The 455,807-nt window shown below is 67.4% G+C and carries 399 protein-coding genes and 2 pseudogenes (1 of these 401 cut by a window edge); 217 read left to right on the top strand and 184 right to left on the bottom strand.

The window, feature by feature from the left end:
* Nucleotides 1–768 precede the first annotated feature (768 nt).
* From AC5LXK_RS21070 to AC5LXK_RS21080, 3 genes are all read left to right on the top strand, one after another.
* Nucleotides 769–1,092 (top strand): hypothetical protein, encoded by a 324-nt coding sequence (locus AC5LXK_RS21070; protein ID WP_493393389.1) that lies wholly within the window; start codon nt 769–771, stop codon nt 1,090–1,092.
* 111 nt (nt 1,093–1,203) lie between these two features.
* A complete protein-coding gene (locus tag AC5LXK_RS21075) occupies nt 1,204–1,794 on the top strand; it encodes a hypothetical protein (protein WP_493393390.1) in 591 nt (196 codons plus the stop codon).
* Between the two features lie 73 nt (nt 1,795–1,867).
* Entirely contained in the window at nt 1,868–2,149 is a 282-nt protein-coding gene (locus AC5LXK_RS21080; protein WP_493393391.1) for a hypothetical protein, read from the top strand.
* A gap of 22 nt (nt 2,150–2,171) precedes the next feature.
* Here the strand turns inward: AC5LXK_RS21080 and AC5LXK_RS21085 are convergent, their stop codons facing one another.
* Nucleotides 2,172–2,420 carry a hypothetical protein gene (locus tag AC5LXK_RS21085; RefSeq protein WP_493393392.1) on the bottom strand — a complete coding sequence of 83 codons (249 nt, stop codon included), beginning with the start codon at nt 2,418–2,420 and terminating at the stop codon, nt 2,172–2,174.
* On the opposite strand from AC5LXK_RS21085, the gene AC5LXK_RS21090 reads away from it, so the two are divergent.
* The 4 genes from AC5LXK_RS21090 (at nt 2,407) to AC5LXK_RS21105 (ending at nt 6,671) form a co-directional block, all read left to right on the top strand.
* Nucleotides 2,407–3,759 carry a chemotaxis protein CheA gene (locus tag AC5LXK_RS21090; protein WP_493394028.1) on the top strand — a complete coding sequence of 451 codons (1,353 nt, stop codon included), beginning with the start codon at nt 2,407–2,409 and terminating at the stop codon, nt 3,757–3,759. The two genes, AC5LXK_RS21085 and AC5LXK_RS21090, sit on opposite strands and share 14 nt — an antisense overlap.
* A 155-nt stretch (nt 3,760–3,914) precedes the next feature.
* Entirely contained in the window at nt 3,915–4,502 is a 588-nt protein-coding gene (locus tag AC5LXK_RS21095) for a hypothetical protein (protein ID WP_493393393.1), read from the top strand.
* A gap of 113 nt (nt 4,503–4,615) precedes the next feature.
* Entirely contained in the window at nt 4,616–6,037 is a 1,422-nt protein-coding gene (locus tag AC5LXK_RS21100) for a sigma-54 dependent transcriptional regulator (RefSeq protein WP_493393394.1), read from the top strand.
* A gap of 127 nt (nt 6,038–6,164) precedes the next feature.
* Nucleotides 6,165–6,671 (top strand): hypothetical protein, encoded by a 507-nt coding sequence (locus AC5LXK_RS21105; RefSeq protein ID WP_493393395.1) that lies wholly within the window; start codon nt 6,165–6,167, stop codon nt 6,669–6,671.
* 27 nt (nt 6,672–6,698) lie between these two features.
* On the opposite strand, the gene AC5LXK_RS21110 is transcribed toward AC5LXK_RS21105, so the two are convergent.
* Nucleotides 6,699–7,190: a hypothetical protein gene (locus AC5LXK_RS21110; protein WP_493393396.1), complete on the bottom strand. Its 492-nt coding sequence runs from the start codon at nt 7,188–7,190 to the stop codon at nt 6,699–6,701.
* Nucleotides 7,191–7,565: 375 nt separating this feature from the next.
* On the opposite strand from AC5LXK_RS21110, the gene AC5LXK_RS21115 reads away from it, so the two are divergent.
* Nucleotides 7,566–8,243, top strand: a complete 678-nt coding sequence (locus AC5LXK_RS21115) for a LuxR C-terminal-related transcriptional regulator (protein ID WP_493393397.1) — start codon at nt 7,566–7,568, stop codon at nt 8,241–8,243.
* A gap of 22 nt (nt 8,244–8,265) precedes the next feature.
* Here the strand turns inward: AC5LXK_RS21115 and AC5LXK_RS21120 are convergent, their stop codons facing one another.
* Entirely contained in the window at nt 8,266–9,819 is a 1,554-nt protein-coding gene (locus AC5LXK_RS21120; RefSeq protein WP_493393398.1) for a methyl-accepting chemotaxis protein, read from the bottom strand.
* A gap of 227 nt (nt 9,820–10,046) precedes the next feature.
* On the opposite strand from AC5LXK_RS21120, the gene panE reads away from it, so the two are divergent.
* The 8 genes from panE to AC5LXK_RS21160 all read left to right on the top strand — a co-directional run bounded on the left by panE (nt 10,047) and on the right by AC5LXK_RS21160 (nt 19,306).
* Entirely contained in the window at nt 10,047–10,994 is a 948-nt protein-coding gene (gene panE / locus AC5LXK_RS21125) for a 2-dehydropantoate 2-reductase (RefSeq protein ID WP_493393399.1), read from the top strand.
* Between the two features lie 240 nt (nt 10,995–11,234).
* The gene (locus AC5LXK_RS21130; protein ID WP_493393400.1) at nt 11,235–12,194 is read left to right on the top strand and encodes an AraC family transcriptional regulator; all 960 of its coding nucleotides are present in this window, start codon (nt 11,235–11,237) and stop codon (nt 12,192–12,194) included.
* A gap of 120 nt (nt 12,195–12,314) precedes the next feature.
* Entirely contained in the window at nt 12,315–13,259 is a 945-nt protein-coding gene (locus AC5LXK_RS21135; protein ID WP_493393401.1) for a substrate-binding domain-containing protein, read from the top strand.
* A gap of 62 nt (nt 13,260–13,321) precedes the next feature.
* Entirely contained in the window at nt 13,322–14,842 is a 1,521-nt protein-coding gene (locus AC5LXK_RS21140; RefSeq protein ID WP_493393402.1) for a sugar ABC transporter ATP-binding protein, read from the top strand.
* Nucleotides 14,829–15,836, top strand: a complete 1,008-nt coding sequence (locus AC5LXK_RS21145; protein WP_493393403.1) for an ABC transporter permease — start codon at nt 14,829–14,831, stop codon at nt 15,834–15,836. The genes AC5LXK_RS21140 and AC5LXK_RS21145 overlap by 14 nt, the downstream gene beginning before the upstream one ends.
* A 47-nt stretch (nt 15,837–15,883) precedes the next feature.
* Nucleotides 15,884–16,972, top strand: a complete 1,089-nt coding sequence (locus tag AC5LXK_RS21150; protein WP_493393404.1) for an alcohol dehydrogenase catalytic domain-containing protein — start codon at nt 15,884–15,886, stop codon at nt 16,970–16,972.
* Between the two features lie 31 nt (nt 16,973–17,003).
* The gene (locus tag AC5LXK_RS21155) at nt 17,004–18,551 is read left to right on the top strand and encodes an FGGY-family carbohydrate kinase (protein ID WP_493393405.1); all 1,548 of its coding nucleotides are present in this window, start codon (nt 17,004–17,006) and stop codon (nt 18,549–18,551) included.
* Complete coding sequence (locus AC5LXK_RS21160) at nt 18,548–19,306, top strand: SDR family oxidoreductase (protein ID WP_493393406.1); 759 nt, start codon at nt 18,548–18,550, stop codon at nt 19,304–19,306. Before AC5LXK_RS21155 ends, AC5LXK_RS21160 begins: the two co-directional genes overlap by 4 nt.
* Nucleotides 19,307–19,357: 51 nt before the next feature.
* On the opposite strand, the gene AC5LXK_RS21165 is transcribed toward AC5LXK_RS21160, so the two are convergent.
* The 8 genes from AC5LXK_RS21165 to AC5LXK_RS21200 all read right to left on the bottom strand — a co-directional run bounded on the left by AC5LXK_RS21165 (nt 19,358) and on the right by AC5LXK_RS21200 (nt 25,616).
* Complete coding sequence (locus AC5LXK_RS21165) at nt 19,358–19,498, bottom strand: hypothetical protein (RefSeq protein WP_493393407.1); 141 nt, start codon at nt 19,496–19,498, stop codon at nt 19,358–19,360.
* 171 nt (nt 19,499–19,669) lie between these two features.
* On the bottom strand, nt 19,670–20,254 hold the full coding sequence (locus tag AC5LXK_RS21170) for a nucleotidyltransferase family protein (RefSeq protein ID WP_493393408.1): 585 nt from the start codon (nt 20,252–20,254) through the stop codon (nt 19,670–19,672).
* 102 nt (nt 20,255–20,356) lie between these two features.
* A complete protein-coding gene (locus tag AC5LXK_RS21175) occupies nt 20,357–20,995 on the bottom strand; it encodes a M15 family metallopeptidase (protein ID WP_493393409.1) in 639 nt (212 codons plus the stop codon).
* A gap of 186 nt (nt 20,996–21,181) precedes the next feature.
* Complete coding sequence (locus AC5LXK_RS21180; RefSeq protein WP_493394029.1) at nt 21,182–21,577, bottom strand: type II toxin-antitoxin system VapC family toxin; 396 nt, start codon at nt 21,575–21,577, stop codon at nt 21,182–21,184.
* Nucleotides 21,574–21,813, bottom strand: coding sequence for a type II toxin-antitoxin system Phd/YefM family antitoxin (locus tag AC5LXK_RS21185; protein ID WP_493393410.1), 240 nt, complete (start codon nt 21,811–21,813; stop codon nt 21,574–21,576). Before AC5LXK_RS21185 ends, AC5LXK_RS21180 begins: the two co-directional genes overlap by 4 nt.
* Nucleotides 21,814–21,933: 120 nt before the next feature.
* On the bottom strand, nt 21,934–22,617 hold the full coding sequence (locus AC5LXK_RS21190; protein WP_493393411.1) for a Fe2+-dependent dioxygenase: 684 nt from the start codon (nt 22,615–22,617) through the stop codon (nt 21,934–21,936).
* Entirely contained in the window at nt 22,614–23,369 is a 756-nt protein-coding gene (locus AC5LXK_RS21195) for a tetratricopeptide repeat protein (RefSeq protein ID WP_493393412.1), read from the bottom strand. The genes AC5LXK_RS21190 and AC5LXK_RS21195 overlap by 4 nt, the downstream gene beginning before the upstream one ends.
* A gap of 3 nt (nt 23,370–23,372) precedes the next feature.
* The gene (locus AC5LXK_RS21200; RefSeq protein ID WP_493393413.1) at nt 23,373–25,616 is read right to left on the bottom strand and encodes a TonB-dependent receptor; all 2,244 of its coding nucleotides are present in this window, start codon (nt 25,614–25,616) and stop codon (nt 23,373–23,375) included.
* Between the two features lie 206 nt (nt 25,617–25,822).
* Here AC5LXK_RS21200 and AC5LXK_RS21205 point away from each other — a divergent pair, with 206 nt between their 5' ends.
* On the top strand, nt 25,823–25,969 hold the full coding sequence (locus tag AC5LXK_RS21205) for a plasmid stability protein (RefSeq protein WP_493393414.1): 147 nt from the start codon (nt 25,823–25,825) through the stop codon (nt 25,967–25,969).
* Nucleotides 25,966–26,385 carry a type II toxin-antitoxin system VapC family toxin gene (locus tag AC5LXK_RS21210; RefSeq protein WP_493393415.1) on the top strand — a complete coding sequence of 140 codons (420 nt, stop codon included), beginning with the start codon at nt 25,966–25,968 and terminating at the stop codon, nt 26,383–26,385. Before AC5LXK_RS21205 ends, AC5LXK_RS21210 begins: the two co-directional genes overlap by 4 nt.
* A gap of 125 nt (nt 26,386–26,510) precedes the next feature.
* Here AC5LXK_RS21210 and AC5LXK_RS21215 read toward each other — a convergent pair whose 3' ends face one another.
* A complete protein-coding gene (locus AC5LXK_RS21215; RefSeq protein ID WP_493393416.1) occupies nt 26,511–27,806 on the bottom strand; it encodes an aspartate carbamoyltransferase in 1,296 nt (431 codons plus the stop codon).
* Between the two features lie 234 nt (nt 27,807–28,040).
* Here AC5LXK_RS21215 and AC5LXK_RS21220 point away from each other — a divergent pair, with 234 nt between their 5' ends.
* A complete protein-coding gene (locus AC5LXK_RS21220; RefSeq protein ID WP_034204471.1) occupies nt 28,041–28,175 on the top strand; it encodes an entericidin A/B family lipoprotein in 135 nt (44 codons plus the stop codon).
* A 97-nt stretch (nt 28,176–28,272) separates the two neighbouring features.
* On the opposite strand, the gene AC5LXK_RS21225 is transcribed toward AC5LXK_RS21220, so the two are convergent.
* From AC5LXK_RS21225 to AC5LXK_RS21235, 3 genes are all read right to left on the bottom strand, one after another.
* Nucleotides 28,273–28,821: a permease gene (locus tag AC5LXK_RS21225; protein ID WP_493393417.1), complete on the bottom strand. Its 549-nt coding sequence runs from the start codon at nt 28,819–28,821 to the stop codon at nt 28,273–28,275.
* A 199-nt stretch (nt 28,822–29,020) separates the two neighbouring features.
* Complete coding sequence (locus AC5LXK_RS21230; protein ID WP_493393418.1) at nt 29,021–29,989, bottom strand: DMT family transporter; 969 nt, start codon at nt 29,987–29,989, stop codon at nt 29,021–29,023.
* 165 nt (nt 29,990–30,154) lie between these two features.
* Entirely contained in the window at nt 30,155–30,949 is a 795-nt protein-coding gene (locus tag AC5LXK_RS21235) for an AraC family transcriptional regulator (RefSeq protein ID WP_493393419.1), read from the bottom strand.
* A gap of 170 nt (nt 30,950–31,119) precedes the next feature.
* Between AC5LXK_RS21235 and AC5LXK_RS21240 the strand changes: the two genes are divergently transcribed.
* Nucleotides 31,120–31,953 (top strand): molybdenum cofactor biosynthesis F family protein, encoded by an 834-nt coding sequence (locus AC5LXK_RS21240; RefSeq protein WP_493394030.1) that lies wholly within the window; start codon nt 31,120–31,122, stop codon nt 31,951–31,953.
* Nucleotides 31,950–32,759, top strand: coding sequence for an SDR family oxidoreductase (locus tag AC5LXK_RS21245; protein WP_493393420.1), 810 nt, complete (start codon nt 31,950–31,952; stop codon nt 32,757–32,759). The genes AC5LXK_RS21240 and AC5LXK_RS21245 overlap by 4 nt, the downstream gene beginning before the upstream one ends.
* 102 nt (nt 32,760–32,861) lie before the next feature.
* Here the strand turns inward: AC5LXK_RS21245 and AC5LXK_RS21250 are convergent, their stop codons facing one another.
* The 7 genes from AC5LXK_RS21250 to AC5LXK_RS21280 form a co-directional block, all read right to left on the bottom strand.
* Nucleotides 32,862–33,344 carry a cupin domain-containing protein gene (locus tag AC5LXK_RS21250; protein WP_493393421.1) on the bottom strand — a complete coding sequence of 161 codons (483 nt, stop codon included), beginning with the start codon at nt 33,342–33,344 and terminating at the stop codon, nt 32,862–32,864.
* A 290-nt stretch (nt 33,345–33,634) separates the two neighbouring features.
* A complete protein-coding gene (locus tag AC5LXK_RS21255) occupies nt 33,635–34,312 on the bottom strand; it encodes a dihydrodipicolinate reductase (RefSeq protein WP_493393422.1) in 678 nt (225 codons plus the stop codon).
* A 157-nt stretch (nt 34,313–34,469) separates the two neighbouring features.
* Nucleotides 34,470–35,237: a DUF4410 domain-containing protein gene (locus AC5LXK_RS21260; protein ID WP_493393423.1), complete on the bottom strand. Its 768-nt coding sequence runs from the start codon at nt 35,235–35,237 to the stop codon at nt 34,470–34,472.
* A 238-nt stretch (nt 35,238–35,475) separates the two neighbouring features.
* Nucleotides 35,476–36,822, bottom strand: coding sequence for an ATP-binding protein (locus tag AC5LXK_RS21265; RefSeq protein ID WP_493393424.1), 1,347 nt, complete (start codon nt 36,820–36,822; stop codon nt 35,476–35,478).
* Nucleotides 36,822–37,535, bottom strand: a complete 714-nt coding sequence (locus tag AC5LXK_RS21270; RefSeq protein WP_493393425.1) for a response regulator — start codon at nt 37,533–37,535, stop codon at nt 36,822–36,824. Before AC5LXK_RS21270 ends, AC5LXK_RS21265 begins: the two co-directional genes overlap by 1 nt.
* Before the next feature lie 46 nt (nt 37,536–37,581).
* Complete coding sequence (locus AC5LXK_RS21275; RefSeq protein WP_493393427.1) at nt 37,582–37,887, bottom strand: EF-hand domain-containing protein; 306 nt, start codon at nt 37,885–37,887, stop codon at nt 37,582–37,584.
* Between the two features lie 108 nt (nt 37,888–37,995).
* The gene (locus AC5LXK_RS21280) at nt 37,996–39,078 is read right to left on the bottom strand and encodes a hypothetical protein (protein WP_493393428.1); all 1,083 of its coding nucleotides are present in this window, start codon (nt 39,076–39,078) and stop codon (nt 37,996–37,998) included.
* Between the two features lie 746 nt (nt 39,079–39,824).
* Between AC5LXK_RS21280 and AC5LXK_RS21285 the strand changes: the two genes are divergently transcribed.
* From AC5LXK_RS21285 to creD, 5 genes are all read left to right on the top strand, one after another.
* Nucleotides 39,825–40,733 (top strand): sterol desaturase family protein, encoded by a 909-nt coding sequence (locus tag AC5LXK_RS21285; RefSeq protein WP_493393429.1) that lies wholly within the window; start codon nt 39,825–39,827, stop codon nt 40,731–40,733.
* Nucleotides 40,734–40,790: 57 nt separating this feature from the next.
* On the top strand, nt 40,791–41,504 hold the full coding sequence (locus AC5LXK_RS21290) for an SDR family NAD(P)-dependent oxidoreductase (protein ID WP_493393430.1): 714 nt from the start codon (nt 40,791–40,793) through the stop codon (nt 41,502–41,504).
* Between the two features lie 76 nt (nt 41,505–41,580).
* Nucleotides 41,581–42,306: a two-component system response regulator CreB gene (creB, locus tag AC5LXK_RS21295; RefSeq protein WP_493393431.1), complete on the top strand. Its 726-nt coding sequence runs from the start codon at nt 41,581–41,583 to the stop codon at nt 42,304–42,306.
* 15 nt (nt 42,307–42,321) lie between these two features.
* Nucleotides 42,322–43,773 carry a two-component system sensor histidine kinase CreC gene (creC, locus tag AC5LXK_RS21300; RefSeq protein WP_493393432.1) on the top strand — a complete coding sequence of 484 codons (1,452 nt, stop codon included), beginning with the start codon at nt 42,322–42,324 and terminating at the stop codon, nt 43,771–43,773.
* A gap of 103 nt (nt 43,774–43,876) precedes the next feature.
* Entirely contained in the window at nt 43,877–45,265 is a 1,389-nt protein-coding gene (creD, locus tag AC5LXK_RS21305; protein WP_493393433.1) for a cell envelope integrity protein CreD, read from the top strand.
* 75 nt (nt 45,266–45,340) lie between these two features.
* Here creD and AC5LXK_RS21310 read toward each other — a convergent pair whose 3' ends face one another.
* Nucleotides 45,341–45,763, bottom strand: a complete 423-nt coding sequence (locus tag AC5LXK_RS21310; protein WP_493393434.1) for a RidA family protein — start codon at nt 45,761–45,763, stop codon at nt 45,341–45,343.
* A 160-nt stretch (nt 45,764–45,923) separates the two neighbouring features.
* Here AC5LXK_RS21310 and AC5LXK_RS21315 point away from each other — a divergent pair, with 160 nt between their 5' ends.
* The gene (locus AC5LXK_RS21315; protein WP_493393435.1) at nt 45,924–46,121 is read left to right on the top strand and encodes an oxidoreductase-like domain-containing protein; all 198 of its coding nucleotides are present in this window, start codon (nt 45,924–45,926) and stop codon (nt 46,119–46,121) included.
* A 66-nt stretch (nt 46,122–46,187) separates the two neighbouring features.
* Here the strand turns inward: AC5LXK_RS21315 and AC5LXK_RS21320 are convergent, their stop codons facing one another.
* A complete protein-coding gene (locus AC5LXK_RS21320; protein WP_493393436.1) occupies nt 46,188–47,648 on the bottom strand; it encodes an MFS transporter in 1,461 nt (486 codons plus the stop codon).
* A 145-nt stretch (nt 47,649–47,793) separates the two neighbouring features.
* On the opposite strand from AC5LXK_RS21320, the gene AC5LXK_RS21325 reads away from it, so the two are divergent.
* From AC5LXK_RS21325 to AC5LXK_RS21335, 3 genes are all read left to right on the top strand, one after another.
* Nucleotides 47,794–48,666: a LysR family transcriptional regulator gene (locus AC5LXK_RS21325; protein WP_493393438.1), complete on the top strand. Its 873-nt coding sequence runs from the start codon at nt 47,794–47,796 to the stop codon at nt 48,664–48,666.
* Between the two features lie 94 nt (nt 48,667–48,760).
* Nucleotides 48,761–48,982, top strand: coding sequence for a hypothetical protein (locus AC5LXK_RS21330; RefSeq protein ID WP_493393439.1), 222 nt, complete (start codon nt 48,761–48,763; stop codon nt 48,980–48,982).
* A gap of 24 nt (nt 48,983–49,006) precedes the next feature.
* Nucleotides 49,007–49,327 (top strand): DUF7660 family protein, encoded by a 321-nt coding sequence (locus AC5LXK_RS21335; protein ID WP_493393440.1) that lies wholly within the window; start codon nt 49,007–49,009, stop codon nt 49,325–49,327.
* A 31-nt stretch (nt 49,328–49,358) separates the two neighbouring features.
* Here AC5LXK_RS21335 and AC5LXK_RS21340 read toward each other — a convergent pair whose 3' ends face one another.
* Nucleotides 49,359–50,261: a LysR family transcriptional regulator gene (locus tag AC5LXK_RS21340; protein WP_493393441.1), complete on the bottom strand. Its 903-nt coding sequence runs from the start codon at nt 50,259–50,261 to the stop codon at nt 49,359–49,361.
* A gap of 98 nt (nt 50,262–50,359) precedes the next feature.
* On the opposite strand from AC5LXK_RS21340, the gene AC5LXK_RS21345 reads away from it, so the two are divergent.
* Nucleotides 50,360–51,337, top strand: coding sequence for an NAD-dependent epimerase/dehydratase family protein (locus AC5LXK_RS21345; RefSeq protein WP_493393442.1), 978 nt, complete (start codon nt 50,360–50,362; stop codon nt 51,335–51,337).
* Nucleotides 51,338–51,688: 351 nt separating this feature from the next.
* Here AC5LXK_RS21345 and AC5LXK_RS21350 read toward each other — a convergent pair whose 3' ends face one another.
* From AC5LXK_RS21350 to AC5LXK_RS21370, 5 genes are all read right to left on the bottom strand, one after another.
* Nucleotides 51,689–52,390 carry a DUF2848 domain-containing protein gene (locus tag AC5LXK_RS21350; RefSeq protein ID WP_493393443.1) on the bottom strand — a complete coding sequence of 234 codons (702 nt, stop codon included), beginning with the start codon at nt 52,388–52,390 and terminating at the stop codon, nt 51,689–51,691.
* 49 nt (nt 52,391–52,439) lie between these two features.
* A complete protein-coding gene (locus AC5LXK_RS21355) occupies nt 52,440–53,759 on the bottom strand; it encodes an MFS transporter (RefSeq protein WP_493393444.1) in 1,320 nt (439 codons plus the stop codon).
* Between the two features lie 79 nt (nt 53,760–53,838).
* Nucleotides 53,839–54,522, bottom strand: coding sequence for a hypothetical protein (locus AC5LXK_RS21360; protein WP_493393445.1), 684 nt, complete (start codon nt 54,520–54,522; stop codon nt 53,839–53,841).
* A gap of 100 nt (nt 54,523–54,622) precedes the next feature.
* A complete protein-coding gene (locus AC5LXK_RS21365; RefSeq protein ID WP_493393446.1) occupies nt 54,623–55,669 on the bottom strand; it encodes a LysR family transcriptional regulator in 1,047 nt (348 codons plus the stop codon).
* Between the two features lie 178 nt (nt 55,670–55,847).
* A complete protein-coding gene (locus tag AC5LXK_RS21370; protein WP_493393447.1) occupies nt 55,848–56,639 on the bottom strand; it encodes an SDR family NAD(P)-dependent oxidoreductase in 792 nt (263 codons plus the stop codon).
* A gap of 402 nt (nt 56,640–57,041) precedes the next feature.
* Between AC5LXK_RS21370 and ypfJ the strand changes: the two genes are divergently transcribed.
* The 12 genes from ypfJ (at nt 57,042) to AC5LXK_RS21430 (ending at nt 70,612) form a co-directional block, all read left to right on the top strand.
* Complete coding sequence (ypfJ, locus tag AC5LXK_RS21375; RefSeq protein WP_493393448.1) at nt 57,042–57,923, top strand: KPN_02809 family neutral zinc metallopeptidase; 882 nt, start codon at nt 57,042–57,044, stop codon at nt 57,921–57,923.
* 217 nt (nt 57,924–58,140) lie between these two features.
* Complete coding sequence (locus AC5LXK_RS21380; RefSeq protein ID WP_493393449.1) at nt 58,141–58,881, top strand: helix-turn-helix transcriptional regulator; 741 nt, start codon at nt 58,141–58,143, stop codon at nt 58,879–58,881.
* 33 nt (nt 58,882–58,914) lie between these two features.
* On the top strand, nt 58,915–59,580 hold the full coding sequence (locus AC5LXK_RS21385) for a hypothetical protein (protein WP_493393450.1): 666 nt from the start codon (nt 58,915–58,917) through the stop codon (nt 59,578–59,580).
* Between the two features lie 186 nt (nt 59,581–59,766).
* Nucleotides 59,767–61,269, top strand: a complete 1,503-nt coding sequence (locus AC5LXK_RS21390) for an aldehyde dehydrogenase family protein (protein WP_493393451.1) — start codon at nt 59,767–59,769, stop codon at nt 61,267–61,269.
* A 61-nt stretch (nt 61,270–61,330) separates the two neighbouring features.
* Nucleotides 61,331–62,671, top strand: coding sequence for an aspartate aminotransferase family protein (locus AC5LXK_RS21395; RefSeq protein WP_493393452.1), 1,341 nt, complete (start codon nt 61,331–61,333; stop codon nt 62,669–62,671).
* A 248-nt stretch (nt 62,672–62,919) separates the two neighbouring features.
* Complete coding sequence (locus AC5LXK_RS21400; protein WP_493393453.1) at nt 62,920–64,422, top strand: APC family permease; 1,503 nt, start codon at nt 62,920–62,922, stop codon at nt 64,420–64,422.
* On the top strand, nt 64,419–65,006 hold the full coding sequence (locus AC5LXK_RS21405; protein WP_493393455.1) for a DUF3156 family protein: 588 nt from the start codon (nt 64,419–64,421) through the stop codon (nt 65,004–65,006). The genes AC5LXK_RS21400 and AC5LXK_RS21405 overlap by 4 nt, the downstream gene beginning before the upstream one ends.
* Nucleotides 65,007–65,076: 70 nt before the next feature.
* Complete coding sequence (locus AC5LXK_RS21410; RefSeq protein ID WP_031399222.1) at nt 65,077–66,015, top strand: helix-turn-helix domain-containing protein; 939 nt, start codon at nt 65,077–65,079, stop codon at nt 66,013–66,015.
* 166 nt (nt 66,016–66,181) lie between these two features.
* The gene (locus tag AC5LXK_RS21415; protein ID WP_493393456.1) at nt 66,182–67,390 is read left to right on the top strand and encodes a porin; all 1,209 of its coding nucleotides are present in this window, start codon (nt 66,182–66,184) and stop codon (nt 67,388–67,390) included.
* A 222-nt stretch (nt 67,391–67,612) separates the two neighbouring features.
* On the top strand, nt 67,613–68,851 hold the full coding sequence (locus AC5LXK_RS21420) for an ABC transporter substrate-binding protein (RefSeq protein WP_493393458.1): 1,239 nt from the start codon (nt 67,613–67,615) through the stop codon (nt 68,849–68,851).
* 34 nt (nt 68,852–68,885) lie between these two features.
* Complete coding sequence (locus tag AC5LXK_RS21425; protein ID WP_493393459.1) at nt 68,886–69,755, top strand: carbohydrate ABC transporter permease; 870 nt, start codon at nt 68,886–68,888, stop codon at nt 69,753–69,755.
* On the top strand, nt 69,725–70,612 hold the full coding sequence (locus tag AC5LXK_RS21430; RefSeq protein WP_493393460.1) for a carbohydrate ABC transporter permease: 888 nt from the start codon (nt 69,725–69,727) through the stop codon (nt 70,610–70,612). The genes AC5LXK_RS21425 and AC5LXK_RS21430 overlap by 31 nt, the downstream gene beginning before the upstream one ends.
* A gap of 32 nt (nt 70,613–70,644) precedes the next feature.
* Here the strand turns inward: AC5LXK_RS21430 and AC5LXK_RS21435 are convergent, their stop codons facing one another.
* Nucleotides 70,645–71,667 (bottom strand): LacI family DNA-binding transcriptional regulator, encoded by a 1,023-nt coding sequence (locus AC5LXK_RS21435; protein WP_493393461.1) that lies wholly within the window; start codon nt 71,665–71,667, stop codon nt 70,645–70,647.
* Between the two features lie 6 nt (nt 71,668–71,673).
* Here AC5LXK_RS21435 and AC5LXK_RS21440 point away from each other — a divergent pair, with 6 nt between their 5' ends.
* Entirely contained in the window at nt 71,674–72,594 is a 921-nt protein-coding gene (locus AC5LXK_RS21440; RefSeq protein ID WP_493393462.1) for a phosphatidylinositol-specific phospholipase C, read from the top strand.
* Here AC5LXK_RS21440 and AC5LXK_RS21445 read toward each other — a convergent pair.
* Nucleotides 72,591–73,547, bottom strand: coding sequence for an alpha/beta hydrolase family protein (locus tag AC5LXK_RS21445; RefSeq protein WP_493393463.1), 957 nt, complete (start codon nt 73,545–73,547; stop codon nt 72,591–72,593). The two genes, AC5LXK_RS21440 and AC5LXK_RS21445, sit on opposite strands and share 4 nt — an antisense overlap.
* Nucleotides 73,548–73,673: 126 nt before the next feature.
* Nucleotides 73,674–74,285 (bottom strand): LysE family translocator, encoded by a 612-nt coding sequence (locus AC5LXK_RS21450; RefSeq protein ID WP_493393464.1) that lies wholly within the window; start codon nt 74,283–74,285, stop codon nt 73,674–73,676.
* Between the two features lie 83 nt (nt 74,286–74,368).
* Here AC5LXK_RS21450 and AC5LXK_RS21455 point away from each other — a divergent pair, with 83 nt between their 5' ends.
* Nucleotides 74,369–74,896 carry a GNAT family N-acetyltransferase gene (locus tag AC5LXK_RS21455; protein WP_493393465.1) on the top strand — a complete coding sequence of 176 codons (528 nt, stop codon included), beginning with the start codon at nt 74,369–74,371 and terminating at the stop codon, nt 74,894–74,896.
* An 18-nt stretch (nt 74,897–74,914) separates the two neighbouring features.
* On the opposite strand, the gene AC5LXK_RS21460 is transcribed toward AC5LXK_RS21455, so the two are convergent.
* The gene (locus tag AC5LXK_RS21460; RefSeq protein ID WP_493393466.1) at nt 74,915–75,976 is read right to left on the bottom strand and encodes an alkene reductase; all 1,062 of its coding nucleotides are present in this window, start codon (nt 75,974–75,976) and stop codon (nt 74,915–74,917) included.
* Nucleotides 75,977–76,057: 81 nt separating this feature from the next.
* Entirely contained in the window at nt 76,058–76,366 is a 309-nt protein-coding gene (locus tag AC5LXK_RS21465; protein WP_050017453.1) for an ArsR/SmtB family transcription factor, read from the bottom strand.
* Between the two features lie 639 nt (nt 76,367–77,005).
* On the opposite strand from AC5LXK_RS21465, the gene AC5LXK_RS21470 reads away from it, so the two are divergent.
* From AC5LXK_RS21470 to AC5LXK_RS21480, 3 genes are all read left to right on the top strand, one after another.
* A complete protein-coding gene (locus AC5LXK_RS21470; RefSeq protein ID WP_493393467.1) occupies nt 77,006–78,127 on the top strand; it encodes a polyamine ABC transporter substrate-binding protein in 1,122 nt (373 codons plus the stop codon).
* 233 nt (nt 78,128–78,360) lie between these two features.
* Nucleotides 78,361–79,893, top strand: coding sequence for a DUF3138 family protein (locus AC5LXK_RS21475; RefSeq protein ID WP_493393468.1), 1,533 nt, complete (start codon nt 78,361–78,363; stop codon nt 79,891–79,893).
* 85 nt (nt 79,894–79,978) lie between these two features.
* Complete coding sequence (locus AC5LXK_RS21480) at nt 79,979–81,484, top strand: agmatine deiminase family protein (RefSeq protein ID WP_493393469.1); 1,506 nt, start codon at nt 79,979–79,981, stop codon at nt 81,482–81,484.
* A 61-nt stretch (nt 81,485–81,545) separates the two neighbouring features.
* On the opposite strand, the gene AC5LXK_RS21485 is transcribed toward AC5LXK_RS21480, so the two are convergent.
* Complete coding sequence (locus tag AC5LXK_RS21485) at nt 81,546–81,875, bottom strand: YdhR family protein (protein ID WP_493393470.1); 330 nt, start codon at nt 81,873–81,875, stop codon at nt 81,546–81,548.
* A gap of 38 nt (nt 81,876–81,913) precedes the next feature.
* Nucleotides 81,914–82,399, bottom strand: coding sequence for a carboxymuconolactone decarboxylase family protein (locus AC5LXK_RS21490; protein ID WP_493393471.1), 486 nt, complete (start codon nt 82,397–82,399; stop codon nt 81,914–81,916).
* Nucleotides 82,400–82,649: 250 nt separating this feature from the next.
* Between AC5LXK_RS21490 and AC5LXK_RS21495 the strand changes: the two genes are divergently transcribed.
* From AC5LXK_RS21495 to AC5LXK_RS21515, 5 genes and pseudogenes are all read left to right on the top strand, one after another.
* A complete protein-coding gene (locus AC5LXK_RS21495) occupies nt 82,650–82,961 on the top strand; it encodes a winged helix-turn-helix transcriptional regulator (protein ID WP_493393472.1) in 312 nt (103 codons plus the stop codon).
* A gap of 84 nt (nt 82,962–83,045) precedes the next feature.
* Nucleotides 83,046–83,738, top strand: coding sequence for an HAD family hydrolase (locus AC5LXK_RS21500; RefSeq protein WP_493393473.1), 693 nt, complete (start codon nt 83,046–83,048; stop codon nt 83,736–83,738).
* Between the two features lie 27 nt (nt 83,739–83,765).
* Nucleotides 83,766–85,118 (top strand): MFS transporter, encoded by a 1,353-nt coding sequence (locus AC5LXK_RS21505; RefSeq protein ID WP_493393474.1) that lies wholly within the window; start codon nt 83,766–83,768, stop codon nt 85,116–85,118.
* Between the two features lie 84 nt (nt 85,119–85,202).
* Nucleotides 85,203–86,372, top strand: coding sequence for an alpha/beta hydrolase (locus AC5LXK_RS21510; protein WP_493393475.1), 1,170 nt, complete (start codon nt 85,203–85,205; stop codon nt 86,370–86,372).
* 127 nt (nt 86,373–86,499) lie between these two features.
* Nucleotides 86,500–87,468 (top strand): annotated as a pseudogene (locus AC5LXK_RS21515) (D-2-hydroxyacid dehydrogenase family protein); the annotation flags it as partial.
* A gap of 387 nt (nt 87,469–87,855) precedes the next feature.
* Here AC5LXK_RS21515 and AC5LXK_RS21520 read toward each other — a convergent pair.
* Entirely contained in the window at nt 87,856–88,197 is a 342-nt protein-coding gene (locus AC5LXK_RS21520; protein WP_493393476.1) for a cupredoxin domain-containing protein, read from the bottom strand.
* A 19-nt stretch (nt 88,198–88,216) separates the two neighbouring features.
* Nucleotides 88,217–89,161: a metallophosphoesterase family protein gene (locus tag AC5LXK_RS21525; protein WP_493393477.1), complete on the bottom strand. Its 945-nt coding sequence runs from the start codon at nt 89,159–89,161 to the stop codon at nt 88,217–88,219.
* Between the two features lie 255 nt (nt 89,162–89,416).
* Here AC5LXK_RS21525 and AC5LXK_RS21530 point away from each other — a divergent pair, with 255 nt between their 5' ends.
* The 3 genes from AC5LXK_RS21530 to AC5LXK_RS21540 all read left to right on the top strand — a co-directional run bounded on the left by AC5LXK_RS21530 (nt 89,417) and on the right by AC5LXK_RS21540 (nt 94,197).
* Nucleotides 89,417–91,006: an inorganic phosphate transporter gene (locus tag AC5LXK_RS21530; RefSeq protein ID WP_493393478.1), complete on the top strand. Its 1,590-nt coding sequence runs from the start codon at nt 89,417–89,419 to the stop codon at nt 91,004–91,006.
* 81 nt (nt 91,007–91,087) lie between these two features.
* A complete protein-coding gene (locus AC5LXK_RS21535; protein WP_493393479.1) occupies nt 91,088–92,839 on the top strand; it encodes an ABC transporter permease in 1,752 nt (583 codons plus the stop codon).
* 11 nt (nt 92,840–92,850) lie between these two features.
* Nucleotides 92,851–94,197 carry an ABC transporter ATP-binding protein gene (locus AC5LXK_RS21540; protein WP_493393480.1) on the top strand — a complete coding sequence of 449 codons (1,347 nt, stop codon included), beginning with the start codon at nt 92,851–92,853 and terminating at the stop codon, nt 94,195–94,197.
* 27 nt (nt 94,198–94,224) lie between these two features.
* On the opposite strand, the gene AC5LXK_RS21545 is transcribed toward AC5LXK_RS21540, so the two are convergent.
* Nucleotides 94,225–95,103: a MurR/RpiR family transcriptional regulator gene (locus tag AC5LXK_RS21545; protein WP_493393481.1), complete on the bottom strand. Its 879-nt coding sequence runs from the start codon at nt 95,101–95,103 to the stop codon at nt 94,225–94,227.
* A 362-nt stretch (nt 95,104–95,465) separates the two neighbouring features.
* Here AC5LXK_RS21545 and ggt point away from each other — a divergent pair, with 362 nt between their 5' ends.
* Both ggt and AC5LXK_RS21555 read left to right on the top strand, forming a co-directional pair.
* On the top strand, nt 95,466–97,217 hold the full coding sequence (gene ggt / locus AC5LXK_RS21550) for a gamma-glutamyltransferase (RefSeq protein WP_493393482.1): 1,752 nt from the start codon (nt 95,466–95,468) through the stop codon (nt 97,215–97,217).
* Between the two features lie 175 nt (nt 97,218–97,392).
* Nucleotides 97,393–98,721: a dicarboxylate/amino acid:cation symporter gene (locus AC5LXK_RS21555; protein WP_493393483.1), complete on the top strand. Its 1,329-nt coding sequence runs from the start codon at nt 97,393–97,395 to the stop codon at nt 98,719–98,721.
* A gap of 2 nt (nt 98,722–98,723) precedes the next feature.
* Here the strand turns inward: AC5LXK_RS21555 and AC5LXK_RS21560 are convergent, their stop codons facing one another.
* The gene (locus AC5LXK_RS21560) at nt 98,724–99,113 is read right to left on the bottom strand and encodes a DUF3331 domain-containing protein (RefSeq protein ID WP_493393484.1); all 390 of its coding nucleotides are present in this window, start codon (nt 99,111–99,113) and stop codon (nt 98,724–98,726) included.
* A 44-nt stretch (nt 99,114–99,157) separates the two neighbouring features.
* Nucleotides 99,158–100,450 (bottom strand): NAD(P)/FAD-dependent oxidoreductase, encoded by a 1,293-nt coding sequence (locus AC5LXK_RS21565; protein WP_493393485.1) that lies wholly within the window; start codon nt 100,448–100,450, stop codon nt 99,158–99,160.
* A gap of 148 nt (nt 100,451–100,598) precedes the next feature.
* Between AC5LXK_RS21565 and AC5LXK_RS21570 the strand changes: the two genes are divergently transcribed.
* Nucleotides 100,599–101,252 (top strand): TetR/AcrR family transcriptional regulator, encoded by a 654-nt coding sequence (locus tag AC5LXK_RS21570; protein ID WP_493393486.1) that lies wholly within the window; start codon nt 100,599–100,601, stop codon nt 101,250–101,252.
* A 24-nt stretch (nt 101,253–101,276) separates the two neighbouring features.
* Here the strand turns inward: AC5LXK_RS21570 and AC5LXK_RS21575 are convergent, their stop codons facing one another.
* The gene (locus tag AC5LXK_RS21575; protein ID WP_493393487.1) at nt 101,277–102,188 is read right to left on the bottom strand and encodes a LysR family transcriptional regulator; all 912 of its coding nucleotides are present in this window, start codon (nt 102,186–102,188) and stop codon (nt 101,277–101,279) included.
* Between the two features lie 108 nt (nt 102,189–102,296).
* On the opposite strand from AC5LXK_RS21575, the gene AC5LXK_RS21580 reads away from it, so the two are divergent.
* The gene (locus AC5LXK_RS21580) at nt 102,297–103,058 is read left to right on the top strand and encodes an SDR family NAD(P)-dependent oxidoreductase (protein ID WP_493393488.1); all 762 of its coding nucleotides are present in this window, start codon (nt 102,297–102,299) and stop codon (nt 103,056–103,058) included.
* A gap of 36 nt (nt 103,059–103,094) precedes the next feature.
* On the opposite strand, the gene soxR is transcribed toward AC5LXK_RS21580, so the two are convergent.
* The gene (soxR, locus tag AC5LXK_RS21585) at nt 103,095–103,574 is read right to left on the bottom strand and encodes a redox-sensitive transcriptional activator SoxR (protein WP_493393489.1); all 480 of its coding nucleotides are present in this window, start codon (nt 103,572–103,574) and stop codon (nt 103,095–103,097) included.
* 80 nt (nt 103,575–103,654) lie between these two features.
* Here soxR and AC5LXK_RS21590 point away from each other — a divergent pair, with 80 nt between their 5' ends.
* The 3 genes from AC5LXK_RS21590 to AC5LXK_RS21600 are packed head-to-tail and all read left to right on the top strand — an operon-like array spanning nt 103,655 to nt 109,549.
* On the top strand, nt 103,655–104,851 hold the full coding sequence (locus tag AC5LXK_RS21590; protein WP_493393490.1) for an efflux RND transporter periplasmic adaptor subunit: 1,197 nt from the start codon (nt 103,655–103,657) through the stop codon (nt 104,849–104,851).
* A gap of 13 nt (nt 104,852–104,864) precedes the next feature.
* The gene (locus AC5LXK_RS21595; RefSeq protein WP_493393491.1) at nt 104,865–108,038 is read left to right on the top strand and encodes an efflux RND transporter permease subunit; all 3,174 of its coding nucleotides are present in this window, start codon (nt 104,865–104,867) and stop codon (nt 108,036–108,038) included.
* Nucleotides 108,035–109,549: an efflux transporter outer membrane subunit gene (locus AC5LXK_RS21600; RefSeq protein ID WP_493393493.1), complete on the top strand. Its 1,515-nt coding sequence runs from the start codon at nt 108,035–108,037 to the stop codon at nt 109,547–109,549. The genes AC5LXK_RS21595 and AC5LXK_RS21600 overlap by 4 nt, the downstream gene beginning before the upstream one ends.
* A 56-nt stretch (nt 109,550–109,605) precedes the next feature.
* On the opposite strand, the gene aceE is transcribed toward AC5LXK_RS21600, so the two are convergent.
* Nucleotides 109,606–112,290, bottom strand: a complete 2,685-nt coding sequence (aceE, locus tag AC5LXK_RS21605) for a pyruvate dehydrogenase (acetyl-transferring), homodimeric type (protein WP_493393494.1) — start codon at nt 112,288–112,290, stop codon at nt 109,606–109,608.
* 175 nt (nt 112,291–112,465) lie between these two features.
* On the opposite strand from aceE, the gene AC5LXK_RS21610 reads away from it, so the two are divergent.
* Nucleotides 112,466–112,921: a MarR family winged helix-turn-helix transcriptional regulator gene (locus AC5LXK_RS21610; RefSeq protein WP_493393496.1), complete on the top strand. Its 456-nt coding sequence runs from the start codon at nt 112,466–112,468 to the stop codon at nt 112,919–112,921.
* Between the two features lie 23 nt (nt 112,922–112,944).
* On the opposite strand, the gene AC5LXK_RS21615 is transcribed toward AC5LXK_RS21610, so the two are convergent.
* Nucleotides 112,945–114,057, bottom strand: a complete 1,113-nt coding sequence (locus AC5LXK_RS21615; RefSeq protein WP_493393497.1) for a transketolase-like TK C-terminal-containing protein — start codon at nt 114,055–114,057, stop codon at nt 112,945–112,947.
* A gap of 105 nt (nt 114,058–114,162) precedes the next feature.
* Between AC5LXK_RS21615 and AC5LXK_RS21620 the strand changes: the two genes are divergently transcribed.
* The gene (locus AC5LXK_RS21620) at nt 114,163–114,810 is read left to right on the top strand and encodes a glutathione S-transferase family protein (protein WP_493393498.1); all 648 of its coding nucleotides are present in this window, start codon (nt 114,163–114,165) and stop codon (nt 114,808–114,810) included.
* A 202-nt stretch (nt 114,811–115,012) separates the two neighbouring features.
* Complete coding sequence (locus tag AC5LXK_RS21625; RefSeq protein WP_493393499.1) at nt 115,013–116,530, top strand: purine-cytosine permease family protein; 1,518 nt, start codon at nt 115,013–115,015, stop codon at nt 116,528–116,530.
* A 111-nt stretch (nt 116,531–116,641) separates the two neighbouring features.
* Here AC5LXK_RS21625 and AC5LXK_RS21630 read toward each other — a convergent pair whose 3' ends face one another.
* The 3 genes from AC5LXK_RS21630 to AC5LXK_RS21640 form a co-directional block, all read right to left on the bottom strand.
* Nucleotides 116,642–117,397, bottom strand: coding sequence for a glucose 1-dehydrogenase (locus AC5LXK_RS21630; protein WP_493393501.1), 756 nt, complete (start codon nt 117,395–117,397; stop codon nt 116,642–116,644).
* 39 nt (nt 117,398–117,436) lie between these two features.
* Entirely contained in the window at nt 117,437–117,973 is a 537-nt protein-coding gene (locus AC5LXK_RS21635; RefSeq protein ID WP_493393502.1) for a VOC family protein, read from the bottom strand.
* 184 nt (nt 117,974–118,157) lie between these two features.
* Nucleotides 118,158–119,051, bottom strand: a complete 894-nt coding sequence (locus AC5LXK_RS21640; RefSeq protein WP_493393503.1) for a LysR family transcriptional regulator — start codon at nt 119,049–119,051, stop codon at nt 118,158–118,160.
* A 132-nt stretch (nt 119,052–119,183) separates the two neighbouring features.
* On the opposite strand from AC5LXK_RS21640, the gene AC5LXK_RS21645 reads away from it, so the two are divergent.
* From AC5LXK_RS21645 to AC5LXK_RS21655, 3 genes are all read left to right on the top strand, one after another.
* A complete protein-coding gene (locus tag AC5LXK_RS21645; RefSeq protein ID WP_493393504.1) occupies nt 119,184–120,515 on the top strand; it encodes an MFS transporter in 1,332 nt (443 codons plus the stop codon).
* Between the two features lie 7 nt (nt 120,516–120,522).
* Entirely contained in the window at nt 120,523–121,620 is a 1,098-nt protein-coding gene (locus AC5LXK_RS21650; RefSeq protein WP_493393505.1) for a M14 family metallopeptidase, read from the top strand.
* Between the two features lie 64 nt (nt 121,621–121,684).
* Nucleotides 121,685–122,830, top strand: coding sequence for a porin (locus AC5LXK_RS21655; protein ID WP_493393506.1), 1,146 nt, complete (start codon nt 121,685–121,687; stop codon nt 122,828–122,830).
* Nucleotides 122,831–122,849: 19 nt separating this feature from the next.
* Here the strand turns inward: AC5LXK_RS21655 and AC5LXK_RS21660 are convergent, their stop codons facing one another.
* A complete protein-coding gene (locus AC5LXK_RS21660; protein WP_493393508.1) occupies nt 122,850–123,767 on the bottom strand; it encodes a LysR family transcriptional regulator in 918 nt (305 codons plus the stop codon).
* A 311-nt stretch (nt 123,768–124,078) separates the two neighbouring features.
* Between AC5LXK_RS21660 and AC5LXK_RS21665 the strand changes: the two genes are divergently transcribed.
* The 3 genes from AC5LXK_RS21665 to AC5LXK_RS21675 all read left to right on the top strand — a co-directional run bounded on the left by AC5LXK_RS21665 (nt 124,079) and on the right by AC5LXK_RS21675 (nt 127,588).
* A complete protein-coding gene (locus AC5LXK_RS21665; RefSeq protein WP_493393509.1) occupies nt 124,079–125,395 on the top strand; it encodes an MFS transporter in 1,317 nt (438 codons plus the stop codon).
* 150 nt (nt 125,396–125,545) lie between these two features.
* On the top strand, nt 125,546–126,796 hold the full coding sequence (locus AC5LXK_RS21670) for an MFS transporter (protein WP_493393510.1): 1,251 nt from the start codon (nt 125,546–125,548) through the stop codon (nt 126,794–126,796).
* A gap of 180 nt (nt 126,797–126,976) precedes the next feature.
* A complete protein-coding gene (locus AC5LXK_RS21675) occupies nt 126,977–127,588 on the top strand; it encodes a cysteine hydrolase family protein (RefSeq protein WP_493393511.1) in 612 nt (203 codons plus the stop codon).
* Between the two features lie 19 nt (nt 127,589–127,607).
* Here the strand turns inward: AC5LXK_RS21675 and AC5LXK_RS21680 are convergent, their stop codons facing one another.
* The 3 genes from AC5LXK_RS21680 to AC5LXK_RS21690 form a co-directional block, all read right to left on the bottom strand.
* Nucleotides 127,608–129,233, bottom strand: a complete 1,626-nt coding sequence (locus AC5LXK_RS21680) for an amidohydrolase (RefSeq protein WP_493393512.1) — start codon at nt 129,231–129,233, stop codon at nt 127,608–127,610.
* A 413-nt stretch (nt 129,234–129,646) separates the two neighbouring features.
* On the bottom strand, nt 129,647–130,543 hold the full coding sequence (locus AC5LXK_RS21685; RefSeq protein WP_493393513.1) for a helix-turn-helix transcriptional regulator: 897 nt from the start codon (nt 130,541–130,543) through the stop codon (nt 129,647–129,649).
* Nucleotides 130,544–130,668: 125 nt separating this feature from the next.
* Nucleotides 130,669–131,145 (bottom strand): nuclear transport factor 2 family protein, encoded by a 477-nt coding sequence (locus tag AC5LXK_RS21690; protein WP_493393514.1) that lies wholly within the window; start codon nt 131,143–131,145, stop codon nt 130,669–130,671.
* A 327-nt stretch (nt 131,146–131,472) separates the two neighbouring features.
* Between AC5LXK_RS21690 and AC5LXK_RS21695 the strand changes: the two genes are divergently transcribed.
* Complete coding sequence (locus AC5LXK_RS21695; RefSeq protein WP_493393515.1) at nt 131,473–131,862, top strand: winged helix-turn-helix transcriptional regulator; 390 nt, start codon at nt 131,473–131,475, stop codon at nt 131,860–131,862.
* A 247-nt stretch (nt 131,863–132,109) separates the two neighbouring features.
* Here AC5LXK_RS21695 and AC5LXK_RS21700 read toward each other — a convergent pair whose 3' ends face one another.
* Nucleotides 132,110–132,481 carry a hypothetical protein gene (locus tag AC5LXK_RS21700; protein WP_493393516.1) on the bottom strand — a complete coding sequence of 124 codons (372 nt, stop codon included), beginning with the start codon at nt 132,479–132,481 and terminating at the stop codon, nt 132,110–132,112.
* A gap of 587 nt (nt 132,482–133,068) precedes the next feature.
* Between AC5LXK_RS21700 and AC5LXK_RS21705 the strand changes: the two genes are divergently transcribed.
* Nucleotides 133,069–134,154 (top strand): porin, encoded by a 1,086-nt coding sequence (locus AC5LXK_RS21705; protein ID WP_493393517.1) that lies wholly within the window; start codon nt 133,069–133,071, stop codon nt 134,152–134,154.
* Between the two features lie 179 nt (nt 134,155–134,333).
* Here AC5LXK_RS21705 and AC5LXK_RS21710 read toward each other — a convergent pair whose 3' ends face one another.
* Complete coding sequence (locus AC5LXK_RS21710; RefSeq protein WP_493393518.1) at nt 134,334–134,732, bottom strand: GreA/GreB family elongation factor; 399 nt, start codon at nt 134,730–134,732, stop codon at nt 134,334–134,336.
* 511 nt (nt 134,733–135,243) lie between these two features.
* Here AC5LXK_RS21710 and AC5LXK_RS21715 point away from each other — a divergent pair.
* A complete protein-coding gene (locus AC5LXK_RS21715; RefSeq protein WP_493393519.1) occupies nt 135,244–135,573 on the top strand; it encodes a DUF4148 domain-containing protein in 330 nt (109 codons plus the stop codon).
* A 157-nt stretch (nt 135,574–135,730) separates the two neighbouring features.
* On the opposite strand, the gene AC5LXK_RS21720 is transcribed toward AC5LXK_RS21715, so the two are convergent.
* Nucleotides 135,731–136,189 (bottom strand): CBS domain-containing protein, encoded by a 459-nt coding sequence (locus AC5LXK_RS21720; protein ID WP_493393520.1) that lies wholly within the window; start codon nt 136,187–136,189, stop codon nt 135,731–135,733.
* 175 nt (nt 136,190–136,364) lie between these two features.
* Here AC5LXK_RS21720 and ribA point away from each other — a divergent pair, with 175 nt between their 5' ends.
* The 3 genes from ribA to AC5LXK_RS21735 all read left to right on the top strand — a co-directional run bounded on the left by ribA (nt 136,365) and on the right by AC5LXK_RS21735 (nt 138,671).
* Entirely contained in the window at nt 136,365–137,015 is a 651-nt protein-coding gene (gene ribA / locus AC5LXK_RS21725; protein ID WP_006480964.1) for a GTP cyclohydrolase II, read from the top strand.
* 138 nt (nt 137,016–137,153) lie between these two features.
* Nucleotides 137,154–137,966: a hypothetical protein gene (locus tag AC5LXK_RS21730; protein ID WP_493393522.1), complete on the top strand. Its 813-nt coding sequence runs from the start codon at nt 137,154–137,156 to the stop codon at nt 137,964–137,966.
* Nucleotides 137,967–138,104: 138 nt separating this feature from the next.
* The gene (locus AC5LXK_RS21735; RefSeq protein ID WP_493393523.1) at nt 138,105–138,671 is read left to right on the top strand and encodes a GNAT family N-acetyltransferase; all 567 of its coding nucleotides are present in this window, start codon (nt 138,105–138,107) and stop codon (nt 138,669–138,671) included.
* Between the two features lie 21 nt (nt 138,672–138,692).
* On the opposite strand, the gene AC5LXK_RS21740 is transcribed toward AC5LXK_RS21735, so the two are convergent.
* The 4 genes from AC5LXK_RS21740 to AC5LXK_RS21755 form a co-directional block, all read right to left on the bottom strand.
* The gene (locus tag AC5LXK_RS21740; protein WP_493393524.1) at nt 138,693–139,079 is read right to left on the bottom strand and encodes a VOC family protein; all 387 of its coding nucleotides are present in this window, start codon (nt 139,077–139,079) and stop codon (nt 138,693–138,695) included.
* Between the two features lie 289 nt (nt 139,080–139,368).
* Complete coding sequence (locus tag AC5LXK_RS21745) at nt 139,369–140,133, bottom strand: hypothetical protein (protein ID WP_493393525.1); 765 nt, start codon at nt 140,131–140,133, stop codon at nt 139,369–139,371.
* A gap of 50 nt (nt 140,134–140,183) precedes the next feature.
* On the bottom strand, nt 140,184–140,792 hold the full coding sequence (locus AC5LXK_RS21750) for an acyl-homoserine-lactone synthase (RefSeq protein WP_493393526.1): 609 nt from the start codon (nt 140,790–140,792) through the stop codon (nt 140,184–140,186).
* 209 nt (nt 140,793–141,001) lie between these two features.
* Nucleotides 141,002–141,445 carry a DUF4902 domain-containing protein gene (locus AC5LXK_RS21755; RefSeq protein ID WP_493393527.1) on the bottom strand — a complete coding sequence of 148 codons (444 nt, stop codon included), beginning with the start codon at nt 141,443–141,445 and terminating at the stop codon, nt 141,002–141,004.
* Between the two features lie 73 nt (nt 141,446–141,518).
* Here AC5LXK_RS21755 and AC5LXK_RS21760 point away from each other — a divergent pair, with 73 nt between their 5' ends.
* Nucleotides 141,519–142,238: an autoinducer binding domain-containing protein gene (locus tag AC5LXK_RS21760; RefSeq protein ID WP_493393528.1), complete on the top strand. Its 720-nt coding sequence runs from the start codon at nt 141,519–141,521 to the stop codon at nt 142,236–142,238.
* 48 nt (nt 142,239–142,286) lie between these two features.
* Here AC5LXK_RS21760 and AC5LXK_RS21765 read toward each other — a convergent pair whose 3' ends face one another.
* The 6 genes from AC5LXK_RS21765 to AC5LXK_RS21790 all read right to left on the bottom strand — a co-directional run bounded on the left by AC5LXK_RS21765 (nt 142,287) and on the right by AC5LXK_RS21790 (nt 149,477).
* Nucleotides 142,287–142,994, bottom strand: a complete 708-nt coding sequence (locus AC5LXK_RS21765; RefSeq protein ID WP_493393529.1) for an MgtC/SapB family protein — start codon at nt 142,992–142,994, stop codon at nt 142,287–142,289.
* A gap of 307 nt (nt 142,995–143,301) precedes the next feature.
* Entirely contained in the window at nt 143,302–144,846 is a 1,545-nt protein-coding gene (locus AC5LXK_RS21770; protein ID WP_493393530.1) for a TolC family protein, read from the bottom strand.
* A complete protein-coding gene (locus tag AC5LXK_RS21775) occupies nt 144,833–146,884 on the bottom strand; it encodes an FUSC family protein (RefSeq protein WP_493393531.1) in 2,052 nt (683 codons plus the stop codon). Before AC5LXK_RS21775 ends, AC5LXK_RS21770 begins: the two co-directional genes overlap by 14 nt.
* Nucleotides 146,865–147,914, bottom strand: coding sequence for a multidrug transporter subunit MdtN (mdtN, locus tag AC5LXK_RS21780; RefSeq protein ID WP_493393532.1), 1,050 nt, complete (start codon nt 147,912–147,914; stop codon nt 146,865–146,867). Before mdtN ends, AC5LXK_RS21775 begins: the two co-directional genes overlap by 20 nt.
* Nucleotides 147,911–148,204, bottom strand: a complete 294-nt coding sequence (locus AC5LXK_RS21785) for a hypothetical protein (RefSeq protein WP_493393534.1) — start codon at nt 148,202–148,204, stop codon at nt 147,911–147,913. The genes mdtN and AC5LXK_RS21785 overlap by 4 nt, the downstream gene beginning before the upstream one ends.
* Nucleotides 148,205–148,574: 370 nt before the next feature.
* On the bottom strand, nt 148,575–149,477 hold the full coding sequence (locus tag AC5LXK_RS21790) for a LysR family transcriptional regulator (RefSeq protein WP_493393535.1): 903 nt from the start codon (nt 149,475–149,477) through the stop codon (nt 148,575–148,577).
* Between the two features lie 187 nt (nt 149,478–149,664).
* Between AC5LXK_RS21790 and AC5LXK_RS21795 the strand changes: the two genes are divergently transcribed.
* Nucleotides 149,665–150,810, top strand: a complete 1,146-nt coding sequence (locus AC5LXK_RS21795) for a metallophosphoesterase (protein WP_493393536.1) — start codon at nt 149,665–149,667, stop codon at nt 150,808–150,810.
* Nucleotides 150,811–150,831: 21 nt separating this feature from the next.
* Here AC5LXK_RS21795 and AC5LXK_RS21800 read toward each other — a convergent pair whose 3' ends face one another.
* A complete protein-coding gene (locus tag AC5LXK_RS21800; RefSeq protein WP_493393537.1) occupies nt 150,832–151,419 on the bottom strand; it encodes a malonic semialdehyde reductase in 588 nt (195 codons plus the stop codon).
* A gap of 242 nt (nt 151,420–151,661) precedes the next feature.
* Between AC5LXK_RS21800 and AC5LXK_RS21805 the strand changes: the two genes are divergently transcribed.
* The 8 genes from AC5LXK_RS21805 to AC5LXK_RS21840 all read left to right on the top strand — a co-directional run bounded on the left by AC5LXK_RS21805 (nt 151,662) and on the right by AC5LXK_RS21840 (nt 174,135).
* Nucleotides 151,662–152,261: an alpha-ketoglutarate-dependent dioxygenase AlkB family protein gene (locus AC5LXK_RS21805; RefSeq protein WP_493393538.1), complete on the top strand. Its 600-nt coding sequence runs from the start codon at nt 151,662–151,664 to the stop codon at nt 152,259–152,261.
* 304 nt (nt 152,262–152,565) lie between these two features.
* A complete protein-coding gene (locus tag AC5LXK_RS21810; RefSeq protein WP_493393539.1) occupies nt 152,566–152,772 on the top strand; it encodes a hypothetical protein in 207 nt (68 codons plus the stop codon).
* 308 nt (nt 152,773–153,080) lie between these two features.
* Nucleotides 153,081–153,512: a type II secretion system minor pseudopilin GspI gene (gene gspI / locus AC5LXK_RS21815; RefSeq protein WP_493393540.1), complete on the top strand. Its 432-nt coding sequence runs from the start codon at nt 153,081–153,083 to the stop codon at nt 153,510–153,512.
* On the top strand, nt 153,496–154,158 hold the full coding sequence (locus tag AC5LXK_RS21820; RefSeq protein ID WP_493393541.1) for a PulJ/GspJ family protein: 663 nt from the start codon (nt 153,496–153,498) through the stop codon (nt 154,156–154,158). The genes gspI and AC5LXK_RS21820 overlap by 17 nt, the downstream gene beginning before the upstream one ends.
* Before the next feature lie 189 nt (nt 154,159–154,347).
* Nucleotides 154,348–156,567: a tetratricopeptide repeat protein gene (locus tag AC5LXK_RS21825; protein ID WP_493393543.1), complete on the top strand. Its 2,220-nt coding sequence runs from the start codon at nt 154,348–154,350 to the stop codon at nt 156,565–156,567.
* A gap of 42 nt (nt 156,568–156,609) precedes the next feature.
* A complete protein-coding gene (locus AC5LXK_RS21830) occupies nt 156,610–158,853 on the top strand; it encodes a tetratricopeptide repeat protein (RefSeq protein ID WP_493393544.1) in 2,244 nt (747 codons plus the stop codon).
* Nucleotides 158,850–161,090 (top strand): tetratricopeptide repeat protein, encoded by a 2,241-nt coding sequence (locus AC5LXK_RS21835; RefSeq protein WP_493393546.1) that lies wholly within the window; start codon nt 158,850–158,852, stop codon nt 161,088–161,090. Before AC5LXK_RS21830 ends, AC5LXK_RS21835 begins: the two co-directional genes overlap by 4 nt.
* Nucleotides 161,091–161,400: 310 nt before the next feature.
* Nucleotides 161,401–174,135 carry a filamentous hemagglutinin family protein gene (locus AC5LXK_RS21840; RefSeq protein WP_493394031.1) on the top strand — a complete coding sequence of 4,245 codons (12,735 nt, stop codon included), beginning with the start codon at nt 161,401–161,403 and terminating at the stop codon, nt 174,133–174,135.
* Between the two features lie 356 nt (nt 174,136–174,491).
* Here the strand turns inward: AC5LXK_RS21840 and AC5LXK_RS21845 are convergent, their stop codons facing one another.
* Together AC5LXK_RS21845 and AC5LXK_RS21850 are read right to left on the bottom strand one after the other, a co-directional pair.
* Nucleotides 174,492–175,820, bottom strand: a complete 1,329-nt coding sequence (locus AC5LXK_RS21845) for a substrate-binding domain-containing protein (protein ID WP_493393547.1) — start codon at nt 175,818–175,820, stop codon at nt 174,492–174,494.
* Between the two features lie 165 nt (nt 175,821–175,985).
* The gene (locus AC5LXK_RS21850; RefSeq protein ID WP_493393549.1) at nt 175,986–177,338 is read right to left on the bottom strand and encodes a substrate-binding domain-containing protein; all 1,353 of its coding nucleotides are present in this window, start codon (nt 177,336–177,338) and stop codon (nt 175,986–175,988) included.
* 642 nt (nt 177,339–177,980) lie between these two features.
* Here AC5LXK_RS21850 and gspF point away from each other — a divergent pair.
* The gene (gspF, locus tag AC5LXK_RS21855) at nt 177,981–179,198 is read left to right on the top strand and encodes a type II secretion system inner membrane protein GspF (RefSeq protein ID WP_493393550.1); all 1,218 of its coding nucleotides are present in this window, start codon (nt 177,981–177,983) and stop codon (nt 179,196–179,198) included.
* A gap of 8 nt (nt 179,199–179,206) precedes the next feature.
* Here the strand turns inward: gspF and AC5LXK_RS21860 are convergent, their stop codons facing one another.
* Nucleotides 179,207–179,653 carry a type II secretion system protein N gene (locus AC5LXK_RS21860; protein ID WP_493393551.1) on the bottom strand — a complete coding sequence of 149 codons (447 nt, stop codon included), beginning with the start codon at nt 179,651–179,653 and terminating at the stop codon, nt 179,207–179,209.
* A 64-nt stretch (nt 179,654–179,717) separates the two neighbouring features.
* Between AC5LXK_RS21860 and gspG the strand changes: the two genes are divergently transcribed.
* The 8 genes from gspG (at nt 179,718) to AC5LXK_RS21900 (ending at nt 185,664) form a co-directional block, all read left to right on the top strand.
* Entirely contained in the window at nt 179,718–180,176 is a 459-nt protein-coding gene (gene gspG / locus AC5LXK_RS21865) for a type II secretion system major pseudopilin GspG (RefSeq protein WP_493394032.1), read from the top strand.
* Nucleotides 180,177–180,198: 22 nt separating this feature from the next.
* Nucleotides 180,199–180,684, top strand: a complete 486-nt coding sequence (locus AC5LXK_RS21870; protein WP_493393553.1) for a GspH/FimT family pseudopilin — start codon at nt 180,199–180,201, stop codon at nt 180,682–180,684.
* Between the two features lie 28 nt (nt 180,685–180,712).
* Entirely contained in the window at nt 180,713–182,188 is a 1,476-nt protein-coding gene (gspL, locus tag AC5LXK_RS21875; RefSeq protein ID WP_493393555.1) for a type II secretion system protein GspL, read from the top strand.
* A complete protein-coding gene (locus AC5LXK_RS21880) occupies nt 182,152–182,664 on the top strand; it encodes a type II secretion system protein M (RefSeq protein WP_493393557.1) in 513 nt (170 codons plus the stop codon). Before gspL ends, AC5LXK_RS21880 begins: the two co-directional genes overlap by 37 nt.
* Before the next feature lie 164 nt (nt 182,665–182,828).
* Nucleotides 182,829–183,575 carry a secretin and TonB N-terminal domain-containing protein gene (locus AC5LXK_RS21885; protein ID WP_493393559.1) on the top strand — a complete coding sequence of 249 codons (747 nt, stop codon included), beginning with the start codon at nt 182,829–182,831 and terminating at the stop codon, nt 183,573–183,575.
* Nucleotides 183,576–183,581: 6 nt separating this feature from the next.
* Nucleotides 183,582–184,130: an RNA polymerase sigma factor gene (locus AC5LXK_RS21890; RefSeq protein ID WP_059240062.1), complete on the top strand. Its 549-nt coding sequence runs from the start codon at nt 183,582–183,584 to the stop codon at nt 184,128–184,130.
* 11 nt (nt 184,131–184,141) lie between these two features.
* A complete protein-coding gene (locus AC5LXK_RS21895; RefSeq protein ID WP_493393561.1) occupies nt 184,142–185,137 on the top strand; it encodes a FecR family protein in 996 nt (331 codons plus the stop codon).
* 266 nt (nt 185,138–185,403) lie between these two features.
* Nucleotides 185,404–185,664, top strand: coding sequence for a FecR/PupR family sigma factor regulator (locus AC5LXK_RS21900; protein ID WP_493393563.1), 261 nt, complete (start codon nt 185,404–185,406; stop codon nt 185,662–185,664).
* Nucleotides 185,665–185,881: 217 nt separating this feature from the next.
* Here the strand turns inward: AC5LXK_RS21900 and AC5LXK_RS21905 are convergent, their stop codons facing one another.
* The gene (locus AC5LXK_RS21905) at nt 185,882–186,706 is read right to left on the bottom strand and encodes a hypothetical protein (RefSeq protein WP_493393565.1); all 825 of its coding nucleotides are present in this window, start codon (nt 186,704–186,706) and stop codon (nt 185,882–185,884) included.
* A gap of 164 nt (nt 186,707–186,870) precedes the next feature.
* Here AC5LXK_RS21905 and AC5LXK_RS21910 point away from each other — a divergent pair, with 164 nt between their 5' ends.
* On the top strand, nt 186,871–188,526 hold the full coding sequence (locus tag AC5LXK_RS21910; RefSeq protein ID WP_493393566.1) for a type II toxin-antitoxin system Phd/YefM family antitoxin: 1,656 nt from the start codon (nt 186,871–186,873) through the stop codon (nt 188,524–188,526).
* Nucleotides 188,527–188,554: 28 nt separating this feature from the next.
* Here the strand turns inward: AC5LXK_RS21910 and gspK are convergent, their stop codons facing one another.
* The 3 genes from gspK to AC5LXK_RS21925 all read right to left on the bottom strand — a co-directional run bounded on the left by gspK (nt 188,555) and on the right by AC5LXK_RS21925 (nt 190,948).
* Nucleotides 188,555–189,550, bottom strand: a complete 996-nt coding sequence (gspK, locus tag AC5LXK_RS21915) for a type II secretion system minor pseudopilin GspK (protein ID WP_493393568.1) — start codon at nt 189,548–189,550, stop codon at nt 188,555–188,557.
* A 33-nt stretch (nt 189,551–189,583) separates the two neighbouring features.
* Nucleotides 189,584–190,147 carry a hypothetical protein gene (locus AC5LXK_RS21920; protein WP_493393570.1) on the bottom strand — a complete coding sequence of 188 codons (564 nt, stop codon included), beginning with the start codon at nt 190,145–190,147 and terminating at the stop codon, nt 189,584–189,586.
* A gap of 300 nt (nt 190,148–190,447) precedes the next feature.
* Nucleotides 190,448–190,948, bottom strand: coding sequence for a hypothetical protein (locus AC5LXK_RS21925; RefSeq protein ID WP_493393572.1), 501 nt, complete (start codon nt 190,946–190,948; stop codon nt 190,448–190,450).
* Between AC5LXK_RS21925 and AC5LXK_RS21930 the strand changes: the two genes are divergently transcribed.
* The 15 genes from AC5LXK_RS21930 to AC5LXK_RS22000 all read left to right on the top strand — a co-directional run bounded on the left by AC5LXK_RS21930 (nt 190,947) and on the right by AC5LXK_RS22000 (nt 205,259).
* Nucleotides 190,947–192,599, top strand: a complete 1,653-nt coding sequence (locus AC5LXK_RS21930) for a ShlB/FhaC/HecB family hemolysin secretion/activation protein (protein WP_493393573.1) — start codon at nt 190,947–190,949, stop codon at nt 192,597–192,599. The genes AC5LXK_RS21925 and AC5LXK_RS21930 overlap by 2 nt on opposite strands.
* A gap of 67 nt (nt 192,600–192,666) precedes the next feature.
* Nucleotides 192,667–194,472, top strand: a complete 1,806-nt coding sequence (locus tag AC5LXK_RS21935; protein ID WP_493393575.1) for a DUF2341 domain-containing protein — start codon at nt 192,667–192,669, stop codon at nt 194,470–194,472.
* Nucleotides 194,473–194,491: 19 nt separating this feature from the next.
* Entirely contained in the window at nt 194,492–194,902 is a 411-nt protein-coding gene (locus AC5LXK_RS21940) for an ExbD/TolR family protein (RefSeq protein ID WP_043177386.1), read from the top strand.
* A gap of 4 nt (nt 194,903–194,906) precedes the next feature.
* On the top strand, nt 194,907–195,605 hold the full coding sequence (locus AC5LXK_RS21945) for an energy transducer TonB family protein (RefSeq protein ID WP_493393577.1): 699 nt from the start codon (nt 194,907–194,909) through the stop codon (nt 195,603–195,605).
* A gap of 92 nt (nt 195,606–195,697) precedes the next feature.
* On the top strand, nt 195,698–197,509 hold the full coding sequence (locus tag AC5LXK_RS21950) for a putative porin (protein WP_493393579.1): 1,812 nt from the start codon (nt 195,698–195,700) through the stop codon (nt 197,507–197,509).
* Nucleotides 197,510–197,521: 12 nt separating this feature from the next.
* Nucleotides 197,522–198,199: a hypothetical protein gene (locus tag AC5LXK_RS21955; RefSeq protein WP_493393581.1), complete on the top strand. Its 678-nt coding sequence runs from the start codon at nt 197,522–197,524 to the stop codon at nt 198,197–198,199.
* Between the two features lie 59 nt (nt 198,200–198,258).
* Nucleotides 198,259–198,849: a YbjN domain-containing protein gene (locus AC5LXK_RS21960; RefSeq protein WP_493393583.1), complete on the top strand. Its 591-nt coding sequence runs from the start codon at nt 198,259–198,261 to the stop codon at nt 198,847–198,849.
* On the top strand, nt 198,846–199,262 hold the full coding sequence (locus AC5LXK_RS21965; protein ID WP_493393585.1) for a hypothetical protein: 417 nt from the start codon (nt 198,846–198,848) through the stop codon (nt 199,260–199,262). Before AC5LXK_RS21960 ends, AC5LXK_RS21965 begins: the two co-directional genes overlap by 4 nt.
* Nucleotides 199,263–199,306: 44 nt before the next feature.
* Complete coding sequence (locus tag AC5LXK_RS21970) at nt 199,307–200,197, top strand: peptidylprolyl isomerase (protein ID WP_493393587.1); 891 nt, start codon at nt 199,307–199,309, stop codon at nt 200,195–200,197.
* A gap of 8 nt (nt 200,198–200,205) precedes the next feature.
* Nucleotides 200,206–201,066 (top strand): hypothetical protein, encoded by an 861-nt coding sequence (locus AC5LXK_RS21975; protein ID WP_493393588.1) that lies wholly within the window; start codon nt 200,206–200,208, stop codon nt 201,064–201,066.
* A 40-nt stretch (nt 201,067–201,106) separates the two neighbouring features.
* Nucleotides 201,107–201,490: a hypothetical protein gene (locus AC5LXK_RS21980; RefSeq protein WP_493393590.1), complete on the top strand. Its 384-nt coding sequence runs from the start codon at nt 201,107–201,109 to the stop codon at nt 201,488–201,490.
* Between the two features lie 77 nt (nt 201,491–201,567).
* Entirely contained in the window at nt 201,568–203,016 is a 1,449-nt protein-coding gene (locus AC5LXK_RS21985; RefSeq protein ID WP_493393591.1) for a Do family serine endopeptidase, read from the top strand.
* On the top strand, nt 203,013–203,498 hold the full coding sequence (locus AC5LXK_RS21990; protein WP_493393593.1) for a YbaB/EbfC family DNA-binding protein: 486 nt from the start codon (nt 203,013–203,015) through the stop codon (nt 203,496–203,498). Before AC5LXK_RS21985 ends, AC5LXK_RS21990 begins: the two co-directional genes overlap by 4 nt.
* A gap of 99 nt (nt 203,499–203,597) precedes the next feature.
* On the top strand, nt 203,598–204,077 hold the full coding sequence (gene tecA, locus AC5LXK_RS21995; RefSeq protein WP_493393594.1) for a type 6 secretion system effector deamidase TecA: 480 nt from the start codon (nt 203,598–203,600) through the stop codon (nt 204,075–204,077).
* A gap of 288 nt (nt 204,078–204,365) precedes the next feature.
* Entirely contained in the window at nt 204,366–205,259 is an 894-nt protein-coding gene (locus tag AC5LXK_RS22000) for an IclR family transcriptional regulator (RefSeq protein ID WP_493393595.1), read from the top strand.
* 105 nt (nt 205,260–205,364) lie between these two features.
* Here AC5LXK_RS22000 and AC5LXK_RS22005 read toward each other — a convergent pair whose 3' ends face one another.
* A complete protein-coding gene (locus tag AC5LXK_RS22005) occupies nt 205,365–206,444 on the bottom strand; it encodes a porin (RefSeq protein ID WP_493393596.1) in 1,080 nt (359 codons plus the stop codon).
* Between the two features lie 447 nt (nt 206,445–206,891).
* On the opposite strand from AC5LXK_RS22005, the gene AC5LXK_RS22010 reads away from it, so the two are divergent.
* From AC5LXK_RS22010 to AC5LXK_RS22080, 15 genes are all read left to right on the top strand, one after another.
* The gene (locus AC5LXK_RS22010; RefSeq protein ID WP_006489883.1) at nt 206,892–207,209 is read left to right on the top strand and encodes a non-heme iron oxygenase ferredoxin subunit; all 318 of its coding nucleotides are present in this window, start codon (nt 206,892–206,894) and stop codon (nt 207,207–207,209) included.
* Nucleotide 207,210: 1 nt separating this feature from the next.
* Nucleotides 207,211–207,522, top strand: a complete 312-nt coding sequence (locus tag AC5LXK_RS22015; protein WP_493393597.1) for a recombinase-like helix-turn-helix domain-containing protein — start codon at nt 207,211–207,213, stop codon at nt 207,520–207,522.
* 54 nt (nt 207,523–207,576) lie between these two features.
* Nucleotides 207,577–208,647 carry an aromatic ring-hydroxylating dioxygenase subunit alpha gene (locus AC5LXK_RS22020; protein ID WP_493393598.1) on the top strand — a complete coding sequence of 357 codons (1,071 nt, stop codon included), beginning with the start codon at nt 207,577–207,579 and terminating at the stop codon, nt 208,645–208,647.
* Nucleotides 208,640–209,410: an SDR family oxidoreductase gene (locus AC5LXK_RS22025; protein WP_493393599.1), complete on the top strand. Its 771-nt coding sequence runs from the start codon at nt 208,640–208,642 to the stop codon at nt 209,408–209,410. The genes AC5LXK_RS22020 and AC5LXK_RS22025 overlap by 8 nt, the downstream gene beginning before the upstream one ends.
* A gap of 29 nt (nt 209,411–209,439) precedes the next feature.
* Entirely contained in the window at nt 209,440–209,967 is a 528-nt protein-coding gene (locus AC5LXK_RS22030; protein WP_039344094.1) for a cupin domain-containing protein, read from the top strand.
* Nucleotides 209,968–209,985: 18 nt separating this feature from the next.
* Nucleotides 209,986–210,882, top strand: a complete 897-nt coding sequence (locus AC5LXK_RS22035) for an alpha/beta fold hydrolase (protein ID WP_493393600.1) — start codon at nt 209,986–209,988, stop codon at nt 210,880–210,882.
* A gap of 97 nt (nt 210,883–210,979) precedes the next feature.
* The gene (locus AC5LXK_RS22040) at nt 210,980–211,837 is read left to right on the top strand and encodes an IclR family transcriptional regulator (RefSeq protein WP_493393601.1); all 858 of its coding nucleotides are present in this window, start codon (nt 210,980–210,982) and stop codon (nt 211,835–211,837) included.
* Nucleotides 211,834–212,631 carry an SDR family oxidoreductase gene (locus tag AC5LXK_RS22045; protein ID WP_493393602.1) on the top strand — a complete coding sequence of 266 codons (798 nt, stop codon included), beginning with the start codon at nt 211,834–211,836 and terminating at the stop codon, nt 212,629–212,631. Before AC5LXK_RS22040 ends, AC5LXK_RS22045 begins: the two co-directional genes overlap by 4 nt.
* Nucleotides 212,624–214,291 (top strand): thiamine pyrophosphate-binding protein, encoded by a 1,668-nt coding sequence (locus tag AC5LXK_RS22050; RefSeq protein WP_493393603.1) that lies wholly within the window; start codon nt 212,624–212,626, stop codon nt 214,289–214,291. The genes AC5LXK_RS22045 and AC5LXK_RS22050 overlap by 8 nt, the downstream gene beginning before the upstream one ends.
* Nucleotides 214,284–215,099 carry an aspartate dehydrogenase gene (locus AC5LXK_RS22055; protein WP_493393604.1) on the top strand — a complete coding sequence of 272 codons (816 nt, stop codon included), beginning with the start codon at nt 214,284–214,286 and terminating at the stop codon, nt 215,097–215,099. Before AC5LXK_RS22050 ends, AC5LXK_RS22055 begins: the two co-directional genes overlap by 8 nt.
* Before the next feature lie 71 nt (nt 215,100–215,170).
* Nucleotides 215,171–216,661: an aldehyde dehydrogenase gene (locus AC5LXK_RS22060; RefSeq protein ID WP_493393605.1), complete on the top strand. Its 1,491-nt coding sequence runs from the start codon at nt 215,171–215,173 to the stop codon at nt 216,659–216,661.
* 18 nt (nt 216,662–216,679) lie between these two features.
* On the top strand, nt 216,680–217,642 hold the full coding sequence (locus tag AC5LXK_RS22065) for a VOC family protein (RefSeq protein ID WP_493393606.1): 963 nt from the start codon (nt 216,680–216,682) through the stop codon (nt 217,640–217,642).
* Nucleotides 217,639–218,883 carry an NAD(P)/FAD-dependent oxidoreductase gene (locus AC5LXK_RS22070; protein WP_493393607.1) on the top strand — a complete coding sequence of 415 codons (1,245 nt, stop codon included), beginning with the start codon at nt 217,639–217,641 and terminating at the stop codon, nt 218,881–218,883. Before AC5LXK_RS22065 ends, AC5LXK_RS22070 begins: the two co-directional genes overlap by 4 nt.
* Before the next feature lie 37 nt (nt 218,884–218,920).
* Nucleotides 218,921–220,321 (top strand): MFS transporter, encoded by a 1,401-nt coding sequence (locus tag AC5LXK_RS22075; RefSeq protein WP_493393608.1) that lies wholly within the window; start codon nt 218,921–218,923, stop codon nt 220,319–220,321.
* Nucleotides 220,322–220,492: 171 nt separating this feature from the next.
* Nucleotides 220,493–221,041 (top strand): GNAT family N-acetyltransferase, encoded by a 549-nt coding sequence (locus AC5LXK_RS22080; RefSeq protein WP_493393609.1) that lies wholly within the window; start codon nt 220,493–220,495, stop codon nt 221,039–221,041.
* An 18-nt stretch (nt 221,042–221,059) separates the two neighbouring features.
* Here the strand turns inward: AC5LXK_RS22080 and AC5LXK_RS22085 are convergent, their stop codons facing one another.
* The gene (locus AC5LXK_RS22085; RefSeq protein ID WP_493393610.1) at nt 221,060–221,668 is read right to left on the bottom strand and encodes a RidA family protein; all 609 of its coding nucleotides are present in this window, start codon (nt 221,666–221,668) and stop codon (nt 221,060–221,062) included.
* A gap of 55 nt (nt 221,669–221,723) precedes the next feature.
* Between AC5LXK_RS22085 and AC5LXK_RS22090 the strand changes: the two genes are divergently transcribed.
* The 7 genes and pseudogenes from AC5LXK_RS22090 to AC5LXK_RS22120 all read left to right on the top strand — a co-directional run bounded on the left by AC5LXK_RS22090 (nt 221,724) and on the right by AC5LXK_RS22120 (nt 227,520).
* Nucleotides 221,724–222,539 carry a hypothetical protein gene (locus AC5LXK_RS22090; RefSeq protein ID WP_493393611.1) on the top strand — a complete coding sequence of 272 codons (816 nt, stop codon included), beginning with the start codon at nt 221,724–221,726 and terminating at the stop codon, nt 222,537–222,539.
* An 89-nt stretch (nt 222,540–222,628) separates the two neighbouring features.
* Nucleotides 222,629–223,149, top strand: a pseudogene (locus AC5LXK_RS22095) (transposase).
* Nucleotides 223,150–223,293: 144 nt separating this feature from the next.
* Nucleotides 223,294–223,527 carry a DUF3079 domain-containing protein gene (locus tag AC5LXK_RS22100; protein WP_493393612.1) on the top strand — a complete coding sequence of 78 codons (234 nt, stop codon included), beginning with the start codon at nt 223,294–223,296 and terminating at the stop codon, nt 223,525–223,527.
* A gap of 192 nt (nt 223,528–223,719) precedes the next feature.
* A complete protein-coding gene (gene hcp, locus AC5LXK_RS22105) occupies nt 223,720–225,387 on the top strand; it encodes a hydroxylamine reductase (protein WP_493393613.1) in 1,668 nt (555 codons plus the stop codon).
* A 13-nt stretch (nt 225,388–225,400) separates the two neighbouring features.
* Entirely contained in the window at nt 225,401–226,423 is a 1,023-nt protein-coding gene (locus AC5LXK_RS22110) for a 2Fe-2S iron-sulfur cluster-binding protein (RefSeq protein WP_493393614.1), read from the top strand.
* Nucleotides 226,424–226,520: 97 nt separating this feature from the next.
* The gene (locus AC5LXK_RS22115; RefSeq protein ID WP_493393615.1) at nt 226,521–226,934 is read left to right on the top strand and encodes a PPC domain-containing DNA-binding protein; all 414 of its coding nucleotides are present in this window, start codon (nt 226,521–226,523) and stop codon (nt 226,932–226,934) included.
* A 76-nt stretch (nt 226,935–227,010) separates the two neighbouring features.
* A complete protein-coding gene (locus AC5LXK_RS22120; RefSeq protein ID WP_493393616.1) occupies nt 227,011–227,520 on the top strand; it encodes a DUF4274 domain-containing protein in 510 nt (169 codons plus the stop codon).
* Between the two features lie 100 nt (nt 227,521–227,620).
* Here the strand turns inward: AC5LXK_RS22120 and acnB are convergent, their stop codons facing one another.
* A complete protein-coding gene (gene acnB / locus AC5LXK_RS22125; RefSeq protein WP_493386669.1) occupies nt 227,621–230,206 on the bottom strand; it encodes a bifunctional aconitate hydratase 2/2-methylisocitrate dehydratase in 2,586 nt (861 codons plus the stop codon).
* Nucleotides 230,207–230,641: 435 nt separating this feature from the next.
* On the opposite strand from acnB, the gene AC5LXK_RS22130 reads away from it, so the two are divergent.
* The gene (locus AC5LXK_RS22130) at nt 230,642–231,379 is read left to right on the top strand and encodes a BPL-N domain-containing protein (protein ID WP_493393617.1); all 738 of its coding nucleotides are present in this window, start codon (nt 230,642–230,644) and stop codon (nt 231,377–231,379) included.
* Nucleotides 231,380–231,394: 15 nt separating this feature from the next.
* Here the strand turns inward: AC5LXK_RS22130 and AC5LXK_RS22135 are convergent, their stop codons facing one another.
* Nucleotides 231,395–231,868 (bottom strand): nuclear transport factor 2 family protein, encoded by a 474-nt coding sequence (locus AC5LXK_RS22135; protein WP_493393618.1) that lies wholly within the window; start codon nt 231,866–231,868, stop codon nt 231,395–231,397.
* 23 nt (nt 231,869–231,891) lie between these two features.
* On the opposite strand from AC5LXK_RS22135, the gene AC5LXK_RS22140 reads away from it, so the two are divergent.
* Nucleotides 231,892–233,478, top strand: coding sequence for a lysozyme inhibitor LprI family protein (locus AC5LXK_RS22140; RefSeq protein WP_493393619.1), 1,587 nt, complete (start codon nt 231,892–231,894; stop codon nt 233,476–233,478).
* A gap of 48 nt (nt 233,479–233,526) precedes the next feature.
* Here the strand turns inward: AC5LXK_RS22140 and AC5LXK_RS22145 are convergent, their stop codons facing one another.
* A complete protein-coding gene (locus AC5LXK_RS22145) occupies nt 233,527–233,775 on the bottom strand; it encodes a hypothetical protein (protein WP_059584900.1) in 249 nt (82 codons plus the stop codon).
* 584 nt (nt 233,776–234,359) lie between these two features.
* Nucleotides 234,360–234,794 (bottom strand): universal stress protein, encoded by a 435-nt coding sequence (locus tag AC5LXK_RS22150; RefSeq protein WP_493393620.1) that lies wholly within the window; start codon nt 234,792–234,794, stop codon nt 234,360–234,362.
* A gap of 366 nt (nt 234,795–235,160) precedes the next feature.
* On the opposite strand from AC5LXK_RS22150, the gene AC5LXK_RS22155 reads away from it, so the two are divergent.
* The 3 genes from AC5LXK_RS22155 (at nt 235,161) to AC5LXK_RS22165 (ending at nt 238,614) form a co-directional block, all read left to right on the top strand.
* Nucleotides 235,161–236,645, top strand: a complete 1,485-nt coding sequence (locus AC5LXK_RS22155) for an amidase (protein WP_493393621.1) — start codon at nt 235,161–235,163, stop codon at nt 236,643–236,645.
* 325 nt (nt 236,646–236,970) lie between these two features.
* Nucleotides 236,971–237,660, top strand: coding sequence for a hypothetical protein (locus tag AC5LXK_RS22160; protein WP_493393622.1), 690 nt, complete (start codon nt 236,971–236,973; stop codon nt 237,658–237,660).
* Nucleotides 237,661–237,783: 123 nt separating this feature from the next.
* Nucleotides 237,784–238,614, top strand: a complete 831-nt coding sequence (locus AC5LXK_RS22165) for an arylamine N-acetyltransferase family protein (RefSeq protein WP_493393623.1) — start codon at nt 237,784–237,786, stop codon at nt 238,612–238,614.
* A gap of 104 nt (nt 238,615–238,718) precedes the next feature.
* On the opposite strand, the gene AC5LXK_RS22170 is transcribed toward AC5LXK_RS22165, so the two are convergent.
* From AC5LXK_RS22170 to AC5LXK_RS22180, 3 genes are all read right to left on the bottom strand, one after another.
* A complete protein-coding gene (locus tag AC5LXK_RS22170; RefSeq protein ID WP_493393624.1) occupies nt 238,719–239,168 on the bottom strand; it encodes a DUF8788 domain-containing protein in 450 nt (149 codons plus the stop codon).
* 107 nt (nt 239,169–239,275) lie between these two features.
* Nucleotides 239,276–241,042 carry a hypothetical protein gene (locus tag AC5LXK_RS22175; protein WP_493393625.1) on the bottom strand — a complete coding sequence of 589 codons (1,767 nt, stop codon included), beginning with the start codon at nt 241,040–241,042 and terminating at the stop codon, nt 239,276–239,278.
* Between the two features lie 177 nt (nt 241,043–241,219).
* Nucleotides 241,220–242,647, bottom strand: a complete 1,428-nt coding sequence (locus AC5LXK_RS22180) for a hypothetical protein (RefSeq protein WP_493393626.1) — start codon at nt 242,645–242,647, stop codon at nt 241,220–241,222.
* 368 nt (nt 242,648–243,015) lie between these two features.
* Here AC5LXK_RS22180 and AC5LXK_RS22185 point away from each other — a divergent pair, with 368 nt between their 5' ends.
* From AC5LXK_RS22185 to AC5LXK_RS22195, 3 genes are read left to right on the top strand one after another with little or no spacing between them, the layout of a single operon-like run.
* Nucleotides 243,016–243,189, top strand: a complete 174-nt coding sequence (locus AC5LXK_RS22185) for a CopG family transcriptional regulator (protein ID WP_493393627.1) — start codon at nt 243,016–243,018, stop codon at nt 243,187–243,189.
* A 1-nt stretch (nt 243,190) separates the two neighbouring features.
* Nucleotides 243,191–243,541, top strand: a complete 351-nt coding sequence (locus AC5LXK_RS22190) for a VOC family protein (RefSeq protein ID WP_493393628.1) — start codon at nt 243,191–243,193, stop codon at nt 243,539–243,541.
* A 7-nt stretch (nt 243,542–243,548) separates the two neighbouring features.
* A complete protein-coding gene (locus AC5LXK_RS22195) occupies nt 243,549–244,409 on the top strand; it encodes a class I SAM-dependent methyltransferase (RefSeq protein ID WP_493393629.1) in 861 nt (286 codons plus the stop codon).
* A 22-nt stretch (nt 244,410–244,431) separates the two neighbouring features.
* Here AC5LXK_RS22195 and AC5LXK_RS22200 read toward each other — a convergent pair whose 3' ends face one another.
* From AC5LXK_RS22200 to AC5LXK_RS22215, 4 genes are all read right to left on the bottom strand, one after another.
* Nucleotides 244,432–249,273 carry an NAD-glutamate dehydrogenase gene (locus tag AC5LXK_RS22200; RefSeq protein ID WP_493393630.1) on the bottom strand — a complete coding sequence of 1,614 codons (4,842 nt, stop codon included), beginning with the start codon at nt 249,271–249,273 and terminating at the stop codon, nt 244,432–244,434.
* Between the two features lie 190 nt (nt 249,274–249,463).
* Nucleotides 249,464–249,652 carry a 4-oxalocrotonate tautomerase gene (locus AC5LXK_RS22205; protein WP_011354745.1) on the bottom strand — a complete coding sequence of 63 codons (189 nt, stop codon included), beginning with the start codon at nt 249,650–249,652 and terminating at the stop codon, nt 249,464–249,466.
* A gap of 51 nt (nt 249,653–249,703) precedes the next feature.
* A complete protein-coding gene (locus AC5LXK_RS22210; protein WP_493393631.1) occupies nt 249,704–250,480 on the bottom strand; it encodes a class II aldolase/adducin family protein in 777 nt (258 codons plus the stop codon).
* Nucleotides 250,455–251,348 carry an urea transporter gene (locus tag AC5LXK_RS22215; protein ID WP_493393632.1) on the bottom strand — a complete coding sequence of 298 codons (894 nt, stop codon included), beginning with the start codon at nt 251,346–251,348 and terminating at the stop codon, nt 250,455–250,457. The genes AC5LXK_RS22210 and AC5LXK_RS22215 overlap by 26 nt, the downstream gene beginning before the upstream one ends.
* A 124-nt stretch (nt 251,349–251,472) precedes the next feature.
* Here AC5LXK_RS22215 and AC5LXK_RS22220 point away from each other — a divergent pair, with 124 nt between their 5' ends.
* The gene (locus AC5LXK_RS22220; protein ID WP_493393633.1) at nt 251,473–252,033 is read left to right on the top strand and encodes a putative glycolipid-binding domain-containing protein; all 561 of its coding nucleotides are present in this window, start codon (nt 251,473–251,475) and stop codon (nt 252,031–252,033) included.
* Here AC5LXK_RS22220 and AC5LXK_RS22225 read toward each other — a convergent pair.
* From AC5LXK_RS22225 to AC5LXK_RS22245, 5 genes are all read right to left on the bottom strand, one after another.
* A complete protein-coding gene (locus AC5LXK_RS22225) occupies nt 251,988–252,896 on the bottom strand; it encodes an alpha/beta fold hydrolase (RefSeq protein ID WP_493393634.1) in 909 nt (302 codons plus the stop codon). The two genes, AC5LXK_RS22220 and AC5LXK_RS22225, sit on opposite strands and share 46 nt — an antisense overlap.
* A gap of 4 nt (nt 252,897–252,900) precedes the next feature.
* The gene (locus AC5LXK_RS22230) at nt 252,901–253,806 is read right to left on the bottom strand and encodes a metal-dependent hydrolase (RefSeq protein ID WP_493393635.1); all 906 of its coding nucleotides are present in this window, start codon (nt 253,804–253,806) and stop codon (nt 252,901–252,903) included.
* On the bottom strand, nt 253,803–254,738 hold the full coding sequence (locus AC5LXK_RS22235; RefSeq protein WP_493393636.1) for an SDR family NAD(P)-dependent oxidoreductase: 936 nt from the start codon (nt 254,736–254,738) through the stop codon (nt 253,803–253,805). The genes AC5LXK_RS22230 and AC5LXK_RS22235 overlap by 4 nt, the downstream gene beginning before the upstream one ends.
* A gap of 21 nt (nt 254,739–254,759) precedes the next feature.
* The gene (locus AC5LXK_RS22240; RefSeq protein WP_493393637.1) at nt 254,760–256,343 is read right to left on the bottom strand and encodes a flavin-containing monooxygenase; all 1,584 of its coding nucleotides are present in this window, start codon (nt 256,341–256,343) and stop codon (nt 254,760–254,762) included.
* A 246-nt stretch (nt 256,344–256,589) separates the two neighbouring features.
* Nucleotides 256,590–257,261 (bottom strand): lysoplasmalogenase, encoded by a 672-nt coding sequence (locus AC5LXK_RS22245; protein ID WP_493393638.1) that lies wholly within the window; start codon nt 257,259–257,261, stop codon nt 256,590–256,592.
* Between the two features lie 358 nt (nt 257,262–257,619).
* Between AC5LXK_RS22245 and speB the strand changes: the two genes are divergently transcribed.
* Nucleotides 257,620–258,588 carry an agmatinase gene (speB, locus tag AC5LXK_RS22250; RefSeq protein WP_493393639.1) on the top strand — a complete coding sequence of 323 codons (969 nt, stop codon included), beginning with the start codon at nt 257,620–257,622 and terminating at the stop codon, nt 258,586–258,588.
* A gap of 265 nt (nt 258,589–258,853) precedes the next feature.
* Here the strand turns inward: speB and AC5LXK_RS22255 are convergent, their stop codons facing one another.
* The 5 genes from AC5LXK_RS22255 to AC5LXK_RS22275 form a co-directional block, all read right to left on the bottom strand.
* Nucleotides 258,854–259,078, bottom strand: coding sequence for a hypothetical protein (locus AC5LXK_RS22255; RefSeq protein ID WP_493393640.1), 225 nt, complete (start codon nt 259,076–259,078; stop codon nt 258,854–258,856).
* A gap of 278 nt (nt 259,079–259,356) precedes the next feature.
* A complete protein-coding gene (locus AC5LXK_RS22260; RefSeq protein WP_006485974.1) occupies nt 259,357–259,560 on the bottom strand; it encodes a cold-shock protein in 204 nt (67 codons plus the stop codon).
* Nucleotides 259,561–260,079: 519 nt separating this feature from the next.
* The gene (locus tag AC5LXK_RS22265; RefSeq protein ID WP_493393641.1) at nt 260,080–260,928 is read right to left on the bottom strand and encodes a MerR family transcriptional regulator; all 849 of its coding nucleotides are present in this window, start codon (nt 260,926–260,928) and stop codon (nt 260,080–260,082) included.
* Nucleotides 260,929–260,937: 9 nt separating this feature from the next.
* Nucleotides 260,938–261,498, bottom strand: coding sequence for a GNAT family N-acetyltransferase (locus tag AC5LXK_RS22270; protein ID WP_493393642.1), 561 nt, complete (start codon nt 261,496–261,498; stop codon nt 260,938–260,940).
* Nucleotides 261,499–261,586: 88 nt separating this feature from the next.
* Entirely contained in the window at nt 261,587–262,459 is an 873-nt protein-coding gene (locus AC5LXK_RS22275; RefSeq protein WP_493393643.1) for a LysR family transcriptional regulator, read from the bottom strand.
* Between the two features lie 131 nt (nt 262,460–262,590).
* Between AC5LXK_RS22275 and AC5LXK_RS22280 the strand changes: the two genes are divergently transcribed.
* Complete coding sequence (locus AC5LXK_RS22280) at nt 262,591–263,589, top strand: quinone oxidoreductase family protein (protein WP_493393644.1); 999 nt, start codon at nt 262,591–262,593, stop codon at nt 263,587–263,589.
* Nucleotides 263,590–263,648: 59 nt separating this feature from the next.
* Here AC5LXK_RS22280 and AC5LXK_RS22285 read toward each other — a convergent pair whose 3' ends face one another.
* Entirely contained in the window at nt 263,649–265,163 is a 1,515-nt protein-coding gene (locus tag AC5LXK_RS22285) for an MDR family MFS transporter (RefSeq protein WP_493393645.1), read from the bottom strand.
* 231 nt (nt 265,164–265,394) lie between these two features.
* Between AC5LXK_RS22285 and AC5LXK_RS22290 the strand changes: the two genes are divergently transcribed.
* The gene (locus AC5LXK_RS22290; protein ID WP_493393646.1) at nt 265,395–266,954 is read left to right on the top strand and encodes a methyl-accepting chemotaxis protein; all 1,560 of its coding nucleotides are present in this window, start codon (nt 265,395–265,397) and stop codon (nt 266,952–266,954) included.
* A gap of 60 nt (nt 266,955–267,014) precedes the next feature.
* Here the strand turns inward: AC5LXK_RS22290 and AC5LXK_RS22295 are convergent, their stop codons facing one another.
* On the bottom strand, nt 267,015–268,682 hold the full coding sequence (locus tag AC5LXK_RS22295) for an ATP-binding domain-containing protein (protein ID WP_493393647.1): 1,668 nt from the start codon (nt 268,680–268,682) through the stop codon (nt 267,015–267,017).
* 123 nt (nt 268,683–268,805) lie between these two features.
* A complete protein-coding gene (locus tag AC5LXK_RS22300; RefSeq protein ID WP_175840076.1) occupies nt 268,806–269,660 on the bottom strand; it encodes a helix-turn-helix domain-containing protein in 855 nt (284 codons plus the stop codon).
* 225 nt (nt 269,661–269,885) lie between these two features.
* Between AC5LXK_RS22300 and AC5LXK_RS22305 the strand changes: the two genes are divergently transcribed.
* A complete protein-coding gene (locus AC5LXK_RS22305) occupies nt 269,886–271,220 on the top strand; it encodes an NAD(P)/FAD-dependent oxidoreductase (protein ID WP_493393648.1) in 1,335 nt (444 codons plus the stop codon).
* A gap of 60 nt (nt 271,221–271,280) precedes the next feature.
* Nucleotides 271,281–272,375, top strand: a complete 1,095-nt coding sequence (locus AC5LXK_RS22310) for a potassium channel family protein (RefSeq protein WP_493393649.1) — start codon at nt 271,281–271,283, stop codon at nt 272,373–272,375.
* Between the two features lie 53 nt (nt 272,376–272,428).
* On the opposite strand, the gene AC5LXK_RS22315 is transcribed toward AC5LXK_RS22310, so the two are convergent.
* Both AC5LXK_RS22315 and AC5LXK_RS22320 read right to left on the bottom strand, forming a co-directional pair.
* Nucleotides 272,429–273,715: a hypothetical protein gene (locus AC5LXK_RS22315; RefSeq protein ID WP_493393650.1), complete on the bottom strand. Its 1,287-nt coding sequence runs from the start codon at nt 273,713–273,715 to the stop codon at nt 272,429–272,431.
* 548 nt (nt 273,716–274,263) lie between these two features.
* Entirely contained in the window at nt 274,264–275,184 is a 921-nt protein-coding gene (locus AC5LXK_RS22320) for a LysR family transcriptional regulator (protein ID WP_493394033.1), read from the bottom strand.
* Nucleotides 275,185–275,279: 95 nt separating this feature from the next.
* Here AC5LXK_RS22320 and AC5LXK_RS22325 point away from each other — a divergent pair, with 95 nt between their 5' ends.
* On the top strand, nt 275,280–276,152 hold the full coding sequence (locus AC5LXK_RS22325; RefSeq protein WP_493393651.1) for an NmrA family NAD(P)-binding protein: 873 nt from the start codon (nt 275,280–275,282) through the stop codon (nt 276,150–276,152).
* Nucleotides 276,153–276,350: 198 nt separating this feature from the next.
* Here AC5LXK_RS22325 and AC5LXK_RS22330 read toward each other — a convergent pair whose 3' ends face one another.
* Nucleotides 276,351–276,899, bottom strand: a complete 549-nt coding sequence (locus AC5LXK_RS22330; protein ID WP_493393652.1) for a hypothetical protein — start codon at nt 276,897–276,899, stop codon at nt 276,351–276,353.
* Nucleotides 276,900–277,074: 175 nt separating this feature from the next.
* Complete coding sequence (locus AC5LXK_RS22335; protein ID WP_493393653.1) at nt 277,075–278,049, bottom strand: helix-turn-helix domain-containing protein; 975 nt, start codon at nt 278,047–278,049, stop codon at nt 277,075–277,077.
* Nucleotides 278,050–278,718: 669 nt separating this feature from the next.
* Here AC5LXK_RS22335 and AC5LXK_RS22340 point away from each other — a divergent pair.
* From AC5LXK_RS22340 to AC5LXK_RS22355, 4 genes are all read left to right on the top strand, one after another.
* Nucleotides 278,719–279,864, top strand: a complete 1,146-nt coding sequence (locus AC5LXK_RS22340; protein WP_493393654.1) for a helix-turn-helix transcriptional regulator — start codon at nt 278,719–278,721, stop codon at nt 279,862–279,864.
* Nucleotides 279,865–280,205: 341 nt separating this feature from the next.
* Nucleotides 280,206–281,741, top strand: coding sequence for a hypothetical protein (locus AC5LXK_RS22345; RefSeq protein ID WP_493393655.1), 1,536 nt, complete (start codon nt 280,206–280,208; stop codon nt 281,739–281,741).
* Nucleotides 281,742–281,809: 68 nt separating this feature from the next.
* Nucleotides 281,810–282,292, top strand: a complete 483-nt coding sequence (locus tag AC5LXK_RS22350) for a hypothetical protein (protein ID WP_493393656.1) — start codon at nt 281,810–281,812, stop codon at nt 282,290–282,292.
* Nucleotides 282,293–282,682: 390 nt separating this feature from the next.
* Nucleotides 282,683–283,717 (top strand): helix-turn-helix domain-containing protein, encoded by a 1,035-nt coding sequence (locus AC5LXK_RS22355; protein ID WP_493393657.1) that lies wholly within the window; start codon nt 282,683–282,685, stop codon nt 283,715–283,717.
* 52 nt (nt 283,718–283,769) lie between these two features.
* Here the strand turns inward: AC5LXK_RS22355 and AC5LXK_RS22360 are convergent, their stop codons facing one another.
* Nucleotides 283,770–284,396: a TetR/AcrR family transcriptional regulator gene (locus AC5LXK_RS22360; protein WP_493393658.1), complete on the bottom strand. Its 627-nt coding sequence runs from the start codon at nt 284,394–284,396 to the stop codon at nt 283,770–283,772.
* 504 nt (nt 284,397–284,900) lie between these two features.
* Between AC5LXK_RS22360 and AC5LXK_RS22365 the strand changes: the two genes are divergently transcribed.
* Nucleotides 284,901–285,236 (top strand): H-NS histone family protein, encoded by a 336-nt coding sequence (locus AC5LXK_RS22365; RefSeq protein WP_493393659.1) that lies wholly within the window; start codon nt 284,901–284,903, stop codon nt 285,234–285,236.
* Between the two features lie 32 nt (nt 285,237–285,268).
* Here AC5LXK_RS22365 and AC5LXK_RS22370 read toward each other — a convergent pair whose 3' ends face one another.
* Nucleotides 285,269–285,931, bottom strand: coding sequence for a helix-turn-helix domain-containing protein (locus AC5LXK_RS22370; protein ID WP_493393660.1), 663 nt, complete (start codon nt 285,929–285,931; stop codon nt 285,269–285,271).
* Nucleotides 285,932–286,260: 329 nt separating this feature from the next.
* On the opposite strand from AC5LXK_RS22370, the gene AC5LXK_RS22375 reads away from it, so the two are divergent.
* Nucleotides 286,261–287,472 (top strand): alpha/beta hydrolase family protein, encoded by a 1,212-nt coding sequence (locus tag AC5LXK_RS22375; protein ID WP_493393661.1) that lies wholly within the window; start codon nt 286,261–286,263, stop codon nt 287,470–287,472.
* A gap of 87 nt (nt 287,473–287,559) precedes the next feature.
* Here the strand turns inward: AC5LXK_RS22375 and AC5LXK_RS22380 are convergent, their stop codons facing one another.
* Both AC5LXK_RS22380 and AC5LXK_RS22385 read right to left on the bottom strand, forming a co-directional pair.
* Complete coding sequence (locus tag AC5LXK_RS22380) at nt 287,560–288,318, bottom strand: SDR family oxidoreductase (RefSeq protein WP_493393662.1); 759 nt, start codon at nt 288,316–288,318, stop codon at nt 287,560–287,562.
* A 140-nt stretch (nt 288,319–288,458) separates the two neighbouring features.
* Nucleotides 288,459–289,403 (bottom strand): LysR family transcriptional regulator, encoded by a 945-nt coding sequence (locus AC5LXK_RS22385; RefSeq protein ID WP_493393663.1) that lies wholly within the window; start codon nt 289,401–289,403, stop codon nt 288,459–288,461.
* A 166-nt stretch (nt 289,404–289,569) separates the two neighbouring features.
* Between AC5LXK_RS22385 and AC5LXK_RS22390 the strand changes: the two genes are divergently transcribed.
* Nucleotides 289,570–290,784, top strand: a complete 1,215-nt coding sequence (locus AC5LXK_RS22390; protein WP_493393664.1) for an FAD-dependent monooxygenase — start codon at nt 289,570–289,572, stop codon at nt 290,782–290,784.
* Nucleotides 290,785–290,910: 126 nt separating this feature from the next.
* Here AC5LXK_RS22390 and AC5LXK_RS22395 read toward each other — a convergent pair whose 3' ends face one another.
* Nucleotides 290,911–291,843, bottom strand: coding sequence for an alpha/beta hydrolase (locus AC5LXK_RS22395; RefSeq protein WP_493393665.1), 933 nt, complete (start codon nt 291,841–291,843; stop codon nt 290,911–290,913).
* Between the two features lie 61 nt (nt 291,844–291,904).
* Entirely contained in the window at nt 291,905–293,002 is a 1,098-nt protein-coding gene (locus AC5LXK_RS22400) for an OpgC domain-containing protein (protein ID WP_493393666.1), read from the bottom strand.
* A 381-nt stretch (nt 293,003–293,383) separates the two neighbouring features.
* Between AC5LXK_RS22400 and AC5LXK_RS22405 the strand changes: the two genes are divergently transcribed.
* The gene (locus AC5LXK_RS22405; protein WP_493393667.1) at nt 293,384–294,538 is read left to right on the top strand and encodes a porin; all 1,155 of its coding nucleotides are present in this window, start codon (nt 293,384–293,386) and stop codon (nt 294,536–294,538) included.
* Nucleotides 294,539–294,589: 51 nt separating this feature from the next.
* Here AC5LXK_RS22405 and AC5LXK_RS22410 read toward each other — a convergent pair whose 3' ends face one another.
* Nucleotides 294,590–295,501, bottom strand: coding sequence for a LysR family transcriptional regulator (locus AC5LXK_RS22410; protein ID WP_493393668.1), 912 nt, complete (start codon nt 295,499–295,501; stop codon nt 294,590–294,592).
* A gap of 141 nt (nt 295,502–295,642) precedes the next feature.
* On the opposite strand from AC5LXK_RS22410, the gene AC5LXK_RS22415 reads away from it, so the two are divergent.
* Together AC5LXK_RS22415 and AC5LXK_RS22420 are read left to right on the top strand one after the other, a co-directional pair.
* Nucleotides 295,643–296,644, top strand: a complete 1,002-nt coding sequence (locus tag AC5LXK_RS22415) for an aldo/keto reductase (protein ID WP_493393669.1) — start codon at nt 295,643–295,645, stop codon at nt 296,642–296,644.
* Between the two features lie 133 nt (nt 296,645–296,777).
* Complete coding sequence (locus AC5LXK_RS22420) at nt 296,778–297,518, top strand: sulfite exporter TauE/SafE family protein (RefSeq protein WP_493393670.1); 741 nt, start codon at nt 296,778–296,780, stop codon at nt 297,516–297,518.
* 102 nt (nt 297,519–297,620) lie between these two features.
* On the opposite strand, the gene AC5LXK_RS22425 is transcribed toward AC5LXK_RS22420, so the two are convergent.
* From AC5LXK_RS22425 to AC5LXK_RS22435, 3 genes are all read right to left on the bottom strand, one after another.
* Entirely contained in the window at nt 297,621–299,792 is a 2,172-nt protein-coding gene (locus AC5LXK_RS22425) for a hypothetical protein (RefSeq protein WP_493393671.1), read from the bottom strand.
* Nucleotides 299,793–300,290: 498 nt separating this feature from the next.
* Nucleotides 300,291–300,677, bottom strand: coding sequence for an ester cyclase (locus AC5LXK_RS22430; protein WP_493393672.1), 387 nt, complete (start codon nt 300,675–300,677; stop codon nt 300,291–300,293).
* Nucleotides 300,678–300,724: 47 nt separating this feature from the next.
* Nucleotides 300,725–301,621: a LysR substrate-binding domain-containing protein gene (locus AC5LXK_RS22435; RefSeq protein WP_493393673.1), complete on the bottom strand. Its 897-nt coding sequence runs from the start codon at nt 301,619–301,621 to the stop codon at nt 300,725–300,727.
* Nucleotides 301,622–302,123: 502 nt separating this feature from the next.
* On the opposite strand from AC5LXK_RS22435, the gene AC5LXK_RS22440 reads away from it, so the two are divergent.
* The 3 genes from AC5LXK_RS22440 (at nt 302,124) to AC5LXK_RS22450 (ending at nt 305,060) form a co-directional block, all read left to right on the top strand.
* The gene (locus AC5LXK_RS22440) at nt 302,124–302,969 is read left to right on the top strand and encodes a peptidoglycan DD-metalloendopeptidase family protein (protein WP_493393674.1); all 846 of its coding nucleotides are present in this window, start codon (nt 302,124–302,126) and stop codon (nt 302,967–302,969) included.
* A 212-nt stretch (nt 302,970–303,181) separates the two neighbouring features.
* The gene (gene bla, locus AC5LXK_RS22445; protein WP_493393675.1) at nt 303,182–304,081 is read left to right on the top strand and encodes a class A beta-lactamase; all 900 of its coding nucleotides are present in this window, start codon (nt 303,182–303,184) and stop codon (nt 304,079–304,081) included.
* Between the two features lie 106 nt (nt 304,082–304,187).
* Entirely contained in the window at nt 304,188–305,060 is an 873-nt protein-coding gene (locus AC5LXK_RS22450; protein ID WP_493393676.1) for a LysR substrate-binding domain-containing protein, read from the top strand.
* 21 nt (nt 305,061–305,081) lie between these two features.
* On the opposite strand, the gene AC5LXK_RS22455 is transcribed toward AC5LXK_RS22450, so the two are convergent.
* The 9 genes from AC5LXK_RS22455 to sapR all read right to left on the bottom strand — a co-directional run bounded on the left by AC5LXK_RS22455 (nt 305,082) and on the right by sapR (nt 313,018).
* The gene (locus tag AC5LXK_RS22455) at nt 305,082–305,417 is read right to left on the bottom strand and encodes a type 1 fimbrial protein (RefSeq protein WP_493393677.1); all 336 of its coding nucleotides are present in this window, start codon (nt 305,415–305,417) and stop codon (nt 305,082–305,084) included.
* Between the two features lie 330 nt (nt 305,418–305,747).
* A complete protein-coding gene (locus AC5LXK_RS22460; protein WP_493393678.1) occupies nt 305,748–306,002 on the bottom strand; it encodes a GlsB/YeaQ/YmgE family stress response membrane protein in 255 nt (84 codons plus the stop codon).
* A 127-nt stretch (nt 306,003–306,129) separates the two neighbouring features.
* Nucleotides 306,130–306,906: an ABC transporter ATP-binding protein gene (locus tag AC5LXK_RS22465; RefSeq protein WP_493393679.1), complete on the bottom strand. Its 777-nt coding sequence runs from the start codon at nt 306,904–306,906 to the stop codon at nt 306,130–306,132.
* Nucleotides 306,903–307,817, bottom strand: a complete 915-nt coding sequence (locus AC5LXK_RS22470) for an ABC transporter ATP-binding protein (RefSeq protein WP_493393680.1) — start codon at nt 307,815–307,817, stop codon at nt 306,903–306,905. Before AC5LXK_RS22470 ends, AC5LXK_RS22465 begins: the two co-directional genes overlap by 4 nt.
* Before the next feature lies 1 nt (nt 307,818).
* The gene (gene nikC / locus AC5LXK_RS22475) at nt 307,819–308,733 is read right to left on the bottom strand and encodes a nickel transporter permease (protein ID WP_493393681.1); all 915 of its coding nucleotides are present in this window, start codon (nt 308,731–308,733) and stop codon (nt 307,819–307,821) included.
* 66 nt (nt 308,734–308,799) lie between these two features.
* Nucleotides 308,800–309,870 (bottom strand): ABC transporter permease, encoded by a 1,071-nt coding sequence (locus AC5LXK_RS22480; RefSeq protein WP_493393682.1) that lies wholly within the window; start codon nt 309,868–309,870, stop codon nt 308,800–308,802.
* A gap of 10 nt (nt 309,871–309,880) precedes the next feature.
* The gene (locus AC5LXK_RS22485) at nt 309,881–311,482 is read right to left on the bottom strand and encodes an ABC transporter substrate-binding protein (RefSeq protein ID WP_493393683.1); all 1,602 of its coding nucleotides are present in this window, start codon (nt 311,480–311,482) and stop codon (nt 309,881–309,883) included.
* A 61-nt stretch (nt 311,483–311,543) separates the two neighbouring features.
* The gene (gene ddpX / locus AC5LXK_RS22490; protein WP_493393684.1) at nt 311,544–312,107 is read right to left on the bottom strand and encodes a D-alanyl-D-alanine dipeptidase; all 564 of its coding nucleotides are present in this window, start codon (nt 312,105–312,107) and stop codon (nt 311,544–311,546) included.
* 17 nt (nt 312,108–312,124) lie between these two features.
* A complete protein-coding gene (gene sapR / locus AC5LXK_RS22495; RefSeq protein WP_493393685.1) occupies nt 312,125–313,018 on the bottom strand; it encodes a sap1 transcriptional regulator SapR in 894 nt (297 codons plus the stop codon).
* A gap of 437 nt (nt 313,019–313,455) precedes the next feature.
* Here sapR and AC5LXK_RS22500 point away from each other — a divergent pair, with 437 nt between their 5' ends.
* On the top strand, nt 313,456–314,712 hold the full coding sequence (locus AC5LXK_RS22500; protein WP_493393686.1) for an oxalate decarboxylase family bicupin: 1,257 nt from the start codon (nt 313,456–313,458) through the stop codon (nt 314,710–314,712).
* A 96-nt stretch (nt 314,713–314,808) separates the two neighbouring features.
* Nucleotides 314,809–316,116, top strand: a complete 1,308-nt coding sequence (locus tag AC5LXK_RS22505) for an Nramp family divalent metal transporter (protein WP_493393687.1) — start codon at nt 314,809–314,811, stop codon at nt 316,114–316,116.
* A gap of 18 nt (nt 316,117–316,134) precedes the next feature.
* Here AC5LXK_RS22505 and AC5LXK_RS22510 read toward each other — a convergent pair whose 3' ends face one another.
* The 6 genes from AC5LXK_RS22510 to AC5LXK_RS22535 all read right to left on the bottom strand — a co-directional run bounded on the left by AC5LXK_RS22510 (nt 316,135) and on the right by AC5LXK_RS22535 (nt 323,213).
* On the bottom strand, nt 316,135–317,388 hold the full coding sequence (locus AC5LXK_RS22510) for a hypothetical protein (protein ID WP_493393688.1): 1,254 nt from the start codon (nt 317,386–317,388) through the stop codon (nt 316,135–316,137).
* Between the two features lie 143 nt (nt 317,389–317,531).
* Complete coding sequence (locus AC5LXK_RS22515) at nt 317,532–319,121, bottom strand: ABC transporter substrate-binding protein (protein ID WP_493393689.1); 1,590 nt, start codon at nt 319,119–319,121, stop codon at nt 317,532–317,534.
* Between the two features lie 126 nt (nt 319,122–319,247).
* Complete coding sequence (locus AC5LXK_RS22520; protein ID WP_493393690.1) at nt 319,248–319,583, bottom strand: sugar ABC transporter ATPase; 336 nt, start codon at nt 319,581–319,583, stop codon at nt 319,248–319,250.
* Nucleotides 319,584–319,839: 256 nt separating this feature from the next.
* A complete protein-coding gene (locus AC5LXK_RS22525; RefSeq protein WP_493393691.1) occupies nt 319,840–320,169 on the bottom strand; it encodes a hypothetical protein in 330 nt (109 codons plus the stop codon).
* A gap of 174 nt (nt 320,170–320,343) precedes the next feature.
* Entirely contained in the window at nt 320,344–321,903 is a 1,560-nt protein-coding gene (locus AC5LXK_RS22530) for a DHA2 family efflux MFS transporter permease subunit (RefSeq protein ID WP_493393692.1), read from the bottom strand.
* Nucleotides 321,904–322,310: 407 nt separating this feature from the next.
* Nucleotides 322,311–323,213 carry a LysR family transcriptional regulator gene (locus AC5LXK_RS22535; RefSeq protein WP_493393693.1) on the bottom strand — a complete coding sequence of 301 codons (903 nt, stop codon included), beginning with the start codon at nt 323,211–323,213 and terminating at the stop codon, nt 322,311–322,313.
* A gap of 146 nt (nt 323,214–323,359) precedes the next feature.
* On the opposite strand from AC5LXK_RS22535, the gene AC5LXK_RS22540 reads away from it, so the two are divergent.
* Nucleotides 323,360–325,390, top strand: coding sequence for an FUSC family protein (locus AC5LXK_RS22540; RefSeq protein ID WP_493393694.1), 2,031 nt, complete (start codon nt 323,360–323,362; stop codon nt 325,388–325,390).
* 13 nt (nt 325,391–325,403) lie between these two features.
* Here the strand turns inward: AC5LXK_RS22540 and AC5LXK_RS22545 are convergent, their stop codons facing one another.
* Nucleotides 325,404–326,324 (bottom strand): bestrophin family protein, encoded by a 921-nt coding sequence (locus AC5LXK_RS22545; protein WP_493393695.1) that lies wholly within the window; start codon nt 326,322–326,324, stop codon nt 325,404–325,406.
* Between the two features lie 12 nt (nt 326,325–326,336).
* Nucleotides 326,337–328,661, bottom strand: coding sequence for an FdhF/YdeP family oxidoreductase (locus AC5LXK_RS22550; protein WP_493393696.1), 2,325 nt, complete (start codon nt 328,659–328,661; stop codon nt 326,337–326,339).
* A gap of 155 nt (nt 328,662–328,816) precedes the next feature.
* Between AC5LXK_RS22550 and AC5LXK_RS22555 the strand changes: the two genes are divergently transcribed.
* Nucleotides 328,817–330,238, top strand: coding sequence for an aminotransferase-like domain-containing protein (locus tag AC5LXK_RS22555; RefSeq protein WP_493393697.1), 1,422 nt, complete (start codon nt 328,817–328,819; stop codon nt 330,236–330,238).
* Nucleotides 330,239–330,292: 54 nt separating this feature from the next.
* On the opposite strand, the gene AC5LXK_RS22560 is transcribed toward AC5LXK_RS22555, so the two are convergent.
* Nucleotides 330,293–331,534, bottom strand: a complete 1,242-nt coding sequence (locus tag AC5LXK_RS22560) for a mechanosensitive ion channel family protein (protein WP_493393698.1) — start codon at nt 331,532–331,534, stop codon at nt 330,293–330,295.
* A gap of 494 nt (nt 331,535–332,028) precedes the next feature.
* Between AC5LXK_RS22560 and AC5LXK_RS22565 the strand changes: the two genes are divergently transcribed.
* Nucleotides 332,029–333,747, top strand: a complete 1,719-nt coding sequence (locus AC5LXK_RS22565; RefSeq protein ID WP_493393699.1) for a SulP family inorganic anion transporter — start codon at nt 332,029–332,031, stop codon at nt 333,745–333,747.
* A gap of 28 nt (nt 333,748–333,775) precedes the next feature.
* On the opposite strand, the gene AC5LXK_RS22570 is transcribed toward AC5LXK_RS22565, so the two are convergent.
* The 6 genes from AC5LXK_RS22570 to AC5LXK_RS22595 all read right to left on the bottom strand — a co-directional run bounded on the left by AC5LXK_RS22570 (nt 333,776) and on the right by AC5LXK_RS22595 (nt 338,229).
* Nucleotides 333,776–335,230, bottom strand: a complete 1,455-nt coding sequence (locus tag AC5LXK_RS22570) for a DHA2 family efflux MFS transporter permease subunit (protein WP_493393700.1) — start codon at nt 335,228–335,230, stop codon at nt 333,776–333,778.
* Complete coding sequence (locus tag AC5LXK_RS22575; protein ID WP_493393701.1) at nt 335,227–335,790, bottom strand: isochorismatase family protein; 564 nt, start codon at nt 335,788–335,790, stop codon at nt 335,227–335,229. Before AC5LXK_RS22575 ends, AC5LXK_RS22570 begins: the two co-directional genes overlap by 4 nt.
* Before the next feature lie 68 nt (nt 335,791–335,858).
* On the bottom strand, nt 335,859–336,302 hold the full coding sequence (locus AC5LXK_RS22580; RefSeq protein WP_493393702.1) for a MarR family winged helix-turn-helix transcriptional regulator: 444 nt from the start codon (nt 336,300–336,302) through the stop codon (nt 335,859–335,861).
* An 84-nt stretch (nt 336,303–336,386) separates the two neighbouring features.
* Entirely contained in the window at nt 336,387–336,626 is a 240-nt protein-coding gene (locus AC5LXK_RS22585; protein ID WP_493393703.1) for a DUF7661 family protein, read from the bottom strand.
* A 44-nt stretch (nt 336,627–336,670) separates the two neighbouring features.
* Nucleotides 336,671–337,753: a serine hydrolase family protein gene (locus tag AC5LXK_RS22590; RefSeq protein ID WP_493393704.1), complete on the bottom strand. Its 1,083-nt coding sequence runs from the start codon at nt 337,751–337,753 to the stop codon at nt 336,671–336,673.
* A gap of 197 nt (nt 337,754–337,950) precedes the next feature.
* Nucleotides 337,951–338,229: a hypothetical protein gene (locus AC5LXK_RS22595; protein ID WP_493394034.1), complete on the bottom strand. Its 279-nt coding sequence runs from the start codon at nt 338,227–338,229 to the stop codon at nt 337,951–337,953.
* Nucleotides 338,230–338,280: 51 nt separating this feature from the next.
* Here AC5LXK_RS22595 and AC5LXK_RS22600 point away from each other — a divergent pair, with 51 nt between their 5' ends.
* Nucleotides 338,281–339,156 carry a LysR family transcriptional regulator gene (locus AC5LXK_RS22600; RefSeq protein ID WP_493393705.1) on the top strand — a complete coding sequence of 292 codons (876 nt, stop codon included), beginning with the start codon at nt 338,281–338,283 and terminating at the stop codon, nt 339,154–339,156.
* A gap of 73 nt (nt 339,157–339,229) precedes the next feature.
* Complete coding sequence (locus AC5LXK_RS22605) at nt 339,230–339,514, top strand: transcriptional regulator (RefSeq protein WP_493393706.1); 285 nt, start codon at nt 339,230–339,232, stop codon at nt 339,512–339,514.
* A gap of 32 nt (nt 339,515–339,546) precedes the next feature.
* Here the strand turns inward: AC5LXK_RS22605 and AC5LXK_RS22610 are convergent, their stop codons facing one another.
* The 3 genes from AC5LXK_RS22610 to AC5LXK_RS22620 form a co-directional block, all read right to left on the bottom strand.
* Complete coding sequence (locus AC5LXK_RS22610; RefSeq protein WP_493393707.1) at nt 339,547–340,290, bottom strand: transporter; 744 nt, start codon at nt 340,288–340,290, stop codon at nt 339,547–339,549.
* Between the two features lie 99 nt (nt 340,291–340,389).
* A complete protein-coding gene (mgtA, locus tag AC5LXK_RS22615) occupies nt 340,390–343,155 on the bottom strand; it encodes a magnesium-translocating P-type ATPase (protein WP_493393708.1) in 2,766 nt (921 codons plus the stop codon).
* 720 nt (nt 343,156–343,875) lie between these two features.
* The gene (locus AC5LXK_RS22620; RefSeq protein ID WP_493393709.1) at nt 343,876–345,513 is read right to left on the bottom strand and encodes a S8 family peptidase; all 1,638 of its coding nucleotides are present in this window, start codon (nt 345,511–345,513) and stop codon (nt 343,876–343,878) included.
* 421 nt (nt 345,514–345,934) lie between these two features.
* Here AC5LXK_RS22620 and AC5LXK_RS22625 point away from each other — a divergent pair, with 421 nt between their 5' ends.
* The 3 genes from AC5LXK_RS22625 (at nt 345,935) to AC5LXK_RS22635 (ending at nt 348,946) form a co-directional block, all read left to right on the top strand.
* Nucleotides 345,935–346,831, top strand: a complete 897-nt coding sequence (locus AC5LXK_RS22625) for a glutamate/aspartate ABC transporter substrate-binding protein (protein WP_493393710.1) — start codon at nt 345,935–345,937, stop codon at nt 346,829–346,831.
* A 324-nt stretch (nt 346,832–347,155) separates the two neighbouring features.
* On the top strand, nt 347,156–348,403 hold the full coding sequence (locus AC5LXK_RS22630) for a multidrug effflux MFS transporter (protein WP_493393711.1): 1,248 nt from the start codon (nt 347,156–347,158) through the stop codon (nt 348,401–348,403).
* Between the two features lie 21 nt (nt 348,404–348,424).
* A complete protein-coding gene (locus AC5LXK_RS22635) occupies nt 348,425–348,946 on the top strand; it encodes a GNAT family N-acetyltransferase (protein ID WP_493393712.1) in 522 nt (173 codons plus the stop codon).
* A 29-nt stretch (nt 348,947–348,975) separates the two neighbouring features.
* Here the strand turns inward: AC5LXK_RS22635 and AC5LXK_RS22640 are convergent, their stop codons facing one another.
* The 3 genes from AC5LXK_RS22640 to AC5LXK_RS22650 all read right to left on the bottom strand — a co-directional run bounded on the left by AC5LXK_RS22640 (nt 348,976) and on the right by AC5LXK_RS22650 (nt 358,221).
* Complete coding sequence (locus AC5LXK_RS22640; RefSeq protein WP_493393713.1) at nt 348,976–349,665, bottom strand: hypothetical protein; 690 nt, start codon at nt 349,663–349,665, stop codon at nt 348,976–348,978.
* A gap of 257 nt (nt 349,666–349,922) precedes the next feature.
* Nucleotides 349,923–352,166, bottom strand: a complete 2,244-nt coding sequence (gene pbpC / locus AC5LXK_RS22645; protein WP_493393714.1) for a penicillin-binding protein 1C — start codon at nt 352,164–352,166, stop codon at nt 349,923–349,925.
* 10 nt (nt 352,167–352,176) lie between these two features.
* The gene (locus AC5LXK_RS22650) at nt 352,177–358,221 is read right to left on the bottom strand and encodes an alpha-2-macroglobulin family protein (protein WP_493393715.1); all 6,045 of its coding nucleotides are present in this window, start codon (nt 358,219–358,221) and stop codon (nt 352,177–352,179) included.
* Between the two features lie 304 nt (nt 358,222–358,525).
* Between AC5LXK_RS22650 and AC5LXK_RS22655 the strand changes: the two genes are divergently transcribed.
* The 5 genes from AC5LXK_RS22655 (at nt 358,526) to AC5LXK_RS22675 (ending at nt 363,693) form a co-directional block, all read left to right on the top strand.
* Nucleotides 358,526–359,032 carry a sugar dehydrogenase complex small subunit gene (locus AC5LXK_RS22655; protein WP_034187895.1) on the top strand — a complete coding sequence of 169 codons (507 nt, stop codon included), beginning with the start codon at nt 358,526–358,528 and terminating at the stop codon, nt 359,030–359,032.
* Nucleotides 359,032–360,651, top strand: a complete 1,620-nt coding sequence (locus tag AC5LXK_RS22660) for a GMC family oxidoreductase (RefSeq protein WP_493393716.1) — start codon at nt 359,032–359,034, stop codon at nt 360,649–360,651. Before AC5LXK_RS22655 ends, AC5LXK_RS22660 begins: the two co-directional genes overlap by 1 nt.
* A 2-nt stretch (nt 360,652–360,653) precedes the next feature.
* Complete coding sequence (locus AC5LXK_RS22665; protein WP_493393717.1) at nt 360,654–361,931, top strand: c-type cytochrome; 1,278 nt, start codon at nt 360,654–360,656, stop codon at nt 361,929–361,931.
* A 172-nt stretch (nt 361,932–362,103) separates the two neighbouring features.
* Nucleotides 362,104–362,523, top strand: coding sequence for a DoxX family protein (locus AC5LXK_RS22670; protein ID WP_493393718.1), 420 nt, complete (start codon nt 362,104–362,106; stop codon nt 362,521–362,523).
* Nucleotides 362,524–362,586: 63 nt separating this feature from the next.
* Nucleotides 362,587–363,693 carry a porin gene (locus AC5LXK_RS22675; RefSeq protein ID WP_493393719.1) on the top strand — a complete coding sequence of 369 codons (1,107 nt, stop codon included), beginning with the start codon at nt 362,587–362,589 and terminating at the stop codon, nt 363,691–363,693.
* 97 nt (nt 363,694–363,790) lie between these two features.
* Here the strand turns inward: AC5LXK_RS22675 and AC5LXK_RS22680 are convergent, their stop codons facing one another.
* Together AC5LXK_RS22680 and AC5LXK_RS22685 are read right to left on the bottom strand one after the other, a co-directional pair.
* Nucleotides 363,791–365,110 (bottom strand): MFS transporter, encoded by a 1,320-nt coding sequence (locus AC5LXK_RS22680; RefSeq protein ID WP_493393720.1) that lies wholly within the window; start codon nt 365,108–365,110, stop codon nt 363,791–363,793.
* A 42-nt stretch (nt 365,111–365,152) separates the two neighbouring features.
* Nucleotides 365,153–366,337 (bottom strand): M20 aminoacylase family protein, encoded by a 1,185-nt coding sequence (locus AC5LXK_RS22685; protein ID WP_493393721.1) that lies wholly within the window; start codon nt 366,335–366,337, stop codon nt 365,153–365,155.
* A 182-nt stretch (nt 366,338–366,519) separates the two neighbouring features.
* Between AC5LXK_RS22685 and AC5LXK_RS22690 the strand changes: the two genes are divergently transcribed.
* Together AC5LXK_RS22690 and ppnP are read left to right on the top strand one after the other, a co-directional pair.
* Nucleotides 366,520–367,422 carry a LysR substrate-binding domain-containing protein gene (locus tag AC5LXK_RS22690; protein WP_493393722.1) on the top strand — a complete coding sequence of 301 codons (903 nt, stop codon included), beginning with the start codon at nt 366,520–366,522 and terminating at the stop codon, nt 367,420–367,422.
* A 178-nt stretch (nt 367,423–367,600) separates the two neighbouring features.
* Nucleotides 367,601–367,921: a pyrimidine/purine nucleoside phosphorylase gene (gene ppnP, locus AC5LXK_RS22695; RefSeq protein WP_006478890.1), complete on the top strand. Its 321-nt coding sequence runs from the start codon at nt 367,601–367,603 to the stop codon at nt 367,919–367,921.
* 87 nt (nt 367,922–368,008) lie between these two features.
* Here the strand turns inward: ppnP and AC5LXK_RS22700 are convergent, their stop codons facing one another.
* The 4 genes from AC5LXK_RS22700 to AC5LXK_RS22715 all read right to left on the bottom strand — a co-directional run bounded on the left by AC5LXK_RS22700 (nt 368,009) and on the right by AC5LXK_RS22715 (nt 372,335).
* Complete coding sequence (locus AC5LXK_RS22700; RefSeq protein WP_021162025.1) at nt 368,009–368,344, bottom strand: hypothetical protein; 336 nt, start codon at nt 368,342–368,344, stop codon at nt 368,009–368,011.
* 479 nt (nt 368,345–368,823) lie between these two features.
* Nucleotides 368,824–370,611, bottom strand: coding sequence for a chloride channel protein (locus AC5LXK_RS22705; RefSeq protein WP_493393723.1), 1,788 nt, complete (start codon nt 370,609–370,611; stop codon nt 368,824–368,826).
* Nucleotides 370,612–370,631: 20 nt separating this feature from the next.
* Complete coding sequence (locus AC5LXK_RS22710) at nt 370,632–371,045, bottom strand: MarR family winged helix-turn-helix transcriptional regulator (protein ID WP_493393724.1); 414 nt, start codon at nt 371,043–371,045, stop codon at nt 370,632–370,634.
* Between the two features lie 114 nt (nt 371,046–371,159).
* Complete coding sequence (locus tag AC5LXK_RS22715) at nt 371,160–372,335, bottom strand: HPP family protein (protein WP_493393725.1); 1,176 nt, start codon at nt 372,333–372,335, stop codon at nt 371,160–371,162.
* Between the two features lie 364 nt (nt 372,336–372,699).
* Here AC5LXK_RS22715 and AC5LXK_RS22720 point away from each other — a divergent pair, with 364 nt between their 5' ends.
* Complete coding sequence (locus tag AC5LXK_RS22720; RefSeq protein ID WP_493393726.1) at nt 372,700–373,668, top strand: LysR family transcriptional regulator; 969 nt, start codon at nt 372,700–372,702, stop codon at nt 373,666–373,668.
* Nucleotides 373,669–373,687: 19 nt separating this feature from the next.
* Here the strand turns inward: AC5LXK_RS22720 and AC5LXK_RS22725 are convergent, their stop codons facing one another.
* Nucleotides 373,688–375,052: an MFS transporter gene (locus tag AC5LXK_RS22725; protein WP_493393727.1), complete on the bottom strand. Its 1,365-nt coding sequence runs from the start codon at nt 375,050–375,052 to the stop codon at nt 373,688–373,690.
* A gap of 76 nt (nt 375,053–375,128) precedes the next feature.
* Nucleotides 375,129–376,067, bottom strand: coding sequence for a 2-hydroxyacid dehydrogenase (locus tag AC5LXK_RS22730; protein WP_493393728.1), 939 nt, complete (start codon nt 376,065–376,067; stop codon nt 375,129–375,131).
* A gap of 113 nt (nt 376,068–376,180) precedes the next feature.
* Here AC5LXK_RS22730 and AC5LXK_RS22735 point away from each other — a divergent pair, with 113 nt between their 5' ends.
* The 3 genes from AC5LXK_RS22735 (at nt 376,181) to AC5LXK_RS22745 (ending at nt 379,703) form a co-directional block, all read left to right on the top strand.
* Nucleotides 376,181–377,089, top strand: coding sequence for a LysR family transcriptional regulator (locus tag AC5LXK_RS22735; RefSeq protein ID WP_493393729.1), 909 nt, complete (start codon nt 376,181–376,183; stop codon nt 377,087–377,089).
* Nucleotides 377,090–377,778: 689 nt separating this feature from the next.
* A complete protein-coding gene (locus AC5LXK_RS22740) occupies nt 377,779–378,549 on the top strand; it encodes a hypothetical protein (protein WP_493393730.1) in 771 nt (256 codons plus the stop codon).
* Nucleotides 378,550–378,569: 20 nt separating this feature from the next.
* Nucleotides 378,570–379,703, top strand: a complete 1,134-nt coding sequence (locus AC5LXK_RS22745; protein ID WP_493393731.1) for a transporter substrate-binding and LysM peptidoglycan-binding domain-containing protein — start codon at nt 378,570–378,572, stop codon at nt 379,701–379,703.
* A 93-nt stretch (nt 379,704–379,796) separates the two neighbouring features.
* On the opposite strand, the gene AC5LXK_RS22750 is transcribed toward AC5LXK_RS22745, so the two are convergent.
* On the bottom strand, nt 379,797–380,885 hold the full coding sequence (locus AC5LXK_RS22750) for a calcium:cation antiporter (protein WP_493393732.1): 1,089 nt from the start codon (nt 380,883–380,885) through the stop codon (nt 379,797–379,799).
* Between the two features lie 551 nt (nt 380,886–381,436).
* Between AC5LXK_RS22750 and AC5LXK_RS22755 the strand changes: the two genes are divergently transcribed.
* The 5 genes from AC5LXK_RS22755 to AC5LXK_RS22775 all read left to right on the top strand — a co-directional run bounded on the left by AC5LXK_RS22755 (nt 381,437) and on the right by AC5LXK_RS22775 (nt 387,134).
* A complete protein-coding gene (locus AC5LXK_RS22755; protein ID WP_493393733.1) occupies nt 381,437–382,993 on the top strand; it encodes a 3-hydroxyacyl-CoA dehydrogenase in 1,557 nt (518 codons plus the stop codon).
* A 55-nt stretch (nt 382,994–383,048) separates the two neighbouring features.
* Entirely contained in the window at nt 383,049–384,371 is a 1,323-nt protein-coding gene (paaK, locus tag AC5LXK_RS22760) for a phenylacetate--CoA ligase PaaK (protein WP_493393734.1), read from the top strand.
* Between the two features lie 38 nt (nt 384,372–384,409).
* Nucleotides 384,410–385,210: an enoyl-CoA hydratase-related protein gene (locus tag AC5LXK_RS22765; RefSeq protein ID WP_493393735.1), complete on the top strand. Its 801-nt coding sequence runs from the start codon at nt 384,410–384,412 to the stop codon at nt 385,208–385,210.
* Nucleotides 385,211–385,337: 127 nt separating this feature from the next.
* The gene (locus tag AC5LXK_RS22770) at nt 385,338–386,009 is read left to right on the top strand and encodes a MarC family protein (protein WP_282509369.1); all 672 of its coding nucleotides are present in this window, start codon (nt 385,338–385,340) and stop codon (nt 386,007–386,009) included.
* 144 nt (nt 386,010–386,153) lie between these two features.
* Nucleotides 386,154–387,134 carry an aldo/keto reductase gene (locus AC5LXK_RS22775; RefSeq protein WP_493393736.1) on the top strand — a complete coding sequence of 327 codons (981 nt, stop codon included), beginning with the start codon at nt 386,154–386,156 and terminating at the stop codon, nt 387,132–387,134.
* A gap of 30 nt (nt 387,135–387,164) precedes the next feature.
* On the opposite strand, the gene AC5LXK_RS22780 is transcribed toward AC5LXK_RS22775, so the two are convergent.
* The 5 genes from AC5LXK_RS22780 to AC5LXK_RS22800 form a co-directional block, all read right to left on the bottom strand.
* Nucleotides 387,165–388,031: a CPBP family intramembrane glutamic endopeptidase gene (locus AC5LXK_RS22780; RefSeq protein WP_493393737.1), complete on the bottom strand. Its 867-nt coding sequence runs from the start codon at nt 388,029–388,031 to the stop codon at nt 387,165–387,167.
* 101 nt (nt 388,032–388,132) lie between these two features.
* Nucleotides 388,133–388,789, bottom strand: a complete 657-nt coding sequence (locus AC5LXK_RS22785) for a VC0807 family protein (protein WP_493393738.1) — start codon at nt 388,787–388,789, stop codon at nt 388,133–388,135.
* A 114-nt stretch (nt 388,790–388,903) separates the two neighbouring features.
* Nucleotides 388,904–390,835 (bottom strand): sensor histidine kinase, encoded by a 1,932-nt coding sequence (locus AC5LXK_RS22790; RefSeq protein WP_493393739.1) that lies wholly within the window; start codon nt 390,833–390,835, stop codon nt 388,904–388,906.
* 435 nt (nt 390,836–391,270) lie between these two features.
* Nucleotides 391,271–392,335 (bottom strand): 2,3-butanediol dehydrogenase, encoded by a 1,065-nt coding sequence (locus AC5LXK_RS22795; RefSeq protein ID WP_493394035.1) that lies wholly within the window; start codon nt 392,333–392,335, stop codon nt 391,271–391,273.
* A 345-nt stretch (nt 392,336–392,680) separates the two neighbouring features.
* Nucleotides 392,681–393,421 carry a GNAT family N-acetyltransferase gene (locus AC5LXK_RS22800; RefSeq protein WP_493393740.1) on the bottom strand — a complete coding sequence of 247 codons (741 nt, stop codon included), beginning with the start codon at nt 393,419–393,421 and terminating at the stop codon, nt 392,681–392,683.
* Nucleotides 393,422–393,629: 208 nt separating this feature from the next.
* On the opposite strand from AC5LXK_RS22800, the gene AC5LXK_RS22805 reads away from it, so the two are divergent.
* Both AC5LXK_RS22805 and AC5LXK_RS22810 read left to right on the top strand, forming a co-directional pair.
* A complete protein-coding gene (locus AC5LXK_RS22805) occupies nt 393,630–394,841 on the top strand; it encodes an MFS transporter (RefSeq protein WP_493393741.1) in 1,212 nt (403 codons plus the stop codon).
* A gap of 44 nt (nt 394,842–394,885) precedes the next feature.
* Nucleotides 394,886–395,368 (top strand): DUF3331 domain-containing protein, encoded by a 483-nt coding sequence (locus AC5LXK_RS22810; protein WP_493393742.1) that lies wholly within the window; start codon nt 394,886–394,888, stop codon nt 395,366–395,368.
* A gap of 24 nt (nt 395,369–395,392) precedes the next feature.
* On the opposite strand, the gene AC5LXK_RS22815 is transcribed toward AC5LXK_RS22810, so the two are convergent.
* Nucleotides 395,393–396,595, bottom strand: a complete 1,203-nt coding sequence (locus AC5LXK_RS22815) for a GNAT family N-acetyltransferase (protein ID WP_493393743.1) — start codon at nt 396,593–396,595, stop codon at nt 395,393–395,395.
* A gap of 165 nt (nt 396,596–396,760) precedes the next feature.
* On the opposite strand from AC5LXK_RS22815, the gene pdxR reads away from it, so the two are divergent.
* From pdxR to AC5LXK_RS22850, 7 genes are all read left to right on the top strand, one after another.
* Nucleotides 396,761–398,275, top strand: coding sequence for a MocR-like pyridoxine biosynthesis transcription factor PdxR (pdxR, locus tag AC5LXK_RS22820; RefSeq protein ID WP_493393744.1), 1,515 nt, complete (start codon nt 396,761–396,763; stop codon nt 398,273–398,275).
* A gap of 56 nt (nt 398,276–398,331) precedes the next feature.
* A complete protein-coding gene (locus tag AC5LXK_RS22825) occupies nt 398,332–398,682 on the top strand; it encodes a hypothetical protein (RefSeq protein WP_493393745.1) in 351 nt (116 codons plus the stop codon).
* Nucleotides 398,683–399,048: 366 nt separating this feature from the next.
* Complete coding sequence (locus tag AC5LXK_RS22830) at nt 399,049–399,903, top strand: CPBP family intramembrane glutamic endopeptidase (protein ID WP_493393746.1); 855 nt, start codon at nt 399,049–399,051, stop codon at nt 399,901–399,903.
* Between the two features lie 141 nt (nt 399,904–400,044).
* Nucleotides 400,045–400,950: a hypothetical protein gene (locus tag AC5LXK_RS22835; protein ID WP_493393747.1), complete on the top strand. Its 906-nt coding sequence runs from the start codon at nt 400,045–400,047 to the stop codon at nt 400,948–400,950.
* A gap of 402 nt (nt 400,951–401,352) precedes the next feature.
* Complete coding sequence (locus tag AC5LXK_RS22840; RefSeq protein ID WP_493393748.1) at nt 401,353–402,924, top strand: trypsin-like peptidase domain-containing protein; 1,572 nt, start codon at nt 401,353–401,355, stop codon at nt 402,922–402,924.
* 220 nt (nt 402,925–403,144) lie between these two features.
* A complete protein-coding gene (locus AC5LXK_RS22845; RefSeq protein ID WP_493393749.1) occupies nt 403,145–404,356 on the top strand; it encodes an MFS transporter in 1,212 nt (403 codons plus the stop codon).
* A 126-nt stretch (nt 404,357–404,482) separates the two neighbouring features.
* Nucleotides 404,483–405,028 carry a DUF4303 domain-containing protein gene (locus AC5LXK_RS22850; protein ID WP_493393750.1) on the top strand — a complete coding sequence of 182 codons (546 nt, stop codon included), beginning with the start codon at nt 404,483–404,485 and terminating at the stop codon, nt 405,026–405,028.
* Nucleotides 405,029–405,083: 55 nt separating this feature from the next.
* On the opposite strand, the gene AC5LXK_RS22855 is transcribed toward AC5LXK_RS22850, so the two are convergent.
* From AC5LXK_RS22855 to cobA, 7 genes are all read right to left on the bottom strand, one after another.
* A complete protein-coding gene (locus tag AC5LXK_RS22855) occupies nt 405,084–405,782 on the bottom strand; it encodes a fumarylacetoacetate hydrolase family protein (RefSeq protein WP_493393751.1) in 699 nt (232 codons plus the stop codon).
* A 115-nt stretch (nt 405,783–405,897) separates the two neighbouring features.
* Nucleotides 405,898–406,839 (bottom strand): helix-turn-helix transcriptional regulator, encoded by a 942-nt coding sequence (locus AC5LXK_RS22860; RefSeq protein WP_493393752.1) that lies wholly within the window; start codon nt 406,837–406,839, stop codon nt 405,898–405,900.
* 90 nt (nt 406,840–406,929) lie between these two features.
* Complete coding sequence (locus AC5LXK_RS22865) at nt 406,930–407,718, bottom strand: YkgJ family cysteine cluster protein (RefSeq protein ID WP_493393753.1); 789 nt, start codon at nt 407,716–407,718, stop codon at nt 406,930–406,932.
* A gap of 61 nt (nt 407,719–407,779) precedes the next feature.
* Complete coding sequence (locus AC5LXK_RS22870; protein WP_493393754.1) at nt 407,780–408,379, bottom strand: uracil-DNA glycosylase family protein; 600 nt, start codon at nt 408,377–408,379, stop codon at nt 407,780–407,782.
* 127 nt (nt 408,380–408,506) lie between these two features.
* A complete protein-coding gene (locus tag AC5LXK_RS22875) occupies nt 408,507–409,559 on the bottom strand; it encodes a CmpA/NrtA family ABC transporter substrate-binding protein (RefSeq protein WP_493393755.1) in 1,053 nt (350 codons plus the stop codon).
* Nucleotides 409,560–409,567: 8 nt separating this feature from the next.
* On the bottom strand, nt 409,568–410,161 hold the full coding sequence (locus AC5LXK_RS22880) for an ANTAR domain-containing response regulator (RefSeq protein WP_493393756.1): 594 nt from the start codon (nt 410,159–410,161) through the stop codon (nt 409,568–409,570).
* Nucleotides 410,162–410,281: 120 nt separating this feature from the next.
* Complete coding sequence (gene cobA, locus AC5LXK_RS22885; protein ID WP_493393757.1) at nt 410,282–411,043, bottom strand: uroporphyrinogen-III C-methyltransferase; 762 nt, start codon at nt 411,041–411,043, stop codon at nt 410,282–410,284.
* 659 nt (nt 411,044–411,702) lie between these two features.
* On the opposite strand from cobA, the gene AC5LXK_RS22890 reads away from it, so the two are divergent.
* From AC5LXK_RS22890 to AC5LXK_RS22905, 4 genes are read left to right on the top strand one after another with little or no spacing between them, the layout of a single operon-like run.
* Complete coding sequence (locus AC5LXK_RS22890; protein ID WP_493393758.1) at nt 411,703–413,028, top strand: MFS transporter; 1,326 nt, start codon at nt 411,703–411,705, stop codon at nt 413,026–413,028.
* 21 nt (nt 413,029–413,049) lie between these two features.
* Nucleotides 413,050–415,641 carry a nitrite reductase large subunit NirB gene (nirB, locus tag AC5LXK_RS22895; protein WP_493393759.1) on the top strand — a complete coding sequence of 864 codons (2,592 nt, stop codon included), beginning with the start codon at nt 413,050–413,052 and terminating at the stop codon, nt 415,639–415,641.
* Between the two features lie 31 nt (nt 415,642–415,672).
* Nucleotides 415,673–416,017, top strand: a complete 345-nt coding sequence (gene nirD, locus AC5LXK_RS22900; RefSeq protein WP_493393760.1) for a nitrite reductase small subunit NirD — start codon at nt 415,673–415,675, stop codon at nt 416,015–416,017.
* 16 nt (nt 416,018–416,033) lie between these two features.
* A complete protein-coding gene (locus AC5LXK_RS22905; RefSeq protein WP_493393761.1) occupies nt 416,034–420,221 on the top strand; it encodes a bifunctional nitrate reductase/sulfite reductase flavoprotein subunit alpha in 4,188 nt (1,395 codons plus the stop codon).
* A 52-nt stretch (nt 420,222–420,273) separates the two neighbouring features.
* On the opposite strand, the gene AC5LXK_RS22910 is transcribed toward AC5LXK_RS22905, so the two are convergent.
* Nucleotides 420,274–421,050, bottom strand: a complete 777-nt coding sequence (locus AC5LXK_RS22910; protein ID WP_493393762.1) for an SDR family oxidoreductase — start codon at nt 421,048–421,050, stop codon at nt 420,274–420,276.
* Between the two features lie 4 nt (nt 421,051–421,054).
* Nucleotides 421,055–421,492, bottom strand: a complete 438-nt coding sequence (locus tag AC5LXK_RS22915) for a GlcG/HbpS family heme-binding protein (RefSeq protein WP_493393763.1) — start codon at nt 421,490–421,492, stop codon at nt 421,055–421,057.
* A gap of 95 nt (nt 421,493–421,587) precedes the next feature.
* On the opposite strand from AC5LXK_RS22915, the gene AC5LXK_RS22920 reads away from it, so the two are divergent.
* The 4 genes from AC5LXK_RS22920 (at nt 421,588) to AC5LXK_RS22935 (ending at nt 427,328) form a co-directional block, all read left to right on the top strand.
* Nucleotides 421,588–422,502, top strand: coding sequence for a LysR family transcriptional regulator (locus tag AC5LXK_RS22920; protein ID WP_493394036.1), 915 nt, complete (start codon nt 421,588–421,590; stop codon nt 422,500–422,502).
* 80 nt (nt 422,503–422,582) lie between these two features.
* Nucleotides 422,583–423,029 (top strand): hypothetical protein, encoded by a 447-nt coding sequence (locus tag AC5LXK_RS22925; RefSeq protein WP_493393764.1) that lies wholly within the window; start codon nt 422,583–422,585, stop codon nt 423,027–423,029.
* A 430-nt stretch (nt 423,030–423,459) separates the two neighbouring features.
* On the top strand, nt 423,460–426,054 hold the full coding sequence (gene mprF / locus AC5LXK_RS22930) for a bifunctional lysylphosphatidylglycerol flippase/synthetase MprF (RefSeq protein WP_493393765.1): 2,595 nt from the start codon (nt 423,460–423,462) through the stop codon (nt 426,052–426,054).
* Nucleotides 426,051–427,328, top strand: a complete 1,278-nt coding sequence (locus tag AC5LXK_RS22935; RefSeq protein WP_493393766.1) for a virulence factor family protein — start codon at nt 426,051–426,053, stop codon at nt 427,326–427,328. The genes mprF and AC5LXK_RS22935 overlap by 4 nt, the downstream gene beginning before the upstream one ends.
* Nucleotides 427,329–427,410: 82 nt before the next feature.
* Here AC5LXK_RS22935 and AC5LXK_RS22940 read toward each other — a convergent pair whose 3' ends face one another.
* Nucleotides 427,411–427,806 carry a hypothetical protein gene (locus AC5LXK_RS22940; protein WP_493393767.1) on the bottom strand — a complete coding sequence of 132 codons (396 nt, stop codon included), beginning with the start codon at nt 427,804–427,806 and terminating at the stop codon, nt 427,411–427,413.
* Nucleotides 427,807–427,907: 101 nt separating this feature from the next.
* Nucleotides 427,908–429,341, bottom strand: coding sequence for an aminotransferase-like domain-containing protein (locus AC5LXK_RS22945; RefSeq protein ID WP_493393768.1), 1,434 nt, complete (start codon nt 429,339–429,341; stop codon nt 427,908–427,910).
* A gap of 283 nt (nt 429,342–429,624) precedes the next feature.
* Between AC5LXK_RS22945 and AC5LXK_RS22950 the strand changes: the two genes are divergently transcribed.
* The gene (locus AC5LXK_RS22950) at nt 429,625–430,656 is read left to right on the top strand and encodes an energy transducer TonB (protein WP_493393769.1); all 1,032 of its coding nucleotides are present in this window, start codon (nt 429,625–429,627) and stop codon (nt 430,654–430,656) included.
* 54 nt (nt 430,657–430,710) lie between these two features.
* Here AC5LXK_RS22950 and AC5LXK_RS22955 read toward each other — a convergent pair whose 3' ends face one another.
* On the bottom strand, nt 430,711–432,021 hold the full coding sequence (locus AC5LXK_RS22955) for an MFS transporter (protein WP_493393770.1): 1,311 nt from the start codon (nt 432,019–432,021) through the stop codon (nt 430,711–430,713).
* A gap of 71 nt (nt 432,022–432,092) precedes the next feature.
* Complete coding sequence (gene uxuA, locus AC5LXK_RS22960) at nt 432,093–433,154, bottom strand: mannonate dehydratase (protein WP_493393771.1); 1,062 nt, start codon at nt 433,152–433,154, stop codon at nt 432,093–432,095.
* A gap of 269 nt (nt 433,155–433,423) precedes the next feature.
* On the opposite strand from uxuA, the gene AC5LXK_RS22965 reads away from it, so the two are divergent.
* From AC5LXK_RS22965 to AC5LXK_RS22975, 3 genes are all read left to right on the top strand, one after another.
* Entirely contained in the window at nt 433,424–434,146 is a 723-nt protein-coding gene (locus AC5LXK_RS22965; protein ID WP_059697364.1) for a FadR/GntR family transcriptional regulator, read from the top strand.
* A 161-nt stretch (nt 434,147–434,307) separates the two neighbouring features.
* Nucleotides 434,308–435,438, top strand: a complete 1,131-nt coding sequence (locus tag AC5LXK_RS22970) for an extracellular solute-binding protein (RefSeq protein ID WP_493393772.1) — start codon at nt 434,308–434,310, stop codon at nt 435,436–435,438.
* Nucleotides 435,435–437,210 carry a diguanylate cyclase domain-containing protein gene (locus tag AC5LXK_RS22975; RefSeq protein ID WP_493393773.1) on the top strand — a complete coding sequence of 592 codons (1,776 nt, stop codon included), beginning with the start codon at nt 435,435–435,437 and terminating at the stop codon, nt 437,208–437,210. The genes AC5LXK_RS22970 and AC5LXK_RS22975 overlap by 4 nt, the downstream gene beginning before the upstream one ends.
* 93 nt (nt 437,211–437,303) lie before the next feature.
* Here the strand turns inward: AC5LXK_RS22975 and AC5LXK_RS22980 are convergent, their stop codons facing one another.
* From AC5LXK_RS22980 to dsdA, 3 genes are all read right to left on the bottom strand, one after another.
* Nucleotides 437,304–437,603 carry a DUF4148 domain-containing protein gene (locus AC5LXK_RS22980; protein ID WP_493393774.1) on the bottom strand — a complete coding sequence of 100 codons (300 nt, stop codon included), beginning with the start codon at nt 437,601–437,603 and terminating at the stop codon, nt 437,304–437,306.
* A 277-nt stretch (nt 437,604–437,880) separates the two neighbouring features.
* Nucleotides 437,881–438,138 carry a hypothetical protein gene (locus AC5LXK_RS22985; RefSeq protein ID WP_493393775.1) on the bottom strand — a complete coding sequence of 86 codons (258 nt, stop codon included), beginning with the start codon at nt 438,136–438,138 and terminating at the stop codon, nt 437,881–437,883.
* 54 nt (nt 438,139–438,192) lie between these two features.
* A complete protein-coding gene (dsdA, locus tag AC5LXK_RS22990) occupies nt 438,193–439,566 on the bottom strand; it encodes a D-serine ammonia-lyase (protein WP_493393776.1) in 1,374 nt (457 codons plus the stop codon).
* A 53-nt stretch (nt 439,567–439,619) separates the two neighbouring features.
* Between dsdA and AC5LXK_RS22995 the strand changes: the two genes are divergently transcribed.
* Complete coding sequence (locus AC5LXK_RS22995) at nt 439,620–440,570, top strand: LysR substrate-binding domain-containing protein (protein WP_493393777.1); 951 nt, start codon at nt 439,620–439,622, stop codon at nt 440,568–440,570.
* A gap of 360 nt (nt 440,571–440,930) precedes the next feature.
* Here the strand turns inward: AC5LXK_RS22995 and AC5LXK_RS23000 are convergent, their stop codons facing one another.
* Nucleotides 440,931–441,779 carry a sulfite exporter TauE/SafE family protein gene (locus AC5LXK_RS23000; RefSeq protein WP_493393778.1) on the bottom strand — a complete coding sequence of 283 codons (849 nt, stop codon included), beginning with the start codon at nt 441,777–441,779 and terminating at the stop codon, nt 440,931–440,933.
* A gap of 322 nt (nt 441,780–442,101) precedes the next feature.
* Here AC5LXK_RS23000 and AC5LXK_RS23005 point away from each other — a divergent pair, with 322 nt between their 5' ends.
* Together AC5LXK_RS23005 and AC5LXK_RS23010 are read left to right on the top strand one after the other, a co-directional pair.
* Complete coding sequence (locus AC5LXK_RS23005) at nt 442,102–442,998, top strand: LysR family transcriptional regulator (RefSeq protein WP_493393779.1); 897 nt, start codon at nt 442,102–442,104, stop codon at nt 442,996–442,998.
* A gap of 118 nt (nt 442,999–443,116) precedes the next feature.
* On the top strand, nt 443,117–443,749 hold the full coding sequence (locus tag AC5LXK_RS23010) for a LysE family translocator (RefSeq protein WP_493393780.1): 633 nt from the start codon (nt 443,117–443,119) through the stop codon (nt 443,747–443,749).
* A gap of 59 nt (nt 443,750–443,808) precedes the next feature.
* On the opposite strand, the gene yddG is transcribed toward AC5LXK_RS23010, so the two are convergent.
* From yddG to AC5LXK_RS23050, 8 genes are all read right to left on the bottom strand, one after another.
* Nucleotides 443,809–444,753: an aromatic amino acid DMT transporter YddG gene (gene yddG, locus AC5LXK_RS23015; protein WP_493393781.1), complete on the bottom strand. Its 945-nt coding sequence runs from the start codon at nt 444,751–444,753 to the stop codon at nt 443,809–443,811.
* A gap of 140 nt (nt 444,754–444,893) precedes the next feature.
* On the bottom strand, nt 444,894–446,396 hold the full coding sequence (locus AC5LXK_RS23020; RefSeq protein ID WP_493393782.1) for an aldehyde dehydrogenase: 1,503 nt from the start codon (nt 446,394–446,396) through the stop codon (nt 444,894–444,896).
* Nucleotides 446,393–447,304 (bottom strand): dihydrodipicolinate synthase family protein, encoded by a 912-nt coding sequence (locus tag AC5LXK_RS23025; RefSeq protein WP_493393783.1) that lies wholly within the window; start codon nt 447,302–447,304, stop codon nt 446,393–446,395. The genes AC5LXK_RS23020 and AC5LXK_RS23025 overlap by 4 nt, the downstream gene beginning before the upstream one ends.
* Before the next feature lie 81 nt (nt 447,305–447,385).
* On the bottom strand, nt 447,386–448,717 hold the full coding sequence (locus AC5LXK_RS23030) for an MFS transporter (protein ID WP_493393784.1): 1,332 nt from the start codon (nt 448,715–448,717) through the stop codon (nt 447,386–447,388).
* 135 nt (nt 448,718–448,852) lie between these two features.
* The gene (locus tag AC5LXK_RS23035) at nt 448,853–450,172 is read right to left on the bottom strand and encodes an NAD(P)/FAD-dependent oxidoreductase (RefSeq protein WP_493393785.1); all 1,320 of its coding nucleotides are present in this window, start codon (nt 450,170–450,172) and stop codon (nt 448,853–448,855) included.
* Nucleotides 450,173–450,257: 85 nt separating this feature from the next.
* Entirely contained in the window at nt 450,258–450,989 is a 732-nt protein-coding gene (locus AC5LXK_RS23040) for a GntR family transcriptional regulator (RefSeq protein WP_493393786.1), read from the bottom strand.
* Nucleotides 450,990–451,221: 232 nt separating this feature from the next.
* Complete coding sequence (locus AC5LXK_RS23045; protein ID WP_493393787.1) at nt 451,222–451,503, bottom strand: hypothetical protein; 282 nt, start codon at nt 451,501–451,503, stop codon at nt 451,222–451,224.
* Between the two features lie 103 nt (nt 451,504–451,606).
* Nucleotides 451,607–453,292 (bottom strand): purple acid phosphatase family protein, encoded by a 1,686-nt coding sequence (locus AC5LXK_RS23050; RefSeq protein WP_493393788.1) that lies wholly within the window; start codon nt 453,290–453,292, stop codon nt 451,607–451,609.
* Between the two features lie 327 nt (nt 453,293–453,619).
* Here AC5LXK_RS23050 and AC5LXK_RS23055 point away from each other — a divergent pair, with 327 nt between their 5' ends.
* The 4 genes from AC5LXK_RS23055 to AC5LXK_RS23070 all read left to right on the top strand — a co-directional run.
* On the top strand, nt 453,620–453,919 hold the full coding sequence (locus AC5LXK_RS23055; RefSeq protein ID WP_493393789.1) for a YXWGXW repeat-containing protein: 300 nt from the start codon (nt 453,620–453,622) through the stop codon (nt 453,917–453,919).
* Between the two features lie 226 nt (nt 453,920–454,145).
* Entirely contained in the window at nt 454,146–454,931 is a 786-nt protein-coding gene (locus tag AC5LXK_RS23060) for an RNA polymerase sigma factor (protein ID WP_493393790.1), read from the top strand.
* Nucleotides 454,928–455,347, top strand: coding sequence for a hypothetical protein (locus AC5LXK_RS23065; protein ID WP_493393791.1), 420 nt, complete (start codon nt 454,928–454,930; stop codon nt 455,345–455,347). The genes AC5LXK_RS23060 and AC5LXK_RS23065 overlap by 4 nt, the downstream gene beginning before the upstream one ends.
* Nucleotides 455,344–455,807, top strand: partial view of a periplasmic heavy metal sensor gene (locus AC5LXK_RS23070; protein ID WP_175839765.1) — the 5' portion only. It continues 40 nt past the right edge of the window; 464 of the gene's 504 nt are visible here — the first part of the coding sequence; its start codon is at nt 455,344–455,346; its stop codon lies beyond the right edge, outside the window. The genes AC5LXK_RS23065 and AC5LXK_RS23070 overlap by 4 nt, the downstream gene beginning before the upstream one ends.

Consider the following 455,807-nt stretch of genomic DNA (forward strand, 5'->3'; position numbering starts at 1 on the left):
GGGGTAGTCGGAAAGACCGGGGTGTTGCTCGCGACGCAGTGCCAGCTTCGCGGGTTGCTCCGTGCCGGCTTCCCGGTCACGGCGTGTTGCACTGGCTCGAGCGGTTGTCGTCCTTCGCGGCAATCGGGCGACAGCGGCGCTCGCCTTCATTCAGTTCACCCGGATGGGTTGCGCTGTTCGTGCCGGACAGCGTGACGCCGATCCGTCTTCGACCCTGCAGGGCTGTTGCGATCGCGCCGGACCAGTGCCGGCGCCGGCCGGATTAGATCGAACGCCCGGGGGCCGGATTATCCGGAAACCCTTTCGTCGCCAGCTCAGGGAGAAGACGTGCCACCTGGCTGCAATGCAGGCCCGTTATTGCCCGGCCGCACGGGGCATTTCTGAACGGTGCCGCGTTTCGAGGTGGTAAATATATTCGCGCATTTTTTGATTGAGGTAACGGGTGCCGCGTGCCGGCATGCCGTCCGGCTGGATATCGAATGCCGCGCTCCGGAAAGATGTATTCATCGTTCCGGTTAATTAAGTCGAGGTGTTTTTTGGTGGACTTAATGTTCATAGAATTAATAGAAAACACCTACAAATAAATTTTGGACAACTTAAAAACATAAAACTAGAATTCGGCTGAACAAAATTACGAAATGAATTGCAGGGTTTCTGGATTCTTTTAATTAAATAGTGATCCTTAATTTTGAGGATTGCTCAAGGCAGGAAGATTGATGGCGTGCGATCTTCCTGACTCATTCCGTCCACGCCGTTATGGAGTCGACCATGAAGAAGCTTCTGATTGCAGCAGCAGTCCTGGCGGTTTCGGGTGCAGCGTTTGCTGGTAGCGGCACGGTGTCGAGCAGCAGCTCGTCGAGCGGTGGGCAAACGATGGCAGGCGTTGCCGGGTTTGGCCACTTCACCGCGACCGATTCCGGCTCGGCACTCGGCGCAGCCGGCGCAGTGGCCGGTGGCCCGGGCAGCGGTTCGATCTCGTACACGAACCACACCCAAACGTCGAGCGTCGGCGGCTTCGGCTTCGGCGGCTCGCAAGCTGGCGGCTCGAGCGGCGCGAACGCCGGCTCGATCGGCTGGACGACGCATCACTAAGTCACGGCGCGTAGCGTTCGTCATTGGCTGGCGGTACGGATGCTGGGTTTCGCCTCGCGAGGGCAGGCCCGGCTCCGCCACCGCCAAACTTTCTCACGGCAAGGAATTGCTATGAAAGCCAAAGTCATTTTAGCGACAGCGCTCACCGTCCTATCGTCGGCCGTATTGGCCGCCGGTTCGTCCACGACCAACCAGACGCAATCCGTCGCAGCGGGTGTTTCCGGTTCGGTGCTGGTCGGCTCCGGCAGCTATACCAGCAATTCGACTTCGACGGCGGGCGCGAGCGCAGGAAGTACCGTGACACCCGCTGGTTCCGCCGGCACGGCATCCGCCTTCCACAACTCGACTTCGACGGCCAGCGGTTCGGGCACGAACGGGGGCGCGTTCGCGGCAGGCGGCGGTATCGGTGCCGCAGGCTCGTACGGCGGAAACGGCAGCACGAACGAGAACGCAAACGCACTGTCGGGAGGGGTGACCGCCACGATCGTACTCGGCGCGAACCACTACACGGCCACGGGCGCGAACGACAACGGCATTGCCAACGCGGGTGCCGCTGGGCTGACGGGCAGTGGCGGATCGGGCGCGATCGCGGGTTCGAATCACTACAACTCGTCGACCGTGTGGAGTACCGGTTCGGCCGGCTCGCCGTCCGCATCGGGCGGAAGCCAGGCCAGTTCAAGTGCGACCGGGAGCAGTCATTAGTCAGGTGTGGGGGGACCAGTTTCCCAGCGACGCTGGTCTCTTTTCCCGCCTTGTTGTCACGTAAGGAGTTGGCATGAAGCAGAACCTGATTGCCGCCGCTCTGATGCTCGCGTCTCTGACGGCATATGGCGCTGACCGTGTTGCCGACGACGTGCAATCGAATATGCAGACGTCAAACGACCCTACCCAGACAACCAAACCGTCAGAACAACAAACGCTTTCGTCGGGCAGTGCCATCGGCGGACCGGACACCCAGCAGTGGCAGGGCATGTCGGCCGGCTCGTGGTCCCAGCTGGGTAGCGGCTGGAAGCAGTTCGGGGAAGCAGCAAAAACTGAAGTCATTCAGGGGAATTAGTACGGTTGCCTGGGTCGGAGGTTTAACCTCGTCCGGAGAGTGAAATGAACAGCAACAGGATCAAGGTGGCATGTGCGGCGATGTTCGCGATGGCCGCGATCGGTGCCCAGGCGCAGACCGCCGACTCGACTTCGAGTTCGCAGTCCTCGACGTCGTCGACGGCGACTAGCCAGGGCGGCGGATCGAGCATGAACACGAACACCACCGCCAGCGGCGTGCGCGGCAGCGGCAATTCGAACGTGAATGTCAACGTGACGATGCCGTCCAGCACGAGCGGCGGGTCGAACGTGACGCCGCAGAGCGTGAACTCGCTGGCGTCGTCCGGCGCGCCAGGCACCAACCCGTACAACACCCAGTCGGCGGAAAACGTCAACTACTCGGGTACGCAGACGATCAAGACGAACCCGGCGATCCAGGCGCCCGGCCTCACGACCACGCTGTCCGATACCTGCATGGGCTCGGTGAGCGTCGGCGTGTCGTTCCCGGGGTTCGGTGCGACGGGCGGCACGACGCTGGTCGACCAGGCCTGCGTACGGCGTCTCGACGCGCGTGAATTCCGTGCGATGGGGCTGACCGACGTGGCGCTCGCGCTGCTCTGCCAGAGCGATGCGAACCGGCGCGCGGTGGAAGCGACCGGGCATCTGTGCCCGGGCACGACCGCGCCGCTCGCGCGATCGAACGTGGCGCCGAGCGCCGAAGCGACCGTGGCCGACGACGTGAAATATCGCGATCCGATCGTGCGCGACCGGATGGGCCTGCCGCCGCTCGGCTCCGCCGCGCCGGCACCCGCGCAGGTGCGCCCGGTGGCGACGAGCTCGGTGCAGGCGGCCCCTGTTCCGGTGCCGGTCCCCGTGCCCGTGCCGGCAGTCGCGCCGGTTGCCGCTGCTCCTGCAGTTGCGGCGCCCGCCGTTGCCGCAGCAGCACCTGCGGTCGCACCGGCAGCAGCACCCGCCGTTGCTCCGGCCGTTGCCGCACCGGCTGTTGCGGCCGCGGCACCCGTTGCCGCGCCCGCAGTAGCGGCTGCCCCAGCGGTTGCAGCGGCACCCGCGGCTGCGATTGCGCCGGCGGCAGCGATGGCAGCCGTCCCGGCTGCGGCCGTCATCGCAGCACCGGCTGTTGCCGACAAGGCCCCCGAGCCCGCACCGGTGGTCGCGGACAAGGCGCCCGAACCCGTGCAGCCCGTCGCCGACAAGGCACCGGAGCCGATGCCGGCCGCGACCGACAACGCAGCGCAGGCTGCCGCGCCGGCTGTCGACACGAAGGCCCCGGAACCTGCACCGGCAGTCGCCGACCAGGCGCCGGAGCCCGCACCGACCGTTGCCGACAAGGCGCCGGAGCCGATGCCGGCCACGACCGACAACGCCGTGCAGGCCGCCGGCGAGCAGGTTGCCGAACCGATGCCGGCCGCTGCCGTCGTCGCGGCACCGGAAGCCGACGCGAAGGTGCCTGGCGCGGTCGAATCCGCGGCTGCGCCGGCGCCGTCCGCCGACATGCCGGCGTTGACCGATCCGGCGCAGGCATTGCCGCCGGCCACGGTCGACCAGCAGGCCGCACCGGCTGCGCCGATTGCGCCGGCACCGGCCGTCATCTCGACGAGCACGTCGTCGTAAGCACGCGGGTCTGTCTTCCGTGCGACCGGAACGCCGGTCGCACGGGAGCCGCTCGGCCCGCTGCACGACAGTTCTTTCCGGTTTGACGGGTGTTGGTCCCATCCCCGAGGTCAACACCCCTTTTTGCCTGACGAGGATGCAAGGAGGCCTCAATCATGAGGATCTTTTTGGTCGCTTTGCTGCTGGTCAGCGTGCAAGCCGCTGCGCAGTCGGTTTTCCAGAATCCCGCGGTCTTTGTCATTCTGAGCGAGCAGACCCTCGCGAACGCCGCGAGCGTCCAGCAGGCGTTGTCGACGCTTGGTCGTCCTGACAACACGGCATGCGCGCCGATGATGATGATCGGCGATCCGCAGATGATCTACATGATGCCGGAGGAAGGTCACGCGCCGTCGTGGCAATCGCCGGCATACGGCCGCGGCGCGCCGTTCGAAGCGCAGAACGGCCCGACGCCGACGGGCAAGACGATCGGCGCGATGCAGCACGCCGAGGACATGCAGTCCCAGCCATGGAGCGACGGCAGCGCGATCACGCAGAAGATCGCCGGCGAGTCGAGCGTGACGGCGGCGGACCGCGTGAGCGAGTGGCAGAGCAACGGGCTCGACAAGATCGAGACGGCGCGCGCGTCGGACGTGACGGTGAACGGCAAGACCTACCGCGCCTTTCGAAACGATCTCAACGGATTGGCGAAGCCGCCGGTCGTCGAGCCGGAGATCTACACGCAGCGTGTCGTGTTCTGCCGATAACGAAACATCGAATCGAGGACGGGGGCGGCGCCGCGCCGCGGGACCACGGGGCCCCGCCACGTGCGAACCGGCAACGGCCGCTCCGATACACAACCCTACGCGGCGAGGCCATCGTGAACTATTGCTGCCAGCTCAGCGTGTCAGGCCCGCAGGATGTCGAACGGGATGCCGGTACGCTGCCGTTCGTCGCCGTCCGGCGCAACTACGTCGCACCGTCGCGGCCGCTCGTCTACCTGTCGCAGCAACACGACGCCGCGCTCGTCGACTGTCTCGCGTTGCGCGGCTGGGACGTGTGGCGCGCGAAAACCGTTGCGGACGCACTGAATCTCGTGAAGGCGAACCGCCCGCATGCGGGCATCGTCGACTTCGGCAGTTTCGCGTCGCCTGACGTCGCGTCGTTCGAGGCGCTGCTGCGCGACTCGCGCGTCGGCTGGGTCGCGCTCGCCGACGGCGAGCGGCTGCGCGACCTCACGATCGCGCGCCTGATCCGTCATTGCTGTTTCGACTACGTGCGCAATGCAACGGCCTACACGACGATCGGCTATCTCGTCGGTCATGCATACGGGATGCTGAAGCTCGAGGGCGGCGACCCGGCCGCGGAGGCTGCGCCGCCCGGCAGTGCGATGATCGGGGCGTGCGACGCGATGCGCCGGCTGTTCGCGACGATCCGCAAGGTCGCGAGCACGGAGGCGACCGTATTCATCGCCGGCGAATCCGGCACCGGCAAGGAACTGACCGCGGCGGCGATCCACCGGCAGTCGTCGCGCGCGGACGCACCGTTCGTCGCGGTGAATTGCGCGGCGATCCCGTCGACCCTGCTGCAGGCCGAACTGTTCGGACACGAGCGCGGTGCGTTCACGGGCGCGCACCAGCGCAAGATCGGCCGCATCGAGGCTGCGCACGGCGGCACGCTGTTTCTCGACGAAATCGGCGACATGCCGTTCGAGAGCCAGGCGAGCCTGTTGCGGTTCCTGCAGGAAGGCAAGATCGAGCGGCTCGGCGGGCATGCGTCGATTCCGGTGGACGTGCGGATCGTGTCGGCGACCCATGTCGATCTCGAGGCTGCGATGCAGGCGGGACGGTTCCGCGCCGACCTGTACTACCGCCTGTGCGTGCTGCGCATCGACGAGCCGCCGCTGCGCATGCGCGGCCGCGACATCATGCTGCTCGCCGCCGACGTGCTGCGGCGCTATCACGGCGACGGCTCGTACCGGATTCGCGGTTTCACGCCGTGCGCGATCGAGGCGATCCACAGCTATCCGTGGCCCGGCAACGTGCGCGAGCTGATCAACCGGATCCGCTTCGCGGTCGTGATGACGAACGGGCCGTTGATCTCGGCCGCCGATCTCGAACTGCACGCGTACACGTCGCAGCATCCGCCGACGCTCGCGGAAGCGCGCCGGCAGGCCGAGCGGCACGCGATCGAGGAAACGCTGCTGCGCCACCGGCACCAGCATGCGGACGTTGCCGCGGAGCTGGGCATCTCGCGCGCGACGCTGTACCGGCTGATGACCGCGCACGGGCTGCACGGCTGATGCGCCGTGGCGCATGCGCTCAAGACCGTGCGCATGCGGCCGTTAAAACATGCAATGACCCGTCCGGACCGCGCCTTGATGCGTGCGCGGCCGGGACGCGGCGCATCACGCTTATCCGAGGGTTATCGTGGCAGAGTGCAGTCACTGCGGCAGGACGTTCCTGGTCGGCGGTCGGTCGATCGGCGGCCACCGCTATTGCGGCCCGGTGTGCGCGCAAGCGCATCCGGTCGTCGTCGAGGCCGGACGGGTGCCCGACGCGAAGGTCCGGGAGTACGTCGACGACTGTCGCTACGGGCCATGCCCGATATGCTTGCGCGAAGGGCGGCCGGTCGATGTCCACGCATCGCATCGCGTCGTGTCGCTGGTGTTCGTCACGCGCTGGGCCACGCGGCGCCACGTGTGCTGCCGCCGCTGCGGTCGCAGGAAGCAGGCGGTCGCGCTGCTCGCGTCGGCCGCGCTCGGCTGGTGGGGGCTGCCGTGGGGCATCGTGCTGACGCCGATCCAGCTCGTGCGCAACATGCTGGGCCTGGCCGCGCGCGATCCGGAGGTCGCGACGCGGCAATTCGAGGAGCTCGTGCGGCGCAAGCTGGCCGCACGCCGGCTCAGGCGCGCGGAGCGGGGCGCCGGCACCTGATCGCGCGCGGTGGCGCGCCGGGCGTAGTCACGCGGGCCGTTCGAAGCCCGATGCGACCCAGCGTTCGGCGCTGGCCTTGTTGAGCTTGAACCCGGCCGACACCTTCGCATCGGCCAGCAGGTCGCCATACGGGTCGAATGCCTTCAGTTGCGCATACGGCTCGAATTCGTCCGGCACGATGTCGAGCGTCACCGACACGTCCTGCCCGGCTTCGTCCTGGACCGTCACTTCCTTGTGCAGCATCGCGCGCCGCTGCTGTTCGTGCCGCATCAGCACTTCGGTCGCGGTCTTCACGAGCGTGCGGAACGCGTTCGCGTCCATCGGCTTCGGATTCTTCTTGTCGCGGCCCATGGTCCACGGCCCGACCAGCGCGGGCTCGGACTCGCCGTCCTTGATCATCTCGACGGCCCAGCCGTCGTCGTCTTCGTTCTTGATGATGCGGGCCGTCCAGCCGTTGTCGTGCCAGAGGCCGTCTTCGTGGATGGAGGTGTCGTCGGATTGCAGGTCGGAATCGGTCATGGGGAAAGCGGGGAGTACGGGCTGTCGGCGAAAGGGCGGTGGCGCGCGGCCGGCATCGGCGCGTCGCTCGCCGCCGGGGGCCGGGATGGCATGCAAAAGGGCAATTTTACCTGCTGGCCGGCCGAGCCGCGTGCAACACCGGCCGTCGGGCCGATGCTGCGGCGGTCGACCGTTGGCCGCGGGCCGCGGAACCCGCGCACATATCAAACTCGTATTACGTCCCCGACGGCCGATTCGTATGCCGTCCGATATCCCGCCCGTGCGCAGGTTCATAGAATCGATGTTCAGGCTAAAAGTAGCCCGAATGTCCTTTCAACGTCCAACCGGCCGCGCGCGCTCCGTGCCACGTGGCCGGTGAACCACCGGGAACTGCGCATGAGGAAATTCAATGTTCGCATCGTCTTCGCGTACGACTGGCCGCTGACGCTGGCCGGCATCGAGCAGATCGCAGGCAGCACCTGCGCGATCGAACTCGTCGCGGTCTATCGGAGCGCGGTCGAACTGGCCGCGTCGCTCGGCGGCGTCGAGTGCGACGTCGTGCTGGTCGACTATGCGATTCGCGGCGACGCGCAGATGGACGGCCTCGCGCTGTTCGACTGGCTGCGGCGCACGCGCCCGAACGCCGGGATCGTCGCGCTGGTCGCGAACGAGAATCCGCTGATCTTCCGGTCGATCCTCGCGACCGGCGGCGTGAGTGTCGTCAGCAAGTTCGACGAGGTCGGCCACATCGTCACGGCGATCCATTCGAGCTACAGCGGCGGGGCGTACCTGTCGCCGTCCGTCCGGCGCGCGGTCGACGCGCTCGGTGAGCGGGGCGAGGCGCCCGTGAAGCTGTCGGCGCGCGAGATCGAGGTGATTCGCCTGTATCTGTCGGGCGTGCCGATCAAGACGATCGCGCAGCGTCTGAGCAAGGGCAAGCAGACGGTCAGTGCGCAGAAGATCAGCGCGATGAAGAAGCTCGGCGCGAACAACGACGTCGAGCTGATCCAGCGGGCGGCGGGGTTGGGGCTCGGGCGCGGCGAGGCCGAACTGCAGGCCGGCGGCGCGGCGTGAGCGCGCGCGCCGGGCGGGGGCGTCAGGCCGGCAACGCGAACCGCGTGACGGCGTCGCGCAGCGCTTCGGCCTGATCGCGCAGCGAGTGCGCGGCCGCCGCAGCCTGTTCGACGAGCGCCGCATTCTGCTGCGTGACCTGGTCCATTTCGCCCACCGCGCGATTGACCTGCTCGATCCCGGCGCTCTGCTCGCGCGATGCGTGGCTGATTTCGTCGAGAATCTCGTTCACGCGCCGCACCGACTGCACGAGCTCGGCCATCGTCTCGCCTGCGTGCGTGACGAGCGTCGCGCCGTGTTCGACCGTCTCGTTCGACGATACGATCAGCGACTTGATCTCCTTCGCCGCCGTCGCCGAGCGTTGCGCGAGCGAGCGCACTTCGGCCGCGACCACCGCGAAGCCGCGGCCCTGTTCGCCTGCGCGTGCCGCTTCGACGGCCGCATTCAGCGCGAGGATGTTGGTCTGGAACGCGATCCCGTCGATCACGCCGATGATGTCGCCGATCTTGTGCGAACGGTCGGTGATTTCGTTCATCGTGCGCACGACGTCGTCGACCACCGCGCTGCCGCGGGTCGCGACCTGCGCGGCCTGGCCGGCGAGCGATGCGGCCTGCGCGGCGCTGTCCGCGTTCTGCTTCACGTTCGCGGTCATCTGGTCCATGCTCGACGCGGTCTGCACGAGCGCGGCCGCCTGTTCCTCGGTACGCTGCGACAGGTCCGTGTTGCCGGACGCGATCTCGCTCGCGCCGACGTTGATGTTCTCGGTGCCCATCCGAACGCGCGACACCATGTCGATCAGGCCGCCCTGCATCGTGTGCAGCGCATGCAGCAGGCTGCCGCGATCGTCCTGTTTCACGGTCACGCGCGCGGTCAGGTCGCCCTGCGCGATGCGCTGCGCGGCGTCGAGCGCCACTTCGAGCTCGCCGCCGAGGTTCGCGCGAACGCTCTTCAGCACCAGCACCATCACGGCGGTCGCGATCGCGCCGAGCACGGCCGTCATCGCGAGCCAGCGGCCAATGCTCGCGAGCACCGCCGAGCGCACGTCGTTCATGTACATGCCCGTCACCAGATACCAGTCCCACGGCGCGAAGCGCTGCACGGCGCTGGTCTTCTCCTGCGGCTTGTCCGCGCCCGGCTTCGGCCACAGATACTCGACGAAGCCCTTGCCGCCTTCCGCGTTGCCGGCTTTCACGATCTCGACGAACAGGTGCTTGCCGTTCGGGTCGGTGAAATTCGACACGTCCTTGCCGTTGAGGTCGGTCTTGATCGGGTGCATCACGATCACCGGCTTCGAATCGTTGACCGAGATATAGCCGTCGGTGCCGTAGCGCATCGCGGCGATCGCCTCGAGCGCCTTCTGCTTCGCATCGGTTTCCGGCATCGCGTTCTGCTGCGACAGCTTGTAGTAATGGTCGGCCACGCTCGTGGCCTGGGCGACCAGCGACGCGAGCTGGTCGCGGCGGTCCGCGATCATCGAGGCGCGCGTCTGCCATGCGCCGAGCCCGGCAATGACGAGCAGGCCGAGCCACAGGATGACGATCATCGAGGCGAGTTTCTGATTCAGGGAAAGGTTGCGCATGGTATGTGGTCGGTCAGTCGAGGATGCTCGCCAGGGACGGCGTGACGGGATAAGTGTCTTGACGGCGTGCAACGTGCGGCGCCGTAGACGGGAAATCCCTTAGAAAACGACGCAGCGGTCCATGCCCTCGACGTCGATGCGGGCATCTATGCATATGCATAACGGGCATCGCTATACTGTCGGGGCGATGGTGCGTGCGCACTGAACGAAACCGAAAGGAGGCAACGATGCGGATTCTGGTGGTAGGGGCCGGCGCGGTCGGCGGATACTTCGGCGGCCGGCTGGCAGCGGCCGGGCGTGACGTGACGTTCTTGGTACGCGATGGCCGCGCGGCAGCACTCGCGCGCGACGGGCTGCTGATCCGCAGCCCGCACGGCGACCTGACGCTCGCGAACGTGCAGACCGTGCGCGCGGGCGATGCCGGCGCCGGCGTCGCGCCGTTCGACCTCGTGCTGCTGAGCTGCAAGGCATACAGCCTCGACGATGCGGTTTCCTCGTTCGCGCCGTTCGTCGGCCCGCAGACGCTGATCCTGCCGATGCTCAACGGGATGCGCCACCTCGACGTGCTGCGCGACCGCTTCGACGCCGCACAGGTACTCGGCGGCCTCTGCGTGATCGCGGCGACGCTCGATCGCGAGCAGCGCATCGTGCACCTGAACGATACGCACGGCGTGTCGTTCGGCGAGCTCGCCGGCGGCGAATCGCCGCGCGTGCGCGCGGTGGCCGACGTGCTCGGCGGCGCGGGCTTCGACGCGACGCTCAGCGACAACATTGCCGCGCGGATGTGGGAAAAATGGGTGTTTCTCGCGACGCTCGCCGCGAGCACGTCGCTGTTCCGGGGCTCGGTCGGCGACATTCTTGCCGCACCGGATGGCCGCCGCCTGCTCGAGACGATGCTCGCCGAATGCAGCGCGATCGCCGAACACCACGGCCACCGGCCCGACCCGACGGCGATCGAGCGGATGCAGCGGATGGTGCTGACGCCGTCGCCGCTGACCGCGTCGATGCTGCGCGACGTCGAGAACCATGCGCGCGTCGAAGCCGATCACGTGATCGGCGACCTGCTCGCGCGGCGCGACCCGCAGGCGGCCGATGCGCTGTCGCTGCTGCGGATCGCGTACAACCACCTGAAGGCGTACGAGGTGCGCACGGCGCGCGAGCACGCGTCCGCGTAAAGCCGGCGCGGGCGGCCGTCCGCCGTTCCGCGCTGCACAAATTTGCCATCCGGCGCCGTTTCCGGCCGGATTGCGCAAAAAAGTATCGGAAATCAGGCGTAAAGTTGGTGGAGCCGCGCGCTCGATCGACCTACATTGCTTCCCATGCGACCGGTCGCCGTGCCGCACGAAACCCGCGGTGCACGTGCGAACAGCCGAACAGGCCGGCCAGCAGCGATACATGGGAATGGAGACGCCAACATGATGCACCCCGATCTCGAAGTGGTCGACGTGCGACGCGACGAGTCGTTCAAGGTCTGGTCGCACGGCTATCCGTACCGCACGATCCGCTGGCATTTCCATCCCGAATTCGAGCTGCACCTGATCGTCGCGACGCACGGCAAGTATTTCGTCGGCGATCACATCGGCTCGTTCGGCCCCGGCCATCTCGTGCTGCTCGGCCCGAACCTGCCGCACAACTGGGTCAGCGACATGGCCGAAGGCGAGACCGTCGAGCGCCGCAACCTCGTGATCCAGTTCGACCCGGCGTTCGTGCGCCGCTGCATGGACGCGTTCCCCGAATGCCGCGACGCGCAGGCGCTGCTCGACGAAGCGCGCCGGGGCGTCGGTTTCGACGCCGCCACGAGCGCCGCGATCGCGCCGCTGTTCGACGCGCTGCTGGCCGCGCGCGGGATGCGCCGCATCGCGCTGTTCATGACGATCCTCGAACGGCTTTGCGGCGCGGCGGAACGCACGCCGCTCGCGAGCCCCGCATACGACCAGGCCGACGTCACGCCCACACGCCTCAGCCACGCGTTGTCGTACATCGGCAAGAACCTCGCGTCCGAGCTGCGCGAATCCGATCTCGCGCAACTGACCGGGCAGAGCATCAGCGCGTTCTCGCGCGCATTCCATCGCCAGACGGGCATGCCGTTCGTCCAGTACGTGAATCGTCTGCGGATTGAATCCGCGTGCCAGATGCTGCTCGCCGACGACGCGAACATCACCGACATCTGCTTCCAGGCCGGCTTCAACAACGTGTCGAACTTCAACCGCCAGTTCCGCGCGGTGAAGGGGATGGCGCCGTCCGAATTCCGCGCGCTGCAACGCCTGAACGCGCGCAGCCGCGACCTGGCGCTGCATGCGGCGCCTACCGGCAACCCGCTGCCGCCGCGCGTGCTGACGCCCGGCGCACCCGAGCTCGCACCGCAGCCCGGATGATCGCCGGGCCCGCGCCCGCCTGAAGTTTCCCCGCCGTTTCACCCAGCCGATCGCGCCATTCATGTCGCGAGGGGCTCACTCACCCACGAAAAAGCTGCACACAATTTTGGAGACGCCGTCATGACGCACGCATCGCCCGCTTCATCCCCCCGTCGCGCCGCCCGCATGGCGGCCGTTGCCGCGCTCGCCGTCGCGGCCCTGTTGCCGGCTGCCGCCGCGCAGGCCGCGCCGTTGCGCATCGGCATGACGTTCCAGGAGCTGAACAACCCGTATTTCGTGACGATGCAGAAGGCGCTGAACGACGCGGCCGCATCGATCGGCGCGCAGGTCGTCGTGACCGACGCGCATCACGACGTCAGCAAGCAGGTGAGCGACGTCGAGGACATGCTGCAGAAGAAGATCGACATCCTGCTCGTGAACCCGACCGATTCGACCGGCATCCAGTCGGCGATCACGCAGGCGAAAAAGGCCGGCGTGGTGGTCGTCGCGGTCGATGCGAACGCGAACGGCCCGGTCGATTCGTTCGTCGGCTCGAAGAACTACGACGCGGGCGTGATGTCGTGCGAATACCTCGCGAAGGCGATCGGCGGCAGCGGCGAAGTCGCGATCCTCGACGGCATTCCGGTCGTGCCGATTCTCGAACGCGTGCGCGGCTGCAAGGCCGGGCTCGCGAAATTCCCGAACGTGAAGCTCGTCGACACGCAGAACGGCAAGCAGGAGCGCGCGACCGCGCTGTCGGTGACGGAAAACATGATCTCCGCGCATCCGAACCTGAAGGGCATCTTCAGCGTGAACGACGGCGGCTCGATGGGCGCGCTCGCCGCGATCGAGGGTTCCGGCAAGGACATCAAGCTGACGAGCGTCGACGGCGCACCCGAGGCGATCGCCGCGATCCAGAAGCCGAATTCGAAATTCATCGAGACGACCGCGCAATTCCCGGCCGACCAGGTGCGCATCGCGCTCGGCATCGCGATCGCACGCAAGTGGGGCGCGACGGTGCCGAAGGCGATCCCGGTCGACGTGAAGGTCGTCGATCGCGGCAACGCGAAGGGCTTCAGCTGGTGAGCGACGTGCGACGCAACGCGAAGGGTGGCGGCGCGGCCGGCGTCCTTCGCACGGAGAAGCCGATGGACACGATACTCAGGCTCAGCCATATCACGAAAAGCTTTCCGGGCGTGAAGGCGCTGTCCGACATTCACCTGGAGATTGGGCGCGGCGAGATCCACGCGCTGCTCGGCGAGAACGGTGCGGGCAAGTCGACGCTGATGAAGATCCTGTGCGGCATTCATCAGCCGGATGCCGGCACGATCGAGATCGACGGCGCCGCGCGCCATTTCGCGGACTATCACGACGCGGTTTCGGCGGGCGTCGGCATCGTGTTCCAGGAATTCAGCCTGATTCCGCACCTCGATGCCGTCGACAACCTGTTCCTCGGCCGCGAGCTGCGCAATCGCTGGGGGGCGCGCGACCGCAAGCGGATGCGCGATGCGGCGGCCGCGATCTTCGCGCGCCTCGGCGTGGCGATCGATCTCGATGCGCCGATTCGCGCGCTGTCGGTCGCGCAGCAGCAGTTCGTCGAGATCGGCAAGGCGCTGTCGCTCGACGCGCACATCCTGATCCTCGACGAGCCGACCGCCACCCTCACGCCGGCGGAAGCCGGGCACCTGTTCGCGATCATGCGCGAGCTGAAGCGGCAGGGCGTCGCGATGATCTTCATCTCGCATCACCTCGACGAGATCTTCGCGGTGTGCGATCGCATCACGGTGCTGCGCGACGGCCAATACGTCGCGACGACCGACGTGGCGCGCACCGACGTCGAGCAACTGGTGCGGATGATGGTCGGCCGCCGGATCGAGAGCAGCTTTCCGCCGAAGCCGGTACTGCCGCCCGACGCGCCGGCCGTGCTCGAAGTCGATGCGCTGCAGATCGAGCGCGACGGCCCGGTGAACCGCTTCACGCTGCGGGCGGGCGAGATCCTCGGCTTCGCCGGGCTCGTCGGCTCGGGCCGCACCGAAACCGCGCTGGCGGTGATCGGCGCGACGCGGGCGCACCGCAAGGACCTGCGCGTGCGCGGCGCGGCGGCGAAGCTTGCCGATCCGGCCGATGCGTTGCGCGCGGGCATCGGCATCCTGCCGGAAAGCCGCAAGACGGAAGGGCTCGTCACGTCGTTCTCGATCCGCGACAACATCTCGCTGAACAACCTCGGCAAGTACCGGTCGATGCGCTGGCTGATCGATCGCCGCGGCGAGGCGCGCACGACGCACGACGTGATGCGGCGCGTCGGCGTGAAGGCGCCGTCGATCCACACCGAGGTCGCGACGCTGTCCGGCGGCAACCAGCAGAAGGTCGTGATCGCGCGCTGGCTGAACCATCACACGTCGGTGCTGATCTTCGACGAGCCGACGCGCGGCATCGACGTCGGCGCGAAAGCCGAAATCTACGGGCTGATGCGCGAACTCACCGCGCGCGGCTACGCCATCATCATGATCTCGTCCGAGCTGCCGGAAATCGTCGGCATGTGCGATCGCGTCGCCGTGTTCCGGCAAGGACGCATCGAGGCGACGCTCGCCGGCGACGAGATCGATCCCGACACGGTCATGACCTATGCCACGGCCGGCACGCGAGGAGCGACCCATGAACCTGCCTGATTCTTCTTCCACACCTTCCACGACGCTCGCGGCCACTACCGGCGATGCACCGCCGCCGCGCGCGATGTGGGCGCAACTGCGGCGCTCGACGCTGTTCTATCCGCTCGTCGGCCTGATCGTCGTGTGCATCGCGATGATGATCGCGAGCCCGAGCTTCCTGTCTGCCGCGAACCTCGAGAACGTGCTGCGCCAGGTGTCGATCAACGCGATCATCGCGGTCGGCATGACCTGCGTGATCCTGACGGGCGGGATCGACCTGTCGGTCGGCTCGGTGATGGCGCTGTCGGGCACGCTTGCGGCCGGGCTGATGGTCGCGGGCGTCAACGCGGTCGCCGCGCTCGCGATCGGCATCGCGGTCGGCCTCGGCTTCGGCTTCCTGAACGGCGTGTTCGTCGCGTTCGCGGGGATGCCGCCGATCATCGTCACGCTCGCGACGATGGGCATCGCGCGCGGCCTCGCGCTGATCTACACGGGCGGCTATCCGATCGACGGGCTGCCCGACTGGGTCGCGTTCTTCGGCAGCGGCAAGGTGCTCGGCATCCAGGCGCCGGTGCTGATCATGCTGGTGGTCTATGCGATCGCGTGGCTGCTGCTCGACCGGATGCCGTTCGGCCGCTACGTGTATGCGATCGGCGGCAACGAACAGGCGACGCGGCTCACCGGCGTGCGCGTCGCGCGCGTGAAGCTGATCGTCTACACGCTGGCCGGCGTCACGTCGGCGCTCGCCGCGATCGTGCTGACGGGCCGGCTGATGAGCGGGCAGCCGAACGCGGGCGTGGGCTTCGAACTCGACGCGATCGCGGCCGTCGTGATGGGCGGCACGTCGATCTCCGGCGGGCGCGGCGCGATCCTCGGCACGCTGGTCGGTGCGCTGCTGCTCGGCGTGCTCAACAACGGGCTGAACATGATCGGCGTGAACCCGTATGTGCAGAACGTGATCAAGGGCGGAATCATCCTGCTCGCGATCTACATCAGCCGCGAGCGGTCGCGGTAACGATTCATTCGATCAGCCATCCCTATCATCAACGAAAGAGACAACTCATGACGACACCCGAAGCCCAGCCGCGGATGACCGCGGTCGTCTGCCACGGCCCCGAGGATTATCGCGTCGAGCAGGTGGCGAAGCCGCGCCCCGGCACGAACGAGCTCGTGATCCGCATTGCCGCATGCGGGATCTGCGCGAGCGACTGCAAGTGCTATACGGGCGCCAAGATGTTCTGGGGCGGACCGAGCCCGTGGGTGAAGGCGCCGGTGATTCCCGGCCACGAATTCTTCGGCTACGTCGAAGCGCTCGGCGAAGGCGCGGCGGAACATTTCGGCGTGGCCATGGGCGATCGCGTGATCGCCGAACAGATCGTGCCGTGCGGCAAGTGCCGCTATTGCAAGTCGGGCCAGTACTGGATGTGCGAAGTGCACAACATCTTCGGCTTCCAGCGCGAAGTCGCCGACGGCGGGATGGCCGAGTACATGCGCATTCCGCCAACGGCGATCGTCCACAAGATCCCGCTCGGCGTGTCGCTCGAAGATGCCGCGATCATCGAGCCGCTGTCATGCGCGATCCATACGGTGAACCGCGGCGACGTCCAGCTCGACGACGTCGTCGTGATCGCGGGCGCCGGCCCGCTCGGGCTGATGATGACGCAGGTCGCGCACCTGAAGACGCCGAAGAAGCTCGTCGTGATCGACCTCATCGACGAACGGCTCGAACTTGCGCGTCAGTACGGCGCCGACGTGACGATCAACCCGAAGCGCGACGATGCGCGCGAGATCGTCCGCGCGCTGACCGACGGCTACGGCTGCGACGTGTACATCGAGACGACGGGCGCGCCGGTCGGCGTGAGCCAGGGGCTCGACCTGATCCGCAAGCTCGGCCGCTTCGTCGAATTCAGCGTGTTCGGCGAGGATGCGACCGTCGACTGGTCGATCATCGGCGACCGCAAGGAGCTCGATGTACGCGGCGCGCACCTTGGGCCCTATTGCTATCCGGTCGCGATTGACCTGCTCGCGCGCGGGCTCGTCACGTCGAAAGGCATCGTCACGCACGGCTTCGCACTCGAGGACTGGGACGACGCGATCCGCGTCGCGAAATCGCCCGAATCGATCAAGGTGCTGCTGACGCCGGCCCGCTGATGCGGCAGGCATGCGCCTCACCGGAGACATCATGGAATACGTGATAGGCGTCGACATCGGCACGCAGAGCACCAAGGCGCTGCTGGTCGACCGGCACGGCACGATCGTCGCACGGCGGTCGGCTGGCTACCAGCCCGATACGCCGCGCCCGCTGTGGGCCGAGCAGTGGCCGCAGGTGTGGTTCGACGCGGTGCGCGAATGCATCGCGGGTTGCGTGAGCGACGCGCGCGCGCAGGGCGTGCCGGCCGATGCGATCCGCGCGGTGTGCGTGAGCAGCCTGTACGGCGGCTCGGGCATCCCGGTCGACATCGACATGCGGCCGCTGCATCCGTGCCTGATCTGGATGGACCGGCGCGCGACCGCGGAAGTCGACTGGGTCAACGAACACGTGAACGTCGAGCGGCTGCGCGTGATCACGGGCAACGGCGTCGACAGCTACTACGGTTTCACCAAGATGCTGTGGCTGCGCGAGCAGCGGCCGGACGTGTGGGCGAACGTGCGCTATTTCCTGCCGCCGAACGCGTACGTGATCTACCTGCTGACCGGCGAGGTCGCGGTCGATCACAGTTCGGCCGGCAACATCGGCGGCGTGTACGACGTCGCGCGTCGCGAGTGGTCCGACGACGCGCTCGACATGCTCGGCATTCCGGCGACGATGATGCCCGAGCTGCTCGTCGATTCGACGGAGATCGTCGGCGGCCTGCTGTCGCAATGGACGGAGCATCTCGGGCTGCCGGCCGGCACGCCCGTTGTCGCGGGCGGCGTCGATGCGGCCGTCGCGACTTTCGCGGCCGGCGCGACGCGCACCGGGCAGCATGTCGCGATGATCGGCACCAGCATGTGCTGGGGCTACGTGAACCGGCACGTCGATGCGCGGCACGGGCTCGTCAGCATGCCGCACGTGTTCAACGGGCAGCGCGACCTGTACGTGTTCGGCGGGGCGATCACGGCCGGCGCGTCGGTCGCGTGGTTTCGCGACCAGTTCTGTCATGCGGAAACCGATGCGGCACGCCTGTTGCCGCACGGCGATCCGCACGTGCTGCTCGAGGAAGCGGCCGAAAGCGTGCCGGCAGGCGCCGATGGCGTGCTGTTCCTGCCGTACCTGATGGGCGAGCGCAGCCCGGTGTGGGACGCGAAGGCGAGCGGGGCGTTCGTCGGGCTGAGTCTCGCGCATACGCGTGCACATCTTTATCGTGCGGTGCTCGAGGGCATCGCGTTCGCGCTGCGACACAACATCGAGGCCGGCCGCCGCGGCGCGGCGGCGCTCGACGACCGGTTGATCGTCGTCGGCGGCGCCGCCCATTCGGCGCTGTGGATGCAGATCATCGCGGACGTGACGGGTTTCCCGGTGTGGACGATCGAGCAGGACGTCGAAGCGGCGATGGGGGCAGCATTGCTCGCGGGCGTCGGAACCGGACTCGTGTCGGACGACGACGCGCAGGGCGGCTGGGTCACGCTCGTCGAGCGCGCGCGGCCCGACGCCGATCGCGCACAAGCGTACGACGCGCGTTTCGCTCTCTACACGGCGCTGTATCCGGCACTCAAGCCGATCATGCACAGGCTGGGCACGTCATCATGAACACACGATTCGATTTCAGCGGCACACGGGTGCTCGTCACGGGCGCATCGAGCGGGATCGGACGCGCGTGCGCGGTCGCACTCGCGCAGGCGGGGGCGCATGTCGTCGCGGCCGGGCGCGACATGGGCGCGCTCGACACGCTCGCCGGCGAGATTGCGTGCGATACGTTGCGCCTGGATGTCGGCGGTGACGAACACGCGATCGATGCCGCACTCGCCGCATACGACGCGTTCGACGGCCTCGTCAATTGCGCGGGCATTGCGTCGCTCGAACCGGCGCTCGATGTCGGCGCCGGACATTTCGATCGCGTGATGGCCGTCAATGCGCGCGGCGCGGCGCTCGTTGCGCGGGCCGTCGCGCGGAAGATGATCGAACGCGACGGGCGCGGCGCGGCGCGCGCACGCGGCAGCATCGTCAACGTATCGAGCCAGGCTGCGCTCGTCGGCCTGCCGGCGCATCTGAGCTATTGCGCGTCGAAGGCGGCGATGGACGCGATCACGCGCGTGCTGTGCATCGAACTCGGGCCGCACGGCATTCGTGTGAACAGCGTGAACCCCACCGTCACGCTCACGCCGATGGCGCAGTTCGCGTGGAGCGAACCGGAGAAGCGCGCGCCGATGCTGGCCGCGATTCCGCTCGGCCGGTTCGCGGAGCCGGACGAGGTCGTCGAGCCGATCCTGTTTTTGCTGAGCGATGCCGCGTCGATGATCAGCGGCGTATCGCTGCCGATCGACGGCGGGTATACGGCGCGTTAGACCGCGTCATGTGGCGGTCGCGCATCGCGGGAAACAGAGGTGCATGCGCGGCTAGATCGGATCCTTGCTCGGCGGTCCGTCGGGCTGCTGCGGGTTGTCGTGATGACCGGGCGGCGACGACATCGGGTCGTCTTCCGGATCGCGGTTCGGGTCGGCCGGTGGCTCGGGCGTCGGGGTTGTGTGGTCGCTCATGGAGAACTCGCGCAGTGCGTGACGGCGGTGGCGCGGCGGGTGCGCCTCGTCTCCGTTATAGGCAATCGGGCGCGCGTTTGCAGCGGGATTCTTGCGGGCGGGTGCCGATCGTCGGCGAAACTCGCCCATTGGCGGTTTTCGTGCGGGATCCCGCCGGCATGTGCGGTCGAATCAGCGCAAATCGGCCGGGGTATCGACGTCACGCAGGATGCCGGGATCGTCGACGTCGAGCAGTTTGACCGGCGCGCTGGCGAACAGCGCGCGGGCGCCGGTGTCGCCGTCGAGCGCGGCGAGCGCATCGAAGTGGTGCGCGGCGAAGCCGACCGGATGGCCGCGCACGCCGCGATGCGCGGGCGCGACGATCGACGCATCGTCGGTTTCGAGTGCGCGCGTGACGGCCTCGTAGGTGGAAGCCGCGATCCACGGCATGTCGCCGAGTGCGACGAGCCAGCCGTTCGAGTCGGGCGTTGCGCGCACGCCGGCGGCGAGGCTCGCGCCCATGCCGCGCAATGCGTCGGGTGCATACACGACCTGGCAGCCGGCTTCGTTCAGCAGAATCGCGAGTTTTTCGGCGCCGGGGCGGACGACGGCGATCACGTCGGCCGTGGCTGCCGCGAGATGGCGGGCGGCAGCGACCGCGACCGGCGTGCCGTCGGGAAGCAGCGCGAGCAGCTTGCTGTGCAGGCCGCTCGGGTCGAAGCGTTGACCAAGGCCGCCGGCGAGCAGGACGCCGGTGGCGAGTGACGCATAGGACATCGGCGCGGGGGGAGTGAGACAGGTGCAGCGATTGTGCGGGAGCACGGGGGGATCGGCAAGTGAGGATGTTACCGAGTTACGCCCGTCGAGCCGGAAAACCTGTCATCGCGATGTTGCGTCGAGCATGCTTTCCTCGACGGGACCGTAAATTGCGTGCGATTCGTTCCGGACGACGGCCCAATAGCGGTCGCCGAACGACCAGTGCCACCATTCGGACGGGTAATTCGTGAAACCGGCGCCGGTCAGTGCGTTGCTCAGTACCTGGCGGTTGCGTGCGGCGGCGCGGCTGATGAACGCGTTGTGCATGTAGCACGCGCCGGACGATTCCTGGTCGGTGGCGTCGAGCATGCACCCCATGGCGAGTTCGGTGCCGTCGGCGGCAATCAACGTCAGGTCGACAGCCGCGCCGGTCGGGTGGCCCGCGACTTCGGGCGGTGCGACATAGTGGCTCGCGAGTTCGTAAAGCGCATCGTCGGACGGCAGCGGATTCAGCGTTTCGCGTAATTGCGCCAGATGGCCGGTGAAGTAGGCGCGCTGGAGCGCGAGCGGGCGATAGCCTTCCTTGACGTACAGTCGCAGGCCGGCCGGGAGCGTGCGCGCGGCGGCAGCCAGCCGCTCGGCGACACCGCGGCGCACCTTCAGGAAATGCGGGCTCGTGTTTTCGACGACGTTGCGGGTGAGGTCGACGGCGATGCGTTCATCGCAGGTGGCGAGATCGACGAACCCTTCGTGCGACTCCATCAGGGCGATCGACCGGACTGCGGGATCGGAGAGCGGTATCACGGTAACGGGCAAGTGGCGCGACGAAGGTTGCGGGCCACGTGCCGATGCGGTGAGGCGGCCGTGGTCGTTTTTGTCAGATGAATCGCCAATATGCCAGAGTCGGGCGAAGGATGTGCGGCGGTTGGGCCCGTGTGCGGGCGGTGCTTACCAGAGGGTCTTCACGTGTGCGTACGCGCGGATTTTCTCGTCGCGGGTGACGAGCTGCGCTCCGAGCCGCCGCGCGGTCGCAACGATCATGCGGTCAGCCGGATCCTTGTGGAACGTGCCGGGCAGGTCGGCGGATTTCGCGGCGATGTCGGCATCGACGGCCACGAAGCGCATGCCGTCGATTTGCGCGACGGTGGCGAGCCATGCATCGACATCCATCGTCAGTGCGAGGCGGTCGTTGCGCACCAGCATCGCAATTTCCCATGCGGAGATTGCGGAGGCGGCGAGCACGCCTTCGCTCCGCGCGCGATCGATCGCGCTTCGCGCTTTCTTGCTGAGCAATGCGTCGCCCGCCACCCACCACACCAATGCATGCGTATCCAGCACGATCACCGCGACGCCTCCCATTCATCTTCCGCAATCGGATCGAGAGGATTGTCGTAGCGCATGACCGAGCCGCGCAATATGTCCAACGGCTGAGCTTCGCGTGCGTGATACGGCCGGATCTCGAGCGTCGGCTTGCCGTGATCGGTGACGATCAGGCTTTCGCCCGACGCCTCGACGAGCCGGAAGTATTCGAGCGCGCGAGCCTTGAATTCGGATTTCGAAACGGGAGCGTGCGGCATCATGATGTGAGCATGGTCATTTGACGATGGTCATTTTAGACCCGCATTTCGATGCGGCGCAAGCGCCGGGCGGCCCGGGCGGCCAACGCGTGCTGCCGGAAAGGTCGGCGTTACCGATTCACGCTACGCATCCGCCCACTTCCTCAGCAGGTTGTGATAAATCCCGGTCAGCGAAATGACCATCGGATCCTTCGCGCCTTTTTCCGCGGAAAGCGCCTGGATCTGCGTATCGAGCTGGAACAGCAGCGTGCGGTCGCCGTCGTCGCGCACCATGCTCTGGATCCAGAAGAACGACGCGACGCGCTCGCCGCGTGTGACCGGCGTTACGTGATGCAGGCTCGATGCCGGATACAGCACGAGATCGCCCGCCGGCAGCTTCGCGCGATGCACGCCATAGGTATCCTCGATACACAGCTCGCCGCCGTCGTACGCATCGGGTGCTTCGAGAAACAGCGTGGCGGACAGATCGCTGCGCACGCGGAAATCCGTGCCGCGCAGCAGCCGGATCGCGTTGTCGACGTGCGTGTCGAACGTCTCGCCGCCTGCATAGCGATTGAACAGCGGCGGAAACACCTTCAACGGCAGCGCAGCCGAGAAGAACAGCGGATTGCGTGCGAGCGCATCCTGGATCGCGTCGCCGACGGTACGCGCGACGGGCGAGCCTTCCGGCAATTGCCGGTTGCGTTTCGCGAGCGCCGACTGCGCGCCGGACGTCGCGTTGCCGTCGACCCATTCGGCGGCATCGAGCAGGTCGCGGCATTGCGCGACCTGCTCGTTGGTCAGTACACCGGGGATGTGAAGCATCATGATGCGGATTCCATTGCGTGCGGCGCCAGCTGCATGGCTGCCGCGCGAAACGCGTCGACCGGCGACGACACGAGATACGCGCGCATCTTCGCGACGAACGCGGGTGTCGCGGTGGCCGGCACCCGCGCGAGCCAGCCGAGCGCTTCGTCGATGCGCCCGCGCTCGGCGAGCAGCCGCGCATAGTTGAACTGGCCGCGGAAGTCGCCGGCAACGGCCGCACGGCGATAGTGGTCGAACGCGGCATCGACATCGACGGCGACGACCCAGCCATCCTCGTAGAAGCCGCCGATCAGGTTGATCGATTTCGCATGGCCGAGCGCGGCCGCGCGGCGAAACCAGTCGAGCGCGTCGGCGCGGTTCTCGTCGGCGCCGTTGCCGAGCGCGAGTGCCGTCGCGTAGTTGTACATGCCCCAGTCGAGCCCCGCCTGCGCGGCGAGCCGGTACCAGTAAACGGCGACCGGCGCGCAGGCGGCCGTGCCCCAGCCGAACTCGTAGCAGCGACCGAGCATGTTCATCGCCATCGGGTGGCCGGCTCGCGCCGCGTGGCGGAACCAGTTGAACGCGGCGGCCGGATCGCGCGCGACGCCATGCCCGTCGAGCAGGTATTGCCCGTAGACGGCCTGCGCGTCGACGATGCCGTTGTCGGCCGCCGCCGCGACCCACGCGGCGGCGCGCTCGGGCGGCCCGGCCAGGATGTCGGCGAACTCGCGCGGCGAAACCGACGCGAGCGCCTTCAGCGACACGGCCTCCATCGATCAGTAGCGCGCGTTCAGCGTCAGGAACGCCGAGCGGCCCGGCGCGATCGACGCATAGTGCGCCGGGTACGCCTGATCGAAGTACGTGCGGTTGAACAGGTTGTTCACGTTCAGCTGCAGGTCGAGCTTCTTGTTGATCCGGTACTGCGCCATCGCGTCGAAACGCCAGTACGACGGCACGGCGCGCAGGTTCGCGGGATCGCCGAAGACTTCCGACATGTAGAACGCGCCGCCGCCGACCGTGAATTTCGGCGTCACGTCGTAGTTCGACCACATCGTGAGGCTGTGCTTCGGCGTGTTCGGGAAGCGGTTGCCGTTGTTCGCGCTGTCCTTGCCGTTGTCGCGCAGCTGGCTCTTCATGTACGTGTAGCCGCCGAACACCTGCCACTGCTTCGTGATCTGGCCGGCAACGCCGAGCTCGAGACCCTGCACGCGCTTGTTGCCGACCATCGCGTACTGGTTGTTCGGCAGCGTGACGCGCGCGTTCGTCGTGTCGATCTGGAACAGCGCGGCCGTCAGCGACAGCTTGTCGTTCAGCACGTTCCACTTCGTGCCGAGTTCGATGGCGCGGTTCTTTTCCGGCGACAGCTGGTCGGCGTTCGAGCCGACGCCGCCGCGGCCCGGCGTGAGCGACTGCGTTTCGCTGCCTTCGCCGAGCATCATGCCGGCCGGCGTCGACGACGTCGCATACGATGCGTAGATGCTGCCGTTCTGCGCGGGCTTGAACACGAGGCCGGCCTGCCAGTTCACGAGCGTGTCGTCGCGCGTGGTGGTTTTGCCGCCGTTCGCCCGGGTGTCGGTGAAGCGGGTGGAGTAGTCGTCGACGCGCACGCCGGCGTTGACCTGCCAGCGCGGCGTGATCTCGATCGTGTCGAAGCCGTAGATCGATTTCGTCGTGGTGCGTGCATGCGCATAGTCGTTGTTGCGCGTGATCGAGCCGGCCCACGGATCGTTCGGGTTCGGCGACCAGAGGCTCGTGCAGTTGTAGCCCGACGCGGCGCCGATGCCTTTCTGGCAGATCTTGCCGGTGTCGGTCGCGACCGTGTACGAATCGCGCTTGCCCCATTCGCGCGACAGCTCGATGCCGGTCGTGAAGCTGTGCTTGAACGGGCCCGTGCGGAATTCGCCGAACAGCTCGGTCAGGTTCGCGAGGCTGTTGATCGAGCTGTTGCGGTTGTTGTTGCGGCGCCAGACCTTGCCGTTCACCACGTTGCCCTGGCTGTCGTCCGGCTGCGTCCAGATGTAGTCCTGCGTCGATTCCGTGTAGCGCGTGGTGTTGCGGATCGTCAGCGACGACGTGATGTCGTGTTCGATCTTGATCGTGCTGATGTCCGACGTGGTCTTGCGGAAATCGCGGTCGATCAGGCCGTAGAAGTTGTGGCGGTCGACGGGTGCCGGATAGATCGTGCCGACGTTCGCAGGCTTGTTCGACGTCGTGTAGAAGTACGGGATGCCGCCGTCGGGCATGTCGTCCGTCGACAGGTGGTAGTAGCTCGCGGTCACGCGCGTCGGCGTGCCGAGACCGAACGCGATCGACGGCGCGACGCCCCAGCGCTCGTTGTTGACGGCGTCGCGGCCGGCGACGTCGTTGTTGTGGCTCATCAGGTTCAGGCGGAACGCGGCGTGATCGGCGAACTGCCAGTTGCCGTCGGCCGTGAAGCGGCGATAGCGGTCGGTGCCGAGGCCCGCGCTGGCCGCCGCCGTCGTGCCGAGGTGCGGGGCCTTCGTGATCAGGTTGATGCTGCCGCCGGCGCCGCCGCGGCCGCCGTACGCGCCGTCGGAACCCTTGGTGATCTCGACGCGTTCGGTGTTGAAGATCTCGCGCGTGGTGGCGCCCGTGTCGCGCATGCCGTCGACGAACATGCTGCCCTGCGTGTCGTAGCCGCGGATGAACGGACGGTCGCCGAGCGGGTTGCCGCCTTCGCCGGCGCCGAACGTGATGCCGGGCACGGTGCGCAGCGCTTCGGTGAGCGTCGACGCGCCGCTGCTCTGGATCAGTTCCTGCGGGATCACGGTGACGGATTTCGGCGTGTCGACGAGCGGCGCGGTGAATTTCGCGGAAGCGGAAAAATCGGCCTTGTAGCTGTGCTCGGTCTTGCCCTGGATCTCGATTGGCGCGAGATGGCCTTCGGTGCTGGCGGGCGCTGCGGGAGGCGTACCGTCGGCGAACGCGGGGCTCGCGGCGAGCACGCTGCACAGGGTGGTGAATTTACCGAGCTTCAACTCGTCGGGACGGGATTTCATGGTGCGCTTCGACCTCGCGATGTGGCCCCGGAGGCGGTGTGCTACGGAAAGGTGCATGCCGCCGGGAATTATTACGATTTGTTTTCAGGCGGCATTCTATGTAATTTCATGTTAAATGAGAAGCGTTCTTGTTATCGTTTGTAAGCGAATTGTTGCCGAATGTGGCGAGGGGTTGCAGGGCAGGCGAGGAGAGGAGGAATGGCCGAATGGCCGAACGGCCAGGTGTGACGGGCTGGCCAGGCGGGCAGCTCAAGCTGGGAACGTCGCTGGCGGAAATCGGGCGGGAGGCGGGCGATTTCGATTTCGGCGTCCGGCGCGACAAGACGCCAATCGATTCGATGGGCTTCGAATGATCCTTGTTGACACGAACGTCATTTCCGAACCGCTGCGGCGCGAGCCGAGCGCGGCCGTGATCGAGTGGCTCGATGCACAGAACGTCGAGACGCCTTTTCTATCCGCGATCAGTCTCGCGGAATTGCGGTTCGGCGTGGCTGTATTGCCGGAAGGGCGCAGGCGAGACTGGCTGCATCAAAGCATCGAGCAGCGTGTTGTCCCGCTGTTTCGAGGTCGGATCCTGCCGTTCGACGACACGGCGAGCAAAGCGTACGCAAGCCTTTGCGCACGGGCGCGTGCAGCAGGCAACGCGATTGCGGTCGCCGATGGTCATAGCGCCGCGACGGCCGAGGCAAACGGCCTGATCGTGGCCACGCGCGATGTCGCTCCGTTCGAGGCGGCCGGGCTGCGCGTCATCGACCCTTGGCTGCGGTAGTTCGCGATTTTCAGCGATTTCTCCAAGCCGAAATTGAAAACGCGCCGTGCAAGACGGCGCGTTCTGCGTGAGGCAAACCCGCCCGCACAACGACGCGATGGCGGGCGCGAGACTTCCGGCGCGGTTCAATCCACCCCGTGAAACACCGCATCTTCCGGCCCGAGGTACGCCGGCGGGCGCCACGTCGCGTCGCGCATCGAGTGCTGGACGAGATTCTCGACGCCGAGCAGCACCGCGAAGATCGCCATCCGCACCGGAATGCCGTTGTCGGTCTGCCGGAAGATCGCGAGACGCGGGTCGCGGTTCAGGTCGACCGACAGGTCGTTCGCGCCGGGCCGGCTGTCGCGCGGCAGCGGGTGCATGATCAGCGTGTCGGGCTTGCACACCGAGTCGACGAGCGCCTGGTTGATCTGGAAATCCGGCGTGTAGCCTTCGAACGATTCGTCGGTGAAGCGCTCCTTCTGGATTCGCGTCGCGTAGACGACGTCGGCGCCGCGCAGCCCGGCTGCGAGGTCGGTCGTCTGCTCGACCACGTGGCCGTTCGTCGCGATCTGGTCGACGATGTACGCCGGCATCTCGAGCGTCGGCGGCGACACGAGCGTGAACTTCAGCCCGCGGTACAGCGCGAGCAGCTTGACGAGCGAGTGCACGGTGCGGCCGTACTTCAGGTCGCCGACCAGTGCGATGTGCGCACCGTCGACGATCTTGCCGAGCCGCGAGAATTCACGCTGGATCGTATAGAGATCGAGCAGCGCCTGGCTCGGGTGTTCGCCGGGGCCGTCGCCGCCGTTGATCACGGGCAGGTTGGTTGCGCGTGCGAACTCGGCCACCGAGCCTTTCTCGGGGTGGCGGATCACGAGTGCATCGACGTAGCCGGCCATCACGCGGCTCGTGTCGTAGATCGATTCGCCCTTGGCCATCGACGAGAACGTGAAGCCCGTCGTGTCGCACACCGAGCCGCCGAGCCGGCAGAAGGCCGCGCCGAACGACACGCGCGTTCGCGTGCTGGCCTCGAAGAACAGGTTGCCGAGCACCGCGCCTTCGAGCACGCGCGAAATCTTGTGGCGGCGCGCGATCGGCTGCATTACGTCGGCCACGCGGAACAGCGCCTCGACCGAATCCCGCGAGAACTGGTCGACCGAGATCAATTGCGGCTTGCCTTCGAACAGGAACTGCTTCGAAAGCCCCTGTTTATCTACGCTCTGCGTATAGTCCCCGCCATCCGGCATCGAGCGCTCGACGATTTCCGACACGAAGCGCTCGACGATCTCGGGCATGCCGCGCGATTCCTGCGAGTCGTCGGGCAACAGCCAGGTATCCAGTGCGCGCCGGCTGACGCCGATGCGATTGGCGAACGCTTCGCGGGTCATGTTGAGGCGGCGCATCGCGTCGCGGAGGAAGGCTTGCTGGGGAACGGTCATCGGCGGCTCCTGACGAAAAATATACGCGGTGCGTATATTAGTTCGTGGCGCAATGAAGTCAAGGAGAATTTGCGCGGGCGGGCTGTGTGGCGCGCATGACACCCGATGGGGTCGTGCTGGCGTGCGGCGTGCGTCTCCGTATAATCAGGTCAGGCCCCGTGCCCGGCTCCTTGCCGGGCGCCATGCCGCACACGATTCGCCCGATCGGGCTTGTTGATTCGAAGGAGAATGAGAATGACGCGTACGATTGCTGCAATGCTGCTCGTGGTGACCGCCGCTCTCGCCGGTTGCAACACGGTCGCAGGCATGGGTCAGGATATTTCGAAGGGCGGCCAGGCGATCAGCGATTCGGCTGAAAAGGCCAAGTAAAGCCGACCGGTTCCGGAAAGCAGAAGGCGCCGGGGCGTCCCGCGATTGCGGGGCGCCCCGGCGCCTTTTTTGTGGCCGTCCGGCGGGACCGGCGGCGTCAGGCCTGTTCGACGAACGCGTAGCGGCCTTCGACCTTGCGCGGCGTGAACCAGCCGTAGTCGGGGAACAAGCGGTTGCGGACGAACCACACGTAGCCCACCAGCACGATCGTGACCGCGAGGCTCGGCAGCGCGGTCGACGGATCGCGCCCGAGATCGGCGACGGTTTTCGGCATCTGCAGCAGCGACAGCAGGATGAACGCGTGATACGCGCCGACGCGATGGGTCGCGAAACCCCAGATGAACAGCAGCGACAGCGGCACGGTCAACCCGAGGAATACCGCGACGAGGATGTTGCTGGCGCCGGTGGCGAAGAAGTAATAGGCCAGCATCAGGCTGATCGCGAGCTGGACGATACCGAGCGCGACCAGGATCCGGGTGTGCACCTTGTTCTTGCGGCAGCGTTCGGGATCGGGGCGCGACGCGATCAGGTGCGCGAGCACGCGATCCTTGAGCCCCTGTCCGGACAGTTCGGCCAGTGCATCGGCCTTCCTCGTTCCCGCGGAGAGCAGCACCGCGATTCTTGTTTGGGCTTCCTTTTTGTTCATTGCGTGGCGGATTGTTGTTCGATGGTTGTCAAAGGTCCCGGCCACGCGAATATTGCATCTTGCGGGGTGGTGCGCAACGTTTTTGCGGTGAATGGACACATTCCTACAGTCGCAGGCTGCATGACGGGAAGGCGGGCATCGACAGGCCGTGCGGCGGGGTGGAGCCGCCGCGTTTCTGCAGCGACGCGACGAGCGCGAGTCAGTCGGCGGCTGTTTGCGCGGCGGGCGCGGGGTTGGCCGGCCGACCTGGATTCGCCGGATGCGTATCGTGGGCTTCGGCAGGCGGTTCGCGCCGCCGTGTCGCGCCGACGAGCATGCCGGCGACGACGAGCGCGATGCCCGCGACGCGCGTGCCGGTCAGCGTTTCGCCGAACAGCGCGACCGCGAACAGCACGGCCGAAACCGGTGCGACCGCCGTGAACAGCGCGGCTTCGGTGCCGCTCGTGCGTGCCGAACCCGCATACCAGCACAGGTAGCCCAGCACCGTCGGCACCAGTGCGTAGTAGGCGACCGCCGACACGGCCCCGAGGGTCCAGCCGCTCGCCGCCGCATGCCATTCGAACACGGCCGGCACGAGCGCGAGCGCGAAGCCGAGACCCGACATCGCGGTGGAAAGCGCAAGCGGCGGCAACGGCGCGACGAGCCGCCGGTTGAGCAGGATGAAGACGGCTTCGCACGCGACGGCCGCCAGTACCAGCGCATCGCCGGCGAGCGTCTGGAGCGACGGCATCGCGTGGCCGGGCGCGAACGTGACGAACAGCACGCCGGCCGTGGCGAGTGCGGCGGCCCCCCAGTCGCGCGGCGTCTGCCGCTCGCGCAGCACGACGGCCGCGATCAGCGTCGACATGGCCGGCAGCGTGCCCAGCATCACGCCGGCATCGAGCGGCGACGACAACTTCGTGCCGCTGATCAGCAGCACCGTATAACCGACTCCGCCCGCCGCGGCCTGGATGACGAGCAGCACGGCGTCGCGCGCGGAAATGCGTGGCCAGCGCATGCGTTGCGCGCGCATCAGTGCGAACAGCAGCGGGGTCGCGATCAGGAAGCGCAGCGCGGTGGCCGCGAACGGCGGCAGGCCGCCGGCCGCGAGACGGCTCGCGATGACGGTGCTGCCGACGCCGGCCATCGCGGCGGCAAGATAGAGATAGCCAATCAGTCGTGTCTTCATGCGCCGCATCGTCGCGCAGGGCGGCGGTGTGCGTCTTGAACGAAATTGCAGCGACCCGGGCGCGAGCGCGGGATGCGATGGGCCGCGGCTTTCACATGCGTCGGCGGGCGCCGCTGTCGTCGAAAGCAGCCTATGCAGTGGCCTTGCGTCGAGGTGACCGCAGCGTCAAACGGCCTGCGCGAATTGCCCCGGCGTGATCCCGAACTGGCGCGCGAACGCGCGCGTCAGGTGGCTCTGGTCGGCAAAACCGGCTTCGGCCGCGGCGTCCGCGATCGGCAGGCCGCCGGCCAGCAGCGCGCGCGCCAGCCGCGTGCGCGACTGGATCAGGTACGCGTGGGGCGTGATGCCGAGCTCGCGCGCAAAGCCGCGCAGCAGCTGGAAGCGGCTTACTCCGCTCAGGCCGGCCAGCTCGGCGAGTGAAACGGGGGCGGCCGGTGCCGCGTCGAGCCGCTCCCGGGCGACCTGAACCGCCGGTGCGGCACCGGCCGCCGGCAGCGTGCGGCTCGCATGCCGGGCGAGCAACCCGGCGACGAGCATCACGAGCGCTTCGTCGCGAGCGAGCGGCTGGCTTTCCCCGGCGACGATGCGCGCATGCAGCCGACCGACGGCGGCCGTGAGCCGTGCGTCGCGCACGGCAGGATGCGAGAGCTCGACGCCGCCGATGCCTTCTTCCGCCGCCACGCCCGCGACCAGCGCAGGCGCGAGATACAGCATCCGCCAGCACCGGCCCGTGCCGGCATCGATCGGCGAGCCGTCGTGCATCTCGCCCGGGTTGACCATGATCGCGTCGCCGGCCAGCGCGTCGACCTGCCCGCGGCCGCTCCACGACCGGTGCGCACCGCTGACGATCACGCCGACCCCGAATTCGTCGTGCGCGTGGCGCGGAAACGCGCGGTCGGACTCGAGGCTGATCGCCTCGATGCCTTCGCCGGTGCGTCGGTAGTGGGTGACACGGTGCATGCGTGCTCCTCGCGCCGGTTGCGGCGCGGATCACGTGCACTTTAGCGCGTTCCGGCGCCGCGCGCCCTTCATCCTTTTGGCGGATACCGCGCGGCGCGCGCAACCCGCACCATGTGTCCATGAGCAGCGTACACGGCCCGCCGGGCCTGAAGCTGCGCGGGAGACGGCAGGTGGAACGACAGGATCCGGTATTCATTCAGGTTGGCGCGCTCGCGGACGGCTTCGCGCCGGAAGCGAACATCCTCGCACCCGTCGACGCGCTCGCCGGGCGGACGCTGGCGCTCGGCGACGCATCGGGCGCGTGGCGCGTCTATACGTTCGAGCCGGGTGCGCTGCAATGGCGCGACGCGGCGACCGACACGGGCGGCCGCGCGCCGTGCCGCGTGACGCGGCTGCGCGACGGGCTGTACTTCGTCGACTACATCGATGCCACCGTTCGCGCGACGTCGGTCAGCCTAGTGGTCGATCTCGACAACGGCGTGTGGACGTCGGTTGTCGGCGTGCTGCCGACGGAAGCCGATACGCGCATCGATGCATTCACGCGCGTGGCGCGCGGGTTGCCGCTGACCGCCGTCGATGCGGCGTTCCGTCACGGCACGCTCGGCGGCCACGCGCAGCCGGGGCCGCTGCATGCGCCCACGCGCGAGCTGATCGGCAAGCGGACGATGTACCGCTACAGCCCGACCGAATGCTACGAGCACATCTACCTGAACGAGAATTTCTACGCGTGGCAGTGCCTGCAGGGCGTCGAAGGCGGGCTGGCCGATGTCGACCGCTGCCATTACTTCAGGATTGCAGACGAGCTGTATCTGTTCGTGTGGCGCGAAAAGGTCGTGCCGACGCTCGGCGTCGTGCTGATCGACCTCGCGCAGCGCAAGACCGACGGCAAGATCTTCGGCTACCAGGGCGGCGACTTCGGCACGTTGTCGAACTTCCAGGTCGGTGCTTACGCGCAGGTGCTGAACGAAACCGTGCATCCGCTCGGCGGCGAGGCGCAGCGATGAATGCGGTGCTGGGCAGCGGCCGCCTGCGTGCGGATTTCAGCGGGCGTGTCGTGCTCGTCACGGGCGCCGCCCAAGGGATCGGCGCGGCAATTGCGCGCCGCTTCGCGGAATCCGACGCGTTCGTCGCGGTCGCCGACCTGAACGGCGACGCGGCAGTCGCGCAGGCCGAGGTGCTGGCCGGCGCGGGAGGCAATGCGCGCGCGTATCGGGTCGACGCCGCCAGCCGCGACGAGCTGGGTGCGCTCGTCGCCGCAGTCGAGCGCGACGGCGGCCGGCTCGACGTCGTCGTCCACAATGCCGCGTATTTTCCGCTGATGCCGTTCGGGCAGATCGACGAGCCGACGCTCGACCGGACGCTGTCGGTCAACCTGTCGGCGCTGTTCTGGCTCGCACAGGCGGCGTTGCCGGCATTCGAGCGCGCGGGAGCCGGGCGGTTGCTCGTCACGTCGTCGGTGACGGGGCCGCGGGTCGTCTATCCGGGGCTCGCGCATTACGCGGCGTCGAAGGCGGGCGTGAACGGTTTCATTCGCGCGGCGGCGCTCGAGCTTGCGCGTCGCAACGTGACGGTCAACGGCGTCGAGCCGGGCATGATCCGCACGCCGGCGGCCGGCAATCTCGGCGACGCGTCGGTTGCGGCGCAGATCGCGCGCGACATTCCGCTCGCGCGGATGGGCGAGCCGGAGGACATCGCGAACGCGATGCTGTTCCTCGCGTCGGCGGATGCGGCGTACATCACCGGGCAGACGATCGTCGTCGATGGTGGTGCGACGTTGCCGGAGAGCGGAGCGGTGCTGGGCGGCGAGTGACGGTTGACCGGGTGGCGACCGGCGGAACGGGGCGGTTCCGCCGGCCCGCCGCGAGCTTGCGCAGCCGGCTCGGCGGGTTCCGGCGGGGGTATTGCGTGCGCTTCAGTCCGGCATCCCGTCATGGCCCCCGAGCGGCCTGGCGGGCCAGTCCACCCAGCGGTCCGCGCGGGTCAGCTCATACGCCTCGTTCATCGGGTAGCGGATGCGGTTGTCGTCGCGCGGGCGTTCACCGATCACCATCAGTCTGACTTCGTCCTTCGTGTTGTTGATGAAGGTGTGACAGATTCCGGTACCCGCCGGAAACGCGACGGAATCCCCTTCGACAACGGGGTAAAGGACGCCGTCGACCCACACATCGGGTTTGCCTTCGAGCACGTACACGAACTCCTGCTCGGTGCTTTCGGCATGCGGATAGGACGTCCGCCGACCCGGCAGAAGCCTCACGTGATGAATGCCGATACGCGTGATGCCGAGCTCGGCGGAAAGCGGTGCGTCCAGCGCCATCGGCTCGGTATCGCCGCGATAGCAATGCGCTTCCGGCTCTTCGAGTTCGGTCCAGTGCTTGATGAAGTCGGGGCGAGTCATCGGTTGCTCTCCTTTCGGGGGATATCGAGGGGGTAGTTCTGGCGCCGACGCCGGCCGTGATTCGCGCCCCGTCTCGGCGAACGGGCCTCGGCCGGCAAGCGGGTAACTTGCCGGCCAATACGACACGACGGTCGCTCGTTGCGGCTTTCGGGCGGCGGGAAGTGCGGCCCGGATGCCGCCGGCGAAGCGATCGATGGCATCCAAATCGACGACGAACCTGTTTGCACCGTGCACATGACGTACGCGATGCACGCATGCCGGTTGCCGCCTGTCGTGGCGAATCGCCGCGACTACAGCCAGCCGTTGCGGATGAATTCGACGATCGAATGGCGGCGGTGTTCGAGGTCGTGCTGCCGGACGGCGTCGACGATGCGCGATACCCCGTCCGCGTAAGGTGTCGCGCCCACCACGCGCGATTCGAACTGCAGGCTGCATGCACCGTCGTCGATGCGGATCCGGTGAATCGCGTGGCGGCCGAGCTGATCGTCGGCAACCGCGAATTCGCTGCGTTGCACGTCCGGGTCGCGCACGGAGCGAATAGCTTCCGGCCGCACGCCGAGCGACTGGCCGATCCCGACGGCCGTGCCCGGGACGGACGTCTTGCCGGCCTGGTGCGATTCCGTCAGGCTGATCCGGCAGTCGTGAAACAGGTGGCCGCTGGTTTCCAGCATGCTCATGAACTTGAGCATCAGGATGTTCGTGTTCGGACACAGTACGACCGGGAAAGCGTGCGAGCCGGCTTCGAGCTCGGAGCCGGTCGACAGCTCGACGAGCGGCGAAGCAGTGGCTGTGCAGAACGCGATCACGGCAGGGAGTTCGCGGCCGGAACCGGTATGCACGACGATCGAACGTGTGTCGGTTCGCGTGCCGTCCGACCACGACATCACGCGACAGGTGGCCGGGTCGAGCCGGTGCGCGTCGAGCAGTTCGTTGGCCAGCTTGCCGGTTCCTACGACGAGTACTTGCATGGAATTGACGGGTTGAGTTTCAGGATTCGGGGTGGCGCGGGCTGTCGGGTAGCCTGGCACGGCGGCTGCGGCATGCGCCGCGAAAACCGGCCTCGCGCATTATGCCCGGCCGCCAGCCTGCGCGTATGCCAGGCCGCGCAGGCGGCGATACGGTGCGTCAGCTCGCCGACACCGTCGGCAGCCACGCATTTGCTGCATTCTGCGCGGCGAGCTGCTTGGCGATCGAGCGCGCGAGGCGGTCCGTATCGGATGCCACCGTGTCGTGCTTCGTTTCCGACACGCCGTGCAGGCCGGCGCCGACCGCCGCCGACGTCGCGAGCCGGCCGGCCGCCGCGCCAACCCCGGCGGTTTCGACCATGCCGGGCATGTGGCCGCTATTGGCGCTGGCCGAGAACGTGCCGAGCGGCATCGGTGTGCCGGACGCCGCCCGGAACACCACGGTGACCGATGCACCCACTTCGCTCTTGCCGGCGCCGAGCCCGATCAGCGTGCGGCGGCGACGGTTGCCGGCGTCGATCGTCTCGAACCGCCCTTCGACCACCAGCGCGTCGCGGCCGTCGGGTACCGGGCCGCGCAGCGCGGGAATGCCTTGCGACCGGAGTTCGCGCACGAGCGCATCTGCGAGCTGATCGCGGGTCTTCAGCGCGCTCTGCTGGCGCTCCACGTCGGCGGACGATCCCTTCGCGAGGGTCGCGAGCTTGCTGATCATCCCGCCGTCGACCTTGACGTCGGTCGCGTCCACGTCGAACGGGGACACATAGACGACGTCCGCGTGAACCTGCGACTGCGTGCGGGCCGCCGGCGCGGCGGTCATGGCCGTGGTCGCCGTCGACGCGCAGCCGGTCATCGCGAGTGTGCCGGCGATCAGCGCGACACTGGTCAGACGTTTGGCGTGGGCGGCAAGTGCATGAAGGGAAGTGAACATGTGGATCTCCGTGGCCTGGATGAAGTTGCCGATACTGTCGCGGCATTCAGGAACGCGAACGATCGGAAGCGGGGCGTGATCGCTGGCGAGGGAGAGGTTTCATGCCGTTGCGCAACACGCAGGCGCAAGTATGCGGAGGTCGGGGGGGATGCGCCACGCAGGAATTATGTCGGCGCATGTCATGCGCACGGCGCACGCGGATGCACGGGGTCGTCAGCCGATCCGGCCGATCCAGCCGTTACGCCGATAGCGATGGCTTGCCCGTCGCGGACGAAACGAGCGGCAGCGCGACCACGGCCTCCAGGCCTCCGCCTTCGCGGTCGCGAAACGTCAGCGTTCCACCGTGCAGGCGGGCGATCCGCTCGACGATCGCGAGGCCGAGCCCCGTGCCGCCCGCATGGCTGCGCGCGTTCGCACCGCGGCTGAACGGCGCCTTGAGCCGTTCGAGTTCCGCCGCGCCGATGCCGTTGCCGCGATCGCTGACGACCGCATACGCGATGCCGTGTTCGGTCCAGGTCCGCACACCCAGGCCGGTACGACCATATACGATCGCGTTCTGCATCAGGTTCATCAGCAGCCGCATCAGGCTGATCGGACGGAACGCGAACGCAGGTACGTCGCCTTCGTCGAACTCGAATTCGTGACCGAGCCCGGCGAAATCCGCGACGAGCTGGCCGATCAGCGCATTCAGGTCGCCGGGCTGCGGCGTTTCGCGCTCGCCGCTGCCCGCGTAGTCCATGAATTGCTGGAGGATCGTATCGATCTGGTCGAGATAATGCTCGGCCGACGCGGTGAGTGCGTCGTGCGTGCCGCGCGGCAGCGCCATCGCGATCGCCAGGCGCAGCTTGGTCAGCGGCGTGCGGATGTCGTGCGATACGCCGGCCAGCATCAGCGAGCGGGTCGCTTCCGCCTGTTGCAGCGCGTCGGCCATCCGGTTGAATGCGCGGCTCACGTCGGCGATCTCGGTCGGGCCGTCGGTCGGCAGCGGCGGCGGGCGCTCGCCTGCGCTGACACGCTGCGCCGCCCGTGCCAGCGCGTCGAGCGGCCGGTTCAGGTGGAGCTGGATCAGGTAGCCGGTCAACGCCGCCAGCAGCGCCAGCCCGACTGACAGCACGAGGGCCGTCGTGATGCCGCTCGCCTGCGCGTCGGCAGCCATCGGCAGCGGCACCCAGACGGGCGAGCCGGCTGCGTGCAGCCGGATCCACAGGCGTTCGTCGTCACCCGATTGCCAGCGCGCCGGCAGGTCGGGCGGCAGGTGGCGTTCGAGCGCCTGCATGAACACGTCGCGCTGCCAGGTGCGGAAGAAGGCCGCCAGGTTCGGCGCATGCGGTGGCGTGGCGGGCGGCGGCGAGGTCTGGCCGCCGAGCTGCGCGGCCACCGTGCGGCCGGCGTCGGGCGGCATGCCGGCCAGCGTACGGTCGAGCAATTGCACGTAGTCGGAAAAGATGATCGATGCCCGCTCGATGCGCGGACGCTGCACGTAGTGCAGCAGCACGCCGAGCGAGCACGCGAGCGACAGCGCGACGAGCGCCACCAGCAGCGCGATGTTGCGTGCGAGCAGCGAGCGCGGCAGCGGGATGCGCATCACGATTCGATGCCGGCCACCAGCATGTAGCCGATGCCCCAGACCGTCTTGATGAAGCGCGGCTTGCCGGGGTCGTCCTCGACGATCTGGCGCAGCCTCAGGATCTGCACGTCGACGCTGCGATCGAGCGCGGCGTGGTCGCGGCCGCGTGCGCGGGCGAGCAGGTTTTCGCGGCTCACCGCGCGGTTCGGCGACGAGCCGAGCGCGTGCAACAGCAGCATCTGCGCCGAATGGAGTTCGACGGGCATGCCGTCGCGCATCAGCGTCTGCTGGCCGACGTCGAACGTGAAGGCGCCGAAGCGCAACCGCTGCGACGTGACCGTCGGTTCGCCGGCGGCCATCTTCTGCCGCCGCAGCAGCGCACGGATGCGGGCGACGAGCTCGTCGGGGAGGAACGGCTTCGCCAGGTAGTCGTCGGCGCCCGTCTCGAGGCCGACGACCTTGTCCGCCGCGTCGCCTTTCGCGGTGAGCATCAGGATCGGCAGCGTCTGGCCTTCTGCGCGCAGGCGCCGGCACACGCTCAGGCCGTCCTCGGGCTCCATCATCAGATCGAGCACCAGCAGGTCGTACGGTTCGCGCTGCAGCAGACGATCGAGCCGCTTGCCGTCGGCGACCGCGCGGACCTGGAAGCCGTGGCCGGTCAGGAAGCGCTGCAGCATGTTGCGCAACTCGGCTTCGTCGTCGAGCACGACGATCCTGCAGGACTGTTCCATCGACTGCCTCCCGGTGCGTGCGGTGCGGCGGGACTTGCGTGAACGATCAGCGGGCCGCCATGCGCTGGCGCATGAACCCGGCGAGCTGCGCGAGCGTGACGTAACCGTTGTGCTGCACGTCGATCTCGTCGAAATGCTGCGCCACCATCGGCATGCCCGCGGCGGCCTGCTCGCGGGTGAGCTTGCCGTCGTGCGTCGTGTTGGCGTTGGCGAAGCGGGTCTGCAACTGCATCAGCGCGTGCTCGGCGCGTGCGCCGCCGTTCGCCGCGCCCGGCGGCGTCTGCTGGGCCGAGGCTGCTGCTGAGACGATACACAAAACGACGGCGGCAATCATCTTCTGGATGGACTTCATGGGGTTTCTCCTTGCGTGGCCGACGGTTTGAGTCGGCCGGGTGGTTGATGAAACTGAAACGGGTGGAAAACGAAACGGATCGATGCAGCGATGCGGCGCGATGCCGGATTACGCCCAGTGCGCGGGCACCCAGATGCGGCCGGCCCAGTGGGCGGGCACCCATACGACGGCGCGCGGCGGGTGCGCGACATACACAGCGCGCGGGGCGACGTACACGGAGCGCGGCAGCGGCGGCGCGAGATACAGGACCTTCGGCGGCGGCGGGGCGACGTAGACGACGCGCGGCGCGGGAGCGACCACGATGGCTTTCGGCGGCGCAACACGCACGACCTTCGGCGGCGGAGGCGGCGCGACGATGACGGCAGCCGGCGCGGGTGGCGGTGCCGCGACCACGACAGCGGCCGGCGCAGGTGCCGGGGCGGCCACGGCGATCGTGGCGGCAGCCGGCGGAGCCGTCACGACCACGGCGGCCGGCGGGGGCGCCACGACCGGCACGGGTACGGGAACCGGCACGGTCCCGCCGGCCACGACCACCGCGCCGCCTGCCGCCGTGCTGCCGTGAATCACGGTCGTGCCGCCGGTCGAGACCGTGCCGCCGTGTACGACCGTCGAGCCGTCGGACGTCGTCACGACGCCCGGCGACACGCGCGTCGCGCTGCCGGCGTGCGTGACGCTGCCGCCGTCCGTGCCGGTCACGGTGCCCGAGCGCGAGCAGGTCGAGCCCGCGCAATTCGTCGACGCCGTGTGGCTGGCCGTGTTGCCGCCCGAGCCCGTGATCGTGCCGCTCGACGAATACTGGCCCGGGCCGTTGCGCGTCACGCTGCCCGACGTCGAGGCGCTGCGGCCGTCCGAGCCCGTCAGCGAACCGGTATGCGAACAGGTGCCGTTCGCGCAGCTCGTGTCGCCGCTGTGGTCGACCGAGCGCCCGTTCGGGCCGACGGCCGTGCCGCTGTTCGAGAACTGGCCCGGCGCGGTACGCGTGACGGTGCCGGTATTGGTCGCGAGGCCGCCGCCGGGGCCGATCACGCCGCCCGCATGCGAGCAGCTGCCGCCGCCGCACGAGCCGGCGTGTGCGCCGCTGTAGGTGCCGCGCGGCGTGTAGGCGGTGCCGTGGCCGGACCAGCCGGCGAAGGCCGGTGCGCTGGCGAGCGTGACGAGAGCGGTGGCGGTGACGAGGAAGCGGGTTTTCATCGGGTGTCCTTGCGGTTCGTTGCGGTGCACGCAGTGGCGTGGCGACGGGACGAACTTTAGGGCGACGATGCGTGTTCGTCGCGTGATGAAAGATGTCGCGGTGTTACACGTAACGGGCCGTTTTTCGGTACGACGAATGGATGTGCCGGCCGCGTCGATCGCGGGCAAGCCTTGCCGGGAAAGGCTGGGCGTGACGGGAGGGGCGTGTGAAGCGGGCCGGGTCTGCATATGTCGTGAGCGGCCCGAACGGGTGTCGCGGCGACACGCGGCGACATATTTGCCGACCGATTCGGGCATGCGCGGTGTCGAACCACCCGCATGGCCTGCGGGCAATACACGATGCGCGAAGGAGGGGCTCGCTGCGGCAGGGCCGTAGCTGTCGTCGCGTGCCGTCCGATGAAGGGCGAATGCACGGATGCCCGATCGGCAGCGGCAGTATCCATAGGGCGCGCGGTCGCGTCGCTCCGTCGATACCTGTGCGGCACGCCACCGGTCGGCTCCGTCACGACATACGGCGACACGATTCCCGCCTGACATGCACGCGCCGGGCAGCCTGCGGCCCGGTCTCCAGTCCCGCTGCCCCCGCGACCGCCGCTCATCGGCCGAACGCATGTCAGCGCGACATACGGCGACACATTTCCCGCGTGGTCTTCCGGCCGCACGCCGACTACAGTGCGTTCCATTCGACGCGACGGCAGCACGTGCCGCCCATGACGCGTCCGACTCAACCGAAGGAAAGACCCACCATGCTCACCGCCACCGGCAAGCTCGCGTACTTCGCCACACTCTTCATCGTTGCCGTCTCGCTCGTCGAGGCGGCCGTGCTCACCTGGCGCCGCAGCCGCCAGCCCGAACCGTTCGACTGGAACGAGGTCTGGCTGTCGCTGGCCGATCTCGCGGGCCGCAAGCTGCTCGCCCTGGTGCCGCTGTCGCTCGCGACGCCGCTGTTCGATTTCGCGTGGGCGCACCGGCTCTTCACGATCCCGGTCCACAGCGTCGCGCTCGGGCTGCTCGTGTTCGTCGGCCAGGAGTTCTGCTACTACTGGTATCACCGTGCATCGCATCGCGTCCGCTTCTTCTGGTCGACGCATGCGGTGCATCATTCGCCGAACCAGTTGACGCTGTCGTCCGCGTTCCGCCTCGGCTGGACCGGCAAGATCGTCGGCGCCGCGATGTTCTTCACGCCGCTCGTGTGGCTCGGCGTGCGGCCGGAAGCCGTGCTCGCGATCCTGTCGTTCAACCTGATGTACCTGTTCTGGCTGCACAACACGTGGATGCCGAAGCTCGGCTGGCTCGAATACGTGTTCAACACGCCGTCCGCGCATCGCGTGCATCATGCGTCGAACCTCGACTACCTCGATGCGAACTACGGCGGCGTGCTGGTCGTGTTCGACCGGCTGTTCGGCACCTACGTCGCCGAGCGTGCCGACGAGCCGTGCCGTTACGGCCTCGTCACGCCGACCCGCTCGCGCAATCCGTTCGTCGTCGAGCTCGAGCACTGGGCGAGCCTCGCCCGCGACGTCGCGACGGCCCGCGACGTGTGGACGGCGATCCGTTTCGTGATGCTGCCGCCGGGCTGGCGGCCGGGCAACCAGGGCGAAACGACGGAGGAATTGCGCCGCCGCAGCCTCGTCGCCGTGCGCACGGATGCGTGAACGGCGCTACGCTGTCGGCATTTCGTCCATTCACCCTCGATCAAGGAGCGCTCATTGATGGAACACGACCTGAAAGGCAAGGCAGTCGCGATCACCGGCGGATTCGGCCATCTGGGCGTCGCGACGGCCGCGTGGCTGGGCGAGCGCGGCGCACGCGTCGCACTGATCGGCCGCGGTGCGGCCCCCGATGCGCAGGCGCTGCCCGGCGTGCCGGCCGATGCATTGCGCATCGGCGGCATCGACCTCGTCGATCCGCAGGCGGCGGCGCGGGCGCTCGAAGCGGTCAACCGCGAATTCGGCCGGGTCGATGCGTTGCTGAACATCGCCGGCGCGTTCGTGTGGCAGACGATCGCCGACGGCGATGCCGCCACGTGGGACCGCATGTACGAGCTGAACGTGAAGACGGCGCTGAACGCATCGAAGGCCGCGCTGCCGTACCTGCTCGCGAGCCCGGCCGGCCGCGTCGTCAACATCGGCGCGGGCGCCGCGTTCAAGGCGGGCGCGGGCATGGGCGCCTATGCGGCCGCGAAGGCCGGCGTCGCGCGGCTCACCGAGGCGCTGGCAGCCGAACTGCTCGACCGCGGCGTGACCGTGAACGCGGTCCTGCCGAGCATCATCGATACGCCGCCGAACCGCGCGGACATGCCCGATGCGGATTTCACGCGCTGGGTGCGACCGGAGCAGATCGCGGCGACGATCGGATTCCTGCTGTCGGCCGACGCGCAGGCGATTACCGGCGCGTCGATTCCGGTGAGCGGCCGCGTGGCATAGCGCGGCGGGAAGGGGGCCGCGCGGCCGGCCGTGCGTACAATGTCGCACGCGGATTGCGCGACCCGAACCCGAGACCATGAATCAGCCCACTATCCTGATCGTCGAAGACGAACAGGCGATCGCGGACACGATCGTCTACGCCCTCGGCACCGACGGCATGCAGACCGTCCACTGCACGCTCGGGCAGGCGGCGCTCGACCGCCTGCGCGATACGCGCATCGATCTCGTGGTGCTCGACGTCGGCCTGCCGGACCTCGGCGGCTTCGAGGTGTGCCGGCGGCTGCGCACGTTTACCGATATTCCGGTGATCTTCCTGACCGCGCGACACGACGAAATCGACCGGATCGTCGGGCTCGAGATCGGCGCCGACGATTACGTGGCCAAGCCGTTTTCGCCGCGCGAGCTGGCGGCGCGGGTGCGCGTGATCCTGCGACGCTTCTACCGGGCGGCTGCGCCGGAACCGGCGCCCGCACCTGCATCCTCACCCGCAGCGGCGCCGGTCGCCGCGACGACCGCTCCGGGCTTCACGCTCGACACCGACGGCGCGCGCGTGTCGTGGCTCGGCCACGCGCTGGACCTCACGCGCTACGAATTCGGCCTGCTGGCGCTGCTGGTGCGCCATCCGGGGCGCATCTACTCGCGCGAGCAGCTGATGGACCTCGTGTGGCACGAGGCGCTCGATTCGGCCGACCGCACGGTCGACACGCACATCAAGACGCTGCGCGCCAAGCTGCGCGCGATCGATCCCGAGCGCGACCCGATCCGCACCCATCGCGGGATGGGTTATTCGCTGCAACCGTAACGACCGGCCCCGCCCATGCATATCGGCCTGCGCATCTTCTTCGGTTTTTTCCTGATCGTCGGTCTGGCCGCGCTGATCACGCTGCGCGTGTTCGTGCAGGAGGTGAAGCCCGGCGTGCGCGAAGCGATGGAGGACACGCTCGTCGACACCGCGCAGGTGCTGGCGGTGCTGGCCGCCGACGACATGGCGAACGGGCATATCGCCGACGGCACGTTCGCGCGGCAGCTCGGGCAGCTGCACGAGCGCCCGGTCAGCGCGAACGTGTGGGGCATCCAGAAGAACGCGATCGGCTACCGCCTCTACATCACCGACGCGCACGGCATCGTGCGCTACGACTCGTCCGGCCGTGCGGTCGGGCAGGACTACTCGCGCTGGAACGACGTGTACCGGACGCTGCGCGGCGAATACGGCGCGCGCAGCACGCGCAGCGATCCGAACGACGACAGCAGCACCGTGATGCACGTCGCGGCGCCGATCCGGCGCGGCAACGAGATCATCGGCGTGCTGACGATCGCGAAGCCGAACCAGACGGTCGCGCCGTTCATCGCGCGCAGCCAGCGCAAGATCATGCTGTACGGCGCGTTGCTGATGGGCGGCGCGATCCTGATCGGCGTGGCCTGCACGTGGTGGCTGGTGCTCGGGCTGCGGCGCCTGCAGCGCTATGCGCGCGCGATCGCGGCCGGCGAGCGCGCGACGATGCCGCTGCAGGGCGCGAACGAGCTGGCCGAGCTCGGGCGCGCGGTGGAAAGCATGCATCAGCGGCTGGAGGACCGGCAGTACGTTGAAACCTACATCCACACGCTCACGCACGAGATGAAGAGCCCGCTGGCCGCGATCAGCGGCGCGGCCGAACTGCTGCAGGAGGACATGCCGGTGTCGAACCGACGGCGCTTCACCGAGAACATCCGCCGCCAGGCCGGCCGTCTCGAACAGATGATCCGCAAGCTGCTCGCGCTGGCCGAAGTCGAGCAGAAGCAGCGCCTGTCGGTGCACGAACCGGTCGCGTTGCGGCCGGTGCTCGAACAGCTCGTCGACGATATCGAGCCGCGCGCGCGGCAGCGCGGCGTGAGCCTGCGGATCGACGCGAACGACGCAGCCGATCCGGCGGTCGTCGAAGGCGATCCGTTCCTGCTGCGCCAGGCGCTCGGCAACCTGCTCGACAACGCACTGGATTTCGCGCCGCAGGGCAGCACGATCCGGATCGCGCTCGAGCGGCAGCCGGCGGGCAGGGCGCACGTCGCGGTCGTGCGCGTCACCGACGACGGCCCGGGCGTGCCCGACTACGCGCTGACTCGCGTGTTCGAGCGGTTCTACTCGCTGCCGCGCCCCGACGGGCAGGATCGCAGCACGGGCCTCGGGCTGTGTTTCGTCCGCGAAGTCGCGATGCTGCACCGCGGCCAGATCGCGCTCGCGAACCGCGACGAAGGCGGCGCGTGCGCGACGCTCACGCTGCCGTCGGCCGGCTGAGCGCGCTTCACGCTCGCCACACATCCGCTTCACACCGGCTTCAATCGCCCTTCACCGGGCCCGCTCATGCTAACCGTACCTTCTACTTTGGTACGTGCCAGCAATGAATCGAGTCCTGTTGTTCAAGTCCGTGATTACCGCGTTTCTCGCGCTGGCGATCCTGATCCCGCTGCAGATGGTCCAGAGCATCGTGCGGGAACGCGCCGACTATCGGCAGAGCGCACTGCAAAGCATCTGGGCGAGCTACGCGGGGCCGCAGACCGTGACGGGGCCGGTGCTCGTCGTGCATTACACGGAAGTCACGCGGGTGCGCGACGACTCGCCGGCCGGCGGCAAGACGAAGACGAGCCTGAGAAGCGAGACAAAACGCATGCTCGTGTTTCCGAAGACGCTGAACGTCGACGGCACGCTCTCGGTCAGCGTGCGCTATCGCGGCATCCACAAGGCGCTGGTGTACGGGCTCGACAGCCGGATGACGGGCACGCTGCCGCTGCCGGACCTGAAGAAGCTGCCGCAGGCCGACGGCCACGTGAGCTTCAAGATCGACAGCGCGTATGTCACGCTCGGCATCGGCGACCTTCGCGGGCTGAAGGCGCAACCCGACCTGCGCATCGGCGGCAAGCAACTCGACGTGGAGCAGGGCACGCGGCTGGACAGCCTGCGCCAGGGCGTGCATGCGAATGTCGACCTCGATGAGCTGGCGGGCGCGAACGCCGGGGCGGCGGTCGTGCCGTTCAGCATCGGCCTGCCGCTGGCGGGCGCGGAATCGGTTGCGTTCGCGCCGGTGGGTGACCAGAACGATTTCTCGCTGAAATCGACGTGGCCGCACCCGAGCTTCGGCGGCGAGTTCCTGCCGGCCGAGCGCACGATCGATGCGCACGGTTTCACGAGCAACTGGCACGTGACGTCGTTCAACACGAAGGCGCGCGAGCAGGTTGCGTCCGGCAACGGCGAGGGGGCGATCGAGATGGCGTCGGTGTCGGTGATCGAACCAGTGAACGTCTATCTGCAGGCCGAACGCGCGACGAAGTACGGTGCGCTGTTCGTGATGCTCACGTTCGCGAGCTTCTTCATGTACGAGCTCGTGAAGCGGCTGCGCATCCACCCGATCCAGTACACGCTGGTGGGCCTGTCGCTCGCGCTGTTCTTCCTGCTGCTGCTGAGCCTGTCCGAGCACATCGCGTTCGGCTATGCGTATCTCGCGGCGAGCAGTGCATGCATCGGGCTGCTCGGTTTCTACCTGTCGTTCGTGCTGCACAGCGTGAAGCGCGGCGCGACGTTCACGGTGCTGCTTGCGATGCTGTACGCGGCGCTCTACGGGCTGCTGCTGTCGGAGGACAATGCGCTGATGCTCGGCTCGCTGCTGCTGTTCGCGATTCTCGCCGGCATCATGACGCTCACGCGCCGCGTCGACTGGTATTCGCTTGGCGCGGCCTGGCAGCCGCTGGCCGACAAGCCGGGGGCCGCGAAGCCGGGCGCGCCGGCGAAGTAAGCGGGCGGGTGGCAGGTTCGTGCGCCGGTCGGACATGCGCCGGCCGGCGCGCGATTTTGTGTGCGCTTTCGCGTTTTATGCGTGCGAGGCAGGCCGGTGAAACCGCGCCAGCGGAATTTCGGCGACGGCCGTGATCTCGATCAGCAGGCCGGGATGGTAGAGGCGTTCGACCTGAACGGTCGTCGTCACCGGATACGGCTCGGCGAAGTACGTCTTGCGGATGTCGCCGGCCTGCATGAACGCATCGATGTCGGTTGCGTAATGGACGAGCGAGATCACGTCGCGCATCTGCCCGCCCATCGCGGCCAGCACGTCGCGGATGTTGTCGAGCGTCTGGCGCACCTGGGTGCGCATGTCGCCGGCGCCAACCACTTGCCCGTCGCGGTCGAGCGCGACCTGTCCCTTCAGATGAACGATCCGTCCGTCGCCCTGGATCACGGCCATCGAGAACGCGCCGAACGGCGCCCAGATTTCCGGCGGATTCACGGCTTCGGCCATGGCGCAACTCCGGTGGGGAGGGAACGGGGCGGGCGCAACGGATCGCTGCGTTTGCCGTCGCGACATTATGAAGGGTTCATCGTCGGCCCGCCGGGCTTGCCGAAAGCGGCGGAGGCCCGGATCGCCCTATACTGACCGTTCCACCTCACCGGAACACGCCGTGCCGAACCCAGTTTCAGCGGATCCGTCCGTCGACGATCCCCGTCCGACCCCACCTGTACAACCCGAACTGGAAGACTGCTGCAACAGCGGCTGTTCCCCCTGCGTCTTCGACCTCTACGACGAAGCGCTCGCGCGCTATCGCATCGAGCTGGCCGAATGGGAGGCGCGGCAAGCGCAGCGCGAGCAGCACCATTGAACCGGGTGCCGGCGAACGCCCGCGCCATGGCCGGCTCGGCCGCCGCCGCTGCGATCCCAGTTCGACCTACGCGTCTGCATGCAGACGCCGGTGCAGCGGCCCGAGCGCCGTCGACAGTGCGATGCAGGCCAGCAGCACGACCGTCAGCGTGAACATCGAGGTCCGGAACCCCTGCACGTAGTCGAGCGCGGCCGGGTGCGCGCCGAGCCGCGCGAAGAACACGCCGCCGATCGTCGCGGCGCCGACGGCCGCACCGATCTGCAGCATCGCGCTGACCATCCCCGACGCGACGCCTGCGCGGGCCGCATCGACTTCCGCGAGCACGATCCGCACGACCGACGGCAGCACGAGCCCTTGCCCGATCCCGATCGCCGCGATACCCGCATAGAAGCCGGGCCCCGGCGCGCCTGCGCCGGCAAGCGCGGCGGCGGTCGTGACACCGGCCGCGAGCATCACGAAGCCGAGCGTGAGCACGCGATAGCCGCCGAACCGGGCCACGAGGCGCGGCATCAGCAGCGGGCTCGCGAGGAAGCCGATCCCGAGCGGCAGGATCGCGAACCCGGACGCGAGCGGCGACCAGTTCAGGCAGCCCTGCAGATAGATCCCGTAGCTCAGGAAGAACGCGCTCAGCATGTAGAACAGGAACGCGAGCAGGAGCCCGAGCGCGACGACCGGATTGCGGAACAGGCGTACGTCGAGCAGCGGGTCGTGGCCGCGGGCGAGCCGGCGCGATTCGACGGCCAGCAACGCGCCGAGCATCGGCAGCGTGCCGACGAGGCACGCGATCATCCACAGCGGCCAGCCGGCCTCGCGGCCGTGCGTGAGCGGATACACGAGCATCAGCAGGAACAGCGACATCAGCACCGTGCCCGGCACGTCGATGCGCTGGCCGCGCGGCGGCCGGTTCTCGGGGATGAAGCGCCAGCTGCCGATCAGCGCCAGGATGCCGATCGGCAGATTGACGAGGAAGATCGCGCGCCAGCCGAGCCCGAACGGATGCAGGCTGATCAGTGCGCCGCCGCCGAGCTGGCCGATCACTGCCGCGAGGCCGAACGCGAACCCGTAGAAGCCCATCACGCGCACCTGTTCCTGCGGGCTGAACACGCTGCGGATCGTCGCGAGTACCTGCGGTGCGAGGATCGCGGCGAACAGGCCCTGCAGCACCCGGCCGCCGACGAGCACCGTGCCGTTGCCGGCGAGCCCGCACAGTGTCGACGCGAGCACGAAGCCGGCCATGCCGAGCATGAACATGCGCTTGCGGCCGTACAGGTCGCCGAGGCGCCCGCCGGTGATCTGCACGACCGCGTTCGCGCACGCATAAGCCGACACGACGAGTTGCAACTCGGCCTGGCGCGCGCCGATGCCGTCGCGGATGGCCGGTAGCGCGAGATTCACGATGAAGTAGTCGAGCGGCGGCAGAATGGCGCCGACCAGCAGGACCACGAGCGCCCAGCCGTGGTGGCTGCGCGGTGTCGCCGCGGCGGCCGCGCCGGCCGGCGCGCAGGGGGCAAGGGTGGGGTTCGTCATGGAAGCGGGATCCGAAAAATGAGGGCCGTATGGGCAGGCGACGCGCGCAGGCCGTTGACCCCGTATTCTGCGCATCGTCCATGATTCGGAAAAGCGGGAAAGAGTGGTAGCATCCATCGGGTTAATCGATGAATGGAGGGCGGCGATGCGCGGTTTCGACCTGGACCAGTTGCGTACTTTCGCGGCAGTCGCGGATGCCGGCAGCCTGACGGCCGCCGCGCCGCTGCTGCACCTGTCGCAGTCGACGGTCAGCGAGCAGGTGCGCAAGCTCGAATCGCGCGCCGGCGTGCCGTTGTTCGTGCGCAGCAAGCGCGGCGTCGAGCCGACGCCGGCCGGCTCGCGGCTGCTGCAGCACGCGCGGCGCATCGTCGCGCTGAACGAGGCCGCATTCGACGAAGTGCGCGGGCAGGCGATCAAGGGCGAGCTGCGCGTCGCGATCACCGATTACTACCGCACGAATGAAGTGGCGGGCATGCTGGCGCGGCTGCGGGAGTGCTACCCGCAACTGAGCCTGCACGTGAGCGCGATGAAGAGCGTGGACATCGAGACGGCGCATGCGCGCGGGCAGATCGATCTCGGCGTCGTGATGAACATGTCGAGCGGGCCGTTCCGGCCGGTGTCGGGCGATACGCGCTGGGTGCTGCGGCGCGAGCCGCTGTCGTGGGTCGCGTCGCCGGCGCTCGCCGAGCAGTTGCCGGAGCCGCTGCCGCTCGTGCTGCTGCCGGACGACTGCATGATGCATCAGGTCGCCGTGCGCGCGCTCGACGAGCAGCACACGCCGTACGTGCTCGTGCACAGCGCGTCGGGCGTCGCGGGGTTGCAGTCGATGCTCGCGGCGGGGCTTGGGGTGGGCTGCCTGTGCGCGTCGGCGATCGGCGACGGCCTGATGCGGCTCGGCACGAAATTCCGGCTGCCGCCGCTGCCCGATGCGGTGTTTTCGCTGACGCCGCCGATGCCGGGCGAGCGCGAGACCGTCACCCAGGCGCGCGAGGTGCTGTCGCGTCAACTGCTGATGTGAAGAGGCTTGGTACGCCGGGGGCAAGGGAGCGTATTCAACGAAGACGACAATGAAAATATCGAGAGATTTCGGGATCGTGGTACGACGTGCGGCGTTGGCCGAGAAAGGTGTCGACCTGTCGACGATCATGCGCGAATTCAATTTCACCGGCTGTTTCGACGAATCGGATCGGTTGGTGTCGCTCGGCCCGTTCTTTGGCGGCGATGCCGGCGACGATTGCATGAGATCGCTTGAACGGCTCGGTCTGGTGTACTTCGATGATTTCTTCATCGTCGAGGAGCCGTATCCCGAATGGTGCGAGCTGGCGGCTTTCTGAACGGCGCGGACGGAGGAGGCAGGCATGAACGACGAACTGAAAAACCAGATGGCCGCGAAGCTGCAGGACGCGCTGGAGCGCGTGGTCGACGAGCGTTCGCTGATCCACTTCCTGCGCGTGCTCGGCCACGACTGGCACAAGGAGCGGCAGCTCGAAGCCGACGTGCCGCCGTCGCCGTATGCCCGCGCCGCCCTCGGCTGGGAAAACCGGTCGATCGGCGAATACCTGGAAGCGATGGTCGACTGGGCCGAGGCGTCGGAGGAGGGGCTGCGCTTCTACGACGTGCCCGACAATCCATGGCGGCGCATCGCCGACATCCTGTTCGCCGGAAAAAGCGACGAGTAGCGCGGCGCGCGCGATTCACGCACGCCGCCGGCTACTCGGCCGTTTCTCCTTCGGCATACGCACGCAACCCGTTGGCCAGCGCATCGAACACGGCCCGGCAGCGCGCGCTCGTGCGCAGATCCTCGTGCATCACGACCCAGGTTTCCAGCCGCATCGCCAGTTCGTCAGGCAGCACGCGCACGAGCCGCGCGTCGCGTTTCGCGAGCGCCGACTGGCAGAAGCCGATCCCGTAGCCTGCGCGGATCATCGCGAGCTGCGCGAGGTTGCTGTCGGTGCGCAGCGCAAACGCGTCGCGCTTCCAGAGCGGCATCCCGCGCCCCGCCGAGCGGATGAACGGCGTGACCGTGTCGAAGCCGATCAGCGCGTGATGCGCGAGCGCGTCGATCGTCGCGGGTGCGCCGTTGCGGGCCAGGTAATCGTCGCGCGCATACAGCCCGACATCGATCTCGCCGACGCGCCGCGCGACGAGTGCTTCCTGCGCGGGCGGCGCCATCCGGACCGCGATGTCGGCCTCGCGCTTCAGCACGTCCTGGATGCGGTCGGTCGGCACCAGTTCGATGACAAGCCCAGGATGGTCGCGCCGCAGTTGCGCGAGCATCGGCGGCAGCACCTCGACGGCAATGACGTCGCTGGCCGAGATCCGCACGATGCCGCGCACGCCCGCGCCGTGGCTGGCCGCCGCGCGCTCGAACGCGGCCGCCGCGCTGCGCAGCGCCTCCGCGTGGCCGCGCAGCGCGAGCGCGGCCTCGGTCGGCAGCAGGCCCGACGGCGAGCGCGTGAACAGCGTCTGCCCGAACGCGGCCTCGAGCGCCGCGACGTGGCGGCCGGCGGTCGGCTGCGTAATGCCGAGCGCGCGCGCCGCACCGGACAGCGAGCCTTCCGTCAGCACCGCGAGAAAGGTGCGATAACGTTCCCAGTTCAGATCGGTGGTCATGCATAAATGTATAGCTGATCTACTAGGTTAGGCAATTCCTTGTTAGCCGGCGACGCGCCAGAATGCGTGTCACGATGGTTCACTCAAGGAGAGCGGCAATGACGACGGACGCAGGCGGGACGCAACGGCAGGCACTCGTGCTCGGCGCGAGCGGCGGGATTGGCGGGGAAGTCGCACGGCAGTTGCGCGATGCGGGCTGGCAGGTGCTGGCGCTCAAGCGCGGGATCGACGCCGAGGTGGTGGAGCGCGACGGCATTGCGTGGATCCGCGGCGACGCACTGGATCGCGATGCGGTGGTCCGTGCCGCACGCGGCTGCAGCGTGATCGTGCATGCGGTGAACCCGCCCGGATACCGGAACTGGGCCGAGCAGGTGCTGCCGATGGTCGACAACTCGATCGCGGCGGCCCGGGCCGCGCAGGCGACCATTGTGTTGCCCGGCACGGTCTACAACTTCGGCGCCGATGCCTTTCCGGTGCTGCGGGAAGATGCGCCGCAGCATCCGTCGACCCGCAAGGGGGCGATCCGCGTCGAACTGGAGCGGCGGCTGCAGGACGCCAGCGAGCATGGCGTGCGTGCGATCGTCGTGCGCGCCGGCGATTTCTTCGGGCCGCACCTCGGCAACAGCTGGTTTTCGCAGGGGCTGATCAAGCCCGGGCGGCCCGTGGCGGCCATCAGCGTGCCGAGCCGCGGTGTCGGCCATCAATGGTCGTACGTGCCGGACGTGGCACGCACGATGCTCGAGCTGATCGAACGCCGCGAGACGCTGGAGCCGTTCGCGCGTTTTCATCTGGGCGGGCACTGGGACGCGGACGGCATGCAGATGGCGCTGGCCGTGCAACGGGTCGCACAGCGGCACGGGATGCGGCCGACGCTGCGCAACTTCCCGTGGTGGGTCGTCTGGGCGGCGGCGCCGTTCGTCACGACGCTGCGCGAACTGCTCGAGATGCGTTACCTGTGGCGCGAACCGATCCGGATGGACAACGCGCGCGTGACCGCGGTGCTCGGTCGCGAGCCGGTGACGCCGCTCGATACGGCGGTGGAGGCGACGCTGGCGGGACTCGGGTGCCTCAAGTGAGCCAGGGCCCGTGCCACGGCCATCCCCGGGCACGGGAAAGCGTCATCGTGCATGGAAGAACCCGCGGGACAACAATTCTCCACATACCCGGGCGCATCCGATGAGCATCATGTCGGTCGATACCGATAATGCGAAAGCGGGGGCGCGATGTTGTCTTTTGGATGGAAGGTGTGGGTTGCAGCGGCCATTGTTTCCACATTGAGCGGTTGTACCGACCTGGCCGGTGTGCTGTACTGCGAGAACTCGCAGTTCAACTTTCCGGACTACCACTGCTTTCAACCGTATCGGTAGGAACCGGCGCGGCAACTGAAACGCGCCGCGCTCGCGTCCCGCGCGGTTTCCCGCAGCCCGTTACGCCACGACCGGCAATACCTCGACCGCATAGCGGTGCCGAAGGCTGCGCCCGAGCACCGGGTCGTGCAGCTCCATCTCGAACGCATCGCCATCGCCCATCGCCGCGATCGCGCCATGCACGGCGACCGTGCCGCCATACATCGCGCAGCGCGCGGGCATCGTGCGGCGGTCGTCGAAACGCCGCCACAGCACGTCGGGCGCGAGCAGGCCGCTGACCGCGCCGTGCTGGTACGCGATCCGTTCGCCGTCGCGCGCGATCCACCACGAACGCATCTCGATCGTATCCCAGTGATCGGCGACGTCCGCATGACGCCACGCATCGCGGCCGAGCGGCTTCGCGCACACCTGTTTCGATACCGCGACGCCGTACGCCTCGACTTCGCGATCGGTATGGTCGGAGCCGACCGTGACCAGCGTGCCGGCGGGGCTGTCGACCAGCACGCATTCGATCTCGCCGCCCGAGCGCGCGCCGAGCACGCCGATCGACGGCGCCTGCGTGAGCAGTGCGGAAGACACGCGATAGAAGCACGGCGTGGTCGACGGCGGCGCGACGCCGAGCGCCGCGAGTTCGTCGATGTGCGCCTGGATCGCGGCCGGATCGCGGCCGGCCCAGCCGGCGATCACGACGCGTTCGATGTCGACGTCGACGGCGGCCGGTGCGCCTTGCAGGGAAATCACGTTGAACGACAGGGTTGGCATGCGGATATCCGTTTGAAATGCGAAGGAATGAATCGGCTGACGGCGACGCTCAGTCCTCGAGCGGCCGGTGCGCGGTCTCGCGCGCGGCGAGCAATGCGGCCGACGTGACGACGAGCGCGGCGGCGACGTACAGCGACACGGCCGTCGTCGTGCCCGTCTGCCGGAACAGCGCGGCGATCACGAGCGGTGCGAAGCCGCCGCCGACGATGCCGGCGAGCGTGTAGGCGAGCGACGAGCCCGCATAGCGCACACGCGTCGGGAACTGTTCGGTGACGAACGCGCCTTGCGGGCCATACATCACCGCATGAATCACGAGGCCGATCGCGACGGCCGCGACGATTGCGACGGGGCGCGCCGAATCGAGCATCACGAAGAACGCGAACGCCCACACGATGCCGGCGATTGCACCGGCGAGATATACGGGCCGGCGGCCGAAACGGTCCGACAGCGCGCCGAAGAACGGCACCGCGAGCGCATTGCAGGCCGTGCCGATCATCACGGCCGTCAGCGCGACGGGGCGCGACAGGTGCAGCACGGTCGTCACGTAGGTCAGCGTGAACACGACGATCAGCGCATACAGCACGTCCGAGCCGATCCGCGAGCCGCCCGCGATCAGCAGGCGCTTCCAGTGGTATTTCAGCACGTCGGCGACGGGCACCTCGGCGGTCGCGTGCGATTCGGCGAGCTGCTCGAACTGCGGCGTTTCGTCGACGCCGCGCCGCAGCCAGAAGCCGAATACGACGAGCAGCGCGCTGGCCGCGAACGGCACGCGCCAGCCCCACGACAGGAAGGTGTCGGACGTGGTCGACAGCGTCACGAGCGCGATGCAGCCGGTGCCGAGCAGCGTGCCGAACGACGGGCCGATCTGCGTCCACGACGCGGACAGCCCGCGCCGCTTCTGGTCGCCGTGTTCGACCGACAGCAGCACCGCGCCGGCCCATTCGCCGCCGAGCGCGACGCCCTGCACGAAGCGCAGCGCGACGAGCAGGATCGGGCTCAGGATGCCGGCCTGCGCATAGGTCGGCAGCGCACCCATCAGTGCGGTCGTCACGCCCATCAGCACGAGCGTGAGCATCAGCACCGCGCGGCGGCCGATGCGATCGCCGAGGTTGCCGAACACGAAGCCGCCGAGCGGGCGCGATACATAGCCGACCGCATAGGTCGAGAACGCGAGGATCGTGCCGGCCAGCGGATCGACCGACGGGAAGAACAGGTGGTTGAAGACGAGCGCGGCGAGCGTGTTGTAGATCGTGAAGTCGTACCACTCGAGCGACGTGCCGATCATGCTCGCGGTCGCGAGTCGGCTGGTGCGGACGCGGCGGGGCGCGTGGGCGGCGGGCTGGGCGAGAGTGCTCATGGTATCGGGCATGTCGTGACGGGTGACGGGGTGAAGCGCAGGGCCGGGGCGCCGGCCGCATCGTGACTGCGGCACGGCCGGCGTCGGGCGCTCAGGCAGGCAGGGCGGCGGCGGTGGCCGGTTCGGCGTCGCGATGCGCAACCGGCAGCGGCGCGGCAGCGCGCCACAGCAGGTCGAACGTGCGCACGTCGTCGTGTCCGGCGAGCGCGACGGCTACGCGGCGCGTGACCGCCGCGTCGCTGCCTTCGATCAGCACGAGCGCGTCGGCGGCCGGGCGGGCAGCCGCAGCGGCGCCGATCGGCGCGGACAGGTCGGGCGCGGTGCGGAAGAGCCGTGCGGCGTGGATGCCCGGCTCATTCAGTGCGTCGACGAAGCGCTCGCGCAGTTGCGGCACGTCGATGCGGTCCGGCGGCAGGACGAACAGCGCGAGATGCGCGCCTTCGCCATCGCCGGCTTCGATCGTCAGTTCACCGACGCGCCGCTGCGTGCCCGTCATGCGCTCGAAGTTCGCGAGCGACCAGGCGGTTTGCTGCGTGAACGCGCGCCGGTACGCATCGCCGCGGAACACGTCGAGCGCTTCCGTCACGTACAGCGCGAGGTACTTGCGCGGGCCGCCGTCGGTCGCGCGAAAGCGCCGGGCATGCGTGAAGCCGGGAATCGCGACACGTTCCTGCATGTGCTCGCGGTCGTACCACGCGTTGAAATCGGCTTCGTGCGCGGCGTCGATATCCGTCCAGACGCAAAGCTGGCCGTGCGGAAGGGAAAGGCGGGTCATCGCGGGGTTCCTCGTGACGGGGTGTGTCAGGAACCGCAGTGTCCCGAAGACAGGCCGCGCCCGTCCAACAAGAAAACAAATTCGCGGTGAACAGGTTTTCTTATGAGCGGTGCGGGCGGCGTTTCGCGGCAGGAGGGGCAGGCGGCGCGGCTTTCTTCGTGCATGTCGTTTTCGCCGGCGTACTCGTCTTCGTTCCGGTCGCCTTGCGGGCGGGCGGGGTGTCGGCGCGAGCGGGCGCGGCCGGTGCGGCCGGCTTCGCGATGCTCGCGGCGGCGGCCATCGCGCGTGCGACTTCGCTCGCGAGTTCCGCGATGCGTGCGGCTACCGGCAGCCCCTGGCTGCGATACGTCGCGACGAGCGGCAGCGCGGGGAATTCCGGGTCGACGTCGAGCAGTTCGAGCGTGCCTTCGTGCAGTTCGCGCCCGATGATCGCGGGCGGCAGCGCTGCCACGCCGAAGCCGTCGGCGACGAGGCGGATCATCGCGGCGACCGACGTGATGCAGTTGATGCTGGCCGGCCGCTCGACGGCCGCGAACAGCCGCTCGATCGTCGCGTGCGGCCCCGAGTGGCGCGAGAAGCTGATGATCGGAAACTCGGCCAGGCGCGCGACGTCGAGTGCCTGGCCGCCGAGCCCGAGGCGCGGGCTCGCGGCCCAGCGCACCGGGAATTCGCACAGCGGCAGGTTCGTGAAGTCGGGGCCCGGGACCGGATCGGTCTGCAGGATCAGGTCGACGCCGTCGGTGCTGAGCAGGCGGATCAGGTGCAGCGTCGTGTCGCTCGTGATCTCGACGTCGAGGCGCGGATAGCGCTCGCGCAGTTGCACCATCAGCGCCGGGAACCAGCTGTGCACGATCGATTCGATCACGCCGATCCGGATCAGGCCCGCGTCGCTCGCCGCATCGATGTCGCGCCGCATTTCGCCGTCGAGCCGCACGATGCGTTCCGCGTAGGCCAGCATGCGCCGGCCTGCGGGCGTGAGCGTGGCCGAGCGCGTGTTGCGGTCGAACAGGCGCACGTCGAACGCTTCCTCGAGCGATGCGATGCGGCTCGAGACGGCGGCCTGCGTCGTGTGCAGCTTTTCGGCCGTGAGCCGGAAGTTTTCCAGCTTTGCGAGCCAGACGAAGGTTTCAAGAAACCGGATGTTCATCGAGGTCCGAACGGTGAGGCGGTGCCGGGCGCGGCGGGATCGGACGATGGTAGCGGATTTTCGGGGCGGGACATGCGCGGGGCGCTGCGCGCGTGTCGCGACGGGCACGAGGGCGGACGACGAGGTAGCGGCACGCCGGCCGCCACCCCCGGGCTTGCGGGCGGTGCGCCCGCTTGCGTCAAAGCCGGTCGAACGCGAGCGTCGGCACGTCGACGACCATCGCACCGCCGTCCGCGACGAGCGTTGCGCCGGTGACGAACGACGCGTGCGGCGACGCGAGGAACGCGCAGACGGCCGCAATTTCGTCGGGATCGGCCGCGCGCCGCAGCGGTACGTCGGCGCTGACACGTGCGTACGCACCGTCGAGCGTGTCGCCGTGCGCGGCCATCAGCGGTTCCATTTCCGCGTCGGCCATCGGCGTGCGGACCCAGCCCGGGCATACGGCGTTCGCACGCACGCCGTGCGGGCCGTAGTCGCGGGCAAGCGACCGCGTGAGCCCGAGCAGCGCGTGCTTGCCGACCGTGTAGCCGCATACGCCGGGCCCGGCCGCGAGCGCCGCGATCGACGCGACCAGCACGATGCTGCCGCGCTGCGCGATCAGGTCGGGCAGGCACGCGCGTGCGCTGACGAACGCGGTGTCGAGGTTCGCGTGCATCGCGTCGTGCCACTGCGCGTCGTCGGTTTCGTCCGCGCGGCCGATGCCGTGACCGCCCGCACACGCAACGAGTGCGTCGACGCGGCCGAAGCGTTCGGCGATGCGCGGCAGGAACCCGGCCCAGTCGGTGGTGCGCGCGGCGTCGCCTGCGAGTGCGAGGCCGCCCGTTTCGGCGGCCAGCGCGTCGAGCGGCGCCTGACGGCGCCCGATCAGCACGACGCGGTCGCCGCGGCTGGCGAAGCGGCGCGCACATGCGGCGCCGATGCCGGTGCCTGCGCCGGTGATCGCGATCGTGCGGGGTGGCGGGTGCGTCATGTCGTTCTCCGGAAAGGTGTCGTTACCGGCCACTTTAGGCGGCGCCGGCACGCGGCGGTATCCGCCGAAAGGATGAACGACGGTCGTCCGGGCGGCCAGGGCGGCCGTGGCCCATTTTGCAAAGGCTGACGATGTGCGGTGCCGAATCGCTCTATCCTCCACATTTTTGCGATAAGCCACGAAAGCCCGGCAAAATAGCGCGGGCGGGCGCGCGCATCGACGCGCGGCGCGTCGGCCGGCCGATTCCGTCGTGCGAGCGGAGCGGCAGGCCGGCAGGATCGGCGCGAGCATGCGCCCGATGCGCAGACATCGCGTCTGCCGATGGATCGTGTCGTCACGGCGTATCGCCCGGTTGCGCGCTCGCGCGGCCGGACCATCGACAAGAACAGGGAGGGGCCGGCAATGAAGCTGGACGACGAAAGAGAAAGCATGAACGTCGAGGATCGCCGCGGCGCCGGCGGTTTCGGCGGCGGGCGCGGCGCGACGATCGGCATCGGCACGATCGTGGTCGCGCTGGCCGCGTCGTATTTTTTCGGGATCGACCCGCGCGTGGTGCTCGAAGGCGCGTCGGCGCTGCAGGGCCGCCAGCAGCAGGCGCAGCCTGCGCCCGCGCAGCGCCAGGGTGCACCGGCGAGCGATCCGGGCGCGGTGTTTACGCGCAAGGTGCTCGGCAATATCGAGCGTACGTGGACGGGCGTGTTCAACACGCAACTGCATGCGCAGTACGAACCGCCGAAGCTCGTGATGTTCACGAACTCGACGCCGACCGCGTGCGGCACCGGCCAGACGGCGATGGGGCCGTTCTACTGTCCGGCCGACCGCAAGGTGTACATCGATCTCGGCTTCTACGACGAGTTGCGCAAGCGTTTCGGCGCGGGCGGCGATTTCGCGCAGGCCTACGTGATCGCGCACGAAGTCGGTCATCACGTGCAGAACCTGCTCGGCATTTCCGACAAGGTCGACGCGGCGCGCCGGCGCTCGAGCCAGGCGCGCTCGAACGCGCTGTCGGTGCGGATGGAGCTGCAGGCCGACTGTTTCGCCGGCGTGTGGGCGAACAACGCGCAGCGCGCGAACCAGCGGCTGATGGAGCCGGGCGATTTCGAGCAGGGGCTGAAGGCGGCCGCCGCGATCGGCGACGACCGGCTGCAGCAGCAAGGGCAGGGCTATGTCGTGCCGGAGAGCTTCACGCACGGCACCAGCGAACAGCGCACGTACTGGCTGCGGCGCGGGATGGAGTCGGGCGAGGTGAGCGCCTGCGACACGTTCGCCGCGAACGCCCGCTGAAACGACGCGCGCGCACCGTCGCGCGTCCGTATCGTCCCGGCGAACCGGCGAACCGGCGAACCGGCGAACCGGCGAACCGGCGAACCGGCGACCGGCGACCGGCGACCGCAGCCGGACCGGGACGATTTGCCGATTTGTGCTCACCGGCGCTTTTCGGCGCCGGTAGGCTGGCCCGAACTTCGAGATTCGAACCGTTCGCCCGCCAGCCGATTCCATCATGCCGACCCCATCCGTTCCCGCCGACCAGGGCGCCGCCGACTGGCAGCGCGCGCTGCGCGCCTGCGTGGATGCGTTCGACGCATTCGCGAGCCCGTCCGCGATCGTGTTCTACCGGCTCGACCAGAGCGGCGAACCGGCCGATTTCGAGCTGTTCGGGATGCCGGAATCGATGCACCGCACCTATGTCGCGCGCTACCGGATTCTCGATCCGCTGCATCCGTCGCGCTGCGCGGCGGGCGAATGCGCGGTCGTCACGCTCGCGTCCCAATTGCCTGACGAAAGACGCGATGCGTCCGCGTACTGGACCCGTTTCCTGCGGCGGCACGACGTGGCCGATGTCGTCGAAATCTGGCTGCGCGACGCGGGGCGGACAGTCGGCGCGTTTTCGCTGCTGCGGTTCGGGGCGGGAGAGGCGAACGGCAACAGCACGTCGGGGCGGTTCGCGCCCGGCGAGATCGACGCGCTCGTGCGGCTTCAGCCGGTGGCCGAAGCCGCGCTGAGCCCGTTGTTGCGTGCGCGGCGCGGGATCCACAGGATCGGCTGCGAGGAACGGCTCACCTACCGCGAGGAGCAGATCGCGCGACTCGTGCGCGACGGTCGTTCGAACAAGGAGATCGCACGCGATCTCGCGCTCGGGCAACCGACGATCAAGACGCACCTGATGCGCATGTATCGCAAGCTCGGCGTGTCGAACCGCACCGAACTGGTCGGGGCGCTGTTCCTGTCATCCGGCGGATAATCGCGATCCGGACCCTTTCGCGATCGCGGATTCATGAAAAACAATGCGCTGCTGGCCGTGCTGTTCGTCTTGCTCGGTTTCTCCTCGTCGTCCTTTGCGCAGGCGGGCGACGCCGGTCCCTGCGTCGTCCTGCAGCCGACCCGCATCGCTCGGGACGACGCAGGCGCGGCGGGCGGCTTTCCCGGTGGCGGATGGCTCGGACTGGCGCCCAGCGGGAACCGCTGGATGCTGGCGCCGGCACGCGTCCGGTTCGAGCCGGTGCAGCCGAATGGCGACGTCGTCGACATCAAGTCCAGCCTGAAAAAAGCCGTTGCGCTGTTTCGTTGCAAGTCGCTCATGCAGGGCAAGGTCGACGCGGCAAATCTGGCGTTCCCGGCCGACGGAACGGTGGTCGATCCCGGCGTCGGCCCCCTGCGGTTCGGGTTTCACGGCCGCCAATACACGCTGCGCCAGACGGAATCCGGTTCGGTGATCGCCGAAGGCGACGGCAAGCGCTCGGTCCTGCATGACTTCGGCGGCAGCACGCCGCCGTTCCGGGCGACCCTGATCTGGGCGGGCGACCTCGATCGCGACGGCCGGCCGGATTTCCTGATGGAATTCGAAAGCGAGATCGGTGCGAACTTCTGCCTGTTCACATCGGGCCGTGCCAGCGGAAACGAACTGGTCGGGCCTGCGGGCTGCATGGACGTCAGCGGCTGACCACGCCGTTCCCGCCCCGGCGGTCCCGCGTCGCCCTGTCGGTCCCGCGGGGTTCGAACCCGCCACCGTCCCCCACGCGCTGCCAATTTGCGCTCACCGGGCGCGATCCCTCGTCGATACAGTGGTTCGACGCCCGCGTGCCTCACCCGCACGCGGTCCACAGCCACGACAATCCTCGAGACGCCCATGAGCAACACGAACTTCGTCGCCGTCAGCGACACGGTGCGCACCTTCGTTGCGCGCGATTTCGGCCTTTTCATCGACGGTGACATGCAGCCCGCGCATGCGGCTGCGCGGCTCGACGTGTACGACCCGGCCACGGGCGAGCGGCTGGCAACGGTCGCGGATGCCGACGCGCACGACGTCGACCGCGCGGTGGCCAGCGCGAAGCACGCGTTCGACACGCGCGTATGGAGCGGGCTGCGCCCGGCCGACCGCGAACGCATCCTGCTGAAACTCGCCGACCTGATCGAAGGCGACGCCGAAACGCTCGCGCAGCTCGAAACGCTGAACCAGGGCAAGTCGATCCACGTGTCGCGCGCGATCGAAGTCGGCGCGAGCGTCGAATACGTGCGCTACATGGCCGGCTGGGCAACCAAGATCACCGGCCAGACGCTCGACGTGTCGATCCCGTTCCCGCCCGGCGCGCGCTATACGGCCTACACGCGCAAGGAGCCCGTCGGCGTGGTCGCGGCGATCGTGCCATGGAATTTCCCGCTGATGATCGCGGTGTGGAAGCTGATTCCCGCGCTCGCGGCCGGCTGCACGATCGTGCTGAAGCCGTCGCCGGAAACGCCGCTCACCGCGCTGCGCCTCGCCGAACTGGCACGCGAAGCCGGCGTGCCGCCCGGCGTGTTCAACGTCGTCACCGGCGGCCGCGTCTGCGGCTCGGCGCTCGCGAGCCACCCGTCGATCGCGAAGATCTCGTTCACGGGCTCGACCGCGACCGGCAAGCTGGTCGGCGCGGCGGCCGTGCAGAACATGACGCGCTTCTCGCTCGAGCTCGGCGGCAAGAACCCGATCGTGATGCTCGACGACATCGACGTCGCGCAGGCGCTCGACGGCGTCGCCGCCGGTGCGTTCTTCAACCAGGGGCAGGTGTGCGCGGCCGCGTCGCGCATCTATGTGCACCGCAGCAAGTTCGCGCAGCTCGCCGACGGCCTCGCGGGCGTCGCGCAGTCGATGAAGCTCGGCGCGGGCCTCGACACGACCGCGCAGATCAACCCGCTCGTATCCGCCCACCATCGCGACAAGGTCGTCCAGCACATCGAAGGCGCGCGCCGCGCGGGCCTCACGTTCCTCGCGGGCGGCACGCCGGCCGACGACCTGCCCGGCTACTACGTGAAGCCGGCGGTGATCGCCGATCCGCATCCGGACAGCGCGATCGTGCGCGACGAGGTGTTCGGCCCGGTGATCGTCGTCGTGCCGTTCGACGATGCGGCCGATGCGGTGCGTCTCGCGAACGCATCGCCGTACGGTCTCGCCGCGAGCATCTGGAGCAACGACCTGAAGCGCGTGATGAACCTCGTGCCGCAGATCGAGGCCGGCACCGTATGGGTGAACTGCCATATCCCGCTCGATCCTTCGATGCCGTTCGGCGGCTACAAGCAGTCGGGCATCGGCCGCGAGTTCGGCCAGTACGCGATCGAAGGCTTCACCGAAACCAAATCCGTCTGCATCGCGCACTGACGCGCGGCGCGACCCCGAACCCGAACGACCCAGTTCAAACGATCCGACAGTGGAGACTGCAATGAGCTACAACGAAGCGAAATTCTGGCATCCGATGGTGCACCCGAACGAAATGAAGCAGCGCAAGCCGATCCGCATCGTGCGCGGCGACGGCTGCTACGTGTTCGATGAAGAGGGGCGCAAGCTCGTCGACGGCGTCGCGGGCCTGTGGAACGTGAACGTCGGGCACAACCGCCAGGAAGTGAAGGACGCGATCGTGCGCCAGCTCGACGAGCTCGAATACTTCCAGCTGTTCGACGGCATTTCGCATCCGCGGGCGGAAGAACTGTCGAAGAAGGTGATCGACATGCTCGAACCGGAAGGGATGCGCCGCGTGCTGTACAGCTCGGGCGGCTCCGATTCGATCGAGACCGCGCTGAAGATTGCGCGCCAGTACTGGAAGGTACGCGGCCAGGCCGACCGCACGAAGTTCATCTCGCTGAAGCAGGGCTATCACGGCACGCACTTCGGCGGCGCGTCGGTGAACGGCAACACGGTGTTCCGCCGCAACTACGAACCGAACCTGCCTGGCTGCTTCCACGTCGAGACGCCGTGGCTGTACCGCAACCCGTTCACGCAGGACCCTGAAGAACTCGGCCGCATCTGCGCCGAAATGCTCGAACGCGAGATCCAGTTCCAGAGCCCCGACACGGTCGCCGCGTTCATCGCGGAGCCGATCCAGGGCGCGGGTGGCGTGATCGTGCCGCCGGCCAACTACTGGCCGCTGGTGCGCGAGGTGTGCGATCGCTACGGCGTGCTGCTGATCGCCGACGAAGTCGTGACGGGCTTCGGCCGCAGCGGCAGCATGTTCGGCAGCCGCGGCTGGGGCGTGCGCCCGGACATCATGTGCCTCGCGAAGGGGATCTCGTCGGGCTACGTGCCGCTCGGCGCGACGGTCGTGAACGCGCGGATCGAGGACGCGTTCGCCGCGAATGCCGATTTCGGCGGGGCGATCATGCACGGCTACACGTACGCGGGCCATCCGGTCGCGTGCGCGGCCGCGATCGCGAGCCTCGACATCGTCGTGAAGGAAGACCTGCCGGCGAATGCGGCGAAGCAGGGCGCGTATCTGCTCGAGGCGCTGAAGCCGTTCGCGGAACGCTTCGCGTCGGTCGGTGAAGTGCGCGGCAAGGGGCTGATGCTCGCGCTCGACCTCGTGGCGAACAAGGACACGCGCGAGCCGATCGACCCGCTGTCGGGCTATGCGAACGCGGTCGCGGAAGTCGCGCGCGAGAACGGTGTACTGGTGCGCCCGGTCGGCACGAAGATCATCCTGTCGCCGCCGCTCGTGATCCAGCGCGAGCAGCTCGACCGGATCGTCGACGCACTCGCGGCCGGTTTCGAAGGCGTTCCGTTCGCATGACGGCTTGACCATGTAGCCGCATGACGGCAAACCGGCGGTGGAGGGCGTCAACGCCGCTGCGGGTTTGCCGATTTGCGCTATGACCGGATTATTTTGCCTGCGTATTTTTTCGACATCGGATCAAGGTGTGATCGACAGGGGCCCGGGAAACGAAGCGCTGAAGCGCCGCCCCGGGCTGACCGAAAGACATATGTGACCCCAGCCGCCGACGAAGCGCTGGTTCAGGTCACCAAAGGAAGGAGACAAAGATGTCGGGATGGTCAGGAGTGAGCGGCACCGCGGGCGACACGTCCACCGGCTCGCCGGGCGAAGCGGGCGGCGGCACCGCGCTGAAGGCGGGGGCGGTCGGCTTTCCGACCGCGCTGGCGAGCGCAGTCGGCCTCATCATGGCGAGCCCGGTGATCCTCACCGCGACGTCGGGCTTCGGGATGGGCGGCTGGGCGTTCGCGGTCGCGATGATCATCGCGTTCGTGATGATGCAGGCGCAGGCCACCACGTTCTCCGAAGCGGCCGCGATGCTGCCGACGGCCGGCTCGGTCTACGATTACCTGTCGTGCGGGCTGGGCCGCTTCTGGGCGATCACCGGCACGATTTCCGCGTATTTCCTCGTGCACGTGTTCGCCGGCACGGCCGAGACGATCCTGAGCGGCATCATGGCGCTCGTCAACTTCGAATCGCTGAACGCCGCGTTCGAGAAGCACAACAGCTCGTGGCTCGTCGGCGTCGGCCTCGTGATCACGTTCGCGATCACCAACATCATCGGCATCAAGGTGTTCAGCAAGCTTGAGATCGTGCTGACGGCCGGCATGTGGCTGTCGCTGATGATCTTCGGGATCCTCGGGCTCGCAGCCGCGCCGGCCGTGCATCTCGACGGCTGGTTCGGCGGCTCGGAAGTCGGTACGTCGGTGCCGGCCGTGCTGTCGCTCGTCGGGATGGCGATGTTCATGTTCGTCGGCTGCGAGTTCGTCACGCCGCTCGCGCCGGAAATGAAGGCGCCGGGCAAGACGATCCCGCGCGCGATGGCGCTCGGTCTCGTCGGTGTCGCGATCTGCATGTTCCTGTACGGCGCGGCGATCCGCCGCCAGGTCGCGAACGTGCCGGTGAGCCCCGACGGCCTCACGCACCTGCTCGACACGCCGGGCGCGATTCCCGCGTTCGCGCTGCAGGTGCTTGGGCCCTTCGGCCGCATATGGTTCGGCATCGCGTTCCTGTGCGCGGGCGCCGCGACGATCAACACGCTGATGGCCGGGCTGCCGCGCATCCTGTACGGGATGGCGATCGACGGCGCGCTGCCGCGCTGTTTCGGATACCTGCATCCGCGCTTCAAGACGCCGGTGGTCGGCATCGTGGCGGCGGCGATCGTGCCGATCTTCCACGCGTGGCTGATCAACGGCAATCTCGACAGCATCCTGCACCTCGTGCTCGCCGCGACCTGCGCATGGGGCACCGCGTATCTGCTCGTCACCGCGTCGGTCGTGATGCTGCGGATCCGCCGCCCGGACCTGCCGCGCCCGTACCGTTCGCCGCTGTTCCCGCTGCCGCAGATCGTGTCGAGCGTCGGGATCCTGCTTGCGATCTGGTACATCACGCCGCCGGGCATGAACCCGCGCGACATCTATGTGCCGTTCGGCGCGATGCTCGGGCTCACCGCGCTGTACGCGCTGTTCTGGACGCTCGTCGTGCAGCGCCGGCATCCGTTCAAGCCGGTGCCGGTCGAGGAAGTGCTGCGCAACGAGCACGTCGCGTCGTGAGGGCCGTGCTTGCCCGGTGGCGCGCGGCGCCCGACGCGCCGCCGCCCGGCCATCGGCCCGGCGCGATCGCCGCGCGCGTGCTGGCCGACCTGCAGGCCGCGCGCGATACCGACGAGGTCGGCAGTCAGGTGCTGCGGCTGCCGAACGGTGCCTGCGTGAGCGTCGAGGAGCGCGTCGAGCGCCAGTTCCTGATGCATACGGTCAGCGTGAAGGTGGCGGCGACCGCAAGCGGCCCCGCCGCGCTGGGCAGTGCCCGCGTGCGGCAGACCGGCTGGCTGCGCCGCACGGGCATCGATGCGGTGCGCTCCACGGGATGCGACCCCGTATTCGCCGATACGCTGACCGCGCTGATCGCCGAGCCCGCTCTGGCCGACGCGTTGCGCCCGTTGCACCTGACCGATTGCACGATCGACGCGCGCGACGGCCGCTGGACGCTCGCGATCGTGCCGTTCGGCGGCAGCGAGGTCGTGAACCGGATGCCGTCGTTTCGCCGCTACATCAGGCTGACCGGTGAGCAGGCTGCCGCGCTGTCGGCGGCCTGTCTTGCGTTCGAAACCGCACTACGCAGGATTTTGCGAGGGTAAGCTGTGGCGTTGCGTGCCGTGCGAACCCGGCGGCCGCATCCAGGACCCAAGGGTTTTACCGGAGATGCCGATGCTGTTCCAGTCACGCTCACACGAAGACGTGCACGATCACGGGCTCGCGATCGCGGGCTGGCATCAGGTTTATCGACAGATGACGCCGGGCCGCTTCAAGGGCACCGTCACGCAGGTGCTGTACGACGATTTCCACTTCTTCCGCGAAACGACCAACCGGCGCGTCGCACAAACCGGGCTCGCGCCGGCCGGGCGCACGTCGCTCGCGGTGCCGCTGTCCGTCCCGCTCGCGGGCACGTTCCAGGGCCAGCCGATCGACGGCTATGCGCTGCTCGCGCTGCGCGCCGGCGAGGATTTCGAATTCCACACGCCGGAAGGGATGGGGCTCGTCGGGATCAGCGCGGCGTCCGACATGGTCGACGAGCTGTGCGAAGCCGAATTCGGTGCGGCCGGCGCGCGCAAGCTGCGGCACGTGACGCGGCTGTCCGACGAACAGGGCGTCGCGCTTGGCGTGCGGCTGTCGGCGCTGATCGACGACGCGCAGCGCAACCCCGGTCACCTCGAATATGCGGCCACCCGCAAGATGTTCCGCGACGCGATGCTCGGCATGTTCCTCGACGCGCTCGAACAGGGCATCGGCGTCGAGCGCCGCGATATCACGCACGCCACCTACAGCGACATCGTGAGCCGTTGCGAGAAGCATCTGCGCGACCGGCCCGAAGAGCCCGTTACCGTGCTCGAACTGTGTCGTGCGCTGCGCTGCAGCCGCCGCACGCTGCAGACGAGTTTTCAACGCGTGGCCGACGTCACGCCGGTCGGCTACCTGCGCACGATCCGGCTGAATGCGGTGCGCCGCATGCTGCGTACCACGTCGGTGCAGCAGCTCGGCGTCGGCGAAGCCGCCGCGAGCTGGGGGTTCACGCATCTCGGCTATTTCGCACGCGAGTATCGCGACCTGTTCGGCGAGCTGCCCTCCCAGACGACGCGTCCCGAATGACGCACGCGCACCGCGACGTCGCCGTCCGGCATCGTCGCGGGCCACGCAGCCCACTGTTTGCCGATTTGCGATAGAGGTCCTGAATTTTCGCTGGATAGAGTCCTGTCACCCATATCGACAACACCATCGGTTTGCACTGCGAATCGATGACAACAGAGGGCGGGACATGAAGATCGGACGACGACTGGCCGCAGCCGCGGCTACGCTGGGTTGCATGCAGGCACACGCGCAGACCACGGGGAGCGTGACGCTGTACGGCACCGTGGATACCGGCATCATCTATTCGACGAACCAGCAGTTCACGCGCGCCGACGGCAGCACGGGCGGCGGCCATGCGTGGCAGATGGGCGGCGGCAACCTCGTGCCGTCGCGCTTCGGCTTCCAGGGCGCCGAGCCGCTCGGCGGCGGGCTCGACGCGGTGTTCACGCTCGAGCAGCAGTTCCTGTCCGCGAACGGGCAGGCGTTGCAGGGCGGCACCGCATTCAGCCGGCAGGCATGGGTCGGGCTGCGGAAGGACGGCATCGGGACGCTCGGCCTCGGCCGGCAGTACGACTCGTACACCGACATGCTCGGCGCGTACGTGTCGAGCAACAACTGGGCGACGCCGTACGGCTCGCATCTCGGCGACGTCGACAACCTGAACGCCGCGTTCAACTTCAACAACGCGGTGAAGTTCACCAGCGCGGATTTCAACGGGCTCACGGTCGGCGGCACGTTCAGCTTCGGCGGGCAGGCCGGCGACTTTTCCGCGAAGCGCGGCTATTCGGTGGCGGCGACGTACACGCGTGCGCCGGTGGCGTTCTCGGTCGGCTATCTCGACCTGCACCAGCCGCTCGACGCGGCGCTGGGCGGCGCGAGCGGCTACATCGGCGATTTCTCGTGCAGCAACCCGGGCGCGATGTACTGCCTGCTGCAGGATGCCGGCTCGATGCGCGCGTTCGGCGCGGGCGGCTCGGTCACGTTCGGCGCGGCGACGGTCGCGCTGACCTACACGCATACGCGCCTCGGCGACAGCCGCTATTTCTCGACCGCCGCGCAGCCGCGCACGCAGGCGTTCACGTTCGACATCGGCGAACTGAACGTCACGTACATGTTTACCCCGGCATTGCAGGGCGGTGTCGCGTACATCTTCAACGCCGCGCACACCGACGGGCGCGGCACCACGCGGTTCCACCAGGTGAACGTCGGCACGAACTACAGCCTGTCGAAGCGCACGGCGCTGTATGCGGTCGCGATCGGCCAGATCGCGAGCGGCGCCGGGCTCGGCACCGACGCGGACGGCAACGCGGTGAACTATGCGCAGATTCCGGTGCTCGCGAACAGCAACTCGAGCCGGCAACTGGCGGTGATGGCCGGGATCCGCGTGAACTTCTGATCCGGCCGGAAAGGTCGGCCGGGAAGGCCGGGCCGGGGGCAGGTGTGGCCAGGCGGGGTGGGGCAGCCGGGTGGTTCGGCTGTCTCTCCCGCCGTGTGCCATAAATTCTTAACGATCGGCGTGAACAATGGCGTACGCTTCAGGCAGCCGGCTGCATCATTTGTTTTGCACACGTGTGCAATGCCTGGCCGCTCCGCCACCACGCCGAACGAGAGAGACCACATGACCTTGCTGACCCGCCTGCGCGCGCTGTCCGCCGCCCTTGCGCTGTCCTTCGCCGCCACGCACGCCGTTGCCGCGGATCTCGTCATCGCAGGCCGCGACGACATCTACGGCAAGGGGCTGGCCGACGCTGTCGCCGGCTTCAACAAGCTGCACCCGGGCAGCGAGATCGAGCTGCTCAAGCTGCCGAACGCGAACCTGTACCAGAAGCTCAAGCTGTCGATGCGCGAAGGCACCGGTGCGTACGACCTCGTGATGATGGACGACACGTGGGCGCCCGAATTCATCGGCAACGGCTGGTTGAAGCCGCTGCCGGCGGCGCTCGCGGACGCCGATCTCGTGCCGTCCACCGTCGCGCTCGGCCGCAATGCGGCCGGGACGCTGTATGCGCTGCCGATCGTCGGCAACGTCGAGATGTTCGCGTACCGCAAGGACCTGCTCGCGAAGTACAAGCTGCAGCCGCCGCGCAACTGGGACGACGTGCTGAAGATCGCGCAGACTGTCGGCGGCGCGGACAAGAGCGTGTCGGGCGTCGTGTTTCGCGGCACGAAGGGCAACCCGGTCGTGACGGGCTTCCTGCCGATCCTGTGGGCGTACGGCGGCGACGTGTTCGACCATGCCGGCAACGTGACGATCGATTCGCGCGAAGCACAGGCCGCGCTGAAGACGTTCCTCGCGCTGAAGGCGTTCGCGCCGAAGGATGTCGACGTGTACGGCGCCGCCGAAGTGCGCGATGCGCTGCAGCGCGGCACGGCTGCGCAGTCGATCGAGGTGTGGCCGGCGTGGGTGCCGGCGCTCGACGATCCGAAGCAGTCGCGCGTGGTCGGTCAGATTGCGCTGCAACCGCCGCCCGGGCAGGTCGCGGGCCCGGCGCCGATGCTCGGCATCTGGCAGATGGGCATTCCGAAGGACGCGCCGCATGCGAAGCTCGCGCAGGATTTCCTCGCGTACCTGACCGCGCGCGATACGCAGACGCGCCTCGCCGGCATCGGTATTCCGCCGACCCGCCGCAGCGTGTTCAACGATCCGGCACTGGTGCGCCAGTACCGCTGGTATCCCGATCAGCTGAAGGCACTCGAAGCCGGCCGTGCACGACCGCGCGTGAAGGACTGGCAGCAGGTCGAGAGCATTCTCGGCGACCAGCTGCAACTCGCGCTGACGGGGCAGGCCGCTCCCGATGCCGCACTGCGCCAGGCGCAGCAGAAGATCGCGCAGGCGATGGCCGCGGCCGGCAAGTGACGGCCCGCTTCAACCGGTCGGCCGGAGGTCGCGCATGAAATCCTTCGGTCGCAGCCTGCCATTCGTCGCGCTGCTCGGGCCCGCGCTGCTGGTGCTCGTCGCGCTTGCGCTGTATCCGGTCGCGCAGGTGCTGATCGACTCGTTCTGCCAGGTCGATTACTCGGCCGGCCGGCGCGCGTTCGCGGGGCTCGCGAACTATCGCGCGGTGCTCGGCGACGATGCGTTTACGGCTGGCTTCGGCAACACGCTGCGCTTCACGATCGTCGCGTCGCTCGCCGAAGTCGCGCTGGGTTTCGGCCTCGCGCTGCTGTTCGTGCGTGCGTTTCCGGGGCGGCGCATCGCGCTGCCGCTCGCGATCCTGCCGATGATGCTGTCGACGCTCGTGTGTTCGGCGATCTGGCGCAACTGGCTGAACTTCGACGGGTTCCTGAACGCGCTGCTCGCGGCGTTCGGCATCGAAGGCGTACGCTGGCTGTCCGATCCGCATCTCGCGCTGTGGTCGCTCGCGCTCGTGGACGTCTGGCAGTGGACACCGATGGCGTTCCTGATCGTGCTGGCCGGTCTGCAATCGATCCCGCAGGAGCTGTACGAAGCCGCACGCACCGATGGCGCGAGCGAATGGCAGTGCGTGCGCGACATCACGCTGCCGCTCGCGGCGCCGCAGATCGGCCTCGCGCTGCTGCTGCGTTCGATCGACACGTTCAAGCTGTTCGACAAGGTCTACGCGTTGACGGGCGGTGGCCCGGGCAATGCGACGCAGACGCTGTCGACCTATATCTACGACACGGGCTTCCGCTTCTTCAACGTCGGGCCGGCGAGTGCCGCCTCGGTGCTGATGCTGGCGGCGTCCGCGCTGCTGGTTTCGGGGTACGTATGGCAGACGGTTCGCAAGCGGCGCGCGTGACGGCGCAATCCGCGGGCTTTTCCCGCGCGCGAACGGGCGCCGCATTCGGTCGGGCGATGCCGTGGGCGCTGCGCATCGTCGCGCTCGCGCTGTTGCTGCTGCCATGCCTGTGGATGGCCGGCGCGGCCTTCATGCCGACGCTCGAGCGCCTCGACCATCCGCTGCGGCTCTGGCCGGCCGCGCCGACCTTCGAGCATTTCGCATCGGTGTGGTCCAACGGCATCGGTGCACCGCTGTTCAATTCGCTGCTGGTCGGCTTCGGCACGACGCTGCTGGCGCTGGCGCTCGCGTTTCCGGCTGCCTATGCGCTGGTGCGGCTGCGGTTTCCGGCACGGCTCGACCTGCTGTTCCTCGTACTCGTGCTCGCGTTGAAGCTGATGCCGCCGATCACGATCGCGGTGCCGCTGTTCGCGCTTGCGAAGCGGCTGCACCTGCTCGACTCGACGCTCGGCCTGATGCTCGCGTACCAGATCTATGCGCTGCCGATGGCGATCTGGATGCTGCTCGCGTTCGTGCGCGACGTGCCGATCGAATACGAGGAAGCCGCGTGCATCGACGGCGCGGGGCTGGCGCGACGGCTCGTGCAGATCGTGCTGCCGCTGTGCGCGCCGGGGCTGATCGCGACCGCGATCTTCGTGTTCATCGCCGCATGGAACGAATTCCTGATCGCGCTGCTGTTCGTGTCGACGCCGAGCCGTTTCACGCTGCCGCTCGCGATTGCCGGCTACGTGACGGAGAACGGCATCGACTGGGGCGACCTGATGAGCGCGGGGCTGATGGCGTCGCTGCCCACGCTGGCCGTGGCCGGCTATGTGCAGCGCTACCTGTTGCGCGGGTTTGCGGGCGGGTTGAAGTGACGCGCGGCGTCGCCGCGCCCGCGCTCACGTCGTCACGCGCAGCTGTCCCGCACCACCTGCATGACCGGCACGACGCGTGTGCGCGACGGGCCGTCGAACGCCTGCATGCGGTCGGCGAGCAGGTCGATCGCCGCGTGCGCGAGGCCGCGCGTGTCCTGCCGCAGCGTCGTCAGGCGATACGCGTCGTATTCGGCGGCGGGGATGTCGTCGAAACCGATCACGCGCAGGTCGTCCGGTACCCGCAACCCGAATTCGCGGCGCGCGACATCGATCACGCCGAGTGCGAGCAGGTCGGACGAACAGAACACACCGTCGGGCCGCTCGCCCGTTGCAAACAGTTGCCGCGCGGCGTCGACTCCGCTTGCACGGGAGTCGGACGGCGTATCGAACACGTGCGCGAGCGTCGCATCGAACGCGTCACCTTGCCCGATCGCGTGCTCGAATGCCGCGGCGCGCGATCGCGCGCTGTAGCTCGTGTCACGCGGCCCGACGAACGCGAGCCGGCGCGCGCCGGCCCGCACCAGCCGCTGCGCGGCATGGACGGCGCCCGCCGCGTTGTCGCTGACGACGACGTCCGCACCCGGCAGGTTCGCCTCGCGGTTGATCATCACGACGGGAATCTGGTGTTCGAGGTACTGCTGCGCGACCGACAGCGGCGGCGAAGCGGACGTCATCACGAGGCCCGCGATCCGGTAGCTGAGCAACTGTTCGAGCGATTGCGTGACCTGGCGCGGATCTTCCGCATTGGTCACGAGCGGCGTGAGCGCACGCTGCCCGAGCGCGGCCATCAGGTCCGACAGGAGCCGCGCGCGGAACGGGTTCTCGAACCCGGCCGTCACGACGCCGATCATGCTGCTGCGCTGCGTGATCATGTCGCGCGCGATCAGGTTGACCTGGTAGCCGAGCGCCCGCGCGGCGACCATCACGCGTTCGCGTGTTTGCGGGGCGATGCTTGCCGTCGGCGAGAACGCACGCGACACTGCGGAGCGTGAGACGCCGGCACGCACGGCGACATCCGACGCCGTTACCCACGGCTTTCTATCCTTGTCATTCATCGATTCATGATCCCTTCGAGCCACGATACGCGCATGCCGCCCGCCGACTGGATGTCGGCGCTCGACGACGCGCGGTTGCTGCATACGCTGACCCTACCGGGCAGCCATGACACCTGTGCGTATACGGTCGACGATGTGCTCGTGCGCACGCAGCGTGCGCCGCTCGATGCGCAGCTCGAGCATGGCGTGCGGCTGCTCGACATCCGCTGCCGGCACGTGCGCGATGCGTTCGACATCCATCACGGCGGCATCGCGCTCGGCATGACGTTCGACGACGTGCTGGCCGCCTGTGCGCGCTTTCTCGATGCGCATCCGCGCGAATGCGTCGTGATGTCGGTGAAGGACGAATGGCCGGCGCATGCATGCACGCGCAGTTTCGATGCGACGTTCGATGCGCATCGCGCGCGCCATCCGCATCTGCGCTGGCATGCCGGCGGCACGCTGCCGGCGCTCGGCGGCGTGCGCGGCGCGATCGTGCTGCTGCGGCGCTTCCGCAGCAGTCGGCCGCTCGGCATCGACCTGACCGCATGGCCCGACAATACGACGTTTTCGATCGACCATCCGGACGGCGCGTTCGTGATCCAGGACGAATATCGCGTGCCCGTGGCCGCATCGATCGCGTGGAAGTGGCGCGCGATCGACGCGCTGCTGACGCACCTGCCGTTGCCGGACAGTGGTCGCTGGGCGATCAATTTCTGCAGCGGAACGGGGATGGGGGCGAATCCGTCGGTGGTCGCGCATGGCGACGGCAGGGTGCAGGGCATTCACGCGCGGTTGGCCGAACGATTGCGCGAGCAGCGCGGCCCGTACGGCGCGATGCTGCTCGATTTCTGCGACGACGACGACTGGGCGCTGGTGCGTGCGCTGATCGCATGCAACGACCATGCGCCGGAGCAGGGCGTCTGGCGCAAGGCATTTCGCTGCTAGTGCAGGTTGGCGTTGAAGAACGCGAGTGCTGTTGCGTCGAGTGTCTGGTGAAAGGCCGCGCGATCGAATCCGTTCGTATCGACGCAAACCCGTGGCGCCATGCGTGTCAATGCATCGGAACACGGCGCGAGAAACGCGAAATGCGCGCTGTTCGGGACGGTGTGGAATTCCGGCCGATGCGGCAGCAGGCCGGCCAGCGCGGGGACGGTGGCCGGCTCGACGCCGTCGCCCCCGAATTCGGAGGCCCAGAGCTGGATGGGCGCATGCACGTCCTTCAGCGTGGCGGCGGTCGGGAATTCGTCGAGCGGATCGGCCAGCACGTAGGCCTTGATGCGCGGGTCATGCGTGAGGGGCGCCGGCGGCAGGTCGTGGTCGCGAATCTGCCGGCAGATCAACCACGTCATGTCCGGGCACGCGACCGGCGCATTCAGGAAATCCGGATCGCCGCCAGCCAGCACGAGGCCCGTATAACCGCCCCGCGAAAAGCCGAAGAAGCCGATCCGCTGCGGGTCGATCCGTGCCGAATCGGGGGCGTTCTTCAGCATGTAGTCGACCAGGCGCTTGATGTCGACGGGGCGTTCGGCGAGTTCCCGCAGGTCGCCCGCGCGGCTCATGTCGAGGACCGTGTCGCCGGGATGGTTGATCGCCGCGACGACATAACCTGCGTCGGCGAGCGTTTCGGCGAGATCGTGATGGCCGAGGAGCGAGCCGCCATGACCGTGCGAAATTACGACGAGCGGCAGCTTGTCGCCGACGGTCGGGCAATCGCGCAGCCCTTGCAGCACGAACGGGCCGATCGTCAGCGGTTGCGCCGGCGCCGCGCAGGGCGTCCACACGGCTGCGCGCAACTCGGGGCCGGCCGCATCGGCCGGGAGGGTGACGAACTTGACGCCGGCCGCGTGCGCGACAGTGGCGGACAGGCAGAGCAGGACAGCCGACAGCCAGGTTTTCATGTGGATCCCCGGGTCAAGGGCGCGGCGGGTCGCCGTCGCGATTCGCCGTATCGTGACGAAAATCGGCGGCTGTGTACAGTGGCCGCCTGCGGCGAACCGATTGGTTCGCAACGCCGCGACAACGCATCAGCGCGTCGCGATCGCCACCGCGGCACCCGCCATCGCCGTTGCGCTCGTACGGTTCGCGATCCGTTTCGCGCGTGCCGACGTCAGGAACGCGCGCGCACGCGACGCGAGCAGCGACCAGAAGCAGTCGGCGAGGATCAGCACCGCGAGCATCGTACCGACCAGCTCGGCCCACGCAGCGACACCGACGTGTGTGAGGTCGACGATGGTCGGCAGCAGCGCGAGATAGAACACCATGATCTTCGGATTGCCGAGCGTGACCAGCATCCCCGCGACGAACATGCGCCACGGCGACTGGCCGCGCGGCAGGTCGTCCGCGCCCGTGTCGGTCGGCGCGATCCACATCTTCCACGCGAGGAACAGCAGGTATGCAACGCCCAGCAGCTTCAGCACGATCAGGCCCGTGGCGAACGTGCGTGCGAATGCCGACAGCCCCGCAACCGCGAGCGTGAGCCACAGCGCTTCGCCGAGCCACATCGCCGCGAGGAACGGCAGCACGTCGCGCACGCCGTTCGTCAGCACGCGCGCAACCAGCGCGGCGACGCTCGGGCCGGGCGTGCCGGCGGTGACGAGCAGGGCGAAGGCGAAGACGGCGAGTGCGGACAACGTCATGACGGACCTCGTGGGCAGGGCGTTCGAAACGTATGAAGTTTCGATTATAGTGACGGCCGTTCCAGACTGCCTGAATTGCCGTCATGACTGTATCGATCCTGATTCGTCCCGCCACGCGGGAAGACGCGGCTGCAATGGCCGCCGTGGAAGTCGCCGCCGCGCAGCGGTTTCGCGAAATCGGCATGACCGACATCGCCGATGCCCAGCCGACCGATGCGGCCGCCGTGCTGGTACGCATCGACGACGGTCGCGCGTATGTCGCGGTCGATCCGCAGGGCGCGTGCGTCGGGTTCGCGTTTTACCGGCTGCTCGATGCGCAGCGGCTTTATCTGGAAGAACTGGATGTCGCGCCGTCGCATGCCGGACAGCGGATCGGCGCGCGCCTGATCGAACAGGTGATGGCGCGCGCGGCGCAGGAACGCATTGCGCAGGTCGTGCTGTCGACGTTCCGCGATGCGCCGTGGAATGCGCCGTACTACGCGCGCCTCGGCTTCCGGATCGTCGACGATGCATCATTCGACGACACGCTGCACGCGATCCGCGCGCACCATGTCGCGCTCGGTCTCGACGAAACGCAGCGCGTGTTCATGCGCGCGGACGTGCGCGCCTGAACACGTGCTGCCCGGCCGTCAGGCCGCGTCGCTCAGCGCCGGGTAGTCGGTATAGCCCGTTTCGCCTTCCGCGTAGAACGTCTCCGGCACCGGCTTGTTGAGCGGTGCGCCGAGTTCGAGGCGGCGCGGCAGGTCCGGGTTCGCGATGAACAGCTTGCCCCATGCGATCGCATCGGCGCTGCCGTTCGCGAGCGTGGCCTGTGCGGTGTCGAGCGTGAACTGCTCGTTCGCGATCAGCGGGCCGCCGAACGCTTCCTTCAGGCGCGGGCTCAACTGGTCGCCCGAATACGACTCGCGCGTGAAGATGAACGCGATCTTGCGGCGGCCGAGTTCGCGCGCGACATAACCGAACGTCGCTGCCGGATCGGAATCGCCCATCGTGTGCGCATCGCCGCGCGGCGCGAGGTGGACGCCGACACGGCCGGCACCCCACACGCCGATCGCTGCGTCGACAACTTCGAGCAGCAGGCGTGCGCGATTCTCGATCGGGCCGCCGTACGCGTCGGTGCGGTGGTTGGTGCTGTCCTGCAGGAACTGGTCGAGCAGGTAGCCGTTCGCACCGTGGATTTCGACGCCGTCGAAACCTGCTGCCTTCGCGTTTTCCGCGCCCTTGCGGTAGGCGGCGACGATACCCGGAATTTCATCGAGTTCGAGTGCGCGCGGCGTCACGTACGGACGCTGCGGACGCACGAGGCTCACGTGGCCGCCCGCGGCAATCGCGCTCGGTGCGACCGGCAGGTCGCCGTCCAGGAAGACCGGATCGGAGACCCGGCCGACGTGCCAGAGTTGCAGCACGATGCGGCCGCCGGCTGCGTGTACGGCTTGCGTCACTTGCTTCCAGCCTGCGACCTGCTCGTCGGACCAGATGCCCGGCGTGTCGGCATAGCCGACGCCTTGCGGCGTGACCGACGTCGCTTCGGTAATGATCAGGCCGGCCGATGCGCGCTCGGCGTAGTAGCGCGCCATCAGCGCGTTCGGCACGCGCGCCGCGCCCGCACGGGAACGGGTGAGCGGCGCCATCACGATGCGGTTCGGCAGGGTCAGGTCGCCGAGGGTAACGGGATCGAACAGCGTGGGCATGGCAGATAACCTCTTCACGAAAGGCGGGGAAGCCGGCGCGTCATGTGCGACGGCGCCCCGCATGGCCGGTTCGGCCGTTGGCTAGAGTTCGCGGCGCAGGGCGTCGTGAAATGCGTCGATGACGGCCTCGTTGCGCCGGAAGAACGCCCACTGGCCGATCCGCGTCGACGTCACGAGCCCCGCGCGCTGCAGCGTGGCGAGGTGCGCGGAGACGGTCGATTGCGACAGCCCGCAGCGCGCGTCGATCTGGCCCGCACAGACACCGTGTTCGTACGGCAGCGTCTGTTGCGGGAAGTGCTCGCCGGGCGTTTTCAGCCAGACGAGGATTTCCCGGCGCACGGGGTTCGAGAGCGCTTTCAGGATTGCATCGATGTCGAGTTCGGTCGGCATGGAAGGGCGTGGTGTTTCGGTCGGGCAAACAGGTATCGTCGATGGGCGAATCTTATATCGTAATTTGACGATATTCACGAAGGCACTGTTGGCTATGGGGTTGATAGGTTGTCGATATGCATGACGGGGCGGGCTTTCCCCGCGTGACCGGGATGCGCTGCAGAACGCCCCGCACAGGGCCGGGATCGGGTACCGACCGGCGGCGGTTGTCTGCATTCCGGCTGCATTTCGGCTGCTGCGAGCGGCATGTGACGGCATGTGCCGACGGCCGCCAAGCCATGAGGGAAATTGATCGAATCAACCAAAAAACATCAATTTTCACCAGGAATTGTTCTACCCACAATGGCTCACTCGTCGGCAAGGCGAGTGCAGCGATACCCGCAGGCAACGGCTTTCGTTTCATGCCGTTGCCCTTCGTATCGTCCGATTATATCGGAGTAGTAAGCAAATTGTCATCGGCTTGCGATGCAGGAGAAAGCATCAGGGGAGCCCGTGTGCCGCTGCGCACTTCCAGCGTCGGCACGGATTCGCGACTGCACGAGCAGGGACGAATCGTACGGAGCGCACCGATCGCGGACCGGCTTCTTTCAATTTGCCGTCGACGTTCACGCTGATCCATCACCTTCAAGGAAAACAGCAATGCGCTTCTGTCATCTTCGCCCAACGGTCGCGGGCGTTGCTCTCGTTGCAATTGCGGGGCTTGTTCCGTGCTGCTCGCTGCCGGCGCTCGCGGCTGCGCCCGAACTCAACGTCTACAACTGGTCGGACTATATCGCCAGGGACACGATTCCGAACTTCGAAAAGGCGTCCGGCATTCATGTCCGGTACGACAACTACGATAGTGACGACACGCTTCAGGCCAAGCTCATGGCCGGGAGTTCGGGCTATGACATCGTGGTGCCGTCGTCGTTGTACATGGCGAGGCAGATTCAGGCCGGCATGCTGCTGAAGCTCGACAAGTCGAAAATTCCGAACCTCAGGAATCTCGACCCGGTCCTGATGAAAATGGTCGCGGATGTCGATCCGGGCGCGCAATACGGCGTGCCTTGGGCGTTCGGCACGGACGGGATCGGCTACAACGTCCAGGAAGTAAAGAAGGCGCTGGGAGACAGCGCGCCTGTCGACAGCTGGGCGCTGGTGTACGACGTGGAGAACGTGTCGAAGCTGAAGCATTGCGGCGTGTCGTTCCTGGATCAGGCCGCCGATGCGTTCGCGAGCGCGTTGCAGTACCTGCACAAGGATCCGAACAGTGCGAACCCCGCGGACTATCAGGCGGCCTTCGATTTGCTGAAGAAGGTGCGTCCGTACATCACCCAGTTCAACTCGTCGGGTTACATCAACGATCTCGCCAACAAGGATGTCTGCGTCGCGATCGGCTGGTCGGGCGACGTGGGCATTGCGCGGCGGCGCGCGGCGGACGCGAAGCGGTCCTACGAGATCCGCTTTTCGAACGTGAAGGAAGGCGGCCTGCTGTGGTTCGACATGATGGCGATTCCGAAGGATGCAGCGCATCCCGAAGCGGCCATGAAGTGGATCGACTACATCGAGGATCCGAAGGTCAATGCGGAGATCACCAACGAAGTGTTCTATCCGACCGCGAACCGTGCTGCCCGATCGCTCGTCAATCCCGTCGTCGCGCAGGATCCGAGCGTCTATCCCCCCGATGACGTGCTGCGGAAAATGACGCTGATGAAGCCGCTGCCCGTCGAGATCGTCCGCCTCGAGAACCGCCTCTGGGCGCAGCTGAAGGCAGGGCGCTGACGGCATCGGCCAGCGCAGTTCCGGCACGCGCCGTGCCGTGCTGACCGAAACCGCCGTCATGCCGCGTTGCCTGCACCGATAGCGGGCAGGCGCATTCCTCGAACGCTACACGACCTGTGAGCCGCCTCGCGCGCCTCGCACGGGGGCGTTCGTGCGTGCGCCTGCCGGACACGCGGCTTGCGACTGCCCGGCCGGAGCGGCATCGGCCGCATAAAACAACATGGAGACTTCGTATGAGAAAAAAACTGATTGGTTTGCTGGTGGCGGGCTGCCTGCCCGCAGTCGCAATGGCCGACACGATGGCTGACCGGATCCGGGTATTGCAGGCGCAGCTCGACGCGCTGAAGAAGGAGATGGCCGGCATGCAGGCGCGGCCGGTCGTCACCGCACCTGCACCCGCACCGGTCGATCCGTCGTCGCCGGCCTATGGCAAAGCGCAGGCGACGCTCAGCAACGACGACGTGACGGCCATGAAGCAGCAGCTTGCCGCTCAGCAGATGAAGGTGAATTCGCTCGAGGACGCAGCGAACACCGGCCCGATTGCCGGCCTGTCGGTCACGGGCTACATCGATCCGACCTATGTGTACAACCGCGCGCAGGGCAGTTCGTCGTTCCTGTTCGCGAATCACGAAAGTACCGGTGGCTACTTCAACAGCACGTTCGGCGATCTGTACCTGGACATCAAGAAGACCTTCGGGGTCGGGCCGATGGCGCCGTCTGCCGAAATCACGCTGATGCCCAATCGAGGCAACGGCATCACGCTGATGCAGAACGAGCATGGCCAGATCGGCAACAACATCCTGAATACGGCGGTCGTCAGCGTTCCGCTCACGGGTTCGACGACATTCGTTGCGGGCCTGATGTCCAGCTTCGGCGGCTACGAAGTGCAGCAGTCGAACCAGATGCTCACGCTGACCCACAACCTGCTGTATGACTTTTCCGATCCGGGCAGCTACATCGGCGTCGGGGCGAACTATACGAAGGGTAACTGGGCGTGGAAGTTCCTGCTCGGCAATGAACAGTACCGGACCAACGGCGCCATTACACAGACGGGAACCAACGCGCTGGGCGATCCGGTCACGACCAGCAACAAGGTGCCGACGTTCACGGCGCGCGCAGACTATACGTGGTCCAGTGCGCTGGATATCGGGGCGTCGTTCAACATCGGACGGCAGACGTTGCCGAGCGCAGTCAACCCGGCGACCGGTGCCGTGAGCTATGGCATCGGCGGTCAGGCACCCGGCGGCTTCGGCGCATTCTTCTTCTCGGAAGCCGATCTGACTTATCAGCTTGCTGACGTTCAGTACAACGCAGAAATCGACTACGGTCAGCAACAGAACGCGGCATTCAACGGCGGCCAGGCGCAATGGTATGGCATTTCGCTGCTCGCGCACCGGAAGTTCAGCCTGCCGGGCGTCGGCAGGATGGGCGCGACGCTGCGCTACGACTTCCTCTCCGACAGCAAGAACGGCGGCGGTGGCGGCGGTATCGCGCTGAACGGTCAGGGGCGCGACCCGTACAACGGCTTCGGTATCGGCGCGGACTGTTTCGCCAATTCACAGGCAAGCGGCGGAGCGGGCCTCCAGTGCAAGGGTTCGAACCATCAGGACGTCGCGCTCGACCTGCTGTTTTTCCCGACTGCCCAGATCACGGTGAAGGTCGAGTACCGCCACGACTGGGCCAACAACAAGGTGTTCCTGCGGAACGACGGCTCGTACAGCAAGAACAACGACCTGCTCGCGACGCAGTTCATCTACTCGTTCTAGCGCAGGACAGTGCGCTGCCGTGCCGGACGGCCGCGATGCGCTGTCGTCCGGATCAATCCAGCTGGTCATGGCTCATGGAGATGCAATGAAAGACACCATCACTACCCCGTCGGGTGATAAAGACGATCACGTGACGCTCACGCGTCGGGATTTCATCAGGGGCTCGGCGGCGCTGCTCGGCGCGTCCTGGGTGGGCGCGCTGGCAGGGTGCGGCGGCGAGGATTCGCCGGCGAATGCCGCGGCGGTTCGCTCGTCTGCCCGGCAGGCGGCAAACCTGGCGGCGTACCTGCAGCCGGGCGAGGATGCGTCGCACGCGGCGACGTACATGGCGTTTGCATCGGGTTCGGAAGGCATCTGGACGCCGCTGACCGCGCAGAGCACGGATGCCGGTATCGACCGGGTGCGTGCCGACCTGATGGACGTGGCGAAAGCGATCGGCACATACGAGCCGGTCAACATGCTTGTGTTGCCGGTCGACCTGAACGCCGCCCAGGCCTTGCTGGCGACGGCCAGCGGCGCGAATCCCGCCATCCATTCGAATTACCTGGCACGCGGAGCGGGCGTGGGCGGCGTCAACCTGATCGCACTGGCCAACGGCTTCGACGATCTGTGGACGCGCGACACCGGCTGTGTGTTCGTGAAGGATACGGCCAACGGCAATGCCCTGTGCGCGGTCAGCTTCAATTTCAACGGATGGGGCAATGCGAACACGGACGGCTTGAACCTCAATGCGGGCATGACGGTGCCGCCCGACGTTGCCGCGAGCAGCAACAAGTCCAAGGCGGGCAAATTCTTCCAGCCGTTCGCCAACGATCGCACGCTGGCGGGATGGATGGCACAGGCAAACAACGCCACGCTGATACAAAGTACGTTGACGCTGGAAGGCGGGGCGATCGAATTCGACGGCGAAGCGACGGCGATCCTGACGGAATCCGCGGTGTTGCACGTCAGCCGCAATCCGCAGCTGTTCAACATTCCCGACGGTGTGGTGGCCAACGCGACACTGTTGCCGACGGCGAAGGACACGGTGCTGGCCGAACTGCAGCGTACGCTCGGCGTACAGAAGATCCTCTGGATTCCGGGAACGGCGATTTATCCGCAAGGCTGCGGGGCCGGCGGGCAAGGCGGTGCCGCGACGCCGGCGAGCGAGACCGACATCACGAACGGGCACGTCGATTTCTACGCCAAGTTCCTGTCGCCCGGTGTGGTCGCGTATTGCTACGACGCGTCGGATTCGATGGGCGAGCGGGCGCTGACCGAGGCCAACTGGCAGAGCCTGAACAATCAAACGGACGCAAGCGGCAGGACGCTGCAATTGATCGAGCTGACGACGCCGGCCAACTATGGAACCTCGAATGGCGTGACGCTGAACACGAGCCAGCTCACGAACTTCGCAGCCGGCTACGTCAATTTCTACACATGCAACGGCGCGATCATCATGCCGAAATTCAACGACGCGTCGGCCGACTCCGCCGCGCTGACGGCGATCCAGCCGTATGCGGGGGCGCGGGACATCGTTCAGGTCGACATCCTGGGCATTGCGTCGGGCGGCGGCGGCGTGCATTGCGCGACGCGTGAGCTTCCTGCATAGGCCTGGCGTTTCGCGTCGATGCAAACCGCCCGTAACGGACCGTTCCGGGCGGCCGCACGTGTCAGGCAGGCAGCGCCTTCCCCACGATCTCGTACCGCCCCTGCGTCGCATCGACGTGCGCGAGCGTATCGAGCACGCGAATCACGGGCGGGTGGCCGTACACCCGCTCGACCATCGCCTTGTATTCGTCGCCGTGCCAGTGCGCCGCGGCTTCGCGCGTGCGCCACACGTACACGCCGCCACCTTCGTGTGTCGCCGGGTCGTGGAAGTACCACTTGTGCAGCAGGTCCGGGTTCTGCGCCCACTTCGCCGCGGTGCTTTCGTAACGCGCTTTCAGCGTGTCGACATCGACATTGGGTTGCAGCTTGAAGAAGACGATTTCGGTAATCACGGTAAAACCTCCGCAGGCAAATCGGGGAAATGAAGGGCTCATGCCGTCGCACGAGACGGAAACCGTGCCGCATGCTCTTCGAGCGGCAGGCGCAGTGCATTCGTGAGATAACTCACGGTCCGGTAGAAGCCCGCGAGCATCAGCAGCTCGAGCCGTGCCTCGTCGCTGAAATGCCGGCACAGTGCATCCCACAGATCGTCGTCGATATCGCAGTGCCGATGCAGTGCGTCGCACATCCGGATCAGCACCCGGTCTTCATCCTGCCAGCACGCATCGTCGGCCGAGCCGTGCGCCAGCGACCGGATCTGCTCGCCGGTCAGCGCCGCCGCCGCCGCGAACACGGCGACGTGCACGCCCCATTCGTATTCCGATCCGCCAAGGGCGGTGGTGCGGTCGATGACGATCTCGCGCTGCCGGATGTCGAGGTGGCCCTTGTCGAGCAGCCCGGCGGCAAAGAATTTCGTGAACAGGCGCGTATCGCGCGCGAGTGTGGTGAAGAGCTGCAACGGTGGACGGCCCCGCATGATCCGTTCGATCGACGCCGCAACGTCAGGTGCGAACGGCGGTGCTGCACAAGCAATACGCTGAGTCATGGGGGCTCCGTGCACGAGGCGATGCATGCGATGTAGCGTAGGCATCGTGCTTTAAAAAGTAAAGCAAAAAGAAGCATCGATCAGGGCATTGACTCGGCGTGTCGATTGCTTTAAAAAGTAAAGCATGACGACACCAAGAATCGGACAACGCGTTCGCGGATCGACGACAGGGCGGCCCATCATGGTCGTGCTGGATCTGCTCGGGCGCCGCACCGCGCTGCGCATCCTGTGGGAGCTGCGCGACTCGCCGCTCACGTTCCGCGCATTGCAGGAGGCCTGCGAAACGAACGCGCGCCTGCTCAATACGCGGCTGGCCGAACTCAAGGCGTCGGGCCTCGTCGAGCACGGGGAGGGCGGTTATTGCATGACCGCCGAAGGCCGGCGGCTCGAGGCGGCGCTGCAGCCGTTGCTGGGATGGGCAAGGCAGTGGGCGAAGCGCGACCCGGACGGGTTCGACGCGGCCGATCGCGAGCAATCCGGTCAAGCGCGCTGATCGGCCGGCGCACGGGGGCGCATCGCACGGTCGTTCCGGGTCATGCGTCGAGCATGATCCATTTTTCGTTTGCGGAGTCCTTTCATGTCTGTTCGGGCCGTCATCTTCGATTTCGATCTGACGCTGGCGGATTCTTCCGCCGCGATCGTCGAGTGCACGGCGTACGCATTGCACGAGCTTGGCGCCGCCGGTGCGACGCCCGCGCAAATCCGCGCCGTGATCGGGCTCCCGCTGCAGCAGATGTTCCGCTCGTTGACGGGCGAAACCGGGCCGGCGCGGGCCGACGCTTTCGCGCGGCACTTCGTTGTGCGCGCCGACGAGATCATGGTGGCCGGTACGCACATCTATCCCGAGGTGCCGCGGCTGCTCGCGCAGTTGCGCGAACAAGGGCTCGCGGTCGCGATCGTATCGTCGAAGTTTCGCTACCGGATCGACGCGATTCTCGAACGCGACGGCCTGCAGTCCCTGGTCGACGTGCTGATCGGCGGCGAAGACGTGCAGCGCCACAAGCCCGATCCCGAAGGGCTCGTGCAGGCACTCGCGCGGCTTGACCTGCCGGCCCGCGCGGCGATCTACGTCGGCGATCATGCGGTGGACGCGGAGGCGGCCGAGCGCGCCGGCGTGCGGTTCGTCGGCGCGGTGAGCGGCACGACGTCGTTCGACGGCTGGGCGCGCGCGGGCAAGCAGGCGGTGCCCGCGCATATCGGCGAACTGGCCGGGATCGTGCAGCGGATGCAGCGCGAGTCGGGCCAGTCGTCCGGCCCGCACGACGCCTGATACCGGATTCGCACGATGCCGCGCCACGTGAACCATCTCCGCTGGAAGATCGTCGCGTTCCTGGTCGCGCCGCTGACCTTCGTGATGACGCTCGATCGGGCGGCGATGGCCGTGGCCGCGCCGACGATCCAGGGCGAACTCGGCCTGTCGATCGTCGAGATGTCGATGATCCTGACGATCTATTTCTGGGCCTACGCGATCGGCCAGATTCCGGCCGGGCGTGCTGCCGAACGCTTCGGCTCGCGCAAGGTGCTGTTCGGCACGAGCACGCTGTGGTCGCTGATGATGATCGCCACGCCGTTCGGCAGCTCGTTCGCCTGGCTATTTGGCTGCCGGCTGGTGCTCGGCGGCGCGCAGTCGGCCGACTGGTCGAGCAGCGTCGTCGCGCTCAAGCGCTGGTTTCCGACCGGCGAGCGCGCGAAAGGCAACGCGGTGCTGCTCGCAGGGCTGTATCTGGGGCCGATCGTGTCGGCGCCGCTCACGGCGTGGACGATCGTCCATTTCGGCTGGCATGCCGTGTTCTACGGATTCGGTGCGCTCGGTCTTTTGCTGGGCGCGATCTGGTGGTTCGGCTACCGCGATGCGCCGGCGTCGCATCCGCTCATCTCGCAGGCCGAGGCCGACTACATCGCGGCCGGCCAGCCGTCCGGCCAGATGGTCATATCGGGTTCGCTCGTGCGCTGCCTGCGGTTGCCGCGCTTCTGGATCTTCGGTATCCAGTACTTCCTGCTCGTACTGATCCAGAGCTTCTACACCACGTGGCTGCCGACCTACCTGATGCGTGCACGCGGGTTGTCGCTGAAGGCAATGGGGCTGTACGCGTCGCTGCCGTGGGTCGCCGTATTCGCGGCGGTATTCGTCGCGGGCACCGTCAGCGACCGTCTGCTGAGGAAAACGGGCTCGATCTACTGGGCGCGCACGCCGGTCGCGATCGCGGGATTCGTCGTGAGCGCACTGGCGCTGATCGCCGCGTCGCGCGCGGAGGCGATGGCCGCGGTCATTGCGCTGCTGTGCCTGTCGTTCGCGGCGGTCGGGTTCGTGCAGGTCGTCGTGTGGTCGGCCGCGCAGGATCTCGGGCGGCCGTTCGCCGGCGTGATGTCGGGCTGGACCAACGTATGGGGTGCCCTGTCGAACGTCGCGGGCCCGATGGCGCTGGCGCTCGTCGTCAAGATCACCGGCAGCTGGGGCAGCGGGCTGTTCGTGATTGGCGCCGCGGCGGCGTGTGGCGCGGTGCTGTGGCTGTTCGTGCATCCCGAGCGCCCGCTGCTTGCCGTGGCGGCGGGCGGCTTGCCGCCGGCGGCAGGCGGCCGGAACGCCCCGCGCGGCGACGCGCGCGCAACCCGAGCCGACGCCGGACGGATTTCCGAGCCGGCCGACTGAATCGTATTGCGCAACGGGCCGGCAGCGCGCGACGGATTCTGCGACCATCGCCGTTGAAGTGATATCCCAACCCGATCCGCTGCCATGTCCCTTATTTTCGTCGCCTTTGCAAGCATCTGGCCCTCGCGCGTACGGCCGCCCGCCCGGACGCTGTCATTCGCCCTTCCGCTCGCGATAGCCTGTGTCGCCATCGGGATGGCGGGCAGTGCGCGCCCGGTCGAAGCCGCCACGCCCACGCAGCGCGAACGTCTCGAAGCGCCGGTCAAGGCCGTCGCCGACCAGCGCCTGGCCGTCGACACGCCGCAGGGCAGCGCGGTGCTGCCCGTCTATGCCGACCATCCGGTCGACCAGGCCGCGCCTGACGTCACGCGCGTGTTCATCGTGATTCACGGCACGCTCCGCAATGCCGACGCGTATTACGCGTCGGGGCGCCAGGTCGTCGAGAAAGCCGGCGCGGCCGGCAAGGGCACGATGGTCGTCGCACCGCAGTTTCTGACGCGCGCGGATACGCGTGCGTTCTCGTTGCCCGCATCGACGCTCGCGTGGACGCAGGAAGGCTGGAAGGGCGGCGAACCGGCGCGCCAGCCGGCCCCGATCAGCTCGTTCGCGGCGCTCGATGCGTTGCTCGCGCATTTCGCCGACCGCAGCCTGTATCCGGCACTGTCGACGGTCGTCGTGATCGGTCACTCTGCCGGCGCGCAGTTGCTGCAGCGTTACGCCGTGGCCGGGCGTGAAGGCGACGCACTGGCGCATGCCGGCATCGCCGTGCGCTACGTGGTCGCGAACCCGTCGAGCTACCTGTATTTCGACGACGAAAGGCCGAATGCCGACGCGCTTGCGGGCGACACCTGCCCCCGAGCGACACAATGGAAGTACGGGCTGAAGTCGGCGCCGCCCTATGTCGCGTCGCAGGACGTGCACGATCTCGAAACGCGCTACGTTGCGCGTCATGTCGTGTACCTGCTCGGGCAGGCCGATACGAACCCGTACACGCATTTCATCGACCGTTCGTGTGCGGCGATGGCGCAGGGCCCGTACCGGCTCGCACGCGGGCTCGCGTATTTCGACTACCTGAAGAAGCGCCACCCGGACGATCTCGCGCAGCAGGTCGTCGAAGTGCCCGGTGTCGGGCATGACGGCCTCGGCATGTTCACGTCCGCCTGCGGCCTGGCCGTGCTGTTCGGGCAGGCATTGCCGCAATCGTGTCCGGTTGTTGCCGGTACGGCGCCGGGCATGCGCGCGGCAGCACAGTGAGCCTGCGCGGGCGCTGCGTGCACGGCAAACATCGATCGATCAGAAAAATGCAGGAATCGGCAAGATAAATTCATTTCCCCAGGCGGCGTTCGCGGTTCAGGATGACGGCGTTCCCAGGAGCACCCCCATGAACATCACGATCCTCGACGATTATTTCGACACGCTGCGCACGCTGCCGAGCTTCGGCAAGCTGGACGGGCATGCGGTCACGATCTGGAACGACCACGTGCAGGACGTCGACGCGCTGGCCGAACGCTTGCGCGATACCGAGGTGCTGGTGCTGATCCGCGAGCGCACGCAGATCCGCGCGCCGCTCATCGCGCGGCTGCCGAAGCTGCGGCTGATCAGCCAGCGCAGCGTCTATCCGCATATCGACATCGATGCGTGCACCGCGCATGGCGTGATCGTGTCGTCGAACCAGCACGCGGGCACGCCGTCCTATGCGGCCGCCGAACTCACGTGGGGGCTCGTGCTGGCCGCGATGCGCCAGATTCCGCAGCAGATGCGCGCGCTGCGGGCCGGCAACTGGCAGATCGGCGTCGGCCGGACGCTGCGCGGGCACACACTCGGCATTTACGGCTATGGCCGGATCGGTGCGGAAGTTGCGCGATACGGCGCCGCGTTCGGGATGAACGTGCTGGTCTGGGCGCGCGAAGCGTCGCTGCAGCGCGCCCGCGACGACGGCTGGCACACGGCGCCCGACAAGCGCACGTTCTTCGAAACCTGCGACGTGCTTTCGCTGCACATGCGACTCGTGCCGGCCACACGGGGCATCGTGACGGCCGAGGAGCTGGCGCGGATGAAGCCCGGCGCGCTGCTGGTCAACACGAGCCGCGCGGGCCTCGTCGCACCGGGCGCGCTCGAAGCGGCGTTGCAGGCCGGCCGGCCCGGGATGGCGGCGGTAGACGTGTACGAGACGGAGCCGCTGCGCGACCCGCAGCATCCGCTGCTGCGCCTGCCCAATGTCGTGTGCACGCCGCATATCGGCTACGTGACCGAAGACGAATACGAAACGCAGTTCTCGGATGTGTTCGACCAGATCGTGTCCTATGCGGCCGGGCAGCCGATTCACGTGGTCAACCCGGACGTGCTCGCACGCGAAGCGGCATCGATCGAGCCGCTGATTCTCGACCTGCTCGAATGGATCGGCCCCGGCGCGCGGCCGTACGACGAGGTGATCGACGCATGGCGCACGTCGTGTCCGCGCCTGCCGGTGTGGGAAGAGGCCTGTGCGCGCGGCTATGTGGTCCGCCACCATGCGCCCGGCGGCGTGGCGGAAGTCGAGGTGAGCGAAGCCGGCCGCGCCCATTTCCGGGCCGCGCGCGCCTGATTGCGCCGGGCGACCGCGACCGGCACAGCATCCGGATCGGACATCGTCAAGCCGCGAGTCCTTCGCCGGGTTGTCGCCGGCGCGGGCGCATGAGGCGGTGGCCATGGCGGGCGGCCACCCGCCGTTCGTCCGCATGCGGCGTGGCGAGCCGCGTCATTCGACGGTGATCGTCTCCTTCATGTACGGATGAATCCCGCAGAACACCTTGTAGACGCCCGGCTTGTCGAAGCGGAACGAGTACGTCTCGTCCTGGTCGAGCGCCTTCGAATGGAAGATGCCGGCGTCGTTGACGACGGTGTGCGGCTCCGCGTCGAGGTTTTTCCACGTGATGGTCGTGCCGGCCTTGACCGTGGTCGACATCGGCGAAAACATGAAATTGCGGATCGTCACCTGCGGGCCGTCCGGGCCCTGCGCGAACGCGGCGAGCGGCGTGCCGGCGGCAGCCGCGCACAGGATCAGTGCCGCGACGATTCTGGTTTGCTTGAAGCGGATCATGTCGGTCTCCTCATTGTCATCAGGCGAGCGTCGCGTCGTGCAGCGCCGACGCAACCGGATGGCCGGCGAATTCGACGGTCGTCACGCCGAGCATCGCGGGCAGCCGGTCGCGCGGCACCGTGAGCGGCACGGGGCCCGGGCCGTTGCCGGCCGTCGGCTGCGGGAACGCGGTGGAGCGCGCGGTGTGGAACGTCACGTTGCCTTCGACCTTCGACACGATCTGGTGGATGTGCCCGTTCAGCACGGTGACCGACCCGAAGCGGCGCAGCAGCGCCATCGTCTGCGGCGCATCGCCGGTACCCCAGCCCCACGGTTCGTAGATGGTCCACATCGGCATGTGCGAGAACACGACGATCGGCGTGCTCGACGAGCGGCCCTTCAGATCCTGCGCGAGCCATGCGAGCTGGTCGTCGCCGAAGCTGCCGAGCCCGTTCTGCTTGAAATGCATCACGTTGACGAGGGCGACGAAGTGCACGCCCGCGTGATCGAAGCTGTAATACCCGCGGTTGTCCGACGCCTTGCCGAACCGACCGAAATATTCGGCGCCCGAACCGTCGGTGACGTCGTGCTCGCCGGGCACCGTGTGCAGTTCCGGCACGCGCAGCGCGGACAGCAGCTGCGACGCGTGGTCGAATTCCTCGGCCTTCGACAGGTGCGTGATGTCGCCGGTATGGATGGCCAGCGCGGGCAGCGCGGGCATCCCGTTGACGAGATCGATCGTCTGCTTCAGCGTGGCTGATACGTCGGGATTCGCGTCCTTGTTGAAGCCGATGTGGGTATCGCTGATCTGTACGAACAGCGGCCGGCCGGCGTCGGCCGGCCGCGCGTCGCCGGCCTGCGCGAGCGCGAGGTCGAACGGCGTGAGGATGCCGCCGGACAGCGTGAACAGCGTGCCGAGCCCGCCGAAGGCCATGCATTGCAGGGCCTTGCGACGCGACGGGCGGGTGGGGGTCGATGAAGACATGTGAGCCTCGCATTCGTGTGACGAAACCGGACGGCCGGATCGTCCTGGAATAAGCCGGCGCTTTCACATGCGATACCGGCGAAGCGGCGGATTTATTCCCGTGCGTTACGCGCTCGAACACCGGTGTTGGCGGCCGGCAGGGCGATGCGCGATGCGGCGCGGCTGATCTGTCAATGACTTGTAAGTGACACGTCACATTTGCGTCACGACCGCCGGATAGCCTGCCACTCCGAATCACCTATCCGGAGCCCCTTCATGCCGAATCTCGCGGCAACGGAAACCAGCGGTGCAGCCAGCCACCGCACGCGCAACATCAGCCTCGCGCTGTTTTTCCTGATCATTGCCTGCGGCATCGTCTACGTCGGTATCCATCTCAGCGACGACCTCAGTCCTGTCAAGGAAAGCTCGATCCTTCCGTTCATGATGCTGATCGTGGCGTTGCTGATCGCGCTCGGCTTCGAGTTCGTGAACGGCTTCCACGACACCGCGAACGCGGTCGCGACCGTCATCTACACGCATTCGCTCGACCCGCACCTCGCGGTCGTCTGGTCGGGCCTGTGGAACCTGTGCGGCGTGATGGTCTCGAGCGGCGCTGTCGCGTTCGGCATCCTGCAGCTGCTTCCGGTCGAGCTGATCCTGCAGGTGGGCAGCGGCTCGGGCTTCGCGATGGTGTTCTCGCTGCTGATCGCGGCCGTTACATGGAACCTCGCGACCTGGTATTTCGGACTCCCGTCGTCGAGTTCGCACACGCTGGTCGGCTCGATCATCGGTGTCGGCCTGATGAACCAGATCGTCAGCGGCCCGTCGGCTACGAGCGGCGTCGACTGGAACCAGGCGCTCGGCGTCGGCAAGGCGCTGCTGTTCTCGCCGCTGATCGGTTTCGTACTGTCCGCACTCGTGTTGCTGCTGCTGAAGGCGGTCGTGCGCGTGCCGGCGCTGTACCAGGAGCCGAAGGGCAACAAGCCGCCGCCGTTCTGGATCCGCCTGCTGCTGATCCTGACCTGCACCGGCGTGTCGTTCGCGCACGGTTCGAACGACGGGCAGAAGGGCATGGGCCTGATCATGCTGATCCTGATCGGCGTGATGCCGACCGCCTATGCGCTGAACAAGGCCGTGACGCCGGACCAGACCAGCACGTTCGTCGCGGTCGCGCGCCATGCGTCGGTGACGCTCGCCAGGTATGCGGACCCGGCCGCGCAGTCCACCGGCCCGCGCGCCGACGTCGAGGCGTACGTGCGCACGCACAAGCTGACGCCCGCGACGATTCCGGCGCTCGGCAAGCTCACCGACACGATCGCCGACCAGGTCGCACAGGCCGGCGGCATCTCGACGGTCCCGCAGAACCTCGTCGACAACGTGCGCAACAACATGTATGTCGCATCCGAAGCGATCCGCCTGATGGAGAAGGCGAAGGCGCCGGCGTTCTCGATCGAGGACGCGAGCGCGCTCGAAGCGTTCAAGCAGCAGATGGACCGTGCGACGAAATTCATCCCGACGTGGGTGAAGGTCGCGGTCGCGATTGCACTCGGCCTCGGCACGATGGTCGGCTGGAAGCGGATCGTCGTGACGGTCGGCGAGAAGATCGGCAAGTCGCATCTCACGTACGGGCAGGGCGCGTCGGCGGAAGCCGTCGCGATGCTGACGATCGGGATGGCCGACGCGTACGGGCTGCCGGTATCGACGACGCACGTGCTCGCGTCGGGCGTGGCCGGCACGATGACGGCGAGCGGCGCGGGCCTGCGCTGGGATACCGTGCGCAACCTCGTGCTCGCGTGGGTGCTCACGCTGCCCGCATCGATCGCGCTGTCGGCCGTCCTGTACTGGGCGCTGCACGGGCTGTTCTGACCCGCGCCGGGGGGCGCGACGTCCGGCCGCGCGGGTCGCGGCCGGTCCCATCGATTTTCAATTCAACACAAGACGCTACCGATGGATATCAGTTTCGATCCGAACCGCACCGCGAACGCCTCGGCGTGGCGCGTGCTGCCCAACCGCTGGGATGCCGTCGCGTTTCCGCTGATCATCTGCCTGCTCGCGATGGCGATCGTCGGTTTTCACCAGACGATGGCGCCGATCGGCGTGCTGCAGACGCAGAAGATCTCGCTCGATCCGTCGAACCTGCCCGAATACGCGCTGCGTACCACGCTGCGGATGCTCGCCGCGATGGTCGCGTCGCTCGTGTTCACGCTCGTCTACGGCACGCTCGCGGCCAAGAGCCGCCGCGCGGGCATGGTGCTGATCCCGATCCTCGACATCCTGCAGTCGGTGCCGGTGCTCGGCTACATCTCGTTCACCGTCACGTTCTTCATCGCGCTGTTCCCGGGCCGCGTGCTCGGCGCGGAGCTCGCGGCGATCTTCGCGATCTTCACGAGCCAGGCGTGGAACATGACGTTCAGCTTCTACCAGTCGCTGCGCACGGTGCCGCGCGACCTGCACGAAGTGTCGCGCGGCTTCCACCTGACGGCATGGCAGCGCTTCTGGAAGCTCGAGGTGCCGTTCTCGATGCCGGGCCTGATCTGGAACATGATGATGTCGATGTCGGGCGGCTGGTTCTTCGTCGTCGCGTCGGAAGCCATCACCGTCGGCAACCAGACGATCACGCTGCCGGGCATCGGTGCGTATCTCGCGCAGGCGATCTCCGACAAGAACCTCGGCGCGGTCGGCTGGGTGATCGTCGCGATGACGGTCGTGATCCTCGCGTATGACCAGCTGCTGTTCCGTCCGCTCGTCGCGTGGGCCGACAAGTTCCGGATGGAGAACACCGCGTCGGGCGATGCGCCGCAATCCTGGCTGCTCGACATGATGCGCCGCACGCACCTGATCCATCAGCTGCTCGTGCCGGCCGGCTGGCTGCTGTCGCAGGTCGCGCGGATTCCGCTGCGCGTGCCGTCGTTCAAGGGTGTCGGCTCGCGTGTCGCGCTGAGCCGCCGTTCGTCGCGGATCGGTGACTTCATCTGGGGCGTGCTGGTGATCCTGCTGACGGTGTACGTCGTGTGGCGCGTCGTCACCTTCGTGGCCACCGGCGTGACGATGCCGGAGGTCGGCCACGTGCTCGTGCTCGGGCTCATCACGCTGCTGCGCGTGATGCTGCTGATCGCGATCGCATCGGTGATCTGGGTGCCGCTCGGCGTGTGGATCGGGCTGCGTCCCGCGCTGGCCGAGAAGATCCAGCCGCTTGCGCAGTTCCTCGCCGCGTTCCCGGCCAACCTGCTGTTCCCGGTGTTCGTGATCGTGATCGTCCACTTCCACCTGAACGCGGACATCTGGCTGTCGCCGCTGATCGTGCTCGGCACGCAGTGGTACATCCTGTTCAACGTGATCGCGGGGGCGATGTCCTATCCGAACGATTACAAGGAAGTCACGAAGAATTTCCGGATTCGCGGCCGGCAGTGGTGGCGGCAGGCGATCCTGCCGGGCATCTTCCCGTATTACGTGACGGGCGCGATCACCGCATCGGGAGGCGCGTGGAACGCGAGCATCGTGTCCGAGTTCGTGCAGTGGGGCGATACCAAGGTCGTCGCGCACGGCCTCGGCGCCTACATCGCGCAGACGACCGCCGCCGGCGATTTCCCGAAGATCATCCTGGGCATCGCCGTGATGTCCCTGTTCGTCACCCTGTTCAACCGTCTGCTGTGGCGTCCGATGTACGCCTATGCGGAATCCCGGCTCCGTCTCGACTGAGAGTAAGCGCGATGCAAAATTCGACCGTAATCCACGCCCCCGTCCAGACGTCCCAGCCGCTGCAGCCGCCGCGCCTCGGCGACGAAATCCTGCGGGTCGACCACGTTTGCCGCGGCTTCAACAAGACGCAGGGCGAACTGCTCGTGCTCGACGACGCGAACCTGTCGCTGCGCGAAGGCGAGATCGTCGGGCTGCTCGGCCGTTCCGGCTCGGGCAAGTCGACGCTGCTGCGGATCATCGCCGGCCTGATCGAGCCGACCGGCGGCGAAGTCAGCTATCTCGGCAAGCCGCTGAGCGGCCCGGCCGAAGGCGTCGCGATGGTGTTCCAGACCTTCGCGCTGTTCCCGTGGCTCACGGTGCTGCAGAACGTGGAAGCCGGTCTCGAAGCGCTCGGCGTCGGTGCGCGCGAGCGGCGCGAGCGCGCGCTCGCCGCGATCGACCTGATCGGCCTCGACGGCTTCGAGAACGCGTACCCGCGCGAGCTGTCGGGCGGCATGCGCCAGCGCGTGGGCTTTGCGCGCGCGCTCGTCGTCGATCCGACGATCCTGCTGATGGACGAGCCGTTCTCGGCGCTCGACGTGCTGACGGCGGAAACGCTGCGTACCGACCTGCTCGATCTGTGGACGCAGGGCCGCATGCCGATCAAGTCGGTGCTGATCGTCACGCACAACATCGAGGAAGCCGTGTTCATGTGCGACCGGATCCTCGTGCTGTCGTCGAACCCGGGCCGCGTGATCGCCGAGATCAAGGTGCCGTTCAAGCATCCGCGCAATCGTCTCGACACCGATTTCCGCAAGCTCGTCGACGACATCTACGCGAAGATGACGGCGCGCCAGACCAACGAGGCGACGAAGAAGGGGCTCGAACTCGGCAGCTGGATGCCGCGCGTGTCGACCAACCTGATGGCGGGCCTGATCGAGACGCTAGCGATGGCGCCGTACCACGGCCGTGCCGACATGCCGGAAATCGCGCGGACGCTGCATCTGGAAGTGGACGAACTGTTCCCGATCGCCGAAGTGCTGCAATACCTCGGTTTCGCCGACGTGCGCGAAGGCGACGTGTACCTGACGCCGCCCGCACGCGTGTTCGCGGAATTCGGCACGCAGGAGCGCAAGCTGATGTTCGCCGATCACCTGCTGAAGCATGTGCCGCTCGCGGCGCGGATCCGGAAGGTGCTGAACGAGCGTCCGGGCCATCGTGCGCCGCGCGTGCGCTTCGAGCAGGAACTCGAGGATTTCCTGTCCGACGAGGCCGCCGAGGAAACGCTCGACGCGGTGATCGACTGGGGCCGCTACGGCGAGGTCTTCTCGTACAACGACAAGACGGAAGTGTTCAGCCTCGAGGATGTCGAGATCTGATGCCCGCGCCCGGATGGCGATCGATCGTCATTCGGGCAGATCCCGCTGATTCGTATCCAGCTCGATACCGCCCGTATTGAGCCGTTCGATCTTCTCCATCCGCTGCCGCGCCAGTTCCGGCAGCCGGTTCGTCACGCCGATCACCAGCGCCTCGGCGAGCGCCAGCGCCGGCACGTTGGTCTGCAGCATCGCGAACGGGCGACCCTGGATCCGCAGCACGATTTCCGCAAACTCGCCGATCGGCGATCGCCATTCGTCGGTGATCAGCAGGATGCGCGCGCCGAGCTGGTGTGCGGCCTGCGCGAAACGGATGCTGTCCTTCTGGTAGCGGCGAAAGTCGAAGATCACGAGCACGTCGCCGCGCCCCATGTCGGCCAGGGCGACCGACGCGAGATTCACGTTCGGCTCGACGTACTGCACATGCGGTCGCGCATAGGCCAGCGTGAACGAAAACAGCGATGCGAGCGGTGCGGTGTAGCGGCCGCCGCCGCAGAAGACGCGTACGTCCGGATCGGCCAGTACCGCCACGGCTGCGTCGAACGCGGCCGCGTCGAGTCCTTCGATCGTGGTCGCGAGCGCCCCGGACAGCCGCTGGAAGATCGCCGCATGGCTGTCGCGCATACCGGTTTCCGAGTGGAACGCATCCATCCGCGCGAGCGGCGAATTCATCGCGGTGTCGATTTCGTCATGCAGCGCCTGCTGGAACGACGAGTAATTCGTGAAGCCGATCCGGACGACGAAGCGGAACACGGTCGGGTCGCTGACTTCCGCCTGCTTCGCAAACTGCGCGATGGGCCCCAGCCCGAGACTGGGGTAGCGATCCAGCAACGCCTGCGCGACCTTCTGTTCCGACGGCGTGAAGCTATCCATCTGGGATAACAGCAACGCCCTGATGCTCGTCCCCATCGGGCACTCCAGCTCTCTATCTGAATGACAAACGGCAGACCTGGGTCTGCCGGCGATTCCACGCATGTTAGCCGATTGACGGGCGGCGGGCCGCGTACGTCCCGATATTAGAGGGACGCATCGCCAGGCCAGACGGCTCACTCATGAATGTAATGAAATAAACATTCTGGGGGAATCGCCTTTACCGTCATTCGTTTTATATTCAGTGATAACCCTAGGTATTGATGCAAAAAAGCGAGTGCTATGATCGCGGCCTTGCTGGAATGTATTGTTTATTACATGTCGGATGGGCAGCGTCGAGCCTCGGGTGCGCGGCGGCGCATTCCGGCACGGCCCGGTTTACTTGTCTGGAGGATTCCGTCATGAGGCGGCTCGTAGTACTCACCCTGGTGTCGGCGATGAGCGTGTGCGCGTTCGCCGCATCGGACCCGGCGGTCGAAGCGAAGAACGGCATGGTCGTGTCGTCGCAGCACTTCGCGTCGCAGATCGGCGTCGACATCCTGAAGGAAGGCGGCAATGCGGTGGACGCGGCGGTGGCGGTCGGCTATGCGCAGGCCGTGACCAATTCGTGCTGCGGCAATATCGGCGGCGGCGGTTTCATGACCATCCACCTGGCCGACGGCCAGGACCGCTTCATCAACTTCCGCGAGACCGCGCCGGCGGCGGCTTCCGCGAACATGTATCTCGATGCGGCAGGCAACGTCATTCCGGACCAGAGCCTGTACGGCTATCGCGCGGTCGGCGTGCCGGGCACGGTGGCCGGCCTCGATCTCGCGCAGCGCAAGTACGGGAAGCTGACGCGCAAGCAGGTGATGGAGCCGGCGATCCGGCTCGCGCGCGACGGTTTCGTGCTGACGCGCGGCGATACCGACATCCTCGACACCACGGTCGAGCGCTTCAGGAAGGATCCGGAAGCCGCGCGTATCTTCCTGCGCCCGGACGGCACGGCGCTGCAGCCGGGCGACCGCCTGGTGCAGAAGGACCTGGCGCGTACGCTCGAGCGGATCGCGGAGCAGGGGCCCGACGCGTTCTATCACGGCGAGATTCCGAAGATCGTCGAGGCGGCGGCCAAGCGCGGCGGCGGCGTGATCACCGCGGCCGATTTCGCGTCCTACCGTGCGCAGGACATGGCGCCGCTGACGTGCACGTATCGCGGCTACGAGTTCGTGTCGGCGCCGCCGCCGAGCTCGGGCGGCGTGACGATGTGCGAGACGCTGAACATCCTCGAAGGGTATGACCTGCGCAAGCTCGGCTACCACTCGGCCGCGGCGGTCCATTACATGACCGAAGCGATGCGTCACGCGTACGAAGACCGCAACACGCTGCTCGGCGATCCGAACTTCATCGACAACCCGATCGCGAAGCTGACGAGCAAGGAATACGCGGCGCAGATCCGCAAGAGCATCCATGCCGATACGGCGACGCCGTCGGTCGACGTGCAGCCCGGTGTCGGCGTGCACGAGAAACCGGAAACGACGCACTACTCGATCATCGACCACGACGGCAACGCGGTGTCGACGACCTATACGGTCAACGGCCGCTTCGGCGCCGTGGTCATCGCGCCGGGCACGGGCTTCTTCCTGAACGACGAGATGGACGACTTCACCGTGAAGGTCGGCGCGCAGAACATGTTCGGCCTCGTGCAGGGCACGCGCAATTCGATCGCGCCGGGCAAGCGTCCGCTGTCGTCGATGGCGCCGACCATCGTGAAGAAGGACGGCAAGGTGTTCATGGTGGTCGGTTCGCCGGGCGGGTCGCGCATCATCACGATCACGCTGCAGACCGTGCTGAACGTGATCGACTACGGGATGACGCCGCAGGACGCGGTCGCCGCGCCGCGCATCCACCACCAGTGGCTGCCGGACGAGGTGTACTACGAAACCTACGGCCTGTCGCCCGACACGCTCGCGATCCTGCGCAACATGGGCTACAAGATGGTCGAGCAGACGCCGTGGGGCGCCGCCGAGCTGATCATGGTCGGCCTGCCGGGCACCGAGGCGGCGAGCCGCCAGAGTTCCGGGAACGATTCGTCCGTATCCGGCAACGTGCGTGTCGGCTTCATCTACGGCTACAACGACCCGCGTCGTCCGGCCGGCTCGGCGATCGGCTACTGACCTGATCGCCCCGCGCTGAACCGCCGCCGGCATTCGCCTTTTCGCGAATGCCGGTGCGGCGGCAGCGCGTCCGTTCGCGGCATCGGCAAGCCTGACCGGCTCGCCACACGCGCCCTCCGTCACGGAGTGGGCGCTTTCCTTCCGTCAACTCCTTCGCCCTGCGGCGAATTCCGTCATGAACAAACGAATGTCCGCGGCAGGCTGGATCCTGCTCGCGATGGCCGCCGGCATCCTGATCGGCTACCTGATCTACACGCAGCTTCCGGACAAGCAGTCGGCCGCCGAAATCGCCGGCTACATCTCGCTCGTGTCCGACGTGTTCCTGCGGCTGATCAAGATGGTGATCGGCCCGCTGGTGTTCTCGACGCTCGTCGTCGGCATTGCGCACATGGGCGATGCGTCGTCGGTCGGGCGCGTGTTCGTGAAGGCGTTCGGCTGGTTCGTCACCGCGTCGCTGATCTCGCTGCTGCTCGGGCTGATGATGGCGAACCTGCTGCGACCGGGCGAGAACCTCGGCCTGCCGCTGCCGGACATCGGCGCGTCCGCGCATCTTGCGACGTCCAAGTTCACGCTGAAGGACTTCGTCGGCCACATGGTGCCGAAGTCGATCGCCGAGGCGATGGCGAACAACGAGATCCTGCAGATCGTCGTGTTCTCGATGTTCTTCGGCGTCGCGCTGTCGGCGCTCGGCGAGCGCGGCAAGATCCTCGTCGCCGCGATCGACCAGCTGGCACACGTGATGCTGAAGATCACCGGCTACGTGATGAAGCTCGCGCCGCTCGCGGTGATGGCTGCGATGGCGTCGACTGTCGCCGTCAACGGACTGTCGATCCTGCTGAAGTTCGCGGTGTTCATGGGCGACTTCTACGCGAGCCTCATGCTGCTGTGGGCGACGCTCGTCGCGGCCGGGCTGCTGTTCCTCGGCCGTCGCGTGTTCAAGCTGCTCGTGCTGATCAAGGAAGCGTTCATGCTGTCGTTCGCGACCGCGAGTTCGGAAGCCGCGTACCCGAAGATCCTCGACGCGCTCGACCGTTTCGGCGTGCGACGCAAGATCTCGAGCTTCGTGATGCCGATGGGCTATTCGTTCAACCTCGACGGCTCGATGATGTACTGCACGTTCGCGTCGCTGTTCATCGCGCAGGCCTACGACATCCACCTGTCGCTCGGCACGCAGGTCACGATGCTGCTGGTCCTGATGCTGACGTCGAAGGGGATGGCCGGCGTGCCGCGCGCGTCGCTGGTCGTGATCGCGGCGACGCTGCACCAGTTCAACATCCCGGAGGCCGGGCTGCTGCTGATCCTCGGTGTCGACACGTTCCTCGACATGGGCCGCTCGGCGACCAACGCGGTCGGCAATTCGATTGCCAGCGCGGTGGTTGCGAAGTGGGAGGGCGAACTGATGTCGGAAGCCGAAGCGCACGCACATGCCGCGCATCTCGATGCCGAACTCGAACGGCAGAGCCGCGATCCGGCCTATGGCGCCGGGCAGGCCACGCCGTCCTGACGTCAGGCCGCCAGGACTTCGTCGATGCACGCCGCGAGCACCATGGCGGCGGCGTTGCCCGGCGTCGAGCCGAGCAGTTGCGGTGCATAGACGCTGTCGCCGATCTCGATCGATCGACCCGACAGCGCGCACACGCCGCGCTTGCGCGTCGTGAACAACCGCCACTTCTGGTAGCCGTAGTGCCCGGTGCACGCATCGCGCCACGAAATCATCACGGTGTCGGCCGTGGGCCGCTCGAGCACGCTGATGGACGGCTTGCTCGATGCGTCCCACGACGGCAACCGGTCGCGCGTGACGGTGCGCCGCCGCGGGAGGCCCCACGAGACGGACGGCATGTCGAAGCTGCCGATCGCGGCAACGGTCATGAGCCAGGGCGCTGCTGGGTTGTTCATGTCTCTTTTCCTCGAAACGTTGCGCGGTGCCGCCACGCGCGGGATCACGACAGGCGGATGCGCGGCTGCACCCAGCCGTTGATTCGTTCGGCGATCCACAGCAGGGTCGCCTTGGAGAAACCGTGCAGCGCCTGCTGGTGCCGCCGGTAGAGCATCAGGTGGCTGAACTGCGCGAAACGCCCCTGGATGAAGCCGCCGCGGAAGAATCCGAACTGCCCGAGCGTGCCGAACGCGTCGTAATCGCTGATCGACACGAGCGCACCGAAGTCGTGGAATGCGAACGGTGGAATCGGCGTGCCGTCGAGCCATGCGGGCAGGTGCTTCGCGAGATGTTCGGCCTGCTGCGTCGCGACCTGCGCGGTCGGCGGCAACGGCCGTTCCTGGCCGTCGGGCTGCAGGGTCGCGCAATCGCCGATCGCGAACACGTGCTCGTCGCCCGTTGCCTGCAGCGTCGGCCCGACGACGACCTGGTTCGCGCGGTTCGTATCGAGCCCGCCGAGCGTCTGCATGAAATCGGGCGCCTTCACGCCGGCCGCCCAGACCATCAGGTCCGCTTCGGCGAACGAACCGTCGCCGTAGTGGAAACCGTTCGCGTCGGCCGACGTGACGCGCGTCGACGTCAGTACGTGAAAACCGATCTGCTCGAGCCGCCGCTGCGCGGACGCGGAAATCTTCGGCGGAAACGCATTGAGGATGCGCGGGCCGCTTTCGAGCAGCGTGAGCTGCAGCCGCTCGCGCACCGTTTCGTCGCCATAGGCCTGCGCGACTTCCAGCAGGCGGCTCAGCTCCGCCGCCAGCTCCACGCCCGTCGCGCCCGCGCCGACGATCGCCACACGAAACGGCTCGTCGCGCGCGATGCTGCGGAACACGCGCATCCGCAACGCTTCGTTGAACGTTTCCGCCTGCTGCTGGCTGTCGATGAAGTAGCAGTGCTCGCGCACGCCCGGCACGCCGAAATCGTTGGCCTGGCTGCCGAGCGCGAGGATCAGCACGTCGTATTCGAGTTCACGCGCTTCGATCACCACATCGCCGTCCTGCGAGCGGATCTCGCCGAGCTGCACGCGGCGGCGCACGCGATCGAGCCCCTTCAGTTCGCCGGGCTGGTACGTGTAGCCGTGGTCGCGCGCATGGGCGAGGAAGATCACCTGTTGCTGCTGGACGTCGCGCGTGCCGGCCGCGATCGTGTGCAGCATCGGCTTCCAGATGTGGGTGGGACTGCGATCGACGACGGTGACCTGCGCACGCCCGGACCGGCCGAGACGCTCGCCCAGACGGGTGGCGAGCTGCAGCCCGGCGATCCCGCCGCCGACGATGACGATGCGTGTAGGGGTTGTCATGGATAAATCATCACGTGATGAATAAGGTATGATCGTAGCGCTTCCCGGCTCCGCGTGTCAACGGAGCAGGGCAGGCAATTCAATTCCGGGGAAGTGGAACCGGGGCCCGAACACGGGCATTCGAACCATTCAAGGGGAGCAGGAAAACGTGGCTGAAGTCACTGAGCGCGTGCCGTCGAAGCGGCGTACGCGCGGGCGGCCGCTGGCGGAGGCGTCCGTCGGTCCGGACGTGATATTGCGGGCCGCGCGCCGCACCTTCGCGAAGCGTGGCTACGACGCAACGAGCGTGCGCGAAGTCGCACGCGAGCTGGGCATCGACGCGGCGTTGATCGCCCATCATTTCGGCACGAAGGAAACGTTGTGGCTGGCCGTCGTCGAGCAGATCGTCGATCTGGCCGAGCCGTTGTTCGACGCGCTGCGCGCGCTGCGCACGTCGTCGCTGCCGCATCGCGACCGCGTGCGGCGCGCGCTGGAGCTGTGCGTCGATCACGAGTTCGCGGAGCCGGACATCGGCATGTTCTTCTCGACCGCCGCGACCGAGGAGGGCGGGCGGCTCGACCGGCTGCAGGAGCGGATCGTGCGCCCGTATCACGATGCGATGTTTCCGCTGCTGGCGGAGGCGGTCGAGGCCGGCGAGATCCGCCCGGTCGATCCGAACGTGCTGTTCTTCATGATCGCGAGCGCGGTCGGCACGACGGTGTCGTACAGCCACATGATGCTGGAGTTCACGTCGCTGCCGACGCGGCCGGATGCGTTCCGGGAAGCCGTGCTCGCCGTCGCGTTCAACCTCCTCGGCGACTGAGCGCCGCGCGCGCGATGCGCGCGGTCACGTCGCCGCAACGAGCCCCAGTTCGCGCACCGCATTCCGCGCGGTCTCGCGCAGCGCATCAACGAGCGGCGACGGCGTGCGATACGCGATCGCCAGCTCGTACGCCAGCGGGCTGCCCGCATCCTTCAGTTCGCAGAACGTCATGCCTTGCGGCTGCATCGGCACGAACAGGCGCGGCATCAGCGCAACGCCGATGCCGCCCGCGACGAGCCCGGCCGTCGTCTGCATCTGGCGCGGCTGCTGCACCACGCGCGGCGCGAAACCGGCCTGCGCGCACGCCGTCACGATCAGCGCATGCATGCCGGGCCCGTGGTGCGCGGCAAACATGACCCACGGTTCGTCCGCCAGCTCGGCCAGCGCGATGCGCCGGCGGCGCGCGAGCCGGTGGCCGTCGGGTAGCGCGGCCACCATCCGGTCGCGCAGCAGCGGCTCGACGCGCACGTCGCCGGCATCGGCCACCGGCAGCACGACGAGGCCGACGTCCGTGCGGTCGTGACGCAGCGCGAGCACCTGCTCGGCGGTCGTGCCTTCCTCGAGCTGGAAATCGACGTCCGGATGGCGTTCCTGGAACGCGCGCAGGATCAGCGGCAGCAGCGCGTTCACCGTGCTGTCGACGAAGCGCAGCCGCAGCGTGCCACCGAGACCGGCGCCCGCGCGGCGGGCCGCGGCCACCGCGCGCTCGGCCTGTTCGAGCGCGCGCCGCGCTTCGAGCAGGAACGCTTCGCCGGCCGGCGTGAGCCGCGAGCCGCGGTTGTCGCGTTCGAGCAGGGCGACGCCCAGTTCGTCCTCGAGCTTGCGGATCGCCGCGCTGAGCGGCGGCTGCGCCATGTGCAGCCGCTCGGCCGCGCGCCGGAAGCTCAGCGTCTCGGCGACCGCGATGAATTGCCTGAACTGGCGCAGATCGATCATGCGATACCTTTCATGTATCAGTTGATCATCGAATTCGTATTTTACCTATCACGCTGGGCTGCCCAGAATGTCCTCGTCATCAACCGTCGATATTCAGGAGGGCAGGTCATGGCGGGCAACGAACAGCAGCGCACGGCAATCGTCACGGGCGGGTCGAGCGGGATCGGCTTCGCGATCGCGAGCCGGCTGGTGCAGGACGGGTATCGCGTCGCGATCGTCGGGCGTGACGTCGAGCGGCTGGACGCGGCCGTCGCGCGTCTCGGCGGCGCGGCGATCGGGCAGGCGGGCGATTTGAGCGTGCGGCGCGAGGCGGCAGCGGTGGTGGCCGCGATCGTCGCGCGGTGGCCGCGCATCGACGTGCTGGTCAACAACGCCGGGCTGACCGGCCGCGTCGGCGCGGATACGGAGGCGGGCGAAGCGGAGGCGGTGTGGGACACGGTGCTCGACGCGAACCTGAAAAGCCTGTTCCTGACGACGATGGCGGTATTGCCGCACCTCGCCGGCGACGCCGCGCGGATCGTCAACATCGGCTCGATCGCCGCGCGCGCCGGCAGCCTGCTGCCGGGCGGCCTCGCGTATGCGGCCGCGAAGGCCGGCGTCGAAGGGTTTACCGTCGCGCTGGCGCGCGAACTCGGGCCGCGCGGCGCGACGGTCAATACGGTCGCGCCGGGCTATATCGCCGCCACGCGCTTCTTCGGCGACGGTGGGGTGCCACCGGCCATCGCGGCGACGATTCGCGAGCAGACGCCGGCCGGCCGCGCCGGGCAGCCGGACGACATCGCCGACGCCGTCGCGTGGCTCGCGGGGCCGCGCGCGTCGTTCGTCACCGGCGCGACGATCGCGGTGAACGGCGGCTGGCGCGTCGGGTGACGCAATCGGCGCCGGCGGCGGGCGCAGGCGCACCCGTCATTCGGCATCCGTCGGCGGCTTGTCGCCGAGCCAGCGCCGCGCGCCGGGCCCGTTGCGGCCCGCGCGGTCTTCCGGGTTGGTCAGCTTGCAGCGTTTCAGCGACAGGCAGCCGCAGCCGATGCATTCGTCGAGGTTGATGTAGAGCCGCTGCAGCTCCTCGATCCGGCTCGCGACGCGCTGCTTCCAGCCGCGCGACAGCCGCTGCCAGTCCTTGTTGCTCGGTGCGGTGTCCTCGGGGAGGCTGACCAGCTGTTCGGCGATTTCGTCGAGCGAATAACCGATCTTCTGCGCGAACACGATGAATGCGATCAGCCGCAGCACCGCACGCGAATAGTGACGATGGCTCGAGCCGTTCCGGTGCGACTTGATCAGCCCGCGCGTCTCGTAGAACCGCAGCGTCGATGCCGGCACGCCGCCGCGGGCGGCCACTTCGCGGATCGACATCAGCGGCCATTTCGGGTCTTCCGGGGTACCCATGACGTTCTCCGGGGAAAGCTTGACTTGAAGTTAACTTCAACTTTTATGCTACGCGGCAGTTTAACCCGTCGCGAGGCATCATGCTCTCCTTTTCCCTACGCAGGACGTCGCCTCTGGGCGCAACCTGTGCATTGTTGCTGGCGTTGTCGGGCTGTCACGACGGCAAAGGCACGTCGTCGGCCCAACCCCTTCCCGAAGTCGGCGTCGCCACCGTCGCGCCGCGCACGATCCGCCTCGCGGACGAGTTCAACGGTCGCGTCGAAGCGGTCGACGCGGTCGAGCTGCGGCCGCGCGTGAGCGGCTACCTGCAGCGTGTCGCCTACAAGGAAGGCGACCTCGTCGCGCAGGGCACGCTGCTGTTCGAGATCGACCCGCGCCCGTACCGGATCGCGCTCGACCGCGCCAACGCACAGCAGCAGCGGGCCCGTGCGGCCGCGAGCCTCGCCCAGGTGCAGCTCAAGCGCGTGCAGACGCTGATCGATGCGCATGCGACGTCGCAGGAAGAACTCGACAACGCGCGCGCCACTGCCGAGCAGGCGCGTGCGGACCTGCAGGCGGCCGATGCGGCCGTCGCCGACGCGAAGCTCAATCTCGGCTTCACCGAAGTGCGCGCACCGATCGCGGGCCGCGTCGGCCGCGCGATCGCGACCGTCGGCAACCTCGCGCGTGCGGACGACACGCTGCTGACGACCGTCGTGTCGCAGGATCCGGTCTACGTGTATTTCGACTGTGACGAGCAGAGCTACCTGCGCTACAACGCGCGCCGTGCCGATCCGAAGCATCGCGCGATCGGCGCGGATCCGGTGCGCGTGGGCCTCGCGAACGAGGCGGGCTTCCCGCATGCGGGTACCGTCGATTTCCTCGACAACCGGCTCGACCCGCAAACCGGCACGATCCGAGCGCGGGTACGGCTGCCGAATGCCGACCATACGTTTACGCCGGGCCTGTATGCCCGTGTGCAACTCGTCAGCGGCCGTGACCAGGATGCACTGCTCGTCGACGACAAGGCCGTTCTGACCGACCAGGACCGCAAGTATGTCTATGTGATCGGCCCCGGCGACAAGGCGCTGCGCCGCGACGTGACGATCGGCCGCGAACTCGAAGGCGAGCGGATCGTCGAGAAAGGGCTGCAGGCTGGCGACCGCGTGGTGGTCGACGGCGTGCAGCGGATCTACTATCCGGGCGCACCGGTGAAGCCGAAGGCGCTGCCCGCCCGCGCCGACGCCGGCAGCGCCACGCAGGCCGTCGCCGATGCCGGCGCGCCTGCCGCGCAATGACGGGAGAAACACCATGGATTTCTCCCGATTCTTCATCGACCGGCCGATCTTCGCGGTCGTGCTGTCGATCGTCATCTTCGCGCTCGGCCTGATCTCGATTCCGATGCTGCCGGCCGGCGAATATCCGGAAGTCGTGCCGCCGAGCGTCGTCGTGCGTGCGACGTATCCGGGCGCGAACCCGAAGGAAATCGCCGAATCGGTCGCCGAACCGCTGGAAGAGGCGATCAACGGTGTCGAAGGCATCATGTACATGAAGTCGGTCGCCGGGTCGGACGGCAGCCTGCAGGTCGTCGTCACGTTCCTGCAGGGTGTCGATCCCGACACGGCCGCCGTGCGCGTGCAGAACCGCGTGAGCCAGGCGCTGTCGCGCCTGCCCGACGAGGTGCGCCAGTACGGCGTGACCACGCAGAAGCAGTCGCCGACGCCGCTGATGTACGTGAGCCTCTACTCGCCGGACAACAGCCGCGATTCGCTATACCTGCGCAACTACCTGACGCTGCACGTGAAGGACGAGCTGTCGCGGCTCACCGGCATCGGCGACGTCGGCGTGTACGGCTCCGGCGATTACGCGATGCGGCTGTGGCTCGACCCGAACCGGCTCGCGTCGCGCGGGCTGACCGCGAGCGACGTGATCGCGGCCGTGCGCGAGCAGAACGTGCAGGTGTCGGCCGGCCAGCTCGGTGCGGAACCGTCGCCGAAGAAAAACGACTTCCTCGTGTCGATCAACGTGCGCGGCCGCCTGCGCACCGTGCAGGAATTCAGCGACATCGTGCTGCGCAACGGCGACAACGGCCAGGTCGTGAAGCTGTCCGACGTCGCACGCATCGAGCTCGGCGCGGGCGACTACACGCTGCGCTCGTATTTCAACGACAAGCATTCGGCCGTGGTCGGCATCTTCCTGTCGCCGGGCGCGAACGCGCTCGATGTCGCGAAGGCCGTGTACGCGAAGCTCGACGAACTGTCGAAGCGCTTCCCGCCCGGCGTCGCGTACCGCCCCGTGTGGGATCCGACGGTGTTCGTGCGCGAGTCGATCCGCGCGGTGCAGCACACGCTGATCGAGGCAGTCGTGCTGGTCGTGCTCGTCGTGATCCTGTTCCTGCAGACGTGGCGCGCATCGATCATTCCGCTCGTCGCGGTGCCCGTGTCGGTGGTCGGCACGTTCGCGTGGCTCTACCTGCTCGGCTATTCGATCAATACGCTGACGCTGTTCGGGCTCGTGCTCGCGATCGGGATCGTCGTCGACGATGCGATCGTCGTCGTCGAGAACGTCGAGCGCAACATCGCGCAGGGCTTGAGCCCGCGCGACGCCGCGCACCAGGCGATGCGCGAGGTGTCGGGGCCGATCGTCGCGATCGCGCTCGTGCTGTGCGCGGTGTTCGTGCCGATGGCGTTCATGTCGGGCGTCACGGGCCAGTTCTACAAGCAGTTCGCGGTGACGATCGCGATCTCGACGGTGATCTCCGCGATCAACTCGCTGACGCTGTCGCCCGCGCTCGCCGCGAAGCTGCTGCGCCCGCACGACGCGCCGAAGGATGCGCTCACCCGCGGGCTCGACCGCGCATTCGGCTGGCTGTTCCGTCCGTTCAACCGCTTTTTCGAGCGCAGCTCCGACCGCTATCACGGCGTCGTCGGCCGCACGCTGAAGCGGCGCGGCGTGGTGTTCGCCGTCTACGCGGCGCTGCTCGCGGCAACCGCGCTGCTGTTCAACGCGGTGCCTGGCGGCTTCATCCCGGTGCAGGACAAGCTGTACCTGTTCGCGGGCGCGAAACTGCCGGAAGGCGCGTCGCTCGCGCGTACCAGCGCGGTAACCGAGCAGATGACGAAGATCGCGCTCGGCACCGACGGCGTCGAGATGGTGCCGGCGTTCGCGGGGCTGAATGCGCTGCAGGGCGTGAACACGCCGAACATCACGAACTCGTACGTGATCCTGAAGCCGTTCGACCAGCGTCACCGCAGCGCCGCGCAGATCAACGCGGATTTGAACACGCGCTTCGCGGCGATCGGCGGCGGCATTACCTATGCACTGATGCCGCCGCCGATCCAGGGCCTCGGCAACGGTTCGGGCTACTCGCTGTACCTGGAGGATCGCGGCGGGCTCGGCTACGGCGAATTGCAGAAGGCGCTCACGGCGTTCCAGGCGGCGGTCGCGAAGACGCCGGGGATGAGCTATCCCGTCAGCTCGTACCAGGCGAACATCCCGCAGCTCGAGGTGAAGGTCGACCGGCTGAAGGCGAAGGCGCAGGGCGTCGCGCTGACCGACCTGTTCAACACGATGCAGGTGTATCTCGGCTCGATGTACGTGAACGACTTCAACATCTTCGGCCGCGTGTATCGCGTGATGGCGCAGGCCGATGCCGGCCACCGGCAGACGGCCGCCGATATCGCGAACCTGCGCACGCGCAACGCGAAGGGCGAGATGGTGCCGATCGGCTCGATGGTCACGGTGGAGCCTGCGTACGGCCCCGACCCGGTCGTCCGCTACAACGGCTATCCGGCCGCCGACCTGATCGGCGATGCCGATCCGAAGCTGATGTCGTCGTCGCAGGCGATCGCGAAGCTGCAGCAGATCGCGAAGGACGTGCTGCCGCCGGGCATCACGCTCGAATGGACCGACCTCAGCTACCAGCAGGTCACGCAAAGCAACGCGGCGATCGTCGTGTTCCCGCTTGCCGTGATGCTCGTGTTCCTCGTGCTCGCATCGCTGTACGAGAGCTGGACGCTGCCGCTTGCGGTGATCCTGATCGTGCCCGTGTGCATGTGCGCGGCGTTGTTCGGCGTGTGGCTGTCCGGCGGCGACAACAACGTGTTCGTGCAGGTCGGGCTGGTCGTGCTGATGGGGCTCGCGTGCAAGAACGCGATCCTGATCGTCGAGTTCGCGCGCGAGCTCGAGATCCAGGGCAAGGGCGTGATCGAAGCGGCGCTCGAAGCATGCAAGCTGCGACTGCGCCCGATCGTGATGACGTCGGTCGCGTTCATCGCGGGCTCGGTGCCGCTCCTGATCGGCAGCGGCGCGGGCAGCGAAGTGCGTGCGGCCACCGGCATCACCGTGTTCGCGGGGATGCTGGGCGTCACGTTGTTCGGGCTGTTCCTGACGCCCGTGTTCTATGTGGCGATCCGCAAGCTCGCGGGCGGCACGCCGGCCGTCTGGGGCGAACAGCACGGCACCCTCGAAGGAGAAAACCGATGAGCGCCGCTTTCCGTCTTTCCGCGCTCGCGATGTCGGTGACGCTCGCCGCGTGCGCGGTCGGCCCCGATTTCAAGCGGCCCGATACGGCCACCGCCGCGCGGTTCGCGCGCGACGAGCATCCGGCGACGCAGCGCGACGCAGCGCCGGCCGATACGCCGCCCGACGCGTCGGCTGCTGCCGATGCCACGTTCTGGCGCGGCTTCGGCGATCCGGCGCTGACGCAGTTGATCGACGCGGCGCTCGCGGCCAACCAGGACCTGCAGGTCGCGGTGTCGCGCTACGACGCGTCGAACGCGTTGCTGTCGCAGGCCGCCTTCGACCGCTATCCGACGCTCACCGCGAGCGGCCAGATCGGCCATCAGCTGATGAGCAAGGACCAGGCGTTCGGCGCGCCGCGCAGCCAGCGCGATACGCCGACGTCGAACATCGGGATCAATGCAGCCTGGGAGCTCGACCTGTTCGGCCGCGTGCGGCGCTCGATCGAGTCGCAGCGTGCGGAAACGGCTGCGAGCGCGGCCGACGTGCGTGCGGTACGCGTCGCGATCGCGGGCGAAGTGGTGAGTACGTACGTCGATCTGCGCGGTTCGCAGGAACGGCTGCGGATCGCGCGCGAGAATGCCGACAACCAGAAGCAGACGCTTGCGCTGATCAATGCGCGCGTCGGTGCGGGAAGAGGCTCCGAACTCGATGCGGCGCGTGCGCGTGCGCAGTACGAATCGACGACGTCGCGGATCGCCGTGTACGAAGCCGCGATCGGCGTCGACGAGCACCGGCTCGCGGTGCTGACCGGGCAGACGCCCGATGCGCTGATCGGCCGGTTCGATCTGCCGAAAACAGGCGCGTCGCGCGGCACGCCGGTGCCGCTGCCGGCGCTTGCCGCCGACATCGATCCCGGCACGCCGGGCGACCTGCTGCGCCGGCGCCCCGATGTCGCGGCCGCCGAGGCCAGGCTGCATGCGGCGACCGCGCGGGTCGGCGTCGCGACGGCCGACCTGTTTCCGCGCTTCACGCTGTCGGGGTTGCTCGGCAGTGCGACCAGCAGCTACGGGTTCTTCCGCGCGGGCAGCGCCACGAACCTGATCGCACTCGGCGTCGACTGGTCGTTCCTCGACGTCGGCCGGGTGCGGGCACGGATCGCCGCGAGCGATGCGGAAGCGGCCGGCCAGCTCGCGCAGTACCGGCAGACCGTGCTCGGTGCGCTGGAGGAAACCGAGAACGCACTGCTGCATGTCGCGCGTACGCGTGACGAGACCGCACACCTCGTGCGCGCGGCGGACGACAGTGCGCGTGCGGCGCAGCTCGCGCAGACGCGCTTCTCGGCCGGCGCGATCGACTACTACGAAGTGCTCGACGCGCAACGGACGCTGCTGCAGGCGCAGGATGCGGCGGCCGACGCCCGGATGCGCAGCGCGGCGTCGACGGTCGCGCTGTACAAGGCGCTCGCGGGCGGCTGGCCGTCGGGCACCGGGCAGGGCGGCGCGCCGGGCCCGCTCGCGCAGTCGAAGCCGTAGCACGGGCGGGGCCGCGCGGCAGGCGGGGACGATCGTGCCTGTCGCGCGCCGCATGACTACACCGTGGCCGGATCGATCTTGTCGACGTCGATGCCGTAGCGCCGGATCGCTTCGCCGACACGCGTTCGCTCGATCGTGCCGTCGTCGGCGAGCGCCTTCAACGCGGCGATCACGATGAAGTGCCGGTCGACCTCGAAGAACGTGCGCAGCGCCTCGCGGGTATCCGAGCGGCCGAAGCCGTCGGTGCCGAGCGACACGAAGCGCCGGCCGTCGACGAACGCACGGATCTGGTCGCCGACGATCTTCATGTAGTCGGTCGCGACGACCACCGGCCCGGTGCGGCCGTCGAGGCATTGCTGCACATACGGCATACGCGGCGCCTGATCGGGATGCAGCAGGTTCCAGCGTTCCGCGGCAAGCCCGTCGCGGCGCAGCTCGGTCAGGCTCGTCGCGCTCCACACGTCGCTCGACACGCCGAAGTCCTGCGCGAGCAGGTCGCTGGCGGCGATTACTTCGCGCAGGATCGCGCCGCTGCCCATCAACTGCACGTGCGGCGCACCGGCCGTGCGCGGCGTGCCTTCGCGCAACGGGTAGAGACCCTTCAGGATGCCGGCTTCCGCGCCGTCGGGCAGCCCGGGGTGCGGGTAGTTCTCGTTGAGCACCGTGATGTAGTAATAGACGTCTTCCTGCTCCGCATACATCCGCCGCAGCCCGTCGCGCACGATCACCGCGAGTTCGTACGCATAGGTCGGATCGTACGACACGCAGTTCGGGATCACCGACGACAGCACCTGGCTGTGTCCGTCGTTGTGCTGTAGCCCTTCGCCCATCAGCGTCGTGCGGCCCGACGTCGCGCCGAGCAGGAAGCCGCGCGTGCGTGCGTCGCCGGCCGCCCAGGCGAGATCGCCGACGCGCTGCAGCCCGAACATCGAGTAGAAGATGTAGAACGGCACCGTTGGCAGCCCGTGGTTGCTGTACGCGGTGCCGGCCGCGATCCACGACGCGATCGCGCCCGATTCGTTGATCCCTTCCTGCAGGATCTGCCCGTCCTTCGCTTCCTTGTAGTAGCTGAGCTGGCCCGCATCCTGCGGCGTATAGAGCTGGCCGAGGTGCGAGTGGATGCCGATCTGGCGGAACAGGCCTTCCATCCCGAATGTGCGCGATTCGTCCGGCACGATCGGCACGACGAGCTTGCCGAGCCGGGGATCCTTCAGCAGCGTGCCGAGGATCCGCACGAACGCCATCGTCGTCGACAGCCCGCGCTCGCCGGTGTCCTTCAGCTGCGCGTCGAACGCGGCGAGCGGCGGCACCGGCAGCGGCGCGACGGCGCTGAAGCGCGCCGGCACGTGGCCGCCCAGCGCGGCGCGGCGTTCCGCGAAATAGCGCTCTTCGGCGCTGCCCGGCTCGGGCTTCAGATAGGGCAGGTCGTCGAGCTGCGCGTCGGTGACCGGCAGCGCGAAGCGGTCGCGGAACGCGCGCACGGCGTCCGCGCTCATCTTCTTCAACTGGTGGTTCACGTTCTGGCCTTCGCCGGCTTCGCCCATCCCGAAGCCCTTGACGGTTTTCGCGAGCACGACGGTCGGCCGTCCGTCCGCGTGCATCGCCTGCGCATAGGCTGCATGCACCTTCTCCGGATCGTGGCCGCCGCGCGCCAGTTTCCAGATGTCGTCGTCGGACAGGTCGGCGACGAGCTCGAGCAGTTCGGGGTATTTGCCGAAGAAATGCTCGCGCACGTATGCACCGCTTTGCGACTTGAAGGTCTGGTAGTCGCCGTCCACGCACTCCATCATGCGCTGGCGCAGCAGGCCGGTGGTGTCGCGTTCGAGCAGGCGATCCCAACCGGCGCCCCAGATCACCTTGACGACGTTCCAGCCGGCCGCGCGGAACGTGCCTTCGAGTTCCTGGATGACCTTGCCGTTGCCGCGCACGGGGCCGTCGAGGCGCTGCAGGTTGCAGTTGACGACGAAGATCAGGTTGTCGAGCCGTTCGCGCCCGGCGAGCGAGATCGCCGCGAGCGATTCGGGCTGGTCCATTTCGCCGTCGCCGAGAAATGCCCACACCTTGCGGCCCTGGTGCGTTTTCAGTCCGCGATATTCGAGGTAGCGCATGAAGCGCGCCTGATACGCGGCCGTGAGCGGCCCGAGCCCCATCGACACGGTGGGGAACTGCCAGAAATCCGGCATCAGCCGCGGATGCGGATACGACGACAACCCGTCGCGGCCCGCTTCGCGGCCGGTCTCGCGGCGGAAATTGTCGAGCTGCGCGTCCGTGATGCGGCCTTCCAGATACGCGCGGCCGTAGATGCCGGGGGCCGAATGGCCCTGGATGTAGACCATGTCGCCGTCGAACGTGTCGGTGCGGCCGCGGAAAAAGTGGTCGAAGCCGACGTCGTACAGCACCGCCGCCGACTGGTAGGTCGCGATATGGCCGCCGACGTTCGAATGCCGGCCGGCGCGCAGCACCATCACCATCGCGTTCCAGCGGATCATCGCGTTCAGGCGGCGTTCGAGCGCGAGATCGCCCGGGTACGCGGGCTGCCGCTCGCGCGGCACCGTGTTCACGTACGCGGTCGTCACGCGGCCGTGCAGGTCGCCGTGGCGGGCTGCGTCGAGATCGGCGAGCTGGTCGAGCAGGTAGTGTGCGCGCGGGCGTCCTTCGAGCGCGATCACGGATTCGAGCGCATCGAGCCATTCGCGGGTTTCCTGCGGATCGATGTCGGGTAACGCGAGAGGTGCGGTCATGCAGTGTCTCCAGAAGCATCAGGCTGCGCGGGGCGACGGTCGTGGCGCCGCGTCGCGCGACGGAACGCCCGCCGATCGGCGGGCGATATGATTGCAATTGCAATCATATCGAAGGGCATTGTTATCGAGGTAGAATTTAATTGCAACTGCAATTCAACGAAAGGAACGACCTGACATGACCGCAACCGAACCCGATCTGTGGTTCTCGTTCGTCCGCGCGCACCGGACGATGATTCGCGAGGTCGAGCGGCGCCTCGCGGCTGCCGACCTGCCCGCGTATGCGTGGTACGACGCGCTGTGGGGGCTCGAAAGCGGGCCCGACGGCACGCGCCGCATGCACGAACTGGCCGACGTGCTCGCGATCGAGCGCTACAACCTGACGCGGCTCGTCGACCGGCTCGAGCAGGAAGGGCTCGTCACGCGCGCGCGTTCGGCCGACGACGGCCGTGCCGCGTTCGCGAGCATCACCGACAAGGGGCGGGCGCTGCGCAAGAAAATGTGGAAGGTGTACCAGTCGACGGTCGCGGAGCTGTTTCTCGACCAGTTCACCGGCAAGGAACAGGCGGCGATGGCCGTTGCGCTCGATCGCGCGACCGCCGCGGCGCGCGACGCGGCCGCCGACGCGAAGTAACGGTATCCGGCGCGGCACGCGCGTCAGCCGCGCGCATACCGGCGCATCGCCTGCGCGGCCCAGTCGGCCGGTACGCGGCCGTCATCGGCCAGCAGGCGCAGCGCGACTGCGGCGATCCACCGTGCATTCGGCACGCGTGCGCCCGGGCCGGCCGAATCCGCGCCGAGCGCCATGAAGCGGGCCGGGACGAACGCGCCGATCTGCGCGGCGACGTGCCGCGCGTAGCCGGTCACCGCGAGCACCGGCGTGCCGCTTTCGCCGAGGCTTGCCCGCACGTGCGCGATGTGCGCTTCGTCATCCGGATGCAGCAGGTTCCAGCGGTCGGTGGCGCGGCCGTCCCGCGCGAGCTGCGTATAGCTCGGGCAGCTCCAGATCGTCGAATCGACGCGCCATTCGTCGTGCAGCAGATCGGCCGCCTCCAGCACGTGCGCGAGCGTGCTGCCCGCACCGCACAGCCGGATGTGCGCGGCCGCCCCGGCCGCTGCGCGCCGGCCGGCCCGCCGCATGCCGCTGAACGCATCGCGGGCCGCCGTGGCCGACAGCGGCTTCGCATCGGGCGTGCAGTCGTCGTGACTCGCGAGATAGAAGAAGCCCGGCTGGCCGGCGACATAGAGCGTGCGCAGCGCGTGGCGCAGGATCGCGATCGCTTCGTGCCCCGACGCGGGATCGTACGGCGTGCATGCGGGGTTCGCGGCCAGCCAGTGCGGGATGTCGGGCGTCACGCCCTTGGGCCAGGACGACGCGGCCGTTTCGGCATCGTTCACGAAGATTCCGCGATCGACGGTCTCGATCGATGCCAGCCTCAGCCGGTCGATCGCGCGCGCATGCAGCAGGTACAGCAGCGGCCGCTCGAAACGCTTGCCCGGGTCGAGAAACCGCAACGGCCACGCGCTGATGTGGCGATGCGCATGCGGGTCCGGAAACGGCGCGTGCGCATCGGCGCGGACGACCCATGCGTGCTGCGATGTCGCCGCATCGTGTTCCAGGCAATCGGCGGCCGCGCGCATCGCGCCGAGCGGCGATACCGCGCAGCCCGGCGGCGCGAGCCGTCGTGTCGTCAGCCGTTCGAGGCAGGCCGCCGCGGCGCGGCGGGTGTCGGGTGTCCGCACGGGCGGACCGGATCGCGCAGTCTGCATGTCCCTCCTTCGAGTACTGGCATGTCGCCGGCGTCATTGGTTCCGGCATAGGATTGCAATTGCAACGATTGTAGTTGCAACAACAACCCGATGACAAGGACCGACATGACCTCGAATCACTCCCTCACGTTCTATACGGCCGACACGCCGAACGGGCACAAGATCGCGATCTACCTGGAAGAGGCCGGGCTCCCGCACGACCGCGTGCACGTGAACCTGTCCGCCGGCGAGCAGCGCAGCCCGGCGTATCTCGCGATCAATCCGAACGGCAAGATCCCGGCCATCGTCGACCACGATACCGGGCTCGCCGTGTTCGAATCCGGCGCGATCCTTGGCTATCTCGCCGCGAAGACGGGCTGCCTGCAGCCGGAAACGCTGGCCGAGCACACGGCGGTCCAGCAATGGCTGCATTTCCAGATCGGCGGGATCGGGCCGATGCTCGGCCAGCTCTGGTGGTTCCTGCATGCATCGAAGACGGTCAATGCGGAAGCGATCGACCGCTACCGGAAGGAAGTCACACGGCTCTATGGGGTCGTGAACGGCCGCTTGTCGGAATCGGCGTATCTCGCATCGTCGCGGTATTCGATCGCCGACGTCGCCGCGTTTCCGTGGCTGCGCTCGGCGGCCGAGCTCGATCTCGACGTGTCCGGTTTCCCGCACGTCGAGCGCTGGCTTGCCGACATCGGCGCACGGCCGGCCGTTCAGCGGGGCCTGATCGCATGCCGCGCGCCGGCGGCCGAAGCGGCGCACTGACATCGCATCGCCCGCGCCGCATGGACGGCGCGGGAACCGGTCGCCTGCCTGCCGGGAAACATCGTTCCCCGTCGTCGTAAACGTCTCGAATGCGTGATATTTGCGCCGCCCGATCCGGTTTAGAGTGGCCGCGAATCGATGACGATGTGTCGCATGGCCGCAGCCTCGGGCCATACAGACGCACCAGAGGAGCTGGAGACAAATGGGTGAAGGCAGGATTACGCAGGTCGAGTCGTTCGGTTTCGAGCGCATTCCCGATGCATCGCGCTATGCGCGGCCGATCGATCTGTTCCGGTTGCTGTTCGGCGGCTGCAATACGTTTTCCACATCGGTGCTCGGCAGCTTTCCCGTGCTGGTCGGGCTGTCGTTCAAGGCGGGCGTCTGCGCGATCGTGCTCGGCGTGCTCGCCGGCACCTGCATCCTCGCGCCGATGAGCCTGTTCGGCCCGCGCAACGGCACGAGCGACCCCGTGTCGTCCGGCGCGCATTTCGGCATCCACGGCCGGATCGTCGGCTCGTTCCTCGCGCTGCTCACGTCGATCGCGTTCTTCTCGCTCGCGGTGTGGAGCTCCGGCGACGCGCTCGTCGGCGGCGCGCACAACATGGTCGGCGTGCCCGTCAACGGTCTCACGCTCGGCGCCGCATACATGGTGTTCGCGGTGCTCGTGCTGATCGTCTGCATCTACGGCTTTCGCTTCATGCTGTGGGTCAACAAGATCGCCGTATGGGCCGCGAGCGTGCTGTTCGTCGCGGGCCTGTTCGCGTTCGCCGGCCTGTTCGACATGAATTACGCGGGCACGCTGCAGCTCGGCAGCGCGGGCTTCTGGGCCGCGTTCGTCGGTGCGGTGCTGGTCGCGCTGAGCAACCCCGTGTCGTTCGCGTCGACCCTCGGCGACTGGGCCCGCTACATTCCGCAGCACACGCGGAAGCATCGCGTGATGGGCGCCGTGTTCGCCGCGCAGGTCGCGACCTTCGTGCCGTTCTTCTTCGGCCTCGCGACCGCGACGATCATCGCGTCGAAGGCGCCGGCGTTCATCGCGTCGAACGACTACGTCGGCGGGCTGCTCGCGATCTCGCCGCGCTGGTTCCTGCTGCCGATGTGCCTGATCGCGATCATCGGCGGGATGTCGACGGGCACGACCGCGCTGTACGGCACCGGCCTCGACGTATCGAGCATGTTCCCGCGTGTCCTGAACCGCGTGCGGGCGACACTGCTGATCGGCACGATCGCGATTGCGTTCATCTTCGTCGGACGCTTCTGGTTCAACCTCGTCGAAAGCGTCGCGACGTTCTCGACGCTGATCGATACGTTCAGCTGCCCGTGGATGGCGATCATGGTGATCGGCTACGTGACGCGCCGCGGCTACTATCTCGCCGACGATCTGCAGGTGTTCAACCGCGGGCTGCACGGCGGCCACTACTGGTTCACGCACGGCTGGAACGTGCGCGCGATGGGCGCGTGGCTGCCGGCCGCGTTCACCGGGCTCGCGTTCGTGAACCTGCCGGGCCAGTTCGTCGGGCCGCTCGGCAACCTCGCGGGCGGGCTCGACCTGAGCGTGCCGGTGTCGCTGGCAATGGGCGGGATCCTGTACTTCGTATTGCTGACGCTGTATCCGGAGCCGGATGGCGTGTACGGCCCGCACGGGCGCCGCTTCGTGCGCGGCGGCAAGCAGGGCGCGCGTGGCGTCGGTGCGCCGGCGATTCAGCCGAAAGGGTATTGAGCGCGGCGGAGCGCCCGGACGTTCCCAGCAACGACAACGCCGCCGCGCGGGTGCATCCGCCGGCGGCGTTGTCGTTTCCGATTCGGGTTCTGGTGGCGGCAGCGCGGCGGATCAGTGGAACGTGCTGCCCGCGAGCATCCCGCCGTCGACGATGAATTCCGACCCCGTGCAATACGCGGATTCGTCGGACGCGAGGAACAGCACGAGGCTGGCCACTTCGTCGGGTTTGCCGATGCGCGCGATCGGCAGGCCGCTGTAAATCGACGCCGGATCGAAATCCGCAAATTCCGGCGGGCGTGCCATCACCGTATCGATGCCGCCCGGATGCACCGAGTTCACGCGAATGCCGTAGCGGCCGAATTCGAGTGCGGCGGCTTTCGTCATCCCGCGCACCGCGAACTTGCTCGATACGTACGCGCTGCCGCCCGCGACACCTTCCATCCCCGCCGTCGACGACACGTTGACGATCGAGCCGCCGCCGGCTTCCTTCAGCGCGGCCACCGCCGACTTCATGCCGAGCCAGCAGCCGACCTGGTTCACGTCGATCACCTTGCGGTAGTCGTCGAGCGAGCACGATTCGATCGGCACGAGCTTCAGGATCGCCGCGTTGTTCACGAGGATGTCGAGCCGGCCGAACTGCGCGAGCGTGGCCTGAACGGCTGCGTGCCAGTCGGCTTCGCGGGTGACGTCGAGATGCTGGAATCGCGCGGCGTCGCCGAGTTCGGCCGCGACGCGCCGGCCGGCATCGTCCAGCACGTCGGCGATCATCACGCGTGCGCCTTCGGCGACGAATCGGCGCGCTTCCGCTTCGCCCTGGCCGCGGGCGCCGCCCGTGATCAGCGCCACCTTGCCTTCGAGTCGTTTCATCCTGCTTGCTCCTGTGAGTGAGAGGGGGCGCGTGCCCGCCTACGCGGATGCGGCCGCCGCGTCGATGATGCGAACCGGATCGGTGCCGTCCCAGGTGCGGGCTTCGGCGATGCCGTGCGCGATCATGTCGCGCATGCCGGCGCCTTCGATCACTTCGATGCGTGTGCCGGGATCGTCGGCGTCATCGAGATACGCGACGCGCGTGGCCGGGTTGCATGCTTCGAACACGACGCGCATGCCGCGTGCGGTCAGTTGCGCCACCGCTGCATCGAGATCGTCGACGACCCACGCAACATGATGCTGGCCGACGAGCGGCTGTCCGTGCGCATCGCGGTACGGCGACGGCGTGTCGCTCGTCACGTGGATCAGTTCGATCTGCAGATCGCCGCGATACGCGAGGCCGACGTCCATCGTGACCGTCACCGGTTCGCCGAGATACCGGCCGTCGAGGCGCACGTTGCGGAATACCGTCCACGGGCCGGCATCGTGGCGGGTGCGCCAGCGCGCGATGCTGCGCTCGAGGTCGGCGACCACGTAGCCGATCTGGTCGATGGGGCCGGGGAGTGGATCGTTCATGTCGTCTCCGTGGCGGACGCACGTGTGCGTGCCGCGCGATGAATGACGGCCATGATCGCAACAAAGCGCGCGCTTCGTGCCATCCAAACGGACTAGCCGTTCGGAATCGTTGCCGGGTGGTGCGGGTGGGGTGCCCGGCGCCGGGGCGACGCCGGTTTGCGCACCGGCAGGAGCGGGGCGTGCGTCAGCACGCCGCGAGCACGTCGCGCACGCATTCGACGAATTGCGCGGCCGCGGGTGTCAGCGCACTGCCGCGGCGCTGAATGACACACATCTGCAGTTCGGGCATCGGGTCGTCGAGTGCCACGCGCCGGATGCCCATCCGCTGGAACACTTCGTTCGCGAGCGGTTCGACGAAGAAGCCGACGTGGTCCGTCTGCGCGACGAGCGCGAGTGCGGTCGAAATCGAATCGCCGTGCAGGACATGTGAGGGCACCGGCAGCCCGAACGAGCCGAACAGCCACTGGGTCGCCGACATCGGATCGTTGCCGTCGCCGGGCAGTACCCATTCGGAATCGAGAAAGTCGCGCACGTTGCGCCGGTTGCGCAGCGGGTGCTTGTTCCGCACGCCGAGCACGAGTTGCACGGGCGCGAGCGGTTCGCTGACGAACTCGTCGGCGAGCGACTGCGGGGCGACATGCATGATCGCGAAGTCGGTCTGCGCGTCGCGCAGCCGCGCGAGCGTGCCGGGGAGGCCCGATTCGGTCACGTGCACCGTCACGCCGGGGCGCCGCTCGCGCAGCAGACTGTAGGCCGGCACGAACACCGTCTGCGCGAACGACGTGCTGACTGCGACGCGAATGTGGCCGAGATTGCCGTCTCGCAACTGCACGATCTCGTCGCGGGCGCGCTGCATGTCGTCGAGCAGCAGGCGCGCACGTGGCAGCAGTGCGGTGCCGTACTCGGTGAGCACGATGCCCTTGACGCTGCGCTCGACGAGCGGCGCGCCGATCTCGCGCTCCAGCTCGCGGATGATCTTCGTGATGGCCGGCGCGGACACGCCGAGCTGGCGCGCGGCGCCGCGGATGCTCATCTGCGCGGCGACGGCCACGAACGCATGCAGCTGGTTCGGTTTCACGGCGGGCTCCAGGGGGTGTAAACCAAATGGCAACGAGTTTAATGGATTGTTGTCTTTTCGGGTAACACGGGGCCGCCTAGAATGCGTCGCATATAACCGGTGCGGCATCGCACCCCGAAGGAGACACCCGTGATGGCACCCCAACCGCAGTCCGGCGCCGACGTGCGTCGGACGATCCTCGCGACGACCGTCGGCAACGCGCTCGAATACTTCGATTTCACCGTCTACGGCTTTCTCGCGTTCATCATCGGCAAGCTGTTCTTCCCGTCGTTCGACGCGGGCGGGCAACTGCTGCTGGCGGTCGGCACGTTCGGGGCCGGATTCGTGATGCGGCCGCTCGGCGGAGTCGTGATCGGCGCGTACGCCGATCGGGCAGGGCGCAAGCCGGCGATGGTGCTGACCATTTTCCTGATGGCGCTCGGCTGCGGGATGATCGCCGTGATGCCGACCTATGCGGAGATCGGCGTGGCCGCGCCGATCCTGATCGTCGTCGCGCGGTCGATCCAGGGCTTCTCGGCCGGCGGCGAATTCGGCGCGTCGACGACGCTGCTCGTCGAGCATGCGCGACCGCGCACGCGCGGCTACATGGCGAGCTGGCAGTTCGCGAGCCAGGGGCTCGGCGTGTTGACGGCCGCGCTGACGGTCGCGATCCTGTCGTTTGTACTGACGCCCGACGCGCTCGAACGCTGGGGCTGGCGCGTACCGTTCGCGCTCGGCATGCTGATCGCGCCTGTCGGCGCCTACATTCGCCGCCGGCTCGAGGAAACGCACACGGGCGACACTACGCGGCCCGCACCGGGCGGCGCGCGACGTAGCGGCCGCGTCGCGACGCTCTGTCGCGAGCACGGGCGGGCGGTCCTCGTCGCGATCATGATCACGATGGGCGGCACGGGTGCATCGTACGTCGTCAGCTTCTACATGCCGACCTTTGCGATCCGCGAACTCGGGATGAGTCCGGCCGTCGCGCTGTCGGCCGCCGCGCTGACGGGGGCACTCGCGTTCGGATGCGCACCGCTCGTCGGCCGCTGGTCGGACCGCATCGGCCGCAAGCCGCTGATCGTCGCGGGCCGGATCGCGCTCGTGCTGCTGATCTACCCGGCGTTCGCGTGGCTGAAGGCGTCGCCGACGCCCGCCGTGCTGTTCACGGTGGTCGGCCTGCTGACCGTCGTGCTTGCGATCCAGGCCGTGCCGAGCATCACGATCCTGCCGGAGATGTTTCCCGAATCGGTGCGTGCCACGGGCATGTCGCTCGTGTACAGCGTCGGCGTCGCGATCTTCGGCGGCTTCGCGCCGTTCATCAGCACGTGGCTCGTCAACGCGAGCGGCAACAAGGTGGCGCCGGCCTGGTACCTGATCGTGGTCGCGCTCGTGTCGATGGCCGGCCTGCCGTACCTGCGCGACCGCACCGGTGAAACGATCGACGCTCCCGCCGTTTCCGGCATTTCCTCCTACTCGAAAGTCTGACCGCACCATGGAACCTATCGCCGTTACCCGACATTTTTCCGGCACCTATGCCGAAGCCCGCCAGAAGTTTCTCGACGCCGCAGCACACCGGTGCGCCACGCTGGAGTCGTTCGTGCTGCCCGGCCTGTACGGCGCGCTCGGCGAAACACTGGCGATCGACGTGGCCGGCCTCGGTGTCGCCGATGCCGAGCGGATGCTGATCGTCAGTTCCGGCACGCACGGCCCCGAAGGCTTCTGCGGATCGGGCTGCCAGGTCGCGACGCTGTTCGACGACGACCTGATCGCGCGGCTGGCCCGCGCCGGTATCGGGCTGCTGCTGATCCATGCGGTCAATCCATATGGTTTCTCGTACCTGCAGCGCACCAACCAGGACAACGTCGACCTGAACCGCAATCACATCGATTTCGGCGCGGCGCTGCCGGCGAACGACGCGTATCCGGAGATCGACAGCCTCGTGCTCACGGACACCTGGCCGCCGTCGCCCGACGACGAACGGGCGCTGGCCGAGTACATCGCGCGACACGGCAAGCTCGCGTATCACGGCGCGCTGAGCGGCGGCCAGTACACGACACCCGACGGGATGTTCTTCGGCGGGCGCGAGCCGACCTGGAACAACCGCACGATGCGTACGATCCTGCGCGAGCGCGCGGCGCACGCGAGAACGATCGCATGGATCGACGTCCATACGGGCCTCGGGCCGCGCGGCCACGGCGAAAAGATCTACGCGGGCCGCAACGTCTCTGCCGAACTCGCGCGGGCACGCGCTTGGTGGGGCGCCGACGTCGTTGCACCGTTCGACGGCGAATCCGAATCGCCGGGTGTGTCGGGGCCTGTCGCGTCGATCGCGCACGACGAGTGCTCGCGCGCGAATGCCGCGCTGATGGCACTCGAATTCGGCACGCTGCCGTTCGACGACGTGATCAACCGGCTGCGTGCGTCGCACTGGCTGATCCGGCATCCCGATGCGCCGGCCGAATTGCGCCGCGACATTCTCGGGCGAATCCGCGACGCGTTCTACGGTGACGACGACGTCTGGAAGGGCGCGATCTGGGGGCAGGCGCGGGCGGCGATGCTGCAGGCGCTGATGGGTCTGTCCGCCGCGTAAGGGCAGGGAGGCAGGCGGTATGCGCCTGCCTGTTCAAACATAAGAATATTATTAAGGAGATCTGATGAAAATCAACGGCATCGTCGCGACGGCCGCGGCAGCATCCTTCACCGTCGCCGCGCACGCGCAGAATTCGGTCACGCTGTACGGAACCATCGACAACGGCGTGAACTACGTCAGCAACATGGGGGGCGGCAAGGCGATCCAGGCCGTATCGGGCACGCTGTACGGGAACCGCATCGGTTTCAAGGGCAGCGAGGATCTCGGCGGCGGGCTCAAGGCGATCTTCACGCTGGAGAACGGCTACGACGCGAATACGGGGCGGCTCGGGCAGGGCGGCCTGATGTTCGGCCGCCAGGCGTTCGTCGGCCTGACCGGCGCGTTCGGCACCGTCACGCTTGGCCGCCAATACGACGAGCTGAGTGGCGAATATCTCGGCCTGCTGGCGGCCGGCTGCAACTTCACCGGCTATCTCGGTGCGCACGCGGCCGACGTCGACAACCTGAACGATACCGCGCGCATCAACAACGCGATCAAGTACAAGACGCCGGATTTCAACGGCTTCTCGATGGCGGCGCTGTACGGTTTCGGCGGCGTGCCGGGGAGTTTTTCCGCCAACCGCGCGATCAGCGTCGGCGCACGCTACGAGCGCGGCCCGCTGACGCTCGACGCCGCGTACGAGACGGTCAACAACCCGGCTGTGACGCTATGGGGTGCGAGTGCAAGCGCGGCGCCGAACGCGGCGTTCTCGACCGCGCTGCCCACGCCGATCTGGGGCGGCTACCAGTCGGCATCGACGCTGCAGATCTACGGGGCCGGCGGCAGTTATGCGCTCGGCAATGCGACGTTCCGCTTCGTGTACACCAACACGCGATTCCAGAGCATCGTGCCGACGCTGAATACGCCGTACCGCGGCCGCGCGTCGTTCGACAACTACGAGGCCAACGTCACGTACCTCGTCACGCCGGCCGTGTCGCTCGGCGCGGCGTATACGTACACGGCAGCGCCCGATGCGAAGTATCAGCAGTTCAATGCCGGTGCGCAGTATTTCCTGTCGAAGCGTACGACGCTCTATATGGTCGGCATCTACCAGCATGCGTCCGGGCTCGACTCGTACGGCCGGCAGGCCGTCGCGCAGATCAACCAGACGACACCGTCGTCGACCGCCAGTCAGTTGCTGGTGCGCCTTGGCCTGCTCGTGAAGTTCTGACGCCGGGTGTCGCGCCGCGTTACCGCGCGTGCGGCCCCTTGACCGTCAGCCGGCACACGGTCGCGAGTGCGAGCAGATTCGGGTCGCGCTCGCGGCGATGCAGGAAGCTCAGGCCGATCGTCTGGCGAATCGTGGGCCCGGCGAGCGGCACGAGTGCGATCTTGTGCGCGAACAGGTCGCGTACGCGGCCGGGCAGCAGCGAGCAGCCGACGCCGCCCGACACGAGGTTGATCAGCGAGAAAATGTCGCCCACCCGCATCACGACGTTCGGCGTGACGCCGGCCGCGCGGAACGCTTCCGTGAAGCCGTGATGCGTCGCGAAACCTTCGCCAAGCGACACGAACGGCTCATCGCCGCACGCGTGAAGATCGATCGCGTCGCGTTGCGCATACGGCGAATCGATCGGTACGGCAAAGAACATTTCGTCCTCGAACAGCGCGATCGACTCGATCTCGGCGTCCGGTTCGGGCAGTGCCATCAGCGTCGCGTCGATCGCGCCCTGCCTGAGCTTGTCGAGCAGGTCGGCGTTCGAGCCGAGCACGAGCTCGGCCTGCAGCTCGGGGCGGCGCTCCTTCAATGCGATCACGACTTCGGGCACGGTGCGGATCGTCAGCGAATACAGCGAGCCTATCTTCAACTGGCCCGCGCCGTAGCCGGCCGCCTCGCGCGTCGAACGGATCCCGTCCGCCATCGTCTTGAGCACTTCGCCAGCGACTTCGGCGAGCACCTGCGCGGCATCGGTCGGCATCAGGTTCCGCCCCTCGTGGCGGAACAGCGCGCAGTGCATCCCTTCCTCGAGCGTATGGAGTGCGCGGTGCACGCTGACGGTGCTGATGCCCAGTGCCTCGGCCGCCTTCGCGAGGCTGCCGGCTTCCATGAAGGCGAGCAGCACCTCGAGCTTGCGGAACGTGATCTCTTCGTTGATGCGGTTGCGCATGATGCGGGCGACAGGAAGGGCGGCCGACGATTCTGCCGCAGATCCGGGGCCGCAACAATGCGCGAAATACCGGGGTTTTCGCGTGGCGGAGTCCTCGGGGGAAACATTTAATCTCCGGCTAATCATCCGCCGCGGGCATTAATTGATACGGGTTTTCGGCGTCCCTATGATCGGTTCACGCCGGTCAGGTGTGCGGGCCGAGAGGTGCGTCGTACGCATCGGCCGGCGATGCGAGCAGCCGATTTGCCGATTGCGCGCCACGAAAGGCGGCGCGCATGCGGCGCGGCACCATGAGACTGCAGGAGACAAGCATGCACGACTCACGTCGGAATTCGCGGCAGCGGCAGGTGATCGCCGCGGTCGTCGGCAACACCCTCGAGTGGTACGACTTCATCGTTTACGGGTTCTTTTCCGGCATCATCGCGCGGCTGTTCTTTCCTGCGGAGAGCCAGTACGCGTCGCTGCTGATGTCGCTCGCGACGTTCGGCGTCGGCTTCTTCATGCGCCCGGTGGGCGGCATCGTGCTCGGGCTCTATTCGGATCGCAAGGGCCGCAAGGCCGCGATGCAGCTCATCATCTTCCTGATGACGCTGTCGATCGCGCTGATCACGTTCGCGCCGTCATACGCGGCGATCGGCCCGGCGGCGCCGATCCTGATCGTCGTCGCGCGGCTGCTGCAGGGTTTCGCCACCGGCGGCGAATATGCGAGCGCCACCGCGTTCCTCGTCGAAAGCGCGCCGGCGAACCGGCGCGGGTTGTACGGATCGTGGCAACTGATCGGCCAGTGTCTCGCGGTGTTCTCGGGCGCGGCGATGGGCGCGTGGGCCACGCAATCGCTGTCGGATGCCGCGCTGCACAGCTGGGGCTGGCGCGTGCCATTCGCGCTCGGGCTGCTGATCGGGCCGGTCGGCCTGTGGATCCGCCGGCACATGGAGGAGACCGAGGCGTTCCTCGACGCGAGCAAGTCGGCGGCCGAGCCGCCGGCGAGCGTATCGCGCGTGCTGCGCGAGAACCTGCGCGGCGTGCTGGTGTCGATGGGGCAGACGATCACCGGCACGGCCGTGTTCTACGTGATGCTCGTGAACATGCCGACGTTCGTGCACAAGACCTTCGGGCTGCCGCTCGACCAGGTGTTCAAGGTGCAGATGGTGGCCGTTGCGCTGTTGACGGTGACGATTCCGGTTGCCGCGATCGTGTCCGACCTCATCGGCCGGCGCCCCGTTCTGATCGCCGGCACGCTGGCGATGCTGACGGTCACCTATCCGCTGTTTTCATGGCTGGCCGCCGCGCCGAGCGTCGTGCGCCTGCTCGTGATGCAGCTCGTGATCTGCACGATCATCGGCATCTGCTACGGCCCCGCGCCGACCACGCTCGCCGAGCAGTTCGCGACGCGCTCCCGCTCGACCGGCGTCGCGCTCGCCTACAACGTCGCGGTGATGGTGTTCGGCGGCTTCGCGCCGTTCATCGTCACGTGGCTGACGCGTGCGAGCGGGTCGCCCGTCGCGCCCGCATGGTACGTGCTGTTCGCGGCGTCGTTCGGGCTGCTCGCGAGCGTGTTCATGCATGACGGCGCGCCGTGCGTGGTCGCGCGCCGGCAGTTTCAGGCCGAGCCGCTGAGCGCCAAGTAGCAGCGGGGCGAGCGGAGCGGCGACCCATCGGCACGGGCGGCATCACGGGTACCGGGCGAGCCGATGATTAGCATCGCGGGCGGCGGCCTACCGCAGCCGCCGTCCGATCATTACGCTTGGGCGATCATCCACTCCATCCGGAAGGTCGCCATGTCCCGGCTCGACTACACGCTGCTCGGCCCCTGCCTGCTCGCCATCGCGCTCGACGCGATGGGGTTCGGGCTCGTCTATCCGATGATGTCCGCGATCTTCAGCGATCCGCATGCGGGCATCCTGCCGGCCGACGCCGGCGCGCACGCGCGCAATTTCTACCTTGGTCTCGGTTACGGAATCTACCCGCTGTGCATGTTCTTCGGCTCGTCGCTGATGGGCGAGCTGTCCGATCGGCATGGCCGCCGCCGGATCCTGCTGCTGTGCGTGCTCGGCCTCGCCGCCGGCTACGCGATGATGGCGGCCGGCGCGTGGCACGCGAGCATCGCGCTGCTGCTGGCCGGCCGCGGGCTCACCGGCCTGATGGCCGGCTGTCAGGGCATCGCCCAGGCGGCGATCACGGATATCAGCACGCCCGGGAACAAGGCGTACAACATGAGCATCATGTCGCTCGCGTTCAGCGCGGGCGTGATCGTCGGGCCGGTGCTCGGCGGCGTCACGTCCGACCGCACGGTCTCGCCGCTGTTCGATTACGGCACGCCGTTCGTGCTGGTCGCCGGGCTGTCGCTGATCTGTGCGTTCTGGACCTGGGCGTCGTATCGCGATTCGGCCGCGCCGCGCGGCGACACGCGCATCGATCCGCTGCTGCCGCTGCGGATCATCCGGGAGGCCGTACGCCAGCGCAACGTCGCGTTCCTGTCGGTGGTGTTCTTCCTGATGCAGGTTGGCTACGGGCTCTACCTGCAGACCATCATGCTGCTGCTCCAGGCGAAATTCGGCTACACGAGCGCACGGCTCGGGCTGTTCAGCGGCGTGATCGGCATCTGTTTCGCGTTCGGCCTGCTGTGCGTCGTGCGGCTGATGTTGCGCGTGTGGCGCGTGATCGACATCGCGAAGACGGGCCTGCTCGTCGCCGGGCTGGGCCAGGTCCTGTCCGCACTGTTTCCGCACGAGCCGGTGCTGTGGGGGCTCGCGATGGTCGTCGGCTGCTTCGACATGGTCGCGTACACGACCATGTATACGGCGTTCTCCGATGCCGTCAGCGAGGATCGGCAGGGCTGGGCGCTCGGTGTCGCGGGCTCGGTGATGGCCGTCGCGTGGGTCGTGACGGGCGCGCTGACGAACCTGCTGCCCGTGTTCGGCGAGACCGGCCTGCTGCTGATCGGCGGCGCGGGCTTCCTGCTCAGCTTCGTGATGATGGTTGCGTATGGCCGTACGCGGCCGGGTGCCTGCAAGGCCGCGCTGTCGTAGGCGGGGCGCGCGCACGTTGGCCCGATCCTGTCGGACGTTGTCCCGTGCGCCGCTGTCGCGCAACGCCGCGCGGCCCGACACTGGCGCCTCGCGGCCGGGGAGGTTCAGGGCCGCGTCCGGCGCCGCCGGCAGGCCCGGCGCGCCGTTCCGTTCAATGTGCCAACCGAAAGAGAGCGACCCATGCAACATCCGACCATCCGTACCCTGGCCGGCGCGACCGCGCCGACGTCGATCGCCGCCGCCCGCACCGCGCTGCTGGTGATCGATTTCCAGAACGAATACTTCAGCGGCCGGCTGCCGATTCCGGAAGGGCCGCGCGCGCTGGGCAATGCGCAGCGCGTGATCGCGTTCGCCGACCGCGCGGGCATTCCGGTGTTCCACGTCCAGCACGTCGATACGGCCGACAGCCCGATCTTCGCCGACGGCAGCGACGGCTTCCGCTTCCACGCGGACCTGCAGCCGGCGCCGCATCACGCGGTCGTGAAGAAGACGTCGGTGAGCGTGTTCCCGACGACGGACCTCGATGCGCGGCTGAAGGCGGCCGGCATCGACACGCTGATCGTCACGGGCCTGATGACGCATGCGTGCGTGGCCGGCGCGGCGCGCGATGCGGTGCCGCTCGGCTACGGGGTGATCGTCGTCGACGATGCCTGTGCGACGCGCGACCTCGACGTCGCGGACGGCGGCACGGTGCCGCACCGCGACCTCCATCGCGCGACGCTGGCCGCGCTGTCGGATACGTTCGGCGACGTGCTGACGACCGAGCAGGTGCTGGCGCTCGGCGTCGCCTGACGACGGCCCGGGTCGACGCTCAGTCGGCCCAGCCCGGCGCGGCGTAGACGACTTCGCCGCGAAAGCGCGTCTCGATCACGCGGGTTTGCGCGAACGTTTCGACCGGGTGCGCGAACGGGTTGCGGTCGAGGATCGCGAAGCTCGCGTCCTTGCCCGCTTCGAGCGAACCCGTGCAGTCGTCGAAGCGCAGTGCATACGCGGTGTTCACCGTATAGGCTTCGAGCATCGTGAGCAGGTCGAGCCGCTCGTGCGGATTCCACGGCGGGCTGTCGGGCTGGTCGATCAGCAGGTGCGTGACGCCCGTCTGGATGATCTGCATCGGGTCCATCGTGCTGACCGACCAGTCGGAGCCGGCCGCGAGCATCGCACCCGCGTTGCGCAGGCTGCGGAACGGATAGTTGCGCGAGGTGCGCTCGGCGCCGAGCAGGTCGCGGTAGAGCTGTTGCTGTTCCTCGCGGGCGGCCGTCCACAGCGTCTGCACGCTGGCGATCGCATCGAGCCGGTTGAAGCGGCTCATGTCGGCCGGATCGACGAGTTGCAGGTGCGCGAGCTGCGCGCGCCGGTCGCGCATTCCGTTGCGGCGCTGCACGTATTCGAGCGCGTCGAGCGTCATGCGCACCGCGCGGTCGGCCAGCGTGTGGAAGTGCAGGTCGAAGCCGGCCGTATCGGCGAGCAGGCAGATTTCGTTCAGCGCGTCCTGGCTCCACAGCGCGAGGCCGCAGTCGTCGGTGCCCGCGTACGGCTCGAGCAGCGCGGCGGTTTTCGATTCGGGCACGCCGTCGACGAAGATCTTCACGGTATGCAGGCGCAGGTTGTCGCACGCGTATTCGCGGCGCCATCCGGCGAAGCGTTCGACCTGTTCGCGCGGGTCCCGACGCGGGTTCGCATAGAGGCCCGCGCTCATGTAGACCTTCAGCGTGCCGGCGCGCTGCGCGGCGGCATAGGCCTTGAGTTCGGCCTCCTCGACGCGTGCGTCGAACCAGCCCGTGATGCCGTAGCCGTGCGCCATCGCGTGTGCTTTCGCGAGCGACTTCGGGTAGCCGGCCGGGCTCAGTTGCGGAATGATCGGGCACACGCGGTAGAACGCGGCTTCGTGCACGACACCGGTCGGCGCGCCGGACGCATCGCGCTCGATCACGCCGCCGGACGGATCGGGCGTGTCGGCACGGATGCCGGCCGCTTCGAGCCCCTTCGTGTTGAGGCAGCCGCTGTGCACGTCGAAGCCGACCACCAGCAGCGGCCGGTCGGGCACGATCCGGTCGAGCAGCTCGCGGGTCGGGTACGCGCCGAACGCCGCGAGGTTCGCACCGCCGAGATAGACCCACGGCTCGTTCGGCGTCGCATCGGCGCACGCGCGGATGCGCTGCAGGATCGCGTCGGGATCGTTGATGCCGGACAGGTCGAAATCGCCGAGGATCTGATGGCCTTCGAGCGGATGGACGTGACCGTCGATGAGGCCCGGCAGCATCAGCCGTCCGGCCAGGTCGACCACTCGCGTGGCGGGGCCGGCCAGCGGGCGGATGTCGTCGTCGCGGCCGACCGCGACGATCTTGCCGTCCTTCGTGGCGAGCGCCTGTGCGAAGCGGCGCTGCGCGTCGCCCGTGTAAAGCAGGCCGTTCAGATAGACGGTATCGGCGTGTTGCATGTGTCTCCTCCGGATTGAGGGTGTCGACGGGCGCACGTGTCCGGCGGGCGGGCCGTGCGGCTCGTCCGGTCGGGTGAACCCGGTCGGGTTGGAATGGGGTGAGGGGCGTTATGTGCCGGCGTTGCGCGGCGACGGCGGCGATGTGCCGTGGCGAAGACCGGCGATGGCTGCCGGAGCGTCATGCCGGTTTCGCCGACCCGTCCGCATCGGCGTGACGATGGGCGACGCGCTCGCGGCCGTGCGGGCCGGCGTCCATCCGGTATTCGGCATTCCGTGTCTCCGTGGCATCCGACGCGTTCCTGTCGTCGGTTGAGTCAGATACTAGGAGCGGGAGAGCCGGCTGTCTGTCATTGTTTTGAGGACAACGCGCGACAAAGGCGGCGGTGGCGGCAGTAACGACGCGGCAGCGCCGCCTAGTGACCGCGGTCTTCCGGTGCGGCTTCTTCCGTCACGCACCATGCAAAGAGCCCGGCCCGGTTCGCGACGCCGAGCTTCGCGAGCGCCCGCCCGAGGTAGGTGCGCACGCTGCTCGGCTTGAGCGCGAGCGTGTCGGCGATTTGCGGGACCGGCTGGCCCTGCAGCACCGCGCGGCAGACAAGCCGCTCGCGCTGCGACAGCGCCGCGCCGCTGGCCGACAGCCGGTGTTCGAAGCGCTGCAGCAGCGCGCCGTCGTCCGAACGCGGCGTCAGGCGGGCGAGCCGCGCGTGCTGGATCAGCAGCGGCAGCACGAAATCGCCGAGCTGGCGCACCAGCGTCAGTTCGGCCAGCGTATAGGACGGCTGGCCGCGCCGGCGGAACAGCGAGAAGGCATAGACGTAATCGCGCTCGCTGCCGAGCAGCGTGCAGTCTTCGCCGAGCTCGCCGAGCGCGAACTGGCGGCCGTACTCGGTTGCCGTATCGATTTCCTCGTTGCACGAGAACACGAGCTGCGAATCGGTGACGCGTTCGATATGCGGAAGCAGGGCATCGGAGCGCCAGTCGCCCTGTGTATATAGATCGAGTGCGTGGCGCGTGCCGTCGGGATCGTCGCCGCCGGCGAAGAACAGCACGTCGACGCTGTCGACCGATTGCGACGGCGCGTCGCGACGGTAACGCGTCGCGACGCTGTAATGGGACTGCGGATCGACGGTTTCGCGCAGCCACGCCCAAAGCCGGGCGGGAAACTGCGGACTGCCGAGGCTGGCGACCAGGTCGCCGGCGTTACTCAGGGAAATATGGGCGGGGCTCATCGTGGACACCGTCTTCGCGAACGGCCGCCCGCGCGGGCCGCGCTTCGCGTGCGGCGGCACGGCGGCCGGCGGTGCGGTCAAGCGAGACGGAGGCCGGCGCGGCGGCGAAGCACGATTGTAGGGGACTTCGCCGTCGCCGGGCATCCGCGCTTGCCCGGCCGGCGGCCGATACGCGATCGGCGCCCGGCGCGTGCCGGCCCCGCGCGTCAGAACATCGTGTTCCGGTTCGCGGAAGTTTCGGGTACAGGCTGGATCACGTCCCAGTGCTCGACGATCTTGCCGTCCTTCACGCGGAAGATGTCGACCACCGCTTCGCCGCGATCGCCCGGACGCTCGGTCGCATGCACGTGCAGGTAGACGAGATCGCCGTCGGTCGCGCTGCGGACGATGCGTGCGCGCGACGCCGGATTCTTCTGGAACGCGCCGACGAAGTACGACACGAACGGCTTCTTGCCGTCCGGCACGTGCGGGTTGTGCTGTTTATAGTCGTCCGCGACGACGGCCGCGGCCTCGACCGCTTCGTGCTTGTTGAAGAAGCGGTCGTAGAACGTCAGCACGAGCTGGCGGTTGGCTTCCTCGGCAGCCAGGTCGCGCGGGGCCGGGCCGGCGGCCAGCGCGGCCGTCGATGCGGCCAGCAGGACGACTGCGGCAATGGCGCGAACGGGGGAGCGGAACGATGACATGTAGCGTTTTCCTTGTCTGACGGTGCGTGGATGGGCGCGCGATGCGCGACTGCGGTTTGCGCTGCTCGCGACGACCGGCGGGCGATGGCGGCGTAGCTGCGACACATGCCGTATCGGCCGAAGGATTCGCAGCGAAGTCCATGACGTTGCCGCTGCCGATACTGCCGGGCAACGCGGCGTCGACATGCTTCGTTGAACTGGCGAATCCGGGCGGGTGTCGGGCCGATCGAATGGTACAGTTGCCGCGAACCCGTCACAAGAAGTCACCGCGGTGTGAACAGGTCACACCGCGGTGACCGTGCGCCGCCAGAGAAAGAGAATTCCGTCATGCCGCTTCCGTCCGCCGACGTATCCGTCGAACTCGATCAGCCGTGCCCGATCCGCGATGTGCTCGACCGCATCGGTGACCAGTGGAGCCTGCTCGTGCTCGAAGCGCTGGCGGGCGGAACGATGCGCTTCAACGAACTCGGCCGCGCGATCGGCGACGTGTCGAACCAGATGCTGTCGCGCACGCTGAAGCGGCTGGAGCAGGACGGTTTCGTCAGTCGTGCGCTGTTCGCCGAAGTGCCGCCGCGCGTCGAATATGCGTTGACCGACCTCGGGCGTTCGTTCCTGACGCCGATGCAGGCGATGATCCAGTGGGCCGACGAGCATCATCGCGCGATCTGCGCGGCGCGCCGTCGTGCACGCGAACTGGAGGGGGCGGGCGCTGAATAGGGTGCGCACGCCGTGTTCGGCCGTTGAAGGTGTGCTGGCGTCGAGTGCGATGGCGTGACGCATGGCCGGATGCATTCGCATCGCCATGCGTGATTTCGTTATCCGAAGGGTATCGGCAGGATGAACGGTGCGGGCGACGTGTTGACCGGCCCCGCCGGCCACGTGTCGTGATGCCGTCGTGCGTATGGCGCCGGCTCGAGCACGTTGCCCGGCTCCGGATCTTCACCGGCCGGAGCCGGGCCGCCGCTTACCGCCACGAACCGTCGACATAGACCCAGACGGGCCCCTGGCGGCGCCAGTAGCCGGGCACCCAGCGGCGCCCGGGGCGCCGTGCGACCCAGCGACCGGACACCCATATATAGCGGCCGCGCTGCCAGCGCCAGTAGCCGTCCGTCCATATATAGCCGTGCTGCCGGGGAGGCGGCGGGCGGCGGTCGTGCCGTGCCGCCGGCGGCGCGAAGCCCGGGCGAGCGTCGTAGGGCGGGCCGCCGGGCACGCGGTTCGGGCCGGACGGCCGGTACACGGGCGGTGCGGGCTGGGCCGAGGCGGCACGCAGCCAGCCGGTGCCGACGAAGGCGGCGGTCAATCCGATGGCGCGCAGCAACGAGCGTCGATTCATGGCGTGTCCTGTTGAGGTGTCGAGGCTGCCTTACATTAGCCTGCCGGTCTGCTTGCCGGGTTACGCGGGCCGTTAAGGCTGTTACCGCGTGTCACGGCGGGCGCAAGCCACCTTTCCCTTGCCGTCGGCTGACAGGGATCGCGCACGGGGCGTCCTCCGGATCCTGTTTTCTGGCCGGCGAGGACGTTTTAGGCGCGAGGCGCCTAATATTTGAGATCAAATCGGGTAAAAATTGCCGATTTGAGGTGCTGAACCCGATCCGCTTGTTGTTTCTATGCAACCGTCAAGACGATGACATGAAAGAATGGTGCGATGGAGACCTCCAAAAAGCCCTCGTCAAGAAGTCAAAAACAATCGTTAAAACAAATACTTATGACGCGGCCCCACTTTCATTATTTCTAGTTCTGGAAAAGCTTATTTCTTTATTTGCGGATCGCTCCCCTAGGGTACACCCCTAAACTCACGGTTCCCAAACGGGCAACTATCCGGGCGTGGCCAGCAGGACCGATGGCACTCCCGGGCGGTTGAAGACCGTTTATGAACAAGGTCGCGAGACCTGCCTCTTTTTATAGAAGGGAGCTCCACGAATGAACAAGACTCTGATCGTTGCAGCCGCTGCAGCATCGTTCGCAACCGTCGCTCACGCGCAAAGCAGCGTCACGCTGTACGGCGTGCTGGACGCAGGCATCACCTACCAAAGCAACGTCGGCGGCAAGTCGCTGTGGTCGATGGGCTCGGGTATCGACCAAAGCCGTTTCGGTCTGCGTGGTTCGGAAGACCTCGGTGGCGGCCTGAAGGCAATCTTCACGTTGGAAAGCGGCTTCGGTATCGGTAACGGCAAGCTGGGCAACAACGGCGGCATGTTCAACCGCCAGGCTTTCGTTGGCCTGTCGAGCCAGTACGGCACGGTTACGCTGGGTAAGCAGTACGACGCAACGCAAGACTACCTCGCGCCGCTGACGGCAACGGGCTCGTGGGGCGGCACGTACTTCGCGCACCCGCTCAACAACGACCGTCTGAGCACGAACGGCGACGTCGCACTGAACAACTCGATCAAGTACACGAGCGCTAACTACGCTGGCCTGCAATTCGGCGGTACGTACTCGTTCTCGAACAACCAGAACTTCGGCAACAACCGTGCATACAGCGCGGGTGCGTCGTACCAGTTCCAAGGCCTGAAGCTGGGTGCAGCTTACTCGCAAGCGAACCTGGGTGACGGTACCAACGCAAGCGGCGCGTCGTCGATCGCTGGCCAAGGCCGCGTCCGTACGTACGGTGCTGCTGCTGGTTACGCATTCGGCCCGGCACAAGTCGGCGCTGCATGGACGCAATCGCGTATCGACAACCAGGCTAACGGTGTTGGCACGCTGCGCGCTGACAACTACGAAGTCAACGCAAAGTACAACCTGACGCCGGCTCTCGGCCTGGGTGCTGCTTACACGTACACGAACGCGAAGGTCAACAACGGCAGCTCGCACTGGAACCAGTTCGGCGTGCAAGCTGACTACGCTCTGTCGAAGCGCACCGACGTCTACGCACAAGCTGTGTACCAGCGTGGCGCGAAGGGCAACAACCTCGTCGGCACGGGCATCTACAACGGCGACAACACGACGGCATCGAGCACGTCGATCAACCAAACCGCAGCAACGGTTGGTCTGCGTCACCGCTTCTAAGCGTGACGGGCGGGGTAACCCGCTTCGCAGTATCGAAAAGGCGCCTTCGGGCGCCTTTTTTTCGTCCGTGGAATGCGATGCCGATGAGCCGGATCGTCCGGACGCAAAAAAGCGAGGCGCAAGCCTCGCTTTTTTCGCTTCTGCGCCCGTCTCGGCGCGGAGTCTTGCGGCCGATACGCTCAGCGCGTGTATTCGCCGTTGGCTTCCGGCTGGAACACGATCGCAGCGACCTTCATCAGCTTTTCGGCGCCGCTCGGCTGCGTCACCTTGACCAGCTGGCCGCGTTGCGTGCCCAGCAGCGCCATGCCGACGGGCGAGAACACGTTCAGGCGACCGAGTTCGAGATTGGCGGCATCCGGATAAACAATCGTCCAGGTGGCTTGTTCCTGGGTGGCTTCGTCGAGCAGCGTGATCTGCGAGTTCATCGTGACGACGTTCGCCTTGATGGCGTCGGGCTGGACGATATCGGCGCGTTCGAGCAGCGTATCCAGCATCGTCTGGAAGCGCGGGTTGTGTTCGGCGTGCTTTTCGAGGCGAGCGACGTCGAGTTCGGTCAGCTGGTAAAGGCGTTGTTTCATGGCAGTTCTCCAAATGATCGGCAGGGGCAGGCGTGGCGTGCCTATGAGGATCGCCCGGAGCCTGTCTGACTGGCTCCGGGTGGAGACCGAGCGGTCAGATCAGGCGCCGGGCAGGGGCGAGCGGCGCCTGGGCCGTGCGTCGAGCGAGGGGGTGCGCCGGATGGCCGGCGTGCGCGCGCACGCCGGCCGGGCCGGACGGCGAAACCGAAAGGGGCGTGAGCGCGTGCATGGTGGATGGAATATCGGCTGGCGAATAAAACCTTACGATTCTACAACACAACCTTCGGAATATGTGATCCGGCTGTTGGCGTTTCGTCAGCGATTGTTGTGCGGATGAAGTAAGTGACAGCGACCCTGTCCGGAAACAGTGGGCGATATTTGCCAAAATTGCAACGCTGTATGTTCAAACTAAGGGTTTCCCCTTGGAGTGACGCGAACTACACTGGACTCAATCGCTTCAGACAGTCCTGCCGAGGCGACGTCAAAAGAGAACATATTCCGGAGGTAAATCATGAAGTCGATCATCTACGCAGCCATCGCCGCATCCGTCCTTGCCGCTCCGATCGCGTCGTTCGCACAGTCCGAACAGGGGCTGACCCGCGACCAGGTCAAGGCTGAGCTCGTGCAGCTCGAACAGAACGGCTACAAGCCGCTGGCAAGCGATTCGCAGTACCCGAACAACATCCAGGCTGCGGAGCAGCGGATCCAGCCGAACCAGCCGATGCTCGCGCAGGCCGATACGAGCGGCTACGGTGCCGTGGCGACGGGCGCCGCACAAGCGGGCCGCCGCATGACGCGGGAAGCACCGAATCCCGTGAACTCGGTCTACTTCGGTAACTGATCGAACGTCCCGGGTCTGCCCGAGCGCACCGCTGAATCGACGAGACGCGCGCCATTCGCGCGCGTCGTTCGCCCGCAGGAGCAGAACCTCCGTCGCCGCATGCCGGCGGCTTTCCGCCCAGACGCTGATGCGTTTGGGCCTTTTTTGCTGGGGCGAATCAGGCGGACGTGACCGGCGTGCCGTGGATATAGTGTTCGAGCTGGCTGATCGTGAACTGCTGATCGGCAATCACGCTCTTCACGAGGTCGCCGATCGAGATGAGGCCGACCAGCTTGCCGTCGTCGAGGACGGGCAGGTGGCGCATCCGGTGCTCGGTCATCAGGGCCATGCACTCGTCGGTCGATTGCGACGGTTCGACGTAGCGCACTTTCGACGTCATGATGTCCTCGACGCGCGTGGCTTTCGACGAGCGGTCCAGCAGAACGACCTTGCGCGCGTAGTCGCGCTCGGTGACGATGCCCGCGATGTCGTCGCCGTCGACGACCAGCAGTGCGCCGATCCCCTTTTCCGCCATCAGCTTGATGGCGTCGTAGACGAGATCGGCTTTCGTGACGGTGTAGATGGTGCGGCCCGAATCCGGCTTGGCCTTGAGAATCTGCGCGACAGTCGTGCTCATTCGCTTTCTCCGTGTGCAGGTCGATGCAGGGAAGGCAGGCGTGATGCGCGTCACCCGTGAGCCCAGTATAGCCGGGCGGGCGGCGGCAGTCGCGTGACGTTTCCAGATTAGCGGTAAACTCCCGTCACGCACCATCCACACAACTCCTACATTCCTGAACGTTTCGATTGAATTCATGATGTCTTCGCGTCCCCAATCGCCCACGCCGGGCAATGGCCAGGCCGACGAGTGCGTGACGCTCGTTGCCACCGCGTCACTGCCTACGCGCTACGGTACGTTCACGTCATACGCGTTCCGCGTATCGGGCAGCGATGCCGAACATCTCGCGCTCGTCATGGGCGACGTGACCGGCGAGCAGTCCGTGCTGACGCGGCTGCATTCCGAATGCCTGACCGGCGACGTGTTCGGCTCGTATCGCTGCGATTGCGGCGAGCAGCTCGATCTCGCATTGCGCTACATCGCGGCCGAAGATCGCGGCGTGCTGCTGTATCTGCGCGGCCATGAAGGCCGCGGGATCGGCCTGAGCAACAAGATCCGCGCCTATGCGCTGCAGGAGCAGGGGCGCGACACCGTCGAAGCGAACCTCGATCTCGGCCTGCCCGACGACGCCCGCGAATACGACTCGGCCGCTGCGATTCTTCGCATCCTCGGCGTGACGTCGGTGCGGCTGATGAGCAACAACCCGAAGAAGTTCGACACGCTCGTGAAGCACGGCATTCCCGTCTGCGAGCGCGTGGCGCTTGCGGTGCCGGTGCGTGAGGAAAACGAGCGTTATATCCGCACGAAGCAGACGAAGTTCGGGCATTACTTCGAGGAAAACGAGTAACGGAAACAAGGGGCTCTGCGGAGCCCCTTGTTGCATCCGGGTCATGTGCGTCGAAGCTTTCGCCGGTAGTAAGGAAGTGTAAGATATCGGGGCGTCTGAGAGGCCGCATCAGAACAAACCGAACCGGAGAACAGAATAATGACGAGGGCCCTGGCTGTGGCCATTCTGGCTTTTGCTGGACTGGCGGCGTGTGGTGGCGATGGTGACGGCGGTGGAGGCAGTAGCAGCAGTGGCGGCAGTGGCGGCACCAAGCCGATCACAAAGACGATGACGATCTCGATTTACGGCCCGCCAATCGTATCGAGTTCAGCGAGCACTGCCGCACCGGGTGTGGCAGCGGATACGCAGGCAACGGTCCAGGCGCTGCAAGCTGCGTTGGCAGCCCAGGGCGTGGCGGCGACGGTGACTCCGCAGGTAATGACCGGAACGTCTTTACACACGCTTGTCACGGTCGGGAGCAACGGCCAGCCGCCGACGGCGGATCAATTCAAGACAGACCCGAGCAGCTATGTCCTCGCTAATTTTCAACTCGACGACATGGTGACGCCATGGATGGATCTTGCGCAGAAGGCGGCCGCCGAGCAGTTCAAGCAGGATCTGGAGGTGTTCATTCAGCGAATGCAGGCGGCCGGCAAGCAAGTTGGGATAGTGACGCCGATCGCGACTTGCGACTATCCCCGTGGATCGAGCAGCTACTCGGTAAGGAACAGAAATTACACGGCCGTGGATGCGCTCACGTCGATGAACGCCCAGGCAGTCGACGAGAAAGGGGGGAAAGTCGTTGGCGCACTCTCGTATCAAATTGTTTGGGTGCAGGATCCAGCTGCGGATTTTTATGAGTTTGTGAACACGTCGACACAGGGTCACATGGGGGCGGACTGCAGAACGCCCGATGCCTATCTGCGCAATCTGCAGATCCAGTCGATCGCGCAAACTGTCGCAACGTTCTAGAAAGATGCAGGCACTGCCCATTCGGCCGGCAATATGTCGCCAACCTCGGCGACGATCGCGATTTCCCGTTGATCCGTTGCACCTTCGGGGGCGTTATGTCATCGCTGCTGGGTCGTTACTCACGCGATTTGCTTACCCGTGACCACGCCGTCGAAGATCGAAACCGAACGTCTTACGCTGCGTCGCTGGCAGCTGGCGGACGCGGCAGCGCTGTCGGAAATGCATGCGGATCCGGACGTGACCGCGTGGCTTGCGCGCGGCCCGATGCCGGTCGACGAGGCGAGCGGGGTGCTCACGCGCTTCGACGCTCACTTCGATGCCCACGGTTTCGGTGTCTGGGCGGTCGAGCGCCGCGCCGACGCGACGCTGATCGGCCTGTGTGGCCTGTCACGCGAAGCACGCGCAACGCATCCGATGGCACCGTGCGTCGAGATCATGTGGCGGCAGGCGCGCCACGCGTGGGGGCAAGGCTACGTTGCCGAAGCGGCCGCCGCCGCATTGGCCGACGGGTTCGGCCGGATCGGGCTCGACGCGATCCATGGGTGGACGGCTGACACCAACCTGCGATCGCAACGGGTGATGCAGCGGCTCGGCATGCTGCGCCAGCCCGGACGCGATTTCGATCATCCTGCGTTGCCTGAAGGGCACGCGCTGCGACGGCACGTCGTCTATGTCGCCCGCGCCGGAGGCAACCTCGGCGCCTGACGGCTCACGCGGATCCGCCCGTCAACGCCACGTGCCGTTCTGCAGCACGACCCGGTAGCCGTCGGCATCCTCGAAGGTCTGGCCGGATATCTCCCAAAACGGATTGAACGACGTCACGGGCATGAAGCCGTGTGCGGTCGCGCGCTCGCATGCGGCTTCCCATTCCGGGCGATCCGGCAGGTAGAAGACGATCAGGTCCTCGGGCGTCGGCGACGGCGCAATCGGATGGTCGGGGCAGTGCGTGAACTCGAAGTGATAGTCGAGACCTTCGCGTCCGAGCATCACGCCGGAAAAGCCGTCGTGATCTTCGAAGCGCGCGAGGACCGACAGGTCGAGTGCGTCGCGATACATGCGTTCGGTGCGGGCAAGGTTGCTGACCGGGCGGGCAATGCGCAGATGGGCGTGCAAGGTGGCCTCGAGGGAGCGTGGCAGACCCGCCGATGATATCCGGTCGATCCGGACGGTGGTGTGTCGGAATGCTTGCGCACCGGGTGGCGAAGGCGCGAAAGGGTGCGGCCCCGCAATCCGCGCAGGCAAGAAAAAGCCCGCTGCTTGAGCGGGCTGAATCCATGTTTGGAGACATGGAGGAGACAGGCATAAATTTAAGGGAAAACCCGGACGTTTGCAAGCCCTCGTTGTATCCATGCAACTCAAGGCCGTGCCAACTGCCCCGCGCCGACGCGGGACATTGCCCGATTCACATGCCGCCGGCCCGTGCGTGCGCGGCAAACGCGCCGAACCGCTCCTGCGCCACCGGCAGCGCGTACTTGCTGCGCATCTCCGTCTCGATCCAGGCACAGGCTTCGCGCGCGCAGTCGGTCAGCGCGTGGCGCGTCGCATGCCCGTCGGTGTCGTACACGAAGCGCACACCGACCTCGTCGTCGTCAACCTGTCGTTCGAGCTGATTGAGTTGCAGTTGCGGCCCGTGCTGTTGCGACAGCGCGCGCAGTTCGTCGAAGTGATATTCGAGCCAGTCCGCGAAGAAGAGTGCGTCGCTGTGGCACGGGAGACGGAAAGCCGCGCTGCGCGACGGGCGCAATCCGGTGTCGCCGGCCGCCGCATGCGGTTCGCCGTCGGCGGCGGCGGGCAAGTCGACCGGGGCGAGCGGATGCCGAATGTGCCGGTACGGCTCGCGATCGCGCAGCGCATGCCACAGCAATTCGTCGCCGGCTGCGCCGGACGGCTGCATCGTCAGGTCGTGCCGACCGTGGTCGGCCGGGGCGATGTCGCGAATCACGAGGCGCAACGAGCAGAGCGGCTCGTCCGCGACCAGCAGCGTTGCCGGGCGCGGCAGCCCGCAGACGAGCGGCGCGGCACCGGCGGCACGAAACACCAGCCCGCGGCGGTCGAGCCGCACGAGCGGCAGCGGCCTGGGAAACGACGGATAGGCGACCGCGATGCGGGCGCCGCCGGCGCTCGTCAACCCGGGCATCATCGCGCGAAAGACCTGAGACTGGTCCACGTTGGTTCTCCTTCGTTACGATGCCGCCCGGATGGAACGTGCGTCCCGGCTCAGGCGGCGATAGCTTGCCGGGCGACCTGCCCCGGCTCGATTCCTAGTGCAGCAAACGTTTGCGGATCGAGGTCGATCCAGCACGCGACCACCAGACGACCGTCCACCTGCTTCGGCGGGCCCGCACGGTGCGCGTGAATGCCGATCCGGCGGAACAGCCGCTCCATGCTCGCGAACGTCACGCCGATCAACTGCCGTGCGCCGAGCTGCGCCGCGCATTCGACGACGGCCGCGAGCATCGGGCGCACGGCCCACTCGGCATTGCCCGGCCCGCCGTCGTCGTCGGTCGCCGCGAACCTGGACAGCTCCCAGACGGCGGCCGACTGCGGCAGCGGCATGTCTTTGGCGATCAGGTCGGCAAACAGCGAATTCAGCAGGTACGGGCGCGTCGTGGGCAGCAGGCGCGCACATCCGCACATGTCGCCTTCGGCATTTCGCGCGAACACGTAGACGGTATCGTCGCGATCGAACTGGTCGCGCTCGAAACGCTCGTTCGCCGACGGGAGCGCCCAACCGAGCTGTTCGACGAACACACGGCGCCGATAGCGCCCGAGATCCGCTGCAAGTTCGTGTGGCAACCGTCCTTCATCGTGAACGAAGGTCCGCATGGTGTCCTCGGATCTGTGCTTATGTATGCGTGCATTACATCGCGCAGGACGAGGGGGGTGTAACTAGTAACTCTTACAGGTTGGCGGCGCAGCGGCGCCATTTGCGGGGTGGTAACGGTTTCTTGATCGGCGGGATTGAAAACCGGGCCGCTTTTGCTTATAAAGGGCGCCAGTCTTGCAAGATTGTCAGAGGAATGCGCGGCCGGTTGTCACTGGAGCGTCGGACCGGCATGATAGGCGTCGTTGTGACCGAGCAGGGCCGATGCGACCGCGGCGGGCCAGTCGATGCCGGCGAGCCGCGCGGCGAGCGCGGCAGCCGTCCGGAACATGCCGATGTCGGCACCCTTGGCGTCGACGGCCATCACGTTGCTGCGGACGTCGCCGCCCGCGATCACGAACATGCCCGTCGCGCGTTCGAGGTACCAGTCCCAGCCGACCGTCACGTAAGGGGCGCCGGCACGGGCCGCACGGTGCCACTCGGTATAACCGGCGAGGCGTGCGTCGATCGCGTTGTCGCGCAGTTCGGCAAGCAGCGATGCATCGAGGCCGCTTGCGACATGGTCGAGCACAAGCACGGCCAGTGCGCCTTCTGACAGGCGCACGTAGCCGTCCGGGGACGGGCCGGGGACAGGGTGCAGCAAGGGTGAAGTCATGCGCGGAATGTATCAGCCTCGAATGGGTGCTGGCACCTGACAAGTATGACAGCATGACGTTGTCGGAGAAAGAATGGAACTGCGCTGGCAGGATGCCTATCAACAATTCAGCGCCGCGGAAGACGAGCAGCAACTCTTCCAGCGGATCGCCGCCTATTCCAAGCGGCTGGGATTCGAATACTGCTGTTACGGCGTTCGCGTACCGCTGCCTGTTTCGAAGCCGGCGGTCGCCATCTTCAACACCTATCCGGACGGCTGGATGGCGCACTACCAGGCGCAGAACTATATCGAGATCGATTCGACGGTTCGCGACGGCGCGCTCAGCACCAACATGATCGTCTGGCCCGACGTCGACCGGATCGACTCGTGCCCGCTGTGGCAGGATGCGCGCGATTTCGGGTTGTCGGTAGGGGTTGCCCAGTCGAGCTGGGCGGCGCGCGGTGCGTTCGGCCTGCTGAGCATCGCACGTCATGCCGACCGGCTGACGCCGGCCGAGATCAACATGCTGACGCTGCAGACGAACTGGCTCGCGAACCTGTCGCATTCGCTGATGAGCAGCTTCATGGTGCCGAAGCTGTCGCCCGCGGCGGGCGTCACGCTGACCGCGCGCGAGCGCGAGGTGCTGTGCTGGACGGCCGAGGGCAAGACCGCATGTGAAATCGGCCAGATCCTCAGCATCTCGGAGCGGACGGTCAACTTCCACGTGAACAACATCCTCGAGAAGCTCGGCGCGACCAACAAGGTCCAGGCGGTCGTCAAGGCGATCTCGGCGGGGCTCATCGAAACGCCCTGACGACGCCACGCGACGTGGCGGCGCCGGAGGCGACGGCCGCCACGCCGTTCATTCCATCATCGGTTCCGCTTCCTTCGCGGTCCAGCTCACGCTGGAAATGCTTTTCTCCATGCTCATCCGGCTCGCGATCTGCTCGAGTTTCTGCTGATCCTTCGGATGCAGCTTCAGCGTCGCGGTCACCTTCAGCCGGTCCGGCTGGTCGGGCACGTCCTCGCTCGTGAGGCTCTGGAACGACAGCGGCTTCGCATACATCGAGTTCGACAGCAGCGTGCGGATATGCACTTCGTCGGAGGCGAGGCAGATCACGGTGATCTGGTACTCGCGCACGAGATCGGCGTTCGATACGGGCGTCGCGTTGATCGCCTGGCTGACGCTGCGCAGCACGGTATTGGTGAGCAGGACGACGCCCGTGCCGGCGAGCGCAGGCACGTAGTGGCCTGAGCCGGACAGCACGCCGACGGCGGCGGAACACCACAGCGTCGCGGCCGTGTTGATGCCCTGGATCGAGCCCTTGTCGCGCATGATCACGCCGCCGCCGAGAAAGCCGACGCCCGACACGACGTACGCGGCGATCTGCGTGACGCCTGCGACGCCGTTGCCGGTCAGCACGCCGAGCGTGACGAACAGGCACGCGCCGCTTGCCACGAGCGTGATGGTGCGCAGGCCGGCCGTGCGCTGGCGCATCTGCCGCTCGACGCCGATGGCGACGCCGCAGGCGAACGCGGTGAAAAGACGGAGTGCGAAATCGAAAGTCATGGTTGTCCTGCCGTGCAAGAAGCGCATGCCGGCCTGCGTCGCCGCGGCGCAAGGCCGAAGGCGACGCGGCAATAGCCGTCATCGCGCGGTACTTTACCGCGCGAATGCGTCATTCAGTGTGAAACGGGTAGGCGTGCGGCTCGCGGAACGCAAGCCGGGGCAGGAAAACTGCGTCGGACAGGCGTTCAGGCGGCAAGCGGCGCACGCAACGGAGTGCTGCAACTGTCCACGATGGTTCCTGAAGGAAGAATGGGCGGCATTCTAGTGGGCGGCGCGCGCCTGCGTCAACCGCCTTGCGGCGGCTGCGCTATTGCGCCGAGCCGATCGTCCCCGTCGCGAGTGCAAGCGCGGCGGCGGCCGACAGCGCGCCGGCGTAGCTGTCGACCTCCGCGTTCCGGGCGGCAAGCAGCTGGCTCTGCGCGATCGTCGCATCGGTGACCGAACCGACACCGTTGCGGTAGGCGGTGAGCGCAGCGTCGTAGCTCGTCTGCGCGGCATCGACGAGCGCCTTCGCGGCGTCGTGCGACGCAAGGCTCGTCTGCACCGCGTTCTGCGCGGCGACGACCTGGCGCACGGCTTCCTCCTTGGTCCGCGTGAGGCGCGCGGACGCGCTTTCCGCATCGTTGCGCGCCTGCATCAGCACGGCCGAGCGCAATCCGCCGTCGTACAGCGGGATCGTCACGCCGAGGAACACGCCGCCGCCGTAGCGGCTGCCGTTCAGGTTGACGGTCGGCGCCTGGTCGCCGATCGCGGGCAGCGCGGAGATGGCCGTGCCGCCGCTTGCGTACGACGTCGACGCGGACAGGAAGATCTTCGGCATGAACGCGGCTTCCGCCGCCTTGATCTTCGCGCGATTGGCCTTTTCGACCGCGAACGCGCCCTGCAGGTCGGGGCGGCGCGCGATCGCGTCCGACACGATTGCATCGACCGATGAACCGAGCGCGGGCGGCAGCGGCCGTTTCGGCAGCGCGGCGATCGTCGGCTTCGACAGCGGCGAGATGCCGAGCGCGGAGACGAGGGCGAGGTAGCTGTCGCTTTCCGCGCCGTTTGCCTGGACGAGCGCGAGGTTCGCCTGCGCGCGGTTCTGCGTGGCCTGCGCGAGCTCGACGACCGTGCCGACGCCGTGCTTGAGCCGCGCGCGCGATGCCGCGAGGATCGCCTCCGCGTTCGCGAGGCCCTGCTGCGCGCTGACGGCGCGCGAGCGCGCGGCTTCGTAGCGGTAGTACGAGACCGTCACGTCGTGGATCACCTGCTGGTGCACGGCCGTGAATGCGACGTTCGATGCGATCGATGCCTGTTCGGCTGCTTCGACGCGTGCCGCGCGGCCGCCGAAATCGAACAGCAGCCACTGCAGCGACAGTGCCGAGATCGTGCCGTGCACGGTGGTGTTGCTCGACGCATCGCCGAGGATCGTCGACGTCGAACCGTGGCTCGTCTGGTACGCACCCATCGCCGTGGCCGACAGGCGCGGCAGGTAGGCGGACTTGGCGAGACCGACCGCGAGCGCGGCATTGCGTGCGTCGTTCCAGGCGATGCGGGTGAGCGGGTTCGCCGATTCGGCGAGATCGATCAGCTCGGGCAGCGTGTACGGATGCGCGGCATCGAGCGTGGCCGGCGGCGAGACCGACGCGAGCGCCGGCGACGCGGGCAGCGTGTAGTCATGGGCGCCTTGCGCGGACGCACGCGGCGGGCCCGGCACGATGTCGCCCGCGGCCGACGTTTGCGGCTGCCACGGGCGGTCGGACGCCTCCGGCGCCAGATCGATCGACGACGTCGCGCAGCCGGCCAGCGCGACGGCGGTCGCGAGCGCGGCGGCGGCGATCGAGACGGCCGGTGGTTCAGGTACGCGCATGGGGGACAGGCTCCTTCGGTGTGGCTTGACCGGCGGCGTCGGCGATGTGCGCGAGCCGCGTGTCGATCAGGTTCAGCAGCGCGTCGCGCGCGGGGTCGGTGGGCGCGGCGCCCGGCGGCGGGGCCGGTGGCGCGGCGGCGTCCGTGCGGGGCGCGGCTTCGTCGTCGCGCGGTGCGCTCACGCGTGAGAGTTGCGTGCCGATCGCCGCGTCGCCGGGTTTGCGTTCGGCGAGCAGGAACAGCGGACCTTCGATCGCGCCGAGTTCGGCGAGCGCGCGCCGTCGGGTCGCGAGCCACGTCGCGGCCGGTCGCACCCACGACGGTTCGTAATGGACCAGGCCGAGCTCCTGCGCGATCGCGCCGTGGCGCGCGAACGCTTCGGCCGCGAGCGTGCGGCGCTCGGCTGGCTGCGCGATTTGCGCGATGCGTCGCCACTGGTCGAGCAGCGCGGCGAACGCGACGTCGATCTGCTTGCCGATGCTGACGGGCCAGATGCGCGTGAACACGAGATACACGACGACGTTGCCGAGCAGGATGCCGATCGTGCGGTCGCGCGCGATCGTCAGGTCGAAGCCGGGGCCGGCACCCTGGATCACGCACAGGAAAAACGCGAACGCGATCTGGAAGCCTGCATACGCGATGCGCGGCGAGCCGAACGCGATCCACGCGGACAGCCACGCACCGACGAACACCAGCGCCATCAGGTGGCCGACCGACGACAGCGCCGGCACGACGAACACGAGCGCGGCGGTACCGAGCAGCGCGCCGACCAGGCAGCCGAAGATCCGCAGCGTGAGCTTCTCGACCGTCTCGGCCGTCGAGCCGAGCGACACGATGTAGCAGGTGACGACGCAGGTATGAATGCCCGACCAGTCGAGCTGCGAGTACAGCAGGTAGCAGAAGATCGCCGCGGCGGTCGTCTTCAGCGCGTAGCGGATATGGTCGGGATTGGTGCGCGCGTCCGGCAGGAAGAATCCGCCTTTCGGTGCCGGTGCCGGCGGCGCGGCAGGTGCTTCGGGTGCTTCGGGCGTGGCCGCCGGGGCGACAGGCGCCGCGTCGGCCGTCACGCCCGGCTCCGCGAAATGCGTGATCGCGGCCTGGAGATCGGTTGCGGCGACGCGCGCGAGCGGCGGCAATGCGTCGGCGGGCGGCAGTGCGAGCGTCACGTCGACCGGGTAGCCGCCGCGCTCGAGAATGGCGGCCATGTCGTCGAGCGTCGCGGCGATCGGCGTGGAGAACGCGTCGGGCAGCCGCGCGTCCGGTTCGCGATCGGCCAGCGCGACGCCGACCATCAGCGTGGTGCTCGATGCGATGGCCTGCCGCAGCGCCGCGACATCGGCGGCGGTCGACGAGCCTTCGAGCTTCGACAGCTTGAGCCACGTGAGCAACTGCTTGTCGCCTTCGCGCAGGCTCGCGTCGAACGCGGCGTGCGCATCGTCGTCACCGCGCAGTCGTCGCGCGGCGAGCCGCAGCCGTTTCGCGAGTTGCGCGTGCACGAGCTTGCGCGGCGACGGCGCGATCAGCAGGTTGACGACGATCGCCACGCCGACGGGGATCGCGATCGTCAGCCAGATATAGAGCAGCGCGCGGGTGGCGGCTTCGCCGAACGGGGCGAGGCCGAGCTGGTCGAGCCCGAAGCCGACGATCATCGCGAGGATCGCGCCCACGGGGCGCAGCTTGCTGGCGGACGTCAGGTACAGGAGCGCGACCGACAGCACGGCCATGCACGCCACCCGCAGGATCGAATAGTCGATGCTGAAGATCGCGATGCCGAGCACGAGCCCGATCACGATCGTGACGATCAGCAGCAGCGCGGCCGCGAGCACGACGCTCGTCACGCGGTCGGCGCGGATCATGAAGAACACGACGTAGGCGGACAGCGCGGCTTCGGGCGTGCCGTACGCGGCCGCCACGAGCGCGGTCAGCGCGCAGATCAGCGCGACGCGCACGGCGATGGCCATGCGCCCCGGAAACGGCACGAGCAGCCGCAGGACTTCGCGCGGGCCCGGCGCGCGAACGTCAGCGGCAGGCAGTGCCATGCCGGACCTCGACGATCGCGCTGGCGCCGACGCGCACGAGCTTGCCGTCGGGTTCGTCGAGCTTCACGCGCACCGGGAAGCGTTGCGCGACGTGCACCCAGTTCACCGAGTTCTGCACGATCGGGAGCGTGCGCGGCAGGTTGATGCGCGCGCTGTCCGCGATACCGGCGCCGATGCCGACGACCTTGCCCGTCAGCGGGCGGCTGCGATCGATCATCGAATAGACGGTCGCGCAGTCGCCGACTTCGATGCGGCTCAGCGACGTCTCGCGGAAATTGCCGACGGCGAACCATTCGCTCGCGTCGATCAGCGTGAAGATCGACTGGTTCGGCGCGAGGGTTTCGCCGGGGAGCACGCTCAGGCCCGTCACGAGCCCGTTGTGCGGCGCGCGCACGACCGTATCGTCGAGCGCGTGCTGTGCACGGGCGAGTGCGGCTTCGCGTGCATGCAGCGTCGCGATCGCGTCGGCGTCGTCGCCGATCGTCTGCGCTGACGCGCGCTGCTGCTCCTGCGCCTGTGCGAGCGAGACGGACGCATCGCGCTGGCGCACCTTCGCCTGGTCGAACTGCTGCGCGCTGACGTAGCCCTGCGCGGCCAGCGGTGCGAGCCGGTTCACGTCGCGCGTCGCGAGATCGTAGTTCTGCGTCGCGCGCTTGACCTGTTCGGCGGCGACGGCCGCGTTCGAGCGCTCGCCGATCAGCGAACGGTGGCGCGTGTCGAGCGACGCACGCGCGAGTTCGAGATCGGCCTGCGCCTGCGCAACCGTCAACCGGTACGGCACGGGATCGATCACGTACAGCAGGTCGCCCTTCGCGACGCGCTGGTTTTCATGCACCGCGAGCTGCACGATGCGGCCGCCGACCGGCGACGCGACGTGCACGACGTCCGCGTCGATCGATGCGTCGTCGGTGGACGGGTAGGCCGTCGTGCGGTAGTACGCATAGACGAGCGCGGCGATGCCGAGCGCGACGATCGCGAGCGCGATCACGCGGCCTTTCACGGAGGGGCGGGGGAGTCCGGCGGCCTTCATGCGAACGGCCCCGTGCCGGTGAGCCAGACGATCACGGCGACCACGAGCCCGATCGCGGTGCACACGGCGAGCTGGTAGGGCACGGTGGCGGCCCAGCCGGTCGCGACGAATACGCGGTGCGCGACGATCGCGCCGATGACGCCGACGATCGCGCTGACGAGCCAGAGCGGGAAATACGCGCCGAACAGCACGTACGACGGTGCGCCGCGCGATGCGCAGCCTGCGAGCGGCAGGACGGGCACGAGGACGGCGGCGACGCGCAGGGGCGCGCGCGGCGTTGTTTTTCTCATGGTGTGACGAGCTCGACGTTGGGGGTGGAAGCCGGGCGCGGCGCAATGCGGATCGTCGCCGCGACGACGATTCCGGGATACGGAGCCGATAATAAATCAGCGCGATGCGGATCGCCAGCGATCCGGCGCGCGTGCGCGGCACGAGCCGTCGCTCGCCGTGGCGGAGCCGCCGGTCATGCCGGTCGGTCCGGCAATGCGCTTCGGCTGCGACGGCCGGACCGTCGCGATTCTGCCAGCACCCGCTCGCGTAGGGTTGCTAACGGACTGTAAAGGATCGTCAGACGAACGAAGGGTGGCGGGCTTTGCCATGTCGACGCAGTGCAATGGCAGCCTGGGCGGCCGATTGCCGCTCGAATCGACCTGAATCCGGTCAGCCGGGCTGGCCCAGCGCGTCCGCGACGAGCAGGTCGACGAGATCGCGCGCGAAGCGCGGCAGCGCATCGAGATCGGCGACGCAGATCTGCAGCTGACGTTCGGCCCAGTCGTCCTCGAGCGCGACGAGGCGCAGCGCCATCGTCTTCGCGTGACGGCGCGCGGTGCCCTCGGGCAGCACGCCGACGCCGACGTTCGCCTCGATCATCCGGCAGGCCGTCTCGAAGTTGCTGACCTGGATGCGCCAGCGCAGCGTGCGCTGCACGTCGGCGGCCGCGCGCTTCAGGAAATTGTGGATCGCGCTCGCTTCGGCGAGGCCGATGAAGTCGTGGTCGAGCGTCGCGACGAACGGCGTCGAGGCCTGTTCGGCGAGCGGGTGCCCGAGCGCGGTGGCGAGCACGAGGCGGTCGCGCCGGTACGGCATCGCCTGCAGCCCGTCGGTGCGCACGTCTCCGGCGACGATGCCGATGTCGACCACGCCTTCCTGCACCGCGCGCACGATGTCGGGGCTCAGCCGTTCCTGCATGTCGATCGTCACGTCGGGATGCTTGACGAGATAGTGGCGCAGCACGCCCGGCAGGAACTCGCTCATCGCCGTGGTGTTCGCGAACACGCGCACGTGGCCTTTCACGCCCGACGCATATTCCTGCAGGTCGCCGGTCAACTGTTCGAGCTGGCGCAGCACGCGGCGCGCATGCGCGAGCAGCGTCTCGCCCGGCGCGGTCAGCGTGACGCCCTGGCTCGTGCGGCTCAGCAGTTTCACGCCGACCTGCTCCTCGAGGTGCTTGATGCGCGTGCTGGCGGCCGGCACCGACAGGTGCGCGCGTTCGGCGCCGCGCGTCAGGCTGTTCGCCTCCGCGATGTGCGTGAAGAGTTTGAGGTCGACGAGATCGAAGCGCATGGGCGTGGCGGCGGGAGGATGGCCGATTATCGCGCGAAGCCGCACGCCGCTCCAGCTGTGGGCGCGACCGGTCGTCGCGGCCGGGATCTGTGTACCATCGTGTGTAGGGCGCGCCGCGCGGCCCGGGCATCACGGCCCGGTGCGATGCGCGGCGCGGAAGCGGTATCGCAACGAAGGTGAACGTTTCATGCGAAGTTTCTTTGTCCGGTTCATTGCAATCGGCACGCTGTTCCATCTGTACGTCGGGATGCGGATCATTCCCGACGCGTTCGTGTCGCCGGTCGCGCGCACGATCGCGGCGCTCGTGCTGGCGAGTTTCGTCGTGCTGATCCCGGTCGGCATGTTCTCGCGCCGCTTCGACGAAGGCTGGGCCGCGACGCTGGTCGGCTGGGTTGGCGCGCTCGTGATGGGTTTCTTCTCGTCGCTGCTGGTGCTGACGCTCCTGCGCGAATTCGTGCTGCTCGGCGTATTCGCGTGGCGCCTTCTCGGGCACGACGGCGCATGGCGCGGCGCGGCGCCCGATACGGCGCTCGGCGTGCTGGCGGCCGCGGTGCTCGTCACCGCGATCGGGTTCGTCGGCGCGCGGCGCACGGCGGCGGTCAAGCGCGTGTCGATTCCCGTTGCGGGGCTGCCTGCCGCGCTCGACGGGCTGACGATCGTGCAACTGTCCGACATCCATGTCGGGCCGACGATCAAGCGGCCGTACATCGAACGGATCGTGCGCGCGGTCAATGCGCTCGAAGCCGACCTGGTGGTGGTGACGGGCGATGTGGTGGACGGTTCGGTCAAGCGGTTGCGCGACCATACGGCGCCGCTCGGCCGGATGCGGTCGCGGCACGGCAGCTTCCTCGTGACGGGCAACCACGAGTACTACGCGGGCGCTCATGCATGGATCGACGAATTCCGCCGCATCGGGCTGACGGTGCTGCTGAACGAACACGTGCTGATCGAGCACGACGGCGCACGCGCGGTGCTCGCGGGCGTGACCGATTTCACGGCGGGCGGGTTCGATCCCGCGCATCGCAGCGACCCCGCGCAGGCGCTGGCGGGTGCGCCGCGCGACGTCGGCACGAAGATCCTGCTCGCGCACCAGCCGCGCAGCGCGGAAGCGGCGAACCGCGCGGGCTTCACCGTGCAGCTGTCGGGCCATACGCACGGCGGCCAGTTCCTGCCGTGGCCACCGCTCGTGCGGCTGCAGCAGCCGGTGATCGGCGGGCTGAACCGGTTCGGCGACATGTGGCTCTATACGAGCCGCGGCACCGGATACTGGGGGCCGCCGAACCGCTTCGGCGTGCCGTCCGAAATCACGCTGATCCGGTTGACGCGCGGCTAGCCCGCGGCCACGCGGCCGTCGTTACTCGATGCGCGCGATATCGTCGAAATCGAAGCGCGGGCTGCGCGGGAACAGGCCGGCCGGATCGCCGTAGCCGAGATTCACGAGGAAGTTGCTCTTGATCGCGGTGCCCGCGAAGAATTCGGCATCGACCTTCGCGCCGTCGAAGCCCGACATCGGGCCCGCATCGAGGCCGAGCGCACGCGCGGCCAGGATCAGGTACGCGCCTTGCAACGACGCGTTGCGGAAGGTCGTGGCGTCGATCAGCGCATTGTTGCCGGCGAACCAGCTGCGTGCGTCGGCGTGCGGGAACAGGCGCGGCAGGTGCTCGTAGAACGCGTAATCCATCCCGACGATCACGGTGACGGGTGCGGCCATCGTCTTTGCGAGGTTGCCCTCGGACAGCGCGGGCTTCAGGCGCGCCTTCGCTTCGGGCGACTTGACGAACACGAAGCGCGCGGGGCTCGAGTTTGCCGACGTCGGGCCGAATTTCGTCAGGTCGATCAGGCGGTGCAGCAGCGCGTCGTCGACGGGTTTGTCCTGCCACGCGTTGTGCGTGCGAGCGGACAGGAACAGCTGGTCGAGGGCGGAATCGGAGAGCGTCGTCATGATGGGATCCGGGAAGAAAGCGGCCGGGTCGCGCCGGCCGGCATGGCGGGAGAAAGCGACACCCCTCGGCGGGGCGTGTCGCGACACGCCGCGATGATAGCGTGATGTGCCAACGAGCAGCGCGGCGCGGTGCGCGGCGGTTTCCTTTCACCGGTGAATGACAGCGCATGGCGGTGCGCGGCGCCGTTGGCTAGTATGCAGACATGCATCGTTCGCTCCCTTCCTCGCCCGTTCCTTCCGACATGTCGACGCCCGATCTCTTCGCCGATACCCCCGCGCCCGATGTGGACTGGCACCCGGACTGGCTTGCGCTACCCGACGCCGATCGTGCGCTTGCCGCGCTGATCGACGAGGTCGCGTGGCGGCAGGACACGATCCGCACGCCGCGCGGGCGCATTCCGCTGCCGAGGCTCACCGCATGGCAGGGCGAGCCGGATGCCGTGTACGTGTACTCGGGGATCCGCAATGTACCGGCGCCCTGGACGCCGGCCGTGCTCGGCCTGAAGCAGGCGGTCGAGGCGACGTGCGGCGCGCGTTTCAACAGCGTGCTGCTCAATCGCTACCGCAACGGGCTGGACAGCCTGGGCTGGCACGCGGACAACGAGCCGGAACTCGGTGTGGAGCCGGTGATCGCGTCGGTGAGCCTCGGCGCGATGCGCGTGTTCGACCTGCGCCATCGCACGACCGGCGTCACGCACGCGTACCGCCTCGTGCACGGCAGTCTGCTCGTGATGCGCGGGCGCACGCAGGCGGAATGGCAGCACCGCGTGCCGAAGGCGCCGGGCGTGCAGGGCGAGCGGGTCAACCTGACCTTCCGGCGCGTGATGGCGGTGCCCGGATAGATCGCTCCCCGTTTTTGCGATCCACGAAAGGCGGATGCAAGCAATCGGCCGCGTGTGCGGCACGTTGCCGCATGAATGCGATTCCGTGCCGCCCGGGATCGCCCGGAGGCCCGTCCCGTATGGGTTTCAGGTAAATTTCATCGACCGCCCGGTTCCGATAGATGAGTGAAACCTCTGATGGTGCGTCGCAACAATAATTGACTAGACTGTCGAATGGCAGAAGCGCGTCGGCACACCGGCGCGATCCTTTCGACATGCCCTGAGCGTTGCCGATGCGGCACGCAAGGGGGCAGGAGCAAAACGCGTGACCGTACTCGACCCTTCCTTCGAACCCTCGCTGCACGTCTTCGAGCAAGACGGCGGATGGCAATGGGCGCTGACGGTGAAGCGGGCGACCGGCGTCGGCGTGAAAGTCGTGGCGTTCAGCCGGGACGGCTTTCGCGGCGAAGCCGAGGCATACGCCGCCGGGCAGCTTGCCCGCGCCGACTATGACGCCGCCGTGATGGCCTGACGCCGTCGCGGCGATCCCGCCCGAGGATCGTCTTTCCCTCAGCCGTCCGTTGCCGGACGGTGCTTTCCCGATCGTTTGCCGTTTTCGTTGTTCCGCCCGCCGCGACGCGCGCCCTGCGCGACGCCTCGGCGGTGCGCCGGCACGCCCGTCCACCGGCGCGTGCCGCGCCAAATGGTCCGTACCATTCGACACGTGCGTGCCATACGTCGCGCTTAACGTCCTCGCACGGCGTCCGTCGCGCCGGCGCCGCGGCCTGCGCCGCGGTTCGAACGCCGGACGCCGACCCATCGACAAGAATGATGCAGGTCATGTGCGACGACAGAACCGACTACTACCGCCATGCGCGCGGCGGATCGCGCACGGCGCGGGCGCCGGAACGGGGATTCACGCTGATCGAGGTGCTGATCGCGCTGGCGATCGTGGCCGTGGCGCTGGGTGCCGTGATGCGCGCGATCGGCGCGCTCGCATCGGACACCGACATGGCGCGCATGCGCCTGCTCGCCTTATGGAGCGCCGACAACACGCTCGGCGAGATCCGCATCGCGTCGACCTGGCCGTCCGTCGGCACGAACACGTTTGCGTGCCCGCAGGGCCGCTACCGCTTCGTGTGCCGCCAGTCGGTGGCCGCGCTGCCGAGCCCGCTCGTGCGGCGCGTGACGGTGAGCGTCTATCCGTCCGCGTCGAGCCGCAACGTGCTCGCCGAAGTCGTCACGGTGATCCAGAATGAAGCGCGCCGCTGAACCGCGCGCGGCGGCGCGCGAGCGCGGCTTCACGCTGATCGAGATGCTGGTCGCGATCGCGCTGCTCGCGGTGATCGCGCTGCTGTCGTGGCGCGGCCTCGACGCGACGATCCGCGGTCGCGACGATATCGCGTCGAATCTGGCGCAAACGCGGCTGCTCGGCCGCTACTTCTCCCAGTTGCAGTTCGACCTGACGAACCTCGTCACGCCCGACGAAGTGTTCGGGCCGCCGCTGCGCATCCGGCCGAACGAACTCGTGATGGTGCGCCATCTCGGGGTGGGCGGCGGACCGACGCAGATGCAGGTCGTGCGCTACCAGTTGAAGGGGCGCGAGCTCGTGCGCAGCGCGTCGCAGCCGCTCGCGTCGCTGGCCGACGTGGAGGGCGCGCTGCAACACATGGATGCGTTCGCGCGCGTGGTGGTCAGCAATGATGCGCGGACGATGCGGCTTTCCGTGTGGATTCCGCCGGACGGATGGACGACGAGCCAGACCGTCGTCGAACAGGCCTATGCGCAGTTTCTCGCGCAGCACGGCATCAGCAACTCTACGTCGATCGGGGTACCGGTGCCGCGCGGTGTCCGCTTCGCGGTCACGATGGGGGCGCCGGCGGTCGAGTACGTGCGGACGATCCCGATCGGACAGTGAGCGCACGATGCCGTCCGGCCCACGCGGCCACGCGGGGGAAAGCCGTTCCGTCCCCCGGGCAAAATGGTCCGTAACTTTCGTCATACGTCTGTTATTGGCCGTCCGTTAGTCTCGTCACGAGCATGACCGCCGCGACCGGTTCCATCGACCGGGTCAGCGGCGGCATCGGCAAACGGGAAGGGGGCGAACGTGACGGTCGAGCACCGGCATGATGCACACGCGGGCGCGTCGGGACACGACGCGCCCGGACAATGGCAATCGGCGGCGATCCTGAGCCGCGCACAGAACCGGCACAGCGCCGGACAGTTCGACGACGCGGCACGTGACTATCTCGCGGTGCTCGCGAAGGCGCCCGATCATCCGCAGGCGCTGCATCTGTACGGCGTGCTGCGATTCCAGTGCGGCGCGGCCGATCATGCCGAAGCGCTGCTGCGCCAGTCGATCGCGATCGCGCCGGACGTGCGTGCGCTGTCGGATCTCGGGGCGATCGTCGGCGAGCGCGGCCGTGGCGACGAGGCGCTCGGCCATTTCGCGACCGCGCTGCAAACGGCGCCCGACGACGTGCAGACGCTCGTGCGCCGCGGCAATACGCTGATCGGCCTGCGCCGCTACGACGATGCGCTCGCGTCGTTCGACCGCGCGCTGGCGGTGTCGCCGCTCGTGCTCGACGCGTGGTGCAACCGCGGCGGGGCGCTGCGCGCGCTCGGCCGTCTCGACGACGCGCTCGACACCTACGACCGTGCGCTGATGGTCGATCCGCACTCGTTCGAATCGTGGTTCAACCGCGGCCTCGTGCTGCGCGCGATGCGGCGTGCGGCCGATGCGCTGCACTGTTTCGATCGTGCGCATGCGATCCGGCCGGGCGTCGCCGCGCTCATGGCCGAGCGCGGCCGCACGCTCGCCGAACTCGACCGCCTCAACGAAGCGCTTGCCGCGTTCAACGAGGCGATTGCAGCCGACCCCGCGCGACTCGACGCGCTTTGCGACAGTGCGGCCGTGCTGGAGCGGCTCGACCGCGCGGACGAGGCGCTTGCGCGTTGCGAACGCGTGCTGGCGCGCGATCCGGATCACGTCCGTGCACTGGCGGGCCGCGGCAACGCGTTGCGGCAGCTTGGCCATTACGACGACGCGCTCGACAGCTACGAGCGGGCGCTGGCGCGCGATCCGCATTCGGCCGACACGCTGTGCAATCGCGGCACGGTGCTGCGCGACCTGCAGCGCTTCGATGCGGCGCTCGCCAGCTACGATGCCGCGCTCGCGCTCGACGCGGATTTCGCCGACGCGTGGACGAACCGCGGCAACGTACTGCACGACCTGCACCGCCATGACGACGCGCTCGCGTCGCTCGATCGCGCGCTGGCGCTGCGCGCCGACGTGGCGACGCACTGGCTGGCGCGCGGCAACCTGCTGGCCGACCTGGGGCAGGTTGCTGACGCGCTCGCGGCGTATGACCGGGCGATCGCGCTGCAACCCGATTTCGCCGGTGCGCATTGCGCGCGCGCATCGCTGCTGCTGATGGAAGGCGACTTCGCGCGCGGCTGGACCGAGTACGAATGGCGGTTGCGCGATCCGCAGGTCGCACGGCAGGCGCGGGCGTTCGCCCAACCTGTGTGGCGCGGCGATGAACCGCTCGACGGCAAGACGATCCTGATTCATGCGGAACCGGGTGTCAACGACACGCTGCAGTTCTGCCGCTACGTGCCGCTCGTCGCGGCACGCGGCGCACGCGTGGTGCTCGAAGTGCCGGCGTCGCTGCGCACGCTGATGGCGTCGCTCGGCGGTGCGCCCCGCGTGATCGCGCGCGGCGAGCCGCTGCCCGCATTCGATTGCCACGTGCCGCTGCCGAGCCTGCCGCATGCGTTTCGTATCGGCGAAGACACCATTCCGACCGCTGCGTACCTCCATGCAGACCCGCAGCGCGCACGCCAGTGGGACACGCTGCTCGGCGCACGGCGCAGGCTGCGTGTCGGGCTCGCGTGGGCGGGCGAGTCGGCACGCCGGCACGACACCGGCCGGTCGATCGATTTCGCGCGGCTCGCGCCGCTGTTCGATCTCGACGTCGACTGGATCAGCCTGCAGACATCCATGAACGAACGCGACGCAGCGCTGCTGGCCGACGCGCCGGTATGCCGCGTCGACGACGAACTCGGCGACTTCGCGGATCTGGCCGCGCTGATCGGCGGGCTGGATCTCGTGATCACGGCCGATTCCGCGGTCGCGCATCTGGCCGGTGCGCTGGGCGCGCGCGTCTGGGTGCTGCTGCCCGACCCGCCGGCCTGGCGCTGGATGCGGGCACGCGGCGACAGCCCGTGGTATCCGTCCGCGCGGCTGTTTCGCCAGTCCGCGCCAGGCAACTGGACGGATGCGATCGACGCGGTGCGTGCCGCGCTCGAATCGATGACACGTTAGACACGACACGCAATACGAACAGCGATCAGTGGGGGCCACACGATGACACCGAACGGGGAAGGGACGACCTTGGCGAGCGCGCCGGTCGCGCCGGAGCGCCGTCTACCCGATACCGCGCAGCTCGACCGGCTGCTCGTGCGTGCGCGCAAGGCGCATCACGAGGGCGCGCTGCAGCATGCGGAGAATGCCTACGCCGAACTGCTGGCGCTCGATCCCGAGCATCCGGAGGCGCTGCACCTGCTCGGCGCGGTGCGCTTCCAGCAGGGCCGGCTCGACGATGCGGAGCCGCTGATGCGGCGCTCGGTGGAGCGCCAGCCGGTGCCGCTGGCGCTCGCGAACTACTCGGCGGTGCTGGCCGGGCTCGGGCGCGAGCACGATGCGCTCGCGCGGCTCGACGAGGCGCTCGCGATCAATCCCGTGCATCAGCGCGTGCTGTTCCAGCGGGCCGGGCTGCTCGCGCAGCTCGCGCGCTACGACGAGGCGCGCGCGGTCTACGATCGGCTGCTCGAACTGACGCCCGGTTTCGCCGACGGCCATGTGAAGCGCAGCGACATGCTGCGCGCGCTCGGCCGCTTCGACGATGCGCTTGCCGACTGCGACCGCGCGATCGCGCTCGCGGGCCGCACGTTCGACGCGATGCGCGGGCGCGGGCTCGCGCTGCGCGAACTCGGGCGCTTTCGCGACGCGGCGGACAGCTACGGTCACGCGCTCGCGCTGCGGCCGGGCAGTGCCGAAGCGCTGTTCCTGCGTGGCGTCGCGTATCTCGATCTGCACGACCCCGACCACGCGCTGGCCGATTTCAACGCGGCGATCGCGGCGAGCCCCACGTTCGTCGACGCGATCTTCAACAGCTCGATCGCGCTCGAGCAGCTCGGCCGGCACGACGAGGCGCTGGTGCGCTGCGACCGTGCGATCGCGATCGATCCGCGCCATGCGCGCGCACTTGCCAATCGCGGCAATGCGGCGAGCTACCTCGGCCGTTATGCGGACGCGGTCGACAGCTATGCACGCGCGCTCGACGTGGAGCCGCGCAGCACGGGCGTGCTGTGCAACTACGCGAGCGCGCTGATGCGGGTTGACCGTCACGACGATGCACACGACGTGTGCGATCGCGCGCTGGCGATCGATCCGCACTATGCGCCCGCGTCGTTCACACGGGCACGCGTCCGGCTCGAAACGCATCGCTACGGCGACGCGCTCGACGATTTCACGCGCGTGATCAACGCGACGCCCGGCGACAAGCTCGCGCACTTCCATCGCGGCAACGCGTTGCGCGCATTGCGGCGGCATGAGGACGCGCTGCGCGCGTACGCGGACGCGATCGACATCGATCCCGACTTTGCGCACGCGCACTGCATGCGTTCGTTCCTGTGCCTGTCGACCGGCGATTTCGAGGCCGGCTGGGCCGAGTACGAATGGCGCTGGCGCGACAGCCAGCTCGACGGCAGCCGGCGCGACTTCGCGCAGCCGCGCTGGACGCACGGAATGCCGCTCGACGGGCAGACGATCCTGCTGTATCCGGAGCAGGGGCTCGGCGACACGCTGCAGTTCTGCCGCTACGTGCCGCTCGTGAAGGCGCTCGGCGCACGCGTCGTGGTCGAGGCGCCGGTCGAGCTGAAGGCGCTGTTCGCGACGCTTGACGGCGTCGACGTGCTCGTCGCGCGCGGCGATCCGCTGCCGCCGTTCGACCTGCACTGCCCGCTGCTGAGCCTGCCGCTCGAATTCCGCACCGGTCTGGCGTCGATTCCTGCGGATACGCCGTACCTGCGGGCCGATGCTGAGCGCGTCGCACATTGGCGCGCGCGTCTGGGGGCGACCGACCGGCCGCGCATCGGCCTCGTGTGGGCCGGCAACCCGCTGCACCTGAACGACCGCAATCGATCGGTCACGCTCGCCGACCTGGCGCCGCTGCTCGATGACCGCTACGAATGGATCAGCCTGCAGAAGGTGATCCGCGACGAGGATCGGGCGGCGCTCGACGCGAGCGCGATCCGCTTCGTCGGCGACGAGCTGACGGACTTCGCGGAAACGGCCGCGCTGGTCGATGCGGTGGATGTGGTGATCAGCGTCGATACGTCGGTCGCGCACCTCGCCGGCGCGCTCGGCCGGCCGCTCGCGGTGATGCTGCCGCATACGCCGGATTTCCGCTGGCTGCTCGATCGCGACGACAGCCCGTGGTATCCGGGCGCGCGACTGTTCCGCCAGCCGGAGGGTGGCCAGTGGGCGCCGGTCGTCGAGCGGATTCGCGACGCGCTGCCGACGCTGGTGGCGGGAGCGACGCGATGAGCACGGCGCGGGCACCGGCGTTCGGCGCGGGTGCCGCGCCGCTGCGGGCCGCCATCGACGATGCGCTGCGCCATGCGCGCGCGCGGCTCGAACAGCGCGATTTCGCCGGAGCGGGAAAGCTCTACGACGGTGTGCTGGCGATGATGCCGGACCACGTCGAGGCGCTGCACCTGCTCGGGTTCGTGCATCTTCAGCTCGGGGAACCCGCGCGCGCGGAGCCGCTGATCGCGCGATCGATGCAATTCGGGCTGAATCAGCCGTGGAATTTCGTGAATCATGCTGCGGCGCTGACCGGTGCGGGTCGACATCGCGAGGCGCTCAACGCCGCTGCGCAGGCACTCGCGCGCGATCCCGGCCATGCGCCGGCGCACACGGCGCGCGGCGACGCCCTGCATGCGCTCGGCCGGCACGGCGAAGCCGTGGGCGCGTACGATCTTGCGCTGACGCGTGAGCCGGGGCGCGCGATGTCGTGGGTGCGGCGAGGGGAGGCATTGCGCGCGCTTGGCCGGCCTGCCGACGCGCTGATCAGTATCGAGCGCGCATTGCGGATCGATCCGGACGATCCGGCGGCGCTCGCCGAACGCGGCCATGCGCTGCGCGCGCTCGGTCGAGGCGACGAGGCGCTGCATTGCTTTCAGCTCGCGATGGTGGTGCGCGGCAAGGCCCCCGATCTCGTCTACGCATGCGGTTACACGCTGATCGAACTGGGACGGCCGGCCGAAGCGCTCGCGTGTCTCGACGAAGCGCTGGCGCGGTTGCCGGACGACAGGCAGTTGCTGTTCGTCAGTTGCGTCGCGCTCGACCTGCTGCATTTGCACGACGAGTTGCTCAAGCGTAGCGATCGACTGCTGGCACGCGACCGCGACAACGTCGGCGCGTGGATCGGCCGCGGCAATGCATTGCTCGGGCTGCGACGGCACGAGGAAGCCGCGTATGCATACGGCGAAGCCCTTTCGCGCGTGCCGGCGGATTTCGACGCGCTGCGCAATCGGGCGGGCGCGTTGCGTGCACTGGGCGCGTGCGACGAAGCGCTCGCGCATTACGACCGTGCGCTCGACGCACGCGGCCCGCATGCGGAAGTGCTGTGCAATCGCGCAATCGCGCTGCAACTGCTCGGCCGCTACGACGATGCGCTGGCGAGCTATGCCGCCGCGGCCGGCACGCCGGGACGGACCGCGCAGGAGATCTACACGCGCGCGGTCGCACGCCAGCAGATCGGCGACTACGACGCTGCGCTCGCCGATTTCGCGCTGGCCACGGTGCGCGATCCGAATCACGGCATCGCACGCCGGTCCGAAGCATTCTGCCGCCTGGTGATGGGCGACTTCGACGCCGGCTGGCGGCAGCACGAGGCGCGCTGGGAGGCCGCCGACGTGATGCTGCACCGGCGCCATGCCGATCGCCCGCAATGGACCGGCGACGAACCGCTCGCGGGCCGCACGCTGCTGCTGCACGCGGAGCAGGGCTTCGGCGACACGCTGCAGTTCTGCCGCTATGCGAGCCTGGCGCACGATCGCGGTGCGACCGTGCTGCTCGACGCGCCGGCCGCGCTGGCCGGCCTGCTTGGCACCTTGCGCGGCGTGAGCGGTGTCGTCGCCGACGGCCAGCCGGCGCCGGCGTTCGATCTTCATTGCCCGATGATGAGCCTGCCGTTCGCGTTCCGGACGACGCTCGATACGGTGCCGGCCGACATGCCGTACCTGCATGCCGATCCGCTGCGGCGTGCCGCGTGGGCCGGCCGGCTCGATGCGGCTGCGCCGTCCCGACGGCTACGGGTAGGGCTGGCCTGGTCGGGCAACCCGAATCATGCCAACGATGAAAACCGCTCGATGGCGTTCGCCGCGCTCGCGCCGCTCGTCGCGCTCGACGCGACGTTCGTGAGCCTGCAGGTGGGCGTACGAGCACGCGATGCCGACGCAGTCGCGGCGAGCGGCGTGCTGTCGTTCGAGGCGGCGCTGACGGATTTCGCGGAAACGGCTGCGCTCGTCGACGCGCTGGACCTCGTGATCGCCGTCGATACGTCGGTCGTGCATCTGGCCGGCGCGCTCGGGCGCCCGGTGTGGGTGCTGCTGCCGCGCGTGCCGGACTGGCGCTGGTTGCTCGAGCGCGACGACAGCCCGTGGTATCCGGCCGCGACGTTGTTCCGGCAGGGGCGGCCCGGCGACTGGCCGGCGCTGGTCGAGCGCGTGGCGGACGCACTCGCGGCCCGTATCCGCGCGCATGGCGACACCGCGTGACCGGCCGACTGTGACAAAAGCTACGGACCTTTCATGTGCGGCCGGAATGGTCCGTAGCACCCGCCACGCCGCTGCCATCGCGGCTTCGTATGTTCTTGTGATTCAGCGCCCGGGTTCGGTCCCGGGCGCAACGACCAGACGTGGCAACGGATCGACGCCGCTTTCGGCGCGATCGTCGTCCAGCGCAATTTCATAGGATTCGGGGTGAAGAATGGCAGCACGCGCACGCACGGCACGACAACCTGACGCGACGGGTTCGCGCTCGATCCTGAAATCGGAACTGCGGCCGCTGGTGCAGGCCGTGGCGCTGATGCTGCTGGCGGGAGCGTCCGCGCACGTGCAGGCGGCGGGGATCATGAACCTCGGCGCGGCGACGCCGCGCGCATCGGGCGGCGGGGCAGGCGGCGCCGGCGCGCCGGACATGCCGAATCTCGGCGTGTCGCCGCAGCAGGCGCTGCAGGCGAGCCAGCCGTCGATCCGCAACCTCGGCTACGCCGCGCATGCGATTGCCGCACAGATCGCCGCGCAGCAGAGCGCGGCGGCGGCGGCGGCGAAGCTGCCGTCGACCGTGCCGAACGGGCTCGCGCCGGGCGGGCTGCAGGTGGCGGCCGGCGCGACGGCCGATACGAACAATCCCGTGCTGTGGTTCAACGCGAACGCGCCGACGCAGAACGTCGACGCGAACGGGCACGTGAACGTCGACGTCAAGCAGACCGGGCAGAACGCGGTGCTGACGTGGGAGACGATGAACGTCGGCCGGCAGACGACGCTGAATTTCGATCAGTCGGGCGGCACGCAGACCAACGGCGCGAACAACTGGGCCGTGCTGAACCGGATCAACGACCCGAGCGGGCGGCCGAGCCAGATTCTCGGCAACATCACCGCCCAGGGCGCCGTGTATGTGATCAACCGGAACGGGGTGCTGTTCGGTGCGGGGTCGCAGGTCAACGTGCATTCGCTCGTCGCGTCGTCGCTGAACCTGCTCGACATGAAGAACCAGCTGGTGCCGACGCCCGCGGGCATCGTCGCGAGCAACCAGCAGTTCCTGAGCCTGCCGGCGGGGACGACGGGCGGGCTGGCTTATCCGCAGTCGGGGAGTTCGAGCGGGGTGGCGGGGGCGGGGGGTACGCCGAACGAGGTACTGGGGCTGGGGAATCAGGTGCTGCAGACTGGCGCGTACCAGCCGCCGGGCGATGTGACCATCGAGCAAGGGGCGTCGATCACGACGCACACCAACGGCACGGCGAGCGACGGCGGCTTCGTGCTGGTCGCCGCACCGAATGTGACGAATGCGGGCAGTATCTCGGCGACGTCGGGGCAGGTCGTGCTCGCGGCGGGCGTGGGGGTGAGCCTGCGGCCGAACGCAGGTAATCCGCAAGTCCTGCTGCCGGAGTTGAGCGGGCAGATCGTGACGACGGACCTGCAAACCGGGGCCACGATCGACGCGACGCCGGCCGGCACGCTGACGAATACGGGCATCGTGCAAGCGGCGCGCGGCAACGTGAACCTGCTCGGCAGCCGGGTCGCGCAGAACGGTGTGGTCGGCGTGACGACGAGCGTGAACACGCCGGGCACGATCACGATCTCGACCGCGGACGAGTATGCGTCGAACAACCCGCTGGGCAATCCCTATACCGGTTCGACGCCGGTCACGGGCGGCGCCGGCGGGGCCGACACCGTCAATCGTGCCGGGTTACTGAGCTTCGGGCCGGGATCGGTGACGACCGTGCTGCCCGACAACAATGGCCAGACTGCGACGTCGACGCCGGGCACGACGTTTACGCCGGGCGGCATCGCGATGACGGCCGGCTCCGTGTGGTTCCAGGGCGGCTCGCTGATCGAGGCGCCGGGCTCGAACGTGTCGGTGACGGCCTATGCGCCGTCGGTCGTGACGAACAAGGTGCCGGGCCAGACGGCGGTGCCGGGTCGGATCTACGTGGACGACGGCGCGACGATCGACGTGTCGGGGCTGGCGAACGTGCAGGCGCCGATCTCGCAGACGCTTTTGACGATCGACCGGATCGGCCAGAACGAACTGGCCGATTCGCCGCTGCTGCGCAACAGCTTCCTGTTCGGGCTGAAGGGTATCGTCGTCGACAGCACGCTGTCGGGCACGCGCAGCGACGGCGTGCAGTGGGTCGGCAGCCCGATCCTGAACCTGTCGGGCTACGTGAACCTGATTCCGCGTACGGTCGATCAGCTGCTGACCAACGGCGGCACGATCACGCTGTCCGGCAACGAGGTGATGAGCGCGACCGGTTCGTCGATGAACCTGAACGGCGGGTACGTGCATTACAACGGCGGGATGGTCAACACGACGCGGCTCGTCGACGCCAACGGTGCGATCGTGCCGATCGGGCAGGCGAGCCCGTACGACCGCTATGTCGGCATCGCCGGGCAGTTCGTCGAGAGCCATCCGCGCTGGGGCGTGACGAAGTCCTGGTTCAACCCGCTGCAGACGGGCGGTACCTACCAGTCCGACTATATCGTCGGCGGCAACGCCGGCACGCTTGACCTGTTCGCATCGCAGGCGCTGGTGCTCGACGGCGACATCAGCGCGCAGGCATTCGGCGGCGCGAAGCAGATGCAGGGCAACAGCCTGCCGTCCGGCGGCACGTTCAACCTGGGGGCCGATCCGAAACTGGCCGGCAATGCGCTGGCGGGGATGACGTGGAACATTGTCGCCAATCCGACAGTCACGATCAACGGCACTTCCGGCGTTGTGATCCTGCAGGACAAGGCGCCGCCGCTCGGCGCGCTGATGCCGGGTTTCTCGATCGACACGCCGATCGGCAAGACCGCATCCCAGTCGCTGGCGGCCAACGATCCGAACAACCTGCTTGCGACGCAGGTCGTGCCCGTGGCGACGCTGAACAACGGCGGCTTCGCAAACCTGAACGTGACCGAGGACAAGGACGCAGGCAAGGGCATCATGGTTGCGCTGGGCACGCAACTGAACCTGCAGCCGGGCGGATCGATCTCGCTCAGCAGCACGGCGCTCGGTGCAGGCGTGAATGTCGCGGGGCGGCTGTCCGCACCGTCCGGATCGATCTCGGTCAAGAGCGGCGGCAATGTCGTCGTCGGGCCGCAGGGCGTGATCAGTGCGGCCGGCCAGTGGGTGAACAACGACGTACAGGTCGCGTCTGGCACGACACCCGGCAACAGCCAGTTCATCAACGGCGGGAGCATTTCGCTGTCGGCGACGCAGCAGGGGGCGCTCGTCGTCAACGGCAGCAACGTGGACACGACGGGTTCGATTCTGTTGCAACCGGGAAGTGTGCTAGACGTTTCGAGCGGCGGCGAAATGCTTGCGAACGGCCAGTTGCTGATGCAGAACGGTGTGCCGGCCGGGCGCGGAGGCAACGTCACGTTGCAGACATACGCGGCCTCGCTGGCGACACAGCAGTTCGGGCATACGCGTGACAGCGGTTCGCCTCTGCCCGCGACACAACCGACGGCGGGCACGATCGCGATGGGCGGCACGATCCTGAGCGAAGGTTTCTCGGGGGGCGGCACGATGACGCTCGGGGCGCTCGGCTTCCGGATCGGTGGCGACCGGGCGGCGTCATCGCCATGGGACGTGTATCTGCCAGAAAACTTCTTCTCGCAACAAGGATTCGGCAAGTACGTGCTGAACGCGTACTACGATGCGACCGTCGCACCCGGCGCGACGGTCGCGCTGACGCAATTGAACCGCATTCCGGACGCGCTGGCGCTCCAGCAGACGAGCTCGGGCGCGAATCTGTCGGCTGGCGGCTTGACGACGACCGGTCAACTCGACACGTATCACCGGCAACCGACGAATCTCGTATTGACGGGTGGCAACTACGTGGTGTGGCAGAGCACGCCGGACAGCCCGCCGCCGTCGTATCCAGGCGTGACCGGTGCGGTCACGTTGTCGTCTGGTGCATCGATCAACGCGGATGCCGGAGCGAACGTCGTTCTTGCATCGCCCAAGCAAGTCACGGTGCTGGGTTCGGTCGTCGCGCCGGGTGGGGCGATCATGCTGAGTGCCGATACGGGAACCGCGAACGTCCAGCCAGGGCAATTCAACGTATTCACGCCGAGCAACAGCCGTTCGGTCTGGCTCGGTTCCGGTGCGACGCTCGACGTATCGGGCATCGCGCTTGCCAATCCGCTTGCGGCGCCTGTCAAGATCGGTGGAACGACCGTCGTGCCGAACACCGGCAAGGTTCTGCCGGGCGGGGCGGTGACGCTGTCGAGCGATGCAGGCTATGTGGTGACGCAAGCCGGATCGAAGATCGACGTGTCGGGCACGTCGGCGAACTTCGATCGCTTGCAGGCGAACGGTACCTATGCGTCGCAGCCCGTGTGGAGCGATGCCGGGTCGATCACGCTGGCGCCCGGGTACGGCCTGTTCGCGGACGGGACGTTGTCGGGCCATGGCGGCGCGTCGCAGGCCCGTGGCGGCACGCTGACGATCCTGCCGCGCGCAAACAACAGCGCACCCGGCGCGACGGCGCTCGTCGTGCAGCAGAGCGGGATGCTCTTGCCCGCGGGGCTTGCCCCGGGCAAGGATTTTTCGCCGCCGGTCGACCCGGCCACCGGGTTGCCGACCGGGCAGCCGACCGGCGTGATCCAGTTTGCCGTTGACCGTCTGAACGATTCGGGGATCGCGAATCTCGTGTTGGGCGATGGCACACCATCCCCGTTCACGGTGCCGCCGATCGCGTTTGCCGGCAACGTGAACCTGACGCTGCCCGAATCCGTGACACTGAATACCGGCCGGATCGCGGCGATCGGGATGGACCAGTTGTCGACGCTGTTGTCGACACCTGCGAAGCCGGTGGGCGGCAGTTCGGCGCTCGCAGACCTGCTCGCGCAGCCGCCGGCCCTTTCGTTGGGTACGACGGTGACGATCGGCGCCCCCTATGTCGCACTGGTCGGCCCGATGGCGCCCTCGGCCACACCCGCCTTCACGCCGGTCGCCACGCGTTCCGATGCGACGCTGAGCGTGAATGCGTCGTTCGTCGACTTGCGCAACCAGTTCCAGCTCAACAACTTCGGTCAGGCGAATTTCACCAGCAGCGGCGATATTCGTCTGAGCTCTTCGAATCCGTCGGGCACTGTGCTGTCGCCGGGCATGCTGTACACGCCCGGCAACGTGACGTTCAACGCGGCGAGCGTGTACCCGGCCACCGGCAGCACGTTTGTCGTCGATGCGGTGGGACCCGTCGATCCGGTGACGGGCAAGCGCATGCCGACCACCGTCACGTTCGGCACGACCGGTGCGTCCGGCACGCCATTGTCGGCGGGCGGCACGCTGCTCGTCGATGCAACGAACATCGTGCAGGGCGGCACCGTGCGCGCACCGTCGGGCACGCTCGTGTTCGGCGTCGGCGATCCGACGAACAGCGCGACGCAGAAACAATTCGGCAACCTCCCGCTCGTCGCAACCGATTCGGTGACGTTCGCGAACGGCAGCGTGACGTCGGTTTCGAACGGCGGGGCGATCATTCCCTACGGCGCGACGATCGACGGCGTCGAATGGCAGTTCAATCCGCTTGCCGGCACGACGACAATCGACCTGAATGCGCCACCCGCGAAGTACATCGGCGTGAACGGCACCAGCGTCGCGCTCAACAAGGGCGCGACGATCGACCTGTCCGGCGGCGGCGACCTGCAGGCGGCCGAATGGGTGCCGGGCACGGGCGGTACCCGTGACGTGCTGTCGCAATACAACGTGAGCTACGCGAGCGGCAAGGGCGCGACCGCGGTGCCCGTCAATGCGGGCGCGGGGAACGTCTATGCAATCGTGCCGGGCAAACAATCGCCGATTGCCGCATACGATCCGCTGTTCGCGCAGACCCTGCAGCCGGACGTCGCGAGCAACGGGACGCCGACGACCAGGACCGCGACGCTCGGCGTCGGCCAGGCCGGGTTGAACGACGCGATCGGCAAGGCCGTGTATCTGTCCGGCGTGCCGGGCCTCGCGCCCGGTTACTACACGCTGCTGCCGGGCAAGTACGCGACGCTGCCGGGTGCGTACCGCGTGACCGTATCGGCGACGAGCGGCAACGTCGTGCCGGGTGCATCGCAGGTGCTGCCGGACGGCACCGTCATGACGGCCGGCTACTTTGCGGATGCGGTGACGGGCGGCCGCAGCGCGACGCCGACGCTCTTCAACGTACAGTCGGGCGCGACGTGGCAGCAATACTCGCAGTACACCCTGAAGGGGGCGAATGCCTTCTTTACCGCACAGGCCGCGAAGCAGGGCAATGTCACGCCGCCGCTGCCGGTGGACGGCGGCCAGCTCGTGCTGGCCGCGACGAAGGCGCTGGCGCTCGGCGCGACGCTGAACGCGGCGGCGGGGGTGGGCGGTGCGCCGGCCGAGGTCGACGTCGCGTCGCGGGACATCCAGATCACCGGCAACGGCAGCGCGGCGTTGCCCGGCTATCTGCAGATCGGTGGCGATGCGCTCGATTCGCTGAACGCCGGCAGCCTGCTGATCGGCGGCACGCGCGCGGCGACCACGAAGGGCGTGACGATCACGCCGATCGCGAACAGCATCGTGGTGTCGAACGACGGGAATTCGTCACTGAAGGGCCCTGAAATCCTGCTCGTGACGAAGACCGACGCGAGCGGCACGGATCCGAACGCGGCGAACGGCTTGCGTGTCGATGCGGGTGCGTCGATCGCGGCGGCGGGCGACTACCCGGCGGCGAAGGACCAGCCGATCACGATCGCCGGCGACGGCGCGCTGCTGCGCGTATCGAACGGCGCGATGGCGCCGCTCACGCGCACGGGCGGCACCGGCAAGGGGCTGCTGACGGTCGGTGCCGGCGGGACGCTGTCGGGCGGCCAGGCGCTGATGCTCGATTCGTCGGGCAACCTGAAGGTCGACCCGAGCGCGGTGCTGTCGGCAAAAGCGATCACGGTGGACGGTTCGGCGATCACGTTCACGAATGCGAGCGGCGCAGCCGCGGCGAACCTGCCGGGCTTCGTGATCGACCAGGCCGGCCTGGTGCAGCTCGCCAACGCGGATCTCGTGTCGCTGCGCAGCTATGGCGCGATGGGCTTCGTCGGCGACGTGAATGCGACGTTCGGCAAGAGCGTCGACCTGAGCGCGGGCACGTTCACGAGCGACGGCGGCCGTGTGACGCTGAACGGGCAGCAGATCGCGTTCACGAACGAGACGGGCGCACCGAACGGCGCGGTCGCGCCGGGCAGCGGCACGCTGACGGTCAACGCGAAGGAGATCGACTTCGGGACGGGCGCCAAGACGCTCGGCGGGTTCTCATCGGTGAACATGACGGCGAGCGGCGGCATCGTCGGGCAAGGCACGGGAACGTTCGATTTCGGTGCGTTGCCGGTGACGCTCAACGCGCCCGTGTATCTGGCCGATACGAGCTCCGCGTCGACCGTGAAGACGACCGGCGCGCTGACGCTGAATGGCGCAGCGGGCACCGCGTTGTCGAAGACGCCGGTTGGCGGCGCATGGCATTTCATCGGTGCCACGCTCGCCGACAACGGTGCGACGATCGCCGCGCCGGCCGGCAACGTGAGTCTCGAGGCGACGACCGGCAACCTGACGATCGGTAGCGGGTCGACGGTCAGTTCGGCCGGTGTGTCGAAGCAGTTCTTCGACGTGACGCAGTACGCGCCGGCCGGTTCGATCATCCTGACCGCCGATGCGGGGATCGTCGACGTGCAGCCGGGTGCGACGCTCGATTTCTCCGGCGCGAAAGGTGGCGGCGCGGCGGGCAGCCTGACGCTGTCGGCGCCGAAGCAGGTCGCGAACCTGAACGGCACGATCAAGGGTGGGGCGACGAACGGCTATGCGGGCGGCTCGCTGTCGCTCGACACGGCCGGCGCGGCCGATCTCGATGCGCTGGCGAAGACACTCGCATCGAGCGGCGTGAACCAGTCGATCGCCGTTCATACCAAGTCGGGCAACCTGACGCTGTCGGCCGGCAACGCGCTGACCGCGCGCTCGGTATCGCTGACGGCCGATGGCGGCATGGGCAATGCACTGGATACGGCAAACGGCAACGTGAACGTGCTGGGGACGATCGACGCATCGGGCAAGGCGGGCGGGCAGATCAGCCTGTACGGGCGCAGCGGCGTCGATGTCGAGGGCACGCTGCTCGCGCGCGGCTCCGATCCGACACAGCGCGGCGGCAAGGTGAACATCGGCACGAGCGCGGTGTTCGATCCGACCGTCGCGAATCCGTACAACGCGACTTACGGCTACGAAAACATCGACCCGTCGCGTTCGGGGCTGATCCGTGTCGGCGCGAACGCGCTGATCGACGTCTCGGGCGGGGCGGCCGGCGGGCTGTCGGGCGGCACCGTGAATTTCCGCGCGCCGTTGCTCGTGGACGGCAGCGTCGACGTCCAGTTGCCGAACGCGTTCAACAGCGGCAAGGGCATCGTCGGGTCGCGCGCGACGACGCTGGAAGCGTATGCGACGTGGAACACGACCGACGCGACGTCGGGCGCGCAGCACTTCGACGGCATCGTCGATCCGGCCGGCTGGTACGACAGCAAAGGGCATTTGCTGGGCGGTACGTTCACCGCGCCAGGCACCAATCCGCCGACCTTCACGTTCGCGCCGAACGCGAACGGCGACGGCGGCGGCACGCTGACGAACAATGCGACCGGCGCACAGGCGACGCTGACCGGCAGCGACGCGGATATCGCGTCGCTGTATAACGGCGTGTCGTCGATCGGCTTCCCCGGAGCGAGCGGCACGTACTTCGTCCCGACGACCGCGAACGCCGACCACCAGAATTTCTACGGCGGACAGATCGTCAAGGCGAGCGACGGCACGCTGTCGATGACGCCCGGCACGCTGATGGGATTCGTTCAGAGCGGGCTCGGCGCCAATGGGCCGACGCTGCAGGGGTCAACCGCGGGCATCGCGAATTTCCGCGTGGCGCCGGGGATCGAGTTCGACAATCCGAGCACGGCGATCAACGGCGGCAATATCTCAATCCTGTCGAACTGGAATCTCGGCGCGGGGCTGCCGAACAACAGCGGGACGATCGATCCTTCGTATCGCTATAACAAGACGATCGCGCCGATGCTGACGTTCCGGGCAACGAACGATTTCGATGCGAAAGCGAGTATCAGCGATGGCTTTTTCCAGAACCAGGTCGCGACGATTCTGGGAGCGGCGGGGAGCGGTTCCGCAACGGGAACGTATGCGGCGGCCCTGACGTTGTACAAGAGCCTCGTGTCGCTCGACGATCCGGCGTCGATCACGGTGCAGTACACCGACGGGACAAGCCAGTCGCTGACTTCTATCGGAACCGATTCGACGAACCCGCTGTACGATCCGAATTACGCGTTGACCGCGCCGCTTCAGAAGCAGGCGGCTCAGTACTATTCGGACTATCTGCAGTACGGCAGTTCTTGGGGCACGTACTACGGATACTGGGCAAGCGGGAATTATGCATTCCACATCCTGCCTTATGCTCCGTTGCACGCACCCGCTCCCGTTGTTTCGGACTATTCATCCTTTGCGGACTATGCCGCCGCATACGATTACTGGTTGAACAGCGGATATAGCACTGGGTCGGTAACGGGGGTCGTCAAGAAAGGCAAGCTGATCATTCCGAAATTCGGAACACCCCCTGCGCCGATCTTTTCGTCCAACCCGGCGGACTACGAGCGATACGTGTCGAGCTACAACAATTACCTGGGCAATCTGGCCACAACGGCTTCGCAGAATACGCCATTGCAACTCCCGCCGATCGGCGCGTACAACTTCTTTTATGCGCCAACGGCGCCGCTGTCGATTCCGGTGGCAGGCATCAATATCGGCGCATTGCCCGGCAATACGCCGGCGAACGTTGCGATGGCCGACAACCCGTTGCCGGTCAGTTTTGCCGCGCTGCTGGGCGGACAAAGTTCGTCGTATCGCATCGTCGGCGGCGCCGACCTCGCCAGCGCCAATCCGCTCGCCGTGCAGCCTGTTACGGCATTCAGTGCCGGCAGTGCATCCACCGGCAACGTGACGTTGAACCAGCACACCGCTTACGTCGATTCGAACGGGTTGACGTTGCTGCAGCCGACCACGATCCGCACCGGTACGGGATCGATCGACCTGGCGGCAGGCCATGATTTCACGCTGGCGGATACGACCGCACCGGGCGTGGTGTATACGGCGGGGGCCCCGGCGCAGGGTTCGCCGGCGCTGGGGCTCGCTTCGGCAGTGATGAACGGTGGGTCGGGGCTGCAGGACATCCTGGTCACGCCGACCGTGAATCCGGATTCGGCCGGCGATATTTCGATTCGCGTGCAGGGTGATATCAACGGCGTCCAGAATGTAACCGACACGACGGGTGCGGTGACGGGCGGGGCAGGTAACAACATCAGCCAGTACTGGTGGCAGTGGATGCAGATCAAGCCGGGGAAGACCTTCGTCAACAGTAGCGTCATCGCGCCGCTGACCCGGTCGTCGATCGATTTCGGCGCCTTCGGCCAAGGCGTGATGAGCGTCGGCGGCAACGTGTCGATCAGTGCCGGCGGCAATATCTCTGATTTGGCCGTATCGCTGCCGACTACGTGGTATCTGGACGGGAACAACAAACCTGTCACCGTCGGTGGCGGAAATCTGACGGTGCGGGCCGGTGGCGATATTCTGAGCGGCGACTACTTCGTCGCAAAGGGAGTGGGGACGATATCGGCTGGTGGAAGCATCGGGTCGGATATCGCCGTGGTATCTCCTCGGATTAGCGTGATAGCGCCGATCGCCGTATCGACGGTGCTGGCGACGCAGGATGGCGTGTTCGATGTCACGGCGCGTCAAGGTGCTGACATCGGCGCAGTGCTGAATCCGTCCTATGCGAGCGAGTTCTCGCCACCAGGCGGACAATCCACACACTCGGTCAGACTGTCCAACTATTCGCAGTATGCTGACAGCCAGGGTTATTCGCCGACCTCTGCGGTGAATGTGCTGTCCACGACCGGAGATGTCGGGTTCGGTGCGCTTGGCGGCTTGTTGACAGGGGCAAACGGCGTACTGCCAGCGAGTGTCAATCTGACGGCATTTGACGGCGGGATCAATGTCCAATCCGGCGGTGTGCTTTATCCGTCGGCCGTCGGTCAGTTGAATCTGGTCGCGGATCGATCGGTGAATCTCTCCAGCATCTCGTCGTTACTGATAGGCACTAAATTGCCCAATACGTTCGGTATGTCCGATGCCGACCCTTCGCAGATGCCTTCGTCAACGAATCCGCTTGCCGTCATCCCGGCGTTGACGGATTCGACGCTTGCCGGACATGCGCTGAATGCACTTCATGGCGGCGATATGCAGCCCGCGCGTATTTACAGCCTGAATGGCAGCATCGTCAACGGTACGGTGGAAAATCCCAATCTCAGTGACGGCTTCTATCGGAGCCTCGTCACGCTATCGATCGACAAACCGGCGCTTTTGCAGGCCGGACAGGACATCGTCAACCTCGCGTTCTGGGGGCAAAACCTCCGCAGTTCCGACGTGACGCGAGTCGTGGCCGGCAGAGATATCTACGACACGCCGATTCCCCAAAACGGGGGGGGCGCGATTCCGGTGTTGGCGATCGGCGGGCCGGGTTGGTTCGATGTGCAGGCGGGACGCAACATCGGCCCGCTGACAAGTCAGGCCGAGTTGTATAACCAGAAAGCCGATACAGGCGGAATCGCCCATGTTTTCACCGGCATCGATGCGGTAGGTAACGCGAACAATCCGAACCTGCCACACGAGAGCGCGAACGTCAACGTGTTGTTCGGCGTGGGCCCCGGCGTTGATTTGCCGGGGTTTGTCTCGACCTATATCGCGCCGGGTAGTTCGGTTGCCGGCGTACCGAGCGCGACACCTGCGTTGATTGCGTTCATGGAGGAGTACGACGCGGGACTTGGCGTCGATACGGGATTGCAGGTGGACAAGGACAAGGCATTGGCCAAGGTCGGCCAGTTGACCGCTGACGAAGCGTGGAAGCAATTCCAGGCGTTACCTTCATATGTGCAGCAACTTTTCGCCGAGAAGGTGTTGTTCAGCGTGCTCGCACAAGTGGGTGCGGACTACAACGATGCGTCGAGCCCATATCACGGGCAGTACGCGAGAGGCTATCAGGCGATCAACACGCTGTTCCCGGCTTCGTACGGCTATACGGCGAACAATCTCGGTGGTGGATCGAACGGGGCGAACAAGGCCGCCAGCACGGGCGACCTCGACATCCGCAGTACGACGATCCAGACGCAGCAGGGCGGCGGCGTGACGATCCTCGGGCCGGGCGGGCAGGCGCTCGTGGGCAGCACGACGGCGCCGCCGCAGATCGTCGACGGCAGCGGGAAGGTGGTCGCAGGCCCGGGTACGATGGGGATCCTGACGCTCGAGAAAGGCAATGTCGACATCTTCACTGACCAGAGCGTACTGCTCGCACAGAGCCGGATCTTTACCGAGCAGGGCGGCGACATGACGATCTGGAGCTCGAACGGCGACATCAACGCGGGCAAGGGCGCGAAGACGTCGGCCGACACGCCGGCGCCGCAATATGTTTGCGATGCGAACCATTACTGTACGGTCGATGCGCGCGGGCAGGTGACGGGTGCAGGGATCGCGACGCTGCAAAGCATCCCGGGCGGGCCGAAGGGAACGGTCAACCTGATCGCTCCGCGCGGTACCGTCGATGCCGGTGATGCGGGGATTCGCGCGGGTAACCTGAACGTTGCTGCCTTGCGCGTCGTGAACGCCGACAACATCCAGGTAACGGGCAAGGCGACTGGCATTCCGCTCGTGCAAGCGGTAAACACGGGCGCGCTGACGGCCGCGAGTTCGGCGGCGTCGGCGGCCAGCCAGGTCGCGCAGGATATTGCGAAGAACAATGCATCGGGTGCCGCGCCGCGCCGCTGGACGATCAGCGTGCAGGTCGAGGGCTTCGGCGACAACGGCCCCGATGGTGGATCGAAGCGGCGGAGGTCCGAGCAGGTCGGCTACGATTCGTCGAATTCGGTTTCGCTGCTGGGATTCGGTGCGGCGGGGCCTACTCAGCGGACGTTGCTCAGCAAGGACGAACTCGGGAAGCTGAACAGGTTCTGAGGATTATCGACTCGATAGTGCCGCATGGAAGTCCCCCGCTTCGTGTGTCGGAAGCGGGGGATTTTTGCTTTTGGTGTGTCGATTGGATGAGGCCCAGTACATCTTCGAGCGTTGCCTTTGATTGTCATATGGCCAGCGAGATCGAGGCCGGGAAAATCGGATTTCGAGTGCAGTTGTGATGCGAGGCAACGGTCGACGTGGGGAAGAAGGCTTCGTCTCGGGCACGTGAACTCGAACATGTTGTACACGGTTCGCAGTCACAGGGCAGGAGGCTATGGAGGTGACCCATGAAAAAGTCCGCCTCGAATGATCAAGGCGGGCTAAAAAAAGACGTATCGAATTGGTCAGAGTCCGAACTAACGACCCACCCATAGGATGCAGCTATTCACGTTGTTGATATCGAGACTGTACCCGCTGGTGTTGCTCACGAAGTCGGCCAGAATTGCATTTATGAAGCTCGATGGTACGGTGTCGAATCCATTGCCGCGTATGACCGATACGTAGCTGGCGTTCGTATAGTGGTTGTTCAGGAATTTCTGAACATTCGATGCAACCGTGTCGTCTGCGTAGCACTGGCTCAGAATGATCTGGCTCGTGCCCGATACCGGATAGCCGGACGACGGGTTGGCCAGAGCGACGTAGGGGGAACCGGAGACCGGTGCCCACTGCGTCGGATCAGCAGCGGTAGCCTTGGACGACGGCGCCGAGATCGTGCTGATTACCGTTTTCGCATTCGCGTACGTCGGCGCGTAGTACCTTGCGTCCCTCGAGTTGTACAGGCTGGCGATCGGGAGTTGCAGCGCGCCGGACGACGCCACGACCGTGCTTTGCGATGCGAGGAACGTGTTCGTATAGGCCGGGCTCAGGTACGCGACCGCGGCTGTACCCGCCGCCGACAGCGAGGTCAACGAAGCACGGACGCCGCCGTCGCCCGAAGCCGAGACAAAGTTTGACGGCACGCCGGACGGGAACGCCGTCGTGTTCGCGAATGTCAGCGAATCGACGAAACTGACACCACTTTTCGTGTTGGCGGTTGTGCAGACTGCCTGCAGGTGGCGGGTCAGGAGTTCCGTCGTGCCACTGCCGTCAGCGCGATAGACGACCGTGATCGGATTGTTCGGCGAGTACAGGCCGCCCTCCGGGTTAGCGACCTGGTTCCAGTTCGTCAGCTTGCCCGAGAAGATGCCGCACAGGTCGTTGTCGTTCAGCGCGATGCTGTGCACTTGACCAGGCGTCGTTTGCGGTGTGATCAAGCTCGTCACGGCCGGGCCGTTGACGACCGGCACCGTGATGGCTGTCACGATGAACGGGATCTGGATCAGCGGGCCGCTGTTCACGCCGACCGAACTGGTCGTGTACGCGGTGATCTGAGCAGTCTTCAGCGCGGCATCGCTGTTTGCGAAGTCAACCGTGCCCGTGACACCCGCGCCGAGGAACGTCGGCTGGTTGTTCAGGAACGCGTTCTGACCGGCGCCCGAGCCGACCGAGTAGTACGTGAATGTGGCGTTCGACGTGCCGAACAGGCCGATTTCACCCGAAGCCGGCGAATTGGCGCCCATCATCGGTGCGACGAGGGACGATCCTCCACCCTGGACGATGGGGCCGGCTGCGAAGGCAAGTGACGCACTTGTGCACGGAACGACAAGTGCCAAGATATGGCCGAGCTTGTTTTTTCTGAAATTCATGGGAAATCCTTGGAGATGCAACTGAAGGCCGCACGCAGGTAGCAACGCGATCCGATGCGCGATGGACCTATTGACGCATCGCTACGGTAGCGTCTGAATTGAAAAACCCGCCTCGAATGCTCGAGGCGGGTTCAACAGGACGTGTCGAATCAGCAGCGATCCGAATTAACGGCCCACGTACAGGGCGCAGCTGTTCACGTTGTTGATGTCGAGACCGTACCCGCTGGTGTTGCTCAGGAAGTCGGCCGAAATCGCGGTCTTGAAGCCCGTCGGCACGGTGTCGAAGCCGTTGCCGTTCACCACCGACGCGTAGCTGGCGTTCGTGTAGTGGTTGTTCAGGAAGCTCTGAACATTCGATGCGGTTGCGTCATCCGCATAGCACTGGCTCAGGATGATCTGGCTCGTGCCCGACACCGGATAGCCGGACGACGGGTTGGCCAGAGTGGTGTATGCCGCGCCCGAGACCGGCACCCATTGCGTCGGATCCGAAGCGGTGGCCTTGGACGACGGTGCGGATGCGGTGTTGACTGCCGTCGTCGCGTTCGAATACGTCGGTGCGTAATATGCCTTGGCCGTCGTGTTGTAAAGGCTGGCGAGCGGGAGCTGCAGCGCGCCCGACGGCGTCACGACCGTGCTTTGCGATGCGATGTACGTGTTCGTGTAGTCCGGGCTCAGATACGCGATCGCAGCCGTGCCGGCCGTCGACAGCGAAGCGACCGAACCGCGAACGCCGCCGCTACCCGACGCGGGAACGAAGTTCGACGGCACGTTGGACGGGAATGCCGTCGTGGGGAATGCGGTCGCGTTCGCGAACGTCAGCGAATCGACGAACGTAACGTTCGCTGCCGTATTCGGGTTGTTCTTGCAGACGGCAGCGAGATGGCGGGTCAGCAGTTCAGTCGTGCCGCTGCTATCCGAGCGATAGACGACCTTGATCGGCTTGCTGGTCGACGTGTAGACCGAACCCGTTTCCGGGTTGATCACCTGGTTCCAGTCCGTGAACTTGCCCGAGAAGATGCCGCACAGGTCGTCGTCGTTCAGCGCGATGCTGTGCGCCTGCCCCGGCGTCGTTTGCGGCGTGATGTTGCTCGTCACCGCAGGGGCGTTGACGACCGGCACCGTGATCGCCGTCACGATGTACGGGATCTGGATCAGCGGGCCGCTGTTCGCACCGACCGAGCCGGCCTTGTACGCGGTGACCTGGGCGGTCGTCAGCGCGGCATCGCTGTTCGCGAAGTCGACGGTACCCGTGACGCCTGCGCCGAGGAACGTCGGCTGGTTGTTCAGGAACGCGTTCTGGCCGGCGCCCGAGCCGACCGAGTAGTACGTGAACGTGGCGTTCGACGTGCCGAACAGGCCGATTTCACCCGAAGCCGGCGAGTTGGCGCCGATCGTCGGAGCGACGAGCGACGAACCGCCACCTTGAATCAGCGGGCCGGCGGCCATCGCGAGGGATGCGCCCATGCCCGAAACGACGAGAGCGAGGACTTGACAGATCTTGCGCTTGCTGGATTTCATGAGAAATTTCCTTGGACGAAGATAAACGGGAAGCCTGCTGCTGCGGTTTGAATACCGTGTTGACCGCCGGGTAAATGTAGGGGGAAATCCGTATGACGCGTGTGAATTTTTAATAACGAAAGGTACGGAACATTTTTGGCGATATTGCCGGTGCGTTATCAGGATTGGCGGAGCAACGATTCGGCGTCGATTGGCGTGATGGAGGGTTCCCAGATGTTGGGAAGACAATGGTGTGCCTCGGCAGGGCCTTGCTTTACGGGCCCGAAGTTGTGCGGGCTGGCGTTATCGCAACTCCAAGTCAGTTTCGTGGCGAATGCTACGGAACATTTCCTCCACCCGTGAATGAGGTATCCGGTCGGGATGTTTATGAAATTGATCGCGTAGAGTAATTAAATGCAATTCAATTCGTGGCGGCTGAATGGATGGTATTTAATCGATATGCGTCACCGATAAAAATGAAATCGTTTTTCCCATATAAGAAAAACAACCAAAGGTAATAAGGCCCGCCAACACCCCAAAAGGTAGCCCAACATCCGTCACAAATTTGCGCCGGTTCGCTCCGTAGTCTTCCCCGGCGACTCCGTCCGCCACATTGCACGACGTCGCCGAAAAAACGCGCACGCGTGACACGAGGGCACAGACATGTCGGCATTCCGCTACGAAGCGATCGATCCCACCGGCCGCACGCTGAAAGGCGTGCTCGAAGCCGACAGCGCGCGCGCAGGCCGCAGCCATCTGCGCACGCAGGGGCTCACGCCGCTCGTCGTCGAACTGGCCGCACAGCGCCTGCACGGCCAGCGTCATCAGCGACTGTCGCTCGGCCGCAAGCTGTCGCAGCGCGAGCAGGCGATCATCACGCGCCAGCTCGCGAGCCTGCTGGTCGCGGGGCTGCCGCTCGACGAATCGCTGTCGGTGCTGAGCGAGCAGGGCGAGCGCGAATACGTGCGCGAGCTGATGGCGTCGATCCGCGCGGAAGTCGTCGGCGGGCATTCGTTCGCGAATGCGCTCGGCCAGCATCCCCGCGATTTTCCGGAGATCTACCGCGCGCTCGTCGCTGCCGGCGAGCACACGGGCAAGCTCGGCATCGTGCTGTCGCGTCTCGCGGACTACATCGAGCAGAGCAACGCGCTGAAGCAGAAGATCCTGCTCGCGTTCACCTATCCGGGCATCGTCACGCTGATCGCGTTCGGCATCGTCACGTTCCTGTTGAGCTACGTGGTGCCGCAGGTCGCGAACGTGTTCACCAGCACGAAGCAGCAGTTGCCGACGCTGACGGTCGTGATGATGGCGTTGTCCGATTTCGTGCGGCACTGGTGGTGGGCGTCGCTGCTCGCGACGATCGCGATCGTCTTCGCGATCCGCAAGGTGCTGGCGCAGGACGGGCCGCGGATGAAGTTCGACCATTGGCTGCTGAGCGCACCGCTCGCCGGCAAGCTCGTACGCGGCTACAACACGGTGCGTTTTGCAAGCACGCTCGGCATCTTGACCGCGGCCGGCGTGCCGATCCTGCGTGCATTGCAGGCGGCCGGCGAAACGCTGTCGAACCGCGCGATGAGCGCGAACGTCGACGATGCGATCGTGCGCGTGCGCGAAGGTTCGGCGCTGTCGCGTGCGCTGGCCCATACGAAGACGTTCCCGCCGGTGCTCGTGCACCTGATCCGCTCGGGCGAGGCGACGGGGGACGTGACGACGATGCTCGACCGCGCGTCCGAAGGCGAATCGCGCGAGCTGGAGCGTCGCACGATGTTCATGACGAGCCTGCTCGAACCGCTGCTGATCCTCGCGATGGGCGGCGTGGTGCTCGTGATCGTGCTCGCGGTGATGATGCCGATCATCGAGCTGAACAACATGGTGCAGTGATGCGCGTTTCAGCGCACGAACGCGTTCGCCTTCTGCACGGCGGGCAGCGCGATCTCGCGTTGCAGGCCATTGTGGTCGACGACGATCGAGCGCGCGCGGACTTCCGCAAGCTTCGCGGCTTCGCCGATCGCCGAGCCGATCCGCACGACGCGTGCCGCTTCGCCGCCAATGCTGACGATCGCGGCCGCACGGCGCGCATCGAACGCGAGCACACCGAGCAGCTGGATCGTGTTGCGGCCGTCGTCGGGTTTGGCGCCGAACAGCTGCGCGCCGGCCGTCACGTCGAACGGTGCGGGCGGCGCGGTGCGTGCGGGCGCTGGTGCATCGGGTGCGTTCAGCACGCGCGCGGCCCACATCGAGACGGCGACGAGCGCCGCGGCGGCGGCGACGGTCGCGACGAGCGGCAGCGGATCGACGCGGGGCGGAACGGTGCGGAGCAGGGCGAGCGGTTTCATGGCGACGGATCGGTTCAATGAACAGGGAACGGTTTCCATTCTTTGACGCAAGGGTGAATGCATGATGACGCACCACGAAGAAGTCCGAATGCTGCATGCGCGCCGTCGCAGGCAACGCGGCTTCACGCTGATCGAGATCATGGTGGTCGTCGCGATCCTCGGGATTCTGGCGGCGCTGATCGTGCCGAAGATCATGAGCCGTCCCGACGAGGCGCGCCGCATTGCCGCGAAGCAGGACATCGGCACGATGATGCAGTCACTGAACCTGTACCGCCTCGACAACGGCCGCTATCCGTCGCAGGAGCAGGGACTTGCTGCGCTGATCCAGAAGCCGACCACCGATCCGGTGCCGAACAACTGGAAGGATGGCGGTTACCTGGAGCGGTTGCCGAAGGATCCATGGGGCAACGCGTATCAATACCTGAACCCAGGCGCGCACGGTGCGATCGACGTGTTCAGCTACGGTGCTGACGGCAAGCCGGGCGGCGAGGGGAACGATGCGGACATCGGTTCGTGGCAGTAACGGCATGACGATCGCGCGCGTCATGAAACGGCGCCCGTCCACGCGTCGCCGTGCAGCCGGTTTCACGCTGCTGGAGATGCTCGTCGTGCTGTTGATCGTCGGGCTGCTGGTCGCGGTCGTCACGCTCGCGCCGTCGCGCAACCGCCGCACCGATCTGGCCGAGGAAGCGCAGCGGCTCGCGAACCTGCTCGAATCTGCCGGCGACGAAGCGCAGGTGCGCTCGATGCCGATCGCGTGGCAGCCGGTGGGCGGCGGCTACCGCTTCGTGCAGCGTACGGAAAGCGGCGCGTGGGCGCCGATGACGGACGACCTGTATCGCTCGCGCCGCTGGGGCACCGAGGTGACGGGCGTGTCGGTGCGTTATACGGGCGGCGGCGAAACGCCGTCGAGGATCGTGCTCGGCAGCGAAAGCATCGACGTGCCGGTGACGATCACGCTGTGGTCCGGCGACGTGCGGATGGCCGTCGTCGGCACCGGCATCGGCAACTTCGTCGTGAGGCGGCCATGAGCGGTGTGCGAAGCGCCCGGGAGGCATGATGACAAGCCTGGTCGTGCTGTTGCCGTCGATCGGCACGTTCGACGCGGCGCGGTGGAAAGTCACCGAGATGCCGTACGCGCTGTTCGACCGGCGTGGGCAACGCGTGCGCGCAGGGCGAGCAAAGCGCGATGCGTGGCCGAAGGCCGCGTCGATTGTGCTCGTGCTCGCCGCGCGCGATACGTTGCTCGTCGACGTGAACCTGCCGCCCGTGACGGGCACGAAGCTGCGGCGCGTGCTGCCGCATGCGGTCGAGGAATACCTGATCGGCGATGCGCAGCAGAGTCACGTTGCCGTCGGCCCGGCGGCAAGCGGCGACGCCGTGCGGCCCGTTGCGGTGGTCGATCGCGCCCGGTTCGGCGAAGTGATCGGCTGGTTCAACGAAGCCAGCTATCGGCGCGTGCATGCGGTGCCGTTGATCCACTGCCTGATGATGGCGGACCGTGAGCAGGCAGATGGCGGCGAGCAGGGCGATGTGCTGCCCGGGTCCGCAACGTTGCCCCCGTCGCGAACACTTCCATTACCGAGCGGTGACGGTGACGGCGAAGCAACGGTGCTCATCCGCAGTGAAGCCGACGCGCTGATCGTCAGTCCTCCTGCTTCGAGCGAAGTGGATACTGGTCGCAGTGAAGCGGACGTACTGATCATCTGTCCGCCCGCGTCGAGCGAAGCCGATACCGATGCGGCCGGCCACCCGCTCCGGCTCGAACTGGCCGTCATGCGCGGATCGTCGGGGTTCGGCCTTGAAACGCATGCGTCCGCACTGGATGCGACGATTGCCGAGTTGTCGAAACACGATTCCGTGCGGGTGCACGCGCTGGTTGTCGACGTTCACGACGATGTCGAAGGCGCTTCCGCAGCCGCATCGGACCTTCGTGCGCGCATGTCCGGACATTCCGCATTTCCGCTGGCCGCACGCACGCTGCGGTGGGACACACTCGCACGAGGCGCGCTCGACTGCCGGTTCGACCTTTGCCAGTTCGAATTCGCCCGCACCTCACGCGCCGACACGGGCGGATGGCGCCGCTGGCGCGTGCCTGCCGTCCTGGCGATCGCATCGGCCGTCGTCGCGATCGCGACGATCAACGTGCAGTGGTTCCAGTTGCGCCACCGTCAGGATGCGTTGAATGCGGAACTGACGGCCCGCGTGAAAGCCGCCTTTCCGGAAACGACCATAATGCTCGATCCGCCGATGCAGATGCGGACCGGACTCGAACGCCTGCGTGCGGCGGCAGGCGAACTGCGCGCAAACGATTACCTGGTGCTGTCGGCGTCGCTGTCGCGCGCGCTCGGTCCGATTCCGTCGGACGCGATCGCGACGCTCGATTATCGGGACGGCACGCTGGCGGTCGCTTTCCGTCCCGGTACCGCCGTCGACGGTGACGGATTCCGCCAGCGCCTGCAGGCCCAGGGCGTGACGGTCAACGAGGAGGAGGCGAAGTGGATGCTCGGTTCCACGCGGCCCGCGCCGCGCTGACGCAGTGGCTCGACGGCCGTTCGCCGCGCGAGCGGGCGCTGCTGGCGTCGGGCGGTACCGTGTTGCTCGCGGCACTCGTCTACAACGTGATGTGGGAGCCCGCGTACACGGGCCGCGCGCGCATTGCGGCAAATCTGCCCGCGTTGCAGAGCCAAGTTGCGGAAGCCGGCAGGCAACTCGCGGAGGCACGACGGCTGCGTGCGGCTGCTGCGATCCGGCCGCCTGCCGGTGCTGCACTGCGGGACGCACTTGCGGCGTCGCTTGCGCAGGCCGGCATCGCGAAGGCGCAGGTGGCGGTGCTCGGCGAAGGCATCCAGGTGGACGCGAAGGGCATCTCGTTCGCCGCATGGATGGACTGGCTCGACCGCATGCGCCACACGCATCACGTGCGCGTCGTGAGCGCGCACGCAAGTGCGGACGGCAAGCCCGGCGTGACGTCCGTTTCGGCGCTGCTGCAGCCGCAAACGGTGCGTTGAATGCGTACCGCACGACACCCGGGAAAGTATTGAATCGCTTCGCGGCACGGTTCACTGGACTGTCATAGTGCCCGCTCACAATCTGACGTTCGTTTGCCGCGGAACCGCTCACGGGGGTGCGCGTTCCGCAGGCAACGTGCAACTCCACTTCCGTCCAGGCATTCATGACTCGTTCACGGGCGCCGACCGGTGTCCTGGCGCTCGTCGCGTGGCTCGCGTTCGTCGTGCTGTGCATGCGCGGCGTGCACGCGCAGGAGACCGGTTCCATCGGCCGTCAGCCGGGTAGCGCGGTGCATTTCGATCTGCCCGCGCAGCCGCTCGCGAAGACCTTGCAGGACTTCGCGCGGCTCACCGAGCTGATCGTGCTGGCGCCGGCGCCGCTGCTCGACGGGCGCACGAGTGCGCCGGTCCAGGGTGAATTCGCGCCGCGCGACGCGCTCGAGCGGATGCTGGCCGGAACGGGGTTGCGTGCGGAATTCTCGCGGCCGGACGAAGCGATCATCGTCGCGCAGCCGGCCGCCGAGATGGCGCCCGCGACGGCCGACACGCCGGCGGATGCGGCCTTGCCGATCGACGGGATCGGCGATTCCGGCGATCGGCGCGCGTTTGCGGGCCTGCTGCAGGCGCATCTGATCGATGCGCTCTGCGCGCAGCCAGCGGCCGTGCCGGGCAGCTATCGACTCGTCGCGCAGGTGCGCATCGACAACAGGGGGGCGGTGGTGGCGGTCAACATGGTGGCATCGAGCGGTTCGGCCGCCCGCGACGCGGCGGTGATGCGCGCGCTGCGTGCATTGAAGCTGGACGACGCGCCGCCTGCGGACCTGCCGCAGCCGGTCACGATCCTGTTGCGGCCTGCCGGCAACGGTGTGCATGTCCGCTGTCCGGCGCCGCAGCCGGCCGTTCGGGGCTAGGCCGCCATGTCCGACAGCAACCGCAGCGGGCTCCGGAATCTGCTGGCGACGCGCTACGCGTATCTCGTCAGGCGCCTCGAACGCGTGACGGGGTCGAAGGACGGCGCCGCCGACGCGCTGCACGAAACCTGGCTGCGTCTCGAGAACGCGAACGTCTCCACGCAGGTGACGAACGCGGACGCCTATATACTCGGGATGGCGAACAATGTCGCGATCGACCAGCATCGCCGCGAACGGCGCCACCTGCACGACGACGATGTCGAGACGCTGCTGGAAATGCCCGACGAGCTGGCCGACCCCGAGCGCATCGTCGCGGCGCGCCGCAAGGTCGAGACGCTGAAGGACGTGCTGCGCGGCCTGCCGCCGCGGCGCCGCGCGATCCTGCTGGCCGCCCGCGTGGACGGCCTGCTGAACCGCGAGATCGCCGAGCATTTCGGCATTTCGCTGCGGCTCGTGGAAAGCGAGCTGAGCGCGGCGATGAAGTACTGCCTGCAGCGCATGCAGGAAGACGGTGATCCGTACTCGGGCACGCGAGGCGGCCCGCGTAAATTTTGAGCATCCGGACGATGACGAAAGCCCAGGCCGAACCTGCCCACGACGAACTCGACGAAGCGAGTGCGTGGCTGCTGCGTCTGCGCTCGGGGGACGCGAGCCAGGCCGAAGCCGACGCGTTCGAGCGCTGGTGCGCCGATCGTCCGCAAGCCGCCGATCTGCTGCGCGACACCTGGAGCTCGCTGCGCACGGCCGCGACCGAACTCGCGCACGAGGAACGCACTGCCGCTGCCTGGGCAAACGTTGCAAAGCGCGAGCGCACGATGCGGACCGGGCGGCGCGCGTTCATCGGCTTCGCGGTCGCGGCCGGCGCGTCGTGGCTCGCGCTGCGTCCGCCGATGCAGTTGTGGCCGTCGCTGGGCGACCTCGCGGCCGATTACCACACGGGGACCGGCGAGCAGCGCAGCGTCGCGCTTTCGTCGCGCGTGACGGTCGAACTGAATACGCAGACGCGTCTCGACGTGTTGCCGGCGAGCGATGCCCCGCACGGCGTCGAAGTCGTCGCGGGTGAGGCGGAGATCGACGCGGTCGCGCCGCCGGCCGGCCGCGCGACGCCGATCCAGCCCGTCACGGTGGTCGCGGGCGGCGGCCGCATGCAGGCGACGGTCGCGCGTTTCAACGTGCGGCGCACGGGCACGCAGGTCTGCGTGACCTGCCTGTCCGGCACGGTCGCGCTCGAGCATCCGCGCGGTGCGCGCACGCTGAACGCCGACGATCAGGTGGTCTACGACGATCGCGGCGTGCACCCCGTGTCGCGCATCGATCCCGGCGCGGTCAGCGCGTGGCGGCGCGGCATGCTGGTGTTCAACGGCGTGCCGCTGTCGGACGTCGTCGACGAAATCAACCGCTACCGGCGCGGCAAGGTCATCCTGCGCAACGCGTCGCTCGGCACGAACCGGATGCAGGCGCAGTTCCCGATCACGCGGCTCGACGATGTGATCGACATGGTCGGCCGCCTGTACGGCGCGCACATCACGCGCCTGCCCGGCAACATCGTGCTGCTGAGCTGACGCGGCTTCCCGCGTTTTCCTCCTTTCTTCCTTTCGCGCTTTCTCCGCCAGGCGATCGCTCCGCCTGCGTCGGGGCCGTTTGCGCTGCGGGTTACGGCCCTTCGATACGACTTTATCCATGAGGGCCGGCAAACGCCGGGCCGTCTTTCGTGACGGCCCGGCGGGGCGTCGTCGGATCCGAGGCGTGGGTGGCAAGCGCCCCGGCCGCGCAGCGATGCGCGGCACGGGGAAGGTGTGTCGAATGAGCTTCGGGCGGTGGCGTGATCATGAACGATTCGCAACGGGAGTCGGATTCCGGCGACGCGAACACGCGCGCCGACGAGATCCGCGAGGGCGCGGTGCGCTGGCTGCTGTGGTTGCGCGCCGGCGACACGACGGAACAGGAGCGCGATGCCTTCGGGCGCTGGCGCGCGCAGAGCGACGAGCATGCGCGCACGGTCCGCGAGCTGATCTGGATGTGGGCCGTGCTGGAACTGGTCGGCCGCCAGGAACCTGGCGAGCCAGGCGGGTCGACGCGCACGCATTGACTCATTGACGCGATGCGCGGGCGCTGCAAGAAACTCTGCGGGTTACGCGCACCCGCTTCGACCTTGTATATGAGAGAGCGAGGGGGCCGTGTAGAGGGGCCGTGGCGTGGAGACCGGGGAACGGGGGCCTGAACGGGCTCCCGGATCGCCGTCGCGCACGGTGCCCGGCGAGCGGTGCGATCGTGCCGGCCGGGCCACGGAAGCCCGGCTGCACGATTCAGGATGGCGACCCGTGCTGCAGGCCGGCGCGTGCGCCGCTCCATGCGGCGTCGAGCGGATCGCCGGCATCGCGCAGCGGCTCGCGCAAAAAGGGAAAGCGTTCGACGAACGGTGCGGATTCTTGCAGGGCCACGATATGGTTGACCATCCATTGCAGCAGTTCGCCGCCGTGCCGGACCTGTTCCGGCCGCCAGTCCGGCATCGTCGAGAAGAGCGCGGAGAAGCCGCTCCAGCGCGACGGACGGTCGTTGTCGCCGGGGCGGAAATAGGTATTCATCGCGACGTCGTGGGCATCGGTCAGCGTGCCGACGAACAGCCCGTGCGGCGTCGGCACGCCGATCTGCTGCCAGCCTTCCGCGAGGGCAAGCGAACGCATCACGCGCGCCGCGACGAACGCGATGCGCGTCTCGTGCTCGATTTCCGCGAGCGACATCACGCCGTTGCGTTGCATGCAGCGCGCGACCGCGTGCGGCCGGATCGCATTCGACGCGAAGCTGCGCAGCACGAGATCGGGCACCGTCAACTGAAGCTGGAATTCGCGCAGGCCGTGCTCGGCGCTCATCGTCGAGAAATTGACGAACAGCCCTTCGGCGTGACCGAGTGCGCCGACGTACGGCTCGAGCCCGAGGCGCGCGAGCTTCGGCGCGATCTGGCGCTCGAGCAGCCGCAGCAGGTTGCGGCGGTTGCGCGCGCCCGTGAAATCGTCGATGCCGCGCGTGACGATGTCGCTGATTTCCCAGCGGCGCTCGTCGGCGACGAGCCGCGGCGAGCCGCTCAGGTCGAACCGGGCGCGGCCGTGCGCCACGCGTGGATCTACGTACATGCCGGTGCCTCGTGCATCGATTGCGGGCGGACTGCCGCGACGGCGCGTCGTCGCGCGGATCGGGTCGCCCACGATGCTGCGGTGTTGCGGGCGGCCCGTCAAGTGCGATTGCGCCGCGTCGCAGGCTGGCCGGCGGGCCCGGACGAACAGTGGGGAGTGACCGCATGATGCGCACGATCGTGGAACGCTTCGTCGAACAGAGCCCGATGACGATCATGACGCGGCTCGTGCTGCAGTGCGCGCTGCATGACGACTGGATCGATGCAGGGGCCGACGCGGACGAGGCGCCCGACGACGAGTCGATTCGCGAGACGCTGTTCGCGCTGGCGGTCGACGCGATCGCGGCGCTTGCCGCGCAGGCGCAGATGCCGTCGATGCTGCAGCCGGCGGCCGGACACGGATCGTTCGCCTCCGGCGCCGCCGTGGCCGCGCTTCACGACGGCATGAGCCGGTGGCGGGCCGGCTGGGGGCGTGCGCTCGTCCGGGACAGCGCCGATCTGCTGCTGCCCGTCGCGGCGGCGCGGGCCGACGAACGGGTCGGTGTATCCGGCGGCATGCGGCTGCGCGTGCTGGACGGCGCCGGCTGCGGGCCCGACACGGCTGGTTGCGGCTGCGGCCGTGCGTGCGACGACCCGGCGCGCGACGCGGCGATCGGCATGACGGGTGCGCGCGTGCTGCCGGTCTACGATCCGGATCTCGCGATGATCGTCGACCTGCTGCCGGTCGAGCGCGGGCGTGCGCACGAACGCGCGTTCGTCGGCGCACTGCTGGAAGCGGTGCGACCCGGCGAGCTGTGGATCGTCGACGGGCGTTTCGATACCGATGCGATCGTAGCGGGCTGGCCGCGCCGCGGCGGCGCGTTCGTGCTGCGCGACGACGGCAGCGCGGCTGCGTGCCGGCCGCTCGGCGGCTGGCGCGATGCCGGTCCGCTGGAAGGCGGCGAAGTTCGCGAGCAGACGGTCGGCACGGCGGGCAACGGCGACGCAGCCGGCGTACTCAGGCGGATCGAATGGCGGGGGCGCGCAGCCGGTGTCGACGCGGCTGCGACGGTCGCGGTGCTGACGAACCTGCCGGCCGAACAGTTCGACGCGTGCCAGGTGATGCACCTGTCGCGCCGTCGCTGGCGCGATGCGTTGCCGTTGCCGCTCGATCTCGTGCTCGACGGCACGCCGTTCGGCGGCGTGCCCGCGCGTGCGTCGTTGCTGGCGAGCGGGATCGCGGCACTCGCGTACAACGCGTTCAGCGTGATGACGCGCGTCGTCGCCGGTGCGCTCGGCCTCGACGAGCGCGATGCGGAGCGCGTGCCGGCGCATATCGCCGACGGCGTCGCGGCCACCTATGCGGGGATGATGATCGCGCTGCCGCCCGACTGGTGGCGGCGCTACGACCAGCTGCCCGCGGCGACGCTCGGCCAGATCGTGCGGATGCTGGCCGTACACGTCGATCCGCGCAGCGAGCGGCGCCGGCGTCGCGACAACCGGCTGTCGGCGAAATCGCAGGCGCTGCTGCGCGCGGCGACGCTCGACAGCCTGCTGCACGACGATGGCGGCGATCCGGCCGCGAACGTGTTCAGCCTGCGCACGATCGCGATGGCGACGCGCGACTTCAGCAGCAATCCGTCGAAGGCGCTGCGTCACGCGGGCGAAGCACTCGTGATGGTGACCAAGTACAACCGGCCGATCGCGCTGCTCGTGTCGATCGACGACTGGAACCGGCTGCTCGGCGAAGTGCGCGAGACGAGCCTCACGCGGCTGTCGTTCGACTGCGCGGCGGCGCAGGGCATGCGGGCCGTTGCATTGAGCGAATCGTCGCTGAACTAGCCGGCGGCGCGGCGCGCAGGCGTCGCGCTCAGCTCGTCAGGCGGTGAACCCAGATCACCGATGTCCACGTGAAGTTGCCGCTGCCGTAGCGCGCGATCAGCGTGTCGACGCGCGCATTGATGCGCGGTGAGTGCACGCGGCAATGCACGATGAAGTAGGTGCTGTTGACGCCGACGGTCGAGCCGTCCGGCAGCGTCGGGTTGCCGCCGCGCGCCGGCAGCAGGTATTCGGCGACGTCGCCGGTACTGACGAAATACGCGGTGCCGCGCCGGTCGACGAGCCGCTTGGCCTGGGTGGGCGACAGCGTCGGGATCGCGGCGACGAGCACGGGCTCGGCCGCGGTATTGGCGTTGACGGTGGTGAGGTCCGGCAGGATTGTCGCGAACGGCGCCAGCGTTTCGACCGCATGTGCATCGTAGCCGGGCACGCGCGCGAGATCGTCGATGGCCACGAGCTGCAGCGGCCAGCCGTCGGGGCCGTTCGTGTTGCGCAGCGAGCGCAGCATGTAGTCGGCCGTCTGTTGCGCGAGCGCGGGATCGAGCGACAGCTGGCCGAGCAGCCGCCGATAGGCAAGCACGCCTTCGCCGTTGGCCTGCCATGGTTTGCCGGGCGCCACGCGCATCACGAGGTTCGTCAGGTTGAAGCGCGCCTGCGCATCCTCGACATGGCCGGAGATCCACGCGCGCGACAGCTCCGCGTTGACCGCCGCGGCATCGGGCGGCAGCAGGTCGGCGAGCTGTACGTCGGCGGCCGGCGACGACCACGGCTGGCCGACGAACGTGACGTTCGATGTCGCGCTCTGTGCGCGCAGTGTCGCCCGTGCCCATTCGACCGCCGCGCGTTCGACCCACATCGTCTGTGTCGCGAGCCGCTGGTTCTCGACGTCGCGCGTCGCGACCTGCTGGCGCCACAGCACGCTGGCCGCGAGCGTTGCCGCCAGCGCGACGACGAGCAGCACCGTCACGATCGCGATGCCGCGTTCGCGCGGCGGCCGCGCCTTCCCGGATCTTCCATGTCGATGCATGCGCATGCTCCTGCTGTCGCGGCGCGATGGCGTTCAGGGCTCGAACGCCAGCCACGCGTGTGCGATGCTCGCATGCGCAGATGACGTGACGCCGAACATCGCGGTGAGCCCGGTCACCCAGAACGCGAGCGTCGCCGGATGCGGCCCGTCGGTGGTCAAGGCCAGCGGGCCGACCAGCGACGCGATCGCATGCGAGCGCCACAGCAGCAGCGCGAACAGCGCACAGCCGAGCGCCATCGCGACGAAGAACAGGTACAGCGCGACCGTCGTGCGCCGCGTGAACGGGATGCGGTGATGCCGCTGGTTCGTCGCGACGATCGCCGCGCCGTTGGCGACCGGCACGATCGCCATCGCGAGCATCCAGAACAGCGGCTGGTCGCTCGACGCGTTGATCAGCAGCAGCGTGCCGATCGTCCAGATCGGCGGCGCGAGCACCGTGAGCACGATCCACGACGCGAGCTGCCAGGCCAGCCACGGCGCGCGCCAGCGCAACGGGCGCCGCGCCGCGGCGAACGCGGCGTGCGGCCGGCCGGCGGTCGCGGCATGGCCGGACAGGCGCCCGGCGAGCCACCGTACGAACATCGTGGCGAATGACATCGATTCATCCCGTCGTTGATGTTTTACCCAATAGCTAGGACGAAGCGGGCCGCCGCAAACCGCAGGATTTCGTACGACAGGGGGGGCTTTGCGCAGCGCCGCATCGCGAACCTGGCGAACGAAGACGGTCCCGCGTGCGAATCGTGCATATCTTCAGTGGAATGTCACAAAAACTTCCCGGTTGAAACCCGAGGATTGTCGTGCCGTCCGCAGGGGCACCACGCATGGCGTGATGCTTTCGGGGCGGCAACACGTTTGCCGGCGACCGCACCTGCGCCCGGTGCCAGGGCGCCCGGACGGTTACGGCAAACGATACGCACACGAAACGGGGGCCACGCACATTCCTTCGCAACGTTCCGCGCGATTCGCGCGGGCCTTCGTTGCGCGCGTATTGCAGGTCGCACGCCGGCGGGCGTCTCCTGCTTCCGGCGCCGAGCCGGACAGCCCGCGAAAAAAAGTTTGCGGCAATGCGCGCCCGGTTCCGTCTAGGTAGGTGAGAGCGGCGACTCGTGCGCCGTGCACGAGGGTCGTTGCCGACCGGCGCAGCCGTGTCGATGCGTCGTCGGGCCGCCGGTCGTGACGCTGCGCTCCGGATGTTGCGGGTTGTCCGGATTCGCTTCGTCCTTTCCGGTAGATGCGGGCGAACACACCGGATGCGGGAATCACGGAAAGCATCGCGAAGATCATGATAAGGATGACGAACAAATAGTCATCAAAGTGAAACAGGCAACTGATAGCGGAGCGAACGGCTGGCGCGGTGCGCAACGCTTCGATCCGGAACAACAAAGGGGAATGGCGCATGCCGCCGAGAGTAGACCGCAAGTCACGCGAACGATGGCGACTCGATGGCCGATGCCTGGCCGGCGCCGTGCTGGCCGGAGGGTTGAGCATCGCGCCGGGCATTCATGCGCAGGAAGCCGCGCCGGCGGCGAAGGCGGCACCGGCCGCGCCGCAGTCGTTCGACGTGAATGCCTTCGTGGTGCGCGGCAACACGACGTTGCCGGCGCTCGAGATCGAGAAGGCCGTGTATCCGTTCGAGGGGCCGGGTCGCACGCTCGCCGACGTGAACGCGGCGCGTGACGCATTGCAGAAGGCGTACCAGGACCGCGGCTACCAGTCGGTCGTCGTCGAGCTGCCGCAGCAGCAGGTGAAGAACGGCGTGATCCTGCTGAAGGTGACCGAGGCGAAAGTCGGACGCCTGCGCGTGGACGGCGCGAAATACAACTCGCCGCAGAACATCCGCGATGCGGTGCCCGCGCTCGCGGAAGGCCAGGTACCCGATTTCAACCAGGCGCAGCAGCAGCTGACCGACCTGAACCGGTCGGCGGACCGCCAGGTGATTCCGGTGCTGAAACCGGGTGCGCTGCCGCAAACGGTCGACGTCGACCTGAAGGTCGACGATCACAGCCCGCTGCACGGCTCGCTCGAACTGAACAACGACAACAGCCCCGGCACGTCGACGTTGCGCACGACCGCGAGCCTCAGCTATTCGAATCTCTGGCAGCTTGGCCACGTGATTTCCGGCACCTACGTGATCGCGCCGCAGCATCCGAACGATGCGCGCGTCTACGCATTCTCGTATCTCGCGCCGATCAAGGATTCGCGCTGGAGCTTCCTCGCGACGGTCGTGCATTCGGACAGCAACGTCGCGTCGGTCGGCAACACCAACGTGCTCGGCAAGGGCACCACGTACGGTTTCACCGCGATCTATTCGCTGCCGGCGTCGGAGACCTACGCGCACTCGGTCAGCATCGAGATCGACCGCAAGCATTACGACGAAGACGTGTCGCTGCCGGGCCAGGGCGGCTCGACGGCGCCGCTCACATACGTGCCGGTCACGCTGTCGTACAACGGCCAGCTGAGCCTGAAGAACTCGCAGACGTCGTTCTCCGCTTCGTTGACGACCAACATCCGCGGCCTCGGCAGCGACTGGGGCGCGTGGGACAACAAGCGCTACAACGCGACGCCCGATTTCGTGTACGGCAAGTTCGACGTCAACCACACGCAGCGCTTCGCGAACGACATGCAGGCCAATGCGCACGTGAACGCACAGATCTCGAACTCGCCGCTCGTGTCGAGCGAGCAGTTCGCCGCGGGCGGGATGAACAGCGTGCGCGGCTACATGCAGGCCGAGAACACGGCCGACAGCGGCGTGATCGCGTCGGTCGAACTGCGCAGCCCGTCGGTCGCGAAGTGGCTCGGCGGCGCGGTCGGCAGCCGCCTGAACGAATGGCGCTTCCACGCGTTCTTCGACGCCGCGCACCTGTGGCTGCTGAGCCCGCTGCCGGAGCAGACGGCGCGCTTCAACCTGATGAGCGTCGGCGTCGGCACGCGGCTGCAGCTGATGAAGTACGCGAGCGCGGATTTCGAGGCCGGCTGGCCGTTGAAGGCGGGCGTCTACACGCGGCAGTACAGCCCGCGGTTCGATTTCTACGTAAGGCTGGGGTTCTGACGGATTTTTTTTGATCGTGGCGGGGCGATGCGACGAACGCGGCGCCCGCCCATTCGGGGAGTGGATCGTGAAGCGAGTCTTGTTTTTCCTGTTGGCGGTGATGCTCGGCGTGCTGCCCGGCATCGCGAACGCATGGTGGCAGAACGACTGGTCGTACCGGAAGGCGATCACGATCGACGCGAGCCCGAAAGGCGCGAACCTGGCGGAGTCGGCCGGCCGCGTGCCGCTGCTGATCCGCCTGCATTCGGGCAATTTCCAGTTCGACGGGCTGGCCGACAACGGCGCGGACATCCGCTTCGTCGCAGCCGACGACAAGACGCCGCTGAACTTCCATGTCGAGCAATACGATCCGGTGCTCGGCGTCGCGCTGATCTGGGTTGACATCCCGAAAATGCCGGCCGGCGCCGCGGAGTCGATCTGGATGTACTACGGCAACAAGAAGGCGCCGGACGGCGGCAAGCCGGCCGAGACCTTCGATGCGGACTACACGCTCGTCTACCACTTCAACGGCGCGGCCGGCGCCCCGCCGAAGGACGCGACCGCATACGGCAACAACGCGCAGAACGCGTCGTTCCGCACGGTCGAGGACGGCATCGTCGGCAAGGGGGCGCGGTTCGACGGCACGGGGTCGCTGACGTTGCCGGCGAGCGCGTCGCTGAACCTGGCCGCAGGCGGCAGCTTCACGTTCAGCGCATGGGTGAAGCCGTCGGCGCTGGCGCCGAACACGCTGCTGTACAGCCGCCGCGACGGCGCGAACGCCTTGCTGATCGGCCTCGACAACGGCGTGCCGTTCGCGGAAGCCGACGGTGCGGCCAGCAATCCGGCGCCGGTGCGCACGCCGGCCGTCCCGCCGGTCGCGGCGAACCAGTGGACCCATCTCGCCGTCACGGCCGACGGCAAGAACCTGACCGTCTACGTGAACGGCAAGCAGGCCGCGCAGGTCGCGGCGACGCTGCCCGCGCTGAACGCGGCGGCGACGGTCGGTGCGGACGTCGCCGGCGCACCGGCCGGGTTTGCCGCGTATGCGGGTGCGCTCGACGAACTGCGTCTGTCCAGGATCGCGCGCTCGCCGGCCGCGCTCGCCGTCGACGCGCTCGCGCAGGGCTCGGAATCGAAGCTCGTCGCGTACGGCGCCGATGAAAAGCAGTCGGGCTTCGGCTTCGGCTACTTCGGCGTGATCGTGCAGTCGGTGACCGTCGACGCATGGGTCGTGATCGCGATCCTGCTCGGCATGGCGCTCGTGTCGTGGGTCGTGATGTGGACGAAGGCGCGCTACGTCGGCACGGTCGACAAGGCGAACCTGTATTTCGTGCAGCGTTTTCGCGAAGTGGCCGGGCGTCATCTGGTCGGCCTCGCGCATGTCGACGAAGCGAGCGACGACGGCCGCCGGCTGTACCAGTCGTCGCTGTACCGGCTGTACAAGGCTGGCGTGCATGAAATCCACAGCCGCGTGGACGGCAATGGCCGCACGGTGATCACGTCCGAATCGATCGAGGCGATCCGCGCGTCGATGGACGCGACGCTCGTGCGCGAGAACCAGAAGCTGTCGAAATCGATGGTGCTGCTGACGATCGCGATCTCGGGCGGCCCGTTCCTCGGCCTGCTCGGCACGGTGGTCGGCGTGATGATCACGTTCGCGGCGATCGCGGCGGCCGGCGACGTGAACGTGAACGCGATCGCACCGGGTATCGCAGCCGCGCTGCTCGCGACGGTGACGGGCCTGTTCGTCGCGATTCCGGCGCTGTTCGGCTACAACTACCTGCTGATCCGCAACAAGAACGTGACCGCGAACATGCAGGTGTTCGTCGACGAATTCGTCACGCGCCTCGCCGAAGCCCACCGCGCGCCCGATCACGCGGTGCTGGCCGACTGACCGCACGCAGGAGACCACCATGCAGGTTCAGGACGACGACAAGCCGTACGACGACATCAACATCACGCCGATGCTCGACCTCGCGTACGTGCTGCTGATCATCTTCATCATCATGACGACCGCGTCGGTGCAGGGCATCAAGGTCGACCTGCCGAAGGCGAGCTCGTCGGCGAGCCTCGCGAAACCGAAGACGAAGGCGATCACGGTCGCCGATTCGGGGCAGGTGTTCCTCGACGCGTACCCGGTGACGATGGACGAGCTCGAAAGCCGGCTGCGCACCGAGAAGGCGACCAATCCGGAATTCCCGATCGTGCTGAAGGGCGACGCAGGCGTGCAGTACCAGAAGGTCATGGATGTGCTGGACCTGTTGCGCCGGCTCGACCTGTCGCAGGTCGGGCTCGTGACCGGCAAGGCGAAGCAGGGCGGCTGACGCGATGGAAATGACCTACAACGGCGGCCCGCCGCAGAAAGGCCCCGGCCGCTTCGTGAAGCCGGTTGCGATCGCGCTCGTGCTCGCCGGGCTGGCCGCGCTGATCTGGCGTTTCGCGGGCGACACCGCGGGCGTGAAGCGCGTGAGCGCGCCGCAGGTGACGACGGTGATCCCGTTGCCGCCGCCCCCGCCGCCGCCGAAGCAGAAGCCGCCGCCCGAGAAGGTGAAGGAAGAGGTCAAGACGCCGGTCGACCGGCCGACGATCGCGCCGAAGCCGTCCGAGGCGCCGAAGCCGTCGGACAACCAGCCGAAGCAGATGACGATGAATGCGGATGCGCAGGCCGGCACCGACAACTTCGGCATCGGCGCGGGCGACGGCTCGGGCCTGCTCGGCAGCGGCGGGGGCGGCAAGTTCGGCAATGCGAGCTACGCGCAATACATGGTGTACGTGCTGCAGCGTGCGATCGAGCAGGACAAGGGCGTGCAGGAGGCCGGCGGCGCGCGTTTCGCGGGCAGCCTGAACCTGTGGATGGACGCGGCCGGGCGGATCACGAAGGTGACGATCGCGCAGTCGACCGGCGACGCGAAGATCGACACGGCCGTCGTCGCGGCGGTCGAGGCGCTCGGCAAGGTGGACGAAGTGCCGCCGCCGGCGACGTCGTATCCGGTGCTCGTCAGGCTCCAGGGCCGCAAGCCGGCATGACGATGCACACGAGAAACCACGAAAGAATCATGGGGCAGCGCCGTCGCACGGATGCTGCCGGAAAAGAAACGAAAATTGTTCGGAGTGCTTCGATGATTCGGAAGATGAACGGACGGGGTGGGGTGCCCCGCAACGGCGCGCCGCCCGCGCGCCTGTCGCGCGTCGGCGCGGCGGTGCTGACGCTCGGGCTGACGTGCGCGTCCGTCGCGCACGGGCAGTCGCTCGAGACGCAGGCGGCATCGGGGAAGGCCGCGCCGACCGAAAGCGTGGTGATCAACCTGATCAACCTGCTGGTCAAGCGCGGCGTGCTCACGCAGCAGAATGCGAACCAGCTGATCAGCGAGGCGCGTACCGAAGCCACGCAGGCCAGGGCGGCCCGCGCGTCGGGCGCACCGGTCGTGGCGGGCGGCGTGGTCAACCCGCCGACGCAGCCGGGCGATGTGGCGGTGCCGTACGTGCCGCAGCTCGTGCGCGACCAGATCCGCGACCAGGTGAAGCAGGAAGTGATCGCGCAGGCGAAGTCCGAGAACTGGGCGCAGCCGAACACGTTTCCCGACTGGGTGTCGCGCATCAAGCTCGACGGCGACCTGCGCGTGCGCGACGAGTATCACTTCTACGGCAGCCGCAACGCGAACAACGTCACGAACTTCGCGGCGATCAACCAGGGCGGCGGGTTCGACATCAACCCGAACACCAACACGACGCAGCTGCCGACGCAAAACACCACGCAGAACCGCAACAACTTGCTGCGCTACCGTGCGCGGCTCGGCGTGACGGCGACGCTGTCCGACGAAATGACGGCCGGCCTCCAGCTCGCGAGCGGCAACGACAACGGGCCCGTGTCGACGACGTCGACCGCCGGCGGCGGCTGGGGGAAGAAGAACATCTGGCTGAACAAGGCGTTCTTCGCGTACAAGCCGACCCCGTGGCTGAACGTGACGGCCGGCCGTTTCGACAATCCGTTCTTCAAGTCGGATCTGGTGTTCTCCGACGACCTGATGATGGACGGGCTGGCCGCGAACCTGCGCCATGCGCTGCCGTGGAATCCGGACGTCACGCTGTTCGGCACGCTCGGCGTGTTCCCGATCCAGTACACGAGTGAGAACTTCCCGTCGAACAGCACCGACAAGGCCGGCAGCGACACCAAGTGGATGTTCGGCGCGCAGTTCGGCGCGGACTGGAAGATCGACGCGAAGAACCGGCTGCGCGGCGCGGTCGCGTACTACGACTTCCAGAACATGCGCGGCACGCTGTCGTCGCCGTGCGCGCTGTATCTCGGCGCGACGAACTGCAGTACCGACAACCAGGCTCCCGCGTTCATGCAGGGCGGCAATACGCTGATCGCACTGCGCAACATCGTGCAGAACCCGAACCTCGCGCCGGGGATGACGCCGCAGCCGCAGCTGTTCGGGCTCGCGTACAACTACCGGCTGCTCGACCTGAAGGCGCAGTGGGACACGGTGGTGGCCGACCGCTTCAAGCTGCGCCTGGACGGCGAATACGTGCGCAACCTCGCGTACAACGACAACAAGGCGTTCGCGGCGGCGTCGCTGCCGGTCAACAACTACGAATCGACGTCGGTGAACGCGACGCGCGCCGACTACCGCAGTGGCCCGAACGGCTTCCTCGCGAAGGCGACGGTCGGCGAGCCGGAGCCGCGCGAGAAGGGCCAGTGGAATTTCTCGATCGCATACAAGTACCTGCAGCCGGACGCCGTGCTCGACGCGTTCAACGATCCCGACTTCCATCTCGGCGGCACCAACGCGCGCGGCTACGTGATCGGCGCCGCGTATGCGGTTGCGCGCGACACGTGGGTGTCGGCCCGCTACCTGAGCTCGAAGGAGGTGTACGGGCCGCCGGTATCGATCGACGTGCTGCAGATCGAGCTCAATGCTCGCTTCTGACCGGAGCCGCGAATGAACACGACCAATCGCACGATGCTGGTGGCCGGCATGACCGGCGCGCTGCTGCTCGCGGCCGGCGGCGCGCATGCGCAGAGCATCGAGGACAAGCTGCGCAGCCAGTTGCGCTCGACCGTGCAGGAGCTGCGCCAGCTGCAGGACAGCCAGGCGCAGTTGCAGAGCGACAAGGCGGCGGCCGAGAAGCAGCGCGACGACGCGCTCGCGCAACTGAAGGCGATGCAGGGGCAACTGGCGGCGGCGCACGGCGATTCGGGCGCGGAGGCGGCTGCGAAGCGTGCGCTCGCGCAGGAGCGGGCCGGCCGCGAGCAGGACGCGAAGTCGCTCGCGAAGTACAAGTCGTCCTATGAGGACCTGCTCGCCGTGTCGCGTGCCCGCGATGCGCAGCACACGCAGCTGCAGAAGGACGTCGCCGCGCGCGACACGCAACTGAAGACCTGCCAGGCACACAACGCGGAGCTGTATCGCGTGGGACACGAGATTATCGACGCGTACGAGCATGCCGGGATCGGTACGTTCTTCTCGTCGCGGCAGCCGTTCGCGCAGTCGGCGCGCGTGAAGTACGACGATCTCGCGCAACGCTACGGCGATGCGCTGTATGCGGGCAAGTACGACCCGGCCGCGCGTCCGGCCGCGGCTGCCGCGGCGCCGGCATCGGCGGCCAGCGCACCGTGAGCGTGCGACTCGAACCCTTACCTGAAACCATCGATTCGTCGAATACGGGAAAGACAGACATGCAAGACACACAACCGAACGCCGGCGACGAACGCACGGCACACGATGCGCCGATCGAAGCGATCAGCGCCGACCGTCTGGCCGACGTGCTGCGCCGCGCGGGCTACCGCGTGACCGCAGCCGAGCAGAACGGCGCGGTGCAGCTGATGAGCGCGAGCCAGGGCATCGGCTTCGCGGTGCGCTTCGGCAATCCGGCCACGGCGCTCGCGCCGCAGGGTGTTGATGCGCCCCCCGCCGCGCTGCCGTACATCGACTACACACTGTCGTGCGTGCTGCAGGTGCAGGGCGATTTGCCGGTCGAACTCGTCGCGGACTGGAACCGCACCAAGCGCTTCGCGCGTCTCGCGAGCCACGGGCCGTTTCTCGCGCTGGAGATGGACGTGGTCGTCGCGGGCGGCGTGTCCGAGCGCTACCTGCGTTCGACGATCGAGCTGTGGGACCGGCTGATCCAGGAATTCCTGCTGCACCTGCGCAACCGTCCCGCAATGGCCGAGCAGGAAGCGGCCGCGCGTACGGCGGCGGGCAATCCGGATCGCGAAGCGAAGGCTGCCGCCGCGGTGGAAGGGCTCGAGGCCGCCGCGCAGTCATGATCGGCGGCCGGATCGGCGCCGCGTTGCGCGCGTGGCTGCCGGGCCGTACGCGGCCCGGGGCGACAACCGCCGCCGATGCGCCTGCCGCATGGGGCGCCTATGCGCAGCGCGTTGCGCAATGGCTGCAGACGGCGCTCGACGGCGACGATGCGGCCGCGAGCCGTTTGCGCGCCAGCGTCGAGTGTTGGGCCGACGAATTGGCCGGCACCGATGACGACGCGCCCGTGCTGCCGGTGCGCACGTGGCTCGACCGGCACGGGCGCGTGACGCGCGTCGACAGCGGGGCGGCCGCACAACCGGCGCTAGACGCCGCGCTGCACGCCGCACTCGTCGGCCGGTCGGTCGGCATTGCGCCGCCGCGCGGGATGGCGCAGCCGCTCGTGCTGCGCATGGCGCTGACGGGCACGCGTTGATGCTGTATCCGCGTTTCAAGAACAATCCAGAGGGCAGTCGAACGATGATGACGAAGATGAAGATGCGGGCGTGGGTGGCAGGCACCCTCGTGCTGGGTGCGCCACTCGTTGCGTACGCACAGGACGACGTGATCGCGAATGCCGCACAGGCATCGGTGACGCAGGCCGACATCGCGGGGCTGTTGAAGGCGGTGAGCCCCGAAGGGCGCGAGCGCCTCGCGGCCGATCCCGCGGCGCTGGACCAGGTCGTGCGTTCGACGCTCGCGCAGAAGGCCGTGCTGGCCGAGGCGAAATCGAAGGGCTGGGACAAGCAGGCGCAGGTGCAGGCGGCCGTCGAACAGGCGCAGCGCGACATCGTCGTGCGCAGCTACCTGGCGTCGGTGAATGCGCCGCCGGCCGATTACCCGTCGGACGCGGAACTCCAGTCCGCCTACGACACGAACCGCGCCGCGTTTACCGCGCCGCGCGCGCTGCACGTCGCGCAGATCTACATCGCGGTGCCGCCGAACGCGGATGGCGCGACGCTCGACAAGGCGCGCAAGCAGGCGGCCGATCTCGCAAACCGCGCGCGCGGCGGCGATTTCGCGGCGCTGGCGAAGGCGAATTCGCAGGACAAGGCGAGCGCCGCGAACGGCGGCGATCTCGGTTTCGTGCCCGACCAGTTGATGGTGCCGGCGGTCCGGCAGGCGGCCGATGCGCTGAAGCCGGGCCAGGTCTCCGCGCCGATCCGGACGCCGGCCGGCTTTCACGTCGTGAAGCTGATCGACGTGCGAGCGGCCGCACCGCGCCCGCTGGCCGACGTGAAGGAGCAACTGCGGGCGATGCTGCGTGCGCAGCGCACGCAGCAGAATGCGCAAACCTATCTCGCGAAGCTCGCCGCGAACGCGCCCATCAACGAAGACGCGCTGAAGAAAGCGCTCGCGTCGGCCCGGTAGGCACGCTCATGGCAACTGTCCGTTCGACGCCGCGTGTCGAGGCGCCCGATGCGCGTACACCGGGGCGGCGGCGCCCGGCCGCGGCCGCCGATCGTCCGCGCATGCCGAAGGCGAACCCGTGGCCGGGCCGGCCCGGCGAGTGGCCGACGCATTGTCCACTGTGCTTCGGCGCGCTGGAGCCGCTGCCCGGTGCGGGCGGCTATGCACGCCACCGGAGCACGCGATGTTCCGCGCAGTGCGTGCTCACGACGCGCCAGTATCAACCGGAGGAACTGACGATTCGCGGCTCGCGCGACGTGCAGGTCGCCGCCCGTCATCGCGAGCGTTTCATCGCGCAGTGGTCGCGCCATTACACGCTGATGCGGCGCGTGTGGCCCGCGCTGACGATCGGGCGTTTCGTCGCGGTGATCTCGTGCGCGGATGTGGCGGATCTCTGGTCGTACCGGATGTTGCGCGACGACGATCTCGCGGCCTTGCTGCTCGTGCTGGCCGGTTTCCTGCGCGTGCCGGATGCGTCGGGAGCCGCTGCGCCCGGTGCCGGTACGCCCGATGCCGGCATGCCGGTTGACGAGGCGCGCGCGCCCGCGGTGCGCTGGGTGCGTTTCTGGTTCGATGCCAGCGTACGCGACGCCGGCGATCTGTGGACGGCCGGCAACGACGCGCCGCCGCTGTTTCGCGTCGATTACCGGGAACCGCTCGTCACGCCGTATCCGACCGGCGCGCAGGTGCACGCGTGGCAGCCCGTCGACGGCATGCGCGATGCATGGGCGCGGCACGCCGATGCAGACGAGCCGGCCGTCCTCTCGGCCGATCGCGCGGCGTTCGCGCGCTTCCTGGCGCGTACGCCGGCGTCGGGCGCGGGAGCATGACCGCATGCACGCGATGGAGTCGTCACTGACGGAGGCGCGGATGAAGATGCAACGGAACGGAATCGCGGCCATCGCCTGCCTGTTGCTGGCGGCCGGTGCGCATGCGCAGGGCAGCCGGGCGACCGCGGGTGGGCCGGCCGCCGCGCCGGCCAGCCCGGGTTCGGCGGCGAAGCCGGTGTGCGTCGATGCCGAAGTCGACGGCAAGCGCGCGCTGTCGTACGACTGCCTGAGCGAGCAACTGAAACCGAAGGCCGAGCCGCAGGCGGGTGCATCGCAAACGGATTCGGAGCGGCTGTCGAAGCAGCCGTCGAATCGCCTCGGCACGTTCAACCTGTCGACCGAGCAGAACCGCTTCGGCTCGAACTGGGGCCGGTCGATCACGCCGCAACGGCCCGATGCGCCGGTTGCGGTGCCGCCGAAGTAAGCGATGCGGCCGGCAAGGGCGGCACGGGCATCGATCAGCCGGCGGCGTGCCGGCGCGAACCGACGAGGAGCAGCACCATGAAAGCGGGCAGGCACACGGGCCGGGAGGCGGTGCGGCGGGTGATTGCGGGAGCGCTCGCGTTCGCCTGCGTTTGCACGGCCGTACAGTCCGCCGAGCGGCCCGCGCAGGCGATGGCCGCACCGCCGACCGTCGCGCTGCCGAATTTCGCCGCGCTGGTCCGGCGCGTCGGGCCGGCCGTCGTCAACATCAGCGTCACGCGTGAAGTCACGCAGATGGGCATCCAGTTGCCGCCCGGCATCGCGCCCGATCATCCGCTCGCGCCGTTTCTCGCGCGGCGCGTGATCGGCAACCGCGAGGAAGTGAGTCTCGGCTCGGGGTTCATCGTCAGTGCGGACGGCGTGATCCTGACCAACCGCCACGTGGTCGGCGACGCGGTCGCGATCGACGTGAAGCTGACCGACAAGCGCCAGTTCAAGGGGCGCGTGATCGGCAGCGACCCGGTGTCCGACGTCGCGGTGATCCGCATCGACGCGCACGATCTGCCGGTCGTCGCGACCGGCGATCCGGCGCGCACCGAAGTCGGCGACTGGGTGATGGCGATCGGGTCGCCGTACGGGTTCGCGAACACCGTCACGCAGGGCATCGTCAGCGCGAAGTCGCGTTCGTTGCCCGGCGAACAGGCGATTCCGTTCATCCAGACCGACGTGCCGATCAATCCCGGCAATTCAGGCGGCCCGCTGTTCGATCTCGGCGGCCGCGTGATTGCGATCAACTCGATGATCTTCTCGAAGACGGGCGGTTACCAGGGGCTCGCGTTCGCGATCCCGATCGATCTCGCGCTCGACGTGAAGGACCAGTTGCTGCGCACCGGCAAGGTCACGCGCGGCCGACTCGGCGTGGCCGTGCAGGAAGTGAGCCAGGCGCTCGCGCGTTCGTTCGGCCTCGCGAGCCCGGATGGCGCGCTGATCACGATGGTCGAGCCGGACGGCCCGGCCGCGCACGCGGGCCTGCAGGCGGGCGACGTCGTGCTCGCGGTCGACGGCCGGCCGGTCGCCGAATCGGCGGACCTGCTCGGCACCGTTGCGGGGATGCGGGGCGGTCGGCAGACCGACCTGCTCGTGTGGCGCGCGGGCCGGGCGACGCACGTGATCGCAACGGTTGCCGCGTTCGACAGCGGCACGGCGTCGGCCGGCGCCGGGCAGGGGCCCGCGCGGTTCGGGCTCGCACTGCGCGTGGCGACGGAACAGGAGCGCCTGCGGCTCGGCGTCGGTCAGGCGCTCGTCGTCGAGCAGGCGAGCGGGCAGGCGGCGCGTGCCGGTTTGCAGCCCGGCGATATCGTGCTGTCGGTCAACGGCACGCCGGTCGCGAGCATCGGCGCGCTGATGGCCGAGATCGACGCCGCACACGGTAACGTCGCGCTGCTGGTGCAGCGTGGGGGCACCCGGCTGTACGTGCCGATCGAGATCGGCCGGGCGGACCCCACGTCGAAACGGGAGGCAGGATGAAGCGAATGCAGAAGCGGGGTACATGCGGATGGTTGAGCGCGATCGTCGCGGCATGCGTGCTGGCTGTCGGCGCTGCACCGGCTGTCGCGCAGACGGCCGACGTGCCGCAAACGTGGATCCGCTACGGTCAGCTCGCCGGGCAGCAGTTCCAGACCTGGCTCGAAGCGGATGGCGATGCGGCCGACCGGCTTCACCGATATCTGGAGGCGCGCGTGCTGAACGCACGGGCCGATGCGCCGCCGCCCGCGATCGTCGTGCGTGCGTGGATCGGTGCGAACGGTGTCGTTACGCGCGTCGAGTTCGTATCGCTCGGCGATCCCGACGCGGACGCGACACTGCGGCAACTCCTGACGGCGGGCCCGCTGGCCGAGCCGCCGCCGTCCGACATGCTGCAGCCGCTGCGCGTGCGCCTGCGGCTCGCACCGAATCCCGATGCGCCGGCGGCTGCGCCGGTGCCAGCGTCGGCGGCGCGCACGCCATGACATCCGGAGCGCGGTCGACGCGGGTGGATATCGTAATAAGATATGAGGTTATTGCATCGACGGGACGATGATGTCCCGCTTCCCTGAAAGGAGCTACCCATGCAACTGACCCAGTTAGGCGGGCATGTCGCCCAATCCGGTGTCGCCGAAAGGCAAAAACACGCGCAGGCGCTGATGTTCGGGATGGCGAACATCGACGAATACATGTCCGGCGGCGTCTGCTACGACGCCGCGGCCTATGTCCGGTATCTGCTGCGCGCCGATGCGATGATTACGCCCGGCGCGCTGCTCGACACGATCGGCCAGCTGTGGAGGGCGCGGTTCAACTTCGAGACCGGCGACCAGTGGGACGGGCGCGCGAGCATTCCGGCGGGCACCGCGGTCGGCTTCGCACGCGGCACGAATGTCTTTCATGCCGCGATCGCCGTCGGCGGCACCCGGATCCGCGGGATCAACGGCGGCCTGCTGGGCGCCGGATGGCTGCGTCCGGTCGATCTTGCGCGGGTGCTGCAGCCGGATCCGGCCGGCGGCTTTACGTACGACCGCACGAATATTCGCGTCTATCTGTCGCGCCTGTAGCCGGTCCGGCGTCACATTTCACGCCGGGCGTCGTGCCCGGCCGTGCGCCGCGCGCAAGAGCCGCGCGGCCGCCTGCCTGCCGTTCGGCGATTTCCGCATGGCGTCGCGCTGTCCAACGCTGCTATCCTCTCGACCTTGAATGACCCCCGTACGGCGGGGCGGATGCGCATGCTGCATTGCGGCGATGCATGCCGGTGCGAACCGGCGCGCGCGCTGAGGTAGCATGACTGAATATCCACGATGATCCATGACCAGTTTCGTGACTGATTTCCTTTCGTCCATGTCCACATGGTCAAGACAACGATGAGCGGCGCACCCGATCCAGCGGCGTCCGGCGACGACGAGTCGTCCGGCGGCGCGTCGTCCTATCTGGTGCCGGGGCTCGAACGCGGGCTGCGCATCCTCGCCGAATTCTCCGCGCGCGAGCCCGTGCTCGGCGCGCCCGAGCTGTCGAAGCGCATCGGCATTCCGCGCACGACCACGTTCCGCCTGCTGCAGACGCTCGAGGCGCTCGGTTTCCTCGAGCGCGTGAACGGCGACCGCCATTTCCGGCTCGGCGTCGGCGTGCTGCGGCTCGGCTTCGAATACCTGAATTCGCTCGAACTGACCGATCTCGGCACACCCGTGCTCGAACGGCTGCGCGATTCGACCGGCCTGTCGGCACACCTGCTGATCCGTGACCAGCGCGATGTCGTGTTCGTCGCGAAGGCACAGAGCAACGCGTCGATGTTCGGTTCGGTGAAGGTGCACGTCGGCACGCGCCTGCCCGCGCATGCAACCGTGCATGGCCACGTGCTGATGGGCGACCTCACGCGCGACGCGCTGCGGCAGCTCTATCCGGAGAAAAAGCTCGAACAGTTCACCGAGCGCACGCCAGGCACAGTCGACGAGCTGTACGAACGCGTGCGCCATTACGCGCGGCTCGGCTACGCGGTCAGCGAGGCCGCATTCGAGAGCGGCATTTCGGCCGTGACCGCGCCCGTGCGCGATCATTCGGGCTCGATCGTCGCGGCGATCACCGCGACGGTGCCGCGCTCGGAGATCGGCGAGGCCGGCGAGAAGGAACGGCTCGTCGAAGCCGTGTGTGGCGCGGCGGTCGACCTGTCGCAACGGCTGAACTATCGCCCGCTCGAAAGCGACCCGACGTTCGCGCATGCGCGCCACAAGGTCGCGATGTTCTGACGACGCATCGAACCGGCCGCGGCGCGCGGCATCGCAAACGAAAAAGAGCGGCCCGCGGGCCGCTCTTTTCATTTCGGGCGCCGAAGGCCCGATGCCCGAACCCGCTCAGAACGAGTGGTGGATCCCGGTCAGCACGATCACCTGGTTCGCGGTGCTCGACACGCCGGCCGTGAAGAACGCGGCCTGTGCGCCGCCCGAGCCGTGTTCATAAAGCACGTTCGCATACAGCTGCGTGCGCTTCGACAACGCGTAGATGTCGCCCAGCTCGACCTGCGACCAGCGGCGGCCGGCCAGCGTCGTGGTGGCCGCGCCGCCCGCGATCGTGTTGAACGTGCTGCTGCGGTAGTTCACACCCGCGTCGTAGCTCTGGAACGTATCCGAATAGCCGTTCGACTGCATCTTCGTGCGCGTGTACAGGCCGTGCACGAGGAAGTCGCCGAACTGGTAGGACGCGCCCGCGCCGATGTTCTCGACCTTGTTCGCGATATAGCCGTTCGCGGTGTTCTGCCCCTGGAACGACGTGATGCCGGTCGTGCTGATCAGGATCGAGCGGTCGTGCTCGTTCGAGTACACGGCCGACGCCTTGAACGGCCCGTTTGCATAGTTCAGCGCGACGCCGACCGATTTGCCGGTCGAGAAGTTCGTCGTGTTGCCGAATGCCAGCGTCGCCGCGGCCGAGAAGCCCGCGAAGGTCGGCGAACGGTATTTGACCGCGTTGTTGTACGGCACGTTGCCGGTGGCGGCGAGCCCGTCGATGTTGCCGGGGTGGAACGCGTACCAGCTCATCGCGAGATAGGCCGTGCTGAGCGGATCGAGATAGTCGAACGACAGCGGTGTCTGGCGGCCGAGCGTCACCGTGCCGTAGTGCTCCGAGCTGAGGCCGACGAACGCCGCACGGTTCCAGAGCGTGTTCGCGGTCGCGAGCTGGCCGTTGTTCGTATAGAAGCCGTTTTCGAGCTGGAAGATCGCCGACAGGCCGCCGCCGAGATCTTCCTTGCCCTTCAGGCCCCATCGATCGGGCTGCGTGTTGCCCTGGATCATCGACCACTTCGCCTGACCGCCGACGTTGTTCACGTACGCAATACCCGCGTCGAGGCTGCCGTATAGCGTGACGCTGCTCTGCGCCCATGCGCCCGACGCGACGCTCATCCCGATGACTGCTGCTGCTACCGCATGCTTGACCATTTTGTCTCCTGACTCTCCAACCTGATGAAAACGTGCTGTGGCGGCATGCGCAGGGACGGCCGGCCGTCGCGCAGGGTGTTCACCGCCGAATGGGCATTTGTATGTTCCATATAAGGAACAGCGTGCCTCTGGTGGAATGAAGTATAGAGGTGTCGGACACCGGATCAAAAATAAATTTTTCGGGACGGATGGGTTTCGGCCCGGCGCGCGACACCGGGGTGCGAAACCCGTAAAAAGACGATAAATCCCCGTCACACAACAAAAAATTACATTTGATAAGGCAGGCGAAAGCGTATGCCGACCCGTTGGTCGGTGTTTTCCCTAGGACACGCAGCTTTTTGTTTTACTCGTGGAAAGTCGCTCCTATAATCACCATCCATAAACTACTGTTCCTGATATGGAACAAATCGGAACAAACCGAGAGTCGATCAGAAGGAAGGGTGTGAGATGTCTGAACAATGGATTTGCGCCGGTCACGCCGGCGCGCTGTCGGAAGACACGCCGATCGAGTTCAAGCGGACCGACGGCGTGGAAATCGGGATCTACCGCGTCGGCGACGACGTGTATGCGCTCGAGAACGTGTGCCCGCATGCGTACGCGCTGCTGACGCAGGGGTTCGTCGACGAAGGCACCGTCGAATGCCCGCTGCACGAGGCCGTGTTCGACATCAAGACGGGCGAATGCCTGAAGGGTCCGGGCGGACGCGCGCTGAAGCAGTACGCGGTGCGTCTCGCCGGCGAGGAAATCCAGATCAAGGTGGAATGACATGAAAGAAGCGACCGTCAACTTCAATCCCTTCCTGAAGCCGTGGGTGGCGCCGCAGCCGAACAACGTCGCCGGCAAGGGGCAGATCGAGATCCCCGGCCAGGTCGGGAACCAGGTCTGGCAGAACCGCAAGGCCGCGCCGACCCAATACGAGAACGACCTCGGCGATGCGCTCGAACGCGTGTTCGAAGCCGGTGCGACCGAGCTGGACGATGTCGTCGCGGGCCTGAACCGCATCGGCTTCCGCGCGCCGGACGGTACCGCGTGGACCGCCGAGCGCTTCCGCGCCGAAATGGCCTCGCTGGCGGAATGAACGCGCGCGCCGCGTGACCGCCGACCCGACGACAACCGCATCCGGAGCACACTGATGACGTCCCCCGCACAACACGAAGCCCAACACGACCCGGTCCGCGCCTACCTCGACCGCGGCATCAAGAACTACTGGTATCCCGTCGCGCCGAGCTGGCAGGTGTCGAACGCGCCCGTCGGCCTCACGCGCCTGTCCGAGCAGATCGTGCTGTGGCGCGATCACGAAGGCAAAGTCCATGCGCTGGAAGATCGCTGCCCGCACCGCGGCGCGCGCCTGTCGCTCGGCTGGAACCTCGGCGGCAACATCGCGTGCTGGTATCACGGCATCGAGGTCGACGGCGGCGGCACGGTCAACCGCGTGCCGGCCGTATCGAACTGTCCGCTCGAAGGCACCAAGTGCGTGAAGTCGTATCCGGTCGAAGAGAAGGCCGGCGCGATCTTCCTGTGGTTCGGCGACGAAGCGCACGGCGAGCCGGCGCCGCTGAACCTGCCCGAGGAACTGGTCGCCGACGAGTACGGCCACTTCCTGTGCGTGTCGAACTGGAAGTGCAATTACCAGTACGCGATCGACAACGTGATGGACCCGATGCACGGCGCGTACCTGCATGCGACGTCGCACTCGATGGCCGAAGGCGACAAGCAGGCCGACATGCGCGTGCGCAAGACGGAAACGGGCTTGATGTTCGAGAAGATCGGCCAGCGCGACGTGAACTTCGACTGGGTCGAGCTCGGCGAAACGGGCTGCCTGTGGATGCGCCTCGCGATTCCGTACAAGCAGAAGTTCGGCCCGGGCGGCAACTTCGGGATCATCGGTTTCGCGACGCCGGTCGACGGCGACAACTGTCAGGTCTACTTCTGGCGTACCCGCAAGGTCAGCGGCTGGCAGCGCGACGTGTGGCGCTTCATGTACCGCAACCGCCTCGAGGGCCTGCACTGGGACGTGCTCGAGCAGGACCGCTACGTCCTCGAAAGCCTCGCGCCGCATGCGCGCGATCACGAATACCTGTACCAGCACGACGTCGGCGTCACGCGCGTGCGCCGGATGCTGCGCCAGCGTGCGCAGGAACACCTGTCCGCGCTCGACGCGCACCGCGCGGCCCAAGCCGCTTCGGAGCCCGCGAATGGCTGAGTCCGCTCCGGTCGTGTCGCTGCCGGGTCGCCGCGTGCTCGTCACCGGCGGCGCGCGCGGTCTCGGCGCGGCGTTCGTGAAGGCGCTCGTCGCAGCCGGCGCGCAGGTCGCGTTCGGCGACGTGCTGGCCGACGAAGGCCGTGCGCTTGCCGCGCAGCTCACGCAAGCCGGCCACACCGCGCATTTCTTCCCGCTCGACCTGGCCGATCCGGCCAGCATCGACGCCTTCGTCGCGCAGGGCGCGGCGGCGCTCGGCGGCATCGACGCGCTGATCAACAACGCGGCGATCACGAACTCGGGCGGCAAGCTGTCGACGGAGCTCGACGTGTCGACGTGGGACGCCGTGATGAACGTGAACGTGCGCGGCGTGTGGCTCGTCAGCAATGCGGCGCTGCCGCACCTTGCGCAGTCGGGCCGCGGCGCGATCGTGAACCTCGCATCGGACACCGCGCTGTGGGGTGCGCCGAAGCTGCTCGCGTACGTCGCGAGCAAGGGGGCGGTGATCGCGATGACGCATACGCAGGCCCGCGAGTTCGGCGCGCACGGCGTGACGGTCAACGCGATCGCGCCGGGGCTCACCGAAGTCGAGGCGACCGCCTACGTGCCGGCCGAGCGTCATGCGTTCTACCTGCAGGGCCGCGCGCTGACGCGTGCTCAGGTGCCCGACGACGTGACGGGCCCCGTGCTGTTCCTGCTGTCGGACGGTGCGCGCTTCGTGACGGGCCAACTGCTGCCGGTGAACGGCGGCTTCGTAATGAATTGATGTTTTCACACTGAATCAAGGAGAGGACGATGGCGGACGCCGATCTCGAACGCAAGTCGTGGGACCAGCCGGAAGGCGCAAGCTTCAACGACTGGATGGAAGGGCGCGTGGCGCGCTATGCGACCCGTCGCTACGACTGGGACGCACTGAAGTTCCAGGCCGACTACGACCCGAAGTACCGCCGTGCGCAGATGCGCTATGTCGGCACGGGCGGCACGGGCGTCGCGAAGGACGTCAACACGGTGCCGGCCGGCGGCTTCACGTTCTCGACGATGGTCATCCCGGCCGGCAACATCGGCCCGAGCCACATCCACATGGACGTCGAGGAAATCTTCTTCGTGCTGCGCGGCAAGATGAAGGTGATCTGCGAGCGCGACGGCGAGACGTGGGAAGCGATCCTCGGCGAGCGCGACCTGATCTCGGTGCCGCCCGGCGTGTATCGCACGGAAATCAACATCGGCGAGGAAGATGCGCTGATGTGCGTGATGCTCGGTTCGCCGAAGCCCGTCACGCCGACGTATCCGCCCGATTCGCCGCTCGCGAAGATCAAGCGTTGAGACGGGGCGGGTGAAGCAATGAGTGTCATCGACAAACGTGAACGCGACCGCACCGCGGCATTCGCAACGCTGCTCGGGCAGTTTCCCGAGCAGCGTTGCGCGGCCGGCGCGGCGGGCACGATCGGTTATCGCGAGGCCGGCGCACAGCATGCGGGCCGCGCGCTGCCCGTCGTGCTGCTGCACGGGATCGGCTCGGGCGCCGCATCGTGGGTCCGCCAGCTCGACGCGCTCGGCGCATCGCGGCGCGTGCTCGCGTGGGATGCACCCGGTTACGGCGTGTCGACGCCCGTGCATGGCGCGTCGCCGGCTGCCGCCGACTACGCGGCATCGCTGAACGCGTGGCTCGAGGCACTCGGCATCGAACGCTGCGTGCTGGTCGGTCATTCGCTCGGCGCGATCATCGCGGGCGGTCTTGCCCGCGTGATGCCCGCGCGGATCGCCGGCCTGCTGCTGGTGTCGCCCGCGGGCGGCTACGGCAGCGCCCCGGCCGACACCCGCGAATCGCGTCGCGACGCGCGGCTCGCGATGCTCGCGGAACTCGGCCCGGCCGGGCTCGCCGAGCAGCGCAGCGGCAACATGCTGTCCGGTTTCGCGAACGAGGAGGCGAAGGCGTGGGTGCGCTGGAACATGGCGCGCATCGTGCCGGCCGGCTACGCGCAGGCCACGCATCTGCTCGCGAATGCAGACCTCGCGACCGATCTCGCCAGCTTCCGCGGCCGCACGGCCGTGGCCGTCGGCGCGAACGACGCGATCACGCCGCCCGCCGCGTGCGAGCGGATTGCCGCGGCCGCGCACGTCGGGCTGCAGGTGATTCCGCAAGCAGGGCATGCCGGCTATGTGGAAGCACCGTCCGTTTATTTCGCACTGATCGACGGCTTCTGCCGCCAGTGCGACCAACAGCGGGGGCTGGGATGAAAAACCCCCACGCTCACATTCGTTCGCTTGGGGGCGCGCAGCCCCCTCATACCCAGAACACGGATGCCTCCCTTGGGGCGGCCCGGCGGGAGGCATCATGACCGAACCGCTGCAACAAAACGAATCCGAAAACGCGAAGGCCGATGCCAACTACGTGGTGCCGGGCCTCGAACGCGGGCTGCGGATTCTCGCCGAATTCTCGCCGCGCGAGCCCGTGCTCGGTGCGCCCGAACTGTCGAAACGGCTTGGCATTCCGCGCACGACGGTGTTCCGTCTGCTGCAGACGCTCGAGTCGCTCGGCTTCCTCGAGCGTGCGGACAAGGATCGCAACTACAAGCTCGGCATCGCCGTGCTGCGGCTCGGCTTCGAATACCTGAGCTCGCTGGAGCTGACCGATCTCGGCTTGCCGGTGATCGAAAGCCTGCGCGATGCGACCGGCTTTACGACGCACATCGTGATCCGCGACGGCCGCGACGTGGTGTTTGTCGCGAAGGCGCAGAGCCAGTCGCCGGTGTTCAGCTCGATTCGCGTGAACGTCGGCACGCGCCTGCCCGCGCATGCAACGACCCACGGCCACGTGCTGATGGGTGACCTGTCGCTGAAGGAACTGCACGCGCTGTATCCGGAAGGCGCGCTGAACCGGATGACGAGCGCGACGCCGGAAACGGTCGATGCGTTGTACGACATGATCCGCGAGGATGCGCTGCGCGGCTACGGCGTCAGCAATTCGTCGTTCGAGCGCGGGATCTCGGTGGTCACGGCGCCGGTGCGCAACGAGACGCAGAGAATTGTCGCGTGCATTACGGTGACGGTGCCGCGTCCGGAGATCGACGCGGCGCTGATCGCGGACGGGCTGATCGACAAGGTGCAGCGCGCGGCGGCGGAACTGTCGCGGCGGCTCAATTACCGCTCGGATGACGAGCACACGTTTCTGAAGGCTTTAGGACTCCGATGATTCAGATCGATCTGACCGGGCAGGTTGCGGTGGTGACGGGCGGTTCGTCCGGCATCGGCCTCGCGACGGCCGAACGGTTCCTGCAGGCGGGTGCGTCGGTCGCGATTTGCGGCCGCGACGGCGACCGCCTCGCACGTGCCGAAACGATGCTTCGCGACAAATACGCGGGTGCACAGCTGCTGGCCGCACGCTGCAACGTGCTCGACGAAGCCGATGTCGACGCGTTCGCGCAAGCGGTGTCCACGCGCTTCGGCCGTGCCGACATGCTGGTCAACAACGCCGGCCAGGGCCGCGTGTCGACCTTCGCCGACACGACCGACGACGCGTGGCGCGAAGAACTCGAACTGAAGTACTTCAGCATCATCCGCCCGACGCGCGCGTTCCTGCCGCTGCTGCGTGACGCGCAGGCGCCGACGATCACCTGCGTGAACTCGTTGCTTGCGCTGCAGCCCGAGCCGCACATGGTCGCGACGTCGTCGGCGCGCGCGGGCGTGCTGAGCCTCGTGAAGTCGCTCGCGACCGAGCTGGCGCCGCAGCGCATCCGCGTGAACTCGATCCTGATCGGCATCGTCGAGTCGGGCCAGTGGCGCCGCCGCTACGACACGCAGGCGCAGCCCGGCGAAAGCTGGGAAGACTGGACGGGCGCGCTCGCCCGCAAGAAGAACATTCCGCTGAACCGCTTCGGCAAGCCTGACGAGGCCGCCTGGGCACTCTTTTATCTCGCAACGCATCTGTCGTCGTACACGACGGGCAGCCATATCGACGTTTCTGGAGGCTTTGCACGCCATGTCTAACAAAACCACGGTTGGCGAGCTGATTGCCACCTTCCTCGAGCAGTGCGGCGTGAAGACCGCATTCGGTGTCATCTCGATCCACAACATGCCGATTCTCGACGCGATCAACACGCGCGGCAATATCCGGTATGTCGGCGCGCGCGGCGAAGCGGGCGCATTGAACATGGCCGACGGCCTGGCCCGCGTGTCGGGCGGCCTCGGCGTCGCGTTCACGAGCACGGGCACGGCGGCGGGCAACGCGGCCGGCGCGATGGTCGAGGCGCTGACGGCCGGCACCGCGCTGCTGCACATCACCGGGCAGATCGAGACGCCCTACCTCGACCAGGATCTCGCGTACATCCACGAAGCGCCCGACCAGCTGTCGATGCTGCACGCGATCTCGAAGGCCGCGTTCCGCGTGCGTACGGTCGAAACCGTGCTGCCGACGATCCGGGAAGCCGTGCGCATCGCGCAGACCGCGCCGACGGGCCCCGTGTCGGTCGAGATTCCGATCGACATCCAGGCGGCCGAAATCGAATGGCCGGAGGACCTGGAGCCCGCACACGTCGCGGTGCGCGAGCATGACGCCGCCCGTGTCGCGAAGCTCGCCGACGCGCTGGCGGGCAAGCGCCGCCCGCTGCTGTGGCTCGGCGGCGGCGCGCGCCACGCCCGCGAGGAAGTCGAACGCCTCGTGAAGCTCGGCTTCGGCGTCGTGACGAGCGTGCAGGGCCGCGGCGTGCTGCCCGAGGATCATCCGGCGACGCTCGGCGCATTTAACGTGCATGCGTCCGTCGAAGCGTTCTACAAGACCTGCGATGCGCTCGTCGTGGTCGGCTCGCGCCTGCGCGGCAACGAGACGCTGAAGTACAAGCTCGCGCTGCCGCAGCCGCTGTTCCGCGTCGATGCCGAGGCACTTGCCGACAACCGCGGCTATCGCAACGAACTGTTCGTGCACGGCGATTCGAAGCGCGTGCTGGCCGAGCTGGCCGATCGCCTCGAAGGCCGCCTGAGTGTCGATCCGCAATTCGCGGCCGATCTCGCGGCGGCGCGCGAGCAGGCCGTCGCCAGCGTGGCGGAAGGCCTCGGGCCCTACAAGAAGCTGGTCGATACGCTACAGGGCGCGATCGGCCGCGACTACAACTGGGTGCGCGACGTGACGATCTCGAACAGCACGTGGGGTAACCGCCTGCTGAAGATCTTCGAGCCGCGCTCCGGCGTGCATGCGCTCGGCGGCGGCATCGGCCAGGGCATCCAGATGGGCATCGGCGCGGCGCTGGCGGGTGCGGCGGCGAAGACGGTCTGCCTGGTCGGCGACGGCGGCCTGATGGTCAACGTCGGCGAACTCGTCACGGCCGTGCAGGAAAACGCGAACGTGATGATCGTGCTGATGAACGACCAGTGCTACGGCGTGATCCGCAACATCCAGGACGCGCATTACGAAGGCCGCCGCTGCTTCGTGCAGCTGCACCAGCCCGATTTCGCGCAGTTCTGCGCGAGCTTCGGCCTCACGCATTACCGGATCACGTCGCTCGACCAGGCCGAAGCGATCGTGCGCGAAGGGATGGCGAAGGAAGGCCCGGTGATGGTCGAGGTCGACATGCTGTCGGTCGGCTCGTTCGCGTCGAACTTCGCGGGCCCGCCGGTGAAGAAGGAAGCGCCGACGGAGCGCCAGTATGCGTAACGCGCACGCACCCGTCGACGTCGCGATGATCGGCTTCGGTGCGATCGGCGCGGCCGTGTACCACGCGGTCGAGCACGATGCGTCGCTGCGGGTCGCGCACGTGATCGTGCCGGAACACCAGCGCGCGGCGGTGCAGGGCGTGCTCGGCAGTGCGGTGGAGGTCGTGTCGTCGGTCGACGCACTGGCCCGCCGCCCCGAGTTTGCGCTCGAATGCGCGGGCCACAGTGCGCTCGTCGATCACGTGGTGCCGCTGCTGAAGGCCGGCACCGACTGTGCGGTCGCGTCGATCGGTGCGCTGTCCGACCTCGCGCTGCTCGACGTGCTGTCGCAGGCGGCCGACGAAGGCGGCGCGACGGTCACGTTGCTGTCCGGCGCGATCGGCGGCATCGACGCGCTGGCGTCCGCGAAGCAGGGCGGCCTCGACGAAGTGCTGTACGTCGGCCGCAAGCCGCCGCTCGGCTGGCTCGGTACGCCGGCCGAGGCGCTGTGCGACCTGCGCGCGATGACCGAGGAAAAGGTGATCTTCGAAGGCACCGCGCGTGACGCCGCGCGGCTGTATCCGAAGAACGCGAACGTTGCGGCCACCGTGGCGCTCGCGGGCCTCGGCCTCGACGCGACGCGCGTGCGCCTGATCGCCGATCCGGCGGTCGAGCGCAACGTGCACCGCATCACCGCACGCGGCGCATTCGGCGAGATGTCGCTGGAAATGAGCGGCAAGCCGTTGCCCGACAACCCGAAAACGTCCGCGCTGACGGCGTACAGCGCGATCCGCGCGCTGCGCAACCGCACGGCCTGCTGCGTGATCTGAGCGCGCCATCGAGCGTCCGCCGCGCCACGGCGAGGGCGGACGCACAGAGACAGATTTGTGGGACTTGTGACATGACTCCTTTCGATACGAGCCTCGTACCCGACGGCAACATCCTGATCGGCGGCGAATGGCGGCGCGGCCGTGGCGCGCCTTACGCGAGCATCTATCCGGCCGACCAGTCGCTGAACATGGAAGTGTCGACGGCGAACGCTGAAGATGCGGCCGAAGCCGTCGTGGCGGCCGACGCGGCATGGCGCCGCGCCGACTGGGCCGGGCTGAAGCCGCACCAGCGTGCGCTGGTGCTGTACCGCATCGCCGACCTGATCATGCAGCGCCACGAAGCGCTTGCGAACCTGCAGCGCCGCGACAACGGCAAGCCGATCGCCGAGACGCGCGTGCTGGTCGCGAGCGCCGCGAACACGTTCCGTTATTTCGCGGCCTGCCTCGAAACGCTCGACGAGGAGCTGACGCCGTCGCGCGGCGATTACCTGACGATGAGCGTGTACGAACCGATCGGCGTGATCGCGGCGATCACGCCGTGGAATTCGCCGATCGCGTCCGATGCGCAGAAGCTCGCGCCGGCGCTCGCCGGCGGCAATGCGGTCGTGCTCAAGCCGGCCGAAGTCACGCCGCTCGTGTCGCTCGCGCTGGCACGCATCTGCGAGGAAGCCGGCGTGCCGAAGGGCGTGCTGAGCGTGCTGCCGGGCAAGGGCTCGGTGATCGGCGACGTGCTCGTCCGTCATCCGCTGGTGAAGAAGGTGTCGTTCACCGGCGGCACCGAAGTGGGCCGTGGCATCGCCCGCATCGCGGCCGAGAAGCTGATGCCCGTGTCGCTCGAACTCGGCGGCAAGTCGCCCACGATCGTCTGCGACGACGCCGATCTCGATCACGCGGTCAACGGCGTGCTGTACGGCATCTTCAGCTCGTCGGGCGAAGCGTGCATCGCGGGCTCGCGGCTGTTCGTGCAGCGCGCGGTGTACGACGAATTCATGAAGCGGCTGGTGGCCGGCGCACGCAAGCTGCGCGTGGGTGACCCGACGCGGCCCGACACGCAGATGGGGCCGCTGATCACCGCGAAGCATCGCGAATCGGTCGAGCGCTACGTGGCGCTCGGCCTCGAGGAAGGCGGCCGCCTGCTGTGCGGCGGCGAGCGACCGTCGGGCGACGGGCGCGAGAACGGCTTCTTCTATCAGCCGACGATCCTCGAAGGCTTGCCGAACAGCGCACGGATCTGCCAGGAAGAGATTTTCGGGCCGGTGCTCGTCGCGATGCCGTTCGACGACGAAGCGTCGCTGATCGCGCAGGCGAACGACAGCGTGTTCGGCCTGGCCGCCGGCATCTGGACGCGCGACTACAAGCGCGCATGGCGCATCGCGCGTGCGCTCGAGACGGGCACCGTCTGGATCAACACGTACAAGCTGTTCTCGATCTCCACGCCGTTCTCGGGCTGGAAGGAGAGCGGGATGGGGCGCGAGAAGGGGCGTCTCGGCATTCGCGAGTACATGCAGCAGAAGAGCCTCTACTGGGGTTTGAACGACGCACCGCTGCCGTGGGCGAACTGAGCGAAGGGGAATGACGCAATGAGCATTTTGGGAATCGAACAGATCACGTACGGTGTCGACGATCTCGCAACCTGCCGGCGCTTTTTCGCCGACTGGGGGCTGAAGGAAGTCGCGCACGACGATACGCGCGCACGTTTCGAAACGATGAACGGCTGCACCGTGATGGTCGTCAAGGCCGACGATCCTTCGCTGCCGCCGGCGTTCGAAGCAGGCCCGACGCTGCGTGAAGTCACGTGGGGCGTCGCGACGCAGCAGGAAGTCGATGCGCTGCGCACGAAGCTCGCCGGCCAGCCCGGCTATTACGCACAGGACGATGCGGTCGGCTGCATCGACCCGAACGGGATGGCGATCCGGATCGAAGTCACGCGCAAGCGCGAACTCGACATCACCGGTTCGCCGTCGAACGTGTGGGGCCAGACGGTGCGCGTCGACCAGCCGAGCCCGATCTATCCGCGTGCGGAGCCGGTCGAGGTCGGGCATGTCGTGTTCTTCACGAACTGCCTCGACGCGCAGGAAAAGTTCTATCACGAGTTGCTCGGCTTCGAGACGTCGGACCGCTACCCGGGCCGCGGCGCGTTCATGCGCTGCGCGCCGCACGGCGGCCACCACGACCTGTTCCTGCTCGCGCTGCCGAATGGCAAGCGCGGCCTGAACCACGTCGCGTTCACCGTGCGCGACATCCACGAGGTGTTCGGCGGCGGCATGCACATCGACCGCTGCGGCTGGGAGACGCAACTCGGCCCGGGCCGTCACCCGGTGTCGTCCGCGTACTTCTGGTACTTCCAGAATCCGGCCGGCGCGCTGATCGAGTACTACGCCGATGAAGACGTGCTGACGCCCGACTGGCAGCCGCGCGAATTCGAGCCGGGCCCGACCGTGTTCGCCGAGTGGGCGGTCGACGGCGGCCTCGACGGCAACACGCGCCGGCAGAAGAACGCGAAGGCGCCGGAAGGCAAGTTCATGACGGAGCGCAAATCATGAGCGAAGGGAACACGCAAGAGCAGCCCGCGCCGGGCACGGTCGTCGTGATCGGCGGCGGCCAGGCCGCCGGCTGGGTGCTGAAGACGCTGCGCGCGGAAGGCTTCACGGGCCGTCTCGTGATGATCGCCGACGAGCCGCACCTGCCGTACGAACGCCCGCCGTTGTCGAAGGCCGTACTGGCCGGCGACGCCGACATCGAAACCGTGCGCGTCGTGCGGCCCGACGAATTCGACGCGCTGAACGTCGAAGCGTGGCAGCCGGAACGCGCGGCCACGATCGACCGCGCGCGCCGCGTGGTGACGACCGCGAGCGGACGCGAGATCGAATACGACCGGCTCGTGATCGCGACCGGCGGTACGTCGCGCCGCCTGCCCGATGCGCTCGTCAAGACGCCGAACCTGCATTACCTGCGCACGCTCGACGAAGCGGCCGCGCTCGGCGAGAAGTTGCGTGCGAGCCGGCGCGTACTCGTGATCGGCGGCGGCTGGATCGGCCTCGAAGTCGCGGCGACCGCGCGCAAGCTCGGCGTCGACGCAGTCGTGGTCGAAGGTGCGCCGCGCCTGTGCGGCCGCTCGGTGCCGCAGATCGTGTCGGATTTCCTGCTCGACCTGCATCGTTCGAACGGTGTCGACGTGCGGATCGGCGCGGCGCTCGCGTCGCTCGATGCGCAGCCGGACGACGCATCGAAGGTGCGGGCCACGCTGGCCGACGGCACCACGATCGACGCCGATTTCGCGGTGGCCGGCATCGGCCTCGCGCTGAACGCGTCGCTCGCAAGCGACGCGGGGCTGGCGGTCGACGACGGCATCGTTGTCGACGAATACGGCGCGACGAGCGATCCGGCGATCTTCGCGTGCGGCGACGTCGCGAACCATCACAACGGCTGGCTGAAGCGGCGCGTGCGGCTCGAATCGTGGGCCAACGCGCAGAACCAGGCGATCGCGGCCGCGAAAGCCGTGCTCGGCGTGCGCGCCCCGTACGCGGAGATTCCGTGGTTCTGGTCCGATCAGTACGACGTGAACCTGCAGATCCTCGGCGATCTGCCGGCCGATGCGCAGCTCGTCGTGCGCGGCGATCTCGCCGCGCGCCGCGCGACGCTGTTTTTTGTGGGCGACGGGCATGTGAGAGGTGTCATCGCCGTGAACAACGCACGCGAGCTGAAGCTCGCGCGCAAGTGGATGAACCAGGGCCGGGCAGTGGATACGGAAGCCCTGGCAGACACGACCAAAGCGCTTGCCTGACAGCCAATACGGCAAAAAGATCCAGGAGACACCCCGCATGAGCACTTTCGACAACGTCGTGGCCGGTCGCGCCACGATGGAAGCTGCCGCCTCCACGCCCGGCGCGATCATCGCGCGGCTCGAGCGGCTTCCGGCCAACTCGATGCAGATCCGCGCGCGTGTGCTGATCGGCACCGCGACGTTCTTCGACGGCTTCGACGTGATCACGATCGCGGCGACGCTGCCGTTGCTGATCCACAAATGGGGGCTGTCGCCGACGCAGATCGGCATGCTGATCGCGTCCGGCGCGATCGGCCAGCTGATCGGCGCATTCCTGTTTCCCGCGCTGGCGGAAAAGCACGGCCGCGTGAAGGCGATCGCGTGGAGCTCGGCCGTGATCGGCATCACGAGCATCGCGTGCGGCTTCGCGCCGACCTTCGAGATCTTCGTGCTGCTGCGGATCCTGCAGGGGCTGGGGCTCGGCGGCGAGCTGCCGGTTGCCGCGACGTACATCAACGAGATCACGCGCGCGCATGGCCGCGGCCGGTTCGTGCTGCTGTACGAGATCGTGTTCCCGATCGGCCTGCTCGTGTCGATGGCGCTCGGCGCGTGGCTCGTGCCGCGGTTCGGCTGGGAGATCATGTACTTCGTCGGCGGGCTGCCGCTGATCCTTTCGCTCGTGCTCACGCATCTCGTGCCGGAATCGCCGCGCTGGCTCGCGTCGCGCGGGCGGCTCCCGGAAGCCGGGCGCGCGGTCGGCGTGTTCGAAGCGTCGGTGCGCGGCGAACTGCCGCCCGTCACGCAGGTGGCTGCGTTCGACGAGATGGTGCGCCAGCATCCGAAGCGCAGGATGAGCGACCTGTTCAGCGCCGCGTATCGCAAGCGCACGCTCGCGGTGGCGACGTTGTGGGCGACCTGCGGGTTCATCCAGTACGGGTTGTCGACGTGGCTGCCGACGATCTACAAGAACTTCTATCACGCGCCGCTGCAGCTCGCGCTGAACCTCGCGGTGATCGGCTCGGTGATGGGCGTGTTCGGGTCGCTGGCGTCCGCGCTGCTCGTCGACAAGCTCGGCCGCAAGCCGGTGATCGTGTGGTCGTTCGTGCTGTGCGCGCTGTCGCTGGCGTTCGCGGGTGTCTATCACGCGTCGTCGGTGTACGTCGTCGCGCTCTTCTGCTCGCTGTCGCTCGGGTTGATGGCGTCGGGGTTCATCACCGCGTACGTCTATACGCCGGAGCAGTATCCGACGAGCATCCGCGCGTCGGGCTGCGGGCTCGGCAGCGCGTGGCTGAAGATCGCGTCGTTCGTCGCGCCGATGGTGGTGCCGCACGCGATCATCGGCGGGAACCTCGCACCAGCGTTCTACCTGATCGGCATCGTGCCGCTGATCGCGGCGGTGACCGTGCACTTCGTCGGGATCGAGACGAAGGGGAAGGTGCTGGAGGCGCTGGAGGCGTAAGCGCATGCCGCAGCGGCGGATGAAGTGAACGGAGAGGCCCGGGTGAGGTTCCCGGGCCTTTTTGTTTTGGGCGATCCGGTCGTTTCGTGCGGCCGCAGCGAACGTTCGCAATTGTTGACGTCCGGCTTGCGTGTTCTAATTCACGGTCCCGATTTTCGTCAGACCATTGCCATGCCCCTGTTCGAACCCGTCACGCTGCATACGCCTCGTCTCGTCCTGCGGCCGCTTCGCGAAGCCGATGCGCAGGCTTTCTTCGAAATCTGGTCGGATGAGGAAGCGATGCGCTACTTCTCGTTCTCGCCGATGACGCAGATCGAACAGGCCGTGGAGCGCGTCGCGCGCAACCTGACGACGTCGGCGAGCGGGCAGGATCTGATCTGCGTGCTCGAACTGCGGGAAACCGGCGAAGCGCTCGGCGAATGCGTGCTGTTTCACGCGAACGAGCAATGCCGGCGCGCGGAGATCGGCTTCAGCTTGCGGCGCCAGTTCTGGCGCGGCGGATACATGCGCGAAGCGGCGGCGGCCGTGATCGATCATGCGTTCGGCCCGTTGCGGCTGAACCGGCTCGAAGCCGACATCGATCCGCGCAACGTCGCGTCGGCAGGGCTGCTCGAGCGGCTGGGCTTCGCCAGGGAAGGGCTGCTGCGCGAACGCTGGATCGTCGGCGACGAAGTGTCGGACAGCGCGCTGTACGGGCTGCTGGCAAGCGATCGCCGCTGACGCTGCGCCGAAGCCCGATTACTTCGCGGCGGGAACGATCGCGAATGCGTCCACTTCAACCAGCACATCCGTGCGGAACAACGAAGCCCCGCCCACGAGCGCGCTCGCGGGCGGGCACGCGGTATTGACCCAGCGGTCGCGTACCTCGCGAATCTGCGGCAACAGGCTCGAATCGAAATCGCGGACGTAGATCGTCAACCGCGCGACGGACTCGAAGCCGACGCCCGCAGCCTGAAGCGTATCGGCGATGTTCCTGAACACCTGATCGAACTGCGTCGCATGATCGGCGCCGACGACGGCGCCTTCGGCATCGAACGGGACATGCCCGGACAGATACAGCGGCTGACCGCCTTCGACAAGTATCGCCTGCGAAATGCCGGGAATCGTGGGGCCGGCGGAATACAGGCGGGCGGATCGGCTGGCGTGACGTTGCGGTTGCGGCTTCGTGACGGGCAACCGAAGGTCATTGTCGGTCGCACATTGCGCCACTGCTCGCTTGTCGTGGATTGTTGTAGTCTGGGCAAATCGATAGTGTGGCGCGCAAGCCTGCCGCCGAGCTGACAATGAACCTACGATGTGTCGCGTAGGCAATCGGTGAACTCGAACGGTTGGCACGTAGCCGATCATTGGATCCTGCCGATTTCATCGGTCGACCGATCCGCCAGAAAATCAGGAGTTTGTCGTGTTTCACCGGAAATCCAAGTTGGGCCGTTCGAATTTCGCGTGCGTCGTTGCCCTGACGATGATGCTGGCACCCGTCGCGGCGCTTGCAGCGGCGGACGCTATCGACGGCACGACGCCCGTCGCGTCCGCTGTCGATCAGGACGCTTCGCCCGCCCGACCGATTGTCGGCGACGACCCGGTTGCCATTCGGGATGCGCTGACGAAGCTGCACGTCGGCACCCTCCCGCCTGCGTCCCTGAGCGACCGGGTTCGCGGCCTGGTCTCCGACGCGACTGACCGTCATGGCCCGAATCCCGACCTGGCGGCCGTCGGTCTGGATCGTGACGTCACGTTCGTGGTGCCGGTGCGGTACGGGCTGAGGTATCAATCGAAGCGGCGGCTGTTGACGCTGGACGTCGACCTGTTCGACGCAACGCGCGACGACCGGACGAGCATCCTGCTCAGAAAGGTCACGACGGGGCCGCGAGGGCGAGGGCTCGTGATTGCGCCCGAAGCGAAGGCGAAAGGGTACATCCAGCACATCGACATCATCGAACTCGAGTCGGGTAAAGGCAAAAAGACCACGGTGCGGAGCAGCATGCGGATTTCGCACGCCGTGTATGCGCAAGCGAATGGCGACTTCGCACTCGTTTTTTCGGGGCGGCTGGTTCGGCCTTACCTGACCGAACAAACCGAGCATGTCGAGCCGAGCATCGACGAGCCGACGGACATGACGACCAAGGTCTCTACGTTGCACATGGATCTGGATAACATCGCGCTGGTGAGTCCGTCGAGCGGGGTCGTATTGTCGAAGAAGCTGCGGTTGTCGAAGTAGGGGTTTCGGGGCAAGGCGATGATTTTGGCCAGCTTCCGGCGGGCATGCATGTTCAGTGCTTCGACGCAGATTCTCTGCACGATTGCGTGCTGCCGACAGGCTCGCCGGCCGCGAGCCGATCGGTCTCGTGGAATTGGTCAACGAAACAGATCGAACATTGTCTGCCGCGACAACGGGGCAATGTGAGCCTGTCGAACCTGCAAGTGCTCAACGCGATCCTCCATGTTGCCGAGCACGGATGTAAATGGCGCGGCCTGTCGCCACGTTTCGGTCGCTGGCACACGATCTACACGCGCATGAACCGTTGGTCTCGCAACGGCGTACTGGACCGAGTGTTCACGGAGTTGCAGCGCGTGCAGATTGTTCGCGTCCGGATTGAAGCGGTATCGCTGGACAGCTCGATCTCGGTTTCATCCCGGTCGTTCCTCCGTTGAGTATGCGCGTCGAGCCTTGAGAGTACGACCGGGAAATGTACAAGCGTTGCAACAAAGTTGAGCGACTGTTCCGCCGATTGAAGGGCTTCCGCCGCATCTTCTCGCGCTTCGACAAACTCGATTTGATGTTCATTGCCTTTATCAACTTTGCCCTGATTGTCGACGCCCTTCGCTAGTGTGAACACGCCCTGGACCAATCGCCTGCGCATGCCTGGCCGATACGCCGCGCCCGGTGCGAAAGAATGCCGCACGGCCGGGAGGTGCCGGTGAACTAGAGTCGAACGGTAGCGGATGAAACGACACCGGGAAGACGACACATCATGGCCAAGAAATTTCCGCTGCATCCCGTGCATCCGGAGCGGATCTGCTGGGGATGCGACAACTACTGCCCGACGCACGCGATGCGGTGCGGAAACGGCTCCAGCCGAACGCAGCACCCGGGCGAACTGCTCGGCGACGACTGGTACCGCTACGGCGACTGGGGCATCGAATGCGCGGATGCCGACAACGACAGCAAGCACGGACACCCGACCGAAGCCGGCGGGCAGTCGTAGCGACAAGTTGCCTCACCCTCGTGCGGCCCGTTTCTTGATCTGCATCACGGTCACGAAAAGCGCGCCGAAACATCATGAAAAAGATGCATGAAATACGCATCTTGAAGCGGGCGAGACGCCCGGCGGCCAGGAGCCTGCGTTCCGCCGCCGTCGCGCCGACCCGCGCCCCCATGATCGAGAAAGGAGAGCACCGTGTTTTGCTATCAATGCGAACAGACCGACCGGACCGGCGCGCGGCCCGGCTGCGCATCGGCGAAAGGCAACTGCGGCAAGGATGCAACGACGGCGGACCTGCAGGACCTGCTGGTCCATGCGGTGAAGGGCATCGCGCAATACGGCGCGGTCGCGCGCAGGGCGGGCCAGCCCGACCGCGACGCGGACCGGTTCGTGCTGTACGCGATGTTCACGACGCTGACCAACGTGAATTTCCACGCGGCGCGCTTCGTCTCGCTGCTGCGCGAAGCGGCGCAGACGCGCGATCGCGTGAAGGCCGCATGCGAGGCGCACGCGCGAGCGGCGGGAGCGATCGTGCCTGCGCCGCAGGGGCCTGCGACGTGGCAGCCGGCGGCCGACCTGACCGGCCTGCTGGAACAGGCAGCCGCCGTCGGCGTGGACAAGGGGCTCGACAACGTCGGCGCGGACATCGTCGGGCTGCGCGCGCTGGTGCTGTACGGGTTGAAGGGTGTGTGCGCGTATGCACATCACGCACGGGTGCTCGGCTACGAGCGCGACGACATCTACGAAGGTGTCGAAGCGGCGCTCGCGTTCCTTGCCGGCGAACCTGACGACGTGAACGCGCTGCTCGCGCAGGCGCTCGAACTCGGCCGGCTGAACCTGACGGTGATGGAACTGCTCGACGGCGCGAACACCGGCCGCTTCGGCGCGCAGCAACCGACGGCCGTGCGGGTGTCGCCGGTCGCGGGCAAGGCGATCCTCGTATCGGGCCACGATCTCGGCGATCTGCATGCGCTGCTCGAACAGACGGCCGGCACGGGCATCCACGTGTACACGCACGGCGAAATGCTGCCGGCCCACGCTTATCCGGCGCTGAAGGCCTTTCCGCATCTCGTCGGCAACTACGGCGGCGCGTGGCAGGACCAGCAGAGCGACTTCGCGCATTTCCCCGGCCCGATCCTGATGACGTCCAACTGCATCATCGAGCCGATGCCGCAATACCGGCAGCGGATCTTCACGACGGGGCCGGTCGGCTGGCCGGGCGTGCGTCATCTCGAGCATCACGATTTCTCGACGCTGATCCGTGCTGCGCAGGCGCTGCCCGGTTTCCCGGCCACGGCGCCGGAGGAGACGATCACGGTCGGGTTCGGCCGGCATGCGGTGCTCGGCGTTGCCGACCAGGTCATCGACGCGGTCAAGGCCGGGCAGATCCGTCATTTCTTCCTGATCGGCGGCTGCGACGGCGCGGCGCCGGGCCGCAACTACTACACCGAGTTCGCGGAGCAGGCGCCCGACGATACGGTCGTGATGACGCTCGGCTGCAACAAGTACCGGTTCAACCGGCATGCGTTCGGCGAGATCGGCGGCATTCCGCGCCTGCTCGACGTCGGGCAGTGCAACGACAGCTATTCGGCGATCCGGATCGCCACGGCGCTCGCCGACGCGTTCGAGTGCGGCGTGAACGACCTGCCGCTGTCGCTCGTGATCTCGTGGTTCGAGCAGAAGGCTGCGGCCGTGCTGCTGACGCTGCTGGCACTCGGCCTGCGCAACATCCGTCTCGGGCCGACGCTGCCTGCGTTCGTCACGCCGGGCGTGCTCGCGGTGCTGGTCGAACAGTTCGGCATCCAGCCGATCGGCGACGCCGGGGCCGACCTGGCCGCGGCGCTGGCGCGCCACGCTGCGTGAGCGGGATCGGTCGATGACTTACCGGATCGAGATCACGACACGCGACGGCGAGCGGTTCGGCTTCGGGTGCGACGCCGGACAGGATCTGCTGTCGGCGGCGTCCGAGGCCGACATCACGTTGCCGTCGCAATGCCGGCGCGGCAGTTGCGGCGCCTGTCAGGCGACCGTCGTCGACGGCGCGTACGAGATGCCGCCCGACAGCACCGGCGTGCTGCCGGCCGGGCAGCGTGGCTCGGTGCTGCTGTGCCGGACCACGCCGCGCGGCGATCTGCGTATTGCCGCGCCGTACGACCGGGCCAAGGTGCTGCTGCACCCGGTGCCCGTGCGTACCGCGCGGATTGCGGCGCTCGAGACGATCGCGGCCGACACGATGCGCGTCGAGTTGCAGGTCGAGCCCGACGATGCCTCGGGATCGGCCGTGGAGTTCGAGCCCGGCCAGTTCGCGGAGCTGGAGGTGCCGGGCAGCGGCTTGCGCCGCCCGTATTCGCTCGCGAACACGAGCAACTGGGACGGCCGCGTCGAATTCCTGATCCGGCTGCGGCCGGACGGCTGGTTTTCGACCTACCTGCGCGAGCGCGCACGGCTGGGCGATCCACTGACCGTGCGCGTGCCGATGGGTGGCTTTGGGCTGTTCGCGGACAGCCTGCGGCCACGCTGGTTCGTCGCGGGCGGCACGGGGCTTGCACCGATCCTGTCGATGCTGCGCCGCATGGCCGAGTATCAGGAGAGGGTCGACGCCCGGTTGTTCTTTGGCGTCAATCAGGAAAACGAACTGTTCATGCTCGACGAGCTCGCACGGTTGCAGTCCGAGCTGCCGCAATTGTGCGTCGATCTGTGCGTATGGCGGCCGGATGCGGAATGGGCCGGGTATCGCGGTACGCCGGTCGACGCGCTGCGCACGGCGCTCGCGCAGGCCGGGGCGCCGCCGGATATTTACGTGTGCGGGCCGCCGCCGCTCGTGCAGGGTGTGCGGGAAGTGGCCGTGGCGGCCGGTGTGCCGGATGCGCAGTTCGCGAGCGAGCGGTTTGCCGTGTGAAGTGGGCGTACGGCTTTCCGGAGGAGGGGTGACTTGCCGGATTCACGGGTAGAACGTACGCTTTGTCGACACCACGTTCACCAGCGGGTTCTCGATCATGCAAGCTCATCCCCTGCGTCTTTCCCCCGGCGACGATCTGCGCGGCGCCATCGAGGCGGCCGTGCGTCAGCATGATGCGCACGCGGCCTTCGTGATCCAGGGCATCGGCAGCCTGAGCGTCGCGCAGTTGCGCTTCGCCGGCGTCGACCAGCCGACCGGGCTGCGCGGCGACCTCGAAATCCTGACGCTGGCCGGCTCGGTGTCGCCGGACGGCGCGCACCTGCACATGTCCGTCTCGGACGCGGACGGCCGCGTCACGGGCGGCCACGTGGCGAGCGGCTGCGTGGTGCGTACGACCGCCGAGATCCTGCTCGCGCTGCTGCCCGCGCATCGTTTCTCGCGCGAACCCGACGCCGGCACCGGCTTCAACGAGCTGGTGATCCGGCGCGAGCCGGGCGGCGATGCCGCGTGAGTGTCGCGAAGCGGCGATAGAATCGCCGGTCGTCGAAGATCTTCCCGTCAACTCTCATTCCGCAAGGACGTCGTCCATGGATGAATCCGAAATCGAACAGAAAGTGTGGGACATCGTCCGGGCCTGGCTCGAGGGCGCAACGCCCGGGCAGTGGCACCGGTTCGCCGCGCGCTCCAATTACGACGGCAACGGGCGCGCGTTGCGCTGGCTGGTCGACAACCGCGGCATCGATCGCGCGACCGCGTTGCTGATCTACTGGAATCTCGGCGCCGCGTGGTTCGTGCAGTATGCGAACGAGAGCGATCTGGGCGACGCGTCGTATCAACTGGATACGTTCCGGTTGCTGCGCGAAGTCGAGCAACGTTACGCGGACAGCTATTACACCGGTCACGGGATCTGGTTCGATCCGCATGACTTCGACGGCGCGGGCCCGAACGATTATCCGGACGTGCCGGTCGCGCGGCCGGTGCCGGCGCTGATGCTGCAGCCGACCGACGGCCGCGACTATGTCGATCTCGACGAGGAAGGGTACGACGAGGGCTTGCCTTTCGACGTGGCCGAGCAGATCTTCGCGCTGTACGACTGAGCACGGCGCAAGATAAAAAAATGGCGCCGCGGCCATTCGGCCTGCGGCGCCATTGCGCGGTGCTGCGACGTCGACCACCCGCCGCAGTCCGACTGCGTGCTTACATCTGCACGGTGTCGGCCACTTCCTTGAAGTCTTCGATCTGGTCGAAGTTCATGTACTTGTAGATCTGGTCGCCGTTCGCGCTGAGCACGCCCATGTCGGCCATGTACTCTTCCTTGGTCGGGATCTTGCCCAGACGCGAGCAGATGGCCGCCAGTTCCGCCGAGCCGAGATACACGTTCGTGTTCTTGCCGAGACGGTTCGGGAAGTTGCGGGTCGACGTCGACATGACCGTCGCGCCTTCGCGCACCTGAGCCTGGTTACCCATGCACAGCGAGCAGCCCGGCATTTCGGTACGCGCACCGGCCGTGCCGAACACGCCGTAGTGGCCTTCTTCCGTCAGCTGCTTCTGGTCCATCTTGGTCGGCGGCGCGACCCACAGCTTGACCGGGATGTCGCGCTTGCCTTCCAGCAGCTTCGACGCGGCACGGAAGTGACCGATGTTGGTCATGCACGAACCGATGAACACTTCGTCGATCTTGGCGCCGGCCACGTCGGACAGCGTCTTCACGTCGTCCGGGTCGTTCGGGCAGGCGACGATCGGCTCGTGGATGTCGGCGAGGTCGATCTCGATGACGGCCGCGTAGTCGGCGTCGGCATCCGGCGACAGCAGTTGCGGGTCGGCCAGCCACTGTTCCATCGCCGCGATACGGCGCTGCAGGCTGCGCGGATCCTGGTAGCCCTGCGCGATCATCCACTTGAGCAGCGTGATGTTGCTGTTCAGGTATTCGATGATCGGTTCCTTGTTCAGGTGCACCGAGCAACCGGCGGCCGAACGCTCGGCGGACGCATCCGACAGCTCGAACGCTTGCTCGACCTTCAGGTCGGGCAGGCCTTCGATTTCGAGAATGCGGCCCGAGAAGATGTTCTTCTTGCCCTGCTTGGCAACCGTCAGCATGCCTTGCTTGATCGCGTACAGCGGAATCGCGTTGACGAGGTCACGCAGCGTGACGCCCGGCTGCATCTTGCCCTTGAAGCGGACCAGCACCGATTCCGGCATGTCCAGCGGCATCGTGCCGGTGGCGGCCGCGAACGCGACCAGGCCCGAACCTGCCGGGAAGCTGATGCCGATCGGGAAGCGCGTGTGCGAATCGCCGCCGGTGCCGACGGTGTCGGGCAGCAGCATGCGGTTCAGCCACGAGTGGATCACGCCGTCGCCCGGGCGCAGCGCGATGCCGCCGCGCGTGCTGATGAAGTTCGGCAGCGTCTGGTGCGTCTTCACGTCGACCGGCTTCGGATACGCGGCGGTGTGGCAGAACGACTGCATCACGAGGTCGGCCGAAAAGCCGAGGCATGCGAGATCCTTCAGTTCGTCGCGGGTCATCGGGCCCGTGGTGTCCTGCGAGCCGACCGAGGTCATCTTCGGTTCGCAGTACGTGCCCGGGCGCACGCCCTGGCCTTCCGGCAGACCGCACGCGCGGCCGACCATCTTCTGCGCGAGCGAGAAACCCTTGCCGCTGTCGGCCGGCTGATGCGGCAGGCGGAACAGCGTCGACGGCGCGAGGCCGAGCGCTTCACGCGCCTTCGCGGTCAGGCCGCGGCCGATGATCAGCGGAATGCGGCCGCCGGCGCGCACTTCGTCGAACAGCACGTCGGACTTGACCTGGAATTCGGCGATCACGTTGCCGTCCTTCAGCGCCTTGCCTTCGTACGGGCGCAGTTCGACCACGTCGCCCATTTCCATCTGCGACACGTCGAGTTCGATCGGCAGTGCGCCGGCATCTTCCATCGTGTTGTAGAAGATCGGGGCGATCTTGCTGCCGAGGCACACGCCGCCGAAACGCTTGTTCGGGACGAACGGGATGTCTTCGCCGGTGAACCACAGCACCGAGTTGGTGGCCGACTTGCGCGAGGAGCCGGTGCCGACCACGTCGCCCACGTAGGCGACCAGGTGACCCTTTTCCTTCAGCGATTCGATGAACTTGACCGGGCCGCGCTTGCCGTCTTCTTCCGGCGTGATGCCCGGGCGTGCGTTCTTCAGCATCGCGAGCGCGTGCATCGGGATGTCCGGGCGGGTGGTGGCGTCCGGCGCCGGCGACAGGTCGTCGGTGTTGGTTTCGCCTGTCACCTTGAACACGGTGATGGTCAGGCTTTGCGGCACTTCCGGACGGCTCGTGAACCATTCGGCATCGGCCCAGCTCTGCAGCACCGCCTTCGCGTGCGCGTTGCCCTTGTCGGCGAGTTCCTTCACGTCATGGAACTGGTCGAACATCAGCAGGGTTTTCTTCAGTGCGTCGGCCGCGACGGCCGCGACCGCGTCGTCGGACAGCAGCTCGATCAGCGGCTGGATGTTGTAGCCGCCCAGCATCGTGCCGAGCAGTTCGGTGGCGCGTGCGCGCGAGATCAGCGAGCAGGCGGTCTCACCCTTGGCCACGGCGGCCAGGAAGCCGGCCTTCACGCGGGCGGCTTCGTCGACGCCGGCAGGCACGCGGTGGGTAATCAGGTCGACGAGCGTCTGCTCTTCGCCGGCCGGCGGGTTCGTCAGCAATTCGACCAGTTCGGCGGTCTGCTGAGCCGTCAGCGGCAGGGGAGGAATACCGAGCGCGGCGCGGGCGGCCACGTGAGCACGAAAGTTTTCAAGCATGGGGAGACCTGCTGATATTGCGTTTGAGGGGAAGGCCTTGCCGGCACTCCGGGGCTATTCCAGGCACTGCTTTGAGCGGGATTCTAATCTCAATGGTGTGGAACGTCAAATGTCTTATGTCTTATATAAGAGTTGATGCACGAGAGACCGGGAATCGTGGCGGCGGCGCGGAGCCGGCCTTGTCCGGCGTGGCCCGTGGGGCGTCTGGCGGGGGCCGGATCCGTTTGCGGGTGCCGCACATATCTGCACAAGCACGCAGGAAACGGTACACACGCGGCGCACTCGCACGTCTACGCTTCCTGTCGTATGGCTTTCCGCCAGATTTCAAAAGCGCGGAGCGAAAACGGGTGCGTGCCCGTCGATGCGTCCCGGGCGGTAGCGATTCCTCTTACTCCGGCGATCAGGAACATGCGATCCAGAGATTCGATTGTGCTGATGATGGCGCTCGCCGCGTCGTCGCTCGTTCATGCGGCGACGACCGGCGATGACGCGCGTGGCGCGGCCAGCCGACCCGTTGCGCTGGTCTATCGCGGCCCTGCGGCGTGCGACGGTTGCCCCGAGACCATCGCCAGGCGCCTGCAGGAGTCGGACTACCGGTTCCGGGTGATCTACGTCGGGCCGGCGGAACGGCTCAAGATCACGCCCGCGGCGCTGGCCGGCGCCGCGTTGTACGTGCAGCCCGGCGGCGGGCAGGACGTCCCCGGCGCGGCCGCCAGCATCGGGCGACGGTCGATCGCCGCCGTGCGGCAGTACGTGGCGAACGGCGGGCGCTACCTCGGGCTCTGCATGGGCGCCTACCTGGCGGGCGAGCAGGGCTTCCGGCTGGTCGACGGCGACATCGACTCCGAGGTCGATCGGCCGGGCTCGACGCTTCACGGCATCGCCGACACGGTGACGCCGGTCGTATGGCGCGGGAAAAAGCGCTGGATCTACTATCAGGACGGCGCGGTGCTCCCGGCCGTGCGGGCCGGCTCCGGCGGCGTCGTGCTGGCGACCTATCCGAACCGCGACATCGCGGCCGCGACGTATCGCTACGGCAAAGGGCGCGTCGGGCTCGCCGGCCCGCATCCCGAAGCCGACGAAAGCTGGTATCGCGAGAACCGCCTCAAGAATCCGGACGGTGTTCTGCCGGACATGGCCTACGACCTGATCGACGCGACGATGAAGCCATAGCGGCGCGGCCGCGGCTTATTTCCGTTTGGCCCGGTACGCGTCGAGATTTTTCCGGGCCTGCGCACGGATCGCGCGCTGCATGAGCGGCGTCCAGCCGAGCAGCAGGCCTTTCAGCCCGAGCGCCTGGCGCGCCCAGCGCCACAGGTCGAAACTGTCGCGATGCTCGACGATGCGCCCGTCGCGAAACCGGAACCGTGCGTCGATCCGGTTCACCACCATGTGGCCCGTTGCGGTGAACCGGTAGTGCGCGATCCACTCCGCGCGTCCTGCCTGTTCGTCCGCGGCGACTTCGCCGAACGTCAGTGAAAATTCCTGCGCCCGCGCGACCAGCATCCGCCACATGTCGCCCGCTTGCTCGCCGCGCAGTTCGCCGAACGCGGGATCGCTGAAGACGATGTCGTCGGCATAGCACGCGAGCATCGCGTCGATGTCGCGCTGCTGGAAGGCCGTGTAAAAACGCTGGATCAGCTCGGTGTTCGGATGACTCATCTTTTGATTGGATGTCGTTGTCGATGAAGCGGAGTCGCGACGCGGCGGCCGGGCGCCGGGCAAGCCACTGTAGCGGAAATCGCCTGCGCCGTGTCGCCGGCCGGCGCGGTTGCGTGCACGGGTTGCTTCCGGCTGTTCCGCCCGCCGGGCAATTGATGGACAATCCCGCGCTGGAGGCCGGCAGGGCCTCGATCCGCGAGCGCGCCATGACCGTCGAGACCCCTTTCATGAAATTCCGCGTTGAAGCCCCGTTGCGACGCACGTTGCTGCTCGTGCTGCTTGCTCATGCATTCCCGGGTTTCGCGGCCGGGCTCGACTGTGCGCAGGCAGGCAGCCCGACGGAAAAGGCCGTCTGCGCGTCGAACGACCTGCATCTGGACGACGGCAGGCTGTCGGCGTTCTACCGGAAACTGACGGACGCGCTGCCGCAGGATCAACGCGCTGCGCTGCGTACCGCCCAGCTCGGCTGGCTGAAAACGCGCGATCAATGCGGGGCCGATCCTGGCTGCATCGAAGCGCGCTATCTGTCGCGGATCGGCGACCTGCAATCGCAACTGGCCAAGGTGCTTGCCTATCGGCCCGACGCCGAAGACCGCGCGGCGCTCGCCGACCTGCGTACGCTCGTCGATCAGGCGCGCCAAACGGATGCAGGCTCGCCGGTCGAGCGGGTGATCGAGCGGCTGCGCATCCGGAAAGCGGTCACGCATTTCTCGAGCGAATCCGGCGACGGGCAGGGGCCGGTGTTCCCGACGGCGCGCCCCGACGGCGTGACGGCCGACGAGTGGAAAGCGTTGCAGGCGTCGCATATCGAGACCGACGACACCGCGATGAGCGTGTCGTACACGCTCATCGACCTCGACGGCGACGGGCAGCGCGATCTCGCCATCCGCACGTCGCAGAACGGAACCGGCTTGTGGTCGTCGGTCGACGTCTGGCGCCGCAAGGGCGGGCGGTTCGAGATTCCCGACGGCTCGAACGAGGCGATCGACCGCGCTCTGTACACGATGAACGGCCGCGGCGCGAACCAGGCCGCCGAGTGGATCCGGTTGCGCGGGCGCGTCTACGCGCTGTATCGCGACAGCCGCTATGGAGAAGACACGTTTTACCTGCTGCGCCCGTTTACGGTCGTGGGCGACGTGCCGATCCTGACGGTGCACTATCGTTACCGGCTGTCGGTGCCGATCGAGCAGCCCGACGACCGCAAGGGCGGTGCGGCCGTGCTCGACGGCCCGTTGCATGCGGCGCTGGAACGGGCGCTTCACGACGTGAGCGACACGAGCGCGCGCGAGGCGGGCGCCGACCGGCCGCTGTGCCCGATTCCGCCTTCGGTGCAGGGCGATGCCCGCGACGCGTATTCGAATTACGGCCCCGGCCACTATTCGTACGAGATTGTCGGTGACATGCCGGTGCAGGTCGGCGGCACGTGCTACATCGGCCGCCTGATCGACTGGTTCGGCCAGTACGGCAAGGACGGGCTGATGGCGCAACTGTCGATGCGGCAGCCCGGCGCACTCACGGATCGCGAACAGACGTTCAGCGTCACCGGCGTCCGGACCGTGACGTCCGTCGGAACGTCGATCGGGAAAGTGACCGCGAACAGCGCGGACTGACGCGTACGCCGGTGATCCCGGCGCCGTCGGCGTACCGCCGGACGGGCGTCAGCGGGCGGCCATCGCGACGTCCTGGCTGCTGCGTCCCGTGACCAGGCAACCCGACATGAAGGCCTCGCTCTGGCTGCCGGCGGCGGCTTCGCCGAAGCCTCGGCCGAGCGCATCGGCCTTGACCTGCGCGGCGCCTTGCTCGCACGCGAGCGGGCTGGCATCGCGGCCCTGCGCATGCAGGATCGCGCGATCGCCGATGAGATAGGCCAGCAGCGCAAAAACAGCGATATGTACGGCTCGTCTCATGGTTCGTCTCCTCGTGATCCAAGCGTAACGCGGACACGATTGACGAAGCACTTGGGGCTTCCCCCGGTAAACGTCTGTTGAAAACGGTGAACGGGCGGGGTAATCCGGTCCTGTTTTCCGGGATTTTGCGTGAAAACGGACGGTGACGGATCCCGTCCGGCGCGCGATTCGCGCGAGTTTGACGAATGTCAGGGTCCGGTCTGGCGGCGACGGTTGCGCGCCCGTTCAAAGCGATAGCATGAATGCATGATTTGACGGAGCGCGATGGCGGATGAATGCATCGGTTCCGGCAAGCAGGCACGTGTCGAATATCGCTGTCGAAATAGTGAGGAATCCAAATGTTGAACGTCTCTTCCGTCCTGATCAGTCTCGCCCCGATGTGGGCCATCCTGCTGGTGGCGTCGTCGGCTGCCGCCTATTTCGTGTTCTGGCGCAAGGTCATCGACTGAGCGCCGCATGACGGCGGGTGCGCGCACGATACCCGACGCGCGCCCGTACGTCGTCGCGCGTTCGCCGGCCGCCGGCGCCAGCCTGCGGGCCCGTCGCGCGGCCGACTTCGGTTACACTGCCGTGCCGGGTGTCCGTCATTGCACGGCCGTCACCGGCACATTCGAGATCCGCACCAGCCGGCCCATCACGCTGCGGCGAAATACCGACATCAGCGCATGCAGCGGATCGTGCCGCGGCGCGACCACCACGATCTCGTCGCATCCGGTCTCGGCTGCCGCAGCCGCGATCGTGTCGGCCACCGGGCCGACCTTCATCACGACCGTGTATTTGACGCCGGCCTCCTGCAGGATCCGCTGCGCCACGGCCAGATCGTCGGACGCGAACTTCTCCTCGATCGAGCGCAGCCGCGACAGCGGGTAATAGGCCTCCAGCCGCGTCGATTCGAGCGGTGCCTGCACGTTGATCAGCACGATCTCCGATGCGCAACGCTCGCGATACAGGAACGTCGCGTGGCGGACCGCCTGAAGCGAGCGGGGCGAGTGGCCGACCGGAACCAGCAGCTTGAGCATGAACGATGTCCAGGGAACGAGATGCTTGCAGCGTAGCGTGCGGCCGGATCGGGCCATCTAAAGAGATCGGGCGACCGCATAAAAATGTCGTTAACGGGCGCCGCTGCGTGACGCGCCTATTAGAAATATAAGAAATTTAAGTTTATGCGCATAAACGATTTCATCGACCGGGGCAGCGGGGGGCGGCCCGGCACGCGTCGCGCCGATTCAGTCGGTTCCGCAATGAATCGCACCGGAAAATATCGGAGGTCGCCGATCCGGCGTCGCGTAGAGTAGAGCATCGGCTGCGGCGCGGCCCTCCTGGCTGGCCGGGAGCGGCCGCCACCACCACGCGGCCCGCCATTCCATTCCGATAGGAGACCCCGCATGCCGCACGGCGCCCCGCAGCTTCTCGCTCCCGCTTCCATTTCCGTCGATCCGATCGTGCGCCTGTCGGCCGGCGAGCTTGCCACGGCGATCCGCAGCAAGGCGGTGTCGTGCGTCGAGACGATGCGCGCGTATCTCGACCATGTCGAGCGCGTGAACGGCGCGGTCAACGCGATCGTCTCGCTGCGCGACCGCGATGCGCTGCTCGCCGAGGCTGCGGAAAAGGATGCCGAGCTGGCGCGCGGCGAGTACCGCGGCTGGATGCACGGGATGCCGCAGGCGCCGAAGGACCTGGCGATGACGAAGGGGTTGCGCACGACCTACGGTTCGCCGATCTTCCGCGAAAACGTGCCGCAGGCCGATTCCGTCGGCGTCTCGCGGATGCGCGCGGCCGGCGCGATCTTCATCGGCAAGACCAATACGCCCGAGTTCGGGCTCGGTTCGCACACGTTCAACGAAGTCTACGGCGCGACGCGCAACCCGTACGACCTGACGAAGAGCGCGGGCGGCAGCAGCGGCGGCACGGCGGCGGCGCTTGCGTCGCGGATGCTGCCGGTGGCGGACGGCAGCGATTTCGGCGGTTCGCTGCGCAATCCGGCCGCGTTCTGCAACATCTACGGCTTCCGCCCGTCGCAGGGCCGCGTGCCGCGCTGGCCGGGCGTCGACGTGTTCATGCAGCAGCTCGGCATCGAAGGGCCGATGGGCCGTACCGTCGGCGACGTCGCGCAATTGCTCTCGATCCAGGCCGGCTACGACGCGAACGATCCGCTGTCGCTCGCGGAAGATCCGGCCGTGTTCGCGCAGCCGCTCGACGCGAACCTGCGCGGCAAGCGCATCGCGTGGGTCGGCGACTGGAACGGCTATCTCGCGACCGAGGCCGGCGTGCTCGCACAGTGCGAGGCGGGGCTGGCGACGCTGCGCGAGATCGGCTGCGACGTCGATGCCACGCTGCCGGCGTTCGCCCCCGACCGGATCTGGCGCCTGTGGCTCGCGCACCGGCACCTGCTGTCGGGCGGCGGGCTGCTCGCGCACTATCGCGACCCGGCGCGCCGCGCGCTGCTGAAGCCCGAGGCGATCTACGAGGTCGAAGGGCTGCTCGCGATGCAGGGCGCGGCCGTGTTCGACGCGAGCGTCGAGCGCACCGCGTGGCATCAGGCCGTGCTGCGCTTCTTTGACCGCTATGACTTCATCGCGGCGCCGACCGCGCAGGTGTTTCCGTTCGATGTCGACCAGCGCTGGCCGAAGGAGATCGCGGGCCGCCCGATGGACACCTATCACCGCTGGATGGAAACGGTCGTGCCGTGGACGCTGGCCGGCTGCCCGGTGATCAACGTGCCGGTCGGCTTCAACGAGGCAGGGCTGCCGATGGGGATGCAGCTGATCGGGCGCCCGCGCGCCGATCTCGCCGTGCTGCAGCTCGCGCACGGCTACGAGCAGGCGGCCGACTGGGTCAACCAGCGACTGCCGGCGTGGATGGCAGCGTAATGTCGCGATCGGTCGACAGGCCGGTAGCAGGGTGATGAAACGGGCGGCGGCGAGCCGCCCGTTTCGTTTTGAAGCGATGTGTTTCGCTGCATCGCGGGCGCTTGCCGGAACCGGTCTTCATTCCCGCAACCGGAGAACGAATCGCACGGCCTGCGCGACATCGCGCAGCGAACGTGCGCGAATCCGTGCGACGGTGTCCTCCGGTCGCGGAATTGCAAGCGGCCGTGCGGCCTGATTTCGTTTCGATGTGTTTCAGTCGTTGCGGCGGCGCGCGACGCGCTTCGACAATATCGGCCTAATCATTCCGGCACGAGGGATACACAACATGAAGCACATTCGCGCGACGGGCCGCCACCTGGCCTCGGCAGGCATCGCGTTCGGCATCCTGATCAGCAGCGCCGCACACGCGCAGCTCGACCTGCAGTCGATCGGCGCATCGCTGCTCGGCGGCGGCGGGCAGCAGCAGGCCGCACCCGCGCAGGGCGGGGTCACGCAGTTGCTGCAGGCTTATGTCGGCGCAAACCAGCAGGTGCTGTCCGGCCAGTCGTCGCTCGCATCGGCGATGGGGCTGACGGGGGCGGCCGGGCAGGCGCAGCAGGCCGCGAGCCAGCTGTCCGGCGGCGATGCGCTGACGCCGGCCGCGCTGTCGCAGATGGGCGGCGCGCAGCAGTCGGTGTCGCAGGCGCTCGGCCAGGCGTTCGCGAGCGGTGGCGCAACGCACGGCCCGATCGACAAGCAGGCGTTCAGTAGCGGCCTGACGTCGCTCGGGCAGGGGCTCACGCAGTATGCGCAGCTGCAGTCGGGGCTCGGCAATCTCGGTTCGACGAGCGCGGCGTCGCTGCTGCAGTCGGGCCTGAATCCGCAGAACATGCAGGCCGCGTCGTATATCGCGCAAAGCGCGCCGGGCCAGTTGCAGTCGCTTGCCGCGACGCTGAGCCAGGCCGTGCAGTTCGCGACGAGCCAGGGCATTTCGGTGCCGTCGGTCGCATCGTCCGCGCTGAAGCTGCTGCCGTAACGTCGTGCGGGGGCGCGCGCGATGCGGTGCCGGCATCGCGCGCGGCAACGAACGATCGTCCTGCACAACATGGGGATTTCGCGCGATGCTATCGTGGCGTGTCCCTTTTATCGGTGCCGGTTCATGACTGACTCGTTCGACCTCTCGCGCTATTTCTCCCGCATCGGCTACGACGGCCCGGCCGAGCCGACGCTCGACGTGCTGCGCCGACTGCATCTGCTGCATCCGCAGGCGATCCCGTTCGAAAACCTCAATCCGTTGACCGGCGCGCCTGTCGCGCTCGACCTGCCCGCGATCGTCGACAAGGTGATCGAGCGCCGCCGCGGCGGCTACTGCTTCGAACTCAACAAGCTGTTCTATACCGCACTCACGACGATCGGCTTTCGCGTGACGCCGATGATCGCGCGCGTGCGCTGGTTGCGGCCGCCGGAAGTGCCCGCCGCGCATACGCACATGCTGCTGCGTATCGATCTCGACGGCGAAGCGTGGCTCGCGGACATCGGTTTCGGCAGTGCGACGCTGACGGCGCCGCTGCGTTTCGTGCCGGACGAGCGGCAACTGACGCCGCACGGCGCGTTCCGCGTCGTCGCCGCGCCGGTCGACGGCGAGTTCGACATGCAGTTCGAGACGCCGGACGGCTGGCAGACCACCTATCGCTTCCAGCCGAAGCAGGTCGAGTGGATCGATTACGACGCCGCGAACTGGTTCACGTCGACTTATCCCGACTCGATCTTCCTGCATGACCTGATCGCTTGCCGCGTGCTGCCGGACGGCCGCGCCGCGCTGCGCAACACCATGCTGACGCTGCGCGACGCGGCGGGCGCGGGGCGCTCCGTCACGTTCGACAACGCGGCCGAGTGGGGCGCGTGCCTGCGCGACACGATCGGCATCAATACGGACGGATTCGATCTCGACGCGCTGTTTGCGCGGCTCGTGGCGCGCAGCGCGCAATAGCGCGAACGTGGCTGCGCGCAGCTGCTGCGTCGGACGTACGTGGCCCGGTGACGCGCGGGCAGGCTGCCGCGCACGACCGCGGCCGGCTGCCCCGTGTCGCGCGACTAGCGCTTCGCGTACTCAGGTTCGACCGACGTGATATGCGGATCAAACGATACCGGCACACCGCCTATCGACAGGTTGACCGAGTATTGAACGCTGGTTCCGGTGCCATGAACGACGGCAGACCACCATTGGCCGTCATGCCCGAATATTGCTTGGGGCTTGAATTCATTGAACTTGGAATCCACGTCGCCGGTAATCCCTGTAATGGCGATGCTTGGCTGTTGATTGATTGAATAAACGCGCCAAATGAGGGTGTCCCCGTCCTGGCAGTACGTGAGCAGTTCGTCGGTGCCCTCGGTCTTGTAATTTTGGGCTGCCGGGTATGTGGTGTCGGAGTCGTCCGCCATATATACGAAGTCGCCGACGCCTTTGCCTGGGATCTCGCCGTTGCTTGCGCCGAGTGCGCCGGTCGTGTTTACCGCAACAAGGATGTTGATGGTGTTCGACATGATGGTCTCGTTAATCAATGGTTAAATTACCTATCGGATGCCTCGCAAGACAGGGTTCGATATTGTTTGAAAAACCCTCCCGATGCCTGATTGAAATATAAGGGCTGTTATGGACGAGCCAGGTAATTCATGAATCGGCGAAATTTACTGTCGTTCAGGGATTTGGTGTCCCACTCCGGGGCGGTCACGGGTGAATCAAGAAAGATAAAGCTGAAACCGGAGCCGGCAGCCTGGGCATTGCCATGACAACCCATGCAACCACCCATGTTGAGGCTGTTCCCGCCGTGTGAAACGTTGGTCAGATTGTTTCCGCTTTTGGTGAAGTCGGTAATGGTGAATTTTTTATTCCGGAAGTCATTAAATTCCCCACTGAACCGCTGAAGATTGTAGTCGGTTTCGATGACGCTATTGGCTTGATAGTAGGTCGAGCGTGGAAATCGGTCGATTCCGGAAATCTTTTCCCCGAGCGGTGTGTTTTGAACATTGATGAGCTTGTAGTACAGCCAAACCGGCGGAGATTTGAAATTCCTGGAGGCCGCATATGATCGAATCTTGTCGTGGGCCTGCTTGTTAGCATTTATTATTTCGTCTGGTATGTCATTGATTCTTTTGTTGACGAGAATTATCCCGTCATTGAGCAGGCCGGAACTGTGATCTTTGGTGTCTTTGATGTTCTGATAGTAAAGCTGTTTGTTGGGTTGCAGAGGGTAATTTCCCTGATGCTCGAATGTTTGAGGTGCGTTCGGGGTGGCGTTGCTGGAGATTACGTTTGGCGTCATCGGCGTTACGTTCTTCAGTGCGCTCTTGTAATTTCCATCTTCATCTTCGATCGCATTCCCGTCGGCGTCCGTTATATTGTCGGCCTGCTCGAATGTCGTATAAATAAAATAGGGGGCAGATTTGGTTTTTCTGATGATGTGCAATCCGACAAGCCCCATGACTTCGTCGGTGGCCTTGATGTTTTTCCCGTCGTCTGCACTTTCGTAGTGACGGGTCAGCGTTGTATAGAATCGCCCGGATTTTATTTCGTCAGGAGTCAACCTTCTCCATGCCGCCTTGATTTCAATGGAGTCCAGGGGGAGGCTGACGCACCTGGCTTTGGACGGGTTGCCATCGCAATTGGTAGAGCCGGCTACCGGGTCACGTTTGTATGCTTTGACGAAATCGGCGGTCGCCTGGAATATGGTCGGGACGGAGTCTTGCGGATTCGACCGTTTGGGGTCGGGGGCTACCGGATTCCACCATTTGTTTGCGGTAATGTACCTGTATTCATTTCTATTGGCCTTTGCCATGAAGAGAATTTGTGCATTTTTATCCAGCTGCGTGCTCGACACGACGCCGGCATAAATTTTATTCAGGCCGATCTGGCTGTTCTCGTCGAGATTGATCCAGGGCGCCGGACCGGAAACGGGGGCGACATTTCCTTGGCCATAGCTGTAATTCGGCCTGTCGTCGTAGCCGTAATCGCTGGCCGCTCCTTTCGCAAAGGCCTTGGAATTGTCGGTCGGGAATATCTCAACTTTTCCGCGAAAGGTATGCCAGACGAGAGGGTCTTTGTACTGGGGGTCGCCAAACGGCAAGCTCGTGTCCGGATAATCGCGCTTTTGATTGTTGGTGTCCTTGGCAAGTGCGGGCCAGTTCAGCGCAATGAACTGATTCCAGGCAAAGGTGGCGGCCTGTTGCAATGTCGCATGCGGCGCGTCGGAATTATTGAGATCCTTGGGGAGCGAGGAGCTGATCTCGATCGGATCGTTCGCGTTACCACCAGCGGTGCTGCTCATCCCGGCGACAGGGTAGATCGTGAGCGACACGGCCGCCGCAATCAGCATCGCGACGCGTAGTAAGTCGACGTGGCATTTTCCCGGTTGCATCATATTGTGTTCTCCTAAGCGGAGACTCCTGGTTCTGACGATGGTTGCGCCGAGGGCCGCAAGTCAATTCTCCATGGCGTGCGGACGCTGCAACGGCTCGCACGGGACAGTCCCGAGCCCTCGCTTCATTCCTGATGATCCCGAGTCACGCGAAATCTCTACGCGTGCCCGTCCTCGAGACTATTCGTCGCCGGACCGGGAGACCGGATTGCCAAGGTATGCCTTGACATCGGCTGCGGATGACTCTGGAAACATTTTCTGGATGAGCTTCGGATTGGCTTCAAAGAAGTTTCTGATGCCGCCGGCGAGCTGCAGCGAATAATCGAGCGATACCCGGTGCACATTGTCGCTCGCGGGTTGTGTGCCCGGCGGTGGCGGTTCCGGTGGCATCCCCGGTCCGAATGGCGTCCCCGAAGGGATGTTGCGGAACCACCATGCGGTGACATATTGGGATGCCCCCTTGGGCGGGACCAGGCTTGCACTTAGCGGCCACTGGGAGGTCGAGTGACACGACATGCAAGCCGATCTCGGGTTGTCGACCGGACCGTTCAGGCGGTTCTGATAGCCGTAATGGGGCAGCACGACATCCGGATTGAGCCATGTCTGCTTCAGCTTGCCGGACCCCGTGAACCCGGGATCATTGCCCCACATGACACCGACGGGATAAACCTGTTCCCAATTCCTGAGCGGTTTCACTTTCGGCCGCCCGTCGCCGACGGCGAGTTCCGAGTGCTTTGACAAACTTGTTTTCGGCGGCTTGCCGCCTCCGTAGACGAAGGTACCGAATACCCAACCGGTGTCCTTCGAGCGGTTGTCCTTCACCGCAATGTCGATCTGCAGCAAGCGAACCGTCGTGACACAGCGCTTGCTGTCCTGCGTCGGGTTCTGGTCGTGCACATCGCAATAAACATAGGCCTTCCATTCGGGCGCGCCGGCGAGATAGGGAACCTCGTTAGGGGTGGCCGTCGTGAAAAGCAGCTTCCCCGAAACGGTTCCTTCGGGAAAGAGTCCTGCAGTCGTATCGGGATTCCCGTGATTCATCCAGACCTTCCCGAACGTGACGCCGCCCGGTGCGTTGTAGAAGCCGACCGCGTAGTTATTCCAGTATGACTTCTGTGTTTTGGCGAGTTCGAGCGGTGCCGATACACGTTCCCGCGTCAATCCATGGATGAACTCGCGCCCTTCCTTGCCGTAATCCTGCCAGGGGGCGTGATACCAGGTGCGCCTCGAATTGAGTGCTGGATCGAAATTGGATTCGCTTTCGGCCGGGTTCCCTCGAATATTTCCTTCATAGAAATACGTGAGAGCCGAAAGGATATAGCGTTTGGTATCGGTTATCGGGTCGTATTTACGCCACGGCTCGTAATCTTTTGGCGGCGTATCGGGATAATTCTGCGACAGCTTGAAAACGTGGCCGGGCCATCCTGGCAACGGGTTCATCAATGCATCGCAGAATGGTGTTGTCGGCGTGTCGCATTCGCCGCTGTCGGCGCCCATGGCGTGCGCTGGCAGAGCGGCCCCGGTCGCCGATATAAAAGCGCCCGCATAAATCGCTGCCGCCCACCGGGAGATACGTCGACCCGAACTCGAGACATTGCTGACATTCATGGTAACTCCGGGGCGGTATTGTTTAATTTTTTAACGGCGAGCGAAATTGATCGACGGAAATCGAGACATTGCACGCGATCATGTCAACGAATGCCGGGATAGTTTTAAAAAGCGCGAGATTCGATTTTAATTTAACTCGACTGCAGCCCATTCAGATTAGTTCGCGTACGAGCGCTTTACAACTGTCATTTTTGGTAGAAGTGGAGTCGATTATTGAGCATGATGAGACGGAGTCCATATAGCGGGTTGTGGCGATATAAATGGGGTGCTTGTTGTCGCGATCGCATTGGTCAGACCCGGCGGCGCGTGCCTCCATCTTCTGCATGACCACGATTGACTTTTGCTAGATTGCTAGCATACTAGCTTCCATGACCGACGAAGAAGTGAAGCAATTCAACGTGTACCTGCCGCTCGGCCTGATCCGGCAGGTCAAGTATCGCGCCATCGAAACGGAGCAATCGCTGTCCGCGCTGGTGGCCGATGCGTTGCGCGCGTACCTGGCCGTGCCGCCGGGTGCGGAACCGTCCAACAAGGAGGAGTGACATGTCATCCGAGCGAATCGAAGCCGTGTACCTGACGACGCACAACTGGGGCAAGTCGGCGAAGTTCTTCCAGGCGCTGGGCTTCAGGCTGGAGTTCGAAACCGATCACCAGTCGGGCCAGTTGCGCAGCGGCGACGGTCCGTTCCTGTTCATCGCCGAAGTGCCGCCGAGCGAGACGCCGGACATGCAGGTCGTGCTCAAGGTGTCCGACGAGCAGGCGGTGCAGCCGCAGCCGATCGTCGATGTCGTCACGCCGTTCGAGGATACGCACTGGGGCACGCGCGACATGACCGTACGCGACCCGGACGGCCGCGTGTGGCGCCTGCAGGCGCCGGGCAAGCAGGGCGAGTGAGGCCGGCATGACCGACATCCGCGAAGACGCCCCCGACAGCACGGCCGCCCGCGTCGCGCTGTGGCGCGCGCTGCACGTCGAGCTCGACGCGCCGCCGCATGTGCTGTCCGACGAAGTGGGGCTGCAGTTGCTCGCGCCGGAGCCGGGCTGGCAGCAGCGCGGCGACATGGATCCGCAGTTCACGCGGCCGTTTCGCGCGTCGATCGTCGCGCGGGCGCGCTTCATCGAGGATCTCGTGGCCGAACAGGCCGCGCACGGCGTGAGCCAGTACGTGATCCTCGGCGCGGGGCTCGACAGCTTCGTGCAGCGCCGGCCGGACATGGCGTCGCGCGTGACCGTGTTCGAAGTCGACCCGCCGGCGCCGCAGCGATGGAAACAGCGTCGCCTGGTCGAGCTTGGTTTCGGCGTGCCCGACTGGCTGCGTTTCGTGCCGGTCGATTTCGAGGCGAAGGCGTCGTGGCGCGACGCGCTCGTCGGCGCGGGTTTCGATGCCGGCAAACCGGCGGTCGTCGTGTCCACCGGCGTCAGCATGTACCTGACGCGCGAAGCGAACGCGGCGGCGCTGCGCGAAGTCGCGTCGCTCGCGCCGGGCTCGACGCTCGCGATGACGTTCCTGCTGCCGCTGGAAAACGCGGATCCGGACGTGCGTCCGGGGCTCGAAATGGCGGCGAAGGGTGCACGCGCGAGCGGCACGCCGTTCATCAGCTTCTTCATGCCGGCGCAGATCCAGGCGCTCGCACTGGAGGCCGGCTTCGCGCAGGCCGAGCACGTATCGGCTGGCGACCTGACGCGCCGCTATTTCGCCGATCGCACGGACGGCCTGCGGCCGCCGAACAACGCGGAAGAGCTGCTGGTCGCGACGGTCTGAACCGGCGCGCGCGTGACACCGGTCACGCGCGTTCGAGCACGGCCATTTCGCGCACGACCACGAGCAGCACCGCAAGGCTCGCACCGCCCGATGCGCGCAGGTCCGTGAGCAGGTGCTCGTAGCGGGCGAGGGCGGCCTCGCGGCGTTCGCGCCACGCGCCGACGATCGTCTCCGGCGTCGTCGAATCCGGCGATTCCGCGAGCGCGCTCGTCGTCAGCGTGCGCTTCAGCCGTGCGACTTCCGCGAGTGCGGCCGCGCGCGCGAGCATGTCCCAGTGCGTCGGCGTCGGCAGGTTCGCCGCGCGCTCGCTGATCCACCCGTAATTGAGCAGCGTGCCGAGCGAGAAATAGACGCCCGCGACGAGTTCGAGGCTGCGGTTGCAGGTTGCGGCCACTTCGGCGATGTCGAGCAGCGCGGCTGAAATGTCGCCGCTCGCGACGCGCACCGCGAGAGCGCTGTCGACCCCGGCGTCGACCAGCACGCGCTGCCGCTCGGACAGCGCTTCGAGATCGTCGGCCGGCAGCAACGACGGCAGTTGCGGCGCGAGCCGCTCTGCCGCATCGCGGCAACGGGCGATCAGCTCGGCGACCCCGCCGTCGGCCACCGCGCCGGACTGCAGGTGCCGCAGGAACCACAGCGCCGCGCGCTCCAGCAACCGCGCCACGTCGACGAACATGCGTGCCTGCACGTCGTCGGCCACACGATTGTCGAGCGCGTCGATGTCGCGCCACACCGCATCGAGATCGAACACGTCTCGCGCCATGATGCACGCGCGCACGATGTCGCCCGGCTTCGCGTCGGTCTCCTCCATCAGCCGGTGCACGAACGCGCAGCCGACGCGGTTCACGAGCGCGTTGGTCAGGTGCGTCGCGAGGATCTCGCGGCGAAGCGGATGGCGGCGCATCGGCTCGCTGAAACGCTGCTGCAGCGGTTTCGGGAAGTAGTCGACGAGCATCGCGGCAACCAGCGGATCCTCGGGCACATCGGATTCGAGCAGCGCGTCGTAGAGCCACATCTTGCTGTACGCGAGCAGCACCGCGCGCTCCGGCGACGTGAGGCCGAGCTTCGCGGCCTGTCGCTCGGCGACTTCGTCGTCGGTCGGCAGGAATTCGATCACGCGGTTCAGCCGGCCCGCGCGTTCGAGCCAGCGCATCAGGCGCGCCTCGGCGTCGAGCAATTCGACCGCATAGCGGCCCGCGATCGACAGCGCCTGCGTCTGGTAGTAGTTGTCGCGCAGCACGAGCAGCCCGACTTCGTCGGTCATCTCCGCGAGCAGGGCGTTGCGCTGCTTCTCGGTCATTTCGCCGTCCGACACGACGAGCCCGAGCAGGATCTTGATGTTGACTTCGTGATCCGAACAATCGACGCCGGCCGAGTTGTCGATCGCGTCGGTGTTGATGCGCCCGCCGCGCTGCGCGAACTCGATGCGGCCGAACTGCGTGCAGCCGAGGTTGCCGCCTTCGCCGACGACCTTGCAGCGCAGGTCCGCGCCGTTCACGCGCACCGCGTCGCTCGCGCGGTCGCCGACCTGCAGGTGGGTTTCGCGCGCGGCCTTCACGTAGGTACCGATGCCGCCGTTGTACAACAGGTCGACCGGCGCCTGCAGGATCGCGCGGATCAGCTCGGTCGGCGGCAGCGCGTGCGCGTCGATGCCGAGCGCGGCTTGTACGGCCGGCGACAGCGGAATCGTCTTCGCGGTGCGCGGATACACGCCGCCGCCCGCGGAGATCGCAGCCGAATCGTAGTCGGCCCAGCTCGAGCGTTCGAGCGCGAACATCCGCTCGCGCTCCGCGAAGCTCGTCGCGGGATCGGGGTTCGGGTCGAGGAACACGTGCCGGTGATCGAACGCGGCGACGAGCCGGATATGCGGCGACAGCAGCATCCCGTTGCCGAACACGTCGCCCGACATGTCGCCGACGCCGACCACGGTGAAGTCGGTCGTCTGCGTATCGATGCCCATCTCGCGGAAGTGCCGCTTCACCGATTCCCACGCACCGCGCGCGGTGATCGCCATCTTCTTGTGGTCGTAGCCGACCGAGCCGCCGGACGCGAACGCGTCGTCGAGCCAGAAGCCGTATTCGTGCGAGATCGCGTTCGCGTAGTCGGAGAAGGTGGCCGTGCCCTTGTCGGCGGCGACGACCAGGTACGGATCGTCGGGGTCGTGGCGCACCACGTCGGGCGGCGGCACGATCGCGTTGCTCACCAGGTTGTCGGTCAGGTCGAGCAGCCCGCGCAGGAAGGTCTGGTAGCACGCGATGCCTTCGCGCATCCATGCTTCGCGATCGCTCGGCGACGGCGGGTTCTTCACGACGAAGCCGCCTTTCGAGCCGACCGGCACGATCACGACGTTCTTCACCATCTGGGCCTTCATCAGCCCGAGCACTTCGGTGCGGAAATCCTCGCGACGATCCGACCAGCGCAGGCCGCCGCGCGCGACGCGTCCGCCGCGCAGGTGTACGCCCTCGACACGCGGCGAGTACACCCAGATCTCGAACATCGGTTTCGGCTCGGGCAGGCCCGGCACTTTCGCCGGATTGAACTTGAACGACAGGTACGGCTTTGATTCGCCGTTTGCGTCGGCGAGGAAGTAGTTCGTGCGCTCGGTCGCGTTGATCACGCCGAGGAACTGGCGCAGGATGCGGTCCTCGTCGAGGTTCGGCACCTGATCGAGCGCGCCTTCGATCGCCTTCAGCAGCCGTTCGGCCTGCACGTCGCGCGTGTCGCCCGTGGCCGGATCGAAGCGCAGCAGGAACAGTTCGACGAGTTGCCGCGCGATCGCCGGATTGCCGGTCAGCGCACGTTCGATATACGCATCGCTGAACGTCGAGCCGACCTGCCGCAGGTATTTCGCATACGCGCGCAGGATCGTCACTTCGCGTGCGCTCAAATGAGCGCGCAGCACGAGGCGGTTGAAATCGTCGTTCTCGATCCGGCCGCTCCAGATCCGGTCGAACGCATCCTCGAACAGGCCTTTCACGCGCTCGATGTCGAACTCGGTATCGTCGGCGAGCTCGAGGCCGAAGTCGTGCACCCACGCGTGCGCGGCGTCCTGCGTCTGGATCCGGTACGGCCGCTCTTCGTCGACGCGCACGCCGAGATGTTCGAGCATCGGCAGGCTGCGCGACAGCGCGATCGGGTCGCCCGCGCGATAGACCTTGAAGCGGAACGCGCGCGGCTCGGCCTCGATCGGCCGGTACAGGTTCATCGCGAGCTGGCCCGTGTCCTTCACGCGCTCGATCAGCTCGATGTCGCGCACCGCCGTGCGCGCCGGATAGTCGTCGCGATAGCCGGCCGGGAACGAATCGGCATAGCGCTGCAGCAGGCGGTTGCCTTGCTCTTCGCCGAACGCGTCGAGCAGCGCGTCGGCGAGATCGTCCTGCCAGCGGCGCGTGACCTGCACGAGCCGCGTTTCGAGCTCGCGCGTGTCGACGTCGGGCATCGTGCCCGGTTCCGCATGCACGACGAAATGAATGCGTGCGATCGCCGACTCCGACAGCAGCGGCGTGAATTCGACGTTCACGCCGTTATACGCGTCGACCAGCAGCTTCGCGATGCGGCGGCGCAGGTCGGTGTTGTACTTGTCGCGCGGCACGAACGCGAGGCACGACACGAAGCGGTCGAACCGGTCGCGCCGCACGAACAGCCGCGTGCGCTGGTGTTCCTGCAGGCGCAGGATGCCGAGCGCGATGTCGTAGAGCTGGTCTTCGTCGGCCTGGAACAGTTCGTCGCGCGGATAGGTTTCGAGCACCGTCACGAGCGACTTGCCGAGATGCCCCTTGGGCAGGAAGCCCGCGCGTCGCACGATGTTCGCGCACTTGCGCCGCACGATCGGGATCTCGGCGCTCGACACCATGTACGCGGTCGACGTGTAGAGCCCGATGAAGCGGCGCTCGCCGGTGACCTTGCCGTCGGCGCCGACGAGTTTCACGCCCACGTAGTCGAGGTAGCCGGGGCGGTGCACGGTCGCGCGTGAATTCGCCTTGGTCAGGAAGATCGGCCACGCACCGGTGATGATGTCGGCGGCGGCCTGCGGCAGCGGCGTCACGTCGGGCGCACCGGACGTGCGCAGCGATTCGCGCAGGATGCCGTAGCCCGAGCCCTCGATGCCGCGCAGGCCGAAGCCCGCACCGTCCGAGACCAGTGCGTAGTCGCGCTGGCCGAGGAACGTGAAGTGATCGGCGGACATCCATTCGAGGAACGCACGCGCCTCGATGTCTTCCGCGGTCGATTCGCGCGCCTTCATTTCCTTGATCGTCGCGCGTGCGATGTCGACGATCTTCGGCCAGTCTTCAACCGATGCGCGCACGTCGCCGAGCACGCGCGCGATGTCTTCGCGCAGCGTGTCGAGCAACGCGGCGTCGCCGCAGCGGTCGACTTCGAAATGGATGAACGACGCGAGCTGCGACTGGCCGTCGCCGGGCGTCGCGCCGCCTGCGTCGACGCGCTCGATGCCGCCGCCCGCGCCGCGCCAGATGCGGAACACCGGGTGCAACGCCGAATGCAGCGCGAGCCCGAGGCGGTTGACGGCCATCGTCACCGAATCGACGAGGAACGGCATGTCGTCGTTGACGATCTCGATCACAGTGTGATCGGAATGCCAGCCGTGCTGTTCGAGGATCGGGTTGTACACGCGCAGCCGTTCGCTGCCGGGTACGTATTTCTGGGCGGTCTGCCAGTGCGCCATCGCGGCGCCGTACAGATCGGCGATGCTGCGGTTCTGCAGATCGTCGGCATCGACGAAATCGTAGTAATGACGCAGGAAGGGTTCGACGATCCGGAACGTGGCTTCGGGCAGGCGCCCGCGCGCGAATTCGACGACATCGGAGAGCAGGTGTGCGACGACTTCCTCGTTCTTCGCTTCCATGGCGGTCTCCTCGTCGGGTGGCCATTGGCTGCTGCGTCTGTCCGGCATTATGCGCCGATTGCGTGACAAAGCGATGTGCGGGCGCACAACGCAAGCGGCCCGGGGTGGCCGCTTGCAGCGCCCGTTGCAGGCGCCGCAGCGTGTGAATCAGGGGGCGCGGGCGGTGTCGAAACGACGCCGCCCTCGATGCTCAGCGCTCGTCGCTCCACAGCTTGCCGGCCGTCGCCCAGTTCTCCTTCTTCACGTCGGTCAGGATGATGTCGACCGAGCCCGGCGCGCAGCCGAGCGTTTCGCACGTGACGCGCGTGATGGCTTCGACGAATTCGCGCTTCTGGTCGACGGTGCGGCCTTCGAACAGCTGGATATTGAAAGTCGGCATGACAAATGCTCCGGTTGGGACTGAACGATTCGGTTGAATGCGGGTACGGTGTCAGTCGCGATACGACGGATCGATCCGGTCGAGGCGGCGCAGCAGCGCCGGCCATTCGAGTTCGCCTTCGATCGCGCCGCCGTCGCGCAGCTGTTCGGCAGTGCGGTCCGCGATCGCCGGGTCGGGCAGCACGAGCGGCCCGCCGCCTGCTTGCGCGCGCACCTGGATGTCGCACGCCTTGATCAGCGTATCCATCAGTACATAGGCTTCGGCCACGGTGCGGCCGACCGTCAGCGTGCCGTGATTGCGCAACAGCATCGCGGATTTCGCGCCGAGGCTCGCGGTCAGCCGCGCGCCCTCGGCCGGCGAGAACGCGAGCGCTTCGTAGTCGTGGTATGCGAGGTCGCCGTGAAAGCGCAGCGCGTGCTGCGATGCGGGCAGCAGCCCGTCGCGCTGGATCGACACCGCGATGCCGGGCGTATTGTGCAGATGCATCACGCAGACGGCATCGGCGCGCGCGGCGTGCACGGCCGCGTGCAGCGCGAAACCCGTCACGTTGACCGCATGCTCGCTGTCGCCGATCCGGTTGCCGGCCAGGTCGATCTTCACGAGGTTCGATGCGCGCACCTCGTCGAACGTGAGGCCGAACGGGTTGATCAGGAAGTGGCCGGGCTCGCCGGGCACGGTGGCGGACAGGTGCGTGTAGATCAGGTCGTCCCAGCCGTTCAGCGCGACGAGCCGGTAGGCGGCGGCGAGATCGACGCGCAGCGTGCGTTCGGCGTCCGAGATCGGGCCGCCGGGCTTTACGGCATCAGGACGGTGTGCGAATGACGACATCGGGTTCTCCGAGGGTGAAGCGGCGCGCGATGATGACGGTCACCCATGACGCGAGCGCGAACGGGGCCGTGAACACGGGAATGCCCGCGCGCATCGCGAGCCACTGGATCAGCGCGGCGAGCGCGGCGGCGGCAAGTGCCGCGCGCGGGCCGCGCGGCATCAGCGCCAGTGCGGCGAGCGCGCCGTTGAAGCCGAGCAGGCCGTCGGCGAACAGCGTGCCGTTCGCGCCGAGCGCAACCAGCAGCACGGTCGACACGATCGCGCCGCCGAGTGCGAACGCGGCCGCACGGCGCGACGCGAAGGCGAGGCCCGCGACGATCAGCGCGCCGGCCCACGTGCCCTGCGCGAAGGTGGTCTGGGCAAGACCCGAAAGAAGCGCATTGGCTGCGGAAACAAGCGTCAGCACCGGGCCGGCCGCTTCGCCGCTCGCATGTTGCAGCGCGACAAACGGCAGCCACAGCGCGGTGACGGCGAGACACGGGCTCGAGTACGGGCACTGGCGCCAGCGGGCGAGCAGCCCGCGCATCGCGCGCTGCACGAGCGCCGCGCCGATCGCAACCAGCGGCACCAGCGCGACGGCGGCGAGGGGGCGGGGCGCGGACAGCACGACGATCAGCGCGGCGAGCGCGCCGTTGAAGCCGTGCAGCCCCTGTTCGACGTCGCGCCGCTCGGCGCCTACCAGCACGGCGGTCAGGGTGGCGGCGGCCGAGCCGACCAGTGCCGCGCACGCGAGCCGCAGGTCGGTCAGCGCGAGCGCGGCGAGCAGCAGCGCACCGGTGAGCGCGTTCGCCTGCAGCACGATCTGCCCGATCCCGCGCAGCAGGATGCGCAGGTCGATCGACGGCGAGGCGGGGCGGGCGGTAGGCATGTTGGCGGCGGAACAGGACGAGCCGCGAGCATAGGACACAAATCCATGCACCGGAATAGGGAATTCTGGATAGTCAGGATTTGTGCGACGATGCCCCGTATTGGGGAAACCGGGAGACGGAAGGATGCGCGAAGTGCGTTGGGCGTCGCTCGAAGGCGACGGGGTCGAACATCTGACGTTCGACCGGGGCAGCGGTGCGATCGTCGTCGAAAGCGCGGTGGTCGGCCAGCGGTACGGCCGCGCGTACGGGCTCGCGTACCGCGTCGAGTGCGATGCGCAGTGGCGCGTGACCTATGCGGTGCTCAAGGTGATGGGCGGCGGCACGCTCGAGTTGCACAGCGACGGCGCCGGCCACTGGCGCGACGGTTCAGGCCGTGCGCTGCCCGAACTCGACGGCTGCATCGACATCGACATCGCGGCGACGCCGTTCACGAATTCGCTGCCGATCGGCCGCCTGGGGCTCGCCCGCGGCGAGCGGCAGCCGATCGACGTCGCGTACATCTCGACGCCGGACCTGACGGTCACGCCGGTCAAGCAGGCCTACGCGTGCATCGAGCCGGGCCGGCGCTACCGCTACGAAGGGATCTTCCGGCATTTCACGGCCGAGATGGACGTCGACGACGACGGGCTCGTCGTCGACTACGAGACGCTGTTCAGACGCCTGCCGGCGCCGACGGGGCGCTGAACCGCGGTTGTCACCGCCGGCCGCTCCTGCGCGGACGCGAAGCGGTCGATCCGCTGCGCGATCATGTCGGGGTGGCGCAGCACGATCCAGTGGCTGCCGTCGATTTCCTCCCGCACGTGGTCGCCGAGCCAGCGGTCGAGGCCGACCGACATCTCCGGCGTCACGTAGCGGTCGCGCACCGGCACCAGGATCTGCACCGGCGCCTGTGCGTACCGTTCGCGCGGCTTGCGGGCCCGCGCGAGGAAGTTCGCCCGATACATCTGCATTCCGTTCAGCGCGTTCTTCAACTGTACGGGATCGCGCTCGGCGCGCACGCGTTCGGTGAGCCGCAGCCACTGCGGCCACAGCGCCGCGCCGCCGAGCCGCCATATCAGGGACGGCACGACCGGCAGGTGGAAGAACGCGATGTACCACGACTTCAGGCTCTGCCTGAGCCGCATCTTCGCGCGGAACACGTGATCGAGGCACGGGCCCGAGATCGACGTGTACGACGCGATCCGGCCGCGGAACGCGGGGTCGGTCACGGCCTCCCAGCACTGGATCGACCCCCAGTCGTGGCCGACGAGATGGAACGGCCGGCCGCCGCAGGTCGCATCGGCCACCGCCTTCAGGTCGCCGGCGAGCCGCTCGAGCGTGTAGTCGGCGCGGCGGCGCGGCGCATCGGACGCACCGGCGCCGCGCACGTCGTACGCGATCACGCGGTAGCGCTTCGCGAGCCGCGCGCGGATCGGCGCCCACACGGCCGCCGAATCGGGGTAGCCGTGCACGAGGATCAGCGGCGGTGCGCGCCGCGACCCGCTCACGTAGACGGCGAGCTTCACGTCGCCGGACTGGACGGTCAGCATCTCGTGGGCGCGCGCCATGGCGTCATGCCTGCGGGACCGGGTGCAGCGGCACGCGGCGCGGGGCCGCTTGCGCCGCGTAGCGCGCGTTGGTCGCGTCGATGTTCTCGAGCAGCGTGTCGAGCCCCTGCAGGTACTGGTGGTTGTCGTGATCCCACGGATGGAAGCCCGGGCGGAAATAGTCGAGCCATTCGCGCGCGATGCTCGGGAACACGCCGTGCTTCGGGCCGTACAGGTACTTCACGAGGCGCCACATGCCGCCGAACTTGCCGTGTTCGCGACGGTGCGCGAGCATCAGGCGCACGTGGAAGTCGAACACGATGGCCCAGAAGAACACGGTCGTCGTCAGCATCGTGCCCGTGCGCAGCAGGTAGCTGCCGAGGCCCGGCTTCATCACCGTGGCCCATACGTCGTAGGACACCGCCTTGTGCTCGGTTTCCTCCATCGCATGCCACATCCACATCTGCTGGTAGCCTTCGACCGAACCGTCGATCCGGTGCTCGTGGCCCGACAGCAACTGGTTCGCGAGGATCGCCGTGTAGTGTTCGAGCGCGATCGTGATCGCGAGCTGCATCGAATGCGGCAGCGCCTTCTTGAACCAGCCGAGGATCGTCCACAGGCGCTTGTCGAGCTTGTGCGCGGGCAGGCCCGACGATTGCAGCAGGTCGTTGTATTCGATGTGCTCGCGCGTGTGCATCGCTTCCTGGCCGATGAAGCCGATCACCTGCTTCTTCAGTTCGGGATCCTCGATCCGGTCGCGGTAGTTGCGCACCGAATCCATGAAGAAGCGTTCGCCGGCCGGGAACAGCAGCGACAGCGCATTCATGAAGTGCGTGACCGGCACGCCCTGCACGTGCCAGTCGCGTGCGCGTTCGGGCGGCAGCGCGAAACGGATGTCGCGCCGCACGGGCATCATGTTCGGGGTCGTCATGATTGTTCTCCTCCCTGATTGCCTGCATTGTTGTAGGTGGCGTGCAGCGGTGCGGGCGCCGGCGTGCCGCGTGCGGCATGGCGGCGGGCCTTCGCGGCTTCGCGGCGCGTCGCGAGCACGACGAGCGCCTGGTATGCGGCCGGCAGGATGCGCGCCATCCAGTCCGCCCCCTTCGCGTCGCGGCCGATCAGCACGCGGCGCTTGTTCCTGCGCACGCCGGCGAGGATCGTGCGCGCGGCGTCATCGGCGGTCGTGATGAAGAACTTCTCGAAGCTGTCCTTGCCTTGCTGTTCGCTCTCGACGATGAAGCCGACCATGTTCTTCGCGACGCGGCTCGACTGCGCGATGTTCGTGCGGATGCCGCCCGGATGCACGCAGGTGGCCGATACGCCGCACTTCATCATGTCGAGTTCCTGGCGCAGCGATTCGGTGAAGCCGCGCACCGCGAACTTCGTCGCGTTGTAGCCGCTCATGCCCGGCTGCGCGAAGATCCCGAAGATGCTCGACGTGTTGATCACGTGGCCGTCGCCCGATGCCTTCAGGTGCGGCAGGAACGCCTTCGTGCCGTGCACGACGCCCCAGAAGTTGATGTTCACGATCCATTCGAGATCGCTGTATTCCATCCCTTCGATCGTGCTCGACAGCGCGACGCCCGCGTTGTTGAAGATCAGGTTGACCTTGCCGTGTTCCTTCGCGGTGTCGTCGGCCCACGCGAACATCGCGTCGCGGTCGCCGACGTCGAGCACGCGTGTCGATACGCGCACGTTCGGCGCGATCGCGCGGACGATCCGTTCGGTTTCGGCGAGGCCGACGCCGTTCTTGTCGGCGAGCGATACGTGGCAGCCGGCCTGTGCGAGCTGGATCGCGAGCGAGCGGCCCATGCCCGAGCCGGCACCCGTGATCGCGGCGACCTTGTTGGCGAAATCTCTCATGTCGGTGGCTCCTTGTCTGGCTCAGGCCGCTTCGGCGGACGTGGATGCGGAAGCGGCGGGCGCGGCGACGGGCCGCGCGGCGGTGTCGTGCTGCGGCGCGCGATACGCGTGGTAATCGGCGATCGAGAAGCGCGCGGTCGCCTGGCGGAAGCGCCACGTGAAGCCCGGCCACAGCGTCGTGTTCTTGCCGGTGCGCGGGTCGAGGTACCAGCTCTTGCAGCCGCCCGTCGACCAGATCGCCTTTTTCAGCTTGCCCTGCAGGTCGCTGTTGAATTGCGCCTCGACGAGCGGGCGTACCTCGATCGCATCCGCGCGCTCGCGGTGCATCGCCTGCAGCGCGCCGAGGATGTATTCGATCTGCGACTCGATCATGAACACCATCGAGTTGTGGCCGAGGCCGGTGTTCGGGCCGACGATCATGAAGAAGTTCGGGTAGCCGGGCAGCGTCGAGCCGAGGTATGCGTGCGCGCCGTCGCGCCACGCGTCGACGATGTCGAGGCCGCCGCGGCCGATGATCGCGCCGCGCGGATACGGGTCGGCCACCTGGAAGCCGGTGCCGTAGATCAGGCAGTCGACTTCATGGCGCTTGCCGTCGGTCGTCACGACCGCGTCGGCTTCGATATGGTCGATGCCGGTCGTGATCACGTCGACGTTCTTGCGCGACAGCGCCGGGTAGTAGTCGTTCGAGATCAGCACGCGCTTGCAGCCGAGCGTGTAGTTCGGCGTGACGGTCTGGCGCAGCTCCGGATCGGGAATCTGCTTGCGGATGTGGCGTAGCGCGAGCTTCTGCACGTTCTTCATCAGCGACGGATGGATCGCGAAGCCGAGCACGCGCGATTCGAGCATCCAGTAGATGCCGCTGCGCACGGCCTTCTGCGTGAACGGCAGCGTACGGAACAGCCACTTCTCGAGCCCGGTCAGGTTGCGGTCGGGCTTCGGCATGATCCACGGCGGCGTGCGCTGGAACAGCGCGAGCTCCTTCACGCGCGGTGCGATCTGCGGGACGAACTGGATCGCGCTCGCGCCGGTGCCGATCACCGCGACGCGCTTGCCTTCGAGCGCGTAGTCGTGATCCCACTGCTGCGAATGGAATGCGCGGCCCTGGAAATTCTCGACGCCGGGAATCGACGGCAGCGCGGCGCGCGACAGGCCGCCCATCCCCGACACCAGCACGCGCGCGGACAGCCGCTTGCCGTTCGCGAACGTCAGGCGCCAGCGCTGCGCGGCTTCGTCGTACTCGGCGCGCTGCAGCTCGTGGTTCAGGCGCAGGTGCGGGCCGACGCCGAAGCGCTGCACGCAGTCTTCCAGATACGCGCGGATCTCCGGTTGCGGCGCGAACATGCGCGTCCAGCGCGGGTTCGGCGCGAACGAGAACGAATAGACGTGCGATTGCACGTCGCATGCACACCCGGGGTAATGATTGTCGCGCCACGTGCCGCCGACCGACGCGGCCTTCTCGAGGACGACGAAGTCGGTCACGCCTGTTTGCCGCAGGCGGATCGCCATTCCGAGACCGGCGAAGCCGGTGCCGATGATGGCGATGTCGATGGTTTCGTCCAGACCGTCGTGGCCGGGCGGACCGAAAGGCAATGTGCGAGCATTCATCCGGGTGTCTCCGATTTGGCTCATTTTTGAATGTTACATTGGTTGATGTAACGATAGTGGGTGAACCCGGAAACCGCAAGAGGCTAGAAGCGGCGCTCTAAGGGCCGGAAGCCAGACGGGAAAAGGCTGAGCGGGGTTTGGAACGGTTTGCTTTCCGCGATGCGGGATGCGCGGAAAGGGCCGTCGGCAGGACGAGACAGGCGGGAGGCGAGGCCGCCGGCGTGCGGCGGCCTGTTTGAAACAGTATCAGGGACGGATCGATCGGGCGGCCGTCTCATGGAAAACCCCGGCCACGATCGTGACCTGCGCGAGCGCGTAGAGGCCCCAGATCAGGAAATCGATGCCCGGAAAACCGCCGAGGAACCGGCCGACGCCGATCAGCGTGTCGGAGCCGACGAAGATCAGGCTGCCGATCGCGACCAGCGGGCCGCGCGTGCGGGCGGCGAGCGCGAAGCTGGCCATCACGCACAGCACGAGCATGTAGACGGCGACCGGCGCCAGCAGCTCGCCGAGATGCGGGAAGAACGCCGCGTAGAACGCCGGTGCGGCGATCCACAACCCGATCAACGCGACGATGCGCCAGCCGTGCGGCCGCGCGCGCCAGCGCATGAAGATCGCGCAATAACACACGTGCGTGAGCAGGAACGCGCCGAGGCCGAGGACGAACGACAGCGGCCAGTCGGGCAGCGCGAGCAGCACGTCGCCGAGCACCGCGGTGGCGAGCGCCGCGCACAGCCACGCACGTTCGCGCGCCGCGCCGCAGGTGCTGCCCGCCGCGAGCAGCAGGATGCCCATCGCGGCTTTCGCGGCGGCCTGGCCCGGATAGGGCGCGGCGGCGAGCGACAGCCCGTACAGCAGTGCGGCGGCGATGGCGAGCGGCCAGAGCCGGCGGTAGGTGGCGGGAAGCGTGGCGATCAAGGCGGGTGTCTCCGGTTTGTTGTTGTCTGCGGTGGACGGCGCGCCGTCGAGGGCGCGGCTGCCGGCCATTATCCGGAAGAACGGGCAAGCAAAAACCGGCGAATCCTTCTAGTCATCGATGCCGACGGATGACGATGCCGCTGTCGGATTTCTCCGCGCGTTGCCCCGGCTGAACCGGGGCAACGACTTCAATTCGGCTTGCTATGATCGCCGCGGTATTGCCGTTGTCGATGTTCCGCCCGGCCGTGCGACTGGATGCGCAAGCCGGTGCGTGTCCCGATGAATCCATGCCGTGCCCGGCCCGCGCGCGAATGCGAAGCGGGGCGGCGCCGGCTCCCCACGAAAACAGGTCCGACCCATGACCGAACTCTTCCACGGCGACGGCGCGATCCGTCGCACGACGCCGTACGGCTCGTCGATCGAAAACACCTATGCGGGCGTGCTGTCGTTCATGCGCCGCAACTATTCGCGTGCGCTCGACGGCGTCGACGTCGCGATTTCCGGCGTACCGCTCGACCTTGCGACGACCTATCGTTCCGGCGCGCGGCTCGGGCCGGCCGCGATCCGCGCGGCGAGCGTGCAGCTCGCCGAGCTCAATCCGTATCCGTGGGGCTTCAATCCGTTCGACGATCTCGCGGCCGTCGACTATGGCGACTGCTGGTTCGACGCGCACAACCCGCTGTCGATCAAGCCCGCGATCATCGAGCATGCACGTACGATCCTCCGTTCGGGCGCGAAGATGCTGACGTTCGGCGGTGATCACTACATCACGTATCCGCTGCTGGTTGCGCATGCGGAGCGCTACGGCAAGCCGCTGTCGCTGATCCATTTCGACGCGCACTGCGATACATGGGCCGACGACGAGCCGGACAGCCTCAATCACGGCACGATGTTCTACAAGGCCGTGAAGGACGGATTGATCGATCCCGCAACGTCGGTGCAGATCGGGATCCGCACGTGGAACGACGATTTTCTCGGGATCGAGCGGCTCGATGCCGCGTGGGTGCACGACCACGGTTCGCGTGCGGCGGTCGAGCGGATCGTCGACATCGTCGGCGCGCGGCCTGCGTACCTGACGTTCGATATCGACTGTCTCGATCCGGCGTTCGCGCCAGGAACGGGGACGCCGGTGGCGGGCGGGTTGTCGTCCGCGCAGGCGCTGGCGATCGTGCGGGGGCTCGGGGCGGTGAATCTGGTCGGCGCGGATGTGGTCGAGGTCGCACCGGCCTACGATCACGCGGACATTACCGCGATCGCGGCCGCGCATGTCGCGTGCGATCTGCTGTGCCTGTGGCGGCAGAAGAAGGTGGCGGGCGCGTTGAAGTAAGCGGTCGTACGATGCGAAAAAGCCGGCGGGCAAGTTGGCCGCCGGCTTTTCATGTTGGTCTGCGCCGATATCGCGCGTACGTCGTCAATTTCCACGGAGAGGGTGCAGCTTGACGACGACGTCGAAGGGGCAATCGGGAAGTTCGAACCGGGCGCGCCGATCAAGCCGGCAGGTCGGAATCGATTGCACGCGATGTCGGGACACGCTTTGTCGCGCGCGCCCCGATGACGCGCATGCGGCAGGTGCCCGTACCGGGGCGCGGCTTTTAACCGCGCGTATCGATCCAGTCGTGTGCCCAGCGTGACGAATGCTCCAGCGCCTGTACTTCGTTCGCGAAGTAATCGAGCGAATAGAACTGGTAGCGGCCTTCGTCGCGCGTGCTGTTGGTGCGTTCGAGCAGCAGGTTGGATGAAAAACTACCGTCGGGCAAACGATGCGCCGAGGGTTGGACGGCATAGCCGTTGTACTGTTGAATGTGTTTGTTGTGCATTTTAATTTTAATGATGTTCGAGTGCGCGCGTGCCGTGCGAAATGCGCACGGGCAGGCCGATTCAAAGCCATTGCGGACTGAATCTGACGCAGTCGGAAAGCGAAAATGAGGCGTTGCGGCCGGAGGGGGGATGAAGTGCAACGAGGCGTGTGGCGCTTGGCAAGCTGCTGAATGAACCGATGCAGCTAAGGGCGATCGCGCCAACTTTAGGAGGCGAGGCTCCGTGGGGGTGTCGCTGCGACCCGGCGTCCGTCTCGGGAGGCCGGGTCCTTCAAACTTTACAGCGGCTTGATGTTGGCCGCTTGCAGACCCTTCGGGCCCTGCTTCGTTTCGAAGCTCACTTTCTGATTTTCAGCCAGCGTCTTGAAGCCGTCGGCACGGATTTCGGAGAAATGAGCGAACAGGTCGTCGCCGCCGTTGTCCGGGGTGATGAAGCCAAAGCCTTTGCTGTCGTTGAACCACTTGACGATACCGGTATCCATGAAGATTCCTTGAGAAAAAATATAAAGAGATTTGCCCTGTTGAAGAGCCTGTGAAGCGTCAAGGAGGGAGAGGACAACGAATACCGCTTGGAAGGAGCAGCAATTGATGAACAGCAATCGGACTTCTTGGACTTCGACCTAGACACTAACCGACATGCGGCGCTCGCGTCAATCGTTATCTTGTAACTATTTTGCGGCGCGGCCCGTTGTTGCGGATGGAGCGATGCGGCCCTGTCTGGCTGGAAGGCGGGATGAACGGCGCTTCCGGCCGTGCGCCGACCCGTGCCGACGACGGTTGTCGCCTGCAACGGTCGTTGGTTTTTCCGCACGCCGGGCACTCGCGCGTTGCAGCGAAAGGTCGACACATGCGTGACGGCAGCGGTGCGGGTGGTTCAGCGCGTGAAACGAATCGTCGGACGAACTTCATGCGAGACATTTTCGGGCGCGACCGGTGCCGCTCGGTTCGAAGAAGGATCGCATGGACGATCGCGTGCCGACGCGCACAAGACGGCGGCGCGCCTACGCGTTGTCGCCGCCGCCTTGCGTATCCGATGCATCCGCCGCGCCGGACTGCCGCGCCGCTTCATCGCTGAGCTTCTTGTCGAGGATCGTTGCAACACGGCCGCCGAGATACGCACTCGCCGCGGTTTCGAGCGCGCGATTCGTCTCGCCCTCGACGAACACGGCTGCGAGCGGGCGCAGGCGCCAGATCGCGTCGACCAGTTCGGGCACGTCGGTGGCCGGCGGCAGCGTGTCGGCGTCGTAGCGGTCGAGCCGTTTCACGACGAGATCGACGAGCAGTCGTGCGATCGCGTCGAAGTGCGGGCGGGCAAGGCTGATCACGTCGAGCAACTCGCGCGGCGGAATGCCTTCCTTCGTCATCGCGGCCGCTGCCTCGAGCAGCGCGGGGCTCTTCGCGACGAACGACAGGCCGCGCCGTTCGAGCAGACCGAGCTCGGTCACGCGGGACAACTGCGTGGTCGCCTGCGGGCCGAACATCTGCGCGAGCGCGGCGAGCGAATAGGTTTTCGGCAGCTCGTGCGACCAGCGGCCGCCGATCGCGTTTTCGAGGCCGAGGATCGAACGCAGGTCGTGGCCTTCGTCGATCGCCTTGATCAGATCCTGGATGTTCGACAGCGTGTAGCCGCGCGCGAGCAGATGGTTGATCAGCCTCAGGCGTGCGACGTGCGTGTCGTCGTAGATGCCGACGCGCCCGCGTTTCTCCGGCGGCGCGAGCAACCCGCGATCCTGGTACGCGCGGACGTTGCGCACGGTGGTATCGGACACGCGTGCGAGTTCGTCGACCGTGTACTCGTTGCGGGAATCCGGTGCGGCCTCGTCGGGCGTGGAATGAGTCTGTTTTGACATGCGGCCATTCTAGCGCGACGCGGCGGGCTCGGGCGAGGCGGGGCCCGCGTTCGCGCCGACGCCGAGCGGGCGCTGCAGCAGCGCCGTGTCGATCCAGCGGCCATGCTTGAAGCCGACCGCTTTCAGCATGCCGGCCGGCTCGAAGCCGAACGCGCGATGCAGCGACGTCGAGCCGCCGGTGCCGCCGTCGGCGATCACCGCGATCATCTGCCGCCACGGGCCCGCTTCGCAGCGCGCGATCAGCGCCGCGAGCAGCGCGCGGCCGATCCCGCGCCCGCGATGCGCATCGTCGATGTAGATCGAATCCTCGATCGTGAAGCGGTACGCACTGCGCGTGCGATATGGCGTCGCATACGCATAGCCGGCCACGCGGCCGTCGCATTCGGCGACGAGATACGGCAGCCCGTGACGCAGCACCGCGTCGCGGCGCGCGCGCAGTTCGGCGACGTCGGGCGCTGTTTCCTCGAACGACGCGACGCTGTGGTGAACGTGGTGCGCGTAGATCGCGTGGATGGCATCGAGGTCGGTGTCGATCGCGTCGCGAACGACGCAGGCAGGGGCAGTGGGCATGGCGGCCGGACAGGTGAAATCAAATCGCTACTATGCCGGCCGCCGGCGCATGTGGCAAAGACGATTGACGGGTGGCGGCGCAGGTTCCCTACAGCCGTCCGTCCGCTGCATGAACCGCGTCGGCGATCGCCTCGGCGACGCGCTGTACGCGCGGCGACCGGCGCACGTCCGGGTGCACGACGAGCCAGATCTCGCGCTCGATGTCGCAGCGCGGCGCGTCGGTCAGCTCGACGAGCGGCGCGCCGGCGTGCGCGGCCGGATCGTCGACGAGAAATCGCGGCAGCAGAGCGACGCCGGCGCCGGCAGCGCACGCGCGATGCTGCGCGGCGAGGTCGTTGGCGATGAACGCGAAACGGCGTCCGGCCGCGAAGCGTTCGAGCCATTGCTGCTGCGGTGTTTGCGCGAGCGCGTCGTCGTAGCCGATGAACGCCAGGCTGTCGGGCGGCACGTCTACCCATTCCGGCGCCGCGCACAGCACGAAGCGCATCGTGCCGAGCCGGCGCGCGGCGAGCCCGGGCTCGCTCGGCCGCGACAGGCGCACCGCGAGATCGGCTTCGCGCGCATACAGGTTCGCTGCATGCATCTCGCCCATCAGGTCGATCCGCAGCGACGGCCACGCGCGCTGCGCGCGGGCCAGGCGTGGCGCGAGGAAATGGCTGGCGAACACCGGCGACGCCGACACGCGCACGACGCCATCGAGCGCCGCCGCCCCCTGCGCGGCACGCGCGAACGCATGCGCGTCGGCTTCGAGGCGAGCGGCGTGATCGGCGAGGTGCAGCCCTTCGTCGGTCGGCGGCCAGCCGCGTGGCAGCCGGTCGAACAGCCGGATCCCGAGTGCGGATTCCAGCGCGTCGATGCGCCGCGCGACCGTCGAATGCTGAACCTGCAGCGCACGCGCGGCGGCCGACAGGCTGCCGCCGCGCATCACCGCCAGAAAGTAGCGGATGTCGTCCCAGCTCATCGGTAGTACGGAGGCGGGAGTGGGAGCCAGATCGGTCGAATTTTGCACAGTAGATGGGCGATCAACGTGAATTCCGTTCGATTATGCACGATGGGATGATCGTGTCACTTCATTCGATAACGAGGAACGCCATGACCCAGAATGCCAACGCCATCCGGATCGGGATCGACCGTTACGGCGACGCCGGCGTGCTGCGCCGCGTCGATGCGCCGGTCGCGCCGCCCGGTGCCGGCGAAGTGCGGATTCGTCAGACCGCCGTCGGCGTGAATTTCGTCGACATCTATTTCAGGACGGGGGCGCACGCGTTGCCCGCGCTGCCGGATGCGCTCGGCGTCGAGGCGGCCGGCGTGATCGACGCGGTCGGGCCGGGCGTGACGGATCTCGTTCCTGGTCAGCGCGTGGCGTATGCGGGCATGCCGACCGGCAGCTATGCGAGCCTGCGCACGATGCCGGCCGAACGCGTGCTGCCGATTCCGGACGGCCTGAGCGACGAAGCCGCCGCGGCCGGGCTGCTCAAGGGGATCACCGTGTACATGCTGCTGCATCGCGTCCGGCAGGTCGGCGCCGGCGACACGGTGCTCGTGCATGCGGCGGCCGGCGGCGTCGGGCTGCTGGCGACGCAGTGGGCGCGCGCGCTCGGCGCGCGGGTGATCGGTACGGTCGGATCGGCCGCGAAAGCCGCGCTCGTGCGCACGCACGGCGCAGACGCGGTGGTCGATTATCGCGAAGCGGATTTCGTTGCAGCCGCGCGCGCGTTCGGCGGCGGTGCGGGCGTCGATTACGCGATCGACGGAATCGGCGGCGACGTGCTGACGCGCACGCTCGGTGCAATCCGTCCGTTCGGGATGGTCGCGAGCATCGGGCAGGTGGCCGCGATCGGCGCGCGCCAGACGTTCGATCTCGACGAATTGGGCCCGGCCCGTTCGATCGCGCTTGCGCGGCCGAGCGTGCTCGGTTTCATCGCGCGCGACGTTGGCGGATACCGGGACGCCGCGCGTGCGACGCTCGACCGGCTGGCGGGCGGGATGCACGTGGAGATCGGCGCGCGGCTGCCGCTCGAGCAGGCGGCCGATGCGCACCGGTTGCTGGAGTCGCGCGCGACGACAGGGGGCGTCGTGCTGCTGCCTTGACGGCGGATGCGTGCGGATCGCGAGACGGCCGGACGGCCGCGTTGCGATCCGCCGGGCACTCAGTTGTGCTTGCGCAGCGGCGCATCCTCGACGAACCACGCGAGCACGAACGCGATCGCGATCACCGTCGCAGCGGCGAGATACACGACATGCAGCGAGCCGGCGAACGCGTGCAGGTACGCATCGCGCACGGCATCCGGCAACTGGTGCACGGCGGCCGGGCCGAGCGCGGGCGGCAGCTCGGTACCGGCCGGCAGCGCGTGCATGATCCGCGACTGCAACCCGTGCGAGAACAGCGCACCGAATGCGGCGACGCCGAGCGAGCCGCCGATCGAGCGGAACAGCGTCGCGCCCGACGTGGCCACCCCCATGTGCCGGAATTCGACCGTGTTCTGCACGGCAAGCGTGAGCACCGGCATCACCATGCCGAGCCCGATTCCGAGCAGCGCCATGTATGCGTACATCGTGTGCAGCGGCGTATCGAGCGTCAGCGTCGACAGCAGCGCCATCGCGATGCCGCCGGTCAGCGTCCCGGCGATCGGGAACATCCGGTACGAACCGAGCCGCGAGATCAGCCGGCCGCTGACGATCGACGTCACGAGCATCCCGCCCATCATCGGCAGCAGCTGCATGCCGGCCTGCGACGGCGTCGAGCCCTTCACGACCTGCAGGTACAGCGGGATGAACGTGACCGAGCCGAACAGCGCGATGCCGACGACGAAGCCGATCAGGCTCATCAGCACGAAGGTGCGATGACGGAACAGTTCGAGCGGCATGATCGGCTCGGCCGCGAGGCGCTCTTCATAAATGAAGCCGCCGATCGCGACGAGCCCGAGCACGAGCGTCATCCACAGTTGCGGCGATGTCCACGGCAGCAGCGAGCCGCCTTCGCTCGTGAACAGGATCACGCAGGTGAGGGCGGTCGCGAGGAAGGCTGCGCCCATGTAGTCGATCCGGTGCTTCACCTGCGCGGTGTGCGGCCGGAACGCCATGCCGATCACCGCGAGCGCGAGAAAGCCGAGCGGCAGGTTGATCGTGAAGATCCAGCGCCACGACAGGTGCTCGACCAGGAAGCCGCCGAGCAGCGGGCCGATGATCGTCGCGAGGCCGTAGACGCCGCCGAACATCCCCTGGTAGCGCGCCCGGCGAGCGGGCGGGACCAGATCGCCGATCGCGGCCATCGTAACGACCATCAGGCCGCCGCCGCCGAGCCCCTGCAGCGCGCGCAGCACGATCAGCTGCGTCATGTCCTGCGCGACGCCGCACAGCGCGGAGCCGGCGAGGAACAGCACGATCGCGGCCTGCAGCACGATCTTGCGGCCGTACAGGTCGCCGAGCTTGCCGTACAGCGGCAGCACGACGGTGGACGACAGCAGGTACGCGGTCACGACCCACGACAACTGGTCGAGCCCGCCGAGCTCGCCGACGATCGTCGGCAGCGCGGTCGACACGATCGTCTGGTCGAGCGCGGACAACAGCATGACGAGCAGCAGCGCGCCGATGACCAGCCCGGTCGGCGCGTCGCGGCGGGCCGTTTCGGCGGCTGGCGGAGTGAGGAGGGTGTCGGTTGTCATCGATATATCTGCCATGGCAGGGAACTGAGGCGAAATATAGCCGCAGATAGTTGACTAGTCAATTTCTGCCTTGCCTCGATATGTTGCAGGCGTAACAGGAGATTGCCGGCACGAAAAATTGACCGTGATCAGACGAAAAGCGGGGACGGACTCAAGTTTTTTGCAGGCAAACCGTAATCCAGAGTGCTGCGGACCGATTGCCGCGGCATTTTTTATCGCTCACGTGCCGTCATGAACCTGAACGCCCTGTTTTCCCGTTTCTCGATCCGTACGCGGATCTTCTCCACGCTCGGTCTCGTTGCCGTGCTGCTCGTCGTGTCGGGGCTGATCGGCCTCGCCGGCATGCAGAGCTCGAACCGCGCACTCGACGAGGCTTATACGCAGCAACTGGCTGCGAAGACCGCGCTGTCCGCGGCGAGCCTGAACCTGACGATCGTGCGCACGACGCTCGATCGTGCGCTGCTGCATCCGGAAGCGCCGGAAGTCCCGGATCTCGTGAAGAAGGCCGAAGGCTATCTCGCGAAGGCCGACAACGCGTGGCGCAACTACGCGGCGATGCCGCACGACGGTGACGAGGGCCCGCTCGCGAGCCGCCTCGACGCCGCGCGCCAGGCGCTGATCGGGCAGGCGCTGAAGCCGATGATCGATGCAATCCGCGAAGGCCGGCGCGACGAGGCCGACCGGCTGCTGATGACGGTGGCGCCGCCGCTGTCGGTCGCGCTCACGCAGGCGACCGATGCGCTCGATGCGTACCAGGTCGCGCGCGGCAAGGATGTCTACGACACCGCGCAGACTTACTACGGCTGGATGCGCATGGGCGCGATCGCGGGCATCGCATTCGGCCTGGCCGCGTGCCTCGGCTGCGCGGTCGGCCTGCATTTCGCGATCACGCAACCGGTGAACCGCTTGCTGTCGCATTTCCGCCGCCTGTCGGACGGCGACCTGACGTCGGAAGTGCGCTGGTCGTCGCGTGACGAAATGGCAGAACTGGTGAAGGGCGTGACGGGCATGCAGCGCAGCCTCGCGGACACGGTGCGCCAGGTCAGCCAGGGTTCCGAAGCGATCTCGACGGCGACGCACCAGATCGCGGCCGGCAACACCGACCTGTCGCAGCGCACCGAGGAGCAGGCGTCGGCGCTGCAGGAGACGGCCGCGAGCATGGAGCAACTGACCGCGACCGTGAAGCAGAACGCCGACAACGCGCTCGAGGCGCAGGCCTGCGCGGACAGCGCGAGCGAAATCGCGACGCGCGGCGCGACGGTGGTGGGCGAGGTGATCGGCACGATGAACGAGATCGACCGGAGCTCGCAGAAGGTCGCCGACATCATCGGCACGATCGAGGGCATCGCGTTCCAGACCAACATCCTTGCGCTGAATGCGGCGGTCGAAGCCGCGCGCGCAGGCGAGCAGGGGCGCGGTTTCGCGGTGGTCGCAGGCGAGGTGCGCACGCTTGCGCAACGCTCGGCGTCCGCGGCGAAGGAAATCCGCACGCTGATCGGCGAATCGGTCGAACGTGTTGCGATCGGCTCGCGGCTCGTCGGCACGGCCGGTACGACGATGCAGGATATCCAGCAGGCGATCGGGCGCGTGACGGGCATCATGACCGAGATCGCGGCCGCATCGAGCGAGCAGCGCGACGGGATCGAGCAGGTGAACCGCGCGGTGTCGCAGATGGACCAGGTGTCGCAGCAGAACGCGGCGCTGGTCGAGCAGGCTGCGGCGGCTGCCGCGTCGCTCGAGGAACAGGCCGACGGGTTGCGCCGTGCGGTGGGGGCGTTCCGGGTGGCGTGATCGAAAACGGGCGGTGACGGCGCAGGCGCCCGCTTGCCTGCCGTCCGCCTGCCCGCCGCGTCAGACGGCCGCGAGTTGCGCGGCCGCGCGCGACGACGCGACGATCAGCAGCTTCATCGTCGCGCGCGTTGCACCGACGAACAGCTTGCGCGCGGCACGCGCGTCGAGCGTATCGAAGTCGACTTCGGTGAGGATCACGCACGGCGCCGACTGGCCCTTGAAGCGGTAGATCGAATCGAGCAGCACGTCGCCTTCGCGATATTCAGGGTTGCCGAACAGGTCGTACTTGCCGGTGAAGCGCTTGATCCGGTGCGGGCCGAGCTGGTCGAGCGGCGCGAGCACCGAGCTTTCGCGGCCGCGGTACGACAGCACCGCGATGTCCTGCTTGCGGAAGCCCAGCGACAGCGCATGCGTGATCGCGCGCTTGGTCGCGTCGATGCAGGCGTCCGTCAAGGCGTTCGCCGACATGCCGTCTTCCCCGTAGGCCGACACCGACGGCTCTGAACCATCGAACGGGCTGCCCGAGCGCAGCTCGGCCGCGAGCGGCTCGACGCGGCCGACGACGTCACGCACGAATTCGAGCAGATCGCGCGGGCTGCGGTAGTTCGTCAGTGCCTTCAACGTGACCCAGCCGGACAGCGCGACGGGTTCGCGCATGTACAGGTTCTGCAGCGGATCTTCCAGCCACCACCATGCGCCATCCGGTGCGAGCAACCGCTCCAGCGCGGCCGCCCACGGTGCGTGGAAATCCTGTCCTTCGTCGACGACCAGCACGTCGAAGCGCCAGCGCTCGGGGATCGGCGTTTCGGCGAAACGCGCTTCGAGCCGCTCGAATTCGCCGGGCACCTGGAAGTCGGGCGTATAGCCGCCGTCGCGCGCGACCCAGTCGCACAGCTGGTGGTAGTTCGCGATCTTCGCGCCGGGCGGCGCGATGCGCGCGATGTAATCGGCGAGCGGCCGGTTGAAGCACACGTAGAGCACGCGCTTGCCGGCGGCGACGGCGTCGCGCATCGTCTGCACCGCGAGCTGCGTCTTGCCCGAGCCGGCGGTGCCGGTGACGCGCAGCCGGAACGGCGCGAATTCGAGCTGGCGCGCCCATTCGGCGAGCCCGCCGGACAACCGCGTGACGAGCGTGCCGGCCTGGCCGACGAGCGCGCTCGTGTCGGGTGTGAGCGCGAGCTCGTCCGCGAGGAAATGGTGGAGCTTCGGCGCGTTCGGGAAGGGTTCGTCGCCCTCGGGCAGGATCTGCAGGATCACTTGCCCGAGCTGCGCCTTGCGCGACGCGTCGACGATGCGATCGGCCGCGACGCCCGCGATCGACGCGTCGCGGATCGAGTAGTCTGGGCAGTACAGCAGCGCCTCGACGCCGTAGACGCCCGCGCCGAGTGCGGCCGTCAGGCGCCGGTGCAGCGTTTCCTGCGTGCGCGCGAGCTGGATCGGGACATTGCGTTCCTTCTGCAAATAGACCTTCACGAGCCCCTTCGGCGTCTCGCGCAGGAAGCCGGCCTTCTGCTCGATCAGCAGCACGCGGCCGGCCGGGCTCACGACGACGAACGCCGCTTCGCCGAACACCGAGAACGCCTGGTCGGCGCGCGTCCAGTGGACGCCGTGATAGACGGTGTAGCTGTCGGGCAGTGCGTGTTCGAGCGCGGCGAGCGTTTCGCGCTCGCGTTCGGCCGCGCCGGTGGCGGCGAGGCTTTTCCAGTCGTCGGGGATGAGGCGGGCCATGGCGTCGGGCGGCGGATGCCGGTGCGGGCGTGAACAGGTGCGGCTATTGTACTGAGGAACCTGTCCATGCCCGCGGCATTGCGCGCCCGCGTGCCTTCCGGAGGCGCGGCGGGCCGGCGGGGATTACCCGCGTGCGAGCCGTTTCGCGAGGTCGGCGCTGAGGATCGCCATGCGCGCGGGCTTTTCGTAGCAGACCACGTCGAACGCGCGGATCACTTCGCTGATGTCGGCCTCGCTCGCGCGACCGGTGAGCAGGTCGCCCGTCAGGACGAAAATCGGCGCGCCCGGGTTGTCGGACGTGCGCACGGCCTTGATCGCGGTGGCGGCCGTGCTGTCGTCGAACAGCCATTCGGTCAGCACGGCATCGAACGCCTGGCCCTGCAGCGCGTCGACGAACGGTGCGAGACCGTCGAACGCGGCTGTCGCGAAACCCTGCCGTTCGAGATAGCGGCACAGCTCGGTTGCGCTGACGCGATCGGGGTCGATCACCGCGACGACGAGCTTGTCGCTCTCCGCGCGGCGCGGATAGATCTCGATCTTGTGCACGTCGTACGCGTTCTGGTACAGCACGCCGGTATGGCGCAGCACGCGCCAGCGGCCGTTCTGTTCGTACGCGACGAACTCGGGGCGTGCGCCGGCTTCGAGCGGCGCGCCGATCCATGCGGTGCACGGAATTTCGGCGACGCCCGCGTAAAGGACGGCTTCCTGCGAATACGCGCCGACCATGCCGGGGTCGAGCGTTTGCGCGCCGAACAGCTGGGCGGCGGGTTCGCCGTACGCTTCGGCGACTTTCTTGATCTGCGCGAGCGTCCAGGGACTGCTGCCGCGCAGTTTGCGGTGGCCTTGCGAGAAACTCAGGTCGAGGATGCGGCACAGCTCGGTGGTCTGCTGGCGCTTGCCGATGCCGTTGCGGGTCATCAGCTCGCGCACGCGCTCGGCAACCGCGAGGGAATCCGTGGTGATTGCTTCAATGGTCATGCTACGGGAACGGATCGTGACGTTCAGAACGACGCCTTGCGGCAGTCTCGGCGGACAGTCTTCATGACGTCCAATGGCGAGCCGACCGGCCACGCGCGGAAAAGATAACTTTACCGCAAAATGGTCGTCATTCAGTGTCGTGAAAGGTGCGTTTCTGTGAAAGGTGTGTCACGAAGTTACCGCAAGCGTCCCAATCCCGAACGAATTAACGACTGAAAGGAAACAATGACGACAACCTACCCGCTGCACGATGCCCTGACGTGCGCCGAAATGGCGTTCCCGGCCGAGGCCGATGTCGTGATCGCCGGTGCCGGCATCATGGGCTGCGCAGCCGCGTACTACCTAGGCCTGCGCGGCCTGAAGGCCGTCGTGCTCGACAAGTCGCGCATCGCCGGGCAGCAGTCGACGCGCGCCTGGGGCTTCGTCCGGCAGCAGGGGCGCGAGGCCGCCGAGGTGCCGCTGATGATGGCGGGCATGCGGATCTGGGAAGGGTTAGAGGAAACCCTCGGTTTCGATCTCGAATGGCGGCAGGGCGGCTGTCTCTATATTGCGGACAACGAAGCGGACTGGTCGTCGTTCAACGCGTGGCTCGCCGTCGCGCGCGAGCACGGGCTCGACACGCGCACGCTGACGCGTGCGCAGATCGACGAGCGGGTGCGAGGCCTTTCGCCGCAGGCGCGCACGCTCGGCGGGCTGTATACCGCGACGGACGGGCAGGCCGAGCCGCGTCGCGTGGCCGCCGCGTTCGCCGCGCGCGCCGCCGAGGCCGGCGCGCGCTTCTTCGAAGGCTGTGGCGTGACGGCGATCGAGACGGCCGGTGGCGCGGTGGCCGGCGTCGTGACCGAGCGTGGCACGATCCGGACGCGGCGCGTGATCTGCGCGGCCGGCGCGACCAGTTTCCGGCTGCTCGACGGCGTCGGCATCCGGCTGCCGCAGCAGGCCGTGCGCGGCACCTGCATGCGCACCAACGTGGTGCCGCCGGTGTCGGCGTCGACGGTCTGGGGGCATGGTCTCGGCATCCGGCAGCGCAAGAACGGCGCGATCAATCTTGCCGACGACATGCAGGTCGACGTCGATCTGACGCTCGGCCACCTGCGCGGGTTGAGTCTCTTCTGGCCGGAGTTCTGGTCGCAGCGCGACAAATTCCGGCTGCACCTGAATGCATCTGCCTGGCGCGACGTGCTGGCGCGCATCAATGGCGCGCGCGGGCCGATCGAGCCGCGCGATCCGCAGCCGCAGCCGAATCGAGCGCATGCGCCGCGCGCACTGGCGAAGCTCAAGACGATCTTCCCCGCGCTGAAGGATGCGCAGATCGTCGAGGCGTGGGCCGGCCTGATCGACGTGCTGCCCGACGGCATTCCGGTGATCGATGCGCCGGGCACGCCGTCGGGGCTCACGATCGCGACGGGCTTTTGCGGACACGGGTTCGCGATGGGGCCGATCGTCGGCCGGCTGCTCGCCGAATGGATCGACACGGGGGCGCCGTCGCTCGACCTGTCCGCGTTTCGCGCACAGCGTTTCGTCGACGGGACGATGGTGCGGCCGCGCAGCATGCTGTGACGGCCGGGGCCGTGTGTTCCCGTCGTAGAATCGAGCCCGCATCCTTCAGGAGATTCCCCGTTGGCAACGCCATCCGACCAGCGCCGCTCGTTGCGCATGCGCCTGCGTCGCGCCCGCAATCCGTGGCAGGCGCCGCGTGCGCGCACGTTGTTCACGCGTCCCGCGACGTCGCCGCTGCGCACGCTGCTGTTCCGTCTCGGCGCGGTCGTGCTGCTGTGCACGCTTGCGTTCCTCGTGCTGTACCTCGATCGCGACGGCCTGCGCGATTCGACCAAGAGCACGCCGATGACCGTCGCCGATCTCGTGTACTTCACGATGGTCACCGTCGCGACGGTCGGCTACGGCGACATCGTGCCCGTCACCGCGCGGGCGCGCCTGCTCGATGCGTTCTTCATCGTGCCGATCCGCATCGGCATCTGGTTCATTTTCCTGGGCACGGCGTATCAGTTCGTGATCCAGCGCGTCATCGAGGAATTCCGCATGAAACGCCTGCAGAAGCAGTTGTCCGATCACATCGTCGTGTGCGGTTACGGCCTGTCGGGGTCGATCGCCGTGCGCGAGTTGCTGGAAAGCGGCGTCGATCCCGCGACGATCATCGTGATCGATTCGCAGCAGCAGGCGCTGGAGGCCGCGACGTCGCTCGGCGTGACGGGATTGCTTGGCGATCCTGCGCATGAGGATCTGCTGCAGCAGGCGCAGGTGCGCGCGGCGAAGGCCGTGATCATTTCGGTCACCGACGATCCGACCGCGATCCTGCTGACGCTGTCGGTGCGCAGCATCGCGCCCGAGACGAAGATCGTCGTGCGGATCCAGGAGAACCTGTACCAGCGGCAACTGCGGCAGGCCGGCGCGGACGTGATCGTGTCGTCGACGAAGATCGGCGCGCTGCTGCTCGCGGACGCGGTGCACAGCCGCTACATCGTGCCGTTCGTGAACGACATGCTGTCGACGCGCGGGCGTGCGACGCTGCTGGAGCGTGAGGCGTTGCCGCAGGAGATCGGCTGCCTGACGAACGTCGTGCCCGGTGCGATCGTGGTCGGGCTCGATCGCTGCGGGAAGATCTATTCGTTCTACGAGGATCCGCCGTGCCGGATCGAGGCAGGGGATACGCTGGTGGTGATTCAGTCGGCGCGGATTCCGGATCCGGATGTTTGAGGCTCGCGTGTTGCCCTGCGGCGGGCGTGACTCGTCGGTGCGAGCCCCGGATTTCAATGCGCGGCAGCCGTTGCGTTGGGCAGATAGGTCACGTTGGCGGACAAGTAACTCGCGCAATTGGCCTGCGGGCCGTTGACGTTGGAGCTTCCCGAGAGGGTGGAATGTCCCATTCCGTCGCTGACGATCTTCATGTCGCTGAAGGTAATGGTCAGGCCGGGTGCAGCGGAACAGTCGAAAATGGTCTGGCCCAGAAAGCTTAATTTCGAGTTGTTGTAAAACGAGCCGCTTGCGTTTGCGTAATACCCGAAGGCAACGTAAGGGATCTGTTGCCCGTATGCGGCACAGGAATTGCTGAATGACGCATTCGCAGCGGAAACACACGCAACGGAACCGGGTGCAACGGGGGATTGCCCGGGCGTTTCCGAGCTGTACGCGAGATGATTCACCGTGCTTCCCGTCGAGAACAACATGGCCGTACACGCGCTTTGCGTTTTCTGGCTCCATCCGACGGTCCCGGCTTGAAAGGTGATCGTGCTGCCGTATTCAGAAAAGTTGACGGACGATCCGTTCGACAGATTGTCGTAGTAGCAATTTCCCGAGATGGGGGCAACAGCAGGTGTTCCATAGGCCTGCGAAACATCGACTTCGGCCGCGAGGATCCCGTCGCTTCCAATCTGCAGCCCAAGCAGCTTGAGCAGATCCGCAAGGCTCGTCACGATACCGACCAGCCCTTGCTTCATGACTGGATTATTTCCATCCGTGTACTGGATGTTGTACGAAGGCGTATAGGTTGTGCCGCCCGTATTGAATATTCCGCCGCTGTCGGCCGTGCTTGCTGAGGCAGTGCTCGTGCCGGTCGAGCCGGAAGTGACGGACGGGGTGTTCTGGTTGATCAGCATCTGGCTACCCGATGTGGAGTTCCGCTGAATCGTAATTTTCCTGCCGGTATTCGGGCCGGTTATTTCCTGTTGTTTCGCGCCCTTGTGTATGACTTGCTGAATCTGCTTCCATTGATTCAGGGTGGCGTCGTCGGGGACGCCTTCCAGCATGAGTGATCGGCATCCGGCTCGATCGACGGCGATTTCTTTCTGTATGAAGGGCTGATCCGACGGAACGGTGGATTCGTAATGGTATTGACACGAACCGTCCGGCATTCTGGTTCCGATCTGGATGTATTTTCTGTAGCTTTTCCAGTGCTGGGGATCCGGGTAATTGAAATTCTGGACGCCGGGGCTGCTCAGGAACGACTGGATCTGAGCGGGGTTGTCAATTTCCGAATCTTTCTCCGCCCAGGCGTTCAAGGAAAGAATGGATGCCAGTATAAGGACGAGATACTTCATGCTCCGGACCCCCGATATTGTTCATGATTCTTTGGATTGGTTCGAGAATGCATCAAGTCAGGCTGAATCAGTTTCAGGCATGCCTCGTTTATGAGGCGCTCCCATCCTAAGCCGAAGTCGAAGATTGCGCTTGAATACCGAAGGGGCGTTTTTGGGTGCCGAATGATGGATGTCGGTCCTTTCGCGCGACGCTGAAGAGCGCGGCGGCACTGATGGACCGCAACGGCATGCCGCTTTGGACGGGCGCGGCCAACGCCAGTCATATGGACATGCAGTGGGGCAAGATGTCGACGCGGAAGGGCAGCATGCGGCCGTCGAGAGGCTGTTGCACAAGATCGTCGTCGATCCATGTAGCCGGCGATCATCGGCAGACCGCGCGGCCTTGTCCGTGCGTTGACGCGACCGACCGGTTCGAGCGGACGCCAACGCTCGTGGCATGCCGAGATACGCCCGGCACGATTCAGTCGGCGCGGATTCAGGATCCGGAGGTTTGACGGCGAAGCGGATCGTGCCGCGGGCGATGCGTCTCATGTGACTGCAGGCCATGCCTAGGATCCCTTTTCCCACGCAACCTCCGCAATCTGCTGCCGCAGCCACCCATGCGCGGGATCGTCGTGCGTGCGCTCATGCCAGATCATCGACAGCGCGAAAGACGGCACCTCGACCGGCAGCTTCACGAGCGTGAGCGGCATCGACGCCGCGACATGCCGCGCGAGCCGCTGCGGCAGCACCAGCATCATGTCGCTCTTCGCGACCACCATCGGCGCGACCAGGAAGTGCGGCAGCCGCATCGCAATCCGCCGGTGCAGCCCTTGCCGCGCGAGCGCCGCGTCGACGAGCTCTCCACCCCGGCCACCGATCGTCACCAGCACGTGCGACAGCGCGGCGAAACGCTTCGGTGTCAGTCGTGCCGACAGCGCCGGATGCCCGTCCCGCACAATGCAGACGAGATTGTCGTCGTAGAGCTTTCTACGATAGATGCCGGCGGGCAACGTATCGTCGTCGAATACGCCGAGCGCAACGCCTGCGGTGCCGTCCGTCACGAGCTCGACGTTGTTGCCGCGTGACGGCGGAACTTCGAGATCCAGTCCCGGCGCGCTTCGTTCCAGCCGCGCATTCACGTCCGGAATCAGCGTCAACGCCATGTGATCGAGGCTCGCGATCGAGAACTGCCCGTGCGCCGTCGCCGGATCGAACACGGCAGGCGCGATGATGCTGGCCGCTTCCGCCAGCACACGCGATACGCGCAGCGCGAGCGATGCCGCGCGCGGGGTGAATTCCAGCCCCTTCGGCGTGCGCACGACCACACGATCGTCAAGCAGCGTGCGCAGCCGGCCGAGCGCGCGACTCGCGGCGGGCTGGGTCAGGCCGAGCCGGATGCCGGCGCGCGTGACGCTGCGCTCCTTGAGCAAGGCATCGAGCAGCTTGAGCAGGTTCAGGTCGGCGGAATGCAAATCCACTTGGTGCATGCTGGACATGATCGGTATGCATTTGAGTTATGTCCGGCCAGCGTACATCATCGAAACCATTGCTCCAACATGTGGAGCGGCAGTCGGGAGAGCATATGTACGTTGTCACGGGTGTTACCGGGCGCACGGGCGCCGTTGCGGCCCAGGCGCTGATCGATGCAGGGGTTCCGGTTCGCGTGGTCGTGCGCGATCGTGCGAAGGCGGCGAGCTGGGCGGAGCAGGGCGCGGAGGTGGCGGTTGCGGACCTGGCCGATTCCGCCGCGTTGACGCAGGCGTTCGCCGGCGCGCGCGGTGCGTATCTGGTCAAGCCGCCCAACTATGCGCTGGAGAATCTGTTCGAACACGCGGACGTGACGGCGCGCGCCGTCGCCGCAGCGGTCCGTGCGGCGGGCTTGCCCAAACTCGTGCTGCTGTCGTCGGTCGGTGCGGATCAGCCGCAGGGCACCGGCGTGATTGCGACCAACCGGGCGGCCGAGCGACAACTGGCCGAACTGGGGATGCCGGTTGCGTTCCTGCGCGCCGCCTATTTCATGGAGAACTGGGCGCGCGTCGTCGATCCGGTCCGCATGCAGGGCATCCTGCCGAGCCTGCTCGGGCCTGTCGAGCGCGCGATCCCGATGGTCGCGACCGAAGACATCGGCCGCGTCGCGGCGGAGATGCTGCAGGAAGACTGGGCCGGTATCCGGAAGGTCGGGCTGGAGGGGCCGCGCGCGTATTCACCGGCCGACATCGCGGATGCCTTTGCGCGTGTGCTGAGCCGGCCGGTTCGACCGGTGGCGCTCGAGCCGTCCGCATGGGCCGGGGTGCTCGCGATGAACCCGTTCTCGACTGCGGCGATCGATGGATTCATCGAACTGAATCGCGGGCTGAACAGCGGCCATATCGGCTTCGAAAGCGACGAAACGGTAGAGCTTCGGAAAGGGCGCGTGCCGTTCGAGCGCGTTGCCGAAGCTATCGTGCGGGCGTGACGTCGCACGTTCGCATGCGGCGCGTCGCCGCTGCGTCACGCGTGATCCGGCTCCGTCGTGGAGCCGGTTATCCCACCAGCGCCGACGCCGGCACGCCGCGCACGAACGCGATGACCCTGTACCCGATCGGCTGAAATGTCTTGCGCCGGGCAGTCGAGTCCATGGTGCCGAACCGGGGAAAGCGGGCAGCGTGCGGAATCAGAAGCCCCCGCCGATGCCACCGGGCCCCACGGTGAGATTGCCGATGTTCGCCCCGATGCCCCCGGGACCGACGGAGTAGTGAACGGTGTCTCCTTGCCTGGATGGGGAAGAAGACGTACACGTGTTCCTGCCCATCGGCGACAGGCAGGGATTCGGCTTCCCGTTCCCGAACGCATTCGCGACCGCGTTGTTTCTGGCGATTTCCTTCGCCGAGAATCGTTCTATGGCCTTGCTTCTTGCGTCCATGAGGGCGTGCGCCTTGTTCGACCAGACGCGTGCCCTCGCCTTGTCTTGAGAGGCCAGAATGTCCTGGGCTTCCGGAATCATCTTTCCAATCTGCAGGTCGTACTGGATAACTTCTTTCGGCAACTGGTTCGCACGGACCGATGCCCGGTCGGTTTCAATGACCTTGTCCCAATCGGCGCTGGTGAGTGGAGCATTCGCTCCCGCATTGCTCGCGGTTCGATTCTGCACAGGCGCCATGCATCCTGCGAAGCAGGTTGTCATGAGAAGCGCGGAGAGGTATTTGCTGGCTGTTTGTCTCATTGTTATTCCCAAAAAATCAAAGCGTGCATACCGATGATCCGTACCGCTTTGGAGAAGCGGCGATTGCATTCGAAGTGCCCCCGTTCGCTCGCAACCTGTTCGCTACAACCCCAATCCCGATCCCGGAATGAATCCGGCAGTACTGAAAGTGTCCGGGAACACCACCGTTTCAACGTCAGCGCCCATGCTGCGCCCGGTCGAATGCCTCGCTGGGCGCATGGCCGTATCGTGCCCGGAAGGCACGGCTGAAGTACTTCTCGTCGGTGAAGCCATACCGTAACGCGATGGTGCGGATTTTCTCGCCACGCCCCTGTCCGCTGGACAGCACCTGATGCGCCAGATGGAGCCGGCGCTGTCGGATTTCACGCATGACGCCTCCGGTATCGGCGAACAGCTGATACAGCTTCGTCCGCGAGATGCCTGCTTCCCGGCAAATGCGATCGGGTGTCAGGTCCGGCTCGAGCAAATGCATGTCCAGGTAGTGAAGTACGCGTCGGCCGAGCAGTGCATCGACGACCTTGTTCGATTCCGGAGGCACGTCGGACATACCCTGTACGCAGGCGAGCAGCATCTGGGTCGTCGCGTCGGCGATGTAGGGAAGCTCGGACGCACTCAGTCGCGGCAGGTTCTCGCGGAGAGAAAGGAGATGATCCCGTAGCAATGCGACGGAGCCTTGCAACAGCGAGAATCCGTGCAGGCGCTCCACCTTGGGCGGGAGCAGTGCACGGGGCGCTGCAAGGGAAATCTCGTGGCTGCTCGTGGTGGTGTATTTGAAAGGCCGCCCGTAGTCGAGCATGTAGAGGTCGCCGGCCTGCTTGGTTTGGGAAGCCGACCGGGTGCGGAGGCTCAACGTGCCGCTGATCCGCAGATTGAAGCAAAAGTAATCGTGTTGATCCGCGCTCGCGTGTCGGGCGGTTCGCTCGGCGCCAAAGCCGGCAGTGAACGTTCCGTCTTTCCATACGCGATTCTCGAGCACGAATGGTCCGAACGACACATGCTGGCAGTGCATGTCGAACGCGCTGCGTGCGGCTTGACCGGGGGCGAAATCGACGAGCGGCACTTCCATCGCCCATGCGTCGAACTGCTCGTCGGGCGGCGCATGGGCCGTGGTAAAGCGCTCGATATGCGGATGCAACGGTTCGCTGGCCATGGCGCTGGGGCGTTCGCGGGCAAACGGCGGCGATCGCACGACGTGATCGCGGGCAGTCGGCTCGCCTGCGGTATCAAGGCGGTTGAGGGCCGCGGGTCGACACTCGCTGAATGAGGTACCCGCGGAGAATCTGCAAGAGAACTTGCGTGGCCAGGAAGGTGGAATTTCATCGTGGCCAGCCGGCAGTATGTAGCCGCGCTTTGCCCTTTTGCAAATGAATTTACCGGGCGACGATTGATTTTTTCGTTAGCCAAAACGCTCGTCTACCTAGTATGGACGCCATGCTACCTCGGTTGTGGACGGAACGCCCTAAAATGCGCTCGACGCGGCGAGTACGCGTGCTTTGAAACGGGCGCCGCGCATGCTGCAGCGAGAGACCCATCGTGACTCGGGATTCAGGAAATTACCGACATTGCTTCGCATTTGAAATGGAATAGCGTTGCCGGTCCGGTTTTCGTTGAATATCGGGATTCAGTCTGTCTTTGTCGCCTGAATATGCATGGCGATATCTCGTGAACAGCATAGGCATGCTGACGATTGGTTACGGAAAGTGTGTAATTAAATTGTATGGAATGGTTGACGTTGGAGAGGTTGGGCGGCGGGCCGATCCCGCGGCTCGTTGCACCTCCGATGCGGCCGAATGCAGAACAGTGGACCGGGGAAACAGGTATGACCTTCCTTGATCATGGTCTCTCCAGCTTGGTCGGCGAGCTATACGACGCCTCCGTCGACAGCGCGCGGTGGGTGGGGATGGCGCCGAAGATCGCCGCGGCTTTCGAAGCCGACAGTGCCGTGCTGAAGCTCCATCGCGGCGCGAACGTTCAGTTGCTTGAATGTACCGACAACCTGCTGGTGTCGCAGGCGCGCCAGGACTGGGCGAGCTACTGGCATCAGAACGACCTGTGGGTCGATCGTGCCGTGGCGCGAAGTGTCGAGACGATCTTTACGGATCGCGATCTGGTGACGCGGCAGGAGCAGCGCGAAAGCGGCTTCTACCAGGAGTGGCTGCGCGAGCTCAACATTTTTCACGTCGTCGGCACGCTGTTTCCGGTCGGCGACGGCACGCTTGGTGTGCTCGGCATTCATCGGCCGAGGGCGGCACGTCATTTCAGTGCCGGCGATCGCCGGAAGGCGGCGTTTCTCCTGCCGCATCTACAACGCGCTTTCCAGTTGAGCCAGCGCCTGTTCTCGATCCGGAACGAGGCCGCCCTGGAGGCGTTGAACTACATCGACACCGGAGTGGTGGTCGTGAATCAGTCGTGCCACGTGCTGTATGCCAATGCGTTGGCGGAGCAACTGCTGCGACCCGGTCACGGGATCGGCGCACCAGGCGGGCGGGTACGTGTCGTCGACAGCGGGTTGCACGAGCGCTTTTTGCGGTTGATCCAGTCCTGTGTGGCGACGGCATCCGGCCGGCCGAGGCCGCTCGGAACCCTGTTGAAGATTCCGCGCGCGAATCGCCTGCCGTTGACGCTGACCGTCAGCCCGCTCCGACCGGGCAGTCTCGTCCAGACCGTCACGCCGCTCGCACTCGTCATGCTGCGCGATCCGGAATACCCCACCGCCAATGCCCGGCATCTGCAAGAACTGTTCGGTTTTACGCCGACCGAGTCGATCGTGGCAGCCGATCTCGGAGCCGGCCTGTCGGTGGAGGAGATCGCACGGCGGCGTGGTGTCGGCATCGGTACGGTGCGATCTCACCTGAAGCGAATTCTGCACAAGACGGGCACGAACCGGCAGGCCGAGGTCGCCGTACTCGTGGCCCGAAGCGTGGCATCGCTGCAGGCAGTGGAAGCAGGGATCTCTCCCAAATGAGAGGCGACAGGCGTCATGGCGCCCGGTAATCTCGCGGCATCGTGAAGCGTGAGGCGCCTGCATCGTGAGGCCCGCCCGCGGGAGGTCGTGAGGGACGGGTGAGTGTCGATGGAGCCTTGGAGCCGGTGGCGCCAGCACCTCTATTCAAATAGGACTGCGTATCGTTTTGTTATCGGGGAACGATGCGGCGTGATGTGAGGCGAGTGCCCTGGCGGGCCGTGAACGGCGTATTCGGAGGGAGGGAGCGGGGCACGGAGGGTCCCGGCGCTCGATGGAGCGTGAGTGTGTCTGACGAGTGGCAAGGAAGCGCCGGTTGGCGATCGAACAAAAAAAGGAACGGTATGAAGCCGATTGCATGGATGGTAATGGCTGCCTGTCTCGCGCTCACGGCGTGTGGCGGCGATGGTGTCTCGACGGGGAGCGGTTCGGCATCGTCTTCTTCCGGAACGTCGCCTCCTGGCGGCGGCGCAGCGGGCGGCACCACAGGTACGCCCACGGGCGGCCCGACGCAGATGCAGGCGAGCTGGTCGGCGGTCGCGGCGCTCGATGGTCAGCCCGGCGAAGGTGAGCCGGCGGTGACCGTCGACGCGAAGGGCGACGCGCTGGCCACGTGGCTGACCACCGGCAACAGCGTTGTCGATACCAATGAAATCTGGGGCAATCGCTATGTGCCCGGTCAGGGATGGGGCGCGCCCGTGCGGCTCGACACGACGGATGGTTCGGTCAATATGACGGGCCCGAGCGTGAGCCCGCCGCGGGTGGTCGGCAATGCGAACGGTCAGGCGCTCGCGCTGTGGGTGCAATGGACGCCCGGTCCGAACGTCTATGCGCTGTGGGCGCGACCGTTCGATCCGTCGTCGGGATGGGGGACGCCGGTTCAGGTTGCCCTGAATGTCTCCAGCTCGACGTCGAATGACACGAGCGCCTCTTATGACGCGGGTATCGACGGAAGCGGCAATGCGCTCGTGGTGTGGACGGAGCAGATCCCGCCCGGTTCGTCGTCGATCGCGTGGCGGCGCTATGCGGCGAACGGTCAATGGTCCACCGCCGCGCTCATTCCCGAGCCCGCCCAGAGCGGCCCCGGCGCGATCACCGGTCCGGTCATCCAGAACATCTCGCCGAATCTCTCCGTGACGTCCGGCGGCAAGGCGGTCGTCGCCTGGCAGCAAACGGACAACATCCAGTCGGCGTTGTGGGTCGCGAACTACGATCCGGCCGGCGGCTGGACCGGTTCGAACCCGGAGGTCACCGTGGCGGACCGGACCTCCGGCGCCGTGTTTTCACCGGTCGTCGGGATGGATGCCGGCGGGAACGTCACGCTCGTATGGGGTGAAACCGACATCGTTTCGGGCGGCATCCACACCACGACGATGTCGCAGCGCTATGCCGCCGCAGCGGGATGGCAAGGCAAGCAACCCGTCGCACCGGCCATCGCGCTCGCGGACGGCGGCTACTTCCCGGTGCTGAGCGTCAACGCGCAGGGGAACGCATTGGTGGCGTGGTATGGCCCGGACGGCGCGCTGTACGCGAACGTGTCCGACACGAAGGGTGCCTGGGGGACGGCGCAACAACTGTCGACGAAGCCCAATCTGGGCGAAAACCATCCGCCGCAGCTGGCCCTCGACGATGCGGGCAATGCCACGGTGGCGTGGAGCGACATGGGAACGCCGGGTTCGATGCACGTCCTTGCGAGCCGCTACGCCAATAACGCATGGAGTGCGGCGACGCTGTTCGGGAAAGATCCGCAAGGCGCTTTCGGTGCGGCGATGGCCGGGAACGCGGCCGGCAACCTCGCGCTGCTGTATGTGCTCGACGTGACGGTGCAGGGATCGATGGTCAGCGAGGTACAGACGAGCTTCTTTACCCCCGGATCGTGAGGCCGCCGTCGCACGCGCGAGGCTGGCCGCCGCACCGGTCGGTGGCGGTGGCCGGCCTGCGCGGTTCGATGTCCCGCTCGATTCGCGTGACGCAACAATCATTCAATCAGGAATTCAGCATGTTTCGGAAAATCGTGTGTATCGGCCTGTGTGCCGGAATGGCTGCGTGCGCCGGCATCGGGGGCGATGATGCCAGTCGTCCTTCACCGTTCGACAGCGCCTATCTCAAGGCGCATGTCGTTCCCGGCAAGACCACCGAAAGCGACATCGCACAGATGTTCGGTGATCCGTTCCAGAAGAAGAGTTTCCCCCAGCTGAGCAAGGATATCTGGGTGTACTCCAACATCCATGCGCCCGGCCAGGGGAACCGGCTGCTGTCGATGGCCGGCATGGCCGCCGGCTTCATTCCCGGAGCTGGACTCCTCGCGCAGGCGACCAACGCCGGACAGATGGTGAGTGCGCAGTCGGCACCGACCAAGGCCAGGACCATGCAGTTCGAATTCAATAGCGGCAACGGAACGGTCAAGGACTGGTTCGGCGACGTTCAATAACGCTCGCGCGTGCGACGAGCGGGCGAAGGCCGATACTGCTTCCCGGTGATTGGCGATGTTCCGCCATCGTATTCCCGTCACTTGCCTGCTCTCGACGCCCGGCTGACCGGGAAGCGAACGCTTCGACGCATGGGCGGTGAAGAGATCAATGCGCGAATTCGAATCGCCGGCCGACACCGGCGCAGGCAGGCGCGTCGATGGCCGCAATGGACCGGCGCGCCGACGATGGCCGGAAGTCGATTGCGAAAAACCGGATTCCCGAGGAAGATCTTCTGCCACGGTCAGGCTCGCGCGGTGGCCGTCGGCTTCCGGCGACGCCCGCCGGACACGGTGCTCGACTGACGGGTGATTTCTTCGGGGCGCGTACGAAAGATACGGCGCCGGCCATGAATGGATACCGTTCCTGTTTTCAAGTCGTCAACGCTTGATCTGCCCGAACCCGATCGATTTCATCTCTGGATGGAGGGAAGTCATTGCGACTGTCGATTGCGGAACGACAATTCCGCATCGTTTGCCATGGATTCGTCCGCGGCAACGCTCGGCCCGTTGATTCTGTCGGGGCGACGCTGGCTGAACCAGGAAGACTCGGTGGTCTACGAGATGCGTCGCACCGAACGACGAATTCGGACAGACGGGCAGGACTTCTTCTACCTCATGCTGCTTTTCGGCGGCAGGAACCTGTTTCGTTCGAAGGGCGTTCAAGCGACGCGGGGCGCTGGCGACCTGTGCGTCTCGGATGCCGCCCAGCCCCACGAGTACGAGATCGAGCCCGGCGGCGGGGTTTCGTTGGTCGTGCCCCGGGATTTCCTGCCCGGCGGAGCCGAGAATCTGCACGGCCATACGCTGTCCACCGGCATCGGTCGTCTCCTGGGCGATCATCTGCTGTCGTTGTTCCGGAATCTTCCGGATTTGACGGAGCAGGACGTACCGCATGTCGTTCAATCAACGCTGCAACTGGTGACTGCCGCGGTGTCCCCCACGGCGGACACCGTGCGCGAGGCGGACAGCCCCATTCGCAATGCGCTATGGGGTAGCGTCCGTCGTTACATCGACGACCACCTGCTGGATCCGGAGCTCACGCCCGACCGGATCTGCCGGGACATCGGCATCTCGCGCGCAAAGCTGTATCAATTGTTCGAAGGGAGCGGCGGCGTCGTGCGGCAGATACAGCAAAGGCGATTGCGGCGCATCTATCACGTGCTCGCCGATCCCGGTCGGGCCCGGATGCGCATGGCCGAGATTGCATGGAGCCACGGCTTTCCCGACGAAAAGCACTTTTACCGGCTGTTCAAAAAGGCGTTCGGCCACACCCCGAGCGAAACGCTGGAGCGTGTCCGCAGTGCATCGGCTCATCTCCCGGAGGACCGATTGAGGCAGGGCGATCGCCCGGCCGGATGGAACGTGTCCTGGGGCGTACCTGCTTGACGAGCCGGAACGTCAGGCGTTCCGCCAGCGCGCCCGTTCCGTCTTTCACAGGTCAACGCGCCGGTGCCGCCGACGCCAGCAGGCTGCGCAGGAACACCATGATCATGTGCCCGATCGGCACATCGGACAGGATCGACTCCTGCAGCGACAGCCCTTGCGAGAGCCCCATGAACGATACGGCCAGCACGGTCGGCGGTTCGGGCGGCACTTTCCCGAATCGGGCGAAAATCTGCTCGATGCAATAGGCGAGACCGTCGCGGTGGGTGTCCAGCAACGCCTGCGCCGTCTTGGCAAAAGCGGGATTGCGACGCCCCTGGAGCTTGAACTCGACGCCCAGCACCGACCACTCGGGCTCGGCATCGACCGTCCGCGACCACAGTTCCAGCGCATTCAGTATGTCGTCGCCGGACGCAGCCGGGTTGCTCAGCGCCCGCGCGATATCGGCCACTTGCGTCTTCGAGCGCTCCAGCATCAGCTCGACGAACAAGTCTTCCTTGCTCGCGAAATTCGAATAGAACGCCCCCTGCGTGTAGCCGGCCTCGGCCGCGATGTCCCTGAGCGACGTGGCGCCGAAGCCGCGCGCGACGAACAGCCGCTTCGCCGCGGCCAACAAATGCGTGCGGGTCTGCTGTCGACTTTCTTCGCGGGTCAGCCGCGGGGGAAGGGGCGCCGTGTTCATGGGCGGAAGGATATCAGTTGATATTTGAGATAGATACCATTACGATCGCATTTCAAATATCACTTGATATGTGAAACGAAGCGCAGGATTGTGCGCCTGGATGTCCGCAATGGGCGACGCCCGCCGCTACGCTCCGGCAAGCCAATACGCGCCGGTCAGCCGCGCGGGAAAGGGGCGCCGTGGTCACGGCAGCAAGGATATCAGTTGATATTTGAGATGGATGACATTACGATTGCATTTGCAACTATAGTCTGATCAATGAAACGGGCCGCGTGATCGTGCTGCCCGGATGTCCGCACTGGACGGGGACCAGGCGGACGGATCGTTCCGGTGTCGGGCCGCCGGTGCGCCAGGGATCGTCGCGTGTGCCGCGTCGCGTCGCCGGCTCGCAGGGCGTATCGACTGCCGATCAAGTGAGTGCTGCCCTGCGGGGCGCGATGAATCAATCTGTTAGTCATGCGAATTATATAGATTCGCATGCGGATGCATGGCGGGAAGCAGAAGATGAGCGTGAGCAAGACCTATGCGCAGCTCGTTGCGGAGCTGGCCGAACTGGACGAGGAAATCGAGCGTGCCCGCGCCCGCGAACGCATCGATGCAATCGAGGAGGTGCACTCGCTGATGGACACCTATGCGATCAAGCATCGCGACCTGGTCGGCCGCAACGGCAGCCGGGGCTCGTACATCGTGAAAGTCCTGCCGGCGCGCTATCGCGATCCGGCGAGCGGCAAGGAGTGGAGCGGGCGCGGTAACGCGCCGCTCTGGATCCGGGGCAAGGACCGTCGTCAGTTCGTCATATGCAAGCCACCGCCCGCCGGAAAGAAGTCCAGAAGGGGATGACGGAGTGTGGCGCGCGGCATTGCCGGGCCGAACTACGGCGATATGGGTTTCGGCTGAGTGTGGCCCGGCGGCATCAGCACGACGAGCAGCGTCGCGCCTTCCGGCGACGGCGCCACATAGGCGTGCGGCCGGTGCGACGAGAACAACGCGCTTTCTCCGGCACGCAACCGGGTCGGCTCGCCGTGTTCGAAGTGCAGCTCCAGTTCGCCCGACAGCACGTAGCAGAACTCGTCGCCCTCATGACCGGCAAGCCCGCCGGCTTCGTCCACGGTGCGCGCGTCGACCTGCATGCGCAGCGTGATCATCCCGGCCGAGCTGTCGCGATGCAGCAGCGCGTACTCGTACGGGATATTGGCGATACGCGTCGTGACGATGTCTTCCGTGTGGCACACGCTGAGCGAGGCGCGATGGCGCGGCTGGTTGGTCAGCACGTCGCGCCAGTCGAAGCCCATCCCTTCGATGATCCGGTGCAGCACGCCGAAGGTCGGCGACATCTTGTTCGTCTCGATGCGCGAAAACGTCGCCGCGGGCACGCCGGTCAGCCGGCTCGCCTCGTTCAGCGTGAGGTCGCGCGACTGGCGCAGCGCGCGCAGCCGCTGCCCGATCTGGTCGGCCGGCACCTGCAGGTGCTCGCGGCGCCGCGGCTTGAGCGGCAGTGCCGACAGGAGCGACGTGACGCGGGATTTCTTGCTCATGGACGTTCACCGGGGAGAATGTTTTTACGGATACGTAACAAAAATATACCGCATCGGCACGAAACCGCGCGATAAAATGTGAAGGGCTTGTTGCTGGCCGATATCGAGGCGTACACTTTCGCCGTGTTGACGTGACGAAAGCGGGGCATTTCTGATGTCTCGTTTTTTTGGCCCTTGTATTTACGTATATGTAAATTTAAGGACCGTGCGCAACGCATCTCGTCCCGGTTTTCAGTGCGCGATGCTGCATTCCTGGTCGATGGAGGTAAAGGTGGTTACGCATTTGCACGGCCATAAATTTACGTATCGGTAATTTTCGAGAGGGTGACATGAGTCTGCAAGACAACAACATGAATGGCGCGTATCGCGCGGAAGGCTGGGTGCAATGGCCCGGCGAGCCGGAGTTGAGTTTCCAGTTCGCGCGCACGCTCGGCGGTGCGCAGGAGGGCGCGAGCCTGATCAGCGAATGCTTTCGGGCGGCGTCGCGGATGACGCCAGGCGACACGGAGAGCTGGTATCGCGAATGGCAGGTGCTCGCGAAGGCCAGCGAGCAGCGCGCGCTCGACGCGTCGGCGCGCGGCTTCCTGCGCACCGCGAGCAGCAACTGGCTGCGCGCGGCCAACTACTACCGGTCGTCGGAGTTTTACCTCGCACATGACGACGCGCGGCGGCGCGATACCTTCGACAGCGTCGAACGTTGTTCGCATCGCTATCTCGAAGGGCTGACGCCGGCCGGCGAGGTCGTGCGGATCCCGTACGAGGGCGGCGCGCATCTCGACGCGTATTTCATCCCGTGTGCAGGCGACGGCGTGCGTTTGCCGACCGTGATCGCCTTCGGCGGCCTCGACGAGTACAAGGACGAACTGCTTCACGAGATGCCGAAGCACGTGCTCACGCGCGGTATGTCGCTGCTGCTGGTCGATCTGCCCGGGCAGGGCGGCACGCTGCGCCGGCAGGGCATCGTCAACCGTCCCGATACCGAAGTGCCGGTCGGCGCGTGCGTCGACTACCTGCTGACGCGTCGCGACGTCGATGCCGGGCGGATCGCGTTGTATGGCGCAAGCGTCGGCGGCGTCTATGCGGCGCGCGCCGCGTCGTTCGAGAAGCGCATCGTCGCGGCGGTGTCGGATTCGGTGATGTTCGACATGGCGTCGCTGTTCGCGACCTGGCTCGATACGCCGGAGCGGCTCATCTGGCGCCACCTGAAATGGGTGTTCGGCTGCGCGACGCCGCAGGGTGTGGTCGACAAGGCGCGGGACTTCCGTCTCGCCGGCGTGATCGATCGCATCGCGGTGCCGTACCTGGTGCTGCAGGGCACCGAGGACTGGCTCGGCCTGAAGACGGCGACCGATACCTACGACTACGCGAAGGCGCACGGTGTCGACGCGACGCTCCGGCTGTTCGATCCGGACGAAACGGGCGCCGCGCACTGTCAGGTCGACAATCCGACACTCGGGCAGGAGTTCATCTGCGACTGGCTCGCGGCGCGCCTCGGCATCGATCAGCGCGAAGTCCGGCAGCGTACGCAGGCACTGGCCTGAACGACGGGGCGCGTCGACCGCCGGGAGGCATCGCGCCAGGTTGCTGGCGACACCTTCCGGCGTGGGCCGCGGCGCGAGGTCGCGGGATTACCCGCGACCGACGAACGGCATGGCGGTCGCCATGATCGTCATGTTCAGGATGTTCGTGTCGAGCGGCAGATTCGCCATCTGGACGATCGCGTTCGCGACATGCGCGACGTCCATGCGTGCCTCGGGTGCGAGACTGCCGTCCGCTTGAGGGACGCCTTGCGTCATCCGGTCGGTGAGCGAGGTTGCCGCGTTGCCGATGTCGATCTGGCCGCACGCGATGTTGTACCGGCGGCCGTCGAGCGCCAGCGACTTGGTGATCCCGGTCACCGCGTGCTTGGTGGCCGTGTACGCGATCGTATCGGGGCGCGGCGCATGCGCCGAGATCGAGCCGTTGTTGATGATGCGGCCGCCCTGCGGCGTTTGCGCCTTCATCAGGCGCCACGCGGCGCGCGCGCACAGAAAGACGCCGGTCAGGTTCGTCGCGACGACGCTGTTCCACACGTCGAAGTCGTATTCGTCGAGCGACACGGCGGGGGCGTTGCGCCCGGCATTGTTGAACAGCACGTCGAGCCGGCCGAACTGCTGCGCGATCTGCGCGAACGCGTGGTCGACCGATTGCTCGTCGGTGACGTCGGCGGGAAACACCTGCGCGTCGCCGCCGGCGGCGCGGATCGCATCCTGCGTTTCGCGCAGCGAGGCTTCGTTGCGTCCGAGCAGCGCGACGGTGAAGCCCGCGCCGGCGAGCGCGATGGCCGCTGCACGACCGATGCCGGAGCCGGCGCCCGTGACGGCTGCGAATTTCTTCGAGACAGACATGGCTTGATTTCCTGCTGGTTGGATGACGGAGGGCACGGACGATGAACGACGTCATCGCCACTTCGGCAATGTAGACGAAATACGCGGCGCGCGGATTCGAGCGATATCGCAAAGCGCGCTCGGCGCGACCGTGACGGCGGCTATTTCTTCCGGCCAGGCGTGGCCTTCCTGGCCCGTGCTCCGTTTTCCGCGAACAACTCGACCACCACGTCGCGCAGCCAGCGGTTCCCTTCGTCCTGATTGACCCGCGTGTGCCACAGCATATGGATCGGCGCACCGGGCAGCGTGACGGGCAACGCGCGCCAGCCGAGCGAGAACGGCGCGGCGAGCTGCAGCGCGAGATGCTCGGGTACGGTGGCGATCAGGTCGGTGCGTTGCAGGATGTAGCCCACGCTCATGAAGTGCGGCACCGTCAGCCGCACCTGGCGCTTCACGCGGCGCCGCTTCAGCCATTCGTCCACCTGCCCGTGTCCGGTGCCGGCCGACACCACGACCAGATGCTCGGCGTCGCGCCACGCGTCGACCGTCAGCGGCGCGTCCTCGAGCGGATGCCCGCGCCGGAACAGGCACACATAGCGCTGATCGAACAGCCGGCGCTGATAGAACCCGCCCTTGAGTTGCGGCAGCAGGCCGATCGCGAGATCGACGCGGCCATCGGCCATTTCGTCGCCGAGGTTGATGCTCGTGTTGCGCACGGTATTGAGCGCGATGCCCGGCGCCGCGTGCGACAGGTGCTCGAGCAGCGCGGGCAGGAACACCACTTCGCCGATGTCGGTCATGCCGATGGTCAGCGTGCGCGTGGCGCGCAGCGGATCGAAACCGGTCTCGGGGTTCAGCGCGGCGTGCAGCGTCGCGAGCGCGTGCGACACGGGTTCCGCGAGACGCAGTGCGAACGGCGTCGGCACCACGCCGCCGGGCCCGCGCACGAACAGCGGATCGCCGAGCCGGCGGCGCAGCTTCGCCAGCGCGTTGCTGACGCCCGGCTGGCTCATGTTCATCTGTTCGGCGACGCTCGACACGCGCCGCTCCTGCATCAGCCGCTGGAAAAGCAGCAGCAGGTTGAGGTCGATCTCGCTCAGGTCCATGGGTTTCGCGGAGTCCGGTTCATTGCATTCAGTGATGAAGCAGATTCATTTCATTTTATTGCTGGATGAAAGTCCACTCCTGAAAATACCGATACGGCCCATGCATGCGACATGACCGCTGCGCAGCCCGCAGATCCCCCATACGAATATCGGAGACAGCTTCATCATGCAGACGAACCTGAAGATTGCGATCGTCGGCGCCGGCATCGGCGGCCTGACGCTTGCGCTCGCGTTGCGCGAGCACGGCATCGACGCACAGCTCTACGAGCAGACCCACGAATTGCGCGAAGTCGGCGCGGCAGTCGCGCTGTCGGCCAACGCGACGCGCCTCTACGAACGCATGGGCCTGCGCGCGGCCTTCGATGCGGTGTGCGCGGACATCCCGGGCCTTGTTTATCGCGACGGGCGCAGCGGCGCGGTGATCGGCCATCATCGCGGCGACCCCGATTACCGCCGGCAATTCGGCGGCGCGTACTGGGGCGTGCATCGCGCGGACCTGCAGGCCGTGCTGTCGAAGGCGGTCGGCCTCGACTGCATCCATCTCGGCCATCGGCTCGTCGATCTTGCGCAGCATCCCGATCGCGTCGTGCTGTCGTTCGACAACGGCGCGCGCGTCGAGGCCGATCTCGTGATCGGTGCGGACGGCGCGCGTTCGATCACGCGGCGCTGGATGCTCGGCTACGACGATGCGCTGTATTCGGGCTGTTCGGGTTTTCGCGGCGTGGTGCCGGCCGCGCGCATGGACCTGCTGCCCGACCCCGACACGATCCAGTTCTGGGTCGGGCCGCACGGGCACCTGCTGCACTATCCGATCGGCGACAACGGCGACCAGAACTTCCTGCTGGTCGAGCGGCATCCGTCACCGTGGCCGTCGCGCGACTGGGTGATGCCGGCCGAGGAGGGCGAGCAACTGCGCGTGTTCAAGGACTGGCATCCGGCCGTGGTGCAGATGATCACCGCGGTGCCGGTCAGCCAGCGCTGGGGGCTGTTCCACCGTCCGCCGCTCGGGCGCTGGAGCCGCGGGCGCGTGACGCTGATCGGCGATGCCGCGCATGCGCTGGTGCCGCACCACGGACAGGGCGCGAACCAGTCGATCGAGGATGCGGTGGTATTGGCGGCGCAGCTGGCGAAGGCCGGGCCGGGCAACTGGCGCGAAGCGCAGGAAGCGTACGAGCGGCTGCGTCGCGGCCGGACGCGCAAGGTGCAGTACGCGTCGATTTCCGCGGCCGACGTGCTGCATCTGCCGGACGGCCCGGCCGCGCAGGCGCGCAACGCGCGTCTGGGCGAACGCGACAGCGTGCTGCATCACCTCGACTGGATTCACGACTTCGACGCGCTCAACGACGAGCCGAGCGAACGGCAGGGCGGCACGTGGCTGTGAGCGCGGCACGCGTGCCGGCGTGACGCAGGCAGGGCATCGGCGCCACCAACGTCAACACCGGGCGACGGTCGCCGGCCGGTTACCGGCCTGTCACGCGAAAACGGGCGGGGCAGCGCCCGCCCGCAATCATTTCACGCACTCGAGCGCGTACTTCAACCCTTGCCCGAGCAACCCGCGCCACACGTCCCACGTATGCCCGCCGTCGACGATGCGCAGCTCCGCCGGGTTCTGCGCGCGGCGCAGGTGCGTGTACAGCACGCTCGATTCCGCCTGGATCGTCAGGTCGTCGTCACCGGCCGCGATGAACATCGGCACGCGCCAGCTGCGCGCGAAATAGCCGCGCATCAGCGCCGGGTAGTTGAGCTCGTGCCATACGCGCGAGTCGAACTGCCGGTCGCCGAACACGCCGACGTAGCGCGCGGCGGAATTGAGCGGCGGCTCGTTCGCGTAGATCGCGGGGCTCAGCAGCATCGCGCCGCAGAACAGCCCCGGCTCGAGCAGCGAGAAGCGCAGCGCGCCGAAACCGCCCATCGACACGCCGCCGATCGCGCGGCCCGCGCGCTGGTTCGACACCGCGAAGTGCGCTTCGACCTCGGGCAGCAGGTCGTTGAGGAACGCGCTCTGCATCTTCTCCTTGCGGTCGACGTACCAGTCGGTGCCGCCCTGCGGCATCACGATCACGACGGGCGGAATCTCGCGACGCTCGATCAGCGTGTCGGCGGTGGCCTGCAGCCGGCCCTGCGTGACCCAGTCGTTCGCATTGCCGGCATTGCCGTGCAGCAGGTACATCACAGGGTAGCGTGCGCCTTCCGGGTTGTAGCCGGGCGGCAGGTAGACCGTGTACGACCAGTCGCGCTTCAGCGATGGCGACCGGAACGTGCGCAGCACGACGCTGCTGCCCGGATTGACCGGCGGCTCCTGCGCGACCGACGGGGTCGTCGCGGTCTGGACGGCCGGTGCCGGCACGGGCGAGATCGACGGCGCCGACGGCGTGGCGCGGGCGGTGGCGATGGAGCCGGCGATCAGGGCGACGGCGAACGGAAGGGCGAGTCGGCGCATGGCGAGTCGATTCAGGAGAGGCGCCGGCTATCGTAGCAGCGGCGCATGACGGCGCGGCGCGTCATCGCCGCGAACGGAACGGCAGCCGCGCGACGAGCGGCCCGTAAAGTTTGGCCACGAGATACAGCAGGCCCATCGCGACGGCGTCGGCGGTCAGGCCGAGCGGCACGTTGAGATAGCCTTCGGTCGCCTGATAGAGCAGCGAATCGACCGCGAGCGAGATGCCGGTGCCCGCGACGAAGCACAGCAGCCCCTGCCGGCCGATCGTGCCGATCCACGGCATCGCGTGCGCGACCTTCTTCATCCAGCCGAGGTGCACGAGCTTGGCGGCGAGCCACGCAATCGCGAGGAAGTTCGCGAGCCGCAGCGCACCGAGGTTCTGCTTGATCGACGGATCGGTCGGGAACGGCTCGATGCGCAGCCGGTAGTACGCGCCGGCCGCGACGATCGCGAGCGACACGGCCGTCAGCAGCCAGCCCTGCGGCTTGGGCGCGAGCGTCTGGTAGACGGGCTGGCAGCGCGCGATCACGCCGAGCACGAACAGGAATTGCCACGCGAACGGATTGAAATCCCACGGCGCGCCTTCGACGGTCGGCAAGAAGCGCGCGACATGCGGCGCCGCGTACCAGAGCGAGCCGCTGAATGCGAACAGCAGCCACGGCTGCGTGCGGGCGAGCGGCAGCGTGAGCGGCACGAGCAGTGCGAAGAACGCGTACATCGGCAGCACCGACGCGAGGTACGGCTGGCGGCGGAACAGCAGGATGTCGCGCAGTGCGGCGAGCGGCTTGTGCAGCAGGCCGTCGAGATCGTTGGTCGGCATGTTCGGGCCGTCGATCGCGAACGCATTGAGCGCGGCCGTGATCAGCAGCATCAGGCCGGCCGTCACGAGGAATGCACGGTAGATCTCGAACGCGCGCCGGATGAAGCGCTGGCGCGCGGCGGCCTCGTCGTGCCGCTCGGCGAGCGAGTTGTACGCGATCGCGGTCGCGAAGCCGCCGAGGAACACGAACACCTCGGCCGCGTCGCACAGCGCATACGCGTGCAGCGTCACGCGCGACAGGATGCTGCCGCCGATGTGGTCGACGACGATGACGAGCAGCACGAGGCCGCGAAAGAAATCGAGCTCGGCGTAGCGGCCGGCCCGGGCAGGCGCGGTCATCGGACCGCCTCCCGGCGCGGGCCGCGTGCGCGGCCGGCACATGCCGCGCATGAATCGGGGTGAAGCATGACTTCGTGAAGAAATGGCGAACGGATGCGCATTGTGCCACCGATGCGACGCCGGCCGGGTTTACGCGGATGGCGGGCCGGCCCGCCGCTGCCGATAAGCCCGGTCAGGCGCTCCGTGCAACGGGGCAGTTGGGCGAGCGCAACGCTTTGCGCGCGGTGATCAACCCCCGATGGACGGACGGTTTCCGACGTGACACCATTTTGTCCTCACGCGGCCGCACACCGCGTCGTCCGCCCTGCGGGCCACACATACAACAGACCAAACATTCGCCGGGCGCTCGGCCTGCCCGGCCCTCGGCTCCGGAGATCCGTCATGAAGAAGCACGTCATTTTTGCCGCCGCGCTCGCCGCTTTCGCCGCGCCGGTCTTCGCGCAAAACAGCGTGACGCTGTACGGCCTGATCGACGAAGGCTTCAACTACACGAACAACGTCAACGTCAATGGGGTCGGAAAAACCAATTACCAGCTCGCGAGCGGCTATGCGCAGGGCAGCCGCTGGGGCCTGAAGGGCAGCGAGGATCTCGGCGGCGGCCTGAAGGCGATCTTCACGCTGGAAAACGGTTTTGACGTGAACAGCGGCCGGCTCGGCCAGGGCGGCCGCATGTTCGGCCGCCAGGCGTTCGTCGGGCTGAGCGAGTCGCGGTTCGGCACGCTGACGTTCGGCCGCCAGTACGATTCCGTCGTCGACTATCTCGCGCCGCTGACCGCGAACGGCAACTGGGGCGGCACGCTGTTCTCGCACCCGTTCGACAACGACAACACGGACAACTCGTTCCGCGTCAACAACACGGTCAAGTACGCGAGCGCCGACTGGAACGGCCTGACGTTCGGCGGCACGTACAGCTTCAGCAACAGCACGGGCTTTGCGAACAACCGCCAGTACAGCATCGGCGCGCAGTATTCGCTGGCCGGGCTGCAGGTCGCGGCTGCATACCTGCAGGCGAACAACCCGGGCGCGGGCAGCGCCGGTGCGATCGCGGCGGACGATGCGAACTTCGTCGCCGACCGCCTGCGCATCTTCGGCGGCGGCGTCAACTATACGTTCGGCCCGGCCACCGTCGGCTTCGTCTATACGAAGGCGGACATGAAGAACCCGGTGTCGACCGTCTACCTGCCGGCGGCGACGTTCGCCGGCCTCGGGCTGACCGCGATGAAGTTCCAGAACTTCGAAATCAACGGCAAGTACCAGCTCACGCCCGATTTCTATCTCGGCGCGCAGTACGTGTACACGGACGGCAAGTTCGATGCCGCGGCCGGCTCGTTCAAGCCGAAGTACCACACGGTCGGCTTGATGGCCGACTACAGCCTGTCGAAGCGCACCGACGTGTACCTGCAGGGCGCGTGGCAGAAGGTGGCCGGCGACAAGACGGGCACGGCGGCCGACGGCGGCTACGTCGTCGGGACGGACGGCCCGTCGGCGTCGTCGAACCAGTTCGCGGTGCGCGCCGCGATCCGCCACAAGTTCTGACCGTTTCGACCGGGCGATGACCGGGGCCGGGCGCCCCGGTCCCGGCCGTCGTCAGCCTGCCCGGTGCGTGCCGCCGAGCGTTTCCGCGAGCCAGTCCACGAAGATTCGCACGCGCGGCGCCAGGTGCCGGCCGGTCGGGAACACCACCGACACGGGGAGCGGCCCCGCCTTCCATTCCGGCAGCACCTCGACCAGCGACCCGTCGGCGAGCAGCGGTGCAAGCCCGTCGCGCGGCGCCTGGATCAGCCCGAGCCCCGCCAGGCAACACGCGAGATACGCCTGCGAGCTGTTGACCGACACGGTGCTGTGCATCTTCACCGTGTGCATCTCGCCGGAATCCATGTCCGCATATTCCCAGTCCAGCTCGCGGCCCGTGCGGCTCGAGAAATAGCCGACCGCGACGTGGTCCGGCAGGTCGTCCGGCGAGCGCGGCGTGCCGTGGCGTGCCAGATACGCGGGCGACGCGCAGTTGATCTGCGCCATCTCGCCGACGCGCCGCGCGACGAGCGACGTGTCGGACAGCGCGCCGACCCGCACCGCGCAGTCGATGCCGTCGGCGACGAGATCGACGAAGCGGTCGGTCGTGCTGATCGCGACGCGCAGGTCGGGGTAGCGCGCGTGGAAATCCGGCAGCGCCGGGATCACCTGGTTCAGCGCGAAACGTTCGGGAAGGTCGACGCGGATCACGCCGCGCGGTGACGCGCCGGCGTCCTCGAACAGCGTTTCCACATCGTCGAGATCGGCGAGCAGCTGTACGCAGCGCTCGTAGTAGGTCGCCCCCTCGGCGGTCAGCGCGACGCGCCGTGTCGTGCGTTGCAGCAGGCGGATCTTCAGGTGCTTTTCCAGATACTGGACGGCGTTGCTGACCGTCGGGCGCGGCAGTTGCAGTTGCTCGGCCGCTTTCGTGAAGCTGCCGAGATGGGCGACGCGCGCGAAGATGCGCATTGCTTGCAGATGGTCCATGCGGGCGGAAGCCTTGGCGGGGTGGGAACAGGCTCCATTGTTAATCAGCGTCGAATGGTTTGGTGGAGCGTTTCGCGTTTATCGCGCGGCGCCATGCGTCCAGAATCCGTTCCATCCACTCACCACTTGAAGGAAACGGACATGGACACGCGTCAACTGGGCCGCACGGGCCCGCAGGTATCGGCGATCGCACTCGGCTGCATGGGGATGTCGGATTTCTACGGCCCGGCCGACCGCGACGAAAGCATCGCCACGCTGCACGCGGCGCTCGACAACGGCATCACGATGCTCGACACCGGCGATTTCTACGGGATGGGCGACAACGAGATGCTGATCCGCGACGCACTGCGCGGCCGCACGCGCGACCAGGTGCTGATCAGCGTGAAATTCGGCGCGCTGCGCGATCCGGCCGGCGGATTTGCCGGCTATGACGCCCGGCCCGACGCGATCCGGAACTTCATCGCGTATTCGCTGAAGCGGCTCGGCACCGACTACATCGACATCTACCGGCCGTCGCGCGTCGATCCGGCGGTGCCGATCGAGGAGACGGTCGGCGCGATCGCCGATCTCGTGAAGGCCGGGTACGTGCGCCATATCGGGTTGTCCGAAGCCAGCGCCGACACGATCCGGCGCGCGGCGGCCGTCGCGCCGATCTCCGACCTGCAGATCGAGTATTCGCTGCTGTCGCGCGGGATCGAAGCCGACATCCTGCCGACCTGCCGCGAACTCGGGATCGGCATCACGGCCTACGGCGTGCTGTCGCGCGGGCTGCTCGGCGGACGCTGGAATGCGGCGCGGCAGGGCGAGCGCGATTTCCGCGCGGCGAGCCCGCGCTTCCAGGGCGAGAACCTGGAGCACAACCTTGCGCTCGTCGATGCGCTGCGCGCGATCGCCGACGAGAAGGGCAGCAATCCGGCCCAGGTCGCGATCGCCTGGGCGCTGTCGCGCGGCGCCGATATCGTGCCGCTGGTCGGCGCGCGCAAGCGCACGCAATTGCAGGATGGCTTGATGGCGACTGAATTGCAACTAACGGTCAATGATCTCGCACGCATCGAAGCGGCGGTTCCCGCCGGGGCGGCTGCCGGCGAGCGCTATCCGGCCGCGCAGATGGCGCACCTCGACAGCGAGCAGGGGCGGGGGTGATTCACGGGGCCGGATCGACGGCCCCGACAGGCCCGCCCGGCGGGCCCTAGCCAGCCTCAGGCAAAACCAGATGGCGGCCAGCATGGCGGAGAGGCACCATCGGCGCCGTATTCAACCGGACGGAACGCCTCCCATGCAAATTCATACGCTGACGATCATCGTGCTGGTTTTCCTGCTGGCCGGCGCGGTCAAGGGAATGATCGGGCTCGGGCTGCCGACGATCGCGATGGGACTGCTGACGCTCGCGATGCCGCCGTCGGCCGCGGCCAGCCTGCTGCTCGTGCCGTCGTTCATCACCAACGTGTGGCAGTTGTGGCTCGGCCCGTCGTTCGGGGCGCTGCTGCGCCGGCTGTGGCCGCTGCTCGTCGGCCTGACGATCGGCACGCTGACGGGCGGGTTGCCGGGCCTCGCGGCCGGCAGTACCTGGACGCACGCGGCGCTCGGCGTCGTGCTGATCCTGTACGGGCTGTGGGGGCTGGCCGCCGCGCGGCTGCCCGCGCCGGGGCGCCACGAGAAATGGCTGTCGGCGGTGGTCGGCTACCTGACGGGGGTCGTGACGGCCGCGACCGGCGTGTTCGTCGTGCCGGCCGTGCCGTACCTGCAGGCGTTGCGGCTGTCGAAGGACGACCTGATCCAGGCGCTCGGGCTGTCGTTTACCGCGTCGACGATCGTGCTCGGCTTGCAGTTGCGCGTGACGGGCGCGCTGCAGACGGTCGATCTCGGCGTGTCGGCGCTCGCACTCGTGCCGGCACTGGCGGGGATGGCCGGCGGGCAGTATGCGCGGCGCGTGATGAGCGAAAAGGCGTTCAAGCGTTGCTTCTTCGTCGGGCTGATTGCGCTCGGCGCGTATATGGCGGTGTCGGGGTGGCTTTGAGCAGGTATCGCCGGCGAGAGCGATACCTGCTGTTCCTGACGCGCCCGAGGCCGGTTTCGACGACCGGCTTCGGACGCATTCACCGAGCCTGGATCACACCGCTCAAGCCGGATCGGCGTACTTCAGCGTCCACCCGAACGTGCGGGTCGCACCCGTGCCGAGCGCAAACGGCTTCGTCGTGCACGCGAAGTTCGAATGCAACTGGCCGATCGGCGTCGTCGACAGCGGATTCGTCGTGCCGTTCGCGGTGTCGAAGGCGGACAGTGCGCAGGTGTCGAACCCGGATGCCCCATAGCCGGTCGCGGGGCTGTTCGCATACGTGACCGACACGCCGTCGCCGTTGGCCTGCGTCGACGCGAAATCCGCGAACGACGTGAAGTCCGTCTCGACCGCGAGGTTGCCCGTGAGCGTGCCCGAACTCAGCGTATCGCTGCGCGAGACCGTGCCGTGCGCGAACGTCAGCACCGTGTGCACCTGCAGGTCGAGATCCGTCGTGTACGCGGCGTTCTTCGACGCAAGACGGAACTTCGTCGTATAGAACGACACGACCACTTGCCCGTTGCTTTGCTGCACGTTCAGGTTCTTGTAGTACGTGACCGGGATGTAGGTCTTCGCGTTGTACGTGACCTGCGGCACCAGCAGCGCATAGCCGAGATCGGTCGTGCCGTAGATCAGCTTGTCCGAGAACGGCACCGGGTAGTACGGCGTGAACGAGTTGTAGTCGGGCGCCTGGCTGAGGTTCAGGTTGATCACGCGCCGGCCGTCGCGCACGGTGAGCAGCGCCGCGCTGTACGGATGCGCGGTGTCGGTCGGCTGGTTGTACCAGGTGAGCGTGTAGTGCGGCAGCGCGTCGAGCCATGCGCCGTAGTCCGAATCGGCCATCGGCGCCTTGCCGCCGAAACCGAGCTTGTTCCACCACGCGTTCACGTACAGGTACTGGTGCAGCAGGCTGAAATTTTCGCCCATCACGCGCGGCTTGCCGCGATACGCGTCCGTGCCGCGGCCCTTGACCCACATGTTCACCGACGGCGTCGGCAGCGACGGGTCGTACCAGTACGTATCGAAACGATGTGCGGCCTGGTAGATGAACGCATACGCGACCTGCTTCTCCTGGTCGGTCAGCACGCCGGCGTTGGCCGCGGCCGTCAGCACTTCCATGAACGCCGAATCGCCGTACGGGCCGATCGAGCGGCCGTAGTTGAAGCCCTGGCCGTCGGCGTTCAGCTGCGGCAGGATCAGGTCGACCGACTTGCGCAGATAGCCCTTCAGCTCGGGCGTGAGGTTCGCCACGTTGTCCATCTCGAACGTGCGCTCGACCACTTCGCCGATCAGGAGCGTGCTGTAGCGGTCGAAGCGCGCCTGGTCGTAGTAGGTCGTGTGCGTGTTCGACGCTTCGTCGGAGAAGCCGCCGGAAGAATCGTTGCGGATGTGGTTCGTCAGCGTGTACAGCAGCGCGTCGCGCGCGCCCATCGTCGCGACGGACGGATCGGTCTTCGATGCGAACGACGGGCTGCTCCAGCCGAGCTTCTGGCGCAGTCCGGCAATTCCGTAGGACACCGCATAGTAGTTCTGCGCGGTGTTGAGCGACGCGATGTCGATCGGCGTGCCGGCGGCCGGGCACGTATTGGTCTTGCCGCTCGCATCGGGGCCGAACATGTCGCAGAAGGTGAGCCGCTGCTGCAGCGTCGCGAGCATCGCATCGCTGAAGACTTCGTTGAGCATCCCGTGTGCCTTCAGGTTGTTCAGCGCGACGAGGTAGTAGTACTCGCCCCACGACGTGTTCGCATACGTGTAGTTGCTGCCCGACTGCGCCATCATCGCGGTCGTGATCGTCTGGTACGTCGCGAGATAGCTCGCGTACTGCGGATCGTTCTTCGACTTCATGTCGATCAGGATGTACGACAGGCCGAGCGCGAGCTTGCCGGGCAGGAATTTGTCGCCGGTGTTCGTGTCGAGCACGTGGACGGGCGTGCCGTCGCCGAGATCCATCACGACCTGCGTGAAGTCGGGCGATTTCCGGATCAGGTCGAACAGCGCGCGCATCTGGCCCATCATCGTGACCGGAATGTTGGTGCCGGCCGGTACGCTGGTGTCGGGCGCGCCGTAGACGAGCGCCTGCAGCGAGTTCGACGCGAGCGCGGGCGTCGACGGGGTGGACGACGAAGGCGACGACGGCGGCGTGTCGGTCACGTCGTTGCCGCCGCATGCGCTGACGAACAGGACGGAAAGGGCGCTGAGCGCGGCGCCGAGCGCGAATCTGCTGCGCGGATGCATTGTGTCTCCAGTTTTGAATAGTGATGAAGGACGGGCGGGTGTGGCCGATGCCGCGCTCGATGCCCGTACCCGGCCGCTGCCTTGAACCCTGATCCCTGAAGGCGGACGGCCTGAATCACAACTCGAGCGGGCAAGCGTTCTCCCTGCGCGGGCCATGGCCGGCGTCGCGCTGAAGCAATGGAAAACGTTTTCCAAATTTAGGCATCGATCGGCGCGATGTCAATGAACTTTCACGCCGGATGCGCCGGTGAAAACCCGGATGGTGGGAATGGAGGGAGGGCAGTGCGACTCAGGATTGCGCAGGAATTACCGGGGATTTTGTTTGATATCGACCGGGTGTAGCGTGATGTACCGAAGGCGCGACAGCAGGAACGAATGTCCTCCCGTGATGGATTTCCGGTCTAATTTGAGAGAAAACGTTATCCATAAGGATCGAAATGAATCAAGGCCGGTGTCGAAGGTACTGGCCGTGGTCGGCGGCCCGCTGCTTCGGTGACGCTAAAGCTGCTTCTCGATCGCCGCCTTGTCGATCACCGACCACACCTGGCGGATCTTGCCGTCATGAAACTCGTAGAACACGTTCTCGGCGAACGTGACCTTCCGGCCGTCGACGGCGAGCCCCATGAACGTCCCCTTCGGCGAACAGGTGAAGCGCAGCCGGCACGCGACGCGCGGCGGTTCGCACGCAAGCAGGCGGATGTCGAAGCGGAGATCGGGAATGTCGCGGTAGTCCTGTTCCAGTATCGCGCGATAACCGGCGAGGCCGAGCGGGCGGTCGTTGTGGATCACGTCGTCGGCGACATAGTCGCCGAGCGCCGCCCAATCCTGCCGGTTCAGGCAGTCGATGTACGCGCGGTAGCGCGTTGCAAGATCGGTGTCGGTCATGATCATGCCTTTCGTGTGTCGACGGGATGAGTCGAATGCGACGCGCGTCACTGCGATGGCGCTTCGCCGGACAGGAACGCGACGAATTCCCGCGTGTACTTCGGCAGCGCGTCGAACGACCGCGCGCAGAGCGTCAGCTTCCGGTGGCTCCACGAATCGGACAGCTCGACGAGCCGCACGTCCATCGTCTGCGTCGCGCGCTCGGCCGCGTGCCGCGACACGATGCCGATACCCACGCCGCTCGCGATCACGCGGCAGATCGCATCGAAGCTCTTCAACTGCACGCGATAGCGGATCCGCTTGCCGAGCGTGCGCGCCTGGTCGGCGAGATGCACCTGCAGCGCGCTGCCGTCGGTGAGACCGATGAAGTCTTCGCCGGTGATGTCGTCGAACGCGACCTTGTCGCGCGACGCGAGCGGATGCGCGGCCGGCACGACGACGATCAGCCAGTCCTCGCGGAACGGCTTCTGTTCGAGCCCGCCGAGCCCGACCGAATCGGCGACGATGCCGACCTCGGCCGTCTTGTTGCGGATCGCATGCACGATCTCCTGGCTCGACCGTTCCTCGACGCTGATCGACAGCTTCGGATGGTGCGGCAGGTAATCGGCCAGTGCATCGGGCAGGTATTCGCTCAGCGACGCCGTGTTGCACAGCAGCCGGATATGGCCGCGCAGCCCCTGGCCGTATTGCTGCAGTTCGCCGCGCATGTGGTCGATCTGCTGCAGCACGGTGCGCGCGTGATGTTCGAGGGCCCGGCCCGCGTCGGTCGCCTGTGCGCCCGACTTGGTCCGGTGCAGCAGCGGCACGCCGAGTTCGTCCTCCATGCCGCGAATGCGCTCGCTCGCGGCCTGCAGCGTGATGTGCGTGCGCTCGGCGCCGCTCGTGATCGTGCCGGCTTCGCAGATGTTGAGGAAAAGCCGCAGGTCGGTGAGATCGAAGCGCATGGCGGGAGGGGAACGATGGCGTGGGATGGCCGATAAGTTAGCAGGAACCGCCGCCCCGGTCTCAGGCACAGCCTGAGACCCGATTCGCCGGTTCCGCATTTTCGGGGTGCGATCGATGGCCGATGATGGACGCACATCAACCGGGGAGCCTGTCATGCAGATCGATTCGTCATGGGGCGTGTCGTTCAAGATCGCGCTGCATTTGCTGTTCCTGTGCATCGGCGTCGCGTGGGCCGGCGCCGAACTCGTCGCATGGTTGCGCTGATTGCCGCCGCTTCACGGCTATTGAAACAAATCTGTCATAGTTTTAGGGAACGAAAAATATTCCGCCTTCCTGTAAAAAGACCATCAAGTTTTTCTGAATCGGACCGTATTACCGGTAGCGAATGCCGGCCGGCATCCGGTCCGTGATCGTTTGTCATCATTGTTTGCATCCGGTTACACGTCGGCCGATCCGTTTTTGAGATGCTTGAAAGATTGTCAAACCGGAGTCGGATCGTCCATGAAAACGCGCGAGATTCACCGCAACGCGGCGTGGCTGTCGGGCCTGGCCGCGGTGCTCGTCATGGCCGGTTGTGCAAGCACGCAGTCCGTTCCGCCGAGCGATACGCTGGCGGGACAGCCTTCTGATTCGAGCCAGCCTGTCGTACCGCCGGCAACCACTTTGCCGCCCGCGCCGATCCTCGTCGCGCAGAAGTACGTCGTGAAGCGCGGCGATACGCTGACGGGCATCGCATCCGCGAACGATTGCAGCGTGGCCGACCTGCGCACCTGGAACAAGCTGGACGCAAACGGCAGGCTGCGCATGGGTCAGGTGCTGCGCATCGTCAAGCAGCAGCCGTTGCCGCCGGCCGGCGCGGCCGCCACCCAAACCGTCGCCGGCAATGGTGCGGCGGGTAGTGCGGCATCGGTGCAGGCCACCGCATCGACCGCGAACGACCGTCAGGTCGTCAAGGAAACGAAGCGTCATGCGGGCGGCGTCGCGCTCAAGTGGCCGGCAAGCGGCAAGATCGTCGACGGATTCCGGCCAGGGCAGAACCGCGGCATCCAGATCGCCGGCCGGCCGGGCGACCCGGTCCGCGCCGCGGCCGACGGCCGTGTGATGTACGCGGGCACGGGCCTGAACGACTACGGCAGCCTGATCATCGTCCAGCACAACGCGGATTTCCTCACCGCCTATGCGCACAACCGCAAGCTGCTCGTGAAGACGGGCGACATCGTGCGCCAGGGCGACGAGATCGCCGAGATGGGCGACCTCGACAACTCGCGTGTCGCGCTGCTGTTCGAGGTGCGGCGCGACGGCAAGCCGGTGAACCCGATGCCGTACCTGCCTTCATCGCAAGGGTGAAACCGGGCCGTTTCGCTGGAACACGGGCGCGGTCGCTGCTACGCTAGGGTCTGTTCATGCGCGTCCCGCGCTTCATGCGGGGCCGACGGGCGTCTTTCGGGGATGCGCGGCGAATGCCGTCGCGGGCCGGCCGTCGGCGTGAACGGGTGCGCGTCGTCGATGCGCACCCGCGTTGCTTCGTGCCACCGTTTCCGACAGAACACATCTTATCCATGGAACACTCTCCGACACGCCGCTCGCTGTTGCTCGCCGCCGTTGCCGCGCCGTTCGTTGCCGCGTGCACGTCCGCGCCGGTCGCCGACCAGGGGCGCGCCCATACCGCACAAGCCGAACTCGCCGCGCTCGAAAAGGCATCGAACGGCCGGCTCGGCGTCGCCGCGCTCGATACGTCGAACGGCGTGCGCATCGCTCATCACGCGCGCGAGCGCTTCCCGCTGTGCGGCACGTATGCGGTCGTCGCGGCCGCCGCGATGCTCGCGCGCGGTTCGCTCGACGCGTCGCTGCTGCCGCGCCGCATCCTGTATCGCCGCTATGACATCGTGTCGGGCTCGCCGGTCACGGAAAGCCACGTCGACACGGGCATGACGATCGCGCAACTGTGCGCGGCGATGCTGCAGTCGGGCGACAAGGGCGCGGGCAACCTGCTGATGGGCGTGCTCGGCGGCCCGCAGGCCGTCACGTCGTTCGCGCGCGAGAGCGGCGACACGACGTTCCGCCTCGATCACTGGGAACCCGAGCTGAACAAGGCCGCGCCCGGCGACGAACGCGATACGTCGACACCGGTCGCGATGGTCGACACGCTGCAGCGGCTGCTGCTCGGCAATACGCTGCAAGCGCCGCAGCGCACGCAGCTGACGGAATGGATGGTCGGCGGCGCGCGCGGCGCGACCGGCATCGCGGCGGGCGTGCCGCCCGGCTGGCGCGTCGCGGACAAGGCAGGCACCGGCGGTTACGGCACGACGACCGACATCGCGGTGCTGTGGCCGCCGTCGCGCGCGCCGATCGTGATGGCCGTGTCGTTCACGCAGCCGCAGGCCGACGCCGCGGCCCGCGCGGACGTCGTCGCATCGGCGGCGCGCATCGCGGCGGGCGCGCTCACCGCGACGGCCTGAGCGCCCGGCGTCTCGCACAAAGCGGGCGTTTGGCTTATCGTGTCGGTCTGCGCGCGCCGGCGTCGGCGCGCGATCCTTTCGCGCCGTTTTCCGTTGCCCGTTCGTCATGCGCCGACTTCCGCCCCTGCATGCGCTGCAGATCTTCTCGACGGTGGCCCGCCACCGCAGCTTCACGCGTGCGGCCGAGCAGCTGTGCATCACGCAGGGGGCGGTGAGCCGGCAGATCCAGACGCTCGAGGCGCATTACGGCTTTCCGCTGTTCAAGCGGCATGCGAAGGGGCTCACGCTGACGGCGGAGGGCGAGCAACTGTTGCCGGTCGTCAACGAGAGCTTCGCGCGGATCGAGGACATCTCGATGAAGCTCACGCGGCAGCGCACCGATCTCGCGTTGAAGGTGCCGACCTGCGTGATGCGCTGGATGCTGCCGCGCATCATGCGCTTCCAGGGCGAGCATCCCGATCTCCATGTGCAGATCACGACCGTGTGGCAGCACGTCGTCGATTTCTCGACCGAGCCGTTCGATGCGGCGATCGTCTACGGCACGTCGCCGGGCCCCGGCGTGTTCGCACTGCCGCTGTTCGACGAACGGCTGACGCCCGTCTGCGCACCCGAGTTGCGCCAGGCGGCGCCGCTCGACGTGCTCGGCGATCTCGCGCGGCATACGCTGCTGCATCCGACGCGCGACCATCGCGACTGGCGCGCGTGGCTCGATCATGCGGGCGAGCGCAGCGTCGATCCCGCACGCGGGCCGACGTTCGACACGCTCGATCTCGCGACGAATGCGGCGATGCAGGGCTTCGGCATTGCGATCGGCGACGTGACGCTCGTCGACGACGACGTCAGCGCGCGCCGGCTCGAACGGCCGTTCGACATCGTGCTCGAGACGGGCGCCCGCTATTTCTTCGTCTACCCCGAAAACCTCGGCAGCCAGTTGAAGATCCGCGCGTTCAGCGACTGGATCGCGCGCCATCGCGACTGACGCGCGCCCCTGCAACGGACGTTACTGGTAGGTCACGACGGCGATCATCGGTGCATGATCGCTGCCCGGACGGTCAGGTAAAACGATTGCGCGCGAGGCCTGAGTAAAGGTCGTGGTCTTCAGCGAGCGCAGCGTCGCCGCGTCGACGAACGCGATCTGGCCGGTTGCCGGGCGCGGACAGTCGGGGCGCACGTGCGCATGGGCGATATCGGCCGTGTCGAGCGCGAACGAGCAGGGCGGCTCGACGATCATGCCGGAGAAGTGAATGATGCCGGACGAGCCGCCGGCGAAGGACGAGGACGACGCCAGAAGCGAGGCAGCCAGGGCGAGCGAGGCGGCGAACAGGCGATGCTTCATGACAGGCTCCAGAGAGGAAGCGCGTCGCAGCGGGGCCGCTCGGGTGGCAGTCCGTCAACGCTGCGATGCTGTATGCGTAAACGGCAAAACCATCGGATCTCTTGAATGAAAAAACGGAAATAAAGGTAATAAGCAAATGACCGCGTATTGCTTCAATCAATGTAGGTCGAATCTGCGCAACCGCAAGTCGGGGAAATGCCGGGTGGCATAGGATCGCAGGACGAACGGTCGCCGCGACCGTTGCGCAGGCAACGGCCTGGTGCTCGCCGGAAAGAAAAACGGCCGCTCGTGACGAGCGGCCGTTTTGCATTGGAGCGCTGTGTGCGGCGTTCAGCCCGCGCGCTTGCGGATCGCGCCGACGATCACGAGCAGCACGATCGCGCCGATGATCGATGCGATCCAGCCGGCGCCCTGACCAGGCGCATACCAGCCGGCGGCGCGGCCGACGTAGCCGGCGACCAGCGAGCCGACGATGCCGAGCACGGTGGTCATGACGATGCCCATCTTGTCGTCGCCGGGCTTGAGTGCGCGGGCGAGGAGGCCGACGATGAGCCCGACGACCAGGGTTTCGATGAATTGCAGCATGAACGCCTCCCTATTGCGATTGCTGTTGACGAAAGGAAGTGGACCCGTGCGGCGCGCAAGGGTTCCATGCAACGGCCAGCCGGCGCGTGGCGTGCCGAGTATCGCACGCCGGCGCGTCGCGCAGATGTCAGGCAGCCGGTGCGCCCGCCACCGGGTCGAGACGGCGGTAGCCCTCGGTCGCATTCAGCAGCGTGCGCGTGTAGTCGCGTGCGACCTGCCCGGCGCGCACGTCCTCGATCCGCAACTGCTCGACGATCTCGCCGTGCTGCATCACCGCGACGCGCTGGCACAGGAAGCCGATCACCGCGAGGTTGTGGCTGACGAGGATCATCGTCAGGTTGCGCTCGCGATGCAGGCGGCGCAGCAGGTTCAGGATCTCGGCCTGCACCGATACGTCGAGCGCGGAAGTCGGCTCGTCGAGCAGCAGCACGCGCGGCTCGACGATCAGCGCCCTCGCGATCGCGACGCGCTGCCGCTGGCCGCCGGACAACTGGTGCGGATAGCGGAAGCGGAACGCGGGACCGAGGCCGACCTCGGCCAGCGCGCGGGCGATTCGCGCATCGGCGTCGCCGAACGCATGGATCGACAGCGGCTCGCGCAGCGTCTGGTCGACCGTGAAACGCGGATGCAGCGACGCGTACGGATCCTGGAACACCATCTGCACCTGGCGGCGGAACGCACGATCGGGCGTGCCGCCGACCGGCCGTCCGTCGATCGACAGGCTGCCGGCCGCGAGCGGCACGAGGCCCGTGAGCGCGCGCAGCAGTGTCGACTTGCCGGAACCCGATTCGCCGACGAGCCCGAACACTTCGCCGTTGCGTACCGCGAAGCTCGCATCGCGTACGGCGTCGACGTGGCCCGTGCGGGTCGGGAAACGGATCGATGCGTGATCGACGTCGATCATCGTGCGGCCTCCTGTCGATCGGTGTGAGCGGCGGCATGCGGCGCGGCGTCGAGCCACGCCGGATCGCGCCGCAGCACCGGCAGTTCGTCCGGCGGGTTCGCGAGCGGCGGGTTCGCGGCGAGCAGCCCGCGCGTATAGGGATGCGACGCGTCGCGCAGGTCGCGCGCCGCACAGGTTTCGACCACGCGGCCCGCATACATCACCGCCACGCGATCGCAGAACGACATCACGAGCGGCAGGTCGTGGCTGATGAACATCAGGCCCGTGCCGTGCCGCGCGATCATCGTGTCGAGCACGGCAAGTACCTGCATCGACACCGCGACGTCGAGCGCGGACGTCGGTTCGTCGGCGATCAGCAGGCGCGGGCCGGTCGACACCATCATCGCGATCATCACGCGCTGGCCCATGCCGCCCGACAGCTCGTGCGGGTACGCATCGGCGACGCGCGCCGGATCGCGGATCTGCACGGCCGACAGCGCGTCGACGATCCGTTCGCGCAGCGCGCGGCCGCGCAGCCCCGGCTCGTGCAGCCGGAACGCTTCGCCCATCTGCTTCGCGACCGTCATCACCGGGTTCAGCGAATACTTCGGGTCCTGCAGGATCATGCCCATCTGGCTGCCGCACAGCCGCCGGCGTTCGCGCGGCGACATCGCGAGCAGGTCGTGGCCCGCGAAGCGCATCGTACGCGCCGACCAGCGCGCGGCGTCGGGCAGCAGGCCGAGCAATGCACGGCCCGTCAGCGATTTGCCGGAGCCCGATTCGCCGACGATGCCGAGCCGTTCGCCGGGGGCGAGCGTCAGCGACAGGTCGCGCACGGCGTCGGTGACGACGCCGTCGTGGCCGCGAAAGCCGATCTTCAGCCCGTCGATCTCGCAGAGCGGCGCGGGCGCGACGGAGGTATTCGTCGACATGTCATGCTCCATGGCGGGGATCGAAGACGTCGCGCAGCCCGTCGCCGAGCAGGTTGAACGCGAGGCTCACGAGCAGGATCGCGATGCCCGGCAGCGTCGCGACCCACCACGCGTCGAGCAGCACGTTGCGGCCCGATGCGACCATGAAACCCCACTCGGGGCTCGGTGGCTGCGCGCCGAGGCCGAGAAAACCGAGTCCCGCGACGGTCAGGATGATGCCGGCCATGTCGAGTGTCGCGCGCACGATCACCGACGACATGCACATCGGCATGATGTAGCGCAGCAGGATGCGCGGGCCCGACGCGCCTTGCAGCCGCGCGGCATGGATGTAGTCGGCCTGCGCGATGCGGATCGTCTCCGCGCGCGCGAGCCGCGCATATGCGGGCCACGCGGTGATCGAGATCGCGACGACCGCGTTGATCACGCCCGGCCCGAGCGCGGCCGCGAACGCGAGCGCGAGCACGATCTTCGGGAACGCGAGCGCGATGTCGGTGATGCGCATCAGCACGCTGTCGACGAAGCCGCCGCAATAGCCGGCCGTGGTGCCGATCAGGAGGCCGATCGGCACCACGATCACGACGACGAGCAGCGCGATGCCGAGTGTCAGGCGCGAACCGGCGATCAGCCGAGAGAGGATGTCGCGGCCGAGCTGGTCGGTGCCGAGCCAGTGCGACGGCGAGCCCGGCGGCAGCAGGCGATCGGGCAGCACCTGGTGCAGCGGATCGTGCGGCATGATCAGCGGGCCGACGATCGCGACGACGATCAGTGCGACGAGGATCGCGAGCCCGAACAGGTTGAGCGGATTCGTGGCGAACCGGCGCCAGCGCCGGTAGGCGAGGCCGAATGCGGCCTGCGAGCGCGACGCGGGCGCATCGGACAGCAGCCACGCGCGCAGGGTGAGGCGCTCGGCGTTCATGATTGGACGGCCTTCGGCATGGGCGATGAAAGAAGCAGGGTGGTTGCGGTCATGTCGGGGCAGCCTTCAGCGCGCGCGCGGATCGAACACGCGGTACAGCGCGTCGGTCAGCAGGTTGACGGTGATGAACATCGCGCCGATCACGAGCGTCGCGCCGAGCACCGCGTTCATGTCGGCATTCAGCAGCGCGCCCGTGAGGTACGAGCCGAGCCCCGGCCATGCGAACACGATCTCGGTCAGCACGGAGCCTTCGAGCAGGTTGCTGTACGTGAGCGCGATCACGGTCAGCAGTGGCACCGCGATGTTGCCGAACGCATGCCGCCAGATCACGCGCCGCTCGGACAGGCCCTTCGCGCGCGCGGTGACGATGTATTCCTGGCTCAGCTGGTCGAGCATGAACGAACGCGTCATGCGGCTGAGATACGCGACCGAGTAGTAGCCGAGGATCGCGGCCGGCAGCGCGATGTGCGATACCGCGTTGCGGAACACGTCCCACTCGCCCGCGAGCGCCGCGTCGATCAGCAGGCTGCCCGTGCGCGGGTCGACCATCCCGTCATACACGGGATCGAGCCGGCCGGGCCCGCCGACCCAGTGCAGCCGCGCATAGAACAGCAGCAGCCCCATCAGCCCGAGCCAGAACACGGGCACCGAATTGCCGATCAGTCCGACGAAGCGCGCGATGTGATCGATCGGCCGGTTGTGCTTCACGGCAGCCACGACGCCGAGCGGCACGCCGATCGCGATGCCGATCAGCGTCGCGATCGTCGCCAGTTCGAGCGTGGCCGGGAATACGCGCCTGATGTCGTCGAGCACGGGGTTCGCGGTCAGCAGCGATACGCCGAGATTGCCGTGCAGCACGTCGCGCACGTAGATCAGGAATTGCGTGACGAGCGGCTTGTCGAGCCCGAGCGCGATGCGTTCGGCCGCGTATGCTTCGGCCGATGCGCGATCGCCGAGGATCGCGAGCACGGGATCGATCGGCACCTTGCGGCCGATCACGAACGTCAGCGCGAGCAGCCCCGCGAACGTGACGGCCAGCGTGAGCACCCAGCGCAGCACGCGCAGGGCCCAGCGCACGGCCGGGCGCCGCGCGGGCAGCGTGCGCAGGGCTTCGAGGGAGGAGGCGGGAGTCGACATGCGGCGAATCTTATTGCTTCTTCAGGTTACGGTACGACACGAGATCGTTGATCGGCCCGACGTCGAGCCCGCTCACGCCGGGCCGCGTCGCGACCTGCGCGACTTTCTCGAACATGATCACGAACGGCGAGCGCGCGAGCATTTCCTTCTGCATCGTCTGGTACAGCTGCGCGCGCTTCGCGGCAGTCGGCTCGGCGAGCGCGGTGTCGGTTTCCTTCGTCAGTTGCGGGATGTCCCAGCTGTTGCGCCAGGCCAGCATTTTATAGCTCGACTTGTCGGAGTTGTCCGGATTCCATGCGAAACCCTGCGCGTTGCTGTGCGGATCGATGTAGTCGGCCGACCATTCGCCGATGTAGATGTCGTGCTGGCGTGCGCGGTACTTCGCGAGCGTCTGCTTGTTGTCGCCGGGAATCAGCTGCACCTTGATGCCCGCCTGCGCGAAGTTCGCCTGCACGGCCTGTGCGATTTCCGTGTACGGATAGTCGTTGCGCACGTCCATCGTCACCGAAAAACCGCCGGGTACGCCGGCTTTCGCGAGCAACGCCTTCGCCTTCGCGACGTCGAGCTTGTACGGGTTCGCGTTCAGCGTGCCGAGGAAGCCTTCGGGCAGGAAGGTCTGGTGCACCTTGTAGGTCGTCTTCACGACGTTGCCCTGGATGCCCGCATAGTCGACGAGCCACTTCAGCGCTTCCTGCACGTCGGGTTTCGCGAGCGTCGGGTTCTTCGTGTTCAGGCCGAGATACAGCAGCGTCGCCTGCGGCGAGGCCGACACCTTCGCCTTGCCGGATTTCACGACTGCCGCCAGATCGTCCGGGCTCAGGTCGCGCGCCGCGTCGACGTCGCCGCTTTCCAGCAGCAGGCGCTGGCTCGCGGCTTCGGGCACGTGGCGCAGCACGATGCGCTTCATCGCGAGCGGCAGCCGGTAGCCGTCGAAGCGTTGCAGCACGATGCTGTCGCCGGCCGTCCACTTGACCAGCTTGTACCCGCCGGAGCCGGCCTCGTTGGTCTTCAGCCACGCGTTGCCGAAGTCGTTGCCCTGCTGGTGCGACAGCAGCAGCTTCCGGTCCAGCACCGACGCGGGCCACGAGCCGAGCACGTTCAGCACGAAGGTCGGCGCGTACTTGTGGTCGGTCGTGACGGACACCGTCAGGTCGTCGAGTTTCTTCACGCTCGCGACGACGTTCGCCTTCGTGAGGCCGATGCCGGTCAGCACGGCGGCCGGCCCCTTGTCGAGCAGCACCGCGCGCTGGATCGACCAGGCGACGTCGTCGGCCGTCAGCGGGTTGCCCGAGTGGAACTTGAGGCCGGGGCGCAGCTTGAACGTATAGGTCAGGCCGTCGGGGCTCACCGTCCACGACTGCGCGACGTCGCCGTTGAATTTCGACGGATCGCGCAGGTCGACGCGCACGAGCCGGTCATAGGTGTTCGCGACGTATTCCTCCGGCACCAGCTCGTAGATCTCGCCCGGATCGAGCGTCGTGAATTCGTCGAGCAGCGTGGCCATCACGAACATGTCCTTCGGCGTTTCCGCGTGCGCGGCGGAAAGCGGAACGGCGGCGAGAACGGACGCGGCGGCCAGCGCCGCGACGAGCCGGGATGTCGGGAATTTCATGTGCGCTCCATCTGTCGTTGAAGTCGTTGAACGTGAACGGTGAAGGGGACGTGCATCGTCGTCACATCAGGTGCCACGGGCCGCTCGCCGCGTTGTCGATCTGCGGCAGCGCCTGCGAGCCGGGCAGTTCGTAGTGCCACCATTCGCTGTCGATGTGCGCGAAGCCGGCCGCCTGCATCACACCGAGCAGCAGCAGGCGGTTGCGTTGCACGGCTTCGGGCAGCCCCGCGTGGAAGTGGCCCGACGCGGCGACCATCTCGTCGAAGCCCGTGCCCATGTCGAGCGGTTCGCCGTCCGCGCCGACGAGCGTCAGGTCGAGCGCGGTGCCGCGGCTGTGATTCGAGCCGCGGCCGAGATCGGCGATGAAGTTCGGGTCGGGCAGGAAATCCCACAGCACTTGTTGCGCCTGCGGCGGCCGGTATGCGTCGTAGATGCGCAGCGTGAAACCGGCTTGCGCCGCGATGTCCACGGCGCGGCGCAATGCGGCTTCGGCCGGCGTCAGCAGCAGGCAGTGCGCGTGGCGGTAGATCGGCTTGCCGGTCAGGTTGCGGTCGGTCGCGTAGACGAGGTCGATGTCGACACCGTGCGTGGCGGGCGTGATTTCGACGAGGCGGTGATCGTTCATCGGCAGGGCGGGCTCGCTCAGGATTCGAATTGGTCGAACGTATGCTGCAGTTCGCGGTTGCGCGCGACACGCCGGTCGATCGCCGGGCCGAGGCGGTCGACCACGGCCGTGATCAGCAGGTTGAACAGGCAGGTGAGCGGCGCGAGCGAATCCCAGAACTGGCCGACGTCGGTCTTCACCTGCAGCAGGTCGGCCGGCCATTCGCGCGCCCACGGGCACGACAGGTCGGTGACCAGCGCGAACGGCTGCCCGCGCTCGGCGGCCGCCTGGCAATAGCGGCGCGCGCTGCGCGAATACGCGCGCGTATCGGTGACGATGCAGTAGGGCCGCTCGAATTCGGAGTTCAGCGAGTCGACGTACGAACCCGACTGGCCGTCGGAATAGAACACGCGCGGGCGCAGGTATTCGAGGTAGCTGCTGAACGCGTTGCTGATGCCGCGCGTCGACTGGATGCCGAGGATGAACACGGCGTCGGCGTGCGCGATCCGGTCGGCAACCTGCGCGAACACCGGGCCTTCGGCGAGCCGGTACACGTGGCGGATCGCATCGAGCTCACGGTCGAGCGACGACGCGAGCGTGCCGTCGCTGCTATGGCCATCGCCGTTGCCGTTGCGTTCGGCCGGCGGCGTGCCGGCGACGCGGCGGTATTCGTCGAGCCGGTCGGTGATCATCCACGGACGGTCGCCGCCGCCGCGCAGTTCGCGTTTCAGGTCGTCGAGATTGCGGTAGCCGACGCTGCGCAGGAAGCGCCCGACCGAGATGCCGCTGGTGCCGGCCTGCTGCGCGATCTGGTCGGCCGTCTCGAGCCCGAGCCGGTCGAGGTTCGCGAGCATGTAGCTCGCGATGCGCTTGGCAGTCGGCGTCAGCTCGGCATAGCGGGATTCGACGGTATGGGCGAACGCGCAGGTCATCGGCTGTTAGATCGTTGTCGTCGGATGAGCGAATGTCATCCATCTAACAAAGCCAAAATCATTCACGCCAGCGGATAAAAACTATGGTGTGAGGATAGGTGATAGGGTCGGGTGCCCAGCGGGCCGGCGGCGGACTGCAATTTTTGTGTTTCCGCGAGTATGGCGCACCGATTTGATCAGTCATGCGAATCAATGACGTTGGGTCGGTGCGCGTGTTTCGATCTTCTGTCGTTACCTCTCATCCTCCCGCTGCACCGCAATAATTACAAAATTAAAGTAGATCAGATTAAATCATTAATTCAGGTTAATAATTCATTTAATTTTTGTGACGATTTGGATTTAACTTGAGTCGCTGGATCTTTGATTTTAGATAATCGAAAAAACGGCAGGTATTCCGTAATGGAAGTGTTCAGGATTGCAGGAATGAAGAGGAAACCATGACGAATCTTTCTCGACGCAAAATGCTGGCGGGTACGGCCGGCGCCATTGCTGCCGCCGGTATCGCGGTATCGGCCAAGGCGGCCTCGTTCGGTAATCCGGACAGCCCGCCGGAAGGCGCGGTGAATGCGCTCAATCGCCAGAGCCTGACCGATCCGGGGCCTAAAAATCCGGCGATCGCCAATCAATTTCCATCTTTTCAGGATCCGCCGGCCACCGATATCAACGGGATGCCGTTATTCTGGGCGTCGTTCAATAATGCCCATAAACGCATTCAAAACGGTGGATGGGCGCGCGAAGTCACGCAGGACGATTTTGCGATTTCCGAAACCATTTCCGGTGTCAACATGCGCCTGACGCGCGGCGGCATTCGCGAGATGCACTGGCACCAGCAGGCCGAGTGGGCCATCATGCTCGACGGCCGCTGCCGGATCACGGTGCTCGACGAGCTGGGGCGGCCGTCGGTGCAGGACGTCAAGACCGGCGATCTCTGGTATTTCCCGCCCGGCCTGCCGCATTCGCTGCAGGGCCTCGGCACCGACGGCGCCGAATTCCTGCTCGCGTTCGATAACGGGCGCGCATCGGAATTCAACACGCTGCTGCTGACCGACTGGGTCGCGCACACGCCACCCGACGTGCTCGCACTGAACTTCGGCGTGCCGGCCGATGCGTTCAGGAACGTTCCGCTCGACAACCTGTGGATCTTCCAGGGCGACGAACCGGGCCCGCTCGCGGAAGCGCAGCGCGCGTCGGCTTCGTCGGCCGGGGCGCCACCGCACCCGTTCATCTTCTCGCTCGGCGACATGAAGCCCGTGCGGAAGACGCGCGGTGGCGAAGTGCGGATCGCGGACAGCACCAACTTCAACGTGTCGACCACCGTCGCGGCGGCGCTCGTCACCGTGCACCCGGGCGGCATGCGCGAACTGCACTGGCACCCGAATGCGGACGAATGGCAGTACTACCTGCAGGGCGAGGCGCGGATGACCGTGTTCGACACGGGGCCGAAGGCGCAGACGGCCGACTTCCGCGCGGGCGACGTCGGCTACGTGAAGAAGAGTCTCGGGCACTACGTGCAGAACACCGGCCAGACCGACCTCGTGTTCCTCGAGATCTTCAAGACCGACCGCTATGCGGAGGTGTCGCTGTCCGACTGGCTCGCGCACACGCCGCCGAAGCTCGTCGAAGCGCACCTGAACGTGGCGCCCGACGTGATCGCGCAGTTTCCGCGCAATCGTCCCGACGTCGTGCCGCTGTAACGCGGCCTTCAATACGGCGTCGCGGCCGGCAGGCGGCATGCCGGCCATGGCGCCCGCTCCCGAACCGGTCTTCCTCATTCGAACGGACACTCCACCATGCTTCCCGTCCCGAGCAAACCTGTCGGCGGCCTTGCGCTGCCGGGTCTCTCCCCCGAGCGTATCGACGGCGCCGCGCGTGCCGCGCTGGAAGGGCGCCGCACCGGCGTCGCCGCGCTGCTGCCGTTCGTCGGCCCGGCCGTGATCGCGTCGATCGGCTATATGGATCCCGGCAACTTCGCGACCAACATCCAGGCCGGTGCCGCGTACGGCTACCGGCTGCTGTGGGTCGTGCTGGCCGCGAACGCGATCGCGATGCTGTTCCAGGCGATGTCCGCGAAGCTCGGCATCGTGACCGGCCGCAATCTTGCCGAGCTGTGCCGCGACCGCTTCCCCGTGCCGGTCGTGTGGGGCATGTGGATCGCGTCCGAGATCGCGGCGATGGCGACCGATCTCGCCGAATTCCTCGGCGGCGCGCTCGCGTTCGGGCTGTTGTGCCACCTGTCGCTGTTCGCGGGAATGATCGCGACGGCGCTGGCAACCTGCGCGATCCTGGCGCTTGAAAAGCGCGGCTTCAGGCCGCTGGAGGCCGCGATCGCGGCGCTGGTCGGCGTGATCGGCGCGTGCTATCTCGGCGAGCTGTTGATCGCGCCGCAGGACTGGCACGCGGCCGCGTTCCATCTGGTCGTCCCGCAGATTCCGGATCACGCGGCGCTCACGATCGCGGTCGGGATCATCGGCGCGACGATCATGCCGCACACGCTGTATCTGCATTCGGGCCTCACGCAGGATCGCACCGCGCCGCGCGACGAAGCGGAGCGGCGGCGGCTCGTGCGGTTCTCCAACCGCGAGGTCGTCGTCGCGCTGGGGCTGGCCGGGTTCGTGAATCTCGCGATGGTGATGATGGCGTCGTCGGCGTTCCACCTGAGTGCGCCGGGCATGACCGATATCGGCGACGCGTATCACACGCTGATCCCGGTGCTCGGGCCGGCGGCCGGCGCGCTGTTTCTCGTCGCGCTGCTGACGTCGGGCATATCGAGTTCGGTGGTCGGCACGATGGCCGGGCAGGTCGTGATGCAGGGCTTCATCCACCGCCGCATGTCGGTCTGGGTGCGGCGCGCGGTGACGATCGCGCCCGCGTTCGCGGTGGTCGCACTCGGCTGCGACGTCACGCGCGCGATGGTCGCGAGCCAGGTCGTGCTGAGTTTCGTGCTGCCGCTGCCGATGATCGCACTGCTGATGCTGTCGGCGCGCGCCGACGTGATGGGCGCCTACGCGATGCGGATGCCGCTGCGGATCGTCGCCGGCGCGGCGACGGTCGTGATCGTAGGGTTGAATGCGTACCTGGTGTGGGCGGCATTCGGTTGACCGGTAGCGGCCGGGTGCTTATTGCTGCATGTCCGGCGCTTCGCGCAACCGCCAGATCGCATTGCACTGCTGGCCGCCGAGGCTCGTCGAGCGCAGCGTGATGACGCAGCCGGCCGCGACCTGATACGAGAAATGCGCCATCAGCTCGGTGCCTTTGCGTTGCGCGTGTCCGTCGACCAGCGCTTCGCACAGCAGCGGCGACGGCGAGCCGGACGGATGCGTGACGTAGACGTTCAGCCGCGCGATGTCGCGGGTCGCGGTGAACACCACTTCGTGGTTTCCGCTGCCGACGAGCATCGTGCCGCCCGGTTCGTCGATCGCCTGCAGGTACGCGCCCGCACTCGTCTCGATCGCCGCGGACGCGACGGCCAGCCCGGCCGATTGCACGTAGTCGGCCGCCGCGATGCGCGCGGCGATCGCGTCGGCCGGTGCGGGCGTACCGTCGGACAGCGCGAACGGCATGCCGTCGCGCAGCGCGGCGTCGGTGTGGTTCGCGTAGTAGCGCCACCGGTCGAGGAAGCGGATGTCGCCGGTCATGTGCAGCGCGCGGATCGGCTCGCCGTGATACCGGAGCGTCGTCCTGCCGTTGCCCGCATCGAACGACTCGTGAATGCCGTACTTGCTGACGAAGTTCTGGACCGGGTCGAGCAGGGCCGTTTGGCCTTGCGCACTCCACAGGTGCAGGAACGTCGTATCGATGCCGAAGCATTCCTGGAAATCGGTGCCGATGCGGGCCATGCAGTCGCGCAGATGATCGGCATAGCGCGCCCATGCGTCGGCCGTTCCGGCCACGAGCCCGGCTTGCAGCGCACCGCCGTGGCGTGCGTTGACTTCATCGACGACGAGGCGCCAGTGGTGGTCGCGCCGTTCGCCGATCAGCGGCGTGACGACGAACGTGCAGAACAGCGGGTCGGGGCACACGTGGATCCGGTCGTCGGCGATCTGCGAGAACAGGTCGAACTGCGGCGCGCAGAACCAGATGTCGGCGTCGTACAGCGCGAGCTTGCGGATCTGCGGATTACGCGCGCAATACTCGGCGGCCTCGATGAAGCGGCCGACCGGCAGCGCATACGCGCCCGACGCGTCGATCACGTCGACCGACTGGCTCGCGAGGATCTGCCGCTTGCGTTCGGACAGCCCGTAGCCGATCACCGCGATCCGCCCGTCGTAACCGGCGTGCCGCAGCGACAGCAGGAACGGCACAAGCATTTCGTACCACGCGCGGTTGTTGTCGTTGATTGCCACGCAGACCGCGTGCTCGCTCGAATGCATGTTCTTTCCCCGTTACGTGTGCCCGGCGCGGTATCCGCGCGGCGCCGGCCATTGTAGATCGCGGCCGCCGCCCGGCACGGCGCCGGCACGGCGTCCCGCGACGGCCCGCGCACCGGCAGGGCCGGGCGCGCGGGCTGCCGCGATTACTTCGCGAGCGTCCGGTACGACACGAGGTCGTTGATCGGCCCGATTTCCGGCCCGGTCACGCCGGGGCGCGTGGCAACCTGCACGACCTTCTCGAACATGATGATGAACGGCGAGTTCGCGAGCACGGCCTTCTGCAGTGCCTCGTAACGCTGCGCGCGCTTCGCGGGCGACGGCTCGATGAGCGCGGCCTCGGTGTCCTTCGTCAGTTGCGGGATGTCCCAGCTGTTGCGCCACGCGAGCATCTTGGTCGGCGACTGGTCCGAGTTGTCCGGATTCCATGCGAAGCCGCGCGCGTTGCTGTTCGGGTCCATGTAGTCGGGCGACCATTCGCCGATGAAGATGTCGTGCTGGCGCGCGCGGTACTTGCCGATCGCCTGCTTCGCATCGCCGGGGATCAGCTTCACGCGGATGCCGCCCTGCGCGAAGTTCGCCTGCAGCGCCTGCGCGATCTCGAGGTACGGATAGTCGTTCGGCATGTCCATCGTCACGTCGAAGCCGTTCGGCAAGCCGGCCTTCGCGAGCAGCGCCTTGGCCTTCGCGACGTCCTGCTTGTACGGGTTCGTGTTCAGCGTGCCGAGGAAGCCTTCGGGCAGGAAGGTCTGGTGCACCTTGTAGGTCGTGCTGACGATGTTGCGCTGGATGCCGTTGTAATCGACGAGCCATTTCATCGCCTGCTGCACCTCGGGTTTCGCGAGGTTCGGATTCTTCGTGTTCAGGCTCAGGTACAGCAGCGCGGATACCGGCCACGATGCGATCTTGATCTTGCCGGCCTTCGACAGCGCGGCGAGGCTGTCGGGGCTCAGGTTGCGCGCGGCATCGGCGTCGCCGTTCTCCAGCAGCAGGCGCTGCGCGGACGCTTCGGGCACGTGGCGCAGCACGACGCGCTTCATCGGGTACGGCGTGCGGTATTTTTCGAAGCGCTGCAGCACGATGGTCTCGTTCGGCGTCCACTTGACGAGCTGGTACGGGCCCGAGCCCGCGTCGTTGGTCCGCAGCCAGCCGCTGCCGAAATCGTTGCCCTGCTGGTGCGACAGCAGCAGCTTCTTGTCGAACACCGATGCCGGGCACGCGCTGAGCACGTTGAGCACGAAGCTCGGGGCGTACTTGCGGTCGGTTTCGAGCACGACGGTTTGCGGATCGACCACGCGCACCTTCTGCATCACGTTCGCCTTCGTGAGGCCGAGATCGGCGAGCACGCCGGCCGGCCCCTTGTCGAGCAGGATGGTGCGCTGCAACGACCACGCGACGTCGTCGGCGGTGACCGGGTTGCCGGAGTGGAACGTGAGGCCGGGGCGGAGCTTGAACGTGTAGGTCGTGCCGTCGGCGCCGACGGTCCACGATTGCGCGATCTGTCCGTCGAAGCGTGTCGGATCCTTCAGGTCGACGCGTACGAGCCGTTCGTAGGTGTTCGCGACGTATTCGGATGGCACCAGCTCGTAGATCCCGCTCGGGTCGAGGGTCGTGAATTCGCCGAGCTGCGTGGCGACGACGAAGATGCCGGGCGGCGTGGCAGCCTGCGCCGGCAGCGCCGGAACAAGCGCGACGAGCGCGGCGCTGACGAACAACCGGGACAGCAGGTGCTTCATGCGGGCTCCATCGAAAAGGAATCGTGGTGCGATTCTCTCATCGACGGGCATCCGGATGAAAATATTCGGCGTGCGCGCCGGCCGGCGCGCAGCGGGGGCCGGGCGGGCGCCCGGCGCCGGCGGGCGTCAGATCGCGCAGCGCGCGACCGCGAAGCGCATCGCTTCTTCGGCGGGCTCGCTGCCCGAGCCGCGCACGACCTTGATGACGGAGCCGTTGCCCGACGGCGTCAGCGTGACGAAGTACGAATTCGAGCCGACGGCGATGTCGGTCACGCCGTTGTGCTGCGATTGCTCGGTACCCGACAGGCGGCTGTCGAGGCAATCGGCGATCGCGTAGGCCGGACGTTGCGACGACACGTAGATCATCGGTGCGGCACCCGAGGAGGAGGCCGAATCGGACGAGGGCGCGGAGCCGCAGGCGGCGAGCAGGGCGGCGGGAAGGAGCAGCAGGAATCGTTTCATGGTCGGTCGTCGGGTGTCTCGTATCGAGGCTGGGGCGCGGGGTAGGCGAAACGCGAAGCTTCGCGACGAAACCGCCCGGAATCGGGCCGTTTTTTGACGGACGACGATGCGACAGGCGGCTGACGACGGAGTATACCCGCAGCATTTGAAGCCGTTGGCGCGTTGAAACGATTCGATACAACAAGCACCCGCTGCCGCGTCGCGGCAGCGGGCGTTTCAGGTGATGGCGATTGGGCGCTTGCCGGTGTTGTCGGTGTTATTGGCCGATCTTGTTGCTGACCGCATTTTCCTGCTGGTTCAGCACGTGCTGTTCGCTCTTCGTGATGTGGCTGCGATCCTGCCCGGCCATGTCCCGCTCTTCCTGGCGGATCTTGTGGTCGTCACGGTGCAGGCGCGCGGCCTGCGCGTGCGACATCTGGCCGTCCGCCACGTCGTGATGGATGCGGCGATTCTGGTTCGCGAGGCGCTGGTTGACCTCTTCGCGGCGCGGATGCGCCTGCTGCCACGGCGTGTCGGCGAACGCGGTGCCGGTCAGCACCGACATCAGGGTGGCGGCAATCGCGATTTGGCGGGTAAGGGCTCGCATGGTGTTTTCTCCTGTCGTTGCGCGTCCGGATCGTGGGCGCTTGACCAAAAAACGCGGCGAGGACACCGTCTGTTGACGTTTCGGCCTGTATCGATTGCAAGTCTTTATTACGTCTGCAGGTTGCGGCGCGGGCCCCGCCACGCGTGGCGCGGGGCCGGTCGAAACAGGTGGGGATCAGTGCGCGCCGGCCGCCGCCGCATCGGCATCGCCGCCGCCCGAGCGCGACGGTTTCGTGATCCAGATGAGCGGGATGATCGCGATGAAGATGATCGCCGACACGTAGAAGATGTCGTTCAGCCCCATCACGGCCGCCTGCGAATCGACCGAGGCGTTGAAGAACGCGAGTGCGGAATCGGGGCTCAGGTGCAGCAGCGAACGCGTCGTGTCGACCTGCTGCGCGAAGACCGGATTGGTGACGCTCGCCTGTTCGGTGAGCCGCACGTGATGCAGGATCGTGCGGTCGTTCCACGCGTTGCTGATCAGCGACGTGCCCACCGCGCCGCAGAACGTGCGGCCGAAATTCGACAGGCCGGCCGCGGCCGGGATCTTGTCCGGCGGCAGCCCGGACAGGATGATCGACGTCAGCGGCACGAAGAACATCGCCATCGGAATGCCCTGCAGCAGCGTCGGCAGCACGAGATCCCAGCGCGACACGTCGGTGTAGAACGTCGTGCGCATCATGAACACGACCGCGAAGCCGACGAACGCGAGCGTCGCGATGTAGCGCGGATCGGTACGCGACAGCAGGCGGCCCATGACCGGCGTGAGCAGGACCGCGAACAGCCCGAGCGGCGCGGTCGCGAGCCCCGAATCGACCGCGCGGTAGCCGAGGTAGCCCTGCATCCATTGCGGCAGGAGCACGAGCGTGCCGAAGAACATCCCGTACGCGACCGAGATCGCGATCGTGCCGCCCGCGAAATTGCGCTGCGTGAAGAGCCGCAGGTCGACGATCGGGTTGGCTTCGTGCAGCTCCCACACGAGGAAGAACGCGAAACCGATCAGCGCGACGATGCCGAGCGCGACGACGACGGGCGAGTTGAACCAGTCGAGATCCTTGCCCTTGTCGAGCATGATCTGCAGCGACGCGACCCACAGGACGAGCAGCAGCAGGCCGACGGTGTCGATCGGCAGGCGGCGCGTGGCCGATTCGCGGTCGCGGAACACGATCCACGTGACGGCCGCCGCGAAGAAGCCGACCGGGATGTTGATGTAGAAGATCCACGACCAGTTGTAGTCGTAGGTGATCCAGCCGCCGAGCGACGGCCCCGCGATCGGGCCGACGAGCGCCGTCATCGACCACAGCGCGAGCGCACTCGCCGATTTCTGCCGCGGCCACGCGCCGAGCAGCAGCGCCTGCGACAGCGGCGCCAGCGGCCCCGCGACCGCGCCCTGCAGGATCCGCGCGGCGAGCAGCGTCGGCAGGTTCGGCGCGATCCCGCACAGCCACGACGCGAACACGAACAGCAGGATCGACGTGACGAACAGGCGGACCTGGCCGAAGCGCTGCGTGAGCCAGCCCGTCAGCGGAATCGACACCGCGTTCGCGGCCGCGAAGATCGTGATCACCCACGTGCCCTCGTCGACCGATACGCCGAGGTCGCCCGAGATCGTCGGGATGGCGACGTTCGCGATCGACGAGTCGAGCACGTTCATGAACATGGCGAGCGATACCGCGATCGTGCCGATCGCGAGCTTGCCGCCCGACAGCGGGGCCTGGGGTGATGGAGATGGCATGGTGTTCCTGCGTGATGAAAGGTGGCCGGCTGCGCGCCGGCAGCCGCGCACGCGCGTGCGACGCCTGCGCGGGCGGGCCGCGAAGCGGACGGACACGCACCGCGCGCGGGCGGCCCGGCAAACGGGGGCCGTCCGCGCGCGAGGTGCGGTTCAATCGTTCAATCGGATCGGCGAAGCCGTGACGGGCTTCGTGGCGTGGGCAGGCCGGTCAAGAAGGCGCGACGCGCGTGACGCGTCGGCGGGCAGCGGGCACGTGGCTGCCGTAGCGTGTGTGGTGGTTTTTCATGGGCACAGGCTAACGATGCGGCGAACGGCGATCAACGCTCGCGCGGTCATTAATTCCTTTCGTGCGCCGCAATAATGCGGCCGATGGGCATCGATTGCCGGTCGTGCGACGGTGGTGACGGCTAAGGCGCAGTCCGCCACGCAGTGAAGACTTCCGTCAGGAATTCGACGAATGCGCGCACCTTGCTGTCGAGCGTCGCGCGCTTCGGGTAGAGCGCGTGCAGCTCGACGTCGTCGCTGCGATGCCAGTCGGGCAGCACGATTTCGAGTTCGTTGTTCTCGAGCCGCCGCGTGGTGAAGTGCGTGGAGATCAGCGCGATGCCGCCGCCGCTCGCGGCCTGGCGCAGCACCGTGACCGATTCGTTCGAGATCAGCACGGGCCGCACCGGGACTTCGGCCACGTCGCCGGCCGCGTTGGTGAGCCGCAGCGTCAGGCCGGGTGCGTCGCGGCCGACGAACAGGATGTCGTGATCGGCGAGATCCTGCGGCGTGTGCGGCCGGCCGGCGCGGTCGAGATAGCGCGGGCTGGCCGCCAGCTTCGCGTGCGACCAGCCGAGCGAGCGCGCGACATAGCCGGAATCGGTCAGCACGCCCGTGCGCAGCGCGACGTCGAAGCCGTGTTCGACGAGGTCGAGCGCGCTGTTGTCGTAGATCAGCACGAGCTGGACCAGCGGGTAGCGCCGGCGGAACTCGGCGAGTGCCGGCTCCAGTTCGAGCAGGCCGATCGCGTAGGGCACCAGCACGCGCAGCATGCCTTCGGGCTCGGTGCGCAGTGCGCGCGCCTGGCGGTCCGCGTCGAGCAGGATCTCCTCGGCGCGCAGGCAGCGTTCGTAATAGTCGCGCCCGGCTTCGGTGACGGACACGCGGCGCGTCGTGCGGTAGAGCAGTTGCACGCCGAGGTCGTCCTCGAGCTGCCTGACCTTGCGGCTCACGCGGCTGAGCGGCATGTCGAGTTGCGTGGCGGCGGCGGTGAAGCTGCCGCGTTCCACCACGCGCAAGAATATCCGGATGCTTTCGAGGTCCATACGGGGCGTTTCAGGGTTCGGCTTCCGCGCATCTTACCGTCGCGCGCCGAATGGCCGCGGGTCGCGCCGATTATCCTGCGCGGTGCAATAACGCATCCTGCCGCCGCCCCGTAGTGGCGGACGGCGCGCGACCGTATGCTCGCCGGATGAAATTCGCTTTCCCCAGCATGCCGCCGCTCGCGGCCGTCCGGGCCGCGCTGCGCGACGCGCGGCCGGCGTTGCCGCCCGGTGCGCTTGCATTTGCCTTGCGCAATACGGCCGCGTCGCTGCTCGCGCTCTATATCGCGTTCCGGATGAATCTCGACGATCCGAAATGGGCCGCGTCGACCGTGTGGATCGTCGCGCAGGGCAGCCGCGGGATGGGGCTGTCGAAGAGCCAGTACCGGATTCTCGGCACCGCGATCGGCGCGGCCGTCGCGCTCGTGCTGACCGGCGCGTTCGCGCAGACGCCCGAGCTGTTCCTGCCGGCGCTCGCCGCGTGGATCGGCCTCTGTGCGGGCGTCGCGACGTTCCAGCGGAATTTCCGCGCGTATGCGGCGGTGCTGGCCGGGTATACGGCCGCGATCATCGCGATGGATGCGGTGTCCGCGCCGCTGCACGCGTTCGACATCGCGGTTGCGCGGTTCCTGTACGTGGTGGTCGGCATCCTGTGCGGCGCGCTGTTCGAAACGGTGTTTGCGCCGGGCGCGCCGCTGAACGACGTCCGCACGCGGCTCGCGCGCTATCTCGACCGCGCGGTGGCGGTCGGCGCGGGGGCGCTGCGCCGCGAGCCGAACGGGGCGGCCGTGCACCGGCTGTTCGCGGACGCGCTCGAACTCGATACGGCGGCCGAATATGCGGCCGCCGGCGCCCCGCCGGTGCGCAACGCGATCGGCCATCTGCGCGCGGCGGCGCTGGGTGTGCTCACCGCGCAGGCCGCCGGGCAGGCGATCCGCGAACACGCGGCGCGCGCCGGCGATGCGCCGGATCCGCTGGTCGACGAGGTGGCGCGCGTGCTCGACGGCGTTGCCGCGTCGGGCGACGCGGGGCACGAGATGACGGCACTGCGTGCGCGAGTGGACGACGCACTGCGCACCGAGGCTGCCGCGCCGACCGGCCCGGATACGTCGCGCCTGCTGACGCTCGACCGGCTGGCGGCGCTGCTCGCCGGGTTCGACCGCGCGTTCGCGAGCCAGGCGCTGCTCGACCGTCCCGAGCCGCCGCCTTCGCGTGTGCGCTACGCGTTCCACCGCGATCCGGTGCTCGCGTGGCACAACGGCATCCGCGCGTTCATCGCGGTGCTGGCCGCGTCGGCGATCTGGATCGTCACCGCGTGGCCGTCCGGCGCCGGCTTCGTCGCGATCACGGCCGTGGTCGGCGCGCTGTTCTCGACGCGGCCGAATTCGGTGCGCGCGGCCGTCGGCTTCCTGAAAGGCACGGCATGCGCGGCGGTCGCAGGCGTCGTCTGCAACTTCATCCTGCTGCCCGCGGTGTCGGGCTTCGAGATGCTGGCCTACATCCTCGGCGTGTTCCTGATCGGCACCGGCATCGCGATGCGCCATCCGCGCACGGCCGCGATGGGCAGCGCATTCGCGATCTTCTTCTGGAATTTCACGTCGCCGGACAATACGGCGCGCATCGGCGATGCCGCGTTCCTGAACAGCGCGCTCGCGACGCTGCTTGGTATTGCGTTCGGGGCGCTGATCTTCGCGCTGGTGTTTCCCGGCGATCCCGCCACCAGCCGGCAGCGCCTGCATCGCGCGGTGCGCCGCGATCTGGCCGGCATCGCGCGCGACCCGCGGGCGTGGCCCGCGAGCGCGTGGCTGAGCCGCACGGCCGACCGTCTCGCGCGCGAGCTCGGCTTCGCGGGCAGCCTGCCGCAGGCCGAGATCGAACGCGACATGCGCGGCCTGCTCGCGATCTGGGGAATCGGCGACAGCCTGCTGTCGCTCGCCGAACTGGCCACGCGCGAACCGGCCGCGCGGCGCGCGGTGACGGTGGTGCGCCGGCGTGTGGCGCTGGCGGATTTCGTACGGCTTGAACAGACCTGCGACGCAGCGGCCCGCCTGTTGCGGCGTCGCGCGGCCGGGCGCGACGGCGAGGGGGCGCACGCGTTGCTGAGCGGCGTCGTGCTGCTGCGACGGATCGCGGACGCCGCCGCCGCGCACGGCGACTTCCTGCGCGATCGCCGCGATTGAGCGGAGCGGCCGCTCAGGTGAGGCGGTACGCGCGGCCGGGCGTTACTTCGGCGGGCAGCGGCTCGCGGTTCAGTTCGAGCAGCGTGCGCTCGATCTGGCGGGTCATCGCATCGAGTGCGAGATGGTTCGGCCCGTCGCCGAACGGCTCGGCGATTGCATGCGCGATCGCATCGAGCGCGATCAGCGTATAGGCGACGAACACGGTGACGAACGGCGTCGCCGCACCGATCGAGTCGACGAGGCCGAACGGCAGCAGCACGCAGTACGCATAGATGGTCCGGTGCAGCAGCACGTCGTATGAAAACGGGATCGGCGTGGACGCGATCCGTTCGCAGCCGCTCACCATCGAGACGAGATCCTCGAGGCGCGCGTCGAGCATCCACAGGCGCGTATCGGCGAGGCGGCCGGCGTCGGCGCGTGCGGCGAACGCTTCGCGCAGTTCGTGCACGATGACGACCGGGCGGAACTGCGACGCGGCGACGCGCGCGTAGGCGTCGCCGTCGAGCAGCCCGCGCAGGTCGGCGGCCGGATCGGTGCCGCGCAGTTGATGCTTGAGCGCATAGACGAACGCGACGACCTTCCGCACGAACGCACGCCGCGATGCGTCGTCGCGGTCGATCGCGCCGTAGCAGAGCGCCTGCGACACCAGCGTGCGCGTGGCGGTCAGTACGCCGCCCCACAGCTGCCGGCCCTCGCGGTAGCGTTCGTAGCTCGCGTTGTTGCGGAACCCCGCGAAGATCGCGAGCGTGAGCCCGATCAGCGTGAACGGCGTCGGGTTCAGCGGCACCTTCTCGCCGAGCACGCGGCCGCCACCCCACACGGCGACGAGGCTGATCGCGAGCGTCAGCACGAGCTGCGGCAGGATGGTCGGCAGCACCGAGCCGTTCCAGACGAGCAGCATCCGCAGCCAGTGCTCGCGCGGCCGAACGATCATCGTCGTGCTCCGTCAGGCGGCGATCGAGGCCGGCGCGGCCGCGCGATGCAGCAGCACCGGCACCGACTTCGACGTCGGCGTGTTGCACACGTCGCCGACGCTGTCGAGCGGCACGAGCGGGTTGGTTTCCGGGTAGTACGCGCCGATGCAGCCGCGCGGGATGTCGTACTCGACGAGCAGGAAGCCGTCCGCGCGCCGCTCGATGCCGTCGTGCCACACGGTTTCCATGTCGACCCATTCGCCGGCCTTCAGGCCGAGCATCGCGAGATCGTCGCGGTTGGCGAACACCACGCGGCGCTGGCCGAACACGCCGCGATAGCGGTCGTCGAGGCCGTACACGGTCGTGTTGTACTGGTCGTGCGAGCGCGTCGTCATCAGCGTCATCAGCCGCTCGCGGTGCAGCGCGCGGGCGCGCTGGATCGGCGTGTCGGTCGGCAGCGCATGCGCGATGAAGTTCGCCTTGCCCGTCGGCGTGAGCCATTCGCGGTCGCGCGACGCGACGCGCAGGTGGAAGCCACCCGGCCGTGCGATGCGCGTGTTGTAGTCGTAGAAGCCGTCGAGGGTCGCCTCGATCGCGTCGCGGATCTTCGCGTAATCGTCCTTGTACGCGAGCCAGTCGATCTTGCCGCTGCCGAACAGCGCATGGGCCATGTGCGCGACGATCGCGGGCTCCGACATCAGGTTCGGCGACGCCGGCTTGTTCATCCCGTACGACACGTGGACCATGCTCATCGAATCCTCGACCGTCACGCCTTGCGCGACGTTGTCCTGCAGGTCGATCTCGGTACGGCCGAGCGTCGGCAGGATCAGCGCGTCGTGGCCGTGGATCAGGTGGCTGCGGTTCAGCTTCGTCGTGATGTGCACGGAAAGGTCGCAGCGGCGCATGCCTTCCCACGTGCGCGGCGTGTCGGGCGTGGCCATCGCGAAGTTGCCGCCGAGGCCGATCAGCACCTTCACGTGGCCTTCGAGCATCCCTTCGATCGTCTCGACGACGTCGTAGCCGTGATGGCGCGGCGGTTCGAAATCGAACACGTGGCCGAGCCGGTCGAGGAACGCCTGCGACGGCTTTTCCTCGATGCCGACCGTGCGGTTGCCCTGCACGTTCGAGTGACCGCGCACCGGGCACAGGCCGGCGCCGGGGCGGCCGATATTGCCGCGCATCAGCATCAGGTTGGTCAGCATCTGCACGGTCGCGACCGAATGCTTGTGCTGCGTGATGCCCATGCCCCACGTCGCGATCACGCGCTCGCTGCGCGCATAGAGCTGCGCGAGGCTGTCGATCTGCTCGTATGGCACGCCGCTTTCGGCCGTCAGCGCGGACCAGCTTTCGGCGCGCAGGTCGTCGGCAAAGGCGTCGAAACCGGCCGTGTGCTCGCTGATGAACGCGGTGTCGAGCACGCGCGGCGCACCGGCGGCGCGCGCGGCGTCGTCGAGTTCGAGCACGCGCTTCGCCATTCCCTTGATCAGCGCGAAATCGCCGCCGATCGTCGGCTGGATGAACGTCGATGCGATCTTCGTGCCCGACATCGTCAGCATCTCGATCGGGCTTTGCGGATCGGCGAAGCGTTCGAGGCCGCGTTCCTTCAGCGGGTTGATCGACACGATCGTCGCGCCGCGCTTCGCGCATTCGCGCAGCTCGCCCATCATCCGCGGGTGGTTGGTCGCGGGGTTCTGGCCGAAGATCAGCAGCGTGTCCGCATGCTCGAAATCGTCGAGCGTGACGGTGCCCTTGCCGACGCCGACCGACGCCGGCAGCCCGCGGCTCGTCGCCTCGTGGCACATGTTCGAGCAGTCGGGGAAGTTGTTCGTGCCGTACAGCCGCACGAGCAGCTGGTACAGGAACGCCGCTTCGTTGCTCGCGCGGCCGGACGTGTAGAACGCGGCCTGGTTCGGGTCGGGCAGGGCGCGCAGGTGGCGCGCGATCAGCTCGAACGCGTCGTCCCATGCGATCGGCACGTAGCGGTCGGTCTGCGCGTCGTACACCATCGGGTCGGTGAGCCGGCCGTGCTGTTCGAGTTCGAAGTCGGTCTGTTCGAGCAGCTCGGTGACGGTGTGCGCGGCGAAGAAGTCGGGTGTCACGCGCTTGCTCGTCGCTTCGGCGGCCACGGCCTTCACGCCGTTCTCGCAGAATTCGAACGTCGACGCGTGCTGGCGGTCGGGCCACGCGCAGCCCGGGCAGTCGAAGCCGTCCGGCTGGTTCTGGCGCAGCAGCGTGCGGTAGTTGCCGCCGGCGACCTTTTCCTTGATCAGGTTGATCGTGACGGCTTTCAGCGCGCCCCAGCCGGCGGCCGGGTGGGTGTACGGTTCGATGCGCGCGGTGGCGGATTTCTTTTTCATGATGCAGCGGGTGTCGGGGTCGATGGCTGCAGAGTACGCGTGGCTCCCGTCCGGCTGTGTGTACACCTGTTCACTTCAAAAAAGAGTACAGTTGCGGCGATTCATGCAGTGTGGATCGCAACTGTGTTGTTGAAGGGAAGTTGAAAGGGAGGCGCGTGAAGCGTTACGAACAACTGGCGGACGATCTCCAGGCGCAGATCGAGCGCGGCGTGTACCGGCCCGGCGAGCGGATTCCGTCGGTGCGGCAGGCGAGCCGGCAGCAACAGCTCAGCGTGACGACCGTGCTGCGCGCATATCTCGTGCTGGAAAGCCGCGGGCTGATCGAGAGCCGGCCGCAGTCGGGCTATTTCGTGCGGGCGCGCGCATCGGCGCCGGCCGAGGCCGAGCTGCACATGTCGGCGCCGGCGGCCGAGCCGTCGGCGGTGGACGTGAGCCGGCTGGTGCTGTCGACGCTGCGCTCGATCGCGCGCGACGACGCGGTGCCGCTCGGCTCGCCGTATCCGGATGCATCGCAGTTCCCGGTGCAGCGCCTCGCGCGCTATGCGCAGGCGATCGGCCGCCGCCGCACGCGCTGGGGCGTGATCGACGACCTGCCGCCCGGCAACCAGGAACTGATCCGTCAGATCGCGCGGCGCTACGCCGAGCGCGGGATCGCGGTCGAGCCGGGCGAGATCGTGATGACGATCGGCGCGACCGAGGCGATCAACCTGTGCCTGCAGGCCGTCGCGAAGCCGGGCGACACGATCGCGGTCGAGTCGCCGACGTTCTACGCAATGCTGCACGCGATCGAACGGATGGGCATGCGCGCGCTGGAAGTCGCGACGCACCCGGGCGACGGCATCGACCTCGATGCGCTCGAACGCGTCCTTGCGCGCGAGCGCATCGCCGCGTGCATGGTGATGCCGAATTTCCAGAATCCGCTCGGCTTCCAGATGCCCGATGCGCGCAAGCGCGCGCTCGTCGAGCTGCTCGCGAAGCACGGCGTGCCGGCGATCGAGAGCGACGTCTACCACGAGCTGCACTTCGGCGACACGACACCGAGCGCGCTGAAATCGTACGACCGCGACGGGCTCGTGCTGCATTGCGCGTCGTTCACGAAGAGCCTGTCGCCGCGCTACCGGATCGGCTGGGCGATGCCCGGCCGCTACCGCGACCAGGTCGAGAAACTGAAATTCCTGAACACGCTCGCGACGCCCGCGATCGAGCAGCTCGCGATCGCCGAGTACCTGAAATACGACGGCTACGATTTCCACCTGAGGCGCATGCGCAAGCAGTACGCGCAGCAGGCGAGCCTGATGAGCGCGATGGTGCGGCGTTTCTTCCCGGAAGGCACGCGGCTGTCGCAGCCGCAGGGCGGGTACGTGCTGTGGGTCGAGCTGCCGCCGCAGGTCGATGCGATGAAGCTGTACACGCTCGCGCTCGCGCAGCGGATCACGGTCGGGCCGGGCCACATGTTCTCCGCCGGCACCGATTACCGGCATTTCATCCGGCTCAACTACAGCTATCCGTGGTCGCGGCAGATCGAGGAAGCATTGAAGGTGCTCGGGCGGCTCGCGTCGGAGTGCGCGGCGCGGTGAGCGTTGCCGCGCAGGAAAGGGGCGGCGGCCGGTAACCGGCCGCCGTGACGTGCGTCAGCCCGCGTGCGGCGCCTGCCGCCCGGCCTGCGCGGCGACGGCCATCTGCCGCATGTCGAAGCCCGACGGGTGCTGGTACACGCGCAGCCCGAATTCAGGCAGCACCGCGATCAGGTGGTCGAACAGGTCGGCCTGGATGGTCTCGTAGTCGACCCACGTCGTCGTGTCGGTGAAGCAGTACAGTTCGAGCGGAATGCCCTCGGCGGTGAGCGGCAGCTGCCGCGCCATGCAGGTCATGTCGCGGCGGATGCGCGGATGGCCCTTCAGGTAGTTCGCGACATACGCGCGGAACGTGCCGAGGTTGGTCAGCTGGCGGCGGTTCGCCGGGCAGTCGCCGGCCGCGCCGAGCGTGCCGTTCCATTGCTCGATCGCGTCGACCTTGTCCTCGAGATAGTCCTTCAGCAGCGTCAGGCGCTCGAGCCGTTCGATCTCGTCATTCGACAGAAAGCGCACGCTCGTCGCGTCGACGAACAGCGCGCGCTTGATGCGGCGGCCGCCGGCTTCGGTCATCCCGCGCCAGTTCTGGTAGCTCTCGGTGATCAGTTTCCACGTGGGCACCGTGATGATCGTGTGATCGAAGTTCGCGACCTTGACGGTGTTCAGCGTGATGTCGATGACGGTGCCGTCCGCACCGGCCGACGGCATCGTGATCCAGTCGCCGATCCGCAGCATGTCGTTCGACGACAGCTGCACGCCAGCGACGAGGCCGAGCAGCGTGTCCTTGAAGATCAGCATCAGCACCGCGGACATCGCGCCGATGCCGGACAGCAGCAGGCCGATCTGCTTGCCGGTCGCATCGCCGATCACGACCAGCGCGGCCGTGATGAACATCACGAGCTTGACGAGCTGCATCGCGCCTTTCAGCGACAGGCGCGGCTGGTCGCTCTGATGGGTGCGGTGCGCGTGTTCGAGGGCGGACAGCGTCGCGCTGATGGTCATCGTGACGAGGAACACGATCAGCGCGAACAGCACCTTGTCGGCCGCCTGCGCGGCCGTATCGGGGATGCCGGGCACCGCGCCGAGCCCGAGCTTGATCACGACGAACGGGACGATGCGGTTCAGCCATTTGAATGCGCCGAATTCGAACAGCGCGTCGTCGACGCGCGTGGCGGACAGCCGCGCGAGCCGCGCGACCACGCGGAACAGCAGGAAATGGACGACGGCGGTGATCGCGCCGGCGGCGGCGAGCAGGACGAGGATGCCGACGAGCGGCGTCAACCAGGATTCGTTCAGGGTCATAGGGGCAGACAGGGGCCTTCTTGTGCGTTGAATCGGCGCCGCGACGCGGCGCGCGCCCGGTGAAGGGCACATGAAAGGGACCGTGATTGTGCCATCGGGTTCCTGGGGCATGCCGAGAATCCGGCATCGATCGGCTCCCGAACAAGCTCACCATTGCGCAGGTGTCCTCTGCATTGAAGTGAAGCCGGGCGGTGAATTCGCCTCACCGCAGGCCGGTGTGCAAGGCCGTTTCCGGAGGCTTCGCACGCGCGCCTGCGATTCGCCCGAAGCCGTTGCGGCGGGCCTTCGCGCTTCGATGCGCCCGATCGGCGATCCGTGCAATCATGCGGGCGTCGCATGCATTGCCGGTACGTCGCTCGCGCTGGCGCGCGGCCTGTCCGGCAACGGTGAGCGACACGCGACGCATTCGCGCACTTGCCATGCGAGGCCCGCCCGGGGCACGATGCGCGAACGGCTTCGCGATCCTCGTCACTTCGACCTCACGCATTTCACGCATGCAAGATTCCAACGAAAGCCGCTCGTCAGGCGTGCGGCTGCTGAAAGGCATCCTCCCGATCCGCCGCGCGGGCGCCATCCGCGATGTCTTCGCGGGCATTTCGCTCGCATCGATGGACATCCCGCAGGTGCTCGGCTACGCGCGCATCGCCGGGATGCCGGCCGTCACGGGCCTGTACACGGTGTTCCTGCCGCTCATTGCGTTCGCGTGCTTCGGCGCGTCGCGCCATCTCGTCGTGGCCGCCGATTCCGCGACCGCGACGATCTTCGCGAGCCGGCTGTCGTCGATGGCGCCGGCCGGCAGCGCGGAGTATGCGGCGCTGGCCGGCATGGTCGCGCTGCTGACCGCCGCGATGCTGCTGCTCGCGCGCATCTTCAAGCTCGGCTTTCTCGCCGATTTCCTGTCGCGCACGGTGCTGGTCGGTTTCCTCGCCGGCGTCGGCGTGCAGGTGTCGATCGCGATGCTCGGCGACATGCTCGGCCTGTCGGTGCCGTACCCGGCGTCGCGCAGCCTCGCGCAACTCGACTACGTCGTCACGCATCTCGTCCACATGAACCGGCCGACGCTCGCGCTCGCGGCGCTCGTCGTCGTCGCGATCCTCGCGTGCAAGCGGTTCGCGCCGCGCGTGCCGATGCCGATGATCGCGGTCGCGGGCAGCATCGCCGCAAGCTATGCGTGGGGTTTTGCCGCGCACGGCATCGCGGTGCTCGGGCCGGTCGCGGGCGGGCTGCCGCCGCTGCGCTGGCCGTCCGTCACGTGGCAGCAGTTCCTCGATCTCGTGCCGGTCGCCGCATCGTGCTTCGTGATGATCATCGCGCAGAGCGCGGCCGCCGCGCGCGTGTTCGCGCAGCAGTACGACGAGGATGTCGACACCAATGCCGACATTCTCGGTCTCGCGGCCGCAAACGCCGCGGCAGCGGTCGGCGGCGCGTTCGTCGTGAACGGCAGCCCGACGCAGACGGCGATGGCCGACGGCGCGGGCGTGCGCAGCCAGATCGGGCATCTCGCGTTTGCCGCCGTCGTGGCCGTCGTGCTGCTGTTCTTCAGCACGTACCTGCAGTATCTGCCGCACGCGGTGCTGGCCGGCATCGTGTTCACGATCGCGCTCGGGCTGATCAACGTGCGCAGCCTTGCGGCGATCCGCAAGGAAAGCCCGGGCGAATTCACGCTGGCGTTGATCACGGCCGCGGCCGTCGTGACGGTCGGTGTCGAGCAGGGCATCCTGCTGGCCGTCGCGCTGTCGCTGATGCGGCACGTGCGCCACAGCTACCAGCCGCATACGATGGTGCTCGAGCCCGTCGCCGGCAACGGGCGCTGGCAGCCGGTGCCCGCGCGACGCGGCGCGATGACGGCGCCGGGGCTGATCGTCTACCGGTTCGGCTCCGACCTGTTCTTCGCGAACGATCACCTGTTTGCGGCGGAAGTGACCGAGCTGGTCGAGGCGGCGCCCGTGCCGCCGCGCTGGTTCGTCGTCGACGCGGGGGCGATCACCGATGTCGATTATTCGGCCGCACGGACGCTGACCGATCTCGTCAGGACGCTGCACGCGCGCGGGATCGGCGTGCTGTTCGGGCGCGTGAACCGCTACCTGCGCGCGGACATGGATCGCCACGGGATCACCGAGGTGGTCGGCGCGTCATGCATCTTCGCGACGCTGCATCAGGCGCTGGAAGCGGCAGGCACCACGCCTGCGCCGCAGGAGCCGGGCACGGTGTAGCGGGCGAGTGCCGGCAACGGCCTCTGCGTCAGTGCGATCCCGTGCGCGCAACGCCGGCCGGACGTCCGCCGGCGCCGGTCGACCACAACGGCAGCCGCAGCGTCGTCACGAAGCTCGCCGCATGCAGTGCGCACAGCAGGCCGAACGCCCACGCATACGCGGCGGCCTGCGTGCCGCCGGGCGCGACCGATTCGGCCTGCAGCCGCCACGCGAGGAACAGCGTGCACATCGTCGTGAACGTGGGGCCGCCGAGGCGCTGCACGATATTGAGCGACGTGGTCGCCATCGGCAGGTTGCGCCGCTCGACCGACGCATACGCGGCGGCGATCGACGGGGCGCCGATCGCGCTCTGGCCCATGCCGCGCAAAAACAATGCCGGCACGAGCACAACCGGGTCGTAGCCGGTTAGCGCGAGGAACACGAACGGCAGCGTCGCGAACAGCGCGAGCAACGCGCCGGCAGCGGCCAGCCGGCGCACGCCGAAGCGGCTCGTCAGCGCGCCCATCGACGGATAGGTGACGAGCATGCCGAGCCCGAGCGGCGCGAGCAGCCAGCCCATCTCGCCGGGCGAACGCCCGCAGGCCTGGATCAGGAACACGGGGATCAGCATCTGGCCCGCGTACATCGCGCCGTTCGACAGAAACTGCGTGCCGGCCGCCGCACCGAACACGCGCGAGCGGAACAGCGCGAGATCGATCAACGCATGCTCGCCACGGCGCCGCTCGAAGCGCAGGAATGCGACGAACAGCAGCGCCGAACAGGCGACCGCGGCGATGCCGAACGCCGAGCCGATCCGCTCGGCGCCGGACAGGAACAGCACGAGGCCGGGCGACAGCAACGCGAGGCCGATCCAGTCGAGTTCGCGCCGCTGCGCGTCGTCGCGGTCGCCGGGCAGGAAGCGCGCGGCCAGCGCGAGCGCGAGCACGCCGACGGGCAGGTTCACGAGAAACAACCAGCGCCACGACGCGTGCTGCAGGATCGCGCCGGCCACGACCGGGCCGAGGATCGGCGCGAGCAGCACGGGCACCGCCGCGTAGCCGATCACGCGCGCCATCTGCTGGCCGGCGACGCGCGCGATCATCATCTGCGCCATCGGTGCGAGGAGCCCGCCGCTGACGCCTTGCAGCACGCGGAACGCGATCAGCGACGGCGCGGACCACGCGAGCCCGCACAGCGCCGACGTGAGCGTGAACGCCGAGAAACACCACAGGTACAGCGCCTTCGCGCCGATGCGGTCGACGAGCCAGCCGCTCAGCGGCAGCACCAGTGTCAGCGCGAGCAGGTAGCCGCTCGTCACCCACTGGATCGTCGACAGGCCGGCATGCAGGTCGGTTGCGAGGCTCGACAGCGACACGTTGACGATCGTCGCGTCGAGCTGCGATAGCAGCGAGCCGAGTGTCGCGACCGTGCTGACCTTCCAGATCGACGGATCGAGCCTGCCGGCCGTCAGGCCCGGCACCGACTGCGGACGCTTGTCGCTCACGCGCCGCGCTGGTCGAGCAACGCGACGATGTCCTGCGTCGTGCCCGTCTCGCCGAGGCGCGGGAACAGGCGCTCGATGCTGTTCACGTGTGCGTCGGCGTTGAGATCGGTCATCGCGTCGACGGCGAGCGTCACGTTGTAGCCGAGTTCGTGCGCCTGCCGCGCGGTCGATTCGACGCCGATGCTCGTCGCGATGCCGGTCAGCACGATCTGCGTGACGCCGGCCGCCTTCAGGTGCGCGTCGAGGTCGGTGCCGGTGAACGCGCCCCAGGTCTTCTTCGTCACGACGTGGTCGCTCGGCTGGCGGCCCAGTTCGGACACGAGTTCGGCCCAGTCGGCCGGGAGTTGCGCCGTGCGCGGCGGTTGTTCGGTGCGGCCCGGTGCCCCGCCAGCGACGTTGACCAGCACGACCGGCAGCCCGCGGCTGCGGAATGCGTCGAGCAGCGTGCGGGTGTGTGCGATCACCGGTGCGACCGGGTGGGAGGTGGGCAGGGCGACGATGCCTTTCTGCAGGTCGATGACGACGAGTGCCGTGTTCGTGTCGAGACGGGTTGCGCTCATGATGGGACTCCGTGGAAAAGGGCGGGGAAAGCCGGGCGCGCGGATGCCGCGTGGCGCGCCGGCGGGATTCATTGGTCGCCGATGCGGCGGATCAGCGGGATCGCGGCGGCAAGCGTGTCGATGTCTTCCGGATCGAGCTTCTCGATCGCCGCGCCGAGCCACTTGTGTTTCGCGGCATTGCGCTTGCGGCGTGCGTCGAGGCCGGCCGCGGTCAGCTTGAACAGGATCTGGCGGCCGTCGGTCGGATGCGGCTCGCGCTCGACGAGCGCGTCTTCCTCGAGGCTCGCGAGAATCGTCTTCATCGACTGCGGTTTCATGGCTTCGGCGCGCGCGAGATCGGCGGTCGTCATCGGCCCGTGCCGTTCGAGCCGCGCGAGCGCGCTGGTCTGGGACATGCCGAGCCCCTCGGTTTCGATCTCGGAGCGCAGCCGCCGGATGAGCTGGCCGACGGCGAGGGTCAGGTCGGCGGCGATGATGTCGGTGGAGACACCGGGTTTGCGTGGCGGGTTCATGCGGCGAATCTTAGAACACGACAGTCAAACTTGCAAGTTTGACTGTCTAATGTTCGCCGGTTGGCAGGGCGGCCCGGTGCGCGATTACGTGGAGCGGGGCGGAGGCGCGACCGGGACGACTTCGCTGTATCTCGGCGTCGCGCTCTCGTGCAGCAGGTCGCCGAGGTATTGCGCGAGTTCGGCCGCGTCGAGCGTGGACGGGATCTGCAGGTTGGCCGGGCGCCGCTTGCCTTCGACGCCGAGATCGAACACGGCCCAGCGGTTGTTCGTGCGCACGACGGCGAGCAGCCGTCCGAATGCGTTGAACCGGTATTCGTCCTGCATGGCATCGCTCCCGTCGGGTGAACGCGCCGGCCGCCCGTGTGCGCCTACTGGATCGAGCAGGACAGCCAGCGATGAATCTTGAGTGCGTCGCTCGACACGCCCGCCCGCGTCGGCGCGCCGAGCAGCACGACCGTTTCGCGGCGGCCCTTCACGCGCATCCGCATCACGACACCGTGCCCGGATTCGTTGATGAAGCCGGTTTTCTGCAGCCGGATTGGCAGGCGGCGATAGCGGACGAGCGGGTCGGAATTCACATAGACGAGCTCGCCGTCGCCGGGGCGCACGGTGGTCGACGTGTCAGTGGAGAAATAACGGATCAGCGGATCCTGCGCGGCCGCGCCGACGAGCCGCGCGAGATCTTCCGCCGTCGACACGTTGTGCGGCGACAGGCCGGTCGGTTCGCGGAAGTGCGTATGGCGCATGCCGAGCCGGCGCGCTTCGCGGTTCATCGCGTTGACGAACGCGGCGCGTCCGCCCGGATAGTCGCGGCTCAGTGCAGCCGCCGCGCGGTTCTCGGACGACATCAGCGCGATATGGAACATGTCGCGGCGCGACAGCTCCGAGCCGACCTGCAAGCGCGACCCGGTGAACTTGATCGTGTCGCGATCGTGCGCGGTGACGCGCAGCACGCCGTTCAGCGGGCGATCGGCGTCGCGTGCGACGACGGCCGTCATCAGTTTCGAGATCGATGCGATCGGCCGCACGGTGCGCGCATTGCGGGCCAGCAGCGGTGTGCCGGAATCGACGTCGAGCACGTAGGCCGCGCGCGAGTGCAGCGAACCGACCGCGCGCGGCGTGTAGCCGCAACTGGCGAGCAGCTTCGGTTTCGCGGGCGGGCGCGGCCGCACGGCGGTCGTGCGCTTCGCGCGCCGCTGCTGCGGCGCGGGCGCCGCGTGACGCTTGGCGGCCTGATGCGTCACGCGCGGGCGGCGATGCTTGACGGCTTTTTTCTTGCGGTGGGGTTTCTTCTTGACGGCCTTCGTGTGCGCATGCGCTTGCGCATGGGCGGTGCGATGCGGCTGCACGCGTTGCGCGGACGCGTTCGCGGCGAACGCGAACAGCAGGAACGAGAGGGCGAGGATCAGGGTGGTCCGGGCGCGAGGCACGCGCGCGATGAGGCCGGTCAAGCGAAAGTCTCCTTTTCACGCGCGATGTGGCTGCGCGGAATGCATGGGCGGTCAGCGGGTGCGGGAAATTATACGGTCGATCGCGTGGCGATGACGATGGGATGACGCGCAATGACGCGTGATTCGGGTGGATTTCGGTCGTTTTGGTCGCCGTCGTCAGCGATATGCGTGAGGTGACAGCCGGGCAGGCATGCCGTTCAGCGCGGCCAGTTCCGCCGCGACACGACCGCAAAGCTGATCGCGATCGAACCCGTCACCACGCGTGGCGGCGCGTCTTCCAGCGCATCGCCGAAGCGAAAGCGGCGGCTGCGTCCGTCCGCGCGTTCGGCACGGCGTTTCGGTGCGCGCGTATCGGCCGTGGCGGCGCGCGCGTCGGTATTCGCGCCATCGCATGATGGCTCGGCCACACAATCGGCCGCTTGATCGAGAGACATGACGGTGAATTCCGGGAAGGGCATGTCCGTATTGAACGGTATTGCATTCGATCAGTAAAATGAATATTTCAATCGATACAATTCCTTTAAAGAATGGAACTCAAGCTGCTGCGCACATTCCTGACGGTCACCGAGCTGTGCCATTTCAGCCGCGCGGCCGATGCACTGCACATGAGCCAGCCGGCATTGAGCAAGCAGATCGGCGCGCTCGAGGCGAGCCTCGGCGGCAAGCTGTTCGAGCGCGGCCGGCACGGCGCGGAGCTGACGCCGTTCGGCGAACGCTTCCTGCCCGACGCGCAGACGCTCGTGCGCGATGCCGACGAGATGCTTGCACGTGCGCGGGAGGCGACCAGCGGGCAGCGCGGCCATTTGCGGCTCGGCATCTGCCTGTCCGTGCTGACGCTGGTGCCGAAGCTCATCGCCGAGTTTCGGCGCCGCAATCCGGGCATCGCGGTCACGCTGAGCGACCTGTCGTCGTCCGAGCAGACGCGCCGGCTGCGCGCGGGCAAGCTCGACGCGGGCTTCCTGCGCCTGCCTTCCGACGAAGGATTGTCGTCGTTCAAGGTGACCGACGAAGCGCTCGCGCTCGCGGTGCCGCCGCATCTCGACTTCAAGCGCGTGCCGGCCGACCTCGACGTGCTCAACGAGATCGGCTTCATCGCGCTACAGCGGGCGCGCGGCCCGGGGCTCGCCGCACAGATCGACCGGTGGTGCGTCGAGCGCCGTTTCGTGCCGCACGTGATGCAGCAGGCGGAGGACGTGCAGTCGGTGTTGACGTCGGTCGCGGCCGGCGTCGGCGTCGCGTTCATTCCGTCGAGCGCGCGGTATCTGCTGCGCGATGCGACGGTGATACCGCTCGACGGCCGGGACGCGAAGTGGCGTGTGGGGCTCGCATGGCTGTCGGATCGCGACGATCCCGTCACCACGCGTTTCGTGTCGTTCATGCGCACCGCGCTCAAGGGTGCGTGACGCGGCGTATAGTGTTTGCGATTCCCTTCCCCGAATGAGGGCTGGCCCGGCGCCGGCCGACGAACCCGAACCGATGACTTCCGAATCCGACGATTCCCCGCTCGACCCCGCACTCGTTGCGACGCTCGCGACGCTGAACGAGGCCGCGAACGATCCGGCCGGCAAGACGTGGTCGCTGCCGAAGATCGCGAAGCGCACGCAACTGCCGATGAGCACGCTGCGCCGCGTGCTGACGCAGCTCGACGCGGCAGGGCTGAGTGCAACGACGCTGAATGAAGACGGCACCGGCAGTGCCGCGTTGACCGATGAAGGGCGTGCGGTGTGCGCGCAACTGTTCGGTGCGAACGACGCGCGATGAATGAAAAACGGGCCGCGGATGCGGCCCGTCGATTACCAGCGAGCGGTCACGCCACCCATCACCGAGTGACGGTAGGTCTGGTCGTTCAGCCCGCGGCGGTAGCCGACGTCGAGATCGAGCCAGCGTGTCGGCGAATAGATCGCGCCCGCGAGCACGAACGCCGGATTGGCGCCTGCGGTGCTTTCCGGGTTGCGCGACGTCCCGACGTCGACCACGAGCTGCAGCCGGTCGGTCGCCTTGTAGATCACCGCACCCGATATGGCCCAGATCGACGTCAGGTCGTCCTGGCGATTCGGCTGGTAGGTGAAGCCCGCGTTGGCGAGCAGCGAGAAGCGCGCGACGTCGGCCTGCGCGAGCAGCGTCGCGCCGGTGCCGACGCGGCCCGTGCCGAGCCCGCGGCCGCCGTTGCCGGTCGGCATCGTCACTTTCGGTTTCAGCGCGAGCGACAGCGGCCCGCGTTCGACGAACCGCCATTTCATGCCGATCTCGACGTCGCCGATGCCGGCGCCGTTCTCGTCGGTCCGCGTCTGCAGATGCGTGTACGGCGCGTTTACGTACAGGTCGACGTGTTCGCCGAACCCGCGCGTGAGCGTCGCATTCCACAACTGGTGGCGGCCGCTGTCTTCCTGTTTCGCGGTTTCCTCGCCGTTGAACTCGACCTGCCAGTTCGCGTTGCCCTGCGTGCCCGTGTCGTCGCTGACGAGCGGATGGGCGGCGTACGCGTCGAACGGCGCGAAGAGTGCGCTCGCGGCGGCGAGCGGAAGGATTCTTTTCATCGGATTTCCCGTGGAGCGTCGTGAGCGTACCGGCCCGCACGCGTGATGCGGGCCGGTACGTCGTGATCCGGACGAAGTCGGAACGGAATCAGTACGGAATCAGAACCACTGCTTGTAGCGGCGCACGTAGATCGTCTTGACGATCTGTGCGAGCAGGATGTAGCCGACCATCGTCGCGGCGAGCCAAAGCCAGTAGGTGCCCGGCAGGTGCATGAAGCCGATTGCGTCCGCGAACGGCGAGAACGGCAGCCAGCAGCCGATCGCGATCGCGGTGAAGGTCGACAGCAACACCGGCAGCGATGCCGTGCTCTGCAGGAACGGGATCTTCTGCGTGCGCAGCAGGTGCACGACGAGCGTCTGCGATACAAGGCTCTCGATGAACCAGCCCGAGTTCATCACGATCTGGCCGCCGGTGCCGCCGTTCAGGTGAAACAGCGCGCCTGCGCCGAACACGGTCCACATCAGGATGTACGTCGTGATGTCGAACACCGACGACGTGGGCCCGACCCACAGCATGAAGCGGCTGATGTTGCCGGCTTCCCACTTGCGCGGCTTCTTCAGGAACTCGGGATCCATCTTGTCCCACGGCAGCAGCATCTGCGACGTGTCGTAGATCAGGTTCAGCACGAGCAGCTGGGTCGCGAGCATCGGCTCCCACGGCAGGAACGCGCTGGCGACGAGCACCGAGAACACGTTGCCGAAGTTGGAGCTGGCGGTCATGTTCAGGTACTTCAGGATGTTGCCGAACGTCTCGCGGCCCTTGATCACGCCTTCCTCGAGCACCATCAGGCTCTTTTCGAGCAGGATGATGTCCGCGGTTTCCTTCGCGATGTCGGCGCCGCTGTCGACCGAGATGCCGACGTCGGCGTCGCGCAGCGCAGGGGCATCGTTGATGCCGTCGCCGAGGAAGCCGACCGTGTGGCCGTTTGCCTGCAGCGCCTTGACGATGCGCGCCTTCTGCAGCGGCGTGAGCTTGGCGAACACGGTCGTGCGTTCGACGACCTTGGCGAGCGTTTCGTCGTCGAGCGCTTCGATTTCCGTGCCGAGCATCGGCTTGCCGGGTTCGAGGCCGACCTGGCGGCACACCTTCATCGTGACGGTCGGGTTGTCGCCCGTCAGCACCTTCACCGCGACGCCGTTCTCGCGCAGCGCGGCGAGTGCCGGCGCAGCCGATTCCTTCGGCGGATCGAGGAAGGTCAGGAAGCCGCGCACGACGAGGTCGTGTTCGTCGGCGGTGCGGTACTGCGCACGTTCGTCGCCGCGCGCAATCGTGCGTGTCGCGACCACGAGCACGCGGAAGCCGTCCTCGTTGTACGCGGTCGCCTGTTCGAGCAGCCGCTTGCGCGCGACGAAGTCGAGCGGGCGCACGCCGTCTTCATCCTGCACGTGCGTGGAGACGGCCAGCATCTCCTCGACCGCACCCTTGCAGATCAGCAGGTGCGTGCCGTGCTTGTCCTCGACGACGACCGACAGGCGGCGTCGCACGAAATCGAACGGCAGTTCGTCGATTTTCTTGTAGCCGTGCGGCTTCACGCGTTCGCCGATTTCGTCGGCGCGCGCGACGACCGCGATGTCGATCAGGTTCTTCTGGCCGCTTTGATGGAAGCTGTTCAGCCAGCCGAGCCGCAGGATTTCCTCGTTCTTGTGACCGGACAGGTCGAGGTGGTGTTCGAGGATGATCTTGTCCTGCGTGAGCGTGCCGGTCTTGTCGGTACACAGCACGTCCATCGCGCCGAAGTTCTGCACCGAGTTCAGCCGCTTGACGACCACCTTGCGACGCGCCATCGCGACCGCGCCGCGTGCGAGGTTCGCGCTGACGATCATCGGCAGCATCTCGGGCGTCAGGCCGACGGCCACCGCGAGGGCGAACGTGAGCGCGCTCAGCCAGTCGCCCTTGGTCAGCCCGTTGATCATGAACACGATCGGCACCATCACGAACATGAACTTGATCAGCAGCCAGCTCACGCTCGCGACGCCGCGGTCGAAGCTCGTCTCGATGCGCTTGTGGCTCACGACGTTGCGCGCGAGCGACCCGAAGTACGTGTCCTCGCCGGTCGCGACGACGACGGCCGTCGCGGTGCCGCTGACGACGTTGGTGCCCATGAAGCACACGTTCTCGAGATCGAGCAGCGACGTCGACGCGTCGTTCGCCGCGCCGGCCGCGCGCGTGTTCGCGGATTTGCCGGCCACCGCGCCGAGCGTGTCGTACTTCTCGACGGGCAGCGCCTCGCCGGTCAGCACGGCCTGGCTGATGAACAGGTCGCGCGATGCGAGCAGGCGCACGTCGGCGGGGATCATGTCGCCGGCCGCCAGGTGCACGATGTCGCCGGTCACGACTTCGCGCATCGGCACTTCGCGGCGCGTCGGCTCGGACGTGTCGGTCACCGAACGCTGCACGGTGGCCGTCGTGCGGACCATCGCCTTGAGCTTCTCGGCGGCGCGCAGCGAGCGGAACTCCTGCACGAAGCGCAGCAGCGCGCTGATCGTGACCATGGTCAGCAGGATCGTCATGCCGACGTAGTCGCGATCGTCGGGCGCCGCGAAGTAGACGTCGGTGAAGAAGCTGATGGCGGCCAGCACCAGCAGAACGTAGACGAAGGGATTGTGGAACGAGAGCAGCAGCTGGCGGGTCCAGTGCGGCGGCTTGTCGTGCGCGATTTCGTTCGGGCCGTAGTGCTGCAGGCGGTCGGCGGCCTGGTCGTAGGTGAGGCCGCGGGTGCTGGTGTGCAGCGACTTCAGCGTGTCCTCGAGCGGGCGGGCCGCTTCCTGCGCGGCGCGCATGATGCGCGGTGCGTTCTGCTGGCCGGCGCCGGCCTTGATGAAGCCGCGCTGTTTCTTCTGCGATGTGTTGTGTCGTGTTGTCATGAGTCGCTCCTTGCGCACGAGGCGGCGGGCGGGGAGCGACCGTGACGTTATCGACGCACGAGCGCTCCCCGCCGCGTCGCGTCAGGCGCGATCGGCTGTGGATCGGGAAAGGCGGGAACGCTCGCCGGCGCGCATGATGCGGTCGGCGTGTCGATGCGCAGCGTCGCACCGGCGAGCGGTAATCGACTACTGTCGTCTGAGTTCATTAGCACTCCTTTCGGTTGCGGATAGTCGGCACGGGCGATCGGCAGCGACGCGCGCAGCATGGCGCGCGGCCGGACGGCACGCGAACGGAGGGCGCACGCGGCTGGCGCCGCGCGCAACACGAACGCACACGCGCGACGGCGCGTCGCGTGCATTCGACAACATCGAAAATTCGGCGGGAGATCTGGCCCGTGATCAGGCCGGAAAGACGCCGCATCCTGCTTCCCGGGATGCGGCAGAAGACGAGGCTCTGCGCGTTTTCCTCAGGCAGCAGTCAAGTTGGTCAAGCACCAACTACAACTCGCATCGGTGTTCACAGAACACTCCATGTAATTAGACGGGAGGGATGGTAATGGCTCGCTGTGCGAAGCGTCAACCCTTTTGTCAGGCGTTATTTCGAGAAACGTAATCGGGTCGGCGAGCGCGCGCCGAAGCGCCGCAGCGCAAACGCAGAAACGGCCGCGCGCATGCCATGTCGGCATGCGCGCGGCCGTGTCGACGCAGCGTACCGTCGACTCAGTTGGCCGATGCCACCGCGGCACCCGCGTCGAGGATGCCCGAGCCTGCCGGCATCGCGGTGCACGACGTCCCGGCCGCGAACTTCGCGGTACGTGTGCCGCCTTGCAGCTTCTGCTGGATCTGCGCGGGCGTGAGGTTGCCGTTCACCGACAGCATCAGCGCGGCGACACCCGTCACTTGCGGCGTCGCGAGGCTGGTGCCGTTCGCGAGGCCGTAGGTGTCCGAGCCCGGCGTCGTCGTGCCGGTGTTCGACGTCGACAGGATGTTGACGCCCGGCGCGCTCAGCGCGACATCGGCGCCGAAGTTGCTGAACGATGCGCGGCGGCCCGTCGCGTCGGTTGCGCCGACGCTGATCACGCCGCGGCAGTTCGCGGGCTGGTCGAGCCCGGTCGACAGGCCGTCGTTGCCGGCCGCGACGACCACGGTCACGCCCTTCGCGGTCACGTCGTCGATCGCCTGCTGGAACGTCGTGCTGCATGCGCCGACGCCACCTAGGCTCAGGTTGATGACCTTCGCCGGCGTCGGGTTCGTCGGTACGCCGTTCACGGGGATGCCGGCTGCCCAGCGCATCCCGTCGGCGATGTCGCTCGTCACGCCGCCGCACTTGCCGAGCACGCGCACCGGCAGGATTCGGCCGAGCCACGACACGCCGGCGATGCCGGTGCCGTTGTTGGCGGTCGCGCCGATCACGCCCATCACGCGCGTGCCGTGCCAGCTGCTGTCGCTCGGCTGGCTCTCGCATTGATAGTACGGGCCGCTGGCGTTGCTCAGTTCCTGCTGCGTGACCCAGTCGCCCGGATCGGTCGCGTCAGGGCCGCGCGTCAGGCCGTTGTTGCTGGTGTTGACGTTGCTGATGAAGCTGTAGCCGGGCAGCAGGTTGCCGACGAGGTCGGCGTGCGGCCGGTAGCCGGTGTCGAGCACGGCCGTGACGACGGTCGGCGAACCCTTGGTCACGTTCCACGCGGGCGGCATGTCGATGCCGGCGGTCGGGTCGGACAGGTACCACTGCTGGCTGTAGAGCGGGTCGCTCGGCGTGTCGCGGATCTGCATCGGGTGATCCGGTTCCGCGTAATCGACGTCGCTGTCGGCCGCGAAGGCCTGCGCGAGTGCGGCGGCGTCGGTGGCGGCCATGCGCTGGCCGAGCGACAGCACGGCCGCGCCGGTCGAGATCGTCCGTTCGACCTGCACGTTCACCGGCGCTTGCGCCACCGTGCTTGCATAGGCTCGCGCACTGCCGGCGACCGGTGCCGTCCAGCGCGTCATCGAGCGCTGGATCACCGCGTCGAGGCGCGTACCGTTGTCGATCGCGGCCATCGCACGCGTGGCCGTCAGCGTTTTCAGCTTGACGATGATGTGATCGACCGGCGGCTCGACCGGCGCGGCCTGTGCAGCCATCTGCACGGCGGCCTGCTGCGTCGCGCACGCATTGCTGTTGGTCGAGGCGGGCGGAGTCGTCGGAGTGGGCGCGGGCGCCGGGGCGGGGGCCGCGTTGGAGGAGGACGGGTTGCTGCCGTCGCCGCCACCGCCTCCGCCGCAGCCGGCGAGGGGCAGGAGGGCGGCGGCGGACAGCATGCCGGCGAGCATGCGCGCATGTGCGGAGCGCGCCAGCGCGAAATTGAAACGTTTGGTTCTCATGTTGAAACTGATCCTCGTAGATAACCGTCGTGCCGGCGGTGGCGCTGGTCCGGCTGACCCGGACCTTGTCGTTTTTGTCTGACGGTTGCAGCAGGTTGCTGCGACGCGCCATGCTCTGGGTAACGGCGCGCACGGCGGCTTCTTGAGCCGGTTTCGCGAGAAAAACAGGGGGGCGCGCAAACGATTACGTTGATGCGTCGCAACATGAACGCGTGTTTGGAACGACCGGCACAGGAGGTGGGGTCGAGTCCGTGCGCGGCCCGGTCGGGAGAAAGCTGGCGCGGGGGCCGGTTTGCGCGGCACGGAAAACATCTTTCAGGCGCCGGTCGCGCTGGAAGGTTGTTTACGCTTCCCCTGATGTGACGCGAATATTGTCGGGCGTACGATCGCGGTTCGATCAACCTTTCGTCAGGAGAAAAGCATGGATCGCCGCTACCGTTGGCTGGCCGTCGCGCTGTCCTGCGCGCTGGCGGGCGCCGCGCATGCGCAGGCTCTCACCGGCACGCTGAAGAAGATCAAGGACACGGGCGTTGTGTCGCTGGGCATTCGCGAGTCGTCGGTGCCGTTCTCGTATTCGGACAACCAGCAGAAGAACATCGGCTACTCGCGGGACATCGCGTCGCGCATCATCGACCAGCTGAAGACGGATCTGAGCCTGCCGAGCCTCGCGGTGAAGGAAATTCCGATCACGTCGCAGAACCGGATTCCGCTGCTGCAGAACGGGACGATCGATTTCGAATGCGGATCGACGACGAACACGCTCGAACGGCAGAAGCAGGCCGCGTTCTCGAACAGCATCTTTCTCTATGGCATCCGTTTCAGCACGCGCAAGGATTCGGGCGTGAAGGACTTCGCGGACCTGGCCGGCAAGACGGTCGCGACGACGGCCGGCACGTCGGACGAGCGGCTGCTGCGCAAGCTCAACGAGGAGAAAGGGATGAACATGACGATCATCAGCGCGAAGGATCACGCCGAAGCGTTCATGAACGTCACGACAGGGCGCGCGGTGGCGTTCGTGATGGACGAGCCGCTGCTGTACGGCGAGATCGCGAAGGACCGCAACCCGGGCGCGTACACGGTGACGGGCACGCCGCTCGTCCATGAAAACTACGCGTGCATGATGCGCAGGGACGATCCGGCGTTCAAGCATGTCGTCGACGGCGTGATCGCGAAGATGCAGACATCGGGCGCGGCCGAGAAGCTCTACAACCAGTGGTTCACGCAGCCGATTCCGCCGAAGGGCGTGAGCCTCGACTATCCGTTGTCGGCGGAGATGAAGCAGCTGTTCAGGAATCCGACGGACCAGGCGCAGTATTGATCCGGCCGTCGCAATGAAGCACCGCCGGCGCGTGCCGGCGGTTCGGGCGGAAAAGGTGTGAAGGGCGGGAAGGGCGAATGACGCGCAACGCGTCAGGCATCGATGTCCGGCTCGCGTGGAGCCGGGCCGCCGCGACGACGGATACGCCCCGGCCAGCGCCTTTCAGGGTGTGCCGCAATCGGCATTCAACCTCGCCTGCGCCAGGGGAATCCTGTGGCCCGATGCAACAACAGGCACAATACGGGATTCGCCACGACCGCCCGCATGTTCGTCAATCGAACATTGACGGCGCGGCACTGCTGCCCGAGAGCCTTCCCAGTCGTCATGAACGCCACGCCCACTCCCGCACGCGAGTCGAACTCGCCGCGCTTCCTGCTGTTCCTGATCTGCCTGTTTTCGTCCGCCGGCCAGCTCGCGATCGACATCTACGTACCTGCGCTGCCCGATATGGCACGGTCGTTCGCGACCACGCCGCAGGCGATCCAGTCGAGCGTGTCCGGCTACATGGCGGCCTACGCGCTCGGCCAGCTGATCTTCGGGCCGATCGCCGATGCATACGGTCGCAAGCGCGTGCTCGCGTTCGGGCTCGTGATCTACACGATCGGCTGCCTGCTGTCGCTCAGTGCGCCGAACCTGGAGACGTTCGTGCTGGCGCGCTGCCTGCAGGGCTTCGGGATCGCGACCACCAACCTGCTCGCGAAGGCGATCATCACCGATTCGTTCTCGGGGCAGGCGCTGATGCACGCGTTCACGTACATGTCGATCGCGTGGGGGCTGGCGCCGATCATCGCGCCGGTGATCGGCGCGCACCTGCAGGAATGGTTCGGCTGGCGCGCGTGCCTCGTGTTCCTGCTCGTCTACTCGCTGGTGATGTGGGCGCTGCTGTGGCACTACCGCGAAACCTTGCCGAAACCCGTGCATCTCGAGCCGCGCACGCTGATGACGAACGCGGGCAAGGTGCTCGCGAGCCCGGTATTCCAGAGCTGTTTCCTCGCACAGGGCCTGTGCTACAGCATCCTGCTGGTGTTCAACATCGTCGGGCCGTTCATGGTGCAGACCACGCTGCACAAGCCGCCGACCTTCTTCGGCTATCTCGCGCTCGGGATCGGCCTCATGTATTTCCTCGGCGGGCTGTCGAACCGGATTCACGGCCGCGGGCTGCCGAGCGCCGAGCAGCGGCTGCGCATCGGCGCACGCGTGATGGCCGGCGCATCGGTCGCGATGCTGGTGCTGGCGCTGACCGTCGGCTTGCGCGTGTGGACGCTCGCCACGCCGGTGCTCGTGATGGGTTTCTGCGCGGGCGCGATGTATCCGACGCTGATGGCCAAGGGCAATTCGCTGTTTCCGCATATCGCCGGCCTGACGAGCGCGATCCTCGGCTGCGCGCTGCTGCTCGTGTCGTCCGCGATGATGGGGCTGGCCGGCTTTGTGTCGATTCACGTGCTGACGCCGCTCGCGATGTTCTTCGTCGCGCTGTCGTTCATCGTCGTGTGGATGGTGACGAAGCTGTTGCGGTACCTGTCGCAGCAGCAGGCCGCGCCCGTCGTGTGCGGGAGCGGGGAGGCCGCGTAAGCGGCGCCTGTCGATCGCCTCATGAGCCGGATCCTGCTGAACCGCGTCGTCCGATCCGATGCCGCCGACCTGATCGCCGCCAATCGCGCGAGCCGGAGCCACCATCTGCCGTGGGTCGATTCGTTCGTCGACCAGGCGGGATTCGATCAATGGTTCAATCGCTGCCTGACGGGGCCGGGCGTCGGTCTCGTCGCGCGCGAACGGGCGTCCGGGGCGGTGGTCGGTGTCGTGAATCTCAACGAGATCGTCGGCGGCATGTTTCAGAGCGCCTATCTCGGGTACTACGGGATGGCGGATTTCAGCCGCAAGGGGTTGATGACGGATGCGCTGCGCGCGGCAATCGACGTCGCGTTCGGCGAACTCGGGCTGCACCGGCTCGAGGCGAACATCCAGCCCGCGAACCACGCGTCGATCGCGCTGGTTCGACGGCTCGGTTTCACGAAAGAAGGATTCTCGCCGCGTTATCTGCGTATCGGCGGCGAATGGCGCGACCACGAACGGTGGGCGCTGCTGGCTGACGACGCGCGCGAAGCGGGCGCCTGACGGCCGATTCCTTTCCCGCCCGGGGAGGCTTACAGCGGATGCGCGGCGCCGGCCTGCGCCAACAGCGAAACGGCAGCCGGATCCGGCATTCCATTCGAGTCGATCGCGCCTGCCTTGGCCAGCGCGACGAGATCGCTGTCGACACCCGGTTGCCCGACCACGAACGATGTGGTCAGGAATGCCGGCGTCGCGAGCGTGACCGCGTAGCGCTGCTGCAGGTTCGTCACCACGGCCGATTGCGCGGCCTGCACGGTGTTCGGGCTGTTCATCGCCTGCTGGTAGCGCAGGCTGCCCTGGAAATTGCCGATCAATCCGGCCGTGTTCGTGCCGAGCTGCGCCGCGAGATAGACCAGCATCAACTCGGTCTCGGGCGTCGTATTGAAGGTGCCGCCCGCGTAGGCGAGCGAATGCAGGCTCGTGCCGCCCGACGTCACGGTGATGGCGCAAGGCAGCGTGGCATTGAGCGTCACACCGTAGTTGCCGCCGCCGTCCGTCAGCGTCGTGGCCGAGCCTGCCGCACAGTTGACCGTCACCTGCGCACTGGCGAGCGCGTCGCCTGTCGCGGCCGTGCCCGACAGCGCGACGGTTTGCGTGTTGTTGTTGAAGCAGACATCGACGCCGAAGCAGGCATCGCCGTTGCACGCCTGGAGGGCGCCGAGCGTTGCAACGCATAAGACGCCCAGCGCGGGGCGGGTGAAGCGCATCGGGCGGATGTTCATGGTCGCTGGTCTCCGGGAGAGGGAAGCAGCTGATAGGCGCCCGGGGACGCGGCGCTGTTCACATTCTAGATTCCGGATCTGCGGGCTGCATGCCCGTTTGCCGGCTCAACCGGAAACGTTCAGTCCCCTTCGCAATGGGGGGCTGCGGGACGATTGAAACGTCAAGAGAACGCGCCGCCCACGAGCGCGCTGGCGCGGCGTTGCCGACATGAACTTCAAACGACGGACGGGCCGGCCAGTCGGGCCGGCTTACCCGCTCAGGGCTTGCGCGCGGCCGTTTTCGCGAACGCGCCGCGTACCTCGAAGCTGATCGTATCGGCGACGTTGCCGCGCGCATCGACGAGTTCGAGCCGGTGCCGGCCCGGCCACGGCAGCCACGCGATACGGTCGGCATGCCCGATCACCTTGTCGTCGAGCCGCCACGCGAATTTCGTCGCGCGCCCGGCAGAACGCTCGAACCAGATCCGCTGGTTCTTCGGCGGAATGTCCGGATCGATCGCGAAGATCGTGCCGTCGGTCGGCGCGCCGATCGTCAGCGGCGCACGCGCACCGTTCTTGTCCGGCGTGACGGGCGCGGCGAGCCGGATTGCGTCGACCGCCGTCCCGGCGAGGAACCACTCGTTGCGTGACGGCTCGATGTCGCGTTCGAACGTAATGCGGCGCGTCTCGACGCCGGCCGGTGCGCGCGGCGCACGGCTCGGCAGGTCGCGGTGCAGGTAGCCGACGACGGCCGACCACACGGGCGACGCGCCCGTGACGCCCGACACGTCCCACATCGGCGAACCGTCGGCATTGCCGACCCACACGCCGACCGTATAGCGCGACGTGAAGCCGACGGTCCAGTTGTCGCGCATGTCCTTGCTCGTGCCGGTCTTGACGGCCGAGAAGAAGCGGGTCGCGAGCGGGTTGTCGAAGCCGAACGTGCGTACGCGCGCGTTGTTGTCGGACAGGATGTCGGTGACGACGAAGGTGGCCGCCTCGCTGAACACGCGCGTGCCGGCGTCCGCCCGTACGGGCGCCGACGCGCCGGATGACGGCGCCGGTGCAGCGGCCGGCAGGTCGACGACCTTGCGTGCGACGCCGCCGTTCGCGAGTGCGCGATACGCGTTGGTCAGCGACAGCAGCGTGACGTCCGCGCTGCCGAGCGCGAGGCTGAAGCCGTAGTAGTCGCCTTCCTGCGTGAGCGGCAGGCCGAGCGCGGTCAGCGTGCGCGCGAAGCGGTGCGGCGTGACGAGCACGAGGGTGCGCACGGCCGGCACGTTCAGCGAGCCGCCGAGCGCGCTGCGCACGCTCACCCAGCCCTTGAAATCCTTGTCGTAGTTCTGCGGAATGTACAGGCCGCCGCCGGCGGCGAGGTTGATCGGCGCGTCGTCGAGCAATGACGCGGCCGTCAGCCGCCTTTCGTCGAGCGCCTGCGCGTAGAGGAACGGCTTGAGCGTCGAGCCGGCCTGGCGCGGCGCGAGCACGGCATCGACGTCGCGCGCGCTCGACAACGCGCCCGACGATCCGACCCACGCGCGAATCTCGCCGGTCGCGTTGTCGATCACGACGACCGCGCCGTCCTGCACGTTGCGCCGGTGCGCGGGGGCGTTGAGTTCGGTCAGCGCGCGCATCAGCGTGTCGCGCGCGAAGCGCTGCAGCGGTGCATCGAGCGTCGTGCGGACCTGCGCGCCGGCCGCCGGCCTGACCTCGGCCGCGATGCGTCGCGCGAAGTGCGGGGCGAGGGCGGCGCCGTCGTCGCGCACCGCACTGGCCGGGCGCGCGAGGACGAGCTGTACGTAGCCGTCGAGCGATGCGCACGCCGGCTCGGCATGCATGTCGCGCAGGATCCGGCACGCGCGTTCGGCGATCTTCGCGGGCGCCGCGTTGGGCGCACGCACGAGCGCGGCCGCGATCGCGGCTTCGCGTGCATCGAGGCCCGACGGCGCCTTGCCGAACAGCACCTGCGACAACGCGCCGAGCCCGACCGTTTCGCCACGGAACGGCACGAGGTTCAGGTACGCCTCGAGGATCTGGTCCTTGCGCCAGCCGCGTTCGAGCAGCAGTGCGTTCACCGCCTGCGAGGCCTTCTGCGGCAGCGAGCGCTGGCCGGAGCGGCGCGGCGAATCGCTGAGCAGCCCGGCGAGCTGCATCGTGACGGTCGATGCGCCGCGCGTGCGCTCGTTCCACAGGTTGCCCCACGCCGCCCCTGCAATCCCGCGCCAGTCGACGCCGCTGTGTTCGTAGAAGCGCTTGTCCTCGGATACGACGATCGCCTCGCGGAACGCGGGCGACACGTCCGCGAGCGACACCCAGTCGCCGCGCCGTTCGGTGAGGTCGACGCGCGTGCGCTGCAGCGGCGTGCCGTCGCGCGCGAGCAGCACCCAGTCGGAACTGCGCCAGTTGCGGCGCACGTCGTCGTAGCCGGGCAGCGCATGTGCGATGAGCGGCACGGCCAGCACGACGGCGACGAATACGCGGCCGGCGAAACGCGCCGGCCGCGGCAAGGCCAGATCGATCATCAAGGTCTCGTTACTTGCCCGCGTCGGCCGGTTTCACGGTCATCGGCGGGTTCGGCCACAGGCCGTACACGGAGGGTGCATACAGCGCTTCGACACGCGTCGGCGGCAGCCCGAACGTGCCGACGTTGTTCAGCCGCACCGTGTACTCGACCGAGAATTTGCCCTTCGGCAGATAGTCGTAGTACGCGCGGTAGCCGTCGAAGTCGCGTTCGATGAACGCCGGCCATGCGCCGTCCGGCGTCTTCTCGCCCTGCGTCGCCGCTTCGGAATCGCGGCCGAGGCCCGAGCCGAGGATCGTCGCGCCGGCCGGGATCGGATCGTTGACGGCGACCCACGTCATGTCGCTTTGCGCGTCGATGTCGAGATGCACGCGCACGACGTCGCCGCGCGTCAGCACGCCCTTGACGGCCGGCGACACGGGCGTGACGGTCTTCGTGATCCGGTAGCCGGCCGCGAACGGCGAACGCAGCGGCACCGCCGCGAGGCTCTCGACCGTCGCCCATGGGCGGCCCGTGCCGTCCTGCGTGACGGACAGCGTGGCCGGCCCCTGCGACGCACGCGGCCACGGCAGCAGCACGCTGCGCGCCGCGGCGGCGCGGGTGGCGGGCGTGGCGGACGCCGGCGTATCGGCAGGGGCCGGCGCCGGTGCTTGCGACCACGAGATCGAACGTTCGTCGCCGCCGAGTGCGACCTTCGTCGCGCCGGCGACCGGCGTGCTCTCGTAGGTACGCGAGAAGCGTTCGACCGCCAGCAGGCCGAGCGCATTCGACGTCGTCGTCTGCCACGCGCCCTGGCGTTGCAGCGCGAGCAGGCCGGCCGTCACGCGCGGCATCTCGTCCTTCCATGCCGGGTCGCCCGCGAATTCCAGCGCGAGACGGGCAGCGTTGGTCTCGTTGCTGGTCATCAGCCACCACAGATCGTCGTCGCGCGCGGTCGAGAACACGAGCTGCGTGCCCTGGTACGTGAGGCGCGCGCGCAGGATCTGTTCGACCTGTGCGCGTTTCTCGTCGCGCTGCGGGATGTCCTTCACGCGCGTCAGGATCGCGTGATAGTCGATCACCGCCGACGTCGGCCACTGGTTCGGCGCGATCTCGATCGAGCCGAGCATGCGGCCCTGCGCGGCGCCGAAGCGCGACAGCGCCTCGATCGCGGCGAGCTTGCGCAGGTCGCGGTCCTGGCGCGGCGCCCAGGCGTTGCGCTCGAGGCGGCCGTCGACGAAGCGCGCGAGCCCGGCTTCGAGCTGCGTGCGCAGGTCTTCCGGCAGCGCGAAGCGCGGGTCGAGACGGCTGGCTTCGTCGGATACCACGAGCAGGTACGACGACAGCGTCGGGCTGCCCTGGTGCGAATCGTCGGACGACGGCGGGAAGTAGCTCGCGAGCCCGTCGCTGTCGAGGTAGACGGGCATGCGGGCGATCAGCGCCTGCCATTGCGCGGGATCGTGCAGCCCGATCGCGCGCGACGTCTGCTGTTCGAGGCAACGGTACGGATAGCGTTCGAACCAGCGCCGCACGCCGGGCAGGCCGTCGGCGAGCTTCGACTGCAGCGATACCGCGATGCCGCCGCGCGGCGAACCCTGCGCGTTGTTCACGGCGCCGGCCGGCGCCGACACGGGCACCGTCAGCGTGCCGTCGACCTGCGCGAGGGTCGCCTGCTGCACCGTGACCGGCAGCGCAGGCACGACCTTCTGCGCGACCGCCAGTGCGTCGGACGCACGTTTGCCGCCTTGTTCGGCCGCTTCGATGCGCCAGTTCAGCGCGCCGGCCGCGTCGAGCGCCTGCTCGGGCACGGTGATCGTCCACGCGACCTCGGTCGCCGCATTGGCGGCCAGCGACACGGTTTGCGGCGCGACGTCGAGGCCCGTCACGCGCGGCGTCACGACGACTTGCATCGCGCGGTCGGTCGTGTTGCGCAGCGTGACCTGCGCGCGGAACGCATCGCCTTCGCGCACGAGCGGCGGCAGGCCGGAGATCAGCTGCAGATCCTGCGTGCTGCGGATCGACGTGCTGCCGGTGCCGAAACGGTCGGGGCCGACCGCCGCAATTGCGACGATCCGGAAGCGCGTGAGCGCATCGTTCAGCGGGACTTCGACGGTCGCACTGCCGTTCGCGTCTAGCGTCACGCGCGGATTCCACAGCAGCAGCGTGTCGAACAGCTCGCGCGTCGGCGCGCTGCCGCCCCCGCCGCCGGCGGGCACGGCCTTGCGGCCGAAGTGGCGGCGGCCGACGATTTCCATCTGCGCGGTGGCCGTTTCGACGCCGTACGCGCGCCGGCGCAGCATCGCGTCGAGCAGGTCCCAGCTGTTGTTCGGCATCAGTTCGAGCAGCGCCTCGTCGACGGCCGCGACCGCGATCTGCGTGCCGGCCGGTGCGGGCTGGCCGTTCGGCAGCGTGACCTTCACATGGGCCTGCGCCTTGCTGCGCACCGTGTAGCGGGTCGCGTCGGTCGTCACGGTCACGCCGAGACGGTGGACGCCCGTGCCGACCTTGATTTCGCCGAGGCCATAGCGGAACGCGGGTTTCGACAGGTCGACGAATGCGGTCGGCGCCTCATAGTGGCGGCCTTCGCGCCAGAACGCGCGCGCCCATTCGACCGGCGCCTTCCAGCCCCACGTGAAGAACGAGTACCACGGCACCTCGCGAATCCGGCCGCGCAGCGCGAGCACCGACACGTAGACGTTCGGCCCCCACGATTCGCCGACCTTCAGGTCGACGGTCGGGTTCTTGCCGTTCAGCTCGACGATGTGCGTTTCCATCACGCCGCCGCGCTCGACCGCGACGAGCGCGGTCGCGTAGCGGAACGGCATCCGAACCTGGAAGCGGGCCGTTTCGCCCGGCTCGTACGACGTCTTCTCCGGAATCACGTCGATCCGGTCGGTGTTGTCGCCGCCGAACCAGAGTTCGTCTTCACGCGTGACCCACACCGACGTCGACGCATTCGACGTGCGGCCGTCGCCGTCCTTCGCGACCGCGATCAGCTGCACGTTGCCGGCCTGTTCGAGCGTCGCGTCGCAGGCCATGCGGCCCTTGTCGTCGGTCTTGCCCGAGCACAGCACGCCGAGGTCGCGCGTGTCGCTCTTGTTGTCGTATGCATAGAAGCCGCCGACCATCCGCTTGCGCGACGACGTCGTGATGTGCGCGACACCCTTGATCTCGATCGACACGGAAGCACGCGGCTTGCCCTGCAGGTCGACCGCGAGCGCCTGCACCGGCACGCGCTGGCCGACCGACACCCAGCGGCCGGCCTTGATGCCGGCCACCACCGCGGCCGGCCACAGGATCGTGTCGCCGCGGATCGTCTGCACTTCACCGTTCGGGTCCGCGAACGTCGCTTCGAGCGCGATGCGCTTCGGCGCGTCGACGTCGGGCAGGCCCTTGAGCGTGACCGAGCCCGCGCCGTTGCGGTCGAGCGTCAGCGGCAGCTTGTCGGCGATCAGCTTGGTCGCGTCGGGGTCGTTGTTCGACGACGACGTGTTGTCGCCGTCCTGCGAGTCGTCGTCGGCATTGCCGTCGCTCGTATCGGGGCGATACGGCGTGAAGCTGAAGTCCTCGAAGCGATCCGCGAACGGCGGCGATGCCCACTTCATCAGCGCCGACACCTGCACCGGCAGGTTCGATGCGCCGCCGCCCGACACGTAGTCGATCTGCACGGCAAGCGGCGCTTCCTTCACGGCGACGAGCGGGCTCTTCTGCGCGTCGCGCGCGCCGATCGAGCCTTTCAGCACCGGCAGGCGGAACGCCTCGACGCGGAAGCTGCCGCTGTAGTAGGTGGCGGTCGGCGCGTCTTCGGGGCCGCCTTCGAGCTCGACGCTGTATTCGCCGAGCTTCGCGGCGGCCGGCAGCGTGAACTGCGTGTCCGCACTGTGGTCGGCCGCCCACGTGAGCGGCAGCTTGTACGTCTGGCCCGTGCCGAGATGGCGGATCGTCACGCGCGTCGGGTATTGCGACGGGAACGCGAGGCTCTGCAGCGTTTCGGTGCGGATGAAATGCTTCATTGACACAGTTTCGCCGGCGCGCAGCAGCGTGCGGTCGAACACCGTGTGGGCGCGCACGGTCGGCGCGCTGTCGGTATCGGTCGGCACGTTGAAGCGCCACGATTCGATCCCGCGGTTCCAGCCCGAGCTGACGAACGCCATGTCGGGGCCCGTCTTCGGATCGTCGACGCGGGCCGACACGAAGTAGTCGTCGAAGCGCTGCTCCGACGAACTGCATTCGCGCTTCGGCTCGAACGGCCCGTCGATCTTCAGCAGGCCCTGCGCATCGGTCTTGCCGGACGCGATTTCATCGCCGTTGCAGTCCGACACGCGGATCTGCGCGTTCGGCACCGGCTTGCCCTTGTCGAGCGTCGTGACCCATACGAGGTTGTTCTCGCGGCCCTGTTTCAGGTGCACGCCGAGGTTCGTGACGAGCACGGTGGTGCGCACGTACATGCTCGACGGCTTCGCGAGCAGCGAGCGGCCGAGCGCGGGCGACGCGAGTTCGAGCACGTAGAAACCGGGCTTGTCGATCGGCACGCCGACCACCTCGAACGGGCGCAGCGTCTTCGGGTCGGCCTTCGGCAGCGTCAGCGTCTGCGCGCCGGGCTCGCCCTTGAGCAGCGACAGCGAGCGCACGTCGATGCGGCGGTCCTTCGCGGCCGGCTGCTTTTCGCCGGCTTCGAGCGGCACGTAGACCGGGTGCTGCCCCTTGCGGTCGAGCAGGCCGGGAATCTGGCTGTCGATCGAGCCGGCCGTCATCGACCAGTTGTCGAAGCGGTCGACGGTGCGCATCCACTGGCGGATCGCCGTGTCGTTCTCGACCTTCAGGTTCGCGAATTGCGCACCGCCCGCGTTGAGGCCCGCGATATGCAGGTCGGCTTCGACGTTGCGCAGCGTGACGGGCACGAGTGCGGGCGTATCGGGTTCGGCAAAGCGCTCGACGATCCCGAACGTGCCCGACGAGAATTTCGCGAGCGGCGGCATCGGCGCGGTGCGCGTGGCCAGCGGGAACAGGTCGGCATTGGACAGCGAGCGGTCGGTCACGTCGCGCAGGCCCGACGGCAGCTCGATCGTCAGGCCGGCCTGCGCGGGCAGCGGCGGGTTGAACGTGACGGTCGTCACTTCCTCGCTGTGGTCGTCGGCCGCGAAGGTCGGGTTCAACGTGCCGTCGGGGCCGCGCAGCTTGATCGCTTCGGCGTTCTTGCGCGAGATCGGCGCGTTGAACGACAGCGTGAGCGGGCGCAGCGGCGTGCAGGGCGCCTTCGCGTTCTCGCGTTCGCACGAGAAGCTCGCGGCGAACGGCGCCCGCACGGTGAAGTCGAAGCGGCGTTCGGTTTCGTTCGCGATGCCGCTCGGGCTCGCGACGCCCTTGCCGTACACGAGCTGCATCTTCGCGCTGGCCGGCAGCGCCTGCGAGCACGACAGCGTCAGCACGCGCGCGGCTTCCTTCTTCAGCCCGAAATGATCGAGCAGGGCGTTGCGCGTATCGTCGTCGGCCGCCGTGACGGGAATGCGGTTGCCGATGCCGGCCGCTTCGCACCAGATGTTCGCGAGCGCCGAGCGCGGCTCGGCCGGGCCGTTCAGCTTCATCACGAAAACCTGCCGTTCCTCGATCTCGCGCGAGCCGGGGCGCACCGATACCGGGAACGGGCCGCCCGTCTGGAACGTGAAGCGGCGCGGGCCGCTGGCCGCATTGCCGGCGACCGAGCGCAGCGTGTCGTTGAGCGCGACCGAGCAGCGCACGCCGGGCGGCAGGTCGTTTTCGAAATCGTAAACCCAGGTCTTGTCGTCGAGCCAGTGGCCCTGGCCGCGCGCGGCCGTCGAGTCGTTACAGGTCACGCGTGCCGGATTCGGTGCGGAGGCCGAGCCGAACGCGACCATCGGTTCGTCGAACTTGACGACGCTCTGCCGGACTTCGGTGACGGTGCCTTGCGGCGACACGCTCACCGTGCGCGCCGCACCCGCATGCAGCGACAGCGCCGCGGCGCCGCCGAGCACCGCGACGGCGCCGATGCGCCAGAGCAGCCGGGTGGCATGGCCGGGTCGATTCGGTTGTTTGTTGTGTTTGTCGTGCTGCTTCATCGCTCGATTGCCCTCGGAGGGAAGCTTTCTGTTTGGTTGCACGCGATTCTAACCGACCGTCATGCACGCGCATCGCGGTGCGCAGTGTGTCGTCGGCATGCGACACGGGTATGCATGCCGCAGATTTGTCGCGTCGACGACACAAAAATGCGACGAAAAATCGATTGTCTCGGATTGCGGAACATTTAATGGACTATAAAAAGATTGTTCGATCCGATTTGTGCGCGTACATTTCAGGTCCGCGCCAATGTTTGAGAAATATCAAGCGTGGTTTTCCCGAATCCGGTGTTCGAGAGAAGGAAACATGCACAACGACAACACTCCCCACTCGCGTCGTGAAAGCGACGCAGCCGCAAGCGGCATCACGCGGCGTCAATGGTTGCAGGGCGCACTGGCGCTGACGGCGGCAGGCCTCACGGGCTCGCTGGCGTTGCGGGCCCTGGCAGACGATCCCGGCACTGCGCCGCTCGATACGTTCATGACGCTCTCCGAAGCATTGACCGGCAAGAAGGGGCTGAGCCGCGTGCTCGGCGAACGCTTCCTGCAGGCATTGCAGAAAGGCTCGTTCAAGACGGCCGACAGCCTGCCGCAACTCGCCGGCGCACTCGCGTCCGGTTCGCTGAATCCCGATCAGGAAGCGCTCGCGCTGAAGATTCTCGAAGCGTGGTATCTCGGCATCGTCGACAACGTCGTGATTACCTACGAAGAAGCATTAATGTTCAGTGTCGTATCCGATACGCTCGTGATTCCTTCGTATTGCCCCAACAAACCCGGCTTCTGGGCCGAAAAACCGATCGAGAGGCAAGCCTGATGGCCGATACCGATACGCAAAAGGCCGACGTCGTCGTCGTCGGATCGGGTGTCGCAGGCGCGATCGTTGCCCACCAGCTCGCGATGGCGGGCAAGTCGGTGATCCTGCTGGAAGCCGGCCCGCGCATGCCGCGCTGGGAAATCGTCGAGCGCTTTCGCAACCAGGTCGACAAGACCGATTTCATGGCGCCGTATCCGTCGAGCGCCTGGGCACCGCATCCGGAATACGGCCCGCCGAACGATTACCTGATCCTGAAGGGCGAGCACAAGTTCAACTCGCAGTACATCCGCGCGGTGGGCGGCACGACGTGGCACTGGGCCGCGTCGGCGTGGCGTTTCATCCCGCACGACTTCAAGATGAAGACGGTGTACGGCGTCGGCCGCGACTGGCCGATCCAGTACGACGACATCGAGCATTACTACCAGCGTGCCGAGGAAGAGCTCGGCGTGTGGGGCCCGGGCCCCGAGGAAGACCTGTACTCGCCGCGCAAGGAGCCGTACCCGATGCCGCCGCTGCCGTTGTCGTTCAACGAGCAGACGATCAAGAGCGCGCTCAACGGCTATGACCCGAAGTTCCACGTGGTGACCGAGCCTGTCGCGCGCAACAGCCGCCCGTACGATGGCCGGCCGACCTGTTGCGGGAACAACAATTGCATGCCGATCTGCCCGATCGGCGCGATGTACAACGGCATCGTGCACGTCGAGAAGGCCGAGCAGGCCGGCGCGAAGCTGATCGACAGCGCTGTGGTCTACAAGCTCGAGACCGGGCCGGACAAGCGCATCGTCGCCGCGATCTACAAGGACAAGACGGGCGCCGACCATCGGGTCGAGGGCAAGTACTTCGTGCTCGCCGCGAACGGCATCGAGACGCCGAAGATCCTGCTGATGTCCGCGAACCGCGATTTCCCGAACGGCGTCGCGAACAGCTCCGACATGGTCGGCCGCAACCTGATGGACCACCCTGGCACCGGCGTGTCGTTCTACGCGAACGACAAGCTGTGGCCGGGCCGCGGCCCGCAGGAGATGACGTCGCTGATCGGTTTCCGCGACGGCCCGTTCCGCGCGACCGAAGCCGCGAAGAAGATCCACCTGTCGAACATGTCGTGCATCAACCAGGAAACGCAGAAGATCTTCAAGGGCGGCAAGCTGATGAAGCCCGAGGAGCTCGACGCGCAGATCCGCGACCGTTCCGCGCGCTACGTGCAGTTCGACTGCTTCCACGAAATCCTGCCGCAGCCCGAGAACCGCATCGTGCCGAGCAAGACGGCCACCGACGCGATCGGCATCCCGCGCCCCGAGATCACGTATGCGATCGACGATTACGTGAAGCGCGGCGCCGTGCACACGCGCGAGGTCTACGCGACGGCCGCGAAGGTGCTGGGCGGCACCGAAGTCGTCTTCAACGACGAGTTTGCGCCGAACAACCACATCACGGGCGCGACGATCATGGGCGCGGATGCACGCGACTCGGTCGTCGACAAGGACTGCCGCACGTTCGACCATCCGAACCTGTTCATTTCGAGCAGCTCGACGATGCCGACCGTCGGTACGGTGAACGTGACGCTGACGATCGCGGCGCTCGCGCTGCGGATGTCGGACACGCTGAAGAAGGAAGTCTGACCGTGCGGAAATCTACTCTCACCTTCCTCCTCGCCGGCTGCCTCGCGCTGCCGGGTCTCGTGCGCGCGGCCGATTCGGCCGATCCGGCGCAGGTCAAGCGCGGCGAATACCTCGCGATCGCGGGCGACTGCATGGCATGCCACACCGCGAAGGGCGGCAAGCCGTTCGCGGGCGGTCTCGGCATGCCGGTGCCGATGCTCGGCAAGATCTATTCGAGCAACATCACGCCCGATCCGGACACCGGCATCGGCAACTGGACGTTCGACGACTTCGAGCGGGCGGTGCGCCACGGCGTCGCGAAGAACGGCGACAACCTGTATCCGGCGATGCCGTACGTGTCGTACGCGAAGATCAACGACGACGACGTGCAGGCGCTGTACGCGTACTTCATGCACGGTGTCGAACCGGTCAAGCAGGCGCCGCCGAAGAACGAGATCCCCGCGCTGCTGAGCATGCGCTGGCCGTTGAAGATCTGGAACTGGCTGTTCCTGAAGGACGGCGTGTACCAGCCGAAGCCGGAGCAGAGCGCCGAGTGGAACCGCGGCGCGTATCTGGTGCAGGGCCTCGCGCACTGCAGCACTTGCCACACGCCGCGCGGCGTCGCGATGCAGGAGAAGTCGCTCGATGAAACGGGCGGCAGCTTCCTGTCGGGCTCGGTGCTCGCGGGCTGGGACGGCTACAACATCACGTCCGACCCGAACGCGGGGATCGGCGGCTGGACGCAGCAGCAACTCGTCCAGTACCTGCGTACCGGCAGCGTGCCGGGTCTCGCGCAGGCGGCCGGCCCGATGGCCGAGGCGATCGAGCACAGCTTCTCGAAGATGACCGAGGCCGACATCGGCGCGATCTCGACGTACATCCATACGGTGCCGGCCGTCGCCGGCGGCGACGCGAAGCAGTCGCGCTCGTCGTGGGGCAAGCCGGCCGAGGATGGGCTGAAGCTGCGCGGCGTCACGCTCGCGTCGTCGGGCATCGATCCGGCACGGCTGTATCTCGGCAACTGCGCGACCTGCCACCAGATGCAGGGCAAGGGCACGCCGGACGGCTATTACCCGCCGCTGTTCCACAATTCGACGGTCGGCGCATCGAATCCGACCAACCTCGTGCAGGTGATCCTGAACGGCGTGCAGCGCAAGGCCGGCAGCGAGGACGTCGGGATGCCGGCGTTCCGTCACGAGCTGTCGAATGCGCAGATCGCCGCGCTGACCAACTACCTGACCGGGCAGTTCGGCAACCCGGCCGCGAAGGTGACCGAGCAGGACGTCGCGAAGCTGCGCTGACGCGCGCGCGACGAAGCAGGGCGACAACGGACAAGAGGAGGAGCACAGCACATCGGGCGGGCCCCGATGCCGGTTGTTGCAGAGCGGGGCGGGCGGCGCAGTCGGCCGCCCGTCCTGGTTCACAGGCAATCCGGTGCGCGCCGGTCGCGCATCGTTTTCGTTGATCGAGACCATGACACCGAATCAACCGTTTCTCGCGTCCCAGCGCGATGTGCTGCTGCTGCTTGCCCGAATCCTGATCGTGATCCTGTTCGTGATGTTCGGCTGGAAGAAGATCGTCGACTTCCCCGGTACGATCGCGTTCATGGGCTCGGAAGGTGCGCCTGCACCGATTGTGTCCGCGGCGATCGCCGTCGTGATGGAGCTGTTCGTCGGGATTGCGATCCTCGTCGGTTTCCAGACGCGGCCGCTTGCCCTGTTGCTTGCGCTGTATACGATCGGCACCGCCATCATCGGCCACCACTACTGGACGATGACGGGCGGCGAGCAGATCAACAACATGATTCATTTCTACAAGAACATCGCGATCTCGGGCGGTCTGCTCGCGCTCTGCGCGGCCGGCCCCGGGCGTTTTTCGATCGATCGCGGATAAGCAGGCCCGAGGCGCGCGCATGGGGCGCGCGTCGGACGGCCGAGACTCCGAGGGGGCATCATTTTGCGACTTAAACACTTCGCATGGCTGATTGCGGCCGCTGCACCGGCGGCTGCCTTTGCACAGACGAGCGTCACGCTGTACGGCCGGATCGACGGCGGCATCGAATACCTGAACCACATCGCCCAGCCGAACGGCGGCAGCAAGTCGCGCTGGAGCGCCGAAAGCGGCGACTGGGGCACCAGCATGTTCGGCCTGAAGGGCTTCGAGGATCTCGGCGGCGGGCTGTCGACGGTCTTCGACCTGGAAACCGCGTTCCAGGTGATGAACGGCCAGACGGGCGGCGGCCGCATGTGGTCGCGGCGCGCATACGTCGGGCTGAAGAGCGACACGTGGGGCCAGCTGCAGGCCGGCCGCAACCTGTTCATCGACAGCGACGGCGTGTGGGAATTCGATCCGTTCGTCCAGCAGGCATTTTCGTCCGCATCGCTCGTACGCGGCCGCAACTGGCAGCAGACCAGCAACAACATCGAATATCACAGCCCGGTGATCGGCGGCTTCGACGTGCAGGCGCAGTATGCGTTCGGCAACCAGTCGCGCGGCTTCAATTACGGCGCGGCCGACGATTTCGGCCGCTCGGACGGGATCATGATCTCGTACCATTCGGCGGTATTCGACATGCGCGGCATCTACGACGAGCTGCGCGACAACAACGGCAAGTTCAGCAACATCTTCACGGCGTCGCGCGAATACTTCGTCGGCGCGAACGTGAAGGTGTCGAAGTTCAAGATCCAGGGCGCGTATACGCACTACCAGGCGCCGGACAGCCCGGCCGGCGTCGCCGATCGCGCCGATCACTACTGGCTCGGCGCGACCTACGCGGCCACGCCGCAGTGGGCGGTGACGGGCGGCGGGTACTACGTGAAGGTGGGCGACGGCGGCGGCGATGCGTCGCACGATCCGTCGGGCCACGCGATGATGTACGTGCTCGGCACCACGTACAACCTGTCGAAGCGCACGTTCCTGTACGGCACGGTCGCGTACGTGCGCAACGGCGGCAACTCCAACTTCTCGCTGCTCGCGACGCCGCGCGACGCGACGTCGGGCACGAGCCCGATGACGGGCGAGTCGCAGACGGGCGCGTATGTGGGGATGATGCATACGTTCTGAGCGGGGTAGCGCCAGAGACGCAAAAAGGCACGGGTGGTTGCACCCGTGCCTTTTTTCGTTTGCGGCATGCGGCAACGTCGGCCGCATCGGCCGCCGGTCAGTCGAGCGCCTTCCCGGCCTTTTCATCCATGCAGCGAATCGCGAGCAGCGTCATCACGCCGCAACCGATCGCATACCAAGCAGGCGCGTTCGCATTGCCGGTCGCCGCGATCAGCCAGGTCACGAAGAACTGCGCGAACCCGCCGAAGATCGCGACGCCGACGCTGTACACGAGTGCGCCGCCGGTCGCGCGCACCGCACGCGGGAACAGCTCGCCGAGCATCGCGCCGGTCGCGCCGATGTTGATCGCGTGCACGATCGACAGCGCGGCGATGATCGACAGCAGCGACACGGCGCCCGGCCAGCGGTTCAGCGCGACGAACGCGGGATAGATCGCGACCATCAGCACGATGCGTGTCCACCAGACGATCCGGTTGCGGCCGTACACGTCGGACAGGTGGCCGCCGATCGGCGTCACGAGCATCAGGATCGCACCGGCGACGCAGCCGGCCGTCATCGACAGCCAGGTCGGCAGGTGCAGCACCTGCACGCCGTAGATCGCCATGTAGAACACGATGATGTAGTGGATCGACGTGCCGCCGATCGTCACGCCGAGCCCCGCGAACACGGCCTTGCCGTGATGGCGCAGCACGTCGGCGAGCGGCAGCGATGCGACCGGCTCGTCGTGCGCGGCGGCAGGTGCGGCAGCCGGCACTTCCTCGACGGTGCGGCGCAGCCAGTAGCCGATCGGCACGAACAGCGTGCCGATCACGAACGGCACGCGCCAGCCCCAGCTTTCGAGTTGCGCGGCATTCAGCGTCGACGTCAGCGCCACGCCGGTGAGCGCACCCGCGAGCGCGGCGAGCCCCTGGCTCGAGAACTGGAACGACGCGTAGAAGCCGCGCCGATGCTGCGGCGCCTGTTCGAGCAGCAGCGTCGTCGATGCACCGACTTCGCCGCCCGACGCGAACCCTTGCAGCAGGCGCGCGAGCACGAGCAGCAAGGGCGCTGCGATACCGATCTGCGCGAAGGTCGGTGCGACCGCGATCGTCGCGGTGCCGAGCGCCATCAGCAGCAGCGTGAGGATCATCGCCTTCTTGCGGCCCGCACGATCGGCATACATGCCGATCACGAGCCCGCCGAGCGGACGCGTGACGAAGCCGACACCGAAGCTCGCGACCGCGAGCATCAACTGCCCGAACGGCGAATGCACCGGAAAGAACAGCTTGCCGATCAGGATCGCGAAGAAGCTGTAGACCGTGAAGTCGTAGAACTCCAGCGCGTTGCCGACGGCGGCGGCCGCGATCAGCCGGCGTTTCTTCGCGGCGGCGCGGGCATCGACCGGCGAGCCGGCGAACGGAAGGGCGGACGTATCCATGGGGTTCCCCCGATAAGCGCGAAACTGTGTGGTGAAGGGCCGTCAGGCCGCGAGCCAGGCTTCGGCGACGCGAACCCAGTAGCTCGCGCCGATCGCGAGGATGTCGTCGTTGAAGTCGTAGCCGGGGTTGTGCACCATGCAGCCGCCCTTGCTGCCGATCCCGTTGCCGATGAACGCGTAGCAGCCGGGGCGCGCCTCGAGCATGAACGCGAAATCCTCGCTGCCCATCAGCGGCGCGGCTTCGGTTTCGACGCGCTCGGCGCCGAGCATCCGGCTTGCGATGCCGGCCGCGAACGCGGTCGGTTCCGCGTGATTGACGAGCACCGGGTAGCCGTAGTCGTAGTCGACTTCAGCGGTGACGCCGAAGCTTTCGGCCTGGCCTTTCGCAAGCGCTTCGATGCGGCGCGCGAGCAGCGCGCGCACGTCGGCATTCAGCGCGCGCACCGACAGCTTCATCACGACGGTTTCGGGAATGATGTTGAACGTCTCGCCGGCCTGCACGCTGCCGACCGTGATCACGGCCGCATGCTGCGCGTCGACCTCGCGCGCGACGATCGTCTGCAGCGCGACCATGAGGCTGCCCGCGGCCGACATCGGATCGCGCGCGAAATGCGGCATCGCACCGTGGCCGCCGACGCCGCGCAGCGTGATCGTCACGCGGTCGGCCGATGCCATTGCCGCGCCGGTGCGGAACGCCATGTCGCCGGCCGCACGGCCCGGCATGTTGTGGATCGCGAAGATCGCGTCGCACGGGAAACGGTCGAACAGGCCGTCGTCCATCATCGCCTTCGCGCCGCCGAAGTTTTCCTCGGCCGGCTGGAAGATCAGGTTCAGCGTGCCGGAGAACTGGCGCGTCGCCGCGAGGTGGCGCGCCGCGCACAACAGCATCGCGGTGTGGCCGTCGTGACCGCATGCATGCATCTTGTTCGCGTGGCGGCTCGCGTACGGCAGGCCGGTGGCTTCCGCGAGCGGCAGCGCGTCCATGTCGGCGCGCAGCCCGACCGTGCGCGTGCCTTGCCCTTCGCGCAGCACGCCGACCACGCCCGTCTTGCCGATGCCGCGATGCACTTCGTAGCCCCAGCCGGTGAGCAGCTCGGCGACGAGATCGCTCGTGAGCGTCTCTTCGAACGCGAGTTCCGGGTGAGCGTGGATGCGGCGGCGCACCTCGACCAGCTCTGGGGCGATCGCGGCGATGCCGGGGATGACGGGGTTCACGGCTTGCGACATGGTGTCTCCTGTGGGGCCGAAAGGGCGTTTGACGCGCATATGACGAGCAAGCATATAAATTTCTTTTGCGTACCAGAAGCTGATAAATTGCTTTGGTGCACACCACAGGTTGCCGCTCGGGAATACCCTGAGCCGGCGCGCGCCGTGACGCACAGGGTTTCCACGGATCACGCGTTGCCGCCATGAAATATCATCAGCTGAAAGCGTTCGTCACCGTTGCGGAAGAAGGGAGCATCCGTGCGGCCGCGCGGCGCCTGAACGTGTCGCCGGCGGCGTTGACGAAGGCGGTCAAGGAGCTGGAGATCGCGCTTGGCGTCTCGCTCGTCGTGCGCACTGCGCGCGGCGTGCAGCTCACCGCGTTCGGCCAGCAACTGCAGGTGCGCGCGCGGCTGATCGTCGCCGAAATGCAGCGCGCCCGCGACGACATCGAGCAGGCGCAGGGCGCGATGACGGGCTCCGTCGCGGCGGCGATCACGCCGGCGGCGGCAGTGACGATCCTGCCCGATGCGTTTCGCGCGTTCCGGCGTCGCTTTCCGGTCGCGCGCGTCAACCTGATCGAAGGGTTTCCGGGCGTCGCGCTGCCGCGCCTGCACGACGGGTCGCTCGATTTCGCGGTGGCCGTCGTCGTGCCCGAGCTGCTGGCGGCCGAGTTCGATCATGCGGAGCTTTATGCGAGCCGTTCGCTGATCGTCGCGCGCAAGGGGCATCCGCTCGCGTCGGCCACGTCGCTCGCCGATCTCGTCGATGCCGACTGGCTGATGAATCCGTCTCCGGAAAGCTCCACGCAGGTGCTGTTCAATTCGTTCGTCGCGTACGGGCTGCCGGTGCCGGCGCGCGTCGTCGAATGCCCGAGCTTCGGGCTCGCGCGCAACCTGATGATCGGCTGCGACCTGATCGCATCGATGCCCGAGCAACTGCTGCAGGACGAATGGGCGCGCGACCAGTTTGCGATACTCCCGATCCGTGAGCGCCTGCCGGGCGTCTCGGTGCAAGTCATCACGCGCCGCGACAGCCCGCTGACGCCGGCCGCGGCAATGCTGCTCGACTGCCTGCGCGATTCCGCGCGACGCAAGGGGCTGCGGTGAGTCGATCCTGTCCGGGAATTGTATCGTTATCCTGAGGATTTTGAGTCCGGCGCACCGCAAGTGAGAGGCCATTCCGGCGCACGTCGCACGAGCCGGTATCATAGCGGCCGGCCCGCCGTTCCGGCTGGCCGCCGCCAACCACTATCGCCATCCGGCATCCAGCAATCAGAGGCATCACATGACCAGTGCAACCCAATTCGACAACGTATCGGTCGTCAAGCGCGCGAACGTCTATTTCGACGGCAAGTGCGTGTCGCATACCGTGCTCTTCCCGGACGGCACGCGCAAGACGCTCGGCGTGATCCTGCCGTGCGCGCTCAACTTCGGCACGGATGCTCCCGAATTGATGGAAGTGCAGGCGGGCAAGTGTCGCGTGAAGCTCGACGGCAGCAGCGAATGGCAGACCTACGGCGCCGGCGAGTCGTTCTCGGTGCCGGGCAAGAGCCGCTTCGACATCGAAGTGCTCGAGACGCTCGACTACGTCTGCAGCTACCTGTAAGCGCAGGCGTCAGCAAAAGAAAAGCCCCGCCGAAGCGGGGCTTGTCACAAGCGGATGGCGCAAGGCCATCCGGAGCGCCTGTTCTCGTTACAGGCAGGCGTTGATGTCGCCGGCCGACGATGCATCGCCGCCGCGGAAACCGACCCAGGTCTTCGCGTTGGCGGCGTTGGCCGGGCGCACCACGGCGGCAGCGCCGTTCGGCGGCTGCTGGCCCGGCGCGTAGACGGCCATCGCGAGGCCGTTCGCCAGTTCGTACTGCGACGTCACCTGTTGTTGCGACTTGTCGGCCCACGTCTTGGCGATGCACTGCGCGACCTGGTCGGCGGGCTTCTGGCTTTGTCCCACGTTCTGCAGGGCAGAATCGGCTGCATGAGCAGAAAATGCCACGGTCAATGCGATGAGCGGTAAGTATTTCGCGTTCACGTTATCTCCCTCGAGTCGTGATTGATTGAGTGGGATGCGCAGCAGTACTGCGTGCTAGTGAGATCGCATCGGGCGAGCACGGTTCCGGCTATTCCGAAACAAGTTGTTAACGCACTTGCCAAATGGCGACTCGGATGCTGTGCGCTTTGTTGCGGCGCGGCATGCGTCGGATGCGGCGCGACGTCATGCGGTGCGCGATCCGCGCGCTGACTGGTCGTGTGGTGAGGTGTCGGCCGTGGCGAACGGCATGTGTGTCCATGCCGTGCCGCGACTCTTTATCGGATGGCGAAGTGGAATGGCTGATTGATGGCCCCGTCGCATGAGCACCATGATGACAAACTTTCGCCTGTCGAATTGTTAACCAACTTCAAACGGGAAAAGCGGCGGAAAGCGATGCGGCGCGCGCGAGGCGAGCCGCATCGTGTAGCGGAGCGGGAAGGAAGCGGTGCGCGGCCGGGGCGCCGCGCACGCTGAAGGCGTCAGCCGGCCTTGCGGGTGCCGGCGTCGCGCAAGTTGGCCGGGACGATCGGACGGAAGCGTTCGCGCTTCTGTTCGTCGTCGAAGTGCTGGAGCGCGGGCTTGATCAGGTCGCTGCGCGACACGATGCCCGTGATGCGCAGCGATTGTTCGTCGTCGACGACCGGCAGGCGTTCGAGGCCGAGCATCGCGAGTCGCGATGCGACGACGCGGCACGTTTCGTGCGCGAGCGCGACGGCTGGCGTACGCTCGGCGAACGCACCGGAGATCGGCGTGTCGGCGCCGGCCTGCGCGCGCTGCGCATCGAGCGTCGCGCGATCGACGAGACCGAGCAGGCGGCCGTTCTGCACGACCGGGTACGCGCGGTGGGTCTGCTTCGTGCCGAAGTATTGCGTCTCGACGGTGTCGAGCGTCGCCGCGCCGTCGATCGCGACGAGCAGGTCGACGGACGTCATCACTTCGCCGATGTCGTGGCGTTCCAGCGGATCGACGCCGTATTCGCGATAGATGTGATAACCGCGGCGGGCGATCTTTTCGGTCATGATCGAGCGCTTCATCACGATGGTCGCGAAGCCGTGCGCGACGAGGGTCGCCGCGAGCAGCGGCAGCATCGCGTTGGCGTCGTGCGTGAGACCGAATGCGAACACGATCGCGGTGAGCGGGGCGCCGAGCGTCGCGCCGAGCGTCGCGGCCATGCACACGAGCGGCCACAGCGCCGGATCGCCGCCGGGCAGCATCGGCGACAGCACGGTGCCGAGGCCGGCGCCGAGCATCAGCAGCGGGGCGAGCACACCGCCCGACGTGCCCGAACCGAGCGCGATCACCCACATCACGGCCTTCACGATCAGCAGCGCGAGCGCGATCTTCAGCGCGATGTGCTGGTGTAGCAGGTCGCCGATCACGTCGTAGCCGACGCCGAGCGCGCGCGGCTCGAGCCAGCCGCCGATGCCGATCACGATCGCGCCGAGCGCCGGCCACCACATCCAGTGCACGGGCAGCTTCGCGAACGCGTCTTCGACGCGGTAGAGCGCCGCCGACAACCCGCACGCGAGCATGCCCGACAGCAGGCCCGCGACGATGCACGACAGCAGCGCGACGGGCGTCGGTGCGGCCGTCGTCAGCGGGAACAGCGGGTCGACGCCGAAGAACACCGCGCGGGCAAAACCGGCCACCGCGCAGGACAGCGCGACCGGCAGGAAACTGCGCGGACGCCATTCGAACAGCAGCAGTTCGACCGCGAGCAGCACGGCGGCGACCGGCGTGCCGAACACGGCCGTCATCCCGGCGGCCGCACCGGCGACGAGCAGCGTCTTGCGCTCGGCGGCGGTCACGTGCACGCATTGCGCGATCAGCGAGCCGAGTGCGCCGCCCGTCATGATGATCGGGCCTTCGGCACCGAACGGGCCGCCGCTGCCGATCACGACGCCGGACGACAGCGGCTTGAGGATCGCGACTTTCGGCGACATGCGGCTCTTGCCGAACAGGATCGCCTCGATCGCTTCGGGAATGCCGTGGCCGCGGATCTTTTCCGAACCGAAGCGTGCCATCAACCCGACAATCAGGCCGCCGATCACCGGCACGGCGATCACCCACGCACCGAGCGTGTTGTTCGCGGGGGAGTGATCGGCGAACGAGAACTGCTGGAAGAAGAACAGGTTCGTGAACAGGTGGATCAGGCTCAACAGCACGAACGCGGCGAGCGTGCTGAGCAGGCCGATCCCGGCGGCAAGCAACGCGATCCTGGGCAGGCGTTCGTTGGTCGAGAAATCGCGTTTGTGTGGTGCGTTCATCGGAGTGGAAAGAGCAAGGGTCAGTAATCGATCTGGGGAACCTGGAACGCGTCCTTGAGCGACTTCAGCTCGGCGCGATGCATGGCCGCGAGACGGGCGAGCAGCGTTTCGCCGGCCTGCTCGAGGTGAACTTCGACCTGGCGGCGATCGGCTTCGCTCGGCTTGCGCCTCACGAGCCCGAGCGCTTCGCAGCGCGTCACCAGCGCAACGACGCCGTGGTGCTGCGCCTGCAGGCGTTCCGCGATTTCGCCGATGGTTGCCCATTCGCGATGCGGATAGCCCTTGATGTGCAGCAGCAGCAGGTATTGCAGCGGCGTCACGCCTTCGCTTTGCGCGGCGCGTTCGGAGAAGCGCTCGAAGCAGCGCATCTGGTAGCGGAACTCGGACAGTTGCTGGAAATCGCTTTTCGCCAGCGCGCGTCGGGTATCGTTCATCGGGGGCGGTCGGTCAGTCGGTTTCGGTAGCGTGGAATATATCACAACATGATATAAATGGCCGAGCGTGCGCGGAATGGATGCATTTCGCGTATCGGAGGCCGTTACGTCGTGTTAGGCGGCCTCGAGCATTTGGGTCTGCCGATAAAGGCCCGTGACGAGATCCGTCTGCGTAATGATCCCGACGAGCCGGCGCGATGCATCGACGACCGGAATATGGTGGTGGCCCGAATGCGTGAACAGCGGCACGAGCGCCGTGATCGGCAGCGTTTCCGGCACCGAGGCGACGTCGCGCGTCATCACGGTGGCGACGCTCGCGGGCTGGCCGCCGAGCGATTGCGGCAGCCGCGCGGACAGGCGCTGCCACAGCGGGGTCGGGCGGCGCAACTGGCGCGTGAGGTCGGCGCGCGTGACGATGCCGGTCAGGCGGCCTTCGCCGTCGACGACCGGCAGCGCCTTCACGCGGTGGCGATCGAGTAGCGTGAGCGCGGCCGTGACCGATGTCGACGGCGCGACTTCGATCGCATTCTTCGTCATCAGGTCGGCACACGTGAGCTGGCCGAACGTCCGCGTATAGGCCTGCATTTCGGTTTCGCGCAGCAGCGTTTCGAGATCGTCCGGATCGACGTCGAGCCATTCGCTGCGCCGCTTCAGCACGGCGTCGAGGTCGGCGCGCGTGAAGCCGCCGCGCGCCGGTGCGGCGCCGCCCGCCTGCGGTTTCGCTTCGGGACGCACGCCGCCGTGCGGATAGCGGTGCCCGGTCAGCGCGTGATAGGCGAGCGCGGCCGACAACAGGATCGCCGATTGCAGCGCGATCGGCTCCAGCACGAAACTGAAACCGAGCGCGTGGATCGCCGGGCCGCCGACCACGGCCGTGAGCGCGACGGCGCCCGACGGCGGGTGCACGCAGCGCAGCGCGAACATGCCGCCGATCGCACAGGCGATCGCGACCGCGGCGGCCGTGATCGGATCGGCGATCCATTGCGCGCATGCGACCCCGACGGTCGCCGCGACGAGATTGCCGCCGATGATCGACCACGGCTGCGCGAGCGGGCTCGCCGGCACCGCGAACAGCAGCACGGCCGATGCCCCCATCGGCGCGACCAGCAGCGGCACGAGGCCCGGCACGCCGGGCAGCAGCCGCATCGTGACGCCGACCGTCGCGATCCCGACGAGCGCGCCCGTGCATGAGCGCAGACGTTCGCGCCAGCCAAGCGACATCGGGTGGGGAAGGAAGCTGTGCAGCCATTGCTGCAACGTGCGGCGCGACGAAGAGGAGCCTGACGACATGGACGGGTGAGCGGTAAAAATGACTGCGCGGATGCGTGCGGCGACAAAAACGGAATTATATCGTGTTGTGATACAAATTGCCGCATCGCATCAAGACGTTGCAGGCACGCGACGGCAAGTCTTGCGAAAACCTTTCATCGGATGGGAGGCTGGTGGCCGGGCAATCGCGCAAATTTGTCTGCAGCGGCGTACAATTCGGGCCACTGAATCCCCCCGTCATGCCAGAACCACGTACGCGATGTCCGCTCTCCCGCCTTGTCCCCGGCACGGTGATCGATTCGACGTGGTTCGCGGCTGCGTTCCGTTCCCCACCTGACGCGAGCGCCGCCGACGCCTCCCCACCGACTCTCCCCAAGCCAATCCAATGGACATGCTCGAAAACATGCGCCTGTTCGTGCGCGTTGTCGAAGCCGGCAGTTTTACTGCGGTCGCGAAGGAAATCGACGCGACCACCGCGCAGGTGTCGCGCGCGGTATCGAACCTCGAAGCGCACGTACAGACGCGCCTGCTGCATCGCACGACGCGTCACCTCGGCCTGACCGAAAGCGGCGAGCGCTATTTCGAGCGCGCGAAATCGATCCTCGCGGAAATCGACTACGCGAACGCGGAGGCGCGCAATGCACTGCTGCGGCCGAGCGGCAAGATGCGCATCCATGCGATGACGGGGCTCGGGCAGAGCCATGTCGTGTCGTCGATCGTCCGCTACCAGGAAGACAACCCCGACGTGTCGGTCGAGCTGACGCTTGCGCAGCGGATGCCGAATCTCGTCGAGGAGGGCTACGACGTGTCGATCGTGACGGCGTCGCAACTGCCCGATTCGGGTTATGTCGCGCAGACCTGCGGCACGAGTTGCAGCGTGCTCGTCGCGTCGCGCGAATACCTGGCGCGGCACGGTACGCCGCAGACGCCCGGCGAATTGCCGAACCACGTTTGCCTGCGCCTCGACACGCCCGCCTCGCCGGCCAGCGAATGGCGGCTTGAGCGCAGCGACGGCGAAGAGGCGATCTACGAGCTGCAGCCGGCGCCGTTCCAGGTCAACGTGCCGGACGCGCTGTGCGTCGCGGTGCGCGCCGGGCGCGGGATCGCATGCGTCGCGCTGTACACGGTGCTCGACGACATCCGCGAAGGGCGGCTGATCCGCGTGCTGCCCGACTACCGGCTGCAGACGGTGAGCGTGTATGCCGTCTACGCGACGCGACGCTATCTCGACGCGAAGATCCGCACGTTCCTCGACCACCTGCGCACGACGCTCACGCCGGCGCTGGAGAACGACCTGCGCGAACTCGACCGCCTGACGACCGAGCAGACGCCGGGCGGCCGCAAACGCGCGTGACGGCACGCCGCGGCGATGTTCAGGCGGCCGGCGTGACCCGGATCCGCTCGAAGCGGCCCGCGAGCCATCCATACGCGGCGATGCCGATCAGCCCGTGTGCGGCGACGAACCACAACGCGCCGGCGAACGAGCCCGTGCTGGCGACGAAGTAGCCGATCACGAGCGGCGTGACGATCCCGGCGATGTTGCCGAGGCCGTTGAACACGCCGCCGCTCAGTCCGACCATCCCTTCCGGCGCCGTGTCGGCGAGCACGGCCCAGCCGACTGCCGCGAGCCCCTTGCCGAAGAACGCGATCGTCATCAGCGCGATCACGACCGCGTTCGACGACGCGCCGTTCGCGAGCACGAGCAGCGTCGCCATCGCCATCCCCGCGACGAACGGCGTCTTGCGCGCCCTGGACGGATGCATGCCGCGCCGGATCAGCCAGTCCGACAGCACGCCGCCGAGCACGCCGCCCGTGAACCCGCAGATCGCCGGCAGCGCGGCGACCCAGCCGGCTTCCATGATCGTCATCCCGCGCCCCTTGATCAGGTAGATCGGGAACCACGTGATGAAGAAGTAGGTGAGCGCCGTGATGCAGTACTGGCCGATATAGATCGCCCACAGGTTCCGGTGGCGGAACAGTTGCGACACGTCGTGCCACGATACGCGCGGCCGATGGCGCACACGGTTCGCCTCGAGGTCGACGAGCGCGCCGTGTGCGCGCAGGTAGTCGCGCTCGGCATCGGTCACGCGCGGATGGCCGTGCGGCTCGCGATACCACGCGAACCACAGTGCGGCGAGCGCGATGCCGAGCAGCCCCATCCACAGGAACACGTGTTCCCAGCCGAGCGCATGCGTGAGCCAGGCCATCGCGGGCGTGAAGAGCACGACGGCCATGTATTGCGCGGAATTGAACAGCGCCGACGCGGTGCCGCGCTCGGCGGTCGGAAACCAGCACGCGACGATCCGCGAATTGGCCGGGAAGGCCGGCGATTCGACGAGGCCGAGCATGAAGCGCATGACGAACAGCGCGAGCGTCGCGGCTGCACCCTGCACGGCGAACCCGCCGACCGTGCCCTGCAGCATCGTGAAGACCGACCACAGCAGCAGGCTCAGGCCGTACACGCGCCGTGCGCCGAAACGGTCGAGCAGCCAGCCGCCCGGGATCTGGCCGATCGCATAGGCCCACGCGAACGCGGAGAAGACGACGCCGAGCTGCACGGGTGTCAGCCCGAGATCGTGGGCGACGCCGGTGCCGGCGATCGACATCGTCGCGCGGTCCGCATAGTTGATGACGGTGACCGCGAAAATCAGCGCGAGGACCGCATAGCGGACGCGGCCGATCGTGCGCGAGGCGGCGGGCGACGCGGCGACGGCCGCGCCGCTGGATCGATTGGACATGCGTGTCTCCTGGCCTCCGTCGTGCGGAGGCATCGGTTGTCGTAACGAGGATGTCGGCCGTGAGGCCGCGCGGCGGTCAGCCCGTGACGCTGGTCGGCGGGCGCTGGCCCGCGAAGCACGCGGCGAGGTTGGCGAGCACGATCCGGCCCATCTCTTCGCGCGTTTCGTGCGTGGCGCTCGCGCGGTGCGGCTGTACGACGACGCGGTCGAGCTCGAGCAGCGCGGCCGGCACGCGCGGTTCGTTCGCGAACACGTCGAGGCCGGCACCGGCGATCGTGCCGTCGGCCAGCGCGCGGACGAGCGCGGCTTCGTCGACCAGCTTGCCGCGGGCGACATTGATCAGGAATCCTTTTTTGCCGAGCGCGGCGAGCACGTCGGCCGTCACGAGCACGTTGCCGTGATCGGCCGAGGCCGCGATCACGAGCACGTCGCTGTCGCGCGCGAGTGCGACGAGGTCGGGCACGAAGCGGTAGCCGCTGTCGCGATGCTCGCGCGGGCCGAAGTAGCTGACGGGCATCCGGAATGCCTGCGCACGCTGCGCGATCGCGCGTCCGACCCGGCCGAGCCCGACGATGCCGAGCCGTTTGCCGGTGACCTGCGTCGCCAGCGGCTGGGCCACCTTGCCCCAGCGGCCGGCGCGCACGATCCGCTCGCCGGCGCCGAGGTCGCGCAGCGTCATCAGGATCAGCCCCATCGCCATGTCGGCGACATCGTCGGTCAGTACGTCGGGTGTCGTCGTCACGTGGATGCCGCGTGCCCGTGCGCGGTCGAGATCGACCGCGTCGGTGCCGATGCCGCTGACCGCGACGATTTCGAGCGCGCTCAGCCGATCCATCAGCGCGGCGGACAGGCCGTTCGCACCGCCGGTCACGACGCCGCGAATGCGCGCGGCCACGCGATCGAGCAGCGCGTCCGGTTGCGCGGCCTCATACAGACGGTGCACCGCGTAACGGGCGGACAGTTCGGCGTCGATGGTGTCGGGGAGCGGCTGGGTGAGCAGGATGTCGATGGTCATGAAGGTCTCGGTCGTCGTGCGCGACGCGGGCCGCGCATCAGGTGGAACCGAGTATAGAAATCGCATCGATATGCGTCTAACATCAAAAGACTATCGATTGATTCAAGAATTGGATGATTGAACTGCACCAGCTTCGCTGCTTCGTCGCGGTGGCCGAGGAACTGCATTTCGGCCGCGCGGCCAAACGGCTCTTCATGACCCAGCCGCCGCTCAGCCGGCAGATCCAGCTGCTCGAACACGCGCTCGGCATTGCGCTGCTCGAGCGCAGCAGCCGGCAGGTCAGCCTGACCGCGGCCGGCGAGCGCTTCCTGCGCGACGCGCGGCATATCCTCGAATTCTCCGCGCGGGCCGAGCAGGCCGCGCAGCGCGTCGCGCACGGCGGGGCGGGCCGCATCACGCTCGGTTTCACGGCCGTTAGTGCGTACCGGATGATTCCGGTGCTGCTCGCGCACGCGGCGCATGCGCTGCCGGACGTCGACGTCGAATTGCGCGAGATGGTGTCGACCGTGCAGATCGACGCACTCGCGTCGCGGATGCTCGACGCGGGTTTCGTGCGCCAGCGCGCCGCGCGCCAGCCGCTCGAATACCGGCTCGTGCAGCGTGAACCGATGCTCGTCGCGGTGGCGCAAGGCGCGCCGCTCGCCGCCTACGAGCAGATCGGCCCCGACGAGCTCGACCGCCAACCGTTCATCGCGTATTCGCCGAACGAGGGCAAGTATTTCCACGACATGATCTCGGGGATGTTCGCGGGCGCCGGGCGGCTGCCGAACTACCTGCACTACGTCGGGCAGACGCATACGATCCTCGGCCTCGTGCGCGCGGGGCTCGGCGCGGCGCTCGTGCCCGCGTCGGCGCGCGAGCTTCACGTGGACGGGGTGGTGTTCCGGCCGCTGGCGGGCGTGAACGTCGCAGCCGAGCTGTATCTCGCGTGGCGAGCGGACAACGACAACCCCGCGCTGCCGGTGTTCAACGCGATGGTCGAGCGGTTTCTCGCGCGGGAGCAGGGCGGCGCGATGGCGTAACGGTGTCGTGCGTTCGCGTCGTGTCACAAGCTTTCAATCCGGAAGCTTGTACTGCACGACGGCAAGCAATCCTGAGCGAGTGACCCGGGCACCGATTGCAGGAATCCTTTCAATTTTGAAAGCATGCCGTCGCACGCGTGTTTCGTCGCGCGAACGATACGGATGGCAACGGGCGGCCGGTCCGACGAAGGGTTCCATGCCGACCGCTTGACGCTGCATGCGGGTCGGAGCAGGATACGTCCGTGCATTTGGAGCGGGACGCGCCGGCCGCGCGGTTCCTGCACCCGCGACACGCAAAAAAACAACGATGAGCCTTTACGCCCTCGTACCGGAATACCGGCCCCGACACCGTCGGCCCGCCGCAGCAACGATTCTCCCGACGCCCGTCGCGTCACGTATCCGTCATCCCGTTTCGACCCGCGCGTCGGTACACTTTCCCGTCCGTGCGATGGCCGCGACGATGCGCGGCGCCGGTCCGGCCTGCCGCATCGCACCGCTATCTGCAACCCGAGATCACCGCATCCTGAACGGCGCCTACACCGGCGTCTCCTGACGCCCGTTCGCGCCCGCCCTGGCATTTCGCCGCCGGCTTTCCTGAATGCCCGGCGGCACCGGAGTCCGAAGCATTTCGATTGCGCTTGAAAAAGCAAACGTACGCAGTTCGGTTCGAGGTTCAAGGAGAAAAACTCATGTCGCAGGTTTCCGACGAAGCAAACGGCAGTTCGGGGAGTGGCAAGGTCAAGCTGATCAAGTGGGCGATCATCATCGCCGGCGTCGCGATCGCGGCACCGGCCGCGCTGTTCATCCTGAAGGGGGTGATCGCGCTGGTCGCGGCGGGCGTGATCGGTCTCGGCGCGATCTATTTCGCGCCGGTCGTCGCGATGAAATTCGCGAACCAGAAGGTCAGGATGATCGTCGAGGAGGCGCAGTCGAATCCGATCGAGACGCTGATCAACCAGCTCGCGGAAAAGCGCCAGGACGCACAGAAGTTCGCGGACAGCATCACCGCTTTCCGTACCGAGGTGAAGAATTTCGAGAGCAAGACCGAACTGTTCGAGAAGCAGTACCCGGACGATGCGCCGCGCTTCCGGTCGCAGCTCGACACGATGAAGCAGCTGCTCGCATTTCGCGAAGGCCGCTACAAGCAGGTGCAGGTCGAGCTGAAGAATTTCGCGTCGGCGATCGACCGCGCGAAAGCGATGTGGGACATGTCGCAGGCCGCACAGCAGATGAACAAGCTCGCGGGCCGGCAGGCGTCCGACACGTTCGAACAGATCAAGACCGACGTGGCCGTCGATTCGGTGATGCGTTCGGTCAACAAGGCGTTCTCCGAGATGGAGACGTCGCTGATGGATAACCCCGAGGTCAAGCAGGCGCAGCAGCAGGCGGTGATGAACGGCGGCCGTGCCCCCGGCCTCGATGCCGCGAACCCCGCACAGTTGCCGTCGAAACAACAATAACTTCCTGCAGGTCCTCAACCATGAAAAAACTTCTTGGCGCAATCGCGTTTCTGGTCGTGCTCGTCGGCGTATGGGTCGTGCATCAGGGCGGCCTGTCGACGCTGATGCCCGCGCATGATGCGGGCTCGTCCACGACGTCCGCGCAAAGCGGCGACACCGGTCAGTCCGCGCAGACGCCGCCGTCGGGCAACGTGCTGCCGGCCGGCTTCACGCCGCAGGCCAGCGCGCTGAAATCGATTGCCGAAAACGGCATCGTGCGGATCTCGGTGCAGAACCCGAGCGAGCCGTTCTTCGGCGAGGACAAGGGCGCACCGCACGGTTTCAATGTCGAATTCGCGCGGCTGCTGTTCGCGGATCCGTCGTTCTCGCATGGCGGCAAGCCGGTCGTCGTCGATACGCGTCACGAGGTCGACACGTACCCGGGCGTGCCGAAGCAGCTGCTCGATACGGACGCGAAGGGGAACCACGTGGTCGATGTCGCGATGGACGGGCTGACGTTCCCGGACAACACGCCGGCCGGCGTCGTCTACTCGGTGCCGTACGTCGACGATTTCGGCTATTCGCTGATCGTGCGGCAAGGCTCGGCGATCCGCTCGACCGACGATCTCGCGGGCAAGACGGTCGGCATCCTGAAGGGCGACCCGGACGTGCGCGCGTTCGTCACGCGCCAGTATCCGAACGTGCAATTCGTCGAGGTCGACGATTCCGATCCGGCGTTCATCGCGAAGAGCATCGACGGGCATACGGTCGACGCGTTCATCTACGACTATCCGTTCGCGGTCAGCTCGATCAAGGGCACCGACCTGAAGTTCGCGGTGACCAAGCTCGACGGCTCGAACATCGCGTACAAGATCGGCGTGCGCGCGGACGACCAGGATCTGCTGATCTACCTGAACGCCGCGATCGCGAAGCTCAAGCAGTCGCCGCAGTACCTCGAGCTGCTGCGCAAGTACTTCGTCAGCGACCAGGCGGTGACGACCGCGGCCGCGTCGGGCGAACTCGTGTACGTGGTGAAGGCGGGCGACACGCTGAACATGATCGCCGCGAGCAAGCTCGGCAGCGGCCAGCGTTTTCGCGAGATCCAGCGCCGCAACAACCTCGCGAACCCGAACCTGATCCTGGCAGGCCAGCATCTCGTAATTCCGGTCCAGTAACGGCGGCGTGGGTGAATGACGGCAGGTGAAGGGACGTGAAAGACGGCGCGCGGCCCGGCGGAGTGGATCCGCCGGGCCGCGCGCATTGGGACGTCAGTGGGTGATGGACAGGAACAGATACGCGGCGAACAGCGCGAGGTGAACGACGCCGTGCAGCACGGTCGTGCGCCCCTGGCTGAGGGTGAGCGTACTGACCAGCAGCGTGAGCGCGAGCAGGACCGTTTCCATCGCGCCGATGCCGAGCGTGAGCGGCTGGCCGATCCAGATGAACACGGCCGCGACGGTCGGGATCGTGAGCCCGATGCTCGCGAGCGCCGAACCGAGCGCGAGGTTCATGCTGGTCTGCAGGCGGTTCGCGCGTGCGGCGGTGACGGCAGCGAGCGCTTCCGGCAACAGCACGAGCGCGGCGATCACGATACCGACCGCGGCTTCGGGCGCACCGAGCTTCATCACCGCATGCTCGACGGCCGGCGACAGCAGCTTCGCGAGCAGCACGACCGCGATGAGGCTCACGAACAGCAGCACCATGCTGATGATGGCGGTGCGGTTGCTCGGGGCGGCCGCGTGCACCGCCTCGTTCGCGCTGTCGTGCGCGGCGAGGAAGTAGTCGCGGTGGCGCACGGTCTGCACGAACACGAACGCGCCGTACAGCACGAGCGACGCGACGCCGGCGAACGCGAGCTGCGATTTCGAGAAAAACGGGCCCGGCGCGGCGCTCAGGTAGTTCGGCATCACGAGCGACAGCACCGACAGCGACGCGAGTACCGCGAGCGCCTTGCTCGCGCCGCGCCCCTGGAAGTCCTGTTCGCCGTGCTTCCACGCGCCGACCAGCAGGCAGATGCCGACGATGCCGTTGCAGATGATCATCACGGCGGCGAACACGGTGTCGCGCGCGAGGCCCGATTTCTCGGGGCCCGCGCCGAGCATCACCGACACGATCAGCGCGACCTCGATGACGGTCACGGCGACCGCGAGCACGAGCGTGCCGAACGGTTCGCCGACGCGGTGCGCGACGACTTCCGCATGGTGGACGGCGGCGAACACGGCGCCGGCGAGCGCGGCAGCGAACACCGCGATGACGAGACCTTCGGCCGGCACGACGCGCGACAGCGCGAGTACCAGCCAGGCGGCAAGCGGGGCCCAGAGGGTCCAGCGCGGGAGCTGGTTGGACGAGAGCGGCATGGAGGGTTTCCTTATGCGAGTGGCGGCGCGCGACGCGCTGTCACGGGTGGACGAAGCCCGGCCGTACTATCCGCCGAACGAGGACGATGAAACCGAAGGGTGGCAGCACGCAACGGCGCTGCCCTGGGTTCGCTGCCGTGAGGCGGCGAGGGGCGCGGGCGGGCCGAGGCCCGTCGCTGGATGAAACGGTTCGATGCGGCTGCCCGCAGACGGCGGGGCAAGCACGTGCGACGAAGCGCGGGCCGGAGGCTCGGCTCCGACCCCGAAAGGGCGGATGGCGATGGACGGCGGTGGCGGCGCGGCACGCGGTTTCCCCCTGAAATCCGTCAGTTTGTCGAATTTTATCAGGCGTTCGGGGGGTACTATCTCATATTCGAACGCTTACGTTGACCTTTCGGTTTACAAAAAGTGCCCCGATCTTTCAATATTTTTACCTTTGCGGTACCCGTAACGGTCTCTTGCACGAAAAATTCGGGCTCACCCTGACATAAATCTACCGACCGGTCGGTTTATAATTGCTCGCACTTCCACTTCATGACGGATCGCAAGCGATGGGTGTTTCCTCTGCACATTCGGTGAATTCGGGCGCGCTGGCGCCGTCGGCCGTCGTCGGCGTGATCGGCGCCGGCGCGATGGGCGCGGGTATTGCGCAGGTCGCGGCCGCCGCCGGCCACACGGTGCTGCTGTACGACCTGAACGAAGCGGCGTGCGACAAGGCGCTGGCCGGGATCCGTGCGCAGTTCGCACGGCTTGCGGAGAAAGGCCGGCTCGAACCGGCGCAGGCCGACGCGGCCGGCAACCGGATCCGCGCGGTGCGCGCGCTGGCCGATTTTGCGGGGGCTGCGCTGATCGTCGAGGCGGCGGCGGAGCGGCTCGACGTGAAGCGCGAGATCTTCGCGACGCTCGAACGTCATGTCGACGACGCGTGCCTGCTCACGACCAACACGTCGTCGATCTCGATCACGTCGATCGCCGCCGGGCTGCGCGTGCCGCAGCGCGTCGCCGGCCTGCATTTCTTCAACCCGGCGCCGCTGATGGCGCTCGTCGAAGTGGTCAGCGGGCTTGCGACCGGGCCCGATGTCGCGCAGGTGCTTTATGCGACCGCCGCCGCGTGGGGCAAGAAACCCGTGATGGCGAAATCGACGCCCGGCTTCATCGTGAACCGCGTCGCGCGGCCGTATTACGCGGAGGCGCTGCGCGTGCTGAACGAACAGGGCGGCGCACCGGCGTCGATCGACGCGGTGATGCGTGAAGCGGGCGGCTTCCGGATGGGGCCGTTCGAGCTGATGGACCTGATCGGCCACGACGTGAACTTCGCGGTGACCGAGTCGGTGTTCCGCGCGTACTTCAACGATCCGCGCTACACGCCGTCGCTGATCCAGCAGGAACTGGTGAACGCGGGCTTTCTCGGTCGCAAGACGGGGCGTGGTTTCTATTCGTATGCGGACGGCGCGACGCTGCCCGAACCCGATCTCGAACCGTCGTGCGATGCGCCGGCCGACGTCGTGCTGTTTGCGCAGGACGGCCCGGCCGCCGCGCTCCAGGCACGCTTCGCCGAACGTATCGAAGGCGCGCGGCAGGCCGGCGCACGGCCGGACGACCTGCTCGCGACGGCCGGTCGCGCATCGATCGCGCTGACCGACGGCCGGACGGCGACCGCCCGCGCCGCGCGAACGGGCGTGGCGGATCTCGTGCTCGTCGATCTCGCCCGCGATTACGCACAGGCGGGGCTCGTCGCGCTGACGCGCGCGCTCCAGTGCAGCGACGCCGCGTATGCGGACGCGGTCGGCCTGTTCCAGCAGGCGGGCTTTCGCGTCGTGGGCGTCGCGGACGTGCCGGGGATGGTCGCGATGCGTACCGTCGCGATGCTCGCGAACGAGGCGGCCGACACGGTGAACCAGGGCGTGTGCTCGCCCGTCGATCTCGATCTCGCGATGGAGAAGGGCGTGAACTACCCGTGCGGCCCGCTCGCGTGGGCCGATGCGATCGGCATCGGCCGCGTGCATCGCGTGCTGTCGAACCTGGCGGCGAGCTATGGCGAGGACCGCTATCGCGTGTCGCCGCGCATCGCCGCACTGCACGAGGCAGGCCGCACGTTCCGGTCTTAGCCGCCTAGTCACACCGAACACGAAAACGACATCACTCCATTGGAGGAGCACCCCGATGACTCACCCGACGCATCCCGCCGCCGCCCTCGAGCCGATCGAGACCGCCAGCCGCGACGAACTGCAGGCGCTGCAGCTCGAACGCCTCAAGTGGTCGCTGCGCCACGCATACGACAACGTTCCGCACTATCGGCGCACGTTCGATGCGGCGGGCGTGCATCCGGACGACCTGAAGTCGCTCGCCGATCTCGCGAAATTCCCGTTCTCGACGAAGGGCGACCTGCGCGACAACTATCCGTTCGGCCTCTTTGCGGTGCCGCGCGAGCAGGTCGTGCGCGTGCACGCGTCGAGCGGCACGACCGGCAAGCCGACCGTGGTCGGCTACACCGCGCGCGACATCGATACGTGGGCGAACGTGACCGCGCGCTCGATCCGCGCGGCCGGCGGCCGCCCGGGCGACACGCTGCACAACGCGTTCGGCTATGGCCTGTTCACGGGCGGTCTCGGGATTCATTACGGCGCGGAGCGGCTCGGCTGCATGGTCGTGCCGATGTCGGGCGGGCAGACCGAGAAGCAGGTGCAGCTGATCCGCGATTTCGAACCGAAGATCATCCTCGTCACGCCGTCGTACATGCTGAACCTGATCGACGAGATGGTGCGGCAGGGGATGGATCCCGCCGAATCGTCGCTGAAGATCGGCATCTTCGGCGCCGAGCCGTGGACGCAGGCGCTGCGCGAGGAAGTGGAGACGCGCGTCGGCATCGACGCGCTCGACATCTACGGGCTGTCGGAGGTAATGGGCCCGGGCGTCGCGTGCGAATGCGTCGAGACGAAGGACGGCCCGGTGATCTGGGAAGACCATTTCTACCCGGAGATCATCGATCCCGTCACGGGCGAAGTGCTGCCCGACGGCAGCCAGGGCGAGCTCGTGTTCACGTCGCTGACGAAGGAAGCGATGCCGGTGATCCGTTACCGCACGCGCGACCTCACCGCGCTGCTGCCGCCGACCGCACGCGCGATGCGCCGCCTCGCGAAGATCACGGGCCGCTCCGACGACATGCTGATCGTGCGCGGCGTGAACGTGTTCCCGAGCCAGATCGAGGAGATCGTCGTCGCGCTGCCGCAGCTGTCGGGCCAGTTCCAGATCACGCTGTCGCGCGACGGTCACATGGACCGGCTCGACCTCGTGGTCGAGCTCCGTTCCGAGGTGGCGGCATCCGTCACCGACGGCGATCGTGCGGCGCTTGCGCGGGAGCTGCAGCACCGGATCAAGACGATGGTCGGCGTGTCGTCCGGCGTGACGGTGCTGGCGGCAGGCGGCATCCCCGCGACCGCGACCGGCAAGGCGCGGCGCGTGATCGACCGCCGCCAGGCCGCCTGATTTCGATGTTTACCGTTCAACCCGAGGAAACCTGTTCGATGGATGGATTGAAGACCCTGGCCGTCACGGTCGACGCACGCGGCATCGCGACCGTCGCGCTGCAGCGCGGCGACGTGCTGAACGCGTTCGACGAGACGATGATCGCCGAGCTGACCGACGCATTCACGGCGCTCGGCCGGCGCGACGACGTGCGCGCGATCGTGCTGCGTTCGGACGGCCGTGCATTTTGCGCGGGTGCCGACCTGCAGTGGATGCAGCGTGCGAGCGCGAACGACGCGGCCGCGAACCTGCGCGACGCCGAGCGCTTCGCCGCGATGATGCGTGCGATCCGCCAGTGCCCGAAACCGACGGTCGCCCGCGTGCAGGGCCACGCGTTCGGCGGCGGCGTCGGCCTGTGCGCAGCCTGCGACATCGTGATTGCAAGCGACCACGCGCGCTTTTCGGTCAGCGAGGCGCGCTTCGGGATCCTGCCGGCCGTGATCGGCCCGTATCTGGTCGAGGCGGTCGGCCAGCGCCAGGCGCGCCGGCTTGCGCTGACCGCGACGCAGCTCGCGGCCGCCGAAGCCGTCGCGATCGGCCTGATCCACCAGGCCGTGCCGCTCGATGCGCTCGACGCAACGCTCGACCGCACGCTCGCCGAGCTGGGCCGCAACGGCCCGAACGCGCTGACGGAAATCAAGCGCTTCTTCGATGCGATCGGCGAGTATCCGCCGTCTGACGAACGTGCGGCATTCACCGCGCAGACGATCTCCCGCGTGCGGGCGACGCCGGAAGCGAAGGAGGGTTTCGCGGCCTTCTTCGCGAAGCGGCCGCCGGCCTGGGAAGCGGGCGCCGAGTAACGCGCAACGACGACGATCGACGGCGAAACGGGCCCGGCCGCATTTTGCATCTCGGGCCCGGACGCTTGCTCTACAATGCGTGACCTCCGGCGCGCTGCCGGCCCAGCCCCGACCGATGCTTCGCACGATGATCGTCAACCGCCTTATCTCCGAGATCCTGTTCGGCTTCACCGGCCTGATCGGCATCATCAATCCGATCGGCATCGCGTTCCTGTTTCTCGAACGGACCGAGGCGCTGACCGAGCACGAACGCGACCTGCTCGCGAGGAAGGTCGCATTCAACTCGTTCGTCGTGCTGCTGGTGGCGTTCTTCGCCGGCACGCCCGTGCTGCATTTCTTCGGGATCTCGATGGAAGCGCTGCGGATCGGCGGCGGTTTCGCGGTTGCCGTGGCCGGCTGGCAGATGCTGAACGAACCCGACGGGCCGGGCGGCGGCGACACGCCGGTCAAGCCGATCGATGCGAACGCGATCATGACGCGCGCCTTCTTCCCGCTGACCGTGCCGCTGACGGTTGGCCCCGGCTCGATCGCGACCGCGATCGCGCTGAACGCGAACCGCACGCACAAGCTGTCGGAATTCATGCTGTCGAGCATCGTGTCGATCGCCGTCTCCGTGCTCGTCGCGGTCGTGATCTGGCAGGTCTACAGCCGCTCCGCGCTGCTCGCGCGCTACCTCGGCAGCGAAGGGACCAAGGTCGCGAAGCGCGTGTCGGCGTTCCTGCTGCTGTGCATCGGCGTGCAGATCATGCTGACCGGCTTCTCCGCGTTCCTGCAGCCGATCGCCGACCAGGTCAAATAGCCGGGGCGCCTCGGTTCCTTCTTTCACGCAGCCTGCACGCGTGCGCGTGCCGTACGCGTTCTCGCCGTGCGGGATACCATGCGACGTCCGGCGGATGCGCGACGCGCATTCGCCGCAAACCCAACTTGAGTGGCGAGGCGTGCAATGGAATACGTGAAATTCGGGTCGACCGGGCTGGACGTGTCGAAGCTGGTGCTGGGTTGCATGACGTTCGGCGAGCCGTCGCGCGGCACGCACCCGTGGACGCTGCCGGAAGCGGAAAGCCGCCCGATCATCCAGCGGGCGGTCGAGGCCGGCATCAACTTCTTCGACACCGCGAACATGTACTCCGACGGCACGTCGGAGGAGATCGTCGGCCGCGCGCTGCGCGATTTCACGAAACGCGACGACGTCGTGATCGCGACCAAGGTGTTCTACCGGATGCGGCCGGGCCCGAACGGCGCCGGCCTGTCGCGCAAGGCGATCATGACCGACATCGACCAGAGCCTGAAGCGGCTCGGCACCGACTACGTCGACCTTTACCAGATTCACCGCTGGGACTACGGCACGCCGATCGAGGAAACGCTCGAGGCGCTGCACGACGTCGTGAAGGCCGGCAAGGCGCGCTATATCGGCGCATCGTCGATGTTCGCGTGGCAATTCGCGAAGGCGCTGCACACGTCGAAGCAGCACGGCTGGACCCGCTTCGTCAGCATGCAGAACCACCTGAACCTGCTGTATCGGGAAGAAGAGCGCGAGATGCTGCCGCTGTGCGCAGACGAAGGTATCGCGGTGATTCCGTGGAGCCCGCTCGCGCGCGGACGCCTGACGCGCAACTGGGACGAATCGTCGGAGCGGCAGCAGAAGGACGACGTCGGCCAGCGGCTGTACGACGCGACCGCGGCGGCCGACAAGGCGGTCGTCGAGGCCGTCGCGGCGATCGCCGCCGCACGCAACGTGCCGAAGGCGCAGGTGGCGCTGGCGTGGGTCGCGCAGAAGCACGGCGTGACCGCGCCGATCGTCGGCATTTCGAAACCGCGGCAGCTGGACGATGCGCTCGGCGCGCTCGAGCTGAAGCTGACCGACGACGAAATCGCCACGCTCGAACGCCCGTACGTGCCGCACGCGGTCGCAGGGTTCAACTGAGCGGCAGCGCGGGCGAGGCTCGCGCCGCGTTCAGCGCGCGGCCGCGAGCATCGGGTAGGTGAACAGCCCGAAGTGGACGACGTTCAGCCCGGCGTGCGCGATGGCGGCGGCGAGCAGGCCGCCGCGCCGCCATGCGAGGCCGTAGCCGATGCCGGCCACCGTGCCGAGCACGATCCATTGCCAGCCGCCGGCCGCGTGCGCGGCGCCGAACAGCAGCGCGCCGGTCGCGAGCGCGGCCCACGGGCCCCACGCGTAGGCGCGGAGCGCGCGTGTCAGCCCGCCTTGCACGTAGCCGCGGAACAGCGCTTCCTCGGCGAGCGTGACCAGCAGCAGGTTGTTGACGAGCCACAGCCAGCCCGACGGCGGCCATTTGGGCGCCCAGCCGACCATCCCGATCGCGAGTGCGCCGGCCAGGCACGCGGCGGCCGTGGCGACGGCCGCCGCCACGCCGGTGCGCAGCGCGCGCGACAGCGCGACGTCGGGGGCGACCCACGGCAGCGCCCACAACAGCCACAGGCCGATGAGCGGCTTGTCGAAATTCAGGTACATCGTGAACGGCGCGGCGTCCGGCGTGAAGCGCGTCGGCGCGATCACGCGCGGATTGTGGAAGCCGGGAAGCAGGTGCAGGCTCAGCGCGATCGCCAGCGCGGCAAAGACGACGTGCGCGGCGATGCGCACCGCGAGCGGGCGTTCGGGCAAGACGCCCCAGGCCGCGGCAACCAGCAGTGCGAGCGGCGCCAGCGTGACCGGCGCGAGCTGGCCGAACGCCAGCGCGCCCGCATAGCCGAGCGCGGCGAGGCCGATGCTGAGGCCATGCAGCGGGCGATGCCATGCGAATGCGGCGGCCGCGAACAGGGCGATCCAGATCGTGGCGCACGGAAGGAGCGAAAGGGACATGACAGAAGCGGTATTCGTCGGACGAGACGCCGCGCATCATACAGCAGCGGCCGTGACACGCCGTCGGGCGGGCGATGGCCGGGCAGCCGGCCAGCCGGGTGTCAGCGGCCGGCGGTCTCGGTGACGCCGTTGCGGCCCGGGATGTCGACGCTGTTGCGCACGCGCATCCGCCGCCGGTACCAGAACGTCCACGCCAGCAGGCAGCCGAACACCGTGTAGCCGATGACCGGTGACACGACCAGCACGCGCTCGACCGGCCAGGTGATGACCATCCAGCAGCGCAGCAGCATCTCGAGCGTCATGAAGGCGCCCCAGACGAGCGTCATCAGTCGCAGCATCTGCCGCAACCGCGGCTGCGCGTCCCAGACCGCTTCGAAATGGGCGGCGCCGCCGTCCATCTCGCGGGCCACGGTGGCGCGGGCGAGGTAGAAGATCAGCGGGCGTTCGCGGAACATCGACAGCAGGAACACGACGCCGATCGAGCCCGATGCGAGCGATTCGCGCATCAGCAACGTGCGCGGGCTGCCGCCGAGCGCCATCCCGATGATCGACAGCGCGATGCCGAGCAGCACGATGGCCGCCACCGCGTCGACGCGGCGCGAGCGGATGAATTCGACGATCGACCAGATGATCGGCGGAATCGCCGATGCGTACAGCGCGCCGGTTTCGCCGAAATGCGGATGCGCGACCCGATAGGCCACCCACGGCAGCACGAGGTTGACGAAGAGTTCGAGAATCAGTCCGGCTCGCGGTTTCACAGTGCGCAATTCCACGCAGGCCGGGGCGAACGCGAGCAGGGCATGGTTGCCCCCGGTTGCCCCGAAAAGGGTTCGGTCCAGTATATCGAAGAATCGTGCGACGCCGCTGCCCCGTCATGCGCTGCTCGCAGCCGGCAGCGTGATCGTGATCGTGGTGCCCTGCAGCACGGCGCTCTGCACATGGATCTCGCCCGCGTGCCGTTCGACGACTGCCTTGACGAACGCCATGCCGAGACCCACACCGCTGGTTTCCGGTTGCCCGGCGGTGCGAAAGCGCCGGTAGCGTTCGAACAGCCGCGTCTGGTCCGCGCTGCTGATCCCGCATCCGCTGTCGCGGATCGTGCAGCGCACGGTCCTGCCGTCGGCGTCCGGCTCGACCCGGCATTCGATGCGGGTGTGCGACCCGCTGTACTTGATCGCATTGTCCAGCAGGTTGATCAGCGCGCGCGACAGCAGGGCCGGGTCGCCCGGCACGATCGCGTCGTCGCGCCGCGGCACGTCGTCGATCGAGATATGTTTGCGGTGCGCGAGCGGCCATACGGCGTCGCGCGCCTCGTTCATCAGGTCGGCGAGGTTGACCGGCACGCGCTCGTATTCGCTGGCCTCCGCGCGCGACAGCTGCGCGAAACCGTCGGCCATCGCCAGCGTGTGCCGCGCGAGCTTGCCGATTCTCGCGCACTGCCGCTTCGCCTGCGCATCGGCCGCGCGGTGTTCCTGCCCGTCGATCAGGATGATGAGCGACGTCAGCGGCGCGCGCATGTCGTGCGAGAACAGCGTCAGCATGTCGTTGCGCTGGCGCTCGAGCATGTCGCGACGGACATGCGCATGGCGCAATATCTCCAGCGCGTCGTGGATGCGGGCGATCTCGGGCCCGACGCCGCGCGGCATCGCGACGTGCGCCGTGTCGCCGTCGCTGAGCGCGACGATCCGGCGGCCGAGCACGTCGAGCGGCCTGGACAGCAGCCGCTGCGTGCCGCGCGCAAGCGACAGCAGGATCGCGACGCTGAGCACGGTCGCGATTGCCGACATCGCGACCTTGATCCGGGCCGTGTTCCGGTCCGAGACGGCGCGGTGACGCGCGCCGTCGATCACGCGGTCGCGCAGCACTTCGCACGGCCGGAAATACGGGACGATCGTTCGGGAGAAGGCGACCGCGCTCATCGGATAGGCGCCGGTCCGGCCGTTTGCGACAACCGTGTCGACGAGCGGGAGCAGATGGTTGTCGAACGCGGCGTTGAGTTGCGCGTACTCGCGGGCCACGTCGGCGTCGTCGAGTTGCGCACCGATCGCACCGTCGATCAGCGCGCGCAATTGCTCGATGCGTCCGCGCATCAGCATGATGTCCGCGAACTGCGCGCGGTCGAGCGGCTGCCGCCTGTACATCGGCGCAATGAGCAGCGAGCCCGTGCGTCCCGCGTATTCCCTGAGATCGCTCAGTAGCCTGGCGAGCAGGATCGCACCCGACGTGCGCGGGTCGCGCATCGCCGTATCGGTCATCGCGCCGTCGATCAGCAGCGACACGGTGTCGGCGACGCGGAACAGGCGCGCCTGCGCATGCTGGATATCGTGGACGGTGCGTGACGCGGGCGGCCGGGCGTCGAGCGCGTCGACTTCCGCGCGCGCATCGGCGAGCGTGATCCGGATCGCGTCGAGCCCGTGCAGCAGGTTGCCGCGCTCGCGATCGTCGAGCGCGGCGGCCTGTCCGATACCGGCGCGAAAGCGCGCAAGTGCCTGATCGGAGCGGTCACGTGCGGCGAGCAGGTTGCGCACGTCGGCTGCGTCGTGGCTTTGCAGGCGGACCAGCAGGTCGTTCGTCGGGCCGCGCTCGGCCGAGATCATGTTGGCGGCGACCATCGCGCCGTGGATGAATTCGAAGCTTTGCAGGTCGGCATTTTCCTGCCGGTATTGCCGGAAACTTCCCCAGATGATCGTGCCGCACAGCAAGGCCAGCAGCGTGGTGACGAGGGTGAAGCCGATATGCGTCTTCTGCTGGATCGTCAGCGATCGAACGTTGTTTGCGCGTTCCCGATTGAACGAGAGATTCATGACACACCCTGTTTGCAAGCTATCCCGGGAGGCCCGTATTCTCGGCCTGTCGGCGCCATTGCGTGCGAGGTTCAACCGGTGTTCCGCCGTCGCGGGGCGGCAACGATCGCGGCCGGGAAGCCGGATCGCGCGTTGCACAGGATCGCCTTGCGTCATCGTCCTGTCGACTCCGGAAGAATCGCGCTCGATCGGGAGAAACCCTGATCGAGCGTCAGGCGGCCGGTGCGTTGTGGCGAATGGTTTGGATTGCGAATGTTTTGGCGCGCCGTATCCGGATGGAAACCGGTATGGCGGGCGCTTCGGATGACGGGGGGCGGGCGGAAGGGAGGTGGACGGGAAGCGCCGGCCGGCCTGCGCGTCGCCCGTGCCAGGGCGACGCTCAATGATGGGCCGGCAGCGTGCGCGGCGCGAGTCGATGCCGCGTCGCGCGTGCGGTCAGGAGACGGCCGGCTGGACGATGATCTTCACGTTGCGGTCCTTGTGGTTGACCAGCTCCTCGAAGCCGTGCGCGACGATGTCGCCGAGCGCGATGCGCCCGGTGATGAGCGGCTGCACGTCGATGCGGCCGTCCGCGATGAAGCGGATCACGTCCGCGAATTCGCCGTTGTACGCGAGCGAGCCGATCACTTCCTTCTCGGTCGACACGATGTCGAAGAAGTTGAACGGTGTCGGTTCCTCGAAGATGCCGACCATCACCGACTTGCCGGCCTTGCGGATCACGTCGATCGCGAGCTTCGCGGTGGCCGTGTGCCCGATGCATTCGAACGATACGTCGGCGCCGTAACCGCCCGTCAGCGCCTTGACTTCCGCGATCGCGTCGGACGTCTTCGGATCGATGACGACGCTCGCGCCGACCTCCAGCGCCTTCTGCTTGCGCGCGGCCGACATCTCCAGCGCGATCACGCGCCCGGCGCCCGCGGCCTTCGCGCACATGATCGTGCACAGGCCGATCGTGCCCGCGCCGACCACGACGACGGTCTGCCCGACGATGTTGCCGGCCTTCTTCACCGCATGCAGCCCGACCGCGAGCGGCTCGATCAGCGCACCGGCTTCGGTCGGGAAATGGTCGGGCAGCTTGTACAGCAGTTCGGCCGGCACGTTCACGTATTCGGCGAATGCGCCGTTGTTCATCAGCCCGGTGAACGCGAGGTTCTCGCAGATGTTGTACAGCCCGTGCCGGCAATACCAGCAGGTGCCGCAATGCTGGCAGGCGTCGGCCGTCACGCGGTCGCCGACCGCGAAGCCCGAGACGCCCGCGCCGAGCTCGGCGATCTCGCCGCTGAACTCGTGACCGAGGATGCACTGGCCCTTCAGGCCCGTCAGCGGATGCGGCGCGTCGACCGGGATGAACACGGGCCCGGCGACGTATTCGTGCAGGTCGGAGCCGCAGATGCCGCACCAGTGCACGCGAATCGTGACCCAGCCTGCGGGCGGGCGCGCCGGAACGGGCACTTCTTCGACGCGGATGTCATGGCGGCCATGCCAGACGGCGGCCTTCATGCTGGGGGCGGTGTTCGGTGCCGATGTACTCACGTTGCTGTCTCCGTCAGGTTGTCGTCGGGCGCGAGGCAGGACTGCCGGTGCGCCCGTCGCGCGATTGCGCGATCGACCGGTATGCAGGAACGGGGCCAGCGTGAATCGGTGCGGCGGGAAGGGGGCGGAAGGCGTGAGCCGGGTGCGGCGCACCATGCCGCTTTCGATCGACGGTAAGGATTCAAGCGGAAAGCGATGTTGAATTTGCTGCGACTGCGCGATGGCGCATCGAGTGAGACGCTGGGACGTTCGTCTCAGCGCAATGAGACGAATCGCGAGACGCTGATGAGCGGTCGCCCGGTTCGGTCGCGTTCAGGCGAGCACTTCGTCCACGGCGACCGGGGCGAGCGGCGTGAACCCGGCGGCGCGGTACAGCGGCTGGCCGGCTTCGGTCGACATGAGCCACACGCGCTGCGCACCCCGTTGCCGCGCGTGCGCGACGATCGCGGCGAGCAATTGGGTTGCAAGGCCGCGGCGGCGGTATGCGTCCGCCGTCCCGACCCGGTCGACGACGATATCGCGCGGCGACGCGAAGCCGTAGCGCGCGGTGGCCGCGATCTGCCCGTCGAGCCGGTGCGCGAACAGGAACGCGGCCGGATTCGGCCGGAACGGCGGGAATGCATCGCTGGCGTTGAATGCGTCGACGGCGTTCGGCGTGTCGCAGGCGAGCGCTCGTGCGAGCGCGTCGTCGCCGGACAGCACGCCGATATCGGCGGCCATGAAATGCTCGTCCGACAGCCGGCGTGTCCTGCCGTGCAGCGCGGGCGGCAGCGGCACGGCGCCGTAGCGCGTGATCCACGCGCCGACGGCAAACGGGCCCGCGCCGGACGCGGGCGCCCCCTCGATCACGAAATGTTCGACAGGCCGGCCCATGCCGCCATCGAACTGCACGACGTGGCCGTCCAGGCTGTCGTACAGCGGCGCCTCGCGCCGGTCGCGCGCCGCGCAGTACCCGGCGATGAAGGTGCGCACGGCCGCCTTGCGGTGGGGGAAGGCCGACCAGGCTTCGTCGAGCGGGAACGGTGTGGCTGGTGCGGGAGAGGCGGTCGGCATGGCTGCGCGGCGTTGTCGGGACAAGGCCGATAGCTTAGATCAGGATGCCGTCGCGTGTCGCGGCGGCCATTGCAGCGATTGCCGGAACGGATCGTTGCGCACGTTACCCCTTTACTTGAAGTTAACTTCAATTTGTATCATGTGCGCCAGTCCGATTGCGGCCGCGCGAGACATCCCGTTGCACGCGGCCGCTTCAGCGGAGGTGAAAATGACCGAATCGCCTGTCGCGGCCGATGCCGCCACGCTGCCGTCGCGCAGCTACCGGGCCGCCGTCGCGAACGTCGTGCTGGCCAGCATCGTGTCGGCGTTGCACGTCGGCAAGGCGACGATCGCGTTGCCGTCGCTCCAGCACGAGTTCGGCGGCTCGCTCGCATCGCTGAGCGGGATCATGTCGGTGTTTCCGTTTGTCGGCGTGTTCGGCGGGATCGCTGCCGGCCTGCTGGTGCGGCGCTGGGGCGACCGGCTGCTGCTGATGACGGGCCTCGTCATCCTCGGCCTGTCGAGCGTCGCCGGCGCATGGGCCGGCAGTTTCGCGCTGCTGCTGGCCACGCGCTTCGCGGAAGGGCTCGGCTTCGTGATCGTGGTCGTCGCCGCGCCGGCCGTGCTCAATCGCGTGACGCCGCCCGAACGGCGCAATCTCGCGTTCGGCCTGTGGAGCACGTTCATGCCGGCCGGCATGGCGCTGTCGATGCTGGTCGGGCCGCTGCTCGGCGGCTGGCGCAACGGCTGGCTCGCGGCCGCGGCGCTGACGCTCGTCGCGGCGGCCGCGGTGCCGGTCACGACGTCCGCGGGCACGCCGTCGCGGCAGGCTGCTGCGACGCGTATCGGGCCGGCACTGCGCGACGTGCTCGCGTCGCGCTCGACCACGCTTCTCGCGCTGGGCTTCGCGACCTACAACGTGCAGTTCTTCGCGGTGATGACGTTCCTGCCGGTGTTCCTGATGCAGCGCCTCGGTGTCGCGGTGGGCGCGGCAGGGCTGATCAGCGCGGCGATCGTCGCCGCGTGCGTGATCGGCAACCTGACGGCCGGCTGGCTGCTGTCGCGCGGTGCGCGACCGGGGATCGTGATGGCCGCGACGTCGGTCGCGATCGGCGCGGCCGGGGCAGGACTCTTCAGCGCGGCGACGCCCGCGCCGCTCGCGGTTGCGCTGGGGTTCGCATTCTCGGCCATGGCCGGGATGCTGCCCGCGACGATCCTGGCCTGCGCGCCGGGTTCCGCGCCGTCGCCGTCGCTGGCGCCGCTCAGCATCGGCTGGGTGGTGCAAGGCAACTACCTCGGCCAGGTGGTCGGGCCGCTGACGATCGGCGCGATCGTCGGTGCGTTCGGCTGGCCGGGCGGCATCGGGCTGATGCTCGGCGCCGCCGTCGTTGGCGCGGCGATCGGCCTGTCTTTGCTGCGCGAACCGCTGGGCCGGCGCTGAGTACAGCGCCGGCGCCGTTCAACCTGCACGGAAACCCGTCAAGCATGCTCAACACCATGGAAAGCCTGATCTGCGAAGAAGACCTGACGTGCGATGCGTTGGCGTTCGACGAATGCGATGCGATGCCGTCGCGCGGTGGCGTGGTCGCGCATCCGCTCGTGACGATCGGCCGTGCGCCGATTCCGGAACACGCCGCGGCCGGGGTCTCGCCGTTGCGCCCGCAACTGTTCGTCACGGTGCTGGAGGCCGGTGACGACGGGTTGCTGATTCGATGGGTCGAGAGCGGCCGTTGCCATTACGGCGAGCAGCGCTGGCGCTTGCGCGTCGCGTTGCAGCCCGGCCGCTGCGCGATCTCGGGACAGCCGATCGAGGCGGGCGAGCCGGTGTTCCGGCCGGTGCGCCGGCCCGTGCCGGCCAATGGCGACGAGATGATCTGCCCGGCCTCGGTGCCGGGCGTGGCCGCCGCGTTGCGTGACGGTGCGCCGGAGGACGGCGACGCATGCGATCCGGCCGATGTCCAGGGCTGAACACCGGCCGGTAGCGGGGCGACGTTACTTTTTCAGATCGTGCCGGTACTGGATGAAGCCGCCGTTGTTCGCGAGCTTGTCGTACAGCGCGCGTGCGGTCGTGTTGGTCTCGTGCGTGAGCCAGTACACGCGGCTCGCGCCGGCTTCGCGCGCCCGTTCGTACACGGCCTCGATCAGCGCGCCGCCCGCGCCTTGCCCGCGTGCGTCGGGGGCCGTGTACAGATCCTGCAGATAGCAGTACGGCCCTTCGGTCCAGCACGAGCGGTGATAGATCGAATGCACGATCCCGACCAGTGCGCCCGACGCGTCGAATGCGCCGAGCACGAACATCGGTTCGGCCGGATCCATCAGGCGCGCCCAGGTGGTGGCGAACACCGCGTCGCTCAGCGCCGTATCGTAGAACTTCTGATAACCCTGCCACAGCGGGCGCCATGCGGCTTCATCGGCCGCAACGAGCGGGCGCACCGTGACGCGCGTCGCGTCGTTCGCACGGCTGACCGCGTCGCGCGCGCCGGCCTGCGCGTGGCGGATCGCGGTGAGCGGCTGGCGCTGGTTGCCTTCGGCGTCGAAGTTTTCCGGCGCGAGCCACGCTTCGAATGCGGCGCGGACGTCCGGCCATTCGCCGTCGATGATCGAAAACCACGCGGTGTCGCGATTCCGGCCGCGATAGATGATCGCCTGCCGGAACGTGCCTTCGTAGCGGAAGCCGAGCCGGGCGGCCGCCTTGCGCGACGGGAGGTTCAGGTCGTCGCACTTCCATTCGTAGCGCCGGTAGCCGAGTGTGTCGAACGCGTACTTCATCAGCAGGAACTGCGCTTCGGTCGAGATCGGCGTGCGCTTGAGCAGCGGCGAGAACGTGACGGAGCCGACCTCGATCACGCCGTTGGCCGGATCGATGCGCATCAGCGCGAGCGTGCCGACCGCGCGGCCGGTGGCGCGATCGATCACCGTGTAGTGCAGCGGATCAGGGCTTGCCTGCGCGCCGCGCGCGTAGTCGCGGTAGCTGGACTCGTCGGCGTACGGACCATGCGCGAGATAGGTCCAGTCGCTGCCGTCGGGCGCCTGCGCGTAGGCGGCGTACAGGTCGGCCGCGTGGCGCTCGGCGTCGAGCGGTTCGAGCCGGCAGTAGCGGCCTTCGAGCGCGATGCGCTCCGGGCGCGGACGCGCGGACCAGTCGGGAACGGGGTGGCCAATGGGCTGCTGGAAAGCGTTGGTGAGCGTGGACAAGGTCGATCTCGCTTCGGTTGGCGGCCGGCGACATGCCGGCATGCAGACGATCCTAGTCCCGGTGAGGTACCATGAGAAGCGCCAGAGAGCTGGAAATTTATGGTGCCACGCTCCAGGCCACCGACCTTGCGTCACGTTCCGACACTTTTACGCTGCGATGTTCCGATGACGACCGCCTTTCCTGCCGGCGACGCGCCGTTGCTGCCGCTCGATGCGCCGCTGGCGCGTGCGCCCGGCGCTCCCTCGCTGCAGCGCCAGTTGCTGCGCCGCGTGCGCGACGCGATTCTCGGCGGCGCGATGCCGGCCGGCACGCGGCTGCCCGGCACGCGCGCGCTGGCCGAGACGCTCGGCGTGTCGCGCAACACGACGGCCGCCGTCTACGAGCAACTCGTCGCGGAGGGCTTCCTGCAGTCGGACCGCCGCGGCACGCGCGTGGTCGGGCTGTCGCGGCCGGCGCCGCCGCGACGGCCCGCCGCGCCGCCGGCCGTCGCGCAACGGCTCGCACGGATTCGTCCGAGCCTCGTCGGTACCGGCGAATCGGAGGGCTTCCGGCCGGGCGTGCCCGCGCTGTCGCATTTCCCGGTGGATGCGTGGCGCCACGCGATCGACCGCGCACTGCGCCGCGCCGGCCGCGACCTGCTGGCGTACGGCGATCCGCTCGGCGAACCCGCGCTGCGCGAGTCGATCGCACGCCACCTGGCCGTGACGCGCGGCGTGCGCTGCGATCCCGAGCAGATCGTGATCACGGAGGGCGCGCAGGGGGCGATTTCACTGTGCGCGCAACTGCTGACCAATCCGGGCGATACGGTGTGGGTCGAGGAGCCCGGTTATCGCGGCGCGCGTACCGCGATGCAGGCGGCCGACCTCGACGTCGTGCCGATGCCGGTCGACGCGGAAGGCTTGCGCGCGGAAGAGGGCGACTGGCGAGAACGCACGCCGCGCCTCGTGTACACGACGCCGTCGAACCAGTTTCCGACCGGCGCGGTGCTGTCGATTTCGCGCCGGCTCGCGCTGATCGACGCGGCACGCCGCCATCGCGCGTGGATCATCGAGGACGACTACGACAGCGAATTCCGTCACACCGGCGAGCCGATCGGCGCGATGCACGGGCTCGCGCCCGATTCGCCGGTCGTCTATCTCGGCTCGTTCAGCAAGACGATGTTTCCGGCGCTGCGGATCGGCTTTCTCGTGCTGCCCGAGGCGTTGCTGGCCGCCGTGCGGCCGGCGCTGCCGGAGATGCTGCGCGGCGGGACGCGTCACGTGCAGCTCGCGCTGGCCGATTTCATCGAAACCGGCGAGTACGGCCGGCATCTCGGGCGGATGCGCCGGCTGTACCGCGACCGGCGGCGCTTGCTGCTCGCGGCGCTCGACGGCAACCTGAGCGTGCCGCACCAGGTCGAGGGCGGCCCGTGCGGGCTGCATCTCGCGCTGCGGCTGCCGGCACGTTATCGCGACCGCGCGATCGTCGACGCGGCGCGCGCGCACGGCATCGGGCCGTTTCCGCTGTCGGGCTTTGCGATCGACGCGGGGCGGGCCGGCAACGGGCTCGTGCTCGGCTTCGGCAATACGTCGGCCGATACATTCGAGCCGATGTTGCGGATGTTGTCGGCGATTGCGGAGCGGGTGGGCGGGGGGAGGCGTGACGGTATAGTTTCGCCATTCGAACTTCCCGCTGCCTGATCGTGATCCTGCTCCGCCAATCCTTCCTGTTCGTTGCCGTTGCGTGCACGTCGCTCATGGCGACCGTCGCTCACGCGCAACCCACGAGCGACGGCTTCATCTGCGATACCGACAAGCATCACGTCGTGATCGACCACGTTGCGGATGGCGCATTACGCTACCGCGCATGGAACAAGCCGCGTTCGGTCGACCAGAAGCCGGACGTCGAAGTGCGCGGCGGCATGGAGGCAACGGGCGGAACGGATCCGTGCGTGAGTACCGACTGGTCGTTCAAGCGCGGCAATATCGTGTACTGGGTGTCGGACAGCGCGGCTTGCACGGATGGCAAGCCGCCGCGCGGCGCTTACGGGATGGTCTCGGTGACGATCAACAAGGAGTTTGCGGCGCGTTACTGGTGCGTCAAGTAGTCGGTGCTTCAAAGGCGGTGAATCGCTGTACCAACCTCATGCATTAAATATTTTAAAAGACAGGTTGATATCGCTAAATCGGCGATTCGGAACTCGCTGCCTGAATCTGAATCGCTGTCCTTTCGATCGTCAAGAATGGTCAATGGCGCTTGTCATGATGAGTGCGATGAGCGACGATCAATAACGGTAACAAACGGTTACTTTTCGCCACTGATGGGTATCGGAGGACGATGACCGGATAAGCCGAGATGAGTCACGTTGGCAGTGTGCTGGAAGAAATATAAATGCCGATCGAGACGAGATCGGCCGCAGGCAACCGAGAGCGCGATCGTCGCGTATGCCGTCTGCGAAACCGTATTGAGCCCGATGAAACCCGATTCAAGCCGCTATTGCTTCCCGAATCTGCTGGAAGCGTTTTTTATCGTCGTCGTGCTGAACATGGTCGAGTACCTGATGAATTCGATCATCTGGTCGATCGGACGAAGCGCGGGGCTTCAAACGATGGCAATTGCCAGCATCGGGCGCGTGCTCGCGAACGGGCTCGTATTCACCGTGCTGCTTTACCACAGCAAATTGACCTACCGCAGTCTGCTGCACGACAGTGCCGAATCCTGGCAATCGACGATTGGCCGGTTTTTCATCCCGATCCTGCTGATGACACCGGGATTGCTGGTGTCGATGAGTGTGATTGAAGTCGGCGTCGGGCAGTTTTTCCCGTGGAGCGGGAGCCGAATTGAAGCCCGCGAGATCTACGTGAATGGCGGGCTCGGCCTGATCGTATTGACCTGCATGATTGCGCCGCTCCTCGAAGAGATGCTGTTCCGCGGGGTGATGCTTCGCAGCTTCCTGCGACAGTACCCGGAGGGGACGGCTATTGCCCATTCGGCCGCCGTGTTCGGTCTTGCGCATCTGAACGTATATCAGTTCGTGCTCGCATTCGGGCTCGGGCTGTTGATCGGGAAACTGTATGCCGCTACACGATCGCTGCTGCCGGGCATTTTGATTCATGCCTGCTACAACACGGCGGTAGTGATCGTCGCACTGAAATCGCCGTTCGTCTTTTCCCGGGAAAGCCTTCTCGAGATCTGGCCCGCGTCGTGGTGGTTCGGCGCGCTTGCGCTGGGCGGAGTGGGTGCGTGGTTGCTGGTCAAGACCGTCGACGCGCTGCGCATGGCGCAGGCGGATGGCCCGGGCAGCGACAGCTTGCGTCGAGGACGTTGAATCGGCACGCGGTCCGTCGAATCGACGGCGTGCGGCGGGCCATCGAGTTTCAGCCGGCGATCGGGCTCGGTCGCGTCCGGCGTTTCAACGAAACCGCACATCGTGTGCGGTGTTGTCTACAACGAGAAAACGGAGTGAAGCATGCGGGGCAAGCAAGTCTGTCTGGTGGGCCTGACGAGCACGGTGTTGATGTTGACGGCATGCGGCGGTGGCGATGATGGCGGCGCCGCCAACACGGGAAGCAATGCGGCGAACAGCAATACGGCGGGGACGCCGACCGCCACGTCGCCCGCTGCGCCGGCGCCGGGGGCGTCTCCCCAGCCTTCCGTACAAGCCGCATGCCGGCCGAACGGCAGCTTCAGCTACTCGGGTTCCGCGTCGCCGGTCGCGGCGAACAATGGCCAGCTGGCGGTGCTCGTGGTGCCGAATCTGCCGAGCGAATACGCGAAGAACCGCAACATGACGGCAGCCAGTGTGCCGGCGACGAGCCTGGTTCAGCAAGGCAGCGGTGCGTATACGACGCTTGCGTCGTCCGCTGCGGCGACCGATTGCCTCGGGCTCGACCATGGGGCCGTCACCGATATCCAGGGTGTCGGCACCGATGTCGCGATCGGCCGGTGGAATCGCGCGATGGATACCGACGGCAATACCTATACCGATACGCAAGGGGTCCACTACGCGGTCGGCACGCCACTGACGCTGCCCGCAACGGGTGGTTCGATGTCGTGCACCCAGGTGATTGCCGACACGGTGGCGAGCAACGACGGCAGTACGGACGGTGCGCTCGTGTCGAGTTCGGCCACGCTGGATCCGGGTACGCGCGTGCTCACCTCGCTGAACCTGTCGATCAAGCTGACGAGTGCACAGTACGGGCTGACGTACACGCAGGTGCCGCTGAACGGCGTGTTGAAGACCACCGGCCCCGCGACGATTCAGTCCATCGTTGTCGGCCACGACGCGACCCAGCCGCTGGTGGCCGTCGGTTATTCGGCCGCATTGCCGAACACGCAAGGGGTGGGTGGGGTGGTGGTGCTGTCGTGCCATTGATCGGCACCGACGCGGGCGTACCGGCGCGGGCGTACCGGCGCGGGCCTACCGGCGGGCGGAGGCCAATGACGGGCGGGCTGCGGCTTGCGTACGACCCGTCAGCGAAGTGCGACTGGCGCATGGTCGGCAGCAGGCCGCAACGATGACGTTCATGACGGCCGGCCGCGCTGCGCCGCTCGCGTTCGTGTCGACGCGTGGTGGATGTGCGGATTGACGAACCGCACGCTTTGTTCGAAACGCCCCCCGTCGCGGCTCCGCCGTCGCCGCACCCCCCGGTATACGGGTTTCGATTCGTATGTTCCAACCGGCGCGTGGGCTATAAATGGATGCGTGTACCGGTGCTTGTCGGGCGCCTGCGCGTCTCGCGCAGGTCGGCGCCGCGACCGCCGGGGGAGGTGCACCGTGGTTTGCCAGACGCTTGCTCGCGCCGTGCTTCGCACTGCGTTGATCGGGGGCGTGTTTGCCGGATTTCTGCCGCTGCCCGCCGCCATTGCCGCGACCCTCGCGCCGCCCGCTGCTCCCGCAGCGCCCCCCGCGATGAAGGCGCGGCCGCCTGCCGCGCCTTATACGATGCCGGTCGATTTTCCGGCGATCGTCGAGCGCTACGGCCCGGCGGTCGTGACCATCATCGCCGCCACGCCCGACCCGCAAACCGGCGGCCCGTCCTTTGCCATCCTCGATCCCGACGATCCGCTCGCCGCGTTTTTCCGGCACGGCGCACCGCCGCCCGCACAGGGGCCGCAGGCGCCGGCGCCCGATACCTCGCCGCGCGCGGTATCGGGCAGCGGCTCGGGCTTCATCGTCAGCGCCGACGGCCTGATCCTCACGTCGGCCCATGTGGTCGACGAAGCATCCGACGTGACGGTGCGGCTCACCGACCGTCGCGAATTCAAGGCGACGGTGCTGACGGTCGATCCGCAAAGCGATGTCGCCGTGCTGCGGGTCAACGCGACGAAGCTGCCGTTCGTACGCATCGGCGATTCGTCGAAAGTCCGCGCGGGCGAACCGGTGATGACGATCGGCGCGCCGGACGGTTCGGGCAACACGGTCACGGCAGGCATCGTCAGCGCGACGTCGCACCGGCTGGCGGACGGCAGCACGTTTCCGTTCTTCGAGACCGACATCGCGCCGAACCCGGACAACTCTGGCGGCCCGGTGTTCAATCGCGCGGGCGACGTGATCGGCATCGCGGTGCAGGTCTATACGGGCGCCGACCGCTACGCGAGCATGACGTTCGCGATACCGATTGAATTCGCGGCGAAGGTGCGCGCGCAGTTGCAGGCGCAACAGCAGGCACAGATGCAGGCGCAGCAGGCCCAGGCCCCTGCGCCGGGCGCATCGCCCGGGAATGCGTTCGGCGTCGACGTGCAGGACGTCGGCGTCGGGCTGGCCGCCGCGTTCGGGCTGCCGCGTCCGGCCGGTGCGCTCGTCAACGGTGTCGCGCCCGGCTCGCCGGCCGCGGCCGCCGGCCTGAAGCCCGGCGACGTGATCGTGCAACTGGGCGACAAGCCGATCGGCCGATCGGCCGAACTGAACGACCTGGCCGCCGCGCTGCCGCCCGGCGAGAAGGCGCCGCTGCGCGTGATCCGCAACCGCGCGCCGTTGATGCTGACGGTCACGGGCGCCGACGAGGCGGCCGGCACCGCAGGTGCGGCCGCACCGGCGCTTGCCGCACGGCCGGGCCCGGGGGCGGGCGACCGCGGCGACCGCCTCGGGCTGACGATGCACGCGCTGAGCGACGACGAGCGTCGTTCGACGGGGCTCGCGGTCGGGATGATGGTCGACGCGGTGCACGGCCCGGCGGCGAACGCGGGTATCCAGCCGGGCGACGTCGTGCTCGAGCTCAACGACACGCTGCTCGAGACGCCGGACGACGTGCAGTCGCTCGAAGCTAGCGGCGGCAGCGTGATCGCCGTGCTGATCCAGCGCAACAACGCGCGAAAGTTCGTGTCGGTGCGCGTGTCAGGGCGTTGACGCGGCCGGCGTCCACCGCCTAACATCGCCCGGTATCGTTGGCAGTCAGTCACGCATTCAGGAGCCATTCGGCATGAACACCGCTTGTTTCATCGTCGTAGTCCACAGGCGCAGGGTCCGGTAGCGACACCGCGCCGGCACCCATGCGCCCCCGACTCGTTCGGGGGCTTTTTTTTGCGTTGCGCGCGGCCGTGCGGCACGTGCGCGGAGGGCAATCCGCTTGGAACCGAACCTGTCGACCGCTTCCGAACCGGCGTCGCCGCGACACGCGACGCTGATCCTGCTCTGCGCGCTCTCGGTACTGCCGCTGAGCCTGTTCCTGCCGTCGCTGCCGGCGATCGCGCGCGACCTGCACGCGGACTATGCGCTCGTCGCCCTGTCGCTCGGCGGTTATGCCGCGGTGGCCGCGTCGCTGGAGTGCGTGACGGGGCCGCTGTCGGACCGGTTCGGGCGGCGGCCGATCGTGCTGACGAGCGTCGGCATGTTCACGCTCGGTTCGCTCGGTTGCGCGATGGCGACCGATATCCGCGTGTTTCTCGCGTGCCGGCTGATGCAGGCTGCTGTCACGTCGGTCTATCCCGTGTCGATGGCGACGATCCGCGATACCGACGGCGGGGCGCGCGCAGCGAGCCGGATCGGCTATGCGGCGATGGCTGCCGCGTTTGCGCCGATGCTCGGCCCGACGCTCGGCGGCGCGCTCGACCAGATGGCCGGATGGCGCGCGAGCTTCTGGTTGCTGGGCGCAGTCGGCCTCGCGCTGTTCGGCTGGTGTGTGCTCGATCTCGTCGAAACCCACGCGAACCGGTCGTCGAGCCTCCGGCAGCAGCTGCGCGCGTATCCGGCGCTGCTCCGTGCGCGCCGTTTCTGGGCCTACGCGCTCTGCATGGCGTTTTCGACGGGCTCGTTCTATGCGTTCCTGGCCGGTGCGCCGCTCGCCGCGAAAGCGGTGTTCGGGATCGCGCCGGCGGAGATCGGCTTCTACATGGGGACGATCACGGCCGGCTTCGTCTGCGGCAGCTTTCTGGCTGCACGGGTCGCACGTCGCTACGCGCTGGCCACGACGATCCTGGGCGGGCGGCTCGTCGCGTGTACGGGGCCGCTGGTCGGCCTTGCACTGATGGCCGGCGGTGCGACGCATGCGTTCGCGTGGTTCGGGCCGTGCGTGCTGGTCGGCATCGGCAATGGGCTGACCAATCCGGGTGCCCATGCAGGCGCGGTGTCGGTGCGCCCGGAACTGGCGGGCAGCGCATCCGGGCTGGCCGGCGCGATGACGATCGGCGGCGGGGCTGCGATGGCGTCGTTGACGGGCGCGGTGCTGACCGCCGGCAACGCCGGCTACGTGCCGCTCGCGATGATGCTGCTGTCGGCGGCGATCGCGCTGGCGGCCGCCGTGTGCGTGCGGGTGTTCGACGCACGGGACGCCGCCCAATGACCGCGGGTGCGACCCGGTACCGTGGTGGGGCCGAATGACGGACAATCCGTCGAATACCGGGAGACGACGCACCATCTGCGAGCCATGTTCCCCGACGCGCAGGAAGGGTGACTGGGCGAGGATGCGATGAGCGACTTTTCAGATTTCCAGCGGGACATTGCCGATGCCGCGAGGGCGACCTTCAAGGCACTGCGGGCGTTGCACCCGGACGAGCATTTCTACGCGTTCGCGCTGTACACCGACAGCGGCGCCATGACGGTGGTGCCGGCGGCCAATTCGGTCGAAGGGCTGCGCCGGATGCGCACGCAAGGGGCGGTCGCGGACGACGATCCGGATCCCTGGTACACGTGGGGTTCCGCCGAATGGGCCTACGAGGCGGCGGAGGCTACGCCGTTCAATGCGATCTGCGGCCGGCTGGCCGACGAAGTGCTGAGCCCGCAGTTCGTCCGGTCGCGGTTTGCGGAATTTTCCCGGCAACTGCACGCCGACATGATCGAGGCACTGCGTCTGCTCGATCGCGAGGGCCTGTTCGGTACGGGCGACGAACGGGCAGCCATCACACTGTTCGTGACGATCAGTGACGACGACACAGCCGAGGCGCTCGAAAACGCATCGGCGAAAGCGCTGAATCCGCCGGCCGTCGCCGACGCATTCCTGCGCCGCTACGACTGACCGGCATCGGGGTACGCAGGGCGGCCCAGGGCGGCCGCCTGCATGACGCGTTGCGTTACGGCTTCGCGCCCACCACGAATTCGAACGTCGCGACGCCGTCGACACCGCCCGTCACGCGATCGCCCGGCTGCAGCGCACCGACGCCGGCCGGCGTGCCGGTGAAGATCAGGTCGCCGGCCTTCAGCTCGACCGAGCGCGACACGTACGCGATGACGTCGGGCACCGCCCAGATCATGTCGGCCAGGTCGCCTTGCTGGCGCGTGTCGCCGTTGACCGCGAGCCAGATGCGGCCCGTTGCCGGGTGGCCGGTGGCCGTCGCCGCGCGCAGCGCGGTCACGGGGCCCGATGCGTCGAAACCCTTCGCCCAGTCCCACGGACGGCTCAGCTTCTTCGCTTCGGCCTGCAGGTCGCGGCGCGTGAGGTCGACGCCGACGCCGTAGCCCCACACGTGCGACAGCGCGTCGGCCGGGTCGATCGACCGGCCGTCCTTGCCGATCGCGACGACCAGCTCGATTTCATGATGGAGGTCGTTCGTCAGCGGCGGATAGGCGACGGTGCCGTTGGCCGGGACGATCGCATCGGCCGGCTTCGTGAAGAAGAACGGCGGTTCGCGATCGGGATCGGCGCCCATTTCGCGGGCGTGGTCGGCGTAGTTGCGGCCGACGCAGAAGACGCGGCGCACCGGAAAGCGCGCGGACGACTGTTCGACTTCGACGGAAGGACGCTCGGCGGCGTCGATGACATAGGCGGACATCGGATGGCCTCGTTCGGTAGGAAGACGGACGCCGGCACACGGGCCGGCATGCATGCAACGATACCCGACGGGCGTGCCCCCGGATGCGACGCAACTGCGTTTTACCGGGACAAATCTACGCGTCGGCGGCCGGCTGCGTGTCGTCGCCGGCCGGCAGGGCGGCGTTCGCGTCGCGGTACGCCTTCGGCGAAACGCCGACCCGCGCACGGAAGCGCCGCGCGAAATACCCTTCGTCGCGGAAGCCGACCGAGCGCGCGATGTCCGCGATGCGCCGGCTCGTATGGGCCAGCAGCGATTGCGCGAGCGCGATGCGGCGCTCGGTCACGAGATCGGTGAACGTGCTGCCGGTTTCCTTGCGGACCAGGTGCGCGAGATAGTTCGGGGACAGGAATGCCGCCTCGGCGGTCGCGGCGAGCGTCAGGTCCTCGCGGGTCAGGTTCGCCCGCACGTGGCGCAGCACGCGCGCCAGGGCGTCACGCCGGCCCGCCCGCTGGGCGCCGCGCTGCGCGAGCTTGTCGAGCGCGCCCGCGTACTGCGTGCAGACGAGCCCGATCAGCTGCAGCAGGTAGCCGCGCAGCAACGTGGTCGAGCCGAACGTACGTGCGCGATCGGTGTCGAGCATGCACAGCGCGAGGCGGCGCGCTTCGTCGTAAGCGTCGCCGGTCAGGATGAAATCGAGATGCTCCTGGAAGCGGAACGGCGTCAGCTCGGGGAAGCGGTGCGCGGGTACGTCCTCGAGGTCGAGCGGATCGACGTCGAGATCGGCGCGCAGGAACGCCTGGCTGAAGTTGATCACGATGAAGTGCGCGCCTTCCGGATGCGGAATCAGGTGTTCGCGGTGCGGCAGCACGAACGCGAGCGCGCCGCGCGGAAACGGCCGCGTGACGCCGCCGATCCGCTGCTCGGTGTCGCCGCCGAGGTTGAACTGGATCTGGAAATACGCGTGCCGGTGCGGCTCGGTGATCGCCTGGCGCGACGCCTGGTCGCGGATGTAGAAGTCGAGCCGGTCGCTGCGTTCGGGCATCCCGTACAGGCGCGGCGGGGCGGTGGAGGGCATGAGGATTCTGCTGTTCGTGACGCGGTTGAGCCGCGATGGTACAGCGAACCGGGCGCCGCCGGAACGTGCGGGTGCGCCGCGGCGCGGCAATCAGGCGTCCGGATGGAAGCCGAGATAGGCTGAGTGCGGGCCCGTGCCGTCGCCGGCACGCAGGCCCGATGCGCCGACCGATGCAAGCGCGTCCACCGTGGACACACGATTCGATACCAGCTTCCATTCGGTCGTGTCGTCGGCGGCAGCCGTCGACGCGACGCGCAGGCCCGTCAGCGCCGCGAGCAAGGTGGCGGCGGGCGGCGCATGAACGACGTATCCCTCATTGGCGACGGCCGCCGTGTCGATGCCCAGAGTCGCGCACAGCCGGGCGCGCAACGGCGTCTCGGCTTCGCTCGCCGCGCGCGAGCGCGCGATGTTTTCGTGGGTCTCCGAGTCGACCAGCGTGCCGCCGCGGATGAGCGGCGCGTGCTGCCACGCATCGGTCGGGCATCCCTTGTTGCCGGGCGTCAGCGGCACGAACGGATTGACTTCGGCCGGATAGATCCGGCATACGAGCGGGCGCTCGTCGTAGATCGCGCAGCGCAGGTCGTCGAGCAGGTTCGGGCACGGCCCGGCATGAGATGCGGTGAGCATGACCGTGACGCGGATCGGCAGCGAGCCGCTGAGCGCGGCGGTCGAGCGTGCGCGCTTGTAAGCGGCGAAGCCGTTGTCGGGCTCCGGCTCGACCAGCCACGGCATCGCATCGCAGAGCAGCTCGACGTGGCCGCCACGCTGCAGCCAGGCGATCGCTTCGTCGAGCGTCAGCGGGATGCGCAGGTCGCGGCAGCATGCGCCGCATCCGGTGCAGGCAAAGTCGATATCGAGGTCGGTCGAGGTGGTATTCATCAGCAGGTTGCGGGGACATTGGGCGGGACGCGAAGCATGGCGATGCCGCCGGTGATTGGGTTCATCGATCGAGCAGCGGCGCCACCCGGCGGCGCAGCTCGGGCACGACCTCGGCGTCGAACCACGGATGGTGCTTGAACCACGCCTGGTTGCGCGGCGACGGATGCGGCAGCGGCAGCACGTCGGGGCCGTAGTCGCGCCATGCCTGCACGGTGTCGGTCAGCGTCGCCTTGCGCGTGCCGCGCAGGAAATGCCGCTGCGCGTACTGGCCGATCAGCACCGTCAGCCGGATCGACGGCAGTTCGGCCACCAGCCGGTCGATCCACAGTTGCGCGCATTCGGGGCGCGGCGGGTTGTCGCCGCTCGCGCCGCGGCCCGGATAGCAGAAACCCATCGGCACGATCGCGAAGCGGGTTTCGTCGTAGAAGGTGTCGGCGTCGACGTCGAGCCAGCCGCGCAGCCGCTTGCCGCTCGCGTCGTCCCACGGGATGCCGCTTGCATGCACGCGCGCGCCCGGCGCCTGCCCGACGATCAGGATGCGTGCGTCGCGATGGGCGCGCACGACGGGGCGCGGGCCGAGCGGCAGGTCGGCTTCGCAGGCACGGCACGCGCGGATTTCGGTGAGCAGCACGTCGAGCGGCGTGCGCGTTCGTTTCGGCATCGATTCTGATCGGGGACGGAGTGGCAACGCGGTGTCGGCCGGGCCATGCAGGCGGGCAGCGGCCGGGCGGCCCGGATCGACGTGGCGCGATCCGGGCGGGCGCGCCGGCTGCATCGCGCGGCGCGCATCAGGCTTGCGACGGCCCGGCTGCACCGCCTTCGGCGACCGCAGCATCATACAACGCGGTCTGCGCGATCGCTGCGGCGATCGCCGCATCGTCGTGCGAACCGTCGAGCATGCCCCAGCGCCGATATTGCGACAGGAACCACCGGCCTTCGCGCGGATCGGGCCGGTTCACGGTGCCGCCGTCGTGGAAGCGGATCGGCAGCGGCGGCGCGGCGAACGGCCCGGCGCCGTAGTCGCCGAGCAGGCGCGGTGCGATCAGCCGGGCCGGCACGCCGAGCGCATCGGGCGAGGCAAGCCAGTCGGCCGCCTCGCGCCGGTGCGCGGCGCTGTCGAGCCATGCGCACGCATCGACGAGCGTGCGGACCAGCGCGCGTGCGGTGGCCGGATACAGCGCGACGAAGTCGCGTCGGGTCGCGAGCACTTTCTCCGGGTGATCGGGCCAGATCTCGCTCGTGACCGCGACAGTCCGGCCCGCGCCGCATGCGTCGGCCACCGCGTGCCACGGCTCGCCCGAACAGAAGCCGTCGAGCTCGCCGCTGGCCAGCGCGGCGACCATCTCGGGCGGCGGGATCACGACGCTGCGCACGTCGCGCAACGGATCGACGTCGTGCGACGCGAGCCAGTGGTTCAGCCACATCGCATGCGTGCCGGTCGGGAACGTCTGTGCGAGCAGGGGTTTGCGGCCGAGCGTCGCGAAGGCGGCGTGCACGCTGGCGGTTTCGCGGTACGCGTCGGCGAGACCGCGCGACAACGTGATCGCCTGGCCGTTGCGGTTCAGCACCATCAGCGCGGCCATGTCGGCCTGCGGGCCGCCGATGCCGAGTTGCAGCCCGCAGACGAGCCCGTACAGCGCATGCGCGGCGTCGAGCTCGCCGCTCAACAGCTTGTCGCGCACGGCAGCCCAGGACGGCTGGCGGCTCGGTTCGAGCGTGAGGCCGTGACGCGCACCGAGGTTCAGGCGTTGCGCGACGATCAGCGGGGCCGCGTCGCTCAGCGCGACGAACCCGAGGCGAAGATGCGCGCGTTCCGGCGCGGCGGGAGTTGAGGTATCCATGGCAGTCATCACTGGGGTGACGCGTCGAGCAGTTGCCGCGCGACGTCGACGATGCGCAGGCCCTGATCCATCGCACGCTTGCGCAGCGTCGCATATGCGTCGTGTTCGGACAGCTTGCGCTGGTCCATCAGCACGCGTTTCGCGCGGTCGATCAGCTTGCGTTCGGCGAGCTCGCGCTCGACGTCGGCCAGCCGGCGGCGCAGCGCATCGTCGTGCGAGAAGCGCGCGAGCGCGACTTCGAGAATCGGTGCGAGACGCTCGGCCGACAAGCCTTCGACGAGATACGCGCTGACGCCCGCGCCGACCGCCGCGCGGATCAGTGCCTGGTCGGCGTCGTGGCTGAACATCAGCACGGGGCGCGGTGCGGTCGCGTGCATGACTGCGAGCTGCTCGAGCGTGTCGCGTGAAGGCGAATCGGTATCGATGATCACGACGTCCGGGCGTTGCTCCTCGACGGCTGCCGGCAGGCGCGCGGGTGTCGCGACGTCGTTCAGCATCTCGTAGCCGAGGCGCGCGAGCGCGTCGCCGAGCTCGCCGATCGGCTTGTCGGTGTCGGTGACGAGCAGCACGCGCAGGCGGGCGGACAGGACAGGCGAACTCATGAGGCGGGCAACGGGGGCGGTGGTGCTTCGGTACACGGTGCCGACGACGAATGCGGGCCGCATGCGCGGCCGGTGGTGACGGGAAGGGGGCGCGGCCGAAGCCGCGTGACGCCGTGCATGTCAGGCGGCCCGTGACAGCGCGGTTTCGGCTGAAGCGTCCGCGCCCTGCGCGGCGGCTTCGCCGATCGCCCCGCCGACGAGGATCACGGCCGGGCTGCCGAGCCGTGCGGCTTCGATGCCGCGCGCGAGCGTGCCGAGCGTGCCGGTCCAGCGCCGTTCGTCGGGCGTGCCGGCCCATTGCACGGCCGCCGCAGGCGTCGAGGCCGGCAGCGCGGCGAGCAGGCCCGCCGCAATGCTGTCGACCCGACTCATCCCCATGTAGATCGCGAGCGTGGTGCCGCTGGCCGCGAGCCGTGCCCAGTCGGGTTCGCCGTGATCCTGGCGGTGCGCGGTGACGAACGTGACGCCCTGGCAGTGCTCGCGGTGCGTGAGCGAGATGCCGAGGCTCGCGGCAGCGGCGAATCCCGACGAGATGCCGTTGACGATCTCGACCGGAATCGCGGCCGCGCGCAGCGTCGCGAGTTCCTCGCCGGCACGCCCGAACAGCAGCGCGTCGCCGCCTTTCACGCGGACCACGTGCGCGCCGCGCAGCGCATGGCGGCGCATCAGTTTCTCGATGAATGCCTGCGGCGTGGAGCGGCAGCCGCCGCGCTTGCCGACGCGGATCACGCGCGCCTGCGGTGCGAGTTCGACGATACCGGGCGCGACCAGATCGTCGAGCAGCAGCACGTCGGCGGCGGCCAGCGCCTTCACGGCCTTCAGCGTGAGGAGATCGGGATCGCCGGGGCCGGCGCCCAGCAGCGTGACTTTGCCAGTCGTCATGTCGTGTTCCTGTGCCGCATCGCAAGCGTGCGGCGGTCTGTTACCGCGTGGTCTGCGCGGCGGCGGCGGGCGGTCGACATGCACCGGCATCCGGCCGTGCCGCGCACGGAGGGACACCGTTGTCCTGACGGGGCCGCCGTGAAGGGCGGGCCGGGTTTGCGGGGACTGCCCACCGGCGCCGTTGCCGGTGTGATGGATGAGGTTCAGCAATATCCGGGCCAACCGGCGCAACGCGCGGCCATCGCATTGCGCGCCGCCCCGCGCGACGGCCATGCGTAGGGAGGCGGCCGCGGTACGCGGACAGCCGCAATGCCGCATCGGTGTGCATCGTGCCCCGTCCGCGCGCACCGCGATGTCGCACGGCGACAGTGCTGCAGCGCACCACATCTGTGCCTCGCTGCATCACGGCGCATCGCGCGCGATGCACCGGAGCGCGCCGCGCGTCGCCCGGCGAGCCTTGCCCGGCGCGGCTTCCGGCCCGGTTCGGGGAGACATGGCACGGCGTTTGCGTAAGGTGGTCCGGGCGGATCAACGGCGATTCGCCCGCAATACCGATTACTGACGCGCCCGGCAACGGGCTTCATGGGCAACGGCGTCCTACGCATCGGGTCTCGACGAGACCGGGTGCGCAGGACGCCGTTTTTCGTTTGGCGGATGACATGACCGACAAAGCTACCCGTATCGATCTCTTCAGCTTCCGCACCGCGCCGATGCGCGCGTTCCACATGACGTGGATGGCGTTCTTCGTGTGCTTCTTCGCCTGGTTCGCATGCGCGCCGCTGATGCCGCTCATCGCGCGCGAATTCCACCTGACCGCGGCTCAGGTCGCGAACATCAACATCGCCGCGGTGGCCGCGACGATCGCCGTGCGGCTGCTGGTCGGCCCGCTGTGCGACCGCTTCGGCCCGCGCCGCGTGTATGTCGGCCTGCTGCTGCTCGGCGCGATCCCCGTGTTCGCCGTGTCGTTCACGCACGACTACCTGTCGTTCCTGATCTGCCGGCTCGGCATCGGTGCGATCGGCGCGGGCTTCGTGATCACGCAGTACCACACGTCGGTGATGTTCGCGCCGAACGTGGTCGGCACCGCGAACGCGACGACGGCCGGCTGGGGCAACGCAGGGGCGGGCGCGACGCAGGCGCTGATGCCGCTGCTCGTCGCCGCGGGCCTGATGCTCGGCTTCGGCGAGGATTCGTCGTGGCGCGTCGCGCTGTTCGTGCCGGGCGTCGCGATGCTCGTGATGGCCTGGGCGTACTGGCGCTTCACGCAGGACTGCCCGCAAGGCGACATCATCGCGCTGCGCAAGGAAGGCGTGACGGTCGACAGCGGCAAGAAGGGCGGCTGGGCGAGCTTCTTCGCCGCATGCGGCAACTATCGCGTGTGGATGCTGTTCGTCACGTACGGCGCGTGCTTCGGCGTCGAAGTGTTCATCCACAACATCGCCGCGCTGTACTACGTCGATCACTTCAGCCTGTCGCTGAAGGACGCCGGTTTCGCGGTCGGCCTGTTCGGGCTGCTCGCGCTGTTCGCCCGCGCGCTCGGCGGCTGGCTGTCCGACAAGATCGCCGCGCGCCGCAGCCTCGACGTGCGTGCGACGCTGCTGTGCGCACTGATCATCGGCGAAGGGCTCGGGCTGATCTGGTTCTCGCATGCGCAGAGCGTCGGCATCGCGCTCGTCGCGATGGTGACCTTCGGCCTCTTCACGCACATGGCGTGCGGCGCGACCTACGCGCTGGTGCCGTTCATCGACCGCAAGGCGCTCGGCGGCGTCGCCGGGATCGTCGGCGCGGGCGGCAACGTCGGCGCGGTCGCCGCGGCGTTCCTGCTGAAAGGCGTCGGCGACGTCCAGCAGACGCTGAGCATGCTCGGCCTCGCCGTCACGGCCACCGCGCTGTGCGCGATGGCCGTGCGCTTCAGCGAAGAACACAAGGCACGCGAAGCCGAGCTGCGCGACCGCGCGCTGGCCGCCGCCAACGCAGCAAACTGATCGACCGAAGGAACCGCCATCATGAAACTCATCGTCATCGGCCACGGCATGGTCGGCCACAAGCTCCTCGAATGCGTCGCGGCGGAAGCCGGCACGGCGGGCGCGCTGCAGGTCACCGTGCTCGGCGAGGAGCCGCGCCCGGCCTACGACCGCGTGCACCTGTCCGAATTCTTCGCGGGCAAGTCGGCCGACGACCTGTCGCTCGTCGAACCGGGCTTCTTCGAACGTCACCCGCAGTTCGACCTGCGCCTGAACGCACAGGTCGCGTCGATCGACCGCGCCGCGCATACGGTCACGCTCGTGTCGGGCGAAACGCTCGCGTACGACAAGCTGGTGCTGGCCACGGGCTCGCGCCCGTTCGTGCCGCCGATGCCGGGGCACGACCGCGCAGGCTGCTTCGTGTACCGGACGATCGAGGATCTCGAAGCGATGCAGGCGTGCGGCACGCATGCGAAGCGCGGCGTCGTGATCGGCGGCGGGCTGCTCGGCCTCGAATGCGCGAAGGCGCTGCGCGACATGGGGCTCGAGACGCACGTCGTCGAATTCGCGCCGCGGCTGATGGCCGTGCAGGTCGACGACGGCGGCGGCCGGATGCTGCGCGCGAAGATCGAGGCGCTCGGCGTGACCGTCCATACGGGCAAGAACACGCTCGAGATCGTCGACGGCGAAGCGGGCACGCACCGGATGGCATTTGCCGACGGCACGCATCTCGACGCCGACATGATCGTGTTCTCCGCCGGCATCCGTGCCCGCGACGAACTGGCCCGCGCGTGCGGGCTCGACATCGGCCCGCGCGGCGGCGTCGCGATCGACGACGCATGCCGTACGAGCGATGCCGACATCTACGCGATCGGCGAATGCGCGGCCTGGAACGGCATGGTGTACGGCCTCGTCGCGCCGGGCTACGACATGGCGCGCGTCGTCGCGAAGCAGCTTGGCGGGGAGGCAGGCGACGCAGCCGCGTTCGCGGGCGCCGACATGAGCACGAAGCTGAAGCTGATGGGCGTCGACGTCGCGAGCATCGGCGACGCGCACGGCACGACGGCCGGCAGCCGCACCTACCAGTACGCGGACGAGCGCCGCCAGGTCTACAAGAAGCTCGTGGTGTCCGATTGCGGCAAGTTCCTGCACGGCGCGGTGATGGTCGGCGATGCAGCGGAATACGGCACGCTGCTGCAGATGATGCTGAACCGCATCGAGCTGCCCGAGTCGCCGGAATTCCTGATCCTGCCGTCGTCGGACGGCGTCGCGAAGCCGGCGATCGGCGTCGACGCGCTGCCGGACGGCGCACAGATCTGCTCGTGCAACAACGTGTCGAAATCGCAGATCTGCACGGCCGTCGCCGACGGCGCGACGAGCCTCGGCGCACTGAAGACGTGCACGGGCGCCGGCACGTCGTGCGGCGGCTGCGTGCCGCTCGTCACGCAGATCATGAAGGCCGAGATGAAGAAGCAGGGCCTCGCGGTCAACAACCATCTGTGCGAACACTTCCCGCATTCGCGACAGGAGCTGTTCCACCTGATTCGCGTCGAGCGCATCACGACCTTCGACGAACTGCTCGCGAAGCACGGCCACGGGCTCGGCTGCGACGTGTGCAAGCCGGCCGTCGCGGGCATCCTCGCGTCGTGCTTCAACGAGTTCGTGCTGAAGAAGGAACATGCGAGCCTGCAGGATTCGAACGACTACTACCTCGCGAACATCCAGCGCGACGGCACGTACTCGGTCGTGCCGCGCATGCCGGGCGGCGAAGTCACGCCTGAAGGGCTGATCGCCGTCGGCCAGGTCGCGAAGAAATACGGCCTGTACACGAAGATCACGGGCGGCCAGCGCGTCGACCTGTTCGGTGCGCGCGTCGAGCAACTGCCGTTGATCTGGGAAGAACTGATCGCGGCCGGCTTCGAATCGGGGCATGCCTACGGCAAGTCGCTGCGCACCGTGAAGTCGTGCGTCGGGTCGACGTGGTGCCGCTACGGCGTCGACGATTCGGTCGGCCTCGCGATCGACCTGGAGAATCGCTACAAGGGGCTGCGCGCGCCGCACAAGATCAAGTTCGGCGTATCGGGCTGCACACGCGAGTGCGCGGAAGCGCAGGGCAAGGACGTCGGCATCATCGCGACCGAAAAGGGCTGGAACCTGTACGTGTGCGGCAACGGCGGGATGAAGCCGCGCCACGCCGAGCTGCTCGCGTCCGATCTCGACCGCGCGACGCTGCTCCGCTACATCGACCGCTTCCTGATGTTCTACGTGCGCACGGCCGACCGGCTGCAGCGCACCAGCGTATGGCGCGACAACCTCGAAGGCGGCCTCGACTACCTGACCGACGTCGTCGTGCACGACCGCCTCGGGATCGGCGCCGAGCTGGAAGCCGACATGCAGCACGTGGTCGACACCTACGAGTGCGAATGGAAGAAGGCCGTGACCGATCCCGACACGCGCAAGCGCTTCCGCCACTTCGTGAACAGCGACGCGCCGGACACGAACATCGAATTCGTCGAGACGCGCGGCCAGATCCGGCCCGCGACGCCCGGCGAGCGCGCGGGCGGCAAGCCCGTGCCGATCCCCGTCGTCGCCGAAAGCGCGGCGCACGCCGCCACCGAAACCGCCACCGCCTGACCGATACCCGCATCACTTCAAGGAGCCCATCATGAACGATCGTCTTCCGCTGTCCTGGACCCGTGTGTGCCCGCTCGACGACATCGTGCCGAACACCGGCGTGTGTGCGCTCGTCAACGGCGAGCAGGTCGCGGTGTTTCACGTCGCGCATGCCGACGGCGGCGTGTTCGCGATCGACAACGTCGATCCGGTATCGCAGGCGGCCGTGATGTCGCGCGGGCTGATCGGCAGCCTCGGCGAGCGCGTCGTGGTTGCATCGCCGCTGTACAAGCAGCACTTCGACCTGCGCACCGGCGAATGCCTGGAAGCGCCCGACCAGTCGGTGAGCGCGTATCCGTCGCGGGTCGAGGACGGCTTCGTGTGGATCGCGGCCTGACCGTCCCGGAGCGCGCATGACCGCCACCCCCGTCAAGAGCGTGTGCCCGTACTGCGGCGTCGGCTGCGGAATGGTGCTGCACGTCGAGGATGGCGAAGTCGTCAAGGTGTCCGGCGACTCGGACCATCCGACCAACTTCGGGCGGCTGTGCACGAAGGGTTCGTCGGCGCACGTCGCGCTGCGCCGCTCCGGGCGGCTCGACCGCGCGTTCGTGCGGCGTGCGCGCGAGGACGACCTCGTGCCGCTGCCCGCGCGCGACGCGATCGCCGAAACCGCGCGCCGCCTGCGCGCGGTGCTCGATGCGCACGGCCCCGACGCGCTGTCGTTCTACGTGTCGGGACAGATGTCGATCGAGGCGCAATACCTCGTCAACAAGCTCGCGAAGGGTTTCGTCGGCACCAACAACATCGAGTCGAATTCGCGCCTGTGCATGGCGAGCGCGAGCACCGGCTACAAGCAGTCGCTCGGCGCGGACGGCCCGCCCGGGTCTTACCAGGACTTCGATCGCGCGAACCTGTTCTTCGTGATCGGCGCGAACATGGCCGACTGCCATCCGATCCTGTTCCTGCGGATGATGGATCGCGTGAAGGCCGGCGCGAAGCTGATCGTCGTCGATCCGCGCCGCACCGGCACGGCCGACAAGGCCGACCTGTTCCTGCAGATCCGGCCGGGCACCGATCTCGCGCTGACCAACGGGCTGCTGCACCTGCTGCATGCGAACGGCCGCACCGATGCCGCGTTCATCGATGCATACACCGAAGGTTGGGACGCGATGCCCGCGTTCCTCGCCGACTACACGCCCGAGCGTGTCGCGGCGATCACGGGGCTCGCGGAAGCCGACCTCCGCACGGCCGCGCAATGGATCGGCGACGCGCAGGACTGGATGAGCTGCTGGACGATGGGGCTCAACCAGAGCACGCACGGCGTGTGGAACACCAACGCGATCTGCAACCTGCATCTCGCGACGGGCACGATCTGCCGCGTCGGCAGCGGGCCGTTCTCGCTGACCGGCCAGCCGAACGCGATGGGCGGGCGCGAGATGGGCTACATGGGTCCGGGCTTGCCGGGCCAGCGCTCGGTGCTGTCGGACGACGACCGCCGTTTCGTCGAGAACCTGTGGCGGGTGCCGGCCGGCACACTGCGCAAGGACACCGGCAAGGGCACGGTCGACCTGTTCGAACGCATGGCGGCCGGCGACATCAAGGCATGCTGGATCGTCTGCACGAACCCGGTCGCGACCGTGCCGAACCGGCAGAACGTGATCGCCGGGCTGCAGGCCGCGGAACTCGTGATCGCGCAGGATGCGTTCCTCGATACCGAGACCAACCGCTATGCGGACATCCTGTTGCCGGGCGCGCTGTGGGCCGAAGGCGACGGCGTGATGATCAACTCCGAGCGCAACATGACGCTGATGCGCGCGGCGGTCGCACCGCCCGGCGACGCGCTGCCCGACTGGCGCATCGTCGCGGAAGTCGCACGCGCGATGGGCTTCGGCGATGCGTTCGACTATGCGTCGGCGGCCGACGTGTTCGACGAGATCGTCCGTTTCTCGAATCCGGCGACCGGCTACGACCTGCGCGGCGCGAGTCACGCGGCGCTGCGCGACGGTCCGGTGCAGTGGCCGGTCGCGCCGGGCACCGCGCGCGAGCGGCATCCGATCCGCTACCTGAACGACGGCGTGAGCCAGACGCCGCGCCCGGCGGCCGACGGCAACGATGCGCCGCGCATCGCGTTCCCGACGGCGTCGGGCAAGGCTCGCTTCTTCGCACGGCCGCACGTCGATCCGGCCGAGCTGCCCGACGACACGTTCCCGATCGTGCTGAACACCGGGCGGCTGCAGCATCAGTGGCACACGATGACGAAGACCGGCAAGGTCGCGATGCTGAACAAGCTCAACCCGCGCCCGTTCGTCGAGCTGCATCCGGACGATGCGAGCGCGCTCGGCATCGCCGCGAAGGACAGCGTCGAGATTCGCTCGGCACGCGGCCGCGCGGTGCTGCCGGCCGTCGTGACCGAGCGCGTGCAGCGCGGCAACTGCTTCGCGCCGATGCACTGGAACGACGTGTACGGCGACGACCTGTGCATCAACGCGGTGACGAACGACGCGATCGACCCGGAATCGCAGCAACCCGAACTGAAATACTGCGCGGTCGCGCTGCGGCGCGTCGACACGGATGCGTTCGCGTCCGCCGACGACGAAACGGCGCAACCCGATGCACGCACCGCCGACACGCGGCCCGTGCCGGCGATGGTGCAGGCCACTGCTTCACAGGAATCCGACATGGCAGACATCGACACTTTCGCGGCCGCGCTCGGCGTTGCCGATCTCGCGCCGCCGCCGTTGACCGACACCGAACGGCTGTATGTGGCGGGCCTCGTCAGCGGGCTGAAGGCGAGCGCCGGCCGGCGCGAAGGCAGCGTGCCCGTGCTGCCGGCCGCCGCCCCGCTGACGCCGCCGGTGCGGTTCTGGCTCGACGGGATGCTCGCGGGCCTGTTCAGCCGCTCGTTGCCCGCGGGGGTGCCGCTTGCCGCGGCGCCCGCGCTGCCGGCCGATGCTGCCGCGCCCGGCGGCGTGCGGATCGTGCGTACGCGCCCGAAGGTCGTGCTGCTGTGGGCGTCGCAGACCGGCAACATCGAATCGCTGACCGAGGATTACGCGACGAAGCTGATGAACGCGGGTTTCGAGATCCGCACCGCGTGCATGTCCGACTATCCGGTCGCTTCACTCGCCGCCGCGCAATACGTGCTGCTGATGACGAGCACGTTCGGCGACGGCGATGCGCCCGACAACGGCAGCGAATTCTGGGATGCATTGCAGGCCGGCAGCGCCGCGCGCCTCGACGGCGTGCATGTCGCGGTGCTCGCGTTCGGCGACCGCAACTACGACCAGTTCTGCGGCCATGGCCGCCGCCTCGACGCGCGGCTCGCCGAACTCGGTGCGACGCGCCTGTGCACCCGAGTCGATTGCGACGTCGAATTCCAGCACGATGCCGACCAGTGGCTCGAACGCGTCGTCGCGCGGATCAAGGAGGCCGATGCCGCGCTGCACGCGGTGCCGGCCGGCGGGATGAGCCCGTCGGGGCTGCTGCCGACGAAGGCCCATCCGGCGCCGTCGAAGCTCGTCGCGAACCTGCGGCTGAACCGTCCGGGTGCGGCGAAGGATACGCGCTACGTGTCGCTGTCGACCGAAGGCGCGAACCTCGAATACGAAACCGGCGATGCGCTCGGCGTGTGGCCGACCAACTGCCCGGAGCTGGTCGACGAACTGCTGTCCGTCACAGCGCTGAAGGCCGATGCGCCGGTGTCGGTGGCGGGCGTCGGCGATATCCGGCTCGGCGATGCGCTCGCGCGCCACTTCGACATCACGCGCCCGCATCCGGACACGCTGGCCCTCATCGCGTCGCGCAGCGCGAACGGCGCGCTGAAGTCGCTGCTCGGCGACGATCGCAAGGGCGACCTGAAGCAATGGCTGTGGGGGCAGCAGCTGGCGGACGTGCTGCACGAATTCCCGGTCGAGCTGTCGGGCACGGAACTGGTCGGCATGCTGAAGCGCATGCAGCCGCGCCTTTATTCGATCGCGTCGAGCCCGAGCGCGCATCAGGGCGAGATTCACCTGACCGTGTCGGCCGTGCGCTATCACAACGGCCGGCGCTCACGTAAAGGCGTCGCGTCGACGTTCCTCGCCGATCGCGCGGACGACGGCCGCGTGCCGGTGTTCGTGCAGAAATCCGCGCATTTCCGGCCGCCGGTGAACGGCGACGTGCCGATCGTGATGATCGGCCCCGGCACCGGCGTCGCACCGTTCCGCGGCTTCCTGCACGAGCGGCAGGCGCGCGGCGCGCGCGGGCGCAACTGGCTGTTCTTCGGCGAGCAGCACGCGCAGACCGATTTCTACTACGGCGACGAACTGGGCGCGATGCACGACAGCGGCTTCCTGACGCGGCTCGATCTCGCGTTCTCGCGCGACCAGGCCGACAAGATCTACGTGCAGGACCGGATGCGCGAGCAGGGAGCCGAGCTGTACGCGTGGCTGGAGGAAGGCGCGCACTTCTACGTGTGCGGCGACGCCGCACGGATGGCCAAGGACGTCGATACGGCGCTGAAGGCCGTCGTCGCCGAGCATGGCGGCATGTCGGACGAAGCCGCGAACGACTACGTCGCGCGGCTTTCGAAGGCACGGCGCTACATGCGCGACGTGTACTGATCACGCGAGCGGTGGGTCGCCGTCCGGCGTCCGCCGCCCGGCCGGCGGGGCGTTACTGCTGCCGCTCCCATGCGCGTGCCTGTTCGGCGCGCACGAATGCTTCCGACGATGCCGGCAGCAGGTTGCGAAATGCGCCGCCGTCGCTGTCGATCACGTCGACCATCTTTGCGATCATTTCCTCCGGATCGTGCTGCTCGAGCGGGAACGTCAGCCGCTCGGGCGTCACGGTGTGCACGGCCGGATCGCGCCAGCGCCGCGTCGTTTCCATCATCCGGTCGTTGAAGCCCGTGCTGTACGGGCCGGGGTTCACGACCGCGACACGGATCCCGTGCGGCGCCAGTTCCGCCTGCATCGCCTCGGCCACCGATTCGACCGCGTGCTTCGACGCGCAATAGGCGCCCGTGAACGGCCCCGTGATCAGGCCCGCGATCGACGACACGAACACGATCTTGCCGTGCTTGCGTGCGAGCATGCCGCGCGCGATCTGCTGCGTGAGTTCGAGCGGCCCGAACACGTTGACGTCGAACAGCTCGCGGACGATCTCGACCGGCAGGTCCACCAGCGCGCCGGCTTCGCCGACCCCCGCGTTGTTCACGAGCACGTCGATGTCGAGTTCGGCCGCGCGGGCGCGATCGTGCGCCGACGTGACGTCGAGCTTGACCGCGTGCAATCGGGTGCCGCGTTGCGCGGCAGCGGCGGTCAGTGCGTCGATTTCGGCGGTAGCGCGTACGCCGGCCGTCACGTCGTGACCGCGTTCGGCGAGCCGCAGCGCGACTTCGCGGCCGAAGCCGGTACCTGCGCCGGTGATGAGGATGCGTTTCTGTGCCATGTGCTTACCTGGTGGAGTGGAACGTTGCCGGAAAGCGGTCGCGGCCCTGTCGCGCGATCGCGGTGTCTTCGTCGACGCTGCCGCCCGACACGCCGATCGCGCCGACGCAGCGCCCGTCGGCATCGACGAGCGGTTCGCCGCCGCCGAACGTGACGAGCCCGCCGTGACTGTGCTCGATGCCGCGCAGCGGACCATCGCCCGACATCGCGCCGAGTGCGCCGCTTGAAGCGCGGAAGCGGACCGCCGTAAGCGCCTTGCGCTGCGCGAGATCGATCGCGCCGAGGAAGCAGTCGTCGGTGCGGACGAACGCGAGCAGGTTCGCGCCGGCATCGACGATCGCGATGGCGATGCCGGCGACCTGCAGCGATGCGGCATGCGCGAGTGCCGCGTCGATCGTGCGGCGGGCGGCTGCGAGCGGCAGCGCGGTGGTGGGCGGGTTCATGCAGGGCTCCGGTGGGACGACAACGCCAGTGTAGGCAGCTGCGGTATATGGGAGAATCCGTATTCCGCTCGAAGGAGTTTCAAGTTTTTTTAATGATGGGCAGACGCGATCCGATGGCCGGGCTGCACGTGTTCATGACCGTCGCGACGGCCGGCAACTTCACGCGGGCCGCCGCCGTGCTCGGCCTGACGCCGGCTGCCGTCAGCCTCGCGATCGGGCAGCTCGAGGGCGAGCTGAACGTGAAGCTGTTCAACCGCAGCACGCGCGGCGCGAGCCTGACGGAAGCAGGCCAGCGCTACTGGCGGCAGACGGAACCGGCCTACCGGCAGGTCACGCAGGCGCGCGACGAGCTGAAGGATGCGCGCAGCGAGCCGAGCGGGCTGTTGCGCGTGACCGCGCTGCCGCTGGCGCGCACGCTCGTGATTGCGCCGGTGCTCGCCGCGTTCCGCGAGCGCTACCCGAAAGTCAGGCTCGAGATCCGCTACGAGAACGAACTGGTCGATATCGCGAAGGACGGGTTCGATGCGGGAATCCGGCTCGCCGACCGCCTGCAGCCGGGCATGATCGGCGTGCGGATCGCACCGGCGCTGACGTGTGCGCTGGTCGCGTCGCCCGGTTATCTGGCGCGGTATGGCGCGCCGGCGTCGATGGCGGAGCTCGAGCGTCACGCGTGCATCCGATTCCGCTTCACGGGAAGCGGGCGGCTGCACAAGTGGTTGTTGCACGACGGGCGGCGCGACGTCGATCTCGATCCGGACGGCGTGTTCGTGACGAACGATGCGGATGCGGTGATCGATGCGGCGCGTGAGGGTGTCGGTATCGCGTTCGCCTTCATGCGTGAGCGGATCGAACAGGATCTGCGCGACGGTTCGCTCGTCGAGGTGCTGCCGGGCGTGTGCCGGACGCTGCCGCCGATGTGGCTGTACTACGTGAACCGCAAGCATGTGCCGGCCAAGCTGCGCGCGTTCATCGACGTGCTGCGCGGGCGAGAAGGCGCGGACGCGGCGTAACCGCTTCGGCCGGCCGACTGCAGCGATTTATCCGGCGGCGCATGATGGCGGCTCCAGCCACGTATCCATGGAGTCGCGTCATGACGGCATTCCCGCATTTCCCGATTCGAACCCTGGCGATCGCCGCGATGCTGGCCGCTGCGGCGACCTGCGGCGCGCCGGCCATCGGCCAGACCCAGAACCAGACGTCGACCGTGCCGGCCGGCTCGGCCGCCGCGACGCCGGACAACGCGGTACTGCTGACCGTTTTCCTGAAACACGACCAGTCCCGCCCGCTTGCCGAGTTGAATGCGCAGCTTGCGAAGCAGGGGTTCTACAAGGCGTTTCCGCCGCCGGGCGTCGAAGTGGTGAGCTGGACCGTGACGATGGGGATCGGGCAGATCGTCGTGCTGCGATTACCTGCGTCGCGGCTGCGCGAGGTCAATCGCGTGCTCGAGGATACGGCGTGGGGCGCGTACCGGACGGAGTTCTATCCGACTTACGACTACAAGGCGATCGGGTTGGGGGAGCATGAGCGGGCGAAGTAATGGGGCACTGTGCATTTTCGTGTCGTCGTAAAGCGGTGGCGCGTGCCCCGGATCGACCCGTCCCCATCCCCGAAAAGCCCCGCCGCATCACGTTTTCGTCCTCGCTCGCCGCGCCTCGTCCGGCAGATTTCTCCCAAATGCATCACAAGTCATTCCTCCGATGAAAAAACCGCTCCGGTTCCCGGTATGATGCGCACCTTGCGTTTTTCGGCTGCGCGATTTTTATGCGTTGTTGACACGCCCGGCGAGCCACAAAACCGCACAATGTGAACCTGAAAGATTCTGTAATATAAATTCCGTATACTCGTAAGTTCTGATCCAGGCGCCGCCTGCCCCCGTCTCAGGCCGACCGCCCACGCAGAACAACCAGATTCGTCGCCGCCTGGCCCTCTTGCGCCGCGACACGCTATGCACCACCACTGAACAACTTATGTCTTCCCGCCACTCAGGTTCGCCCGGCCGCGCCGCGGCGGTGATCGCCCGTGCCCGGGCGTTGATCCGCAACGAGCGCGTGCTGTCGCCGCTGCTCGCGCTCGGCATCGGCCTGCTGCTGATCGTGGTTTTCCAGCACCTGTCGGAATCCGTCGACTACCGGTCGGTGATCCGCCAGCTGCGTCACATGTCCGTCGGCGAGTGGGGTGCGTCGCTGGCCGCGACGGCCCTCAGCTATCTCGCGCTCGTCGCCCGTGACGCGGTCGGCCTGCGCTATGTCGCCGCGAAGGTGCCGCGCGTCGCGCTGTGGATCGGCGCGATTGCCGGATCGGCGCTCGGCAACGCAACCGGCTTCGGTGCGCTGACGGGCGGTGCGGTTCGCGCACGCGTGTACGGCGTGTCGGGCGTCACGCCCGCCCAGATCGGCCGGATGACGGTATTCACGAGCGGCACGCTGGCGCTCGCGATGGTGCTGATGACGGCGGTCGGCATGGTCTGCGTGCCGGAGGCGCTCGCCGCGATGCTGCACGTCGCGCCCGGCGTGCTCACGTGGACGGGCGCCGCGCTGCTCGTGGTGCTGGCCGCGATGGTCGTGATGTGCGGAAACGCCGCGCGCCCGGTCGTCACGCGCTTCAAGTGGCTGTCGTTCGATGTGCCGGCGCGGCGCGACCTCGTCGCGCAGGTCGTCTACGCGGTGCTCGACGTCGTTGCCGCGGGCCTGACGCTGTGGGTGCTGCTGCCGGCCGCGCCGGTCGGCTTCTCGACCTTCATTACCGTCTACGCGGCCGCGTTGCTGCTCGGGATGATCGGCCATACGCCGGGCGGGATCGGCGTGTTCGAGGCCGCGATGGTCTTCACGCTCGGCCGCGAAGTGCCCGCGCACGAGATGGTCGCCGCGCTGATTGCCTATCGCGCGATCTACTTCGGCGTGCCGCTCGTGCTGTCGGCCGGCCTGCTGGCCGGCTTCGAGGGCCGCGCGCTGCGCCGCCGGCTCGTGACGCGGCAGGCCGTGCGCGTGTCGCAGCTCGCCCCGGTGTTCCTGAGCCTCGTGACGTTCGCGGTCGGCGGGATGCTGGTGATCTCGAGCGCGACGCCCGCGTTCTGGCACCGGATCGCCATCCTGCGCCACCTCGTGCCGTTGTGGGTGCTCGAAGGCTCGCAGGTGATCTGCAGCGTGCTCGGCGTCGCGCTGCTGTTCGTCGCGCGCGGGCTGCTGCGCCGGCTCGACGGCGCGTGGTGGATGACCTTCGCGCTGACGCTCGCGAGCCTTGCGCTCTCGCTCGCGAAGGGCCTCGCGTTCGTCGAGGCCGGTGTGCTCGGTACGCTGCTCGTGCTGCTGCTCGTCAGCCGCCGCCGTTTCAACCGTCATTCGTCGCTGCTCGCCGAACGCTTCACCATGAGCTGGTTCGTGTCGGTGGCGATGGTGCTGATGCTGGCCGTGTGGGTGCTGTTCTTCGCGTTCCGCGACGTGCCGTACACGCGCGAGCTGTGGTCGCATTTCTCGTTCGATGCGCGCGCGCCGCGTGCGCTGCGCGCGACGCTCGCGTCCGGCGTGTTCGTCGCGCTGTTCGCACTGTGGCAATTGCTGCGCCCGGCGCCCGGCCGTTTCGTGAGGCCGGTGCAGCAGGACCTGTTCGACGCCGAACGGATCATCCGTGCGCAGGAGTGCAGCGATGCGGGCCTTGCGCTGATGGGCGACAAGTCGTTCCTGTTCTCGGAATCGCGGCAGGCGTTCCTGATGTACGCGAAGAACGGCCGCACGTGGGCGGCGCTGCACGACCCGGTCGGGCCGCGCGAGGAATGGCCGGCGCTGATCAGCAAGTTCATCGCGCTCGCACACGCGCACAGCGGCCGGGCGGCGTTCTACCAGGTGCGTGCGAACGCGCTGCCGCTGTATCTCGACGCAGGGCTCACGCTGATGAAGCTTGGCGAGGAAGCGCATATCGCGCTCGGCCAGTTCGACCTGAAGGGTTCGAACCGCTCGCACCTGCGCTACGCGCTGCGCCGCGGCGAGAAGGACGCGCTGACGGTCGAGGTGATCGCGCCGTGCGACGTGCCGGCCGCGCTGCCGGCATTGCGCGGCATTTCCGACGGCTGGCTCGACAGCCGCGATGCACGCGAGAAGAGCTTCTCGGTGGCCGCGTTCCACGACGGCTATCTCGCGACGCAGTCGGTGATGCTCGTGCGGCAGGCCGACAAGCCGATCGCGTTCGTCACGTTCATGACGACCGACCTCAACACCGAGGCGACGGTCGGCGTGATGCGCCATCTGCCGGACGCGTCGCCGTACGCGATGGAGTATCTGTTCACGCAGCTCGCGCTGCATCTGAAGGAAGCGGGTTTCCGCAAGCTGAGCCTGGGCATCGCGCCGTTCTCGGGGATGGGGGCGGCGAAGATGCCGTCGCCGTGGCACCGGCTCGGCCTGATGGTCTGGCGCTTCGGCGGCCGCTTCTACAACTTCCGCGGCTTGCGCGCTTTCAAGAGCAAGTTCGAACCGCACTGGGAGCCGCGTTATCTCGCGGCCTCGGGCTCGGTCGGCGTGTTCGTCACGCTTGCGGATCTGTCATTGCTGGCTGGAGGTCGGCGTTCATGATGTTGAAGAAGGTATGTGCGCGGGCGGCAGCCGCCTGCGCGGGAATGATGCTGGCCGGCGCCGCGTGCGCCACGCAGCCGGCCGCTATAAAGGCCGAAACCGTGTCGGGCGGCCGCTATGGGCCCGTCACCGTCACCAGGCCGAGCGGGCCGCTACGCGGTTTCGTCGTGCTGTTCTCGCGTGAGGCCGGCTGGAATGCCGCCGATCAGCAGGCGGCCGACGCGCTCGCGAAGGCCGGTGCAATGACGGTCGGCGTCGATTCCGAGCGTTACGCGGCGAATCTCTCCGCGAAGCAGGAGACCTGCCACCACCTCGACGGCGACGCCGAGGCGGTCAGCCACCAGCTCGAGCGTCTCGCGCAATCGTCGCGGTATTTCACGCCGATCGTCGCGGGCGTGGGCCAGGGCGGTGCGATCGCGAAGCAGATCCTGTCGATGGCGCCGGAGAATACGATCGCCGGCGTTGTAGCGGTCGGCCCCGTGAAGCTCGATCCGCGCTTCAAGCCGTGCCCGCCCGATGCGACGATCGTGCGCCGCGCGATGCCGGGCTTCGTCGAAACGGCCGCCGACGGCGACACCGCGAAGCTCGTGTCGCTCGTCACGTCGCACCTGCGCGACAACAACAGCAGCGACGAGCTCGACGTGTCGGACCTGCCGCTCGTCGAGCTGCCGGCCAAGGGCGGCAGCGACCGGCTCGCGATCGTGATCTCGGGCGACGGCGGCTGGCGCGACCTCGACAAGACGATCGCCGAGGCGCTGCAGCGCGACGGCGTGTCGGTGGTCGGCATCGACAGCCTGCGCTACTTCTGGAGCGAGAAGCCGCCTGCACAGGTGAGCCGCGATCTCGCGCGTGTGATGCGTACCTACATGGCGCGCTGGCATGCGAACCGCGTGGCGCTGGTCGGCTACTCGTTCGGTGCCGACGTGATGCCGTTCGCGTACAACCGGCTGCCGGCCGACCTGCGCGACAAGGTCGTCGTGATGTCGCTGCTCGGTTTCGCGCCGGCGGCCGATTTCCAGATCCGCGTGACGGGCTGGCTCGGCATGCCCGCGAGCGACAAGGCGCTGAAGGTCGCGCCGGAAATGGCGAAAGTGCCGCCGCAGCTCGTGCAGTGCTTCTACGGAGCCGAAGAGAAGGACACGATGTGTCCGGCGCTCGTGAACACGGGCGCGGACGTGATCAAGACGCAGGGCGATCACCACTTCGGCCGCGACTACATCGCGCTCGAGAAGAAGATTCTCGGCGCGTTCGGCAAGCCGGCGGCGGCGCGCTGAACGATGCCCGCTTCACCGCGGGCATCGGCCGGTTTGCTGGCGGATCATCGAACGGGCGGCCTGTGTGCCGCCCGTTTTGTGTTTACGCCGTTGCGTCGACGACGAGCGCGGGATCGAGTGCGCGGATGCGCTGGTCGATGAAGTAGCCGCCGCCTTCCTGGTAGCGCAGGAACAAACGGCTGCACGAGCGGCAGCGGCTGACGGTGCAGCGGTTGTACGGGAAATGGCGCAGGGCGATCGGTGCGTCGTCCGACGCGTAGCGCGTGCCGGCCGGATGATATTCCGCATAGGTCGGCTCGGCGTCGCCGGGCGGCGCGAGCGTGGCGACTTCGGTCAGTTGCGCATCCTGCAGCGACAGCGGCAGGGTCGTCCAGCCGGCGAGCGAAGTCTTCGTGCACGTGCACGACTGCGTGACGTGTGCCGCTTCGGCCGTCAGTGTCAACAGGGCGTCGTGATCGAGGTAAGGCAGTTGGCTCATGGACAATCGTGAAGGGGCGGCAAGACCAGCAATGTAACCCGCGTACGGATTGCCTGCATGACCGTGGCGCCGGCGGTGCGCCCGGGGCTTGCCGTATGCGATCAGCCGGCCTTGCGGACCGGCGGCTGCGCGACCAGTTCGCCGAGCACGCGGATCGCGCGCTCGATGTCGCTGCTCCACGGATGGCCGAAGTTCACGCGAACGCAGCGCTCGAAGCCATGCGCGGCCGAAAACAGCGGCCCCGGTGCAAAGCTGATGCCGCGCGCGATCGCCTGGCGATGCAGTTCCATCGCGTCGATCGCATCGGGAAACGCGAGCCACAGGAAATACCCGCCGTCGGGCCGCACCCATTCGACGCCGGGCGGCAGCCAGCGCCGTAGCGCGTCGTCCATCCTGTCGAGCTGCGCATGCAGCGCGCCGCGCAGCTTGCGCAAGTGCCGGTCGTAGCCGCCATGCTCCAGATAGTTCGCGATGCCGGCTTGCACGGGAATGCTGGCCGACAGCGTCGTCATCAGCTTGAGCCGCTGCACCTTCTCCGCGAAACGGCCGGCAGCGGCCCAGCCGATCCGGTATCCGGGTGCGAGGGTCTTCGAGAACGAACTGCAGTGCATCACGAGGCCGTGCCGATCGAACGCGCGTGCGGGCAACGGATAGTCGGGGCCGAAATGCAGCTCGCCGTACACGTCGTCCTCGATCAGCGGCACTTCACGCGCGGCGAGCATGTCGACGAGCGCGCGCTTCTTTTCCGCGGCGAGCGTGACGCCGGTCGGATTCTGGAAATTGGTCATGAACCAGCACGCGCGGATGTCGTGCCGGTCGAGCGCGTGCGCGAGCGCATCGAGATCGAGGCCCGTGCGCGGATCGACCGGAATCTCGACCGCGCGCAGGTCGAGCCGCTCGATCGCCTGCAGCGCCGCATAGAAGCCGGGCGCTTCGACCGCGACGACGTCGCCGGGCCGCGTGACGGCCATCAGGCACAGGTTCAGCGCTTCGAGCGCGCCGTTCGTGACGACGATCTCGTCGATCGGCTGCGAGATGCCGGTGGCGAGATAGCGCCGCGCGATCTGCTGGCGCAGCGCCTCGTTGCCGGGCGGCAGGTCGACGACCGTGCTCCACGGGCTCACGAGCCGCGCGGCCTGCGCGAGCGATTTCGCGAGGCGCGGCAGCGGAAACAGCTGCGGCGCGGGGAAGGCGGAGCCCAGTGGCACGATGCCGGGCTGCGTGGCCGCATCGAGGACGGAGAACACGAGGCTGCTGATGTCGACCTTGCGCGTGGCGCCGGCGCGGCTCGAACGACGCTTCGCGGCCGGGCCCGGCTCGGGGCTGGCGCCCGGGGCGACGTAGTAGCCCGAGCGTTCGCGCGCGCGGATCAGCCCCCACTGTTCGAGCAGGTAATACGCGCGAAACACCGTCGACTGGCTCACGCCGTGCTGCGCGATGATCTGCCGCAGCGAAGGCAGGCGCGTGCCGACGGCAAGGTTGCCGTTGCGGATGTCGTCGGCGATCGTGTGGGCGAGGGTTTCGTAGCGTTTCATCGGCTGGGCGGAGCACGTCGTGCGGGCGGATCATTGTCCGATGGACATCGCGAAAAGGGAAGCGAGCGCCCGGTGCCGACGGTTCGCGCGAGCGAGGCGGCCCCGGCGCGTTTTCGACCGCGCGACAAGCGACTCTGCCGGCGTTGCGTTGACGGCTGCCAGCCTTTAGTCTGACGGCATCCTGCGACCGGACAGTCCGTTCTCCGCTCAATGGAAATGCGTGCGACACGGTATGCCTGCCCGTCGTTCTCCCGATCCGTTTCTATTGCAGCACCCTACGTTCATGCCGTTACTGAAACCCAACTGGCGATATGCGTGTTTCCCGATGCTGGTGCTTTGGGCAACATGGCCTGTCGAGGCTATTGCACTGACGGAGCAGGCGGCCGTTGCGATCGCAGAACCGGGTAAGCCGACGGACGATACGGCTTACGCGACAACCCTCGGCACGCTCATTCGATCCAACCTGGTTTTCACCAGTCCGGCCAGCCTGTCCGACACGGTCGAGGCCAGGATTGCATTGCGGGTCGACGGCTATGGAAAGGTCATCGATGTGCGCGTGGGGCAATCGAGCGGCTCGTCGAACTTCGATGCCGCCATGCTGGCGGCCGTGCGAAAAAGTTTGCCGTTTCCGCCGCCGCCCGAGCACCGCGTGCGCTGGGTCAACCTGACGTTTCGCCCCGGCGGCGCGTCCGCTTCTGCCGTAGCGAGCGCTTCACCGACACCGCCGGAAATCACCATCGCACCGCCGGCGCCGCCGATACGCGCCGACGTCAGCCGCGCTATCTTCCGCCAAAAGGACGTTGCCCACCCGGATGCCGATGGATGGACCACGGCACGATCGGCCGATGGCCGCTTTTCGCTCAGCGTGCCAGGCCGGTTCAGCGACAAGACCGTCTGGTTTGCGCATCCCGGGGCACAGGCGGCGAAATCGGCAGAGACGGTGTTGGCACACGGTGAGGGCGGCACGTCGCTGTTCGCCACTCGATTGCAATTTGACGGAAGGGAGGTTGCCACGCGTCAATTCGAGGCGCTGGAGGAGACTTATCGTGCGCGCGATGCGCATCTGGAACGCGCGCCGCTTCTCGGCCATCCGTCCCTTGGCAGCCGCATCCAGGACATGCAGAAATCCGAACTCGTGGTCGAGCGTTTCGTTCTGGTGGGCGCCGATATCCTGTGGGTGCACATCGCCGGCCCGATGGCGCTCGCGGATGCCGTCGAGCGCGATGCATCCCGAATCGTTGGATCGCTGCGCATCGATGCAGCGCCAACGAATCTGGGCAGTCCGCCCGAGGAGGCTTTCGATTTGCCGGACTAGGCTGGAATCGAGGCGTCGACATGCGATGGCGGCACCTCGCGATCCTGATCCGCATCATGCCGCGTTCGGCTCCGCATTCCGCCCGCTCGCGCCGCCCCGCAGCGGCGGCAGCGGCTCGACCTTGCCGACGATGAACAGGTACGACAGCGCGCCGACCACGCACAGCACGCCGGCTACCGCGAGCGGCACGACGAACGAACCCTTCGTGATCGACAGCATCACGCCGGTGAACGTGGTGATGAAGATCCCCGCGAGATTGCCCGCGAAGTTCTGGATGCCGCCGATCGATGCGACGTGCGCGGGCGTCGGCGCGATTTCGCCGACGAGCGTCCACACGTTGGCGCCGGCGAACGACAGGCTGGCATACGCGAGCGCGAACAGACCGAGGCACGCCCACACGTTTTCGACGAACGCGGACAGCGCGATCGACGACGACAGCAGCATCCCGAGCACGAGGCAGGTCTTGCGCGCGGCAGTGGCACTCCAGCCGCGCCGGAACAGGCTGTCCGACACGTAGCCGCCGAGCCAGCCGCCGGGGATCGCGAGCAGAGCGGGCAGCATGCCCCACGTGCCGAGCGACGCGAGCGAGAAGCCGCGCGACTGCAGCAGGTAGCTCGGGAACCACGTGATGAAGAAGTAGATCGCAAAATTCAGGCAGAACAGGCCGATCATCATGCCCCACACGGTGCGGTAGCGGAACAGGTCGAGCCACGACACCTTCGGGCCGTCGGTTGCGGCCGCAACCGACGGTGCGCCGCGTTGTGCGAGCAGCGCATCGACGGCGTCCGGGGCGATCGCGCGATGGCGTTCCGGTTCGCGATAGATGAACCACCATGCGAGCGCCCACACGATGCCGATACCGCCCGTGATCGCGAACGACCCGCGCCAGCCGACGATCGAGATCAACCACGCGACGAGCGGCAGCGACAGTGCGGAGCCGACGCGCGAGCCGCTGTCGAAGATGCTGCTGGCCAGGCCGCGCTCGCTGCGCGGAAACCAGTTGAACGCGACCTTCGCGAACGACGGGATCGCGGCCGCTTCGCCGACACCGAGCATCAGCCGCACGCCGACGAGTTGTGCGAGCCCGCGCGCGGCGCCCGTCGCGACGGTGAACACCGACCACCAGCCGACGGCCAGCGCGAGGCTCACGCGCACGCCGACCTTGTCGATGAACCAGCCGGCCGGCAATTGCAGGAACGCGTAGGTCCAGAAGAACGCGCTCAGCACGAGCCCCATGCCGACCGCGTCGAGGCCGAGGTCGGCGCGAATGCTCGGCGCCGCGATCGCGAGGTTCGCGCGGTCGATGAAGTTGATGACGTTGGCCAGGAAGCACATCAGGATCATGGCCCATCGGATGCGTGGCATGCGGTGTCTCCGCGCGGAATGTCGTGACGGGCGACCGGCGTTCCGCTGCGCCGGCTGCCTCGATGGACGGGTTATTGCGACGCTTGCGGCGTACGGTCGAATTTCGCCAGCGCTTCCCACAGACCGTTCAGGTAGACCGCGCCGAGCGCGCGGTCGTAGAGGCCGTAGCCGGGCTTGCCGGTCTCGCCCCAGATCATGCGGCCGTGGTCGGGGCGCACGTAGCCGGTGAAGCCGGTGTCGTGGTAAGCCTTCACGATCGCGGCAATGTCGAGCGAACCGCAGCTCGACAGGTGCGCGGTTTCCTCGAAATTGCCGTTCGTGTCGACCTTCACGTTGCGGATGTGCGCGAAGTGGATGCGGCCCATCGCGCCGAATTCGCGCACGAGCGCTTCGACGTCGTTCTGCGGACCCGCGCCGAGCGAGCCCGAGCACAGCGTCAACCCGTTCGCGGGCGTATCGACGATGCGCAGGATCCGTGCGAGATCGTCGCGGTTCTTCACGATGCGCGGCAACCCGAAGATCGGACGCGGCGGATCGTCGGGGTGGATCGCCATCTTCACGCCGGCTTCCTCGGCGACGGGGATGATCGCCTTCAGGAAGTAGTCGAGGTTGGCCCACAGCGCGTTCTCGTCGACGTCGCGGTAGTCGGCGAGCAGCGCCTGCAGTTGCTCGGGCCGGTAGCTCGAATCCCAGCCGGGCAGCGCGATGCCGTCGACCGGATCGATCCGGTCGACCGCGTCGGTGCTGAACGCGAGGCAGGTCGATCCGTCGTCGAGCGTCTTCGACAGCTCGGTGCGCGTCCAGTCGAACACGGGCATGAAGTTGTAGCAGATGACGCGGATGCCGGCCGCGCCGAGGTGGCGGATCGTCTGCCGGTAGTGGTCGATCAGGCGGTCGCGGCCGGGCTTGCCGAGCTTGATGTCCTCGTGCACGGGCACCGATTCGACGACTTCGAACTGCAGGCCGGCGCGTTCGATCGTCGCTTTCAGCGCATCGATCTTGTGTACGGGCCAGACTTCGCCCACGGGTTCGTCGTAGATCGCGGACACGATATGCGTGACGCCCGGGATCTGGCGGATGTATTGCAGCGAGACCGGATCGGACTCGCCGTACCAACGGAAAGACATCTTCACTGGAGCGGCTCCTGGCTGGCGGTTCATGCATCGGACGACCGGGCGGCAGCGTGCCGGCCCGTCGTCGGTGTGTGGATTATGATTGGCATACCAGTTTGGTGGCATAGTGGTTTACCAGTTGTTCGCCGTCGATGGTGTTCGATGCGGCTGATCCGGACACGGCCAGCAACGCTGGTCGGCGTGTCAAACCGGAGGCAGGCCGGAATTGGTGTACCATTTTGACGATCAGGCGCCGCGACGGCGCCCGCCAGCCCGTTGCGAGCCTTTCGATGACTGATCTTTCCAGCCTGCCAGCCAACCGCGATACCGATGCCGCGGACCGCTCCTATATCGGCCTTGCACGACAGATTCACGCGATGGTGGCCGCCGGTGCGTTCGAGGCCGGCGCGCGGCTGCCGTCGGAGCGCAGCCTGGCCGACCAGTTCGGCGTGAGTCGCACGCAGGTGCGCGAGGCAATCATCGCGCTCGAGGTGCAGGGCATCGTCGAGGTGCGGATCGGCTCGGGCATCTATGTGTCGGCGGCCGATGCCGCGCGGCCGGTCACGTTCGAGGTGCCGCGCGGCCCCGGGCCGATCGAGACGCTGCGCGCACGCGGGCTGATCGAGGCGGAAGTCGCGGCGCTTGCGGCGACCGAGCGCAAGGACGCCGATCTCGACCGCCTGTTTTTCTCGCTGACGACGATGCGCGAGCAGATGGACGACAAGGCCGCGTACGACGCGGCCGATCGCCAGTTTCACCTGCGGATCGCGGAATCGACCGGTAACACCGTGCTGCTGCACATGGTCACGGCGATGTGGGACTGTGCGCGCAGCGATCCGCTGTGGGACAAGATCGAGGAACACTTTCACTCGACCGCGCTGCGCGAGGCTTCGCAGGAGGATCACCAGCGGATCTTCGCGGCGATCATGGCGCGCGACGCAGGCGGTGCGCGCGACGCGATGCGTGCGCACCTGTCGCGCGTGATCGCGGAATTCACGCAGGCGTGGCGCTGACGTTCATTTCCGTGACCAGACGCGGGCCCATCTAATCGCGTCGCATTCAGCCGCCGGTGCCGGCGGACGGATGCGCTGCGTACGGCTTCTTCCGATTGCGCGACCGACCAATTTATGGTCTCGTTGCGGGATATCGCATCGACTCGAAAAAGGACAGTCGAATGCAGCCGGGCGATTCAGGCGGGGTCCGATTGATCAGGGGAATCGGCGCACGCAAGCGCGCCCGCGGCGCCGTGTTCAGGCTGCTCATCATATTGACACTCGGCTTACTGATTCCCGGTCTGCCCGTCTTCGCCGCTTCTCCCGAAACCGTCAACGACAACGTGCTGCGCGTGCTGGCATGGCCAGGCTATGCGGACAGCGATGTGGTCAGCGCATTCGAGGCGCAGTTTCATGTGCGCGTCGAAGTCACGTTCGTCGATTCCGACGAAGCGCTGTGGACACGGATGCACAGCGCCACGCCGCCGCCGTACGACGTGCTGGCCGCCAACACGGCGGAAATTCAGCGCTATGCGCACGAGCACCTGCTCGCGCCGATCGACCTGTTGCGGATCCCGAACCGCCGTCGGCAGTTGCCGAATTTTCAGCAACTCGCGACGATCGGTGGGCTCGTGCAGGACGGCGCGACCTACGCGATCCCGTTCACATATTCGTCGATGGGGCTGATCTACGACCGCAAGCAGGTGCCGGCCGCGCCGCACTCGATGCGCGAGCTGTGGAATCCGCGCTATCGCGGCAAGGTGCTCGACTTCAACAGCGCGCAGCACAATTTCTCGTTCACGGCGCTGGCGCTCGGCTATCCCGATCCGTTTCGCCTGTCGCCCGCGCAGACGCTCACCGTCGCGCGCAAGTTGATCGATCTGCGCCGCAACCTGCTGACGTACTACACGCTTCCTGAAGAGGCGACCGCGCTGTTCGTCCAGCATCGTGCGGCGCTGATGTTCGGCAACTACGGCACGCAGCAGGTCGAGCTGCTGCGTCGCGCGGGCGCGGACGTCGGCTACGTGATCCCGGACGAAGGTGCGCTCGCATGGCTCGATTGCTGGGCCGTCACGCGCGGTGCGCAACGACCGGCGCTCGCGTTCGCGTGGATCAACTACATGCTCGAACCGGCGATCGGTGCGTTGCTCACCGAGCGCCAGGGGCTCGCGAACACGCTCGAACCGCCACCGGGTCTCGACGCCGGGCACCAGCATCTCGTGTGGCTCCAGCCCGTCGAGAGCATCGCGCGCCGCGAATCGCTGTGGAGCCGCATCGTGTCGGGCGACCGGCCGGAGCGGTTCGGAAAATGATCCGGCTCGGGCTCACGTCGAAGCTGTCGGTACTGTTCGCGTGCATCGGCGTGATCGCGTCCGGCACGACCGGCTACTACGCGTATCGCGCGAACCGCGCGATGCTCGTACAGGAAGCGCAGCACAGCCTGCTGATGTCGACACAGCTGCTGGGGCAGCGCTTCACGACTGCGCTGTCCGACGTCGCCGACGATGCGCTCGTGCTCGCGCAATTGCCGTCGTCCGCGCTCGTCGCGAGCAGCGACGACGCGGACCACGCGCCCCGCACGCGGCTCGAGCAGGTGTATTACAGCTTCATGAGAAATCACCCGGAATACCTGCAGATCCGCCTGATCGCGAGCGGACATTTCGGGCTCGAGCGCATTCGCGTCGATCGCGATGCACGCGGCATCGTCGTGCTGCCCGACAGTGCGTTCCAGGAGAAAGGGCAGTTCTCCTACGTATTCGACACGCTCGCGACGGCGCCCGGCCATATCTACCTGTCGCCGATCGTGATCAACCACGAGACGGGCTCGCACGCGGCGGAAGGGTTGCCGATCCTGCGCGTGGGCACGCCGGTGGTCGACACGTCGGGCCAGACGGTCGGCGCGCTCGTCGTCGATGTCGAGCTGTCGCGCGTGTTCGACCGGCTCGAGCGCGACCTGCCGGAAGACTATGCGGTGTATCTCGCGAACGAGTGGGGCGATTTCCTCGTGCATCCCGATCCGGCGCAGACGTTCGGCTTCGATCGCGGCCGGCGGGTGCTGATGCAGGACAGCTTTGCCGCCACGCACGTGTTGTTCGACAGCGCACGCGCGAACGTGACGTTCAACGGCCTGGGGCAGCCCGACGAAGCGCCCGGGCAGATGTTCGCGTTCGTGCGCACGCCGTTCGGCCATGATGAAGGCAGCCGCTTCGTCGTGCTCGGGATGGGGCGCCCGCTGGCGGACGTGCTGGCGCCGGCCGGCATGCTGGGCGAACGGATCGTCAGGATGGTGCTCGTGTCGAGTGTGCTGGCGGTGATTCTCGCGATCCTGTTCGCGCGGGCGATCACGCGGCCGCTGCAGACCCTCGCACGCGCGGCGACGCACGTGTTCGACGATCCGGCCGCCGAACGGCTGCCGGTCGGCCGGGCCGACGAGATCGGCGTGCTCGCGCGCTGTTTCGACAGCATGCGCGTCGAGATCCGCACGCAGGTCGCGATGCTGCGCGCGAAGCAGCAGGAACTCACGCACCTCGCCGGTCACGATCCGCTGACCGCGCTGCCGAACCGCCTGCTGTTCATGGAGCGCCTCGACGCGGCGATCCAGCATGCGGCCGCGGTGCGCGAGGGGCTGGCCGTGATGTTCGTCGATCTCGACGGCTTCAAGCAGATCAACGACCAGCACGGGCACTCGGCCGGCGACCGCACGCTCGTCGCGGTCGCGAAGCGGCTGAGCCTCGTGCTGCGCAGCGGCGACATGGTCGCGCGGCTCGGTGGCGACGAATTCGTCGTGCTGATTGCGGACGTGCGTTCGCCGGCGGTGATCGGCGATGTCGCATCGCGCATCCAGATCGTGATGGCCGAGGAGCTGGAGTTCGGCGAACGGCGCGTGGCCGTCGGCGCGAGCATCGGCGTCAGCGAATTCCCGGCCGACGGCGCGTCGGCCGAGGAGTTGCTCGTCAAGGCCGACGCGGCGATGTATGCGGCGAAGGCGTCCGCGCAGTGCGCGTGCGTGCGCTATCAGGATCTGGTCCGTGGTGGCGGCGCGATGGACGAACCCGGTCGGGTCGCCTCGGGCGGCAGCCGGTGACGGCGGCCCGGCGTGCGCTGCAAACGCAACGAGCCCGTCGCGGGACGGGCTCGTTGCTGGTGCGGGCTGCGCGAGCGGCGCGCAGCGGCAGGCTTAGTGGCCGAAGTAGACCGAGTCGTGCGCGCTTTGCGGCTTGACGACCGGTGCGCCACCCTGGACGGTTGCGGCCGGTTGCGCACCGTAGCCGGTGGAGTCGGCGCCGTGCACGCGGGCTTGGGCGGCCTGGATGTCGGCCGGGTAGTACGGGCTCGACTGGCTCGGCTTGTAGCCGGCTTGTTCGAGCTGGACCAGTTCGTTGCGCACCTGGGCGCGGGTCACGGTGCTTTGTGCGAATGCGCCGAACGAGACGGACAGGGCGGCTGCGGCAACGACTGCGGAAACGAGCGATTTCATGATGACCTCCGATGTTTGTTGGCTTTCCGCGTTCGACACCATGTCGTAAGCGGTTGATTACATCGTAGGCGTCGGTCGACCTAGGGTAAACGTGAGTTTTGGCGAAAGATCGTTGCACTCGAGGTAATAATTTCGAGATAAACGTCTTCTGTCCCCACTCCAGGTTGCGGGGATTGCAATGGAGGGCATGGAGGGTGACGCAGGTGTCGCGCACGGGCGAGCGGCCCGGCGGCAAGGGGCCGGCGAGGAGGGCGCGGCGGGTGGCGGGGCGGCCGGATCAGACCCCGTCGTCGTCGATTTCCTTGCGCTCCCGGCGCTCCTCGTTGCCGCGGCGCGCACGCAGGCGCTGGCGCGACAGGACGGCGATCACCTGCTGGGTCGGGGCGCCGGTCGGCAGCTCGTTGCGGATGCGATCGGGCACCATCGGCAGGCCCGCGCGCTGCCGGCGCAGTGCCTTGGCGATCGCCCGGCGGCATTCATCCCCGTGGCAATCCCATTCATCGCGGATTCTCTGGCAATAACGGCATTGTTCCATCGGGACAGTCTAACCGGTCTTCGGGAACGGGGCAGAGCGCCGGGCGGAACCGCGTCACGCGCCGGGCCCGGCGAGCGCCTGTGCATGGGACTGGAAGCGGCGGTGTTCTTCCGGCGGAACGAGCGAGCCGCCGGTTGCCCAGATGACGTGCGTCGACGCGTGCAGGTCGATCGCGTGGCGGCGCAGGTAGTCGTTGCCGGCCGGTGACCGTGCAAGCCAGCCCGGCCCGCCGACGGCGGCTGCGGCCGACGGTTCCAGTTCGACGCCCGTGGCGTGTCGAACCGCGAGCAACTGCGCGTAGAGCTGCGCGTCGCTGACCGTGAAGACCCCCGACAACTGCGACGCCATCAGCGGGCTGACCAGATGCGACGCTTGCGCGACCGCGAGGCCGTCGGCCTCGGTCCGGTTGTCGAGGCCGACGTCGTAGACGGACACCGGCCGGCCCGGGCCGGCGGCCAGCTGGACGAGCATGCATGGCGCCGCGACCGGCTCGGCGAAAAAGCAATGCACGTGCTGGCCGAACAGCGCCTTGAGCCCATACGTGATGCCGCCCGGCGCGCCGCCGACCCCGCACGGCAGATGGACGAAAAGCGGGTGTGCGGCGTCCACGCGCCGGCCCGATCCGGCGAGCTGTGCCGCGAGATGCCGGGCGCTCGCGGCGTAGCCGAGGAACAGCATCAGCGAGCCTTCGTCGTCGACGAAATGGCAGCGCGGTCGATGGCGCGCCTGCGATCGGCCGGCGGCGACGGCCTGCGCGTAATCGCCTTCGTGCTCGACCACGCGGACACCGCGTTGTCGCAGGCGTGCCTTTTTCCACGGCTTCGCGTCGGTCGACATGTGGACGATCGACTCGAAGCCCAGCGCGGCGGCCATCACGCCGATGCTCAGGCCGAGATTGCCGGTGCTGCCCACGATCACGGTATGCGTGGCGAACAACGCGCGCGCGGCGGCCGATGCGAGGATCCGCCGGTCGCCCGCGGGGGCGAGCAGCCCGTGCTCGATCGCGATCGACTCCGCGAGCGCGAGCACTTCGTGAAAGCCGCCGCGCGCCTTGATCGAGCCTGCGACCGGCAATGCGTCGTCACGCTTGATGAACCACGCGCCGTGCGCGTCGGCCGCGGGCGACAACGCGCGCGGCAGGTCGTCCGCCGGCATCAGCGGCGATTCGATTTTTCCCGCGGTTGCTGCAAGTTCCGGAAACAGCTCGGCCATCAGCGGCTCGCAGCGCGCCAGCCTCGCTTCGGCCGCCGCGATCGCGTCGAGCGACGGAGCGTCCTGCGGCAACGGGCGGCCGGCATCGGGATTCAGCCATAGCAGCGGATGGCGGGATTGAAGTCTGTCTAATAGATCGGCAGGGTGAAGTGTAGCGGTCACGGAACGGCCTCGTGTTCGTTGAATGGAATACAGGCCTGAAATGCTACGATTCATGACGACGGCGCAAAAGCGCCGATTTCTAATCGATGCATTAGTGTGGCTTATCTATGCGACTGGACGGTTCGATCCTCGGTGCGCTGCTCTGCTTTGAAACGGCCGGCCGGCTGTTGAGCTTCACGAAGACGGCGCAGGCGTTCAACCTGACGCAGAGCGCCGTGAGCCAGCAGATCCGGAATCTGGAGGACCGGCTGGGCTATCCGCTGTTCGTGAGACAGGCGCGCGGGTTGAGGCTGACGGAGAAGGGCACGGCCTTGCTCGCGACGATGTCGGGCGCGTTCGGCGACATCCAGCGCACGCTTCGGTCGCTCGGCATGTCGGATGCGCCGCTGCAGGTCAGTTGCCTGCCGTCGCTTGCGCTGCAATGGCTGATGCCGCGCCTGACCGGATTTCACCGGGCGCAGCCGGACGTGTCGGTGCGCGTACAGGCCGAATTCCAGGTGCTGGACCGCCAGGCGATGGAGACCGGCGACATCGATGTCGCCGTGCGCTACGACCCGGTGCAATACGGGCGGCTGCATGCCGAAGTCGTGCTCGACGAAATCCTGTTTCCGGTCGCCACGCCTGCGTATCTGGCGCAGCATCCGGCATTCGCCAGCGGGGAATCGCTGGACGGTGTCGTGCTGCTGCACGATGCCGCTCCGTGGGGCGGTGCGCCCGAGTACGTCGAGTGGCGTACGTGGCTCGAGGCCGTTCGTCCGGCGTGGATCGCGGATCTGGATGGGCCGCAATTCAATTTTTCCAGCCTGGCGATCGCGGCCGCGTTGAACCATCAGGGTGTCGCGATGGGGCGCGCGGCACTCGTGCACGACGAGATTGCGAGTGGACGGCTGGTCGATGTGTTCGGCGCGCATGTGCGTGCGCCGGCACGCTACATGCTGCTGTCACGCAACCCGGACGATCCGCGTACGGTTGCCTTTTCGGACTGGCTCAAGGCCGAATGCGCGCGCTTCGCCGAGGCCAGGTCGCGCGGGCTGTCAGAGGCGCGGTGGCCTGCGTAACCGATGCTGCCCGATAGGTCGGTCGGAGTGCGAATCAAATGGATCGAGGGAATCGGCGCCAACTACAGTTTCCCATCCTTCTCCCTACGGATTCCTTGCGTGCGGACGGCCCTCGCGCGTTATCGGAGCGACCAGATTCCCCAGATCGCGATCAACAGGCCAAGGCCGTATCCGCAGCCCAGCAACACATAAGTTTCCATCTCGTGCCTCTGAAAACGTGGCAACGCCGATGTCGGCATCAGCGTACGCGTAGCAAAGCCGGTCACGTATCGTCCAGGCCGGTTGGACCGGGTGATACGCCGGGTTCGCGCATACTACGCTTCGCAGCTTTCAGAACGCATGCGCGCTCGACGGCAGCCGTTACGGCTTGATCGCGTGTGCGCTGCCCGCCTGGGCGGCGGGCGATCCACCGTGCCGGAATACGCCCGATTTCCAGATCATCTGCGACGCGGCGGCGAGCACGAACAGCAGCACGACCATCCGGAAGATCTTCGGCGACATCTTGTCCCGCAGCGGGCGAACGAGCCACATGCCGGCAATTGCCGGCAGGCTGGCGGCCGCCGAGATCGCCAGGTCGGCGCCGCTCGCGTGCGCGGCGCCGCTGAAGGTCGTGATCAGCGTGACGATCGACACCACGAGGATGATCGCAATCTGCTTCGTGAACACGCGCCCGGTCGCGCCCGATGAAATCAGGTAGGTGGCGAGCAGCGGGCCGGGAACCGATGCGATGCTTTCCATCAGCGCCGCACCGAAGCCGAGCGCGAAACCGACGGGCTTCTGCCATGGTTCCGGCAGGTTGAGTTTCGGCGCGGCGAGCATCAGCGTCGCGGCCACGATCAGCAGCGCGCCGGATGCCGCCTGCGCGTGACCGGGGTTGAGGGACAGCAGGATCGCCACCCCGACGACATTGCCGATCACGGTGCCGACGATCGGCGCGGCGATCTTCCTGGCCGTGGCGAGCACCTGACCGCCCTCCAGCGCCTGCGGGATGTTGCCGAGGATGATCGGCATCGACAGCAGCAGCACCGCGTGCCGGATCGGCAGGAACTGGCTGAGGATCGGCATCGCGATCAGCGGCACGCCGATCCCCGTGATGCCCTTGGCCATCCCGCCCAGCAGCAGCGCGACGGCGATGCCACCCAGCTCGAACGCGGTGAGCCCCTGCAGGCTGGAGACCAGCACCCCTTCAGTCAGATTGAAATGCATCATGGAATGGCATGTCGCGGCATATCCGGCAGCGAGCGCGGTCGACGGAGCCCGTTGCGGTCGCGTGCATCCTGCACGCAGGTTGTTCTGGATCGGCGTGATCCGGTCCTTCGACTGCATCGCGCGGCACGGTCGTGCAGCCGGGCGCGCAGGCAATCGAAGCGGCGGATCGAGGACGCATCTTACCTGAGCGTCGCGCCGGACATGGGTCACGCACGTTGCGCGGCATGCATGCCGTCTGCGCGCCCCAGTCAGCGGTTCAATATAATTCAAGTCGATCGGTTGCTTCATGCACGACGTACATACCCCGAAACGAGGAAACCCGATGACGCTTGCCCAGTTGCAGGCCCTGGCGGCCGTAGTCGAACTCGGTTCGCTCACGGCCGCGGCAGACCGGCTCAGCCGCAGTCAGTCCGCGATCAGTCATGCGCTGACCGAGCTGGAGGATCTCACGCAGGTCAAGCTGCTGTGGCGCGACCGGCAGCCGGTCGTCCTGACGGCGGCGGGCGAACGTCTGTGGCCGTATGTCCAGAGCGTGGTGCGGGAAGCCCGGATGCTGCGCCAGCAGTTCAGCCTGTCGCGCGGCAAGCTCGAAGGGCGGCTGGTGGTCGCGTCGCTGCCGAGCGTGTCGCTGGCCTTCGTCGTGCCCGCGCTCGAGGCGTTGAAGGACATGCACCCGGACGTATCGGCGGTGCTGCTCGAAGGCACGGACAGCGAAGTCGAGGGGTGGCTCGACGACGGGACGGCCGACGTCGGGGTGGTGGCCGGCACGAAGACGTTCACACACAACCTGCCGCTGCTCGACGAGGATTTCGTCGCGGTGGCGGCGGACGGCATGTTCGCCGGCCGCACGCGCGTGTCGGCCAGGCAGCTGGCCACGGCGCCGTTCATTTTCTCGAAGGCAGGGTGCGGGCCGGTGATCGCGGATTACTTCGAACGCGGCGGCGCGCCGCTTCACGCCGCCTTCAACGTGGTCGAGATGCGCACGATCCTGTCGATGGCGGAGGGCGGGATGGGCGTGTCGATCGTGCCGCGCATCACGCTCACGTACACGCCGTTCGGCGGCCGCGTGCTGGCGCTGTCGCCGAGGTTGCATCGCTCCGTGCGGTTGGCGTGGAACACCGCGGGCAATGCGGTCGCCGACGAGTTCGTGCGGCTCGTCGACGCACAGCGTGCGAACGCAGGCAAGGCGGTCCGGACACGCGCGAAAAAGGGCAGGTAGCGGCCGGCCGGCGCGATGAGCGGCGCTCATGAGGGGCTTGCAGTTTATTCATGCCGACAGCGATCGAGATGCAATACATTGTTCAGGCCTCGCTCACCGTATGCCGAAGGAGAATGCCGTGCCGGCCTTGCCTACCCTGTTTGCGTTCGGACTCGTGTCGCTTGGCATGGTGCTGACGCCGGGACCGAACATGATCTACCTGGTTTCGCGCTCGATCTGCCAGGGCCGCCGTGCCGGGCTGGTGTCGCTCGGCGGTGTCGCGCTGGGGTTCGTGTTCTACATGGTGTGCGCGGCGCTGGGCATCACCGCGCTGGTGATGACCGTGCCGTATGCGTACGATGCGCTGCGCTTTGCGGGCGCGCTGTATCTGGCGTACCTCGCGTGGCAGGCGCTGAAACCGGGCGGGCGCTCGGCGTTCCAGGTCCGGCAGTTGCCGCCCGACAGCCGCACGAAGCTGTTCACGATGGGCTTCGTCACGAACCTCGCGAACCCGAAGATCGCGGTGATGTACCTGTCGCTGCTGCCGCAGTTCATTTCGCCGGGGCACGGCAGCATGCTCGCGCAATCGCTGACGCTCGGCTGCGTGCAGATCGCGGTGAGCGTCAGTGTGAATGCGCTGATCGCCTGCGCCGCGGGTTCCATCGCGGGCTTTCTCGCCGGGCGGCCGCTCTGGGCGTCGGCCCAGCGCTGGTTGATGGGTACGGTGCTGGCCGGACTGGCCATGCGGATTGCGCTGGAGTCGCGTAGCTAGAGCGGGGCGGCGGACAGCCGGCAATCATCCGGCGCGTTTGATGAAAGCCGCGGGCATCGTTACCCGTGACAGTTGCCCTCGGCCTCTTTGCCGACCCGAACGGGTTCGGCCGGTTCACGTTGCCGGCCGCGCGTGGCGAGCCAGCACAGGATCGACCCGCCGCACACCATCAATGCGCCTTGCCAGAATTCCGCCGACAGCGGCGCATGCAGCAGCACGGCGGCGACCGCGGCGGCGAGCACCGGCGTGAAGTACGACGCGCCGACGATGACCGTCACGTTGCCGTGCATGATGCCGGTGTTCCAGGCCGCATAGCCGAACCCCAGCGCCGATGCCGCCAGCACGAGACAGACGACCGCATGCAGGCTGAACGTCATGCCGCCGCCGCCTTCGATCGCGAACTTGATCCAGAGCACCGCGGCGACCAGCATGAAGAAGGGCGTGACGCCGTTCTTGCCGTTGGCGATGCGCGCGGTCACCGTGCAATAGCCGGCCCAGATCAGCGCGCCGACGAACGCGAGGCCGTAGCTCAGCGGATTGTCCGCGACGTTGCGCAGCATGCCGGCCGGGTCGAGGCCCTGGTCGCCGCCGAGCACCCAGCAGATGCCGAGCATCGACAGCAGGACGCCGGGCACCACCAGCAGGTTCGCGCGCTGCTTGTTGAACACGATGGCAGCGACGAGCGTGAGGCTCGGCCACAGATAGTTGACCATCGCGACCTCGATCGCCTGCTGGCCGTTGCTCGCATAGCCGATCGACAGCGACAGGCACAGCTCGTACGAAACGAACAGCAGCCCGCCCCAGAGCAGATAGCGCTTCGGGAACTTGCTCAGGTCGGGGAAGCCGATCGAGAACAGCAGAAGCACGGATGCCACCGTATAGATCATCGCGGCGCCACCGGTCGCGCCGAGACTTTCGCTGACCCCGCGAACGAGCGCGACCACCGAGGCCCATAACAGCACCGCGCCGAGCCCGACGAGCGTTGCCTTGTTCTTGCGTTTCATGCTTCCTGCCTGTTTCAACATGCCAATTCGATTTCAGGTGATACGGGTCCGCCCGCGCGCGCTGCCGCCGCAAGCGAAAACATCCGGTTGCGGCCGTCGCGCGAGGCGGCGGCTGCAACCGGTCATGCAGCGCGGCGCGCTTACGCGGGATCCGCGGGGACGTCGATCCAGATGGTCTTGATCTCGGTGTACTGGTCGTGCGCCCAGACCGACTTGTCGCGGCCGCCGAACCCGGATTCCTTGTAGCCGCCGAACGGTGTCGTCACGTCGCCTTCGCCGAAGCAGTTGACGGTCACGACGCCCGCGCGGATGTCCCGCGACAGCCGGATCGCGTGGTTCAGGTTGCCGGTGTAGACCGACGCGGCGAGCCCGTAGACCGAGTCGTTCGCGAGTCGGACGGCCTCGCCGATGTCGGTGAACGTCGTCACCGACAGCACCGGGCCGAAGATTTCCTCGCGGAACAGCCGGCTGTCCGGGCTCACGCCGTCCACCACCGTCGGCTCGACGAAAATGCCGTCGCCGGTCCGGCCGCCGAACGCGACGCGCAGGCGCTCCGCTTCGGCCTGGTCGAGATACGAACGCACTTTCTCGAAGTGGGCCTTGCTGACCATCGCGCCGATGCGGTGCTCGGGGTCGAGCGGGTTGCCCATCTTCCATTCGCGCATGTGCACGCCGATCCGCTGCAGCAGGTCGTCCCTGATGTCGGCATGGACGATCAGCCGCGACGACGCCGAGCAGTTCTCGCCCATGTTCCAGAACGCACCGTTGACGATGTGCTGCGCGACCGCGTCGAGATCGGGCGCATCGGGCAGCACGACCGCCGGATTCTTGCCGCCGCACTCTAGCACGATGCGCTTCAGGTTGGATTCGGCAGAATACTTGAGGAACTTCCGCCCGGTGTCGGTCGAGCCGGTGAAGCTCACCATGTCGACGTCCGCGTGCCGGCCCAGCGGTTCGCCGACTTCCCTGCCGCCGCCCGGCAGTACGTTGAAGACGCCGGCCGGCACGCCGGCTTCGTGCGCGAGTTCCGCGACGCGCAGCGCGGTGAGCGTGGTTTCCTTCGCCGGCTTCACGACGACGGAGCAGCCGGCCGCGAGCGACGGGCCGATCTTCCACGCGAGCATCAGCAGCGGGAAGTTCCACGGCAGCACCAGCCCGACGACGCCGATCGGTTCGCGCACGACCAGCGCCAGCGCATGGCTGCCGACGGGGGCCGTGTGGTCGTAGATCTTGTCGATCAGCTCGGCGTGCCAGCGGATCGTATGGATCGTCTCCGGCACATCGGTATTCTGGCACTCGCGGATCGGCTTGCCGCTGTCGAGGCTTTCCATCGTCGCGAGTTCGTGCGCGTGCTGCTCGAGCAGATCGGCGAACTTCAGCAGGACGGCCTTGCGGCGCGACGGCGCGAGCTTGCGCCAGCGGCCGTCGTCGAACGCCTGCTTCGCATTGGCGACCGCGATGTCGACGTCGGCGGCATTGCATGCGCCAATGTGCGCGAGGACGGCGTCGGTGGCCGGATTGACGGTCGCGAACGTGTCGCCGGAGCGGGCCGCGCGGAATGCGCCGTCGATGAACGGGCCGGTCGGGAACCGAAGGTCCGCGGCCAGCGCCGCGTAGCCGGACGCGCTGAGCAGGTCGGTCATCGGGCGTTGCCTCCCGTGACGGACGCGACTTCGCGCTTGATGCCGGCCACGATCGCGGCCAGCGCCTGCTTGTCCTGTTCGTCGAGCGCGCGCAGCGGCGCGCGCACGCCACCCGTACGCAGCCCCGCGAGCTCGCAGCCGTACTTGATCGACTGCACGAACTTGCCGCCTTCGAGGAAATCCATCAGCGGCATCATGGCCGACATGATCCGGCGGCCCTTGTCGAAATCCTTTTCGATCGCGCAGGCCTGGTAGAGCGCGATGTGCTCGGCCGGCAGGAAGTTCGAACCCGCGCACACCCAGCTGCGCGCGCCCCACGCAAAGAACTCGAGCGCCTGGTCGTCCCAGCCGCACGACACGCTGATGTTCGGGAACTCGCGTACCAGCATGTGCAACTGGCCCGTCTGGCCCGAGCTTTCCTTGATCGCGACGATGTTCTTCGATGCGTCGCAAACGGTGCGGAAGAATTCGCGGTCCATCGACACGCTCATCCGGCCCGGGTAGTTGTACAGCATGATCGGCAGGCCGGCGGCGCGATCGATCTCCAGCGCATGCGCGGCATTTTCCTGCTGCGTGGGCAGTGCATAGGGCGGCGAGCCGACCAGGATCGCGTCGGCGCGCACGGCCCTGGCCGCCTTCGCATACTCGACGGAATCCTCGGTGCGCACCGCGCCGGTGCCGATCACGAGCGGCACGCGCGACCCGATCACTTCACGGGCCCACGCGCCGAGATCGAAGCGTTCCTGCGCGGTGTGCGCATAGTATTCGCCGGTCGAGCCGCCGATGATGATGCCGTGCACGCCGGCCGCGATCAGCGATTCGATCACGTCGGCGAATGCGGTCTTGTCGATCTGGCCGGCGTCGTTCAGGGGCGTGATGGCCGGGGTGTAGATGCCTTCGAAATTCATGATGTGCTTCCTCGGAAATGAAAACGGTCGGATTGACGAAAGGCACGCCGCTGCGAGCGCGGCAGCGCGCCGGTGAGGGATTCAGTGGTTGAGCGACGCGGCTTCCTGCAGGCTGAGCGAGCGCGTCTCGGGCGCCAGTGCGAGCGACGCGGCCAGCCCGATGAACGACACGGCGGCGGCCGCGTACATCGTGTTGCCGATGCCGACGGTCTGCAGTGCGATCGGCACGAGCCAGGTACCGACGGCCGCGCCGATGCGCGACAGCGACGCGCCCATGCCGACAGCAAACGCGCGGATGTCGGTCGGGAAGATTTCGTTCGGGTACACGAGCTGCAGCACCTGCGCGCCGCCGATCAGCACCGCATACGCGCCGAACAGCACGAGGATCAGCACGGCCGAGCCGCCCGCGCACGCGCCGAGGCCCAGCAGCGCGAGGCCTGACCACAGGAAGCTGTGGATCACCATTGCGCGGCGGCCGAGTTCGTTGATGATCCGCGTCGCGATGATGCAGCCGACCACGAACAGCAGCGTGATGGCGACGGAGCCGTACGATTCCCATTTGCCGGTCAGGTGCAGTGCTTCGAGCACGCGCGGTGCGAACGAGTAGACGGCGAACACGGGAATCACGGAGCAGCTCCAGAACACCGAGACGAACAGCATTCGCTTGCCGTAGCCCGAGTGCAGCAGCGCCCACAGCGAGATTTTCTTTTCGGTTTTTTCTTCCGGCAGGTTCTGCACCGAGAACGACGGGCCGTAGACTTTCCGGATGACATCGTCGGCCTCGACCGTGCGGCCCTTGCTGAGCAGCCAGCGCGGCGATTCGGGGGTGCCGATGCGCACGACGAACAGCACGAGGCCGATCACGGCCGGGCTGGCCAGCACCCAGCGCCACGCGTCGGGGCCGCTGCTGCCGAGGATGATGTTGCCGACGATATACGCGAGCGCCGCACCGAAGAACCAGATGATCGTGAGCATCGCGAGGCGCGGCCCGCGATACTTGCGCGGCATGAACTCGACGAGCAGCGAGCCGGCGACCGGGTATTCGATGCCCACGCCGATGCCGATCAGGAAGCGCAGCACGAACAGCGCTTCGCCCGACTGGACCCAGAGCTGCGCGAGCGAGCACACGAAGAAGATCACCGGGCCGAAGAAGTAGGGCTTCTGCCGCCCGAGACGGTCGCTCAGCCAGCCGCCGATGAAGCCGCCGAAGAAGATGCCGATCAGCGCGGATGCGGCGACCATGCCTTGCCAGAAGTTGGTCAGGCCGAGCGCGCCGGAAAACTGCACCATCGCGACGCCGATGATGCTCAGCACGTAGCCGTCCATGAGCCAGCCGCCGCCCGAGCGGATCGTGAGCAACTGGTGGAATCCATTGAGCGGGACATCCTCGATGGAGGTGCGATTCGTTGACATTGCCTGTCTCCTTCCATGAAATTGAGCGCGGAATGCGATCGCGCGATCTATTGATATGGGGTGCTAAGCGTAATGCGTGAATTCGTATCGGTTTTCCGGGAGCTTCGCGGCGGTTTGCGGCGTGTCGCCGCCGGGTCAGCTTTCGAGCCCCGCCTTGCGCTGGCCCCACCAGAGGGTCGCGTTGACGCCGATCGACAGGAACGGTTGCGGCGGGGTGCGGCTCGGTCCCGACGTTTCCAGCAGGAAGTCGATCAGGTCGCTGCGCTTGCCGGCCAGCCAGTCGGCGAGCAAGGTGCCTGTCACGGTGCCGCGCGTGATGCCGAGGCCGTTGCAGCACAGCGCGCCGTAGACGTTCGGCGCAAGCTGCCCGAAGAATCCCTTGTGGTTTTGCGACAGCGCCAGCGAGCCGCTCCACGTGTACTCGAACCCGACATCCGGCAGCATCGGGAAGCGGCGTTCGAACGACAGCCGATGCCGTTCGGCGAAACGCGGCAGGTACTTCTCGCGCGGGCGGCCGTCGGGGTTGAAGCTGAAGCTGTTGCGCACCAGGATGCGGTTGTCGTGCGTGCGGCGCAGCGTGCTGCCGAACGGGTCGGCCGGAATCACGCCCCAGAACGGCTTGCCGCCCAGTTGCGCCTGCTCGGCGCCGGTCAGCGGCCGCGTCAGGCTCGCATACAGGAACACGGGCAGCATCGTGTGCGGCAGAAAGCCGAAGCGCGTGCCGAATGCGTTGTTCGCGAGCACCAGCTTGTCGACGGTGATCCGGCCGTTGCGATGCGCGAGCACGATCCTGTCGCCGTATTCGACGTCGGTGATCGGCGTGTGCTCGTACAGCGTCACGTTCGGCGGCAGGCAGTCGGCCAGGCCCTTCACGAGCGCCGACGGCTGGATCAGTACGGTGCCGGGCGTGAACAGCGCCTTCCGGTAGAACGACGTGCCGATATGGTCGGGCAAATGCTTGCCCTCGATCATCTCGTAAGGTTGCCCGAGCTTGTCGAGGCCGCGGCGATACGCGTCGAGCACGGCGATGCCGCGCGCTTCCACGGCTGCCTGGTATTTGCCGGATGCGCTCATCGCGCAGTCGATGCCGTGTTCGGCGACGAGCCGGCGCAGGATCGTCTGGCCGAGCACGTTCAGTTTCAGCGTGGTGCGGGCGGTGGGGATGTCGCCGATGTAGTCGTCGGCGCCGATGTCGTGCGGCAGGTCGATCGCGAAACCGGCGTTGCGCCCCGACGTGCCGAAGCCGACTTCCTGTGCATCGACGAGGATGATCTCGTCATCCGGGAAATTCAGCGCCAGCTGCCGGGCGGCCGCGAGGCCGGTGAACCCGGCGCCGACGACGGCCCAGCGTGCGCCGGATTCCCCGCTGTGCGACGGCCTGGGCTGGCGTTGCCGGCTGGTGTGATACCAGCCGCACATCCTGTCGTCGGAGGGGAGCGATGTAACCTTCTGCATTCCTAAATCCAATATCTGTAAAGAGTACTAACCGTAACCACGAAGAATCGGCGCACGATCGGGCGTGCGCCGTCTTGCGCGGCGATTAAAACTGGATGGGGACGTCGAGGCCTTCGGGAATCACGTACTCGGCCATGCGGCGGCGCGACAGCTCCATATGGCTGCGGACCAGCTCGCCGGCGCGCTGCGCGTCGCGCTGCGCAATGGCTTCGATGATCTCGTCGTGCTGTTCCATCGCCTTTTCCAGATCCTGCTGCATGTCGCTCGTCGTCGGCGAGCGGTAGAAAATCTTGCCGAGGCGCGCGTGATCGATCAGCACGCGGCGCAGGCTCGGCATCAGGTACGCATTCCGCGCGATCCGGCCGATCTCGAAGTGGAACGCGTCGTTCTGCAGCACGCGCGCCTGGAGGTCGTTTTCCTCGATCGCCGCACGAAACCGTGCCTGGATCGCCTTCAGCCGTTCCACTTCCTCCGCCGTCGCGTGGCTTGCCGCCAGCTGCGTCGTCGCGACGTAGATCAGCGGCGCGGCCAGGAAGAAGCTGCGCAGCGACTGATAACCCATCGGCGACACGCGGGCTGGCCGGTTCGGCTCGAGCTCGAGATAGCCTTCCGCCGCCATCTGGCGCATCAGCTCGCGCACCGGCGGGCGCGAGAGCCCGAATTCCTCGCTGAGCGCGAGCTCGTCGACGACGGCGCCCGGCGCGAGCTCCATGCTCACGATGCGCCGCCGCAGCGTCTCTGCCATTACGTTCTTGCGATCCGCCGAACCGCCGGATTCGGTATCCGACGCGGCAGTCTGAAGCTTCTGTCTCGACATGATTTCATTGTCTACAAACTGTAGACACAGTTTAGGTTGAGAATAGACCAAGCAAAAATAAGGGTTTACACCTTGATTTGCCGTACATGTGGGGTAGATGGGCGCCCGGCGCGCCGGGCCCGGATATGCACAGCTTAAAGGGGCGGAGCCGGGACGGCCGAACGAAGGGCATCGGCGCGGGAACGAGGCGGTGTGCAGCCGGGTCAGGCGAGCTGCTGAAAGGGGGCGCGGGTCATGCATCATCGATGCGCCATGCCGCGCCGATCGCCGCCAATGCGCGGCCGATCGAGTCGAGCAGGGCGCCCCGCGTCGGCCCGAGCGTCGTGATCAGGAAGAATCCGTCTTCGTCGGCAGACAGGCCGATCAGCGGCCAGCCGCCGGTGTCATCCCGAATTTCGAGCTGGCGCCGGTCGGGATCGACGTCGATGTTGCCGTGCGCTTGCCGAAGCGCATTCGCGATTGCATCGAATGCGTCGGCCGACGGGATCGTGTGGATGCGGTATTCGAAACTCATCTGCTTGGGCGGGGAGGCGAGGCGGGCAGTCTAACGCGTGCTCCGGCATCCCGTCCGTCGATGGCACCGCAACCGGCGCCCGCAGCAGCAGGCGCGGGCCCGATCACCGTTCGTGCCGCTTCTTGCTCAGTTCGATCGTCTCGAACAGCTCGTACTGCGCGGTCGGGTGCTGGTCGGCGCCCGGTGCGTGGTAGTAGCGCATCGTGATCGTCGTGTGCCCGCCCGGCTTGCCCGGGTCGTGGTCGAACACCGCGATGCCGTAGCCGGTGCCCGTATCGCGGCGCGCCGACCAGATCGCATCCTCGAGTGCATCGGCCGGCTGGCGCACGAACGTGTTCGGCGCGGTGCCCGGCACCGGCCGGTTCGGCTTCGTGAAGACCTTCGCCTGCGCGAAGCCGGTCGACGGGTCTTCGCCGTACACGTCGAGCGGCGCGCTGGTGCCGCCGCCGCCGAGGATCAGGTGGATCGTGCCGTGGCTCGTGTCGAACTTCGTGCGATCCGGGTCGTTGGAGCCGACCGGGCGCGGCTGCAGCGTCTCGACCACTTCGCCGGTCGTCGCGTCGACGCCCGCGCGGTGATTGCAGCCGCGCACCGGGTAGCTGCGCTCGTAGTCGTGATCGTGGCCGCACAGCACGAGGTCGACGCCGTAGCGGTCGAACAGCGGCAGCCACGCTTCGCGAAGGCCCTTGTCGGAGCCGTTGCCCGTCTTCGACGAGCTGAGCGCGTCCTGGTGCATCTGCACGACGATCCAGTCGATGTCGTCGTCATGCGCGGCGTGACGCAGCGTGCGTTCGAGCCAGCGCGTCTGCTCGCCGTTGCTGTAGCCGCGTACATAGAACGACGTGCCGGGCTCGATTGGCGGGCGGCCGGTGCTCGCGGCCGGTACGAGCGGCGCGGGGCCGCCGACGAACGCGGCCGCATCCTGGTACACGACGTCGTCGGCGTCGAGCGACACGAACAGCACGGAACTCACGCGGAAGCTGTACCAGCGGCCCGGGAAGTGCGTGCCGTTCTCCGGCAGCGTATAGCGCGCGAGGTACGAGTCGAGCCCCTGCGGGCCGTTGTTGAACTCGATTTCGTGATTGCCGGGGCACGGCATCCACGGGCGGTTCGCGGCCGACGTCTGGTTGTTGTTGCCGAAGTCGCGCCACACCTCGGGCTGGTGCGCGGGGTTCAGGTTCGCGTAGCAGAGGTCACCGTTGAGCAGGTGGAACAGCGGCTGGAACTGCTCGACGGCCTGTACCGCGAAGCGGCTTTGCGGCGACGACAGCACCCACGCGCCGTTCGGCGTCGCGAGATCGCCGTAGCTCGTGAAGCGGAACGGCGCACGGCCGCGCGGGGCGGTCGAGAAATTCGCGGAGAACGGCTGCGCGGCGTTGCTGTCGTTGTCGGCCGTGATCTCGTAGCGGTAGTGCGTATCCGGCTTCAGCCCGTGCACGCGCGCGTGGTACGCGAACACCGTCTCGCCGTTCAGGCCGTCGGTGTACAGGCGCTGGACGCCGTGCACGGTGCGGGCCGGCTCGCCGTCGGCGACGATGCGCGCGCGCGGATTGACGGCGGACGCGAGCGACGCCCACGAGATCACGACTTCGCACGTCGGGTCGTTGCCCCACGTCAGGTGGACCTGTTCGGGCGTGCCGTCCGGGGTCGATGCGGCGGCGCGGGCGGCTGCGAGCCCGCCGGCAGCGGTCGCGAGGCCGGAGACGCCGGCGAGTTTCAGGAAGCCGCGGCGCGATACGGAGGCGGCCGGCTCGTTCGGCTGATCGGGGAGAGTGTCCTGGTTCGACATGGTCGGTGTTTTCGTTGATGGGGACGTGAGACCTGGAACCGCGCGGCCATGCGCGAGCACGGCCGGGGCGTGGGCCGGAAACGAGCGGGATTCCGGGCGCATGCATTGTCCTGGGGCAGTTTTGCCGCGTTGTGACAGTACGGCAAGCGTGCCGTGCGGCGGGCGACCCGCAGGATCGCGCATCGCGTCGCGGCATTCGGCCCGCTCCAACGTCGGTGCGGACCGCACGAAATTTATTTGCGGACGCCGCGACGGAATTTTTTCGCCCGCGCCGTTTAACGCATGAACGCCCGCTTCCGGTCGATGCCCGTTACTTCGGAGTCTTTCATGAAACTTTCTGTTCCATTGCGATTGGCCGCGGCATGCGTGGCCGCGCTCGCGGCGTCCGCCGCGTTCGCGCAGGCCGTCATCGTCGCGCCGTACGCGCCGCCGGCGCCGCGCGTCGAAGTGGTGCCGGCGCCTCGCGCAGGCTACGTGTGGGACCAGGGGCACTGGCACTGGCGGCAGGGCCGTTACGTCTGGATTCCGGGCCACTGGCAAATGATGCGTGTCGGTTACCACTGGGTGCCCGGTCACTGGGTCGCACGCGGCCCGGCCTGGCGCTGGGTGCCGGGTCACTGGGCCTGACGCGTACCCCGCTGCGCGGCACGCGATGCGGCCGCAGCGGATCCTTCATGCAACATCGTGAGTCGAAGCCATGCCTTTTCGAACCATCGTGATACTGGCGGCCGCAGCCATCGTGCTGGCGGGCTGCGTCGTGGTGCCGGCCCGTCCGGCGTATTACCGGCCCGCGCCGGTCGTCGTATATTGAGCGCGCCGGCCGACGGTCGCGCGGCCGGCAGACAGGATCGATATGCCGAGCGAACCGGATGTCGATGAAACGGACATGGCCGACGCCGTGTGCGACGCCGGGCGCGAGGCGCGCGGCGTTGGCGAACAGTTGGCGTGGCGCCGTCCGGTGATGGCCCGACGCATGCAAGGAGAGCACGACGATGAGCTTCAGCCGGGCGGCGGGTACCCCTGCCGTGACAGTGCGGCGCCCGCGCGCCGCGCGACGGAGCAGGCGGCGTTGAACGATCGCGGCGACCGCGATCCGGACGCGGAACTCGTCGCGCGCGTCGGCGCGCGCGATTCGTCGGCAGTACGCGTGCTCGTCGCACGCAAGCTGCCGCGGCTGCTCGCATTGGCGACGCGCATGCTCGGCGACCGGAACGAAGCCGAGGACGTTGCACAGGAGACGTTCTTGCGAATCTGGAACCACGCGCCGCGCTGGCGCGAAGGCGAGGCGCGCTTCGACACGTGGCTGCATCGGGTCGTGCTGAACCTGTGCTACGACCGCTTGCGCGGCCGGCGCGAGGAGCCCGTCGATACACTGCCCGACGTACCCGACACGCAACCGGAGCCGGCCGCGCATGCGGAGCTGCGTTCGCGCGATGCACGCGTGCGGCAGGCGCTGGCCGCGTTGCCGCCGAGGCAGCGCGAGGCGCTCGTGCTCCAGTACTATCAGGAAATGTCGAATGTGGAAGCAGCCAACCTGATGGGCATCACCGTCGATGCGCTGGAAAGCCTGCTCGCCCGTGCGAGGCGCAACCTGCGCGCGCAACTGGCCGGTGACCCACCTAGCGAGGACAAGCGATGACACCCGAACGATTTCGTACCATCGTCGCCGCGTACGGCTCGGACGCGCGGCGCTGGCCGGCCGGCGAGCGCGCGGCCGCCGAGGCGTGGGCGCAGGCGAACCCGCGCGAAGCGCTGCTGGCACTGGACGATGCCGCCGACCTCGATGCCTGGCTCGCGTACGACACGGTCGCACCGCCCGCGCCGGCGCTCGTCGAGCGCATCGTCGCGACGGCGCCCGCGCCGCAGCGCGCACGCCGGCGCGGCACCGTATGGTGGTCGGGCGCCGCGTTCGCCGGCGTCGGCCTGGCCGGCGCGCTTGCGGGCGCGGTGGCCGTGTCGATGCTGATGCTCGGCAGCGCGCCGCCGTCGCAGCACGAACCGGGCTATCTGACGACGACGTTCGGCGGTCCGAGCGTGGACTGGAGTGACGAATGACTGAACGTGGCTGGAAATTCATCCTCGTCGGCTCGGTCGTGCTGAACGTGTTCATGCTCGGCGCGATCGGCGGCGGCGCCTATCAATGGTTCTCGACGCATCGCGACCTGCATGCGGCGGGCGCGCCCGCATCGCGCACCGCGTTGCGGTTCGCCGCGGACGAATTGCCCGACGCACGGCAGCGCGAGTTCGCCGCCGCGCTGAAGGCGGCGCGCAAGGACGGCCGTGATTTCGCGCGGGAAGGGCGCGACGGCCGGATCACCGTGCTGGATCTGCTCGCCGCGCCGCAGCTCGATCGTGCGGCGATCGACGCCGCGCTCGACCGCACGCGTGCGGCCGATACCGCGATGCGTGCGCAGGTCGAGCGCAGCGTCGTCGATTTCGCGGCGACGCTGACGCCCGACGAGCGCGCGAAGTTCGTCGACGGGTTGCAGCGCAGCGGCAACTGGCGTTTGCCGCC

It is taken from the genome of Burkholderia pulmonis (genome assembly GCF_984667975.1).

What these genes read in the sequence shown, in the direction of transcription:
- AC5LXK_RS22620 (WP_493393709.1), bottom strand. Translation starts at nt 345,513, where the DNA reads ATGAGAACCAAACGTTTCAATTTCGCGCTGGCGCGCTCCGCACATGCG.
- AC5LXK_RS22400 (WP_493393666.1), bottom strand. Translation starts at nt 293,002, where the DNA reads ATGACCGCGCCTGCCCGGGCCGGCCGCTACGCCGAGCTCGATTTCTTT.
- AC5LXK_RS22525 (WP_493393691.1), bottom strand. Translation starts at nt 320,169, where the DNA reads ATGCGAGCCCTTACCCGCCAAATCGCGATTGCCGCCACCCTGATGTCG.
- yddG (WP_493393781.1), bottom strand. Translation starts at nt 444,753, where the DNA reads ATGAAACGCAAGAACAAGGCAACGCTCGTCGGGCTCGGCGCGGTGCTG.
- creC (WP_493393432.1), top strand. Translation starts at nt 42,322, where the DNA reads ATGCATATCGGCCTGCGCATCTTCTTCGGTTTTTTCCTGATCGTCGGT.
- AC5LXK_RS21700 (WP_493393516.1), bottom strand. Translation starts at nt 132,481, where the DNA reads ATGAATCGACGCTCGTTGCTGCGCGCCATCGGATTGACCGCCGCCTTC.
- AC5LXK_RS22420 (WP_493393670.1), top strand. Translation starts at nt 296,778, where the DNA reads ATGCAAATTCATACGCTGACGATCATCGTGCTGGTTTTCCTGCTGGCC.
- AC5LXK_RS21795 (WP_493393536.1), top strand. Translation starts at nt 149,665, where the DNA reads ATGCGAAGTTTCTTTGTCCGGTTCATTGCAATCGGCACGCTGTTCCAT.
- AC5LXK_RS21290 (WP_493393430.1), top strand. Translation starts at nt 40,791, where the DNA reads ATGGAACACGACCTGAAAGGCAAGGCAGTCGCGATCACCGGCGGATTC.
- AC5LXK_RS22115 (WP_493393615.1), top strand. Translation starts at nt 226,521, where the DNA reads ATGCAAGCTCATCCCCTGCGTCTTTCCCCCGGCGACGATCTGCGCGGC.
- AC5LXK_RS21910 (WP_493393566.1), top strand. Translation starts at nt 186,871, where the DNA reads ATGATGCGCACGATCGTGGAACGCTTCGTCGAACAGAGCCCGATGACG.
- AC5LXK_RS22870 (WP_493393754.1), bottom strand. Translation starts at nt 408,379, where the DNA reads ATGCCGAAACGAACGCGCACGCCGCTCGACGTGCTGCTCACCGAAATC.
- AC5LXK_RS22220 (WP_493393633.1), top strand. Translation starts at nt 251,473, where the DNA reads ATGCGCGAAGTGCGTTGGGCGTCGCTCGAAGGCGACGGGGTCGAACAT.
- AC5LXK_RS21215 (WP_493393416.1), bottom strand. Translation starts at nt 27,806, where the DNA reads ATGACCGTTCCCCAGCAAGCCTTCCTCCGCGACGCGATGCGCCGCCTC.
- AC5LXK_RS22305 (WP_493393648.1), top strand. Translation starts at nt 269,886, where the DNA reads ATGACGACAACCTACCCGCTGCACGATGCCCTGACGTGCGCCGAAATG.
- AC5LXK_RS22140 (WP_493393619.1), top strand. Translation starts at nt 231,892, where the DNA reads ATGAAGCGGAGTCGCGACGCGGCGGCCGGGCGCCGGGCAAGCCACTGT.
- AC5LXK_RS22050 (WP_493393603.1), top strand. Translation starts at nt 212,624, where the DNA reads ATGTCTAACAAAACCACGGTTGGCGAGCTGATTGCCACCTTCCTCGAG.
- AC5LXK_RS22965 (WP_059697364.1), top strand. Translation starts at nt 433,424, where the DNA reads ATGACTGATCTTTCCAGCCTGCCAGCCAACCGCGATACCGATGCCGCG.
- gspF (WP_493393550.1), top strand. Translation starts at nt 177,981, where the DNA reads ATGTCGGCATTCCGCTACGAAGCGATCGATCCCACCGGCCGCACGCTG.
- AC5LXK_RS21310 (WP_493393434.1), bottom strand. Translation starts at nt 45,763, where the DNA reads ATGGCCGAAGCCGTGAATCCGCCGGAAATCTGGGCGCCGTTCGGCGCG.
- AC5LXK_RS22455 (WP_493393677.1), bottom strand. Translation starts at nt 305,417, where the DNA reads ATGAAGCATCGCCTGTTCGCCGCCTCGCTCGCCCTGGCTGCCTCGCTT.
- AC5LXK_RS22635 (WP_493393712.1), top strand. Translation starts at nt 348,425, where the DNA reads ATGAGCCGGATCCTGCTGAACCGCGTCGTCCGATCCGATGCCGCCGAC.
- ribA (WP_006480964.1), top strand. Translation starts at nt 136,365, where the DNA reads ATGATGTCTTCGCGTCCCCAATCGCCCACGCCGGGCAATGGCCAGGCC.
- AC5LXK_RS22390 (WP_493393664.1), top strand. Translation starts at nt 289,570, where the DNA reads ATGCAGACGAACCTGAAGATTGCGATCGTCGGCGCCGGCATCGGCGGC.
- AC5LXK_RS21765 (WP_493393529.1), bottom strand. Translation starts at nt 142,994, where the DNA reads ATGACTTTCGATTTCGCACTCCGTCTTTTCACCGCGTTCGCCTGCGGC.
- AC5LXK_RS22350 (WP_493393656.1), top strand. Translation starts at nt 281,810, where the DNA reads ATGTCCCGCTCGATTCGCGTGACGCAACAATCATTCAATCAGGAATTC.
- AC5LXK_RS22045 (WP_493393602.1), top strand. Translation starts at nt 211,834, where the DNA reads ATGATTCAGATCGATCTGACCGGGCAGGTTGCGGTGGTGACGGGCGGT.
- AC5LXK_RS21785 (WP_493393534.1), bottom strand. Translation starts at nt 148,204, where the DNA reads ATGAGAAAAACAACGCCGCGCGCGCCCCTGCGCGTCGCCGCCGTCCTC.
- AC5LXK_RS21840 (WP_493394031.1), top strand. Translation starts at nt 161,401, where the DNA reads ATGCTGCTGGCGGGAGCGTCCGCGCACGTGCAGGCGGCGGGGATCATG.
- AC5LXK_RS23060 (WP_493393790.1), top strand. Translation starts at nt 454,146, where the DNA reads ATGCCGAGCGAACCGGATGTCGATGAAACGGACATGGCCGACGCCGTG.
- AC5LXK_RS21135 (WP_493393401.1), top strand. Translation starts at nt 12,315, where the DNA reads ATGACGCACGCATCGCCCGCTTCATCCCCCCGTCGCGCCGCCCGCATG.
- AC5LXK_RS23005 (WP_493393779.1), top strand. Translation starts at nt 442,102, where the DNA reads ATGACGCTTGCCCAGTTGCAGGCCCTGGCGGCCGTAGTCGAACTCGGT.
- AC5LXK_RS22020 (WP_493393598.1), top strand. Translation starts at nt 207,577, where the DNA reads ATGACGTCCCCCGCACAACACGAAGCCCAACACGACCCGGTCCGCGCC.
- AC5LXK_RS22130 (WP_493393617.1), top strand. Translation starts at nt 230,642, where the DNA reads ATGATGGCGCTCGCCGCGTCGTCGCTCGTTCATGCGGCGACGACCGGC.
- AC5LXK_RS22910 (WP_493393762.1), bottom strand. Translation starts at nt 421,050, where the DNA reads ATGGCACAGAAACGCATCCTCATCACCGGCGCAGGTACCGGCTTCGGC.
- AC5LXK_RS22865 (WP_493393753.1), bottom strand. Translation starts at nt 407,718, where the DNA reads ATGAATACCACCTCGACCGACCTCGATATCGACTTTGCCTGCACCGGA.
- AC5LXK_RS22680 (WP_493393720.1), bottom strand. Translation starts at nt 365,110, where the DNA reads ATGGATACGTCCGCCCTTCCGTTCGCCGGCTCGCCGGTCGATGCCCGC.
- speB (WP_493393639.1), top strand. Translation starts at nt 257,620, where the DNA reads ATGACCGAACTCTTCCACGGCGACGGCGCGATCCGTCGCACGACGCCG.
- AC5LXK_RS22770 (WP_282509369.1), top strand. Translation starts at nt 385,338, where the DNA reads ATGATCGTCAACCGCCTTATCTCCGAGATCCTGTTCGGCTTCACCGGC.
- AC5LXK_RS21770 (WP_493393530.1), bottom strand. Translation starts at nt 144,846, where the DNA reads ATGCGCGTACCTGAACCACCGGCCGTCTCGATCGCCGCCGCCGCGCTC.
- AC5LXK_RS22850 (WP_493393750.1), top strand. Translation starts at nt 404,483, where the DNA reads ATGAGCGACTTTTCAGATTTCCAGCGGGACATTGCCGATGCCGCGAGG.
- AC5LXK_RS21870 (WP_493393553.1), top strand. Translation starts at nt 180,199, where the DNA reads ATGAAACGGCGCCCGTCCACGCGTCGCCGTGCAGCCGGTTTCACGCTG.
- AC5LXK_RS21970 (WP_493393587.1), top strand. Translation starts at nt 199,307, where the DNA reads ATGATGACGAAGATGAAGATGCGGGCGTGGGTGGCAGGCACCCTCGTG.
- AC5LXK_RS22740 (WP_493393730.1), top strand. Translation starts at nt 377,779, where the DNA reads ATGTCGCAGGTTTCCGACGAAGCAAACGGCAGTTCGGGGAGTGGCAAG.
- AC5LXK_RS22755 (WP_493393733.1), top strand. Translation starts at nt 381,437, where the DNA reads ATGGGTGTTTCCTCTGCACATTCGGTGAATTCGGGCGCGCTGGCGCCG.
- AC5LXK_RS22185 (WP_493393627.1), top strand. Translation starts at nt 243,016, where the DNA reads ATGACCGACGAAGAAGTGAAGCAATTCAACGTGTACCTGCCGCTCGGC.
- AC5LXK_RS22710 (WP_493393724.1), bottom strand. Translation starts at nt 371,045, where the DNA reads ATGAACGATACCCGACGCGCGCTGGCGAAAAGCGATTTCCAGCAACTG.
- AC5LXK_RS21370 (WP_493393447.1), bottom strand. Translation starts at nt 56,639, where the DNA reads ATGACGCACCCGCCACCCCGCACGATCGCGATCACCGGCGCAGGCACC.
- dsdA (WP_493393776.1), bottom strand. Translation starts at nt 439,566, where the DNA reads ATGAATCGTAGCATTTCAGGCCTGTATTCCATTCAACGAACACGAGGC.
- AC5LXK_RS21925 (WP_493393572.1), bottom strand. Translation starts at nt 190,948, where the DNA reads ATGCGCCATTCCCCTTTGTTGTTCCGGATCGAAGCGTTGCGCACCGCG.
- AC5LXK_RS22610 (WP_493393707.1), bottom strand. Translation starts at nt 340,290, where the DNA reads ATGAAAAGAATCCTTCCGCTCGCCGCCGCGAGCGCACTCTTCGCGCCG.
- AC5LXK_RS22540 (WP_493393694.1), top strand. Translation starts at nt 323,360, where the DNA reads ATGAAATTCGCTTTCCCCAGCATGCCGCCGCTCGCGGCCGTCCGGGCC.
- AC5LXK_RS22410 (WP_493393668.1), bottom strand. Translation starts at nt 295,501, where the DNA reads ATGGACCATCTGCAAGCAATGCGCATCTTCGCGCGCGTCGCCCATCTC.
- AC5LXK_RS21415 (WP_493393456.1), top strand. Translation starts at nt 66,182, where the DNA reads ATGAAGATCGGACGACGACTGGCCGCAGCCGCGGCTACGCTGGGTTGC.
- mprF (WP_493393765.1), top strand. Translation starts at nt 423,460, where the DNA reads ATGTCTTCCCGCCACTCAGGTTCGCCCGGCCGCGCCGCGGCGGTGATC.
- AC5LXK_RS23045 (WP_493393787.1), bottom strand. Translation starts at nt 451,503, where the DNA reads ATGAGTTTCGAATACCGCATCCACACGATCCCGTCGGCCGACGCATTC.
- AC5LXK_RS21445 (WP_493393463.1), bottom strand. Translation starts at nt 73,547, where the DNA reads ATGAAAACCTGGCTGTCGGCTGTCCTGCTCTGCCTGTCCGCCACTGTC.
- AC5LXK_RS22855 (WP_493393751.1), bottom strand. Translation starts at nt 405,782, where the DNA reads ATGTCCGCCTATGTCATCGACGCCGCCGAGCGTCCTTCCGTCGAAGTC.
- AC5LXK_RS21530 (WP_493393478.1), top strand. Translation starts at nt 89,417, where the DNA reads ATGCCGAATCTCGCGGCAACGGAAACCAGCGGTGCAGCCAGCCACCGC.
- AC5LXK_RS21230 (WP_493393418.1), bottom strand. Translation starts at nt 29,989, where the DNA reads ATGAAGACACGACTGATTGGCTATCTCTATCTTGCCGCCGCGATGGCC.
- AC5LXK_RS21690 (WP_493393514.1), bottom strand. Translation starts at nt 131,145, where the DNA reads ATGTCATCGTTCCGCTCCCCCGTTCGCGCCATTGCCGCAGTCGTCCTG.
- AC5LXK_RS21260 (WP_493393423.1), bottom strand. Translation starts at nt 35,237, where the DNA reads ATGTTCACTTCCCTTCATGCACTTGCCGCCCACGCCAAACGTCTGACC.
- AC5LXK_RS22145 (WP_059584900.1), bottom strand. Translation starts at nt 233,775, where the DNA reads ATGAGACGAGCCGTACATATCGCTGTTTTTGCGCTGCTGGCCTATCTC.
- AC5LXK_RS22070 (WP_493393607.1), top strand. Translation starts at nt 217,639, where the DNA reads ATGAGCGAAGGGAACACGCAAGAGCAGCCCGCGCCGGGCACGGTCGTC.
- AC5LXK_RS22275 (WP_493393643.1), bottom strand. Translation starts at nt 262,459, where the DNA reads ATGAGCTGGGACGACATCCGCTACTTTCTGGCGGTGATGCGCGGCGGC.
- acnB (WP_493386669.1), bottom strand. Translation starts at nt 230,206, where the DNA reads ATGCTTGAAAACTTTCGTGCTCACGTGGCCGCCCGCGCCGCGCTCGGT.
- AC5LXK_RS21890 (WP_059240062.1), top strand. Translation starts at nt 183,582, where the DNA reads ATGTCCGACAGCAACCGCAGCGGGCTCCGGAATCTGCTGGCGACGCGC.
- AC5LXK_RS21480 (WP_493393469.1), top strand. Translation starts at nt 79,979, where the DNA reads ATGAAAGACACCATCACTACCCCGTCGGGTGATAAAGACGATCACGTG.
- AC5LXK_RS21575 (WP_493393487.1), bottom strand. Translation starts at nt 102,188, where the DNA reads ATGATCGATCTGCGCCAGTTCAGGCAATTCATCGCGGTCGCCGAGACG.
- AC5LXK_RS22135 (WP_493393618.1), bottom strand. Translation starts at nt 231,868, where the DNA reads ATGAGTCATCCGAACACCGAGCTGATCCAGCGTTTTTACACGGCCTTC.
- AC5LXK_RS23020 (WP_493393782.1), bottom strand. Translation starts at nt 446,396, where the DNA reads ATGACCGACCTGCTCAGCGCGTCCGGCTACGCGGCGCTGGCCGCGGAC.
- AC5LXK_RS21165 (WP_493393407.1), bottom strand. Translation starts at nt 19,498, where the DNA reads ATGAGCGACCACACAACCCCGACGCCCGAGCCACCGGCCGACCCGAAC.
- AC5LXK_RS21720 (WP_493393520.1), bottom strand. Translation starts at nt 136,189, where the DNA reads ATGAGCACGACTGTCGCGCAGATTCTCAAGGCCAAGCCGGATTCGGGC.
- AC5LXK_RS21225 (WP_493393417.1), bottom strand. Translation starts at nt 28,821, where the DNA reads ATGAACAAAAAGGAAGCCCAAACAAGAATCGCGGTGCTGCTCTCCGCG.
- AC5LXK_RS23000 (WP_493393778.1), bottom strand. Translation starts at nt 441,779, where the DNA reads ATGATGCATTTCAATCTGACTGAAGGGGTGCTGGTCTCCAGCCTGCAG.
- AC5LXK_RS21790 (WP_493393535.1), bottom strand. Translation starts at nt 149,477, where the DNA reads ATGCGCTTCGATCTCGTCGACCTCAAACTCTTCACGCACATCGCGGAG.
- AC5LXK_RS22240 (WP_493393637.1), bottom strand. Translation starts at nt 256,343, where the DNA reads ATGAATGCTCGCACATTGCCTTTCGGTCCGCCCGGCCACGACGGTCTG.
- AC5LXK_RS22285 (WP_493393645.1), bottom strand. Translation starts at nt 265,163, where the DNA reads ATGACAACCGACACCCTCCTCACTCCGCCAGCCGCCGAAACGGCCCGC.
- AC5LXK_RS23035 (WP_493393785.1), bottom strand. Translation starts at nt 450,172, where the DNA reads ATGCAGAAGGTTACATCGCTCCCCTCCGACGACAGGATGTGCGGCTGG.
- AC5LXK_RS22660 (WP_493393716.1), top strand. Translation starts at nt 359,032, where the DNA reads ATGGCCGATACCGATACGCAAAAGGCCGACGTCGTCGTCGTCGGATCG.
- AC5LXK_RS22605 (WP_493393706.1), top strand. Translation starts at nt 339,230, where the DNA reads ATGACTTCCGAATCCGACGATTCCCCGCTCGACCCCGCACTCGTTGCG.
- AC5LXK_RS22580 (WP_493393702.1), bottom strand. Translation starts at nt 336,302, where the DNA reads ATGAACCCGCCACGCAAACCCGGTGTCTCCACCGACATCATCGCCGCC.
- AC5LXK_RS22210 (WP_493393631.1), bottom strand. Translation starts at nt 250,480, where the DNA reads ATGTCGTCATTCGCACACCGTCCTGATGCCGTAAAGCCCGGCGGCCCG.
- AC5LXK_RS21170 (WP_493393408.1), bottom strand. Translation starts at nt 20,254, where the DNA reads ATGTCCTATGCGTCACTCGCCACCGGCGTCCTGCTCGCCGGCGGCCTT.
- AC5LXK_RS22345 (WP_493393655.1), top strand. Translation starts at nt 280,206, where the DNA reads ATGAAGCCGATTGCATGGATGGTAATGGCTGCCTGTCTCGCGCTCACG.
- AC5LXK_RS21475 (WP_493393468.1), top strand. Translation starts at nt 78,361, where the DNA reads ATGAGAAAAAAACTGATTGGTTTGCTGGTGGCGGGCTGCCTGCCCGCA.
- AC5LXK_RS21775 (WP_493393531.1), bottom strand. Translation starts at nt 146,884, where the DNA reads ATGGCACTGCCTGCCGCTGACGTTCGCGCGCCGGGCCCGCGCGAAGTC.
- AC5LXK_RS22060 (WP_493393605.1), top strand. Translation starts at nt 215,171, where the DNA reads ATGACTCCTTTCGATACGAGCCTCGTACCCGACGGCAACATCCTGATC.
- AC5LXK_RS22640 (WP_493393713.1), bottom strand. Translation starts at nt 349,665, where the DNA reads ATGAACATCCGCCCGATGCGCTTCACCCGCCCCGCGCTGGGCGTCTTA.
- AC5LXK_RS22705 (WP_493393723.1), bottom strand. Translation starts at nt 370,611, where the DNA reads ATGAACGCACCACACAAACGCGATTTCTCGACCAACGAACGCCTGCCC.
- AC5LXK_RS21495 (WP_493393472.1), top strand. Translation starts at nt 82,650, where the DNA reads ATGGTCGTGCTGGATCTGCTCGGGCGCCGCACCGCGCTGCGCATCCTG.
- AC5LXK_RS21395 (WP_493393452.1), top strand. Translation starts at nt 61,331, where the DNA reads ATGAGCTACAACGAAGCGAAATTCTGGCATCCGATGGTGCACCCGAAC.
- gspI (WP_493393540.1), top strand. Translation starts at nt 153,081, where the DNA reads ATGTGCGACGACAGAACCGACTACTACCGCCATGCGCGCGGCGGATCG.
- AC5LXK_RS21335 (WP_493393440.1), top strand. Translation starts at nt 49,007, where the DNA reads ATGAACGACGAACTGAAAAACCAGATGGCCGCGAAGCTGCAGGACGCG.
- AC5LXK_RS21355 (WP_493393444.1), bottom strand. Translation starts at nt 53,759, where the DNA reads ATGCCCGATACCATGAGCACTCTCGCCCAGCCCGCCGCCCACGCGCCC.
- AC5LXK_RS21275 (WP_493393427.1), bottom strand. Translation starts at nt 37,887, where the DNA reads ATGAAGTCCATCCAGAAGATGATTGCCGCCGTCGTTTTGTGTATCGTC.
- AC5LXK_RS22190 (WP_493393628.1), top strand. Translation starts at nt 243,191, where the DNA reads ATGTCATCCGAGCGAATCGAAGCCGTGTACCTGACGACGCACAACTGG.
- AC5LXK_RS21450 (WP_493393464.1), bottom strand. Translation starts at nt 74,285, where the DNA reads ATGACGTTGTCCGCACTCGCCGTCTTCGCCTTCGCCCTGCTCGTCACC.
- AC5LXK_RS22405 (WP_493393667.1), top strand. Translation starts at nt 293,384, where the DNA reads ATGAAGAAGCACGTCATTTTTGCCGCCGCGCTCGCCGCTTTCGCCGCG.
- AC5LXK_RS21460 (WP_493393466.1), bottom strand. Translation starts at nt 75,976, where the DNA reads ATGCCCACGCTGTTCGATCCCGTTACCCTCGGCGACCTGACCCTGCCG.
- AC5LXK_RS22165 (WP_493393623.1), top strand. Translation starts at nt 237,784, where the DNA reads ATGACTGACTCGTTCGACCTCTCGCGCTATTTCTCCCGCATCGGCTAC.
- AC5LXK_RS22765 (WP_493393735.1), top strand. Translation starts at nt 384,410, where the DNA reads ATGGATGGATTGAAGACCCTGGCCGTCACGGTCGACGCACGCGGCATC.
- AC5LXK_RS22945 (WP_493393768.1), bottom strand. Translation starts at nt 429,341, where the DNA reads ATGAAACGCTACGAAACCCTCGCCCACACGATCGCCGACGACATCCGC.
- AC5LXK_RS21860 (WP_493393551.1), bottom strand. Translation starts at nt 179,653, where the DNA reads ATGAAACCGCTCGCCCTGCTCCGCACCGTTCCGCCCCGCGTCGATCCG.
- AC5LXK_RS21845 (WP_493393547.1), bottom strand. Translation starts at nt 175,820, where the DNA reads ATGAATTTCAGAAAAAACAAGCTCGGCCATATCTTGGCACTTGTCGTT.
- AC5LXK_RS22375 (WP_493393661.1), top strand. Translation starts at nt 286,261, where the DNA reads ATGAGTCTGCAAGACAACAACATGAATGGCGCGTATCGCGCGGAAGGC.
- AC5LXK_RS22075 (WP_493393608.1), top strand. Translation starts at nt 218,921, where the DNA reads ATGAGCACTTTCGACAACGTCGTGGCCGGTCGCGCCACGATGGAAGCT.
- AC5LXK_RS21630 (WP_493393501.1), bottom strand. Translation starts at nt 117,397, where the DNA reads ATGAAACGACTCGAAGGCAAGGTGGCGCTGATCACGGGCGGCGCCCGC.
- AC5LXK_RS21340 (WP_493393441.1), bottom strand. Translation starts at nt 50,261, where the DNA reads ATGACCACCGATCTGAACTGGGAACGTTATCGCACCTTTCTCGCGGTG.
- AC5LXK_RS22330 (WP_493393652.1), bottom strand. Translation starts at nt 276,899, where the DNA reads ATGAGACAAACAGCCAGCAAATACCTCTCCGCGCTTCTCATGACAACC.
- AC5LXK_RS22805 (WP_493393741.1), top strand. Translation starts at nt 393,630, where the DNA reads ATGACCGAATCGCCTGTCGCGGCCGATGCCGCCACGCTGCCGTCGCGC.
- nikC (WP_493393681.1), bottom strand. Translation starts at nt 308,733, where the DNA reads ATGAACGCCGAGCGCCTCACCCTGCGCGCGTGGCTGCTGTCCGATGCG.
- AC5LXK_RS22835 (WP_493393747.1), top strand. Translation starts at nt 400,045, where the DNA reads ATGCGGGGCAAGCAAGTCTGTCTGGTGGGCCTGACGAGCACGGTGTTG.
- AC5LXK_RS22120 (WP_493393616.1), top strand. Translation starts at nt 227,011, where the DNA reads ATGGATGAATCCGAAATCGAACAGAAAGTGTGGGACATCGTCCGGGCC.
- AC5LXK_RS22205 (WP_011354745.1), bottom strand. Translation starts at nt 249,652, where the DNA reads ATGCCGACTTTCAATATCCAGCTGTTCGAAGGCCGCACCGTCGACCAG.
- AC5LXK_RS21930 (WP_493393573.1), top strand. Translation starts at nt 190,947, where the DNA reads ATGCCGCCGAGAGTAGACCGCAAGTCACGCGAACGATGGCGACTCGAT.
- AC5LXK_RS21255 (WP_493393422.1), bottom strand. Translation starts at nt 34,312, where the DNA reads ATGCAAGTACTCGTCGTAGGAACCGGCAAGCTGGCCAACGAACTGCTC.
- AC5LXK_RS21325 (WP_493393438.1), top strand. Translation starts at nt 47,794, where the DNA reads ATGCGCGGTTTCGACCTGGACCAGTTGCGTACTTTCGCGGCAGTCGCG.
- AC5LXK_RS22435 (WP_493393673.1), bottom strand. Translation starts at nt 301,621, where the DNA reads ATGCGCTTCGATCTCACCGACCTGCGGCTTTTCCTCAACATCTGCGAA.
- AC5LXK_RS22440 (WP_493393674.1), top strand. Translation starts at nt 302,124, where the DNA reads ATGAAAACGCGCGAGATTCACCGCAACGCGGCGTGGCTGTCGGGCCTG.
- AC5LXK_RS22025 (WP_493393599.1), top strand. Translation starts at nt 208,640, where the DNA reads ATGGCTGAGTCCGCTCCGGTCGTGTCGCTGCCGGGTCGCCGCGTGCTC.
- AC5LXK_RS22925 (WP_493393764.1), top strand. Translation starts at nt 422,583, where the DNA reads ATGACGGCATTCCCGCATTTCCCGATTCGAACCCTGGCGATCGCCGCG.
- ypfJ (WP_493393448.1), top strand. Translation starts at nt 57,042, where the DNA reads ATGAAGCTGGACGACGAAAGAGAAAGCATGAACGTCGAGGATCGCCGC.
- AC5LXK_RS21620 (WP_493393498.1), top strand. Translation starts at nt 114,163, where the DNA reads ATGACCTCGAATCACTCCCTCACGTTCTATACGGCCGACACGCCGAAC.
- AC5LXK_RS22080 (WP_493393609.1), top strand. Translation starts at nt 220,493, where the DNA reads ATGCCCCTGTTCGAACCCGTCACGCTGCATACGCCTCGTCTCGTCCTG.
- AC5LXK_RS22890 (WP_493393758.1), top strand. Translation starts at nt 411,703, where the DNA reads ATGACCGACAAAGCTACCCGTATCGATCTCTTCAGCTTCCGCACCGCG.
- AC5LXK_RS22775 (WP_493393736.1), top strand. Translation starts at nt 386,154, where the DNA reads ATGGAATACGTGAAATTCGGGTCGACCGGGCTGGACGTGTCGAAGCTG.
- AC5LXK_RS21390 (WP_493393451.1), top strand. Translation starts at nt 59,767, where the DNA reads ATGAGCAACACGAACTTCGTCGCCGTCAGCGACACGGTGCGCACCTTC.
- ppnP (WP_006478890.1), top strand. Translation starts at nt 367,601, where the DNA reads ATGACCAGTGCAACCCAATTCGACAACGTATCGGTCGTCAAGCGCGCG.
- AC5LXK_RS21680 (WP_493393512.1), bottom strand. Translation starts at nt 129,233, where the DNA reads ATGCAACACGCCGATACCGTCTATCTGAACGGCCTGCTTTACACGGGC.
- AC5LXK_RS21350 (WP_493393443.1), bottom strand. Translation starts at nt 52,390, where the DNA reads ATGCCAACCCTGTCGTTCAACGTGATTTCCCTGCAAGGCGCACCGGCC.
- AC5LXK_RS22235 (WP_493393636.1), bottom strand. Translation starts at nt 254,738, where the DNA reads ATGAGAGATTTCGCCAACAAGGTCGCCGCGATCACGGGTGCCGGCTCG.
- AC5LXK_RS22550 (WP_493393696.1), bottom strand. Translation starts at nt 328,661, where the DNA reads ATGAAAAAGAAATCCGCCACCGCGCGCATCGAACCGTACACCCACCCG.
- AC5LXK_RS21115 (WP_493393397.1), top strand. Translation starts at nt 7,566, where the DNA reads ATGAGGAAATTCAATGTTCGCATCGTCTTCGCGTACGACTGGCCGCTG.
- AC5LXK_RS21950 (WP_493393579.1), top strand. Translation starts at nt 195,698, where the DNA reads ATGATTCGGAAGATGAACGGACGGGGTGGGGTGCCCCGCAACGGCGCG.
- AC5LXK_RS21235 (WP_493393419.1), bottom strand. Translation starts at nt 30,949, where the DNA reads ATGCACCGTGTCACCCACTACCGACGCACCGGCGAAGGCATCGAGGCG.
- AC5LXK_RS21945 (WP_493393577.1), top strand. Translation starts at nt 194,907, where the DNA reads ATGGAAATGACCTACAACGGCGGCCCGCCGCAGAAAGGCCCCGGCCGC.
- AC5LXK_RS22425 (WP_493393671.1), bottom strand. Translation starts at nt 299,792, where the DNA reads ATGCATCCGCGCAGCAGATTCGCGCTCGGCGCCGCGCTCAGCGCCCTT.
- AC5LXK_RS22100 (WP_493393612.1), top strand. Translation starts at nt 223,294, where the DNA reads ATGGCCAAGAAATTTCCGCTGCATCCCGTGCATCCGGAGCGGATCTGC.
- AC5LXK_RS22460 (WP_493393678.1), bottom strand. Translation starts at nt 306,002, where the DNA reads ATGCTGCAATTCATCGAAACCCTGGTCGTCGGGCTCATCGTCGGCCTC.
- AC5LXK_RS21520 (WP_493393476.1), bottom strand. Translation starts at nt 88,197, where the DNA reads ATGATCCGCTTCAAGCAAACCAGAATCGTCGCGGCACTGATCCTGTGC.
- AC5LXK_RS22065 (WP_493393606.1), top strand. Translation starts at nt 216,680, where the DNA reads ATGAGCATTTTGGGAATCGAACAGATCACGTACGGTGTCGACGATCTC.
- AC5LXK_RS22625 (WP_493393710.1), top strand. Translation starts at nt 345,935, where the DNA reads ATGGATCGCCGCTACCGTTGGCTGGCCGTCGCGCTGTCCTGCGCGCTG.
- AC5LXK_RS22745 (WP_493393731.1), top strand. Translation starts at nt 378,570, where the DNA reads ATGAAAAAACTTCTTGGCGCAATCGCGTTTCTGGTCGTGCTCGTCGGC.
- AC5LXK_RS22195 (WP_493393629.1), top strand. Translation starts at nt 243,549, where the DNA reads ATGACCGACATCCGCGAAGACGCCCCCGACAGCACGGCCGCCCGCGTC.
- AC5LXK_RS21695 (WP_493393515.1), top strand. Translation starts at nt 131,473, where the DNA reads ATGCCGCTTCCGTCCGCCGACGTATCCGTCGAACTCGATCAGCCGTGC.
- AC5LXK_RS22085 (WP_493393610.1), bottom strand. Translation starts at nt 221,668, where the DNA reads ATGATCGGCTACGTGCCAACCGTTCGAGTTCACCGATTGCCTACGCGA.
- cobA (WP_493393757.1), bottom strand. Translation starts at nt 411,043, where the DNA reads ATGACGACTGGCAAAGTCACGCTGCTGGGCGCCGGCCCCGGCGATCCC.
- AC5LXK_RS22535 (WP_493393693.1), bottom strand. Translation starts at nt 323,213, where the DNA reads ATGGACCTCGAAAGCATCCGGATATTCTTGCGCGTGGTGGAACGCGGC.
- AC5LXK_RS22035 (WP_493393600.1), top strand. Translation starts at nt 209,986, where the DNA reads ATGAGTGTCATCGACAAACGTGAACGCGACCGCACCGCGGCATTCGCA.
- AC5LXK_RS21955 (WP_493393581.1), top strand. Translation starts at nt 197,522, where the DNA reads ATGAACACGACCAATCGCACGATGCTGGTGGCCGGCATGACCGGCGCG.
- AC5LXK_RS21500 (WP_493393473.1), top strand. Translation starts at nt 83,046, where the DNA reads ATGTCTGTTCGGGCCGTCATCTTCGATTTCGATCTGACGCTGGCGGAT.
- AC5LXK_RS22970 (WP_493393772.1), top strand. Translation starts at nt 434,308, where the DNA reads ATGCAGCCGGGCGATTCAGGCGGGGTCCGATTGATCAGGGGAATCGGC.
- AC5LXK_RS22415 (WP_493393669.1), top strand. Translation starts at nt 295,643, where the DNA reads ATGGACACGCGTCAACTGGGCCGCACGGGCCCGCAGGTATCGGCGATC.
- AC5LXK_RS22520 (WP_493393690.1), bottom strand. Translation starts at nt 319,583, where the DNA reads ATGAAACGATTCCTGCTGCTCCTTCCCGCCGCCCTGCTCGCCGCCTGC.
- AC5LXK_RS21595 (WP_493393491.1), top strand. Translation starts at nt 104,865, where the DNA reads ATGGATTTCTCCCGATTCTTCATCGACCGGCCGATCTTCGCGGTCGTG.
- AC5LXK_RS21560 (WP_493393484.1), bottom strand. Translation starts at nt 99,113, where the DNA reads ATGAACAACCCAGCAGCGCCCTGGCTCATGACCGTTGCCGCGATCGGC.
- creD (WP_493393433.1), top strand. Translation starts at nt 43,877, where the DNA reads ATGAATCGAGTCCTGTTGTTCAAGTCCGTGATTACCGCGTTTCTCGCG.
- creB (WP_493393431.1), top strand. Translation starts at nt 41,581, where the DNA reads ATGAATCAGCCCACTATCCTGATCGTCGAAGACGAACAGGCGATCGCG.
- AC5LXK_RS21285 (WP_493393429.1), top strand. Translation starts at nt 39,825, where the DNA reads ATGCTCACCGCCACCGGCAAGCTCGCGTACTTCGCCACACTCTTCATC.
- AC5LXK_RS22685 (WP_493393721.1), bottom strand. Translation starts at nt 366,337, where the DNA reads ATGTCGCAAGCCGTGAACCCCGTCATCCCCGGCATCGCCGCGATCGCC.
- soxR (WP_493393489.1), bottom strand. Translation starts at nt 103,574, where the DNA reads ATGGGTACCCCGGAAGACCCGAAATGGCCGCTGATGTCGATCCGCGAA.
- AC5LXK_RS22280 (WP_493393644.1), top strand. Translation starts at nt 262,591, where the DNA reads ATGACCCAGAATGCCAACGCCATCCGGATCGGGATCGACCGTTACGGC.
- AC5LXK_RS21645 (WP_493393504.1), top strand. Translation starts at nt 119,184, where the DNA reads ATGGCACCCCAACCGCAGTCCGGCGCCGACGTGCGTCGGACGATCCTC.
- AC5LXK_RS22380 (WP_493393662.1), bottom strand. Translation starts at nt 288,318, where the DNA reads ATGTCTGTCTCGAAGAAATTCGCAGCCGTCACGGGCGCCGGCTCCGGC.
- AC5LXK_RS22170 (WP_493393624.1), bottom strand. Translation starts at nt 239,168, where the DNA reads ATGTCGAACACCATCAACATCCTTGTTGCGGTAAACACGACCGGCGCA.
- AC5LXK_RS22315 (WP_493393650.1), bottom strand. Translation starts at nt 273,715, where the DNA reads ATGAAGTATCTCGTCCTTATACTGGCATCCATTCTTTCCTTGAACGCC.
- AC5LXK_RS22295 (WP_493393647.1), bottom strand. Translation starts at nt 268,682, where the DNA reads ATGGCCCGCCTCATCCCCGACGACTGGAAAAGCCTCGCCGCCACCGGC.
- AC5LXK_RS21205 (WP_493393414.1), top strand. Translation starts at nt 25,823, where the DNA reads ATGGCCGAACGGCCAGGTGTGACGGGCTGGCCAGGCGGGCAGCTCAAG.
- AC5LXK_RS21990 (WP_493393593.1), top strand. Translation starts at nt 203,013, where the DNA reads ATGAAGCGAATGCAGAAGCGGGGTACATGCGGATGGTTGAGCGCGATC.
- AC5LXK_RS21805 (WP_493393538.1), top strand. Translation starts at nt 151,662, where the DNA reads ATGTCGACGCCCGATCTCTTCGCCGATACCCCCGCGCCCGATGTGGAC.
- AC5LXK_RS22735 (WP_493393729.1), top strand. Translation starts at nt 376,181, where the DNA reads ATGATTGAACTGCACCAGCTTCGCTGCTTCGTCGCGGTGGCCGAGGAA.
- AC5LXK_RS21220 (WP_034204471.1), top strand. Translation starts at nt 28,041, where the DNA reads ATGACGCGTACGATTGCTGCAATGCTGCTCGTGGTGACCGCCGCTCTC.
- AC5LXK_RS21525 (WP_493393477.1), bottom strand. Translation starts at nt 89,161, where the DNA reads ATGTCTTCATCGACCCCCACCCGCCCGTCGCGTCGCAAGGCCCTGCAA.
- AC5LXK_RS21555 (WP_493393483.1), top strand. Translation starts at nt 97,393, where the DNA reads ATGAACAAACGAATGTCCGCGGCAGGCTGGATCCTGCTCGCGATGGCC.
- AC5LXK_RS22030 (WP_039344094.1), top strand. Translation starts at nt 209,440, where the DNA reads ATGGCGGACGCCGATCTCGAACGCAAGTCGTGGGACCAGCCGGAAGGC.
- AC5LXK_RS22985 (WP_493393775.1), bottom strand. Translation starts at nt 438,138, where the DNA reads ATGGAACAATGCCGTTATTGCCAGAGAATCCGCGATGAATGGGATTGC.
- AC5LXK_RS21675 (WP_493393511.1), top strand. Translation starts at nt 126,977, where the DNA reads ATGCAACATCCGACCATCCGTACCCTGGCCGGCGCGACCGCGCCGACG.
- AC5LXK_RS21610 (WP_493393496.1), top strand. Translation starts at nt 112,466, where the DNA reads ATGACCGCAACCGAACCCGATCTGTGGTTCTCGTTCGTCCGCGCGCAC.
- AC5LXK_RS22725 (WP_493393727.1), bottom strand. Translation starts at nt 375,052, where the DNA reads ATGTCCAATCGATCCAGCGGCGCGGCCGTCGCCGCGTCGCCCGCCGCC.
- AC5LXK_RS21670 (WP_493393510.1), top strand. Translation starts at nt 125,546, where the DNA reads ATGTCCCGGCTCGACTACACGCTGCTCGGCCCCTGCCTGCTCGCCATC.
- AC5LXK_RS21905 (WP_493393565.1), bottom strand. Translation starts at nt 186,706, where the DNA reads ATGTACGTAGATCCACGCGTGGCGCACGGCCGCGCCCGGTTCGACCTG.
- AC5LXK_RS22630 (WP_493393711.1), top strand. Translation starts at nt 347,156, where the DNA reads ATGAACGCCACGCCCACTCCCGCACGCGAGTCGAACTCGCCGCGCTTC.
- AC5LXK_RS21360 (WP_493393445.1), bottom strand. Translation starts at nt 54,522, where the DNA reads ATGACCCGCCTTTCCCTTCCGCACGGCCAGCTTTGCGTCTGGACGGAT.
- nirB (WP_493393759.1), top strand. Translation starts at nt 413,050, where the DNA reads ATGAAACTCATCGTCATCGGCCACGGCATGGTCGGCCACAAGCTCCTC.
- AC5LXK_RS21715 (WP_493393519.1), top strand. Translation starts at nt 135,244, where the DNA reads ATGAAGTCGATCATCTACGCAGCCATCGCCGCATCCGTCCTTGCCGCT.
- AC5LXK_RS21895 (WP_493393561.1), top strand. Translation starts at nt 184,142, where the DNA reads ATGACGAAAGCCCAGGCCGAACCTGCCCACGACGAACTCGACGAAGCG.
- AC5LXK_RS21980 (WP_493393590.1), top strand. Translation starts at nt 201,107, where the DNA reads ATGAAGATGCAACGGAACGGAATCGCGGCCATCGCCTGCCTGTTGCTG.
- AC5LXK_RS22215 (WP_493393632.1), bottom strand. Translation starts at nt 251,348, where the DNA reads ATGCCTACCGCCCGCCCCGCCTCGCCGTCGATCGACCTGCGCATCCTG.
- AC5LXK_RS22230 (WP_493393635.1), bottom strand. Translation starts at nt 253,806, where the DNA reads ATGACGACCCCGAACATGATGCCCGTGCGGCGCGACATCCGTTTCGCG.
- AC5LXK_RS22010 (WP_006489883.1), top strand. Translation starts at nt 206,892, where the DNA reads ATGTCTGAACAATGGATTTGCGCCGGTCACGCCGGCGCGCTGTCGGAA.
- AC5LXK_RS22830 (WP_493393746.1), top strand. Translation starts at nt 399,049, where the DNA reads ATGAAACCCGATTCAAGCCGCTATTGCTTCCCGAATCTGCTGGAAGCG.
- AC5LXK_RS22650 (WP_493393715.1), bottom strand. Translation starts at nt 358,221, where the DNA reads ATGAAGCAGCACGACAAACACAACAAACAACCGAATCGACCCGGCCAT.
- AC5LXK_RS22730 (WP_493393728.1), bottom strand. Translation starts at nt 376,067, where the DNA reads ATGACCATCGACATCCTGCTCACCCAGCCGCTCCCCGACACCATCGAC.
- AC5LXK_RS22515 (WP_493393689.1), bottom strand. Translation starts at nt 319,121, where the DNA reads ATGAAGCACCTGCTGTCCCGGTTGTTCGTCAGCGCCGCGCTCGTCGCG.
- AC5LXK_RS21400 (WP_493393453.1), top strand. Translation starts at nt 62,920, where the DNA reads ATGTCGGGATGGTCAGGAGTGAGCGGCACCGCGGGCGACACGTCCACC.
- AC5LXK_RS22180 (WP_493393626.1), bottom strand. Translation starts at nt 242,647, where the DNA reads ATGAATGTCAGCAATGTCTCGAGTTCGGGTCGACGTATCTCCCGGTGG.
- gspK (WP_493393568.1), bottom strand. Translation starts at nt 189,550, where the DNA reads ATGCATCGACATGGAAGATCCGGGAAGGCGCGGCCGCCGCGCGAACGC.
- AC5LXK_RS21120 (WP_493393398.1), bottom strand. Translation starts at nt 9,819, where the DNA reads ATGCGCAACCTTTCCCTGAATCAGAAACTCGCCTCGATGATCGTCATC.
- AC5LXK_RS21150 (WP_493393404.1), top strand. Translation starts at nt 15,884, where the DNA reads ATGACGACACCCGAAGCCCAGCCGCGGATGACCGCGGTCGTCTGCCAC.
- AC5LXK_RS22905 (WP_493393761.1), top strand. Translation starts at nt 416,034, where the DNA reads ATGACCGCCACCCCCGTCAAGAGCGTGTGCCCGTACTGCGGCGTCGGC.
- AC5LXK_RS21635 (WP_493393502.1), bottom strand. Translation starts at nt 117,973, where the DNA reads ATGAACGATCCACTCCCCGGCCCCATCGACCAGATCGGCTACGTGGTC.
- AC5LXK_RS22225 (WP_493393634.1), bottom strand. Translation starts at nt 252,896, where the DNA reads ATGGCGCGCGCCCACGAGATGCTGACCGTCCAGTCCGGCGACGTGAAG.
- AC5LXK_RS21750 (WP_493393526.1), bottom strand. Translation starts at nt 140,792, where the DNA reads ATGCGGACCTTCGTTCACGATGAAGGACGGTTGCCACACGAACTTGCA.
- AC5LXK_RS21145 (WP_493393403.1), top strand. Translation starts at nt 14,829, where the DNA reads ATGAACCTGCCTGATTCTTCTTCCACACCTTCCACGACGCTCGCGGCC.
- AC5LXK_RS22000 (WP_493393595.1), top strand. Translation starts at nt 204,366, where the DNA reads ATGGTCAAGACAACGATGAGCGGCGCACCCGATCCAGCGGCGTCCGGC.
- AC5LXK_RS21705 (WP_493393517.1), top strand. Translation starts at nt 133,069, where the DNA reads ATGAACAAGACTCTGATCGTTGCAGCCGCTGCAGCATCGTTCGCAACC.
- paaK (WP_493393734.1), top strand. Translation starts at nt 383,049, where the DNA reads ATGACTCACCCGACGCATCCCGCCGCCGCCCTCGAGCCGATCGAGACC.
- AC5LXK_RS21985 (WP_493393591.1), top strand. Translation starts at nt 201,568, where the DNA reads ATGAAAGCGGGCAGGCACACGGGCCGGGAGGCGGTGCGGCGGGTGATT.
- AC5LXK_RS22500 (WP_493393686.1), top strand. Translation starts at nt 313,456, where the DNA reads ATGACGAATCTTTCTCGACGCAAAATGCTGGCGGGTACGGCCGGCGCC.
- AC5LXK_RS22915 (WP_493393763.1), bottom strand. Translation starts at nt 421,492, where the DNA reads ATGAACCCGCCCACCACCGCGCTGCCGCTCGCAGCCGCCCGCCGCACG.
- AC5LXK_RS21755 (WP_493393527.1), bottom strand. Translation starts at nt 141,445, where the DNA reads ATGACTTCACCCTTGCTGCACCCTGTCCCCGGCCCGTCCCCGGACGGC.
- AC5LXK_RS21835 (WP_493393546.1), top strand. Translation starts at nt 158,850, where the DNA reads ATGAGCACGGCGCGGGCACCGGCGTTCGGCGCGGGTGCCGCGCCGCTG.
- AC5LXK_RS21455 (WP_493393465.1), top strand. Translation starts at nt 74,369, where the DNA reads ATGACTGTATCGATCCTGATTCGTCCCGCCACGCGGGAAGACGCGGCT.
- AC5LXK_RS21425 (WP_493393459.1), top strand. Translation starts at nt 68,886, where the DNA reads ATGAAATCCTTCGGTCGCAGCCTGCCATTCGTCGCGCTGCTCGGGCCC.
- AC5LXK_RS21710 (WP_493393518.1), bottom strand. Translation starts at nt 134,732, where the DNA reads ATGAAACAACGCCTTTACCAGCTGACCGAACTCGACGTCGCTCGCCTC.
- AC5LXK_RS21580 (WP_493393488.1), top strand. Translation starts at nt 102,297, where the DNA reads ATGGCGGGCAACGAACAGCAGCGCACGGCAATCGTCACGGGCGGGTCG.
- AC5LXK_RS23040 (WP_493393786.1), bottom strand. Translation starts at nt 450,989, where the DNA reads ATGTCGAGACAGAAGCTTCAGACTGCCGCGTCGGATACCGAATCCGGC.
- AC5LXK_RS22795 (WP_493394035.1), bottom strand. Translation starts at nt 392,335, where the DNA reads ATGAAGGCCGCCGTCTGGCATGGCCGCCATGACATCCGCGTCGAAGAA.
- AC5LXK_RS22110 (WP_493393614.1), top strand. Translation starts at nt 225,401, where the DNA reads ATGACTTACCGGATCGAGATCACGACACGCGACGGCGAGCGGTTCGGC.
- AC5LXK_RS21430 (WP_493393460.1), top strand. Translation starts at nt 69,725, where the DNA reads ATGGCAGACGGTTCGCAAGCGGCGCGCGTGACGGCGCAATCCGCGGGC.
- AC5LXK_RS22005 (WP_493393596.1), bottom strand. Translation starts at nt 206,444, where the DNA reads ATGGTCAAGCATGCGGTAGCAGCAGCAGTCATCGGGATGAGCGTCGCG.
- AC5LXK_RS21600 (WP_493393493.1), top strand. Translation starts at nt 108,035, where the DNA reads ATGAGCGCCGCTTTCCGTCTTTCCGCGCTCGCGATGTCGGTGACGCTC.
- AC5LXK_RS22670 (WP_493393718.1), top strand. Translation starts at nt 362,104, where the DNA reads ATGACACCGAATCAACCGTTTCTCGCGTCCCAGCGCGATGTGCTGCTG.
- AC5LXK_RS22395 (WP_493393665.1), bottom strand. Translation starts at nt 291,843, where the DNA reads ATGCGCCGACTCGCCCTTCCGTTCGCCGTCGCCCTGATCGCCGGCTCC.
- AC5LXK_RS21175 (WP_493393409.1), bottom strand. Translation starts at nt 20,995, where the DNA reads ATGGAGTCGCACGAAGGGTTCGTCGATCTCGCCACCTGCGATGAACGC.
- AC5LXK_RS21850 (WP_493393549.1), bottom strand. Translation starts at nt 177,338, where the DNA reads ATGAAATCCAGCAAGCGCAAGATCTGTCAAGTCCTCGCTCTCGTCGTT.
- AC5LXK_RS22160 (WP_493393622.1), top strand. Translation starts at nt 236,971, where the DNA reads ATGAAGCACATTCGCGCGACGGGCCGCCACCTGGCCTCGGCAGGCATC.
- AC5LXK_RS22810 (WP_493393742.1), top strand. Translation starts at nt 394,886, where the DNA reads ATGCTCAACACCATGGAAAGCCTGATCTGCGAAGAAGACCTGACGTGC.
- AC5LXK_RS22465 (WP_493393679.1), bottom strand. Translation starts at nt 306,906, where the DNA reads ATGATCGACGTCGATCACGCATCGATCCGTTTCCCGACCCGCACGGGC.
- tecA (WP_493393594.1), top strand. Translation starts at nt 203,598, where the DNA reads ATGCAACTGACCCAGTTAGGCGGGCATGTCGCCCAATCCGGTGTCGCC.
- AC5LXK_RS21190 (WP_493393411.1), bottom strand. Translation starts at nt 22,617, where the DNA reads ATGATGCTTCACATCCCCGGTGTACTGACCAACGAGCAGGTCGCGCAA.
- AC5LXK_RS21900 (WP_493393563.1), top strand. Translation starts at nt 185,404, where the DNA reads ATGAACGATTCGCAACGGGAGTCGGATTCCGGCGACGCGAACACGCGC.
- AC5LXK_RS21130 (WP_493393400.1), top strand. Translation starts at nt 11,235, where the DNA reads ATGATGCACCCCGATCTCGAAGTGGTCGACGTGCGACGCGACGAGTCG.
- AC5LXK_RS22260 (WP_006485974.1), bottom strand. Translation starts at nt 259,560, where the DNA reads ATGGATACCGGTATCGTCAAGTGGTTCAACGACAGCAAAGGCTTTGGC.
- pbpC (WP_493393714.1), bottom strand. Translation starts at nt 352,166, where the DNA reads ATGATCGATCTGGCCTTGCCGCGGCCGGCGCGTTTCGCCGGCCGCGTA.
- gspG (WP_493394032.1), top strand. Translation starts at nt 179,718, where the DNA reads ATGACGCACCACGAAGAAGTCCGAATGCTGCATGCGCGCCGTCGCAGG.
- AC5LXK_RS22290 (WP_493393646.1), top strand. Translation starts at nt 265,395, where the DNA reads ATGAACCTGAACGCCCTGTTTTCCCGTTTCTCGATCCGTACGCGGATC.
- AC5LXK_RS22155 (WP_493393621.1), top strand. Translation starts at nt 235,161, where the DNA reads ATGCCGCACGGCGCCCCGCAGCTTCTCGCTCCCGCTTCCATTTCCGTC.
- AC5LXK_RS21730 (WP_493393522.1), top strand. Translation starts at nt 137,154, where the DNA reads ATGACGAGGGCCCTGGCTGTGGCCATTCTGGCTTTTGCTGGACTGGCG.
- AC5LXK_RS21095 (WP_493393393.1), top strand. Translation starts at nt 3,915, where the DNA reads ATGAGGATCTTTTTGGTCGCTTTGCTGCTGGTCAGCGTGCAAGCCGCT.
- AC5LXK_RS21155 (WP_493393405.1), top strand. Translation starts at nt 17,004, where the DNA reads ATGGAATACGTGATAGGCGTCGACATCGGCACGCAGAGCACCAAGGCG.
- AC5LXK_RS21465 (WP_050017453.1), bottom strand. Translation starts at nt 76,366, where the DNA reads ATGCCGACCGAACTCGACATCGATGCAATCCTGAAAGCGCTCTCGAAC.
- nirD (WP_493393760.1), top strand. Translation starts at nt 415,673, where the DNA reads ATGAACGATCGTCTTCCGCTGTCCTGGACCCGTGTGTGCCCGCTCGAC.
- AC5LXK_RS22860 (WP_493393752.1), bottom strand. Translation starts at nt 406,839, where the DNA reads ATGCCCTCCACCGCCCCGCCGCGCCTGTACGGGATGCCCGAACGCAGC.
- AC5LXK_RS23030 (WP_493393784.1), bottom strand. Translation starts at nt 448,717, where the DNA reads ATGTCAACGAATCGCACCTCCATCGAGGATGTCCCGCTCAATGGATTC.
- AC5LXK_RS21960 (WP_493393583.1), top strand. Translation starts at nt 198,259, where the DNA reads ATGCAAGACACACAACCGAACGCCGGCGACGAACGCACGGCACACGAT.
- AC5LXK_RS22950 (WP_493393769.1), top strand. Translation starts at nt 429,625, where the DNA reads ATGCCGTTACTGAAACCCAACTGGCGATATGCGTGTTTCCCGATGCTG.
- AC5LXK_RS21920 (WP_493393570.1), bottom strand. Translation starts at nt 190,147, where the DNA reads ATGTCATTCGCCACGATGTTCGTACGGTGGCTCGCCGGGCGCCTGTCC.
- AC5LXK_RS21490 (WP_493393471.1), bottom strand. Translation starts at nt 82,399, where the DNA reads ATGCGGGGCCGTCCACCGTTGCAGCTCTTCACCACACTCGCGCGCGAT.
- AC5LXK_RS22265 (WP_493393641.1), bottom strand. Translation starts at nt 260,928, where the DNA reads ATGTCAAAACAGACTCATTCCACGCCCGACGAGGCCGCACCGGATTCC.
- AC5LXK_RS21195 (WP_493393412.1), bottom strand. Translation starts at nt 23,369, where the DNA reads ATGGAGGCCGTGTCGCTGAAGGCGCTCGCGTCGGTTTCGCCGCGCGAG.
- AC5LXK_RS22055 (WP_493393604.1), top strand. Translation starts at nt 214,284, where the DNA reads ATGCGTAACGCGCACGCACCCGTCGACGTCGCGATGATCGGCTTCGGT.
- AC5LXK_RS22875 (WP_493393755.1), bottom strand. Translation starts at nt 409,559, where the DNA reads ATGGATACCTCAACTCCCGCCGCGCCGGAACGCGCGCATCTTCGCCTC.
- AC5LXK_RS21885 (WP_493393559.1), top strand. Translation starts at nt 182,829, where the DNA reads ATGACTCGTTCACGGGCGCCGACCGGTGTCCTGGCGCTCGTCGCGTGG.
- AC5LXK_RS21345 (WP_493393442.1), top strand. Translation starts at nt 50,360, where the DNA reads ATGACGACGGACGCAGGCGGGACGCAACGGCAGGCACTCGTGCTCGGC.
- AC5LXK_RS22355 (WP_493393657.1), top strand. Translation starts at nt 282,683, where the DNA reads ATGGATACCGTTCCTGTTTTCAAGTCGTCAACGCTTGATCTGCCCGAA.
- AC5LXK_RS22690 (WP_493393722.1), top strand. Translation starts at nt 366,520, where the DNA reads ATGAAATATCATCAGCTGAAAGCGTTCGTCACCGTTGCGGAAGAAGGG.
- AC5LXK_RS21270 (WP_493393425.1), bottom strand. Translation starts at nt 37,535, where the DNA reads ATGGAACAGTCCTGCAGGATCGTCGTGCTCGACGACGAAGCCGAGTTG.
- AC5LXK_RS21535 (WP_493393479.1), top strand. Translation starts at nt 91,088, where the DNA reads ATGGATATCAGTTTCGATCCGAACCGCACCGCGAACGCCTCGGCGTGG.
- AC5LXK_RS22995 (WP_493393777.1), top strand. Translation starts at nt 439,620, where the DNA reads ATGCGACTGGACGGTTCGATCCTCGGTGCGCTGCTCTGCTTTGAAACG.
- gspL (WP_493393555.1), top strand. Translation starts at nt 180,713, where the DNA reads ATGACAAGCCTGGTCGTGCTGTTGCCGTCGATCGGCACGTTCGACGCG.
- AC5LXK_RS21940 (WP_043177386.1), top strand. Translation starts at nt 194,492, where the DNA reads ATGCAGGTTCAGGACGACGACAAGCCGTACGACGACATCAACATCACG.
- AC5LXK_RS21830 (WP_493393544.1), top strand. Translation starts at nt 156,610, where the DNA reads ATGACACCGAACGGGGAAGGGACGACCTTGGCGAGCGCGCCGGTCGCG.
- AC5LXK_RS22470 (WP_493393680.1), bottom strand. Translation starts at nt 307,817, where the DNA reads ATGTCGACGAATACCTCCGTCGCGCCCGCGCCGCTCTGCGAGATCGAC.
- AC5LXK_RS21075 (WP_493393390.1), top strand. Translation starts at nt 1,204, where the DNA reads ATGAAAGCCAAAGTCATTTTAGCGACAGCGCTCACCGTCCTATCGTCG.
- AC5LXK_RS21265 (WP_493393424.1), bottom strand. Translation starts at nt 36,822, where the DNA reads ATGCGCATCCCGCTGCCGCGCTCGCTGCTCGCACGCAACATCGCGCTG.
- AC5LXK_RS21965 (WP_493393585.1), top strand. Translation starts at nt 198,846, where the DNA reads ATGATCGGCGGCCGGATCGGCGCCGCGTTGCGCGCGTGGCTGCCGGGC.
- AC5LXK_RS22370 (WP_493393660.1), bottom strand. Translation starts at nt 285,931, where the DNA reads ATGAGCAAGAAATCCCGCGTCACGTCGCTCCTGTCGGCACTGCCGCTC.
- AC5LXK_RS21090 (WP_493394028.1), top strand. Translation starts at nt 2,407, where the DNA reads ATGCCGTCCAGCACGAGCGGCGGGTCGAACGTGACGCCGCAGAGCGTG.
- AC5LXK_RS21625 (WP_493393499.1), top strand. Translation starts at nt 115,013, where the DNA reads ATGGGTGAAGGCAGGATTACGCAGGTCGAGTCGTTCGGTTTCGAGCGC.
- AC5LXK_RS21245 (WP_493393420.1), top strand. Translation starts at nt 31,950, where the DNA reads ATGAATGCGGTGCTGGGCAGCGGCCGCCTGCGTGCGGATTTCAGCGGG.
- AC5LXK_RS22505 (WP_493393687.1), top strand. Translation starts at nt 314,809, where the DNA reads ATGCTTCCCGTCCCGAGCAAACCTGTCGGCGGCCTTGCGCTGCCGGGT.
- AC5LXK_RS22720 (WP_493393726.1), top strand. Translation starts at nt 372,700, where the DNA reads ATGGACATGCTCGAAAACATGCGCCTGTTCGTGCGCGTTGTCGAAGCC.
- AC5LXK_RS22255 (WP_493393640.1), bottom strand. Translation starts at nt 259,078, where the DNA reads ATGCACAACAAACACATTCAACAGTACAACGGCTATGCCGTCCAACCC.
- AC5LXK_RS22270 (WP_493393642.1), bottom strand. Translation starts at nt 261,498, where the DNA reads ATGCCCACTGCCCCTGCCTGCGTCGTTCGCGACGCGATCGACACCGAC.
- AC5LXK_RS21975 (WP_493393588.1), top strand. Translation starts at nt 200,206, where the DNA reads ATGGCAACTGTCCGTTCGACGCCGCGTGTCGAGGCGCCCGATGCGCGT.
- AC5LXK_RS22480 (WP_493393682.1), bottom strand. Translation starts at nt 309,870, where the DNA reads ATGTCGACTCCCGCCTCCTCCCTCGAAGCCCTGCGCACGCTGCCCGCG.
- mdtN (WP_493393532.1), bottom strand. Translation starts at nt 147,914, where the DNA reads ATGAAGGCCGCCGGACTCCCCCGCCCCTCCGTGAAAGGCCGCGTGATC.
- AC5LXK_RS21820 (WP_493393541.1), top strand. Translation starts at nt 153,496, where the DNA reads ATGAAGCGCGCCGCTGAACCGCGCGCGGCGGCGCGCGAGCGCGGCTTC.
- AC5LXK_RS22585 (WP_493393703.1), bottom strand. Translation starts at nt 336,626, where the DNA reads ATGCAGGACGAATACCGGTTCAACGCATTCGGACGGCTGCTCGCCGTC.
- AC5LXK_RS21470 (WP_493393467.1), top strand. Translation starts at nt 77,006, where the DNA reads ATGCGCTTCTGTCATCTTCGCCCAACGGTCGCGGGCGTTGCTCTCGTT.
- AC5LXK_RS22340 (WP_493393654.1), top strand. Translation starts at nt 278,719, where the DNA reads ATGACCTTCCTTGATCATGGTCTCTCCAGCTTGGTCGGCGAGCTATAC.
- AC5LXK_RS21200 (WP_493393413.1), bottom strand. Translation starts at nt 25,616, where the DNA reads ATGAAATCCCGTCCCGACGAGTTGAAGCTCGGTAAATTCACCACCCTG.
- AC5LXK_RS21565 (WP_493393485.1), bottom strand. Translation starts at nt 100,450, where the DNA reads ATGACAACCCCTACACGCATCGTCATCGTCGGCGGCGGGATCGCCGGG.
- AC5LXK_RS21110 (WP_493393396.1), bottom strand. Translation starts at nt 7,190, where the DNA reads ATGACCGATTCCGACCTGCAATCCGACGACACCTCCATCCACGAAGAC.
- AC5LXK_RS22200 (WP_493393630.1), bottom strand. Translation starts at nt 249,273, where the DNA reads ATGGAAGCGAAGAACGAGGAAGTCGTCGCACACCTGCTCTCCGATGTC.
- AC5LXK_RS21615 (WP_493393497.1), bottom strand. Translation starts at nt 114,057, where the DNA reads ATGCAGACTGCGCGATCCGGTCCGCCCGTGCGGACACCCGACACCCGC.
- AC5LXK_RS21380 (WP_493393449.1), top strand. Translation starts at nt 58,141, where the DNA reads ATGCCGACCCCATCCGTTCCCGCCGACCAGGGCGCCGCCGACTGGCAG.
- pdxR (WP_493393744.1), top strand. Translation starts at nt 396,761, where the DNA reads ATGACGACCGCCTTTCCTGCCGGCGACGCGCCGTTGCTGCCGCTCGAT.
- AC5LXK_RS22880 (WP_493393756.1), bottom strand. Translation starts at nt 410,161, where the DNA reads ATGAGTTCGCCTGTCCTGTCCGCCCGCCTGCGCGTGCTGCTCGTCACC.
- AC5LXK_RS22015 (WP_493393597.1), top strand. Translation starts at nt 207,211, where the DNA reads ATGAAAGAAGCGACCGTCAACTTCAATCCCTTCCTGAAGCCGTGGGTG.
- mgtA (WP_493393708.1), bottom strand. Translation starts at nt 343,155, where the DNA reads ATGACAACACGACACAACACATCGCAGAAGAAACAGCGCGGCTTCATC.
- AC5LXK_RS21800 (WP_493393537.1), bottom strand. Translation starts at nt 151,419, where the DNA reads ATGACGACGCTCTCCGATTCCGCCCTCGACCAGCTGTTCCTGTCCGCT.
- AC5LXK_RS22530 (WP_493393692.1), bottom strand. Translation starts at nt 321,903, where the DNA reads ATGCCATCTCCATCACCCCAGGCCCCGCTGTCGGGCGGCAAGCTCGCG.
- AC5LXK_RS21210 (WP_493393415.1), top strand. Translation starts at nt 25,966, where the DNA reads ATGATCCTTGTTGACACGAACGTCATTTCCGAACCGCTGCGGCGCGAG.
- AC5LXK_RS21590 (WP_493393490.1), top strand. Translation starts at nt 103,655, where the DNA reads ATGCTCTCCTTTTCCCTACGCAGGACGTCGCCTCTGGGCGCAACCTGT.
- AC5LXK_RS21070 (WP_493393389.1), top strand. Translation starts at nt 769, where the DNA reads ATGAAGAAGCTTCTGATTGCAGCAGCAGTCCTGGCGGTTTCGGGTGCA.
- AC5LXK_RS22560 (WP_493393698.1), bottom strand. Translation starts at nt 331,534, where the DNA reads ATGACCCTGAACGAATCCTGGTTGACGCCGCTCGTCGGCATCCTCGTC.
- AC5LXK_RS21410 (WP_031399222.1), top strand. Translation starts at nt 65,077, where the DNA reads ATGCTGTTCCAGTCACGCTCACACGAAGACGTGCACGATCACGGGCTC.
- AC5LXK_RS22955 (WP_493393770.1), bottom strand. Translation starts at nt 432,021, where the DNA reads ATGCCACGCATCCGATGGGCCATGATCCTGATGTGCTTCCTGGCCAAC.
- AC5LXK_RS21280 (WP_493393428.1), bottom strand. Translation starts at nt 39,078, where the DNA reads ATGAAAACCCGCTTCCTCGTCACCGCCACCGCTCTCGTCACGCTCGCC.
- AC5LXK_RS22485 (WP_493393683.1), bottom strand. Translation starts at nt 311,482, where the DNA reads ATGAAATTCCCGACATCCCGGCTCGTCGCGGCGCTGGCCGCCGCGTCC.
- AC5LXK_RS22780 (WP_493393737.1), bottom strand. Translation starts at nt 388,031, where the DNA reads ATGTCCCTTTCGCTCCTTCCGTGCGCCACGATCTGGATCGCCCTGTTC.
- AC5LXK_RS22325 (WP_493393651.1), top strand. Translation starts at nt 275,280, where the DNA reads ATGTACGTTGTCACGGGTGTTACCGGGCGCACGGGCGCCGTTGCGGCC.
- AC5LXK_RS22300 (WP_175840076.1), bottom strand. Translation starts at nt 269,660, where the DNA reads ATGACCATTGAAGCAATCACCACGGATTCCCTCGCGGTTGCCGAGCGC.
- AC5LXK_RS21140 (WP_493393402.1), top strand. Translation starts at nt 13,322, where the DNA reads ATGGACACGATACTCAGGCTCAGCCATATCACGAAAAGCTTTCCGGGC.
- AC5LXK_RS22935 (WP_493393766.1), top strand. Translation starts at nt 426,051, where the DNA reads ATGATGTTGAAGAAGGTATGTGCGCGGGCGGCAGCCGCCTGCGCGGGA.
- AC5LXK_RS21185 (WP_493393410.1), bottom strand. Translation starts at nt 21,813, where the DNA reads ATGATGCCGCACGCTCCCGTTTCGAAATCCGAATTCAAGGCTCGCGCG.
- AC5LXK_RS21365 (WP_493393446.1), bottom strand. Translation starts at nt 55,669, where the DNA reads ATGAACATCCGGTTTCTTGAAACCTTCGTCTGGCTCGCAAAGCTGGAA.
- AC5LXK_RS22040 (WP_493393601.1), top strand. Translation starts at nt 210,980, where the DNA reads ATGACCGAACCGCTGCAACAAAACGAATCCGAAAACGCGAAGGCCGAT.
- AC5LXK_RS22575 (WP_493393701.1), bottom strand. Translation starts at nt 335,790, where the DNA reads ATGAGCGCAACCCGTCTCGACACGAACACGGCACTCGTCGTCATCGAC.
- AC5LXK_RS21650 (WP_493393505.1), top strand. Translation starts at nt 120,523, where the DNA reads ATGGAACCTATCGCCGTTACCCGACATTTTTCCGGCACCTATGCCGAA.
- ggt (WP_493393482.1), top strand. Translation starts at nt 95,466, where the DNA reads ATGAGGCGGCTCGTAGTACTCACCCTGGTGTCGGCGATGAGCGTGTGC.
- AC5LXK_RS22545 (WP_493393695.1), bottom strand. Translation starts at nt 326,324, where the DNA reads ATGATCGTTCGGCCGCGCGAGCACTGGCTGCGGATGCTGCTCGTCTGG.
- AC5LXK_RS21385 (WP_493393450.1), top strand. Translation starts at nt 58,915, where the DNA reads ATGAAAAACAATGCGCTGCTGGCCGTGCTGTTCGTCTTGCTCGGTTTC.
- AC5LXK_RS22320 (WP_493394033.1), bottom strand. Translation starts at nt 275,184, where the DNA reads ATGCACCAAGTGGATTTGCATTCCGCCGACCTGAACCTGCTCAAGCTG.
- sapR (WP_493393685.1), bottom strand. Translation starts at nt 313,018, where the DNA reads ATGACCTGCGCGTTCGCCCATACCGTCGAATCCCGCTATGCCGAGCTG.
- AC5LXK_RS22980 (WP_493393774.1), bottom strand. Translation starts at nt 437,603, where the DNA reads ATGAAATCGCTCGTTTCCGCAGTCGTTGCCGCAGCCGCCCTGTCCGTC.
- AC5LXK_RS22655 (WP_034187895.1), top strand. Translation starts at nt 358,526, where the DNA reads ATGCACAACGACAACACTCCCCACTCGCGTCGTGAAAGCGACGCAGCC.
- AC5LXK_RS22750 (WP_493393732.1), bottom strand. Translation starts at nt 380,885, where the DNA reads ATGCCGCTCTCGTCCAACCAGCTCCCGCGCTGGACCCTCTGGGCCCCG.
- AC5LXK_RS22360 (WP_493393658.1), bottom strand. Translation starts at nt 284,396, where the DNA reads ATGAACACGGCGCCCCTTCCCCCGCGGCTGACCCGCGAAGAAAGTCGA.
- AC5LXK_RS21320 (WP_493393436.1), bottom strand. Translation starts at nt 47,648, where the DNA reads ATGACGAACCCCACCCTTGCCCCCTGCGCGCCGGCCGGCGCGGCCGCC.
- AC5LXK_RS21440 (WP_493393462.1), top strand. Translation starts at nt 71,674, where the DNA reads ATGATCCCTTCGAGCCACGATACGCGCATGCCGCCCGCCGACTGGATG.
- AC5LXK_RS21080 (WP_493393391.1), top strand. Translation starts at nt 1,868, where the DNA reads ATGAAGCAGAACCTGATTGCCGCCGCTCTGATGCTCGCGTCTCTGACG.
- AC5LXK_RS21160 (WP_493393406.1), top strand. Translation starts at nt 18,548, where the DNA reads ATGAACACACGATTCGATTTCAGCGGCACACGGGTGCTCGTCACGGGC.
- AC5LXK_RS21540 (WP_493393480.1), top strand. Translation starts at nt 92,851, where the DNA reads ATGCAAAATTCGACCGTAATCCACGCCCCCGTCCAGACGTCCCAGCCG.
- AC5LXK_RS22385 (WP_493393663.1), bottom strand. Translation starts at nt 289,403, where the DNA reads ATGGACCTGAGCGAGATCGACCTCAACCTGCTGCTGCTTTTCCAGCGG.
- aceE (WP_493393494.1), bottom strand. Translation starts at nt 112,290, where the DNA reads ATGACCGCACCTCTCGCGTTACCCGACATCGATCCGCAGGAAACCCGC.
- AC5LXK_RS23025 (WP_493393783.1), bottom strand. Translation starts at nt 447,304, where the DNA reads ATGAATTTCGAAGGCATCTACACCCCGGCCATCACGCCCCTGAACGAC.
- AC5LXK_RS21435 (WP_493393461.1), bottom strand. Translation starts at nt 71,667, where the DNA reads ATGAATGACAAGGATAGAAAGCCGTGGGTAACGGCGTCGGATGTCGCC.
- AC5LXK_RS22940 (WP_493393767.1), bottom strand. Translation starts at nt 427,806, where the DNA reads ATGAGCCAACTGCCTTACCTCGATCACGACGCCCTGTTGACACTGACG.
- AC5LXK_RS23065 (WP_493393791.1), top strand. Translation starts at nt 454,928, where the DNA reads ATGACACCCGAACGATTTCGTACCATCGTCGCCGCGTACGGCTCGGAC.
- AC5LXK_RS22175 (WP_493393625.1), bottom strand. Translation starts at nt 241,042, where the DNA reads ATGATGCAACCGGGAAAATGCCACGTCGACTTACTACGCGTCGCGATG.
- AC5LXK_RS22715 (WP_493393725.1), bottom strand. Translation starts at nt 372,335, where the DNA reads ATGTCGTCAGGCTCCTCTTCGTCGCGCCGCACGTTGCAGCAATGGCTG.
- AC5LXK_RS23050 (WP_493393788.1), bottom strand. Translation starts at nt 453,292, where the DNA reads ATGTCGAACCAGGACACTCTCCCCGATCAGCCGAACGAGCCGGCCGCC.
- AC5LXK_RS22975 (WP_493393773.1), top strand. Translation starts at nt 435,435, where the DNA reads ATGATCCGGCTCGGGCTCACGTCGAAGCTGTCGGTACTGTTCGCGTGC.
- AC5LXK_RS22430 (WP_493393672.1), bottom strand. Translation starts at nt 300,677, where the DNA reads ATGACCGACACCGATCTTGCAACGCGCTACCGCGCGTACATCGACTGC.
- bla (WP_493393675.1), top strand. Translation starts at nt 303,182, where the DNA reads ATGGAACACTCTCCGACACGCCGCTCGCTGTTGCTCGCCGCCGTTGCC.
- AC5LXK_RS21250 (WP_493393421.1), bottom strand. Translation starts at nt 33,344, where the DNA reads ATGACTCGCCCCGACTTCATCAAGCACTGGACCGAACTCGAAGAGCCG.
- AC5LXK_RS22510 (WP_493393688.1), bottom strand. Translation starts at nt 317,388, where the DNA reads ATGCATTCGAGCGAGCACGCGGTCTGCGTGGCAATCAACGACAACAAC.
- AC5LXK_RS22335 (WP_493393653.1), bottom strand. Translation starts at nt 278,049, where the DNA reads ATGGCCAGCGAACCGTTGCATCCGCATATCGAGCGCTTTACCACGGCC.
- AC5LXK_RS21655 (WP_493393506.1), top strand. Translation starts at nt 121,685, where the DNA reads ATGAAAATCAACGGCATCGTCGCGACGGCCGCGGCAGCATCCTTCACC.
- AC5LXK_RS23055 (WP_493393789.1), top strand. Translation starts at nt 453,620, where the DNA reads ATGAAACTTTCTGTTCCATTGCGATTGGCCGCGGCATGCGTGGCCGCG.
- AC5LXK_RS21420 (WP_493393458.1), top strand. Translation starts at nt 67,613, where the DNA reads ATGACCTTGCTGACCCGCCTGCGCGCGCTGTCCGCCGCCCTTGCGCTG.
- AC5LXK_RS22800 (WP_493393740.1), bottom strand. Translation starts at nt 393,421, where the DNA reads ATGCCGACCGCCTCTCCCGCACCAGCCACACCGTTCCCGCTCGACGAA.
- AC5LXK_RS22790 (WP_493393739.1), bottom strand. Translation starts at nt 390,835, where the DNA reads ATGAATCTCTCGTTCAATCGGGAACGCGCAAACAACGTTCGATCGCTG.
- AC5LXK_RS22825 (WP_493393745.1), top strand. Translation starts at nt 398,332, where the DNA reads ATGGCGACCGTCGCTCACGCGCAACCCACGAGCGACGGCTTCATCTGC.
- AC5LXK_RS21510 (WP_493393475.1), top strand. Translation starts at nt 85,203, where the DNA reads ATGTCCCTTATTTTCGTCGCCTTTGCAAGCATCTGGCCCTCGCGCGTA.
- AC5LXK_RS22565 (WP_493393699.1), top strand. Translation starts at nt 332,029, where the DNA reads ATGCAAGATTCCAACGAAAGCCGCTCGTCAGGCGTGCGGCTGCTGAAA.
- AC5LXK_RS21660 (WP_493393508.1), bottom strand. Translation starts at nt 123,767, where the DNA reads ATGCGCAACCGCATCAACGAAGAGATCACGTTCCGCAAGCTCGAGGTG.
- AC5LXK_RS22150 (WP_493393620.1), bottom strand. Translation starts at nt 234,794, where the DNA reads ATGCTCAAGCTGCTGGTTCCGGTCGGCCACTCGCCCCGCTCGCTTCAG.
- AC5LXK_RS22920 (WP_493394036.1), top strand. Translation starts at nt 421,588, where the DNA reads ATGGGCAGACGCGATCCGATGGCCGGGCTGCACGTGTTCATGACCGTC.
- AC5LXK_RS21665 (WP_493393509.1), top strand. Translation starts at nt 124,079, where the DNA reads ATGCACGACTCACGTCGGAATTCGCGGCAGCGGCAGGTGATCGCCGCG.
- panE (WP_493393399.1), top strand. Translation starts at nt 10,047, where the DNA reads ATGCGGATTCTGGTGGTAGGGGCCGGCGCGGTCGGCGGATACTTCGGC.
- AC5LXK_RS22600 (WP_493393705.1), top strand. Translation starts at nt 338,281, where the DNA reads ATGGAACTCAAGCTGCTGCGCACATTCCTGACGGTCACCGAGCTGTGC.
- AC5LXK_RS22365 (WP_493393659.1), top strand. Translation starts at nt 284,901, where the DNA reads ATGAGCGTGAGCAAGACCTATGCGCAGCTCGTTGCGGAGCTGGCCGAA.
- ddpX (WP_493393684.1), bottom strand. Translation starts at nt 312,107, where the DNA reads ATGAACGATCACCGCCTCGTCGAAATCACGCCCGCCACGCACGGTGTC.
- AC5LXK_RS21545 (WP_493393481.1), bottom strand. Translation starts at nt 95,103, where the DNA reads ATGGGGACGAGCATCAGGGCGTTGCTGTTATCCCAGATGGATAGCTTC.
- AC5LXK_RS22450 (WP_493393676.1), top strand. Translation starts at nt 304,188, where the DNA reads ATGCGCCGACTTCCGCCCCTGCATGCGCTGCAGATCTTCTCGACGGTG.
- AC5LXK_RS21760 (WP_493393528.1), top strand. Translation starts at nt 141,519, where the DNA reads ATGGAACTGCGCTGGCAGGATGCCTATCAACAATTCAGCGCCGCGGAA.